The 453453-nt window shown below is 61.5% G+C and carries 407 protein-coding genes, 6 tRNA genes, 1 other RNA gene, 25 pseudogenes and 2 riboswitches (2 of these 441 running past the window's edge); of the genes and pseudogenes, 215 read left to right on the forward strand and 224 right to left on the reverse strand.

Annotated elements, in window-relative coordinates; genetic code table 11:
* The 5 genes from ANTHELSMS3_RS18160 to ANTHELSMS3_RS26380 all read left to right on the forward strand — a co-directional run.
* Positions 1-729, forward strand: the 3' portion of a protein-coding gene (locus ANTHELSMS3_RS18160; protein WP_094036113.1) for a Hint domain-containing protein. Its footprint begins 342 nt before the window's first position; the window shows 729 of its 1071 coding nt (coding positions 343-1071); its start codon lies beyond the left edge, outside the window; its stop codon occupies positions 727-729.
* A gap of 104 nt (positions 730-833) precedes the next feature.
* On the forward strand, positions 834-1751 hold the full coding sequence (locus ANTHELSMS3_RS18165; protein ID WP_094036114.1) for a Hint domain-containing protein: 918 nt from the start codon (positions 834-836) through the stop codon (positions 1749-1751).
* A 246-nt stretch (positions 1752-1997) separates the two neighbouring features.
* On the forward strand, positions 1998-2885 hold the full coding sequence (locus ANTHELSMS3_RS18170) for a Hint domain-containing protein (RefSeq protein ID WP_094036115.1): 888 nt from the start codon (positions 1998-2000) through the stop codon (positions 2883-2885).
* 650 nt (positions 2886-3535) lie between these two features.
* Positions 3536-4471 carry a Hint domain-containing protein gene (locus ANTHELSMS3_RS18175; RefSeq protein ID WP_094036116.1) on the forward strand — a complete coding sequence of 312 codons (936 nt, stop codon included), beginning with the start codon at positions 3536-3538 and terminating at the stop codon, positions 4469-4471.
* A gap of 359 nt (positions 4472-4830) precedes the next feature.
* Positions 4831-4962 carry a hypothetical protein gene (locus tag ANTHELSMS3_RS26380; protein ID WP_302630577.1) on the forward strand — a complete coding sequence of 44 codons (132 nt, stop codon included), beginning with the start codon at positions 4831-4833 and terminating at the stop codon, positions 4960-4962.
* 21 nt (positions 4963-4983) lie between these two features.
* Here the strand turns inward: ANTHELSMS3_RS26380 and ANTHELSMS3_RS18180 are convergent, their stop codons facing one another.
* The 11 genes from ANTHELSMS3_RS18180 to yajC form a co-directional block, all read right to left on the reverse strand.
* Positions 4984-5826, reverse strand: a complete 843-nt coding sequence (locus ANTHELSMS3_RS18180) for a c-type cytochrome (RefSeq protein WP_094036117.1) — start codon at positions 5824-5826, stop codon at positions 4984-4986.
* A gap of 98 nt (positions 5827-5924) precedes the next feature.
* A complete protein-coding gene (locus ANTHELSMS3_RS18185) occupies positions 5925-6464 on the reverse strand; it encodes a DsbE family thiol:disulfide interchange protein (protein WP_094036118.1) in 540 nt (179 codons plus the stop codon).
* Positions 6457-6612, reverse strand: coding sequence for a heme exporter protein CcmD (gene ccmD / locus ANTHELSMS3_RS18190; RefSeq protein WP_198319838.1), 156 nt, complete (start codon positions 6610-6612; stop codon positions 6457-6459). The genes ANTHELSMS3_RS18185 and ccmD overlap by 8 nt, the downstream gene beginning before the upstream one ends.
* A complete protein-coding gene (gene ccmC, locus ANTHELSMS3_RS18195; protein ID WP_094036119.1) occupies positions 6609-7358 on the reverse strand; it encodes a heme ABC transporter permease CcmC in 750 nt (249 codons plus the stop codon). The genes ccmD and ccmC overlap by 4 nt, the downstream gene beginning before the upstream one ends.
* Positions 7359-7427: 69 nt before the next feature.
* Complete coding sequence (ccmB, locus tag ANTHELSMS3_RS18200) at positions 7428-8084, reverse strand: heme exporter protein CcmB (protein ID WP_094036120.1); 657 nt, start codon at positions 8082-8084, stop codon at positions 7428-7430.
* On the reverse strand, positions 8081-8695 hold the full coding sequence (gene ccmA / locus ANTHELSMS3_RS18205; protein WP_094036121.1) for a heme ABC exporter ATP-binding protein CcmA: 615 nt from the start codon (positions 8693-8695) through the stop codon (positions 8081-8083). The genes ccmB and ccmA overlap by 4 nt, the downstream gene beginning before the upstream one ends.
* Positions 8696-8786: 91 nt before the next feature.
* Positions 8787-9140, reverse strand: coding sequence for an Mth938-like domain-containing protein (locus tag ANTHELSMS3_RS18210; RefSeq protein WP_094036122.1), 354 nt, complete (start codon positions 9138-9140; stop codon positions 8787-8789).
* A 9-nt stretch (positions 9141-9149) separates the two neighbouring features.
* Complete coding sequence (locus tag ANTHELSMS3_RS18215) at positions 9150-9896, reverse strand: sulfite exporter TauE/SafE family protein (protein WP_094036123.1); 747 nt, start codon at positions 9894-9896, stop codon at positions 9150-9152.
* Complete coding sequence (gene secF / locus ANTHELSMS3_RS18220) at positions 9889-10857, reverse strand: protein translocase subunit SecF (protein ID WP_094036124.1); 969 nt, start codon at positions 10855-10857, stop codon at positions 9889-9891. Before secF ends, ANTHELSMS3_RS18215 begins: the two co-directional genes overlap by 8 nt.
* Before the next feature lie 17 nt (positions 10858-10874).
* Positions 10875-12539 carry a protein translocase subunit SecD gene (gene secD / locus ANTHELSMS3_RS18225; protein WP_094036125.1) on the reverse strand — a complete coding sequence of 555 codons (1665 nt, stop codon included), beginning with the start codon at positions 12537-12539 and terminating at the stop codon, positions 10875-10877.
* A 6-nt stretch (positions 12540-12545) separates the two neighbouring features.
* A complete protein-coding gene (gene yajC / locus ANTHELSMS3_RS18230; protein WP_094036126.1) occupies positions 12546-12833 on the reverse strand; it encodes a preprotein translocase subunit YajC in 288 nt (95 codons plus the stop codon).
* Positions 12834-13040: 207 nt separating this feature from the next.
* Between yajC and ANTHELSMS3_RS18235 the strand changes: the two genes are divergently transcribed.
* From ANTHELSMS3_RS18235 to lfb1, 4 genes are all read left to right on the forward strand, one after another.
* Positions 13041-13727 carry a trypsin-like serine peptidase gene (locus ANTHELSMS3_RS18235; RefSeq protein WP_094036127.1) on the forward strand — a complete coding sequence of 229 codons (687 nt, stop codon included), beginning with the start codon at positions 13041-13043 and terminating at the stop codon, positions 13725-13727.
* A 90-nt stretch (positions 13728-13817) separates the two neighbouring features.
* The gene (gene serS, locus ANTHELSMS3_RS18240; protein ID WP_094036128.1) at positions 13818-15110 is read left to right on the forward strand and encodes a serine--tRNA ligase; all 1293 of its coding nucleotides are present in this window, start codon (positions 13818-13820) and stop codon (positions 15108-15110) included.
* Positions 15107-15808 (forward strand): hypothetical protein, encoded by a 702-nt coding sequence (locus ANTHELSMS3_RS18245; RefSeq protein ID WP_094036129.1) that lies wholly within the window; start codon positions 15107-15109, stop codon positions 15806-15808. The genes serS and ANTHELSMS3_RS18245 overlap by 4 nt, the downstream gene beginning before the upstream one ends.
* A 65-nt stretch (positions 15809-15873) precedes the next feature.
* Entirely contained in the window at positions 15874-16233 is a 360-nt protein-coding gene (gene lfb1 / locus ANTHELSMS3_RS18250) for an LIC10280 family protein (protein ID WP_094036130.1), read from the forward strand.
* An 83-nt stretch (positions 16234-16316) separates the two neighbouring features.
* Here the strand turns inward: lfb1 and ANTHELSMS3_RS18255 are convergent, their stop codons facing one another.
* From ANTHELSMS3_RS18255 to ANTHELSMS3_RS18270, 4 genes are all read right to left on the reverse strand, one after another.
* Positions 16317-17039 (reverse strand): hypothetical protein, encoded by a 723-nt coding sequence (locus ANTHELSMS3_RS18255; protein WP_094036131.1) that lies wholly within the window; start codon positions 17037-17039, stop codon positions 16317-16319.
* A gap of 410 nt (positions 17040-17449) precedes the next feature.
* Positions 17450-18922: a ribosome biogenesis GTPase Der gene (gene der / locus ANTHELSMS3_RS18260; protein WP_094036132.1), complete on the reverse strand. Its 1473-nt coding sequence runs from the start codon at positions 18920-18922 to the stop codon at positions 17450-17452.
* Positions 18923-19136: 214 nt separating this feature from the next.
* Positions 19137-20474: a PQQ-like beta-propeller repeat protein gene (locus ANTHELSMS3_RS18265; protein WP_094036133.1), complete on the reverse strand. Its 1338-nt coding sequence runs from the start codon at positions 20472-20474 to the stop codon at positions 19137-19139.
* Between the two features lie 66 nt (positions 20475-20540).
* Positions 20541-21197: a hypothetical protein gene (locus ANTHELSMS3_RS18270; RefSeq protein ID WP_094036134.1), complete on the reverse strand. Its 657-nt coding sequence runs from the start codon at positions 21195-21197 to the stop codon at positions 20541-20543.
* Positions 21198-21561: 364 nt separating this feature from the next.
* On the opposite strand from ANTHELSMS3_RS18270, the gene ANTHELSMS3_RS18275 reads away from it, so the two are divergent.
* Together ANTHELSMS3_RS18275 and ANTHELSMS3_RS18280 are read left to right on the forward strand one after the other, a co-directional pair.
* Entirely contained in the window at positions 21562-24279 is a 2718-nt protein-coding gene (locus ANTHELSMS3_RS18275) for an efflux RND transporter periplasmic adaptor subunit (protein WP_094036135.1), read from the forward strand.
* On the forward strand, positions 24276-28097 hold the full coding sequence (locus ANTHELSMS3_RS18280) for an efflux RND transporter permease subunit (RefSeq protein WP_094036136.1): 3822 nt from the start codon (positions 24276-24278) through the stop codon (positions 28095-28097). The genes ANTHELSMS3_RS18275 and ANTHELSMS3_RS18280 overlap by 4 nt, the downstream gene beginning before the upstream one ends.
* A 13-nt stretch (positions 28098-28110) precedes the next feature.
* Here the strand turns inward: ANTHELSMS3_RS18280 and ANTHELSMS3_RS18285 are convergent, their stop codons facing one another.
* A complete protein-coding gene (locus ANTHELSMS3_RS18285) occupies positions 28111-28809 on the reverse strand; it encodes a helix-turn-helix transcriptional regulator (protein ID WP_094036137.1) in 699 nt (232 codons plus the stop codon).
* On the reverse strand, positions 28809-29186 hold the full coding sequence (locus tag ANTHELSMS3_RS18290) for a VOC family protein (RefSeq protein WP_094036138.1): 378 nt from the start codon (positions 29184-29186) through the stop codon (positions 28809-28811). The genes ANTHELSMS3_RS18285 and ANTHELSMS3_RS18290 overlap by 1 nt, the downstream gene beginning before the upstream one ends.
* A gap of 144 nt (positions 29187-29330) precedes the next feature.
* Between ANTHELSMS3_RS18290 and pepN the strand changes: the two genes are divergently transcribed.
* The 4 genes from pepN (at position 29331) to ANTHELSMS3_RS18310 (ending at position 34405) form a co-directional block, all read left to right on the forward strand.
* Positions 29331-31883 (forward strand): aminopeptidase N, encoded by a 2553-nt coding sequence (gene pepN / locus ANTHELSMS3_RS18295; protein ID WP_094036139.1) that lies wholly within the window; start codon positions 29331-29333, stop codon positions 31881-31883.
* A gap of 221 nt (positions 31884-32104) precedes the next feature.
* A complete protein-coding gene (locus tag ANTHELSMS3_RS18300) occupies positions 32105-32848 on the forward strand; it encodes an SDR family oxidoreductase (RefSeq protein ID WP_094036140.1) in 744 nt (247 codons plus the stop codon).
* Positions 32845-33276 carry a hypothetical protein gene (locus ANTHELSMS3_RS18305; protein WP_094036141.1) on the forward strand — a complete coding sequence of 144 codons (432 nt, stop codon included), beginning with the start codon at positions 32845-32847 and terminating at the stop codon, positions 33274-33276. The genes ANTHELSMS3_RS18300 and ANTHELSMS3_RS18305 overlap by 4 nt, the downstream gene beginning before the upstream one ends.
* A 265-nt stretch (positions 33277-33541) precedes the next feature.
* Positions 33542-34405, forward strand: coding sequence for a lysophospholipid acyltransferase family protein (locus ANTHELSMS3_RS18310; protein WP_094036142.1), 864 nt, complete (start codon positions 33542-33544; stop codon positions 34403-34405).
* Between the two features lie 32 nt (positions 34406-34437).
* On the opposite strand, the gene ANTHELSMS3_RS18315 is transcribed toward ANTHELSMS3_RS18310, so the two are convergent.
* A complete protein-coding gene (locus ANTHELSMS3_RS18315; RefSeq protein WP_254694773.1) occupies positions 34438-35220 on the reverse strand; it encodes a transglycosylase SLT domain-containing protein in 783 nt (260 codons plus the stop codon).
* Between the two features lie 241 nt (positions 35221-35461).
* On the opposite strand from ANTHELSMS3_RS18315, the gene ANTHELSMS3_RS18320 reads away from it, so the two are divergent.
* Both ANTHELSMS3_RS18320 and gatB read left to right on the forward strand, forming a co-directional pair.
* On the forward strand, positions 35462-36721 hold the full coding sequence (locus ANTHELSMS3_RS18320) for a hypothetical protein (protein ID WP_094036143.1): 1260 nt from the start codon (positions 35462-35464) through the stop codon (positions 36719-36721).
* A gap of 79 nt (positions 36722-36800) precedes the next feature.
* On the forward strand, positions 36801-38315 hold the full coding sequence (gatB, locus tag ANTHELSMS3_RS18325) for an Asp-tRNA(Asn)/Glu-tRNA(Gln) amidotransferase subunit GatB (RefSeq protein ID WP_094036144.1): 1515 nt from the start codon (positions 36801-36803) through the stop codon (positions 38313-38315).
* A gap of 342 nt (positions 38316-38657) precedes the next feature.
* On the opposite strand, the gene ANTHELSMS3_RS18330 is transcribed toward gatB, so the two are convergent.
* Complete coding sequence (locus tag ANTHELSMS3_RS18330) at positions 38658-38915, reverse strand: BolA family protein (protein WP_094036145.1); 258 nt, start codon at positions 38913-38915, stop codon at positions 38658-38660.
* A gap of 73 nt (positions 38916-38988) precedes the next feature.
* Between ANTHELSMS3_RS18330 and ANTHELSMS3_RS18335 the strand changes: the two genes are divergently transcribed.
* Positions 38989-39615, forward strand: coding sequence for a J domain-containing protein (locus ANTHELSMS3_RS18335; RefSeq protein ID WP_094036146.1), 627 nt, complete (start codon positions 38989-38991; stop codon positions 39613-39615).
* Between the two features lie 606 nt (positions 39616-40221).
* Here the strand turns inward: ANTHELSMS3_RS18335 and msrB are convergent.
* Together msrB and ANTHELSMS3_RS18345 are read right to left on the reverse strand one after the other, a co-directional pair.
* A complete protein-coding gene (gene msrB, locus ANTHELSMS3_RS18340) occupies positions 40222-40686 on the reverse strand; it encodes a peptide-methionine (R)-S-oxide reductase MsrB (RefSeq protein WP_094037227.1) in 465 nt (154 codons plus the stop codon).
* 118 nt (positions 40687-40804) lie between these two features.
* A complete protein-coding gene (locus ANTHELSMS3_RS18345) occupies positions 40805-41371 on the reverse strand; it encodes a fasciclin domain-containing protein (protein ID WP_094036147.1) in 567 nt (188 codons plus the stop codon).
* A gap of 212 nt (positions 41372-41583) precedes the next feature.
* Here ANTHELSMS3_RS18345 and ANTHELSMS3_RS18355 point away from each other — a divergent pair, with 212 nt between their 5' ends.
* Positions 41584-42957 carry an L-serine ammonia-lyase gene (locus ANTHELSMS3_RS18355; protein ID WP_094036149.1) on the forward strand — a complete coding sequence of 458 codons (1374 nt, stop codon included), beginning with the start codon at positions 41584-41586 and terminating at the stop codon, positions 42955-42957.
* A gap of 186 nt (positions 42958-43143) precedes the next feature.
* Here the strand turns inward: ANTHELSMS3_RS18355 and ANTHELSMS3_RS18360 are convergent, their stop codons facing one another.
* The 15 genes from ANTHELSMS3_RS18360 to ANTHELSMS3_RS18425 form a co-directional block, all read right to left on the reverse strand.
* Complete coding sequence (locus tag ANTHELSMS3_RS18360; protein WP_094036150.1) at positions 43144-43704, reverse strand: helix-turn-helix domain-containing protein; 561 nt, start codon at positions 43702-43704, stop codon at positions 43144-43146.
* 104 nt (positions 43705-43808) lie between these two features.
* A complete protein-coding gene (locus ANTHELSMS3_RS18365) occupies positions 43809-44690 on the reverse strand; it encodes a helix-turn-helix transcriptional regulator (RefSeq protein WP_094036151.1) in 882 nt (293 codons plus the stop codon).
* 33 nt (positions 44691-44723) lie between these two features.
* Positions 44724-45533 carry a substrate-binding domain-containing protein gene (locus ANTHELSMS3_RS18370; RefSeq protein WP_094036152.1) on the reverse strand — a complete coding sequence of 270 codons (810 nt, stop codon included), beginning with the start codon at positions 45531-45533 and terminating at the stop codon, positions 44724-44726.
* A 28-nt stretch (positions 45534-45561) separates the two neighbouring features.
* Positions 45562-46320 carry an ATP-binding cassette domain-containing protein gene (locus ANTHELSMS3_RS18375; protein ID WP_094036153.1) on the reverse strand — a complete coding sequence of 253 codons (759 nt, stop codon included), beginning with the start codon at positions 46318-46320 and terminating at the stop codon, positions 45562-45564.
* Positions 46313-47020 (reverse strand): ABC transporter permease, encoded by a 708-nt coding sequence (locus tag ANTHELSMS3_RS18380; protein WP_094037228.1) that lies wholly within the window; start codon positions 47018-47020, stop codon positions 46313-46315. The genes ANTHELSMS3_RS18375 and ANTHELSMS3_RS18380 overlap by 8 nt, the downstream gene beginning before the upstream one ends.
* 219 nt (positions 47021-47239) lie before the next feature.
* Positions 47240-48574, reverse strand: coding sequence for a sigma-54-dependent transcriptional regulator (locus tag ANTHELSMS3_RS18385; protein WP_094036154.1), 1335 nt, complete (start codon positions 48572-48574; stop codon positions 47240-47242).
* A 26-nt stretch (positions 48575-48600) separates the two neighbouring features.
* Entirely contained in the window at positions 48601-48726 is a 126-nt protein-coding gene (locus ANTHELSMS3_RS26385; protein ID WP_302630578.1) for a hypothetical protein, read from the reverse strand.
* Positions 48723-50027, reverse strand: a complete 1305-nt coding sequence (locus ANTHELSMS3_RS18390; RefSeq protein WP_368074440.1) for a c-type cytochrome — start codon at positions 50025-50027, stop codon at positions 48723-48725. Before ANTHELSMS3_RS18390 ends, ANTHELSMS3_RS26385 begins: the two co-directional genes overlap by 4 nt.
* A 20-nt stretch (positions 50028-50047) precedes the next feature.
* Positions 50048-51259 carry a formate dehydrogenase subunit gamma gene (locus ANTHELSMS3_RS18395; protein WP_094037230.1) on the reverse strand — a complete coding sequence of 404 codons (1212 nt, stop codon included), beginning with the start codon at positions 51257-51259 and terminating at the stop codon, positions 50048-50050.
* 189 nt (positions 51260-51448) lie between these two features.
* Entirely contained in the window at positions 51449-52042 is a 594-nt protein-coding gene (fdh3B, locus tag ANTHELSMS3_RS18400) for a formate dehydrogenase FDH3 subunit beta (RefSeq protein ID WP_094036155.1), read from the reverse strand.
* A 12-nt stretch (positions 52043-52054) separates the two neighbouring features.
* Positions 52055-55048 carry a formate dehydrogenase subunit alpha gene (locus ANTHELSMS3_RS18405; RefSeq protein WP_094036156.1) on the reverse strand — a complete coding sequence of 998 codons (2994 nt, stop codon included), beginning with the start codon at positions 55046-55048 and terminating at the stop codon, positions 52055-52057.
* A 159-nt stretch (positions 55049-55207) separates the two neighbouring features.
* On the reverse strand, positions 55208-55396 hold the full coding sequence (locus tag ANTHELSMS3_RS18410) for a twin-arginine translocation pathway signal protein (protein ID WP_094036157.1): 189 nt from the start codon (positions 55394-55396) through the stop codon (positions 55208-55210).
* Positions 55397-55478: 82 nt separating this feature from the next.
* Positions 55479-56087: a molecular chaperone TorD family protein gene (locus tag ANTHELSMS3_RS18415; protein WP_094037231.1), complete on the reverse strand. Its 609-nt coding sequence runs from the start codon at positions 56085-56087 to the stop codon at positions 55479-55481.
* A gap of 14 nt (positions 56088-56101) precedes the next feature.
* Positions 56102-56725, reverse strand: a complete 624-nt coding sequence (locus ANTHELSMS3_RS18420; protein ID WP_094036158.1) for a DUF3306 domain-containing protein — start codon at positions 56723-56725, stop codon at positions 56102-56104.
* Positions 56722-57258, reverse strand: a complete 537-nt coding sequence (locus ANTHELSMS3_RS18425; protein WP_094037232.1) for a DUF3305 domain-containing protein — start codon at positions 57256-57258, stop codon at positions 56722-56724. The genes ANTHELSMS3_RS18420 and ANTHELSMS3_RS18425 overlap by 4 nt, the downstream gene beginning before the upstream one ends.
* 369 nt (positions 57259-57627) lie before the next feature.
* On the opposite strand from ANTHELSMS3_RS18425, the gene ANTHELSMS3_RS18430 reads away from it, so the two are divergent.
* Positions 57628-59577: a 4Fe-4S binding protein gene (locus tag ANTHELSMS3_RS18430; RefSeq protein ID WP_094036159.1), complete on the forward strand. Its 1950-nt coding sequence runs from the start codon at positions 57628-57630 to the stop codon at positions 59575-59577.
* Here ANTHELSMS3_RS18430 and ANTHELSMS3_RS18435 read toward each other — a convergent pair.
* Complete coding sequence (locus ANTHELSMS3_RS18435; protein ID WP_254694776.1) at positions 59571-60329, reverse strand: cytochrome c; 759 nt, start codon at positions 60327-60329, stop codon at positions 59571-59573. The two genes, ANTHELSMS3_RS18430 and ANTHELSMS3_RS18435, sit on opposite strands and share 7 nt — an antisense overlap.
* Before the next feature lie 58 nt (positions 60330-60387).
* Here ANTHELSMS3_RS18435 and ANTHELSMS3_RS18440 point away from each other — a divergent pair, with 58 nt between their 5' ends.
* The 14 genes from ANTHELSMS3_RS18440 to ANTHELSMS3_RS18500 all read left to right on the forward strand — a co-directional run bounded on the left by ANTHELSMS3_RS18440 (position 60388) and on the right by ANTHELSMS3_RS18500 (position 71395).
* Positions 60388-60579, forward strand: a complete 192-nt coding sequence (locus tag ANTHELSMS3_RS18440) for a DUF6494 family protein (RefSeq protein WP_094036160.1) — start codon at positions 60388-60390, stop codon at positions 60577-60579.
* Positions 60576-61652, forward strand: a complete 1077-nt coding sequence (locus tag ANTHELSMS3_RS18445; RefSeq protein ID WP_439098654.1) for an Mrp/NBP35 family ATP-binding protein — start codon at positions 60576-60578, stop codon at positions 61650-61652. The genes ANTHELSMS3_RS18440 and ANTHELSMS3_RS18445 overlap by 4 nt, the downstream gene beginning before the upstream one ends.
* On the forward strand, positions 61649-62359 hold the full coding sequence (locus tag ANTHELSMS3_RS18450; RefSeq protein ID WP_094036161.1) for a biotin/lipoate--protein ligase family protein: 711 nt from the start codon (positions 61649-61651) through the stop codon (positions 62357-62359). The genes ANTHELSMS3_RS18445 and ANTHELSMS3_RS18450 overlap by 4 nt, the downstream gene beginning before the upstream one ends.
* Complete coding sequence (locus tag ANTHELSMS3_RS18455; protein WP_094036162.1) at positions 62356-62835, forward strand: DUF6505 family protein; 480 nt, start codon at positions 62356-62358, stop codon at positions 62833-62835. The genes ANTHELSMS3_RS18450 and ANTHELSMS3_RS18455 overlap by 4 nt, the downstream gene beginning before the upstream one ends.
* Entirely contained in the window at positions 62816-64807 is a 1992-nt protein-coding gene (locus ANTHELSMS3_RS18460; protein WP_094036163.1) for a sensor histidine kinase, read from the forward strand. The genes ANTHELSMS3_RS18455 and ANTHELSMS3_RS18460 overlap by 20 nt, the downstream gene beginning before the upstream one ends.
* Before the next feature lie 182 nt (positions 64808-64989).
* Positions 64990-65151 (forward strand): hypothetical protein, encoded by a 162-nt coding sequence (locus ANTHELSMS3_RS25615; RefSeq protein WP_157733568.1) that lies wholly within the window; start codon positions 64990-64992, stop codon positions 65149-65151.
* Positions 65142-65309, forward strand: coding sequence for a hemin uptake protein HemP (gene hemP / locus ANTHELSMS3_RS18465; RefSeq protein ID WP_094036164.1), 168 nt, complete (start codon positions 65142-65144; stop codon positions 65307-65309). Before ANTHELSMS3_RS25615 ends, hemP begins: the two co-directional genes overlap by 10 nt.
* Positions 65306-65776, forward strand: coding sequence for a hypothetical protein (locus tag ANTHELSMS3_RS18470; RefSeq protein ID WP_094036165.1), 471 nt, complete (start codon positions 65306-65308; stop codon positions 65774-65776). The genes hemP and ANTHELSMS3_RS18470 overlap by 4 nt, the downstream gene beginning before the upstream one ends.
* A 25-nt stretch (positions 65777-65801) precedes the next feature.
* Complete coding sequence (locus ANTHELSMS3_RS18475) at positions 65802-67079, forward strand: imelysin family protein (RefSeq protein WP_094036166.1); 1278 nt, start codon at positions 65802-65804, stop codon at positions 67077-67079.
* 22 nt (positions 67080-67101) lie between these two features.
* Entirely contained in the window at positions 67102-67389 is a 288-nt protein-coding gene (locus tag ANTHELSMS3_RS18480) for a (2Fe-2S)-binding protein (RefSeq protein ID WP_094036167.1), read from the forward strand.
* On the forward strand, positions 67356-67841 hold the full coding sequence (gene bfr / locus ANTHELSMS3_RS18485) for a bacterioferritin (RefSeq protein ID WP_094036168.1): 486 nt from the start codon (positions 67356-67358) through the stop codon (positions 67839-67841). Before ANTHELSMS3_RS18480 ends, bfr begins: the two co-directional genes overlap by 34 nt.
* Complete coding sequence (locus ANTHELSMS3_RS18490) at positions 67828-69342, forward strand: di-heme oxidoreductase family protein (RefSeq protein ID WP_094036169.1); 1515 nt, start codon at positions 67828-67830, stop codon at positions 69340-69342. The genes bfr and ANTHELSMS3_RS18490 overlap by 14 nt, the downstream gene beginning before the upstream one ends.
* Entirely contained in the window at positions 69342-70331 is a 990-nt protein-coding gene (locus tag ANTHELSMS3_RS18495) for an imelysin family protein (RefSeq protein WP_094036170.1), read from the forward strand. Before ANTHELSMS3_RS18490 ends, ANTHELSMS3_RS18495 begins: the two co-directional genes overlap by 1 nt.
* Positions 70331-71395 carry a DUF1513 domain-containing protein gene (locus ANTHELSMS3_RS18500; RefSeq protein ID WP_094036171.1) on the forward strand — a complete coding sequence of 355 codons (1065 nt, stop codon included), beginning with the start codon at positions 70331-70333 and terminating at the stop codon, positions 71393-71395. Before ANTHELSMS3_RS18495 ends, ANTHELSMS3_RS18500 begins: the two co-directional genes overlap by 1 nt.
* 6 nt (positions 71396-71401) lie before the next feature.
* Here the strand turns inward: ANTHELSMS3_RS18500 and ANTHELSMS3_RS18505 are convergent, their stop codons facing one another.
* Both ANTHELSMS3_RS18505 and ANTHELSMS3_RS18510 read right to left on the reverse strand, forming a co-directional pair.
* Positions 71402-72568, reverse strand: coding sequence for an acetate/propionate family kinase (locus ANTHELSMS3_RS18505; protein WP_094036172.1), 1167 nt, complete (start codon positions 72566-72568; stop codon positions 71402-71404).
* Positions 72565-73956, reverse strand: coding sequence for a bifunctional enoyl-CoA hydratase/phosphate acetyltransferase (locus tag ANTHELSMS3_RS18510; protein WP_094036173.1), 1392 nt, complete (start codon positions 73954-73956; stop codon positions 72565-72567). Before ANTHELSMS3_RS18510 ends, ANTHELSMS3_RS18505 begins: the two co-directional genes overlap by 4 nt.
* Positions 73957-74230: 274 nt before the next feature.
* Between ANTHELSMS3_RS18510 and ANTHELSMS3_RS18515 the strand changes: the two genes are divergently transcribed.
* A complete protein-coding gene (locus tag ANTHELSMS3_RS18515) occupies positions 74231-76546 on the forward strand; it encodes a Tex family protein (protein WP_094036174.1) in 2316 nt (771 codons plus the stop codon).
* A 907-nt stretch (positions 76547-77453) separates the two neighbouring features.
* On the opposite strand, the gene ANTHELSMS3_RS18520 is transcribed toward ANTHELSMS3_RS18515, so the two are convergent.
* Complete coding sequence (locus ANTHELSMS3_RS18520; RefSeq protein WP_094036175.1) at positions 77454-79931, reverse strand: DEAD/DEAH box helicase; 2478 nt, start codon at positions 79929-79931, stop codon at positions 77454-77456.
* 793 nt (positions 79932-80724) lie between these two features.
* Between ANTHELSMS3_RS18520 and ANTHELSMS3_RS25620 the strand changes: the two genes are divergently transcribed.
* From ANTHELSMS3_RS25620 to ANTHELSMS3_RS26515, 4 genes and pseudogenes are all read left to right on the forward strand, one after another.
* Positions 80725-80895, forward strand: coding sequence for a hypothetical protein (locus ANTHELSMS3_RS25620; protein ID WP_157733569.1), 171 nt, complete (start codon positions 80725-80727; stop codon positions 80893-80895).
* Between the two features lie 72 nt (positions 80896-80967).
* Positions 80968-82218 carry an IS256 family transposase gene (locus ANTHELSMS3_RS18525; RefSeq protein ID WP_094033518.1) on the forward strand — a complete coding sequence of 417 codons (1251 nt, stop codon included), beginning with the start codon at positions 80968-80970 and terminating at the stop codon, positions 82216-82218.
* A 384-nt stretch (positions 82219-82602) separates the two neighbouring features.
* Positions 82603-82971 carry a recombinase family protein gene (locus ANTHELSMS3_RS18530; RefSeq protein ID WP_094036176.1) on the forward strand — a complete coding sequence of 123 codons (369 nt, stop codon included), beginning with the start codon at positions 82603-82605 and terminating at the stop codon, positions 82969-82971.
* Between the two features lie 216 nt (positions 82972-83187).
* Positions 83188-84180 (forward strand): annotated as a pseudogene (locus tag ANTHELSMS3_RS26515) (recombinase family protein); the annotation flags it as partial.
* Between the two features lie 541 nt (positions 84181-84721).
* Here the strand turns inward: ANTHELSMS3_RS26515 and ANTHELSMS3_RS18545 are convergent.
* Positions 84722-84805, reverse strand: a tRNA-Leu gene (locus tag ANTHELSMS3_RS18545).
* 147 nt (positions 84806-84952) lie between these two features.
* Between ANTHELSMS3_RS18545 and ANTHELSMS3_RS18550 the strand changes: the two genes are divergently transcribed.
* On the forward strand, positions 84953-85450 hold the full coding sequence (locus ANTHELSMS3_RS18550; RefSeq protein WP_094036178.1) for a Hint domain-containing protein: 498 nt from the start codon (positions 84953-84955) through the stop codon (positions 85448-85450).
* A 7-nt stretch (positions 85451-85457) separates the two neighbouring features.
* On the opposite strand, the gene ANTHELSMS3_RS18555 is transcribed toward ANTHELSMS3_RS18550, so the two are convergent.
* A complete protein-coding gene (locus tag ANTHELSMS3_RS18555; protein ID WP_094036179.1) occupies positions 85458-87053 on the reverse strand; it encodes an NAD(P)H-hydrate dehydratase in 1596 nt (531 codons plus the stop codon).
* 168 nt (positions 87054-87221) lie between these two features.
* Between ANTHELSMS3_RS18555 and ANTHELSMS3_RS18560 the strand changes: the two genes are divergently transcribed.
* The 5 genes from ANTHELSMS3_RS18560 (at position 87222) to ANTHELSMS3_RS18580 (ending at position 91156) form a co-directional block, all read left to right on the forward strand.
* The gene (locus ANTHELSMS3_RS18560; RefSeq protein WP_089278780.1) at positions 87222-87560 is read left to right on the forward strand and encodes a P-II family nitrogen regulator; all 339 of its coding nucleotides are present in this window, start codon (positions 87222-87224) and stop codon (positions 87558-87560) included.
* Positions 87561-87644: 84 nt separating this feature from the next.
* Positions 87645-89048 (forward strand): type I glutamate--ammonia ligase, encoded by a 1404-nt coding sequence (gene glnA / locus ANTHELSMS3_RS18565; protein ID WP_094036180.1) that lies wholly within the window; start codon positions 87645-87647, stop codon positions 89046-89048.
* A gap of 178 nt (positions 89049-89226) precedes the next feature.
* Positions 89227-89475, forward strand: coding sequence for a hypothetical protein (locus ANTHELSMS3_RS18570; protein WP_094036181.1), 249 nt, complete (start codon positions 89227-89229; stop codon positions 89473-89475).
* 95 nt (positions 89476-89570) lie between these two features.
* Positions 89571-90371 (forward strand): lytic murein transglycosylase, encoded by an 801-nt coding sequence (locus ANTHELSMS3_RS18575; RefSeq protein ID WP_094036182.1) that lies wholly within the window; start codon positions 89571-89573, stop codon positions 90369-90371.
* 119 nt (positions 90372-90490) lie between these two features.
* Entirely contained in the window at positions 90491-91156 is a 666-nt protein-coding gene (locus ANTHELSMS3_RS18580; protein ID WP_094036183.1) for a hypothetical protein, read from the forward strand.
* Here the strand turns inward: ANTHELSMS3_RS18580 and ANTHELSMS3_RS18585 are convergent.
* Positions 91137-91976, reverse strand: coding sequence for a DUF3445 domain-containing protein (locus ANTHELSMS3_RS18585; RefSeq protein ID WP_368074422.1), 840 nt, complete (start codon positions 91974-91976; stop codon positions 91137-91139). The genes ANTHELSMS3_RS18580 and ANTHELSMS3_RS18585 overlap by 20 nt on opposite strands.
* Before the next feature lie 66 nt (positions 91977-92042).
* On the opposite strand from ANTHELSMS3_RS18585, the gene dddP reads away from it, so the two are divergent.
* A complete protein-coding gene (gene dddP / locus ANTHELSMS3_RS18590; RefSeq protein WP_094036185.1) occupies positions 92043-93386 on the forward strand; it encodes a dimethylsulfonioproprionate lyase DddP in 1344 nt (447 codons plus the stop codon).
* A 76-nt stretch (positions 93387-93462) separates the two neighbouring features.
* Here the strand turns inward: dddP and ANTHELSMS3_RS18595 are convergent, their stop codons facing one another.
* Both ANTHELSMS3_RS18595 and ANTHELSMS3_RS18600 read right to left on the reverse strand, forming a co-directional pair.
* The gene (locus ANTHELSMS3_RS18595; RefSeq protein ID WP_094036186.1) at positions 93463-93990 is read right to left on the reverse strand and encodes an NUDIX hydrolase; all 528 of its coding nucleotides are present in this window, start codon (positions 93988-93990) and stop codon (positions 93463-93465) included.
* On the reverse strand, positions 93980-94864 hold the full coding sequence (locus ANTHELSMS3_RS18600) for an endonuclease/exonuclease/phosphatase family protein (RefSeq protein WP_157733570.1): 885 nt from the start codon (positions 94862-94864) through the stop codon (positions 93980-93982). The genes ANTHELSMS3_RS18595 and ANTHELSMS3_RS18600 overlap by 11 nt, the downstream gene beginning before the upstream one ends.
* A gap of 106 nt (positions 94865-94970) precedes the next feature.
* Between ANTHELSMS3_RS18600 and ANTHELSMS3_RS18605 the strand changes: the two genes are divergently transcribed.
* A complete protein-coding gene (locus ANTHELSMS3_RS18605) occupies positions 94971-96182 on the forward strand; it encodes a bifunctional alpha/beta hydrolase/OsmC family protein (protein WP_094036188.1) in 1212 nt (403 codons plus the stop codon).
* A 113-nt stretch (positions 96183-96295) separates the two neighbouring features.
* On the opposite strand, the gene ANTHELSMS3_RS18610 is transcribed toward ANTHELSMS3_RS18605, so the two are convergent.
* From ANTHELSMS3_RS18610 to ANTHELSMS3_RS18620, 3 genes are all read right to left on the reverse strand, one after another.
* Positions 96296-96901: a biotin transporter BioY gene (locus ANTHELSMS3_RS18610; protein ID WP_094036189.1), complete on the reverse strand. Its 606-nt coding sequence runs from the start codon at positions 96899-96901 to the stop codon at positions 96296-96298.
* A gap of 214 nt (positions 96902-97115) precedes the next feature.
* Positions 97116-97415 carry a hypothetical protein gene (locus ANTHELSMS3_RS18615; RefSeq protein ID WP_094036190.1) on the reverse strand — a complete coding sequence of 100 codons (300 nt, stop codon included), beginning with the start codon at positions 97413-97415 and terminating at the stop codon, positions 97116-97118.
* A 206-nt stretch (positions 97416-97621) separates the two neighbouring features.
* Entirely contained in the window at positions 97622-98803 is a 1182-nt protein-coding gene (locus ANTHELSMS3_RS18620) for an MFS transporter (RefSeq protein WP_094036191.1), read from the reverse strand.
* A gap of 130 nt (positions 98804-98933) precedes the next feature.
* On the opposite strand from ANTHELSMS3_RS18620, the gene ANTHELSMS3_RS18625 reads away from it, so the two are divergent.
* Complete coding sequence (locus tag ANTHELSMS3_RS18625; RefSeq protein WP_217621222.1) at positions 98934-99809, forward strand: LysR substrate-binding domain-containing protein; 876 nt, start codon at positions 98934-98936, stop codon at positions 99807-99809.
* A 99-nt stretch (positions 99810-99908) separates the two neighbouring features.
* On the opposite strand, the gene ANTHELSMS3_RS18630 is transcribed toward ANTHELSMS3_RS18625, so the two are convergent.
* From ANTHELSMS3_RS18630 to ANTHELSMS3_RS18645, 4 genes are all read right to left on the reverse strand, one after another.
* The gene (locus ANTHELSMS3_RS18630) at positions 99909-101342 is read right to left on the reverse strand and encodes an NAD(P)(+) transhydrogenase (Re/Si-specific) subunit beta (RefSeq protein ID WP_094036193.1); all 1434 of its coding nucleotides are present in this window, start codon (positions 101340-101342) and stop codon (positions 99909-99911) included.
* A gap of 13 nt (positions 101343-101355) precedes the next feature.
* A complete protein-coding gene (locus ANTHELSMS3_RS18635; RefSeq protein ID WP_094036194.1) occupies positions 101356-102927 on the reverse strand; it encodes a Re/Si-specific NAD(P)(+) transhydrogenase subunit alpha in 1572 nt (523 codons plus the stop codon).
* Positions 102928-103276: 349 nt separating this feature from the next.
* Positions 103277-103711, reverse strand: a complete 435-nt coding sequence (locus ANTHELSMS3_RS18640; protein WP_094037235.1) for a methyltransferase family protein — start codon at positions 103709-103711, stop codon at positions 103277-103279.
* A gap of 108 nt (positions 103712-103819) precedes the next feature.
* Complete coding sequence (locus ANTHELSMS3_RS18645; protein WP_094036195.1) at positions 103820-104770, reverse strand: MBL fold metallo-hydrolase; 951 nt, start codon at positions 104768-104770, stop codon at positions 103820-103822.
* Between the two features lie 122 nt (positions 104771-104892).
* On the opposite strand from ANTHELSMS3_RS18645, the gene ANTHELSMS3_RS18650 reads away from it, so the two are divergent.
* Positions 104893-105642 (forward strand): SDR family NAD(P)-dependent oxidoreductase, encoded by a 750-nt coding sequence (locus tag ANTHELSMS3_RS18650; RefSeq protein WP_094036196.1) that lies wholly within the window; start codon positions 104893-104895, stop codon positions 105640-105642.
* Between the two features lie 58 nt (positions 105643-105700).
* Here the strand turns inward: ANTHELSMS3_RS18650 and ANTHELSMS3_RS18655 are convergent, their stop codons facing one another.
* Together ANTHELSMS3_RS18655 and ANTHELSMS3_RS18660 are read right to left on the reverse strand one after the other, a co-directional pair.
* Positions 105701-106027 carry a hypothetical protein gene (locus tag ANTHELSMS3_RS18655; RefSeq protein WP_157733571.1) on the reverse strand — a complete coding sequence of 109 codons (327 nt, stop codon included), beginning with the start codon at positions 106025-106027 and terminating at the stop codon, positions 105701-105703.
* A 183-nt stretch (positions 106028-106210) separates the two neighbouring features.
* The gene (locus tag ANTHELSMS3_RS18660) at positions 106211-106795 is read right to left on the reverse strand and encodes a TetR/AcrR family transcriptional regulator (protein WP_157733572.1); all 585 of its coding nucleotides are present in this window, start codon (positions 106793-106795) and stop codon (positions 106211-106213) included.
* A gap of 89 nt (positions 106796-106884) precedes the next feature.
* Here ANTHELSMS3_RS18660 and ANTHELSMS3_RS18665 point away from each other — a divergent pair, with 89 nt between their 5' ends.
* Together ANTHELSMS3_RS18665 and ANTHELSMS3_RS18670 are read left to right on the forward strand one after the other, a co-directional pair.
* Entirely contained in the window at positions 106885-107340 is a 456-nt protein-coding gene (locus ANTHELSMS3_RS18665; protein ID WP_094036199.1) for a (2Fe-2S)-binding protein, read from the forward strand.
* Between the two features lie 3 nt (positions 107341-107343).
* Positions 107344-109581, forward strand: a complete 2238-nt coding sequence (locus tag ANTHELSMS3_RS18670) for a xanthine dehydrogenase family protein molybdopterin-binding subunit (protein ID WP_094036200.1) — start codon at positions 107344-107346, stop codon at positions 109579-109581.
* 248 nt (positions 109582-109829) lie between these two features.
* Here the strand turns inward: ANTHELSMS3_RS18670 and ANTHELSMS3_RS18675 are convergent, their stop codons facing one another.
* Positions 109830-110606, reverse strand: a complete 777-nt coding sequence (locus ANTHELSMS3_RS18675) for a gamma-glutamyl-gamma-aminobutyrate hydrolase family protein (protein ID WP_094036201.1) — start codon at positions 110604-110606, stop codon at positions 109830-109832.
* A 244-nt stretch (positions 110607-110850) separates the two neighbouring features.
* Positions 110851-113001 carry a malate synthase G gene (locus ANTHELSMS3_RS18680; RefSeq protein WP_094036202.1) on the reverse strand — a complete coding sequence of 717 codons (2151 nt, stop codon included), beginning with the start codon at positions 112999-113001 and terminating at the stop codon, positions 110851-110853.
* A 155-nt stretch (positions 113002-113156) separates the two neighbouring features.
* On the opposite strand from ANTHELSMS3_RS18680, the gene ANTHELSMS3_RS18685 reads away from it, so the two are divergent.
* Complete coding sequence (locus tag ANTHELSMS3_RS18685) at positions 113157-113786, forward strand: chloramphenicol acetyltransferase (protein WP_094036203.1); 630 nt, start codon at positions 113157-113159, stop codon at positions 113784-113786.
* Positions 113787-113806: 20 nt separating this feature from the next.
* Here the strand turns inward: ANTHELSMS3_RS18685 and ANTHELSMS3_RS18690 are convergent, their stop codons facing one another.
* Both ANTHELSMS3_RS18690 and ANTHELSMS3_RS18695 read right to left on the reverse strand, forming a co-directional pair.
* Entirely contained in the window at positions 113807-115627 is a 1821-nt protein-coding gene (locus ANTHELSMS3_RS18690) for an ABCB family ABC transporter ATP-binding protein/permease (RefSeq protein WP_094036204.1), read from the reverse strand.
* Between the two features lie 88 nt (positions 115628-115715).
* The gene (locus ANTHELSMS3_RS18695) at positions 115716-117626 is read right to left on the reverse strand and encodes a LysM peptidoglycan-binding domain-containing protein (RefSeq protein ID WP_094036205.1); all 1911 of its coding nucleotides are present in this window, start codon (positions 117624-117626) and stop codon (positions 115716-115718) included.
* 129 nt (positions 117627-117755) lie between these two features.
* On the opposite strand from ANTHELSMS3_RS18695, the gene ANTHELSMS3_RS18700 reads away from it, so the two are divergent.
* The gene (locus tag ANTHELSMS3_RS18700) at positions 117756-118307 is read left to right on the forward strand and encodes a TIGR00730 family Rossman fold protein (protein WP_094036206.1); all 552 of its coding nucleotides are present in this window, start codon (positions 117756-117758) and stop codon (positions 118305-118307) included.
* Here ANTHELSMS3_RS18700 and rarD read toward each other — a convergent pair.
* Entirely contained in the window at positions 118250-119164 is a 915-nt protein-coding gene (gene rarD / locus ANTHELSMS3_RS18705; RefSeq protein ID WP_094036207.1) for an EamA family transporter RarD, read from the reverse strand. The genes ANTHELSMS3_RS18700 and rarD overlap by 58 nt on opposite strands.
* A 152-nt stretch (positions 119165-119316) precedes the next feature.
* Here rarD and ANTHELSMS3_RS18710 point away from each other — a divergent pair, with 152 nt between their 5' ends.
* Positions 119317-119667 (forward strand): ArsR/SmtB family transcription factor, encoded by a 351-nt coding sequence (locus ANTHELSMS3_RS18710; protein ID WP_094036208.1) that lies wholly within the window; start codon positions 119317-119319, stop codon positions 119665-119667.
* Positions 119664-120218, forward strand: a complete 555-nt coding sequence (locus ANTHELSMS3_RS18715; RefSeq protein WP_094036209.1) for an SRPBCC domain-containing protein — start codon at positions 119664-119666, stop codon at positions 120216-120218. Before ANTHELSMS3_RS18710 ends, ANTHELSMS3_RS18715 begins: the two co-directional genes overlap by 4 nt.
* A 74-nt stretch (positions 120219-120292) precedes the next feature.
* On the opposite strand, the gene ANTHELSMS3_RS18720 is transcribed toward ANTHELSMS3_RS18715, so the two are convergent.
* The 7 genes from ANTHELSMS3_RS18720 to ANTHELSMS3_RS18750 all read right to left on the reverse strand — a co-directional run bounded on the left by ANTHELSMS3_RS18720 (position 120293) and on the right by ANTHELSMS3_RS18750 (position 127155).
* Complete coding sequence (locus ANTHELSMS3_RS18720) at positions 120293-120892, reverse strand: superoxide dismutase (protein WP_094036210.1); 600 nt, start codon at positions 120890-120892, stop codon at positions 120293-120295.
* A 92-nt stretch (positions 120893-120984) separates the two neighbouring features.
* Positions 120985-121401, reverse strand: coding sequence for a hypothetical protein (locus ANTHELSMS3_RS18725; protein ID WP_094036211.1), 417 nt, complete (start codon positions 121399-121401; stop codon positions 120985-120987).
* Positions 121402-121472: 71 nt separating this feature from the next.
* Positions 121473-122045: a sarcosine oxidase subunit gamma gene (locus ANTHELSMS3_RS18730; RefSeq protein WP_094036212.1), complete on the reverse strand. Its 573-nt coding sequence runs from the start codon at positions 122043-122045 to the stop codon at positions 121473-121475.
* Complete coding sequence (locus ANTHELSMS3_RS18735) at positions 122038-125058, reverse strand: sarcosine oxidase subunit alpha family protein (RefSeq protein WP_094036213.1); 3021 nt, start codon at positions 125056-125058, stop codon at positions 122038-122040. The genes ANTHELSMS3_RS18730 and ANTHELSMS3_RS18735 overlap by 8 nt, the downstream gene beginning before the upstream one ends.
* Before the next feature lie 62 nt (positions 125059-125120).
* Positions 125121-125450: a sarcosine oxidase subunit delta gene (locus ANTHELSMS3_RS18740; protein ID WP_094036214.1), complete on the reverse strand. Its 330-nt coding sequence runs from the start codon at positions 125448-125450 to the stop codon at positions 125121-125123.
* 96 nt (positions 125451-125546) lie between these two features.
* Positions 125547-125795, reverse strand: a complete 249-nt coding sequence (locus ANTHELSMS3_RS18745) for a hypothetical protein (protein WP_094036215.1) — start codon at positions 125793-125795, stop codon at positions 125547-125549.
* 115 nt (positions 125796-125910) lie between these two features.
* A complete protein-coding gene (locus ANTHELSMS3_RS18750) occupies positions 125911-127155 on the reverse strand; it encodes a sarcosine oxidase subunit beta family protein (protein ID WP_094037236.1) in 1245 nt (414 codons plus the stop codon).
* 172 nt (positions 127156-127327) lie between these two features.
* Here ANTHELSMS3_RS18750 and ccmI point away from each other — a divergent pair, with 172 nt between their 5' ends.
* The 3 genes from ccmI to ANTHELSMS3_RS18765 all read left to right on the forward strand — a co-directional run bounded on the left by ccmI (position 127328) and on the right by ANTHELSMS3_RS18765 (position 129430).
* The gene (gene ccmI, locus ANTHELSMS3_RS18755; RefSeq protein WP_094037237.1) at positions 127328-128560 is read left to right on the forward strand and encodes a c-type cytochrome biogenesis protein CcmI; all 1233 of its coding nucleotides are present in this window, start codon (positions 127328-127330) and stop codon (positions 128558-128560) included.
* Positions 128561-128699: 139 nt separating this feature from the next.
* Entirely contained in the window at positions 128700-129194 is a 495-nt protein-coding gene (gene ruvX, locus ANTHELSMS3_RS18760; protein WP_094036216.1) for a Holliday junction resolvase RuvX, read from the forward strand.
* Positions 129194-129430, forward strand: a complete 237-nt coding sequence (locus ANTHELSMS3_RS18765) for a DUF1289 domain-containing protein (protein ID WP_094037238.1) — start codon at positions 129194-129196, stop codon at positions 129428-129430. Before ruvX ends, ANTHELSMS3_RS18765 begins: the two co-directional genes overlap by 1 nt.
* On the opposite strand, the gene ANTHELSMS3_RS18770 is transcribed toward ANTHELSMS3_RS18765, so the two are convergent.
* The 9 genes from ANTHELSMS3_RS18770 to ANTHELSMS3_RS18805 all read right to left on the reverse strand — a co-directional run bounded on the left by ANTHELSMS3_RS18770 (position 129427) and on the right by ANTHELSMS3_RS18805 (position 138529).
* Positions 129427-129744 (reverse strand): hypothetical protein, encoded by a 318-nt coding sequence (locus ANTHELSMS3_RS18770; protein ID WP_094036217.1) that lies wholly within the window; start codon positions 129742-129744, stop codon positions 129427-129429. The genes ANTHELSMS3_RS18765 and ANTHELSMS3_RS18770 overlap by 4 nt on opposite strands.
* Positions 129745-130061: 317 nt before the next feature.
* Positions 130062-130838 (reverse strand): hypothetical protein, encoded by a 777-nt coding sequence (locus ANTHELSMS3_RS18775; RefSeq protein WP_439098655.1) that lies wholly within the window; start codon positions 130836-130838, stop codon positions 130062-130064.
* Positions 130829-131644, reverse strand: coding sequence for a sulfite exporter TauE/SafE family protein (locus ANTHELSMS3_RS18780; RefSeq protein ID WP_094036218.1), 816 nt, complete (start codon positions 131642-131644; stop codon positions 130829-130831). The genes ANTHELSMS3_RS18775 and ANTHELSMS3_RS18780 overlap by 10 nt, the downstream gene beginning before the upstream one ends.
* Positions 131645-131647: 3 nt before the next feature.
* The gene (dusA, locus tag ANTHELSMS3_RS18785; protein WP_254694939.1) at positions 131648-132598 is read right to left on the reverse strand and encodes a tRNA dihydrouridine(20/20a) synthase DusA; all 951 of its coding nucleotides are present in this window, start codon (positions 132596-132598) and stop codon (positions 131648-131650) included.
* A gap of 659 nt (positions 132599-133257) precedes the next feature.
* Positions 133258-133419, reverse strand: coding sequence for a hypothetical protein (locus ANTHELSMS3_RS25630; RefSeq protein ID WP_157733573.1), 162 nt, complete (start codon positions 133417-133419; stop codon positions 133258-133260).
* Positions 133420-133431: 12 nt separating this feature from the next.
* Positions 133432-134241 (reverse strand): universal stress protein, encoded by an 810-nt coding sequence (locus ANTHELSMS3_RS18790; protein WP_094036220.1) that lies wholly within the window; start codon positions 134239-134241, stop codon positions 133432-133434.
* Between the two features lie 4 nt (positions 134242-134245).
* Positions 134246-135331 carry a 4-oxalomesaconate tautomerase gene (locus ANTHELSMS3_RS18795; protein ID WP_094036221.1) on the reverse strand — a complete coding sequence of 362 codons (1086 nt, stop codon included), beginning with the start codon at positions 135329-135331 and terminating at the stop codon, positions 134246-134248.
* A gap of 16 nt (positions 135332-135347) precedes the next feature.
* Positions 135348-137378 carry a tripartite tricarboxylate transporter permease gene (locus ANTHELSMS3_RS18800; RefSeq protein ID WP_094036222.1) on the reverse strand — a complete coding sequence of 677 codons (2031 nt, stop codon included), beginning with the start codon at positions 137376-137378 and terminating at the stop codon, positions 135348-135350.
* Positions 137379-137449: 71 nt separating this feature from the next.
* Positions 137450-138529, reverse strand: coding sequence for a tricarboxylate transporter (locus ANTHELSMS3_RS18805; RefSeq protein WP_094036223.1), 1080 nt, complete (start codon positions 138527-138529; stop codon positions 137450-137452).
* 150 nt (positions 138530-138679) lie between these two features.
* Between ANTHELSMS3_RS18805 and ANTHELSMS3_RS18810 the strand changes: the two genes are divergently transcribed.
* Together ANTHELSMS3_RS18810 and ANTHELSMS3_RS18815 are read left to right on the forward strand one after the other, a co-directional pair.
* Entirely contained in the window at positions 138680-139348 is a 669-nt protein-coding gene (locus tag ANTHELSMS3_RS18810) for a response regulator transcription factor (protein WP_094036224.1), read from the forward strand.
* The gene (locus tag ANTHELSMS3_RS18815) at positions 139345-140712 is read left to right on the forward strand and encodes a sensor histidine kinase (RefSeq protein ID WP_094036225.1); all 1368 of its coding nucleotides are present in this window, start codon (positions 139345-139347) and stop codon (positions 140710-140712) included. The genes ANTHELSMS3_RS18810 and ANTHELSMS3_RS18815 overlap by 4 nt, the downstream gene beginning before the upstream one ends.
* Positions 140713-140785: 73 nt before the next feature.
* Here ANTHELSMS3_RS18815 and ANTHELSMS3_RS18820 read toward each other — a convergent pair whose 3' ends face one another.
* Entirely contained in the window at positions 140786-141691 is a 906-nt protein-coding gene (locus ANTHELSMS3_RS18820; RefSeq protein ID WP_094036226.1) for a LysR family transcriptional regulator, read from the reverse strand.
* A 108-nt stretch (positions 141692-141799) separates the two neighbouring features.
* Between ANTHELSMS3_RS18820 and ANTHELSMS3_RS18825 the strand changes: the two genes are divergently transcribed.
* A complete protein-coding gene (locus ANTHELSMS3_RS18825) occupies positions 141800-142804 on the forward strand; it encodes a zinc-binding alcohol dehydrogenase family protein (RefSeq protein ID WP_094036227.1) in 1005 nt (334 codons plus the stop codon).
* Positions 142805-142848: 44 nt separating this feature from the next.
* Here the strand turns inward: ANTHELSMS3_RS18825 and ANTHELSMS3_RS25635 are convergent, their stop codons facing one another.
* On the reverse strand, positions 142849-143013 hold the full coding sequence (locus ANTHELSMS3_RS25635; protein WP_157733574.1) for a hypothetical protein: 165 nt from the start codon (positions 143011-143013) through the stop codon (positions 142849-142851).
* Between ANTHELSMS3_RS25635 and ANTHELSMS3_RS18830 the strand changes: the two genes are divergently transcribed.
* A complete protein-coding gene (locus tag ANTHELSMS3_RS18830; protein WP_094036228.1) occupies positions 143012-143833 on the forward strand; it encodes an SDR family NAD(P)-dependent oxidoreductase in 822 nt (273 codons plus the stop codon). The genes ANTHELSMS3_RS25635 and ANTHELSMS3_RS18830 overlap by 2 nt on opposite strands.
* Before the next feature lie 188 nt (positions 143834-144021).
* Here the strand turns inward: ANTHELSMS3_RS18830 and ANTHELSMS3_RS18835 are convergent, their stop codons facing one another.
* The gene (locus ANTHELSMS3_RS18835) at positions 144022-144621 is read right to left on the reverse strand and encodes a sulfite oxidase heme-binding subunit YedZ (RefSeq protein WP_094036229.1); all 600 of its coding nucleotides are present in this window, start codon (positions 144619-144621) and stop codon (positions 144022-144024) included.
* A gap of 57 nt (positions 144622-144678) precedes the next feature.
* A complete protein-coding gene (locus ANTHELSMS3_RS18840) occupies positions 144679-145524 on the reverse strand; it encodes an NAD(P)H-binding protein (RefSeq protein WP_094036230.1) in 846 nt (281 codons plus the stop codon).
* Between the two features lie 190 nt (positions 145525-145714).
* On the opposite strand from ANTHELSMS3_RS18840, the gene ANTHELSMS3_RS18845 reads away from it, so the two are divergent.
* Positions 145715-146620: a LysR family transcriptional regulator gene (locus tag ANTHELSMS3_RS18845; RefSeq protein ID WP_157733575.1), complete on the forward strand. Its 906-nt coding sequence runs from the start codon at positions 145715-145717 to the stop codon at positions 146618-146620.
* Between the two features lie 152 nt (positions 146621-146772).
* Here the strand turns inward: ANTHELSMS3_RS18845 and ANTHELSMS3_RS18850 are convergent, their stop codons facing one another.
* From ANTHELSMS3_RS18850 to ANTHELSMS3_RS18865, 4 genes are read right to left on the reverse strand one after another with little or no spacing between them, the layout of a single operon-like run.
* Positions 146773-147501: a GntR family transcriptional regulator gene (locus tag ANTHELSMS3_RS18850; RefSeq protein ID WP_094036232.1), complete on the reverse strand. Its 729-nt coding sequence runs from the start codon at positions 147499-147501 to the stop codon at positions 146773-146775.
* 1 nt (position 147502) lies between these two features.
* Entirely contained in the window at positions 147503-148369 is an 867-nt protein-coding gene (locus tag ANTHELSMS3_RS18855) for an ABC transporter permease (protein WP_094036233.1), read from the reverse strand.
* A complete protein-coding gene (locus tag ANTHELSMS3_RS18860; protein ID WP_439098678.1) occupies positions 148366-149181 on the reverse strand; it encodes an ABC transporter ATP-binding protein in 816 nt (271 codons plus the stop codon). Before ANTHELSMS3_RS18860 ends, ANTHELSMS3_RS18855 begins: the two co-directional genes overlap by 4 nt.
* 5 nt (positions 149182-149186) lie before the next feature.
* A complete protein-coding gene (locus ANTHELSMS3_RS18865) occupies positions 149187-150221 on the reverse strand; it encodes an ABC transporter substrate-binding protein (protein WP_094036234.1) in 1035 nt (344 codons plus the stop codon).
* A gap of 241 nt (positions 150222-150462) precedes the next feature.
* On the opposite strand from ANTHELSMS3_RS18865, the gene ANTHELSMS3_RS18870 reads away from it, so the two are divergent.
* From ANTHELSMS3_RS18870 to ANTHELSMS3_RS18880, 3 genes are all read left to right on the forward strand, one after another.
* A complete protein-coding gene (locus tag ANTHELSMS3_RS18870; RefSeq protein ID WP_094036235.1) occupies positions 150463-151161 on the forward strand; it encodes a fumarylacetoacetate hydrolase family protein in 699 nt (232 codons plus the stop codon).
* Positions 151162-151337: 176 nt separating this feature from the next.
* Positions 151338-152204 (forward strand): NAD(P)-dependent oxidoreductase, encoded by an 867-nt coding sequence (locus ANTHELSMS3_RS18875; protein WP_254694778.1) that lies wholly within the window; start codon positions 151338-151340, stop codon positions 152202-152204.
* 1 nt (position 152205) lies between these two features.
* The gene (locus ANTHELSMS3_RS18880; protein WP_094036236.1) at positions 152206-153036 is read left to right on the forward strand and encodes a sulfite exporter TauE/SafE family protein; all 831 of its coding nucleotides are present in this window, start codon (positions 152206-152208) and stop codon (positions 153034-153036) included.
* A gap of 529 nt (positions 153037-153565) precedes the next feature.
* On the opposite strand, the gene rimK is transcribed toward ANTHELSMS3_RS18880, so the two are convergent.
* Together rimK and ANTHELSMS3_RS18890 are read right to left on the reverse strand one after the other, a co-directional pair.
* Complete coding sequence (gene rimK, locus ANTHELSMS3_RS18885; RefSeq protein WP_094036237.1) at positions 153566-154471, reverse strand: 30S ribosomal protein S6--L-glutamate ligase; 906 nt, start codon at positions 154469-154471, stop codon at positions 153566-153568.
* Between the two features lie 644 nt (positions 154472-155115).
* Positions 155116-156033 (reverse strand): SPOR domain-containing protein, encoded by a 918-nt coding sequence (locus tag ANTHELSMS3_RS18890; protein ID WP_094036238.1) that lies wholly within the window; start codon positions 156031-156033, stop codon positions 155116-155118.
* 212 nt (positions 156034-156245) lie between these two features.
* Here ANTHELSMS3_RS18890 and ANTHELSMS3_RS18895 point away from each other — a divergent pair.
* The 7 genes from ANTHELSMS3_RS18895 to ANTHELSMS3_RS18925 all read left to right on the forward strand — a co-directional run bounded on the left by ANTHELSMS3_RS18895 (position 156246) and on the right by ANTHELSMS3_RS18925 (position 160581).
* Positions 156246-156335: transfer RNA gene (locus ANTHELSMS3_RS18895), tRNA-Ser, on the forward strand.
* Between the two features lie 134 nt (positions 156336-156469).
* Positions 156470-157663 carry a tyrosine-type recombinase/integrase gene (locus tag ANTHELSMS3_RS18900; RefSeq protein ID WP_254694779.1) on the forward strand — a complete coding sequence of 398 codons (1194 nt, stop codon included), beginning with the start codon at positions 156470-156472 and terminating at the stop codon, positions 157661-157663.
* A gap of 4 nt (positions 157664-157667) precedes the next feature.
* On the forward strand, positions 157668-158549 hold the full coding sequence (locus ANTHELSMS3_RS18905; RefSeq protein WP_094036240.1) for a hypothetical protein: 882 nt from the start codon (positions 157668-157670) through the stop codon (positions 158547-158549).
* Positions 158550-158636: 87 nt separating this feature from the next.
* A complete protein-coding gene (locus ANTHELSMS3_RS18910) occupies positions 158637-158843 on the forward strand; it encodes a hypothetical protein (RefSeq protein WP_094036241.1) in 207 nt (68 codons plus the stop codon).
* Between the two features lie 184 nt (positions 158844-159027).
* The gene (locus tag ANTHELSMS3_RS18915) at positions 159028-159363 is read left to right on the forward strand and encodes a hypothetical protein (RefSeq protein ID WP_198319839.1); all 336 of its coding nucleotides are present in this window, start codon (positions 159028-159030) and stop codon (positions 159361-159363) included.
* On the forward strand, positions 159356-159874 hold the full coding sequence (locus ANTHELSMS3_RS18920) for a hypothetical protein (RefSeq protein ID WP_094036242.1): 519 nt from the start codon (positions 159356-159358) through the stop codon (positions 159872-159874). The genes ANTHELSMS3_RS18915 and ANTHELSMS3_RS18920 overlap by 8 nt, the downstream gene beginning before the upstream one ends.
* Positions 159875-160062: 188 nt before the next feature.
* Positions 160063-160581 carry a hypothetical protein gene (locus ANTHELSMS3_RS18925; RefSeq protein ID WP_157733576.1) on the forward strand — a complete coding sequence of 173 codons (519 nt, stop codon included), beginning with the start codon at positions 160063-160065 and terminating at the stop codon, positions 160579-160581.
* 606 nt (positions 160582-161187) lie between these two features.
* Here ANTHELSMS3_RS18925 and ANTHELSMS3_RS18930 read toward each other — a convergent pair.
* Both ANTHELSMS3_RS18930 and ANTHELSMS3_RS25640 read right to left on the reverse strand, forming a co-directional pair.
* Positions 161188-161725, reverse strand: a pseudogene (locus tag ANTHELSMS3_RS18930) (recombinase family protein).
* Positions 161726-161822: 97 nt separating this feature from the next.
* Positions 161823-162035, reverse strand: a pseudogene (locus ANTHELSMS3_RS25640) (IS256 family transposase); the annotation flags it as partial.
* Positions 162036-162174: 139 nt separating this feature from the next.
* Between ANTHELSMS3_RS25640 and ANTHELSMS3_RS18935 the strand changes: the two are divergent.
* On the forward strand, positions 162175-163008 hold the full coding sequence (locus tag ANTHELSMS3_RS18935) for a CPBP family intramembrane glutamic endopeptidase (RefSeq protein ID WP_094036244.1): 834 nt from the start codon (positions 162175-162177) through the stop codon (positions 163006-163008).
* A 219-nt stretch (positions 163009-163227) separates the two neighbouring features.
* On the opposite strand, the gene ANTHELSMS3_RS18940 is transcribed toward ANTHELSMS3_RS18935, so the two are convergent.
* The gene (locus ANTHELSMS3_RS18940) at positions 163228-164064 is read right to left on the reverse strand and encodes a DUF6544 family protein (protein WP_094036245.1); all 837 of its coding nucleotides are present in this window, start codon (positions 164062-164064) and stop codon (positions 163228-163230) included.
* Between the two features lie 190 nt (positions 164065-164254).
* Here ANTHELSMS3_RS18940 and ANTHELSMS3_RS18945 point away from each other — a divergent pair, with 190 nt between their 5' ends.
* Complete coding sequence (locus tag ANTHELSMS3_RS18945) at positions 164255-165046, forward strand: CPBP family intramembrane glutamic endopeptidase (protein WP_094036246.1); 792 nt, start codon at positions 164255-164257, stop codon at positions 165044-165046.
* A 285-nt stretch (positions 165047-165331) separates the two neighbouring features.
* A pseudogene (locus tag ANTHELSMS3_RS26065) lies at positions 165332-165778 on the forward strand (integrase); the annotation flags it as partial.
* A gap of 191 nt (positions 165779-165969) precedes the next feature.
* Here ANTHELSMS3_RS26065 and ANTHELSMS3_RS18955 read toward each other — a convergent pair.
* Together ANTHELSMS3_RS18955 and ANTHELSMS3_RS18965 are read right to left on the reverse strand one after the other, a co-directional pair.
* Positions 165970-167181 (reverse strand): annotated as a pseudogene (locus ANTHELSMS3_RS18955) (IS3 family transposase).
* A 547-nt stretch (positions 167182-167728) separates the two neighbouring features.
* Positions 167729-169330, reverse strand: a complete 1602-nt coding sequence (locus tag ANTHELSMS3_RS18965; protein ID WP_157733577.1) for a hypothetical protein — start codon at positions 169328-169330, stop codon at positions 167729-167731.
* A gap of 192 nt (positions 169331-169522) precedes the next feature.
* On the opposite strand from ANTHELSMS3_RS18965, the gene ANTHELSMS3_RS18970 reads away from it, so the two are divergent.
* Both ANTHELSMS3_RS18970 and ANTHELSMS3_RS18975 read left to right on the forward strand, forming a co-directional pair.
* A complete protein-coding gene (locus tag ANTHELSMS3_RS18970; protein ID WP_094036249.1) occupies positions 169523-170749 on the forward strand; it encodes a phosphatase PAP2 family protein in 1227 nt (408 codons plus the stop codon).
* Positions 170750-170800: 51 nt separating this feature from the next.
* Positions 170801-172897, forward strand: a complete 2097-nt coding sequence (locus tag ANTHELSMS3_RS18975) for a hypothetical protein (RefSeq protein WP_157733578.1) — start codon at positions 170801-170803, stop codon at positions 172895-172897.
* 76 nt (positions 172898-172973) lie between these two features.
* Here ANTHELSMS3_RS18975 and ANTHELSMS3_RS18980 read toward each other — a convergent pair whose 3' ends face one another.
* Positions 172974-173243 carry a hypothetical protein gene (locus tag ANTHELSMS3_RS18980; RefSeq protein ID WP_157733579.1) on the reverse strand — a complete coding sequence of 90 codons (270 nt, stop codon included), beginning with the start codon at positions 173241-173243 and terminating at the stop codon, positions 172974-172976.
* An 820-nt stretch (positions 173244-174063) separates the two neighbouring features.
* On the opposite strand from ANTHELSMS3_RS18980, the pseudogene ANTHELSMS3_RS18985 reads away from it, so the two are divergent.
* A pseudogene (locus tag ANTHELSMS3_RS18985) lies at positions 174064-175302 on the forward strand (transposase); the annotation flags it as partial.
* Positions 175303-175381: 79 nt separating this feature from the next.
* On the opposite strand, the gene ANTHELSMS3_RS18990 reads toward ANTHELSMS3_RS18985, so the two are convergent.
* The 5 genes from ANTHELSMS3_RS18990 to ANTHELSMS3_RS19010 form a co-directional block, all read right to left on the reverse strand.
* Entirely contained in the window at positions 175382-175921 is a 540-nt protein-coding gene (locus ANTHELSMS3_RS18990) for a ricin-type beta-trefoil lectin domain protein (RefSeq protein ID WP_157733580.1), read from the reverse strand.
* Between the two features lie 307 nt (positions 175922-176228).
* Complete coding sequence (locus ANTHELSMS3_RS18995) at positions 176229-176954, reverse strand: DUF1499 domain-containing protein (RefSeq protein ID WP_094036253.1); 726 nt, start codon at positions 176952-176954, stop codon at positions 176229-176231.
* Between the two features lie 76 nt (positions 176955-177030).
* Positions 177031-178389: an efflux transporter outer membrane subunit gene (locus ANTHELSMS3_RS19000; RefSeq protein WP_094036254.1), complete on the reverse strand. Its 1359-nt coding sequence runs from the start codon at positions 178387-178389 to the stop codon at positions 177031-177033.
* Positions 178386-181493 carry an efflux RND transporter permease subunit gene (locus tag ANTHELSMS3_RS19005; RefSeq protein WP_094036255.1) on the reverse strand — a complete coding sequence of 1036 codons (3108 nt, stop codon included), beginning with the start codon at positions 181491-181493 and terminating at the stop codon, positions 178386-178388. The genes ANTHELSMS3_RS19000 and ANTHELSMS3_RS19005 overlap by 4 nt, the downstream gene beginning before the upstream one ends.
* Positions 181494-181496: 3 nt before the next feature.
* Entirely contained in the window at positions 181497-182675 is a 1179-nt protein-coding gene (locus tag ANTHELSMS3_RS19010; protein ID WP_094036256.1) for an efflux RND transporter periplasmic adaptor subunit, read from the reverse strand.
* A 132-nt stretch (positions 182676-182807) separates the two neighbouring features.
* Here ANTHELSMS3_RS19010 and ANTHELSMS3_RS19015 point away from each other — a divergent pair, with 132 nt between their 5' ends.
* The 3 genes and pseudogenes from ANTHELSMS3_RS19015 (at position 182808) to ANTHELSMS3_RS19025 (ending at position 185166) form a co-directional block, all read left to right on the forward strand.
* A complete protein-coding gene (locus ANTHELSMS3_RS19015; protein ID WP_198319840.1) occupies positions 182808-183344 on the forward strand; it encodes a TetR/AcrR family transcriptional regulator in 537 nt (178 codons plus the stop codon).
* A 400-nt stretch (positions 183345-183744) separates the two neighbouring features.
* A pseudogene (locus ANTHELSMS3_RS25645) lies at positions 183745-183869 on the forward strand (IS3 family transposase); the annotation flags it as partial.
* Between the two features lie 262 nt (positions 183870-184131).
* On the forward strand, positions 184132-185166 hold the full coding sequence (locus tag ANTHELSMS3_RS19025; protein ID WP_094036259.1) for a fatty acid desaturase: 1035 nt from the start codon (positions 184132-184134) through the stop codon (positions 185164-185166).
* Positions 185167-185614: 448 nt separating this feature from the next.
* Here the strand turns inward: ANTHELSMS3_RS19025 and ANTHELSMS3_RS19030 are convergent, their stop codons facing one another.
* The gene (locus tag ANTHELSMS3_RS19030) at positions 185615-186634 is read right to left on the reverse strand and encodes an IS110 family transposase (protein ID WP_094036260.1); all 1020 of its coding nucleotides are present in this window, start codon (positions 186632-186634) and stop codon (positions 185615-185617) included.
* A gap of 171 nt (positions 186635-186805) precedes the next feature.
* Here ANTHELSMS3_RS19030 and ANTHELSMS3_RS19035 point away from each other — a divergent pair.
* Positions 186806-188189, forward strand: a pseudogene (locus ANTHELSMS3_RS19035) (transposase).
* 196 nt (positions 188190-188385) lie between these two features.
* Here ANTHELSMS3_RS19035 and ANTHELSMS3_RS19040 read toward each other — a convergent pair.
* Positions 188386-189810 (reverse strand): annotated as a pseudogene (locus tag ANTHELSMS3_RS19040) (IS1182 family transposase).
* Between the two features lie 250 nt (positions 189811-190060).
* On the reverse strand, positions 190061-191311 hold the full coding sequence (locus ANTHELSMS3_RS19045; RefSeq protein ID WP_094033518.1) for an IS256 family transposase: 1251 nt from the start codon (positions 191309-191311) through the stop codon (positions 190061-190063).
* A gap of 97 nt (positions 191312-191408) precedes the next feature.
* Here ANTHELSMS3_RS19045 and ANTHELSMS3_RS19050 point away from each other — a divergent pair.
* A pseudogene (locus ANTHELSMS3_RS19050) lies at positions 191409-192356 on the forward strand (IS110 family transposase); the annotation flags it as partial.
* 564 nt (positions 192357-192920) lie between these two features.
* On the opposite strand, the gene ANTHELSMS3_RS19055 reads toward ANTHELSMS3_RS19050, so the two are convergent.
* The 9 genes from ANTHELSMS3_RS19055 to ANTHELSMS3_RS19095 all read right to left on the reverse strand — a co-directional run bounded on the left by ANTHELSMS3_RS19055 (position 192921) and on the right by ANTHELSMS3_RS19095 (position 202311).
* Positions 192921-193565 carry an aspartate/glutamate racemase family protein gene (locus tag ANTHELSMS3_RS19055; protein ID WP_094036261.1) on the reverse strand — a complete coding sequence of 215 codons (645 nt, stop codon included), beginning with the start codon at positions 193563-193565 and terminating at the stop codon, positions 192921-192923.
* A 2-nt stretch (positions 193566-193567) separates the two neighbouring features.
* Complete coding sequence (locus ANTHELSMS3_RS19060) at positions 193568-194065, reverse strand: nucleoside deaminase (RefSeq protein WP_094036262.1); 498 nt, start codon at positions 194063-194065, stop codon at positions 193568-193570.
* Entirely contained in the window at positions 194055-195029 is a 975-nt protein-coding gene (locus tag ANTHELSMS3_RS19065) for an ABC transporter ATP-binding protein (protein WP_094036263.1), read from the reverse strand. Before ANTHELSMS3_RS19065 ends, ANTHELSMS3_RS19060 begins: the two co-directional genes overlap by 11 nt.
* Positions 195026-196018, reverse strand: coding sequence for an ABC transporter ATP-binding protein (locus tag ANTHELSMS3_RS19070; protein WP_094036264.1), 993 nt, complete (start codon positions 196016-196018; stop codon positions 195026-195028). Before ANTHELSMS3_RS19070 ends, ANTHELSMS3_RS19065 begins: the two co-directional genes overlap by 4 nt.
* Positions 196015-197466: a chlorohydrolase family protein gene (locus tag ANTHELSMS3_RS19075; RefSeq protein WP_254694780.1), complete on the reverse strand. Its 1452-nt coding sequence runs from the start codon at positions 197464-197466 to the stop codon at positions 196015-196017. Before ANTHELSMS3_RS19075 ends, ANTHELSMS3_RS19070 begins: the two co-directional genes overlap by 4 nt.
* The gene (locus tag ANTHELSMS3_RS19080) at positions 197463-198644 is read right to left on the reverse strand and encodes an amidohydrolase family protein (protein WP_094037243.1); all 1182 of its coding nucleotides are present in this window, start codon (positions 198642-198644) and stop codon (positions 197463-197465) included. Before ANTHELSMS3_RS19080 ends, ANTHELSMS3_RS19075 begins: the two co-directional genes overlap by 4 nt.
* Positions 198645-198649: 5 nt before the next feature.
* The gene (locus tag ANTHELSMS3_RS19085) at positions 198650-199606 is read right to left on the reverse strand and encodes an ABC transporter permease (protein WP_094037244.1); all 957 of its coding nucleotides are present in this window, start codon (positions 199604-199606) and stop codon (positions 198650-198652) included.
* Between the two features lie 13 nt (positions 199607-199619).
* Positions 199620-200603, reverse strand: a complete 984-nt coding sequence (locus tag ANTHELSMS3_RS19090; protein WP_094036265.1) for an ABC transporter permease — start codon at positions 200601-200603, stop codon at positions 199620-199622.
* A 130-nt stretch (positions 200604-200733) separates the two neighbouring features.
* Positions 200734-202311, reverse strand: coding sequence for an ABC transporter substrate-binding protein (locus ANTHELSMS3_RS19095; protein WP_094036266.1), 1578 nt, complete (start codon positions 202309-202311; stop codon positions 200734-200736).
* 165 nt (positions 202312-202476) lie between these two features.
* Between ANTHELSMS3_RS19095 and ANTHELSMS3_RS19100 the strand changes: the two genes are divergently transcribed.
* Both ANTHELSMS3_RS19100 and ANTHELSMS3_RS19105 read left to right on the forward strand, forming a co-directional pair.
* Positions 202477-203166, forward strand: a complete 690-nt coding sequence (locus tag ANTHELSMS3_RS19100) for a GntR family transcriptional regulator (protein ID WP_094036267.1) — start codon at positions 202477-202479, stop codon at positions 203164-203166.
* Positions 203163-203837, forward strand: coding sequence for a flavin reductase family protein (locus ANTHELSMS3_RS19105; protein WP_094036268.1), 675 nt, complete (start codon positions 203163-203165; stop codon positions 203835-203837). Before ANTHELSMS3_RS19100 ends, ANTHELSMS3_RS19105 begins: the two co-directional genes overlap by 4 nt.
* A gap of 162 nt (positions 203838-203999) precedes the next feature.
* On the opposite strand, the gene ANTHELSMS3_RS19110 is transcribed toward ANTHELSMS3_RS19105, so the two are convergent.
* The 6 genes and pseudogenes from ANTHELSMS3_RS19110 to ANTHELSMS3_RS19145 form a co-directional block, all read right to left on the reverse strand.
* On the reverse strand, positions 204000-204431 hold the full coding sequence (locus tag ANTHELSMS3_RS19110) for a hypothetical protein (RefSeq protein ID WP_368074423.1): 432 nt from the start codon (positions 204429-204431) through the stop codon (positions 204000-204002).
* Positions 204428-204832: pseudogene (locus ANTHELSMS3_RS19115) on the reverse strand (zinc ribbon domain-containing protein); the annotation flags it as partial. The pseudogene ANTHELSMS3_RS19115 and the gene ANTHELSMS3_RS19110, both read right to left, overlap by 4 nt.
* A gap of 35 nt (positions 204833-204867) precedes the next feature.
* A pseudogene (locus ANTHELSMS3_RS19120) lies at positions 204868-205327 on the reverse strand (DUF2924 domain-containing protein).
* Positions 205328-205922: 595 nt separating this feature from the next.
* Complete coding sequence (locus ANTHELSMS3_RS19135) at positions 205923-206435, reverse strand: phage/plasmid primase, P4 family (RefSeq protein ID WP_094036271.1); 513 nt, start codon at positions 206433-206435, stop codon at positions 205923-205925.
* Positions 206436-206453: 18 nt separating this feature from the next.
* Positions 206454-206588: a hypothetical protein gene (locus ANTHELSMS3_RS19140; RefSeq protein WP_094036272.1), complete on the reverse strand. Its 135-nt coding sequence runs from the start codon at positions 206586-206588 to the stop codon at positions 206454-206456.
* Between the two features lie 138 nt (positions 206589-206726).
* Positions 206727-206954 (reverse strand): hypothetical protein, encoded by a 228-nt coding sequence (locus ANTHELSMS3_RS19145; protein ID WP_157733581.1) that lies wholly within the window; start codon positions 206952-206954, stop codon positions 206727-206729.
* 251 nt (positions 206955-207205) lie between these two features.
* Here ANTHELSMS3_RS19145 and ANTHELSMS3_RS19150 point away from each other — a divergent pair, with 251 nt between their 5' ends.
* Positions 207206-207331, forward strand: coding sequence for a hypothetical protein (locus ANTHELSMS3_RS19150; protein ID WP_094037245.1), 126 nt, complete (start codon positions 207206-207208; stop codon positions 207329-207331).
* A gap of 40 nt (positions 207332-207371) precedes the next feature.
* Here ANTHELSMS3_RS19150 and ANTHELSMS3_RS19155 read toward each other — a convergent pair whose 3' ends face one another.
* The gene (locus ANTHELSMS3_RS19155; protein ID WP_094036274.1) at positions 207372-207650 is read right to left on the reverse strand and encodes a hypothetical protein; all 279 of its coding nucleotides are present in this window, start codon (positions 207648-207650) and stop codon (positions 207372-207374) included.
* A 155-nt stretch (positions 207651-207805) separates the two neighbouring features.
* Here ANTHELSMS3_RS19155 and ANTHELSMS3_RS19160 point away from each other — a divergent pair, with 155 nt between their 5' ends.
* Both ANTHELSMS3_RS19160 and ANTHELSMS3_RS19165 read left to right on the forward strand, forming a co-directional pair.
* The gene (locus ANTHELSMS3_RS19160; RefSeq protein ID WP_094036275.1) at positions 207806-208729 is read left to right on the forward strand and encodes a LysR family transcriptional regulator; all 924 of its coding nucleotides are present in this window, start codon (positions 207806-207808) and stop codon (positions 208727-208729) included.
* Positions 208730-208873: 144 nt separating this feature from the next.
* Entirely contained in the window at positions 208874-209710 is an 837-nt protein-coding gene (locus ANTHELSMS3_RS19165) for a DUF481 domain-containing protein (protein WP_094036276.1), read from the forward strand.
* A 117-nt stretch (positions 209711-209827) separates the two neighbouring features.
* Here the strand turns inward: ANTHELSMS3_RS19165 and ANTHELSMS3_RS19170 are convergent, their stop codons facing one another.
* The 3 genes from ANTHELSMS3_RS19170 to ANTHELSMS3_RS19180 all read right to left on the reverse strand — a co-directional run bounded on the left by ANTHELSMS3_RS19170 (position 209828) and on the right by ANTHELSMS3_RS19180 (position 211353).
* Entirely contained in the window at positions 209828-210043 is a 216-nt protein-coding gene (locus ANTHELSMS3_RS19170; protein WP_157733583.1) for a hypothetical protein, read from the reverse strand.
* A 336-nt stretch (positions 210044-210379) separates the two neighbouring features.
* On the reverse strand, positions 210380-210802 hold the full coding sequence (gene rnk / locus ANTHELSMS3_RS19175; RefSeq protein ID WP_094037246.1) for a nucleoside diphosphate kinase regulator: 423 nt from the start codon (positions 210800-210802) through the stop codon (positions 210380-210382).
* A gap of 98 nt (positions 210803-210900) precedes the next feature.
* Complete coding sequence (locus ANTHELSMS3_RS19180; RefSeq protein WP_094036278.1) at positions 210901-211353, reverse strand: hypothetical protein; 453 nt, start codon at positions 211351-211353, stop codon at positions 210901-210903.
* Between the two features lie 547 nt (positions 211354-211900).
* Between ANTHELSMS3_RS19180 and ANTHELSMS3_RS19185 the strand changes: the two genes are divergently transcribed.
* The 4 genes from ANTHELSMS3_RS19185 (at position 211901) to ANTHELSMS3_RS19200 (ending at position 214136) form a co-directional block, all read left to right on the forward strand.
* On the forward strand, positions 211901-212200 hold the full coding sequence (locus ANTHELSMS3_RS19185; protein ID WP_157733584.1) for a DUF1127 domain-containing protein: 300 nt from the start codon (positions 211901-211903) through the stop codon (positions 212198-212200).
* A gap of 119 nt (positions 212201-212319) precedes the next feature.
* Positions 212320-212640 (forward strand): hypothetical protein, encoded by a 321-nt coding sequence (locus ANTHELSMS3_RS19190; protein WP_094036280.1) that lies wholly within the window; start codon positions 212320-212322, stop codon positions 212638-212640.
* Between the two features lie 42 nt (positions 212641-212682).
* Positions 212683-213615 (forward strand): universal stress protein, encoded by a 933-nt coding sequence (locus ANTHELSMS3_RS19195; RefSeq protein ID WP_094036281.1) that lies wholly within the window; start codon positions 212683-212685, stop codon positions 213613-213615.
* A gap of 107 nt (positions 213616-213722) precedes the next feature.
* Positions 213723-214136 carry a Dps family protein gene (locus ANTHELSMS3_RS19200; RefSeq protein WP_254694781.1) on the forward strand — a complete coding sequence of 138 codons (414 nt, stop codon included), beginning with the start codon at positions 213723-213725 and terminating at the stop codon, positions 214134-214136.
* Between the two features lie 192 nt (positions 214137-214328).
* Here the strand turns inward: ANTHELSMS3_RS19200 and ANTHELSMS3_RS19205 are convergent.
* Positions 214329-214682: pseudogene (locus ANTHELSMS3_RS19205) on the reverse strand (integrase core domain-containing protein); the annotation flags it as partial.
* A 137-nt stretch (positions 214683-214819) separates the two neighbouring features.
* On the opposite strand from ANTHELSMS3_RS19205, the pseudogene ANTHELSMS3_RS19210 reads away from it, so the two are divergent.
* Positions 214820-216111 (forward strand): annotated as a pseudogene (locus ANTHELSMS3_RS19210) (IS110 family transposase).
* A 202-nt stretch (positions 216112-216313) separates the two neighbouring features.
* Here ANTHELSMS3_RS19210 and ANTHELSMS3_RS19215 read toward each other — a convergent pair.
* A pseudogene (locus ANTHELSMS3_RS19215) lies at positions 216314-216700 on the reverse strand (IS3 family transposase); the annotation flags it as partial.
* A gap of 90 nt (positions 216701-216790) precedes the next feature.
* Here ANTHELSMS3_RS19215 and ANTHELSMS3_RS19220 point away from each other — a divergent pair.
* Complete coding sequence (locus tag ANTHELSMS3_RS19220) at positions 216791-218041, forward strand: IS256 family transposase (protein ID WP_094034449.1); 1251 nt, start codon at positions 216791-216793, stop codon at positions 218039-218041.
* A gap of 26 nt (positions 218042-218067) precedes the next feature.
* Here the strand turns inward: ANTHELSMS3_RS19220 and ANTHELSMS3_RS19225 are convergent.
* Together ANTHELSMS3_RS19225 and ANTHELSMS3_RS19235 are read right to left on the reverse strand one after the other, a co-directional pair.
* Positions 218068-218586, reverse strand: a pseudogene (locus tag ANTHELSMS3_RS19225) (transposase); the annotation flags it as partial.
* A 225-nt stretch (positions 218587-218811) separates the two neighbouring features.
* Complete coding sequence (locus tag ANTHELSMS3_RS19235) at positions 218812-219507, reverse strand: TetR/AcrR family transcriptional regulator (protein ID WP_254694782.1); 696 nt, start codon at positions 219505-219507, stop codon at positions 218812-218814.
* A gap of 154 nt (positions 219508-219661) precedes the next feature.
* On the opposite strand from ANTHELSMS3_RS19235, the gene ANTHELSMS3_RS19240 reads away from it, so the two are divergent.
* The 8 genes from ANTHELSMS3_RS19240 to ANTHELSMS3_RS19275 all read left to right on the forward strand — a co-directional run bounded on the left by ANTHELSMS3_RS19240 (position 219662) and on the right by ANTHELSMS3_RS19275 (position 228268).
* Positions 219662-220444 carry an SDR family NAD(P)-dependent oxidoreductase gene (locus ANTHELSMS3_RS19240; RefSeq protein ID WP_094036283.1) on the forward strand — a complete coding sequence of 261 codons (783 nt, stop codon included), beginning with the start codon at positions 219662-219664 and terminating at the stop codon, positions 220442-220444.
* An 11-nt stretch (positions 220445-220455) separates the two neighbouring features.
* The gene (locus ANTHELSMS3_RS19245) at positions 220456-221664 is read left to right on the forward strand and encodes an acyl-CoA dehydrogenase family protein (RefSeq protein WP_094036284.1); all 1209 of its coding nucleotides are present in this window, start codon (positions 220456-220458) and stop codon (positions 221662-221664) included.
* Positions 221665-221688: 24 nt separating this feature from the next.
* The gene (locus tag ANTHELSMS3_RS19250) at positions 221689-223263 is read left to right on the forward strand and encodes an AMP-binding protein (protein WP_094036285.1); all 1575 of its coding nucleotides are present in this window, start codon (positions 221689-221691) and stop codon (positions 223261-223263) included.
* Entirely contained in the window at positions 223260-224291 is a 1032-nt protein-coding gene (locus ANTHELSMS3_RS19255; protein WP_094036286.1) for a phosphotransferase family protein, read from the forward strand. The genes ANTHELSMS3_RS19250 and ANTHELSMS3_RS19255 overlap by 4 nt, the downstream gene beginning before the upstream one ends.
* Positions 224288-224806: a TRAP transporter small permease subunit gene (locus tag ANTHELSMS3_RS19260; RefSeq protein ID WP_094036287.1), complete on the forward strand. Its 519-nt coding sequence runs from the start codon at positions 224288-224290 to the stop codon at positions 224804-224806. The genes ANTHELSMS3_RS19255 and ANTHELSMS3_RS19260 overlap by 4 nt, the downstream gene beginning before the upstream one ends.
* A complete protein-coding gene (locus ANTHELSMS3_RS19265) occupies positions 224803-226098 on the forward strand; it encodes a TRAP transporter large permease (protein WP_094036288.1) in 1296 nt (431 codons plus the stop codon). The genes ANTHELSMS3_RS19260 and ANTHELSMS3_RS19265 overlap by 4 nt, the downstream gene beginning before the upstream one ends.
* A 49-nt stretch (positions 226099-226147) precedes the next feature.
* Positions 226148-227200, forward strand: a complete 1053-nt coding sequence (locus tag ANTHELSMS3_RS19270) for a TRAP transporter substrate-binding protein (RefSeq protein WP_094036289.1) — start codon at positions 226148-226150, stop codon at positions 227198-227200.
* Between the two features lie 78 nt (positions 227201-227278).
* On the forward strand, positions 227279-228268 hold the full coding sequence (locus ANTHELSMS3_RS19275) for an NAD(P)H-quinone oxidoreductase (protein WP_094036290.1): 990 nt from the start codon (positions 227279-227281) through the stop codon (positions 228266-228268).
* Positions 228269-228550: 282 nt separating this feature from the next.
* Here ANTHELSMS3_RS19275 and ANTHELSMS3_RS19280 read toward each other — a convergent pair whose 3' ends face one another.
* The 6 genes from ANTHELSMS3_RS19280 to ANTHELSMS3_RS19305 form a co-directional block, all read right to left on the reverse strand.
* The gene (locus ANTHELSMS3_RS19280) at positions 228551-229438 is read right to left on the reverse strand and encodes an isocitrate lyase/PEP mutase family protein (protein ID WP_094036291.1); all 888 of its coding nucleotides are present in this window, start codon (positions 229436-229438) and stop codon (positions 228551-228553) included.
* Positions 229435-230133: a GntR family transcriptional regulator gene (locus tag ANTHELSMS3_RS19285; protein WP_094036292.1), complete on the reverse strand. Its 699-nt coding sequence runs from the start codon at positions 230131-230133 to the stop codon at positions 229435-229437. Before ANTHELSMS3_RS19285 ends, ANTHELSMS3_RS19280 begins: the two co-directional genes overlap by 4 nt.
* Complete coding sequence (locus tag ANTHELSMS3_RS19290; protein WP_094036293.1) at positions 230130-231623, reverse strand: tripartite tricarboxylate transporter permease; 1494 nt, start codon at positions 231621-231623, stop codon at positions 230130-230132. Before ANTHELSMS3_RS19290 ends, ANTHELSMS3_RS19285 begins: the two co-directional genes overlap by 4 nt.
* Complete coding sequence (locus ANTHELSMS3_RS19295) at positions 231623-232090, reverse strand: tripartite tricarboxylate transporter TctB family protein (protein ID WP_157733585.1); 468 nt, start codon at positions 232088-232090, stop codon at positions 231623-231625. Before ANTHELSMS3_RS19295 ends, ANTHELSMS3_RS19290 begins: the two co-directional genes overlap by 1 nt.
* Before the next feature lie 66 nt (positions 232091-232156).
* Positions 232157-233134, reverse strand: coding sequence for a Bug family tripartite tricarboxylate transporter substrate binding protein (locus ANTHELSMS3_RS19300; RefSeq protein WP_094036295.1), 978 nt, complete (start codon positions 233132-233134; stop codon positions 232157-232159).
* Between the two features lie 74 nt (positions 233135-233208).
* Positions 233209-234606, reverse strand: a complete 1398-nt coding sequence (locus ANTHELSMS3_RS19305; protein WP_094036296.1) for an FAD-binding oxidoreductase — start codon at positions 234604-234606, stop codon at positions 233209-233211.
* 303 nt (positions 234607-234909) lie between these two features.
* On the opposite strand from ANTHELSMS3_RS19305, the pseudogene ANTHELSMS3_RS25650 reads away from it, so the two are divergent.
* Positions 234910-235020 (forward strand): annotated as a pseudogene (locus ANTHELSMS3_RS25650) (IS5/IS1182 family transposase); the annotation flags it as partial.
* A 133-nt stretch (positions 235021-235153) separates the two neighbouring features.
* On the opposite strand, the gene ANTHELSMS3_RS19310 reads toward ANTHELSMS3_RS25650, so the two are convergent.
* From ANTHELSMS3_RS19310 to ANTHELSMS3_RS19320, 3 genes are read right to left on the reverse strand one after another with little or no spacing between them, the layout of a single operon-like run.
* Positions 235154-235900 carry a formylglycine-generating enzyme family protein gene (locus ANTHELSMS3_RS19310; protein ID WP_198319841.1) on the reverse strand — a complete coding sequence of 249 codons (747 nt, stop codon included), beginning with the start codon at positions 235898-235900 and terminating at the stop codon, positions 235154-235156.
* Between the two features lie 20 nt (positions 235901-235920).
* Positions 235921-237138, reverse strand: coding sequence for a copper-containing nitrite reductase (gene nirK / locus ANTHELSMS3_RS19315; RefSeq protein WP_094036297.1), 1218 nt, complete (start codon positions 237136-237138; stop codon positions 235921-235923).
* A 57-nt stretch (positions 237139-237195) separates the two neighbouring features.
* Complete coding sequence (locus tag ANTHELSMS3_RS19320; RefSeq protein WP_439098656.1) at positions 237196-237630, reverse strand: pseudoazurin; 435 nt, start codon at positions 237628-237630, stop codon at positions 237196-237198.
* Positions 237631-237780: 150 nt separating this feature from the next.
* Here ANTHELSMS3_RS19320 and ANTHELSMS3_RS19325 point away from each other — a divergent pair, with 150 nt between their 5' ends.
* Positions 237781-238500, forward strand: coding sequence for a Crp/Fnr family transcriptional regulator (locus tag ANTHELSMS3_RS19325; RefSeq protein WP_094036298.1), 720 nt, complete (start codon positions 237781-237783; stop codon positions 238498-238500).
* Positions 238501-238544: 44 nt separating this feature from the next.
* Here the strand turns inward: ANTHELSMS3_RS19325 and ANTHELSMS3_RS19330 are convergent, their stop codons facing one another.
* The gene (locus ANTHELSMS3_RS19330) at positions 238545-238760 is read right to left on the reverse strand and encodes a DUF1858 domain-containing protein (RefSeq protein WP_094037251.1); all 216 of its coding nucleotides are present in this window, start codon (positions 238758-238760) and stop codon (positions 238545-238547) included.
* A 118-nt stretch (positions 238761-238878) separates the two neighbouring features.
* Between ANTHELSMS3_RS19330 and ANTHELSMS3_RS19335 the strand changes: the two genes are divergently transcribed.
* Genes ANTHELSMS3_RS19335 through ANTHELSMS3_RS19370 form a run of 8 tightly spaced genes read left to right on the forward strand, consistent with a single transcriptional unit; the run spans position 238879 to position 245660 of the window.
* Complete coding sequence (locus tag ANTHELSMS3_RS19335; protein WP_094036299.1) at positions 238879-239331, forward strand: c-type cytochrome; 453 nt, start codon at positions 238879-238881, stop codon at positions 239329-239331.
* Positions 239332-239344: 13 nt separating this feature from the next.
* A complete protein-coding gene (locus ANTHELSMS3_RS19340; RefSeq protein ID WP_094037252.1) occupies positions 239345-240694 on the forward strand; it encodes a cbb3-type cytochrome c oxidase subunit I in 1350 nt (449 codons plus the stop codon).
* 1 nt (position 240695) lies between these two features.
* Entirely contained in the window at positions 240696-241490 is a 795-nt protein-coding gene (locus ANTHELSMS3_RS19345) for a CbbQ/NirQ/NorQ/GpvN family protein (RefSeq protein WP_094036300.1), read from the forward strand.
* Positions 241491-241495: 5 nt separating this feature from the next.
* Complete coding sequence (locus tag ANTHELSMS3_RS19350; RefSeq protein WP_094037253.1) at positions 241496-243382, forward strand: nitric oxide reductase activation protein NorD; 1887 nt, start codon at positions 241496-241498, stop codon at positions 243380-243382.
* A 1-nt stretch (position 243383) separates the two neighbouring features.
* Positions 243384-243557, forward strand: a complete 174-nt coding sequence (locus ANTHELSMS3_RS19355; protein WP_094036301.1) for a protein NnrT — start codon at positions 243384-243386, stop codon at positions 243555-243557.
* Entirely contained in the window at positions 243554-243793 is a 240-nt protein-coding gene (locus ANTHELSMS3_RS19360) for an NnrT protein (protein ID WP_094036302.1), read from the forward strand. Before ANTHELSMS3_RS19355 ends, ANTHELSMS3_RS19360 begins: the two co-directional genes overlap by 4 nt.
* Positions 243794-243803: 10 nt before the next feature.
* The gene (locus ANTHELSMS3_RS19365; protein WP_094036303.1) at positions 243804-244988 is read left to right on the forward strand and encodes an NnrS family protein; all 1185 of its coding nucleotides are present in this window, start codon (positions 243804-243806) and stop codon (positions 244986-244988) included.
* A gap of 3 nt (positions 244989-244991) precedes the next feature.
* Positions 244992-245660, forward strand: a complete 669-nt coding sequence (locus ANTHELSMS3_RS19370) for an NnrU family protein (protein WP_094036304.1) — start codon at positions 244992-244994, stop codon at positions 245658-245660.
* Positions 245661-245784: 124 nt separating this feature from the next.
* Here ANTHELSMS3_RS19370 and ANTHELSMS3_RS19375 read toward each other — a convergent pair.
* A pseudogene (locus ANTHELSMS3_RS19375) lies at positions 245785-246572 on the reverse strand (IS5 family transposase).
* Positions 246573-246911: 339 nt separating this feature from the next.
* Positions 246912-247015: riboswitch (TPP riboswitch) on the forward strand.
* 57 nt (positions 247016-247072) lie between these two features.
* On the opposite strand from ANTHELSMS3_RS19375, the gene thiD reads away from it, so the two are divergent.
* From thiD to ANTHELSMS3_RS19435, 12 genes and pseudogenes are all read left to right on the forward strand, one after another.
* Complete coding sequence (gene thiD / locus ANTHELSMS3_RS19380) at positions 247073-247852, forward strand: bifunctional hydroxymethylpyrimidine kinase/phosphomethylpyrimidine kinase (protein ID WP_094036305.1); 780 nt, start codon at positions 247073-247075, stop codon at positions 247850-247852.
* A complete protein-coding gene (locus ANTHELSMS3_RS19385) occupies positions 247849-248838 on the forward strand; it encodes an FAD-dependent oxidoreductase (protein ID WP_094036306.1) in 990 nt (329 codons plus the stop codon). The genes thiD and ANTHELSMS3_RS19385 overlap by 4 nt, the downstream gene beginning before the upstream one ends.
* A complete protein-coding gene (gene thiS / locus ANTHELSMS3_RS19390; RefSeq protein WP_094036307.1) occupies positions 248816-249013 on the forward strand; it encodes a sulfur carrier protein ThiS in 198 nt (65 codons plus the stop codon). The genes ANTHELSMS3_RS19385 and thiS overlap by 23 nt, the downstream gene beginning before the upstream one ends.
* 1 nt (position 249014) lies before the next feature.
* Positions 249015-249785: a thiazole synthase gene (locus tag ANTHELSMS3_RS19395; protein ID WP_094036308.1), complete on the forward strand. Its 771-nt coding sequence runs from the start codon at positions 249015-249017 to the stop codon at positions 249783-249785.
* Positions 249782-250378 carry a thiamine phosphate synthase gene (locus tag ANTHELSMS3_RS19400; protein ID WP_094036309.1) on the forward strand — a complete coding sequence of 199 codons (597 nt, stop codon included), beginning with the start codon at positions 249782-249784 and terminating at the stop codon, positions 250376-250378. Before ANTHELSMS3_RS19395 ends, ANTHELSMS3_RS19400 begins: the two co-directional genes overlap by 4 nt.
* Complete coding sequence (locus tag ANTHELSMS3_RS19405; protein ID WP_094036310.1) at positions 250375-251331, forward strand: HesA/MoeB/ThiF family protein; 957 nt, start codon at positions 250375-250377, stop codon at positions 251329-251331. Before ANTHELSMS3_RS19400 ends, ANTHELSMS3_RS19405 begins: the two co-directional genes overlap by 4 nt.
* Positions 251332-251341: 10 nt before the next feature.
* A complete protein-coding gene (locus tag ANTHELSMS3_RS19410; protein ID WP_094036311.1) occupies positions 251342-252277 on the forward strand; it encodes an ABC transporter substrate-binding protein in 936 nt (311 codons plus the stop codon).
* Positions 252274-252942 carry a thiaminase II gene (gene tenA / locus ANTHELSMS3_RS19415; RefSeq protein WP_094036312.1) on the forward strand — a complete coding sequence of 223 codons (669 nt, stop codon included), beginning with the start codon at positions 252274-252276 and terminating at the stop codon, positions 252940-252942. The genes ANTHELSMS3_RS19410 and tenA overlap by 4 nt, the downstream gene beginning before the upstream one ends.
* A complete protein-coding gene (locus tag ANTHELSMS3_RS19420) occupies positions 252939-253640 on the forward strand; it encodes an ABC transporter ATP-binding protein (RefSeq protein ID WP_439098657.1) in 702 nt (233 codons plus the stop codon). Before tenA ends, ANTHELSMS3_RS19420 begins: the two co-directional genes overlap by 4 nt.
* A complete protein-coding gene (locus tag ANTHELSMS3_RS19425; protein ID WP_094036314.1) occupies positions 253637-254290 on the forward strand; it encodes a TenA family protein in 654 nt (217 codons plus the stop codon). Before ANTHELSMS3_RS19420 ends, ANTHELSMS3_RS19425 begins: the two co-directional genes overlap by 4 nt.
* Positions 254287-255030, forward strand: coding sequence for an ABC transporter permease (locus ANTHELSMS3_RS19430; RefSeq protein WP_094036315.1), 744 nt, complete (start codon positions 254287-254289; stop codon positions 255028-255030). The genes ANTHELSMS3_RS19425 and ANTHELSMS3_RS19430 overlap by 4 nt, the downstream gene beginning before the upstream one ends.
* Positions 255031-255278: 248 nt before the next feature.
* Positions 255279-256662, forward strand: a pseudogene (locus ANTHELSMS3_RS19435) (transposase).
* A gap of 196 nt (positions 256663-256858) precedes the next feature.
* Here the strand turns inward: ANTHELSMS3_RS19435 and ANTHELSMS3_RS19440 are convergent.
* Positions 256859-258283: pseudogene (locus ANTHELSMS3_RS19440) on the reverse strand (IS1182 family transposase).
* Between the two features lie 147 nt (positions 258284-258430).
* On the opposite strand from ANTHELSMS3_RS19440, the gene ANTHELSMS3_RS19445 reads away from it, so the two are divergent.
* Positions 258431-259444, forward strand: a complete 1014-nt coding sequence (locus ANTHELSMS3_RS19445) for an IS110 family transposase (protein ID WP_094036316.1) — start codon at positions 258431-258433, stop codon at positions 259442-259444.
* 350 nt (positions 259445-259794) lie between these two features.
* A pseudogene (locus tag ANTHELSMS3_RS19450) lies at positions 259795-260819 on the forward strand (IS110 family transposase).
* A 218-nt stretch (positions 260820-261037) separates the two neighbouring features.
* Here the strand turns inward: ANTHELSMS3_RS19450 and ANTHELSMS3_RS26070 are convergent.
* The 5 genes from ANTHELSMS3_RS26070 to ANTHELSMS3_RS19465 form a co-directional block, all read right to left on the reverse strand.
* The gene (locus ANTHELSMS3_RS26070; RefSeq protein WP_254694783.1) at positions 261038-261199 is read right to left on the reverse strand and encodes an amino acid synthesis family protein; all 162 of its coding nucleotides are present in this window, start codon (positions 261197-261199) and stop codon (positions 261038-261040) included.
* An 89-nt stretch (positions 261200-261288) separates the two neighbouring features.
* Positions 261289-261534 (reverse strand): amino acid synthesis family protein, encoded by a 246-nt coding sequence (locus ANTHELSMS3_RS26075; RefSeq protein ID WP_254694784.1) that lies wholly within the window; start codon positions 261532-261534, stop codon positions 261289-261291.
* Between the two features lie 2 nt (positions 261535-261536).
* Positions 261537-261929, reverse strand: a complete 393-nt coding sequence (locus ANTHELSMS3_RS26080) for a hypothetical protein (RefSeq protein WP_254694785.1) — start codon at positions 261927-261929, stop codon at positions 261537-261539.
* A gap of 29 nt (positions 261930-261958) precedes the next feature.
* Complete coding sequence (locus tag ANTHELSMS3_RS26085; RefSeq protein WP_254694786.1) at positions 261959-262732, reverse strand: MFS transporter; 774 nt, start codon at positions 262730-262732, stop codon at positions 261959-261961.
* Positions 262729-263142 carry an ester cyclase gene (locus ANTHELSMS3_RS19465; protein WP_094036317.1) on the reverse strand — a complete coding sequence of 138 codons (414 nt, stop codon included), beginning with the start codon at positions 263140-263142 and terminating at the stop codon, positions 262729-262731. The genes ANTHELSMS3_RS26085 and ANTHELSMS3_RS19465 overlap by 4 nt, the downstream gene beginning before the upstream one ends.
* A 172-nt stretch (positions 263143-263314) precedes the next feature.
* Here ANTHELSMS3_RS19465 and ANTHELSMS3_RS19470 point away from each other — a divergent pair, with 172 nt between their 5' ends.
* The 6 genes and pseudogenes from ANTHELSMS3_RS19470 to ANTHELSMS3_RS19495 all read left to right on the forward strand — a co-directional run.
* Positions 263315-263827, forward strand: a complete 513-nt coding sequence (locus tag ANTHELSMS3_RS19470) for a LuxR C-terminal-related transcriptional regulator (RefSeq protein ID WP_254694787.1) — start codon at positions 263315-263317, stop codon at positions 263825-263827.
* Positions 263828-264067, forward strand: coding sequence for a hypothetical protein (locus ANTHELSMS3_RS25840; protein ID WP_198319842.1), 240 nt, complete (start codon positions 263828-263830; stop codon positions 264065-264067). It begins immediately after the preceding gene.
* A 72-nt stretch (positions 264068-264139) separates the two neighbouring features.
* A complete protein-coding gene (locus tag ANTHELSMS3_RS19475) occupies positions 264140-265390 on the forward strand; it encodes an IS256 family transposase (RefSeq protein ID WP_094033518.1) in 1251 nt (416 codons plus the stop codon).
* A gap of 51 nt (positions 265391-265441) precedes the next feature.
* Positions 265442-265810 (forward strand): tetratricopeptide repeat protein, encoded by a 369-nt coding sequence (locus tag ANTHELSMS3_RS19480; RefSeq protein WP_254694788.1) that lies wholly within the window; start codon positions 265442-265444, stop codon positions 265808-265810.
* A 22-nt stretch (positions 265811-265832) separates the two neighbouring features.
* Positions 265833-266861 (forward strand): IS110 family transposase, encoded by a 1029-nt coding sequence (locus ANTHELSMS3_RS19485; RefSeq protein ID WP_094034167.1) that lies wholly within the window; start codon positions 265833-265835, stop codon positions 266859-266861.
* 469 nt (positions 266862-267330) lie between these two features.
* Positions 267331-268212: pseudogene (locus ANTHELSMS3_RS19495) on the forward strand (transposase); the annotation flags it as partial.
* Between the two features lie 202 nt (positions 268213-268414).
* On the opposite strand, the pseudogene ANTHELSMS3_RS19500 reads toward ANTHELSMS3_RS19495, so the two are convergent.
* Positions 268415-269706, reverse strand: a pseudogene (locus tag ANTHELSMS3_RS19500) (IS110 family transposase).
* 137 nt (positions 269707-269843) lie between these two features.
* On the opposite strand from ANTHELSMS3_RS19500, the pseudogene ANTHELSMS3_RS19505 reads away from it, so the two are divergent.
* Positions 269844-270197, forward strand: a pseudogene (locus ANTHELSMS3_RS19505) (integrase core domain-containing protein); the annotation flags it as partial.
* Between the two features lie 681 nt (positions 270198-270878).
* Here ANTHELSMS3_RS19505 and ANTHELSMS3_RS19510 read toward each other — a convergent pair.
* Positions 270879-270965, reverse strand: a tRNA-Leu gene (locus ANTHELSMS3_RS19510).
* Positions 270966-271159: 194 nt separating this feature from the next.
* Here ANTHELSMS3_RS19510 and lipB point away from each other — a divergent pair.
* Positions 271160-271810: a lipoyl(octanoyl) transferase LipB gene (gene lipB / locus ANTHELSMS3_RS19515; protein ID WP_094036318.1), complete on the forward strand. Its 651-nt coding sequence runs from the start codon at positions 271160-271162 to the stop codon at positions 271808-271810.
* A 184-nt stretch (positions 271811-271994) separates the two neighbouring features.
* On the opposite strand, the gene ANTHELSMS3_RS19520 is transcribed toward lipB, so the two are convergent.
* The 3 genes from ANTHELSMS3_RS19520 to ANTHELSMS3_RS19530 form a co-directional block, all read right to left on the reverse strand.
* Complete coding sequence (locus ANTHELSMS3_RS19520; protein WP_094036319.1) at positions 271995-272201, reverse strand: hypothetical protein; 207 nt, start codon at positions 272199-272201, stop codon at positions 271995-271997.
* A gap of 309 nt (positions 272202-272510) precedes the next feature.
* Positions 272511-272717, reverse strand: coding sequence for a DUF1127 domain-containing protein (locus tag ANTHELSMS3_RS19525; RefSeq protein ID WP_094036320.1), 207 nt, complete (start codon positions 272715-272717; stop codon positions 272511-272513).
* 128 nt (positions 272718-272845) lie between these two features.
* Positions 272846-273532, reverse strand: a complete 687-nt coding sequence (locus ANTHELSMS3_RS19530) for a hypothetical protein (protein ID WP_157733586.1) — start codon at positions 273530-273532, stop codon at positions 272846-272848.
* Between the two features lie 224 nt (positions 273533-273756).
* Between ANTHELSMS3_RS19530 and ctaD the strand changes: the two genes are divergently transcribed.
* The 3 genes from ctaD (at position 273757) to ANTHELSMS3_RS19545 (ending at position 277145) form a co-directional block, all read left to right on the forward strand.
* Positions 273757-275430, forward strand: coding sequence for a cytochrome c oxidase subunit I (gene ctaD, locus ANTHELSMS3_RS19535; RefSeq protein WP_094036322.1), 1674 nt, complete (start codon positions 273757-273759; stop codon positions 275428-275430).
* A gap of 249 nt (positions 275431-275679) precedes the next feature.
* Positions 275680-276177, forward strand: coding sequence for a DUF2244 domain-containing protein (locus ANTHELSMS3_RS19540; protein ID WP_094036323.1), 498 nt, complete (start codon positions 275680-275682; stop codon positions 276175-276177).
* Positions 276178-276188: 11 nt separating this feature from the next.
* Positions 276189-277145 carry a hypothetical protein gene (locus tag ANTHELSMS3_RS19545; RefSeq protein WP_094036324.1) on the forward strand — a complete coding sequence of 319 codons (957 nt, stop codon included), beginning with the start codon at positions 276189-276191 and terminating at the stop codon, positions 277143-277145.
* A gap of 76 nt (positions 277146-277221) precedes the next feature.
* On the opposite strand, the gene ANTHELSMS3_RS19550 is transcribed toward ANTHELSMS3_RS19545, so the two are convergent.
* The gene (locus ANTHELSMS3_RS19550) at positions 277222-277683 is read right to left on the reverse strand and encodes a GatB/YqeY domain-containing protein (protein WP_094036325.1); all 462 of its coding nucleotides are present in this window, start codon (positions 277681-277683) and stop codon (positions 277222-277224) included.
* 183 nt (positions 277684-277866) lie between these two features.
* On the opposite strand from ANTHELSMS3_RS19550, the gene carA reads away from it, so the two are divergent.
* Entirely contained in the window at positions 277867-279018 is a 1152-nt protein-coding gene (gene carA / locus ANTHELSMS3_RS19555; RefSeq protein WP_094036326.1) for a glutamine-hydrolyzing carbamoyl-phosphate synthase small subunit, read from the forward strand.
* A 135-nt stretch (positions 279019-279153) separates the two neighbouring features.
* Positions 279154-281040 carry a glycosyltransferase family 2 protein gene (locus ANTHELSMS3_RS19560; protein ID WP_254694789.1) on the forward strand — a complete coding sequence of 629 codons (1887 nt, stop codon included), beginning with the start codon at positions 279154-279156 and terminating at the stop codon, positions 281038-281040.
* Between the two features lie 105 nt (positions 281041-281145).
* Here ANTHELSMS3_RS19560 and ANTHELSMS3_RS19565 read toward each other — a convergent pair whose 3' ends face one another.
* Positions 281146-281796 carry a GntR family transcriptional regulator gene (locus tag ANTHELSMS3_RS19565; RefSeq protein WP_094036327.1) on the reverse strand — a complete coding sequence of 217 codons (651 nt, stop codon included), beginning with the start codon at positions 281794-281796 and terminating at the stop codon, positions 281146-281148.
* A gap of 102 nt (positions 281797-281898) precedes the next feature.
* Here ANTHELSMS3_RS19565 and ANTHELSMS3_RS19570 point away from each other — a divergent pair, with 102 nt between their 5' ends.
* The 3 genes from ANTHELSMS3_RS19570 (at position 281899) to ANTHELSMS3_RS19580 (ending at position 284101) form a co-directional block, all read left to right on the forward strand.
* A complete protein-coding gene (locus ANTHELSMS3_RS19570; protein ID WP_094036328.1) occupies positions 281899-282543 on the forward strand; it encodes a pyrimidine 5'-nucleotidase in 645 nt (214 codons plus the stop codon).
* Between the two features lie 110 nt (positions 282544-282653).
* On the forward strand, positions 282654-282851 hold the full coding sequence (locus tag ANTHELSMS3_RS19575; RefSeq protein ID WP_094036329.1) for a hypothetical protein: 198 nt from the start codon (positions 282654-282656) through the stop codon (positions 282849-282851).
* 56 nt (positions 282852-282907) lie between these two features.
* Positions 282908-284101, forward strand: coding sequence for a UbiH/UbiF family hydroxylase (locus ANTHELSMS3_RS19580; protein ID WP_094036330.1), 1194 nt, complete (start codon positions 282908-282910; stop codon positions 284099-284101).
* A 161-nt stretch (positions 284102-284262) separates the two neighbouring features.
* Here ANTHELSMS3_RS19580 and ANTHELSMS3_RS19585 read toward each other — a convergent pair whose 3' ends face one another.
* The 3 genes from ANTHELSMS3_RS19585 to ANTHELSMS3_RS19595 form a co-directional block, all read right to left on the reverse strand.
* A complete protein-coding gene (locus tag ANTHELSMS3_RS19585; protein ID WP_094036331.1) occupies positions 284263-285387 on the reverse strand; it encodes an aminotransferase class V-fold PLP-dependent enzyme in 1125 nt (374 codons plus the stop codon).
* Positions 285388-285472: 85 nt separating this feature from the next.
* The gene (locus tag ANTHELSMS3_RS19590; RefSeq protein ID WP_094036332.1) at positions 285473-285928 is read right to left on the reverse strand and encodes an Lrp/AsnC family transcriptional regulator; all 456 of its coding nucleotides are present in this window, start codon (positions 285926-285928) and stop codon (positions 285473-285475) included.
* Positions 285925-286380 carry an Lrp/AsnC family transcriptional regulator gene (locus tag ANTHELSMS3_RS19595; protein WP_094037255.1) on the reverse strand — a complete coding sequence of 152 codons (456 nt, stop codon included), beginning with the start codon at positions 286378-286380 and terminating at the stop codon, positions 285925-285927. Before ANTHELSMS3_RS19595 ends, ANTHELSMS3_RS19590 begins: the two co-directional genes overlap by 4 nt.
* Positions 286381-286530: 150 nt before the next feature.
* Between ANTHELSMS3_RS19595 and ilvC the strand changes: the two genes are divergently transcribed.
* From ilvC to ANTHELSMS3_RS19625, 6 genes are all read left to right on the forward strand, one after another.
* Positions 286531-287553 carry a ketol-acid reductoisomerase gene (ilvC, locus tag ANTHELSMS3_RS19600; protein ID WP_094036333.1) on the forward strand — a complete coding sequence of 341 codons (1023 nt, stop codon included), beginning with the start codon at positions 286531-286533 and terminating at the stop codon, positions 287551-287553.
* A 215-nt stretch (positions 287554-287768) separates the two neighbouring features.
* Entirely contained in the window at positions 287769-289301 is a 1533-nt protein-coding gene (locus ANTHELSMS3_RS26395) for a calcium-binding protein (protein WP_302630579.1), read from the forward strand.
* Between the two features lie 174 nt (positions 289302-289475).
* Positions 289476-291008 (forward strand): calcium-binding protein, encoded by a 1533-nt coding sequence (locus ANTHELSMS3_RS19610; RefSeq protein WP_094036334.1) that lies wholly within the window; start codon positions 289476-289478, stop codon positions 291006-291008.
* Positions 291009-291194: 186 nt separating this feature from the next.
* Entirely contained in the window at positions 291195-292757 is a 1563-nt protein-coding gene (locus ANTHELSMS3_RS19615) for a calcium-binding protein (RefSeq protein WP_094036335.1), read from the forward strand.
* Between the two features lie 188 nt (positions 292758-292945).
* A complete protein-coding gene (locus tag ANTHELSMS3_RS19620) occupies positions 292946-294352 on the forward strand; it encodes a calcium-binding protein (RefSeq protein ID WP_094036336.1) in 1407 nt (468 codons plus the stop codon).
* Between the two features lie 89 nt (positions 294353-294441).
* Complete coding sequence (locus tag ANTHELSMS3_RS19625) at positions 294442-295005, forward strand: hemerythrin domain-containing protein (protein WP_094036337.1); 564 nt, start codon at positions 294442-294444, stop codon at positions 295003-295005.
* A gap of 295 nt (positions 295006-295300) precedes the next feature.
* On the opposite strand, the gene ANTHELSMS3_RS19630 is transcribed toward ANTHELSMS3_RS19625, so the two are convergent.
* Positions 295301-297145, reverse strand: coding sequence for a serine protease (locus ANTHELSMS3_RS19630; protein ID WP_094036338.1), 1845 nt, complete (start codon positions 297143-297145; stop codon positions 295301-295303).
* A 172-nt stretch (positions 297146-297317) separates the two neighbouring features.
* Between ANTHELSMS3_RS19630 and ANTHELSMS3_RS19635 the strand changes: the two genes are divergently transcribed.
* The 8 genes from ANTHELSMS3_RS19635 to glmM all read left to right on the forward strand — a co-directional run bounded on the left by ANTHELSMS3_RS19635 (position 297318) and on the right by glmM (position 308113).
* Positions 297318-298244, forward strand: coding sequence for a glycine--tRNA ligase subunit alpha (locus tag ANTHELSMS3_RS19635; protein ID WP_094036339.1), 927 nt, complete (start codon positions 297318-297320; stop codon positions 298242-298244).
* Positions 298245-298258: 14 nt separating this feature from the next.
* On the forward strand, positions 298259-298777 hold the full coding sequence (locus ANTHELSMS3_RS19640; RefSeq protein WP_094037256.1) for a DUF6446 family protein: 519 nt from the start codon (positions 298259-298261) through the stop codon (positions 298775-298777).
* Positions 298778-300880, forward strand: coding sequence for a glycine--tRNA ligase subunit beta (gene glyS / locus ANTHELSMS3_RS19645; RefSeq protein ID WP_094036340.1), 2103 nt, complete (start codon positions 298778-298780; stop codon positions 300878-300880).
* A gap of 419 nt (positions 300881-301299) precedes the next feature.
* Positions 301300-303807 (forward strand): putative PEP-binding protein, encoded by a 2508-nt coding sequence (locus tag ANTHELSMS3_RS19650; protein WP_094037257.1) that lies wholly within the window; start codon positions 301300-301302, stop codon positions 303805-303807.
* 181 nt (positions 303808-303988) lie between these two features.
* The gene (locus tag ANTHELSMS3_RS19655) at positions 303989-304675 is read left to right on the forward strand and encodes a cell wall hydrolase (protein WP_198319843.1); all 687 of its coding nucleotides are present in this window, start codon (positions 303989-303991) and stop codon (positions 304673-304675) included.
* 106 nt (positions 304676-304781) lie between these two features.
* Positions 304782-305720, forward strand: a complete 939-nt coding sequence (locus ANTHELSMS3_RS19660) for a dihydroneopterin aldolase (RefSeq protein WP_094036341.1) — start codon at positions 304782-304784, stop codon at positions 305718-305720.
* Positions 305721-305759: 39 nt separating this feature from the next.
* Positions 305760-306773, forward strand: coding sequence for a dihydropteroate synthase (gene folP / locus ANTHELSMS3_RS19665; protein ID WP_094036342.1), 1014 nt, complete (start codon positions 305760-305762; stop codon positions 306771-306773).
* Positions 306770-308113 carry a phosphoglucosamine mutase gene (gene glmM, locus ANTHELSMS3_RS19670; protein ID WP_094036343.1) on the forward strand — a complete coding sequence of 448 codons (1344 nt, stop codon included), beginning with the start codon at positions 306770-306772 and terminating at the stop codon, positions 308111-308113. The genes folP and glmM overlap by 4 nt, the downstream gene beginning before the upstream one ends.
* A gap of 55 nt (positions 308114-308168) precedes the next feature.
* On the opposite strand, the gene ANTHELSMS3_RS19675 is transcribed toward glmM, so the two are convergent.
* From ANTHELSMS3_RS19675 to proS, 3 genes are all read right to left on the reverse strand, one after another.
* Positions 308169-308708, reverse strand: a complete 540-nt coding sequence (locus ANTHELSMS3_RS19675; RefSeq protein ID WP_094037259.1) for a DUF2937 family protein — start codon at positions 308706-308708, stop codon at positions 308169-308171.
* 101 nt (positions 308709-308809) lie between these two features.
* Entirely contained in the window at positions 308810-309745 is a 936-nt protein-coding gene (locus tag ANTHELSMS3_RS19680) for a serine hydrolase domain-containing protein (protein WP_094036344.1), read from the reverse strand.
* A gap of 140 nt (positions 309746-309885) precedes the next feature.
* Positions 309886-311235: a proline--tRNA ligase gene (gene proS, locus ANTHELSMS3_RS19685; RefSeq protein ID WP_094036345.1), complete on the reverse strand. Its 1350-nt coding sequence runs from the start codon at positions 311233-311235 to the stop codon at positions 309886-309888.
* A gap of 235 nt (positions 311236-311470) precedes the next feature.
* Here proS and ANTHELSMS3_RS26400 point away from each other — a divergent pair, with 235 nt between their 5' ends.
* The 6 genes from ANTHELSMS3_RS26400 to ANTHELSMS3_RS19715 all read left to right on the forward strand — a co-directional run bounded on the left by ANTHELSMS3_RS26400 (position 311471) and on the right by ANTHELSMS3_RS19715 (position 321247).
* Complete coding sequence (locus tag ANTHELSMS3_RS26400) at positions 311471-313618, forward strand: pentapeptide repeat-containing protein (protein ID WP_094036346.1); 2148 nt, start codon at positions 311471-311473, stop codon at positions 313616-313618.
* 214 nt (positions 313619-313832) lie between these two features.
* Positions 313833-314921: an AI-2E family transporter gene (locus ANTHELSMS3_RS19695; protein WP_094036347.1), complete on the forward strand. Its 1089-nt coding sequence runs from the start codon at positions 313833-313835 to the stop codon at positions 314919-314921.
* Entirely contained in the window at positions 314918-315631 is a 714-nt protein-coding gene (locus tag ANTHELSMS3_RS19700) for an HdaA/DnaA family protein (protein WP_094036348.1), read from the forward strand. The genes ANTHELSMS3_RS19695 and ANTHELSMS3_RS19700 overlap by 4 nt, the downstream gene beginning before the upstream one ends.
* A gap of 57 nt (positions 315632-315688) precedes the next feature.
* Complete coding sequence (locus ANTHELSMS3_RS19705) at positions 315689-317863, forward strand: RNA degradosome polyphosphate kinase (protein ID WP_094036349.1); 2175 nt, start codon at positions 315689-315691, stop codon at positions 317861-317863.
* A gap of 407 nt (positions 317864-318270) precedes the next feature.
* A complete protein-coding gene (locus ANTHELSMS3_RS19710; protein WP_094036350.1) occupies positions 318271-319569 on the forward strand; it encodes a flagellin in 1299 nt (432 codons plus the stop codon).
* Positions 319570-319699: 130 nt separating this feature from the next.
* Entirely contained in the window at positions 319700-321247 is a 1548-nt protein-coding gene (locus ANTHELSMS3_RS19715) for a Ppx/GppA family phosphatase (protein ID WP_094036351.1), read from the forward strand.
* Between the two features lie 61 nt (positions 321248-321308).
* Here ANTHELSMS3_RS19715 and ANTHELSMS3_RS19720 read toward each other — a convergent pair whose 3' ends face one another.
* The 7 genes from ANTHELSMS3_RS19720 to ANTHELSMS3_RS19750 form a co-directional block, all read right to left on the reverse strand.
* Positions 321309-321710, reverse strand: coding sequence for a hypothetical protein (locus tag ANTHELSMS3_RS19720; RefSeq protein ID WP_094036352.1), 402 nt, complete (start codon positions 321708-321710; stop codon positions 321309-321311).
* Between the two features lie 40 nt (positions 321711-321750).
* On the reverse strand, positions 321751-322761 hold the full coding sequence (locus ANTHELSMS3_RS19725; RefSeq protein ID WP_094036353.1) for an endonuclease/exonuclease/phosphatase family protein: 1011 nt from the start codon (positions 322759-322761) through the stop codon (positions 321751-321753).
* A gap of 9 nt (positions 322762-322770) precedes the next feature.
* Positions 322771-323460 carry a molecular chaperone DjiA gene (locus ANTHELSMS3_RS19730; RefSeq protein ID WP_094036354.1) on the reverse strand — a complete coding sequence of 230 codons (690 nt, stop codon included), beginning with the start codon at positions 323458-323460 and terminating at the stop codon, positions 322771-322773.
* Positions 323461-323549: 89 nt separating this feature from the next.
* Complete coding sequence (locus ANTHELSMS3_RS19735) at positions 323550-324161, reverse strand: VOC family protein (protein ID WP_094036355.1); 612 nt, start codon at positions 324159-324161, stop codon at positions 323550-323552.
* Between the two features lie 63 nt (positions 324162-324224).
* On the reverse strand, positions 324225-324707 hold the full coding sequence (locus ANTHELSMS3_RS19740) for an MAPEG family protein (protein ID WP_254694790.1): 483 nt from the start codon (positions 324705-324707) through the stop codon (positions 324225-324227).
* 96 nt (positions 324708-324803) lie between these two features.
* On the reverse strand, positions 324804-326942 hold the full coding sequence (gene scpA / locus ANTHELSMS3_RS19745) for a methylmalonyl-CoA mutase (protein WP_094036357.1): 2139 nt from the start codon (positions 326940-326942) through the stop codon (positions 324804-324806).
* A complete protein-coding gene (locus tag ANTHELSMS3_RS19750) occupies positions 326911-327837 on the reverse strand; it encodes a hypothetical protein (protein WP_094036358.1) in 927 nt (308 codons plus the stop codon). Before ANTHELSMS3_RS19750 ends, scpA begins: the two co-directional genes overlap by 32 nt.
* A gap of 175 nt (positions 327838-328012) precedes the next feature.
* Between ANTHELSMS3_RS19750 and ANTHELSMS3_RS19755 the strand changes: the two genes are divergently transcribed.
* Positions 328013-328453 carry a DUF4174 domain-containing protein gene (locus tag ANTHELSMS3_RS19755; RefSeq protein ID WP_254694791.1) on the forward strand — a complete coding sequence of 147 codons (441 nt, stop codon included), beginning with the start codon at positions 328013-328015 and terminating at the stop codon, positions 328451-328453.
* A 70-nt stretch (positions 328454-328523) separates the two neighbouring features.
* Here ANTHELSMS3_RS19755 and ANTHELSMS3_RS19760 read toward each other — a convergent pair whose 3' ends face one another.
* The 10 genes from ANTHELSMS3_RS19760 to ANTHELSMS3_RS19800 form a co-directional block, all read right to left on the reverse strand.
* Positions 328524-329045: a hypothetical protein gene (locus ANTHELSMS3_RS19760; protein ID WP_157733588.1), complete on the reverse strand. Its 522-nt coding sequence runs from the start codon at positions 329043-329045 to the stop codon at positions 328524-328526.
* An 81-nt stretch (positions 329046-329126) separates the two neighbouring features.
* On the reverse strand, positions 329127-329540 hold the full coding sequence (locus tag ANTHELSMS3_RS19765; RefSeq protein WP_094036361.1) for a hypothetical protein: 414 nt from the start codon (positions 329538-329540) through the stop codon (positions 329127-329129).
* A gap of 3 nt (positions 329541-329543) precedes the next feature.
* A complete protein-coding gene (locus tag ANTHELSMS3_RS19770) occupies positions 329544-331544 on the reverse strand; it encodes an acetyl-CoA carboxylase biotin carboxylase subunit (protein ID WP_094036362.1) in 2001 nt (666 codons plus the stop codon).
* Positions 331545-331673: 129 nt separating this feature from the next.
* Entirely contained in the window at positions 331674-331880 is a 207-nt protein-coding gene (locus tag ANTHELSMS3_RS19775) for a hypothetical protein (protein ID WP_089276130.1), read from the reverse strand.
* A gap of 138 nt (positions 331881-332018) precedes the next feature.
* Positions 332019-332237, reverse strand: a complete 219-nt coding sequence (locus ANTHELSMS3_RS19780) for a hypothetical protein (RefSeq protein WP_094036363.1) — start codon at positions 332235-332237, stop codon at positions 332019-332021.
* Positions 332238-332595: 358 nt separating this feature from the next.
* Positions 332596-332958 (reverse strand): hypothetical protein, encoded by a 363-nt coding sequence (locus ANTHELSMS3_RS19785; RefSeq protein ID WP_094036364.1) that lies wholly within the window; start codon positions 332956-332958, stop codon positions 332596-332598.
* 132 nt (positions 332959-333090) lie between these two features.
* The gene (locus tag ANTHELSMS3_RS25845) at positions 333091-333234 is read right to left on the reverse strand and encodes a hypothetical protein (protein WP_162846276.1); all 144 of its coding nucleotides are present in this window, start codon (positions 333232-333234) and stop codon (positions 333091-333093) included.
* Between the two features lie 214 nt (positions 333235-333448).
* The gene (locus ANTHELSMS3_RS19790; RefSeq protein ID WP_094036365.1) at positions 333449-333802 is read right to left on the reverse strand and encodes a DUF6497 family protein; all 354 of its coding nucleotides are present in this window, start codon (positions 333800-333802) and stop codon (positions 333449-333451) included.
* A gap of 131 nt (positions 333803-333933) precedes the next feature.
* The gene (locus tag ANTHELSMS3_RS19795; RefSeq protein WP_094036366.1) at positions 333934-334275 is read right to left on the reverse strand and encodes a hypothetical protein; all 342 of its coding nucleotides are present in this window, start codon (positions 334273-334275) and stop codon (positions 333934-333936) included.
* 121 nt (positions 334276-334396) lie between these two features.
* Positions 334397-335929 (reverse strand): acyl-CoA carboxylase subunit beta, encoded by a 1533-nt coding sequence (locus ANTHELSMS3_RS19800; protein ID WP_094036367.1) that lies wholly within the window; start codon positions 335927-335929, stop codon positions 334397-334399.
* Between the two features lie 177 nt (positions 335930-336106).
* Between ANTHELSMS3_RS19800 and ANTHELSMS3_RS19805 the strand changes: the two genes are divergently transcribed.
* Together ANTHELSMS3_RS19805 and ANTHELSMS3_RS19810 are read left to right on the forward strand one after the other, a co-directional pair.
* On the forward strand, positions 336107-337333 hold the full coding sequence (locus ANTHELSMS3_RS19805; protein ID WP_094036368.1) for a multidrug effflux MFS transporter: 1227 nt from the start codon (positions 336107-336109) through the stop codon (positions 337331-337333).
* Positions 337334-337392: 59 nt separating this feature from the next.
* Positions 337393-338793 carry a helix-turn-helix domain-containing protein gene (locus ANTHELSMS3_RS19810; RefSeq protein WP_094036369.1) on the forward strand — a complete coding sequence of 467 codons (1401 nt, stop codon included), beginning with the start codon at positions 337393-337395 and terminating at the stop codon, positions 338791-338793.
* Here the strand turns inward: ANTHELSMS3_RS19810 and ANTHELSMS3_RS19815 are convergent.
* Genes ANTHELSMS3_RS19815 through ANTHELSMS3_RS19835 form a run of 5 tightly spaced genes read right to left on the reverse strand, consistent with a single transcriptional unit; the run spans position 338790 to position 342683 of the window.
* Positions 338790-339482, reverse strand: coding sequence for an N-acetylmuramoyl-L-alanine amidase (locus ANTHELSMS3_RS19815; protein ID WP_094036370.1), 693 nt, complete (start codon positions 339480-339482; stop codon positions 338790-338792). The genes ANTHELSMS3_RS19810 and ANTHELSMS3_RS19815 overlap by 4 nt on opposite strands.
* 6 nt (positions 339483-339488) lie before the next feature.
* Complete coding sequence (locus ANTHELSMS3_RS19820) at positions 339489-340196, reverse strand: hypothetical protein (RefSeq protein ID WP_254694792.1); 708 nt, start codon at positions 340194-340196, stop codon at positions 339489-339491.
* 29 nt (positions 340197-340225) lie between these two features.
* Positions 340226-341713, reverse strand: a complete 1488-nt coding sequence (gene gatA, locus ANTHELSMS3_RS19825) for an Asp-tRNA(Asn)/Glu-tRNA(Gln) amidotransferase subunit GatA (RefSeq protein WP_094036371.1) — start codon at positions 341711-341713, stop codon at positions 340226-340228.
* Positions 341710-341997: an Asp-tRNA(Asn)/Glu-tRNA(Gln) amidotransferase subunit GatC gene (gatC, locus tag ANTHELSMS3_RS19830; RefSeq protein ID WP_094036372.1), complete on the reverse strand. Its 288-nt coding sequence runs from the start codon at positions 341995-341997 to the stop codon at positions 341710-341712. Before gatC ends, gatA begins: the two co-directional genes overlap by 4 nt.
* Before the next feature lie 35 nt (positions 341998-342032).
* Positions 342033-342683, reverse strand: a complete 651-nt coding sequence (locus tag ANTHELSMS3_RS19835) for a ceramidase domain-containing protein (protein WP_094036373.1) — start codon at positions 342681-342683, stop codon at positions 342033-342035.
* Between the two features lie 115 nt (positions 342684-342798).
* Here ANTHELSMS3_RS19835 and ANTHELSMS3_RS19840 point away from each other — a divergent pair, with 115 nt between their 5' ends.
* Positions 342799-343491: a metal-dependent hydrolase gene (locus ANTHELSMS3_RS19840; protein WP_094036374.1), complete on the forward strand. Its 693-nt coding sequence runs from the start codon at positions 342799-342801 to the stop codon at positions 343489-343491.
* A 113-nt stretch (positions 343492-343604) separates the two neighbouring features.
* Here the strand turns inward: ANTHELSMS3_RS19840 and ANTHELSMS3_RS19845 are convergent, their stop codons facing one another.
* Entirely contained in the window at positions 343605-344162 is a 558-nt protein-coding gene (locus tag ANTHELSMS3_RS19845) for a hypothetical protein (RefSeq protein ID WP_094036375.1), read from the reverse strand.
* A 96-nt stretch (positions 344163-344258) separates the two neighbouring features.
* Between ANTHELSMS3_RS19845 and ANTHELSMS3_RS19850 the strand changes: the two genes are divergently transcribed.
* Positions 344259-345260, forward strand: coding sequence for a hypothetical protein (locus ANTHELSMS3_RS19850; protein WP_094037261.1), 1002 nt, complete (start codon positions 344259-344261; stop codon positions 345258-345260).
* 70 nt (positions 345261-345330) lie between these two features.
* Positions 345331-346491 (forward strand): sialidase family protein, encoded by a 1161-nt coding sequence (locus ANTHELSMS3_RS19855; RefSeq protein ID WP_094036376.1) that lies wholly within the window; start codon positions 345331-345333, stop codon positions 346489-346491.
* 127 nt (positions 346492-346618) lie between these two features.
* Here ANTHELSMS3_RS19855 and ANTHELSMS3_RS19860 read toward each other — a convergent pair whose 3' ends face one another.
* The gene (locus ANTHELSMS3_RS19860; RefSeq protein WP_157733589.1) at positions 346619-349255 is read right to left on the reverse strand and encodes a hypothetical protein; all 2637 of its coding nucleotides are present in this window, start codon (positions 349253-349255) and stop codon (positions 346619-346621) included.
* Between the two features lie 209 nt (positions 349256-349464).
* On the opposite strand from ANTHELSMS3_RS19860, the gene ANTHELSMS3_RS19865 reads away from it, so the two are divergent.
* Entirely contained in the window at positions 349465-350757 is a 1293-nt protein-coding gene (locus tag ANTHELSMS3_RS19865; protein WP_094036378.1) for an O-acetylhomoserine aminocarboxypropyltransferase/cysteine synthase family protein, read from the forward strand.
* A 60-nt stretch (positions 350758-350817) separates the two neighbouring features.
* Here the strand turns inward: ANTHELSMS3_RS19865 and ANTHELSMS3_RS19870 are convergent, their stop codons facing one another.
* Positions 350818-351513 carry an SIMPL domain-containing protein gene (locus ANTHELSMS3_RS19870; protein ID WP_094036379.1) on the reverse strand — a complete coding sequence of 232 codons (696 nt, stop codon included), beginning with the start codon at positions 351511-351513 and terminating at the stop codon, positions 350818-350820.
* Positions 351514-351679: 166 nt separating this feature from the next.
* Here ANTHELSMS3_RS19870 and ANTHELSMS3_RS19875 point away from each other — a divergent pair, with 166 nt between their 5' ends.
* Positions 351680-354769: a hypothetical protein gene (locus ANTHELSMS3_RS19875; RefSeq protein WP_157733590.1), complete on the forward strand. Its 3090-nt coding sequence runs from the start codon at positions 351680-351682 to the stop codon at positions 354767-354769.
* 78 nt (positions 354770-354847) lie between these two features.
* On the opposite strand, the gene hppD is transcribed toward ANTHELSMS3_RS19875, so the two are convergent.
* Positions 354848-355945, reverse strand: coding sequence for a 4-hydroxyphenylpyruvate dioxygenase (hppD, locus tag ANTHELSMS3_RS19880; protein ID WP_094036381.1), 1098 nt, complete (start codon positions 355943-355945; stop codon positions 354848-354850).
* Positions 355946-356064: 119 nt separating this feature from the next.
* Between hppD and ANTHELSMS3_RS19885 the strand changes: the two genes are divergently transcribed.
* Entirely contained in the window at positions 356065-356541 is a 477-nt protein-coding gene (locus tag ANTHELSMS3_RS19885; protein ID WP_094036382.1) for an Lrp/AsnC family transcriptional regulator, read from the forward strand.
* Between the two features lie 9 nt (positions 356542-356550).
* Here the strand turns inward: ANTHELSMS3_RS19885 and ANTHELSMS3_RS19890 are convergent, their stop codons facing one another.
* A complete protein-coding gene (locus tag ANTHELSMS3_RS19890; protein ID WP_094036383.1) occupies positions 356551-358977 on the reverse strand; it encodes an ATP-dependent helicase in 2427 nt (808 codons plus the stop codon).
* 83 nt (positions 358978-359060) lie between these two features.
* Positions 359061-359558 carry a hypothetical protein gene (locus ANTHELSMS3_RS19895; protein WP_094036384.1) on the reverse strand — a complete coding sequence of 166 codons (498 nt, stop codon included), beginning with the start codon at positions 359556-359558 and terminating at the stop codon, positions 359061-359063.
* 122 nt (positions 359559-359680) lie between these two features.
* On the opposite strand from ANTHELSMS3_RS19895, the gene ANTHELSMS3_RS19900 reads away from it, so the two are divergent.
* Positions 359681-360820, forward strand: a complete 1140-nt coding sequence (locus ANTHELSMS3_RS19900) for an alpha-hydroxy acid oxidase (protein WP_094036385.1) — start codon at positions 359681-359683, stop codon at positions 360818-360820.
* A gap of 6 nt (positions 360821-360826) precedes the next feature.
* On the opposite strand, the gene ANTHELSMS3_RS19905 is transcribed toward ANTHELSMS3_RS19900, so the two are convergent.
* A complete protein-coding gene (locus ANTHELSMS3_RS19905; RefSeq protein ID WP_157733591.1) occupies positions 360827-361270 on the reverse strand; it encodes a BLUF domain-containing protein in 444 nt (147 codons plus the stop codon).
* A 259-nt stretch (positions 361271-361529) separates the two neighbouring features.
* On the opposite strand from ANTHELSMS3_RS19905, the gene pyc reads away from it, so the two are divergent.
* The 8 genes from pyc (at position 361530) to hisH (ending at position 369061) form a co-directional block, all read left to right on the forward strand.
* Positions 361530-364973, forward strand: coding sequence for a pyruvate carboxylase (pyc, locus tag ANTHELSMS3_RS19910; protein WP_094036387.1), 3444 nt, complete (start codon positions 361530-361532; stop codon positions 364971-364973).
* Between the two features lie 260 nt (positions 364974-365233).
* On the forward strand, positions 365234-365839 hold the full coding sequence (locus tag ANTHELSMS3_RS19915; RefSeq protein ID WP_094036388.1) for a YegJ family protein: 606 nt from the start codon (positions 365234-365236) through the stop codon (positions 365837-365839).
* Positions 365840-365843: 4 nt separating this feature from the next.
* Positions 365844-366230, forward strand: a complete 387-nt coding sequence (locus ANTHELSMS3_RS19920) for a VOC family protein (protein WP_094036389.1) — start codon at positions 365844-365846, stop codon at positions 366228-366230.
* Positions 366231-366331: 101 nt separating this feature from the next.
* Positions 366332-366406: transfer RNA gene (locus ANTHELSMS3_RS19925), tRNA-Gly, on the forward strand.
* Between the two features lie 68 nt (positions 366407-366474).
* Positions 366475-366549 (forward strand) — tRNA-Gly (locus tag ANTHELSMS3_RS19930).
* Positions 366550-366636: 87 nt separating this feature from the next.
* Positions 366637-367689 carry a hypothetical protein gene (locus tag ANTHELSMS3_RS19935; RefSeq protein WP_094036390.1) on the forward strand — a complete coding sequence of 351 codons (1053 nt, stop codon included), beginning with the start codon at positions 366637-366639 and terminating at the stop codon, positions 367687-367689.
* An 87-nt stretch (positions 367690-367776) separates the two neighbouring features.
* Positions 367777-368364, forward strand: coding sequence for an imidazoleglycerol-phosphate dehydratase HisB (hisB, locus tag ANTHELSMS3_RS19940; protein WP_094036391.1), 588 nt, complete (start codon positions 367777-367779; stop codon positions 368362-368364).
* A 61-nt stretch (positions 368365-368425) separates the two neighbouring features.
* Positions 368426-369061, forward strand: a complete 636-nt coding sequence (gene hisH / locus ANTHELSMS3_RS19945; RefSeq protein WP_094036392.1) for an imidazole glycerol phosphate synthase subunit HisH — start codon at positions 368426-368428, stop codon at positions 369059-369061.
* A 111-nt stretch (positions 369062-369172) separates the two neighbouring features.
* Here the strand turns inward: hisH and ANTHELSMS3_RS19950 are convergent, their stop codons facing one another.
* On the reverse strand, positions 369173-369565 hold the full coding sequence (locus tag ANTHELSMS3_RS19950) for a DUF2147 domain-containing protein (RefSeq protein ID WP_094036393.1): 393 nt from the start codon (positions 369563-369565) through the stop codon (positions 369173-369175).
* 120 nt (positions 369566-369685) lie between these two features.
* Positions 369686-370069, reverse strand: coding sequence for a DUF2147 domain-containing protein (locus ANTHELSMS3_RS19955; RefSeq protein WP_094036394.1), 384 nt, complete (start codon positions 370067-370069; stop codon positions 369686-369688).
* A 134-nt stretch (positions 370070-370203) separates the two neighbouring features.
* On the opposite strand from ANTHELSMS3_RS19955, the gene hisA reads away from it, so the two are divergent.
* On the forward strand, positions 370204-370926 hold the full coding sequence (hisA, locus tag ANTHELSMS3_RS19960; RefSeq protein WP_094036395.1) for a 1-(5-phosphoribosyl)-5-[(5-phosphoribosylamino)methylideneamino]imidazole-4-carboxamide isomerase: 723 nt from the start codon (positions 370204-370206) through the stop codon (positions 370924-370926).
* A 4-nt stretch (positions 370927-370930) separates the two neighbouring features.
* On the opposite strand, the gene ANTHELSMS3_RS19965 is transcribed toward hisA, so the two are convergent.
* Positions 370931-371380: a DUF302 domain-containing protein gene (locus tag ANTHELSMS3_RS19965; protein ID WP_094036396.1), complete on the reverse strand. Its 450-nt coding sequence runs from the start codon at positions 371378-371380 to the stop codon at positions 370931-370933.
* Positions 371381-371522: 142 nt separating this feature from the next.
* Between ANTHELSMS3_RS19965 and hisF the strand changes: the two genes are divergently transcribed.
* The 4 genes from hisF (at position 371523) to ANTHELSMS3_RS19985 (ending at position 374302) form a co-directional block, all read left to right on the forward strand.
* Positions 371523-372281, forward strand: coding sequence for an imidazole glycerol phosphate synthase subunit HisF (gene hisF / locus ANTHELSMS3_RS19970; protein ID WP_094036397.1), 759 nt, complete (start codon positions 371523-371525; stop codon positions 372279-372281).
* 115 nt (positions 372282-372396) lie between these two features.
* The gene (locus tag ANTHELSMS3_RS19975; protein WP_094036398.1) at positions 372397-372702 is read left to right on the forward strand and encodes a phosphoribosyl-ATP diphosphatase; all 306 of its coding nucleotides are present in this window, start codon (positions 372397-372399) and stop codon (positions 372700-372702) included.
* An 11-nt stretch (positions 372703-372713) separates the two neighbouring features.
* Positions 372714-373247, forward strand: coding sequence for a YcxB family protein (locus ANTHELSMS3_RS19980; protein WP_094036399.1), 534 nt, complete (start codon positions 372714-372716; stop codon positions 373245-373247).
* A 77-nt stretch (positions 373248-373324) separates the two neighbouring features.
* Positions 373325-374302, forward strand: coding sequence for a zinc-binding metallopeptidase family protein (locus ANTHELSMS3_RS19985; RefSeq protein ID WP_094036400.1), 978 nt, complete (start codon positions 373325-373327; stop codon positions 374300-374302).
* 70 nt (positions 374303-374372) lie between these two features.
* Here the strand turns inward: ANTHELSMS3_RS19985 and ANTHELSMS3_RS19990 are convergent, their stop codons facing one another.
* The 4 genes from ANTHELSMS3_RS19990 to ANTHELSMS3_RS20005 all read right to left on the reverse strand — a co-directional run bounded on the left by ANTHELSMS3_RS19990 (position 374373) and on the right by ANTHELSMS3_RS20005 (position 379603).
* On the reverse strand, positions 374373-374840 hold the full coding sequence (locus ANTHELSMS3_RS19990) for a CoA-binding protein (protein WP_094036401.1): 468 nt from the start codon (positions 374838-374840) through the stop codon (positions 374373-374375).
* 187 nt (positions 374841-375027) lie between these two features.
* Complete coding sequence (locus tag ANTHELSMS3_RS19995; protein WP_094036402.1) at positions 375028-376077, reverse strand: DUF2235 domain-containing protein; 1050 nt, start codon at positions 376075-376077, stop codon at positions 375028-375030.
* Positions 376058-378355 carry a xanthine dehydrogenase family protein molybdopterin-binding subunit gene (locus tag ANTHELSMS3_RS20000; protein ID WP_094036403.1) on the reverse strand — a complete coding sequence of 766 codons (2298 nt, stop codon included), beginning with the start codon at positions 378353-378355 and terminating at the stop codon, positions 376058-376060. The genes ANTHELSMS3_RS19995 and ANTHELSMS3_RS20000 overlap by 20 nt, the downstream gene beginning before the upstream one ends.
* Positions 378356-378466: 111 nt before the next feature.
* Positions 378467-379603, reverse strand: a complete 1137-nt coding sequence (locus tag ANTHELSMS3_RS20005) for a type III PLP-dependent enzyme (protein WP_094036404.1) — start codon at positions 379601-379603, stop codon at positions 378467-378469.
* 111 nt (positions 379604-379714) lie between these two features.
* Here ANTHELSMS3_RS20005 and ANTHELSMS3_RS20010 point away from each other — a divergent pair, with 111 nt between their 5' ends.
* The gene (locus tag ANTHELSMS3_RS20010; protein ID WP_094036405.1) at positions 379715-380149 is read left to right on the forward strand and encodes an Lrp/AsnC family transcriptional regulator; all 435 of its coding nucleotides are present in this window, start codon (positions 379715-379717) and stop codon (positions 380147-380149) included.
* Positions 380150-380303: 154 nt separating this feature from the next.
* On the opposite strand, the gene ANTHELSMS3_RS20015 is transcribed toward ANTHELSMS3_RS20010, so the two are convergent.
* Both ANTHELSMS3_RS20015 and ANTHELSMS3_RS20020 read right to left on the reverse strand, forming a co-directional pair.
* A complete protein-coding gene (locus ANTHELSMS3_RS20015) occupies positions 380304-380909 on the reverse strand; it encodes an inner membrane-spanning protein YciB (protein ID WP_094037262.1) in 606 nt (201 codons plus the stop codon).
* A gap of 40 nt (positions 380910-380949) precedes the next feature.
* A complete protein-coding gene (locus ANTHELSMS3_RS20020) occupies positions 380950-381852 on the reverse strand; it encodes an EamA family transporter (RefSeq protein WP_094036406.1) in 903 nt (300 codons plus the stop codon).
* A gap of 71 nt (positions 381853-381923) precedes the next feature.
* Here ANTHELSMS3_RS20020 and ANTHELSMS3_RS20025 point away from each other — a divergent pair, with 71 nt between their 5' ends.
* Positions 381924-382406 (forward strand): MgtC/SapB family protein, encoded by a 483-nt coding sequence (locus ANTHELSMS3_RS20025; protein WP_094036407.1) that lies wholly within the window; start codon positions 381924-381926, stop codon positions 382404-382406.
* A gap of 5 nt (positions 382407-382411) precedes the next feature.
* Here ANTHELSMS3_RS20025 and ftsY read toward each other — a convergent pair whose 3' ends face one another.
* Together ftsY and ANTHELSMS3_RS20035 are read right to left on the reverse strand one after the other, a co-directional pair.
* Positions 382412-383578, reverse strand: a complete 1167-nt coding sequence (gene ftsY / locus ANTHELSMS3_RS20030) for a signal recognition particle-docking protein FtsY (protein ID WP_094036408.1) — start codon at positions 383576-383578, stop codon at positions 382412-382414.
* Between the two features lie 209 nt (positions 383579-383787).
* Positions 383788-385473 (reverse strand): NAD(P)H-dependent oxidoreductase subunit E, encoded by a 1686-nt coding sequence (locus ANTHELSMS3_RS20035; protein WP_094036409.1) that lies wholly within the window; start codon positions 385471-385473, stop codon positions 383788-383790.
* Positions 385474-385637: 164 nt separating this feature from the next.
* Between ANTHELSMS3_RS20035 and ANTHELSMS3_RS20040 the strand changes: the two genes are divergently transcribed.
* Positions 385638-386669, forward strand: coding sequence for an alkane 1-monooxygenase (locus ANTHELSMS3_RS20040; RefSeq protein ID WP_094036410.1), 1032 nt, complete (start codon positions 385638-385640; stop codon positions 386667-386669).
* Positions 386670-386724: 55 nt separating this feature from the next.
* A complete protein-coding gene (locus ANTHELSMS3_RS20045; protein ID WP_094036411.1) occupies positions 386725-387123 on the forward strand; it encodes a hypothetical protein in 399 nt (132 codons plus the stop codon).
* Positions 387124-387126: 3 nt separating this feature from the next.
* Here ANTHELSMS3_RS20045 and ANTHELSMS3_RS20050 read toward each other — a convergent pair whose 3' ends face one another.
* Entirely contained in the window at positions 387127-387975 is an 849-nt protein-coding gene (locus ANTHELSMS3_RS20050; protein ID WP_094036412.1) for a LysR family transcriptional regulator, read from the reverse strand.
* 431 nt (positions 387976-388406) lie between these two features.
* Between ANTHELSMS3_RS20050 and ANTHELSMS3_RS20060 the strand changes: the two genes are divergently transcribed.
* Both ANTHELSMS3_RS20060 and ANTHELSMS3_RS20065 read left to right on the forward strand, forming a co-directional pair.
* Positions 388407-389192 carry a Bax inhibitor-1/YccA family protein gene (locus ANTHELSMS3_RS20060; protein ID WP_094036414.1) on the forward strand — a complete coding sequence of 262 codons (786 nt, stop codon included), beginning with the start codon at positions 388407-388409 and terminating at the stop codon, positions 389190-389192.
* Between the two features lie 90 nt (positions 389193-389282).
* Entirely contained in the window at positions 389283-389741 is a 459-nt protein-coding gene (locus ANTHELSMS3_RS20065) for a cupin domain-containing protein (RefSeq protein ID WP_094036415.1), read from the forward strand.
* Between the two features lie 266 nt (positions 389742-390007).
* On the opposite strand, the gene rpmG is transcribed toward ANTHELSMS3_RS20065, so the two are convergent.
* The 12 genes from rpmG to ANTHELSMS3_RS20120 form a co-directional block, all read right to left on the reverse strand.
* Positions 390008-390175, reverse strand: coding sequence for a 50S ribosomal protein L33 (gene rpmG, locus ANTHELSMS3_RS20070; RefSeq protein ID WP_089276079.1), 168 nt, complete (start codon positions 390173-390175; stop codon positions 390008-390010).
* 128 nt (positions 390176-390303) lie between these two features.
* An RNA gene (rnpB, locus tag ANTHELSMS3_RS20075) (RNase P RNA component class A) lies at positions 390304-390688 on the reverse strand.
* A gap of 28 nt (positions 390689-390716) precedes the next feature.
* Positions 390717-391427, reverse strand: a complete 711-nt coding sequence (locus tag ANTHELSMS3_RS20080; RefSeq protein WP_094036416.1) for an alpha/beta fold hydrolase — start codon at positions 391425-391427, stop codon at positions 390717-390719.
* A gap of 281 nt (positions 391428-391708) precedes the next feature.
* Positions 391709-391834, reverse strand: coding sequence for a hypothetical protein (locus tag ANTHELSMS3_RS26405; protein ID WP_302630580.1), 126 nt, complete (start codon positions 391832-391834; stop codon positions 391709-391711).
* Positions 391835-391930: 96 nt separating this feature from the next.
* Complete coding sequence (locus tag ANTHELSMS3_RS20085; protein ID WP_157733592.1) at positions 391931-392173, reverse strand: LysM peptidoglycan-binding domain-containing protein; 243 nt, start codon at positions 392171-392173, stop codon at positions 391931-391933.
* A gap of 204 nt (positions 392174-392377) precedes the next feature.
* On the reverse strand, positions 392378-392968 hold the full coding sequence (locus tag ANTHELSMS3_RS20090; RefSeq protein ID WP_094036418.1) for a class I SAM-dependent methyltransferase: 591 nt from the start codon (positions 392966-392968) through the stop codon (positions 392378-392380).
* A complete protein-coding gene (locus tag ANTHELSMS3_RS20095; RefSeq protein ID WP_094036419.1) occupies positions 392965-393927 on the reverse strand; it encodes a nuclear transport factor 2 family protein in 963 nt (320 codons plus the stop codon). Before ANTHELSMS3_RS20095 ends, ANTHELSMS3_RS20090 begins: the two co-directional genes overlap by 4 nt.
* A 122-nt stretch (positions 393928-394049) precedes the next feature.
* The gene (locus ANTHELSMS3_RS20100) at positions 394050-394661 is read right to left on the reverse strand and encodes a hypothetical protein (RefSeq protein WP_094036420.1); all 612 of its coding nucleotides are present in this window, start codon (positions 394659-394661) and stop codon (positions 394050-394052) included.
* Positions 394662-394688: 27 nt separating this feature from the next.
* On the reverse strand, positions 394689-395117 hold the full coding sequence (locus ANTHELSMS3_RS20105; protein ID WP_094036421.1) for a VOC family protein: 429 nt from the start codon (positions 395115-395117) through the stop codon (positions 394689-394691).
* Between the two features lies 1 nt (position 395118).
* Entirely contained in the window at positions 395119-396099 is a 981-nt protein-coding gene (locus ANTHELSMS3_RS20110; RefSeq protein ID WP_094036422.1) for an alpha/beta hydrolase, read from the reverse strand.
* Positions 396096-396647: a histidine phosphatase family protein gene (locus ANTHELSMS3_RS20115; RefSeq protein WP_254694793.1), complete on the reverse strand. Its 552-nt coding sequence runs from the start codon at positions 396645-396647 to the stop codon at positions 396096-396098. Before ANTHELSMS3_RS20115 ends, ANTHELSMS3_RS20110 begins: the two co-directional genes overlap by 4 nt.
* Before the next feature lie 35 nt (positions 396648-396682).
* The gene (locus ANTHELSMS3_RS20120; RefSeq protein ID WP_094036423.1) at positions 396683-397423 is read right to left on the reverse strand and encodes an alpha/beta hydrolase; all 741 of its coding nucleotides are present in this window, start codon (positions 397421-397423) and stop codon (positions 396683-396685) included.
* Positions 397424-397831: 408 nt separating this feature from the next.
* Between ANTHELSMS3_RS20120 and ANTHELSMS3_RS20125 the strand changes: the two genes are divergently transcribed.
* On the forward strand, positions 397832-398587 hold the full coding sequence (locus ANTHELSMS3_RS20125) for an SDR family NAD(P)-dependent oxidoreductase (protein ID WP_094036424.1): 756 nt from the start codon (positions 397832-397834) through the stop codon (positions 398585-398587).
* Between the two features lie 49 nt (positions 398588-398636).
* Here ANTHELSMS3_RS20125 and cysK read toward each other — a convergent pair whose 3' ends face one another.
* The 3 genes from cysK to ANTHELSMS3_RS20140 all read right to left on the reverse strand — a co-directional run bounded on the left by cysK (position 398637) and on the right by ANTHELSMS3_RS20140 (position 402003).
* The gene (cysK, locus tag ANTHELSMS3_RS20130; RefSeq protein ID WP_094036425.1) at positions 398637-399713 is read right to left on the reverse strand and encodes a cysteine synthase A; all 1077 of its coding nucleotides are present in this window, start codon (positions 399711-399713) and stop codon (positions 398637-398639) included.
* A gap of 158 nt (positions 399714-399871) precedes the next feature.
* Positions 399872-400819: a 2-hydroxyacid dehydrogenase gene (locus tag ANTHELSMS3_RS20135; protein ID WP_094036426.1), complete on the reverse strand. Its 948-nt coding sequence runs from the start codon at positions 400817-400819 to the stop codon at positions 399872-399874.
* Between the two features lie 14 nt (positions 400820-400833).
* Complete coding sequence (locus tag ANTHELSMS3_RS20140; RefSeq protein WP_094036427.1) at positions 400834-402003, reverse strand: pyridoxal phosphate-dependent aminotransferase; 1170 nt, start codon at positions 402001-402003, stop codon at positions 400834-400836.
* Between the two features lie 183 nt (positions 402004-402186).
* Between ANTHELSMS3_RS20140 and ANTHELSMS3_RS20145 the strand changes: the two genes are divergently transcribed.
* From ANTHELSMS3_RS20145 to ANTHELSMS3_RS20175, 7 genes are all read left to right on the forward strand, one after another.
* Entirely contained in the window at positions 402187-402990 is an 804-nt protein-coding gene (locus tag ANTHELSMS3_RS20145; protein WP_254694794.1) for a crotonase/enoyl-CoA hydratase family protein, read from the forward strand.
* Between the two features lie 21 nt (positions 402991-403011).
* Positions 403012-403890 (forward strand): amidohydrolase family protein, encoded by an 879-nt coding sequence (locus ANTHELSMS3_RS20150; protein ID WP_094036428.1) that lies wholly within the window; start codon positions 403012-403014, stop codon positions 403888-403890.
* Between the two features lie 170 nt (positions 403891-404060).
* Positions 404061-405353, forward strand: a complete 1293-nt coding sequence (locus tag ANTHELSMS3_RS20155) for a flavin-dependent oxidoreductase (RefSeq protein WP_094036429.1) — start codon at positions 404061-404063, stop codon at positions 405351-405353.
* Between the two features lie 261 nt (positions 405354-405614).
* A complete protein-coding gene (locus ANTHELSMS3_RS20160; protein WP_094036430.1) occupies positions 405615-406526 on the forward strand; it encodes a sugar ABC transporter substrate-binding protein in 912 nt (303 codons plus the stop codon).
* 87 nt (positions 406527-406613) lie between these two features.
* On the forward strand, positions 406614-407726 hold the full coding sequence (locus ANTHELSMS3_RS20165) for an ABC transporter permease (protein ID WP_094036431.1): 1113 nt from the start codon (positions 406614-406616) through the stop codon (positions 407724-407726).
* A 1-nt stretch (position 407727) separates the two neighbouring features.
* On the forward strand, positions 407728-408498 hold the full coding sequence (locus ANTHELSMS3_RS20170; RefSeq protein ID WP_094036432.1) for an ATP-binding cassette domain-containing protein: 771 nt from the start codon (positions 407728-407730) through the stop codon (positions 408496-408498).
* Positions 408499-408635: 137 nt separating this feature from the next.
* Positions 408636-409331 carry a DUF4336 domain-containing protein gene (locus ANTHELSMS3_RS20175; RefSeq protein WP_094036433.1) on the forward strand — a complete coding sequence of 232 codons (696 nt, stop codon included), beginning with the start codon at positions 408636-408638 and terminating at the stop codon, positions 409329-409331.
* A gap of 331 nt (positions 409332-409662) precedes the next feature.
* Here the strand turns inward: ANTHELSMS3_RS20175 and ANTHELSMS3_RS20180 are convergent, their stop codons facing one another.
* The gene (locus ANTHELSMS3_RS20180; RefSeq protein ID WP_094036434.1) at positions 409663-410985 is read right to left on the reverse strand and encodes an aspartate aminotransferase family protein; all 1323 of its coding nucleotides are present in this window, start codon (positions 410983-410985) and stop codon (positions 409663-409665) included.
* On the reverse strand, positions 410982-411224 hold the full coding sequence (locus tag ANTHELSMS3_RS20185; protein ID WP_094036435.1) for a hypothetical protein: 243 nt from the start codon (positions 411222-411224) through the stop codon (positions 410982-410984). Before ANTHELSMS3_RS20185 ends, ANTHELSMS3_RS20180 begins: the two co-directional genes overlap by 4 nt.
* Before the next feature lie 128 nt (positions 411225-411352).
* Here ANTHELSMS3_RS20185 and ANTHELSMS3_RS20190 point away from each other — a divergent pair, with 128 nt between their 5' ends.
* The 4 genes from ANTHELSMS3_RS20190 to ANTHELSMS3_RS20205 all read left to right on the forward strand — a co-directional run bounded on the left by ANTHELSMS3_RS20190 (position 411353) and on the right by ANTHELSMS3_RS20205 (position 416515).
* Positions 411353-412216: a MurR/RpiR family transcriptional regulator gene (locus tag ANTHELSMS3_RS20190; protein ID WP_094036436.1), complete on the forward strand. Its 864-nt coding sequence runs from the start codon at positions 411353-411355 to the stop codon at positions 412214-412216.
* Positions 412217-412249: 33 nt separating this feature from the next.
* Complete coding sequence (locus tag ANTHELSMS3_RS20195) at positions 412250-413215, forward strand: TAXI family TRAP transporter solute-binding subunit (RefSeq protein ID WP_094036437.1); 966 nt, start codon at positions 412250-412252, stop codon at positions 413213-413215.
* Between the two features lie 234 nt (positions 413216-413449).
* A complete protein-coding gene (locus ANTHELSMS3_RS20200; RefSeq protein ID WP_094037265.1) occupies positions 413450-416074 on the forward strand; it encodes a TRAP transporter permease in 2625 nt (874 codons plus the stop codon).
* Between the two features lie 21 nt (positions 416075-416095).
* The gene (locus ANTHELSMS3_RS20205; protein WP_094036438.1) at positions 416096-416515 is read left to right on the forward strand and encodes a universal stress protein; all 420 of its coding nucleotides are present in this window, start codon (positions 416096-416098) and stop codon (positions 416513-416515) included.
* Between the two features lie 250 nt (positions 416516-416765).
* On the opposite strand, the gene ANTHELSMS3_RS20210 is transcribed toward ANTHELSMS3_RS20205, so the two are convergent.
* From ANTHELSMS3_RS20210 to ANTHELSMS3_RS20235, 6 genes are all read right to left on the reverse strand, one after another.
* On the reverse strand, positions 416766-420827 hold the full coding sequence (locus ANTHELSMS3_RS20210; RefSeq protein WP_094036439.1) for a translocation/assembly module TamB domain-containing protein: 4062 nt from the start codon (positions 420825-420827) through the stop codon (positions 416766-416768).
* Complete coding sequence (locus ANTHELSMS3_RS20215) at positions 420827-422710, reverse strand: autotransporter assembly complex protein TamA (RefSeq protein ID WP_094036440.1); 1884 nt, start codon at positions 422708-422710, stop codon at positions 420827-420829. Before ANTHELSMS3_RS20215 ends, ANTHELSMS3_RS20210 begins: the two co-directional genes overlap by 1 nt.
* Before the next feature lie 138 nt (positions 422711-422848).
* On the reverse strand, positions 422849-423478 hold the full coding sequence (locus ANTHELSMS3_RS20220) for a TetR/AcrR family transcriptional regulator (RefSeq protein WP_094036441.1): 630 nt from the start codon (positions 423476-423478) through the stop codon (positions 422849-422851).
* A complete protein-coding gene (locus ANTHELSMS3_RS20225) occupies positions 423478-425025 on the reverse strand; it encodes a trimethylamine methyltransferase family protein (protein WP_094036442.1) in 1548 nt (515 codons plus the stop codon). The genes ANTHELSMS3_RS20220 and ANTHELSMS3_RS20225 overlap by 1 nt, the downstream gene beginning before the upstream one ends.
* Positions 425022-427439 (reverse strand): GcvT family protein, encoded by a 2418-nt coding sequence (locus ANTHELSMS3_RS20230; protein ID WP_094036443.1) that lies wholly within the window; start codon positions 427437-427439, stop codon positions 425022-425024. The genes ANTHELSMS3_RS20225 and ANTHELSMS3_RS20230 overlap by 4 nt, the downstream gene beginning before the upstream one ends.
* Before the next feature lie 162 nt (positions 427440-427601).
* Positions 427602-429257: a PIG-L family deacetylase gene (locus ANTHELSMS3_RS20235; RefSeq protein ID WP_094036444.1), complete on the reverse strand. Its 1656-nt coding sequence runs from the start codon at positions 429255-429257 to the stop codon at positions 427602-427604.
* A gap of 350 nt (positions 429258-429607) precedes the next feature.
* Here ANTHELSMS3_RS20235 and ANTHELSMS3_RS20240 point away from each other — a divergent pair, with 350 nt between their 5' ends.
* A complete protein-coding gene (locus ANTHELSMS3_RS20240) occupies positions 429608-431923 on the forward strand; it encodes a mechanosensitive ion channel family protein (RefSeq protein WP_198319845.1) in 2316 nt (771 codons plus the stop codon).
* 34 nt (positions 431924-431957) lie between these two features.
* Here ANTHELSMS3_RS20240 and ANTHELSMS3_RS20245 read toward each other — a convergent pair whose 3' ends face one another.
* Positions 431958-432260 (reverse strand): hypothetical protein, encoded by a 303-nt coding sequence (locus ANTHELSMS3_RS20245; RefSeq protein ID WP_094036446.1) that lies wholly within the window; start codon positions 432258-432260, stop codon positions 431958-431960.
* 118 nt (positions 432261-432378) lie between these two features.
* A riboswitch (cobalamin riboswitch) is annotated at positions 432379-432581 on the reverse strand.
* A 152-nt stretch (positions 432582-432733) separates the two neighbouring features.
* On the opposite strand from ANTHELSMS3_RS20245, the gene ANTHELSMS3_RS20250 reads away from it, so the two are divergent.
* On the forward strand, positions 432734-433948 hold the full coding sequence (locus ANTHELSMS3_RS20250; protein WP_094036447.1) for an NAD(P)/FAD-dependent oxidoreductase: 1215 nt from the start codon (positions 432734-432736) through the stop codon (positions 433946-433948).
* Positions 433949-433979: 31 nt separating this feature from the next.
* Here the strand turns inward: ANTHELSMS3_RS20250 and ANTHELSMS3_RS20255 are convergent, their stop codons facing one another.
* Complete coding sequence (locus ANTHELSMS3_RS20255) at positions 433980-434471, reverse strand: MarR family winged helix-turn-helix transcriptional regulator (protein ID WP_254694795.1); 492 nt, start codon at positions 434469-434471, stop codon at positions 433980-433982.
* Positions 434472-434873: 402 nt separating this feature from the next.
* Between ANTHELSMS3_RS20255 and ANTHELSMS3_RS20260 the strand changes: the two genes are divergently transcribed.
* Both ANTHELSMS3_RS20260 and ANTHELSMS3_RS20265 read left to right on the forward strand, forming a co-directional pair.
* On the forward strand, positions 434874-436217 hold the full coding sequence (locus tag ANTHELSMS3_RS20260) for an efflux RND transporter periplasmic adaptor subunit (RefSeq protein ID WP_157733593.1): 1344 nt from the start codon (positions 434874-434876) through the stop codon (positions 436215-436217).
* Entirely contained in the window at positions 436214-439342 is a 3129-nt protein-coding gene (locus ANTHELSMS3_RS20265) for an efflux RND transporter permease subunit (RefSeq protein ID WP_094036449.1), read from the forward strand. Before ANTHELSMS3_RS20260 ends, ANTHELSMS3_RS20265 begins: the two co-directional genes overlap by 4 nt.
* A gap of 76 nt (positions 439343-439418) precedes the next feature.
* Here the strand turns inward: ANTHELSMS3_RS20265 and ANTHELSMS3_RS20270 are convergent, their stop codons facing one another.
* Entirely contained in the window at positions 439419-442571 is a 3153-nt protein-coding gene (locus ANTHELSMS3_RS20270; protein WP_157733594.1) for a DUF4214 domain-containing protein, read from the reverse strand.
* Between the two features lie 420 nt (positions 442572-442991).
* Between ANTHELSMS3_RS20270 and ANTHELSMS3_RS20275 the strand changes: the two genes are divergently transcribed.
* Both ANTHELSMS3_RS20275 and ANTHELSMS3_RS20290 read left to right on the forward strand, forming a co-directional pair.
* Positions 442992-443067: transfer RNA gene (locus ANTHELSMS3_RS20275), tRNA-Val, on the forward strand.
* 1147 nt (positions 443068-444214) lie between these two features.
* Complete coding sequence (locus ANTHELSMS3_RS20290) at positions 444215-446716, forward strand: cation:proton antiporter (RefSeq protein ID WP_094036453.1); 2502 nt, start codon at positions 444215-444217, stop codon at positions 446714-446716.
* Here ANTHELSMS3_RS20290 and ANTHELSMS3_RS20295 read toward each other — a convergent pair.
* Together ANTHELSMS3_RS20295 and ANTHELSMS3_RS20300 are read right to left on the reverse strand one after the other, a co-directional pair.
* A pseudogene (locus ANTHELSMS3_RS20295) lies at positions 446685-447027 on the reverse strand (transposase); the annotation flags it as partial. The gene ANTHELSMS3_RS20290 and the pseudogene ANTHELSMS3_RS20295 overlap by 32 nt on opposite strands.
* A gap of 118 nt (positions 447028-447145) precedes the next feature.
* Positions 447146-447571, reverse strand: a complete 426-nt coding sequence (locus ANTHELSMS3_RS20300) for an Lrp/AsnC family transcriptional regulator (protein WP_094036454.1) — start codon at positions 447569-447571, stop codon at positions 447146-447148.
* A 181-nt stretch (positions 447572-447752) separates the two neighbouring features.
* On the opposite strand from ANTHELSMS3_RS20300, the gene ANTHELSMS3_RS26520 reads away from it, so the two are divergent.
* From ANTHELSMS3_RS26520 to ANTHELSMS3_RS20315, 3 genes are read left to right on the forward strand one after another with little or no spacing between them, the layout of a single operon-like run.
* Positions 447753-448130 carry an arginine deiminase-related protein gene (locus ANTHELSMS3_RS26520; protein ID WP_368074441.1) on the forward strand — a complete coding sequence of 126 codons (378 nt, stop codon included), beginning with the start codon at positions 447753-447755 and terminating at the stop codon, positions 448128-448130.
* The gene (gene rocF / locus ANTHELSMS3_RS20310; RefSeq protein WP_094036456.1) at positions 448118-449047 is read left to right on the forward strand and encodes an arginase; all 930 of its coding nucleotides are present in this window, start codon (positions 448118-448120) and stop codon (positions 449045-449047) included. Before ANTHELSMS3_RS26520 ends, rocF begins: the two co-directional genes overlap by 13 nt.
* Positions 449048-449062: 15 nt before the next feature.
* The gene (locus tag ANTHELSMS3_RS20315) at positions 449063-450112 is read left to right on the forward strand and encodes an ornithine cyclodeaminase (RefSeq protein WP_094036457.1); all 1050 of its coding nucleotides are present in this window, start codon (positions 449063-449065) and stop codon (positions 450110-450112) included.
* A 36-nt stretch (positions 450113-450148) separates the two neighbouring features.
* Here the strand turns inward: ANTHELSMS3_RS20315 and ANTHELSMS3_RS20320 are convergent, their stop codons facing one another.
* Positions 450149-450364: a hypothetical protein gene (locus ANTHELSMS3_RS20320; RefSeq protein WP_094036458.1), complete on the reverse strand. Its 216-nt coding sequence runs from the start codon at positions 450362-450364 to the stop codon at positions 450149-450151.
* A gap of 67 nt (positions 450365-450431) precedes the next feature.
* Here ANTHELSMS3_RS20320 and ANTHELSMS3_RS20325 point away from each other — a divergent pair, with 67 nt between their 5' ends.
* Together ANTHELSMS3_RS20325 and ANTHELSMS3_RS20330 are read left to right on the forward strand one after the other, a co-directional pair.
* Positions 450432-451628 carry a winged helix-turn-helix domain-containing protein gene (locus ANTHELSMS3_RS20325; RefSeq protein WP_094036459.1) on the forward strand — a complete coding sequence of 399 codons (1197 nt, stop codon included), beginning with the start codon at positions 450432-450434 and terminating at the stop codon, positions 451626-451628.
* A 161-nt stretch (positions 451629-451789) separates the two neighbouring features.
* Positions 451790-452473 (forward strand): fumarylacetoacetate hydrolase family protein, encoded by a 684-nt coding sequence (locus ANTHELSMS3_RS20330; protein WP_439098658.1) that lies wholly within the window; start codon positions 451790-451792, stop codon positions 452471-452473.
* Between the two features lie 81 nt (positions 452474-452554).
* On the opposite strand, the gene ANTHELSMS3_RS20335 is transcribed toward ANTHELSMS3_RS20330, so the two are convergent.
* Positions 452555-453453, reverse strand: partial view of a sigma-54-dependent Fis family transcriptional regulator gene (locus ANTHELSMS3_RS20335; protein ID WP_094036461.1) — the 3' portion only. Its footprint extends 1069 nt past the window's final position; 899 of the gene's 1968 nt are visible here — the last part of the coding sequence; its start codon lies off the right edge, out of view — the gene reads right to left on this strand; the stop codon is at positions 452555-452557.

Genomic DNA, 453453 nt, shown 5'->3' on the forward strand with positions numbered 1-453453 from the left:
TTCGAGTTCCTGATCCTCTTCGACAACAACTTTGACTTCTTCGGCGCAGATGCGATCCTTTTGAACGGAATAGAATTCTGGAACCAGACCAGCACGTCTCTACCCCTACTCATTGAACCTGCCTGTTTTCTGGCTGGAACCACCATCGCCACGCCTGGCGGTTCAAGTGCCGTCGAAGACCTCCGGATCGGACAGCCGATCTTGACCGCTGATGGGCGGGTGGTGCCGGTCAGATGGATCGGTCGGCAGATCATTCACAAGTCGTTCTCAGGCAGCAAGGCGCAGCCAGTGCGCTTGCGCGCCGGAGCCTTGGGCGATGGACTGCCCCACAGCGACCTCACCGTAACCGCCGATCACGGAATGATCCTTGACGGAGTGGTCGTCAATGCCTCCGCGCTGGTCAACGGCGACAGCATCGGTTTTGTGCCTCAGGCGGAATTGCCCGAGCAGTTCACCGTCTACCACGTCGAGACAGAGGCGCATGACGTGATCCTTGCCAATGGCGCGCCCGCAGAGACCTTTATCGACTACCGCGGTCGCCATGCGTTCGACAATTATGCCGAATACCTCGATCTCTACGGCTGTGAGCGTATCATCCCGGAAATGCCGTCGCCCCGGATCAATACCCAACGAATGCTGCCGGACATGATCCGCCAAAAACTGGGAAACGCGGAGGACAAGCAGCTAGGGCACCAGATCGCGCCATACGAGGACCGATTGATCGGCTAGACTGTCCCTGATCCAGACTGACCACCGGCCCATTAACCTTGAGTTTACAAAGTCTGCCGCGCATACTGGAGTATAAGTTTAGTTTAGTACAGAAAGTGACCTTCATGGCCGATTATGTTCTCAGCCCGATCGTTCAATACACCAACTACGGATCGGACGGAAATTTTAACGCAAATTCAACATGGAACGATACCGTCACGGTGTCCGACGGCGCAATTGACGACAATCAATTCACGGATGGCGAAGGCGGCATCCAGATGGTGTTTTCGCCGAATCCCGCGCAAGGTGTCATTTATCAGGGCCAGATTGAATACATGGGGGAATCGTACCCCATATTCGAAAACTTCACAGGCGCAGTCTTTGTGTTGGGCGTCCACCTCCCAGAGGCAACATATGGGACGGTCGCCGATCTTGGGTCAGATACCAGCCCGTTCACCCTGTGCTTTGCCGAAGGCACGCGGATCGCTACGCCAACAGGGGAAAGCGCCGTAGAAGCCCTGGCAATCGGTGACGCCGTCCTGAACGCTGCGGGCAACCCTGTTTCCGTTCGATGGATCGGGCGTCAGACTGTGCAGTCCCGGTTTGCCGGACCGAAGACCGCGATGGTCCGCATCTGCGCCGGTGCCCTTGGCGGCAACCTGCCCTACAGCGACCTGACTGTGACCGCAGATCACGGCATGATCCTTGACGGGCTCGTAATCAATGCATCCGCTCTGGTCGACGGCGACGGCATCGACTTTGTGCCTCTGGCCGAGATGCCCGACAGCTTCACCGTCTATCACATCGAGACAGAGTCGCATGACGTGATCCTCGCCAATGGTGCGCCGTCGGAAACCTTCATCGACTACCGCGGCCGCCGTGCGTTTGACAATTTCGACGAATACCTCGACCTCTACGGTGCCGAGCGGATCATTCCCGAGATGCACCGGCCGAGAATTTCATCGGCACGGCTCTTGCCACAGTCGATCTGCGACAAGCTGAAGATCAGCGCGCCCCTTTTGGATCTTGCCAAGTCCGCATAGGGGCCTCTTAAAACACAGCGAGCAAGCAATCTTTGAAACCACTGCCACTGGCGTTGCAGACACTCCCCCTAAGCGGGTGCCCCCTGACATAACCCATGTCCCGACATTAGTTTTTTTAGCGCACTTGACTGCACGCCAAGCGGGACTGACCGAGATATAGATTGATGTGTGCTTGGATTTTCGCCTATCAACATACAGCGTTCATTTCTTCACGCAAAATAAACGAATAGTTAGAGAGAGAGTAGCATGGGCAGTTTCTCGACAACACACGCCATCACCTACAATAGCGGCTCCTTCGAGGGTCCAGTACACAATTTCGTCGAGACCATCAGCGATGGCGACGCGGACACAACCTTTGAAACCGGCGACACCCATTTCTATGTGGCCGGCGCCCTCACTATGGTCTTTCAGGGCACGGCGGTTGTCGACGGCATCACATGGCCGGTCTTCTCCTATCAAGAGGCTCCGACGTATTTCACAATTTTGATGGATCAGGCACCCGTCACTGTGCCGCCGACCCTATCGTATACTCCCGGTGAAACATTCAATAATGCCTGTTTCGCAGCAGGCACCCTGATCGCCACGCCTGCGGGCGACGTTCCCGTCGAGACCCTGCAAACCGGTGACCAGATCCGCACCGCCGATGGCCGCGACGTCGCCGTGAAATGGTTGGGGCATCTCAGCTACAGACCCTTGTTCTGCTCCGCCAAGCACCTGCCCGTACGCATCCGTGCGGGCGCTTTGGGCGACGGCCTGCCTCTGGCTGATCTGGTGGTGACCGCCGATCATGGCATTATCATCGATGGGCTTGTGGTCAACGCCTCTGCGCTGATCAATGGCACGACCATCGATTTTGTCCCTGTGAAGGAACTTCCTGACAGGCTGACGGTCTATCACGTCGAGACAGACGCGCATGACGTCATCCTCGCCAATGGCGCGCCTGCAGAGACCTTCATCGACTACCGCGACCGTCGTGCCTTTGACAATTTCGGCGAATACCTCGAGCTATGCAGCTGTGAGCGGATCATCCCGGAAATGGACCGCCCGCGCATTTCCAGCGCTCGCCATTTGCCCGATGCGACCAGAGAAAGGTTGGGGATCACAGCGGCGGATCATCTTGCGTCTGCTTCCTGACTGTCAAAGGGTTTCCCTTCCCGTGAGGTGTCCGACTTCGCGCCAGACGACCTGATAAAGGTCACGCTCCTGAAATTCGTGCTCTCCCCAAAGCGTGGTGGTAGAGATCTCAACAGCTGTTGGGAAACGTGACACGATTCACGCTCATCTGGGATGAGCCATCCACTATGCTGCAGAGTGGCTCATCGATAGAACGTCTTGCCTGCACATTTTTTATTTTGCCTTTTTAAATAGCGATCTCGCATTGGCATCAACAATGCGGTCGAGGCCCGAAAGCGCCAATCGGAAATCGAATCCGAACAGCGGGTGGGGCACCTCGCCCAAAGCCACATTTGCGACACAACATTTAACGACCGTTAATCCTTTATTAACACTTTCCTCGCAGATTGGACATGATCCGCCCGCCAAGAACAACTGCACAAAAGGAGACTCTCTAAGGTTGATGTCGTGAAGTTATCAACCTTTTCTGTTTGTTTTCTGCGTGTTGCTTCGTGTTCAAAAGCCCACCGAGACAAGCGAGCAATCAAATCACATTCAGCTCTGAAGAAAACCTTCTTTCGAGCGCACCCATGAATCATGCCTTGCGCTGCGTCTAGTTATTTCGACGCAGGCACCTCCCCAAAGGCATAAACATCAGGAGACTGTATTATATGTCCAGTATCGATCTTTCCGACGTCTATCAGTTCGACGGCGGCCTGCTATCACTTAGCTTGGGCGGTTCGACCACAACGCTGCTTTCCGACCTTAGCGCGCAAAGCCCGGCGGTCGTAGTCGACGCCAACGACTCTTTCGAGCAAACCGACGATGGCGTCACTACGTTTAATGGTGATACAATCGATTACGTTGGCAACGGAACAGCCTCCTTGCTGGGTATTATCGACCCGCAAGACTTCGTTATGTTCAACGCATCGGGTAGCACCTATCTTTGGTTCCCAAATGGCACTCCAGTCGGTGCCGGTGTTTCAATGACGTTCGAATTGGATGACGCTGGTGCCTACGCATATTGCTTTGCCGCAGACACGCTGATCGCTGGCCCAGACGGGGAACGCAAGGTTCAGGACCTGACCATCGGCGACACGATCCTGACTGCAGACGGCAAAGAAACCGCTGTCAAATGGATCGGACGCCAAACGCTGAACAAGATGTTTGGCGAAGCGTCCAAACAGATGGTGCGCATCTCCGCCGGCGCGCTGGGTTCAGGCCTGCCGCACAGCGACCTGACTTTGACCGCCGATCACGGTCTCAGCCTTGATGGGTACTTGGTAAACGCCTCGGCTTTGGTCAATGGGACGACTGTTTCATTCGTCCCGACATCGGAACTCGAGATGCAGTTCACGGTCTACCATATCGAAACCGAGGGCCATCAAGAGATTTTGGCCAACGGCGCGGCTGCCGAAACCTTCATCGACTACGCCGAGCGCAAAAAGTTCGACAACTACGATGAGTTCGTTGAACTGATCGGCGCTGAGCACGTCATTGCGGAAATGGATAAGCCACGCGTATCCGCGCGCCGCATGTTGCCCCCGGAACTGAAGGCACGGCTTGATCTTGACTACGCAGACGTCGAACTAAGTGCGTGTGCCTGATCAAAGTTAATGTCTTTGCCGCTTGAGCAGGACACAGATAGTTGAGAATTTGACGGGCCTTGCCATTCGTTGGCAAGGCCCGTTCGCTTTTCGTAATTCGGGAAAAGAACGGGAAACAGCGACACTTGGTATCCAGTGCCAATCCTCAGAGGCACTCCCCCAGAAGAGACAAATCCCCACTTGGATTCAGGAGCCGATCAAAGTCAGGCAAGAAAGCGCCTGACTTCACTGCAGAGCGGCCCACTTTCGCGCAAATCCTCCTCACCGGCGGTTTTCCTGACCTTCGCGCCCGCAAGTTCCCCCTGTAAATTAATCTCGTGACCCCATGTCTTGGGCATAAGAAAGAACGAGGCAGGACTATGAGAACCCTAACACTTTTGCAGGCTGCGGCCCTGCTGATGCTGGCTGTGATCGGCGCCTATGCCGGGCAGGATTCAGGCGAACACAATTGCGCAGCCCCCGCAGCAACGGTGAAGGTCTGCGAACACTGAACGCGCGCCCAACTTGCGACCTCAGCCGGCGTCAGGCAGCGGCGGCAGGCTGCGCAGGTACAAGATGATGGCCGACAGATCATCGTCGGTCATCCCGGCCAGATAGCCATAGGGCATCGGCGGCGTCATCTGCGCGCCGTCCGGACGCAGCCCCTTGGTGATCATGTCCCGCAGCTCTGCATCGGTGTAGATCGCCAAACCGTCCTCATGCGGGGTCAGGTTGGCCGCCACCGACACCCCCCAAGGTCCATGAAACTCAAACCCGCCTGCCCCCAGCTGGGTGTCCAGCATCGGCCCCCTTTCACCCATCGGGGTATGGCATTCCATGCAATGGGACACAGGTCCGGCAAGGTACGCACCATAGGCGACACTCACCCCCTCTTCCGGCTGCGGCACGCTGTCGATGGGCGGGCCATAGGCGGGTGGCAGCGGGATGGCGTAGGTGCTCTTGCCCGGATCACCATCGACCGCGGGCACCGTGCGCAGATACATCACAACGCTCATCACGTCGTCATCCGACAATCCGCGATACATGGCAAACGGCATCGGCGGTCCGATGATGGACCCGTCCGGGCGCAGTCCTTCGCGGATCGCCTTTGCCAGTTCCACATCCGACCAATCCGCCACAGCGCCCGCAGGTGTGATATTCGGTGCGATCGCGGTAAACGCCGGGTTCTTGTCAACCAGCCGTCCGGCAAGGTTCTGTTCCATCATCGGGCCTTGGGGGCCCAAAGGGGTGTGGCAATTGCCGCAACCTGCCGGTCCTTCGACAAGATAGCGACCGCGTTCCAGGCTGGGGTCGGCATGGGCAAGTGTGCCGCCGACAGCAAGCGCTAGGCTCAGTCCGGCTAATCTGGAAATCATCTTTCCCTCCCTGAAAAAAATTCTTTGTGGAAACCGCTTCGACTCGTACGCAAGGTCGAGAATAGCGCCTCTCAAAGAAGTCTCTCAGGGAAATCTTTTCAGCGTCCCAGCGCCTCGTTCAGCTTGGGCACAAACCGCTGTTGATAGTCAGAGCCAACCAGCGGCCCGACAAACTTGAAAACCACCGTGCCGTCACCATCCAGAATAAAGGTCTCTGGCGGGCCGGTCACGCCCCAGTCAATCGCCGTGCGGCCAGCCGGATCAAACGCCACCGCAGCAAACGGATTGCCGTCATCTGTCAAATACTTGACCGCGTTGCCTGCCTGATCCTTGAAGTTGACGCCGACAATGCGCACCCCGTCCTTTTGCATCTGCAACAGAACAGGATGTTCGGCGCGGCACGGCGGGCACCAGCTGGCCCAGAAATTGACCAGCGTCACCTCTCCTCCGGCCAGCAATTCTGGCGTGATGGGGTCATAGCCGGTCAAGGCAACATCGGTCATCGCGGGCGCCGGTTTGCCCTCGAACATCGAATCGAGACGGTCCTTGCCGTCACGCCCCAACCCCAGAAAGAACATCAACCCGATACCGGCAAAGATCAGCGGCGGCGCAATCATCAGCGGAGATAGTTTAGCCATTTCTCTGACGCTCCTCGATACGTTCCAGATGTGCCCGCACCTTGCGGGCGCGCCGGACACTGGCAACCACCAGCACCAGCAACAGCAGCAGGGACACCCCGTAGGACGCCAGCACCGTGAACGCGTATTTCCCCAGTTCTGGCATCATGCCATCCGCTCCCGTGCCAGTAGCGCGCGCGCCCGGCGGGCGCGAATTTCCGTCTGGGTGCGCAACAACACCAGCGCCACGAACAGCAGGACAAAACCGACGCCAGACACCGCCAGCGGAATGAAATAGACGTTGCTGACCTTTTCGGTGGTGTCCGCGCCGGTCACAGCCCCCGCGCGCAGCACCGATGACCCCTGATGCAGGCCCTGATTCCAGAACTGCACCGCGTACCGGCTGAGCACGGCAAAGACCGATCCCACTAGGCACAGGATCGAGGTCAGGTCGGCGGCGGTATCGTCGTCCTCGATCGCCTCCCACAGCGCCATATAGCCAAGGTAGAACAGGAACAGGATCAGGAACACGGTCAGGCGCGGATCCCATGCCCACCAAGTGCCCCACATCGGCTGCCCCCAGATCGCGCCGGTGACAAGGCCGATCAACGTCATGACAGCGCCAATGGGGGCCGCAGCGCGGGCGGCCAAGGCGCTGACATGGTGGCGGCGCACAATCCAGATCAGAGAGGCAATCAGCATCATCATCCACGCATTGATCGCCATCATGGCGGCAGGCACATGCAGATAGATGATCTTGACCGTGGACCCCTGCCGGAAATCCTCGGGCGTAAAGAAAAAGCCCCAGATCAATCCGACAGCCAGACAAATCGCAGCCGCCGCCGTCACCCAGGGCAACAGCACATCCGCGGTGCGGATGAACTTGACCGGATTGGCGTATTCCCAGATCGACATGGCCTATGGCCTCCCTTTCACGGGGTTACAGCGCAAATATCGCGCGGGCGCAATACGACACTGGTACACTCACCGCAGGTTGATCCGCAGGACAGCCGCGCTGGCAAAGGGCAGCAGGGCCGCGACCCCGAAACTGATACCCGCCAACATCAACAGCGGTGTTTGCACGGCCAGCCCCTCTGCGCCACGCCGCGCAACCTCGGCCCCGAATATCAACGTCGGCACATACAGCGGCAGCACCAGCAGCGACATCAACAGCCCGCCGCGTTTCAGCCCCACAGTCAACGCCGCGCCAAAGGTGCCGATCACCGACAACGCGGGCGTGCCCAACGCCAGACTGACAAACAGCCACAGATAGCCCGGCCCGGCAAGGTTCAGCAGCACGCCCAGCAGCGGCGCCGCCAGCACCAGCGGCAACCCGGTGGTGATCCAGTGGGCCAGCGCCTTGACGGTGACGATCCCCTCCATCGGCAGCGGCGCTGTGGCCAGCAGGTCAAGGCTGCCATCCTCCCAGTCCAGCGCAAAGATCCGGTCCAGCGACAGCAGGCAGGCCAGCAGCGCGCCGATCCACAGCACCCCCGGCGCGATTTGCGTCAGCAGGTCGGTTTGCGGGCCAACGGCAAATGGCACCAGCACGGTAACGATCAGGAAAAAGGCAAGGCCAAGGCCAAAACCGCCGCCCGCCCGCACCGCCAGCCGCAAGTCCCGTGTCAGCAGCGCGATCACAGAAACGCCTCGTCCTGCACGGCAGCGCGCGGTTTGGCGCGATAGGGGGCGACGTCAAACACATCCGCCTCGGGGATGCCAAGGTCGATATGGGTGGCCATCAATGCCGACCCGCCCTGCCCCAGATGCGCACGCACGGCCCCGGCGAATAGCGCGACAGAGTCGGCGTCCAGCGACACGGTCGGCTCATCCAGAACCCAGACGGGCCGCCCGGTGACCATCAACCGCGCCAGCCCCAACCGCCGTTTCTGGCCTGCTGACAGTGTCCCAGCCAGCCGGTCCTGCAACGCCACAAGGTTGAAGGCCGACAGTGCCGCGTCGATGCCGGAACTGCCAAAGACCCGCGCCCAGAAATCAAGGTTCTCCGATACGCTCAACATGGTTTTCAGCCCGTCGACATGGCCGGCATAGGCGATGCGTTCGCCCGCACCACGCACCTCGCCCTGCATGGCAGGCTGCAATCCGGCCACGGTGCGCAACAGCGTGGTCTTGCCCGCGCCATTCGGCCCGCGCAGCACCAGCGCCCGACCGGGCGCCAGTGCAAAGCTGACCCCCTCCAGAACCGGCACACCACCCCGCGCCACCATCAGATTGCTTGCCGTCAATTCCATGGCATTTGGCTTAGCCCAGCCCGCGCCGCCGCAAAAGGGCCAAGCCGCCTCCGCGACGCCATGCCCGCGCCAAAACGACTGTCCGACCGGATCAGACCGGCAGCGCGGCCAGCGCCACCCGCCGCCCCTCGCTCAACAGGACGTTGTAGGTGCGGCAGGCCGAAGGCGAGTTCATCGCGTCCACGCCCAGCCCCGCCTCTTCCAGCTGCGCGCGCAGACCGGCGGGCAGATGCGCCGTTTCGGCCCCCGTGCCGATGAACAGGACATCCACCGTCCCCGCCATGCTCAGCAGCGTCTCGACATCGTCCAACCCGCCCCAATCGGCGCGGCCCCGGTCCCAGACCAGCAGCGGCCCCTCATGGGCCACCCCGCCAACGCGGAAAAAGCCCGGGCCGTAGCCATCTACCGGCACGGCGTTGGTATAGGTGATCTCATTCAGTCGCATGGCCCTCTCCTACCCCCAAACCGGCAAGCCAGACAAGGCCGCCAGCGCGATCAGCACATAGGCCGCCGCGCGATACAGTCTCTCTTGTTCCGGTTGAAACAGATAGCCACCCAGCACGTTGCCCAGTACATTCGGCACCGCCAGAACCAGACCCAGCGCCGCGCCCGACGCTGTGACCCGGCCCATGCCCGTCATGTACCCCACGATGAGGATGTCGAAAAAGACCAGAAACAGCAGGATTGTCGCGCGGATCACCGCCACCGGCAGCGGCCGTGACATGTAGAACAGGATGACGACCGGACCGGGAATACCTGCAACGCCGCCCAGCAGCCCCGCAGCCGCCCCAATGCCCGCGACCATTCCGCGCCGCACCGTTCCGCGATAGCGCAGGCCCAGCAGCAACACCGCCACCATGCCCAGCGACACAAAGCTGACAGCGTAGCGAAACACCTCAGGCTCGACCCGCGTCAACATCCACAGGCCGACAGGCAAGGCCAGCGCACAGCCCGTCAGCAGACGCCACAGATCCGATTTCTCGACCGATCCCCAAGCCTGCCGCAGATTGGGCAGCGGCCCGAAGAGATCCATGATGGTCAGGGCAAGGATGGCCCCAAATGGGCCCAAAATCGGTGCGGCCACGGGCAAAAACACCATGGCCGTACCAAAGCCGGAAAAGCCACGCACCAGACCGCCCAGAAATGCTGCGGCGATCAGCCAGCCCAGCCCCTCCGGGGCCAGGCTGAATAAGTCAGGCATCAATATCGCCGAACTGGTTTCCGGTGGTGTCCACCGGCTTGGACCAGTCGCGCTTGACGCCCAGACGCAACAGGATGGTCGAGGCCACAAAGATCGACGAATAGGTGCCCACGATCACGCCCCAGATCATCGCAAAGACAAAGCCGCGGATCACGTCGCCACCCAGCACAAACAGCGCGATCAGCGCCAACAGCGTGGTGACAGAGGTCATGAACGTCCGGCTGAGCGTCTCGTTGATCGACGGGTTCAGCACGTCTTTCAATGTCAGCGACTTGAACTTGATCAGGTTCTCACGCACCCGGTCAAACACCACCACCGTATCGTTCAGCGAATAGCCCACGATGGTCAGCAAGGCCGCGATGATCGCCAGATCGAACCGGATCTGAAGCTCGGAGAAGATGCCGATGGTCAGCACCACGTCATGCACCAACGCCACCACTGCGCCCACGGCGAACTGCCATTCAAAGCGCAGCCAGACATAGATCAGCACCGCCCCGATGGCCAAGGTCACCGCGATGGCGGCCGTTCGGATCAATTCGCCCGACACCTTGGGCCCCACCGATTCGACCGAGACGAACTTGATGTCCGTCGCCACCTCGGCCAATGCCAGACGCGCCTCTTCGATCAAATCGGTGCTGACGGCCTCTTCGCCGTCCTGAGCGCCGATGCGGACCATGGCGACGTTCTGATCGTCCCGAAAGTTCGGATCGAACACCTCAGAGATCACCACATCGCCCAACTCCAGCGCGCCAAGAGCGGCGCGATAGGCTGCCACGTCGACAACTTGTGTGCTTTCGGTGCGGATGGTCGTACCGCCGCGAAAGTCGATGCCATAGTTCAGGCCGCGCAGGCCAAAACTTGCCAGCGCCAGCACGATCATGATCGCGGAAATGCCAAGCCATAGCGCCGGGCGAGAGAAGAAATCGAACTTTGTCTGTTCGGGAACCAGTTTCAGGCGCATGTCAGGACGAGCCCCCTTTATACTTCGATGGTTTTCGGACGGCGGCGCTCAAACCAGATGATGATCAAGAGCCGCGTGACAAAGATCGCCGTAAAGACAGAGGTCAGAATGCCAAAGCCCAGCGTGATGGCAAAGCCGCGCACCGGACCAGAGCCCATGACATACAGGATCACCGCCGTGATAAAGGTGGTGATGTTCGCGTCGACGATCGCAGACAGCGCCTTTTCATAACCCAGTTCGATCGCCCGCGCAGGCCCCTTGGCGGTGCGCAGTTCTTCGCGGATTCGTTCGAACACCAGCACGTTGGCGTCAACGGCCATACCCACGGTCAAGACGATCCCCGCGATGCCCGGCAAGGTCAGCGTGGCCCCGATCAGCGACAGCAGGCCAAAGATCAGCGCGATGTTGAGGATCAGCGCGATATTGGCAAAGATCCCGAACAAGCCATAGCTGAGCGCCATGAACACCAGCACCGCGACAAAGGCCACCATCGTGGCGATCTTGCCCGCGTCGATGCTGTCCTGCCCCAGTTCCGGGCCGATTGTGCGTTCTTCAAGGAACACCATCTTGGCAGGCAGCGCGCCCGCGCGCAGCAGAACCGCCAGATGGGTCGATTCCTCGACCGTAAAGTTACCGGTGATGATGCCCGATCCGCCGGGAATATGGCTTTGGATGACCGGGGCGCTGATCACCTCGTTGTCCAGCACGATGGCAAACGGAGAGCCGATGTTGTTGGCTGTATAGTCGCCGAACTTGCGCGCGCCTGACGGGTTGAAGTTGAAATTCACCGCCGGGCGGCCGTTCTGGTCAAAGGCGGGCTGCGCGTTGGTCAGTTCCTCACCTGTGACCACAGGGGCCTGTTCGAGGACATAAAACACGCCTTCATCGTCCAGCGCAGGCACCAGTTCATTACCCGCACCCGGGCGTTCGCTGGCATCCGTGGTCCGGCTGATGACCGGCTGAAAGGTCAGCTGCGCGGTTGTGCCGATGATGGCCTTGAGTTCCGCGGCCGATCCAATGCCGGGCACCTGAATCAGGATACGGTCATAGCCTTGTCTCTGGATCGTTGGTTCGCGCGTTCCGACCTCGTCGATACGGCGGCGAATGATCTCAAGGCTTTGCTGCATGGTGCGGTTGTCCATGGCCTGCTGTTCGGCCTCGGACAGGGACACGACGATCACGTCGTCCTCGCCCCGCACAACAATGTCGGTGGACCCGGCCCCCGTCAGCGAGACAACCGGCTGCGCCAATCCGCGCACCAGTTCCATCGCCCGGTCAATGCCGCCGGCTTCTGAAATCTTGACCCGCAGTTCACCCTTAGTGGCAGAAGGTTGCAGGCGAATGGTGCCCACAGTGTCGCGCGCATCGCGCAGCACATCCCGCACTTCGGGCCAAAGCGCCTCCATGCGGGCCTCGTAGACTTCTACTACCTGAACCTCGGCCAACAGATGCGCGCCGCCGCGCAGGTCCAGCCCAAGGTTCACTAGCCCCGAAGGCAGGAACGACGGCCAAGTGGCCGCCGCGTCCCGATTTTCGGTTGTGTCGAATCCTGCATCAATCGCCTTTACGGCGTCATTGTGGGTTTCCACCCGGTTGTAAAAGACGTTTGGCGTGGCAAGGATCAGGCCGACCGCGACGGTCATCCAGATCAGCACGCGTTTCCAGAGATCGACCTGCAGCATCCGGGATCAGCTTTCTGCTGGTTCAGTTTTCGACAGAACCTGCGCGATGGTCGCCTTGACCACACGGACTTTGACGCCCTCGGCGATCTCGACTTCGATTTCCTTGTCGTCCTTGACCTTGACGACCTTGCCGATCAACCCGCCCTGGGTCACGACCTGATCACCGCGGCGAACCGCCGCGACCATGTTCTGATGCTGCTTCATCTTCTTTTGCTGCGGGCGGATCAGCAAAAAATACATGATCGCGAAGATCAGGATGAGCGGAAGAAATTGGCCGATTGCGCTTGCGTCCATTTGGGATGCTCCTGTTGAATTAAGACGGGGCACCCCCCGCGAAAGCTGGCCGGAACCTATGCGCGGCGCTGGTCAGATGCAAGGCGGGGCAGAGCCATGAACCGCATTGACGGAAAGGTGACTTTGTCGCGGCAGGATACGGTGCAGAAACAGGCCCGGGATCACGCGGGCGATTGCCCGCTGGCATAAGCCGGATCGGAACAGACGATGCTCAAGACCATTCCAACCCTTGGACACAGGATTGCTCTGACGCTTGGTGGCCTCTGGCTGGCGCTGTGCCAACCCGATCCAGCGCGGGCCGAGGATGAACCCGCCATCGGGCGGCTCAACACCGCAGGCTATCGCACCTCCGAGATGTGCACCGCCACGCTGATCGCCCCCGACCGCGCGCTGACCGCCGCCCATTGCGTCACCCGGCCAGAGGATGGCTATCTCAAACGCCTCACCGACATGGTCTTTGTCGCGGGCTGGAACGGCAGCAGCCACAGCGGCGCGTCCCGGATCAAGGCGGTGCATGTGCATCCAAAGGCGTTTTCAGGCGGTCAGTTCGACCTGCGCCACGACATCGCCGTCGTTGACCTGAACGAACCGCTTGCCCCCGCGCCGCTGCCCATCGGCTCCATCGCCCTGCCCGGCCCGCTGACGTTGATGGGATATCGCCGTTCACGGCCCCACCGGCTGACGGTCACACCACTGTGCTACGGGACCGAAACTAGCAGCATCTGGCGCATCGCCTGCCGGGTCGAACCGGGGCAAAGCGGCGGCCCGGTGCTGATTGGGAACGGCGCAGCCCGCCGCATCGTTGGCGTCATCGTCGCCGTCACCCGCGACGAAGAGGCGCTGGTTGTGCCTGTGGACGACTGGCTGCGGCGACAAATTGCGCCAACCCGTTGAGCGCGCGCCCAAAGACCCGCCGCCCCTCTACCGTCCTGCGGTAAGATCGGGCATAACCGGCCCGACTCAACTGACCTTTGGAGTGAAGTGATGCACGACATCCGCGCCATTCGCGAAAATCCTGCCGCATGGGATGCGGCCCTCTCGCGCCGTGGGCTGGAACCGATGTCGCCATCCGTGCTGGACCTCGACGCCGCCCGCCGCGCAGCGATCACCGCCGCCGAGGTGGCACAGGCCGAACAGAACCGCGCCTCCAAAGAGGTCGGGAAGGCCAAGGCCAGCGGTGATGAGGCCGAATTTGAACGGCTGCGCGCCCTCGTCGGTCAGAAAAAGGCCGAAGTGGCCGAGATGCAGGACAAGGCCAAGACGCTGGACAGCCAGCTGACTGACTTGCTCATGGGCATCCCCAACCTGCCGCACCCGGATGTGCCCGACGGCGCGGACGAGGATGACAATGTCGAGATCCACCGCTGGGGCACGCCCCGCACCTTCGATTTCGCCCCCAAAGAGCACTACGACCTCGACGGTGTGAAACCGGGCATGGACTTTGAGACCGCCGCCAAACTGTCCGGCGCGCGTTTTGTCGTGTTGTCCGGCGCCGTGGCCCGCATCCACCGCGCGCTGGCGCAGTTCATGCTCGACACCCATGTCGAGGACAACGGCCTGACAGAGACATGGACCCCGGTCCTTGTCCGCCCGGAAATGATGTATGGCACCGGCCAACTACCGAAATTCGGCGAAGACAGCTATGAGACCACCAACGGCTGGTGGCTGATCCCCACCTCCGAGGTGACGCTCACGAATATCGTCAACGGCCTCGTGGTCGAAGAGGGCTATTTGCCCCGCCGCTACGTCGCCCATTCGCAATGCTTCCGGTCCGAGGCAGGCAGCGCCGGCCGCGACACCGCCGGGATGCTGCGCCAGCACCAGTTCGAAAAGGTCGAGATGGTCTCGATCACCAAACCCGAAAACAGCCTTGCGGAACACGACCGAATGACCGGCTGCGCACAGGGTATCCTTGAACGGCTGGGCCTGCCCTACCGCACCGTCGCGCTGTGCACCGGCGACATGGGCTTTGGCGCGCAACGCACCCATGACATCGAGGTGTGGCTGCCGGGTCAGAACTCCTACCGTGAGATCAGCTCTGTGTCGGTCTGCGGTGACTTTCAGGCGCGGCGCATGAATGCCCGCTTCAAACCCACCGAAGGCGGCAAGCCGGAGTTTGTCCACACCCTGAACGGATCGGGGCTGGCCGTGGGCCGGTGCCTGATCGCGGTGCTGGAAAACGGCCAGCAGGCGGATGGATCGGTCGACCTGCCAGAGGTTCTGCACCCCTATCTGCGTGGCCGCACCCGCCTGACTGCGGAGGGTACTCTGGTATGAGTCGACTCTGGGCCCTCCTCTGCCTGCTTGCGGCGGTCAGTTTTGCGGCCTCGCCCTGGCTCGCCCCCGGTTTCAACGGCTTCGAGCCGTCGCAATTCCCTGTGCCGCTTGAGGATCCGCCGGTGCAGCCCGCCGGATATGCCTTTGCAATCTGGGGCCTGATCTATGTCTGGTTGATCGTCGGCACAGGCTTTGGCCTGCTCCGACGCGGCGACGACATCGATTGGGCGCCAATGCGGAAACCGCTGTTTGTCAGCCTTGCAGTGGGCACGACTTGGCTGCCGGTGGCACAGCTGTCCCCGGTGTTGGCCACTGTGCTGATCTGGATCATGCTGGCCAGCGCGCTGGTCGCGCTCAGCCGGGTCGGCGATACCGACCGCTGGCTGCAAGAGGGGCCAGTTGCGGTCTACGCCGGATGGCTGACGGCGGCCTCTTGTGTGGCGCTTGGCGTTCTGATCGGCGGCTATGGCTGGATGCCGCCCACCCCGGCGGCGCTGCTGTCGCTGGCATTGTGCATGGCGCTGTCGGTGACAGTCCAATACCGTCTGCACCGCGCCCCGGAATACGGCATCACCGTGATCTGGGCCTTGGTGGGTGTGGTGGTCGCCAATTGGCAGCCGTTCAACGCCGCAGTCACCTTGCTGGCGCTGGTGGCCATGATCGCCATCCTCGGCGTGCGCGCCACCGATACAGAGTAACAGAACAACGCTGAACACGCGCGCGAGCGCGATTTTAATCTAGGTCATTATCCACGAAAGGTTTTATGATGCGCGCCCTTCTACTCTCTGCCTGCCTGCTTGCTACACCGTTGATCGCTCAGGAAAACCTGAACCACGAAGGCAGCGTCGGCATTGCGGGTCGTTACACCGTCGAGGGAATCAACCCAGACCGTTCCGCCTACAACGGCACACTGGAGATGACACAGGACGGCGACCTGTATCGGATCGTCTGGACGATCGCCGGTCAGCGCTACACTGGCCAAGGCAGGCTAGAGGGCCGTGTGCTGACCATCAACTGGGACGGAGACAGCACCCCGGTGGTCTATGTCGTGATGCCGAATGGCGCGCTGCACGGCACATGGTCCGATGGCTATGCGCTGGAACGGTTGCAGCCACAGCGCTAGGGCTGTTTGCCACCAATTCGGGCTGTTCTGCGATGCCACATCCCGGATTGGCGAAAGACGGTTTTGCGCACTGAGCCACCCGGTTACTTCAGCGCCTCAATCGTGATGCCCTGTTCAAGCTTTAGCAATTGGGCGTCCCGCAGTCCCTCCCAGTCATCAGCATTTGCGCCGCCTTGGCGCAACGCCGGGGCTGTTAATCCCATTGGTGTCAAATCTTCAGCCTGAAGGATCAACATCTCTTGGCGGGGGGCGTCCTCTGGCACATAGGCAAATCGTGACCAAATATAATCTTTGGGCACGGGGAAACCTCGTTCGTTCGCAAAGCTGTAGTAGCGTCCTGAATCTGTCCCCGGCAAGCCGTTGGGAACCAGCCAGTGACGACGGGCCGGATCAGCATCCACATAGAAATCCAAAGGTCCGATGCGTATCGCTCGCGGCGCTGCGGAATAATCGTAAGCTCCCTCAATTTCAGGCAGTATCGATTCAAATTGAACGTTGATCAGGGATCGTGTTGTGCCATCCGGATGCGACGCCGCAAATATGTATTGTTCGGCTTCAACCGTGCCATAGAGAATAAATCTATGGGCACCTAGATATTCATACTCTGGTGGAAAAGTGATGCGCGCTGATGGATGCTCATAAGACGTAAGCGTGTTGCCGTCGACAGTGCGCTTCAAACCTTCCATGCTCGCTTCTGACGTGAACCGCCCGGGATGGCTATAATTGATCTTGTAGATGGCGTAGCCAACGGCACCTGCAATCCCAAGAGCAAAGAGAGCCGTGGATATAAAAATCCACTTTTTCACTATCCTGCCCCTACTCATTAAAATCTCGCCGTCCGGCACGGTGGAACTAGTGACCATCTCCGCGGTATTCAATCCACAGGGCGGCCAGTGTGCAGCCGTGGTCCTGCCAAGTTTGCGGCCTTATTGCGGGCCGGAACTCTCAACTCGTGCACACAACAGACACGGGGGGGAGAGGAGCAGACAGAACGGCAGCTTCGTTCATCTATCTGACCTTGCCATTTGCCGTGATAAAGGCCCGATCAGGGTCACAAAAGCATGACGTTCAAGTCAGTATCGCGCGACGGTCCACCCTCAGGCCGACACCCGCGCTGATCCTCAATCGTTAACAGAGTGTCAAAACGCCTCTGTAACCCATTGATTTGCAACAGGCGACAGGCTGTCCACATGTGGACAGACCAAATTCCCCCGCCTCAGTCCTTCTTCGCCTGCAGCTTGCCCAGGTGCTTTTTCAAAGCGCCCGCATTCCGCTTTTTGCGGCCTTTGTAGGGGTTCTTGTCCCCCTGCCCGCGCATGGTCAGACGGATCGGCGTGCCCGGCATGTCAAAGTCTTCCCGCAAGGCATTCACAAGGTATCGCGAATAACTCTCGGGCAGCTTGTCGGGATGCGAACACATCACCACAAACCCGGGCGGCCGCGTCTTTGCCTGCGTCATGTAGCGCAGCTTGATCCGGCGGCCCTGCGGCGCGGGGGGCGGATGCCTCTGCACCATACCCTCAAGCCAGCGGTTCAGCTGCGCCGTCGGCACGCGCCGGTTCCAGACCTCATAGGCCTTCATCACCGCCGCTTGCAGTTTATCCAGCCCCTTGCCCGTCCGGGCCGAGATCGTCACCAAAGGCGCGCCCCGCAGTTGCGGCAGCACATGCTCAAACTGCTCGCGCAGCCAGCGCAGCTTGTCCTGCTTTTCGTCCTCGATGTCCCACTTGTTCACCGCAACCACAACCGCACGGCCCTCACGCTCGGCCAGATCGGCGATCTTGAGGTCTTGAGTCTCGAACGGAATGGCCGCGTCCAGCAGGACCACAACAACCTCAGCGAATTTCACCGCCCGGATGCCGTCGGACACCGATAGTTTCTCCAGCTTTTCCTGAACCTTTGCGCGCCGCCGCATCCCGGCGGTGTCAAAGACACGGACGGGCACACCGCCCCAGTCCATCTGAACAGAAATCGCGTCACGGGTGATCCCCGCCTCCGGTCCGGTCAGCAACCGGTCTTCGCCCAGAATCGCATTGACCAGCGTCGACTTGCCCGCGTTGGGACGTCCGACAACCGCCACCTGCAGCGGTTTGTCCCGGGTCGGCGCGCGAACAACATCTTCGCCCTCTTCCGCCTCTTCGTCCGTCAGAACGATCTCGGTTTCCGGCGCTTCGGACAGGGCACGGGCCTCGAACTCTTCCGACAGGGGCAACAGCATCGAATACAGATCGTGCATGCCCTCACCATGTTCTGCCGAGAGGCGCACAGGCTCACCCAGACCCAGCGCATAGGCCTCGATCACGCCAGAATCCGCTGCCGATCCTTCGCCCTTGTTGGCGGCAAGGATCACATGCTTCGCCCGCTTGCGCAGGATCTCGGCAAAGACCTGATCGTCCGGCAGGACACCGGCGCGCGCGTCGATCATAAACAGGCAGACATCAGCCTCATCGACCGCACGTTCGGTCAGCCGACGCATCCGCGCGGGCAGCGACTCGTCGGTCTCATTTTCCAGACCGGCGGTGTCGATCACGGTGAATCGCAGATCCACCAGCCGCGCCTCCCCTTCACGCAGGTCGCGGGTCACGCCCGGCTGGTCATCAACCAGTGCAAGACGCCGCCCCACAAGGCGGTTGAACAGGGTCGACTTGCCCACATTGGGGCGGCCGACAATGGCAAGTGAGAAGGACATGGAGTGGCTCCGAAGATCAAGAGCGCGGCTTAACGCATTTTCCAGCCCAGTGAAAGAGGCACCGTCACGCCCCAGCACGCATCGTTGCGCCCGGTTCAGACAAACGTCGTACGGCAGACAACATCAGAGGCCGCTCGACGCCCCGACCGAAGGCCAAAGTCACTTGGCCGAGACACACGGCGCACGCCGCAAGCGCGCACCTTTGAGTTACAGGTCAGCGAAAGGCGTGCAATACACCCTTGCGAGAAACGACATACAGCGTGCCTCCGGCCACCACCGGGCGGGTCGTGGCCCCACCGGGAATGGCAACTTCCTGCACCAATGCGCCATCCGCCGGGTTGAAGGCACGAATTTTCCCATCCGTACTGGCCACGATCAACCGCCCACCAGCCAGAACCGGCCCGTGGTTGGCAAATGACCCGTCGCGCCGACGGTTCGGATTGCGCTTGGGCTCATAGCCCGGCAGATCGCGTTTCCATATTTCTTGCCCGGTGTCGCTGTCCAGCCGCACCAGTTCATTAAGATCGGTCACAAAGAACACCGAATCGCCCGCCGGCCACATCGGGCCGAGCGCGCCGTGTTTCGCGGTCCACAACCGTTCGCCATTGTAGATCGACAGCGCCACAGAGCGACCCGCGTGGTTGGCCGCATAAACGCGATCCCCCGAGATCACCGGATCGCCGGTCACATCGTTGATACCCGCAATGGTGAACCCGTTGCGCCGACCTAGCAGTTCGGCATTCCAAACCCGCAGCCCCCCCTGACGGAACGCGCCAGAGACCGCGCCGGTGCCAAAGGCAAAGACCACATATTTATCGTTGACCGCAGGCGCAGGGGCCCCGGCAATGTTATTGAAATTGTCACCGCTGTCGAATTGCCAGCGCACCCGACCATCACCCGCCTCGATCGCCCAGGCGGTGCTGTCGCCCGAAATTACATAGACCAGGCCGTCTCGATAGCTGGGCGCGCCGGTGGCGGTGTTGTTCAGATCCTGTTCCCACAGCATCTGGCCGCTGGCCGGGTCCAGAGCGGTCAGCATTCCAAAACCGGAAGAAACAAACAGCTTTCCATCGCCATAGGCCAGACCGCCGCCTTGCCCCTCGGGGGCCTTGTCCCGTTGCGGGACAAGCGCCTTGCTCCACAGTGCCTGACCAGCGGTCGAGGTCGCGCGCACCTGATGGTTCGCGTCCATGGTGAAGATCCGTCCGCCCGCCACTATGGGGTCGGCGTTAAGCCGGGTCTTGCGCCCGTCGCCCGCGCCGATCGGCACAGAAAACAGCGGCGAAAGCGCCGCGCCAAGCGACGCATTGGTGATCCGCACATGGGGGGATACCGGGCTTTGCGCCCAGTCGGCATTTGTCACTGTTGCAGGGGCCGAAAAGCTACGCGCCTGCGGACCTGCGGCCTCAGCCGGCGTGCCCTCTTCGGCGTAGTTGCCGCTAAGCACATCGCGGACGTTCAGCCGGTCACCCGGCAGGATCGGCTCGCGTTCAGCGCAACTGGCCAGCGCAAGCGCGGCCAGCGGGAACAGCAGAGAGGTCTTGCGCAGCATTCAAATGCCCCTTTCGTCACCTGCCGGGGTCCGACCCCCGGTCAAGAGCACCGCACGGTCGCGGGCTCAGTTGGCCGGGGCGTCCCCGCCCAGTGCCACAATCAGTTGCGAAGCGCGTCGGCGCAAGCCCTGCGTTGCTTCGCTGTCCTCGGCCAGTGCTTGCAGGCGCGTCAATGCCGCCTCAAGCGCACCCGTCTCGATCTCGATCAAGGCCAGTTGTTCCTCGGCCAACAGGCGCAGCGGCTGACCGGGAACGGCCAGCGCCTCTAGTCCTGTGCGGCGCTCGTCCACGGACAGGACACCTGCGCCCCGGGTCAACGCCTTGTAGCTGGCGATCTGGCGGTAGATCGCCGGGATCTCTGAGTTCGCGGCCACGGCTTGCAGGCGGGCAACGGCCTCTGCATCGTTGTCGTCCCCGGCCTCTTCTGCGGCTGTCAGCAGGGCAAGCACCGCTGCGCCACCCGTCGTCGGGGCATCGACCTTGGCCAACGCCTCGATCCGCGAGGCGGCGTCTTCGCCCTCCAGCGCGGTCAGAATGCCGTCACCAAATACCTGGGCGCGCGCCTCTTCCGACGCAATGCGATACTCGCGGTACGCGGTGCCGCCGACGATCAAAAGCACGATCACCACGCCAACCCAGCCCCACTTGCGCAGCGTCGCAAACAAACGGTCGCGTTTGACCTCTTCGGTCACTTCGTCGATGAAACTGTCAGCGTCGCTCAAGCGGGGCCCCTCCGGTCGGTTTTCCCTCTCTTACATGCCCCGTCGCGCAGTGCCAAGGCGCGATGGTGTCCGCGCACTTATGCTCCGTCCAGTCATGACCAGACTGGCGAATGTGCGCGCGGGACACATTTCTTCGCTGAAATCACATCCAAATGTCGAACTATTGACGAAAAACCGACGTTATCGCGTGAAAAAGCCAGAGGTATGCTTGAAGCAATTCATGCAGCATCTTAAAACCTAAACTGAACGGTTCAGGTTGAGTCATTCGGGCGACCGGAGAATTGCGTGACCAAATGGTGTCGCGAAGAAGAAGAATTATGAGTGCGTAGGGCACCTTGCCTCGCGTATCGGGGGGACCAAGAAAATGCGCATCATGTCGATCCTGACGGCCTGCGTCGTTGCTGCGGTGCTGTATGCCGTCGTGTTGGAGAGGGACCGGCTGATCGGGTTCGCCCGCGCGGTTGCGCCAGCCGCACTGGCAGGTGAGCCGGGCGCCGCAGACCCGAACCCTGCAACCTCCGATCCCGTCCCAGCCCCGTCCCCAGTTGCAGAGAGTGCCGAAGATAGTGCCCTCCTGCTAGGCGCAGTGCGGGTGATGGCGCGCCAATCGACCGCGCAGGTGGTCGACAGTGCCGTTATCCTTCGCGGTGAGACAGAAGCCGTCCGCCAGGTCGAGGTCCGCGCCGAAACCAACGGCAAGATCGTGTCGGAGCCGCTGCGCAAAGGCGCGCTGGTCGAGGCGGGTCAACTGCTGTGCGAGATTGACCCCGGCACCCGCGATGTGTCCTTGCAAGAGGCGATGGCCCGATTGGCCGAGGCAAATGCCCGCCTCCCGGAAGCGAACGCCCGGCTCGCCGAAGCCAAGGCGCAGGTGCCCGCCGCCAAGGCCCGCATCCTTGAGGCAGAGGCCGCTGTGCCCGCCGCCGAGGCGCAGCTGGCTGAGGCCCGCGCCGGTGTTCCCGCCGCCGAAGCGCGCCTGATCGAGGCCAAGGCGCGAATCCCCGAATCCGAGGCCCGTCTGGCCGAGGCCAAGGCCAAAGTCCCCGAGGCGCAAGCCCGCCTTGAGGAGGCGCTGGCCCGCATCCCCGAGGCCGAGGCGCGCATCGCCGAGGCCGAAGCCAAGCTGCCCGAATCCGAGGCTCGCCTGCAAGAGGCGCTGGCCCGTGTCCCCGAGGCCGAAGCGCGGCTGGCAGAGGCCGAGGCGGGTGTGCCCGCCGCCGAGGCGCGGCTGGCAGAGGCGCGCGCGCGTGTCCCTGAATCCGAGGCGCGTCTGGCAGAGGCCAAAGCCAAGTTGCCTGAGGCCGAAGCCCGCCTTGAAGAGGCACAGGCCCGCGTTCCAGAGGCCGAAGCACGACTGGCAGAGGCCAAGGCCCGCGTCCCCGAGGCCGCCGCCCGTCTGGACGAGGCGGAAAGTCGCGTCCCCGAGGCAGAGGCCCGACTGGCCGAGGCCAAGGCGCAACTGCCCGCCTCCGAGGCCCGCCTCAAGGAGGCGCTGGCACAGGTGCCCGCCGCCGAGGCGCGGCTGGCCGAGGCCTTGGCACAGGTGCCCGCGTCCGAGGCCCGTCTGACAGAGGCCCGCGCCCGCATCAACGAGGCCGAAATCACCCTGCGCGCCTCTGAGGAACTGGCCCGCGATGGCTTTGCCGCCCAGACGCGTCTGGCCGGGTCGCAGGCCGCCTTTGAATCGGCCAAGGCGCAGGAACAAGCCGCATTGGCGGGCCTCAAGACAGCGGCCACCGCTATCGAGGCGGCGAAATCGCAACTTGAAGGCGCGCGCGCCGGGGTCGAGGCCGCGCGCGGCGCAGTGCAGACGGCACTTGCGGCGATCCGCTCTGCCGAAAGCCAGATCAACAACGCAAAGGCAGGCGTGCAATCGGCCAAGACTCAAATCGAAAACGCCAAGGCCGGCATCCAGACGGCCGAGGCGCAGATCGTCAACGCCCGCGCCGGGGTTCAGGCCGCGCGCAGTCAGGTCCAGACGGCCAAGGCCGGAATCAAGGCCGCCGAAAGCCAGATCCAGAACGCCTTGGCAGGGGTAAAAACCGGCACTAGCCAGCTTGAGACTGCCCGTGCCGCCATTCAGTCCGCCAAAAGCCAGATCCGAAATGCCACCGCCGGGGTCCAAACCGCGCGCGGGCAGATCGTTTCGGCCAAGGCGCAGATCCAGTCGGCGCAAACCCAGATCCGCAACGCAGAGGCCGGAGTCACTACTGCGCGCAGCCAGATCGAAACCGCCAAAGCCGGGGTTCAGGCCGCCGAAAGCCAGATCCAGAACGCGCTTGCCGGCATCCAGACCGCCGAGAGCCAGCTTCAGGGTGCAAAGGCCGCTGTATCCTCGGCCTTGTCGGGGGTCGAGGGGGCAAAGGCTGCGGTGATCTCTGCCAAATCGCAACTCGAGGGGGCCGAGGCAGGTGTGCAATCCGCCCGGACTGGCGGCGAAAGCGCGCTGGCCGCGATACAGTCCGCCGAGGCCGGCGTCGCCGCCGCGCGCAAGGAAATCGAGCGTCTCAAGATCCACGCGCCCTTTGCCGGGTTGCTGGAAACCGACACGGCGGAACTGGGCGCGCTGATGCAGCCGGGGTCGGCCTGTGCCACGGTCATCCAGATCAACCCAATGAAGTTTGTGGGCTACGTTCCCGAAACTACCGTTGCCCGCGTCAAGCCGGGCGCTCTGGCGGGCGCGCGTCTGACCAACGGACGGACAGTCGAGGGCAAGGTCAGTTTTGTCTCACGCAGTGCCGATCCCACGACCCGCACCTTTGCTGTCGAGCTGTTGGTAGAAAATGCCGATCTGTCGATCCGCGACGGTGAAACCGCCGAAATCGCCATCGAGGCAGAGGGGGCAAAGGCGCACCTTCTGGCGCAATCCACGCTGACCCTGAACGACGAAGGCAAGCTGGGGGTGCGAACCGTGACGGCGGATGACAGCGTCCAGTGGATGGACATCTCTATCCTGCGTGACACCCGCGAGGGCGTCTGGATCACCGGGCTGCCGGACGAAATCAACGTGATCACCGTGGGTCAGGAATACGTCACCAATGGCGTGCGCGTCGTCCCAAGCTATGAGGACGTGCTGCAATGACCGGCATCATCGACTGGGCCGCAGAACGCGCCCGAATGATCGTCGCCTTTATCATTCTGGGTCTTGTGGCCGGGACATACGCCTATCTGTCCTTGCCCAAGGAAGGCGAGCCCGACATCGAGATTCCGGCGCTGTTCGTCTCGGTTCCATTTCCCGGCATTTCCGCCACGGACGCGGAAAAGCTGTTGGTCAAACCGATGGAAACGGAGCTGTCCGATCTTGACGGGTTGAAGGCGATGACCGCCACAGCAGCCGAAGGGTATGCCGGACTGGCGCTGGAATTCGAATTTGGTTGGGACAAGACAAAGATCATCGCCGACGTCCGCGACGGGATGAACAACGCAGAGGGGAACTTTCCCGTCGGGGCCGAGAAATACTCGATCAACGAAATCAACTTTTCCGAATTCCCGATCCTGATCGTCAACCTGTCTGGCCCGGTGCCAGAACGCACGCTGACGCAGGTGGCCAAAGACCTGCAAGACCGCGTCGAGGGGCTGGATTCCGTGCTGGAGGCCGGTGTTGCCGGCAGCCGCGACGAAATGCTGGAGGTGGTGATCGACCCGCTGCGGCTGGAAAGCTACAACGTCACCGCCGATGAGCTGATCCGCGTGGTTCAGAACAACAACCAGTTGATTGCGGCAGGCGAGGTCGAGACGGACAACGGCACGTTTTCAGTCAAAATCCCGTCCAGCTTTGACGAGCCGCGCGACGTTTATGATCTGCCGGTCAAGGTCAATGGAGACCGGGTGGTCACGCTGGGCGAGCTTGCCACGATCAACCTGACCTTTGAGGACCGCAAGGGCACCGCGCGGTTCAATGGAGACCAGACGGTTGCGTTGCAGGTGGTCAAGCGTAAGGGCTTCAACATCATCGACACCGTGACGCAAGTGCAAGAGGTGATCGATACGGCGCAGGAAAACTGGCCGCCAGAGCTGCGCGCCGTGCTGGACGTGGGAACCTCCAACGACCAAAGCCGACAGGTCGCCAGCATGGTGGGCCAGCTGGAGGGATCGGTTCTGACCGCGATTGCACTGGTGATGATCGTTGTACTTGCCTCGCTTGGTCTACGCCCTGCCCTGTTGGTGGGCTTTGCCATTCCGACCAGCTTCATGTTGTGTTTCGTGTTGCTGGCACTGATGGGCGTGACGATTTCGAACATCGTGATGTTCGGCCTCATTCTAGCGGTGGGCATGCTGGTCGACAGTGCTGTTGTGGTGGTCGAATACGCGGACAAACGCATCTCAGAAGGCACCGGCCCAATGCATGCCTATGTCGAGGCGGCGCACCGGATGTTCTGGCCGGTGGTCTCGTCGACAGCGACCACGCTTTGTGCCTTTTTGCCAATGCTGTTCTGGCCCGGTGTCGCGGGTGAATTCATGGGGATGTTGCCGGTCACACTGATCTTTGTCCTGCTGGCGTCGCTGGTGGTGGCGCTGATCTATCTGCCGGTCATGGGCGGCGTGTCGGGGCGGTTTTCGCGCAATGTCCACCGGGCGGGCAACTGGCTGCGTGCGCGCCTACACTGGAGCCTGCGCATCCTGCTGGTGCCGCTGGCCTTGCTGGGCCTTTTTGTCGGCGCGATGATGGTGCTGAACCCCTCCTATCTGGTCCAGACCGATGCCACCGGCTGGGGCGCACGCGTTCCCGGCGTCTTGGTCTTCGTGTTGTTTGCGGTGATCGCTTCGGTGGTGATGGATGCGGCTGAACTGCGCCGCCCGCCCCGCCGCATCGAGGGTCGGAACCGTCGGTCGCTGTTCGGGCATTTCACCAAGTTCATCGCCGGCAATCCGATCATGCCGCTGGTGACGGTCGCTGCCGTGATGTTCCTCGTGGTCAACGTCTTCACCTACTATGGTGAGAACAACAACGGCGTGGATTTCTTTGTCGAAAGTGAGCCGGAACAGGCCATCGTCTACGTCCGCGCACGCGGCAATCTGGGCCTTGCCGAAAAGGACGCATTGGTTCGGCGGGCCGAGGAAATCGTGCTGAACCACCCCGGCATCCTCAATGCCTTTTCCTTTGCAGGCGAAGGCGGTCTGGACAATAACACCGGCGGCGCCGCCGCCCCCAAGGACACCATCGGGCAGGTCCAGTTCGAAACCATTCCTTGGGAGGGCCGGCCGGCCTATGCCCGCGAAACTGGCGTGCCGCTGGCGCAGCTGGACGGCGACGTGATCCTGGACGATCTGACTCGCAAACTGGAAAGCATCCCCGGCATCGAAATCGAGATCCTCGCACAGGCGCGCGGACCGGCCAGCGCAAAACCCGTTCATTTGAGGATCAAAGGAGACGATTGGGACGCCCTGTTGGGCGCCGCCGGTACGGTGCGCGCCAAATTCGGGGAAACGCCGGGTCTGACCCTGATCGAAGACACCCGCCCCCTGCCCGGCATCGACTGGGAAATCGACGTTGACGTGGAAAAGGCCGGTCGCTACGGGGCCGATGTGGCCACCGTGGGCGCGATGGTGCAACTGGTGACGCGTGGTGTGCTGCTGGACAGCTATACCCCCGACGGATCGGACGAAGAGATCGAAATCCGCGTCCGCCTGCCAGAAAGCGACCGCGTTCTGTCAACGCTGGACAGCCTCAAGGTGCGCACCGCAGACGGACTGGTCCCGCTTAGCAATTTTATCACCCGAGAGCCGGTCGCCAAGCTGGCCGAGATCGAGCGCATTGATCAAAAGCGGTATTTCGACGTTAAGGCGGGTGTGCGCGAAAAGCTGATGGAAATCGGCTGGGACGTGACCTCGACCGCACCGGACGGCACCGAAACAACCACCTTTGAGCCACTCCTGACCGGAATCGAGATGGACCCGGAAACGCAGGACGTGTCGACGGCGGAATGGGAACGCGACTTTGGCCGGTCCTCGGGCTTTTACGAATGGCTGCTGGGGCCGAACCATCGGTATTTCGACGATGTACGCTGGCTGACCGATCTGTCCCCGGCTGAAATTGATGCTGCACTGAAGGAAGAGGGTCACGCCCCGTTAAAGGCGGTGCCAGTGACTGGTCCCGAACGGATCGAGGTGCTGACCGCCTGGCTGGATACCAACCCGCTGCCAAGCGGCATCGAGTGGGAATGGACCGGCGATCAGGAGGATCAAGAGGAATCGCAGGCCTTTTTGCAGTCGGCCTTTGGCGGCGCGCTGTTCTTGATGTTCATTATCCTGCTGGCGCAGTTCAACAGCTTTTACAACGCTGTGCTGGTTCTATTGGCGGTGGTCATGTCGACCACAGGCGTGCTGATCGGGATGCTGGTGATGGATCAGTATTTCAGTGTCATCATGACGGGCACAGGGATTGTGGCGCTGGCCGGGATTGTGGTGAACAACAACATTGTCCTGATCGACACTTATCAGGACTACTCGCGTTACATGCCCCGGATCGAGGCGATTGTGCGCACGGCGCAGGACCGGTTGCGGCCAGTGCTGCTAACCACCATCACGACGATGGCGGGCCTGACGCCGATGATGCTGGGTCTCAGCCTTGATTTCTTTGGCGGTGGCTATTCCATCGACAGCCCGACGGCGCTGTGGTGGAAGAACCTTGCCACAGCAGTGGTCTTTGGGCTGGGCATTGCCACAGTGCTGACGCTGGTCTTTACGCCCGCCATGCTGGCGATCCGGGTCTGGTTCACCACCTACGTCGAATGGTTCGCCCGACTGCTGGCTCGGCTGAGTTACGGTCGTGGCAGCCGGGCGGCACGCGACTGGGCGCTGAACCGTGCCGCCAAGCGGGTGCAATCGCCGGAAATCCTGTGGGAAGAAGATCCTTCCGGCCCGATGGACGTATCGCCGGACCTGCGCGCCGCGGAATGATCGGCCAACCCGGTCAGCGGTTCACGATCTCTCGGTCTTTGTCCTGCATGCTGGCGTAGAAGTCAGACAGCTTGCGCCCCCGTTCGGGGCGGAAGCGGCCGGCATCGGTCATCCGGGCAATGCGGTCGAGGCGGAACATGCGGAAATCCTCGCGCAGTTCACACCAACTGACCAAGGTCCAGGCAGGCGCCCAGAACCATAGCCCCAAGGGGCGGACAACACGCAGCGTCTCGGCCCCGGCCTCATCGCAGTAGGCCAGTTCCAATCGTTCGCTCTGTTCGACGGCCTGTTCGATCCGGTCGATTCGTTCGCGCAATTCCGGCGCAACACCAAGACCCAGAGAGTGCACATGCACCGCGCGGGCCCGGGCGCGCGCGGCTGCGGGCAGGATCGCGTCTATTTTGGCCAACGCTTCTTCGGCGGCCCGCGCCATGGCCGCCCCACCCCAAGCCTGCACCAACCGCGCGCCCGCCACCAAGGCGACGATCTCATCGCTGTCGAACATCAGCGGCGGCAGGTCAAACCCCTCTTGCATGACATAGCCAAACCCCGCCTCACCGTCGATCGGAACCCCGGTGGATTGCAGATCGGCAATGTCGCGGTAGATGGTGCGCCGCGACACTTCCAGCTTTTCAGCCAATGCCGCAGCGGTGGTGCGCCGACCGCCCCTAAGGGCCTGAACGATCTGAAACAGACGGTCGGCGCGGCGCATCAGCGGCTCTCAAACAGGCCGATGGAATTGCCATCCAGATCCAAACCGTAAAAGAACCGGCCCGGCGGGATGTCAATCACCGGCGAGACAACCTTACCCCCCGCCTTTTCAACGCGGGCCATGGCCTCTTCGGCCGTTCCGGGAATGGCAAGGTGGATGGTCGGACCGGAACCGTCCCCGGCGGGCTTGCCCGGATAAAGATGCAACGCGACGCCGGTTTTCGGGTCCTTCGGACGGAACATCACAACCGGATTTGGTCCGGTGCTGTCCTCTTCCAGCGCTGCGTCGGTGACGGCAACGTAAAATGCCATGGACTTCTCCATGTCCGTAACCGGAATTTCGGCCCAGACGGTGAAATGCTCAGGTGCGTAGGTCATCGTGTCCAACTCCTTGGGTAATCGATAACACCCTTCTCGCACACCCCTGCTGACAGCGTTTTGTCAGCAGGATGTCAGGGGCACAGGATTGCAGCCCGCGCGCACCCTGTTACACCTCTTTGCAAGCCCGCAATGGAGAGCCCCATGAAAGACGCAGCCCCCGTGACCATCCACCTCAAGGATTATACGCCCTTCGGCTGGCAACTTAGCGACGTTCACCTGACCTTTCATCTTGCGCCCAGATCTACGCGGGTGGTGTCAAAGATCCATTTCACGCCCAACCCAGAGGCCCCCGCGCAAGACTTCTTTTTGCACGGTGAGCAACTGACCCTGATCCGCGCCGCCATCGACGGTGTCGATGTGACACCAGAAGTGACAGAGGACGGATTGCGCTGCGCCGTGCCGGACGGCCCGTTCCTATGGGAATGCGAGGTCGAGATTGCGCCCGCGGACAACACGGCGCTTGAGGGGCTGTATATGTCCAGCGGCATGTACTGTACCCAATGTGAGGCCGAAGGCTTTCGCAAGATCACCTATTTCCCCGACCGCCCGGATGTCATGAGCGTGTTTACGGTGCGGGTTGAGGGCGATCTGCCGGTCCTGTTGTCCAACGGCAACTCGGTCCAGCGCGGCGACGGCTTTGCCGAATGGCACGATCCCTGGCCGAAACCGGCCTACCTGTTTGCGCTGGTGGCGGGCGATCTGGTCAACCACCCCGATAGTTTCACCACCATGAACGGCCGCAAGGTCAAACTGAACATCTGGGTCCGCCCCGGCGATGAGGGCAAATGCGCCTTTGGCATGGAGGCGCTGAAAAAGTCGATGCGCTGGGACGAAGAGGTCTATGGCCGCGAATACGATCTGGAGGTGTTCAACATCGTGGCAGTGGATGATTTCAACATGGGCGCAATGGAAAACAAGGGGCTGAACATCTTCAACTCCTCCTGCGTGCTGGCCTCGCCCGAAACCTCGACCGACGACAATTTCGAACGCATCGAATCGATCATCGCGCATGAGTATTTCCACAACTGGACCGGCAACCGGATCACCTGCCGGGATTGGTTCCAACTGTGTTTGAAAGAGGGGCTGACGGTCTTCCGCGACCAGCAGTTCACCAAGGACATCCGCTCTGCCCCGGTCAAACGGATCGACGATGTCGCGTCATTGCGCGGACGGCAGTTCCCCGAGGATCAAGGGCCGCTGGCGCATCCGGTGCGGCCCGAAAGCTTTCAGGAGATCAACAACTTTTACACGGCGACGGTTTATGACAAGGGTGCCGAGGTGATTGGCATGCTCAAGACGTTGGTCGGGGATGAGGCCTATGCCAAGGCGTTGACACTGTACTTTGACCGCCACGACGGCGACGCCGCCACAATCGAGGACTGGCTGAAGGTCTTTGAGGACACAACCGGCCGAGATCTGGCGCAATTCAAGCGGTGGTATTCTCAGGCCGGCACACCGCGCGTCAGCGTGACGGAGGATTGGGCCGATGGCACCTATACGCTGACCTTTGCCCAAACTACGCGACCTACGCCCGGCCAGCCGGAAAAGGCCCCGCAGGTGATTCCCATGGCAGTTGGTTTGCTGAATCCCAACGGCGATGAGGTCGTCCCAACCCGCGTGCTGGAAATCACCGAGGAAACCCAGAGCTTTCGCTTTGACGAACTGGCGGCGCGCCCTATCCCCTCAATCAACCGCGGGTTTTCCGCGCCGGTGGTGTTGGACCGCGATTCCAGCTCCGAGGAACGCGCCTTTTTGCTGGCGCATGACACCGATCCCGTCAATCGCTGGGAGGCCTCGTTACTGTTGGGGCGCGACTGCCTGTTTGCGATGATCACCGAAAACGCCGGCCCGGATGTGGCCTGGCTGGACGGGTTGGAACGGGTGTTGCGGGACCGCGATCTGGACCCGGCATTCCGGGCCATGATGATGGGCTGGCCGTCGCAGAACGAAATGGCGCAGGTGCTGTTCGAACGCGGCGTGACACCGGACCCGGACGCAATCTTTGCCGCACAGGAAACGCTGACGCAGTTCAAGGCCGAACGCTGGGCCGATCTGTTGCCTAGTCTGGCGGCAGAGGGCACGGTCGACGCCGCCTATCGTCCCGACGCCGACCAATCGGGCAAGCGGGCACTGGGGTCTGCCGTTCTTGCTCTGACCACGCGGTTGGACGGCGGCAAGGCGGCACAGGCGCAGTTCGAGAGCGCCGACAACATGACGCTGCAACTGTCGGCTTTGGGGCAGCTGGTTCGGGTAGGCAAGGATCAGGACGCCCTTGCCGCGTTTGAGGCGCAATGGTGCAAGGACCGTCTGGTCATGGACAAGTGGTTTGGCCTTCAGGTCGGCGCGACGGCCCCGGACAACGTCGTGCCAAGGGCCACGGCATTGACACAGCATGCGGATTTCGACTGGAAAAACCCAAACCGCTTTCGTGCCGTTCTGGGGGCCATGGCGATGAACCACGCCGGGTTCCACCGCAAGGATGGCGCGGGCTATGCGTTGCTGACCGAATGGTTGATCAAGCTCGACGATCTGAACCCCCAGACCACCGCGCGCATGTGTTCCGCGTTCCAGACATGGAAACGCTATGATGCGGACCGGCAGGCGCTGATCCGGGTTCAGCTGGAACGGCTGCGCGACAAACCCAAGCTGAGCCGTGACACCGCGGAAATGGTTGCGCGCATTCTGGGCGCGTGACGGTCAGGCCCGTTCGCGGCTGGTGCGGGAAGCCGCGCCAGCCAATGTGACAAATTGCGAGAAATCAAGCGCTCGGCGCAAGTCAGCGGCCCTGACACGTCAGGCAATCTTGTAGCCCGCTGCGAAACCGGGCTAGCCTGCCGCCGAACCGCTCCGGAGAAGCCCATGCCGCCTGTTTTTATCGCCACTCATCATCCATTTGACGCGCCGGAGACCCGCGCATGAACGGCGTTCTGATCGTGACCGGGGCCAGCGCCGGGATCGGCTCAACCACAGCACGCATTGCGGCCTTTTCCGGCTGGCAGCGGATCGTGGTCCACTATGGTCAGGATCGCGACGGCGCCGAAACCACCGCCGCCATGGTCGAAAGCATGGGTGCGCAGGCCTACCTGATCCAGGCGGACGTCACCAAGCCCAAGTCCATCGAAAAGATGTTTGCCAAAGTCCGCGACCTTAAGCCCGGACCGATCGGTCTGGTCAACAACGCCGGCATCGTGACCCCGCATGGCAGCATCGCCGACCTGACACCGGACCGGGTGCGCCATGTGTTTGCGGTCAATGTCTTTGGCGCGATCGAAGTGGCGCGGCAGTCCGTCGCCCTGATCCGCGAATGGGGCCTTGGCGGTGCCATCGTCAATATCTCATCCATGGCGGCCCGGTTGGGATCGGCAAATCAATATGTCGATTACGCAGCCTCCAAAGGAGCCATCGACACCTTTACCCTTGGGCTGGCCGACGAACTGGCACCAGAGGGCATCCGCGTCAACGCCATCCGTCCCGGACTGATTGAGACAGGCATACACGCCAAAGGCGGGCAACCAGACCGGCTAGAACGACTCGCCCCCACCACGCCCATGGGCCGGGCTGGTACCACAGAGGAATGCGCCGAAGCGATCCTTTGGCTGCTGTCAGAACGCGCGTCATATGTCACCCGGTCCATCCTCGACGTGTCGGGGGGCCGGTGACACCATTGGAACATGCGTCGTCAGGCCGAAGCCTGCGCGCCTTTCTGGTGTTGATGCTGATCTGGCTGGCCCTGCTGACGCTGTGGTTTGTACTACAGGCCTCTGTCTGGGTCGTGGGTTTTGTGATGCTGGTGACGCTGCCAGCCCTGCTGGATTTCGTGACCGGTCGCCACGCGTGGTTGCAGCTGGACGACACGGTTTTGCGCTGGGGCTCGGGCAAGGCCGAGGGAGATGTGGCACTGGCACGCATTGACCATATCCGATTGGAGACGCGACTCGATTTTTCGATCCGGGTGCGTTTGGTACTGGAGGACGGTCGCCGCATCACTCTGCCGCAGGACAGCCTGCCGCCACATCCCCGATTTCAGGACGCGGTGGAGGCACGCGGCATCCGGACCGAACGGCATCACTTTGTCCTGTTCGGATAAAAGATTAAATTCTCCCTGCATCTATATGTTATAAAATGAATATCCATCCAATCGACGCGCCGTACAGACGCCCGGTCCGGTCTGGTTCCCAACCCGATGCAACGAACCATTGGGAGTGGCCTTGCGCCCATTTTTCCCCTTGCGGCAAGGCATTGCCGAAACCGCAAGTCGCGGGCGTGCGTCCGCGGGCGGTGTGGTGTACTATTCCCTTTGACGAGGCGCCGCTGTCACCGACGCGTCACGAAATTATGATCTTGGGGCTAAAATGAGAGACCGCATTGATCCGCTGATCGCCGAGCGCGCACCTTGGCTGTTTTCCAACTCGCCATATGTGCAGCCGATACGCGCCGTCCTGAATCGCATGCTGGGCTATGAGAAGACGCTGGAAATCGGCAGCTTGGTCCAAGAAATGTCCGCCGACCAGATTATGCGGGTCATGGCAGAGATGCTGGCCAAGGACACCGAGGTGATCGGACTCAACCACTTGCCGCGTCAGGGCGCGGCGCTGATTGTCGCCAATCACCCGACCGGAATTGCCGATGGCATCATGCTGCATCACGCTCTGGGTCAGATCCGACGTGATACCTATTACTTTGCCAATCACGACATCATGCGGGTGCTGCCGCAATACGCAGAGATGATTGCCCCCGTCGAATGGCGCAAGGAAAAACGCAGCCATGGCAAAACGCGTGAGACGATGGCCTATACCCGGCAGGCGGTGGATGAAGGGCGTCTTGGCGTCATTTTTCCCGCCGGGCGTCTGGCCAAACGGCGCGGGTTGTCGCTGCACGAACGGCCCTGGATGGCGAGTGCTGCGATGATCGCGCGCAAGTTCGATCTGCCGGTGATTCCGGTGCATATTCGGGCGCGCAATTCGGTCCTGTTCTATCTGTTTGACCTGCTACACCCTACGTTGCGCGACATCACCCTGTTCCATGAGACGTTGAACAAGGCGCGTCAGCCCTATCGCATCACCTTGGGCGAGGCGATCTCTCCCAAGGCGCTGCCGGCCAAGTCCGAAGAGGGCATCGAAATGCTTCGTCGCGCCACGCTGGCTTTGGGCGGGCCCAAGGCCCCTGCGGTATCACTGGTCGATGCAACACGGCGGCCAAGCTGGCTCAAGGTCTGACCGTTTCGGGCATGATCGCGCCGTGCCGCGTTTCATTTTCCATCTGTGGAGAGGACGCCCAAAGGCATCGGCATTGGGCTCGTGTCATTTTTCTGCGGCCCGATTTCATCCGGGCGCGCCACCGGACGCAGCGACCGGGCAAGGCCCGTGCAATAGTCCTGTGACCGGGTCCAGGACATGATGTCCTCACGCTTGCGCCGGGAATGGAATGGTCCCCAGTCCGCCGCCACACCGCGCATCCCGCGACTGATCACCATGTCACGCGGCACCGTCACCGCCATAATCCGCAGCGCGCAGGACAGATTGTCCTCGGGGTCTTTCAGTGCGCCGCCACTTTTCGCCCGACACTGATAGAATTTTGCCGTTGGCGGATAGATCTGAACCAGCCCGTACCAACGGCCGCCGCCGCCCACCGCTGTAGGACGGTGCGTGCTTTCGTGCCATGCCAAGGCAGACACCAGACCAACCCAGAACGCCTCGCGTTGCGCGCGCCCGGCGCTGGGATAGGCGGGGCAGTATTTCGCGATGTCCTTTGGCACCAGATCGGGCAGTTCATTGGCGTGGGTGCGCAACGCCTGCAAGATCGCAACGCTCCAGCTGCGGCTGCCATCGATGTTGTCCCACCGGGCATCCGGGACGCGCATCCGCTTGCGTGCAACCGGGCGCAAAGACACCGGAACGGCAAGGCCAGAGACCTGCTCGGCGGCAGGAGCCGCAGGGTTGTTCAGGGCCACCGCAACCGCCGGATCGGGGTTGGCAAAGGCCGCAGCACCGAGCAACCCGGCACCGCAAATAAAGGCGAATATCGTTTTCATGGCGCTGGACTGTCTCTGACCCGCCACACGGATGCAAGCAGCCCTGCCGCCGCAGGCGTAAAACTCTCTGCGGGAAGAGCAAAAACCCGCCCGGTCCCCCAATGCTGGCGGAACATTGTCCACAACCCCGCAACATCTTGTCAGCGGTCTTTCACCAAAGTCAGGCAATCGCCAGAAGAAGGTCGGCGCAATTCCCGGAAGCCGCCAGATTTTGGCCGCGAATCGCAGGCAAAAGGCGGTCATGACATTGATTTCCCTATTCCCCTTTGCCCGCACTCTGGCTGCTCGACTGACGGCCTTGAAACCCGTCCCGGTTCAGGCTGTTGCGCCGGTGATCCCCAACCCGTCCACGCCAGTTGACCCTGATATGCCGCGCCTTGCGGTCCAGATCCCCGTACGCGATCCGGAACCAGCAGCGCAGGACGCTGCACGACTGCGGGCGCGCGGTCGGTTCCTGGCCCGGCAAGAGGATTGGGACCAACTGTCACTGGAAATCCGCAGGGCCGACAACAACCGCGCCTTGACCCCGGGTCTACACTCACAGGCCGCTATGATGTGCGAGGGAGCGCGGCAGGACATCACCGACGCCATTGTCGAGGGCGTGGCGCGCGGCGACCCCCTCGCCGTGCAGGCGGCGGTGGCCTCGCTGGACCCCCTGTTTACAGACCTGCCGGACTGTCCGGTCATCGCCCATATCGTTGCCATGGCCCATGTCGAGGCCGCACGGGCATGGCGAGGGACGGCCATGACCACCGACCTGCCCCCTGAGCGTCATGATGCCTATACCCACCACATGGCCGCCGCAGTCCGGTTGAACGACCGTTTCGACCCATTCGAACATGACACCCCTCTGTGGGCGCTGGTGCGTTGCGCTGTGTTGGAGGCCGATCCGCAGCCACATGCCCGTGTCGCCGATGATTTTGAGGACCTGATCGACCTCGATCCGGGCAATCCGCATCATATGTTGGACTTTGGCAACGCCCTGCGTCCGGTCCGGTTTGGCAGTTGGGAGATACTTGACGCACAGGCGCGACGAACGGCGTCGCGCACAGCCGATATCTGGGGCGCGGGCGGGTATACATGGGTCTATCTCGGCGCACTGGTCGAGGATCAGGGGGCCTTTCGCCGACTCGACGTTGAGCTGTTCGTAGAGGGATTGCACGATATTCTGGCCCGGCAACCGTCGCAGGTGATGGCCAACCGGATGGCGGCGCTGATTGGCTACCGGCTGGGTGGGCGCACTGATGAGGGCAGCTCCCGCAGGCGGATCGCAGATTGCTTTGGCTGGATCGTACAGGATCACCTGCGCGAACTTCATCCGGTGATCTGGGCAGAGGCCCCAGCCCGACCCAGCGCATCGAGCAACGCCGAGATCGAGATCGAAAGGCTGGGCCGTGAGCGCGCGATGTCGACCTTGACTGAATTTTTCACCCCGGCGCTGGACGCCGGTCGCAGGCTGGCCATTGGGCAGGACGATCTGCGTGTGATAAAAGGCGGCTGACGCGCGCCCCTTGCCCCTTGCCCGTGCCTGTTCTAGACCGCATCACAACCCCTTTCTTCCCCGCATGAGGACACCCGTGATGCTGGATCTGACCTATGAAGCGCCCAAACCCAAGGTGATCGCCGGGGCCAAGCACGACTGGGAGTTGGTCATTGGCATGGAAATTCACGCGCAGGTGGCCAGCCAGGCCAAGCTGTTCTCTGGCGCATCGACCAAATTCGGCGCGGAACCCAATTCCAACGTGTCTTTTGTGGATGCGGCGATGCCCGGCATGCTGCCAGTCATCAACGAATACTGCATCGAACAGGCGGTGCGCACCGGGCTGGGCCTGAAGGCGCAGATCAATCTGACCTCTGCCTTTGACCGCAAGAACTACTTTTACCCGGATCTGCCGCAGGGTTACCAGATTTCCCAACTGTATCATCCGCTTGTGGGCGAAGGTGAGGTAATTGTGGACATGGAGCCGGGGGTGGCGCGCCGGGTGCGGATCGAACGTATCCACGTCGAACAGGACGCGGGCAAATCGATCCACGACATGGATCCCAACATGTCCTTTGTCGATCTGAACCGGACCGGCGTCGCCCTGATGGAAATTGTCAGCCGTCCCGACATTCGCGGCCCCGAAGAGGCAGCCGCCTATGTCGTCAAGATGCGCCAGATCCTGCGCTATCTGGGCACCTGCGACGGCAACATGCAGAACGGCAATTTGCGCGCGGATGTGAACGTGTCGATCTGCTTGCCGGGCCAGTATGAAAAATACATGGAGACGCAGGATTTCGACCATCTTGGAACGCGGTGCGAGATCAAGAACATGAACTCCATGCGATTCATCCAGCAGGCCATCGACTATGAGGCCAAGCGCCAGATCGCGATTGTCGAGGCGGGTGGCAAGGTCGATCAGGAAACGCGCCTGTACGATCCGGACAAGGGCGAAACGCGGTCGATGCGGTCCAAGGAAGAGGCGCATGATTACCGCTATTTCCCCTGCCCCGACCTGCTGCCGCTAGAGATCGAACAGGGGTGGGTCGATGACATCGCGGCGTCGCTGCCGGAACTGCCCGATGAGAAAAAGGCGCGGTTTGTCAAAGACTTTGGCCTGTCGGAATATGATGCCAGCGTGCTGACCGCCGAGGTGGTGAACGCCGCCTATTTCGAAGCGGTGGTGACGTCGGCAGGCGACGGCAAACTGTCGGCCAATTGGGTGATCAATGAATTGTTCGGGCGCCTGAAAAAGGACGATTGCGACATTTCGGATAGCCCGGTCAGTCCCGCGCAGCTTGCTGGAATCATTCGGCTTATCAAATCCGATGCGATCAGCGGCAAGATCGCCAAGGACCTGTTCGAGATCGTCTATACTGAAGGCGGCGACCCCGAACAGATTGTCGAAGAGCGCGGCATGAAACAGGTTACCGACACCGGCGCGATCGAGACGGCAGTAGATGAGATCATCGCCGCCAACCCCGCACAGGTGGAAAAGGCCCGGCAGAACCCCAAACTTGCGGGCTGGTTCGTGGGTCAGGTGATGAAAGCCACGGGCGGCAAGGCCAACCCCAAAGCCGTCAACGAACTCGTCGCTGCGAAGTTGGGCCTGTAGCCCGGCGGCAAGCAGCCGCGCATCGGCATGCTCAATACTCTTGCATTGAGACCCCGGATCAAATCCGGGGCGGGATGCGCCGTCGTGATCCGGGAATGGGTCAAAGAATTTGCCTTATGCAGGTAAGGAATCCCTGACTGCACCTGCGTCTTGCAAATGTGTTAATAAAGTGTTAACGTTGTTTTATAGCCATCGCTAGCGTCAGGATTGATCGACGCGACACGCAAATGATTGAACTTGGGGGGTTTCATCCGTTAGTTCATAAAAAGTCAGGGGCGCGGTCCAGCAGGACCCGCCCCTATTTTTTTGTCTGGCGTGTTTGTCACGTCGCCGCATGCCCGCTCAGGTATCCAGATCCAGCGAAAGCGCGTGGATCGCGCTCACCAGTTCCGGCCCCAAGGCACTGTGCACGGCACGGTGGCGGGCAATGCGTGACTGACCAGCAAATTCGGGCGCGCGCAGGACGACGTGGAAGTGGCTTTCGCCGCTGCCGTCATCGCCCGAATGGCCGGCGTGGCGCCCGCTGTCATTGCGGACCTCAATCTGGCTAGCTTCAAAAGCTGCCTCAAGTTTCGACTGTATTTCATCTGCGCGCGACATTTTTCGCAAGCCCCCCTGTAAACTGATCGCCGATAGTCTATGCTCTGGCGTCCGAGTCGAGAAGAGGTGCGGTATGAGCAAAGATGATCCCTTCGGTTTCGACATGTCCGTGAGGTCCGCGAAGAAGAAGAATCCGCGTGGCCGCAAGGGCATGACCGGCGCACAGGAGACGTCGACACGGATCTGCGACCATGACGGTTGTGAAGAGCCGGGAAAATTCCGTGCGCCCAAAGCGCCGGATGTGCTGGATGACTTCTTTTGGTTCTGCAAAGACCATGTGCGCGAATACAATGCCAAGTGGAGCTTTTTCGACGGCAAGACCGAGGCGGAGATGAACGCTCAGGAGTCGTCGGACAAGGTATGGGAACGCAAGACCAAAGACTGGCGTGACCCAGAGGCCAAGGCATGGGCGCGGCTGGGCATCGAAGATCCGCATCAGGTGCTGGGCAACAATGCGACACGCAATCCAGGTCGCAGCAAACCGGGCGGCGGGCGCAAATTGCCGCCGACTGAACGGCGCGCGGTCGAGATCCTTGATGCCGGTGACAGCATGACAAAGGCGGACATCCGCAAGATCTACAAATCGTTGATCAAGGTGCTGCACCCCGACATGAACGGCGGCGACCGCAGTCAGGAAGAACAGTTGCAGCAGGTGGTCTGGGCCTGGGACCAGATAAAGGACAGCCGCAGCTTCAAGTGACAGAATGGCCCGGATTTTCCGGACCATACATCCGCCATAGGAATGGTTTTATCGGTCCTGTTCTCTAAAGGGATCGTTTTGCCATGATCCTTCGCTGCCTGATTGCAGCAGTTGCCACACTTGATGTCCTTAGGCCCCTGTAAACGCGCGGGATCTGCCGCTGGGTCCAAAGACGGATTTCGGGCAGATGGTTCTCAGCAACACTCAGGTGTCCTTTGCCAGCATCACGTTGGAGCAGACCAATGGCGGGCAGTTCGATTCCGAAGCGACCTACCAATAACCGGAGTTTTCAGGCTACCGGAAATTGGGCCGCGCGGTTGGGCAGTTGGATATCGCGGCCGCCAAGAACATTGCGATCATCCCCTCATTGGCAGGTTTTCCCGCCGCAATCGTCCAACTCGTACCAGTTACGGTTTAAATGCGGGCGAAACTGGCAGGACCGGACAAAGCCAAACTGACGCGGATTTTCTGGACTTTCAATCATAGGGAGAGTACGATTTGAAACATTCACCTTCCTAACACTCTCCCCCCACTCACGGGAACGGACGCGCAGCCACATCTGGCCGTGCGTCCGTCGTCCTGAGTCGACACCAACACGCGCTGCAATCAGGCCGCACTGAACGTCAGGCTGACTCCGTTGATGCAATGACGTTTTCCGGTTGGGGCCGGGCCGTCGTCAAAGATGTGGCCAAGGTGTGACCCGCAACGACGGCAGTGGCATTCGGTCCGCGTATAGAACAGCGTGCGATCAGGTTTGGTCTCGACCGCGCGGGGAATCGCCTCGTAGAACGAGGGCCATCCGGTGCCGCTGTCGAACTTCGTCTTGGAGGAATACAGCGCCAGATCACAGCCTTTGCAATGGAACGTTCCCGCGCGCGTTTCATCATTCAGCGGAGAGGTAAAGGCGCGCTCGGTCTCCTCTTTGCGCATCACCCGGTATTCGGCATCACTAAGCATGGAGCGCCATTCGGCGTCTGACCGAGAGACTTCAAAGTTGCCCCCGGCCGCCTGTGCGGCGCGCGTAAGCAGGGGCGTGGCGAATAAACTGACAACAAATTCACGACGTTTCATCGGGGTCTCCTTTTGGAACGAAAGGATGCGCGCCCCGTCATCCTGGGACAAGCACGGGGCGCGCACGATTGCGCGAGGGGAATCCAGGGGGTTGGGGTCTCGCGCAACTCCGGGGACCTTACTGCTTGGGCAGCAGCACGCGGTCGATGACATGAATGACGCCATTGGACTGACGGACATCGGCGATGGTGACGGTCGCTGCGCGGCCGTTTTCGTCTGTCAGGATGATGTCATCCCCGTCCATCTTGGCCTGCAAGGTACAGCCGCCCACGGTCGGCACGGGATGCATGCCACCATCATCGGCGATCATCCCGGCAATGGCGTCGGACATGGCGTTGGCCGCCACGACGTGACAGGTCAGGATGGTGGCCAGTTGTGCCTTGGCTTCGGGCTGCATCAGCGCCGTCAGGGTATCCTCAGAGATCATCGCAAAGGCGTCGTTGGTCGGCGCAAAGACGGTGAAAGGGCCATCGCCGGACAGTGTATCTACAAGTCCAGCGGCCTGAACAGCGGCAACCAGAGTTGTGTGATCGGCAGAGTTTACGGCGTTCTCGACGATGGTCTTGTCGGCAAACATCGGTGCACCGCCAACCATCGGGTTGCCGGTTGCGGCGTGGCTTTCCGCAAAAGCGGTGCCTGCAGTTGCGGTCAGAGCGAGGGCGGCAAGTGTGGTGAAACGTGTCATTGGAAACCTTTCCCGTGTTGGTCAGTCAGGGAGCGCGTCTTGCGATCCCGATGCCCTCAGCCACGAAGCGATCCACAAAGTAGTTTCGCCCAGCCGATAACATGGCGATCACCAAAGCGTGAGCGCGCCTTTGGGTGACCACATGTCGCTTTCGCATCGGCAGTTGCAGCGGTCTGAGGTAAGTGTCGGACCTAAACCACAGGAGGTGCGCCATGTTTCTTTCGGTCTTCGAGATGTTCAAGGTGGGCATCGGACCATCGTCGTCTCATACGATGGGACCAATGGTGGCGGCGGCGCGCTTTCTGGACCTGCTGCGGGCAGCGCCGTTTGCGGCGCATGGCGTCAGGGCCTCGCTGCATGGCTCTCTGGCGTTCACCGGCGTGGGCCATGCAACAGACCGGGCAACCGTGCTTGGATTGGCAGGGTTTGTGCCTGACAGCTATGATCACGCCCGCGCCGAGGCCGCCCTGGTCCAAATCCGCGACACCTGTCGCGTGACCCCATCAGGCTTGCCGGAATTGGTGTTCGACCCAAAGACAGACCTTGTGTTTGAATTTGGCGCGGCTTTGCCGGGGCACGCCAACGGCATGATCCTCAAGGCCACTGACGCACAGGGCGACGTGATCCTGCAGGAAACCTATTACTCCGTCGGGGGCGGCTTTGTGCTGACAGCAGCCGAACTGGCCGCAGGCAAGGACTCCGATGAAGGCGCCCCGGTTCCCTACCCGTTCAAGACCGCTTCTGAGATGCTGGAGATGGCCAAAACCTCGGGCCGCACCATCGCCGAGATGAAGCGCGCCAATGAGGTCTTACGCGGCGGCACCGACAGTCTCGACAAGGGGGTGGCGCGGATCTGGCAGGTGATGAACAACTGCATCGACCGTGGTCTGACCTTTGACGGCATTCTGCCCGGCGGGCTGGGCGTCAAGCGCCGTGCCCGGAACATCCACGATCAGCTGATGGCAGAACGCGGCATGAACCTTGCCCCACCTCACACGATCAACGACTGGATGAACGTTTACGCCATGGCCGTGAATGAGGAAAACGCCGCCGGCGGTCAGGTGGTGACCGCCCCCACCAACGGCGCGGCGGGCGTGGTGCCGGCGGTGATCCGTTACTGGCTGGATCACGTCCCGGGTGCCAGCCGCACCCGCATCCCAGAGTTTCTGCTCACCGCCGCCGCAATTGGCGGGCTGGTGAAATACAATGCCTCGATCTCCGGCGCAGAGGCAGGCTGCCAGGCCGAAGTCGGCAGCGCCGCCGCCATGGCGGCGGCCGGGCTCTGTGCCGTCATGGGGGGCACCCCGGAACAGGTGGAAAACGCCGCCGAAATCGCGCTGGAGCACCACCTTGGCATGACCTGTGACCCGGTCAAAGGGCTGGTGCAGGTGCCTTGCATCGAACGCAACGGTCTGGGCGCGATCAAGGCGGTGTCCGCCGCCTCGCTTTCCCTGCGGGGGGACGGCACTCACCTTGTGCCGCTGGATGCCTGCATTGAAACCATGCGCCAGACTGGCCACGACATGAGTGAAAAATACAAGGAAACCTCGCTTGGCGGGTTGGCTGTGAACGTCCCCAATTGCTAAGCGCTCGGCCCCGGTTTCTTCTGTCCTGAAATATCCCGGGGGTGAGGCCGCAGGCCGAGGGGGCAGCGCCCCCTGCCACATCTCAAAAGTTAACACCGTCAGGACGAAAAACCGATCGGCCCGCCTGCTTCACCGTTGCCGGCTGGCGTGCTGCAAATTACGGAAACGCTGGCCTTCCTGCGGCTGTCAGTTTGTGACACTGACCAGCATGAATTTGGCGCCCTGCCCCCGATCGGTGATCAGCCGCACCTCACCGTGTTCGCGATAGCGCAAGGCATCCCCCGGTCCAAGGTCATAGCCCGACCCATCCAGATTGACGTGCAGATAGCCGGTCAACAAAACCAGATGATGCTCTTGCCCCACGACGTCGGGCGTATCCTGCACCATCTCTGAATTGGGCGTCATTTTGCATTCCATGACCTCGCCCGACAGCGCTGCCGCCGCAGGTGAGACGAAACGCTTGGCCAGACCGGAATCGCCATCGCGCCAGACCGCCTGTTCATCCCGCGTGACATGCGCCGAAAACCCGTCCTCGATCATCGCAAAGAGGCGTGACAGCGACATCTCATGCGCCACCGCAAGACGAGACAACACGTCCGCAGAGGGACTGACCTCGGCGTTCTCAAGCCGCGACAGGGCCGCGCGGCTGACGCCGCTGGCGGCGGCGAGTTGATCCAGCGTCCAGCCGCGGGCAGCCCGCAGCGCCGACAGGCGCCCGGCAAGGCGGACCGTCAGATCGCTTTTCATTTGTATCCCCCCGGGAATCCATCCCGTATCTCGAATTAGATAGGAATTCCCAAAAAAACGCAACATTGGCAGAGGGGGGGCATTGTCCGGAATTCGACAGACTATCAGGCGTTCCAGCGAACGGTTGCGACGTCGCCAAGATCATAGCCCCCCAATCGCGCCGCCTGTAACCGCAGGGCACTACCGGCGCAAAACTGGATCAGCTGTTGCATCGGGGGGTCGAAATAGGCCCGACGATCGATCAGCAAATCGAACCGTTCGTCCATCAGCGGAACAAAACGCAGGCCAAAGTCCCGCGCGACCGTCTCTAACCCAAACGTAACGTCCGCCTCCCTCCGCGCCACCGCCTGAACCGCTTCGGTTTCGGTCCGTGCGACTTGGGTCAGGATCATAGAGTCCTCTGCCAGTCTTGCCGCATCGGACAGCTGGCGGAACAGGGTTGCTGTCCCCGATAGCGGCTGTCTGGGCGCAAAGCGCAGGCCCGCCAGATCCTCTAGCGCGGCGACCTGCGGGGCGTCGGGATGCAGCACCAGACCACGACGACGACCGGCAAACCCGATCAACACCGCGTCTGACGCCTGCGCCACCGCTGCAAGGTTCCAATCTTGGCTGGCCGCATCATACACATGCAAACCGCAGGCAACGCCTTCTCCCGCAAGGAACCGCGCCACCCCGTCCAGCGAGCCGTCAAAATAGGTGGCAAGGCCACAGCGGCTTTCGCGAACCGCCCAGTCCAGCAACGGATCGTGGCTGCCTAGCAGCACTTTAGGGCGTGGCGCAGGCACACCGCTGGTGCCGGTACTGTGCTCGGCAATCCAGGCGCGGATGTCGCGCGCCGGAAATAGTAATTTGCCGGTGGCGCGCGAACATGGCACCGCGCCAGAGGCAGCAAGATCGTAGATCTTGCGTTCCTTTAGCCGCAACAGCTCGGCCAATTCGGCCACAGTCAGGTATTCGTGCAGATGTTCAGGCGCATCGGCGCGCATGGCGGGGGCCTCCTGTAGGCCCCCTGACCTAGCTCATTCCGGCGCGTTGGGAAAGAACAGCTGCTGGCCGTCCACCATGTAGGCGGCAATAGCCTCTTGTCCGGCGGCAGAGGTCAGCCAATCGGCAAAGCTCTGCGCCGCGTCCGCATTGACCGAGGGGCAGACCTCTGGGTTGACCGGAATCACACCGTATTGGTTGAACAGGTCTGTGTCGCCCTGCACTACAATCTGGTAATCCTGTTTGTTGTCAAAACTGATCCAGGTAGCGCGGTCGGTCATGACATAGGCCCCCATGCCGATCCCGGCGTTCAGCGTGGCCCCCATGCCTGACCCGGTTTCCCGATACCAGTCCCCCGACGCGGTCGCGGGATCGACTGATGTGCCGGCCCAAAGCGACACTTCTTTCTTATGAGTCCCCGAATCATCGCCGCGCGACGCAAACAGCGCGCCCGCTTCTGCGATCTTTTCCAAGGCGGGTTGCACATCCTCCAGGCCGGCGACACCTGCCGGGTCGGTTGCCGGGCCAACGATGATAAAATCGTTGTACATCAGATCCGTGCGCGACGTGCCCCGGCCATCGGCGACAAACTCTTCTTCCGCCGGTTTCGCGTGCACCAGCAGCACGTCACCGTCGCAATTGCGCGCGTTGCGAATGGCCTGTCCAGTGCCGACAGCAACCACATTGACCTCAATGCCGGTCGCCTCGGTGAAGATGGGCAATAGATAGGTATACAGGCCCGAATTGGCGGTTGAGGTGGTCGATTGAACAAGGATGCTTTCGGCGCTTGCGGCCATCGGAATTGCAGTCGCGCAAAGCAGCGCGGCGAGGCGAAGACGAGTCATCGCAGTAGTCCTTTCGGTTGGTTTTCAGTCAGAGAACAAGGCCACCTGTCACATGGGCACGGGCGGCAAGGGTTTGGGGTTGTGGAAAAAATCGGGATGCGGGGGCATGTTCGGTGACGCGCCCGCCATGCAGGAAAACAACGTCATCGGCCATGCGGCGGGCCTGACCGATGTCATGGGTCACAAGGATCACACGGGTGCCGCGCTGGGTGGCGCGGCGAATAATATGCTCAATCCGGTTGACCGAAGCCGGGTCAAGGCTGGCGGTGGGTTCATCCAGAAACAGAACATCCGGGTCAGTCGCCATGGCACGCGCCAGCGCCAGGCGCTGCGCCTCGCCCCCTGACAGCAGGCGGGCGGGTTGGCGCGCCTTATGGGCCAATCCGACATGGTCGAGCAAATCATCCCGACGCGCCCGCGGCAGACCCCGACTGCGCAGGACAAAGTCGACGTTCGCAGCGACAGAGCGGCGCAACAGCACAGGTTTCTGGAACACCAATGCCTGTCGGGGCGTGGCCTGAGTAGGTGTGACACCATTCCAGTCGACCACCCCCGCGGTCGGATGAAGAAGACCGTGCAACACCCTGAGAAGTTGACTTTTACCCGCTCCATTCGGACCCAGGATCACGGTGCAGCCGGTCGGCCCCAGTTCCATGTCCAACCCGTCCAGCACGCGCCGCCCGCCCAGATCCAGCGTCAGCCCCTCGACCCGCAAAGGAAGCAGGTTCGAGGCCGGAGTGGCCCCCTCTATCAGGGCTTCGGGTCCATGAATGATGGCTTCACGCATAGGCTTGTCTCACGGCTGTAAGGCGTAGACTGTGCACCAGGGCGTTAACGCCAAGCGCCAGGATCATCAGCACAATGCCAAGACCTAACGCCAACGGTAGGTCGCCCTTGGAGGTTTCCAGCGCGATGGCAGTGGTCATGACACGAGTCAAATGGTCGATATTCCCGCCAACGATCATCACCGCGCCCACCTCTGCCGCTGCGCGACCAAAGCCCGCCAGCGCCACGGTCAGCAGTGCGTATCGGGCATCCCATAGGAGCGCCTGAACGGTCTGCCGCGTACTGAGGCAGAGCGACCGAAAGTGGTCGGCATATTCGGCGTGCATATCCTCGATCACCTGCCGCGACAGGGCGGCGGTAATGGGGGCAATCAGGATCGTCTGGGCGATGATCATCGCGGTCGGTGTATAGAGCAGCCCCAGAAAGCCCAGCGGCCCGGCGCGCGACAGGTGTAAGTAAACGATCAGGCCGACAACAACCGGCGGCAGCCCCATAAGCGCGTTCATCACCACCAGAACAGCGCCCCGCCCCGGAAAGCGACTGGTCGCAACCAGTGCCCCCACCGGCAAGCCAATCGCACAGGCGGCGATAGTGGCTGTCAGACTGACACGCAAGGACAGGCCGACGATCTCCATCAGATCCCCGTCCCCCGAGAGGATAAGCGCCACGGCGACGCCAAAAGCCTCTCCCATGCCCATCATGTCCATTCCTGCAAAATTTCCGACGCCCGCGCGCCTTTCATGCAGCAGATTATGAAAGGTGGGCATGCATTTTCAAGCAAAACCAGGGGCCAATATGACCCATAGACAAGAAATATCCGCATCAAGCGGGTCAATCTGTCTCCGCGCGTTCGGAAGTATTGCGCAATTATGCAGCGTCAGGTTTGGGCAGGGCAAACACTTGCTCCCGCAGACGAAGGATCATCCGTCCTCGCCCCAACTTGCGACCTTGCGATCCACCGTCTTGCGCGAAACGCCAAGGCGACGTGCCGCCTCGGCCCGGTTGCCTCCGGACATTTCCAGAACGTGGTGAATGTGCCGCTGCATAACCAGATCGAGGTTCTCAATCGCCTCGATCCCCGTCATCGACCCGCTGCCAGAAAATTCGTCCGGGAACCCGCCGAGGATCACCGACCGTTCCACAAGGTTGCGCAATTCGCGCACGTTGCCCGGCCAGGCGTAGCGGCTGAGCTTCATCAAGGTCTGGTCGTCCAACCGCAGCGCTGGCATCCCCAGTGCCTTGGAAAAATGCATCATGAACAATGCCGCCAGTTCGACGATATCTTCGGACCGGTCGCGCAGGGGTGGCATTTCGATCCGCAGAACATTGATGCGGTGATATAGGTCGGCGCGAAAGCGTCCCTCTGCCACCGCCTGCTCAAGATCGGTATTGGTGGCAAAAGTCAGCCGCAGGTTCAGCGGAATTTCCCGCTCTGCCCCGATTGGGCGCACGCGCTGATCCTCCAGCACCCGCAGCAGCGCCGCTTGAAGTGTGTCGGACATCTGCGCCACTTCGTCCAAAAACAGCGTGCCGCCATCGGCCAGCAGGAACAGACCGGGGCGCAGGTGGTCCCCCTCGACCGCGCCAAACAACTCGGCAGCGATACGGTCGGGTGCGATGGCCGCGCAGTTGACGGCCACAAACGGCCGTTCCGCGCGCCCGCCCATCCGGTGCAGCGTGCGCGCGGCCAGTTCCTTGCCAGTGCCGGTCGCGCCCGTGAACAGCACAGGCGTCGGCAGCGGCGCGAGTTTGCCCAGCATCGTACGAACGGCCTGCATCGGTGCAGAGCGGCCCAGCAACTGGGTATCCCCGTCCGTACCCAGCGCATGACGCAACAGGCGATTGTCCCGGCGCAACGCGCCCCGATCCAGAGTGCGCGCCACGGCCCCCACCAACTGGTTGGCACGAAACGGTTTCAGTACAAAATCGCTGACCCCGGCGCGCAACGCGGCAATGGCGGTCTCAAGATCCGCATAGGCTGTGATCAGCACGGTTTCGGCATACAGCCCTTTGCGCCGCTGGTCCCGCACCCAGTCGATGCCGGACCCACCGGGCATCTTGTTGTCGACGACAATAACATCGAACTGCGCCTCATCCAGACGCAGCGTCGCCTCGCGGGCCGAGGCAGCCTCGGCCACAAGTTTGACACGCGGGCCTAGCGTCTTGGCCAGAAAATTGCGCATCCCCGGCTCGTCATCGACGACAAGCACCGAGGCCCCGGCAAGGCTGTGACCGTAGTCATCCAATGGTGTCATGCGGACCGCCCAACCTGCTGAAAGCCCTAGTCGAGCCGGACATTTTCGCCGGAATAGACATCAGCCGAGGAAAAGCCCAGTTCGTTGAGGCCATACCAGGCCCCCACGCCGAGCAGGATCATGGCAACAAAGCCGGTGAGCATGGCCTTCATTTGGCGTCTCCTGTGGTTGCAGATTTGAGAAAGGCGATCAGGTCGGCCCGGTCTTCGGGGCGAGCGATCACCTGCATGGGCATCTTTGAGCCGGGAATATAGTGGTCGGGGCCGGTGTCAAACAGCGCGTCGATGGTTGTTTCCGTCCAGATGATGTCAGAGCCGTCCAGAGTGTCGGAATAGCGGTAATCGGGCAGCGTTCCGGCACGCCGTCCAAAGACACCGTACAGCGATGGCCCCGCCTTGCGCGAGGAACCGGCGGTCAGCGCATGGCAGATCGAACATTTGCGCATGAACTGGCGTTCGCCGTTGGGCATGGTTTCGGGATCGCGCAAAAAACTGCGCTGACCGGACCCATCGGGCGACTCCAATTCATCCAGCAAGGCAACGGGCCAAGCGTAGACAACATCGTCCAGCCCGCCAGCATAAACGGTCTGGCCGTCGGGCGAGAATGCCAAGGCCCAGACCGGCCCGTGGCGCATAGCGCGGAAGTCACGGGCGATCTGCCACCGGGTGGTATCGACGATCATGATGTATCCATGCCCATCGCCAACGGCGAGCTGCGCCGTTTCGGCGTGATACGCCAGTGCAAGGATCGGGCGGCGGTCCAGCGTCAGATCGGCGATCTGTGCGCCGGTATCCGGCTGGATCACGCGCGTGCCCCCATCGACCGCGCCATAGGCGATCCAATCCTGTTCGACGATCAGGACATTGATGCCAAAGCCATGTCGGACAATAGTGCGGGGACGCAGACCCTCGGTGTTGCGCTCCCAGATCCGCAGAGTACCGTCTGACGACGCAGAATACAGCGTAGCATCCGGTGCAAACCCCACCGCTGTGACGTTGGACTGGTGCCCCTCAAGAACGGTAGTAACAAAATCTGACGGCGGCGTATCTGTCGTCTGAAGCAAACTCACAACCGTGGTCAATTGAACGAAACCGTCCCAACCGGCGCTGGCGATGTAATTGGCATCTGGTGAAACAGCGATATCGCTGACCTTGCCCAGATGCTTGGTTACCTCAATCGGCTGATCCAGATCGGGGTGCCACAGCAGCACGCGAAAATCATCACCGCCGGACAACAAAGCAGGGGCCTGACTGTAATCCAGTGACACAACGGCTGCGTCATGCCCCTCCTGCCACGTCGCCGTCCCCCCCAGCCAGAGCCCCACGGAATTGTCAAAACTGGCGCTGGCGACCTGCCCCGCATCGGACACGGCAAGCGCCATCACCGGACCGCCGTGCCCTTTGAGCGTGGTGAACTCTTGCGCCGCAATGGGCGATGCGCAGCACGCCAACACCGCAATCCACAGCGCGCGCATCATTCAGCCGGGGTAGACGCGCCCCCGTCCCTGGGCGCAGTTGTGTCTTTGGATTTGACCTCATCCAGCCAGATCGAGTGGTGTTGATGCGCCCATGCCTCATCAACCTCACCCGATCCCATGGCGTCATAGGCACCCTGCATCCCGATGGAGCCGATATAGATGTGGGCGATGATGATCGCCATCAGACCAAAGGCGACAATGGCGTGCCAAAGCTGCGCAAGCTGCATTTCTTCCTGCGGGCTAAGATCGACGGGCAGCGCGCCATAGCCGATCCACTGCGGCAGGCCAGTGTCGTTGACGATCGCAAATGTTTTGGCAAACAGGGGCAGTTCGAACGGAAACAACAGCGACAGACCTGACAACGAGATAGAGCCACCCAGCAGGATCACCGACCAAAAGATGATCTTTTGCCCGGCGTTGAATTTCTTGGCGGGGGGATGGTTCTTACCGATAATGCCGCCCGCCTGCGCAAACCAGGTGATGTCGGTGCGGTTGGGAATATTGTGCCAGACCCATAGGAAAAAGACGAGCACGAGGCCCAGCATGAAGGGCCAGGCCAGATTGTTGTGCACGAATTTCGCCCCGATCAGCAGGTTCGAATTCACCTCTTTCCCGAACAATGGCAGGATCGCCCAACGCCCGAAAAGGGTCAGCAGTCCCGACAGGCCCAGCAGGACAAACGATCCGGCCAGCAACCAGTGTGAAAACCGCTCATAGAACTGAAACCGAGTGACCGTGCGACCGGTCATGGGTTCGTCGACCATCACCCTGCCGCGCAGCAGATAGAACAGGGCCAGCACGCCGATGGTGCCCAAGAGCAGCCAGCCACCGTAGGGGGCCAGCGTGTTCTTGCGGAATTGGAACCACGCCATGCCACCGTCCTGCACCAGTACCTTGGCCACATCGCCACCGGCAGAGACATTGAGATCCGCCGCATCATAGCGCAGCGCACGCCAGAAATCCGGGTCGGATGCGCCGCCGCGCGTGCCAAGCTCTCCGGGCAAACCGGGGGCAGCACCGGGCTGGCCGAATTCCTGACGGAACGTGTCGTCGATCTGTTCGCCGCGCTGGCGGGCAAGGATGTCCTCCAGCGTCTGTGCGCCGCCGGTCGCCTTGCGCGCCTCGGCCAGAACCGCCGGGTCGGCGCCCGGTGCCGCAGGCGGCTGCAAAAAGTAGGTCAGCGCGGCCAGGCCAAGCGCCAAAAGCATGAACCATCCGAAACCGCTGGAGCGTTTTGACATGACTGTCCTCGTAGAAACGTCACGCCCGAGATTCGGCGGCCGAAAAGGCTGCGCCGGAAACCCGAGGCGTCATGATAAACCGTGAAGAGAGGCCCGAAGAAACGGGCCTCTCTGTTTGATGACCAATGTAGGCGGGATCATCTCCCGCCCATGGGGTCAGCCGCCTTTTTGGTCGTAGGCGGTGCCCCAACCCCAAGCACCAGAGCCAAAGCCGCGCGACACGACGCGTTCGCGGTAAATGGAAGACACCACATCACCGTCTCCGGCAAGCAGAGCCTTGGTCGAACACATTTCGGCGCAGATCGGCAGTTTGCCCTCTGCAATCCGGTTGCGACCGTATTTCGCGAACTCAGCCGACGAATGCGTCTCTTCCGGGCCACCGGCGCAGAAGGTGCATTTATCCATCTTGCCACGCGACCCAAAGTTGCCCGCCTGCGGGAACTGCGGCGCGCCAAAGGGACACGCGTAAAAGCAGTAACCACACCCGATGCACAGGTCCTTGGAGTGCAGAACCACACCTTCGTCGGTCTGGTAAAAGCAATCTACCGGACAGACGGCCATACAGGGCGCGTCGGAACAGTGCATGCAAGCGACCGAGATGGACCGTTCACCCGGAGAACCGTCTTGAATCGTCACCACCCGACGGCGGTTGATCCCCCACGGCACTTCGTGCTCATTCTTGCAGGCAGTGACGCAGGCGTTGCATTCGATGCATCGTTCGGCGTCACAGAGAAATTTAGATCTAGCCATATCAGTTTCTCCTTACGCCACTGTGATCTTGCACAGGGTGGCCTTGGTTTCCTGCATCTGTGTGACCGAGTCGTAGCCATAGGTCTGGGCCACGTTGGTCGATTCACCCAAGACATACGGATCAGCGCCATCCGGGTATTTGGACCGCAGATCCTGACCCTGATAGTGACCGCCAAAGTGGAAGGGCATAAAGGCGACGCCCGCCCCAACCCGTTCGGTGACCATGGCCATAACCTTGACCTTGCCGCCTTCGGGGCCTTCGACCCAGACATCCGCGCCGTCCCGAACACCCAGATCGTTGGCATCGCGGGTGTTGATTTCGACGAACATGTCTTGCTGAAGCTCGGCCAACCATGGGTTCGACCGGGTCTCATCACCGCCGCCCTCATATTCGACCAAACGACCAGAGGTCAGGATGATCGGATAGTCTTGGCTGAAGTCCTGCTTTTGAATCGACGCATACATCGTTGGAACCCGCCAGAAATGGCGATCTTCGTATGTTGCATAGTCGGGCAACAGGTCACGACGGTTGGTATACAGCGGCTCACGGTGGATGGGCACCGGATCGGGGAAGGTCCAGACCACGGCGCGCGCCTTGGCGTTGCCGAACGGCGCACAGCCATGGGCAATCGCGACCCGCTGGATGCCGCCCGTCAGGTCGGTTTTCCAGTTCACGCCACCGATTTTGTCCTGCCAATCCGACGGATAGGGTCCGGTCTGGGACTGTTCGCCCACTTCCTCGCCTTCTCCGGTCAGGTTCCCTTCGAGGTCGCGGTAGCCTGCGACATACTCGATAGAACGGCGCTCCTCTTCGGTCAGATCACCATCCCAACCCAGATCAATCAGCATCTGCATGGTGAATTCAGGATAACCGTCCTGAATTTCCGACCCGACGGAATAAACGCCATCCGCCAGCAGATTGTCGCCATTCCGTTCAACGCCGAAACGCGCACGGAAGGTCAGGCCACCTTCGGCCACTGGCAAGGACATGTCATATAGATTGGCTGTCCCCGGATGGTTCATTTCCGGCGTACCCCAGCAAGGCCACGGCAGACCATAGAAATCGCCATCCGCCGGGCCACCCACGGCGCGCAGCGTTGTCCGGTCGAACGTGTGCTGGTTTGCCATGTGCAACTTGAGCCGTTCTGGCGACTGGCCGGTATAGCCCACGGTCCACATGCCCCGGTTAAACTCGCGCGTCAGATCCTCGACGTTGGGTTCATCGTCGGCGTCCATCGCGATGTTGCGGAACAGCTTGTCCGAGAAACCGAACTTCTTGGCGAACTTCGCCATGATGATGTGATCCGGCAAGCTTTCGAACAGCGGTTCCACAACCTTTTCGCGCCATTGCAGCGACCGGTTTGACGCGGTGACAGAGCCACGCGTTTCAAACTGGGTGGTCGCCGGCAACAAATAGACGCCATCGGTGCGGTCATGCAGGATCGCCGAAACCGTCGGATAGGGGTCAACCACGACCAACATATCCAAGTCTTCCATGGCCTTTTTCATCTCGACCATTCGGGTCTGAGAGTTCGGCGCATGGCCCCACAACACCATCGCGCGGGTATTGTCCGGCTGGTCAAGGTTTTCCTTGGCCTCCAGCACACCATCAATCCAGCGGCTGACCGGGATACCGGTCAGGTTCATCATGGCCTTTTCCTTGCCATCCTTGCCTTTGTGCGAGGCAAAGCGCCCCTTGAGCCAGTCCAGATCTTCTTCCCAGACGCGCGCCCAATGGGCCCACGATCCGGCTGACAGGCCGTAGTAGCCCGGCAAGGTATCAGCCAGAACACCTAGGTCCGTGGCACCCTGCACGTTGTCGTGGCCGCGGAAGATGTTGGTGCCGCCGCCGGCGGTGCCCATGTTCCCCAGCGCAAGTTGCAGGATGCAATAAGCGCGGGTGTTGTTGTTGCCGTTAGAGTGCTGCGTGCCGCCCATACACCAGATCACCGTACCCGGACGGTTGTTGGCCATGGTGCGCGCCACGCGGCGCAATTGCGATCCGGGCGTGCCCGTGACGCGTTCGACCTCTTCGGGGGTCCACTTGGCCACTTCTTCGCGGATCTGGTCCATCCCCCAGACACGGGTGCGGATGAACTCTTTGTCCTCCCAGCCGTTCTCGAAGATGTGGTAAAGGATGCCCCATACCAGCGCCACGTCCGTACCCGGCCGGAACCGCACGTATTCATCGGCATGGGCCGCCGTGCGGGTAAAGCGCGGATCGCAGACGATCAGCGGCGCGTTGTTCTGCTCCTTGGCCTTCAGCAGGTGCATCAGCGAGACGGGATGCGCCTCTGCCGGGTTGCCGCCGATGATAAAAATGGCCTTGGATTTGTGGATGTCGTTGTAGCTGTTGGTCATGGCGCCGTAGCCCCATGTATTCGCAACACCCGCAACGGTGGTCGAGTGGCAGATCCGCGCCTGATGGTCGACGTTGTTCGTGCCCCAATAGGCGGCGAACTTGCGGAACAGATAGGCCTGCTCGTTGTTGTGCTTGGCCGAGCCCAGCCAATAAACACTGTCCGGTCCGCTTTCTTCGCGGATCTGCATCATGCCATCGCCGATCTCGTCGATCGCCTGTTCCCAAGAGATCCGGACCCATTCGCCGTTCTCTTTTTTCATCGGGTACTTCAAGCGGCGTTCGCCGTGGGCGTGTTCACGCACGGCCGCGCCTTTGGCACAGTGAGCGCCAAGGTTGAACGGGCTGTCCCAGCCGGGTTCCTGCCCGACCCAGACGCCATCGCTGACCTCTGCCACAACGGTACACCCGACCGAACAGTGGGTGCAGACCGATTTTTTCAGTTCAACCGTACCGCGCACAGCAGCCGTCGCGGCGCTGGCCTGTTTTACGGTGCCGCCGGTGGCCGCAATCGCGGCAATCCCGCCGATGGCCAGACCCGAGCCGCGCAAAAAAGCGCGGCGGTCAACCGAGGCGTTGGCGGCCTCGGACAGGATCGAAGTCCGCTGGGGGCGTCGCGCAACCCCGTTGGTCTTTTTCCTAAGCATGTTTCTCTCTCCCTTGCTCGCACGGCCCTATGGATCAGCGTCCGGGGCACAGCTTGCTTGGCTATGACAGTGGCCTTGGCAGTCGGGCGTCACGCAACCAGTCGCCTTTGGCCGTTCAGCCTCGTCCGGGGTCTTTCCGGGCGATGCAGGGCGCGCTGATCAGAAGCGCGCAGTCTCGTAAAAGGCGCGGGTATGCGCCGTGTCCTGCATCTTTTCCGATGTCAGGTCAGGCTCTGCCGGTCCGGCCTCAGCCGCAGTGCCACTGGCAAGAGCGACAGCCGCCGCAGGGGCCGATACACTTGCCAGCTTGAGGAAATTGCGGCGCGTTGCCTTGGTTTCCTGAGTCATGAAAGCGTCTCCTTGTGGTGGTCTCTCATGGGTTCCGGCAGATACCTGCCGCTCGATAAGGGCGCGTGCCCCGGTTCAAAACTCACTTGGCGCTCATCCGAAAGGCTTCGGCCTCGATCTCCATGAACAGCCGCCCGACGGTGCCGACAGGAGAGTAGAAAACAGAATTCTTTGCTCCTTCGAGATCGCCAAAGAAATGTGAGGCCCAAGGGCCGATATGCTTGTTGAAAAACGCCTTTTGCGCATCGATCCCGGCAGGTGTGCCAAAGCGCCCGACAATCACTGCGCCCATCATTTCCATCAGGCTGGCGACGTTGTCCTCAGGCTCAAACACGTTGTCCGCGCGCTCCAGCCCCATGCGGGCCATGTCCTGACGCAGCAGCGCAAGAGGTTTCTCGTTCAGAAAACCGGTCAGGTAGTAGGACGCATAAGGCAGCAGCTCGCCCCGCGCCAAACCGATGAACAGCTTGTTGTATTCCGAGGTGACAGCCATGGGTTTGCTGACCTTCGCCAGCTTGGCCAGAGTGCCGATAGCCTGCCCCATCTCCGTCTCATCGCCCGTCAGGCTGGCAGTTTGGGCCAGCAACATCTCATCCGGCGGGCCAGCCAGCAGCAGGCCGATGAAATTGTAAAGATCCGCGCGCAGGCGGTCCTCTTCGGCAATCTGGTGTGTCTCGGCGGTCTGGGTCATCTGGTCCTTGTCCGTCATGTGGCGGTCTCAAAACGAAAGCGCATCCGGCGCGGGGCTTGTGCCACAGGGGCGTCTTCGGTCAGGTCAGCCGGCGTCGGATCGACATCCGGCACGGCCTGGGCTTGGGTTTCTGCGGTCGGGTCGGCCTCTGGCACATCGTCGCCTTCGGCATGATCCGGGGCCTCGGCGCTGTCGGCCTCGTTGGCTTCGGCCTTGGCCACAGCGGCGGCCTCAGCCTTGGCGGCCTCTACCGCCTTGTCGAACATGCCTTTGCCGACCTTGTATAGCGTCTGAAGGTTTTCCACGACCACGGCTGCATCGGTGTAGTCCTCACCGTAGTCCACCAACCCATCGACATTGGCCAGCACCGGGTTCAGGCGCCACATCCGGCGCAGCGCGCGCGTCTTTAACCGCTGCGGCACAGCAGCTTTGAGAAGCGCCTGAACCTGTTCGGTGCTTACCATCTCCTCGGGCGCGGGCAGGTCCAAATCGGCCAAAATCTCTTCGTCCGGACGCTGTTCGAGTTTTGCATCCTCCGCGACACGCGCCTCTACCTCGGCAGCCTGCAATTCGGCGGCTTCAGCCTTGGCTACCTGCGCGCGGCGGCGCGACCAGAAATCCCCCGGTGTCGCGCTCATTGCAAACGTCTCCGCTGTAGCGCCGGAGAGGCATAGACGTCCTGAAGCGAGCCAATGCGCGGATCGCCAACGCCGTCCTGAGTGAGATCGACGCGTTTCTTGTCCCGCTTGCGCTTGATGAAAACCTCTTCGTGGTGGAACTCTTCGACGAACTCCGCCACCCACGCAAAAAAGGCCGGCGTCATTGGCACCTTTTCGATGATCTCTTCGCCGCTGTCGGCATAATCCTGCGCCTCATACGGCGAGGCCGTGACGGTCAACGGCCGCAGCGGGAAATCACCCGCCCCCTCTTGCCGCAGAATGATGTAGACGCTGGGTGTCTGAGCGCAGATTTCATGCAGATAGGCTTCTGTATCTGCGCCATGCAATTCCAACTCTAGCGTTGCGGCGTGGTATTCCACCGTTTCGCCTTCACGTCGCAGTTCACGCCAGTCAGCCGCACCGGCACCGGGCAAGACGGCAGAGGCGGTCCAAACCCATTTCGCCCAACGGGTCACACCGGGCGCGCGCCGCAGCACGATCCCAAGCGGAATACTCCGATAGGCTTTCGGATTGTGGATCACGTTTTTCCTCCTAGGTCAGAGTAAGCGCCAGCAAGCCCCCAAAGCGAAAGCGAAATCCTGCGGCTGGCGGATTCCGGGCGCGCTTTTGGACATTTTGGCCAGCCCAGACAAGGTCGCCGGGCGCGTTAGGTCGATTTGTCCAACCCGACGTTTTCACTAAGGAAACAGCTGCTGCGGGACAGCACGAATCAGCCGCGCCGCAGCAAGCCCGTATCGGGTGGGGCTGCGCGACACCTGCGACTGATAAACGGTTGTGGCGGGGATCGATTCATGGCTAGGCTCTGGCCGGATGAGGTAAATCCGGACCCGTCAAGCGGGCTTCGGACGAGGGGAAAGACAATGGCCAAGTCATTGGTAACATGCGACTGTTTGGGCACAATGGCACTGGACACGGAACAGCTTTCCCGTACCACCGGGCTAGAGGTGCGCCGCCCCTGTTCTGCGCTCTGCACCAGTCAGATCGACCGCGCGGCCCTGGCGTTGGAAGGCGGCGACACATTTTTTTGTTGCACGCAGGAATCAGCGGTATTCGAGGGTCTGGCAGAGGAATTGGGCATGACTGCGCCTCCGGTGCTGGACTTGCGGGACCGGGCCGGATGGACCGCTGATACAGGGTCAACAGTACCCAAAATGTCCGCCCTGATCGCCGAGGCGCTACTTCCCGCTGCCCCGGACAGGACGTTGGACGTGATCTCAGAGGGGTTATGCCTGATCATCGGCGCGTCAGAGGTGGCGCTGCCCGCCGCAGACCAACTGGCCCCCCATCTGGCAGTCACGGTGTTATTGCCGGAAGGCGCAGAACTGCCCGACACCCGCGCCTATGACGTTGTGACCGGCCGCTTGCGGCAGGCCAGTGGCGCGCTGGGACAGTTTACCGTAGTGATCGACGCACTGCGCCAGATCGAGCCGGGCGGGCGCGGCAGTTTCACCCTGACAGAGCCGCGTGACGGGGGCGGGTCGGATTGCGACATACTGCTGGATCTGCGCAGCGAAACACCGCTCTTTCCGGCCCATGAGAAACGCGAAGGCTATTTGCGTGCCGACCCCGGCCATGCGCCCGCCGTGGCGGCGGCGGTTCTGGCCGCATCGCATTTGGTCGGCACCTTTGAAAAGCCGCTTTATGTGCGGACAGAGGCGCTGCTGTGTGCCCATTCGCGCGCGGGCCAGACCGGCTGCACCCGCTGTCTGGACCTGTGCCCGACGGGGGCGATCACCCCGGACGGCGACCATGTGACCGTCGATCCGATGATCTGCGCGGGCTGTGGCGCCTGTTCGGCGGTCTGCCCCTCTGGCGCGATCAGCTATGAGACACCCCCGGTGGATCTGACGATGCGCCGGGTGCAGACCTTGGCCAAGGCCTTCCTTGACGCGGGCGGTGCGGCACCGCGCCTGTTGGTGCATGACGCCCACGGGGCAGAGATGATCCGCCTGTCGTCCCGGCACGGACGCGGGTTGCCCGCCGACGTTGTGCCACTGGAACTGCCCGCGCTTGGTGCCTTTGGCCATGCCGAGGCGGTCGCCGCATTGGCCGCCGGATTCTCGTCTGTCACCCTGCTGCCCGGCCCCGGCACCGACCGCACGGCACTGGCGCCTCAGGTCGCGCTAGCCAGCGCCATTGCCGGAGAGGCCCGCGTGGGCATTCTGGACACGCCCGACCCTGACGCGATGAGCGATGCGCTCTACGACGCCATCGCCCCGGCCCCGATCACCGCCCCTGTCCGTCCGCTGGGCACCCGCAGACAAATCACCCGGCAGGCAGCCCGCGCGCTGCACTCTGATGCCACCACCCTGCCCTTGCCAGAGGGCGCACCCTATGGCGCGGTGCTGGTCGATACCGATGCCTGCACGCTTTGCCTGTCTTGTGTGTCCCTCTGCCCTTCTGGCGCTCTGGGCGACAACCCCGACAAGCCCCAGTTGCGGTTTCAGGAAGACGCCTGCCTGCAATGCGGCATCTGCGCGACCATCTGCCCGGAAAAGGCCATAACGCTGGAGCCGCGCCTAGACCTGAGCGAAACAGCCCTGCGCCAAGCGGTGCTGAATGAGGAAGAGCCCTTTGCCTGCGTCGAGTGTGGATCGTTGTTCGGGTCGAAATCCGCCATCGACCGGATCACCGAAAAGCTGTCTGGCCACGCGATGTTCCAAAGCCCGGAAAAGCTGCGGATGATCCAGATGTGTGACGATTGCCGGGTCAAGACGCAGATGGGGGCCACGGACAACCCCTTTGCGGGCGCAGAACGGCCCCGTCCGCGCACGACTGATGATTATCTGTCCAAGCGCCGGGATCACTGATGGATCAACGGTGCCCCCAGATCGGCGGCCTGCAAGGCGGCGACGAAGGCAACAATCGCCTCGACCTCTTCCAGCGTCAGCTTGACCGGCGCGATGGGCGACGGGCGGTTGGCGGGAAAGGGCAGCGTCAGTCCGTCGATGATGGTAAAGGCAGGATGCGGGTTCAACGTGTAAAAGGCGTAGAACCGTTCCTCCCAATCGGCAAAGGCACGCAGCACCATGAAGCTGGGGGTAGAGCCGATACCAAAGCCGCGCGTCGCCTCGTCGATCACATGACAGCGGGTGCATTTGGCGCGGCTGACCTTGTGACCCAGCTTGGCGTCGCCGTCATAGGTCACGACAACTTCGACGTCTGCGGTGTCGGGCGGCGGGCCGAACAGCGCCGCGCCATCGGGGGCAAAGCTGGCCACCGTGTTTGCACCAACCTCGGACCCCAGCCAATCGGCCAAACGCGCGGCCCCGGCGTGGTCCCCTTGCACCCGCAGGTGCCAGATGGCATCCAGCCCGGCAAACAGCGGGTCGCCGCTGTCGCCCAGCGCAATATCCGCCGTCGCCGGGTCAGGGACCAATTCGACACGGACGCGCGTCTTGAGCGTGAAGCGTGGCAGAATATGTTTGATGAGGCCACTGTCGACCAGTGCAGAGGGCGCATGCAAACGGACGGAGCGGTTTTCCTGCGCGGCAGGGAGAGTCGGACAGATGGACAGGCACAGGGCCAGTCCACCAAGGGAATAGGCGACACGCGGGCTCATGGGGATATGCTAGGCCCCTGCCCCGTGTTGCGTCAAATGAAACAGGAGAAATGAAAAGATGAGCGAAGACTTCAACATGTCGATGCGCAAGTTCCTCAAACAGGTCGGCGTGACCTCACAGCAAGCCATCGAAGAGGCGATGCGTGACGCAGACACCGGCGGCAAGACGTTCCCAGTCAAGGCCGTCATCACCATCCCCGAACTGGGTCTGACCCACGAGGTGACAGGCGAGATCAAGGGGCAGGAATGACCGACGTGGCATTGGGGCGCGACGCCGTCCTTGAGGTGCTCAAGGGCATCACGGACCCGGTGGCAGGCAGCGACATCGTCGCCAGCGGCGTGATGCGCGCCCTGAACGTCGAGGGCGGCACGGTGCGCTTCGTTATGGAAATCGCACCACAGCATGCCAAGGCGTATGAGGCGGTCAAAGCGCAGGCAGAGACGCTGTTGCGCGCACTTCCGGGTGTGGACAAGGTTGCCATCGTGCTGACCGGCCATGCGGAAAAGGCCCCGCCACCCGACCTAGGGCTTAAGAAAAAGGCCGACCCGACCGGCCCGCAAAAGATCCCCGGTGTGGACCACATCATCGCCATTGCCTCTGGCAAGGGCGGCGTCGGCAAATCGACCGTGTCGTCCAACCTCGCCTGTGCTCTGGCGGCGCAGGGACGGCGCGTGGGTCTGCTGGATGCGGATGTCTACGGGCCGTCGCAGCCGCGGATGCTGGGCGTTTCGGGGCGTCCTGCCTCGCCCGACGGCAAGACCATCCTGCCGCTGCGCAACCACGGCGTCACCATGATGTCGATTGGCCTGCTGACCAATGAGGATCAGGCCGTGGTCTGGCGCGGTCCGATGCTGATGGGCGCCTTGCAGCAGATGATGAATCAGGTGCAATGGGGCGCGCTGGATGTGCTAATCGTCGACCTGCCACCCGGCACCGGCGACGTGCAAATGACCCTATCGCAGAAGTTCCAGATCGACGGCGCCGTGGTGGTCAGCACGCCGCAGGACGTGGCCTTGCTGGATGCCCGCAAGGGGATCGACATGTTTAATCAGCTCAAGGTGCCAATCCTTGGTATGGTGGAAAACATGAGCACGCATATCTGTTCCAACTGCGGCCACGAGGAACATGTCTTTGGCCATGGCGGTGTCGCCGCCGAGGCGGCCAAACTGGGGGTTCCCCTGCTGGCCGAGGTGCCTCTGGACCTGCAAATCCGGCTGGCCTCGGACGGTGGCGCGCCCATCGTGGCGAGCCAGCCCGACAGTGCTCAGGCGCAGGCGTTCCATGCCATCGCAAAGGCGTTGGTCGACCGGGGCGTGGCATGAGCCTGCCGTCGGAACCGCTGACCTTCCCCCCCGCCATGAGCGGTGAAGAAGTCGGTGGCGATCCATTCGACGGCGCGGTGATGCGGTCGGTCCGGGGCTGCGATGCCGGGCTGGTCTGCTATCGCACCGCCGCTGACCGCATGGGGGCCGCGCTGGTCTTTACGCCAGAGGTACCTCTGGCACAGGCGATGGCGATGCTGCCGCTCTGCGGTGTCGGGTTCCAGAATGCCCTTGGCGCTCTGGCCCCGCCGGAGGTGGCAGTGCATCTGGCTTGGGCGGGCGGCATCCTGATCAACGGGGCATCATGCGGGGCGTTCCGGGTCTGCGCCTCGACCCGGGACCCGGATGCCGTTCCCGACTGGCTGGTGGTGGGGTTCGACCTGCCGCTGATCCTGTCCGCCGTGCCCGGCGATGTGCCCGACCAGACTGCGCTATACGAAGAAGGCTGCGCCGATGTCGAACCCGGCGCGCTTGTGGAATCCTGGGCGCGGCATACACTGAACTGGGTCGCCCGCTGGGAGGATGAAGGCACGAAACCTCTGCACGCGGAATGGCGCGGACTGGCGCATGGCATGGGCGAAACAGTCGTGCAGGATGGCCGCCCCGGCACGTTCCTCGGCGTGGATGAGGATTTTGGCATGCTCTTGCGCGACACGGACACCACGCACCTGATCCCACTGACGTCGCTCTTGGAGGAAGCCCCATGAAACTGGCCCGCGCAATCCACTTTGACGAAAGTGACATGAATGTCTTTGCCAGCCCCGCACGCACCGGCGAATGGTGTGTTTCTGGCGGGTTCGAATTCTCCAACTGGACCGAAGGAGACCTGAGCGGCAAGGCGCGTCAGGCATTTGCAAACGGCTGGTTTGGGCTGGAAACCGGAGGGCGTGTGACCTTTGTCGCGGTGACGGTGGTCGAACCGGCAGAGGTAGAGGCCCTGACCACCCTGCTGGCGCAGCATTTCGTGACCTACTACGGCGCGCCCTCGGTCGAGGCGGCGCACCCCGTGGCCGCAGATGAAGTCGCGCACATGGCAGATCTTTGCGAGGATCACGACGCCAACACCCTGTTGACCGTCGCGCGTGAATTGACCCCGTCAGGTGTGCGAGAAGCGTTCCGCACAATCGAGGCGCAGGCCGCAGGGCTTGAGCAGTTTGCCCTCCATGGATCGCTCGACGACTGAACGCCCCCGACGCGCGCTGGCGCGCGCGCCCTCGGTGCGTCTGCGCCTTTTGGTGCTGGCGCTGGCGCCGCTTACCGTGCTGATGCCGCTTTTGTTGCTTCTCGGGATGACCCGTTGGACCAGCGCCTATGACGCGCTGCTGATTGCCAATGTCGATTCCGATCTGCGCATCGCAGAACAGTACCTCGCCCGGATCATGACGACCACTGGGGATGAACTGACCGGCGTCGCCGAAAGCGCCGAGTTCGCCCGTGTACTGGCCGACAACGGGGTGGCATTGACCAGCTACCTTGGCGAAAAGCGCGAAGCGCTGGCACTGGACTTCCTCTATTACCTCCCCGAGGCACAGGCCATTGATGCGCCTTCACGCTGGCCGGTGATCGTTGCCGGGCTGAATGGGGAACCGGCGACGGAGATCGACATCTTTTCCGGCACCGAGCTTGCCGCCTTCCCTGGCCAGCTAGATCTGCGCGCCCGCATCCCCCTGATCGAGACCGAGGCCGCCGTGCCCACCAACCGCACCGTCGAGGACCGCGGCATGGTTGTGCACTCTGCCGCTCCTGTTTCGGTGAATGGCGGGCAAGGCGTTTTGGTCGGCGGCATCCTGTTGAACCGCAATCTGCAATTCATCGACACGATCAACGCGCTGGTCTACCTCAACCCCGTCACCGGGGGCGAACGGCAGGGCACCGCAACCCTGTTCCTAGAGGACGTTCGCGTCTCAACCAACGTGCGCCTGTTCGAGGACGTGCGCGCCTTGGGCACTCGTGTGTCGGCGGTTGTCCGACAAGGCGTGTTGGGCAATGGCCAAACATGGCTGGACCGGGCCTTTGTGGTGAATGACTGGTACATCTCGGGGTATCTGCCGGTGACCGACAGCTTTGGTGAGCGCGTTGGGATGCTGTATGTTGGCTTTCTCGAAGCGCCGTTTACGGCTGCGAAACGGCGCGCGGTTTTGTGGATGCTGGCAGCTTTTGTTGGGGTGCTGATCCTGTCGGTGCCGTTGTTCCTGACATTGGCGCGCGGCATCTTTGCGCCGCTGGAGCGGATCACACGGACCATGCAGCGGGTGGGCGCGGGCGATCTGTCCGCGCGGTACGGCGATGTCGGCGCGCGCGATGAGATTGGTCAAGTGGCGGCGCATCTGGATGACCTTCTGGGACAGGTGCAGGACCGCGATGCACGGCTGCGCGCTTGGGGCAATGAACTGAATGTGCGGGTCGAGGAACGCACGGCAGAGTTGCGCGAGGCCAACGCCAAGCTGGAGGAGACCTATCGCCAATTGGTGATGAACGAGAAACTCGCCTCGATCGGGGAAATCACTGCCGGTGTCGCCCATGAGATCAACAATCCGGTGGCGGTCATTCAGGGCAATGTCGACGTGATCCGCGAAACGCTGGGTGACAAGTCCGCAGCGGTCAAGACAGAGCTGGATCTGGTCGACCGTCAGGTCGCCCGAATTGACGCCATGGTGGGCAAACTGCTGCAATTCGCTCGACCCGGAGAGTTCCACGCCTATGACGACGTCGTGTCGCTGACGCCCTTGGTCGAGGATTGCCTGTTGTTGGTCGAACACGTCCTGTCCAAAAGCGCGATCACCGTGGACACCCGGCTAGAGGCAACGCCCGAGGTCCGCGCCGATCCCGGAGAGATGCAGCAGGTCATCATCAATCTGATTATGAACGCGGCGCAGGCGATGGGGCAAAACGGGCGGCTGACGCTCAGCCTGACGGCTGAGACCCGCGACGGTCGGGACGGAACCTGCCTGAGCGTTCAGGACAGCGGCCCCGGCCTGCCCGAAGGTCTGGCAGAGGCGGTGTTTGATCCGTTCTTCACCACCAAACACGGCGAAGGCACCGGGTTGGGTCTGTCGATCTCACAGACGCTTGTGCAACGCGCGGGCGGGCTGATCACCGCGACAAATGCCCCCGACGGTGGCGCATTATTCCGGGTCTGGGTGCCTGCCGCCTGAACCTCCCTACTCCCCCTGAATGGCTTTTATCCAGCTTTGACTGTGCGTTACCCCGCGCCACGTTAACCGACTAAATTTGTCGGATTGACAAAGCATACCAAAATAGTCAGCTTTAGATCACGCCAGCCAGCCCCCGAATCCGGGCCAAGCCAACCCTGCAATCCGGCACACGGAGACCGAAAATGCTGTTTGCCAGCGATCACGCAGAAAACCACCGGACAACCGGGCAAGAGACCGGGTTCGACGACCAATCATTCTTTGACTTTGACCTGATCCCCTTTTTCGCCGCTCTGCGCCTGTTCGCATGGGCCGACGACACCCAAAGGGGGCAACCATGGGCATGATTTCCACCCCGTCCACCAAAGGCACCGTTTTCGAGACCCTCCCCGTCTACGAGGCACTTGAACTGACCGAAGGCGGAGACCTTGCCCGCATCCGGCTGTCCGACCAGATATACACCCTGCGCATCACCCGCGCTGGCAAGTTGATCCTCACCAAATGAACGAGGCGGCAAACAGAGGCGGCGCGCCGGTGGGCTACCTGTCCGAACTGGCCCCGGTCGAGGCGGGCGCAGTGCTGTACCTGCGGCTCTGGTGTGAAAACAAAGAGGCGCGCAGTCAGGTCTGGAACGATTTTGCCCACCATCTGGGACCGATACAAGGCCGTCAGGCGCTGGGGTCGTTTGAGTCGCTTTGCGATCTTTGCGCACGACACGGTCGGCGCCCGCTGATGCGCCACCATGTGACCTGCAAATGCCTTGGCGCAGACGAATCCTGTTTTGCCACCTTCATTGGCTACGCCAGCGAGGGCGCGCGCGAGGATGCCTTGCAGATGGCCATGACATTGGTGCGCCCGGACATGGCCCTGATGCTGGCCGGTCTGGCCGAGGATTTTGGCCTTGCGCTGCGACGCATGACCCTTGCGTCCACCAGACGACACCCAACGACAAGAAACGAAACTCTCCATTAGCGAACGCCAAAGAGGACACCAGACAGTGAAACGCCTAAACACCCTGACCGCCACCAGCGCGCTCTGCCTTGCCGCAGGTTTCGGCAGCGCCGCCATCGCCGAGACCGCCCAGGCCGATGTTCTGACCACCTATGCCGACATCGCAGAGGCCACCTATGGTGACAGCCTGATCGCCGCCCAGCGCCTGCAGGCCGCTGTTGATGCGCTGATCGCCACGCCGTCGGCAGAATCCCTGGAAACGGCAAAGGCCGCTTGGTTGGCCGCACGCGTGCCCTATCAGCAAAGCGAGGTCTTTCGTTTCGGCAATGCCATCGTCGATGACTGGGAGGGCAAGGTGAACGCATGGCCGCTGGACGAGGGCCTGATCGACTATGTCGACATGTCCTACGGCGGCCCGACCGATGAAAACGCCTTTGCCGCGCTCAACGTCGTGGCCTCATCGGAACTGACCCTGTCGGGCGCAACCGTTGACGCGACTGACATCACCCCCGCCCTGCTGTCCGACACCCTGCACGAGGCGGACGGAGTCGAGGCAAACGTGGCCACCGGCTATCACGCCATTGAATTCCTGCTCTGGGGTCAGGATCTGAACGGCCACGCAGCGGGCGCTGGCAACCGTCCTTGGACAGACTATGCGCAGGGCGACGCTTGCACCAACGACAACTGCGACCGCCGAGGCGATTACCTCAAGGCTGCGACCGATCTGCTGGTGTCCGACCTAGAGTGGATGGCCGCGCAATGGGCCGAAGGCGGCGCCGCACGGGCCGAGGTTATGGCCGATGAGGCCGCAGGCATCACCGCAATGCTGACAGGCATGGGATCGCTGTCCTACGGCGAGCAGGCAGGGGAACGGATGCGTCTTGGCCTGATGCTGAATGACCCAGAGGAAGAGCACGACTGTTTCTCCGACAACACGCACAACAGCCACTACTACGACGGTTTGGGCGTCCAGAACGTCTATCTGGGCGAATATGTGCGCATCGACGGCACGCTGATCTCTGGCCCCTCGTTGTCGGATCTGGTGGCAGAAGCCGACGTCGCACTGGACACCGAGATGAAAACGAAACTGTCAGGTACCATGATGGCACTGGGGCGGATCAAAAGCGCCGCAGAGGCCGGGTTCAGCTATGACATGATGCTTGATCGCGACTCGACCGCTGGTGAAGCGTTGGTCATGGGCGGCGTCAACGGTCTGATCGACCAGACCCGCAGCATCGAACGCGTCGTCGCCACGCTGGGTGTCGATTCGATCGCCTTTGAAGGGTCCGACAGCCTCGACGACCCCGACGCCGTCTTCCAGTAACTTTCTGAACAGGTCCGCCGCCATGATTGTTTGTCATTGCATGAATATCACCGATCACGACATCCGTTCCGCTATGGAATGGATGCGGGCGGCGGACCCCGAAACCCTTATCACCCCGCGCAAGGTCTATCGCGCGCTGGGAAAATCGGCTGACTGTGGCGGCTGTATGCCGCTCTTCCTTGACACACTGAAAGCGCATAAAACCGTGTTGGTTCCCAACCTGCGCAAGCCAGAGCCCACGCTCAAGCCAGCCGCATCCACAGAAGGATCTGACACTTGCAAGGCGATACAAAAGTCATCGACTATCTGAACCGCGCGTTGCGCAGCGAACTGACAGCCATCAGCCAGTACTGGGTGCACTACAAGCTTCAGGAAGACTGGGGCCTTGGCCACATGGCAAAGAAAAGCCGCGAGGAAAGCATCGAAGAGATGAACCACGCGGACAAGCTGATCGAGCGGATTATCTTCCTCGAAGGGCACCCGAACCTGCAAAAACTTGACCCGCTTCGGATCGGCCAGACGCCCAAGGAAACGCTGGAATGCGATCTGGCGGCAGAACAAGAGGCGCGCGCCCTGTACAAAGAGGCTCGTGAGTATTGCCATGAAGTCGGCGACCACGTCACCAAAGAGCTGTTCGACGGCCTGTTGGGTGATGAAGAAGGTCATATCGACTTTCTCGAAACCCAGATCAGCCTGCATGATCGAGTTGGCTCCGAGAATTATGCCCACCTCAACGCGTCGAAAATGGATGAAGCCGAGTAACCTTGCGCTGATCGCTGCTTTCCTGGGGTCCGCCGCATCGGCGGGCCCTTTGGACGAACCTCACCTCAACATCATTCCCCGCACGGCTGAGGAAACCGCGCGTATCGCCCGCGTGTTGGCCCCACCCACCTCCTTTGATGCGCCGCAACGATTTGAGGAAAAACCCGCCGGTGCCGCCACCGTGCGGCTGACCGGCGATGCCAACGCTTTTTCCCTGCCCTCTGCCAGCCTCGACTTTGAGGGAGAGTTGAACTTCAAGGTCGGCAATGGCCTGTTCCGCAAGTTGTGGGTGTCATCGCCCTCTTCGACGCTGGCCTCTGACGGGCTGGGGCCGATATACAACGCGCGCTCTTGCCAGCGCTGCCACATCAAGGATGGGCGCGGCCATGCGCCCGCCAGTCATGACGACAATGCCGTGTCGATGTTCCTGCGCGTCTCGGTCCCCGGTGGGCCAAACGACATGATCCCTGAGATCGAGGACTACATCGCAACCGCGCCGGAACCGAATTATGGGCGGCAGATGCAGGATTTCAGCCTGCCGGGACATATTGCTGAATACCGCTTGCAGGTCGATTACGAGGAGATCGAGGTGCCGCTGGAGGGCGGCGAAATAACATCCTTGCGCAAGCCGACCTACACCGCTGCCGACCTTGGCTATGGCGCGCTGCACCCCGATGCCATGCTTAGCCCGCGCGTCGCCCCCCAGATGATCGGCCTTGGCCTGCTGGAAGCAGTGCCTGCGGCAGACATCCTTGCACTGGCCGACCCGAATGACGCGAACGGTGACGGCATCTCAGGCCGCGCCAATGTGGTCTGGTCGACCGAATTTGATATGCCGATGCTGGGGCGGTTCGGCCTCAAGGCGGGCGCCCCTACCATTCGCCACCAAAGTGCCGCCGCCTTTGCCGGAGACATCGGCATCTCGACCCCGCTATTCCCGGCAGGATCAGGCGAATGCACAGCGGCGCAGGCTGATTGCCTTGCAGGCCCACACGGCGACGGCGACGATCGCGTGTTCGAAGTCGACGCCGAGGGGCTGGACCTCGTCAGTTTTTACAGCCGCAACCTTGGCGTCCCCGCCCGCCGCAACGTGGATGATCCCCAAGTCCTGCGCGGCAAAGAGATCTTTTACGGCACCGGTTGTGCGGACTGTCACCAGCCCGCCTTTGTCACTCACCGGATGGAAGACCGCGCTGAACATAGCTTTCAACTGATCTGGCCCTATACAGACATGCTGCTGCACGACATGGGTGAGGGTCTGGCCGACCACCGCCCCGAGGCGCGCGCAACTGGAACGGAATGGCGCACCCCGCCGCTGTGGGGGATCGGATTGACGCCGCAGGTGTCGGGGCATAGCACCTACTTGCACGATGGCCGCGCGCGGTCCTTGCTAGAGGCAATCCTTTGGCACGGTGGTGAGGCGCAGCCACACCGAGACAGCATCGCCGCCATGCCCGCGCCCGACCGCGACGCCCTGATCGCCTTTCTGGAGAGCCTCTGATGCGTATCCACCTTGTCGCCCTGACTGTTGCCGCCCTGCCCGCATGGGCCGAAACGCCCGATGTGGCGTCTATCGTCGACGGCCATATCCTTCCCCACTACCAGGCGTTGGTCTCTGAAAGCGCCAAACTGGCAGGGGCGGCCGCTGCGAACTGTAGCCCCGACAGCACCCAATTGCGGGCCGCTTATGGCAGCGCCTTTGACGCATGGGTGGCGGTCAGCCATTTGCGCTTTGGCCCGTCAGAGGAAGGTGACCGCGCTTTTGCGCTGGCCTTCTGGCCGGACAGCCGAGGGGCCACGCCCAAGGCCCTTGGGCGGTTGATCAGCGACGCCGACCCTGTGATCGATAACCTTGAGACTTTCCAGACCGTGTCGATTGCGGCGCGCGGGTTCTACGCGATGGAATACATGCTGTATGATCCGCAGTTTTCGACCGCAGGAGACGCGGACTATCGGTGTTCGTTGGTGCAGGTGATGGCGGCAGATATCGCCGACAATTCTGCCGATATCCTTGCCGGCTGGGAAGACGGGTATGCCGACCTGATGCGGCAGGCAGACAATGACACCTACCGCACCCCCGAAGAAGCAGCGCAGCAACTGTTCACCGCTCTTTCTACCGGGTTGGAGTTCACCGCTGACACCCGTCTGGGCCGCCCGATGGGCAGCTTTGACCGCCCCCGACCCAACCGGGCCGAGGCGCGGCGGTCAGAGCGGTCTTTGCGGCACGTTGTGCTATCGCTAGAGGCGCTGCGCGATCTCGCCGCACGACTGTCGGACGGGGATGCCAAATTGGACGCAGCCTTTGAGCGTGCATTGCAAAGGGCGGACTTGCTGGACGATCCTGTCTTTGCCGGGGTTAGCGACATGCAGGGCCGACTGCGGGTTGAAACCCTGCAACAGCGCATTTCTGAAATCCGCGAGATTGTCAGTACCGACCTTGGTCCGCGCCTTGGCATCGCCGCCGGGTTCAACTCTATGGACGGCGATTGATGACTGACCGCCGTCACTTTCTGACAGGATTGCTTGCAGCAAGCGCCTGCCCGCGCCCGACATGGGCCGAAGCAGGCGCGCCGTCGTTTCTGTCAGCGGCACGGGCGGCGGACGGACGCTATCTGCTCTGCGGTTTGCGCGCCTCTGGCGAGGTCGCCTTTGCCCTGCCCCTGCCCGACCGCGGCCATGCCGCCGCCGCCCATCCAGAGCAGCCGCTGGCGGTGGGGTTCGCGCGCCGCCCCGGACGCTTTGCCGTGGTGCTGGACTGCGTCACGGGTCAGGAAATCGCCCGGCTGGACGCCCCCGAAGGGCGGCATTTCTACGGCCACGGTGCGTTTTCCCCGGACGGTGCGCATCTGTTTACCAGTGAGAATGACTATGACGCCGCGCGCGGCGTGATCGGGGTCTGGTCGCTGGGATCGGGCAAACGCCTGACCGAGTTCCACTCGGGCGGGGTTGGCCCGCATGACATCAAACTGATGCCCGACGGGCAAACGCTGGTCGTTGCCAATGGCGGGATCGAGACGCACCCCGATGCAGGCCGGACCAAACTGAATATCCCGTTGATGGAGCCTAACCTCAGTTTTCTCGGCCTCGATGGTTCGCTGCTGGATCAGCAGGAATTGGACCGCGCCCTGCACAAGAACTCAATCCGTCACCTTGCCGTTGCCCCAAACGGCACGGTCGGCTTTGCGATGCAATGGCAGGGCGATCTGTCCGACGATCCGCCCCTGCTGGGCCTGACGCGCAATGGCGGCACGCCGATGTTGGTCACGCCCCCTACAACAGACGCAAAACGGATGAAGGGCTATGCGGGCAGCGTCGCGCTGCTGGCAGATCACAAAGAGGTTTGCATCACCTCCCCCCTTGGCGGGCTGGCGCAGGTTTTCGACACCGATAGCGGCGTGCTAAAACGCAGCTTTGACATGGTTGATGTCTGCGGCGTGGCAGCCACGGCACAGGGGTTCGTTCTGACTTCAGGTCGTGGCGACATCGCCCATGAGACGCAGGGCTGGACCACACCCCACGCCGTGCAATGGGACAATCATCTGGTGCCGATCTGACCCGTCTCAGCCCAGCGCCATCGCGGCGCGGGCGATGACGATTTCCTCATTCGTCGGCATGACCAGCACCCGCACCCGCGACAGATCCGTGCTGATCACCCGGTCATTGCGCAGGTTGCGGTCCTCATCCAGTTCGATCCCCAGCCAATGCAGCCCCCGGCAAACCTGTGCCCGCACAGGGGCGGCGTTCTCACCAATCCCGCCGGTAAAGACCACCGCATCCAACCCTTCCAGCGCCGCCGCAAGGCCACCCAACTCGCGCCGGATGCGGAAACAGAAATACTCTACCGCCTCCCGCGCGCTCGGTGCGTCCGAGGCCAAGAGCGTTCGCATGTCGCTGCTGACACCGGACATGCCCAGCAACCCGGATTTGCGATACAGCAGGTCAGAGATCGCCGCCGCGTCCATCCGCTCTGTGTCCATCAGGTACAGCACCACACCGGGATCAAGCTGCCCCGACCGGGTGCCCATAGGCAACCCGTCCAGCGCCGAAAAACCCATGGATGAGGCAATGGACCGCCCGCCAAGCAACCCGCACATCGACGCGCCATTGCCCAGATGCGCCACCACCACCCGGCCCGCGTGCAGAGTCGGCGCAGTCTCGGCCAGCGCGCCAGAGATGTAGTCATAGCTCAACCCGTGGAACCCATAGCGCCGCACGCCCTTGTCATAGTAGCTGCGCGGCAGCGCAAACGTGTCATTCACAAACGGGTGGTTGCGATGGAACGCCGTATCAAAGCAGGCCACTTGCCGCGCGTCGGGGAATGCCGCCAAGGCAGCCCGAATACCGGCAAGGTTATGCGGTTGGTGCAGCGGGGCAAACGGCTCCAACTGTTCCAAATCGTGCAACACCTTGGGCGTGATGACCGTGGGCGCGGCATAGTCCATGCCACCATGCACAACCCGGTGCCCAACGGCGCTGATCCGCGCGTCGGGAAAGCGGCCGGTGATCTCATGCAGTACCGCCGTCAGCGCGCCCGCGTGATCACCAGCGGCGTGCGGCGGCAAGGCGGTGTCGACCAGCGACGAGCCCTCGGCATCCCTCAGGTGGAGCACCGCCGCCCCGCCGATCTTTTCGACCTGACCGCCCACGATCAACCCCGGATGCCGCCCCTCAAACAGGCCGAACTTCAGCGACGACGACCCAGCGTTCAGAACCAGCGCAAAGGTCATCCCTGGCCCCCAGTGATACGGTCATGATGCAGCGCCGCCACCGCGCAAGAGGCCAGCCGCGACATGTCATCATCCGACCGGGAGTTCAGGATGATCGGCACCCGCGCGCCCAGCACCAGCCCCGCGCTTTCGGCGTGGCTGATATAGGCCAGTTGCTTGGCCAGCATGTTGCCCGCGTCGATGTTGGGGACCACCAGCACCTCGGCCTGACCGGCCACCGGCGACGACAGCCCCTTGGTCCGGGCGGCAGCCAGATCGACGGCATTGTCCATCGCCAAAGGGCCGTCCACCAACCCGCCAGTGATCTGCTTGCGCTCTGCCATCTTGGACAACAGCGCCGCATCGACCGACGACGGAATGTCCGGGTTCACCGTCTCCACCGCCGACAACACACCGACCTTGGGTACCTCGATCCCGATGCTGATGGCGATGTCGATGGCGTTCTGCACGATGTCCATCTTGGTCTTCAGGTCCGGCGCGATGTTGATCGCGGCATCCGTAACCAGCAGCGGATGCGACAGTCCCGGCACATCCATCACAAAGACATGGGTAAACCGCCGCCCAGCGCGCAGCCCGGTTTGTTTGTCCAGTGCCGCCCGCAATAACAGGTCGGTGTGCAGGTGGCCCTTCATCAGCGCGCCCGCGCGCCCCTCTGTCACCAGCGCCACGGCCTTTTGCGCGGCAAGGGCGTGATCCGGCTCTGCGATGATCTCGATCCCGTCAAGGCTGCGGCCCAGTTCCTCGGCGGTGCTGGCGATCTTGAAGGGACAGCCCACAAGGATGGGCGTGATCAGCGTATGTTCGCGCGCCAACAGCGCGCCGCCCAGCGAATTGGGTTCCTCGGGGGCGATGACGGCGGTCACAAGTGGCGGCAAAGGCGCTGCCCGCGCCAACAGCTTTTCGAAATGACGGTGCCGCTGTACGATCAGGCCGGGCAGATCGTGACTGTTATAGCTGAGCTTACGGCGCGGTGCCTCGACCTCGGCTACACCAGACAAGATCAACGCACCGTCGGCGGGGCGCGTCACCTCTGTCGCCAGCGTCACGGTGCAATCCTTTTCGTTCCGGTCCGTCACGGTGACGCGGCTTTCCAGTTCATCGCCTGCGTGCGCACGATTGTGAAACACAAGACTCTGCGAGCGGTACAGCGTTCCCGCCCCCGGCAGCAGGTTGCCAAGCACCGCCGAAATCAACGAACCGACAAACATCCCCGGTGCCACGGCCTCATTCACGCCGTCACCGTCGCCATCGGCGTCGAAGACGTGCATCGGATTGTGGTTGCCCGACACATTGGCAAACACCAGCAGATCATCTTGCGTACACAGACGGCGCAGCGTTGCGGTTTCGCCCACATGCAGTTCGTCAAAAATCCTGTTTTCAATCTTCATCGTTCAATGCCTTTATCCTGCGTCCACCGCCGGTCACGGCGCACTCTCTGGCGGGACCGCGCCTCGCCCTTTGTCCAGACAGACCTTGTCCGATGGGATGCGGGATGGGATTGACCCAAGTCAAGACCGGCGGCACGACGCTGCGGCACCCAAGACGCCGACAACCGCCCCGGTGATTTTCCGGCAGCCGATAGCCGATCCCGAAAAGCAATCTGTTGGCTCTTGCCGATCCACCCGCTAACAAGGCGGTCCACATCACGCAGGGAGCCATGCCTTGACCACAGCCCAGGACCGCATTCACCGCAAAATCGCGACGGAAATCGGCGCGGCACCCGGACAGGTTTCCGCCACCGTCGACTTGCTCGACGGCGGTGCGACGGTGCCCTTTGTCGCCCGCTATCGCAAAGAGGCGACTGGCGGGCTGGACGATACGCAACTGCGCACCTTGGCAGAACGTTTGGGTTACCTGCGTGAGATGGAGGCGCGGCGCGAGACGATCCTTGCCTCGATCCGCGATCAGGGCAAATTGACCGATGCGCTGGCGCTATCCATCGCCAAGGCCGAAACCAAGGCCACGCTGGAAGACATTTACCTGCCCTACAAACCCAAACGCCGCACCAAGGCGATGATCGCCCGCGAAAACGGGCTGGAACCGCTGCTGCGCGCCATTCTGTCCGACCGGCGAGCCGATCCAGAGGTGCTGGCAGGCGCGTATCTGTCAGAGACGGTGGTCGATACCAAGGCGGCGCTGAACGGAGCGCGTGACATTCTGGTCGAGGAACTCGCCGAAAACGCGGGTCTTCTAGGCCGGTTGCGCGGTTTCATGCGGGCCGAGGCCCGCATCACCTCCAAGGTGGTGCCCGGCAAGGAGCAAGAAGGCGCGAAATACTCGGATTATTTCGACCATGATGAGGCATGGAACAAGATTGCCGCCCACCGGGCGCTTGCGATCCTGCGCGCCGCCAAGGAAGAGATCGTAACGGTTGAGATCGCGCCAGAGCCAGAGACCGGCGTCGACCGCGCCATTGGCATGATCGCGCTAGAGATCGGCATTCCCGGCGACGCCCCCGGCGATCAATGGCTGCGCAAGGCCGCCACATGGGCGTGGAAGGTCAAGCTGAGCCTTGCCATGTACGTCGACCTGATGAGCGAGTTGCGCGCCAGCGCCTTTGAAGAGGCAATCGCCGTCTTTGCCCGCAACCTACGCGCGCTCTTGCTGGCCGCGCCTGCGGGCGCGCGGCCGACGCTGGGTTTGGATCCCGGCCTGCGGACTGGAGTCAAGGCGGCGGTGGTCGATGCCACCGGCAAGGTGCTGGAAACCGCAACGCTGTATCCACACCAGCCCCGCATGGACGTGCGCGGCACCGAGGCCAAGATCATCGAGATGGTCAAACGCCACGGCGTCGAACTGATCGCCATCGGCAACGGCACCGCCAGCCGGGAAACCGAACGTGTGGTCGCGGATACCCTGCGCCTGTTGCCCGACGGCGCACCGCGCCCGGTCAAGGTGGTGGTGTCAGAGGCGGGCGCATCGGTCTATTCCGCCTCGGAACTGGCGGCACGAGAGTTTCCCGATCTCGACGTCTCGCTGCGTGGTGCGGTGTCCATTGCGCGGCGCTTGCAGGATCCGTTGGCCGAACTGGTCAAGATCGAACCGAAATCCATTGGTGTCGGCCAGTATCAGCACGACGTCGACCAACGCAAACTCGGCCAGGCGCTAGAGGCGGTGGTCGAGGATGCGGTGAACGCGGTTGGCGTTGATCTCAACACCGCCTCCGCGCCGCTGCTGGCGCGGGTCTCGGGGCTGGGCACCCGTCTGGCAGAGGCAATTGTGGAACAGCGCGACGCGTTGGGTGCCTTTGCTTCGCGCAAGGCCTTGCTCAAGGTGCCCGGTTTGGGCCCAAAGGCGTTTGAGCAATCCGCCGGGTTCCTGCGCATCCGCGACGGCGAAGAGCCGCTGGATGCCTCATCGGTCCACCCGGAGGCCTATGGCGTGGCGCGGCGTATCGTAAAGGCTTGTGGGCGCGATCTGCGGGCAATTATGGGCGATGGCACAGCCCTTCAACGCCTGCGCGCCGAGGATTTCGTCGATGACCGCTTTGGCCTGCCCACGGTGTGTGACATCCTGGTCGAGCTGGAAAAGCCCGGACGCGATCCCCGGCCCGGGTTCAAGACTGCATCCTTTGCCGATGGCGTTGAAGAGATGAAAGACCTCAAGCCCGGCATGTTGCTGGAGGGCACGGTGACCAACGTCGCCGCCTTTGGCGCTTTCGTCGACATTGGCGTGCATCAGGATGGATTGGTCCACGTCAGCCAGTTGGCGGACCGCTTCGTCAAAGATCCGCATGAGGTGGTCAAGGCCGGCGATGTGGTCAAGGTCCGCGTGCTCGAAGTTGATCTGCCACGCAAACGCATCGCCCTGTCGATGCGCAAGCAGACCAGCGACGCGCCGCAGCCGGATTCGGCCTCCAAAAAAGCTGCACCAAAGCCTAGGCGCGGCAAACCCGAAGGATCGGGCAAGCGTTCGCAGGGCAATGAGACAGGCGCGCTTGGGGCCGCGTTGCAAGCTGCGATGAAGAAAAAGACCTGAAGACGTAGGCCCGAGGCTGGCATCCTGTCCGCTCACAAGGACGATGCCAGTCCTGTCATCACGCCGAGTGGCGCGTCGCGTCATCGCCCGGGTGGTGCCGCACGACCCCTACCCCTGGCCGCCTCTAACCGCCGACGGTTGATCCGCCAGCAGCGCAAGCCGATACTGATGGCACTCCCATCTTGCCACATACCGTCGAAGAAAGAGACAGGGCAGCCCCTTGATCTGCGGCGTCGGAACGACAATCCGTTCGCGGCACCGCCATTCATCGTTTTCAGACCGAGTTATCCCACCGGTCACAGTCCCGCCCTTTGCGACGGCTCGGACATCTGCGGTCCCATGCCAATCGACAGCCCCTTCAAGTGGCGGCGTCTTAGCACTCTCACACGCCGCAAATGGAAAAATAGCTGCATGAGAGCCCAAACCAAGTGTGAAACATGCACCCCATCATTCGCGGTGCTCGCTGAAAACGATGGCTGAAAATTCTTTGTGAAGTGGTGCACCTGAAGCGAGAAACTTCGAACTCATTGTTCCTTATACTTATGCGTTGGGAAAACTGTATCAGCGGAACAATGAACTGGGAGGACAGCCTACCGGCACGGAACTGGTAACTCGCAAATCTCCCAGAGCTCCGCCTGTTAACCGATCTAACAACAGGCGGAGAAGTATTCGTCGGCAAGCAGACCACGCATTGAACAACCTCAGGAAAAGTGGCGGCGGGGAGCGGAAGTTCGCTGCGTCTTGGACGAACGGCAGCAGTGCGCAGGAAGTGGGCCTTGCCGGGTTGCAGCCGAACACTATGAGCGAGAAAAATTGCAGCCCATTGAGGATAGATAAAATTATTCCCCTCCCATCATCGACCCAATGGTGTTGGCCGATGATGGGCGAGGTATTGTGTATCTGATATCTACTTTCCCTTGACTGTGAAGTTCCTAACGAACGCTTCGGCAGTCAGGCCAAAATCGCGGAGTTGTCTGGCTACTATCTTTTCGTCTGCGTAGCCATTTTCATCTCCTATAGCTCGGGCATATCCCCGCAATGACTCTATAAGTTTATCCAATTTTTCAACAGTTATAATGCGAGTATCCGGGTGAAGGGTTGCTGCGTTTTCCGGCTTGATCTTCGGATGCACCATTATCGGTGTGGCAGAGCACGATTTGTCATACTGCTTTCCAAACCAAGCCATCGACCCAGTCAATTGATTGCAATCATGCTTATTAATTGTTTTGGCGCAGGTTGCACCACTTTTGCACTCTATGACTAAGTATTCCAACCCCCCCAAAGACCAAAGATTATCGGGACCCTTGCCGTAGTCGTCCTCAGGCATTTGGGATCCAAAGCCGAGAAACGCACCCAAGTCACGCATGGCGCGTTCGAAACGCTTGCTATTCGCCTCACCCCAGGCAAGCGCCTCAACAAGGGCGTTCACCCAGAGGATGAGTTCGTTTTTTTCCAGATGACGCTCCATTGCCTTAACGGCAGCCGCAGCTTGACTGCCTTTAGGCATTTGCAGCTTGCTATAGGTAATACCTTGAATGGGGCGAATGAGTGCGCGGTTCATTTCAACCGCCGACAGTTGGATCTCCTGCGCTTGGCTCGGATCGATGTGGTGAACATATTCCGCAAGCTGCTGCTTCAGATATCCTTTGGCACGGCGTTCGGTCACGCTCGACACTGCGTTTTGAGCCAGTTCCTTTGCTTTATCGAAGCGTTTCAGCCTGGCAGCGTCGAATGCTTGCCTAAGAAAGATTGTGGATGGCTCTACATGTCCGGGTTCGGCTTCGTCCGCATTAACAATTGCATCTTTGCTAGTATCGACCCAGTCTTCATCTTCCGAAAGGCACAGATCAATTACCGCCTCAAGATCATCCAATGGTTTCCCTCGGATCTGCTCGGTTATCTCCTTGCCTAATGCTAGCTGAGCTCGGGTCGCAGGAGAGAACAGGCTCCACGCCGCGGGATTGTGAATTCTCTGTGTTAGGCGCGATCCGATTAAAAGCACCACGCAGTGATCTTCGCTTGATCGTACGCCTCGTCCCATGCCCTGCTCAATCCGCTGGATTTGCCGAACCAGTTGTCGACGGGTCTCGTTGAGTGCCAGTTGCTCTGTTCTCGCCAACAACCCTTCAACCTCCGGGAGGCCGTCGATGATAAGAATTTCGCAAGCCTCGGCGGGAAGATCGACGCCATCGTATTTATTGATGAACACAGTGATGCCGACGTGCCCCTGTCGAAGGCGCTCTGTTCCAGCCTCAATAGAGTCTTTGTCCAGCGTCTGGCTTGCTACGTCATCCCAGTATTTTGCGCGTGCCCTTGAAGGAACAATCACGCAGACGTTGACGTCTTTGGATCGGCGAAGCGCTAGGTCCTTGATTTCATCTACCGTAATATCCGGATTAATTTCTTGCGGCGCTAAAATCATCCTGTCGCCGATATCACCACCACTTTTGGGACGAATGGGGTACAGAACTTCGTCTGGATCTGCTTGGAAATGAGACACCAGAATACCGTCATCCGCCAATGTTGCCGTCATATAAATATGACGGGTAGCGTCAGTGAAAGCTGGGATGTTATCGATCGGGAGATAGCGTGGCGCGATCTCTAGGTGACCACCACCAAACGCCACTTGACATAGCGGCAGGACATCACGGATCAGTGGCCATGGCCATTGAAGGATCTCGTCCTTTCGGTGCGGGTGAAGAATGGCTGTCGCCTGCTTTATTTTGTTCTCCCATGCCCAGAATGGAACAGACATCACCGCAGTGGGATCATCCGCCTGTACATCGAGAAATAGCTGCTCGGATTGCTGCTCCAAATCGTCTGCGAACAGTTCCAACAAAGGTCCATATGCCGGATGGTCACCACTTAGTTTGATCTTGAATTGGTCCGCAACCGTAGCGAGGCAAGCGTGCGCATCGTCGATGACGATCGAACCGATTCGGATTTGAGTGTTGCCTTGGCCAACGCCAAACTTTGACTTCCCGTTGAACAACTTCCAGACATTGATGACAAGAATAGATTCACCAGATAGAAAAGTTGCACTTTCAACATCTTCCGTCACCGCGATGCCGAGGTCGCCTGCTTCAGCCACAACTTGAGTAATGAGGAAGTTGTCTGGTACAACATAGACGGCTGGACCTTTGCTTTCATTCAGGCAGCTTTGCAGGCAAAGAAGACCAACGATGGTTTTTCCGGAGCCCGTATTCATTTTCAAGGTTACATTTTCTTGGGTTCGTACAGCATACCAAGCGTCCAAGACGTCGCCCTGCTCATCAGAAGGCCGCTTGAAACGCGGATTACGCTTCAATGTTGTGAATATCTTGCGAGGATCAGTCTGCTTTTTCGACGAGTTTCCCGCTTTTAATTTCTTAAGATCTAGTACCACTGACTGCCCCTGTGCAGATTAACCAGAGGTAGAGTAGCTGACGAAGTCGCTCATGGCCATGGGAAGAGACCTCGGATCAGGCATATCTTGGCTGAACAGATCACGGTGCTTTCTGCCCGCCGACGGACCGGGCAGGCATTCGCACCAGTCGAATCTAACACTTGCTCCAACTTCCTCCAACTTCCGTGCTGCCTTGCTGATCAGACCTAATTCTGCCCTGGGCAGCCCCGCCACTTTAAAAGCGAGTGTATTGTAGGGCTGACACCGGCCATCCAGCGCGCGGGAAACGAACGGCCGCTCTGGGCCGCGAGCGTTCATGCCTTCCATGCTGTAAATTGGGCTTGTCACCGATTGCCGCTCTCTTGGACACCTTGATGGGCACAACAACCGGGTATCCCTGACGAAGTGTTGGCATCACATTTACGGTCGGTTGAAGGGTTGTCGGATTAGAATGTGAAGGCGCATTAGCGGACCTGCCCGTCACTCTAGTCGCCAACTTGAACCGCGAATCGGTTCGAACCTTGTTCGAACCAAATACACGTCAATCGCCCACTCCAATTTTAGAGTGTCAGGTAATTGTAGCAAGCCCCCTACGCTTGGGTGCACGACCGTTTCCCAGTCTACTATCCTTGAATTTTGGGCACTTACCCCCTCGTTGCGCGCCACATCCACCTTGCAATTGTTAAAAAAAATGGCAGTAAAATCAATTAGCTGACGACCTTTTCCGTTTCAGACAGCATTCGAGTAGAAGCCAACATCCTAGCGGCTTCAATACTGAGAGAAGGATCAAACCATGCAAACTGAAAGCCCAAAGTCCCCGCAGGCAGACACGCCCGAGTCAGTACTGGAACAGCCCTCGCAGTCTGAAATCAGCGACAAAAAAAAATCGCAAAACGAAACCGAGAGTGATGCTGCCATCCGGCGCATCATGGAGGCTTTTGGAGATATGCGCGAAAGTTGGTGATGCCCTGAGGGGCGACATATCATGGCGGTGTCGAAGCGCCGTCAATTCTCAACCGAGAAAGGGATATGCCACATGCAAGAGAATACCATCACCCAGCTATCTGATCCATCCGGGATTTCGCCGGACCCGCTGACCGACCTCATCCGGGACGGCGCGCGCAAGCTGATCGAGCAGGCGATTGAGGCGGAACTGTCCACGCTGCTTGGCGCCTTTGCCGATCACAAGCTTGAGGATGGTCGCGCAAGACTGGTTCGTCATGGGCACCTGCCCGAGCGTGAGATTTTGACCGGTGTCGGGCCTGTTGCCGTGACGGTGCCGCGTGTGCGGGACCGCAAGCCGGGCACGGACAAGATCGCGTTCACGCCCAGCATCCTGCCGCGGTATCTGCGCAAGGCAAAGTCGGTCGAAGAGCTGCTGCCCTGGCTTTACCTGAAGGGCGTGTCCACCGGCGATTTCAGTGAGGCGCTTGCCGCCCTGCTGGGGCCACACGCCAAGGGCCTCTCGGCCACTACGATCACGCGGCTGAAAGCGGACTGGTGGTCCGAGTACGAGGCCTGGGAAAAGCGTGACCTCGGCACCCGGCGGTTTCTCTACATCTGGGCCGACGGCGTCTATTTCAAGCCGCGAAGGGCCGAGGAAAAACAATGCGTTTTGGTGATCGTGGGTGCGGATGAATACGGCCGCAAGGAGCTGCTGGCCATGACCGACGGCTTCCGCGAAAGCACTCAGAGTTGGCGCGAGGTTCTGCTCGATCTCAAACGCCGCGGACTGAAGCAGGATCCCAAGCTCGCCATAGGCGACGGCGCCCTGGGGTTCTGGGCGGCACTGCGCGAGGTCTTCCCCTCGACACAGGAGCAGCGGTGCTGGCTCCACAAAACCATGAACGTGCTCAACGCGCTGCCGAAATCGGTGCAAGCCAAGGCCAAGGCGCACCTGCACGACATCTGGCAGGCCGAAACCCGAGCCGCGGCGTCGGCCGCCTTCGACTTCTTCGTCGATGCCTACGGCGTGAAATGGGACAAGGCAGTCGCCAAGTTGGTCAAGGATCGGGATGCACTACTGACCTTCTACGACTACCCGGCCGAACACTGGAAACACATCCGGACGTCAAATCCGATCGAGAGCACGTTCGCCACCGTCAGACACAGGACGAAACGCACCAAGGGCTGCCTCAGCCGCAAGACTGGGCTCGCCATGGCTTTCCGGCTGATGATGTCTGCTCAGACGAAATGGCGAAAACTCGACGGGCGGAATCGCCTCCCGGAGGTCATCAGCGGGGTTGAGTTCCGCGACGGCGTCCGCCAACTTCAAAACGCCGCCTGATCACGCGTCACCAACTTCTGCGCATATCTCGGCTTTTGTCGAAGTCGGTTTTGGAGCCTCGGCGGTCCAGCACACTCGGATCGCGGCCAACAAGAACCGCAGCCTCGCAACGCTCGCAGCAGGGTTTTGCCGTGATGCAGCGTAGCCTCGACTTCGTTTGGTGCAGCTCCAAGTTCAGTCATCGACATATCAATGACTTCTTGGTCCGCAGTCCAAATGCTTTAGCGCAGGCATTGCAGATGTTCACGAAGACATTGCCAGTGATCGAGCACCGAAAATGGGTGGAACATCCTATTTTCAAAAGACCATCGGATCGCGCTCACCGAACCTTCGATTACATCGTCAGCAATCCACCGTTTGGCCCCCAACCCGAAAGGACCGAAAATGATCATCAAGCCTCCCTCCAACCCGAAAAAGAAACAGTGCATTCTGTACCTTCGCCTTTCATCTGCACGGCAGACAAGCGATGGCGCAGGAATGTCTAGCCAAGAACGCCGGTGCCGCGACTACGCCGAACTTAGCGGCTATCAAGTTGCAGAAGTCTTCAAGGATGCCATCTCGGGTCGGCATGCTGACCGTCCGGGAATGAACGAACTGCTCGCATTTCTCCGTGCGGAGCAAACCAAACCTTACATTGTAGTTTTGGATGACATCACGCGCTTTGCGCGTGATGTTTCGACCCACGCGACACTGCGCGATAAAATCACTGCGTGTGGGGTCACGATTGAAAGCCCCACGAAAGAAATTCAGTAAAGTTGCGGCATCGCGTTTTCTGAATCACATCTCGCCTCCTAAACAAGCATAGCCGAATATCCGTTGCCGACACCGGAAACGGTAGTCGAATGGCTTTTGCTTTGCACACCGCCTGCAAGCAGTTGCTTCAAAGAATCGATCTACCAGCGAGCGAAAACGCATCGCTTTTGCTTTGAGCCATCTCTCATCTGCCCCCCCAAAAATGAAAGGATCGACATGATCGTCCCTCCCTCCAACCCGAAGAAGAAGCGGTGCATCGTGTACATTCGCGTATCGTCCGTAAAGCAAACGAGCGATGGCGCAGGGCTATCAAGCCAAGAACGCACTTGTCGCGACTATGCCGAACGCAAAGGATATGAAGTTGTTGAGGTCTTCAGTGATGTCATCTCGGGACGGCTTTCTGACCGGCCCGGCATGAACCAACTTCTCGCGTTTCTCCGTGCAGCGGGTGACGAGCCATTCATCGTGGTTGTGGAAGACATTGCTCGGTTTGCACGTGATGTATCAGCACACGCCACGCTTCGCGACAAGATCACTGCCAGCGGCGCGAAAATTGAAAGCCCAAATCAAAAATTTGGCGAGGATGCGGGAGGCCGCTTCGTCGAGATCATCATGGCCGCAGTAGCGGAGCACGACCGGACCAGCAACGCCGAACGGACGCAACGGTGCTCGCTGGCGCGCCTCAAGAACGGTTATTGGTTCTTTAGCGCCCCATATGGTTACACGCTCGAGAAAGCCCCCGGAGGGGGCAAAATGTTGATGTTGCGCGAGCCTCTCGCAAGTATCGTCAAAGAAGCATTGGAGGGTTTCGCCTCGGGTCGTTTCCAGACGCAGGTTGAGGTCAAGCGATTCTTGGATTCGAAACCTGAATTTCCCAAGAGTTATCGCGGCACAGAGGTCCACTTCGACAAAGTCAAAAATATGCTGACCAACGTGCTTTATGCTGGCTACGTCGAGTACCCCAAATTGGGTATTGCGCTCACGCAGGCGAAACATGAGCCTCTCATTTCATTCTCAACGTATCAGATCAATCAGGAGCGTCTGAAGGAGCGAAAGATCGCACCCGCGCGGAAAAACATCGCAGACGACTTTCCACTCCGGAACTTCCTCGTATGTGAGGTTTGTGGCTACTCCGTTACGGCCTGTTGGTCGAAAAGTCATACCGGGAAACGCTACCCTTACTATCTTTGTAGCCACAAAGGGTGCTCGGAAATGGGCAAGTCGATGCGTCGAGACGACATTGAAGCGCAGTTTGCAGAGTATTTGAAAACCCTGACCCCGGTTCGAACCACGCTCGAACTCGCCGAACGCACGTTTCGAGCCGCGTGGGAAGAACGCAGCAATTCGGCCTCCGACGAAACGAAGCGCCTCAAGGCCAAGGTCCGGCAACTAGACCGAGACGTCGAGAACCTGCTTGAGCGTTTGGTTCAGGTCGAGAGCAACACCAAGTTGATCGCTGCATACGAACGTCGCATCTCGGAGCTTGAGCAGGAAAAGGCGATTTTGCGGGACGCCATGGCCGAAATCGCGAGTCCCGCACATCCATTTGATGAAATGTTCGAACTTTCGATGCGCTTCCTCGCAAACCCTTATCACGTATGGGAAAAAGGCGACCTGGAAGTGCGCCGTACTGTGCTGCGACTGGTATTTTCGCAACCTTTGCCCGTTAGCCGAAAAAACGGTGTTCGAACCGCAGAAACCACTCATCCTTTCAAGGTGTTACGGCACCTTGGAGGGATGAAATCTAAAGTGGTGCGGGTGAAGGGACTCGAACCCCCACGCCATAGGCGCCAGAACCTAAATCTGGTGCGTCTACCAATTCCGCCACACCCGCATCGCCGCGCCTATACCAAAGGGACCCGGCCGAGGCGAGCAGAAATTTCTTCGAAGCTTCAAAAGAAAACCATGGGACATAAACCAATTCTTGCCGTATCTTGTGAAAAAAAAGAACGACTAGGCAGCAGATACAGGACAGGAAACGATGGCCCCGAACAAGGTCCAGCGTGGCAGTGGGATTCCCACGGCCCGACACGTCGCTCAGGACACCCCGTTCAACGCGCTCACCTATGGCACGTTTGTACTGACCCTTGATGGCGCGTTGCCGGTGGAATATCTGACGCCCGGCGACCGCGTGATCACCCGCGACAGCGGCACCGCGCGATTGCAGGCTCTATACACGCATCGGCGACGGCTGGCCGCCGTTACCATCGCGCCGGGCACATTGGGCCATATGCGTCCCGACCATGAGGTCACGTTGCCTGCTGTGCAGGAAATCCTGTTGCGGGATTGGCGGGCGAGTGCGCTATTCGGGGCGCGCCAGGCGCTTGCCCCCCTGTCCAGGCTGGTCGATGGCACATTCATCCGCGACGCGGGAAAGGTAGACCTGCAGTTATACGAACTGGTTTTTGACACGCCCCATATCGTCTATGCAGACGGGCTTGAACTGGCCTCATCCGCACAACGGCAAGTCCTGACCTAAGGCAGGGTCACAGTCCCAGATCGCGAAACACCCTTGGCAGCGTCTCTGGCAGGTCTTCGGCAATCAGGCCCGGTCCAAACGCTCGCGCCGCCTCGACGTGCAGCCATGTCCCTGTTTCTGCCGCATTCATCGCCGGCAGCCCGCGCGCCATCAGGCCACAGATGATCCCCGCCAGAACGTCGCCAGACCCGGCGGTGGCCAACCAAGGGGCGGCTCTTTCATAGACAGCCGCGCTGATACTGCACCGACCATCCGGCGCGGCGATCACCGTATCCGCCCCTTTGAAGACCACCACGCACCCGGCCCGCGCCGCGGCCTCGCGGGTGGCATCGACTTTGGAATAGGCGGGGCCGATGTCGGGCGCTGTGGTCAGCCTTTCTGACAGATCCGGGAAAAGTCGCGCGAATTCGCCGCCATGCGGTGTCAGAACACAACTCTCATGCAACAGATCAAACAACGCCTGCGGCGTGCGCTGAAAGCGCGACAGCGCGTCTGCGTCCAGCACGATGCCCCGCCCCGATGCGAGGGCGGTTTTCACCAACTCGCCGGTTGATGGGCCCAATCCCATCCCCGGCCCCAAACACAGCGCAGAGAAGCGGCTGTCCTCAAGCAGTTCCGCCAGCCCATGGGTGCCGTCCAGCCCTTGCACCATAATCGCGTTCAGATGTACCGCATGCTCCGACACAGCGCGCATAGGGCATCCCACCGTGACCAGACCCGCGCCGACCCGCAGAGCAGCACGCGCGGCCAGCCGGGCTGCTCCGCCTTTACCCGGCGGCCCCGACATTATCAGCGCGTGACCGTGGCCGTATTTGTGATGCTTCACATCTTTTCGCAACAATGAAGGATCGACAGGTCCGAACAGCGTGCACGTCTCTTGCCGCTGGGCGCGCCAATCATTGTCTTTCGGCGTCACGAGACCGATGTCTTTGACCACCAGTTTCCCGCAGGCCGATGGCCCCTCGTCCAGATAGTGTCCGGGTTTGGCGGTGTGAAACGTTACTGTCAGGTGCGCGCTGGCCGCGAACCGCCTGTGTTCTTCTGCGTGGGGAAAGGAGCGCCCCGAATCGGCACAAATGCCACTGGGGACGTCGATGGCCACGATAGCGGGTCGACCGCGGGGATGCCCCACTTCGACGGGATGGCAATCGACCATGTCCTCCATGTTCCAGAACAATTCGCCCAAGGGCTGCAGGCCTCGTGTCAGCCCGATGCCGAACAGCGCATCCACCAGCAGGTCGCAGCCCCAGCTTTCGCCAAGGGCATAGGCGTCCAGTGGACGCACCGCAGCGCCCCAGCGTTCGAAATTGGTCTTGGCATCGGGCGGCAGTTTGTCCGGGTTACCGTAAAGGAACACCTCAACCTGCCAACCGCGCTCTTTTAACAGGCGGGCCACGACAAATCCGTCGCCGCCGTTGTTGCCCGGCCCACAAAGCACGACAGCGCGGTGTTCGCCCTGCCCCAGATCTGGCCATTCCTCCAGAACCGCGTCGACCACGCCCTGTCCCGCGCGCTCCATCAGTTCCAGCCCGGTCACTTGACCACTCTGAATGGCCACCAGTTCAACCGCACGCATCAGCTCAGATGTCAAAAGTTCCGTCATTTTTCCCGCGATTCAGTTTCGCATGATTTATGTGCGTTTTGCTTAAAACTTGGGCAGAGTCCATCAATCGCGATGCGCAACTCGCTGCGGAACAGTCTATCGGATTGTGACCGCGAAAGAGAAGTGATCTGCCAATTCCACAAGGAGCGCAAGGGAGAGGCGGGGTCTATGAAAAAGATCGAAGCAATCATCAAGCCATTCAAGCTGGATGAAGTTAAAGAAGCCCTGCAAGAAGCAGGCATTCAGGGCCTTTCGGTTGTCGAGGTAAAGGGTTTTGGCCGTCAGAAGGGCCACACCGAACTCTACCGCGGTGCGGAATACGTCGTCGACTTTCTGCCCAAGGTGAAGATCGAGATCGTTCTGGATGACGATCAGGTCGATGGCGCCATCGAGGCCATTGTCGAAGCCGCCAAGACCGACAAGATCGGCGACGGCAAGATCTTTGTCAGCAATGTCGAACAGGCCATCCGCATTCGCACCGGGGAAACCGGCTCGGACGCTCTGTAATCCGCATTTTGCGCACGGCACATCCGCGTCGTGCGAACTGTATCAACGACATCCCAATAATATGACAGAAAGGGACTCACTGGTATGAGCAACGCTGTTCTCACCATGATCAAGGAAGAAGACGTCGCCTACGTCGACATCCGTTTTACTGACCCGCGCGGCCGTCTTCAGCACGTTACCGTCGTGGCCGACCTGGTCGACGAGGATTTCCTCGAAGAAGGCTTTATGTTTGACGGATCGTCCATCGCGGGCTGGAAGTCGATCGAAGCATCGGACATGAAACTGATGCCCGATGAGAGTAGCGCCTATATCGACCCGTTCTATGCGGAAAAGACGCTTTGCATCCACTGTTCCGTGGTTGAGCCCGACACCGGCGAACCCTATGAGCGCGACCCACGCGGCACCGCCGAAAAGGCAGAGGCCTATCTCAAGGCCTCCGGCATCGGTGACGTGTCCTATTGGGGCCCCGAAGCGGAATTCTTCCTGTTCGACGACGTGCGTTACTCGAACACCATGAACAAGGTGTCCTATGAGGTCGACGCGCTTGACGCGTCGTGGAACTCTGACACCGAATACGAGATGGGCAACACCGGCCACCGTCCGGGCATAAAGGGCGGCTATTTCCCGGTCAACCCGACCGACGACGGTCAGGACATCCGTTCGGAAATGCTGTCGACGATGAAGCGCATCGGCATGAAGGTCGACAAGCACCACCATGAGGTCGCGTCGTGCCAGCATGAGCTGGGTCTGATCTTTGGGACGCTGACCAAGCAGGCCGATGAACTGCAGAAATACAAGTACATCATCCACAACGTGGCCCAGGCCTATGGCAAGTCGGCAACCTTCATGCCCAAGCCGATCTATGGCGACAACGGCACCGGCATGCACTGCAACATGTCGATTTGGAAAGACGGCAAACCGCTGTTTGCTGGCGACAAGTATGCCGATCTGTCGGATGAGGCACTGTTCTTCATCGGCGGCATCCTCAAGCACGCCAAGACGCTGAACGCCTTCACCAACCCGTCGACCAACAGCTACAAGCGCCTGATCCCGGGCTTTGAAGCCCCCGTTCTGCGCGCCTATTCGGCCAGCAACCGGTCCGGTTGTGTGCGTATTCCGTGGACGGAATCGCCCAAGGCCAAGCGCGTCGAGGCACGTTTCCCCGATCCGTCGGCAAACCCCTACCTGTGCTTTGCCGCCCTTCTGATGGCTGGTCTGGATGGTATCCAGAACAAGATCCATCCGGGTGAGGCAATGGACAAGAACCTGTACGATCTGCCGCCGGAAGAGCTGGAAGGTATCCCGACCGTCTGTGGTTCGCTGCGTGAAGCCATCGACTGCCTCAAGGCCGACCACGACTTCCTGCTCAAAGGCGACGTGTTCACCAAAGATCAGATCGCCGGTTTCATCGACCTCAAGATGGAAGAGATCGAACTGTACGAACACACACCGCACCCGGTTGAGTTCGGCATGTATTACAGCTGCTGATCGCCTCCGCGATCACCGGCAAAACGGGCGCCTTTGGGCGCCCGTTTTTTTGTCTCGACCACGCCCCGAATGTCATGCCCTTGCCGCGATCTTGCCCGGAAAATGTCCCACCTTCCTCGAAAGCTGCCTCCGAACAACCAAAGCCATCACTGGCAGCCGAATTCAGGGAAGACTTTGCATGGACAACAGTTTTGAAGAACGCCTTGCACGGATCAACGCCAAGTCAGCCAGCAACGTCACGACCTGGGACCAGCCCGCATGCGCGTCGTCACAACAGCCGCCCCGGCGCAAGGGTGTTAGCAGCCCGTTGAAACTGTTGCTCCTGTCCTTTGTCGGCGGCCTTGTGGTGATCGGTGGTATGAGTTTTGCCCTGCCGCGTCTCTTTGCCGACAACTCCGTTCAGGTCTTTGCTGCGGGAAGCGAATAGCCGCGCCCTGAGTTGTCACCAACAGCCTTCCCCCTTTCGCAGTCCTTCCCGCGGCGCTAGACTTTCGGTCAAGCAATCCTGACCGGAGATCTCCGATGCGTCGCCTTGTTCCTGCTTTCGCCCTTGCCCTACTGACCGCCGCCCCCGTGTTCGCAGCCGGATGCGGCAATACCGCTTCAGGCTTTGACGCCTGGAAAGGTGAGTTCGCCAAAGAAGCGCGCGCCGCCGGTGTCGGTGATCGTGGCGTCAATGCGCTGATGAGCGCACGCTATTCGACCAAAACCATCAACGCCGACCGCAACCAGAAAGGCGTGAAATACAGCTTTGATCGGTTTGTTAAGATCCGTCTTGGGTCACTCGACAGTTTCGCAAATGGCGCGCGCAAGCGGATCAACCAGAACAAGGCCTTTTACGATTCGCTTGAAAAGCGGTTCGGCGTGCCTGCCGGGATCATCGTGTCCATTCACGGCATGGAAACCGGTTATGGCCGTTCCATGGGGACAGAGCCGGTGATCAACTCGATCCTGACGGTCGCCTATGACTGCCGCCGCCCACAACTGTTCCGCCCGCACGCGATTGCCGCGCTTAAGATGGTGGATCAGGGCATGTTGTCGCCAACGCAAAAGGGCGCGTTCCATGGTGAGCTGGGTCACACCCAATTCCTGCCCGGCAATGCCATGCGCTACGGCGTCGATGCCAACGGCGATGGGCGCGTCGACTTCTATAACCAGTCCGATGCGCTGGCCTCGACCGCCAATTTCCTGCGCCAGAAGGGGTGGAAAAAGGGGCAGCCCTACGGCCCCGGCACACATAACTTCCGTGTCCTGAATGAATGGAATGCCGCCACTGTCTATCAGCAGGCGATCTCGGCCGCAGCTGAGCGCATCCATCGCTGATCCGCATTTGGAAACAAAACTGCGAAAACCGCGCAATTTTCTCGAAATTGCCCGATTGCGACCAGATTTGACACGCACCTTCTCCTTGAGCGGACCCGACTCCGCCCGAGGAGAGAACCATGAGTTTCGACTATCCCTATGCAGGTCTGATCTTGCCGGATGCGCAGGATCTGTCGCCCACTCCCTACCTTGAAAGCGCGGCGCGGGTCTTGGCCCGGCTGTTTCCGCAGGATGACCGAGGCGCGCCGACGGAATGTGACGGAATGCGCGTCTTTGGTGATCATATCGGGATTGCAGTGATCCCCGAGGAACAAAGCGACTACGGCCCGCGTGTGCGACTGGAAGTGGTGACAACAGATGGCAGGCCACCCGACGAAACCGATGCCGCGCGGCTGCTGTCGGACACAGTGTACGAAGCACTGGAACATTCATCGGCCGATATTCTGGAATGGTATTCGCCCGGTGTGCTGATCGATCGAGAGGATTTTGTCCGGCTGCGCAAATTCGTATCGCCACGGCGGATCGGCCACATCGACTCGACCGTCGAAGATGCCCTGTTCGAAAGCGCCAATGCCGCCCAAGGCATCTGTGGCACGCTTTACCCCGAGGCCAGCGACGACGCCCCGCAGGACACCGCCGCCGACTTGCCGCCAGAGACACCGCCCGCGCGCAGCGGCTTTTTCGGATTGCGCCGCGTCGGACAAATGGCCGCCGTGACGGGGCTTTTGGCCGTTCTTACCTCAACCGGGCAAGTGCAACTCCTGTTCAGCCAGTTCCTGCCGTAACGGCCATGTTTCGCACCACATAGGTGTGGATCGAGAACACCACTGCCTGCGTTTTTGGCAGGCGGATCAGGCATTGCCGTTCCGACCGCCAGAACGGCGCAATGCGCGGATCGACCCCCGCCCGTGGCGCGGTGACAGAGCGCGGTTGATGCAGTTCAGCCTTGGCATAGGGAAAGGCGTTGAACCGCCATAGCGGCTGTCCTTCCCGCACGCCGTCAAACAGACGCTGCACGCGCCGGGCCAGAATGTCGTCGTAACTGTCCACCGGATCATGGATGCCCGTCATCGGGCGCATGAACTTTTCGTCCAGCCGCCAGCTTGCCGGGAAACACAGCACAGCGCCGGTCAGGACGTGTTCAGGTCCGCGCTTTTCCATCAGGCACAGATCTTCTTGTACGATGCGGCCCAACGTGCCCAACGGGTCCGTGGCATCCCGCGCGACCACCGCGCCGTCCGGACAACGCACGGACGTTGCGGAGACAGTGAACCCCTCCGGCAAGGCCGTCAGGACCATCTCTGACAGTTCCCGTGCCGCAACTGCGGCTTGCGGGTCCAGCGCCAGAACCGCCCCGCGCTGCGTGTCAAGCAGGTGCCGCCGTTTGGCCATCTGCTCGGCGTAGACCTCATCCACCTGCAACCAATCCGCCGGGTTCAGCGGCTTGATCCCTGGCAGCCTTGGGGTTTCGTGAATGTCGTAGGGGATGCAGGACTGCAAGATCATGCGCAAATGATAGCCCGCCAATGCACTGGCAGGAATCCCCCATTTACCGTCCGCCAGACGCGCTCCGCCGCCAGAAAACGACGCCACAGGCGGTCGCAAAACGGCGCGCCTGTCACGGCCCGCCCCGGCAGGCTGGACACGAGGACATCTATGGGACGCCAGACCATGAACACCCACTTTCGTGACACCCGCAAGATCGACCCGACGCGCGGTACGCTGACCGGCGACAACACCCCTAACGACATGGACCGGATAGAGATCGGCCCGACCCGGCTTGCCCTCGGAGAATGGGCCACGGCGGGACTGGAACAGCCCGACCTGCAAGCGATGCGGCGCTATCGCTGGCAGCGGCTGACGGAACACATCGTCGCCCGCGATCTGGCCGGGTTGCTGGTCTTTGACCCGCTCAACATCCGCTACGCCACCGACTCGACCAATATGCAGCTGTGGAACACCCATAATCCGTTCCGCGCGGTGATGGTTTGTGCCGACGGCTACATGGTCATCTGGGACTACAAGAACGCGCCGTTTCTGTCCTCGTTCAACCCTCTGGTGCGTGAGGCACGGTCCGGCGCGGACCTGTTCTATTTCGACCGGGGCGACAAGGTGGATGTGGCCGCCGATGTCTTTGCCAATGAGGTGCGCATCCTGCTGGAGGAACACGCCCCCGACAACAGGCGGCTGGCGGTCGACAAGCCCATGCTGCACGGATTGCGCGCGCTGGAGGCGCAGGGGTTGACCGTGGTCCCCGGTGAGGAAGTCACCGAAAAGGCGCGCTCTGTCAAAGGCCCCGATGAGATCAAGGCCATGCGTTGCGCGGTGAACGCCTGTGAGGCGGCCATGTATGAGATGGAGCGGTTCACGCGGGAAAACGTGCCGCTGGGCGAGGTGTCCGAGAATGACATCTGGGCGGTGCTGCACGCCGAGAATATCCGCCGGGGTGGGGAGTGGATCGAGACGCGGCTACTGACCTCGGGGCCGCGCACGAACCCCTGGTTTCAGGAGAGTGGGCCGCGTATCGTTCAGAACAATGAGATCGTCGCCTTCGATACCGATCTGGTGGGTTGCTACGGCATCTGCGTCGACATCTCACGCACATGGTGGGTGGGTGATCAGGCCCCGCGGCCGGACATGATTGATGCGATGCGGCACGGGGTCGAGCATATCAGGACCAATATGGAAATGCTCCGGCCCGGCGTTTCGATCCCGTATCTGTCCCGCAATACCCATGTTTTGCGGCCTGAGTTTCAGAAGCTGAAATATGGCTGCCTCATGCATGGGGTGGGGCTGTGTGATGAGTGGCCTTTGGTGGCCTATCCGGACAAGATGGTTGAGGGGGCGTTCGACTATGAACTGGAGACGGGCATGACCCTGTGTGTCGAGGTTCTGGTCTCTCCCGAGGGGGGCGATTTTTCGATCAAGCTGGAGGAGCAGGTGGTGATCACCGAGAATGGGTATGAGAACCTGATCAGCTATCCGTTTGACCCTGCCTTGATGGGTGAGGGATAGGCTGTCCACGCGTGGCGGGATTTCCGTCCTATAAATATCAAGGGGTTACAGAGGCGAATTTACCTTCGCTTAATCCTTATTCCTCCAACCTGCGGGCCATCCGCAGCACGGACTCGGCGCGGGTATGGTGGCTGAGATCGGCCAGCGGCACCCATGCAAGCGCATGGGATTCTGCTGAGGCTGTGATTTTTCCGGCCTCGGCCTGCATCAGAAAGCGCACGTCATAGTGCAGGTGCGCGGGCTCTGACCCGCGTGCCGGGATCTCATGAATGTCCACGTCGAACACCGCGTCGGACAGCAGGCGGATTCGGGACAGGCCGCTTTCCTCATACGCCTCTTTCAAGGCCACAAACCGCGCATCGGCGATGCCGTCACAATGCCCGCCCAGTTGCAGCCAGCGGTTCAGTTTGGCGTGATGCGTCAACAGCACCGACATCCCGTTCGATGACAGCACAAAGGCCGAGCCGGTCACATGACCGCCGATATGCGGATCGCGGGAAAAGGCCGCCTGCCCGTGGCGCGCGCAAAAGGCCGCCAAGCGGGACCACTCTGCCGCGTCCCGCGCATCGCGCGCCGCAAATTCACCGATCCCGTCAATCCGCATCCAGATGCACCCTTGCCAAGACGCCAGCATGGTCTGATCCAAAGAGCGGCCGGTTTTCGGCCTTGCCGCCCCCCGGCGACCAGACCTGATCCAGCGGCAGCGGGATCGGCAGAACCTGTCCGCCGGGCCAGCCATGCGGGGCCAGCCAATAGGTCGGGCGCAACGGACCCGCGCGCCGCAGCCCCGCCGCCCGCGTCAGCCGACGGACCGAATGCCCCCAAGGTACCATGTTGAAATCGCCGGACAAGATCACCGGCCCCTCCAGCCCCGCGATGACCTGTTCCAGTGCAGCCGCCTGTGCGCCTTGCCCATGCGGAAAGGGCCAGCGCAGGTGCAGTGACAGAACCCAGACCGGCCCTTGCGGCGTGTCCAGATGTAGCCCGGCAATCCCCTGCCCCGACAGGCACAGCGTGCCGCTCGGCAGGATCGGGTGGCGGGACAGGACGGCGTTGCGGCTCCAGCTATAAAAGGGACAGGTGCTGCGATGCGGATAGTCGGCGGCCAGCCGATCAAGGATTTCTCCGTTCCGCCCGGTGAGTTCCTGCAAGGTGATGACATCGGGGGACGCCGCCAGAATATCCTGTGAAAGCTGGGGGATTTGCGCGTTCCGGTACAAAAGGTTCTTTTGATAGACGGAAAACGCGCCGGGCGCGGGAGCGACCAGTTTCATCACCACCACCTGCCCCAGTGCCAGCAGCGCCAAAACCGCCAGTGGCCAACGCACCCCGCGCGGCCAGCTTGTCCAGATCACCGCCAGCGCGGCCAGCGCCAGCAGCGGCACCCGCACGACCGCCAGTGTATCGCCAGCAGGATGCAGTGGACCGGCCCATGAGGCCAGCACCAGCAGTGTCAAGACCGCTGCAACACTCTTCAACAGTGGGTCCAGTATCCTCACCATGGCGTGACGCGACTGACACGTTGCTTGTCGCAGTGTGCCGCGCGGCCCATTGTTAGTATCAATCGCATCATCAGGACGCCCCATGCCCACTGAACGCATCTCATTTCCCGGTCACGCCGGGGACAAGCTGGCCGCACGGCTGGATCTGCCGGACGGCGCACCGCTTGCCACCGCCCTCTTTGCCCATTGTTTCACCTGCGGCAAGGACATTGCCGCCGCGCGGCGCATCGCTCAGCGGCTTTGCGCCATGGGGATTGCCGTGTTTCGGTTCGATTTTACCGGGCTGGGGCATTCCTGCGGCGAGTTTGCCAACACAACCTTTGGCTCTAACGTCGGCGACCTTGTGGCGGCGGCAGAGTACCTTGAGGGCCGGGGGTTGGGCCCCGACCTGTTGATCGGCCATTCGCTGGGCGGCGCTGCGGTGCTGCGGGCGGCGCCGCGCATCGCGTCGGCCAAGGCGGTTGTCACCATCGGCGCGCCGTTTGATCCCAGCCATGTCACCCATAATTTTGCCGACGCGCTGGAGACTATCCGGGCCGAGGGACAGGCGCAGGTCGATCTGGGCGGACGTCCCTTTGTCATCGGGCGCGATTTTGTCGAGGATGTGATGGCGCAAGAGCTGGAGCCGATCATCGGGTCGATGAAAAAGGCTCTGCTGGTGTTGCATGCGCCGCGCGACGCGGTGGTGGACATATCGAACGCCACGCGGATCTTTACCGCCGCCAAACATCCCAAGAGCTTTGTCACGCTGGACGATGCCGACCATCTGGTGACAGGTGCAGACGACGCGGACTATGTGGCCGAGGTGATCGCCGCATGGGCCGATCGCTATCTGGATCTGCCCGCCCCGGCCCCGCCCATCGGCGCGCCTGAGGGCGTTGTGCGGGTGACAGAGGCCGCCCCGGACGGGTTTTTGCAGGACATCCAGAACGGGCCGCACCACCATGCGCTGGCGGATGAACCGGCGGCCTATGGCGGCAGCAACAAGGGGATGTCGCCCTATGGGTTTCTGGCGGCGGGTCTGGGGGCCTGTACGTCGATGACGATCCGCATGTACGCGCGGCGCAAGGGCTGGCCCCTGACCGGGATCAGCGTCGACGTCACCCATGACAAGGTACATGCGCAAGACGCCGGCACCTCTGCCACGACGCGGATCGACCGATTTTTGCGCCGGATCACGCTGGAGGGCGATCTGGACAGCGACCAGCGGGCGCGGTTGCTGGAGATTGCCGACAAATGCCCGGTGCACAAGACGCTGGAACAGGGTGCGGAGATCGAGACCGAACTGGCCTGACTGGAGTGTCATGGCACCGCACAACGAAAAAGGCCGGGCGCTGTGCCCGGCCTTTTCTGTCGTGTCATCTTTGCCGTCAGTCCGTAGGCCGGGCTTCAGCCCGGCACCACAGCTTAGCCGCGGGCGCGGCCCACCAGTTTCCATGCCAGCGGCAGGATCACAGCGGCCAGCGCCAGCTTGATGCCGTCGCCCAGCAGGAAGGGTGTCAGGCCCCACTCAAGGATCGGCTTGTCCCAGCCGTACAGCATGCCCAGCCAGATCAGGCCGGGGACATAGATCAGCACGTTGCCGACCAGCATCGCGCCGGCCATCTTGGGGGCAGAGCGATCCCAGCCCGCGCGCGCCAGCACACCCAGCGCCAGCACCGCCAGAACGTAGCCGACAAGATAGCCACCCGTGCTGCCCATCATGTAGGAGATGCCGTTCAGGTCGGCGGTCGAGCTTTGGAAGATGTCAAAGCCCAGCATACCGATGAGCATGTAAGCAATGATCGTCGTCAGGCCCAGCTTGGGGCCATAGGCGGCGCCAATGGTCAGAACCGCAAAGGTTCCCATGCTGATCATCACCGGCGTACCGGGCACCGGCGCCTTGATCTTGGCCGCCACGGCGAGGGCCAGAATGCCCACCACAACCAGCGCGGCTTGTTTCAGTCGCAGTGCGGTTCCTTCGGTGGCGCCGAAGGTCTCAACCAGCACATTGCGGTTCAAAGTGAGGTTCATGGTGTCCCCTTTTCTCTTGTCATGCGTTCAGACGGTTCTGCCCCAAGGTCACACGCATCGCAAGAGCGCATGCGGATCGGGCCTCATCAAATTTGCAAAGTCGAAGTTTGCACCTGAAAAACCGGCATTGCGGTCAAAGGGGCTGGCGTCCTGTGTGGTGAGAGCGATCGCCGGGGTGCTGCGGGATTGGCACCGGCGGGACGGGCGGCAGGCATTATAGCGGCCCCAACCGACCCAACAGCCCGGGCAATTGGCGCAACACGTCCAGCGCCATGTCCGCGTTGCGCAGGGTGATCGCCGCCAGAGGGTGCTCCCAATCCTGATCGTGTACGGCGAAGATGCGATAGCTGCCCGTCGCATCGTCCGCGTGATAGCCAAATTCGACCACCACGTCGCGCTTGACGTATCGGGCGAGTTCCTTGGCCTGCCCTGCGGGTTCCAACAGCTCCAGCGGTTTCACGACCTGCCAGCCGGCCCCGCGAAACACCGAGTTGATCTGTAACGCCAGTTGCATGGTCTCTCCCCTTTGTCCGCCCAAACTAGAAAGAGCGCAGCAAATGGGCGAGACCCTGATTTCCTTGGCAGGAGGCATCAGGCGAAAACCCGCCGCAGACGCACGATAGCCATGGGACGAGGCGCAGGCGGAGGACCACAGGACCACGCCCTTGCCGGTTGTGCGTTGAGCGCGGCCCGTGCCGTTAAGGGGGAGGCCGCGAACGGTCACTCCAGATCAGGAAGAAAGACCGTCAAAAATCCAAGGCAAAGCAGAATGGATAGGTAGCTGAAGACCTGCTGCATGCCGATCACGTCCGCCAGCGCCCCCAGCGCAGCCGCCCCAACCGCCCCGATCCCGAACGCAAAACCAAAGACGAACCCCGACACCATGCCCACTTTCTGCGGCAACAGCTCTTGGGCAAAGACCACGATGGCGGAGAAGGCTGACGACAGGACCAGCCCGACGATCACGCTAAGGCCCGCAGCGGCCCACAGCGGGACAAACGGCAGCACAATCGCAAACGGCAGCGCGCCCACGATAGAGCCCCAGATGACCTTTTTGCGACCAATCCGATCACCGATCGGACCGCCAAAGAACGTCCCAAAGGCAACCGCCGTGAGGAAGACAAACAGCAGCCCCTGTGCATAAGGGATGCCCAGCCCGAATTTCTCGATCAGGAAAAAGACATAGTAGCTTTTGAAGGTCTCGATGTAGACGAACTTGCTGAGGAGCAGCGCCCCCAAGACAGCAAATGCAATGATTAGCCGCCGACGCGGCAAGGCAGGCCCGACCGCGGCGCGCGCGCCGTTGGCGCGCATCATGCGCTGATGTTCCGTAAACCACCGGGCGACCCACAAAAGGATAATGACCGCGCAAACCGCAAGCAGGCTGAACCAAACCGTGCTGATTTGTCCAAGCGGTAGCAGGATAAACGCAGCCGCCAAGGGACCAAGCGCCGTACCGGCGTTGCCCCCCACCTGAAAGCTGGACTGCGCGAACCCCAGTCGCCCGCCAGAGGCCATGCGGCACACGCGCGACGCCTCGGGGTGGAACAGTGCCGAGCCAAGCCCCAGCACGGAGGACGCCACCAACAGCCCCTCGAACGACGTCGCTGTTCCCAACAAAACGATCCCGACGCCGACGATCCCCATCGAGACGGCCAGCGAATACGGTTTGGGCCGCAAATCGCCATATAGTCCCAGAACGGGTTGCATGATGCAGGCTGTGATCTGCTGCGCCAGTGTCAACAAACCGAGTTGAAAATAGCTTAGCCCATACTGCGCTTTCAGTATCGGATAGAGCACGGGTAGCAGGAACTGGATCAGGTCATTGATCAGATGTGTGCTGCTGACCGCAAGGATCACGGTGTAGGATGTCGGCAATATCGCCGCGCGTTGAGTCGTCATGTTTGGCCCCGACATGGAATTGCACCGGGCAGTGACCGGTCGTGAACTGCGTCTGTTGTATCGTCTATTTCGTGGCGGGTTTCGTGTCAGATCGGAACGGCTTATACTGTAGCAAAACTGCAGGCTCCTTTTGCGCAAAATCCAAACTGCCCTACCGCCGATGAACGCCCTTCGGACCTTTGCGGTGGCCGGACGGCGGCTGAATTTCCGCGCCGCCGCAGAAGAGCTTCATGTGTCGCAAGGCGCTGTGGCGCAACAGATTCGTTTGCTTGAACAGCACCTTGGCCAAGCCCTGTTCACACGGCTGCCCAGAGGCGTCGCGCTGACATCGCGGGGCGCGATCTATCACGCCGAAGTCAGCCGCGCCTTTGACATACTACGGGACGCGACAGGGCAATTGAATGAAAGCGATGACAGCCTGACGATAAGCGTAACGCCGACCTTCGCGGCCAAGCTGTTGATTCAGAGCCTTCCGTCCTTGAATACCGCCTTTCCCGGCATCAAAATTCGCACCATCGCCACGGTTGAGGTCATCGACTTTGACCGGGATCAAGTTGACATTGCGGTGCGCGAAACCTGTCCGCCGTTTCCGGCGGCCCATGAGGCGCAGCTGCTTTTCCGTCAGGATTTCATTCTGGTGGGCAGCCCGCATCTTTTGAACGATCTTCCCCTGCCCTTGACGTCGGACACGGTGCGCAACCTGCCGCTGCTGCACGATTCCTATGAGCATTGGCAAACCTACTTTCGCACGACGGACAGGTTGCCGGGGCCGGTCTTCAACCAGATCTCATTGGCGATTGATGCGGCGTTGGCGGGTCAGGGACTGGCCATTGTCAGCCGGGCGTTTGTGCAAAGCGATCTGAACGCCGGGCGTCTGATTGATGCGGGGTCCGCAGGGGGCGCGTCCGTTCGGGACTATTATCTCGTCCGGAAGAAATCACAGCGCGCGCGGCCCATGCTGGATGTTGTCTGGTCCTGGTGTCTGGACACCTTTTCAGAGGGCTAGCGCGTTTTCTGCGGGCGTGCGGCGCATGGCCCCCTAGAAACAAAAAAGGGCCCCGCGAAAACGCGAGGCCCCGGTCGTGCGGGCAAGGCCCGGTTTGATTTACGAGATGCGGTTGAGCAACTCACCCAGCGAGGCCTTGGCGTCGCCGTAGAACATCCGCGTGTTGTCCTTGTAAAACAGCGGGTTCTCGATGCCGGAATAGCCGGTGCCCTGCCCGCGTTTGGAGACAAACACCTGCTTGGCCTTCCAGCATTCCAGAACCGGCATCCCGGCGATGGGGCTGTTCGGATCTTCCTGGGCTGCCGGGTTCACGATGTCGTTGGAGCCGATGACGATGGCCACATCCGTGTCCGGGAAGTCCTCATTGATCTCGTCCATTTCCAGAACGATGTCATAGGGCACCTTTGCCTCTGCCAAGAGCACGTTCATGTGCCCCGGTAGACGGCCCGCAACGGGGTGAATGGCGAAACGCACCTCTTTGCCCTGTGCCCGCAGGCGGCGAGTCAGTTCGGCGACGTTCTGCTGCGCCTGTGCCACGGCCATGCCGTAACCCGGAATGATGATGACGCTGTCGGCCTCTTCGAGGGCCTGCGCCACACCGTCGGCGTCGATGGCGATCTGCTCACCCTCGACCGCCATCTGTTCACCCGCAGGGCCGCCAAAGCCGCCCAGAATCACGCTGATGAAGGACCGGTTCATGGCCTTGCACATGATGTAGGACAGGATGGCACCGGAGGAGCCGACCAGCGCGCCGACCACGATCAGAAGATCGTTGCCAAGGCTGAAGCCAATCGCCGCCGCCGCCCAGCCCGAGTAGCTGTTGAGCATCGAGACAACCACCGGCATGTCGGCGCCGCCGATGCCCATGATCAGGTGATAGCCGATGAACAGCGCCGCCAGCGTCATCAGGAACAGCGGGAAGAAGCCGCCGGTGCCCATGTACCAGAACAGGCACAGCACAGAGAGTGCTGCCGCTGCCGCATTCAGCAAGTGACCGCCCGGCAGTTTTTGCGCCTTCGAGGTCAGCTTGCCCGCCAGTTTGCCAAAGGCCACGACCGACCCGGTGAAGGTCACGGCACCGATGAAGATGCCAAGGAACAGCTCAACCCGCAGGATGCTTTGCTCGACGCCGTCTTTCTTGGCGATCAGGGCGGCAAAGCCCTCCAGCGATTTGCGCGCGGTGTCGTCCATGGCCATGACGCGGCCCAGTTCGATATGCGCGTTGAGGCCGACAAAGACCGCCGCCAGACCGACAAGGCTGTGCATCGCCGCCACAAGTTGCGGCATCTCGGTCATTTCGACCTTGTTGGCGACGTACCAGCCGATGCTGCCGCCCGCCGCGATCAGGATGATCGACAGCAGCCAGAGGCCAGAGCCCGGCCCGATCAGCGTGGCAAAGACCGCAAGGCCCATGCCGACAATGCCGTACCAGACAGCGCGTTTTGCGCTTTCCTGGCCCGAAAGTCCCCCCAACGACAGGATGAAGAGGACAGCTGCGACCACATAGGCCGCGGTGGTGAATCCGAAATCCATGATCCCCTACCCCTTAAGATTTCTGGAACATGGCAAGCATGCGCCGCGTGACGAGGAACCCGCCAAAGATGTTGATGCCCGCCATGAAGACCGACAGGGCCGCCAGCAGGATCACAAGGAAGCTCCCCGATCCGATCTGCATGAGCGCGCCAAGGATGATGATCGACGAGATGGCGTTGGTGATGGCCATCAGCGGCGTGTGCAGCGAATGCGACACGTTCCAGATCACCTGGAAGCCGATGAAGACTGACAGCACAAAGACGATGAAGTGCTGCATAAAGCTGGCCGGGGCAACCAGACCCACCGCCAGCAGCAGACCGCCACCGACAGCCAGCAGGGTCACCTGCTGCTTGGTCTGCGCCTTGAAGGCGGCGACCTCATTGGCGCGCTTTTCAGCGGCGGTCAGTTCCTTGACCTTTTCCTTGGGCTTGGCCGCGATGGCCGCAACCTTGGGCGGCGGCGGCGGGAAGGTGATTTCCCCCTGATGGGTGACGGTCGCGCCGCGGATCACGTCGTCTTCCATGTTGTGATTGATCTGACCGTCCTTTTCGGGCGTCAGGTCAGTCAGCATGTGACGGATGTTGGTGGAATACAGGGTTGAGGCCTGCGTTGCCATCCGGCTGGGGAAGTCGGTGTAGCCGATGATCGTGACACCGTTTTCGGTGACGATCTTTTCGTCCATCACGGTGCCTTCGGCGTTGCCGCCTTTTTCAGCCGCAAGGTCGACGATGACCGAGCCTGGCTTCATCGCCGCAATCATATCCTCAAGCCACAGCTTGGGGGCCGGACGGTTGGGGATCAGCGCGGTGGTGATGACGATGTCGATGTCGGGTGCCAGTTCGCGGAACTTTTTCAGCTGCGCTTCGCGGAACTCAGGCGAAGACACGGCGGCATAGCCACCGGTGGCCGACCCGTCCTGCTGTTCTTCTTCGAAGTCCAGATAGACAAATTCCGCGCCCATGCTTTCGACCTGTTCGGCCACTTCGGGGCGCACGTCAAAGGCGTAGGTGATCGCGCCAAGGCTGGTGGATGTGCCGATCGCGGCGAGACCCGCCACACCGGCACCGACAACCAGAACCTTGGCCGGGGGCACCTTGCCCGCCGCGGTGATCTGACCTGTGAAGAAGCGGCCAAAGTTGTTGCCTGCCTCGATCACCGCGCGGTAACCCGCGATATTGGCCATCGACGACAGCGCGTCCATCTTTTGCGCGCGGGAGATCCGCGGCACCATTTCCATGGCGATGACGTTGGCACCTTTTTCCTTGGCCTTGTTCAGGCCCTCTTCGTTCCCGCCGGGATTGAAGAAGGTGATCAGCGTCTTGTCCGCCGTCAGGTAATCCAGCTCGTCCAGCGTGGGAATCCGGACCTTGGCAATGATATCGGCCCCAGCCCACAATACATCGGCACTATCAACCACTTCGACTCCGGCGTCCCGGTAGGTCTCATCCGAAAACCCGGCTTTTGCCCCGGCTCCGGCCTCGATCATGCAGTCATAGCCCAGCTTCTGTAGCTGGCGAGCCGAATCCGGGGTCATCGCAACGCGATTCTCTCCGGATTCAACCTCTCTTGGCGTCCCTATCTTCACGGTAATCCCCTTTGTTCTCAGGTACTCCTACGCCCCTGATGAGGCGTTAATTCGCATTTCGCCGCACGAATGCGGCCCTGCAGCGACAAGCAGCGCGCGTTGTAAAACACACCGGGGCAAAAAGTTAAACCCAAGCATCTATTCTTGCGCTTTATGAGTGGCGGTCGAAACATTGTTGCGCCAACTCCGCAACGTCAATCACTAATCCTGCCCAGTTTCTCTGCTTTCTCAGGCAGTTGAAAGAGGTTTCGGCAGCAGCACTGACGTTTCTGATGGCGATACCTGCGCGCGCACATCGCAACTTGCGGCAAAAAAACACTTTTTCAGGGCAAGCGGCCGTCTATGCCGCTTAGACCCAGCGCCGCACGTCATTTGTGTATTGGGCAAAAGTTGCGCGGAATTTCCGGCGCAAGCGGTCCTCTTCCGGCACGATAAAGCGTTTTTCGATCACCCAGACAAAAACCGGGATCAGCGGCAACGCCAGCACCGCGCCCCAGTACAGGATCATTCCCGTCAGGATCATCGAATCGCCCAGATAGATCGGGTTGCGCGAGCGTTTGAAGATGCCGCTGGTCACAAGCCGCTCTGCCTCGGAGTGCGGGATCACGGTGGTGCGGTGGCGGCGCATCTCAGAGATGGCCAGCCCGATCAGGATCAGACCGCCGCCCACCAGCACCCCGCCCAGCAAATCGGCCCAGACCGGACCAAAGCTGAGCCCAAAGCCGAAGTATGTCTTTTGCACCCATGCGAGCACCAGCGCGCCGGTCAGCCAAACCGGCGGCATGTCGATCCATTTCAGCACAGCGGCCCCCTTGGTAGCTTCGCATGTAATCTATGGCGCGCTGCGCCGTCTTCTGAGCCGACGAAAGGCCGCAGCGCGCTGGTCAGAGGGTTATTCCCACTCCATCTCTTCGAAGACACGACCGGCATTCTTGGTCGCCAGTTCCTCGAACGTGTCGAGATGCGCCCATTTGGTCTGGTCCACATAGTAGGCCCCGGCCAGATCGCCGCCATCGTCGATGTGCTGCCCGATCTTGGTCCGCAGATCCTTGAGGTAGTCCGAAGTATAGCGCGTCACCTGCGCCATGTTGGTCGGGTGGCCGTGGCCGGGGATGACATAGGTTGCGCCCAGATCGGTGAACGGGCCGTCAAACGTCTCTACCCAGCAACTGGTGCAGGTGTCGGCAAAGATCGGCGGCATCCGCTCATGGAACGCGATGTCGCCCGCGATCACGATGCCCCACTGCGGTATCCAGACCTGCGTGTCGCCCGGCCCATGGGCCGAGCCAAGGTGCAGCACCTCCAGCGTCACATCGCCCATTTCCACGGTGTAGGCGTCCGAGAATGACAGGTTCGGCACCGCAACCCGCGTGCCCTCTGCCTTGTCCTGATTGTAGCGCATCATGCCTTGCAGGATGAAATCGCCGTTTTCCTCGACCTCGTGGATTGCGTCCTCATGGGCAAGGATGTCCACCCCCAGATCGGCCCAGTAAGAGTTGCCAAGCATGGCATGCCCCTGCCCGTTCTCGTTGATCACCAGTTTGACCGGCTGGTCGGTGATCGTCTTGATCTCATCGTGTAGGGCTGCGGCCAGCCGCGCCGAGGCACCGCCGTTGATCACCACAACCCCGTCTCCGGTGATGACAAAGGACAGGTTGTTGTTGTGACCCGAATTTTCATAGGTCGGCGGCGCGGTGGCCCCGATGGCGGAAAATACATGCGGAATAACCTCGACAGGTTTGTCGTAGAGTTCCGATTGCGGGTATTTGTCAGCGATATCCTCGCTGGCCAGCGCGGCTGTGGCGCAGAGGGCCAGAACAGAGATCTGGGCAATACGTTTCATGAGATCCTCCCGGTAATCACTATCATATTCACATGCGTGAATAGCATTGCCAAGCGATCCGTCGCGGACCTCTTGTCACAGGGTTTTGCCGCTGTAGGCTGCGGCAAACATGGGAGGATTTCATGCTGAACGGAAAACACGCGCTGGTCACAGGCGGCGGCAGCGGTATCGGGTTGGCCATCGCGCGGGCGCTGGCCGACGAGGGCGCGCAGGTGACGATCACCGGCCGCCGGATCGAACGGCTGGAGGCGGCACGCGGCGACCAGATCTTTCCGCTGGCGATGGATGTCATGGATGAGTTTTCGGTTGTGCAAGGCGTCGAAGAGGCGGTCGCCGCCCGTGGCCCCATCCAGATCTGCGTGCCCAACGCCGGGATTGCCGAAGGGCGGTCGATCCTCAAGACCGACATGGCATTCTGGCGCACGATGATGGCGACCAATGTCGACGGCGCGTTCCTGACCATCCGCGAGTCGCTGAAATCCATGGTGGACACCGATTGGGGCCGGGTGATCGCGGTGTCGTCGATTGCCGGGATACGCGGCCTGAAGGGCGCGCCGACCTACACCGCGTCAAAACATGCGCTTTTGGGATTGATCCGCGCGCTGGCAGCGGATTACGCCAAAAAACCCTATACCTTTAACGCTCTTTGTCCCGCCTATGTGGACACCGACATCGTTGACATGAACGTCACCTCGATCATGCAGCGCACCGGCAAGTCCGAGGCCGAGGCCCGCGCCACCATGGTCAACGTCAACCCGCACGGGCGGCTGATTGCCTCCGAAGAAGTCGCGCAGGCTGCGGTCTGGCTGTGTCATGACGCATCAGGCAGCGTGAACGGTCAGGCGATCCAGATCGCGGGGGGCGAGGTGTAACCCCGCCTGGTGATCCGCCGCGTTTGGCGAGGGTTATTCCCTCTTGACGGTCAAACAGTCAGGGGCAAAGCACAAAGCCGGAATTGTCGGTGATGCAGGCGCCTTGGTTGATGCAGACGTCCCGGCAGCCTTCCAGCTTGGCGCTGCACTCTTCGTAGACGACCTCATCGTCGGCCACCGCCTGCGCGGCCAGCCCGGTCGAGACACAGCTGTCGTAGGAAGTCATGCACGAGGTGTCGCATTGCGATGCCCCGGCGGCCAGGATCACCCGCAGACTATCGACCGACATTGCTGCCGGTGTGACCAGCGGATCGGCATGGACCTGTGTGATCGACAGAGTTGCAAATGCAGCGGCGGCAATCCGTGTGAAAAGAGCTGATTTCATGTCTTTGTCCTTCATACTTTGTGCGCCAAGACCTGACCGTACCAATGACACGGGCATCACGCTGCCCAAACGGGTCTGCGCAAGACCCGCCCATTCGGCGGGGCATGCCGTCCCATGGGGCAGTTTGCGCCAGCAAAGGACGGTTTGCATAGGCCTATGTCGGCTGCGGGTGCAGCGCGGCGCTTACAGCAGCGCTTGCAGGCCGCGCCCCAGCAGGGCGGCCAGCCGGTCCCGCTCTGCCACAAACCGCGCGTAGGGTGGGCGTTTGATGCCGTCCAGCGCGCGCAGCAACAGGGTGGCGGTTTCATCCGGCGGGGCGTCCAGCGTCACCCGGCCTGCGGCCACTTCGCGCGTCAGCCAATCGGCAAAGACCGCTGTGATCCGGGCCGCCCCATCCTCGACCAGATCGCGCGCTTGGCTGTCCTTGAGGTCCAGCAATTCCGCACCGTGTGGGCTGTCCAGCATGTCCCGGATCATCGGCCCCGTCTTGGCAGCATAGCCCGCGCGCAGCAAATCCGGCACAGTGCCCTGCCCCGCAAGTGCCTGCGTGACCGCCTGCACGGCCTGGTCGAAATAGACCTGCACCATGCATCGTGCGATGTTTTCCTTGTTGCGAAAGTGCTGATAGAGCGCGGGACGCGACATACCAGCTGCCTGCGCTATGTCCTCCATCGAAGTGCGGCGATAGCCATATTGGCACAGTACCGCCATGGCGGCCCCAAGGATCGCCTCTTGCTTGACGCGGTCAGGATCGGATGTCTCCATCATGGGCAGAGCCTGACAAAATCGCCAGAAACTGTCAATTGACATTGTGACACTATGGGTTAATTCTGTCAGAAACCAGTCAGGAGGACGACATGGCCACCACGCTCACCGTCAACGGCACCGCCCAAGAGGTGGATCTGCCCGAAAACGTCCCACTGCTATGGGCGTTGCGGGACGCGCTCAACCTGACGGGGACCAAGTTTGGCTGCGGTGTCTCGGCCTGCGGGGCCTGCACCGTGCATATCGACGGTGAGGCGGTGCGCTCCTGCCAGATCCCCATCGGCGACGTCTGGGGGAAGGTGACCACGATCGAGGGGTTGGGCACGCCCGATGCCCTGCACCGGCTGCAAAAAGCGTGGATCGACCATCAGGTTGCGCAATGCGGCTACTGCCAGTCCGGCCAGATCATGCAGGCCGCCGCGTTATTGGCAGAAACCCCCAACCCGAACGATGATGACATCGACGCCGCAATGCAGGGCAACCTGTGCCGCTGCGGCACCTATCCGCGCATCCGCGCTGCCATCAAATCCGCCGCTGAAGGAGCCTGAGCCATGGCAAGCATCGGCAAGATTGCCCGCCGCACCTTTTTGTTCGGGGCCGTGGCCGTCGCGGGCGGCGCCGCCTTTGGCGCGTGGTACGTCACCCGCCCCGCCCCCAACCCGCTGAAGCCCGCTGAGGGCGAGGCATCGCTGAACGCCTTTGTGCTGATCGACGGCGACGGCGTGACGCTGGTCGCGCCCCGCGCCGAGATGGGTCAGGGCACCATGACCACATGGGCCGCGCTGATCGCCGAGGAAATGGATCTGGCTTGGGAAGACGTGCGCGTCATTCACGGCCCGCCCGCGCAGGCCTATTACAACAGCGCCCTGATGGGCGAGGGCTTGACCCACAAGGGCTATGACGTCTCATCTTTCCAGCATTCGCTGGGAGAGGTCATGGGCGTCATGGGCAAGGTGTTTTCCATGCAGGTCACTGGCGGGTCAACCGCCATGAAAGACGGTTATGAGCGGATGCGCGTCACCGGCGCGGCCACGCGTGAAATGCTCAAGACCGCCGCCGCACAGCGACTGGGCGTCGGGCTGGACGAGTTGCGCACCGAGAACGGTGCAGTGATTGCCCCCGACGGCACCACGATCCCCTATTCCGATCTGGCCGCCGAGGCCGCCGAGGTTGAGCCGCCTAAGGTCGAACTGCGCGAGCGGTCGGACTGGAAGCTGCTGGGCACTTCGCTGCCGCGCAAGGACATCCCCGGCAAATCCACCGGTACCGCGCAATTCGGCATCGACACCCGTCTGCCCGGAATGCGCTACGCCGCCGTCCGCATGTCCCCCACGCGGGGCGGCATGAAATCCTTTGACGCGTTTGAGGCCAGCCGCATGGCGGGCGTTGAAAAGGTGGTCGATCTGGGCGATGGACTGGCGGTCATCGCCACCAACACTTGGCTGGCCCAGCAGGCCGTCGATGCCATCCCGGTCGAATGGGCCCCCTCATCCTACCCCGAAACCACCGAGGACATGACCCGCGCCATCAAGGCGGCGTTTGATGCCGAGCCAAACTCGACCCTGCGCGACGATGGCGACACGGCCAAGCTGCCCTCAGGTGCGATGCGCATCAAGGCAGAGTATAGCGTACCGTTTCTGGCCCATGCCACGATGGAACCGATGAACGCCACAGCCTGGTTTGATGGCACGCACTTGCGGATCTGGTGTGGCAATCAGGGCCCGACCTTTTTGCGCGACGCCTGCGCCGCCGAGGCCGGGATCGACCCCGAAGAGGTCGAGGTCAATGTCACGCTGATGGGCGGCGGCTTTGGCCGGCGCGGCGAGTTCGACTATGCGGTGATCGCCACGCGGGTGGCCAAGGCCATGCCCGGCACGCCGGTCAACGTCACATGGTCACGCGAAGAGGACATGACGCATGACTTCTACCGCCCCGCCGCCCTCGCCCGCATTACCGGCGCGGTGTTGGACGGCAAGGCGCTGACCTTTGATGCGCAGGTGTCGTCGCCGTCGATTGCCGAACAGGCGCTGGACCGCTGGGTCGGCTTTGCGCCGGGTGGCCCGGACAAGGGCATTGTCGACGCGATCTATAATCAGCCCTACGGCATTCCCAACTACCGCGTCACCGGCCACAAGGCCGAGATCACCCCGCCGCTGGGCTTCTGGCGCTCTGTTGGGGCCAGCTATAACGGGTTTTTCCATGAGAGCTTCATGGACGAACTGGCCCATGCGGCAGAGGCCGATCCGCTGCAATTCCGTCTGGACCTGACGCGCGACGAATGGCTGCCCGCCTATTATGTGCTGGAGGCGGTGCGCGACATGTCCGGCTGGACCGGCCAGACAGAGGACGGCGTGGGGCGCGGCATTGCCATGGTCTACAGCTTTGGCACGCCTTGCGCGATGGTGATCGAGGTGCGCGACGTGGACGGCATGATCCGGCTGACAAACGCGTGGATCGCAGCCGATCCCGGCGTGGCGCTGGACCCGTCGATCATCGAGGCACAGCTGACCGGAGCGATGGCCTATGGGCTGTCGGCGGCGATGGGCGAAGAGATCACCTTTGCCGGGGGCGTGGCCGAGCAAAAGAACTTTCCGGACTATGATCCGCTGCGGATGCCGCAGATGCCTGCGGTCGAGGTCAGGATTCTGGAAAACCAGAAGCGCCTGAACGGTGTCGGAGAGGTTGGCACCCCGCCCGCCGCACCGGCGCTGGCCAACGCGCTGTTTGACTTGACCGGCAAACGGGTGCGGGATCTGCCGCTGAACAAGGCGTTTGAATTCTACGTCTGAGGATCAAACGCGCGGCCCCTCGGTGCGCAGATCCGGGGGCCGCGCGTGTTTACGTCGCGAGACCGTTTGAAAATCGTGAACGGGCGGGAAAACGCGTCTTTGTCCTTGCCCGGACAACGTCCTTGGCTGACCATCAGGACACCCCTCCCGGGTTTGCTCCCGGGCACGTTGTACCCTGTTAACGATTTCGGCCCTCGCCTTTGCGGCGGGGGCTTTTTTATCCGACAGCGATGTACGAAAGCAAAGGCTCAACTGGCCGCGCGCAGATCCTTGGGGCCGTTTTCGGCCCATGCGTGGACCGCCCGCCCAAAGGCCGCGAACAGGGGACGCGACACCGGGTCATTCGCGGCGTTCCACTCCGGGTGCCACTGGACGGACAGGGTAAACCCCGGCGCGTCGCGCACATGGATTGCCTCTGGCGTGCCGTCGGGCGCGTGCCCTTCGACCACGATGCGCGTGCCGGGGGTCTTGATCCCCTGCCCGTGCAGCGTATTTGTCAGCACCTCGGTCGCACCAAACAACCGGTGAAAGACGCCGCCCTCTGTCAGGGACACCTTGTGACGCAGGGCAAATTTCTCTTCCAGCGTGCCGTCGGGGGGCATGCGGTGGTTCATACGGCCCGGCAGATCGCGGATTTCGGGGTAGAGCGTACCACCCATGGCGACGTTGACCTCTTGGAACCCGCGACAGATGCCAAGGAACGGCTGGCCGCGTTGCACACAGGCACGCACCAGCGGCAGAGTGATGGCATCGCGGTTGCGGTCAGGTTGGCCATGGGCCTCTGTCCACTCTTCCCCGTATTCTTCGGGGTGGACGTTGGGACGGCCGCCGGTCAGCACAAAGCCGTCGCAGACCTCCAGCAGTTCCTCGACCGTCACCAGTCGCGGATCAGAGGGGATCACCATGGGCAGACAGCCCGCCACCTCTGACACCGCCTCGGAGTTCATCGTGCCCCCCGCGTGGGTCGGGTACTGATCGTTGATCAGGTGCTGGTTGCCGATGATGCCGACGATGGGGCGCGCCATGAATCCTGCTCCTTGTGAACAGCCGATGTGTAGACCACATCGGTCGCCACGAAAAGTGTTGGCCCGCACAGAGCGCCCTGCACCCGCACACAGGCGCGTACACTGCCCGTTGTAAAGGCAGTCACCAAAAACACGCGCCGCTGCTTCTTCTGTCCCAAAATATCCCGGGGGAGTCGACCAAAGGGAGACGGGGGCAGCGCCCCCCTCCGCCCTCGCCGCCCGCGAAGGACCGGACGCGGCGCGCTCAGCCCGCCGCCTTGAGCTCCAACCGGCGGCGGTGCAGAACCGGTTCGGTATAGCCAGAGGGCTGCACGCGGCCCTCCAGTACCAGTTCGCAGGCCGCCTGAAAGGCCACGCCGTCAAACCCCGGTGCCATGGGCCGATAGGTCGGATCGCCTGCATTCTGACGGTCGACCACTTCTGCCATGCGTCTCATGATTTCCATGACCTCGTCGCGGGTGACGACCCCGTGGTGCAGCCAGTTGGCGATATGCTGGCTTGAAATCCGGCAGGTGGCGCGGTCTTCCATCAGACCGACGTCGTTGATGTCGGGCACCTTGGAACAACCGACACCGGCATCGATCCAGCGGACAACGTAGCCAAGGATACCTTGGGCGTTGTTTTCGACCTCACGCGTGACCTGTTCGGGCCGCCATTTGCGGAAAGTGGCCAGCGGTATTTCCAGCACCGCGTCCACATGGGCGCGGCGGCCCCCGGCGCGCAGCGCCTTTTGCACCGCAAACACATCGACCTTGTGATAGTGCAGCGCGTGCAGCGTGGCCGCAGTGGGCGACGGCACCCAGGCGCAGTTGGCCCCTGCCTTGGGGTGTTCGATCTTGGCCTCCAGCATGGCGGCCATCTTGTCGGGAATGGCCCACATGCCCTTGCCGATCTGGGCCTTGCCAGACAACCCGCATTCCAGACCGATGTCGACGTTGCGCGCCTCATAGGCCCCGATCCAGCCCTTACGTTTGATGAAATCCTTGCGGGAAAACGGGCCCGCCTCCATCGAGGTATGGATCTCATCGCCGGTGCGGTCCAGAAAGCCAGTGTTGATAAAGGCGACGCGGTGTTTGGCGGCGCGGATGCACTCTTTCAGGTTCACCGTGGTCCGGCGCTCCTCATCCATGATGCCTAGTTTGACGGTGTAGCGCGGCAGGTTCAGCGCCTGTTCGACGAAGGTGAACACCTCATCGGCAAAGGCGACCTCATCCGGGCCATGCATCTTGGGTTTGACGACGTAGACGGACCCGTGGTGGCTATTGCGCAGGCCGCCTTCGGTGCGGCCCAGATCGTGTTTGGCGATCAGGACGGTGATCATCGCGTCCATCAGACCCTCGAAGATCTCAGAGCCGTCGCGCAAAAGGATCGCGGGGTTGGTCATCAGGTGGCCGACATTGCGCACCAGCATCAGAGCACGGCCCTTGACCGTAAACGGTGCGCCATCAGAGCCGAGGAATTCGTGGTCCGGCGTAAGACGGCGAGTCAGCGTTGCTCCGCCCTTTTCAAAGCTCTCAGTCAGGTCGCCTTTCATCAGGCCCAGCCAGTTGGAATAGGCCAGCGTTTTGTCCTCGCCATCGACGCAGGCGACGGAATCCTCGCAGTCCATGATCGCCGAGACGGCGGATTCCAGTCGCACATCCGCCAGCCCCGCCTGATCGCGCGCGCCGATCTGATGGGTGCGGTCAAAGACCAGTTCCACATGCAGCCCGTTGTTGCACAACAAGATCGCATCGGGCGCCTTGGGGTGGCCGCGATAACCGCGAAACTTGGACGGATCGGCCAGCGGTGAATCGTCCACCAACAAAGCGCCGCCCTTGATGTGATACCGGCGCGCGTCGGCGTGGCTGACACCCTCGACCGGGAACGCCTCATCCAGAAACACCCGCGCGCGGGCGATGACGCGGGCACCGCGTCCCTTGTCATAGCCGCCCTTGGGCGGGGACGAGCCGATGGCATCGGTGCCGTACAGCCCGTCGTACAGGCTGCCCCAACGGGCATTGGCCGCGTTCAGCGCGTAGCGGGCATTGGTGATCGGCACCACCAGTTGCGGGCCGGGAACGGAGGCGATCTCGGGGTCGGTATTGGCGGTTTCGATCTCGAAGTCCCCGCCCTCGGGGCGCAGGTAGCCGATCTCGGAAAGAAATGCCTTGTACGCCTCATGGTCATGCGGCTGGTTGGCGCGGGCCTTGTGCCAATCGTCAATCTGCTTTTGTAGCGTCTCGCGGGTGTCCAGCAGCGCGCGGTTGCGGGGGCCGAAATCATGCGCCAATGCAGACAGACTGTCCCAGAACGCATCCGCTGCAATGCCCGTCCCCGGCAAGGCCTGCTCTTCGATGAACGCAGCCAGACGTGTGTCAACGTCCAGACCTGCGCGCGCTACACGGTCGACCATGGTATACCTCTTCTAATGCCTTGACGCGGACCGTAGCATTCTGTTTCCGATAGGCAACAAGGGGCATCGCATTTATTGCCTTCCCGAAAGAGAAGCTGTTTCAGGCTAAGTTTGAAACAGCACTTTATCCGGCAAAGTCGAAAAAGGGGGCACGCATGGCTGAACATGAGGTCGATCTGGACAGCTGGCCCCGGACCGAACAGTTTCGATGGTTCAAGGGATTCGCCCGGCCGCATTATGCGGTGACCGTCCGGCTGGATGCGACCCAGTTGATGACGCAGCGCAAATCACAGGGCATATCGGTTTTTCGCGCCTGTCTTCATGCCATCGGCCACGGGCTGCACGCGGTGCCCGAACTGAACATGCGGTTTCGCGGCGATGTGGTCGTGCGTCATGACAGGGTTCTGTTGTCGTCGCCGGTGCCGCGCCCCGAAGGCGGGTTCAGCTTTTCCTATGTGCCATTTCATGAAAGTTTCGAAGAGTTCGACAAAGGCGCTATCACCGCGATCGCAGAGGCGCGGCAGCGGACAACGCTGGAGGCGAACACCGGGCGCGGCGACGCGGTAGCCTATATGTCCTGCCTGCCGTGGATGGATTTCACATCGCTGGACAACGCCATGCCCGATGCGCAGGACTGCATTCCGCGCGTGGCCTGGGGCAAGATCGTCTCGGAGTGTGACCGCTGGCGCATGGCGATGAGCCTGCAGGTGCATCACGCGCTGGTGGACGGCGAGCATATGGGCGCGTATTTCGCCGCCGTGCAAGAGGCGTTGGACGCGGACTGACGCCGTGCGAGGCGTCCGCCTCAGGCGGCTGCCTCATCCTCACCTGACTGCTGGCGGGCCCAGAGTGCCGAATAACGCCCCTGACGCGTCAACAGATCGTCGTGGGTGCCCTGTTCGACCACGATGCCGTCCTGCAACACCACAATCCGGTCTGCATCGGCAATGGTGGACAGGCGGTGCGCGATGGTGATCACGGTCCGCCCTTCGCCCGCGCGGCGCAGCGCCTCTTGGATTGAGGCCTCTGTTTCGGTGTCCAGCGCCGAGGTCGCCTCATCCAGCAGCAGGATCGGCGGATCTTTCAGCAGGGTGCGGGCGATGCCGACACGCTGCTTTTCGCCGCCTGACAATTTCAACCCGCGTTCGCCGACCTGCGTTTCGTAGCCTTCGGGCAGGCTGGAAATAAAGTCATGGATCTGTGCGGCTTGGGCCGCGGCTATGATGTCGGCCTCGGATGCGCCGTCGCGGCCATAGGCGATGTTGTAGCGGATCGTGTCGTTGAACAGCACCGTGTCCTGCGGCACCACGCCGATGGCAGCGTGCAGGCTGTCCTGTGTCACGTCGCGCAGATCCTGCCCGTCGATGGTGACGCTGCCGCCGTCCACATCGTAGAACCGGAACAACAACCGCCCTATGGTGGATTTTCCCGACCCCGACGGCCCGACAAGTGCCACGTTCTCCCCTGCGCCCACCGTCACGTCGATGCCCTTGAGGATCGGGCGGGTCGGCTCATACCCGAATTGTACATCCGCAAAGGTCACGACGCCGCCCGCAACCGCCAGATCAGGCGCGCCGGGCTTGTCCGACACCTCACGCGGTTGTTCCAGCAGTTCGAACATCTCGCCCATGTCGACCAGCGCCTGCCGGATCTCTCGGTAGACGGTGCCGAGAAAGTTCAGCGGCATGGTGATCTGAATCATGTAGGCGTTGACCATGACAAAATCGCCCACGGTCAGCGCGCCGTTCTGCACACCCGTCGCGGCCATGACCATGACCGCAACCAGACCGCTGGTGATGATCAGCGACTGCCCGGTGTTCAGCGCCGCCAATGACGTAGCCGTCTTGATCGCCGCCGCCTCATAGCCCTGCATGGCCACGTCATAACGCGCCGCCTCACGCCCTTCGGCCCCGAAATACTTGACCGTCTCAAAATTCAGCAGGCTGTCGATCGCTTTTTGATTCGCGTCTGTGTCCTGCTTGTTCATCTCGCGGCGCAGTTTGACCCGCCATTCCGTGACCTTGAACGTGAACAGGATATAGAGGCTGATCACCCCGACAACGACGGCCAGATACCAGACGTCAAACAGGAAAAAGAGCACCGCCGCGACAAGCACCAGTTCCAGCATCAAAGGCCCGATGCTGAAGAGCAGGAAACGCAGCAGGAATTCCACGCCTTTGACGCCGCGCTCGATGATCCGGCTTAGCCCGCCGGTTTTGCGCGTGATGTGATAGCGCATGGACAGGCGGTGAATGTGGGTAAAGGTCTCCAGCGCCAGACGGCGCAGCGCGCGTTGTCCGACCTTGGCAAAGACCGCATCGCGGAGTTGCTGGAATCCAACGGTCATCAGCCGCGCCATACCATAGGCCACGGTCAGACCCACCGCCCCCAGCATCAAGTCGGACACGTCGCCCGACAGAGTATCGACCGCTGCCTTATACAGGATGGGGGTGAACACGGCGATCAGCTTGGCCAGCACCAGAAAGCCCAGAGCGATGACCACGCGGCGCTTGGCCCATGTCTGGCCCTCTGGCCAGAGATAGGGACCGACGCGACGGATGGTGCGCCAGCCAGAGCGGCGCTCTTCGCGGGCGATGTCACTGGCGGAGGTCAAATCTGGGGGCATGGGGGACCTTTGGCTGATCCCCCTCACCTAGCCCTTTGGTTGCCGGGTTTCCATAGCCGCCCTGACATTGGCGCGGCCCCGGTGTCGATCAGTTCCCCGCGCCGTCCGGCAGGTTGAAGATCTGGCCGGGATAGATCAGGTTGGGGTTGCGGATCCGTTCGCGGTTGGCCTCAAAGATGCGGACATATTGCATACCGTCGCCGTACCGGTTGCTTGAAATTCCCCAGAGCGTGTTGCCCGGCTGAATCGTCACGGTGCGCACAAGGCCGGTGCCACCGGCAAGGGCGCCTTCCAGCACAGCCGCGTTTTCACGCAGGAACGGGCTTTCGACGCGGGCGGTGACCTGACCGCGCTCATTGATCTGGTCGATGCGCAGCACATAGGTGCCCTGATCCACCTCTGGCAGTTCTACCCGCCAGCCGCCGTCTTCGCGGATCCGCGAGGTGGTGACAGGCGTGTTGTCCAGATAGACGCGCACAAAGGACGTTGTCTTACCGCGTCCCGACAGCAGCACATCGCCCTGATCATCATAGCTGATCGAATCGAGCGCCACGTCCCCCGGCGCAATGGGTGCGGTCGACAGCGCCTCGATCCCGCGCGGGGTGGACAGCAGCACCGCAGGTCCGCGCGCCGAAGACGGAGGGTCTGTTGCCTCTGGCAGGACGCGGGCGGTGATCACCGTATCCGCTGCGGGCAACGCCGGATCGACTGCGCCGACTGAGCTGGCAGGATCGGGGATTCCGGCGGTCACGGTCCCGACCTGCGGCGCGTCGGGATCCTTGTCGTCGACGGCAACGGGCGTGCCGGTCGCCGCCACCGGACGCAAGGGGGCCGCCCCCGCCTCTGGTGCGGGCTGTGTGCCCGGAACGGGGCCACGCGCCGGTGCGCCGTTCCATACGGGCGCTCCAAGCGGATCGGGTCCGGCGCCGACCTCGGGTTGCGGGAACGCTCGGGCGATCTGGTCGGGGGCCACGGCGGGCTGGCCTTCGACCGCACCGGGATCGACGACCGGGTCCGTGGCCGCCACTGTGCCCGCGTCTCCGACAGGCGGAATGGTGGCGACAGGTGAGGTTGTGGCGCGCGCCGGATCGGCAACAGACGCATTCGGGTCGGGCCGTGTCTCAAAGATGGGGCCCGGATCTACTAGGCTTGTGTCGACGGGGGTTTTGGGCTGGCGTTCGGGGGAGAGGTCGACAGCGGCGACCTGTTGCGGCGCGACAATCACCTCTCCTTCGGACAGGACCGTCTTTTCGTCGGCGGTCTGGCGCAGGCTGATCACAGCCGCCCGGTCCGGCGGCAGGTTAAGGAAGGTGGTGAACTTGCCGTCGCTCCCGATCTCCAGCGTTTCAACCGGCTCTCCATCGACGATCACTTCGAGCTTGGCACCCGGCTCTCCCCCGCCTGCGATCAGCGAAAACCCATCGGTTTCCGCGCGCACGACGTCAAAGTTGGGGCGTTTGATCGCCACGTCGCCGTCCAACAGCAATTCGGGGACGACGGCGGTTGCGCCGGGATCAAACAGCGGCAGCAAAGCACTGGCGGCCGGTTCGGGGGCGGCCCCTTCCTTGACGGGTGCGGGCGCGGCGGCGGTCTCGATCGGGGCGTCCGCGACGGATGTCGCGTCCGGAGCGGGTGATTTCGGATCGGCAATGGCTGCGGTTTCCAGCGGCGGCGTTGCGGGATCGGGCGCATCCGCCGTTGCAACCGGCGCGGCGGTCGGGTCAGGCGCATCCGTCGTCGCAACAGGCGCGGTGGTCGGGTCGGGTGCATCTGCTGTTACGACCGGAGCCGCCACGGGATCGGCTGTCGCCAGCGGCGCATCGGCATTTGGCGCGACCGGAGGCACGGGTGCCTCGGGCGCGGTCACCACCGCTGCGGGCGGCGGCGTGTCCACGGCGGGCGTGCCCGGCATCTGGATTATGCCGGTCATCACCATCACGGTCACGGTCCCGACGGTCCCGGCACCAGCGATGGCCGAATAGAGTGCAATCTTGCTCATGGCAGCCTTCCGAACGTCTGTCCCTGAGGCCGCAGCCCCCCGACGGGACCACAGGGTGGTTGAGCGTGTATATCCCACAGGCTACGAAGGGTCAAAAGTCGTTTTCTTTCGGCAGCCTTGAGGTTTTGCATGTCTACATCCTCCATCTGTGTCTATTGCGGGTCGCGCAAGGGCGGAAATCCCCTCTTCACATCCGAGGCCGAGGCGCTGGGGCAGGCTCTGGCCAAAGAAGGCTGGCGGCTTGTCTACGGTGCCGGCGATGTCGGCCTGATGGGCACCGTCGCGCGAGCCGCACAGGCAGCGGGCGGTGAGACCTTTGGCGTGATCCCGACCCACCTGCTGCAGCTGGAGGTCGGCAAGACCGATCTCACCCGGTTCGTGATCACCGAGACGATGCATGAGCGCAAGAAGGTCATGCTGATGAACGCCGACGCGGTGGTGGTCATGCCCGGCGGGGCCGGGTCGCTGGACGAGTTTTTCGAGGTTCTGACCTGGCGGCAGTTGGGTCTGCACCAAAAGCCCATCATCTTGCTGGATGTGGCCGGGTACTGGGAACCGCTGCAGGCGCTGATGCGCCATGTGGTCGATAACGGCTTTGCCGATGGGTCTTTGCTGGACTTTGTTCAGGCCGGCGGCTCGGCGGATGAGGTCATGACGCTCTTGCGGCGCGCCCTGTCCTGAGCCAGCCCCGCACCCGAATACAGCGCCAGCGCGATCCAGATCAGGCCAAAGGTCGTGATGTGAAACGGCGTCAGCGGTTCGCCAAACAACACCACGGCGCAGAAGAACTGCAGGGTCGGGTTGAGGTATTGCAACAAACCCAGCGTCGCCATGTTCACCTTTTTGGCGGCGGCGGAAAACAGGATCATGGGAAAGGCAGTCAGCAGGCCGGAAAGCACCAGCAGGCCGGATGTCCGGACATCCACGCCGAAGACGCCTGTGCCTTGCCCCTGCAACCACAACAGCCAAAGCAACGCCAGCGGGCCAAGCAACACCACCTCTGCGGTGACAGAGACAACCGCGCCCACGGCCAGACGCTTTTTCACCAGACCGTAGGCCCCAAATGTCACGGCCAGCGTCAGTGCGATCCACGGCGCGCTGCCCAGCCCGACGGTCAGCGTGGTCACCGCCAGCGCCGCCAGACCGACCGCCACCCATTGCAATGCGGCCAGACGCTCTCGCAAAACGACAACCCCCAGTAGAACGGCGACCAGCGGAAAGATGTAATACCCAAGCGAGGTTTCCCGCACCTGCCCGATCTGCACCGAAAAGATGAACAAAAACCAGTTGGTCGAGATCATCAGCGCAGCAAAACCGGTGATCAGCACCGCCCTGCCCGTCCCCAGCGCATCGCGCAATTTGCCTAGTCGCCCCTGCACCACCAGCAACCCGGCAAAGACAACTAGCGACCAGAAGGTGCGATGCGCCAGCAGTTCCAGTGGCGGCACATTGACCAGCAGTTTGTAGTAGATCGGCGAAAGCCCCCAGATCGTGCAGGCGCCGATCATGAGGAAAATGCCTTTGGTGCTGTCTTGCATGAAAAAACCTTTCGGCAGGCACGGCTTTCCCGCCAGAGGTGCCACGCTATGCGCCCGCCGGATCAGGTTCAAGGGCAGGTCCCACCCCCGACCGGCGGGGTCAAAGCGACGCAGCGGTTGCTTTTTTCAGAATCATGTAATAATGTAATTACATGATTACCAATGATGGCATGGATGCAGTATTCAACGCCCTCGCCCACGCAACGCGGCGACGGATCCTTGACCTTGTGCGCGACACGCCGGGGATCACGGTGGGCGCATTGGCTGCCAATTTCGATGTCAGCCGGATCGCGGTGATGAACCATCTCGCGGTCCTGTCCGAGGCGGGATTGGTGATCAGCAAGAAATCCGGGCGCACAAGAACTCTGTTTTTGAACGCCACCCCGATCCGCGAGATGCAACTGCGCTGGCTGGATTCCTACAGCGCCGTCTGGACCGACCGGGTTCTTGACCTGAAACACGCGGCAGAGGCCGCACATGCCGCAAAGGACACCGAGACATGATCGCCACCCATGACGACGCCGCCCCGGGCCACGCGCCCACCACCACAACCCATGTCAGCCGCACGCTGATCAAGGCCCCGGTCGAAACCGTCTGGTCGATCCTGACCAAGACCGATGAGGCGCTGCCGTTCTTCTTTGGCGGGATCTGCGAAACCGTGGACGGGCTGCACCCCGGCGCGAAAATGCGGATGGTGCACCGCAACCGCAAGATCGCCATGGTGGTGGGTGAGGTGTTGGCCTTTGAGCCGCCGCGCCTGTATTCTCACACCTTCCGAATGACCACTATTGATGAGCCACCCTGCGTTGTCACTTATCGCCTTGCCGAACATGCAGACGGCTGCGAATTTTCCCTGACCATCGACCGCGCAGTGCCGGGCAGCAAGTTGGAGAAACAGATGCTGGGGGCGCAAGGCTTTATCGGTGCCAACCTGCGCGCACTGGCCGAAACTGGCTGCCCCGCCCTGTCGGGCCGCATGGTGGGCTTGCTGTCACCACTGAGCGCGCTGCTGGCGAAACCTTCTCAGCGCATTGGAAATTGGCCGCTGGATTGAAACGCGGCACAAAAAAACGCCCCGGAAAACTCCGGGGCGTTGATCGGTAACGTATCGATCTGGTCAGATCCGGGTCACAGCCGCGAGGCGACGTTTTCCCAGTTCACCAGGTTGTCGAGGAAGTTGGCAAGGTACGCCGGACGCTTGTTGCGGAAGTCGATGTAGTAGGAATGTTCCCACACATCACACCCCAGCAGCGCGGTCTGACCAAAGCACAGCGGGTTCACGCCATTTTCGGTCTTGGTCACTTTCAGGCCGCCGTCGGCGTCCTTGACCAGCCACGCCCAACCAGAACCGAACTGGCCCGCGCCCGCAGCAGAGAACTGCGATTTGAACTCTTCAACGGTGCCAAAGCTTTCCTTGATGGCCGCTTCCAGTTCGCTGGGCATCGCGTTCGGGCCGGGAGCCATCATTTCCCAGAACTGGGTGTGGTTCCAGTGCTGCGAGGCGTTGTTAAACACGCCAGACTGCGCAACCGCGCCCGCCTGATATGTGCCCTTGACGATGTCTTCGAGCGATTTGCCCTCCCACTCGGTCCCGGCAATCAGCTTGTTGCCGTTGTCGACATAGGCCTTGTGGTGAATATCGTGGTGGTATTCCATCGTTTCCTGGCTCATGCCCTGGCTGGCCAGAGCGTCATGTGCGTACGGAAGATCGGGAAGTTCAAAAGCCATGGTTCACCCCTTCGTGATGTAGCTGAATACTGCCCAATAGGTGTCCCTCCCACGACGGAACGTCAACCCTGCTGCGCCACGGAAAGCCATGTTCAGTCGGAAAGTTTTGTCACCGTACATGTCCCGGCCCGGCTGAACAGGCCCTCATAGCCTAGTGGACGTGCGGAAACATTCACTTTGCCATTGGCCTTGAGAAAGGTGGCACGGTAGTTCATTCGCACGGTCTGGTTCGACGAAGACCGCATATCCAATTCCCACGAAACGGTGACGCGGGCGGCATTGTCACGCACCAGCGTGCCCTCGACTGGAACGCCGTCGTTGAACCCAAGGATGGACGCGTCGGAAACGACAACGCGGTCGATTGCCCGGTCCAGCGCAAAAAAGATCAGTGGCTGTATCCATTGCCGACCAGAGGTGCCGTTGATCGCACACTGATAGGCCGTCTTCTCGGCCGCTGCCGCCCCGCAGAGGGCGGTCCACAGCAGGCCTGAAAGGATCATGCGGTGCATCACGCGCCTCTTGTTCGGGTGTCCGCAGCCACTATCCGAACAAGAGTACCGCAGCGCAACCGCCCGCACGCCTATGTGACGTGAAAGCCCACATTGCTGTCCGGGTCCGAAACTGTGCTGAGCAGGTTGAACATGTAGCCCGCCACTGAGCGGAAACAGAAAACCCGCGCGCTGGTGTCATCCAACAGCCAGACCCCGGCAGCGACCTGCGCAAAGCGCGTGCGCCGCAGTTCTCCCACGGGCAGCGCCTCGGGGGCGAAATCCACCGGCGCCAGTTTGGCCAGAACATCGCGCAATTGCGTGCCGCGCAGTTGGAACAGCGCCCGCATGTCAGAGACGTTCACGACCAGAACATGCAACCCGGACAGTGCCGCGTTCAGACGATCCACCGCGGCAAGCGCCTGCCGGTAGGGCACAAGCACCAGCAATTCATCCGGCGACATCCAAAGCAACCCGGTATCCCCGGCGGTGTTGGCGGCGCGGACATCGGGCATCTCCAGCCCGGTCAGGTCTGTGACGCCGGCGATCACCTGAGGCAAGGCCAGATCCCCGCGCAGGGTGATCATCCCCTGCGGTCCGATTTCGCGCACCTCGACCAGACCGTCAAAGCTGGCCCCGGCCAGTGGCAGGACAGGTTCAGACATTCTGTTTCTCCCCTTCGGGATCAAAGAAGACGGGATTCACAATGCGGGCCGGGTGTTCCGTCTCGCCATCGTCACCCATGAAGGTGATGACCTCACCCATGCGATCCGGACCGTGCTTGACCAATCCCATGGCAATGCCCTTGCCCAGCGTCGGCGAATGATAGGTCGAGGTCACGCGCCCTTGGGTATTGCGCTGCCCATTGGCGTTCTTGCCCGGTGCCACGGCATAGGCCCCGTCCGGCAGGACAGAACCGTCCAGCGTTTCCAGCCCCACCAGTTGCCACCGCTCCGGGTCAGCCATGTGGCTGCGGGCCTGCGCGCGTTTGCCAAGGTAATCCTCTTTCTTCTTCGAGATCGCCCAGTGCAGTCCCAGATCCTGTGGAATGATCGTGCCATCGGTTTCATCGCCGATCATGATGAACCCCTTTTCGGCCCGCATGATGTGTAGCGCCTCGGTCCCGTAGGGCGTGGCGTCCCATTCGGCCCCCGCCTCTCGAAGTTTGTCCCAGAACACGCGGCCCTGATGGGCAGGCACGGCGATCTCATAACTGAGTTCGCCGGAAAAGGAGATCCGGTAGACCCGCACCGGGAACCCGGCCAGCGTGCCATCGGCCCAGCCCATGAACGGCAGCGTGTCCTTGTCCACATCCATGCCGCCCAGCTTTTCCAGCAGCTTGCGCGCGTTCGGGCCGACCACGGCGATCTGCGCATATTGTTCGGTCACGTTGGCGGTGTAGACCTGCCAGTCCCACCATTCGGTTTGCAGCCATTCCTCCATATGGGCGTGGATACGATCCGCGCCGCCGGTGGTGGTGTGGCATAGGAACGTTTCCTCATCGATCCGCGCCACGACGCCGTCGTCACTGAGGAACCCGTTCTCCGAACACATCAGCCCGTAGCGGCATTTGCCCGGTTTCAGCGACGACATCATGTTGGTGTACAGCATGTCGAGCAAACGGCCCGCGTCTGGCCCCTTGACGATGATCTTGCCCAGTGTGGAGGCATCCAGCAGGCCAAGGCTGTTGCGGGTGGCAAGCACCTCACGATGGACGGCCTGTTCGACATCTTCACCATCACGGAGAAAGCAAAAGGGCCGACGCCAGTGGCCAACCGGTTCCCAATGGGCGCCGTTGGCCTCGTGCCAATCATGCAATGGGGTTTTACGCAACGGCTGAAAGATTTCGCCGCGCGCCTCTCCGGCAATCGCCCCCATGCTGATGGGGGTATAAGGCGGGCGAAAGGTGGTGGTGCCGACATTCGGAATGTCCTCACCCAATGCGGTAGCAAGGGTCGCCAGCCCATTGATGTTACTCAATTTCCCTTGATCCGTTGCCATGCCCAGCGTCGTGTAACGCTTAGTGTGTTCGACGCTCTCATAGCCCTCGCGCGCGGCCAGTTGTACGTCCGACACCTTGACGTCGTTCTGAAAGTCCAGCCAAGCCTTCATCCGCAGATCGTCCCAGGCGTTGGCGGGCATCAGCCAGACCGGCATCAGCGGCACCTCTTCGCTGTCCGGCACGGTCGGTGGCGCCGTTTCCGGGCGGTCACCGCCCAGAGATATAGACACGTCTTTTCCTTTTAGGTCAGCATCTTGCAGAACACTCTTCAAGCTCATATGCCCGTCGGCTGCACCGGCGCAGACGACAAAACCATGTCCGTCCGCCCCAGTGGGCGCCTTGGCGGGATCAGGACGGAAAAATGCCTGTGCGTCGTCCCAGATCAGTTTGCCGCCACAATGCGACCACAGATGCACCACCGGCGACCAGCCGCCGGACATGGCAACCGCGTCGCAGGCGATCTCTTCCACCATTGCCCCGCCGCCTGCCATTGCGCAGAGCGCCACGCCGGTGACGCGCTTGCCGCCCTTGACCTTGGCGATGGCGCGCCCGGTTTCGACCCGGATGCCCAGCGCCTTGGCCTCTTGCATCAGGGCACCGCCGCCAAATTCCCGCGCGTCGATCACCACCGGCACGTCCTGACCCGCCTTTTTCAAGGCTATAGCGGTCCGATAGGCGTCGTCATTGTTGGTGACGACCACGGTCTTGCGACCCACTGCAATGCCGAAATTGATCAGATAATCCCGCGCCGCAGAGGCCAGCATCACGCCCGGCACGTCATTCCCGGCAAAGCTGATCGGGCGTTCAATCGCGCCGGTTGCAGCAATCACTTGACGGGCGCGAATGCGCCACAAACGGTGACGCGGGCCACGCGTATTGGCCAAGTGGTCGGTCAGCCGCTCATAGCCCAGCACATAGCCATGATCATAGATCCCCGCCCCCATGTTGCGGGTGCGCAGCGTGACATTTGGCATATTATCAAGGTCTTGAACGGTCTTCTTGACCCACTCCTCTGGCGACAGGCCGTCAATCTCACCGCCATCCACCGGCGCGCGCCCGCCCCAGTTAGCGGTCTGTTCCAGCACCAGAACCTTGGCCCCCGAAGCGCCCGCCGCCTTGGCTGCCTGCAGCCCGGCAACACCGCCACCCACCACCAGCACATCCACGAAGGCGTGAAAATGCTCATAGGTATCGGGGTCACGCGTTTCGGGGTCTGGTGCTTTGCCCAGACCAGCCGACTGCCGAATGAACGGTTCATAGACGTGCTTCCAGAAGGCACGCGGCTGCATGAAGGTTTTGTAGTAAAAACCCGCCGTCAGGTACCGCGCAAAAAATCCGTTCAGCGCGCCAATGTCATGGTCAAGGGACGGCCAATGGTTTTGCGATGAGGCGATAAGGTTCGGGAACAGTTCCGTCGTGGTCGCCCGCTGGTTGGGTTCGTGATACACGCCCTGCCCCAGATTCACCAACGCGTTGGGCTCTTCTGCCCCGCTGGCCACAATCCCACGCGGACGATGATATTTGAAGCTGCGCCCAACCAGCATCCGGTCATTGGCCAACAGCGCCGAGGCCAGCGTATCGCCATCCGCCCCAGTCATGGATTTGCCGTTGAAGGTGAATTTGACGGTCGAATTGCGGTCGATCAGACGGCCGCCGGTGGCAAGACGGATGCTCATGGCTCAGGCCCTTACGATTGTCTGGCGGTCGGAAAGAGGGGTATTTTTACAAAGAAGAAACATCAGGATACGTTTCTCCACGACCAGCCAGGGCGCTTTTCAGTGATGGCGTCCAGCAGGTCCTTGGGCGGCCGCAGAGTTTGCGTCGGGTAGGTGCCAAAAACCTCCATCGTTATGGTGCAGCGCGCGGCGTGGAACCACTTGCCGCAGCCATTGACATGCCGCCAGCGTTCGAAATGCACGCCCTTGGGGTTTTCGCGGGTAAAGAGATACCCCTCAAAATCATCGTCCGATGCATCGGGGCCAAAGCGTTTCAGATGCGCCTCGCCGCCAGCATGCAGTTCGGTTTCGTCGGCATCTACGCCGCAATAGGGGCATTCAAAGGTCAGCATGGAACGACCTCCTTGGAGGACAGGAGACGGGACAGGAAAAGGCCGGGGCGCACGCGCACCCCGGCCATCACATAGGCCCGAAGACAATCAGGGAAATCAGTCGTCGGCAGCGCTCTTGGCATCGGGAGCAGCGGCAGGCGCGGCGTCACCGTCGCTTTGCACGGTGATGTTGAGGTCAGCACCGCCGCCGTCTGCTGCGGGCGACCCGACGTCCCCCGCGAAGATGACATATGCAAGGACCGCGACAACAACGATGAGAATGCCGACGATAAAGGCGAGACCGGAATTTCCACCGTTGTCCCGGGTCGTCGTTGTGGTCGTATTGTTATGTGTGGCATCCGACATGGGAAGCTCTCCTTTGTTGTCATCTCGACTTTGCGATCTGACAGGAGAACGCCTTTGCCCGCGTTCCGGTTCCTTGGCAGGGAACAGATGACGGCATCACCCGGCGCTGAATCTATCAATGCGCCACCCCCGCTGCCACGCTTTCGTCAATGAATTTGCCTTCGCGGAAGCGCGACATACTGAATTCATCGGTCAGCGGCGATTGCCCACGCGCCATCAGTTCGGCAAAGCCCCAACCAGAGCCGGGGATCGCCTTGAACCCGCCGGTGCCCCAGCCGGAGTTGATGAAACACCCCTCCAGCGGCGTCTTGGACAGGATCGGAGAGCGGTCGCCCGTGACGTCCACAATCCCGCCCCATTGGCGCAGCATCTTGAGCCGTGACAGCATCGGAAACGTCTCGATCAGCGCGCGCACGGTTTCCTCGACGTGGTGGAACGATCCGCGCTGGGTAAAGCCGTTGTAGCCGTCGGTGCCGCCGCCAATGACCATTTCGCCCTTGTCGGACTGGCTCATATAGCCGTGCACGGTGTTGGCCATGACAACGCAATTCATGATCGGCTTGATCGGCTCAGACACCAGAGCCTGCAGCGGCACCGATTCCAGCGGCAAGCGAAAGCCCGCCATATTGGCCAGATCGCCAGAATGCCCCGCCACCACAATCCCCAGCTTCTCGCAGGAGATGTCGCCTTTGGTTGTTTGCACGCCAGTGACGCGGCCCGCCTCTTGCGTCACGCCGGTGACGGCGCACTGCTGGATAATGTCCATGCCCATGGCCGAACAGGCCCGCGCATAGCCCCACGCCACCGCATCGTGGCGGGCCGACCCCGCCCGCTCCTGCCAGAGCGCGCCCAGCACCGGATAGCGCGGGCCATCCAGATTGATGATCGGCACGATTTCCTTGACCTCACGCGGGGTGATGAACCGGGTTTCCACCCCTTGCAGAGCATTGGCATGGGCGGTGCGCAGATAACCGCGCACCTCATGTTCGGTCTGGGCCAGCATCATGACGCCGCGCGGGCTGAACATCACGTTATAGTTCAGATCCTGCGACATCGTCTCATACAGGCTGCGCGCCTTTTCGTAGATCGCCGCCGACGGGTCCTGCAGATAATTCGACCGGATGATGGTGGTGTTGCGGCCGGTGTTGCCGCCGCCCAGCCAGCCCTTTTCGATCACCGCCACATTGGTGATGCCAAAATTCTTGCCAAGGTAATAGGCAGTGGCAAGGCCATGGCCGCCCGCCCCCACGATCACGACATCGTAACGCGCCTTGGGCTGCGCTTTGCGCCACGCGCGCTCCCAGTTCTTGTGACCAAAGAATGCTTCGCGGGCGATGGCAAAGGCGGAATAACGTTTCATAGGGCTCGAATCCGGTTCGTCCGTTTCGGGTGTGATGCACTCAAACGCATATGGGGAGGTGTGTGCAACCGTCACAATACCGTGCAGTTGCGACATGGCGCGTCATGCCGGGATTTTGCCCTTTTTTCCGGACCGCCCGCGGCTTAAGTCAGGACAAGGGAAAGGGAGGCTGATGACGCTATTCTGGATCGTGACGGGGACATCCGCCGTGCTGGCAGCCGCGGCGCTTGTTCTGGCGCTTTTGCGCGGACGGCGGGCCACCGGCCCGGCAGAGGCCTATGACCTTGAAGTATACCGCGATCAATTGCGGGAGGTGGACGCCGATGCCGCGCGCGGCAAGATTGCACCTGAGGAGGCAGAACGCCTGAGGGTCGAGATTTCGCGCCGCCTGCTGGGCGCTGACGCGAAGATGCAAACCCTTGGCGTTCGGGCCGATCAACCGCGTGTTTTGGGCTATGTTCTGGCGGCGGCGATCACGGTGCTGGTCGTTGGCGGTGGCTTTGGCCTGTATACATGGATCGGCGCGCCGGGGTATGTCGATGCCCCGCTGAAAACCCGACTGGCCCGTGCCGAAGAGGCGCTGAAAAGCCGCACCTCGCAAGAGACGATGGAGGCGCGCATGCCCCCCGGTGCCGCCCCCGACGCCTCAGCAGAATATCTGCAACTGGTCGAACGCTTGCGTGGGGCCGTCGCACAGCGCCCTGAAGAAATGCAGGGCCATGTGCTGCTGGCCCGGTCCGAGGCCGCGCTGGGTAACTTTGTCGCCGCCTACAAGGCACAGGCCCAGATCATAAAGCTCAAGGGCGACGCCGCCACGGCGCAGGATTATACCGACCTTGCCGACATGATGATCCTCGCTGCCGGCGGCTACGTCTCGCCACAGGCGCAGATGGTGTTGGAACAGGCCCTGTCGCGTGACCCGGACAATGGTGTTGCGCGGTACTACGGCGGGCTGATGATGGCGCAGGTCGGGCGTCCCGACGTGGGCTATCGCATGTGGAATAAGCTGTTGCGCGAAAGTGCGGCAGACGACCCTTGGGTCGGTCCAATCACCGATCAGATTGAGGATCTGGCCTTTCTCGCTGGCGAGCAGAACTTCCAGATGCCCAGCCTCACCAGCGCGGCCCCCGGTCCCAGTCAGGCTGATGTTGCCGCTGCCGCTGACCTGACCCCGGAAGAACGCCAACAGATGATCCGTGGCATGGTCGGCCAACTGTCTGACCGGCTTGCCGAAAAGGGCGGCCCGGTCGAGGATTGGGCGCGGCTGATTTCATCGCTAGGGATCTTGGGCGACACCGACAAGGCCAGCGCGATCTACGCAGAGGCGCAGACCGTCTTTGGCGGCAGCCCCAAGGCGCTGGCCCTCCTGCAAGGGGCGGCGCAGCAAGCCGGCATAGCGGAATAGGCGTGTTTGGCCACACGACACACCTACGACAGGGGCAGCGCCCCCTGCCCCGAGGCCCCGGCCAAAGGCCGGGGCCGAGACATCCGGCGCGCCGCAAGGCGCCCCTCTGGATCGCGTCCGTCAGACAGGAAAGCCTCACATGATTCATGACGCCATCGAGGGTTTTACCGACGCACTTGCCCCCATGTCGGCCCTTGCCGGGCTGGATCTGGGCACCCGCACCATTGGCGTGGCCGTCTCTGACAGGTTCCGGTCCGTGGCGACGCCGCTAGAGACCGTCAAACGCAAGAAATTCGGGCTCGATGCAGCGCAACTGATCAAGATCCTGGAGGCGCGCGAGATTGGCGGCATCATCCTTGGCCTGCCCCGCAATATGGACGGCAGCGAAGGCCCGCGATGTCAGTCGACCCGCGCCTTTGCCCGCAACTTTTCCGCGCTCTGGCCCGGACCGATCGGCTTCTGGGATGAACGCCTGTCGACCGTGGCTGCCGAAAAAGCCCTGTTAGAGGCGGATACGACACGAAAACGTCGCTCTGAGGTCATAGATCACGTTGCTGCGGCCTATATCCTTCAGGGAGCACTGGACCGGATGCGCCACCTTGGCAAACCCGACCCGGACCGAAACGGGGAATGATGAAAGACGATATCTGGCACCGCGACGAGATCGAAAGCCCCTGTGTGAAGGTCTGCGTGATCCACCCGCAAGAGCGGCTGTGCACCGGCTGTCTGCGCACAGCGCGTGAGATCACCCTGTGGTCCAATATGTCCCAAGATGAACGGCGCGAGGTCATGGATGATCTTGCAAACCGCTCGGGCCGGTTGCGCAAGCGTCGCGGCGGGCGCGCGGCCCGCCTCAAACGTCAGGACTAGGCAAAGCCACCGGTCTGGACAACGACATCCGCCAGGACAACCGGACCACCCCCCTGGACCTCTTCGACCACAAAGCCGTCGACACGCAGTTCAACCGGCGTCGGATAAGTCGCGCCCGGCGGGCTGTTCACAATCGTGACCTCGGACAGCGCCAGATCGCTGGCGGTCACGTCAAAGGTGATCACATCCTCGCCCGACACGAAATCGACAAAGATCGGGCTGTACTCCGAGGCCAGAGCGTCCAGCGTGTCTTCGCCCTCACCGCCATAGACCACGGCTCCCGCCAGCAGGTCATCCCCGGCGTCACCGTACACGTCGACATCGCCAACGGCGTAGATCTCATCATCGCCTGCCGTGGGTTTGTCAGCGTCGGTGTCACCGCCGGCCCCGCCTTCATCTTTCCCCGAACGACCGCCGCCAGTGCCCCCAGCACGAGGCCCTGAAATAACGTCGGCAAAACAGACATTGGAATACTCATAGCAACAGCCCTCCCGAGATACGCGAGGGTACTGGACACGCCAACACTCTAATTTGTTACGATAATTTACGTTCTCCGGTCAGCGAGAAACAATAGTGGCGAGTATCTTTATTTAGCTCACCAAAGACTTCAAATAGCGGCGATTGCTGTACCTTAGGGCTGCAACCATGCCGCGACGCCACCGGCCATCTGCGGGCGGAAATAGGCCATCATGCGGCCCTCGGGCGGGGCTTTGGCCCCTTCCTGCCACGGCGCGATGCCGTGCAGAGTTTGCCGGTGCAACAGGATCGCCTCTCCCGGTGCGGCGGGAAGCGTGACACGGGGGCACGTCTCGAAACAGGTGCGGCGCGCGGCGGCGTAGACCTCTGTCACATCGACCGCATGCCACTCTTCAGGCGGGTGGCCATCCAATGCCTGCCGCAGGGCTGCGCGCATCACCTTATGGCTGCCCTCCCACACCACCAGCGGGCTGGCCGTCGGATCTGCCTCTGACAGAGGCAGGCCCAGGATCCAGGCGTGCGGTTCCAGAATGTAGCGGCGGCGGTCTGCGCCTTGGGCAACGATCCCGTCCACATGGGCCGCATCACGCCGGAGCCGATAGCGAAACCCGGCCTCACTTTCGCCGTTGCGCGGGCGCGGGTAGCCCGGATAGGTGACGGACAGTTGCGCGCGATGCAGGTCCGGCAATGGCGATAGCGCGTCGATTGCAGGGCCAGCCAGCGGCACACCGTCGATGCTGCCATCCGGCGCCGAGGGCATGACATCGACACCCACAAACCAGGTGCCCTCACATTGCAACCATTTGGCGCGCATCGCTGGATCGGCCAGCACCTTGCGCCCGGCACCATGCGCGGCCCGAACCCAATTCAGGCTTTCGGGTGTGGCGTCAAAGCGCGTCCAGCCGCGCGCTTCCAGCGCCCTTATCCCCACAACGCCTCCCGCATCATGTTCACCGCAACCAGCAAGATGAACCCGGCAAAGATCCGGCGCAGGACCATTGCGGGCAACGCATGGGCCAGACGCGCGCCCAGCGGGGCGGTCAGGAATGTCATGCAAATGGTGATCAGAAAGGCCGGCCCGTTGACCGCCCCCAGCGTCCACGGCGGCGCGCCGTCGACCGACACAAGGACAAACCCGATCACCGAGGGCACGGCGATCAGCAGGCCAAAGCCCGCCGCCGTCGCCACCGCCCGGTGCATCGGCACGCTGTATAGCGTCATCAGCGGCACGCCAAAGCTGCCACCGCCGATCCCCATCAGAACCGACAAGAACCCCACTGTCGGCGACAGCACGCCGCGTGTCACACCGCCCGGCATCTGCGGACCGATCCGCCAGTCCTTGCGCCCAAAGGCAAGATACAGCCCGACGATCATCGCCAAAACGGCAAAGATCAGCGCCAGCGCGTCTGACCGCAACCGCGCCGCCACAAGCACGCCCAGCACCGCGCCCAATGCGATGCCCGGCGCCCAACGGCGCAGGAGTTCCCAGTCAACTGCGCCGCGCTTGTTGTGCGCCATCACCGACCGCGTCGACGTGACAATGATCGAGGCCAGCGAGGTGGCAAGACAGACCTGCATCATTTGCGGCCCGTCCAGATCCAGCGCCGTGAAGACGTAATAATAGGCGGGCACAAGGATAATCCCGCCGCCGACGCCGAACAGGCCGGCAAGGATTCCCGCGAAACCGGCCGCAACAATGAGGATGCCCACAAGGGGCAATAGTACCGAATAGTCCATAAATCAGGCTGCCTTTGCCGGTCCGATGTGTGAAAGTGCGCGCTCAACAAGTTCGGGCCCCGCGCCATCGCGGCTCGCCCCCTCAGACAGGACTTGCCGCCAGCGCCGCGCGCCGGGACGTCCGGCGAAAAGCCCCATCATGTGGCGCGTAACCTGATGCAATCGGCCACCATTGCCAAGGTGCGTCTCGATATAGGGCAGCATGGACCGGGCCACGTCCTCGGGCGTCTTGCTGTTACCCTGCCCCCAGATCCGCGCATCGGCCTCTCCCAGAATGTCCCAGGGCTGATGATAGGCGGCGCGGCCCACCATGACACCGTCCAGCCCGTTGTCGAGAAAGCCCAACGCCTGATCCAGATCGGTGATGCCGCCGTTGACCGACAGATGCAGATGCGGGAACAACCCCCGCATCCGCTGGATCAGGTCATAGTCCAGCGGCGGAATTTCGCGGTTTTCCTTGGGGCTGAGCCCCTGCAACCACGCCTTGCGCGCGTGGATGATGATGCGCGAACAGCCCACCGCACCAAGGCGCGCCAGAAATTCGGGCAGGACCTCTTCGGCGTTCTGATCATCCACGCCGATGCGGCATTTCACCGTCACTTCGACATCCACCGCGTCTTGCATGGCGGTCACGCAATCGACCACAGTTTGCGGGTGTTTCATCAGCACCGCGCCGAACGTACCCGATTGCACCCGATCCGAAGGGCAGCCGCAATTCAGGTTGATCTCATCATAGCCCGCCGCCTGCCCCATCCGCGCCGCCAGCGCCAGTTCACGCGGGTCCGAGCCGCCCAATTGCAATGCGACGGGATGTTCCTCGGGGGAATGGTCCAGCAAATGCAACGCGCCCCCCCGCACCAGCGCAGGGGCGGTCACCATCTCAGTATACAGCAATGCCTGCCCCGACATCAGGCGGTGAAAATAGCGACAGTGACGGTCGCTCCAATCCATCATGGGTGCGACGGAGAGCCGTGAAGCATATTTCACATCTTGTTTCATATACTTAAACACCCTTCACGCTGGCAGCCAATTGCCGAAAACTCTTTCGAATCCTAGAGATCAATCCGCCGTTTCCGGAGGCTGTCCAAACTCACTTGATACCAAGCAGCACCAACCGACTCGCCCATCAATGGTCACACCAGAGCCCCGCCACAGTCAGACGGCCCCCCGAATCTGGTCGAGCTTCGATTTACCCCACTCACACGGTTACTGGCCAGATCGGAGTGGCACCAAATCCTCTGAGTTCAACAGGCGAGAAACTTTGATGTCTCATAGCTCCGAAAACGGGGTTCAGCAAATGTCCCGCGTCTACTCTGCCGACACAACGATCACCTCACACGCGAAAAGGCCCGTGCCAGAGCAAGAGGACAAACAGACACCGCCGCAAGCGCGCCGAGCGTTCGGAAGAATTGAGCGCTCCGCGTTCGGCGCGCTTGCGCCAGACGCAGAACCCAAATTCCCAAATCCAACTTGTAGACTCTCGCTATGAGTGAGGGACCGACAGGGGTCAGGTCAATTCTCCTCCACACTGTATTCTTCGGTGCAAAGGACTCCGGCGACTGAACAAAACCCGGCATCCTACTCTTGGCCAGAAATCACCCTTTGGCGAGACCTCACCCCTGACCAGAAAGCGCCCGCAGTGCCTTGGCGACGCGCTGGTGCAGATCTGTCAAGGTACGGACATCGCCGTCCTTCGTTTCGATCTTCAGGCAAAGATCGTTGCGCAACTCTTCAAGCGATTTTTCGATGGCGCGGAGCTGGTTGTATTCGGGCATCGTGTCGGACCTTCAGTGAGACAGCAAAACGGGGATCGCGGTGTTGCGCAGGACAGAGGCGGTCACGCCCCCCACAAGATCCTCGCGAAACTTGGAATGCTCATAGGCCCCCATCACCAAAAGCGAGGGGTCACGCCGCCGGCAATAGTCCAGGATCATCTCCGCGACGGGCTGCCCGGCGGCCCAGTTCTCGTGCACGACAGAGACGTCATGCCGTGCCAAATGGGTCATCAGATCGTCCAACCCGGGTGCCGCGCCCACGGTCAGGACGGACACCTTTCCCTGCGTCTCCAACAAGCGCAGGCTGTCCGACAGCGCGCGCGCCGCGGCGCGTCCCCCGTCCCATGCCAGTGCCGCGTGGCTGTGGCGGGCATCGGCATCGTACCCCTTGGGCACGACGATCACAGGGCGCCCGGACATCAGGGCGATCTTGTCAGGATGCAGGCGGACATGTTCGTCGTCATCCTGCATGGGGCGGCCTGCAATGATCATGTCAAACGCGCGCCCCGTTTCGGACACCAGACCATCCACCGGCCCGGGCGCAGCGCGGAATGTCAGCGCCTCTCCCAGCCCAAGCGTTTCGCGCAACGCGTCGAGCCGCGCCTCGATCTCGGTCAACAGGCCGGTCTTGGCCTCGGCCAACAGCGTCCGCGCCGCACTCGGAATCCAGCGCGAAGAGGTATCCAGCGTGTCATGCGTGGAATGGGCCAGCATTGCGGTGACATGGGCCTTGCGGTCACGCGCCAGCGCGGCGGCATACCGCAACGCGGCGTCAGAAGAGTCGGTGCCGTTGTAGGCGACCAGAAGGTTCATGATCGGCATGGGATCAACCTTTCCAGATACGCGAAGGGATGAAAACGTGGCCCTCGGCCAACTTGCGGGCGGTGCGTAGCAGGCCCGCAGATTTCAGCTCGAACCCGTCGCGATTGTCGTAGTCCACCAGCACCTCGATGGTGCCAGAGGGGTGCTCCAACACCACGTTGGCCGGGCATTCATTCGGGCGATTCAACAGCCCGTCCGCCACGGTGCCCGGCGTCAGCGCACAGGATGCGAGGCATTGCGAGCCGGTGACCGCCATGCTGGGATGGGTGTTCCACGGCATGAAATAGCGGGTGGCGATGGTGCCGCCGTCCCGGGCCGGGGCAAGAATGCCAAACTTCGGCGTTACGGACTTCGTCACGTCGCCCATGCCCATGCGCTTGCCCGCCTCGATGCGGATCGCCTCAAACCGTGCGAAGAAATCCGTGTTGGCGTCCAGTTCGGCGGCGCTTTCGTAGCCGGTCAGCCCGAATTCCGTTGCGCGGGCGATCACGATAGGCATGGCCACGTCCATGCAAGTCACCTCGACCCCATCGATCTCATCCCGCAGGTTGCCGGTGGGCAGGAACGCCCCCGTGGAAGAACCGACAACGCCCATGAAGTTCAGCGCGATCGGGGCGGCGGTGCCCGGCACACCTGCGATGGCGGCGTCGCCCTCATAGGTCAGTTCGCCGCCTGGGGTCTGTATCCGCGCCACGACCCGCGCGCCGGTGTTCACCGCGCGGATTTTCACCTCGGTCTCGTCGCCCTGCGGTTGGATCAGCCCCATCTCGATGGCGGCGGGGCCGACGCCCGACAGGATATTGCCGCAGGTGGGTTTGAAATCGACCAGTCGATCCTCGACCGACACCTGAGCGAAAAAGTAATCCACATCGGCCCAATCATCGTCCGATGTCGACAGCATCGCGACCTTTGTGGTCACCGCCGCCCCGCCGCCGATCCCGTCGATATTCAGCGGGTGGCCAGAACCCACGACAGCGATCAGCACCTCTGCCAGAGTATCGAGATCCTCGGGCAGATCGGCGCGGCGAAAATATGGCCCGCGCGACGTGCCGCCGCGCAGGAACAGGAAGGGCATGGCTGTTTGTGTCATCTTTAGAACTCCACGATCAGTTCAGGGGCCAAGGCAGATCGACTACATCCTGAAGCAGTCCGGGCGGGAAATCGCGGTTCAGCGCCCCCGCCATCACACACATCAGCGCGATGCCACAGGCCGTCAGGATCAGCGTCTTGGGCCACGCGGTCTGCGCCCGCACCCGCAGGAACGAAACCAGAAAGCCAAACAGCGCCAAAATGAAGCCCAGAACATAGGTGGCCGCAATCAGGCCCACGAACCACGCCAGCGTCCCCCAGAGATTATAGGGTGCGTCCGCGTCCTCTCCGGCGACTTCCTTGTCGGCAAAGATCGGATCGGTTTCCGGGCGGATGATCATCTGCACCAACAGGATCAGCAACGCCGTCAGCGTGATGCCCCCCACCACCAGCGGGACGATCTTGTCTGTCATGTTGTAGTCGGGGATCAGGTTGGCATTGATCAGCGCCGCCACGACGTAGGCCATGATGACCAGCAGGAACACCAGCGGCGCGCGCTTGGTGCCGGACTTTACGTCTCCCTCGGCCATGATGCTTTTGGCCTGACGGATTCCCAGCACCACAGACACGACGGTGATGATCAGCAACACTATGACGATGGGCGAAAAGATGTATTCCATGCCCTCTTCAAACGACTTGCGGAACCGGAACGATGCGATCTGGAACGCCTGGTTAGAGAATTTCTCGACCGGGTTGGACAGCACAAAGCCAATCAGGAAAGCCGGGCGCGACCAGTCGAACCGGCGCAGGAAGATACCGATCAGACCGATCAGGAACAGCGCGAGGATGTCCTCGAAATTCTGTCCCGACTGGAACGCCGCAAAAGAGATCAGCATGAACAGGAAAGGTGCGAGATAGGTAAAACGGATCGTGGTCAACCGGGCGATCCCGCCCGAGGCCGCGATGCACAGGATCGTGCCCACGACGTTGGCCAGCGCCAACAGCCAGACGATGGAATAGGTGATGTCCAGATTGTCGCGCAGCATGTTCGGCCCGACCTCAATGTCGCCCGACCCCAATAGTGCGATGGCACCGATAAAGATCGCCATGGACCCGGACCCCGGAATGCCGAACAGCAGCGTCGGCACAAGGCCGCCACCTTCCTTGGCGTTGTTCGAACTTTCCGGCCCGATCACACCGCGGATCTCGCCCTTGCCGAACTGCGACTTGTCCTTGGTGGTCTGCACCGCGTGGCCATAGGCGATCCAGTCGACAACCGACCCGCCAAGGCCGGGGATCACGCCGACAACGACACCGATCAGCGAGCAACGCACCGACAGCCACTTGTTGGCAACCCAGTCACGCACCCCGTCACCCCAACCAGAGCCCAGCGCCGCGTCCTTGGCGATGGACCGGTCCTGCCGCAGCAGGCTGACGATTTCCGGCACAGCAAAGATGCCAAGACCCACGATCACCAGCATCAGCCCGTCGGTGAGATAGGGAATGTCATAGCTCGCCATGCGCAGCGACCCGCCGGCATCGGCCTCACCTATGGTGCCGATCAACATGCCAAGGCCCGCCGCCGCCACACCCTTAAGCGCGACACGGCCCGCCAGCACCGCGACCATCGACAGGCCGAGGATCGAGATCATCAGCATCTCTGGCAGGCCAAAGGCGAGCACCAGCGGCCGCGCCGCAAGGATGAACAAGGTCAGAAAGGTCGCGCCCACCAGTCCGCCGAACAGCGACGAGGTGAACGCCGCCGACAGTGCCCGCGCCGCCTGCCCTTTCTTGGCCAGCGGAAACCCGTCCAGCACCGTCGCTTGTGACGCGGACGATCCGGGAATGCCCATCAGCACCGAGGCAAAGGTGTCCGACGTCGGCACCACGGCGACCATGCCGACCATCAGCGCCAGGCCAAGCACCGGGTCCATGCCGAACATGAAAGGCAGGAGCAGCGATAGCCCCGCAATCCCGCCAAGGCCCGGAAACACGCCCACGGCCAGCCCCATGACAACGCCAAGCACAAGATAACCCAGCACCATGGGTTGCAAAATCAAAGCCCATGCATCGGCAAGTGCCGGCAGAGCGGTCGCAAAGACGTCCATCACGCCACCTCAGTGTGTTCAAAGAAAGGAAAACGGCCCCGGACTCTCTATCCGGGGCCGCGTCACGCCGTTTACTTCAGCGAGACGCCATAGGCTTCCTGAAGCCAGTTGGTGACAAAGGCCTTGGCTTCGGCGGACACCGTGGTGCCCTCGACCGTCGCACGGGCAGCGCCCTGTCCGACAAAGACCGGGTACTTGCCGACCTGCTGGGCCGCACGCTCGGCAAAGCCGTCCGTTTTGCGGACCGCGTCGAAGGCCGCGACATAGGCGTCGGTCACGTCTTGCGGCGTGCCTGCGGGCAGAAAGGCGATCTTCTGCACCGGGAAACCGGCGATGAAAAAGGCTTTCCATGCGTCCCAAGCCTCGCCCGAGGTTTCGCAGCCATCGGTGGCCTCGCAGACTTCCTTGAAGGTCGGCATGTCCGGGAAGGTCGGATCACGCACGATGTTGCCATCATCGTCCAGCGCGCCCCAAGACATCATTGGCACGGCCTTGCCGCTGGCAACCAAATCAGCCGACGCGCCCAGATAGGCCGACGAGGTTTGATAGTCGATGGTGGCTTCGCCGCGTTCGAACATCAGGCGGCCATCGCCGCGACCCTTGATGCCGAACACCGGCTCTACGTTCATGCCCAGCATTTCCCATGCCAGCAACGGCACCAGATCCAGACGCGTCGCGCCTTGCGAACCGTAGATAAAGTCGATGTCTTTAAGCGCGTTGGCCGATCCGTCGAACTTGGCCCCGTCTTCGGGGTTCAGATAGGCCACGCCGCCGGTGCCCGAGGCCATGACCGGAATCCAGTCGCTGTATTCATAGCGCACACGGGGATCGCCCAGCAAAAAGGGGAACTGTGTCGACCCGGAGGTGCCGAACAGCAGTGTGCCGTCCTCGTGTTCCTGCTCCTGGAACCAGTTTGCGCCCTTGGTCGAGCCTGCGCCCGGCATGAATTTCACCACAACGGTCGGGTTGCCCGGAAGCTGTTCGGACAACAGCGGCGCGAAAAAGTTGGCCCATTTGGCCGAACCGCCGGTTTCCGAGAACGGGATCACCCATTCGATTGTCTCGCCGGACAGATCGACTTCGGCCACGGCCGGGGCCGCGATGAGGATGGCGGATGCTGCAACGGATGCTGCGAGGTGCTTGATGGTCATTGGTATCCTCCCTTAGACCTATGGGACCGGTCAGGAGTTGCCTGCCGGTGCGACTTGATTCTGTGCAAGGGATACAATCCCTCCTCCATAGCACCCACTTTGCTGTTCCAACCTTGCACGAAACTTGTGCAGCCTGAGAAAAGTTCAAAAATGCGGATCGCCGTCATAGAGGACAACGCCGAACTGGCCGAGGGCATCGCCTACCGGCTTCGCGACCGTGGCCACTCGGTCGACGTGCTGCACGACGGACAGGAAGCGGCGGATTTCCTGTCTCACGAAGGGGCCGACCTTGTGGTGCTGGACATCAACCTGCCGGGCAAGGACGGGCTTGCGGTGCTGCGCGGTCTGCGCGATCGGGGCGACAACACGCCGGTGATCCTGCTGACGGCGCGCTCGGACACGCAGGACCGCGTGACCGGGCTGGACGCAGGGGCCGACGACTACCTTGTCAAACCGTTCGAGATGGATGAGCTGGAGGCACGCCTGCGCGCGCTGGCCCGCCGCAAGGAACTTGTCTTTACCGCGCGCAACGCGCTTGGCCCACTGGTCTTTGACCGCGACAGCCGCCAGTTGATGGATGGCGAAACGCCACTCAACCTGCCGCGCCGCGAGGTGGCGGTTCTGGAATGCCTGCTGGACCGAAGCGGGCGGCTGGTGTCGAAATCCCAGCTGATCGCCCATGTCTATGGCACGGGCGCGGATGTGGATGACAGCGCGGTAGAGCCGCATGTCTCACGTCTGCGCCGCCGCCTTCAGGGCTACGGCATCCGCATCAAGACAGCACGCGGGCTGGGCTACATGCTGGACGTCGAGACATGATCGGCTATGTCCGATCGCTCCGCCTGCGCCTCTTCCTGCTGATCCTTGCGCCCTTGCTGGTGGTGGCGGTGCTGTTGGGCATCTGGCGCTTCACGGTCGCGCAAACCACCGCCGAGGCGCTTTTTGACAGGGGGCTACTGGCAGCGGCGCTTGCGATTTCGCGCGATGTGGCCATCTCCGAGGGCGACGCCCTGTCGCCGCGCACCCGCGCGCTGATCTCGGATGCCGGCGGGGGTGAGGTGTTCTACCATGTGACCGGTCCCGGCGGGATCTATGTGACGGGCTACGCCTACCCGCCGTCCTTTCGCGGCACGTCAGCTATCGGAGTGCCGGAATACCGTCTGGCCACCTATCGCGGCGAAGGAGTCCGTGTCCTGCGCATGGCCGAAACAACCACCATCGGCACCATGACCGGCCTGACCGTCGTCACCGTCTGGCAGCGGCTCGCCGACCGCGACGCCTTTGCCGCGTCGCTGGCGTGGCGTGCCTTTGCGCTGATCGGCGGGTTGATGGCGACGCTGGCATTGGTCGTCTGGTTCGGGGTGCAATGGGGCCTGCGCCCCCTCAACGATTTGCAGGAAGCGATTGAGCAGCGCACGCCTGACGATCTTGGCCTGATCCGCCGCCCCGTTCCCAAAGAGGTCACTGGCATCGTGTCGACGCTCAATCGACTGTTCCAGCAGCTGGATCACAGCATCCAGTCGCATCAGGCGTTCATCTCCGACGCCGCGCACCAATTGCGCAACCCGGCCTCGGCGCTGCTATCACTGGCAGAGACCCTGCCCGGCGTGACCGACCCCAAGGAACGCCGCCGCCGCGAACGCGCGCTGATCGGGGCTGCACGCAAATCCGCGCGGCTGGCGGAACAGCTGCTCTCGATGGAGCGGTTGCGCCACGGCTACACTGTGCCCGACAGCCCCTTCGACCCGGTCGAAATGGCCAAAGAGGTCTGCGCCGATCTCGCGCCACTGGCGCTTGAACGCGACATCGACTTCTCGTTTTCCACTCAGGTCGGTGAGGGCCCCGTCACCCTGCGCGGCGACCGCGTGCTTGTGACCGAGGCGCTTGGCAACCTCGTCGACAACGCCTTGCAGCACGGTGGGCCGGGCTTGACCCAGATCGCTGTCACGCTGGAAAAAGTCGACGATATGCTGCGCTTTGCCGTGTCGGACAACGGCCCGGGCCTTCCGATCGACAAGGCCGCCGTTGCACTAAGCCGCTTTGGTCAGCTACAGCCCGGCGCGGGCAGCGGGCTTGGCCTTGCCATCGTGGATGAGGTCGCGCGCCTGCACGGCGGCACCGTGCGGTTCGATCCGGTCCAGACAGGGACGCGCGTCGTGATGGAGCTTCCCCTGAGTAGATGACAGGCTTAGGAGATCACGATTGCCCGTCTCCGACATATCCGCTGCCCGGCTCTGCCCAACTTCTGAGCACCGATCAACCGGACCAATCATCACGCCGCCCGATCCGTTCCAGCAGGAAATCCATGAAAACGCGGGTCTTCGTGGTCAGCACGTTTGAGCGTGGATAGACCAGCCAAAGCACCGACCGGTCATCGAGTTTCCAGTCAGGCAGCACACGGATCAACTGTCCGGTTTCCAATTCCTGTGTCACATTCCAAAGTGAGTTGATCGAGATCCCGGCCCCGGCCATCGTGGCGATGCGCTGTGACGCGCCGTCGTCGATCACCATCCGACATTGGCACCGTCTGGGGTCCAGAATCCATGACACGCCGTCTTTCTTGACCAGCCTCCGCTCTGACAGGTCTGACCAAATGACCAACTGATGCCGGTGCAAATCTTCGGGGCCCTCCGGCAGACCGTGCCGGTCAATGTACTCCGGCGCGGCGCAAAGCACCCGCGTGTCCTCGGACAGCTTGCGCCCCTTGAGCGAACTGTCGGCAAGCGGCGCGCTGCGCAGCGCAAGATCGAAACTGCCCTCGATCAAATCGAACCGCGTGTCCGAAAGTCGAAGGTCGAGCGTCAGTTTAGGATAGCGTTGGGTGAACTCAGTCAGGATCGGCATGATGTGGCGTTGCGCAAAACTCGACGGCGCGGCAAAGCGCAAGGTGCCCGTGGGCTCGGCCCCGCCGTGGCCCAGCGCGGCCAATGCTGCCTCTTCCTGTGCCAGCATTTCCTGCGCATACGGCAGGAATTCCGCCCCCTCCAACGACAGCGATACCTTGCGGGTGGTGCGATGCAGCAATTCGACCCCAAGCGCCTGTTCGAGCTTTGCCAGCCATGCGCTCGCCACCGCAGGCGCAAGGCCAAGCTGCCGACCGGCGGCACTGATATTCAGCCGCTCGGCGGCGATAACAAAAAGGCGCAGGCTGTCGGTATCCATGTTTATATCCAAAATCCGAATACTGAACTCTGAAATCAACCGTTTCTATATTTTTTTCAAGGTGTATCTCTGGCCACAGATGCAGTGACACCAATAAGGACACGACGGATGAAAGCTTTGGGATACGAAAAAAATGGCCCGATCGACGCGCCAGAGGCCTTGGTAGAGTTCGACGCCCCCCGCCCCCAGATCGGCCCGCGCGACCTGCTGGTCGAGGTGCGCGGCGTGTCTGTAAACCCGGTCGACGTCAAGCTGCGCGCCGCCGTGGCGCCCGAGGCAGGTCACAAGATCCTCGGCTTTGACGCCGCTGGCGTGGTGGTCGAGACGGGCGCAGACGTCACCGATTACACACCCGGCGACGCGGTGTTCTATGCGGGCGACGTGACCCGCCCCGGCACCAATGCCGCGCTGCACGCGGTCGATGGGCGCATCGTAGGCCGCAAGCCCGCAACCCTCGACTTCGACGAGGCCGCAGGTCTGCCGCTGACCGCGATCACAGCCTGGGAAATGCTGTTCGACAGTTTCCGCATCCCCGAGGGCGGCGGCGCGGGTGACACGCTTTTGGTGATTGGCGGAGCCGGCGGCGTCGGCTCGATCCTGATCCAGCTTGCGAAGCAGCTCACCAACTTGACGGTCATCGCCACCGCCTCGCGCACAGAGACCCGCGACTGGGTGACAAAGATGGGGGCCGATCATGTGATCGACCACCGTCAGCCGCTGGCCGCGCAGGTCGCCGACCTTGGCCTTACCCCGCGCTATGTTGCCGCCCTCACCGCGACCGACCAGCATTGGGACCAGATCGTCGAACTGATCGCGCCGCGCGGGCATGTCACGCTGATCGACGACCCCAACGGGCTCGATATCGCACCAGCCAAGACCAAGGCGCTGACGATAAGTTGGGAGTTCATGTTCACCCGGTCGATGTATCAGACCGCCGACATCACCGCGCAGCGCGACCTTCTGAACCGCGTCTCGGCAATGATCGACGACGGCACGCTCATCTCGACCGTGACCGAGCGTCTGGGTCCGCTTGATGTGGAAACCCTGAAAGCCGCCCATGCCCGGCAGGAAAGCGGGCGGGTGATCGGCAAGCAGGTTCTGAGCGGCGTCTGAACACTCCACCGTGAGCGGACACTGACATGACCTGTTTGTTCCGCTCACGACGTGCGCCCCGAAAGCCAGGACTGGATCTCTGGCCAGAACGACCTCACCTGACCCGCGTCGCCCTGAACCCGCGCTTCAACCGGGCCGACACCGGGGACATACTTGAACGGCTGGCGCGCGATGCCCCTTCGCATTCCGCCAACTGAGGAGACCGACATGAAGACCATCCTGATCACCGGAGCGACCGACGGTATCGGCCGCGAGACCGCCCGCCGCCTCGCCATCCTTGGGCACCATTTGCTGATACATGGTCGCAGCACCGACAAGCTGAATACGACCGCCGCAGAGCTGCGCAGCCTCGAAGGGGCGGGACAGGTCGAGACCTTCCGCGCTGACCTTTCACGGCTCGACGATGTGGCCAGCCTTGCCAAGGAAATCACTGCGCGGCATGACCGGCTCGATGTGCTGATCAACAACGCAGGCGTGCTCAAGACGGACGACCCGGTGACGCCGGGCGGGCTGGATCTGCGGTTTGTGGTCAACACCCTTGCCCCCGCGCTGCTGACCCGTCGCCTGTTGCCCATCATCCCGCAGGACGGACGGATCGTGCATCTGTCCTCGGCGGCGCAGGCCCCGGTCGATCTAGAGGCGCTAGCAGGCCACCGCCGGCTCGAAGCAATGCCAGCCTATGCCCAAAGCAAGCTCGCCCTGACGATCTGGTCGCAGGCGCTGGCCGACGTACTTGGCCCTGATGGCCCGGTTACCGTCGCGGTGAATCCCGGATCTCTACTGGCCACGCGGATGGTCAAGGAAGGCTTCGGTGTTGCGGGCAATGACATCGGCATCGGCGCGGACATCCTGACGCGCGCCGCCCTGTCAGAGGAATTTGCGCAGGCTTCGGGTCAGTACTTCGACAACGATTCCAGACGCTTCGCGCCACCACAGGCAGAGGCCGACAATCCGCAGCGGATAGGCGCAATAGTCGACGCAATTGAGGCGCTCATCGCCGATCATGTCGCGTCAACGGGCGGTGCCTAACGCCGGCGTCGCGGTGGTGTCAGTGCTTGACACCATCGCGAAGACCGCGCCTCAGCAGTTGGTCCCCTGAATGCGCAGGACATTCAGGTCGATGGACCGGGCTGAACCGGCAACCGAGGAACATCACACTTCTCGGCCACTTCCGACCACCGATCAGCGTTATCCGGGCGTTTGTTCACGGCGCTCCATCACGCCAACCGCAGGCTGCGCCGCTGCATGTTGGACCACAGGCGATACCCTTCAAGCGCCGCCAGCGGCACGAAATGCACCATCGCGGCCCCGATCCCACCCCAATCGTGCAGCGCCGCCCAGTGGACCAGCGTCAACACTGCGGCACCGTACACAAACCGCTGAAGCGTCTTCCAGCGCGGCCCCAGTTGCCGCACCCAACCGTCGGTCGAGGTCACCGCCAGCGGCACAAAGATCGCAAAGGCCAGCCAGCCGGTCCAGATATAGGTCTGGGCCAGTTCACCCCCGGCAAAGGCCCCTGCCCCTTCGTCGATCAGGTAAAGCACCGTGTGCAGCGCGGCATAGCCAAAGGCCGCGACGCCCAGATACCGCCGCCGCTTCATCAGCCAGCGCGGCCCGCGCCAGCCCTTCAGCAACATCATCAGCGGTGTGATCATCATGGCGATGATCATAAAGCGCGCCGCGAATTCGCCGGTGGGATGCAACAGTTGATGCACGGCCTTGGGATCGCCAGAGGTCAGACCCGCCACCATCGGGATCGCGGGCAGGCACAGCACTGCCCAGAACGTGTAGGGGTGATTAAGAAAGGATTTTAGCATATTCGTGTCCTGTATGGGTCGCGTCTGATACGTCCCGCAGTGCCGGTTCCGTCGCGGTCAATCGGCGAGGTGTGAAAAATAATCGCCCCAGCTTTGATGCGGACGGCCGGTCACCGCCTCGAAATCGCCGGGCGTGTCGTATGCGCCCTGTCGGATACCGTCATAGATCCCGCCGATGATCGGACCGATGAACGGCCCCAACTCGGCCGTTCGGTCGGCAACATAGGCGTCGGGCGACATCGCCCGATAGGACAGGTCGATCCCGAAGGTGGCATTGAGGTGCTGTGCCAGTTCCGCTTGTGTAATTGGCACGCCGTTCAGATTGGCGATCGTTCCGTTCATCTCGGCGCGGATGAGAAGTGCTGCATAGGCACAGGCCAGCTCTGACCGGGTGGTGTAGCCGCACCTGCCGTCACCCGCGCTATTGGCGATCTCGCCACGGGCGCGGTAGCTGTCAAGATAGGCGATGTCCGGTTCGATGTAGATCCCGTTGCGGCCGATGGCCCAGTCCAACCCGCTAGCGCGAATGTCGGCCTCGGTCTGGCGGTTGCTCTGGACGATCGGCGAAAACGGCGTGCCCGCCTCGGGCCCCTGGATACTGGTATAGACGATCTTTGCCACGCCAGCCGCCTTTGCCGCCGCGATCACGTTGCGGTGCTGCCCGATGCGTTCGTCGGGTGGGGCCATCCCCGAAACAAGAACCAACGCATCCACACCCGCGAGCGATGAACGGAGCTGATCCGGTTGGTCATAGTCACCGGGACGTACCGCGATGCCCAGCCCGCTTGCCTTTTCCGGCGACCGGGCAAGGCCAATCACGCGTTCCGGCCCGACTTGCCGCGCAAGGGTCAGGGCAATCTCGCGGCCCAGTTGTCCGGAAACGGCGGTCACAGCATACGTCATTGGCAGGCTCCTAATGTATCGGCAGCGGCAGCGAAGGCTTTGACCGTCATGCGGGATCTCCCGGATTGGACTGTGTCTGGTGCGCGCGGCGGCCTTCAATGTGACCTGCCCGCTGCACAAACAGATATACCAACGCCGGCTTTTCGATTATCCACCCATATGTGAAATCATATTTCCAAAAATTGAAAAGATGATCGAAGACTACCGAAGCCTCGCCGTTTTTGTCGCCATCGCCGATGCCGGCAGCCTGAGCGCTGCGGGACGGCAGTTAAAGCTGTCCACCTCGGTGGTCAGCCACCATTTGTCGCGGCTCGAGAACAAGATGGGCGCGACGCTGTTCTTTCGGTCGACGCGGTCCATGTCCCTCACACCCGAAGGCCGGATCGCGCTGGACCCGGCCCGCCGGATGGTCACGGCGGGCGAAGAGGCGCTCGACCTGCTCGGCAGCGGTCAGGATGAACCGGTTGGCGCATTGCGTGTCACCATGCCCGCCTTCGGGGATCAATCCCACCTGCGCCAGACCCTGTGGCGGTTCGCCAACGCGCATCCGCAGGTGGCCCTTTCGCTGCATAGCAGCGATACGCATGTCGATCTGGTCAAAGGCGGCTTCGATCTTGCGATCCGGCTGGGACGACTGGCGGACAGCAATTTGAAAAGCCGCCGCATCGGGTCATTCGATCGCGTACTCGTCGCAGCGCCAAGCTATCTGTCGCAACGCGCGCCAATCACCCGCATCGAGGATCTGGCGCATTGCGACTTTGTCGGGGTGAACGCCTTGCCGGACGCACTGACGTTGCAATCGAAAACCCAAAGCGTGACATTCGAACCCGAGCGTATTCGCATCGAGGTGGACAGCATCACCTCTGCGATCTCCGCCGTGCGCGCCGGTCTCGGGCTTCGCGCCCTGCCTCTGAGCGAGATCGCCGACGACCTCGCGACAGAAACCCTCGTCCGCATCCTGCCCGATTGGTCGCTGCCCGATATGGGCATCTACGCCGTCTGGCCAGACATCGGCCCGCAGAAAAAGCTGACCCGGCGGTTGATCGATTTCTTCGCTAACAGCGGGGACAGGTCCGGGACGGAACTCCAGCCGTAACACTCAGGCGGTCAATTACACATGAGACCATTGGATCAACTGGACCTGCCGGCGCGGCACGTCGGCCGCTCCTATCCGTTGGGTCAATGGCTTTTACCCGGAACTGAGTTTGCACATCCGCCCGCATGGCCAAACGGGACGCGCGCCTATCGTCACGCGCCGCGCCCGGTTCCGTCCGCCTGCAATGCATCCGACCGTGTCGGTGACAACACGTTTGCCAACCCGTCAAGCGTGATCCGGTAATGGCTTTCAAGCAACTGGCAGGCCAGATCGGCATCGTGGTTCAGGACCGCGTCCAGAATGGACTGATGCTCCGCCGCCGCCCCTTCGCGCCTCAGTTTGTTGGGGTTCGCGTTCATCGACAGGTTTCTGTACCGGACCGCCTGATCCATGAGGTTCGAACAGAACTCCAACAACAACGACGACCCGCACCGGTCGATCAGCAGCATGTGAAAGGTCTTGTGCAAACGCTCCCACTCTTCGGACTCGTCTTTTCCGGCGTCTACGGGCATCTGCCGTTGTGTCTTGGCCAGCCGGTGACAACTGATGATCAACGCCTCTTCCTGCGCCTCGTCAATGTTCGCAATCGACTGTCGCAACGCCAGCGTCTCGACCCAGATGCGGGTCTGAACCAGCTCTGACAGATCGGCAAGTGAGATGGGGGCGACGCAGAAACCGCGATGGCTTCGCCGTTCAACAAGACCTTCTGTCGAAAGCCTGTTCAGCGCCTCCCGTATCGGGACGGCGCCGATGGCGTAGCGCTGGGACACCGTGTCGATCTGCAACCGCTCGTCGGGAAACAGGACACCATTCAGGATATCCCGACGAATGCGATCATAGGCTTGATCAGACAGGTTGCGAATTTCCGACGTCCCCGCCATGTCACATCACTCCGCCACCGGGCCCACCTGTCTTGTTCCAAAAGACAAGACGACGCTGCAACCAGACAACCAGCGAATACAGCGCAAGTCCCAGCAGGCTAAGATACAGGATCAGGGAAAAGACCCGCGGCGTGTCCAACTGGCTCGCCGATTGCCGGATCAAGGCCCCAAAGCCCGATCCACCGCCCAGAAATTCCCCGGTGATCGCACCCGCCATGACACCCACGGCAGCGATTTTCAGTCCGGTAAAGAAATAGGGCAGCCCGGTGGGCAGTTTCAGCCGCAACAGGATCTGCATCCGGCTGGCACCAACGGACTTGAACAACATACGTTCATTTTCGCTTGCGGCGTACAGGCCCGCAGCGGTCGCCACCACAATCGGAAACGTGGCGATAAAGGCCGCCAGTGCCACCTTCGACGCAATATCGAACCCAAGCCATGCGATGAACAGCGGCGCAAAGGCGACCTTGGGCATGGTGTCGATGGCGACAAGGTAAGGCATGACCGCACGTTCTCCGAACTTCGTTTCACCAACAAGGACACCCAGCGAAAAGCCGATACTGATCGCGATCATAAAGCCGTACAGAACGGTCAGGGTCGTCGTCCACAACGCCTCAAGCATGTAGCCGCCGCTGAGGAGGTTTCTACCGACAAAACCAAGATCCTCAAGTGTTTCCGCCGGTGTGGGCAGAATGATCGCCGAAACCCAGCCCATCCGCGTCACCAGATCCCAGATCCCGACAACCGCGACAAACAGAAACGTCATCGCCACCCAGCGCGGGATGCGGTCGATAAAGGCTTCGTGCTCGACCCAGACGGTATCTTCCTCGGTCGAGGCGTGCAAAACGGGGTTCGTGGCATCGGTCATTGGTGTGCCTCCTTTCCCAGAAGGTCGCGGATGTGGCTGACGATCTCGCCGAAATAGGGGGTGTTGATCATGTCCAGCGACCGGGGTCGCGGCAGGTCAATGGTGATGTCCTCGACGACATGTCCGGGCCGCGCCTTCATCACAAGGATACGGTCGGACAGGATCACCGCCTCGGCCAGCGAGTGCGTGACCAGAAACGCCGTCGCGCCACGTTCCAGACAGATCCGCTGAAGCTCCATGTTCATAAAATCTCGGGTCAGCTCATCCAGCGCCGAAAACGGCTCATCCAAAAGCAGCATCGCAGGGTCGGACACCAGCATTCGGCAAATCGACGCGCGCTGCGCCATGCCGCCGGACAACTCCCCCGGATAGACATTGGAGAAATCCCCCAGACCCACCAGTTGCAGCAGGTCCATCGCCTTGTCCCGCGATCGCCGCGCCGCCGCGCGCCCCTCACGGATTTCAATCGGCATCAGGACGTTTTCAAGCGTGGTTTTCCAAGGCAACAGCGTTGCCTGCTGGAACATCATTCCGATGTCGGGTCGAGGGCCAACCACCGGCTTGCCCTCCAGGACCACCCGACCCGTGGTCGGCGGCATCAGCCCCGCCATGATCTTGAGCAAGGTCGATTTTCCGCAGCCTGACGAGCCGATGACCGACACGAACTCTCCATGCCGGATGTCGAGATTGACGTCCTGAAGCGCAACAAGGTTGTTTCGGGCATAGGTCTTGGACAGGCGTTCGATCTTGTAGACAGTCCGCGCCTGTGGCGCGGACTGCTCGACGGGTGTCTGTTCGGGCAAAGACATCATCGTCTTCAGGCGTTCCAACCGGACACGAACTCGTTCGTGTAGGCCGCAGACAGATCATCCAGAGGCGCGGACAATGCACCCGAGGCGACAGCGGAATCGTGGATCGCCTGCCAGTGCTCGGGCGGTTGATAACCATAGCCCTTGTCCATAAAGGCCTCTGTCGGCGTCATCCGCCCCACAACACCGTCAAAGAGCGCCGCCGCATAGTCCTGCTCACCTTCTTGCGGGTTGCCGGCCGCGCAATGCGCAAGGCAGGCTTCCTTGTTGGCGGGGTCGCTGGCAAAGCGCGTCGCGCGAACCAAGGCACGGCCAAAGGCCGGAGCCAATTCGGGCATTGCGGCGATGCCGCTTTCCAGCATTGCGATGCCGTTGCCAAAGAAGCCCAGATAGGCGTCCGGTGTGATCTCTTTCAGGTCGATCCCGCGCGAGGCAAGGATCGCGGCGTCCGAAACCGCGCCGGAGTAGGAACTGACCTCATCCCGCAGAAAGGCCACCGCAGCGGTGCCGCCATCGCCAACCGGCAGATACTCGAAATCCTCACCCGCCGTCAGACCGGCATCGGACAGGATCGCATTGGCAAAGGACACCTCTGCCCCGTCCGCCGTACCGACACCGACCACCGTGCCCGCCAGCTGGTCGGGCGCATCAATGCCGCTGTCCGCCTTCACCAGAATACCAAACACCGATTTGGGATACAGGTTGTAGAGGAACTTTACGTCGACCCCGCGCGCCCGTGCGCCCAGCGTCGGCCCCGGTCCGGGTGCACCGATATGCGCCTGGCCCGCCGTCATCGCCTGAAGCACCGCAGACGACCCGTCGATGGCCTGAAGCGTCGGCTCATACCCTTCTTCGCCGAAATACCCCTCACCCACAGCGACCCAGTAGGGCAGCCATGTCAGCGCCGAGGGGTTCGGCACCGCAAAGGTGATCGCGGTCTGGGCGCGGACCAGCGCCGGGGCACCGATCACCGCAGCGGCGGCAACACCGCCAACACTCAAGGCACCAAACTGCCGACGTGAAATCCTTGTCCGAGTAGTCATTTGATTCTCCTCCCAATTTTCATCGTTCAGGGGCGTGATGCCCGTCTCTTCGAGATCTCCGACACACCCTGAAATTGAGGCTATACGATTCGCGACGATACGCAAAATAATATATGAAAGAGCGATTCCAGCCATTTTATATCTTGATCCAATACACAATCCGCGACACCATCAGGCGTCGCTCGGGCCGCCTCTGCCGGTCCGTGCTGTTTGTCAGAATGTCACTTCAAGGAATGCTGCCATGGTCGCCTACGCTGTTTCTCCGCCCAATCCGTCCTATCTCGACATCGTTGGATCGGATGAAAAATTCCCTGTCCGGCGGATCTATTGCATCGGAAAGAACTACCTCGCCCATGTGCGCGAAATGGAGCAGGACGAACGCGATCCTCCGGTCATCTTCATGAAGCCGGCCGATGCCCTTGTCCGCAACGGCGGAGAGATCCCCTACCCCGTGTTCACCAAAAACTTTCACTATGAATGCGAACTGGTCGTCGCGATGAAATCCGGCGGCTACAACATCTCCGTAGGCGACGCGTCCAAACATATCTTCGGCTATGCCGTGGGCCTCGACATGACCCGCCGCGACCATCAGGCCGGTGTGCTGGAAAAGGGCCTGCCGTGGGAAGTCACCAAATCCTTTGATCAGTCCGCCCCCGTCGGCCCCATCACCCCCGTCGACCAGACCGGGATCATGACCACCGGCCACGTCAAGTTGCAGGTCAATGGTGAGACAAAGCAGGATGACGACATCTCGCTGTTGATCTGGAAGATCGACGAGATCATCACAAAACTGTCCGAACAGCACGCCTTGATGCCGGGCGACATCATCATGACCGGCACCCCAGCGGGTGTTGGTGCCGTGGTGTCGGGCGATGTGCTGGACTGTTCGGTCGACGGGCTGGAACCGATGCAGGTGCGCATCGGCGCAACCGCGACCTGACCTCTGCGCGGCACCTGCACCAGCAGGATGCCGCGACGCCCCCCCGGCCGCGCCGCATCACGCGGGCAGCCGACAGACATAGAGGATGGACCAGCAACAGGTCTCCAAGACCCGGGTGCGGACCATCAACCAGGACCAACGGCCAAGGCAATCGGCCAGCACGAGGAGAACACATCATGATGACGGTTGCGATCGCGGGAACCGGCCGCATGGGAACGGCCTTTGCAAAGCGCCTTGTCGATCAGGGCCACACGGTCACGGTCTGGAACCGAACACCGGACCGGACCAAGGACGCCGCCGCCGCAGGGGCCGCCGTTGCGCCGGACCTCGCCGGTCTGATCGACGCTGACATCCTTCTCCTTTCGCTTACCAATGCCAGCGCGGTCGATGAGGTCGCAGGCGGGCTGATTGCCGCCGGGATCGCGGGCAAACTTGTGGTCGACATGTCGACCCTGTTGCCGGAAGAAACCCGCGCTATCGCAACCAGATTGACCGAGGCCGGGGCCGACTTTGTAGATTGCCCCGTCGGGGGCACAGTTGGCCCCGCGCTCAAGGGCCAGTTGCTGGGCATGGCCGGCGGTGACGCGGCGGCGGTGGATCGCGCCCGCCCAGTTCTGGACCTGCTGTGCAAACGGGTCGAACATCTTGGCCCGGTCGGAAGCGGCGCCAGCATGAAATTGGCGGTGAACCTGCCGCTTGCGCTTTACTGGCAAAGCCTTGCAGAGGCGTTGACGCTGCTCAAGGGCTCCGGCATCGCACCAGAGACCGCAATTTCGGTCATTGCCGACAGTTCCGCCGGACCGGCGGTGCTAAAGAACCGCGCTCAGGTGGTGATCGACACCCTCAACGGCACCGATCAGCCCGGCACATTCGACATTGACGGGCTGGCCAAGGATCTTGACCTCGCCCTGCGCCATGCTGCCGCTTCGGGACACGACCTGCCGATGTCCAGCGATGTCCAGAAAAGCTATGCACAGGCCATCGCCAAGGGGCTGGGCGGTTTCGACGGTGCCAGCCTGACACGCCATCTGATCGGCGAGTAACGTGGAGATCCTGTCCGACCCGCTGACTCTTGCCACGCTTCTTGCCGCCTTTGCCGTCGCGGGGGCGGCCATTGGCGTCCTCGCCGGGCTGTTCGGGGTCGGCGGCGGGGCGATTTCCGTCCCTGTCTTCTTTGAGATCTTCGGGTTGCTGGGCTACCCGCCAGAGATTGCCATGCCGCTGGCTGTCGGCACGTCTCTTGCGGTCATCGTTCCGACCTCCATCAGTTCCGCGCGCGGCCACCACAGAAAAGGCACGCTAGAGGTTGGGGTTCTGCGGGCTTGGGCCGCTCCTATTCTGGTCGGCGTCATGATCGGGGCCGTGGTCGCAAGGTATGCGCCGCCGCTGGTGTTTCAGGCGGTGTTCGTCGTCGTGGCAACCCTAAACGCGGTCAAACTGTTGACCGGCGGTCGCGGCTGGCATCTGGGCGACACGCTGCCCGGCAAGGTCGGCATGAACCTTGGGGGCGGCGTTATCGGTCTTGCCTCGGCGATCATGGGGATTGGCGGCGGCGCGCTGTCGAACCTGTTCCTGACGCTGTACGGCCTGCCCATTCACCGCGCCATCGGCACCTCTGCCGGTGTGGGTGTGCTGATCGCCATTCCCGGTTCGATCGGCTATGTGCTTGCGGGTCTGGGTCAGGACGGACTGCCGCCCGGCTCTCTTGGGTTCGTGTCCCTTATTGCTTTTGCGCTGACCATCCCGACTTCGATGCTGACGACTAGGTTCGGGGTGGCACTGGCACACAAGATGACCCGCCGCGCGCTGGAGATCGCGTTTGGCAGTTTCCTCTTGCTTGTCGCCGTGCGTTTTCTGCTGGCCATCTTAACCTGACCCGCCGCAGGGGCCGGGGTGCTCTGGACCTGCGGCGCGCCTGAGCAAACAGACGGCCGCCCTCCCCTCGCCGCTTGATCGGCCCTCGGCCAAGGAACCACCCGGCGTCACGCACATCCTTGGTCACAATCGTCTGCTGCAGACCGATGCGATCCCAAGACAGCTTGCCAAAGGCCATGTGGGGCCGTGTACCCATTCAATCCACAGCCGGTGGAGACCTCCGGCAATGCACTGAAAACGCCACAGCCGGCGCACCTGCGCGTATGGATTTTGCCATGCTCTGGGGTTGGCCAAACAGGTTCAATCAGCCCGGCAGCGGCTCGTCACAGCGGATATCTCAGGACGCACCCACCCGGATTTTTGCAGCCTCAAAATCAGCCCAAAGTATGAAGAGTCCGTAAAAACGCCTCTGTAACCCATTGATTTTTATAATTCGAACTCTTGTCCACGCGTGGACACCCAATCCGCACGGCCCCTCACCTCACAGCAAAGACCCCTTCAATGTCGGCAAGTCACAGGCCACACCGCCTCACCCTTTTCCCTTCGTCTTGGTCGCGTTGGGTCTGGCGTGCTTTTCGATGTATTCGATAATATTGCCCGCAATATCCAGCCCGGTCGCCTTCTCAACGCCCTCCAGCCCCGGCGAAGAGTTCACCTCCATCACGACCGGCCCATGATTGGCCCGCAACATATCGACCCCACACACGTTCAGCCCCAGCGTCTTGGCCGACCGCACCGCTGTGGACCGCTCCTCAGGGGACAGCTTGACCAATTGCGCCGACCCGCCCCGGTGCAGGTTGGAGCGAAACTCTCCCTCGGCCCCCGTCCGCTTCATCGCCGCCACAACCCGTCCCCCTACGACGATGGCGCGAATGTCCATACCTCCGGCCTCCTTGATGAACTCCTGCAACAGAATATTGACCCCAGCGCCGCGAAACGCCTCGACCACCGATTTGGCCGAACGATCAGTGTCCGCCAAGACCACGCCGATCCCTTGCGTGCCCTCCAGCAGCTTGACGACAATCGGCGCGCCCCCCGCAAGTTGAAGCACCTCTTCGGTTTGCTTGGGATCATGCGCGAAGGTCGTGACAGGCAATCCGATGCCTTCCCGAGACAACAGCTGCATCGACCGCAACTTGTCCCGCGACCGACCGATCGCAACGCTTTCGTTCAACGGATAGACCCCCTGCATTTCAAACTGGCGCAGAACGGCCATACCGTAAAAGGTGACAGAGGCCCCGATCCGCGGGATCACCGCATCATAGCCTTCCAGCTTTTCTCCGTTGTAATAGACCTCGGGGCGACGCGCGGCGATGTTCATGTAACACCGCAACGTGTTGATGATGTCGAGCCGGTGACCACGGGTTTCTGCCGCCTCCTTCAGTCGCTGGTGCGAGTAGAGATCAGGGTTGCGTGCAAGCATGGCAATTTTCATTCAGGTATCCTTTGTCTGTGGAGGGCGCGGTCCCATGGCCGACCGACCAGTAGGGAAAGGAACAGATACGGACGGTCGACGATACCGAACTGGAGAAGCGTTCATGATCTACAAGTCTGCATTCCTTCCAGACTAGCCGAAATTTCGAGTGTGCCAAATCTGTTCTTCCGAACGCCAGAACGCTGCCGCGAGTGGGAGCAGCTTCACCTGGCCTGAGCACAGGCCCACTTTGGCGCTGGCGGATCGCCGTAATGCACCATTCCAAGGCTTTGCAGTGACTGGTGCGGGCGTGACGCTGCGCAATCAGCGCTGCACGACCTCCGCCTCCAACCGTCCCGCGGCACGGGTCAGGTCTCGCAAACGCAGAAAGCGTCTGGCACCGAGAGGCATCTGTTGTCGGCGTGAGTTGGTCACAAAGGAAACGTTTCGGGGGCAGGAAATGACTCAGCGCGAAACGTCTATTTCACTGCCCCACTGCATCGTCCGCCGGGGGTCAAGTGAAGGCAAAACAGAACCCGCAGAGAACGAGGCAACGTAGAGAACAGCCGAACTAGACGCCCGACATCACGCTCATGGGTTCAGCGAACCACCAGCCCCCGTCTACGGATCTTGGCAATGGGGGCTGCCCTGTTCGGAACGCGGGCTTAGTCCGTAACTGCGTAAGCGTCGGTAAAGCCATTGCCCTTGATGGTTTTCAGCAAGGTTGCCAGCTCCGCCTTGGACTGTGCCGGACCAACGACGACACGCCAGAAGGTTTTGCCCTTCGATGAGTGAGTCTTGACCGTCGGCACCATGCCGGCCTGCCGCATCGACGTCGCGGTGTTCTTGGCGTTCTGTTCGACGCTGAAAATGCCGATCTGAATAAAGGGCTTGCCCAGCTTCGACGGGCCCGCCGCAGGTTTGGCCGGGGCCGCTGCGGGTTTTGCAATAACGTCCGGACGGGTCTTAGGCGGTGTTGGTGTCGCCCCGTCGATCGCGGCGGCGGCGCCACCAATGACAGGGTCAAGGGCTGTCGCGCTCACGTCAGGGGCCGGAGGCATGGCACCAGGTGCCAGCGCGGCAGTGGTGTCGGCCAAAGGATCAGCCGTCTCGGGTTCCGGAGCCTCTTCGCGGCGCAAGGCCACCACGTCCAGATTGGTCGGTTGTCCCGCCAGCAGACCAAGAGCGGCAGCGGCATCGGACGAGACTTGCAGGCGTGGACCCGGGGTTTCGCGCTCCTTTCGGAACAGCGCGCCGATCACAAACTTGCCGTTTTGTTGGTTGCGGATAATGACACGTTCAGGGTCCTTGGCATCAGGATGTGCCACCCAGACCCCGCCCAGCGAAGGACGACCATCCCAAAGACCGGCTTCCTTTGCCTCAAAGACCTCCGGCGCTTCGACATCGCGTGGCGTGCCGCGTGTGTCCGTGGTGCTGGCGCGAGAAACCACCTCTTCGCCGCCGGACTTGGGTTTGAGAAAACCGGGCATCTGACTGTCGGCACAGCCAGAGGCGAGAAGAAGCGCCACGCCCACTGTGGACAGACGAATCGTCCGGGAAGGATGGAAGAAGAAACCGCTCATGTCTTGCCTCTTGCCCTTGTGGTGTCACGGGCGAACCCGGACGAGCGCCGGGTTTTCCCGGTCGCGCACTGCCTCATATGGGCTCTGACGGCCCGATTGTGAACAAAGATACCCTTTCGGGGCTCACATGAAAAGCCTGCAATGGGAGTCGGCAAGGATTTTCAGCGAAGTGCTTTCAGAATCACACGCGGCGGGCTATCGGTCTTCGCGACGGAGGTTTGGCAGAGTGGTCGAATGCGGCGGTCTTGAAAACCGTTGGGCGTGAGAGCGTCCCCAGGGTTCGAATCCCTGAGCCTCCGCCAGCCAGACATTTCACACGTTTTCACCCAATGACCTGAGATAGCGCAAAGCCCTGCAAACGCGGGGCTTTTTCTTTGTCTGCGGTTTGTCTGGATTTCATTCGGTTTCACCTGTACGCTTTCCTTGCGTGGTATGAATGGTGGTACGAATGGCGGCGCTGGGCGGCAAGCTGACAAAGAAGCTGGTGGAGAACCTGAGCGCGGGCCGTCATGGCGATGGCGCGGGGCTGTATCTGGTGGTCGACCCCTCCGGGGCGCGGCGGTGGGTCGTGCGTGTCACAGTGAAGGGCCAGAAGAACGCCAAGGGCGCGCCATTGCGCACTGACTTCGGTTTGGGCGGGGCGGATGTCGTCACACTGAACCAAGCACGCGAGCGGGCGCTGGAATATCGGCGCATGGCGAAGTCTGGCCTGAACCCGCGTTTCAATGCGTCGCGCGAAGTGCCAACCTTTGAGGAACTGAGTCGGCAGGTTCACATTGACCGGATGCCAACTTGGAAGAACCCCAAGCACGGGCAACAGTGGATGAACACGCTGCGCGACTATGCCTTTCCCAAGATTGGCCGGATGCCGGTCGATGCCATAGGGCAACCCGAAGTGATGATGTGTCTGGCCCCCATCTGGACGGACAAGCACGAAACCGCGCGGCGGCTGGCCCAGCGCATCAAGACGGTTCTGGACGTGGGCCGGTCGCGCGGGTTCCGCGATGGTGAAAACCCGGTCACGGCGGTGAAAGAGGCCGGGGTGCTGCCCAAGGTCAAAGCCAAGGTCGTGCATCATGACGCGATGCCGTGGCGCGATGTTCCGGCCTTCTATGCCGAACTGGAGGGGCGCAGCGCGACGGCGGCAAAGGCGCTGCAATTCACGATCTTGACCGCCTGCCGCACGTCTGAGGTGCTGGGCATGACATGGGATGAGGTGGATCTGGACGCGCGGCTATGGACGATCCCGGCGGCGCGGATGAAAGGCGGCGTTCAGCATCGCGTGCCGTTGACCGGTGAAATGCTGCGTGTGCTGGAGCCGATGAAGGCGCTGGCGTCTGTCTATGTGTTCGAGGGGCAGAAGCGGCACCGGCCTTTGTCCAATATGTCGATGCTGATGCTACTGCGGCGCATGGGGCGCGGTGATTTCACGGTGCATGGGTTCCGCAGCACCTTCCGCGATTGGGCCGCAGAGGAAGCGGGCGCGCCGCGCGAGGTCGCAGAGGCGGCGCTGGCGCATCAAGTTGGGTCTGATGTGGAACGGGCCTATGCGCGGTCGGATTTGCTGGAGCGGCGGCGGGAGTTGATGGTGGCATGGATTATTATTTGTACTCAGAGAATGGGGGAATAGCTTGATGTTTTGTCCGGAAGGCTTCGTTCCGATGTCGTCTATCTTTGGGAATATGTCGCTGGATTTTAAGGACTTTCGCGAAGCCGCTGTATCTTGGGTCGGGCAAATCGAGGAACCCGGCTGCGTGCCAGATAGGTTCTTCGTTGTTGGGCCGATGGATTGGGCGGAATTTAGTGTCTTCGGTGCGTTTTCCAGAGAGTTGTTCTTGGCATCGCCAAATGGGCAGTTGATGAGATTCGAACTCGCATCAATTAGGACGATTTTTGATTTCATTGAGTTCAATGTTCTCGATGCTTTTTCCTACGAAGATTTCCCTTCAGGGATTCTGAAGCAGCAGCAGTTGTTTGATTTGCCGCCGCAAGATTTCAGACACCAGTACAAGCTGGCTTGTAGCAAGGGGCCAGCACACCCATGGACGTTCGCACATGAGCGAGGGCTAGACACGATGCATTTCATCATTTCAATGTGGCATGAAAGGCAAGCATATACCGTAAATCTAGATGCGTTTCGATATTTCCAAAGCAAAAATGCCGTGGAGTTGGCAGACCTAGAGGGCATATACCGACTGCTGAAAAACTTCGAGGGTTGGTCATTCTGCGTCCGTGAAAATGATGTCGAGCGCGGAATGAAGCAGATTCCGCAGAGGTATGCAGGCTCGGACGAACAAAGCCTAGCTCCCAGTAACGTTGCGGCGGAGGCACGCGCCACCAAGTTTTTGCTCGAATTTCTTAATGGTGACGAATGGCGTGGGACGCAGGACGAATTAAGGGAGAAGCTTCCTGTTCGCCTAGGGTCGAGGGCGTGGCGTCGTGTTCTAGACGAAGTCCGCAGACATTACCCTGAAATCTCAACGCCGGGGCGACGTCCCAAGAAATCCCAACCCTGAAACGATACGCCAATTAATCTTGACGGAGTTTTTTCCTATGCGGCCTTGAGCAAGGCTAAGCCATCGCAACCAATTAGAGGAAAGCCGATGGCAATATTCGACCAAGACCGCATCTTCTTCTCAGAAGACCCGGAAATGCGCATCTTCGGGAGCGTCGAGAAACTGGCGCAATGGCGGCACCGCAGTCGCGGTCCAGCTTTCATTCGCATCGGGCGGCGCATCGCCTATCACGGCACCGACCTGAACGCCTATCTCAGCGCCCAGCGCACCGACCCGAATGGGGAGGCCGCATAATGGAAAACCCCAACTCCGCACGCGGGGCCGGGGCCTTCCGTGTGACATCAACTGCCACCTTCACAAGTCCAGTTGATGACACACGCGGCACCTTCCACGCAAGCAATTCCGACGCCCGTTTCTATTGGGATCGGGGCAGCAACTCTTATGAGCGCCTGTCGCGCCAGTTTGGGGAGAGACTGCTATGAATGACCATTGGTTCAGCAACCCGACCCAGATTTACTTTGCCTGTCGTGCGCTGGCGCAGGGCCAGACCCTAAACCACATGGACGTAATCCGGGGCGTTCGCGGCTGGCGTCTCAGCGCCATCGTGAACACCCTGCGCAGCGAATATGACTGGCCCATCGTGACCGAATATAGAGGGCCGGAACGCATCGGGCATTATCATCTGTCCAAGTCCTGCGACCTGACAAAACTAGACTTTCCACCATCGGCACGGCGTCTGGAGGAGGAACTGGTGGCGCTGCGCAAGGACGATCCCGACACTGGCAACAGCGTGGCGGGTGGCGTCGATGGCTAGACGCGGCAGCAAGAAAAGGGGAGAGGGGCAATACGCCCCCCTCCCCTACCCGATGCTGAAAAGCGATGCGTGGCGGCACCTGTCGGGCGCGGCGGTGAAGGTGTTCCTTGAACTGCACACGCGGTTCAACGGCAGCAACAATGGCGAAGTGCGCCTGTCCTATGCGGAGGCGGCGCAGTCGCTGGGCATGGGCAAGGCGACAGTGCAGCGAGCCTTTGACGACCTACAGGCCAAGGGGTTCGTTGTGCTGGAGTGCAAGGGCAACTGGTATCACCGGCAAGCCCATGAATGGCGGCTGACAACCAAGCCCGTGCAGAAGGTCAAAGGCAATGAGCCGCCATCGCAAGATTGGCGCAATTGGAGGCCGGAAAATTCTGGGCGCGGTTCTGATTTGGAACGGTCAGGGGGGTCTGTGGTTCCATTCCAGAACCCAAGCAAGGCCGATGGTTCCAAATTGGAACCCGTCAGGGCGGATTTGGAGGGGTCGCACGGTTCTGGATCGGAACACTAATAGTTACCACTCCCAGCAAGGATCGGGGCATGGGGGCCGAACAATAGGCACCCCCCTTTCCCGGCGGAGAAATTTCGCACGCAGGGGCGCGACGGGTTTCCCCAGCAACACGCGGGAAGTTTTGTCACCCCCCATCGTCAACAAGCGGCGCTAGCGTGCCGCCACACCGGCCATAGGAGGCCAGGACCATGAAGACATCGAAAACGGATTTGGAGGCCGCGACCGGGACGCGCGCATATCCTTCTATGCAATTCGACGACAAAGGCGCGCTAAACGCCCATGTGGGCGCGCCGGGGGAGATTGCAGCCCTTTTGGGCATGAAGACGCCAGACGCGGCTCAGGGCGTGTTCTACAGCGCGCTGGAGGCGCTGGGCGCATCGGCCAAGAGCAAGGCGCAACTGGTGGCCGCGATGTTTGCGGAGATAGAGCCGCGCGACGGAATCGAGGCAATGCTGGTGGCGCAGATGACGGCAACGCATGTGGCGATGGCAGTGGTGTCAGAGAAGATGTCCCATGCCAGCATGTTCACGGTTCGGGAAAGCTATGAACGGTCGATGACGCGCCTCAGTCGCACCTATCTGGCCCAGATGGATGCGCTCAAGAAATACCGAGCGAAGGCGCAGCAGGTTGTTCGGGTCGAACGCGTGACAGTCCATGAGGGCGGGCAAGCCATCGTGGGCGATGTCCGACACGGCGGGGACGGGTGATGTCAGAAAACGACGATAACCCTATGAACCCTGTTCTGCGCCTTAGATCTGCGCCGCGATGCAGTGCAACGGCTAAGAGTACAGGGCGGCGGTGCCAATGCCCTTCTAAGCAAGGATGGAACGTTTGCCGCTTGCACGGCGCTGGTGGTGGCGCGCCGTCCGGTCCAGCGCATCCCAACTTCCGGCACGGTCTGCGGACCAAGGAAATGCAAGCTGTCAGGGCAATGGCGCGTGTGCTAAGTTTCCGGTGAGTTCCGGTTTTGTGGATGTGTGAAATTGGCATCCCCTTGCCGGTCCCGCTCCAAGAGGTCTGGAACTTGTGAGCACCCCCCATAAGCCACAAATTCTGAACCTTGTGTGGTATTTTGTGTGGTATGATTTTTTGAAAGCTTCATAAATATACTTATTACCAATGACTTGCCGTGAAAGTGCGAAAGACTGAGGCTCCGCCACCTTCTACAAACACACGCAAAATACTGTTTTTAAACAATATTTAGCGGCGGAGAAAAACTTTACCACACCACTTTACCACACCTTTTTTCCATACCTTCTGGCCGTAAAGGTGGCGCTAGAGACCTAGACAGCCTCCAGCACAATAACCGGGCTTCAGGTAATCCGGTGAACTGACCGTTCCGAGATCCCCAAAGTTGCGGCAATGTCACGCTTGCTCATACCGCTCCTGAGAAGCTCCTGTGCCTCTTCCTTGGCGCTGGGCAGTTGGTGCTCGTCCCTTGTACTTGCCCTCTCTCCGGGCCTTCTGAATGCCCTCACGCTGCCTTTCCAGCATCATCTCTCGTTCGAACTGAGCGACAGAGCCAAGCACATTCAGCATGAGCTTGCCGGTGGCCGTGGTTGTGTCCAAACCCAAGCTCAAGACACGAAGGCCAACCCCCTTGGCTTCTAGTTCCTCAATCAACTCTCCAAGGTGCCTTACCGAACGGGCCAAGCGGTCAAGTTTCGTCACCACAAAGATGTCGCCTTCCCGGCAGAACTCGATTGCCTCAGCAAGCTTGTCTCTCTTCGAAACTGAACTTGTCTGTTCCGCCCAGATCCTTTCGCATCCGGTTCCCTCAAGTTCCTTGGTCTGAGCCTCTAGCCCGGCTTTCTGTTCCAGTGTCGATGTACGTGCATAGCCAAAAAGCATGTTAGCCTCCTTCTGTGCCAATGATGTCTAAGGGTCTGAGGCAGAGTGTCTGCCAAAAGCCGAAACCGAGATATGCGCAGAAGTTGGTGACGCGTGATCAGGCGGCGTTTTGAAGTTGGCGGACGCCGTCGCGGAACTCAACCCCGCTGATGACCTCCGGGAGGCGATTCCGCCCGTCGAGTTTTCGCCATTTCGTCTGAGCAGACATCATCAGCCGGAAAGCCATGGCGAGCCCAGTCTTGCGGCTGAGGCAGCCCTTGGTGCGTTTCGTCCTGTGTCTGACGGTGGCGAACGTGCTCTCGATCGGATTCGGCGCGTCGCATTGGTAGCGGATCGTAAATAGTTAGTGCAGAAGATGCCCAAAATGCATTGATCTAACGCAAGAAACGCTCACGCAAAGAATGGTAAAGCGGACGAATTCCGATTCGTTCAAACCGGGGGCGATTCCAATGCCGATCTCTATCGAAATTCCTACTCAAAAACTGCCATTCACTGCGCTCTTTTTCTTCTTAGGGACCACCTTTTTGATCACTTGGGGCGTCATCGGCGGCTACATCTTCTCGCCCGACGCTATGATCAAGGCTTTCGGCGCAATCAGCGGATCGCATCCGCTTTTTTTCCTCGCGACGTGGGCCCCTGCCATCGCGGCATTCACCGTGGTAATGTTGTATGGTGGCTCGGCCGGGCTAAAAGGATTCCTGTCGCGGCTCTTACTTTGGCGCTGCCCCGCTTCGTGGTGGCTATTCATCCTGATCTTGATACCCTTGGTTTTTATGGCAGGCTCGCTCATCAAAGGTGGGCAGCTCCTCGCACCGCTTCCACCTGAAGGCATGGTCCCAGTCTTCGGCCTGATGTTCATGATGCTTTTGCTGGGGCCTATTGAAGAATTCGGCTGGCGTGGCCTTGCACAGCCACTTCTCCAGCGGTACATGGCACCGATCTGGGCCGGTGCCTTGATTGGCACGGTCTGGGGTATCTGGCACCTGCCCGCTTTCTTTCTTTCCGGCGTTGTCTTCGCAGAATGGAGCTTCCTGCCCTTCTTCATCGGGAATATCACTCTAGCGATCCTTGTGACCCCAATCTTCAACGCATCGCACGGCAGCCTAGCATTACCTGTGCTGTTCCACTGGCAACTGATCAACCCTTTCTGGCCCGATGCACAGCCCTGGGATACCTGGCTTCTTGTTTTCGTCGCCGCAGTCGTTGTCTGGTGGAAGCGCTACACAATGTTCTCGCGCGAGGGTGCGGTTACAGAAGTGATCCCCCAAGAGGCCCAGCTATGAAACAGTATCTGGTCGGCGCTGTGCTTACAGCATTTACGACATTCACGGGTCCGGCACGAGCCGAGACGATGGAGCGTCAGATGTAGGCTCTGTTGGATGGTTTTCACACGGACTACAACTTTCCAGATGCGACTGCGTTGGAAGTAACTCTTGCAGATTTGGCGATAGGCGCAGTGCAATGACACCCGCCCACGAAGGGTAATCGCACGACTTTGGGGTTCAATGCGGAAAGTTGATGTCGGAAACATCGACAACGAAAAATGGGAAATACTCATTGGTGTCAAAGAAGTTTCCGGCCTCAATATGTGTTGGAAGCATGAAACCTTCGAACTCCCGAAACTCAGAGAGAAAGCCGCCAAAGGGCTGCAACTGATGGGTCTTTTGGGGGTTGGCGTCGCTCCAACGCATGAACATCACATGGAGCGGCTGGCCGTCCTCGCCCACAGTGATATCAACCGCCTGTTCAAGATCGCCGTGGCGCATCGTCATACGCGCAACGTTTTCAGAAACAGGCTCCCAAGTGACGTTGGGGCTTGGCAGAACCGCTGCAGGTGTCCAGAAAACAGCCTCGGCCACATATCGCCCGAAAGCAGAGCGGGTGTGGTCCGGGGTGCCACCGAACCGCGCCACTGGGGCAAGACCGGCAAGCCAGAACCGGGTCCACGATCTGCTATCGGAGCCTGCCATGCGCATCGCGCCCTCGCCGCCAGACATCGCCCAAACGAACCCATGAGGAGCAGCGAGCAGTTGCGTCGCGCGCATGGGCATGTAACTCGGCTTTGTCTTGTCACCCATGCTAAACTGCCCCTCCATCTCCAACCGGGCCACTGTATAAAGCGGTGTGTCCTCAGCGATGGCGAATGCGAAAAAGCGACGTGCAGGGGCGGGCAGATCTGCGACCATCTTTGGCGCGAACCTACCCGGATTGGTAGGCTGGAATCCGATCAGGCGATCCATTTCCGCGCGGTCGGCACGATGATCCAACTGCCGCCACGCCAAAAGGCCGGTCAAACAGAATCCGACGATCACCAGTATTGCGATAACGATCATACGCATTTTCCGTCCAATCTCAGCTTCACTCCTCAGGCACGTCACCCCTTATCGGTTTGGTGCCGTCTCAAGCCGATCAAGAAGTGCAAGCTGCATAGCAATCGACCGAATCCGATGTTAGAATATATGACTTGGCAGGCGTTTTTGTTGACCCAAATCAAATCCGTATTGATATCCACTATGAGATGGTTTGAGAATGGATATCTTCGATCGGCAAAATCAGGTCGGGCGCTTTCTTGCTCTGGCCTTCGGGATTTCGTGGACATCTTGGCTATTGGCAGCGACCATGCCGAGCCTTGAGGCTCCTCTAAAGATTGCAGGCACTTTCGGGCCAAGCTCGGCTGCCCTAATTCTAGTATGGCCTCATCTGCAAGAACGTCGCGAGTTGCTAAGCCGCCTCGTTCGTTGGCGCATACCGATCAACGTCTTGTTATACGCCAGCGCACTGCCCGTAGCGGGCATCCTCCTCGCGCTTCTAACGGTGCGTGCGATAACGGGAAATGGGGCGGTATGGCCTGAACCGATGCTGATCTGGCTCCCGGTGGTCGTCTTCGCCTACATTATGGTGTTTAGCGTCGTGGGCGAGGAACTAGGGTGGCGTGGCCTAGCGCTTCCGCCGCTCATTGCTCGGCATGGTCCTATTAAGGCTAGCCTCGGCCTTGGGCTGGTATGGGCGATATGGCATGCACCGCTCTTTCTGCTGCCTGGAGATTTTCATAGTGCCATCCCGCCATTTCTGTTTGCCATACAAATCGTCGCGTCCAGTGTCATCTATACGCACCTGCATCTCGCCAGCGGCGGATCGCTCGTCCCGGCACATCTGTTTCATGCCTCGTTCAATGCCTCTGCCGGGCTGTTTCCAGTATTGCCGCAGACCCGTAGCGGCGATCTTACCGCGCTTTGGTTCGCCGTGGGGACACTCTGCGTAATTGCGGTGGCGACGGTTTTCGTCATTCGAAGGCGCGTGCGATTAAGCGCCAGCCAGTAATCGTGAAGGCGCATTTTTACGAATACACTCCGCACCACTTACTTTGGCACGGCAACTCAGAGGGCTAACGTGGAGGCGAGTTATCGCAGGAAGATAACTGTAAGACCCTTCTAGCGGCTGCATTTAATGAAACTCTGAGACCGTAGCAGACGTTGGTGCAATCCGCAGCATCGGTAAAATGGGCTCTCACCCGACCTTCTCCGGAAGCGCACATTTCCATGCTAAGCTGAGTTGCCAACGTCTGGTTGGCGCTGTGGTGGATCGTGGCGGATGGAAGGAACCATCATGACCATAGCAAACTTACCAGCCATTCGCGCTTGTCGCCCTGCCTGGAACAAGGGGCGAGTCATAGGGCAGAAGCGCCCTTTGATGCCAAAACACGTGTGGGCTATCCGTGTGCGTCTCGAAATAGCTGAGAACCATCGTGATCTGGCGCTATTCAACCTCGCAATCGACAGCAAGCTTCGCGGTTGCGACTTGGTGAAGTTGAAGGTCGCGGACATCTACGCCTCAGGTCAGGTAAAGGAACGGGCCTCAATCATCCAAAGTAAAACCAAGCGACCGGTGAGGTTCGAAATCACCGAGGGCACACGCAAATCAATCTTGAGATGGATGGAGGAGCCTTTGATGGTCGGTTCCGAACACCTATGGCCGGGGCGTTTTCATGAACGTCTGCACATTTCGACCCGTCAATACGCTCGCTTGGTTCGCGAATGGGTCAAATCCATCGGATTTTGCTGCGGCGCAGCTTCAGCGAAACGGCCATTCATACGATGCGCGGCATTTTGGAGCGGCCAATTGCTGCGGTTTGGACCTTTTCGGGATTGGCAATGGTTGTTCAGTCGCCGCCGCGGCAGTGAAGAGAGGTGGTCCTGCTTTTTTGGCCAGTTTGCAGCCCTGCTAAGATGGATCAGGGTTTCACATCAGGCTGCCATTCTCATTGGTTCGGTTTTGCTGGCATGGACCTCGTCAGGGGTCAAGATGCCGTGGGTCGAGTGCGGCCGCTCAGCGCTGTAGTACGCCAGCCATTTTCGGATACCGGCCTTCGCCTCTGTTCCCGTTTCAAAAGCGTGCAGATAAACGCATTCGTACTTCAGAGTCCGCCACAGGCGCTCGATCATCCTGTTGTCGATCCAGCGTCCTTTGCCGTCCATGCTGATCTTGATCTTTGCGTCGCTCAGGACCTCGATCCAGTCTGCGCTGGTGAACTGGCTGCCCTGGTCGGTATAGAAGATTTCCGGCTTGCGGTGTTTGGCTAACGCTTCCTCTAAGGCATCCACAAAAAAGTCTGCCTCCAGCGTGTTTGACAGCCGCCACGCCAGCACCTTACGGCTGTACCAGCCCATGATCGCCACCAAATTCAGGAAGCCTCGGCGCATCGGAATGTAGGTAATGTCGGCACACCAGACTTGGTTTGGCCGGTCGATCACCATTCCCCTCAGCAGATACGGCCAGATCTCGTCCTGAGGGTGTTTCTTACTGGTGTTGGGTTCCTGGTAGATCGGCACCAGCCGCATGAGGCGCATCAACCGCCGCACCCGAGGCCGCCCGCACTTGTGACCTTGGCACTGCATATACCGGGCCATTCACTGACCGACAGGGTATTTCCGCAGCAAATGTCCCGAAAGGTTTCCGGGATCCGTACCACGGCGTTTCCAGGAACTGTCGATCAAAAATTGCCATGAACTGCAAGTTCTCGGTGCTCTCGCCCTTCGGCTGATAATACAGGTTAGACCGCGTCAACGTCAGCAACGCACACAGATGTCGAACGCTCAGATTGTGATCCGTGCTCACCATTTTTTGCCCCGCGTCCCGAGCAGTTGAACCGAGGCATCCATTGCCCGGCAATGCATGCTAGCATGCATGAGACGGGACCAAAAATTCCGCTCGACAACAAGCTGCCCGATCTTGGAGTACAACTTCTCGATCTCGACCGTATTAGCAGGAGCCGGATCGGCCCCTCGCCGTTTAAACGCAGACACCATGTTTTGAATCGCCGCTCGTTTTCACGTGCTGATCTGGGTCGCGTGTACGCCGTATTTCTTCGAGAGCTCCGCCAGCATCATCTCCTCGTGGATCGCCTCAAGCGCAACTTTGGCCTCGAACTCGGGCGAATAGTTCTTTCTCTTCGTCATCTTGGATCGTGTCTCTCGTCAAGCGATCCATCTTAACAACTGGTCCGAAATCCTGCGACCACCTCTAAGGGCTCGGCGGGACGGCGGTGACTTGCCGTTCGCTTTGGACAGCGGAAAAACCGAAAAATGAACATTTCTGGATCGGACGACTTGAGGTGGAAATCTGCATAATCTCCTGACGAATAGCGCATTCGACAATAGGAATGATCGCGTCGTCTGGCTCTTCGCTGCGGGGTGCAAATGCGTCTATTACACACGCCTGCGCTCTGACCTGAAACACCACCGCATCGCGGGATGCCCAAGAGTCGTTCAACACACTAGCGACTTCCAAACGGACAAGATGGCCGTCACGCTTACGCAAATGGTCTGCGGCCATCACCCCGCCCATGTATCACTCGTTCATCGTCGTCGCCACGAGGCACATGGGCTTGTTGCCCGGGCTCAAATAAATTGGGTGCACGTCGGTAGGCACAATTTCTGCTTGATTGCCCACCGTCAGCTTCCTTGTAGGGGCCATCAGATCGTTGGCGCACACGTCTTCGCAAGGTCAAACGATGGCAGTCACGCGACTGCACTCGATTAGGTTGGTGCGATGCACAAGCGAGGCGGGATAGGTCTTGTCCTCGAACATGCGTAGGGGCGAAAAATCAGGTTCGAGACGTTTCAGGCGGTCGGAGAAATGAACAGCAGAGTCTTCTCTGCCCTCCGTGGCGTTGAGGGCCAGGAGGTATCGCAGTGGCGGGCGGAAACTTGGCCGCACGAGTGTCACCGTCTCGAGGAGCGATTGCGCCTCTTCTTTTCTTCCGAGAACCATGGCTGTCGCGGCCAGTTGAAGATCCCAGAAAAACTGGCGTTTTGAGTGCATGACAATCCGACGGCCACGCGTGGCATCGCGATAGGCGCCGACGGCATCACCGTTATAAAGGCGCGCTGAACTGGCCGCCCAGACGGCCATTGCATTCGCTGAATTGCGCTCAAGACTGCTTTGCGCGAAATGTAGGCTGGCCGCGGGATCATTAAACAGAAACAGGCTGGCATTCCCCAAGAGAGCAAGGATCATCGAGTTTTCACCGCCCGTTTCCACCGCATATGCGGCAAAGGCTTTTCCTTCGTCGCGTAGTCTTTTTTCATCCGAGACATGGCGTTCCAGCCGCTGGATCGTGCGGATCTGAAGCCGCCATGCCAAATACAAAGGCGATGGACGCATCTCATAGGCGGAGGCAAGAAGGGCGTCCGCATCGGCGATTTCGACGGCATCCATGGAGAATATTTTGTCGATTGCAAGACGCATCAGAGCATCGGCTCTGTCCGTACTGCTTTCGGGGCGGGTTCGGTCTATCGCGACGGCATCGACAGCCCTGCTGACCAAGCGCAGGACTTCAAGCTCGTCCACCGGAGGTCCGCCATGCACGCTGGCGCGGCAGCGCCCGGACCAAATCTGTCGGCGCGACAGTCCGTCGATTGCTGCCAAGCGAATACCGATACTATCGGGACTGATATGCAGGCAGTCGAGTTCGAGGGCGATCTGTCCAACTTCGACTGAGGGCGTTTGTCCCGGGCTATGGCGGAACACATCGATGTGGGCGCATTCGGACAGGCTCTGAAACAAGCGGTCCGAGAGGACCTGGGCGGTCCAGTCCGCCATGTCCGTCCCATCTCCGCGACACGTCAAAATGACCCCATCGCGACCGAGGGGCGCCTGTCTCGCGCCGTTATCAATGAATACTTCGGACACCGGTGCACGGGGGGTCCGATTGCGCCGAACACGCTGTTCGGCCAGCCATAGGTCGAACTCGGGATCACGAATATCGAGGCCTTCAGCAAATTCTAGGGACGTATCTTCCTCGAGAATGATCCTGCTGGTATCGAGCGAGACATTCCTGTGATTGGACTTCAGGATGTCCTTGTGTTGTCCGAGACTTTTGCGGATGACCGAAAGAGTTTGCCGCAGGCTGGCCGATCCCTGTCGAGCGGAACGGTCACTCCAGAGACGATCCTGAAGCCATGAACGTCCGCGTGATCCATCGGGGCCTGATAGAAGAAGTAATAGAAGCCCCTGTGCCTTGGAAAGAGGCGGTGTCAAATCTTCTCCGCTTTCCGTCAAGATGCGGAACGATCCGTGAATCCTAATATTCAATTCAGGTGTCACAGAGATGCCTCTTGGGTCGATTAAGTCGCCAGTGAAATGTCCTTACCCGCGGGTGGCATTGGCCCCCATCTGCCTATTTTCCACAAATTATGGTAACTTAATCGTAATTTATGAGTCGTTTCGACGCAAGCTTGTTGTCAGATCTTTCGTGACGGCACTTAGCTAACGCAAATGCTTTGTTAGGAGAAAGCTATGACGTCCTATGGTGGTGCAGGCGGCGGAGCCGGAGGCGGTGCTGGCGGAGGGGCCGGAGGTGGCGCAGGTGGAGGAGCCGGGGGCGGTGCCGGAGGAACGGGGTCCGATGTTGGACTCTATGGGGCCGAAACGTTTCTCAAAAGTCACGCCGGCAGCCCGCCCTCACCGCTACTCAGCAGCGCGCTGATCCTGTCGCAAGACGCGACCGTGTCGTATTGGGACGGAGAGTCCACGCTGACACCCACGGAGCATTCCGCAAGCCTAATGGCCTATCTCAAAGAGGTTCGGATGCCGACGCAGGCCCTGATCCTCGACTGCCATGTCCGCAACCTGATTGGTGTCGAATGGAGCATCGCGGAGACGATTGCCGACGATGGTAACGGCGACGACGAAGAAGCGGCTGCAGAGGATGATTTCGACGGCAATTGCGAATCCATTGTATCTCCCGTCATAAAAATGACCGTCAGAAAACCGAAAGATTCGGCATCCGGACAAGCGGACATCCTGACCGTCGCGACGGTCACCAAGCCGGATCCCGATTACTTCGAGAAAGACCTGCATTGGCTGCGGAACTATAGCGACCTGCGCAGCGACAGACTTGCCGAGATCTACCACCAGACCGGGGACATCATTTCCTTCTTCGGGGCCTTGGGCTTTCTGGACAATGGTCGCCGGAAGTATACGCTTTTGTTGCTGGAAGCCGTGCGGTCAGTGGCGGTTCATGTGGAAACGCTCGCCAAGTTTATCGGGCGCCAGAAACGCCCCATCGATTACGCCATGGAGGTACAGCCGATGATCCAGACGCCGGATCATTCGTCTTTCCCCTCCGGTCACGCGCTGGAGGCCTTTGCCATTGCGACAGTGCTACATCGTCTGTCCGACACAGGCAGTGCAGTCGACGGCATCCGTGACAACGCGCGACCCTTTCTCCTCGCGCATCGGATTTCCACGAACCGCACGGTGGCCGGAGTGCATTTCCCGGTGGATTCGCTTGCCGGAGCGTTCCTTGGCCTGCATTTGGGCGAGCTGATCCACTCAATAGCGACGGGGACGAACATCCAACTCGGGGAACTGGGCAAGCCGACTACGCCGGTCGACGAGGAGAAGACGGAAGACTTCCTGCTGTCGAGCTTCTTAACCCATCTGGGAAGCCCGGTCGACGGCGGCACCCAATCTGACGAACTGGTGGCTTGGTTCTGGGACAAGGCCCGACAGGAATGGTGATCGCCAACACTTCGTTTGGGGATGGCCGGGTCGAAAGCAAAGGATGCAAGCATGTCTGAATTCAAGAAGGATAATGGTTGGAATGCCACGCGGGAGACGCCCTATGTCAACTGGTGGGGTATCGTGGACGGACAGCTTCCGGCGAATTTCAGGGATTTCGACGAAGCGGGGGAGGGAATCTTCTTCGACCCCGGCAGGCTGGTCGACCGGATCGAGAGGCTGCGCTCGCCGGATCGCGAAACCTTCAGGTTCTCAAAAGAAATGAAACAGATACTTGAGAAATTCGGCCGAGGTTCTCTGGTGCCACTGCCCAAGGACAGCAAGAACCCCCACTGGCCCAATGATCCTGACAAACTTCCCGACTGGATCACACCAGAGGTGATGGACCGCCTGCCGGACGACGTGCCAAACGATGCCGTCATCGTCGGCGTGATCGATACCGGAGTGGCACTCGGGCATCGGGCCTTTCGTCTGGGCAATGGCGAAACCCGCGTCATATCCGCGTGGCAGCAGACCGCTGAATTCCATCACCAGTCGGCGGTCTACCTGCCGTTCGGCGACGAATGGTTCGCCGGTGATATCAATGGAAAGCTGCGTGACCACTCCCTCAATCGCAACCTTTACGACAGGCTGGACGAAGACGCATTCAATCGCGCCTTGCGGCTGGTCGAACCGCAACGCATCCGGGGACACCGCGATCTGGATCATCGCGCCGCCCATGGCACCCACATCATGGACATTGCCGCCGGAGGCGATCCAGCCAGCTTTGCGGATGCCGAAAGGCTACGCATGATCGTGGTCAACCTGCCCACACAGTATCTGCACGGATATGCTGGCAATTTCCTTGAATTCTTCGCAGGTTACGCCGTCGTGCGCGTATTTCACCTCGCCGAGGCGCTTTGGAGAAAGAACAATCCCGAACGTTCGGGCGGCTACCCGGTGGCGCTGAACTTCGCCTATGGAATGATGGGGGGTCCCAAGGACGGATCGCGGATGCTTGAGAAGCTGATGGACCTCTTTGTGACCAAGCGGAAGGAAGCTGGTCTGCCGACCAGCATCTGCATGCCGGCCGGGAATGAGAACCTTGCAAAGTCGGTTGCGCGCGTCCAAACCGAGCCAGACTGTTGGTCCGATCCGATCCCCTGGCGCATCCTGCCCTCTGACCGAACGTCAAACCATCTGGAGTTCTGGTTCACCGCAACGACAAACTCTCTAAAGGACGATTTGGACCAATACGCGTTCAAGATCACGACACCTACGGGCGACCATTCCGAAATCTCCGCGCCCCGGCATGGTGCCTATGCCGACCTGCCCGGGGGATTTGCGCGGCTCTACTGCCTTCTTCATCCAACTGAAGATGATGCCACCCATGTCCATTTCATGCTTGCGATATCACCGACGCTGATCATCGAACGCGATGCAGAGCGCGGCGCACAGGTCGTGGCGGCACCTGCGGGCATCTGGACGATCGAGGTCCGCTCGCCGCGCCCGTCAGAGCTGACCGTGTATGTCCAGTCCGATCAATCGGCAAAGGTCCAGAGCAATGCCGGATTGCGATCCTACCTGGATCACTCATGCTACAAGCCTTACCTTCCCAATGGACGCATTCGCGATACATATTCCTACCAACTTGGGTCTTCCGAAATGCCAGTGGATCAGGAAGAGCCTGACGCCTTTGTGACCCGGAAAGGCTCGCACAACGCTCTGGCGACGACCACGTCGATTAGCGCGCTTGCAGGTTTTCGGCGCAGCGATGGAAGGCCTGCGGCGTATTCGGCCACATCGTTTCCGCCGCGCTGTCCGTGTGTCCACGAAATACAGGCGGCTTATCCGACGGATGACAGCCCGGCGCTGTACGGGGTACTGGCCGCCGGCGCGCGAGACGGTTCTTCGGTTGCCTTTCGCGGAACCAGCATGGCGGCCGCCATGGCGACAAGGGCAGCCGCAAACGCAATGCTGGATTGGACGCAGGCGGGAAATTGCGCTCACTTGGGAAACAGCGACTGGCACGACCGGGAAGGGGCTGCCGGGGAACTCGACATTGCAAGAACACATCCATATTTCGGCATGACGATGGCCGACAAGACCGGCAGAGGCCGGGTCCTTTCACAGGAACATCATCGCCTCTGGCGCAAGGCGCCGCGCTGAACGCAATCCGGCCTCATAAGGCCCATGTCGAAGGGGGCCGTGCGGCCCCCTTCCGTGATCATGCCATTTCGAACGGTCACTGACTCGACTTGGTTACGGTGTCGAGCGTGCCCAAGCGACGCGCCTCTGTCTGTATTTTCCGCCAGAAATCTGCTTTCTGGCGATCAATCAGTTCGATGCGAACCGCGGCGTCGTCCCCAGCATGCTGGATTTGAACGAGTTCGCCCAGCGTATAGACACCCGGCTCGACCTTAAGCTCTTTCTCCATGAACTCGATGGTCGGGTTTGCGCTTGCCGGAATGGCCATCCAGGTTACTAATGTGAAAATTGCAGCAGTCTTTAACATCTTGCATCCTCCAAAATTATCGATGTCCCGGAACAGCCCGGGATGAATCCAAACTACTGCCATGTCGCAATCGAACCGTGATGCACGAGCAATTTTATTGTAACTTCTGGGTCTTGGAGGAACTATTGGTAAACATTGGCAGGTGCCCAACACTGGAGTGGAGACCGCACCCCTTGGCCCGCTCGCACCCAGACAACATTGGTGTCGAATGCCCGAACCGCCGAACGTGGTTGTGAACTGACAAATGTGCCGCAATGGACAGCCAAGCAACACCCGCTTTTTGCGACGGTCAGCTTTCAGAACGTTCGAGCGCGGGCCTGACTGTTCAGTTTGCAGGGCTTGGGTCGCGCAGCTGTCTCGAACTGCGCAGTGCTAAAGTGATTGTCATGTTGCGGGACAGCGACATCCGCTGAATCATCTCCGACCGGGGAAGCATGATGTAAAAACGACGCCAACGAGTATCTCGGCTACGCGCCCTCCATTGGGATGAACTCTGCCCAACTGCTTGTCAGCTTCCAACTATTTCGTTCGATTACTTCGCATCCACAGCGAGCGACCGTTTTCCGAACGGATTTTCGATGCGGGCCGTAGCGCACTTGTGGCGATCCTGCGGTGGCGGTCACAGATTGAGCTCTTTGTTGCCGTTCGCTGCCGTTTAAAGTGTCACGTGCTGCCGGACGTCCGCTTTCTCATACGGTGAATCTAAACTTCGCGCCCGCAGTGAATGACTGCCTCCCGCCGATGCTGTTGAAAAAGTCTTTGTTGCAGTGCGGCAAGTCCTTTGATTCACTGGATTATGAGGGGATTGGAGGATTTCGTCATGATGGGCATCCAAACGGCACCGGCACAGTTGTTCTATGTCTTCGATCTGGAGCGTCATGTTCCTTCCGGTCATATGCTTCGCGAGATCGACCGGTTCCTCGACGTGGATGGCATGCGGGAAGTCGTGCGCCCGTTCTACAGCCACATGGGGCGTCCCTCGATCGATCCTGAGCTGATCATCCGGATGCTGGTCATCGGTTATGTCATGGGAATCCGTTCAGAGCGGCGCCTTTGCGATGAGGTCCATCTGAACCTTGCATACCGCTGGTTTTGCCGTTTGGGTCTGGAAGGGAAGGTGCCGGATCATTCGACCTTTTCCCGGTATCGTCATGGCAAGTTCCGTGACAGTGATCTGCTCCGGAAGGTATTCGAGGCAACTGTCGAACGCTGCCTGAGAGAGGATCTGGTCGCGGGTGAAGGATTGGCCGTCGACGCAAGCCTGATCCCGGCTGACGCCAATAAGGTCCGGTCTATTGCGGCCGAAGACTGGAGCCCGGAGGTCGCGCGCGAGGCCGGAAACCGGGCGGCACGCGAATATCTGGAAACACTCGACGATGCCGCCTTCGGAGCCGCATCACCGGTCCAGCCGAAGTCGTGACCAGGTCCGATCCGGCTGCGCAATGGACCCGCGCCTAGGAAAGCCGCCCGTATTTTGCCTATGCGACCAACTACCTGATCGACACCAAGAGCTCGGTCATCATGGATGTTGAGGCGACACGGGCAATCCGGCAGGCTGAGGTTGGGGCGTCGCGCACGATGCTCGACAGAACCGAGAAACGGTTCGGGATCAGACCGGATTGGCTGACTGCCCCTCTCGTGACATCGCTGCGCGATGCACTGCCGGGCAGTGGACACCGCCTACGGCAATGCCGAGAACCTTGGATGGCTGGTCGAGAAGCGCAGCATCATCCCCTTCATCCCTGTCATCGACAAATCAGAGCGGACCGATGGCACCTGGTCCAGGTCCGACTTCGAATGGGACGAGGCGAATGATCAATACATCTGCCCCGAGGGTCACGCCCTCAAGCAATATCGCCGGAACTACTCCGATCCGAACCGGGGGCAGGACACCGGAGGGCGGAAGAAATATCGTGCCTTGAAGGCGACATGCCAAGCCTGTCCATCCAAAGAAATCTGCTGCCCGAAAGCGGAGGCCCGATACGTCACCCGAGAACCCCACGAGGAAGCACGCGAGTTCGCCCGCGAATGCCGCAAGACCAAGGCCTACAAGGTATCCCGACCGGACATGTCGGGAAGTGGAAAAACACGGGGAGTCCTGTCCACCACCTTAGATCCCGGCAGCGCGCGTGTTCAGATTAGTCGCGAATGACCCACTGCTTGAAGGCCGGCTCCAACTCGTCGCAGGCCGCGACAAGAAGATCGCGCGATTGGAAGGGGCCGGCGTCGTCGATGGTTGGCGCGACGGTCACGCATTGCGCCGCGGCCGCGGCCAGACGGATCTCCAACGTGGTCTCGTCATAGGTGAACAGTTGCGTCTCATCGGCAGCGTCGCAGGCGATCAGGCCAAAGGGATTCTCTGCATCGTCTGGCGCATTGTAGGCCATGCATTTGTCGGCATAGGTCGCCGATTTGATCATGCCGGTCTCGGGCGCAAAGGAAAACAGCACGTCGTCTCCGGTCGGCTTGCAGGAATGGGTGTGCAGCCGGTCGCTTTCGCCGCGCCCTTCAGTGTCGATGCACCAGCCGAGACTGGCCTCTTCACCCAGGTTATCGGCAAGGTGGATAATCGGCCCGACGGTCTGGATGCTCGGCGCTTCGGCCAGAAGGGTTTGCGGTAGGGCAAAGCTCAACGCTGCGGCGAATGATACAGTGTAAACAGAAGTTCTATTTTTCATGAGTAGTCCTTTCTTGATGGGGCTCGGGTGCACTTTCAATCCGGAGGGTCATGCTTGCGCCTCATCGACAGGGATTTTCCAGATGGACACCAAAAGCGATGAGGCCGTACCCTGTCCTATCTGGCAGTTTAGGATCGCCAGAAGGGTCCATTTGTATTGCAAGGCCCTGTTGCGCCAGCCCGCCTTACCGGTACGGCAGCGAATATTGGCCATTTTTGGTGTCTCAGCGATGGGCCGTTTTCAAGCTCGTATCCGCAATCTCCGCGGCCCGTGAGCGGGCCGCAGAATTTTCGCTCTGCCTCTTGGTCTATGCGCCAAAGCGTTGTTGGAAATCCCGGATGCGCGCTGCGTTCACACCTTGGTCGCTGCGGCCCACTCGCGATACGCTACGCATGTCGACCCGGCTTCCGTCGCCTTGGGCTGTCACGACAACAACAACGTCATCGGCAAAGTAAAAGACAGACGTCCGGGCAGTGGCCTCAAACCGAAGACGCTCCGCGTCAGAGGCAACAATTTCCCACCCCATGTCCTGTGCAACTTCCAGCGCGCGCTGAAATGCAGCATCCGCAGGCAACACTGTCTCGAGGGGCGCAATATCAGGATAAGCATTGGCCTGCATCTCGGCCACTTCCGCCCCGCCGTAGTCGAGCGTATTGCTGGCACCTTCGCGCGTTTCATCCAGCACCTCGAACAAGGGCGGACTTGCGGTATTGGTCGAAATGTCGTGGATCGGTGCGGCGCGCGGCGTCGGGTTGAGCGTGGAGGAGGCCAACGGCGCAAGAAGAGCGAGGCCGACAACCGCCGCAATCCCGCCCGCCAGCATTCCACCACGTTCCTTACGCACAATATGGATGACCAACGCGATCAAACCGACCGCGGCGATGATCATCGCCAGCGGGTTGAAGTAGCTGCGATAGAGCCCGAAGCCGGTGACCGGCAGCCACAGCCCCAGACGTCCGCCAAACAGTATCAGTGCCGCACAAAGGCCGCCGATGACGGCAACCAAAAGAGCGACTTTTCCAGTATGTTTCATAGGTTATCAGGTCCTTCACTACCCAAGTTCGTTGTCTGGCCAGTCTACCATCCGATCAGGCGTTATCGCGGGCCGGTCAATTGCTCAATTGTTCAGGAGCGGCAGAGCCCGCGCCTGTGGCGATCTTTAGTGTGGCCCAGGCTTTCGCGGCGTCATTTACCGCCGCCGCTGCTGAAATCCTTGCCGTATTGGCGTTGCGATCGGTTTCGAGCAGGTTCAATAGCGTGATCGCCCCGCTTCGATAGTTTTGCCGCGCCAGATCAAGCGCGCGGTCGTAATCGCGGGCCGCCGTCTGCAATAAAGACGCGCGCTGCCGATAGCGGGTCAGGTTGGATTGCGCGACCTGCACATCCTCGACAGCCGAAGCGACCGCGCCACGCCATGCGATCTCGGCCTGTCTGGCGGCAGAAATCTGGGCATCGCGGCCTGCCCGTAGTGCCCCTTGGTTGAACACCGGCAGTGACAATTGCGGCCCAAAGCTCCAGCTGTCGGTGATTTCAGAGCGGCTGACCGTGCCGGTCAGCGACAGCGACGGATAGAGCGCGGCCTCGGCCACACCAACCTCGGCCACCGCAGCGGCAAGATCGGCCTCGGCACTGCGCACATCGGGGCGGTTGCGCAACAGATCCGCAGGCACGCCGGTCTTTGCGCCGCCGGGGGTGGTGAGTTGCGGCGCGCCTTTTTGCAACTGCGTCAGGATCGGCGCCGCAGGTTCGTTGAGCAGCGTAGCAATTGCATAAATATTGGCGTCGAACAGCGCCGCATATTGCGGCAGGCTGGCGCGCGCGGCCGAAAGCAGCGCTTGCGCCTCGGCCAGCTCATATTCGGTCGCCGCCCCGGCGTCGTACTGACCGCGCGTAATCTCGACCGTTTCTTCGCGCGTTTTGACCGTCGTGCGGGTCAGCGCCAACACCTCTTGGTAATAGCGCGCGTCGGAATAGGCTGACAGCAGTTCGGCAAGCCACGCCAGACGGACTGTTTCCGCCTCGGCCCGCGCGGCTGTCAATGACGCCTTTGCCGCCTCGCGTTCACGCTGGAGACCGCCAAAGAAGTCGAGCACCAAAGCGGCCCCCAATGAGCTGCTGTTGGTGGTGACAGTGCCATCAATGGCATCGCCGCCGGATGTCGTGCGCTGTGCTGTCAACGCGCCGTCGACGGCAGAGTTGACCCCGGTCATGCGCAGGTTCGCCTGCGCCTGGCGGATCGCCTCTGTCGCGGCCATCACGTCAAGGTTCTGCGCCAGACCGCGCGACACCAGCCCGGTCAGCACCGGATCCTTGTAGTCCAGCCACCATTGCTGTGTCGCGACCGCACCGATGGAGGCGGCGTTGCCCTCGACAAAGCGGGTTTGCAGGGCGACTTCGGGTCGTTGATAGTCCGGTCCGACCGCACAGCCGGCCAGAAGCAGGCTCAGGATGAGATATTGCGGTTTCATTGCACGGCTTCCTTTCGAATACGGAACATCTCCGTGGTTCTGATGACTGCGACATAGAAGACCGGAACCATCACGATGCCGATGACCGCTGAAAAGATGATCCCGCCAAGCATCCCCGTGCCGATGGATTTTTGCGCATTGGCCCCCGCGCCAGAGGCTAGCACCAACGGCAGGATGCCAAAGCCAAAGGCCAGCGAAGTCATCAGGATCGGACGCAGACGCAGACGCGCCGCCGTGGTTGTCGCCTCCATCAGGCTCTGACCCTTGGCGCGCAAGGATTCCGCAAATTCAACGATCAGGATGGCGTTTCGTGCGGCCAGGCCGATTGTGGTCAGCAAGCCCACCTTGAAATAGACGTCATTCGCCTGGCCAAAGTACCAAGTCGTCACCAATGCGCCCAGAATGCCGACCGGAACTGACAGCATCACCGCGAAGGGCACCGCCCAGCTTTCATAGAGCGCGGCAAGGCAAAGAAAGACCACCAGCGCCGAAATCGCGTAGAGGACGGCCTCTTGATCGCCGGACAAACGCTCCTGATAGCTGAGGCCGGTCCACGCGGCAGCATAGGAACCGTCGAGTTGCGAGGCCAATTCTTCCATCAGGTCCATGGCGTCGCCAGAGCTGACGCCTGCTGCCGCTTCGCCCGAGATTTCCAGCGCGCGGGTGCCGCCGTAACGGGCCAACTGCGGGGTGATCATTCTCCATTCCTGGCTCATAAAGGCAGAAAGCGGCACCATTTCCGACGTGGCATTGCGCACATACCAGTGATCAATATCCGAAGGCTGCATCCGCCATTCTGCGCCGCCCTGAACGATCACCTCGCGCAGGGCGTTGCCGAGCGGAAAGTCGTTTACATAAGAGCCCGAAAAAACCGTGGACAGCATGGTGTTCACATCGGAGAGCGAAACGCCCAAGGCCTCGGCCCTTTGCTGGTCTATCCGCAGTTTTAGGGCGGGCTCGGTCGCCGCATCATTGCCGCGCAGGTTGGTCACCCGCCCGTCCTGATTTCCCAGCGCCACAAGTTGATCTGCCGCCGCGCTCAACGCATCCTGTCCGCCGCCGGATTGATCCACCAGATACATCGAGAACCCAGACGTGGTGCCCAGCCCCTGAATGGCGGGCGGCTGCAGCACAAAGATGCTGCCAAGGCGAGATTGGAAGAACCGGCCATTCGCTCGCGCCAACAGATCAGCAGCATCGTCGTCCGGGCGTTCTTCGTAATCCTTGAGCTTGATGAACATGACGCCATAATTTTGGCCCGACCCGGCGAAGCTGAACCCGACGTTGGCGAAAACCCCATCCACAACCGCGGATTCTTCGGTCAACAGGTAGTCTTCGATTTGCTCGATCGTGTATTGCGTCTGCTGAACGGTCGAACCTTGCGGCAGTTCAACCATCGCCATCAGAACGCCCTGATCCTCGGTCGGCAGAAACGAGCTGGGTAGGCGGTCATAGACCCAATAAGCACTGGCCCCCACCAACCCCAAAACCAAAACCATGCGAAAGGGGCGCAGCGCGAGCCGTCCGACCGTGGCGCCATAGCCGCCGGTCAGCCGGTCCAGCCCCGTGTTGAACCAGCGCAGCGGCGCCACCGGGGCCTTGCCATGATTGGGTTTGAGAAGCTGCGCGCACATCGCGGGCGTCAGGATCAGTGCCACAAACAGCGACAGCACCATCGCCGAGATGATCGTGACCGAGAACTGCTTGTAGATCACCCCGGTCGATCCGCTCAGGAAGGCCATCGGCAGAAACACCGCGGACAGCACCATGACAATGCCGACCAGCGCGGTCGAAATCTCGCCCATGCTCTTTTCCGTGGCGGCCTTTGCGTCCAGACCCTCTTCCTCCATCACCCGCTCGACATTCTCGACCACGACGATGGCGTCATCGACCAGCAAGCCGATGGCCAGTACCAGCGCGAACATCGTCAGGGTATTGATCGACATGCCAAAGGCCGAGATCACGCCGAAAGTACCCAGCAGCACCACCGGCACGGCAATCGTCGGGATGAGCGTTGCGCGCCAGCTTTGCAGGAAAACGAAGATGACGAGGAACACGAGGACAATGGCCTCGATCAGCGTCTCATATACCTGGTCGATGGAATCCTCGACAAAAGGCGAGGTGTCATAGGGGTATTCGATGCTCACCCCTTCAGGCAAAGCCGACGCCAGCCCGTCCATCACCGCACGGACCCGCTCTGCGGTGTCGACCGCATTGGCCCCGGTGGACAGGTTGACAGCAAAGCCCGCTGCCGAATGACCATTGAAACGGCTGATGCTGCCAAAATCCTCTGCTGCCAGTTCGACCGTGGCCACATCGCCGAGGTAGATCGCCGAGCCGTCTGCTGCGGTCTTTAGCAGGATCGACTGGAAATCCTCGACCGTCCCAAGCTGCGACTGTGCCGACAACGAGACGGTGAATTGCTGCCCCTTGATGACCGGTTGATCGCCCAGACTGCCAACGGTGACATTTGTGTTCTGCTGCGCAACAGCCGAGGTCACATCGGCGGAGGTCAGTTGATATTGATACAACCGCTCCGGATCCAGCCAGATCCGCATGGCGTATTCAGTGCCGAAAATGTTGATCGACCCGACACCTTCGGTGCGTTGAACCGCATCCTGAATGGTGCTGCTCAGAATATCACCCAGTTCAAGCGTGGTATAAGTGTCATCCTCGCTGACCAAGGCACCGACCAATAGGATGGAACTGGTCGAGCGGGTGACGGACACACCCCGGCTGGTGACCGCGTCCGGCAGTTGCGACTCGACGAGTTGCAGCTTGTTTTGCACTTGGACCTGCGCCAAGTCGGGGTCGATGGTATCATCAAACGTGAGCGAGACGCTGGCGGCCCCCTCGCTGGACGAAGAGGTCATATAGGTCAGCCCATCCAGCCCAGTCAGCCCGTCTTCGATCACCGCGGTGACCGAGTGTTCAACCGTCTCGGCTGAGGCGCCGCTGTAGGTGGCAGAGATCCGCACCGTTGTCGGCGCGATGTCTGGATATTGCGAAATCGGCAGGCTGGTCATGCTGTAGGCACCCAGCAGCATGGTCGCGATGGCAAGCACCCAGGCGAAGACCGGGCGGTGAATAAAGAACGCGGCCATGTATCAGTCCTCCACGGCGGGAGTGTCGGCGTTGCGCGCGATGCCGTTGTCATCAATGATCGCGGCGACCGGCGTCACGGCCTGTCCCGGCCGGAGCGAGGACAGCCCATCCACGATCAGCCGATCGCCCTCGCTCAACCCCGAGCGCACGATCCATGCGTTTTCATAGCTTCCGTCGTCTTCCAGTGTGACCTGCTGCGCGGTGCCGTCTTCACCCACGATATAGGCCGTCAACTTGCCCGAGTTTCCCCGCGTGGCCGCCCGTTGCGGTACGAGAAAAGCCTGCATCGTGCCGATCACAACCTCCCCCCGCACGAACATCCCTGGGATGACCACATGATCGGGATTGTCAAATTTGAACCGGATGGTCACGGTGCCGGTCGTGGTCGAGACCGTGTTGCCGGCGGTGACCAACTTGCCAACACCTCGAAACACCTCTTCGTTTTCAAGCATCAAGGTCGCCTCAAGTGCGTCGTTCTGCTTGAGCGCACCTTCGGCAATGCCCTTGCGGACCGACAGAATGCGCGCGCTGGCCTCTACCGTGTCCACATAGATCGGATCGGCCTGTACGATAGTGGTCAAGGCGTCAGCCTGCCCCGCAGTCACAAGATCACCAACAGACACGGTCGCAACATCGGCACGCCCGGCAATCGGGCTTTTCACCGTGGTCCATGACAGTTCGATTTGTGCATAGTCCAGCGCAGCCTGCGCCGCGTCCAGCGTCGCCTTGGCCTCGGCCAGACTTGCGCGCGCGGCTTCAACCTCGGCCTCTGTATAGCCGCGACCGGCCAACTGCTCAGCGCGATCATAGGCGGACTGCGTCACCGCGAGGTTCGCCTCGGCCATCGCCACATTCGCCCGCGCCGTGGCCTCTGCCGCAACATAAGCGGAATCGTCGATCCGGAACAGCGGGTCGCCAACCTGAAGAAGCTGATCCGGCGTATAAAGAACCTCTTCGATAACGCCGCCCACACGCGGGCGCACCGCAACTTCCTGAAACGCGACAGCTCGACCCGGCGAGGTCACAACACGCGGAACATCTTGCAGTGTCAGTTCAACGACACCGACCTCGAGCGGCCCCATGTCCATGCCACCCGGCGGACCGAATTGCGCATTTGCAATCGTCGCAGACCCCGTCAGCGCGAGAACCGCACCCATCATTTTCCAAACGCTGACTTTCATTCGATTCTCGATCCTTGACTATCCGGCGATTTTGATGCCTGATACGCAAACATTGCACACTATGCAAGAATGTGGAAAATGACAGTTTCGTTACGAGAGAGACGAAGGCAACAGACCGCCCGCGATATTCAGATGGCAACACTGGAACTGGCGGTTCAGCACGGGCTGGATAAGGTCACCACCGAAGAGATCGCCGAGTTGGCAGGCGTCAGCACGCGAACCTTCTTCAATTATTACACAAACAAGGAAGCCGCCGCTGTTGGCGCTCCGCCGCCCTTCCGGGAGACGGACAAGGAGGCGTTATGCGCAGGCGTCGGCACCCTGGCGGAAGATGCCAAACGGTTTCTGGACCGCTACATGGAGTATTTGGTCAGGGATGAGCCCATCATCAGGAAGATTGGGGGCGTTCTGCAATCAAACGAGAAGGCGCGCGGCATCCTCGATGGAATCCTGATGATGCAACGCAGAGAACTCACGGATTGTTTGTGCAAGCGCGTTCACGATCGTCAAGCCGCTGGCGCGCTCGCCAGTGCAATGACTGGTGCGATAGGGCGGGCGATTTTCCTGTGGAACAATGAGGAAAACCTCTCACTTAATGCGGCGCTGGACATCGTATGGGACGGCCTGATCGAAGCCTCGAACATTTTGGCGTCGACTTGGAGGGACTGATAAATCGGCCGACGCGCCCTTGTCTGGATGACATTATGGTTGTTGATCAACCTCTGGGTGCCGGAAAGCATGAACGACCGGTCTGGTGACGCTGCGCTGCGGCGAGAACCGTCACTCTCTTAGGCCGCTGAGGGCCGTTCCGCAACGACGTGACGTGGGTAGACCGGTCATGCTATTGCGAAACGGAGAAGGGTAGCAGAGAGCCCAATTCGACGAATGCTGCACTTGAAAGTCTGTTGCTTGCTTTTGACCTGAACCCGAAGTCTGATCCAGCTTTGCGCGCAGGCTTTGGGGTTGTGCTGAGCTACCTAAATCGTCCCCGTTCGGGGCTGGGCTGTCCGGACTTTTGGACGGGCTCTGCACAAATTTGGACGAGATTTAGGGGCTTTGAGCACAGTAAATCTTTGAAACGATTTAGGAGGCACAAGGCCAAGCTACAGAATGGCTCTGGACTTACAAAAACGAGCAACCAGCATGGGCATTGGCGGCTTCACACCCGCAATGAAGCTGAAAATGGCTGCGTAAGTTCTACGACCAAATCCCGTTAAAATCGGGAGGATTACCACCCCTGGAAGGTCGATCATGGTCTCGGACATCGTGCTCTCCTTCATTGTCATCGGTCTTTGAACAACCTCAGACTACGAAGAAGCGCGGTGGCCGCCAGCCGCGCCGCGCGCTGCGCCAATGGCTTCGCGCGCGGCCTGCTACACCATCCCCCGAGGCACCACCCTTTCCTGCAGGGCCTTCATGGTATAGGAGGCCAGTCGGCATTGAGAAAAGCAGGTTTATGTTCGACAATTCTGAGAATTCTGAGCAACCCCAAGAAACGCGCGCGTCGAAAGACTGGGTCAAGGTACTTTCAAACTACCGCGAACCCAGCTCTTATCGCAGCGCGTACGAACTTGTAGTCACCGTCGGACCTTTCCTTCTTTTGTGGAGCATCGCGTGGTGGTCTTTGTCGGTCAGCTACTGGCTTACCTTCGCAATTTCCCTGGTCAACGCAGCCTTTCTTTTACGCCTTTTTGCCATCCAGCACGACTGCGGGCACGGGGCGTTTTTCAAGAATCGGACTGTCGGCGATTGGCTCGGGCGGGTGCTGGGCGTGCTGACCCTGACGCCCTATGATGTCTGGCGGCGAACGCATTCAATTCACCACAGCTCCTCCGGGAACCTCGGGCGGCGCGGGATTGGCGATATTCACACATTGACGGTCGCGGAGTACCAGGATCTGACGCCGCTCAACCGCTTGATGTACCGGCTTTACCGAAACCCCATAGTGTTATTTGGTTTCGGCCCGGGATACCTGTTCCTTTTTCAAAATCGCTTGCCTTTGGGCCTCATGGCCAGTGCCCGGTATTGGGTCAGTGCCATGGCCACCAATGCAGCTATCCTTGTTGGGTTGCTGATCATCATGTATTTTGGCGGCTTGATGCCGATCCTGCTGATCTTCCTGCCCACGACACTTCTGGCGGCAACCGCGGGGATGTGGCTCTTTTACGTGCAGCATCAATTTGAGGACACGCATTGGGACGTCGAAGACGACTGGCAACTGCATGACGCCGCTCTTCGAGGCAGTTCGCATTACGTGCTTCCGCCGTTGCTGCAATGGCTGAGCGCCAATATCGGAATTCACCATGTCCATCACCTTTATAGCCGTATTCCGTTCTATCGACTGACCGAGGTGCTGCGCGATCACGCGGAACTTGCCGACGGCAATCGGATGACGATCAGGGAAAGCCTTGGGAACGCACGACTGCATCTCTGGGATGAAAGGACTCAACGTCTGCTGTCGTTTTCGCAGGCTCAAGCTCGTTATCGCTAAGTCAGAGAAGGTCAGGCGCCAGATTCGTGAGATGCCCTTCGAAGCCAATATTTTCCATTGGGATGAAGGATGGCGCGCGATGCAAGAAAGTCAGTAATATATCGGACACTTCCTGTTCACAAGCAGCTCAAAATTGCTGCTGCGGCGAATGGCCGGTCTGGTGAAGCTGCACCGCAGCGCTCGGCCACGAGGCGAACGGCATCTGTGGGTGGCTCCTGCATTGCAAGAGTTTTCTGGTGATTTTTGCGGTCGTTTTTGTCAGTACTGTCGTCTGTTCGGCCTGTTTATGCGGTGGTGTTCCGCTGGCCTTGATGAATTCCGCGAGCGAGGTTCCAATCGGCTCATCGGCCTCGAAGGGCCGCTGCCATTCCCGGAGTGTCCTTGCTCTTGGTTGACTTACTTCCGCATCATCACTTCAACGTCTTGCATCTCTTGGCGGCTGGCGCGGTCAGAACGCGGGCTGCCGGTATTCCTGTTTCTTTGTCAGCATCGCCCAGATGCCCCGTGCCGCTTTGTTCGCCATGGCGGTCGTTGCCAATCGAAATGGCTTGTCTGCAATGATCTTCGCCGTCCACAGATCAACCTTTTCCGGCGCACGTTTCGCCATCACCGCGCGCGATGTCATGCCGACGACCAGAAGCTTGCGAATGTAGCGGTCACCCTGCTTGGTGATCTTGCCAAGACGTTCCTTGCCGCCGCTGGATTTGTTGAGCGGGGTGAGCCCAAGCCACGCCGCCAGGTCACGTCCGGTTCGGAACTGTTTTGCATCGCCAATCGTTGCGACAATCGCTGACGCCGTGATCGGCCCGATGCCAGGCATGCGCATCAATCGGCGTGCGTCTGCACTCAGCAGGGCATGTTGCTCGATCATCTTCGAATAGCCTTCGATGCGTTCGTTCAGGCCAATGAACTGATAGCATTGGATACCGAGCATGCCGTTGGCGATCTCGGGCATGTCCGGGTGATCGCCAGCCAGGTGACGCTTCGCGAAAGCTGTCACCGCTTCGATCCCGATCGGCAGGATATGCCCAAACTCGCGCAAGAGGCTGCGTAACATATTGGCCAGTTGGGTGCGCTGCCGGACGGCCAGGTCGCGGGTCCGATGGAGTGAAAGGATAGCCTGCTGTTCCTCCGTTTTGATCTCGACGAAGCGCATGGTCGGGCGGCGGACCGCTTCACAGATCGCCTCCGCATCCACGGCGTCGTTCTTGCCGCGCTTCACATAGGGTTTGACGTATCCGGCGGGCATGAGCTTTACGTCGTGACCAAGCTTGCGCAGCTGGCGTCCCCAGTGATGGGACGATCCGCAGGCTTCCATTCCGACCGTGCAAGGTGGCAGCGTCTCAAAGAATGCGAGCAACTTCGCGCGTTTGATGGCCTTATTGAAGATCACGCGGCCGTTCTCCGAAATGCCGTGCACCTGAAAAACGTCCTTGGCCAGATCGAGGCCGACTGTCTTTACTGTCATTGGGTGGCTCCTTTCCTTGCAGTCGTTGACAACTGCACTTTGGCACATTCGATGCCGGTGGAGCAGGAGCCACCCACCTCATCCGCTTCGGGCGGATTTTATTGAAAAGCTCTTTCTTGATCGAAGTCTGAACTGCTGATTCAATTCCTGTAATCGAGGGGGGGACCGGCGATGATGGGGCCGAGGCAGGAAGCGCAACCGGCGCTGTTCTACGAGTTCTCGCTTGAGGACCATGTCCCACGGGATCATCTGCTGCGCTCCATCGACCGGTTCGTCGATCTTGGCGGCATCCGCAGGCATTTTGCGGAGTTCTACAGCCACACGGGCCGCCCCACCGTCGATCCCGACCTGCTAATCCGCATGCTCCTGGTCGGCTATTGCTTCGGCATCCGGTCGGAACGGCGGCTATGCGAAGAGGTGCATCTGAACCTGGCGTATCGTTGGTTTTGCCGTCTCGATCTGGGCGACCGTGTCCCGGACCATTCCACCTTCTCGAAGAACCGGCATGGCCGCTTCCGCGACAGCGAATTGCTGCGCCACCTGTTCGAGATGACCGTCGCACGCTGCATTGAAGAGGGATTGGTCAGCGGTCAGCGCATGGCGATTGATGCGAGCTTGATCGAGGCGGATGCCAACAAGCAGAACTCGACGTCGAAGGAGGACTGGGACGTCTCGCAGATTGATCCAGCCGATGCGCCCCGCGCCGTGCGCGAGTATCTTGACACACTGGACGAGGCCGCCTTCGGCGCCGGCAAGCCAGTGCCTCTCGTGGCATTGCTTTGCAATGCACTGCCGGTAACAGACGGCAGCGCGCAAGGGACCGGCATTCTTCAGCTATTCCGACAACTACCTGATCGACACGGATCACGGCGTGATCGTCGATGTCGAGGCGACAAGATCAATCCGGCAAGCAGAACTCGGCTCGACCAAGACCATGCTGGATCGGGTGAGGACCAGGTTCGACCTGCATCCCGAACGCCTGATCGCCGACACCGCGTATGGCACCGGCTCGATGCTGGGCTGGCGGGTCGACCGCAAGATCGCCCCGCACATCCCGGTCCTCGACAAGTCTGGCCGCAGCGATGGCACCTGGAGCCGGGCGGACTTCGAGTGGGACGCCGAGAAAGACCAATACGTCTGCCCTGAGGGCCAGACACTAAAGCAGATTCGTAGGAACTATTCCGACCCAAACCGGGGGCCAACCAATGGAGGTCGGGCCAAATACCGTGCCCTGAAACTGACCTGCCAGGCCTGCCCGTCGAAACAGAAATGCTGCCCGAACGCCGATGCCAGATCCATCACCCGCGAGGAACACGAAGACGCCCGCCAAGTCGCGCGCGACATCGCCAAAACCAAGCAATACGACATCTCGATGAAGCTCCGAAAGAAGGTCGAGATGCTCGTCACACACCTCAAGCGCGTCCTCGGCCTCGGACGGCTCAGATTGCGCGGCCCATGCGGCGCAAATGACGAATTCCTGCTCGCCGCCACCGCCCAGAACCTCCGCAAATTGGCGAAGATCTTTCCTGCACCGCAGCAAACGCGCCAAGCCTGACGGAAAGGCACTCGCGCCGCTGTCGGATGCCAGGTTTCTGCGAAAGCGAACGAGTGCTTTTTCGCATAACCGGCGGATTTTGTTGAAAAAGTCGGCCTGAGAACGTGTTTTGGGCTGCCCTCATCCTCGAGTGTCACCGTTTGGTTCGGGCAATCGCCCGTCGCGCCGCCTTTTGGCGTTTATCTGGCCGCTTAGATCATGCCGCGGCCTCCGAGTTGGCGCACTGCTGCCGCAGCTTCGCGAGTTTTCGGAGGTTCTGGGCGATGGCGGCGAGCAGGAATTCGTCCTTGGCGCCATTGGGGCCGCGCAGGCGTAGCCGGTTTAGGCCGAGGATGCGCTTCAGATGGGCGAAGAGCATCTCTACTTTCTTCCGCTTGTCTCGGGATACCTTGTAGGCCTTGGTCTTGCGGCATTCGCGGGCGAACTCGCGTGCTTCCTCGTGGGGTTCTCGGGTGACGTATCGGGCCTCCGCTTTCGGGCAGCAGATTTCTTTGGATGGACAGGCTTGGCATGTCGCCTTCAAGGCACGATATTTCTTCCGCCCTCCGGTGTCCTGCCCCCGGTTCGGATCGGAGTAGTTCCGGCGATATTGCTTGAGGGCGTGACCCTCGGGGCAGATGTATTGATCATTCGCCTCGTCCCATTCGAAGTCGGACCTGGACCAGGTGCCATCGGTCCGCTCTGATTTGTCGATGACAGGGATGAAGGGGATGATGCTGCGCTTCTCGACCAGCCATCCAAGGTTCTCGGCATTGCCGTAGGCGGTGTCCACTGCCCGGCAGTGCATCGCGCAGCGATGTCACGAGAGGGGCAGTCAGCCAATCCGGTCTGATCCCGAACCGTTTCTCGGTTCTGTCGAGCATCGTGCGCGACGCCCCAACCTCAGCCTGCCGGATTGCCCGTGTCGCCTCAACATCCATGATGACCGAGCTCTTGGTGTCGATCAGGTAGTTGGTCGCATAGGCAAAATACGGGCGGCTTTCCTAGGCGCGGGTCCATTGCGCAGCCGGATCGGACCTGGTCACGACTTCGGCTGGACCGGTGATGCGGCTCCGAAGGCGGCATCGTCGAGTGTTTCCAGATATTCGCGTGCCGCCCGGTTTCCGGCCTCGCGCGCGACCTCCGGGCTCCAGTCTTCGGCCGCAATAGACCGGACCTTATTGGCGTCAGCCGGGATCAGGCTTGCGTCGACGGCCAATCCTTCACCCGCGACCAGATCCTCTCTCAGGCAGCGTTCGACAGTTGCCTCGAATACCTTCCGGAGCAGATCACTGTCACGGAACTTGCCATGACGATACCGGGAAAAGGTCGAATGATCCGGCACCTTCCCTTCCAGACCCAAACGGCAAAACCAGCGGTATGCAAGGTTCAGATGGACCTCATCGCAAAGGCGCCGCTCTGAACGGATTCCCATGACATAACCGATGACCAGCATCCGGATGATCAGCTCAGGATCGATCGAGGGACGCCCCATGTGGCTGTAGAACGGGCGCACGACTTCCCGCATGCCATCCACGTCGAGGAACCGGTCGATCTCGCGAAGCATATGACCGGAAGGAACATGACGCTCCAGATCGAAGACATAGAACAACTGTGCCGGTGCCGTTTGGATGCCCATCATGACGAAATCCTCCAATCCCCTCATAATCCAGTGAATCAAAGGACTTGCCGCACTGCAACAAAGACTTTTTCAACATGGTGTAATCTGAATCCGGCACTGCAAATCAGCTGGTAGACTGTACCGGCAACCAATTGGAGGAGCAGATAAATGGAATATTTTGCTGGTTTGGATGTCTCGATGGAAGAGACGCATATTTGTGTGCTGGATCGCGATGGCACCTGAGATATGCGCAGAAGTTGGTGACGCGTGATCAGGCGGCGTTTTGAAGTTGGCGGACGCCGTCGCGGAACTCAACCCCGCTGATGACCTCCGGGAGGCGATTCCGCCCGTCGAGTTTTCGCCATTTCGTCTGAGCAGACATCATCAGCCGGAAAGCCATGGCGAGCCCAGTCTTGCGGCTGAGGCAGCCCTTGGTGCGTTTCGTCCTGTGTCTGACGGTGGCGAACGTGCTCTCGATCGGATTTGACGTCCGGATGTGTTTCCAGTGTTCGGCCGGGTAGTCGTAGAAGGTCAGTAGTGCATCCCGATCCTTGACCAACTTGGCGACTGCCTTGTCCCATTTCACGCCGTAGGCATCGACGAAGAAGTCGAAGGCGGCCGACGCCGCGGCTCGGGTTTCGGCCTGCCAGATGTCGTGCAGGTGCGCCTTGGCCTTGGCTTGCACCGATTTCGGCAGCGCGTTGAGCACGTTCATGGTTTTGTGGAGCCAGCACCGCTGCTCCTGTGTCGAGGGGAAGACCTCGCGCAGTGCCGCCCAGAACCCCAGGGCGCCGTCGCCTATGGCGAGCTTGGGATCCTGCTTCAGTCCGCGGCGTTTGAGATCGAGCAGAACCTCGCGCCAACTCTGAGTGCTTTCGCGGAAGCCGTCGGTCATGGCCAGCAGCTCCTTGCGGCCGTATTCATCCGCACCCACGATCACCAAAACGCATTGTTTTTCCTCGGCCCTTCGCGGCTTGAAATAGACGCCGTCGGCCCAGATGTAGAGAAACCGCCGGGTGCCGAGGTCACGCTTTTCCCAGGCCTCGTACTCGGACCACCAGTCCGCTTTCAGCCGCGTGATCGTAGTGGCCGAGAGGCCCTTGGCGTGTGGCCCCAGCAGGGCGGCAAGCGCCTCACTGAAATCGCCGGTGGACACGCCCTTCAGGTAAAGCCAGGGCAGCAGCTCTTCGACCGACTTTGCCTTGCGCAGATACCGCGGCAGGATGCTGGGCGTGAACGCGATCTTGTCCGTGCCCGGCTTGCGGTCCCGCACACGCGGCACCGTCACGGCAACAGGCCCGACACCGGTCAAAATCTCACGCTCGGGCAGGTGCCCATGACGAACCAGTCTTGCGCGACCATCCTCAAGCTTGTGATCGGCAAAGGCGCCAAGCAGCGTGGACAGTTCCGCCTCAATCGCCTGCTCGATCAGCTTGCGCGCGCCGTCCCGGATGAGGTCGGTCAGCGGGTCCGGCGAAATCCCGGATGGATCAGATAGCTGGGTGATGGTATTCTCTTGCATGTGGCATATCCCTTTCTCGGTTGAGAATTGACGGCGCTTCGACACCGCCATGATATGTCGCCCCTCAGGGCATCACCAACTTTCGCGCATATCTCATGGCACCTTGATCCGAGAAGGTAAGGCGCGTTCCTCGCCAGATGCGATTAGTGATTTTCTCGCGGCCGGTCCAACTTGTGTAGGCGTTGTGTTTGAGACCGGCAGGATGGCACCGATGCTATACCATGGACTTACTGAACGCGGCATTCCAGTCCAGTGCATTGAAAGCAGGCAAGCCTATCAAGCCCTTAAATCTCTGGCGGGACACAAGTCTGATCGCAATGACGCGCGCGGCCTGGCCCATCTGGCGCGGACCGGGTTCTACAAACCTACCCATGTCAAATCGCTGTCTGCTCATGCGATACGGTCACTGATCGCAGCACGCAAGAAACTGGTCGGGCAGCGCGTGACGATCGACAATCAGATCCGTGGGCTGGTGGTCGTATTTGGTGTACGGTTGCCACGGGCACTGTCGCCTGCATTCAAAGATGCCGCTCTGAAAGTGAGTAATGGGGTTCCAGGTCTTCATGCTGCATTGAACGGATTGTTTGCAGCGCGTGAAGCAATATTGGCGGCCGTTGCTGCAATTGATGCCGATGTTAAAAAGACGGCCCGTAAATCCAAAACCTGCTCACGTCTTATGACCGTCCCAGGTGTCGGGCCGATCACGGCACTGGCTTTTGCGGCCGCAGTAGATGATCCGTCGAGGTTCCGACGATCGCGCGATGTCGGGCCGTACCTTGGGCTTGTCCCAAGGCGGCATCAGTCCGGAGAAGTAGACTATGTCGGCAGCATCTCGAAACGGGGTGATACCAGGGTCCGAACGCTCCTGTACGAGGCGGCCAATGTCATGCTGACGAGGTATGCTGGCCCGCTCAAATTGAAGGAATGGGCGCTTGCGACTGGTGCGCGCTCAACAATGAGGAAGGCACGTGTGGCCCTGGCCGGACGACTCGCTATTGTCCTGCACGCGATGATGCGCGACCAAACCGAATTCCAGTTCGTGTAAGGATCACCAGAGAGACAATCACGAGGATTCCAATATCAAAGTTCCCATCTGGGACGATGCCCGAGGGAGGGCGTGAGACACGGCGTCGATTCTGTAGCAACAACCAAGACCAACGGTATGATTGCGGTTTCCACCTAGCCGACCCACACCCAGCCAACCCCATTATGAACCCAAGAGTTCGAAGAGAACAAAGGCAACCTCTGACATTACAGTACGATATTAGGAAACTCGCATTGACGGATTAGAGAACAGAACCGGCGGGAGGCCGCCGTTCGCTGCGGGCGCAAGCCCGTAGTGATGATTTCGTCAAAGCGGGCCTTTGTTTTACTTCAGCAATCGCAGACCAGCTCAAATGCTCCACGGCGATGATGACCTGCTCCACTGCTCCACTACTCAAAAAACTGCGACATCTCGAGGACGAAGCGAGAAGACACGGATCAGTTCTTTCCGGAGCGGATGTTGGTGTGAGCAGGCAATTCTGGATGACAGTGTCGACCGACCCTGCCCGCAGAGCCCCATGATGAAGTATAGCGAAGACAGCGCTGTCTCTCGGCCCAGGTTATCTCAGCGACAGGCTAAAGCCTGAGAGATGAATGCGGACGCCACGACGCCATCAATCAGCAGCGAACCTGTCCGAGCCGAAAGCCTACGACGAAGGCGGGACATTCCGGCGCAACCAAGAACGACGGCGTCGGCACCAGCAACTTCCGCATTGGCAATGGCCATCGCAAGGCGGTCTTCCACATCCTGCCCGCCCCGTTCGACCTCCAAGACCGGAAGACCGGAGGCAAATACCCCGACACAGGCCCGGCGAAAGCCATAGCAGTCCACGTTCGTCTCGATCACCGGCACAGAGACGTCGAGTGTCGTCACGATTCCGAAGCGGTCACTTTGCAGCGACGCAAGCGACATTGCGGCCTGTCCGATGCCGATAACCGGGCAATGCGCTGCGGCCTGAAGTGGACCCAGACCGGTATCATCGAAACAGCCGATGACAATTGCATCCGCTGCAGCTGCCCGTGCTTCCGGAAGCAATGCCAACAGACCTTCAACAGCAGCCTCTCCATCCTCCGGCCCCTGAATCGACGGCGGCCCGAGATGGTTGGTCCACCCCAAAACTTCGTCGCCCCGTGCGGTTTCGCGCGCGACCGATACCATGCTATCGGTCATCGCCTCGGTGGAATTCGGGTTCATGTAGAGCAGGCGCACGTTCAGGCCTGCGACCGTGCATGGCAGGCCCAATCATGCAGGATCTTTGTGGCCTCGGCGTCCAAGTGTTGCTCGGCTGGCATGATCCGGTCCGCAACCGCGAGTCCGCATTCGTGAGTCAATCGTTCGACATCCACCGGAAAGCGGGCGGCCTCGGGCAGATCGGCAATGGCGTCACCGGCCTGCGCCATGTCGGCGGCAAAATACAGCGCAGCAATCCCGGCGATGTTCATGGCCGCCACGCAGAGCGCGCAGGGCTCGCAACTGGAGTACAGGTCACAGCCACGCAGGTCGACCGTTTCAAGGTTGCGACAGGCGTCGCGGATCGCTTCGGTTTCGCCATGCGAGGTCGGGTCGTGGTTCATCACCGAACGGTTGATCCCCTCGCCGACGATCTTGCCGTCTTTGACGATGACCGCGCCGAAGGGTTCGGTGCCCGGGGTGTCGAGCGCCTGTGTCGAAATCTCGATGGCGCGGCGCAGGAAGGTTTCATTGTACATCGGGGGATCCTTCTTCGGCAGCGAAACAGGCAACGCGGCGATTGTGGACATGGGCGCGCCGCTGCGGGCGTTCCGACTTGCAGCGGTCAAAGGCCAGCGGGCAACGCGGGTGAAAGCTGCAACCCGAGGGCGGCGAGACCGGCGACGGCACCTCGCCTCCCATAGGGGACCGGTCGCGCTTTGGCGCTTCGAGGTCAGGGATCGTGTCGAGCAGCAGGCGCGTATAGGGGTGCAGCGGGTTGGAAAAGAGATCGGCGGTCGGCTGGATCTCGACGATGCGGCCAAGGTACATCACCGCAATCACATCGGCCATGTGGCGCACGACGCTCAGGTCGTGGCTGATGAAGAGATAGGTCAGGTCCATCTCCGTCTGCAGTCGCTTCATCAGGTTCAGCACCTGCGCCTGAACCGAGACGTCCAACGCCGAGGTGGGTTCGTCGCAGACCAGAAACTCCGGCTCGCCTGCCAGCGCGCGGGCGATGGAGATGCGCTGACGCTGGCCGCCGGAGAACTCGTGCGGGAACTTCAGACCGTCGGCGGGGGCCAGCCCTACGGTGCGCAAAAGTTCATCCACACGGGCCGACACCTCGGCCTCGGGCGTATCCGGCTTCAGGGTGCGCAGCGGCTCCGCGATGATCCGGGCCACGCGCCAGCGCGGGTTGAGGCTGGCAAAGGGGTCCTGAAAGATCATCTGCAGCCGGTCGCGGTCGCCGTGGAACCGGATGCTGCCACCCGAAGGCGGATGAAGCCCGGTGACCAGCTTGGCGATGGTGCTCTTGCCACAGCCGGACTCCCCCACCAGCGCGAGGGTCTGACCACGCTGGATGATGAAATCGACGCCGTCGACGGCGCGCAGGGTCTTGCGCGGCTTGCGTTCGATCAGACGGTTGAGCCAGGGGGCGGAGACGTCGAAGCGGCGCTCCAGCGCGTCGACCTCGAGGATGGCATTGGGGCGGAGGGTCATGCGGCTTCTCCCTGGTCGACGGTGCCGGTCTGCGCCAGCCAGCAGGCGGCGTCGGAGCTTTCGCCACTCGCAATGCGCGGCACGTCCTTGCGGCAGCGCGGCCCGGCATGGGCGCAGCGCGGATTGAAGGCGCAGCCCGGCGGAATGGCGTTGAGCCGGGGCATCGCGCCGGGGATCATCTGAAGTTCCTCAACCTCCCGGCGCAGCGAAGGGATCGAACCCATCAGCCCGGTGGTATAAGGGTGGCGCGGGCGGCGCACGAGGTCATCGACGCTGCCGATCTCGGCCAGCCGCCCGGCATACATCACCGCCACGCGGTCGGCGGTCTCGGCGATTACGCCCATGTCGTGAGTCACCAGCATCACCGCCGTGCCCCGTTCGCGGCAGAGCCGTTTGAGCAGCGCGGTGATCTGCGCCTGAATCGAAACATCCAGCGCTGTGGTGGGTTCATCCGCGACGATCAGTTCTGGCTCCGCGCACAGCGCCAGCGCGATCACGATGCGCTGCCGCATGCCGCCCGAGAACTGATGCGGATAGCTGTCGATGCGCTCTTCCACCGCCGGGATGCCGACTTCGCGCATCAGTTCCTTGGCGCGTTCGCGGGCCTGCGGTTTCGTCAGGTCGGTGTGCAGGCGGATGGTTTCCACCAGTTGGTCGCCGACGCGGAACAGCGGGTTGAGCGAGGTCAGCGGATCTTGAAAGATCGCACCGATGCGACGGCCACGCACGGCCTGCATGGCGCGGTCGTCGAGGGCGTCGATCCGGTCGCCTGACAGATGAATGGTGCCAGCGGCAATGCGGCCAGGCGGCTCGAGCAGCCCGAGGATCGACATTCCGGTCATCGACTTTCCGGCACCGGATTCACCAACCACGCCGAGGATTTCGCCGCGGCGGATTTGCAGCGAGATATCGTCGACGGCGGTCAGCACGCCCTTTCGGGTGGGAAATTCGACGCGCAGGTTCTGCACATCAAGAACGACATCGCTCATGGCGCGGCCCTCTCGTAGCTGGGGGTAAAGATTTCGGACACCGGCGGGTGGCCGGTGGTGCGGTCGGAATACTTGGCGATCAGCCCGTCGAATTGCGCCTGCGCGCGGGCAGCATCGGCGGTCTCATCAATGCCGGGGATCACCCCATCGGCCATCACCTGCCGCCCGTCGATCCAGACATCGCGCACGTCGCGCCCCGAGGCGGCGGTCATCAGCGTCTGCACTGGATCGGGCGTCTGCAAGCTATGGCGCAGGTCGATCACGGCGATATCGGCCTTGGTTCCGGGGGCAAGGCGGCCCAGATCGGGCCGGTTCAGCGCGTCAGCACCGCCCAGCGTGGCGGCGTCGAACATGTCTTCGGAGCGGATCGCCTCCATACCCTCGGCCAGCCGCGCGGTCATCATTCCGACCTGCATGTTGAGGATCATGTCGGCGGGGTGCGTGTCGGTGCCAAGGCCGATATTGATGCCCTTGGCGCGGACCTTGGGGAAACTCTTCAGCATCCCGCCATGGCGCGCGGCGACAAGGGGGCAATGGACAAGCGTGGCCCCTGCCCCGGCGATCAGGTCGAATTCTGCCTCCGTCGCCTGCGTGCCATGCGGCAACAGCCAGTTCCGGCGCAGCGCACCGATGCGCTGGAGCCATTCGATCGGCGCGCAGTCGTGCTGTTCACGCACCAGCTGCAGTTCGATGGGCGACTGGCTGCAATGCTGGCGCACGGGCGCCCCCATGTCCGTGGCGATCCCGGCGGTGCGTTGCAGCAGCGTCTTGGTGCAGGTCTCGATCCGGTCGGGGGCGAACATCGCGCGGATGCGGCCCCCCGCGATACCGTCGATGCGCCGCGCAAAATCGGCCGCTGCCGCCAGCCCCTCCAACCCGCGCGCCTCATCAAAGACCGCGCGGATGTTACCGGCCTCATCCGTCACCTGCCCGCCGGTGCGATAGGCGGGGCCGAGGTAGACCCGCAGCCCGAGGTCTTCGGCCGCTGCTGCCGCCGCTTCGAACTCCGCGACAGTCTCGCCCCATTCGCGGTAGAACAGTGAGGCGATGGGCAGCGCCGTGGTGATGCCGTTTCGGATCAACTGCGCGAAAGCATGGCGTTTTTGAAAGGCCAGTTCCTCGGGGTCATACATCTCGTATGGCCCACGTTCGATGTAGCTCTCGGGCCAGACCCGGCCCTTCTTCCACGCGGGTCCGTTGTCATAGCCCAGGATCGTGGTGTCGAGATCGGACAGCGCGTCGAGATCGATGAACCCGGGCGAGATCACCGCCGCGCCATAGTCTATCCGCCGTGCGACTTCGCCTTCGAAAGAGGCGCCAACATGCAGCACCTCGGTCCCCTCGATCACTGCCACGCCGTTTTCATGCACGACGTGGCGGCCATCGTGGTGACCGATCACCCATTGGGCGGAAAGGAGCGTCCGACCCTGCATCGCGCTGTCCATCATGGTGCCTCGATCACGCAGGCGCCGTCACGGGCGATAACTGCGCCGCCCTTGAGCACCAGCTTGCGCGGCGCGTGAGTGACCACAGCCTCTGCCAGGGTCTCGCCCTCGACCAGCAGGCAGTCGGCGCGACATCCCACGTCCAGACCGTAGCCCTCGACCCCCATGATCGCGGCCCCGCCAAAGGTGCAGATCTCCAGCGCCAGTTCCACCTCGTCATCACGGCGCAGGTTGTTGCGCATCCCGATCTGCATCGCCTTTTCCAGCATGTCCGAGTTGCCATATGGCCCCCAGGTGTCGCGGATACCGTCACAGCCCGCGCCGGTAAGGATGCCAAGCGCCTTCAGCTCTTTGACCGCAGGCACCGGGGCCGAGGCGGGCGCGGTTGTCAGGATGTGAATGCGGTTTTCGGCCAACGTCTCCTGCAGACCCGCCACATAGGCGCGATCCACCGCGCCGAGGCAGAAGGCATGGGAAACCGACACCTTGCCCTGCATCCCCAGTGCCACGGTGCGGTCGATGATTTCCTCCATCGAGAACCAGCCAAGCGCGTCACGTTCGTGCAGGTGAATGTCCACCGGCTTGCCGTGTTTCTCGGCCAGCGCAAAGACCGTATCGAGATGCCCCTTTGGGTCATGCTCCATACCGCAGGGATCGATACCGCCCACCAGGTCCGCGCCCAGCGCCAGCGCCTCATCCATCAGCTCGGCGGTGCCGGGGCGGGTCATCATTCCGGACTGCGGGAAGGCCACGATTTGGATGTCGACCATCCCGGCCAGTTTTTCGCGCGTGGCCAAAACGCCTTCGATCCCGGCCAGCCCGTGGTGCGTATCGACATCGACATGGCTGCGGATGTGGGTGCAACCGTGCGACATGGCCAGGATGGCGTGGCGCTCGCTCTGCACCTGCGGATCAAGGCCAAGCGAAACCTTCACCTCGCGCTCGTTGTTGATTTTGTCGATCAGGCGCGGGCCGACCTCGTTGCGATACCACGGCAGGCCCAGCAGCGACTTGTCGAGATGGGTATGCGCCTCGATCAGGCCGGGGATCAGGATGCGCCCGCCGCCGTCGATCACCTCGGCACCCTCGGGCGGGTCGGCCACGAACGCGCCATTGGCGATATACAGGTCAGTAGCGGGGCCGCCCATCGGGCGCACGTTCTTGAGAGTCTTCGAAGTCACTTTGGTCACCGCAGTTTGGGGTTGAGCGCATCGCGCAGCCAGTCGCCGATCATGTTGACCGAGAGCACGATCAGGCAGAGCTGGATCGAGGGGAAAACGACAATCCACCACAGGCCCGAAAAGAGGTATTGGTTGCCGATCCGGATCAGCGTGCCAAGCGAGGGCTGATCGGGCGGCATGCCCACGCCGAGAAAGGACAGCGTCGCCTCGGACAGGATCGCAAGACCGAAGTTCAGCGTCGCCGCCACCATGATCGGCGTCAGGCAGTTGGGCAGGATGTGGTGCAGCATGATGCGCCAGGGTTTCACCCGGATCAGCTTGGCCGCCTGAACGTATTCTTTCTTCGCCTCGACCATGGCTGAGGCGCGCACCGTGCGGGCGTATTGCACCCAGGACGGAACGGCGATGGCCACAATCAGGATCGGCGCGGCCAGCACGTCCTTCAGGCCCGTGGGCAGCGACGCGCTGGCGATGGCGGTGATCAGGATGGCGATCAGGATGAACGGCATCGACAGAAGGACATCGCCCACGCGCATGATCACATTGTCGATCCAGCCACCAAAGTAACCCGCCACCAGCCCCAGCGCGAGGCCCACGGCCAGTGCCAGCATCACCGAGGCGAAGCCGATGATCAGCGAGATCCGCGAACCATAGAGCACCGCTGACAGGATATCGCGGCCCTGCGTGTCGGTGCCCAGCAGGTAGGGCCATTGGCCGCCCGCCTCCCAGATCGGCGGGATCTCGGAGTTCCAGAGTTCCAGCGCGGCCAGGTCATAGGGGTTCTGCGGCGTGATCAGCGGCGCAAGGAATGCCGTCAGCGCCACCAGCAGCAACAGCACCGCGGCAAAGATCGCCGAAGGATGCGCGCGGAAAGAGTACCAAAGGTCGCTTTCGCGCAACTTGGTCAGCCGCGAGGGGCGCACCGGGGCGTCGGCCGTGGTCAGGGGAATAGACTTTTGCATCGGGCTCTCCGGTTCAGCCATTGCCACGGGCACTGTCGTCGCGCAGGCGCGGATCGACCCAGGCATAGGTGATGTCGACAAGTGTATTCAGGACGACGAAAATCAGCGAAACGATCAGCAGGTAGGCGGCCATCACCGGCAAGTCGACGAAGGTGACCGCCTGGATGAACAGCATCCCCATGCCCGGCCATTGGAACACCGTCTCGGTCACAAGGGCAAAGGCGATCAGGTTGCCGATCTGCATGCCCGTCAGGGTGATCACCGGCATCAGGCAGTTGCGCAGCGCGTGGCGCCATTGCACCCGCCGGGTGGGCACCCCGCGAGCGCGGGCGAACTTGATGTAATCAGCGCGCAGGGTCTCCAGCATCTCGGCCCGGACCAGCCGCATCACCAGCGTCACCTGAAAGGTCGAGAGCGAGACCGCCGGCAGCACCAGCGCCGCCCGCCCCGAGGGGGTCAGCAATCCGGTCGACCACCAGCCGATGTCCACCGTCTCGCCCCGCCCGAAGGCCGGCAGCCAGCCCAGCGAGACCGAGAATGCGAGGATCAGCAGGATGCCTACCACGAAACTTGGCAGGGACACCCCGATGATGGACCCGAGTTGCAACATGTTGGCCAATCGGCTGTCGCGATGAACCGCCGTGATCACCCCGGCGGGGATGCCCACCACAAGCGAGATCACCGTGGCCACCAACACCAGCTCAAAAGTTGCCGGGAACCGCTCCTTGATCAGCACCATCACGTCTTGCTGGTTGCGATAGGAGATCCCAAAATCGCCCTGCACCGCATTGGTGACAAAGCGGGTGTACTGGGTGACGAAGCCGTCATTCAGCCCCAGCCGTTCGCGTAACTCGATCCGGTCCTGCTGGGTGGCCTGTTCGTTCACCATCATTTCGACCGGATCACCGAAGAACCGGAAGATCACGAAGGCCAGCAGCGCCACCGCCAGCATGACGAAGGCCGCATTGGCGGTGCGTTTGAGAAGAAAGGCAATCATTCCGGTCTCCAGTGCCAGGTCCGACAAAGGGCGCGCGCCGCCTCTTCATCTTGCCGAATAAACTCTCAGGGGGTCCGGGGGATGACATCCCCCGGCCGGTCGGACCGCCAAGGGCGGTCCGACATCATGCTCAGAATCCGGTGCCCATCTTGGCAAACCAGAGCCGCGGCTTGGCATCCGGGAAGAGCGGCATCTCGGCCACATCCTCGGTCACCGCCCAGGCCATCGGCTGTTGGTGCAGCGGGATCATGATCATCTCGTCCTTGACCATCTTGAGCGCCTCCGTTTGCAGCGCCAGCCGCGCTTCGAGGTCCAGCTCGCTGCCCGCCGCATCGATCAGCGCGTCCAGTTCGGGATAGGACCAGCCGCCCCAGTTGAAGACGCCCGCATTGCCGTCCTTGGAGTGGAAGATTTGCAGCAGCGGCGAATAGCTGTCGAGCAGCGGCAGCGTCGCCCAACCCAGCGTGTAGACGTCGGTCTTGGCGTTCGTCCGCTTCGGCGACTGCACCGCGCGCGGCGCCACGTCGAGCTTGGGCGAGAGACCGATGCGCGACCACATCGAGGCAATGGCCTGGCAGAATTGCTCTTCGTTCACCAAACCGTCGCTGAGGCAGTTGAACTCGAATTCCAGCCCTTCGGGCACACCGGCCGCTGCCAGCAGCGCCTTGGATGCCTCGGGGTCATAGCCCGGCACCGTGTCCAGCGCCTCTGTATAGCCGGGGATCGGAGGTGCGATGGTCGCCCCTGCGGTGCGGGACTTGCCGCGCATCACTTTCTGCTGGATCAGGTCGAGGTCGATCGCCTTGTAAAGCGCCTCGCGCACCGCCTTTTCCTTAAAGGGATTCGGCTCTCCGGTGGTCAGCGTATCGCGGAAGGGGAAACCGATCATCACGGTGCGCAGGTCGACGCCTTCCAGCACCTCGACGTTCGGCGCCGCTTCCAGGCGCGGCAAATCCTGCACCGGCGCGTCATTGGTAAAGCTGATCTCGCCCGACAGCAGCGCGGCGACGCGGGTCGCGGCCGAGTTCACCGGCGTCAGTTCGATCCGGTCGAGGTTATGCTGCGGCTCGTCCCACCAATCGGGATTGACGACAAAGACGGTCTTGGCGTCGGGCTGTCGGCTCTCAACGATAAAGGGGCCGGTGCCGTTGGCATTGTAGGTGGCATATCCCTCGGTGCCCGCGCCCACGTCGGTCGGCATCAGCGCGTCATTCGCGGTCATCCATTCGGCGTCAAAGATATGGATGTTGGTCAGGTCGTTCAGCAGCAGCGGGTAGGTGCCGTTCAGCGTGATGTCGACGGTCAGATCATCCACCACTTTGGAACTGACATAGGCCGGGAGGTTGCCCTTCAGCGGCGATGTTTCGTGGCTGACGCGGGTCAGCGAGGCGACCACGTCCTGCGCGGTGAAGGGGTTGCCGTTGTGAAAGGTCACGCCCTCGCGCAGCTTGAAGCGCCATGTGATCTTGTCATCCAGGATTTCCCAGCTTTCCGCCAGCGCCGGCTCGATTTTCAGGTCCTTGTTGTAGCGCACCAGCCCTTCATAAACGTGGTTGAGCACGTTGATGGTGAAGCTGTCGCCAAACGAATACGGGTCGAGTGAGCCGATATCGCGGTTGGCGCCCCATTTCAGCACATTCTCGGCCTGCGCAGCGCCTGACAAAGAGGCAACTGCCGCGGTCGCGAGCAGGAGATGTCGAAGTTTCATGTGTCTGTCCCTTTTCCCGGTGGATTGTGTTTTGAAGTCGGTAAAATTGGATACGATGTATTTTGGGTGACACAGAGAATCCAGCAACGCAAGCAAATTGTATCCAATTGACTGACTAAACTGAATACGATAGTGATTGTGCGAAATTGATAGGCAGAGCGGACCATGAGTGAGAATAAAACGACGCTGACGGACGCGGTGCATGACCTGCTGCGCAAGGCGATCATCGAACAGGCGCTGAAACCCGGCATGAGACTGCCGGAGGATACCGTGGGCGAGCAATTCGGCGTCTCGCGCACCATCGTGCGCCATGCGCTGGTGCGGCTTGAGCATGAAGGGCTGGTGGAGACCCGCCGCAACCGGGGTGCTTTTGTTGCCGAACCGTCCCGCGATGAGGCACAGCACGTGTTTGAAGTGCGGCGCTGCCTTGAAAACGATGTGATTCGCCTGCTTTGCGAGCGTATGCCGGGCAGCGGCTACGACCGGCTCGAAGCCCATGTGCGCCAAGAAGAAGCGGTGAAAGGCAAGGATGGCCCGGTTTCGATTCGCCTCGCCGGGGAATTTCACGTGCTGCTGGCCGAACTCACCGGCAACCCGGTGCTCACCCGCTACGTCTCCGAGGTGGTGTTGCGCTGTTCGCTGATCATGTCGCTTTATGCCCGCAGCCATTCCTCGGATTGCGCGGTCGACGAGCATTCTCAGATCATCGAGGCAATCCGCGCCGGCGACGCGGCGCGTGCCATCGAGATCATGGAGCATCATCTCGGCGCGGTGGCCGGCCGGGCCGCGCTTTCCGCGCAGCCAGATAGTATCCAATCCATTCTCTCACATTACGGCAAGGAACTGGCCCAATGACCCTGAAAGACGGCTACCACGCCTTCGACTTTGCCGATCTCTCTGCCCGTGAGGCCTACAAGGTGATGATCGGCACTATCGTGCCGCGTCCGATCGCCTGGGTGACCACGATTTCTCCAGAGGGCATCGTCAATGCTGCGCCCTATTCGTTCTTCAACTGCCTGTCCGCCGATCCGCCGATCCTGGCCCTCGGGGTCGAGAACAAGCCCGACCGCAGCTTCAAGGACACCGCCCACAACATCCGCCTGACCGAGTGTTTTACCGTCAACATCGTCGATCGCGCCAATGTCGCGGCGATGGCCAAGACCGCAGCCGGGTTCGGCCCGGAGGTCGACGAGCTGGAAGTGGCCGGGTTGACCGCCGCGCCCGGCGACCGGGTTGCCTGCCCGCGCATCGCTGAGGCGCCGGTGGCGTTCGAATGCGTCCGCCATCTCGGCATCGCGCTCAGCTCGGCGCGCGAGATCATCCTCGGTCGGATCGTGCGGGCGCATATCCGAGAGGACATCATCGATCCGACCAGCTTCTACTCTGACCACGAAAAGCTCGATGCGTTGGGACGGATGGGCGGCAACGGGTATGCCGGCACGCTGGACTACTTCGACTGGCCGACGCCATCGGCCGAGGACCTGCTAAACCCCGACAAGACACACGTTGCGGTCAACCAAGGATAGACCTTGACTGCGGTATGTGACAGGGGACAACCGAAAGACCTTCATTTGGAGGTCAGTAAACCATTCGCGCCCCATGCGGTGAAACGCGAGCAGGCGCTGCACTGCTCGCCCCACGGCAATCAGCATGCTGCGCTCTGCATGAATGTCCAAACAGGTGACGCCTCATCCAGCGCATATTGATGTTTCGAAGGTCCGGACTGGGCCGCGAGCGACGTTCATATGAATTGTACCCGCTGCTTCTCCCACACGAGAGGAAACGGCTTGAGCACCCGCGCCAACCTGACCTCCGGCCCCTGCTTCCCATCTAGGATGACCTCGGCAGTCTCCGACGCAAGTAACCGTCAGCCGCAGAACCCGGGTCATGTAGGACGGGGCGATCCCCTCGCGTTCGGCCACTTCTGCGATTGTGGTGAACTCACCAGACTCCAGCATGCGTTTCCACCGAAACGCGCGCGCCTTGAGCAGTGTGTTGTCGGTCCTGTGCGACAGGGCAGCGCCGTCCGGCAGCTGGATCTGCTTCCGTCCGCCGCGCATCACGACTCGGAACGGGACGTGCAACGTCACCGCTTCGGGGATCGGTGCCCCGCGGGTCATGCTGCGGCCTCGATATCGACGGCCAGCATTTCGCGCGCGAGGCCGCCGAGACCGTCCACACGCAGCCGGACGTTTAGACCCTCGGTTCCTATGTCCACGCGCTTGACCAGCAGCGGCACGATGCGTGCCTGCTCGGCAGGAAAAAGTTCGTCCCAAATCGGATCAAGACAGGTCAGTGCGTCACGGGCGTCGGCCTCGGTGATCTCGCCATCCTGTGAGCGGGCCGCCTTCCACGTGCCCGCGACGATCTCGGGCTGGCGGAACACGGCGCGGAGTTGGTCTATGACGGCGGCCTCGATCTCTCCCGCCGGAACACGGCCGACCGGGCATGATCCTGCACCATGTTTGAGCACCGTCTGACTGACATAGTATCGGTAGAGTTTCCCGCCTTTACGGGTGTAAACGGCGCAGCGCAGTTCCCGGATAATCGGTTTGGTCATGTCCGCCCCCGGTGGTTCTTGAGCCCGAAGAACACCCAGCCGTTCCAGCGTGTGCCGGTGATCGCGCGGGCAATGGCCGACAGCGATTTGTAAGGGCGGCCCTGCCAGTCGAAGCCGTCAGAAGTGACGGTGACGAGATGTTCGACGCCCTGCCATTCGCGGATCAGGCGCGTGCCGACAATCGGTGTCAGGCGGTGTCAGGTCAGCGCGGATGCGACTCTTCTTGCGGTCACCGCCGTCCAGTTGTTCGCCGAGGGCTTCGAGCCGTTTCACCGTTTCCGGCTTCAGACCGCCATAAGCCAGTTCTTGGATGCGGTAGGCCAACCGGCTTTCCAGATAGCGGCGTTTGAACGGTGGCGGCTCGCTGTCGAACAACTCCGGCCATTGCTGCTTCAGGTCGGGCGTCGGGATGGTCTTGAGCGCGGCGAGGCGCGCGGGGATGGTGTCGGGGGTCATGTTGTCTCCTTGTGCGAAGTTGTATGAGCCCCCTGGTCGGGAAGAAAGTGTAGAGGAAACTTTCCATTTACGTCAGACACCTGGCCACCCCAAGCATCCGTAACCGGATCAGCCCGAGGGCAAGGACCTTGCAGAGCGCGGCGCGACTCTCCTGAGGCATCAAGTGGTCCGGTTTGATCGGATTGGGGCCGCAGGATTGGGGTCGTTTCATGTGGCGGCCTCGTCAACAGCGGTGTCGTGGCGCTGAGACAACCCGACCCAGCCGCGTGCTCTGTTGACCGTGGCTTGCCGAAATCCGCGCTGCCGCAAAGCGTCACCCAGGAATTTGGAGGACCCAGGCGGGCACCCTGCTTCTTCGGCCCAAGACTTCCAGCTGGAGAACAGCAATTTGGATGAGGCGCGCTGTTTCGGTCCCTCGGAACATTTTTCTGCGATCCACTGTCCGACCAGATCTTCATCTTCGAAGTACTTCGCAGCGGCCTCGAGCACGCAATCGGGCGGTGCGAGGCCGATGCACTGCCAGTCCGCGCAGCCCTCCATCATCCAACGCAGGATGCCATCACGCTCGGCCCTGAGTTTTTCGACGAGTTGCAGATCACGACGCGTTGCGGGAATGGTGACTGTGAACGGAACCAGATGAAGGCGCCGCCGCGTCGCTTCGCCGCATCCCATAAGGTGGGGAGCGATGATTGCCGGCAATGACCAGTTTGAACTGCGGTGTGAACTCGAAGTGGTCCTGACGCATGAAGTTGGCGTGGATTTTTTCGCCTCCGGTAATGGTCTTGATGCGACCCTCGGCCCAGCTGCGACCTTGTTCCGTTTCGGGCACCAAGACGAGGTGGGCGGCCCGGAGCCCGGCAAGTTCCGTGAGATGTCGCGTGCCGGGGGCTGACATGAAGGCGTCAAGCGATGCTGTAGCGGCATTGTCGCCGAGAACGTGGGCAATTGTGCTGTGAAACACCGATTTTCCGTTTGCACCATCGCCATGCAGGAACGCGAAACTCTGTTCGCGCGTCGAGCCGGTCAGGCTATTGCCCGCAAGGCGCTGGAGGTAGGCCGGCAGGTCCGAATTGCCACCGGTGATTTCTCCAATGAAGGCACACCACAAAGGGCAATCACCCGCAGGTTAGGCTATGGTCATCTGGGTCAGTAAGAGCGCAGGGTCGTGTCGTAGGATCTCGCCCGTTTCGAGATCGAGGATGCCTGCAGGTGTGTTCAGGAACATCGGATGCGCGTCCCAGTCCGAGGTTCGTGCAGCCATGCGCCGGTCGCTGCCCGCTATGCGGAGACTGGAAGTGACGTCCGGTCACTGGCGATACGGCAAGCTTCGGCAAGGCGAACACATTGTGCAGCGGAGCTTCGGCAAATCATGCGCGCCAGCTCGCGCGCGGTGCCGGTCTCATCGCGTGACCAGACCTGACCCGTCCACTGAAATCAAGGCCCGAACCTGTTCGAGTTCACCGCCGGAGGCAACCTCCGTCAAGCGCCAGTAGAGATGGCGCTTGGACTGCCCGGCTTCGGTGATCCCGCCGGAGGCAACCTGCAGCGTGGAGGAGGTGCCCAGGTGGCGGACGGCATGGTCACACTTGCCGGCGGTACCGCCCGTGTCGAGATCGATGACGACCACGCAGGTCTGGAGAATGTTTTCGGCGCGGGCAAATCTGCCTGATCCGGCCGTGCATGGCACGACAAAGGCACCGCAGGTATTCTGCGCCGCCTTGTCCTGAGGTCATTGTCCGGCCAGGGCCATGATGGCGGGCCGTAAACCCAAGCCCAGGCCGAGCACGCTGGCACAGACCCCGCTCTCGGCCCTGCGCCCCCTGCCCTGCCCATCTCGATCGCGTGGCGCAAAAAGAGTGGCGGCGGCTGGCCACGCCGATGTTTGAGGTCGGCATCCTGCCACTGGTGGATCGCGCTGCGCTGGCGGCCTATTGCTACGCCTATGCCCGCAGGGTCGAAGCGGAGGAAAGCGCGGGGCGTGAAGCTAGGCAATGCGAAGAATAAGCGGTCCGCCAAGAAAGCACTCCATGGGAGCGCGATGAATTCACGGTTTTGGATCAACCGGTCTCTCTGGTGACATGCTCACTTCTTTAAGGAGCTTGATCGCATCAGACATTGCATCGGCCATCAGCAGCCCGCCCTTGTCCCTGAGACGGCTCGTCTTCAGGCGCTCTGAAGCACTTGTGAATCCTGAGGGGGCATTGGCTTGTGACACTATTTCATAGGCCTCGGTGAGGCGGCGGAGCACGTTTGCACCAGGGTCACCAAGGGCTTCCACCAGCTTGATGAGGTCTGGGAGAGAATGATCAAAGGCAGTACCCATATTTCCCTTCAGGAGATGCAATTGGAACCGTCTACCTGCACGGTGCCCTTGGCCACCGATAGGACCAACTGCGTCAACTCATAGCGACAAGTGACTTCGCCAGGAAAGCGAATTATAATTGCGGTTAATCGCAAAAAAACTCATGGATAGACCTGTTGGATATCGCTCTGATCCGGACCTTTCTCGAAGTTGCCTCGACAGGTTCATTCGTAAATGCCAGTGAACGCCTGTTCGTGACCCAATCCGCGGTAAGCCTTCGGGTAGCGCGGCTGGAAAACGAGCTTGGCAAGCCGTTGTTCACCCGATCGAAGGCCGGGGCGGAACTGACACCGGCAGGCCGCGAATTCGAGCGCTACGCCCTGTCGCTGATCAGGATCTGGGAAGAGGCCCGGCAACAGGTCGGCATACCGGAGGGCTATAACAAGTCGCTGAGTATCGGCGCGCAGTATTCCCTTTGGCCCAGCCTCGGTTTCAAGTGGATCGACCTCATCCAGTCGCGGATGCCAAGCCTGAACGTGCGCGCCGAATTGGGGATGCCCGACCGCCTGACCAGGTTCATGGTGGAAGGGACCATCCAGATCGCGCTGATGTATTCCCCGCAATTGCGACCCGGATTGATCGCATCCCGGGCGCTGGACGAAGAGCTTGTGTTGGCCGCCTCGGTGCCCACAAGTTTCGATGACATCGCGGAACACTACGTCTTTGTCGACTGGGGACCGGAATTCGTACACGCCCATGCGCTTGACCTGCCGGAACTCACGAACCCGGGTCTGACGCTGTCTCTGGGGGCAATGTCGGTGCATTATCTCCTGTCCCGCCCGGCCGCGGCCTATCTGCCCGCGCGCTACATCAAGCAATACCTCGATGCCGGCCAATTGTTCCTTGTGCCGGACGCCCCGGTCTTTCCCTACCCGGTCTGGACCATCTGGCGAGAGGACCTGGACGAAGACATCCGCCAGACCGCCGAAGCCGCACTTGTGTCAATTCAGTCACAGATTCACAAGGATCAGAGCGCCGTGATTTCCGATCTGGTCGAGATCAGCGCGGGTGACACCGTGGAAGTGTTTGGAATAGAGTGATTTCATTTTCACATGACTATTCATCACCTCAAGCATGATTATAATGAATTTAACTCTTTGGTCGCGGTCCCCTAAATCGACTCCAGCAGAACCTGCTCCCACTTCCGGGAAGGTTCACCACCAAGTTGGGGAAGGATTAAACCAATGAAAACCCAAGCCAAATTCGGCGCAACCCTGATCGCGCTGATTGCTGCCCTGTCGGCCTCTTCCGTGTCCGCCCAGGACCTGACCGGCCGCGGATCTGTCGCGAAGGATCTGAACGAAGACCTGATGGATGCCATCGAGGACGATGCCGAGCGCGACCTTGACCGCTTTGGCAACGAAGGCCGCCCGCAGGGCTTCACCGGCTCTTTTGCGCTGCGCGGCATTGCCTCCAGCGGCAACACCGACAGCCTTGACGTCGGCGTCGGCACCGACATGAGCTACGTCTGGGGCCTGAACGGCATCCAACTGCAGCTGAACTATGCCTACGGCGAAGATGACGACGTCAAGACCGAGGAAAGCCTGTTCTACGACCTGGAATACACCCGCGACTTCAACCCGGCCTTCTTCGGCTTCGCCAAGGTTCAGGGCACTGTCGACGAATTCTCGGACTATGAAACCGACACCTTTGCCTCGCTCGGCTTCGGCTACCGGATCTTCAACGATGAAATGCGTCAGTGGTCCGTTCAGGCAGGTCCGGGTTACCGTTTCTCTGAACTCTCGGACATCACCCGGGGCGACATCAGCGAAGAGGCGCTGGGTTTCAGCTCTGACTACGCGCACAAACTGACGGACACCCTGTTTCTGACCAACGACACGGACGTGATCTGGTCGAAATCGGACACAGTGGTCTACAACGACCTCGCCCTGAACGTCTCGGTGACCAACAACATGGCGCTTCGGACCAGCGTGCTGACCGAGCACCACTCCAAAGTGTCCCGGGGCGTGAACCACTTCGACAATACCTACGGCGTGTCACTGGTCTACACGTTCAACTGATCCCTTTTCGACCTCATGTGACCTTGGGGGCAGAGCAATCTGCCCCCTTTTTTCTTGTGCCAGACGAAGGAGGAACGTCATGCCAGTTCAGAATGAAGGCTTGGAACCTAACTGTGGCTATCTGGAAATCTTTTCGACGCAGCAATCCGGAAAGGTTTTTGGCCACAGGCTAATTGGCGCAAAACCGGGACCACAACTGCTTGTCACCGCGTGTGACATGGCGGCAACGAAGACCTTCGAGCGGCTGTTGAAGATGCCAACTTTGCCTTCGTCGCGTTTATCCGGCTCGACCTCCTCGAGAACCCCACGGAGGATCTCGATCAATTCGGACATATCGGAGTGATCAACCGCACACTGGTTTTGGCCGACAGGGTCACAAAAGACGTACCGCGGCATCACTACCACTTAGTTCTTCAGGCATGCACGCAGCTGGGCATGGTTGCCGGCCGCCGTGTCCCCAATCAAGCCGAACCGATAGGCGTAACGACTGGAAGAAAAAGGCGGACCATGTGTTGTTTGATATTCATGAGGGGTTCCCCGGCGACTCGATACGGTCACATCAACGATCGATAGCGCCCGCACCAATTGATACCATTGGTGCAGGCGGTGCCGGGGCCAATCTGGCGTCGCGCGGCGTAGGTCTTATTTATTGACTGTTTTGGTGCATTCTCAATCGACGGAATTGGGCGCGTCCACCCGGATCACCGTCAGCATGTTGCGTTGACCTGCGCGGGTATCCCAATGAAAAACGGCACCTTCTGCCAAGCCCAAAAGCGCGACACCGATCGGCGTGACCAACGATACGCGTTGCCGCGCGATGTCGGCGTCCTCGGGATAGGTGAGCGTCACGGTACGCTCGACGCCGGTGGTTTCGTCGCGATAGGTGACGGTGTTGCCGATTGCCACGACATTCGATGGCATCCTGGCCGGTTCGACAATTCGGGCGCGCCCGATTTCATCCAGCAGCCGGTCGGCCAGTTCGGGATTGCGCTCGATTGCGCCCTCGGCCAGCGCTTCGATATGCGCCAGATCATCGGCATTGATGACGATCTTCGGGGCACGCGGGCTGCGCTTGGGTGCATTTTTGGTCATTTCGCTGATCACTTTCGATTTCCTTTGTGCAAAGGGATAGAAGGCGCGTGGCTTGCGTGCCGCCGCCTGTTGCTGATGTCTTGGTTGGTGGTTCGGGGTCAGGTCGGCGGCGAGACGGCGAGGACCCTCACCGACTTGATCGATCCGTTATCGAACAGCAGCGGGGCCCGTTGCCCGACCGTCATACCGATCAGCGTCGCACCAAGCAGCGAGGCCACCGGGATCACATTGATGCCGGACGCAGATCTGGCGCGATGGGCCAACAGGCCAGTCTGCTCCGGCCCGCGGTCCACCGAATAGGTCATGCATGAGCCTCCGATCACCTGATCGCTGGCGTAGAAGTTGCTGACCGGCTCGGTCATCATGATCTTGTCGCGCAGTACATAGGCCAGCAGGGTCCAAGCTGGGTGCTTGGATTTCTCGCATTCTTCCAGATGGCGCTGAAGCTGCAGATAATCGGCGGCGGGCAATGCCGTTCCGGTGCGCGGTTGCATGCCGGTGTAGTACTTGTTGCTGGTGTCAGACGAACGGCGGGCGTGGAGTCCGGTCATGATCTCTCCTCGGGCGATCTTATCGCCACATGACAAATTTAGGATTGTGAGGAGACCCCGGGAGGTTCAGGAGGCGCGTAGGCGCCTACACCGCCCGGGGACGCGGGCGGTTCAGCAAAAGAAATCGGAAATGATCTGCGTGAACCAACATGCCTCTTGAGATAGGTATCGGGCGCGCCTGCGTCAATCTAATGAGGGTGCATTGCAGGGGAGTGTGGGAAACAGGCGCATTGTAGCCACGCTTGTTGGCCATAAAGTCGCAGCCTGCCCCACAGGCTTGAAAGCACGCCCCGCGCCGGGCATCTTCAAATGATGTCGATGTTCATGCTTCACACGAGGTTCCTGCTTTTCGCAGGAAATCTGCTGAACCGCCGGTAACCCCGGGCGGGGCTGGCTGAGTTGTCAGCCTGCGCTACGGGGCTTCATTCGATCTTCCCTTGATCACAATAAAAGACAAAGGCGTGTGCGTCGCCCGGTCACTCTTTGCGGACTCCCGCAGGCTGTCCGGCTGATGGGGCGCGTTTGTCGTGGTTTCAGCAGTCTCGACATGGAGAACGACATGCATCCTTATCTGGTACCTCGTAACTATCTCGCATCCACGCATCCCGGCGCACGTGCATCTTGCAAGCGCACAAAGGACGGTGGCGGCATTCGCAAATGGTTGCGGGCCGCCTATCGAAACTGGCAGCGCAACAAGTTGATCGCTGCTTTCCAGTCACTGGACGACACGATCCTGCGCGACATCGGAATGTCGCGCGGTGAGATCCACAGCATCGTCGATGGCTTCGACGAGAATGAAATGAGCATGGCTCCCATCAAAGCGACGGACGACGCCCGCAAGTGGTAGCGGCTTCGCGCACGGTCCAATGACAAGACCCTCGCACATGATGTTTCCGTGTCGCCGGGTTCCGGCGGCACGGGATGACTGCGTTCAGTTCTCTTTTCTGCGAAAGGACTCGAGAGACAATGATTTGCAATGCCGACTTCGACGACTTGTTTCCCGCCTTGTTCCAGCCCGAACATGTCCCCGCCGTGCAGCCAACCACCAAAGCACCGAGCGCCGCGTGCATTGCCCGGTGGGAAGACGATGGCGGACGGCATTTGCCGACCGCACCGCAGGTTCGCGCGGCGCCCGTTCGCCGCCCCGCATTCGGCTCTGACATTGAGCGAATGGTCATGGCCGGGGCCATCGCGGCGACGGCACCTGCAGTTGCAACCTATGCGGCGGCTAGCGCCATGTTGTCGGCATACGACACGATGCACCCACGCCGGTCTGTCATGTTCTGATCCCCGGCGCGCTATCCCCGTTTGATAGGAGGAGTACACACCATGAAACCCATTTGCATCATCGCGGCGATAGACCGGTTTCCGGAGGACGACGCTGTCCTGCTGCGCGGTAGCGAGGTCGCGACCCGTCACGGCGTGGCGCTGACCATCGTGCATGTCGTTGATTTGCCGGATCACTCGGCCTCAGCGGCGCGGATCACCACCTTCTGCAGGCAGGCGGAATTTGCCGCCCGTGATAGGATCGAAGCGGCGCTGCTTCGGCATGGTATCGATCCGGCCAAGGTCAAGATATGCGTCGAGACTGGTGTCCCGTCAGAGGAGCTGATCGAGGTCTGCAAGGTTCTTGTACCGATGCTTGTCGTCATGCGGGCGCATCACAAGCCCTGGATCGACAAGAGGCCGCTTGGCTCGACCACCGAGAAGATGATAGCGGCCAGCCATGCGCCAGTGTTGATTGTCAAACCGACGGTCGGCAAGCGCTACGACCGCGTGCTTCTGGCGATTGACGGCCCTGACGCTGCACCAACGGCGCTGTCTCTTGTCACGGCTCTTTTGCCGGGTGCCAAGGCGCACATGGTGCAGGCCGTCGCCGTCGCACCGCAACTCGAACAAGCCATGCTGCGCGTTGGGCTGGCGCGGAGCGATCTGACAAAGCATCACGATATGCTCGCGCAGGACGCCGCAGCGCGACTGGGATCGCTGGCCGCTGGGCTGCGGCCGCGCGCGACCTGGCAGGTGCTGCGTGGCAATGCGGCGCAAGAACTTGCTCGCGCGACCCGCGCGCCCGATGTCGACCTAATCGGGCTTGGCCCCTACCATTCCGGCCTGCTCTCGCGTGTTTTCATCGGTAGCGTCACGCGGCGGTTGTTGCGAGACGCGGGGTGCGACGTGCTGATCGGCATCCCTCCCCGCACCGGCGTGCCGGATGTCATTGCGCGGCGCGATCGGACGGTCGCGCAATCTGCCAACACTTAGCGACCACTCGAAATATAAAAAACCAAGGTGACGACCACTTTGCGAAAAGCCCGAAAGGACGCATCGCCGAGATCGAAATACTCAACGTCCTTTCGGTGGCAGAAGCCTTGGCCGAGGTTCTGACTGACACCTATCGGCTTGTTCTGAAATCGCGCACCTACCATTGGAACGTGACCGGTCCGTTGTTCTACTCGCTCCACGAAATGACCAAGCCGCTGTATACTGACATGTTCGCCGCTGCGGATGTGCTGGCAGAGCGTATCCGTGCCTTGGGCAAGCCCGCTCTGGTCAACCTCGGCAGTTTGATCGCGGGTCCGAGTGAACGGTATCCGGACGGCAGCCTTACAGCAGACGACATGGGTCGCGATTTGCGGGCGGACCATGCTACGTTCGCGCAGCGGATGCGCGCGCTTGTCCTGACCGCCGAGGCCGCGGGTGATCCGGTGACCGCTGATCTCGCCACCGAACGCGCAGCGTTTCGCGAAAAGACCGCTTGGATGCTCCGCGCCACCGCGACCTGACGTCCCCTGTCAGGCGCGGGTCGCATGCGGCGCGTTTCCGGGGCTGGGATGAAATGATCTGTCAACAGATCAGCCCCGGCCCAGCGCCGGGGCCTTTTCAACGCTCTGCACCTGAACCAATAACTGCCGAGATCCTCCAATCTGCCCTGAGCCAGTTATCCACGGTGACGTGCTACCCAAAGAATCCCTCATTCATAACGAGAGTCTGCAGGTTCGGTTTAGATAATCGCGGGTTCTGGGTTGGGCAAGTGCGGCGGGCGCGGAGTCCTAAAATTGCTCAAACGACTGCCGTTCTTGCTTTGGCGTTTGGTTTCCGAGCGATGAGTGCGGCCTGACCGTATTGTCGTCATAGCGCCAGAGGGCCAGCTCGCGCCGCGCACCGTCCAGAGTGTCGAATATTTCCTCATTCAGGTGCTCATCGCGCAGGTTGCCGTTGAACGCCCCGATGAAGGCGTTCTGTTGCGGCTTGCCGGGGTCGATGTAATGCCATGGAATGGCGCTCTGGTCCGCCCATCTAAGGATGGCCCGATGGGTGAACTCCGTGCCGTAACACCTTCGGAATGTTGTTGATGTTGAGGCTATGATTGCCTGCGCAGCCCCCAAATAGCGCAGCAGGTGATCATAGCCGGGTCTCAGGTCCCTACAGTGGTTTTGCACAAACCACGCCGCAAGGGAGACCGACTATGACCGATGCCACTATTGCACAAACCGAGCCTGTTTTGGTTGCGATTGATATCGCAAAGGCCCGCCATGAAGTCTTGATCGCTGTTCCGGGCCGAAAGCGCCGCCGCCGTTTGACCGTTCTCAACCAGCTCGACGAATTCAATCGATTGATCTCTACACTCTCAGAGTATGATCGTCCTGTCCGCGCGGCTTTTGAGGCTACAGGCAATTACCATCGCGCTCTCGCTTACCGGCTTGGGGTGGCCGGTTTCGATGTGAAGCTGGTGTCTTCGGTCGCATTGGCGCGCACCCGTGAGGCTTTGAACAACAGTTGGGACAAGAACGATCCGAAAGACGCGCAAGTCATCCTGCATATGATGCTGATCGGGAACGAGCAGTTTTACCACGACCCAATGCTGAGCGGTACGAATGATCTTCAGGAGTTGTCCAAGACGCACGACATAGTCTCGCGCTCAAAGACGGAACTTTGGCATCGGGTGCTGACCCACTACCTGCCGCTGTATTGGCCCGAGGCTGACCGCTTTCATCGCAGCTCACGCAGCGATTGGTTCTTTGCCTTTCTCGAACGTTATCCTTCACCGCATTTCATCTCTGCCATGGACCAAGAGGCTTTCATTGCAGATGCTTGGGACGTGGTCGGCCGCAAAGTGTCAAAAGAACGTTTGCTTGCAGATATTTATCAGACCGCCAAGTTCTCTGTAGGCCTGCCAATTGCGCCGGACTCCGACGCTGCAAGGATGTTCCGTTTGGTCTTGGGTGAAGGGCGCGGCCTGATTGCCAAACGCAACGAGATTGAGGATCGCGCCGTTGAGCTTCTCAAGACCAACGACGACTATCAACTGCTAACATCCATCCCAGGGATCGGGCTGATCAACGCGCTGACCATCCTTGCAGAAGCAGGCGATCTGCGCCGCTTTCGGCATCACCGCCAATTTTTGAAGTTCTGTGGGATGGACCTCGCAACGATCCAGTCGGGCACATTCCGTGGCCAAACCAAGCTCTCAAAATATGGGAATGCCAGATTACGCCGCACGCTCTGGATGGCCGGTCAGGTCGCCATCATGCAAAAGACCAACAGCTTCCGCGACAAGTTCGAGCGTTACATCGCCAAGGATCGTCAAAACACGCATTTACGTCGCAAGGCGTATACCGCAATCGCCGCAAAAATGGCCCGCACCGTGCATGGGATAATAAACCGCGGCGAACCCTATCGTCCCTTCTTTGAGGGATGATTGACAGCAGAAGGACCTTTCTCTGTAAGGGCCGTAGAGGCGAGCATTCGACCTCGTAGATAATGTTCAGGCCTTCTGCTCAACGACCCGAAGATCTCGTCTTAAGGACGGTGAGAGCCGCAATAAGCGTACTCTGTGTTTGTTATGGGAGAGACATGTTGTTGACCAAAATGCCGAACTGACACACATTCGAACGTGCTGGAACGCTTCAGCATGACAATGACCTGATGCCAAATCAGCCAATTATTCCGCGCATAGGACGTTATCACTGACAATGCAACCGGGCTTGCCGTAGATCCGGGCGAGTGCGTCCAGCTCTCGGGTCACGCGCTCGCCTGAAATGCTGGTGTCGGCGGCCAGGTACAGGTTTTCGCGGCAGCAATCGTCGATTTCCGCCAGGATACGGAACTCGCGTAAAGCGCCGAAGCTGTCGGCGAGAAAGTCCAGAGACCAACGTGCATTGCGGCGCACCACCTGCCGCGTGGGCGTGCGCGTGCCTTGGGCCTGCTTGCGATCGCGTCGTCGTTTCACTAAAAGCCCCTCCCCCAAATATAGCCGATAGAGTATCTCGTGGTTCTTGATCATACCCTTGCGTTCGAGCAGGATGCCGATCCGACGAAAGCAGAGCCGACGTCGCTTTCCGGAGATATGCGCGAAAGTTGGTGATGCCCTGAGGGGCGACATATCATGGCGGTGTCGAAGCGCCGTCAATTCTCAACCGAGAAAGGGATATGCCACATGCAAGAGAATACCATCACCCAGCTATCTGATCCATCCGGGATTTCGCCGGACCCGCTGACCGACCTCATCCGGGACGGCGCGCGCAAGCTGATCGAGCAGGCGATTGAGGCGGAACTGTCCACGCTGCTTGGCGCCTTTGCCGATCACAAGCTTGAGGATGGTCGCGCAAGACTGGTTCGTCATGGGCACCTGCCCGAGCGTGAGATTTTGACCGGTGTCGGGCCTGTTGCCGTGACGGTGCCGCGTGTGCGGGACCGCAAGCCGGGCACGGACAAGATCGCGTTCACGCCCAGCATCCTGCCGCGGTATCTGCGCAAGGCAAAGTCGGTCGAAGAGCTGCTGCCCTGGCTTTACCTGAAGGGCGTGTCCACCGGCGATTTCAGTGAGGCGCTTGCCGCCCTGCTGGGGCCACACGCCAAGGGCCTCTCGGCCACTACGATCACGCGGCTGAAAGCGGACTGGTGGTCCGAGTACGAGGCCTGGGAAAAGCGTGACCTCGGCACCCGGCGGTTTCTCTACATCTGGGCCGACGGCGTCTATTTCAAGCCGCGAAGGGCCGAGGAAAAACAATGCGTTTTGGTGATCGTGGGTGCGGATGAATACGGCCGCAAGGAGCTGCTGGCCATGACCGACGGCTTCCGCGAAAGCACTCAGAGTTGGCGCGAGGTTCTGCTCGATCTCAAACGCCGCGGACTGAAGCAGGATCCCAAGCTCGCCATAGGCGACGGCGCCCTGGGGTTCTGGGCGGCACTGCGCGAGGTCTTCCCCTCGACACAGGAGCAGCGGTGCTGGCTCCACAAAACCATGAACGTGCTCAACGCGCTGCCGAAATCGGTGCAAGCCAAGGCCAAGGCGCACCTGCACGACATCTGGCAGGCCGAAACCCGAGCCGCGGCGTCGGCCGCCTTCGACTTCTTCGTCGATGCCTACGGCGTGAAATGGGACAAGGCAGTCGCCAAGTTGGTCAAGGATCGGGATGCACTACTGACCTTCTACGACTACCCGGCCGAACACTGGAAACACATCCGGACGTCAAATCCGATCGAGAGCACGTTCGCCGCCGTCAGACACAGGACGAAACGCACCAAGGGCTGCCTCAGCCGCAAGACTGGGCTCGCCATGGCTTTCCGGCTGATGATGTCTGCTCAGACGAAATGGCGAAAACTCGACGGGCGGAATCGCCTCCCGGAGGTCATCAGCGGGGTTGAGTTCCGCGACGGCGTCCGCCAACTTCAAAACGCCGCCTGATCACGCGTCACCAACTTCTGCGCATATCTCCGCTTTCCGGCAATCTCCTGCATTTCCTTGCGGGTTTCTGGGCAGTTCAGCGGGCGTTCGCGCCGAACCGTCTTTGGGCGACATCCAGCGGCCTACAGGCCCGGCGCTGTGAGATGTTGTGATCCCGCATCGACCCGAGCGCTGCCTCTTGCCGCCTGGTCAATGTCGTCAGATCTTTCCTGGCAGGTCTTTCAGCACGACGTTGTCCAGCATGATATCGGCCAGCTTGGGTTCTCGTCCTCCAGTGCCTTCAACCTGGCCGCCTCGGACACCGCCCCTCCCGGGATCATCCTGCGCACAACCCTGCCATGCAGTGCATGCCGCCATACTTGGACTTGAACTTGAACTTGTAGAACGTGGCCGTGCTCTGGCCATGGCTGCGGGAACAACTCAACAGTCGGAATGCCCGCCTCTTGTTCTTGGATCTTCCCGATTATCTGGGCCTCGGTGAAACGACTATTCGCATTCGTCTGTTCCTTCGGAGTTGCCGCCGACTCTACATCATCGTGAGGGATTTTGCGGGGGGCAGAGCATAAGTCATCGCGCCCCTTGTGGCGACAATGATTCTCAGGACAGGTAAACTGCGCAGCGACAAAAACACTGGAGTAGTTGCGTCATCCAGACGAGAAGAGATCGTTAGTTCCTGCCCGTGGTCGCCCTGCAAAATGGCCACAATAAACGGCGGTTCTGGGCCGTCCAAGCCGATGGCCTGTAACCCTGCGACCGTCATCCTGTGGAGTTCAAGCGTCGCGTGGTAGAGCCCCCTTATCAACCACGCAGGCCGAAAGCACGACTTCCTGAACGATGGCTATATAAGCCTCAATCGTCACGGCGCGGCGACGGTATTTAGCGCGTTTTACATACCAATCCTGCAATAACGGCTTGATTAAAGCAGGCAACAGCGGTGACGTATCCGCGCGAAATACACCTGCTTTGATGCCTGCAGTCAGCGCATTGGCCAAATAGCCCTCGGTTAGTTCTTCACTATCAATAGCCATGCGCCGCTCGGCTTGTGGAAAGTTCTTTGCCTCCATGAATGCGAAAGTGAACCAGGGCTGCATTTGTTCGGTCATCTGGACATGGGTCGCGATCAGCCAGTTGAGGTGCGCCACCGGATTATCGCACACCACGTCAGGGGGTGAGGACAACACACGTTGAACAGCAGCAGTTACCTCAGACAGGATCATGTTTAACAATGTCGTTTTGCTGTCGAAGTAGGCGTAAAGCCCACCCATCGACACGCCGGAAGCACGCGACAGGTCTCTAAGTGACATTGCATGGAACCCTTTGCGGTTCGACACGTCCAACGCGGCATCAACAATCACACTCAGCTTGCGCAACGCAAATTCCGGTTTCTTGACACTGATCGTTTCTCGATGCCGATCAAGCATGTAGCGGCACAATGCTTCGTTTGTCAGATCCTCGTAGTCCAGCACGCGCGCCGCCCTCCCTTGCCGTTCCTGCATTCTCTTACTGGCCCCTCCTACCTTTACCAACAGAAGGCTTGCACGAATGCGAATCCTATTCTAGCGTATAAAACGAACGCTCGCTCTATTTAAGTGAGTCTGTTGCCAAGAAGGGGGGAGGCATTTGACGCATCTATCCGCACATGACGCGCACCCAACGGTATGGCCAGGCCTTGCTGGCAAGACCGCTCTTGTCACCGGTGCATCCTCTGGACTGGGCGCGCATTTTGCGCAGCTTCTGGGCGCAAACGGGGTTAGGGTTACTGTGGCCGCCCGTCGCGTGGAACGTGTCAAAGCTGTTTGTAACAAAATCAGTTCCCAAGGTGGTTTGGCAGAGCCGTTGGCGCTTGACGTCGCCGACCCGGCCTCCGTCACCTCGGCGTTAGAGGGCACGCCTTTTGACATCGTTATCAATAACGCAGGCACCACACTTTCCGCCTCTGCCTTGGATCACTCCGGCGTCGATATCGATCGCATTATCGACACCAACCTAAAGGGTGCGTTTCATGTGGCGCGCACAACAGCTGACGCCATGGCCAAAGAAGGGAACGGCGGCACAATCGTGAATGTCGCTTCCATTCTAGGACAACGAGTCGCCGGCCATGTCGCCGCCTATGCCGCTTCCAAAGCCGGGCTTATACAACTCTCCCGCGCGTTGGCATTGGAGTGGGCGCGACACAAAATACGCGTCAATGCACTTTGCCCCGGATACATAGAAACAGAACTCAACCGCGACTTCTTCGCCTCGGACGCTGGCAAGGCGCTGATCCGTCGTGTTCCACAAAGAAGGCTGGGACAACCCGCCGATCTGGACGGACCTCTTTTGCTTCTTGTTTCCGATCTGGGCCGTTTCATGACCGGAACAGAAATTGTGGCCGATGGTGGCCACCTCGTTTCATCGCTGTGAAGGAGAAACGTATGGATTTCACCATTTCCCCCGAGATCGAAGATTTTCGCGCCCGTATCGCGCGGTTCGTGGCGGATGAAATCCTTCCCGCGGAAGACCTGCGTGCCAATTGGGACGACCATGACAACATCACCTATAATGCGATGGAGCCGCTGCGCGCCAAAGCGCGGGATCTGGGCTTGTGGTGCTTGCAGCTCAAGCGGGAGACCGGCGGTCAGGGGCTGGGCAAGATTGGAATGGCCGTCTGCTACGAAGAGATGAATCGCTCGATCTTTGGCCCCGTGATCTTCAATTCAGCCGCGCCTGACGATGGCAACATGATGGTGCTCGAACAGGCGGGTACACCTGAACAAAAGGACCGCTGGCTCGCCCCGATTGTACGGGGCGATGTGCGCTCTTCTTTCGTGATGACTGAGCCACATCCGGGCGGCGGCTCCGATCCTGGCATGATGCAGACCACCGCCACCAAGAAAGGTGATAAGTACATCATTCGAGGGCACAAATGGTTCATCACGGGGGCCGCAGACGCCAGTCACTTCATCCTGCTTGCGCGCACATCAGACGATCCGCGTCGGGGTTTGACCGCATTTTTGCACCACAAGGACGAACCCGGTTGGCGCATTGACCGTCGCATTCCGATCATGGGACCCGAAGAACATGGTGGCCACTGTGAGCTAATCTATGACGACATGGAGCTACCTGCGGATCGCGTGATCCTGGGCGAAGGAATGGGGCTCAAGGTAACCCAGATGCGACTTGGCCCTGCCAGGTTGACCCACTGTATGCGCTGGCTGGGGCTGGCCAAACGCTGCACCGAAATCGCAAAAGACTACGCCGAGACGCGTGAGGGGTTTGGTATTCGTCTGGCTGATCGCGAAAGCATCCAGATCAAGATGGGCGATCTCGCGATGGGGATCGAGATCGGTCGGTTGCTGGTGATGAAGGCCGCATGGGCACTGGATCAAGGCAGTTTTGCCAAGAAAGAAGTGTCCATGGCCAAGATCCACTGTGCGAACCTACTGCATAAGGCGGCGGACGTCGCGATCCAGATCAATGGGGCGCGCGGCTATTCCAAAGATACCGTGCTGGAGTGGATTTACCGCTATGCCCGTCAGGCCCGATTGGTCGATGGCGCGGATGAAGTCCATCAGATGGTGCTGAACCGCCACCTGACCGATGAGGGGCGAAACTTCTGGAAATGGGAACCCGCTAAAAACTGAACCGCGTCTTTGGGAGGAGGCACAATGTTCACCGATCTACATTTGGCGCCGCGCGCGGCCAACACGCGTCCGTTGACGCCGCTTGATCTGTTGTCTCGCACGCTTGAAGTGCATGGCAATAAGCCGGGCGTCGCATGGCGCGACCATCTCTGGACCTATGCGGAATTCGGTGACCTTGTTGCGCGGATGACAGGCTGGTTACGCACGCAGGGAGTGGGCGCCGGTGATGTGGTTTCCGTCATCCTGAGCAACCGACCAGAGCTGCTTGCCGCCCACTTTGCAGTGCCTGCCCTGGGTGCGATCTTGAACACAATCAATACAAGGCTCGATCCGCAGGACATTCTTTATATTCTCGATCATTCCGGCGCAAAACTACTGCTGACAGAACCTGCCACGCATGCTGCCCTGTCGGATTGCCCGGTGCCTATAGAAGTGCTCTGCGAAGCGCCTGACGATCTGTCGTCGCTGAACTTTTTCCACGGCCCCGTGCCTAGTTTTGATCTAACTGCCGCGATCGCGGATGAAAACCAGCCGATATCGCTCAATTATACGTCAGGCACGACCGGACGGCCCAAGGGCGTGGTGTACACTCATAGAAGCGCCTATCTGAACGCACTTGGGAATGTGCTGGGGATGGGGCTGACACAGGACAGTCGCTATCTCTGGACGCTGCCCATGTTTCACTGCAACGGCTGGTGCCATACATGGGCGGTGACTGCGGCGGCGGGTACGCATGTTTGCCTGGATCGCGTTGAACCGGCGCTGGTTGTCGACACAATCAAGGCGCGCAGCGTCACTCATATGTGTTGCGCTCCGGTGGTGCTATACATGCTGCTGGACCACACCAGTTGCCCTATGCCGCATCGTGTCAAGGTTGCCATGGGTGGGGCCGCGCCAACGCCCGCCCTTTTGGCAGGGTTGGAGAAAATGGGCCTCGATCTGGTCCATCTTTACGGTCTGACCGAAAGTTATGGCCCCGTCACCATCAACGACCCCGGTGATAATGCCGCAATCGATCTTGAGGATCGCGCCCGTTATCTCGCACGACAGGGCCTGCGACATGTGACAGCGGCGCGCGCGCGCGTTGTTGACGATAAGGGCAATGAGGTCCCCGCAGATGGCAAGACCCAAGGCGAAATCGTGCTGGCGGGAAATACCGTCATGGCGGGGTATTACCGCAATCGCGAAGCCACTGAAGATGCCTTTCGTGACGGGGTTTTCCATTCAGGGGATATTGCCGTGATGCACCCGGATGGCCAGATCGAAATACGGGACCGCGCCAAGGATATCATCATTTCTGGTGGCGAAAACGTGTCGAGCCTTGAGGTGGAAGCCACGCTTCATCGTCATCCCGATGTCCTGTTTGCGGCCGTTGTGGCGGTCCCCGATCCGAAATGGGGCGAAGTGCCCTGCGCCTTTGTCGAACTCAAGGAAAACGGCACACTTGATACCGCCACGGCGGACGCATTCTGCCGCCAACATTTGGCGGGTTTCAAACGCCCGAAATACTTTGTTTTCGGAGCCCTGCCCCGCACCGCCACAGGCAAAATCCAGAAGTTTGAATTGCGCGAACGCGCCCGCAGTCGGATAGCATCATGAACGATCTTGATCTTCAGGCGCTTGCGAACTGGCTTGCCGACAAATGGCCCGACGGTTGCGATCTACAGACCCAACGGATCAGCGGTGGGCAATCCAACCCGACATGGTTTATCACTTGGGGCGCAAACCGATTGGTTCTGCGTAAGAAACCCGCTGGTCCCATTCTGCCGGGCGCCCATGCGATAGAACGGGAATTCCGCGTCCAAAACGCGTTGTCCGGAACGGGGGTTCCTGTGCCGCGCATGCTGTACTTTGAAGCGGATGCCAGCATCCTCGGCACGCCATTCTATGTGATGGAGCGATTGGAGGGACGGGTTTTCGCAGACACCACGCTTCCCGATGTGGAAGCCGGCGATCGTCGAGAAATTTACCTCGACATGGCGCGCACATTGGCGAGATTGCATGCGGTGCGCCCCGATCAGATCGGTCTTGGTGATTATGGCAAACCCGGCAATTACTTTTCCCGCCAGATCGCGAAGTGGAGCCGCCAATACGTTGAATCGGACGGCCCCCGCATTGCGGATATCGACTGGCTGATGGACTGGCTGCCCGCCAATATTCCAGTCGATGATGGCGCCACAGCCATCGCGCATGGGGATTTTCGGCTGGGCAACCTGATGTACCACCCGACAGAACCGCGCGTCATCGCCGTTCTGGATTGGGAACTGTCAACGCTAGGTCATCCTCTCGCCGATCTTGGCTATTGCGTGATGCCGTGGAATTCTTCGCCGGCTGAATATGGCGGTATCCTCGGGACGAATTGGATGGCAGCGGGCATTCCGTCACAGACCGAATTCGTATCCGAATATTACACCACCGCCCAACGGACTGCGCCTCTTCTACCGTTCCATAAAGCCTTCGCAATGTTTCGATTTGCCGTCATTTTTATCGGTATCGCGGATCGAGCCCGTGCCGGCAATGCGGCCTCGGCCGAAGCCGCCGATCTTGGCGCACTTGCCCCCCGCTTTGCCGCACGCGCTCGCGAGGTCCTCGCGTCGACACCCTCAAATATCGGGAAAACGGTATGATCCTTTTCAGACTTATCGACCAGATTAATATCGTGATTGGCAAAACAGTCAGTTACCTGATTTGGGCCGGCATCGTTGTACTATGTTTCGAGGTGGTCGCACGCTATGGCTTTGGTCAACCTACACTTTGGGCGCACGGCTATACCCAAAGGATTTTCGGGGCCTATTTCGTTTTGGTCGGCGCGTACACATTGATCAAACGGGATCATGTGCGGGTAGATATCTTTATCAACACTCGATCACCACGCGTTAATGCGGGTCTTGATCTGTTCAACTATGCATTTCTCATTCTGTGGGGCTATGTCTTGACCCGCGAAGGTTGGCTGTTCTTCGAGGACGCGTGGTCTTTCAATGAACGTGATGACAGTGCACTTGGGCATCCAATGTGGCCTATCAAACTGTCGCTATTCGTTGGCGCAGGCCTCATCACCTTGCAAGGGATCGTTGAAGCGATCCGGTCTCTTGTATTGATTTTCAATCCCAACGCAGACGTTAAACGGAGCGAGCCAGCATGAGCCCGGAACTACTCACGATTGGCATGTTCGGCTTAGTGCTGTTTGCCATCATCGCAGGCGTATCCTTGTCATTCGCCATGGGCGGTACGGCAGTGATTTTTGGGCTGCTCATGTTCGGCACCAACGGAATGTATTCAATTGTCACGACCATGTTTGGCAACATGTGGTCAATTCTGTTGTCGGCCATCCCCCTGTTTGTTTTTATCGGTGTCGCATTGGCAAAATCCCGCATCGCGAATGACCTATACCATGCGTTTTATCTATGGTCAGGGCGCACGCCGGGGGGCCTTTTGCTCGGGACTTCGGGCTTCGCCGCAACCTTATCTGCCATGACGGGCAGTTGCGCGGCGTCAACGGTAACAACCGGTCTGGTAGGAATGCCCGCGATGGATAAACGCGGTTATGATCGGACTTTCGTTTTGGGGACGATTGGTGCATCCGGAACACTGGGGATTATGATTCCGCCTTCCATCACGCTCATTCTGATCGGGATGCAAACGGGTCAATCTGTGGGGCGCTTGTTTATGGGCGGGCTGATCGCGGGTCTGCTGTTACTTGCGATTTTCATGCTCTACGTCGGTATCCGCTCAAGAATGCATCCCGAACTGGCTCCCGGCGCAGAAGTTCGTGCGCCTTTGGCCGAACGAGTGAAAGCGTTCCGCTCTGTCATCCTGCCGCTGATCATAATCCTTTCCGTACTTGTCTCGATTTTTGCAGGCATTGCCACGCCAACAGAGGCCGCCGCCGTGGGGGCCGCTGCTGTCGTCTTTTCCGTCGCGGTGCGCGGGGAACTTTCATTCAGCTATATCCGCGAAGTCAGTTTCGCCACCGCGACCATGACGGGCATGGTGATCTGGATTGTCTTTGGCGCATCCGCCTTCATTGCCATTTATGGCGGGGGCGGAGGAACTGCCTTCATGACCGGAATGCTTGGAAATATGAACGTGCATCCGCTGGTGATGATCTTGATCATGCAGGCGATCACCCTTGTATTGGGCATGTTCCTTGATCCGATCGGGATCATTCTCTTGGTGCTGCCGATCTTTTTCCCGATTGTGGTGCAGCTTGGATTTGATCCGATCTGGTTCTGCATCCTGTTCCAGCTGAACCTGTGCATCGGCTATATTTCCCCCCCCTTCGGCTACAACCTTTTCTACCTGAAAAGCCTCAGCCCAACGACTCCGATCACGGCAATATATCGCGCCGTCGCACCGTTTCTGTTTCTGATGTTGCTCACCGGTGCGGTGATATTCCTGTTCCCACAAACCATAACCAGATTCACCGACATTTAAGCACGGTGAAGCACCCGCCAAGACCAAACCCAGAGGAGGAGAATGGACCATGACGAAAACGATTGAAAAATCATTATCCCGGCGTAAGTTTTTTGCCGCATCCGCAGGGGCTGCGGCCGCGACGGCGCTCGCAGCACCACCCGCCATCGCGCAGGGTAATTTGACCTGGCGTATGCAAACCCATTGGCCGACCGGCAACTGGTATTACGAAGACGTTTTCGTCAAATTCTGCAACCGCATAACCGAAGCCACAGGCGGTGAACTCACCATCACGCCGGTTCAGAATAACGGTATCGTGCCTACGGGCGAAGTTTTGAACGCTGTGCGCCGCGGCTTACTTGAAAGCGCGTTTATCTACCCCGCCTACTGGATCGGACGCATGCCTGTTGCCGGTCACCTCAATGGCCATATCGGCGCATGGGATCGCCACGAGGAAATGCATGCTTTCTTCTATGAAATGGGTGCCCTTGATGTGATCCGCGAAGCTTATGCGGAACAAGGCGTGTATCAAGCAGGACCGGTCTCTTATGCAGGTCTTACGCTTTATTCCAACAAGCCACTGCGGACCACCGCTGACTTTGATGGGTGGCGTGTCCGTTCGACGGGGGCTGCCGCACTGGTCTTTGCCAAAATGGGGGCCTCTCCCGTTTCGATCCCGGGTGGTGAGCTTTATCAAGCGCTGCAAACCGGTGTTGTCGAGGGCGCGCACTGGGGGTCGACGTCCACCGGTTGGGGTATGAACTTCCAGGAAGTGAACAAGTACATTGTTGAGCCTGACCTTTTGGGCCACCTGAATGGTGAAGTCATGGTTGGCCTGGACGCGTGGAACAGCATCGGTGATGATCTGAAAGCGACGTTCAACGAAATCGTCCGCGCTACATCGGCGGATGCAGCGGCGCATTTCTTGCATCAGGATCTGCTACGCAAGCAGGATTTCGTTGAGATGGGCGGCGAGCTGACTCAATTGGATCAGCAAGCTCAGGACAACTTGCGTCGTTATTCACTCGAAGTTGTGGATGACTTTTCGGAACAAGATCCCAAGTATTGTGGTCGTGTTGGCGAAATGCTGCACGAGTTTCTGAAAATCACCGGACGTGCCTGAATCAAGGCCATTTGAAACCAACAGCGCCGCTGACATGCGGCGCTGTTACAACTAAGAATTTTGTGGAAAGTGACCCTGATGCAGATCCCCTCCGATATGACCGCCGTTGAAATTTCATCCTACGGCGGACCAGAGGTGCTAAAGCCCGTGACCGTCCCTGTACCACAAGCCGGACCGGGGCAAATCTTGATCCGCATCGCTTATACCGGAGTGAACCGCCCCGACGCGCTGCAACGTGCCGGCAACTATGCACCACCTCCTGATGCATCACCTCTGCCGGGGCTGGAGGCCGCGGGCCATGTGGCGGCAGTTGGCGAAGGCGTCACCCGCTGGGCCGTTGGTGATGCAATCACGGCTTTGCTGCCCGGCGGCGGGTATGCCGAATACGCGGTCACTGCCGCTGATCATGCTCTTCCTGTACCGGACGGCATGTCGATGGACCGGGCCGCAGCGCTTTGCGAGACGTTCTTCACCGTCTGGACCAATGTTTTCAAGCGCGGTGAGCTGGCGGCAGGCGAACGCTTTCTTGTGCATGGTGGATCATCCGGCATCGGCACCATCGCAATCCAACTGGCAAAGCTACGCGGCGCACGCGTTTTTGCAACGGCAGGATCGGACGAAAAATGTGCCGCTTGTGTTGAATTGGGGGCCGAAGCGGCTTTCAATTATCGCGAAACAGATTTTGTTGAAGCAATGAGGGCAGAGGGCGGTGCCGATCTGATCCTCGACATGGTGGGTGGACCATATATCCCGCGTAATTTGGACGCGCTTGCAATGGATGGGCGGCTTGTACAGATCGCCTTTTTGCAAGGTTCCAATGTCGAGATGGACATGATGCAGGTCATGACCCGTCGCCTGACAATCACCGGATCAACCCTGCGCCCGCAATCCCACACCGCCAAGGCCGCTATCGCCCGCGCCCTTGAAGCGGAAGTTTGGCCACATCTGGCAGGCGGCACCATCGGGCCGGTTATGGACAGTGAATTCGCGCTGGTCGAAGCTGCAAAAGCACATGAGCGAATGGAGAGTTCTGCCCATATCGGCAAGATCGTTTTGAAGGTGGCTTGACGCTGGAGATAGAGTTTTAGCAGGGCTCTCGTGGCACTTCTCTAGGGCCAGGACTCACAACCAGAACATGACCACGGCAGCGAGGGCGCTGCCTGAAAACACGGGGATTGGGAAATTCTGCCCTTTGCCGGATTTGCGCAATAACGCAAAGTCCTGCTAGAAAATCTTGATGCCGTCGCACCCGGCCACGACGATGGCTTCGATCTTTTCGAAGAGGTTGACCTAAATCGTCACGGTCCCAATCTGGTCTGCGGTCGGGAATTCAGGTCAGGTTAAGGGGAGTCAGACATCGGATTCGAACTGGTGAGAAAAAGCCTGATGGCTGACAAGGTCCACGACCTGCGCGTAATCGCCATAGTCTGTGCGTGATTGAACAGGGGGGCGCCCGGTCTGGGCAAGCGTGGTAAGGGCGTCTCCTGCGCCGGAAATGGCACCAAAAAGCGCCGTCACCGCGTAGAGCGCGACACAGAAGCCCATGTCTTCCAGGTCGCTGAGCCCCAGTTGGGCGGCATCCGTGCCATCGACAAGACTGACCACCTTGGGGCCGTCCAGACCCTGCGCGATGCCTTCGACCTCTGCCCGGGACTTGACCCCATCGACAAAGACAAGATCGATGCCCGTGTCGCGGTAGGCGCGCGCCCGGTCAAGCGCGCGGTCCAGCCCTTCGGGTTGCAGAGCGTCCGTCCGGCCTATCAGAACGGTGTTGGCTTGCATCTCGTCCCTTGCGGCAACCGCTGCACTCAGACGTTGGACCGCACTCGCCCGGTCAATCAGCCGAACCCCCGCCAGCTGCCCGCAACGTTTCGGACTCTCTTGATCCTCAAGGTGCAAGGCCGCGACTCCGGCCATCGCGTAGTCTTGGATGGTACGGCGGATATTCAGGGGCCCGCCATAGCCGGTATCGGCATCCGCGATGACCGGCAGATCGCAGGCGCGCACCATGGCTCGGGCTTGGTCGGCCATTTCCGACTGGGTCATCAAGCCAAGGTCTGGCGTGCCCAGCCGTGCAGCCGTCGCCCCCAGCCCGGTCATGTAGACTGCCTCGAACCCCGCTTGTTGCACCAGACGGGCGGTCAGCGCGTCGGCTCCGCCCGGACAGGCTAGGATGCCACCCCGAGCCAGCCTTGCGCGCAGACGCGCGGCACCGTTCAGCAATCCGGTCTGTCTCATTTCTGTACCTCTGTCGTAGAGCCGCCCAAATGCCCGTCGGCCAGCGCGCGGCTGTAGACATCCTCGGTCCGGCGAATGTGGATCTTCAACGCAGCGTCGAAGGCGTCAAGTTCGCCCGTGCCCAACAGATCTACCATTGCGACGTGTTCGGCCATAGATTCCGCACGACGTTCGGCATAGGGGGCAGTGATGTTGGCGCGCAGCGCGGCGATGCGCCCGGCGACCAGAGAATTGGCGTCTTTCAGATAGGAATTGCCGCAATGGCTAAAGGCGGCGCCGTGGAACTGCGTGTCGAGGCGACCGTAGGCATTTGCATCGTCGGCCTCGAGTGCGGCTGTCATCGCATCGATGACCGTTTGCAATTCGGCCAGATAGGCGGCCCGGTCGCAGCGCAATGCGACCCGAACCGCCTGTGTCTCGAGGATTTCGCGATAGTCACAGATCGCCTTGATATCCTCGGGTGATGTTTCGAACACGAAAGTACCGCGCTTGGGGCGCACGATCACAAGCCCCTCGCGCGCGAGCAGCGCCATCGCATCGCGTACCGGCGTACGCGAGACGCCGAGCCGCTCGACCAACCGATCTTCGGAAATGTTCTCGCCCAGACGGAAAGCCCCCGACAGGATCGCGTCTCGGATCTGGGAGGCCGCAGTTTCGGCCAGCGACCGGGCCGGTTTGATCGGAACAAGCGTCATGCCGCACTCCTCCGGCGAAACAGCCACATCAGGACGGGCGTGACCCAAACCAGCAGGACCAGCACCGCGAGACCTGCCGCGATGGGGCGCTCGACAAAGCCCAAGGCCAGTCCGTCGGACTTGATCAGAGACGTGACGAAGTTCCGTTCGACAAGCAGCCCCATGACGATTCCCAAGATGGCCGGAGCGACCGGAAACCCGTTTTCTTCCATCAGGTAGGCAAAGAAACCCAGAACCAGCATGATCACGATGCCCGAAGCAGAGGAATCAATCGAGTAGGACCCGACAATGCAGAACCCCAGGATCAGCGGCGCCAGCGTCAGTTTCGGGACTCGAAGCACCTGCGACGCGAGCGCCACCGCCAGCAGGCCCAGCGGCACGATCAGCAGGTTGGCGATGAGAAACACCAGGAAGATCGCCATGATCTTGTCACCCGAGGTCAAAAAGACCATCGGTCCCGGATTGAGCCCCTTGACGTACAGAACGCCGATGACGATCGCAGTGATGCTGTCGCCGGGAATGCCAAACACCATCGCGGGCACATAAGCGCCCGACAGCGCCGAGTTGTTGGCGGCGCAGGCCTCAGTCAGACCCTTTTCGGTGCCTTTGCCATAGTCCTCGGGCGTTTTCGAGAACCGCTTGGACACCGCGTAGGAGATCCACGACCCGATGTCGGATCCCGCGCCGGGCAGAATGCCTATTACCGTGCCGATGGTCGAGCCGCGCAGCAGGCCGGTCTTGTTCCTCCACAGCAGCGAACCAACTCCGCGAAACATGTTCAGCGGATTGCCGACGGGCGTCACGGGCGGCACCGCATCGCGGTTCACGAAGGTGCGAATTAGCTCGGGGATGGCGAACATTCCGATCAACGCCGGAACAAACGCGACGCCACCCAGCAGGGAGTCGATACCAAACGTAAATCGCGGATAACCCGAAGTCGTATCCATGCCAACACTGGCGATCAGCAAACCGAACAACAGCGACATCAGAGATTTCAGGATTGATCCAGTGCCCAGCATGACCGCCGCCGAAAGGCCGAGCAGGGCCAGCCAGAAGTATTCGAACGAGGTGAAGTTGAGCGAAACGAGCGCCAATTTCGGCGCCGCCACCATCAGCACCAGCGACCCGAATACCCCGCCGATGGCCGAGGCGGTGACGGAGATGCCCAGCGCGCGTCCGACGCGCCCGTCGCGGGTCATGGCGTTGAGATCACCGATATAGGCGGCCGATGCGGCGGTGCCGGGAATGCGCACCAGCGCTGCGGGAATGTCCGAGGCAAAGATCGCCATCGCTGCGGTCGTAACGATGGCAGCAATGGCTGGCACCGGGTCCATGAAGAAAGTGATCGGAACCAACATCGCGGTGGCCATCGTCGCCGAAAGGCCGGGGATCGCGCCGACGAACAGTCCAAAGGCAGAGCAGGCCAGCATGACCAACGCCATGTTCCAGTTCAGAACCAGTGGAATTGCCTCTGAGAGGTGGGACAACATCAGAAAAACCCCTTCAGAACGCCTGCGGGCAAGGGAACTTGGAGGAACCGGGTCAGCAACAGATGCACAGTGCAGACAAAGCCGATGGCGACCAGAACCCAAACGGGGTGACGTCTGCCCGAAGCCAGAAACAGCGCCGCTAGCAGAAGGCTACCGCCAAGTGGAAAACCAACGGTTTCGAAGGTCACGGCAAGCAGCGCAGTGCCTACGATCATCAGGCTTGCGGTGGCGAACCGGTCAGGCCGCCGCCAGCCCGGGTGGAGCGTGACAAGCGCGCCGTTCCTGCCGATCAGGCCGACCACGACAAGCGCCGCACCGCCCAGGGTGCAGAGTGCGCCCAGAACCACAGGAAAGGTGCCCGGTCCGATGGGCTGTCCCGTTAGTCGCGGAAATCCCAATGCCGAATACACAATCCAAGCGCCGAACAGGACAAGCACGGCACCGATGGCGCTGTCGTGGAGCTTCATGTCGGTCCCACCATTAAAAGTGACAATCTGACGGGCGCCGGACATGGTCCGGCGCCGCAGTTCTGATCAGTTCGAAAGGCCGACGGCCTTCAGCGTGTCGCTCAGCGCCGCATCCGAGGCTTTCATGAATGCCTCGAAATCCGCGCCGGTGGTCCATTGCATTGCATATCCGCGGTCCTGCATGAACTTGGTGTATTCCGGCGCCTCAAGCACCTTACCAATCGCGACGATCAGTTGCTCGGTGGCGGCTGGGTCGAGACCTGCGGGCGCGACGAGACCGCGCCAGGAACCGAGGCTGAAATCATGGCCCGTCGCCTCGGTAAAGGTCGGCACGTCGGGCGCGATATCCAACCGGTCGTTGGAGAAGACAGCAAGCGGACGGATCAACCCGGCCCCCATCAGCGCGGCAGCCTCGGGCAGCGAAGCCGTTGCAACCTCGACACCGCCAGCCGCGAGGTCCTGAAGTCCGGGAGCCGCGCCTTCGGACGGAACCCAGGCAACACGGTCGGCGGGCATCCCGGCGGCCATCAGCATCCCGGCAAGCGCAAGATGGTTCACGCCGCCCTGCGCCGAACCCGAACCCTTGAACGCCCGGTCGGTCGACGCTTCGAGCGCTTCGAGCAGCGACGCGATGTCCTCATGGTCACTTTTGGAGTGAACGAAGATCGCTGCGGGATCGGAGTTGTAGAGACCAAGCGGGGTATAGCCAGTATAATCCAGATCAGTCAGGCCAAGGTTATGCATCGTGCCGATCTCAAGCGTCGCAACGCCGATGGTCTGGCCGTCGGGGTCTGCATCCGCAATGGCACTGTGGCCGATCACGCCCGATCCTCCGGTGCGGTTCTCCACTGGCACAGGCACACCGATTTCGGCTTCCAGCAGCGATGCAATCATCCGCGCGGTGGCGTCAGTGCCGCCTCCGGCTCCCCATGGCACGATCATGGTGACCGGCCCATCAGGCCAACTTTGCGCCGAGGCAGGTAGGGCGGCTGTGGTCATCAGTGCGGCAAAACCCGCCAGAATATGACGTTTGGTCAGGGTCATTTGTGTTTCTCCTCCATTTTGGTGAAAACCCCGGATCCTTCTCCTTTGCGGGAACCGGGGCGCGATCGCTATGATCAGTCGAAAATCTTGGTCGGGTTCAGCAGGCCCTGCGGGTCAAGCGCCTGCTTGACCTGCCGCATCAACGCGATTTCGGACGGGCTCCGGCTGAGCGGCAAATACGGCTTTTTCAGCGTGCCGATTCCGTGTTCGGCAGACACCGTGCCGTCCATCTCACCCACTATGCGATAGACGATGCCGCTGGCCGCATCGAGCGGTTGCGGATCTGCATCTGGCTTCCAGGCGACGACATGCAAGTTGCCATCTCCGACATGGCCGTAGAAGACCGAATGGCAGCCAAGTTGGTCAAGCAATTCTGCCTTGGCTTGACGAGCGAACTCATCCATCCGGGCCACGGGAAGGCCGACATCAAAGCTAATATGCGGGCCGATTACGGCTGGGTTGGCGAACTCCGCCGCCGCATCGCGCGTGGCCCAAAAAGCAGTGATGTCGCTCAGGCTTTGGGCCACAGCACCGTTAAGCACGAGGCCTTCCTCCAACAGGTGTTCCAGCAGCGAGTCGAATCGGGTGCCGTCGATCTCAGAGTCGAGACCCTGCATTTCGATCAGGATCGCATGACTGCCCTTCCCCATGGCGACGGGCGCGCGGATGCCAGCGCGGTCGGTCGCCTGATGCCAATAGTCGGCCCACATGACCTCGAATGCCGAAAGCAGCGGGCCGAGACGTTTGCGGGCGGCACCCAGAACCGAGAGCACGGTTTCGTAGTCGGGTACAATGCATAAGGCAGCGCTGGTGCACCCCGGCTGAGGGTAAAGTCGCAGCACGACACGCGTGATAACACCCAATGTACCTTCGGACCCAAGGAACAGCTGCTTCAGGTCGTACCCAGCATTGTTCTTGATCATCCGGTTCAGCATCGGCAGCAAAGTGCCGTCGGCCAGCACCGCCTCGATTCCCAGAACAAGGTCGCGGGTCATGCCGTAGCGGATCACTCGGTTGCCACCCGCGTTGGTCGACAGGTTGCCGCCGATGGTACAGGAGCCACGTGCGCCCAAGTCGAGCGGAAAGAACAGGCCAACCTCGGCTGCGGCCTTCTGCACGGTTTCCAGCGGCGTGCCTGCGCGGACCGTCATCGTCATTCCGACTGGGTCCAGATCCTCGATCCCAGTGAGCCGTTCAAGCGAGAGCGCAACGCCACCGTCCGTCGGGCGAGCGCCGCCGCAAAGCCCGGTCAGCCCGCCTTGGGGGGTGACTGTGATTTGATTGGCGTGACAGTGGCGCATGATATGCACCACCTCCCCTGTCGTGGCAGGACGCAGCACCGCCAGTGGCGACGCCGGCGGCAGGAAGCTCCAGTCCGTGCGGTTGCGAGACGGGAGATCGGCCCCCTCCTTGCAGCCCAACGGACCCAGAAGATCGCGCAATTCCGACAAGCAGTCCTGTGCCAGCACCATTTTCCTCCCTCTTGTTATGCGTTACGTATAACAGATCATCCTGCCGAGCAAGCGTTTCCAGAAGGACGCAAGGTTTTAAGTCGTCCGCACTAATGAAGAAGACCAACTCTCCCAACTGTGCATGGACAAATGAGCTGCTCTCCAATTGTTGGACAGAAACTGGCGTAAACCTTCTGCGGCACCGCCATACAGACATGCCTGACCACTGCCCGGGAGGGCATTGCGCAGTAGTTCCCGAGAAAGATGAAAGGGTTGTTCGGCATGGGACTGCGACAGACGACTAGGTTCGTTGAGAGCCTACTGCGCCTCAAGGCGCGGGACGTCGACCGACAAATCGCTGAAGTCCAGATCCGCATCGCCGTCATGAACAGCTGCACCGCCATTGGCATCCCTGTCACAGGGGCCGCGGGATGAATACGTTCGGGGAAAGAGAAACCTCGGGTATCACAGGCTTTGTGCAACAGAGTCCTGAAGTCGCACAGCGTCGCGGGCCGGTGACGCGAGGTGTACAGCGCACACCCGTTACTAAACGCCAAGACACAAGCCGTCAGAACGGCTTATCAGAGACAAGACGCATCCCCAGATGTGCAGGCGGAGAGCCAACCGCGCAACCGCCGCGCGCCGGGTCGCGGACAAGATAAGACATCGCGGCGATATGCTCTCCCCCCACGATAAAGGCGGGGCAGCGCGCGATGTCGATGCCCGCGTCGACCCCGGCATAACAGTCCTGCGTCCATTCCCAGACGCTGCCATCCAGGTCCGCGATCCCCTCAGGCGACGTGGAAAAACTGCCCTGCAGTTTCAGGCCGCGCGGCGCGAGTCCCTCTGTCAGATAGGCAGAGGCCCAGGTCAGCGCGGGATCGGAAAAGATCGGGTCAGGCTCGTCCGGCAGCACCGACTGCGCCATGAAACTCCATTCCGACGCGGTTGGCAGACGAAAGCCATGGCCGGTGGTGGCGTTGATCCAGTGCAGGTATTCGGTCGCATCAACATAGCTCAGCCCGGTGGCCGGCGTGGCGACAGGGTCAAGCCCTGTTCGCGCTCTCAATTCAATCGAACAGCCGCCATCAGCATGACAGGCGTTCCATTCCGCCACGGTGACCTCGTGGCGTTGGACATACAACTTGTCCCCGCTGGGCAGCATCACCGGGTCTTGCGCCATTTCGGGACCGGGGCGGGTCAAAGGATCGGGGCCGCGCAGCAAAAGCGCGGCCCCGAGAACAACCGCCGCCACAGCGACACCTGCCAGACGAAGGGACATCAGAACAGGTGCGGCAGATGTGACGGCGGCCATGGTCGTTCCTCCGGTTGGTGTCAGCTAGAAAACGGTCTGGGCGCGACCACCTGCTCCATCAGATCATTGTCCCAGTCGCCTTCGACGACAAAGTGCGCAGTGGCCCCCAGAAGTGCGGCTTCGATCAGGTTGTGGTTCACATAGGCGTACACGCCGGGCTGCTCGAAGGTATACATCGACGCCATGGCAGAGCCGCCGCGCACGAACCAGGTTTCAAGGCCGGTCAGGGGCGCATCGCTGAACGAGGTTTCCCAGACATAGTTGCCGTGCCCGCCGATCAGGTGCGGACGGCTGTCGCGGTTGGCCTGATTGTGGATCATCAGCACCGTCTCACCGACCTTGAACTTGAGTGCGCCTTCGCCAGTGAGGGCACCGACGGCACCGTTGAACACCGAATGGGTCGGGGTCAGCGTCCGCATCGCATCAAGGCTGTCGGCATAGTCGTCGCCTGCGGCCTCATAGGTCTTGTAGTCGCCGTTGTCCTCCATTGGCAGATAGTAGTCCTGCTCACCGATATAGGCGATCTTGTCATAGCGCAGCGGATTGCCGTCGCGGTCCTTCAGGCCGTCCCGCGGCAGCACCATGACGGCGCCGTTCATCCCGTGGGCGACGTGATAGGGGATCATCGCACCGCCCGGCGCACAGTGATAGGTAAAGCAGCCCGGTTTTGTCGCCTTCCAGCGCAGCACGGTTTCTTCACCCGGATAGACGTGGGTCAGACCGCCACCGCCCAGCGCGCCCGTCGAGGCGTGAAAGTCGATGTTGTGTTCCATCATGCTGTCAACGGGGTTGCGCAGGGTCAGCTCGATCATGTCGCCCTCGTGGCAGATGATCAGCGGACCGGGAACGGAACCGTTGTAGGTCAATGCCCAAACCGACGCGCCGGTGTCCTCATCCACCACCATCAGACGTTCGGTGGTGTCCATGGTGATCTCGATGATCTTCGGACCACCGGTGGCCACTTGCTCATGGACAGGGGCATAGGGCGGCGCGACCAGTTCCTGACGCACGCGGGTATAGCCGGACAGATCAGCGGGCTTGGCGGTGCTTTCGGCCTTGGCCTCACCGGCGGCCTTGTACAACTTGGCAGAGGCGGCGTTTGCCTTGTGAGGCATGGGGGCGCGCTGTGTTGCCATGGCGCCTGCGCCGGTCATGGCCGCCGCACCGGCAAGAACGGACCCGCGCAGAACGTTGCGACGGCTGGTCTTCATAAGGCCCGGGTTGATGAATTTGGTCATTGTCTTCTCCTGGGGAAAGAGGCGGCGGGCATCATGTCCGCGCGCCTTGTGCCTGGGTCAAAGGTTGTCGAGCTGTGCCTCAAAGCGTTCTTTTGCTTTCTTCGGCACGCGCCCTTGGAAAAAGTCCTCGGGGGCATCCACGTCACCCACGGCGATAGTCATCACCATGCCCATGGCGTAATGCGGCTTGCACATCACGGCGTAGACGCCTGTCGCATCCAGCGTAATCTCGAATTCCTCGTTGATCTTGCCACCGAACTTTTCGGCGCCTTCGGGGATCATGTCCTTGACGGTTTCGGCGTTGTGGCCCTTGTCCGTGGCAAGGAATTTGATCGTGTCGCCGGGGGCGGCCTGCACAAAGGCGGGTTCGAACACCATGCGGGCGCCATCGGTGCCTTTGTTCAGCATCTGGACCTCATGTACTTCGGCCAGGGCCGCGCTGCCCATCAGGGTGGCAATGGCAAGAGCGGCTGTAACAGTGCGGATCATCATTTCGTCCTCTTTGGTGTGATCTGTTGAGGATGAATCTATCCCTTTCCGAAAAACGCTTATTGCGCTGGCGCAACGTTTGGGACGTTTGCCGCCGCATCGGCCAGTCTTGTCGAACTGGCGCAATCAAACGCATTGTGGCAAAGAAAACCCATGAACCACGACGCCCCCCGCAAGACGTTGCCCCGGCTGGACGAAAGCCTGCTGACCCATCTGCCGCCCTTTTCGCGGCTGGAGCGCAAGCAGATCCGCACGATTCTGGATCAGGCCAGCTCTCGCCGCTACGATGCCGGCGCCCATATCTTTGACGAGGGCGCAGCGGCGGAACGCTTTTTCATGCTGCTGGATGGTTATGTCCGTGTGGTGCGGGTCACGGCGACGGGGGAACAGGTCACGGCCCTGCATATTCCGTCCGGCCAACTGTTGGGCATCGCCAAGGCGCTGGGACGCGACACCTATCCTGCGACGGCGGTGACGGCGACCGAATCCATCGCACTCAGTTGGCCGACGCGGTTGTGGGATACCTTTTTGGCGGAATACGACGGCTTTGCCACAGAGACCTACAAGACGCTTGGCCACCGCGTTGGCGAAATGAACAACCGCATCGTCGAACTGGCGACCCAACAGGTTGAACAGCGGGTGGCCAATGCCCTGTTGCGGCTGGTCAACCAGACCGGACGCAAGGTCGAGGGCGGGATCGAGATTGATTTTCCGATCACCCGTCAGGATCTGTCGGAACTGACGGCCACAACCCTGCACACCGCCAGCCGCCTGCTGAGCGGATGGGAGAAAATGGGCCTTGTCGAAAGCAAGCGCAAACGCATCAAGGTCTGCGATCCGCACGCCTTGGTCTTGTTAAGCCAGGGCCGCTGAGCAAATTCGTTGCTCCAGCGTCGTGATCCGACGGGCTGACCCGATCAACGGCCTTTGTCGATGGCGTGGCGCAACTCTTCAATAAAGGCATCTTCATCCAGACGGTATTCGGCGCAGGCGTCGGTGATCGTGTGGAACGGGGCAATCAGGCACCCGACGCACAACATGCCGTGACGCAGAAAGACCGATACCGTCGGCGGCCATCGTGTCATCAGTTCTGAAAGCGGCAGGTCGGGATCGTCGAAACGGGGTCCGCGCATGGGATATCCTTTCATGGGTATCATCCACACCTTTCCGTCCCAAACTTTGTTCCAGCACAAACTTTGACATTTGGCGCCGCGCTAAGCGTGGGCGACCTGAATGACAAGGAGGCCGGACATGGCAGAATTCCTGACAAAGTCACGGGCGCGCAACGTTTTCTACGGAGGGTCGATCTTTTTCGTGGTCGTCTTCATCGCGCTCACCGTGCAAAGCCACAACTATGTGGTGAAGACATCAACCGCCGGCATGCCGCTGACCGAAGAGGTGGCACTGGGCAAACATGTGTGGGAGCGGCACTCCTGCATCAATTGCCACTCGCTGCACGGCGAAGGTGCCTATTTCGCGCCCGAGGTCGGCAACGTCATGACCCGCTGGGGCGTGCTCGACGATCCCGAAGGCGCCTATGAGATTCTGGATGGCTGGATGAACGCGCAGCCCTCGGGGATCGAGGGTCGCCGCCAGATGCCTCATTTCGAGATCACCGAAGAAGAGATGCGCGGACTGGCCGAATTCCTGCGTTGGGCCGATCAGACCGACACACAGGGCTGGCCGCCCAATGATGCCGGCTAAGGAGGACAAACTCATGAAATACCAATCACAAAAGGTGGCGCTGGCCTATTTCGTCTGCGCAATGGCCTTGTTCGGCATTCAGGTGCTGGGCGGGCTGCTGGCGGGCTGGATCTATGTCTCGCCCAACTTTCTGTCGGAGCTTCTTCCGTTCAACATCATCCGCATGATCCACACCAACGCGCTGATCGTCTGGCTGCTGCTGGGGTTCTTCGGGGCGGCCTATTTCCTGATCCCCGAGGAATCGGAACGTGAGATCTATTCGGTCAAACTGGCCTATCTGCAGTTGATCATTCTGATGGTCGGCACGCTGGGCGCGGTGGGGTCCTACCTTGTCGGCATCCACGGCGGGCGCGAATTTCTGGAACAGCCGCTCTGGGTCAAGTTCGGCATTCTCGTCGCGGCGCTGATCTTCTTGTTCAACATCTCGATGACCGTGCTGGCGGGCAAGAAGACGGCGATCACCAACGTGCTTCTACTGGGCCTATGGCTGTTGTCGCTGCTCTGGGTCTTTGCCTTCATCAACCCGGAGAACCTGTCGCTTGATAAAATGTACTGGTGGTTTGTCGTGCACCTCTGGGTCGAGGCGACCTGGGAACTGGTGATGGCGTCGATCCTTGCCTTTCTGCTGCTCAAACTGACCGGCGTCGACCGCGAAGTGGTCGAGAAATGGCTGTACATCATCGTCGCCACCGCGCTGTTCTCGGGCATCCTTGGTACCGGGCACCATTTCTACTGGATCGGTTTACCGGGCTACTGGCAGTGGGTCGGGTCTATCTTCTCGACGTTTGAGGTGATCCCCTTCTTCCTGATGATGAGCTTTGCCTTTGTCATGGTCTGGAAGGGCCGCAAGAACCATCCCAACAAGGCCGCGCTGCTATGGTCGCTTGGGTCCAGCACGGTCGCCTTCTTTGGCGCGGGTGTCTGGGGTTTTCTGCACACCCTGCATGGCGTGAACTTTTACAGCCACGGCACGCAGATCACCGCCGCCCACGGGCACCTGTCCTTTTACGGGGCCTATGTGGCGCTGAACCTTGCGATGTTCACCTATGCGATGCCGATGCTGCGCAACCGCGAGCCCTATAACCAGGTGCTCAACATGGCCTCGTTCTGGCTGATGACCGGCGGCATGGCCTTCATGACCTTTGTGCTTACCTTTGCCGGCACCATCCAGACGCATATGCAGCGCGTCGTGGGCGACTACTACATGGACGTGCAGGACGGTCTGTCGCTGTTCTACATGATGCGCTTTGGTGCGGGCCTTGCGGTGGTCATCGGTGCGCTGTTGTTCATCTACTCGATCCTTGTGGTCCGCAAACGTGAGATCATCGCCCCCGGTGCGGCCAACCCCGCGACAGGAGGCTGAGATGAACATGCAAACCACACCGACCCTGCCGTTCTACCAGCCCGCCGCCAAAGAGTGCGCGCTGTTCGAGACGGCCTATGACAACGGTTTGCCCCTTCTTTTGAAGGGGCCGACCGGCTGCGGCAAAACCCGTTTTGTCGAACATATGGCGGCACGGCTTGGTAAATCGCTGTACACCGTGGCCTGCCATGACGACCTGTCAGCGGCGGACCTGATCGGGCGCTACCTGCTGAAGGGGGGCGAGACTGTCTGGGTCGACGGTCCGCTGACCCGCGCGGTGCGCGAGGGCGGTATCTGCTATCTCGATGAGGTGGTCGAGGCCCGCAAAGACGTGACCGTGGTGCTGCACCCGCTCACCGACACGCGGCGCACGCTGATGATCGACCGCACGGGTGAGGAGTTGGTGGCGCCCAAAGGCTTCATGCTCGTCGCCTCCTACAACCCCGGCTACCAGAACGTGCTGAAACGGCTGAAACCGTCGACGCGGCAGCGGTTCCTGTCGATCGCCTTCGACTTTCCGGGGGAAGAGGCGGAAATCGCCGTCGTGTCTCGCGAAAGCGGGCTGGAACCGGGGCGCGTGGCCCCCTTGGTACGGTTGGCTGGCCGTATTCGGACGCTGTCCGGCATGGATCTGGAAGAAGGTGTCTCAACCCGTCTGCTGATCTATGCGGCCACGCTGATGGCGGGGGGCATGGGCGTCGATCAGGCGCTAGAGGCCGCCATCGTGCAACCCCTCAGCGATGAACCCGACGTGGGCGTGGCGCTGCGGGATCTGATCTCGACAATCTACGGGTGAAAAAGATGCGCTTATCCGATCTCATGGAACCAGAAGAGACCGTCGGGAACCTCTGGCACGACATGGCCAGCGGGATCGGCCGGGCCGTCACCTACCCAGAGGCGGGCGTCACGCTCGCCTCTGTCCGGCCCAGCCTTTCGGTGCTGTTTCGCGCTTTGGGTGGGGCCGCCGGGGTCGAACTGAGCGAGGCTCCGGCGATCCTTGTGCGCCACCGCCAGCCCATGCGCCGCAAGCTGGGCGCGGAACGCGATCGCGAATGGGTGGCGCAGTACGATGGTGAACGCCTGTCCCTGCCGCCGCTCATTGCTGACTTTCCCGAGGCGCGACTGAACCGCGCCGCCTATTTCTGGCTGACGGCACTTGCGTCCGTCAGCGATCCCGCGACCCTTGACCTGAACGGCGACGGCCCCGCGCTCGACTGCGTACAGATCCGCGCCAACGCCGCTGCGTCTGATGCCGCATATGCGCTCTGCCCCGGCCTGCGCGGGCAGTACGCCGACATGGCCGAACTCTGTGCCGCCGCCCGCCCTGACCTGACACGCCCCGCGCAAGAGGCTATCATTGAAACCGCGATCCGGGATCAACTCTGCGGCGGCTCGCCCGTCATCGCATCGCCAGAAACACCACGCGGGTACATGCCCTTTGCCCCGGTGCCGATCTGGCTGCGCTTTGCAGCCCCCGGATCGGGCAGCGCCGCGACCGAAGAACAGGCCGATTCCGCCGCCCCTCCCCCCACCGCCGCGCTGACCAGCCGCAAGCTGGGCATGCGCAAGGATCAGGACCAGCAGAACCGCAAGGACAGCTTTATCATCCACCGGTTCGAGTCGATCCTGTCATGGGTCGAGTCGATGAACATCAACCGCAGCGTCGACGATGACGACGACGAAAACGCCCAAAAGGCCGCTGACGATCAGGACAACATCACCCTGTCGAAACACGACCGCAAGGCCGCCACGCGCCTGCGCCTGCACCTTGATCTGTCGCCCGCCGATGCCGACCACGAGGCGCTGGCCGGAGAGTTCACCTACCCCGAATGGAACCACCGTTCGCGCAGCTACATGGACGGCCATTGCCGCGTTCTGGACGCGCCCGCCATACCCGACGCCGCCCATCCCTACCGCGCAGATGAACGCCGCATCCGCGAGGTCCGCCGCCAATTCGAGGCGCTGCGCCCGCGCCGCATCCTGCAACCGCGTCAGGTGGACGGCAGCGAACTGGACCTTGACGCGCTGCTGACCGCGCGCGCCGATCTGGTCGCCACCGGGCGCGGATCTGACCGGATCTGGCAGGCCGCGCGGCAGACAGAACGTGACCTGTCGGTCGCCTTTCTGATCGACACTTCGCGGTCGACAGAGGCGGCCATCGGCGACACCTCGGTGATCGAAGTCGCGCGCGAAGCGATGGCCGCGCTGGCCGCCGGAATCGACGCCGCTGGCGACCGCCTGGGCATCTGGGGCTTTTCCTCACTCCGCCGGGACCGCGTGTTCCTGACCCGCTGCAAGGACTTTGACGCGCCGATGAACGCCGCGATCACCGCCAATATCGGCGCGCTGAAACCGGGGCATTACACGCGGTTGGGCGCGGCCATCCGCCATGCCAGTGCGCAACTGGCGGCAGAACCGTCCGCCCGCAAGCTGTTGATTGTGCTGACCGACGGCAAGCCCAACGATCTGGACCATTACGAAGGTCAGCACGGGATCGAAGACAGCCACATGGCCGTGCGCGAGGCCCGCCTTGCAGGCCACGCCCTGCACGGCGTCATCATCGACGAGGACGGACAGGACTGGTTTGCCCGCATCTTTGGGCGCGGCGGCTTTACCCTGTTGCCCAACCCCGAACGCCTGACCCGCGCCCTGCCCGACATCTACCGCAGACTCACACAGGAGACCTGACATGCGCAAACTTGCCATCCTCCCCGCCTTTTTCGCCGCGCCCGCTTGGGCCGAAGGCTTTGACCGTCCGATCCCGCAGCCGCAATCTGCCACGGCCGAGTTTTGGTACGCCCTCGCCTGCGTCGCGCTGATCGTGTCCATGATCGTCGTGCAGCGGCTGGTGTCCCGGCGATGAACAGACAAGGCTGGTCAACACGGCGGATTGCGCTGGTCCTGTACCCGTTCGGGGCGGGCGCGATGGGCGTGAATGTGTTCTTTGCCGCACTGATCCTTAGCTGGGTCGGCGGGCCGGTCCTGTCGACCGGCTGGGCCATCGCCATCGGATGTGTGATCGGCCTCCCCGCAACATGGGCCTTTGCCCGCCATATTCGCCACCTGATGGATGTGTCCGACGCACAGGCGGCAGACTGAGGAGCCTCACATGGCACAGACTTCGGCAGAGCAGATGCGCGCCTGGCAGGGACCGGCGCTGTTTAGTTTCGGCTTTCGCCCGTTTTTCCTGTTCGGCGCGATCTGGGCGGCTTTTGCGATGGTCCTGTGGATCATTGCGCTGTCGGGCACACTGGACCTGCCGACCCGGTTCGATCCGGTGTCATGGCACGCGCACGCCTTTCTGTTCGGATACCTGTCCGCAGTTCTGGCGGGCTTTCTGCTGACCGCCGTGCCGAACTGGACCGGACGCCTGCTGCTGGTTGGCAAACCGCTGGCCGCGCTCTTTGCCCTCTGGTGCGCGGGGCGCATTGCGGTCCTGTTCTCCGCGACCCTGCCGACGGGCCTTGCCGCTGTCATCGACCTTGCCTTTCCGTTGGTCCTTGGCGCGACGATCCTGCGAGAGATCGTGGCGGGCAAGAACTGGCGTAACCTGATGGTGTTGGGGCTGCTGGCGGTGTTCACGCTGGCCAATGCCCTGTTTCACCTCGACGCCGCGCGCGGGGTTTACGCCGCCCAAGGCATGGGCCTGCGCCTTGGCCTTGCGACCGCGATCATGATGATCAGCGTCATCGGCGGGCGGATCATCCCGTCTTTCACCCGCAACTGGCTGGCGCGAGAAGGACGCGACGCGCGCCCTACCCCGCCTATGCAACGGTTTGACAAGGCCGTCCTGCTGGCCAGCATCGCCGGTCTGTTGCTCTGGGTCACGCTGCCAAATGCCCCCTTCACTGCAGTAGCGTTGCTCGCCACAGGCGTGTTGCATCTGGCGCGGCTGACCCGCTGGCAAGGCCACCACACCGGGGCAGAGCCGCTGGTCTGGGTGCTGCACCTGTCCTATGCCTTTGTCCCACTGGGGTCGATTGCGCTGGGGCTGACCGGTCTGACCGGCACCGGAACCGCCGCCGCGCAACACCTGTGGATGGCGGGTGCCATCGGGTCCATGACCTTGGCGGTGATGACGCGGGCGACGCTGGGCCATACCGGGCAGCCGCTCTTGGCAGACCGCTGGACGTTGATGATCTATCTTGCTCTGCTGGGGTCCGTGGCCGCACGGATCGGGGCGGACGCCGTGCCGATGCTGACCGATGTCGCCGGGGCCCTGTGGCTGCTTGCCTTCGGCGGGTTTGCCGTGGTCTACGGCCGCCTGCTGCTGCGCGAAAAACCCAAGGGGTAACACATGACCTGGACCGGATTTGCCGCTGTATTCGTGGCGTTTTTCCTGACCCATTCCATCCCGGTGCGCCCTTCCGTCAAATCACGCCTTGTCGGCATCCTCGGCCCACGGGGGTTCAGCCTTGGATACTCCGTGCTGTCGGTCGGAATGCTGGCCTTGCTGATTTGGGCTGCCGGTCAGGCCCCCTATGTCCAGCTTTGGCCGCAGATGGAGTGGCAACGGCATGTGGTACATCTGGGGATGTTCGCCGTCTGCCTGATCCTTGCCCTGTCCATCGCGCGGCCTAACCCGTTCTCCTTTGGCGGCGCGCAAAACGCGCGCTTTGACCCAGCGCGCCCCGGCATCGTGCGCTGGGTGCGCCATCCGATCCTGCTGTCACTTGCGCTTTGGGCCGGGCTGCACCTGCTGCCGAACGGCGACCTGTCGCATGTGATCCTCTTCGGCGTTCTGGGGGGCTTTGCCATTGTCGGACGTGCGATCCTCAATCGGCGCAAGCAAAGGGAAATGGGCCGTGCGGCGTGGCAAACACTATGGACCCGCGTGTCAGACGCGCCATTGGGTCACGCGCCCCGCTCATGGACCGGCCTGGCAACACGTCTTGGTCTAGGCATTGGCGGATTTGTGCTGCTGCTATGGGCGCATCCGGTCGTGATCGGCGTGACGGCGCTGTAGTCCGCCCTGCGAACAGCCGCGAATACCAGATCCACAAAGCGATGAACCGCAAAGTCGTATCGGCCATCCGATGGGTCGATGAATGGTGCGGTCCGCATTGAATTGCCGTTCGCATCCGTCTAGGTCATGTTGACAAATGACGCACCCAAAGCCGGATTGACGTTATGTCGATGATGCCGAGGAACCTCTCGGCGGTTTTGTCGCAACGGGTTGCGACACGGCGGGCGTTCTTCATCTTATTGAAGCACCGTTCAACCATGTTGCGAAGCTGGTAGAGCGAGTGATCCACTCCGACCCGCATTCTGCGCGATTTCCGCATGGGGATCTGAGGCAGGATATTGCGCTTTTCCATAGTTTTGCGAATGCGATCAGCGTCATAGCCGCGATCCACCAGAAGAGCCGCCGGCTCAGGCAGGTTGTCCGCCATGACCATGTCAAAGCCAAGATAATCGGATGTTTGACCCGGTGTTATTTCAGACCTCATTGGCAGTCCTGCCGCGTGGACGCGGAGGTGGATTTTGGTCGTGAACCCACCTCTTGAGCGGCCAAAACCCTGTCGCGGAGTCGCCCTTTAGCGCCCGCTGCCTGATGGTGAGCGCGGATTACGGTGCTGTCGACCATTTGGAGGGCGTCCGGCACCGCTCCACAATGGTTCAGGCCCTCGAGAATGTCCTCTCACAGGCCTGAAAGTGTCCAACGTCGGAATTGCCTGTAGACGCTCGACCACTTGCCGAATTCTTCCGGCAGGTCCCGCCACGGCGATCCGGTCCGGGCGATCCAGAAAATCCCATCCAGAACAATGCGATGATTGGTTGGCTTACGTCCGTTCGGGGCACATGCAGCAAGGATGAAATGCTCAAAGAACGCCCATTCGTCGTCCGTCATCAGGTCTCGTGCCAAGCTGGTCTCCAGAGCAGATACCAGCTTGAATCACGTCAACGCCACACTGTGAATCCCTTTTGGCAACACGGCCTAGAATGCGATCTCGGGCACCAAATCCAAACAACTCTTTTGGTGCGAGCGGGTCGAACAATCTGGTTACCCACCAAGAAGCCCCTATTGTTCTGCTCATTTGCCACGCAGGCTATAGCTCATATGCTCGTTACTTTCAGATCAAGGCTACTGTCGCGCATTTTATGGACGAATACAGTTTTGTTACTCAATTGGCGTATTCTCCAGACTCACGCTGTCATGTAGTCTGCGATCATTTATCCGTTTGACGCGTCCGTGCTATCAATCTAGCAATGCTGTTAATATCTGTTGGGGTGCCCTAATCCGGGCTGAGATGCACAAGCTGCGAACCCATTGAACCTGAACCGGTTAGGACCGGCGGAGGGAACAGCTTGCGGACTTCGCATCCGTTGTGGCCTGCGCCCTTTCCCATCCTGATCCCTGAACCAAGGGGCTATGACATGGCAGCTAGGGTGTTAACGATTGCCGGGTCCGATTCTGGTGGCGGGGCTGGTATTCAGGCCGATCTCAAGGCTTTGTCGGCAATGGGTGTTTATGGTGCTTCCGTTGTGACGGCGGTTACGGCACAGAACACAGAAGCTGTTACAGCCATTCATCCAATCCCGGATGACATTGTTGCTGCACAGATCAAAGCCGTTCTTGATGACATCCAGATTGATGCGATCAAGGTCGGGATGCTCGGGACACCGTCTCTGATTGCAACGGTGTCGGATGCACTGGCGGGCTACGCCGGGCCGGTTGTGATTGATCCCGTGATGGTGGCTAAATCAGGCGACACACTACTGGCCGATAGCGCGATAGATGCGTTGAAATCGATCCTTTTCGCACGCGCGACACTGCTTACCCCCAACCTACCCGAAGCGGCGAAACTGGTGGGCGAGGGCAGCACGCAAGTGCAGGCGAAGGCCCTTTTGGACCTTGGCGTCGGTGCGGTTTTGATGAAAGGCGGACATGCAGACGGCGAGACCTGCACCGATCATCTTGTGTCGCGAACGGGAACGCAGGACTTTTCGGCTCCACGTGTGAACACCCGCAACACCCACGGTACGGGATGTTCCTATTCCTCTGCAATCGCTGCGGGTTTGGCGCAAGGCATGGCGTTGAACGATGCGGTGGCCCAAGCGCACGCGTGGCTCCATCTAGCGATCTTGCATGCGGATGAATTGTACGTTGGACAAGGTCAAGGGCCTGTTCACCATTTTCACGCGCTTTGGACATGAGCGAACCGTTCACCATCATTGGCGGCGGTGTTTGTGGCCTTGCCATGGCGGCAGAGCTGTCCGAGCGCGGCGCGCAAGTCACGGTCATTGATCCCAATGGCGCGCCTGGCGATCATGCCTGTTCATGGTGGGCGGGCGGCATGTTGGCACCCGATTGCGAAGGGGTAAGCGCCGAGCCCGAGATCGTGCGCCAAGGCCGCAAAGCCGCCGCATGGTGGCAAAGCCAAGGCGGCACAGTGCACCACGCGGGCACCATCGTCGTCGCACTGGGCCGCGACCAAAGCGATCTGGCAACATTTGCGCGCCGTGCGCCGAGCGCGACACCCCTGACCAAAACGCAGATCGCCGCGCTCGAGCCTCATCTGGCCGAGCGTTATTCCAAAGCGCTGTTTTTGTCAGACGAGTGGCATCTTGACCCCCGCGCGACCCTTACTGCGCTGCATGCGCGGCTGGACCAAAGAGGCCTGAGTTTTTCAGCGGACATCGGTGACATCAAAGGGCAGGTGATCGATTGCCGTGGCCTTGCCGCCCGCGACACCCTCACAGATTTGCGCGGTGTGAAGGGTGAGATGCTGGTGGTGCGCTGCCCCGACGTGACACTGTCGCGCCCTGTTCGGCTGCTTCATCCGCGGTTTCCGTTGTATATCGTGCCGCGCGGCGACGATGTGTTCATGCTGGGCGCGACCCAGATCGAAACCGGCGAACGCGGGCGCGCCACCCTGCGATCCGTGATGGAGCTGATGAATGCCGCCTACGCCCTGCACCCCGCCTTTGGCGAGGCAGAGCTGTTGGAGATCGGCGTGGACGCGCGCCCCGCCTTTCCCGACAACCAACCGCGCATTCGGCGGATCGGGGATGTGATTTACGCAAACGGCCTGTTTCGGCACGGTTTTCTGCTTGCACCTGCCGTTGCGCAGATGACGGCGGACCTGTTGTTAGACGGCAAAATTCCGGAGGTTTGGTATGAAGATTATCGTGAACGGTGAAGCATTTGAGACCTCTGCGCCCACGCTGACCGCGCTGTTGGAGGAGCTGGGTAAGGGCGACGCCAAAGTGGCCACCTCGGTCAACGAGGCGTTTGTGTCCAAAGCCCAGCGCGCGGATCTCAGGGTGCAAGACGGGGACCGCGTCGAAATCGTCGCCCCGCGCCAAGGAGGATAGAATGCCCACTTTTTACGGCACCGAAGTGACATCGCGCCTGATGCTGGGCACCGCGCAATACCCGTCGCCCGCAATTCTGGCGGATGCGTTTCGCCGTTCGGGCGCGGGGATCGCCACCGTATCTGTACGCCGCGAGGCGGGCGGCGATCTGGCGGGACAGGATTTTTGGGCATTGATCAGGGATCTGGGCGTCGCCGTGCTACCCAACACCGCAGGCTGCTATTCGGTGCGCGAAGCAGTGACCACAGCCCAAATGGCGCGCGAGTTGTTCGACACCAACTGGATCAAGCTTGAGGTCATCGGCCACGCCGATACCTTGCAACCCGACCCCTTTGGTCTGGTGGACGCCGCTTCGCAACTGGCCGAGGACGGGTTCGAAGTCTTTCCCTATTGCACCGAAGATCTGGTGCTGTGCGAGCGGCTGGTTGAGGTCGGCTGCAAAGTCTTGATGCCCTGGGGCGCGCCCATTGGCACGGGGCTGGGGCTGAACAATATCTACGGTTTGCGCAGCTTGCGGGCGCATTTCCCCGACATTCCTTTGGTCGTGGATGCAGGTCTGGGCCTGCCCTCGCACGCTGCCCAAGCGATGGAAATGGGCTATGACGCGGTGCTGTTGAACACTGCGGTTGCCAAGGCGGGCGATCCTGCGGCGATGGCACGCGCCTTTGCGCTGGCGGTTGAGGCGGGCGCGCTGGCCGCGGGTGCTGACCCTATGGATGCCCGCGATATGGCCGCCCCCTCCACACCCGTATTTGGAAAGGCCATCCTATGACCTTGCCCCGCTTTTACCCGATCTTTGATGACGTGGCGTGGCTGCGGCGCGTGTTGCCTTTGGGGGCCAAGCTTGTGCAACTGCGCATCAAAAACCAACCGCAAGACGCGCTACGCGCTCAACTGACCGAAGGCCGCGATTTGTGCCGCGCCCATGGTGCACTTCTGGTGGTCAACGACCATTGGCAGCTGGCAATTGAACTGGGGTGTGACTGGGTCCATCTGGGCCAAGAGGACCTTGATGGGGCTGATGTGCCTGCGATACGTGCGGCTGGTCTCAAGCTTGGGATTTCGACACATGACAAGGCCGAGCTAGCCCGCGCACTGGTGTTGAAACCTGACTATGTGGCACTTGGCCCGATCTATCCGACGATCCTGAAAAAGATGAAATGGCACCAGCAGGGCATTGAGAAACTCAGCGTGTGGAAGGATATTGTGGGGGATATTCCCCTCGTTGCGATTGGCGGGATGAGTACGGACCGCGCAAAGGGAGCGTTTGATGCAGGGGCGGATGTTGTCGCGGCGGTCACAGACATCACGCTGCACGACGATCCAGAGGGCCGCGTCACGCACTGGCTCAAGGTCTGCGGATGAGCCGTTACGCCCGCCAAACTGCGGTGCTAGGGGACGGCGCGCAAGCCCGCATTGCCAGCGCATCTCTCCTTGTCATCGGGGGCGGCGGTCTGGCAGCACCCGTGATGCAATACCTTGTGGGCGCGGGTGTCGGGCATATCCGTATCGCGGATGCAGATGTGGTAAGCCTGTCCAACCTGCACCGCCAAACGCTGTTTCGCGAGGCTGACATTGGCCAGCCCAAGGTCCGCGTGATCGCAAGTGCGATGACAGCATTGAACCCCGACACCACCCTTGAGCCTGTTCAACAGCGCGTCGACCCGTCCAACATTGCGGCCCTGTGCGATGGCATGACGCTGATCCTTGATTGCGCGGACAGTTTCGCGGTCAGTTATATGGCGTCCGATAATTGTCTTGAAACTGGCCAACCACTGATCAGCGCCAGCGTGGTGGGCCGCGACGGCTATGTCGGGGGGTTTTGCGGCGGCAAACCTGGGCTGCGCGCGGTGTTTCCCGATCTGCCGGACCAGCTTGGGTCTTGTGACACCGACGGTGTGCTGGGGCCAAGTGTCGGTGTGATCGGCAGCCTTCAGGCCCAAATGGCGATGGCGATTCTGACGGGCGATAAAACAGGCTTGGGACAGCTTGTGACCTATGACGCGCGCACGCTGCGGTTTGGCGGGTTCCGCTTTGACACGGCCGCTGATCCCGCACCCAACCCCGCCTTTATCGCGCCGCGTGACATCGCCGCGACGGATTTTCTAATCGACCTGCGTGCTGTAGGCGAACAGGGCCCCGAGCTGCCACACGCGACTCGCCATGCCGTGTCCGACTTTGGACCATATGGACCCACACCAAACCAAAACCAACGTGCCGTTCTGGCCTGTCGGTCGGGCCTGCGGGCCTGGCACGCGGCAGAACGGCTTTCACGCCACTGGCAGGGCGAGATCAAACTTCTCGCTCTCGGAGGGTAAGGAGACCCAAATGAAATACCTCATCACCGCGGCGGCAATCTGCGCCGCGACACCGGCCTTTGCCCAAGACAAGATGACCTTGTTGCTGGACTGGTTCATCAATCCCGATCACGGGCCGATCATCTTGGCGGAAGAGCTGGGTTATTTCGCCGATCAGGGTCTCGAGGTCGAGATTATCCCCCCCGCTGATCCGTCCGCCCCGCCGAAACTGGTGGCGGCGGGCCGAGGCGACATTGCCGTCAGCTATCAGCCCAGCCAGCATTTGCACGTGGCCGAGGGTTTGCCGCTGATCCGTGTGGGTACGTTGGTGGCGACGCCGCTGAACTGTCTGCTGGTTCTCAAAGACGGCCCCATTCAAGAGATCAGCCAGCTTAAGGGCGGCACAATTGGGTTCTCTGTTGCGGGCGTCGAAGAGGCCGTTCTGAGCGCGATGCTGAACCGCCACGGTATCACGCTGGAGGATGTCGAGATGGTTAATGTGAACTTCTCACTCAGCCCGTCGTTGATGTCAGGTCAGGTTGATGCGGTCATCGGCGCTTACCGCAATTTTGAGCTGAACCAAATGGAGATCGAAGGCGTTGAGGGCCGCTGTTTTTACGTCGAGGAAGAGGGCGTGCCGACCTATGACGAGCTGATCTATGTGGCGAACCCAGACCGTATGGATGTGGGTCAGGTCCGCCGTTTCCTTCGTGCCACAGAGCTTGCGACACAGTACATTGTCAACAACCCTGACGCCTCATGGGAGCTGTTCAAAGGCTACGCGCCCGAGCTGGACGACGAGTTGAACGCCAAGGCTTGGGTCGACACGCTGCCCCGTTTTGCCCTGCGCTCCGAAGCGCTGGACGAAGGGCGATACACAAGGTTCGAGGCGTTTCTGGCCGAGAGCGGTCTGGTCGAGGGCACGCGCCCTGTCTCGGCGATTGCGGTCGATTTGGGGGCGGAATGAGCTTCGGCACCACCTTCGCGGCGTGGCGGGATTCCACGCCCGCTTGGCCCGCCTATACCCGTCATGCGTTTGTGCAGGGCTTGGGCGACGGCACGCTGCCGCACGCCGCCTTCCTGCATTATCTGACACAGGATTACGTCTTTTTGATCCACTTTTCGCGCGCTTGGGCTTTGGCGATCACCAAGGCCGATACGGTCGAAGAAATGCGGCTTGCCGCGGGGACGGTGAACGGGTTGATCAACGACGAAATCGACCTGCATATCCAAACCTGTGCTGCGGCAGGCATCGACGAGGCAACGCTGTTTGCAACGCAAGAACGCCAGGAAAATCTGGCCTACACCCGCTATGTGTTGGATGCGGGCCATTCCGGCGATCTGCTGGACTTGCTGGCGGCTTTGGCCCCTTGTGTCATGGGCTACGGTGAAATCGGTGCGCATCTGGCCGCCGCAAAAACGTCGGACACCTACCACGACTGGATCGACACCTATGCCAGCGACGACTACCAGCAGCTCTGCCGCGATGTGGGCGCGCTGATGGATGGGGCAGTTGCGCGGCGCATTGGCGAAGGTGCAACGACCAGCCCGCGTTGGTCCAGCCTTCAGGCACGGTTTGCGATGGCCACACAATTGGAAGTCGGATTTTGGGACATGGGGCTGGATCCGTGAACCAGCCCCTGAGAATGACAGGTTCGGCGACGATTGACGGGACTCCGATCTTTTCCCAGCTGGATCTGACCCTGACACCGCAAAGTTGGACCTGCCTTTTGGGGGCGAGTGGTGTGGGTAAATCCACGGTGCTGCGCCTCTTTGCTGGTCTGGCCGAGGGCGTTACTTTTGACGGGATTCTCAGCGATACCGGACGCGTCGCTATGATGGCGCAGCAAGATTTGCTGATGCCGTGGCTCAGCGTGTTGGACAATGTCATGCTGGGGGCGCGCGTGCGGGGGGAGCGTCCGGACAAAGGACGCGCCCGCGAGAGGCTGGTGCAAGTCGGCTTGGCGGATCATGCTGACAAATTGCCCGCCGCTCTGTCTGGCGGCCAACGTCAACGGGTGGCATTGGCCCGCACCTTGATGGAGAACCGCGCGATTGTTTTGCTGGATGAGCCGTTCTCGGCGCTTGACGCGCTGACCCGTGCGCAGATGCAGGAACTTACGGCCGAGCTGTTGACGGGCTGCACTGTGTTGTTGGTCACCCATGATCCCAACGAGGCCGCGCGCTTGGGCCAGAAAATTCTGATCATGACGCCATCAGGACTTGTCGAGGTTGCCGCCCCTTTCACCCCCATCCCGCGTGACATCCACGCGCCAGATGTGCTGCGCACGCAGTCAGATCTGTTTGATCAACTTCGGAGACCGATATGAGCGCCACACAACACCTGCAATCGCTTGTCGCGCAGGACTGGCACGCCGCGACGCATCATGCGTTCACCAATGCTTTGGCTGATGGGACCCTAAGCCGTGACAAGATGGCGGGATACTTGCAACAGGACTACCAGTTTATCGAAGGGTTTGTGCGGCTTTTGGCATCCGCCGTGGCCCATGCGCCCACATTGGCCGATGCCGTGCCCGGCGCGCAATTTCTGGGTTTGATCTGTGGTCCTGAAAACACCTACTTCCTGCGATCTTTGCAAGCGCTTGAGGTTCCGTCAACCGCGCCCTCTGCACCTGAGACGATCGCGTTCCAACAGCTGATGGATCAAGCCCGCCGCTCGGGGCGCTATGAGATAATGCTGTCTGTTCTCGTGGTTGCCGAATGGATTTATCTTGATTGGGCCTCTCCGTTTGAAGACTGCGCTGAGGATCTGCCGTTTTGGTTGGGGGAGTGGATAACGCTCCATTCCGGTGACAGATTTGCGCAGGTCGTCTCCTATTTGCGCGATCAACTGGATACCGCTTGGGGCACGCTGGACGACGCCGCGCGTACGCAGGTCACCGCGACCTTCTCAGAAGCCGTACGGTTGGAACGCGCGTTCTTTGACGCGTCCTGGGCTGGTTTTGCGGTCGCAAAATGACGGGTTGGCGGGCAGGCATCGCGGCGACCTGTCTGGTGTTGGTGCTATGGCAAACGGTGATCTGGACCACAGGTGTCGCCCGTTTCATCCTGCCGCCTCCTGCATTGGTCGCGCAAACAATCTGGGAAAGCCGCGCACTTTTGGCCGAGCACGGGGTTGTCACGATGGCCGAAGTGCTCATCGGCCTCGTGCTGGGTGCCGCACTTGGGTTTGTGTCGGCCATTGGGCTGGTCGCATCACCAACAATGCGCGCGCTGGTGCGCCCCATCCTGGTTTTCAGCCAAGCCGTTCCAGTGTTTGCATTGGCGCCGATCCTGACCCTTTGGCTTGGCTTTGGCCTATGGTCCAAGATCACGATGACCATCATCATCATCTACTTTCCCGTTACGTCATCATTTTTTGATTTCCTGATGCGCACGAACCGCGACTGGATCGGTTTGGCCAAGGTGATGGGCGCAAGCCCCGCACGGATTATGTGGCACATTCGCGTACCCGCGGCCTTGCCGGGCTTTGCATCGGGTCTGCGATTGGCCGCGGTTTACGCACCCATCGGGGCTATCATCGGCGAATGGGTCGGGGCCTCGAAGGGCTTGGGGTATCTGATGCTGTTGGCCAATGGACGGGCCAAAACCGACCTGATGTTTGCCGCCCTGATCGTGCTTGCGGTTCTGACGATCCTGTTGCACGCAGCCGTGAATAAGCTGTGCGAAAAGACACTGGACCGTCCGGAGGTCTCGTAACCGGCCCATATTGAAAGCCACTTTTGCCCGCGCTCTTCGGCTTCACATCCGCTGCAGTGCGTATGAAAGACCGGTTTTTCTGCCGCGCAGCGGCATAGAAATTTACTCTGTTGAGGCGACTTCCGCGCTGCGAGCGCATGCAGCACAAAATCAATAGGTCCGCTTCGGGCGGATTTTATTGAAAAGCTCTTTCTTGATCGAAGTCTGAACTGCTGATTCAATTCCTGTAATCGAGGGGGGGACCGGCGATGATGGGGCCGAGGCAGGAAGCGCAACCGGCGCTGTTCTACGAGTTCTCGCTTGAGGACCATGTCCCACGGGATCATCTGCTGCGCTCCATCGACCGGTTCGTCGATCTTGGCGGCATCCGCAGGCATTTTGCGGAGTTCTACAGCCACACGGGCCGCCCCACCGTCGATCCCGACCTGCTAATCCGCATGCTCCTGGTCGGCTATTGCTTCGGCATCCGGTCGGAACGGCGGCTATGCGAAGAGGTGCATCTGAACCTGGCGTATCGTTGGTTTTGCCGTCTCGATCTGGGCGACCGTGTCCCGGACCATTCCACCTTCTCGAAGAACCGGCATGGCCGCTTCCGCGACAGCGAATTGCTGCGCCACCTGTTCGAGATGACCGTCGCACGCTGCATTGAAGAGGGATTGGTCAGCGGTCAGCGCATGGCGATTGATGCGAGCTTGATCGAGGCGGATGCCAACAAGCAGAACTCGACGTCGAAGGAGGACTGGGACGTCTCGCAGATTGATCCAGCCGATGCGCCCCGCGCCGTGCGCGAGTATCTTGACACACTGGACGAGGCCGCCTTCGGCGCCGGCAAGCCAGTGCCTCTCGTGGCATTGCTTTGCAATGCACTGCCGGTAACAGACGGCAGCGCGCAAGGGACCGGCATTCTTCAGCTATTCCGACAACTACCTGATCGACACGGATCACGGCGTGATCGTCGATGTCGAGGCGACAAGATCAATCCGGTAAGCAGAACTCGGCTCGACCAAGACCATGCTGGATCGGGTGAGGACCAGGTTCGACCTGCATCCCGAACGCCTGATCGCCGACACCGCGTATGGCACCGGCTCGATGCTGGGCTGGCGGGTCGACCGCAAGATCGCCCCGCACATCCCGGTCCTCGACAAGTCTGGCCGCAGCGATGGCACCTGGAGCCGGGCGGACTTCGAGTGGGACGCCGAGAAAGACCAATACGTCTGCCCTGAGGGCCAGACACTAAAGCAGATTCGTAGGAACTATTCCGACCCAAACCGGGGGCCAACCAATGGAGGTCGGGCCAAATACCGTGCCCTGAAACTGACCTGCCAGGCCTGCCCGTCGAAACAGAAATGCTGCCCGAACGCCGATGCCAGATCCATCACCCGCGAGGAACACGAAGACGCCCGCCAAGTCGCGCGCGACATCGCCAAAACCAAGCAATACGACATCTCGATGAAGCTCCGAAAGAAGGTCGAGATGCTCGTCACACACCTCAAGCGCGTCCTCGGCCTCGGACGGCTCAGATTGCGCGGCCCATGCGGCGCAAATGACGAATTCCTGCTCGCCGCCACCGCCCAGAACCTCCGCAAATTGGCGAAGATCTTTCCTGCACCGCAGCAAACGCGCCAAGCCTGACGGAAAGGCACTCGCGCCGCTGTCGGATGCCAGGTTTCTGCGAAAGCGAACGAGTGCTTTTTCGCATAACCGGCGGATTTTGTTGAAAAAGTCGGCCTGAGAACGTGTTTTGGGCTGCCCTCATCCTCGAGTGTCACCGTTTGGTTCGGGCAATCGCCCGTCGCGCCGCCTTTTGGCGTTTATCTGGCCGCTTAGATCATGCCGCGGCCTCCGAGTTGGCGCACTGCTGCCGCAGCTTCGCGAGTTTTCGGAGGTTCTGGGCGATGGCGGCGAGCAGGAATTCGTCCTTGGCGCCATTGGGGCCGCGCAGGCGTAGCCGGTTTAGGCCGAGGATGCGCTTCAGATGGGCGAAGAGCATCTCTACTTTCTTCCGCTTGTCTCGGGATACCTTGTAGGCCTTGGTCTTGCGGCATTCGCGGGCGAACTCGCGTGCTTCCTCGTGGGGTTCTCGGGTGACGTATCGGGCCTCCGCTTTCGGGCAGCAGATTTCTTTGGATGGACAGGCTTGGCATGTCGCCTTCAAGGCACGATATTTCTTCCGCCCTCCGGTGTCCTGCCCCCGGTTCGGATCGGAGTAGTTCCGGCGATATTGCTTGAGGGCGTGACCCTCGGGGCAGATGTATTGATCATTCGCCTCGTCCCATTCGAAGTCGGACCTGGACCAGGTGCCATCGGTCCGCTCTGATTTGTCGATGACAGGGATGAAGGGGATGATGCTGCGCTTCTCGACCAGCCATCCAAGGTTCTCGGCATTGCCGTAGGCGGTGTCCACTGCCCGGCAGTGCATCGCGCAGCGATGTCACGAGAGGGGCAGTCAGCCAATCCGGTCTGATCCCGAACCGTTTCTCGGTTCTGTCGAGCATCGTGCGCGACGCCCCAACCTCAGCCTGCCGGATTGCCCGTGTCGCCTCAACATCCATGATGACCGAGCTCTTGGTGTCGATCAGGTAGTTGGTCGCATAGGCAAAATACGGGCGGCTTTCCTAGGCGCGGGTCCATTGCGCAGCCGGATCGGACCTGGTCACGACTTCGGCTGGACCGGTGATGCGGCTCCGAAGGCGGCATCGTCGAGTGTTTCCAGATATTCGCGTGCCGCCCGGTTTCCGGCCTCGCGCGCGACCTCCGGGCTCCAGTCTTCGGCCGCAATAGACCGGACCTTATTGGCGTCAGCCGGGATCAGGCTTGCGTCGACGGCCAATCCTTCACCCGCGACCAGATCCTCTCTCAGGCAGCGTTCGACAGTTGCCTCGAATACCTTCCGGAGCAGATCACTGTCACGGAACTTGCCATGACGATACCGGGAAAAGGTCGAATGATCCGGCACCTTCCCTTCCAGACCCAAACGGCAAAACCAGCGGTATGCAAGGTTCAGATGGACCTCATCGCAAAGGCGCCGCTCTGAACGGATTCCCATGACATAACCGATGACCAGCATCCGGATGATCAGCTCAGGATCGATCGAGGGACGCCCCATGTGGCTGTAGAACGGGCGCACGACTTCCCGCATGCCATCCACGTCGAGGAACCGGTCGATCTCGCGAAGCATATGACCGGAAGGAACATGACGCTCCAGATCGAAGACATAGAACAACTGTGCCGGTGCCGTTTGGATGCCCATCATGACGAAATCCTCCAATCCCCTCATAATCCAGTGAATCAAAGGACTTGCCGCACTGCAACAAAGACTTTTTCAACATGGTGTAATCTGAATCCGGCACTGCAAATCAGCTGGTAGACTGTACCGGCAACCAATTGGAGGAGCAGATAAATGGAATATTTTGCTGGTTTGGATGTCTCGATGGAAGAGACGCATATTTGTGTGCTGGATCGCGATGGCACCTTGATCCGAGAAGGTAAGGCGCGTTCCTCGCCAGATGCGATTAGTGATTTTCTCGCGGCCGGTCCAACTTGTGTAGGCGTTGTGTTTGAGACCGGCAGGATGGCACCGATGCTATACCATGGACTTACTGAACGCGGCATTCCAGTCCAGTGCATTGAAAGCAGGCAAGCCTATCAAGCCCTTAAATCTCTGGCGGGACACAAGTCTGATCGCAATGACGCGCGCGGCCTGGCCCATCTGGCGCGGACCGGGTTCTACAAACCTACCCATGTCAAATCGCTGTCTGCTCATGCGATACGGTCACTGATCGCAGCACGCAAGAAACTGGTCGGGCAGCGCGTGACGATCGACAATCAGATCCGTGGGCTGGTGGTCGTATTTGGTGTACGGTTGCCACGGGCACTGTCGCCTGCATTCAAAGATGCCGCTCTGAAAGTGAGTAATGGGGTTCCAGGTCTTCATGCTGCATTGAACGGATTGTTTGCAGCGCGTGAAGCAATATTGGCGGCCGTTGCTGCAATTGATGCCGATGTTAAAAAGACGGCCCGTAAATCCAAAACCTGCTCACGTCTTATGACCGTCCCAGGTGTCGGGCCGATCACGGCACTGGCTTTTGCGGCCGCAGTAGATGATCCGTCGAGGTTCCGACGATCGCGCGATGTCGGGCCGTACCTTGGGCTTGTCCCAAGGCGGCATCAGTCCGGAGAAGTAGACTATGTCGGCAGCATCTCGAAACGGGGTGATACCAGGGTCCGAACGCTCCTGTACGAGGCGGCCAATGTCATGCTGACGAGGTATGCTGGCCCGCTCAAATTGAAGGAATGGGCGCTTGCGACTGGTGCGCGCTCAACAATGAGGAAGGCACGTGTGGCCCTGGCCGGACGACTCGCTATTGTCCTGCACGCGATGATGCGCGACCAAACCGAATTCCAGTTCGTGTAAGGATCACCAGAGAGACAATCACGAGGATTCCAATATCAAAGTTCCCATCTGGGACGATGCCCGAGGGAGGGCGTGAGACACGGCGTCGATTCTGTAGCAACAACCAAGACCAACGGTATGATTGCGGTTTCCACCTAGCCGACCCACACCCAGCCAACCCCATTATGAACCCAAGAGTTCGAAGAGAACAAAGGCAACCTCTGACATTACAGTACGATATTAGGAAACTCGCATTGACGGATTAGAGAACAGAACCGGCGGGAGGCAGATGGGGTGGATGGCTCCCGCTCCCGGCGTCGCAATGCGCCATACTGCAGGTGTCAGAATCTGCGATCGAGAGGAGCCACCCCATGCAAGTTACCACCGTCGGCCTCGACCTGGCCAAGAACATCTTTCATGTCCACGGAGTTACCGAGACAGGAGACGTTGCTTTCAACCGCCCCTTGAGACGGGCGCAGGTTCTGGCGTTTTTCCAGCGCCTGTCACCTTGCCTCGTCGGCATCGAGGCCTGCGCTTCGAGCCATCATTGGGCGCGGGAGCTTTCGAAACTCGGCCACACCGTCAGGCTGATGCCGCCAATGTACGTCAAACCCTACGTGAAGCGCGGCAAGTCCGATGCGGTCGACGCCGAAGCAATCTGCGAAGCAGTGACACGGCCCAGGCCCACGATGCGGTTCGTCGAGATCAAGTCCAAGGAACAGCAGGCGCTACTGTCCCTGCACCGCGCGCGTGACTTCGTCGTGCGTCAGAGGACGCAGCTGATCAACATGGTCCGGAGCCTTGCAGCGGAGTTCGGGATCACCATCGCTCGGGGCGTCGCGCGCGCCATTGAGTTCGCCAAGTCCATCATCGACGGCAAGCAGCCGGGACCGCCCGATCTGGCCCAGGACGTTCTGCGCGTCCTCAGCCGACAGCTGATTGATCTTCACAACCGCCTTGGCTGGTTCGAAACCATGTTGCGCATTCAGGCGCGCCTCAGCCGACAGGCTCAACTCCTGCAGACTATTCCTGGTGTCGGCCCGGTCACCGCCTCTGCCGTGGCTGCGACGATCGGGTCCGGCCGACAGTTCAGGAGTGGCCGCGAATTTTCTGCGTGGTTAGGGCTGACCCCTCGCAACCACTCCAGCGGCGGCAAAGAACGATTGGGAAAGATCACCAAGATGGGTGACCGATACCTGCGCCAGCTCATTGTAGTTGGCATGACGTCGCGCGTCCGACAAGTCGCGCCCATCCCGAGCGTGCCGATCCTTGGCTGACGAAGCTGCTGCAGAGAAAGCCCGCAAGACTGGCGACCGTCGCCATGGCGAACAAAACAGCAAGGATCATGTGGGCAATCCTCACGAGGGATGAGCCCTACAAGCCGCACGCCGTATGAGACGGCGCGCGCCCACGAGATAGCAAGACCAACGATGTGATGGTGTGCCATTCAGCCGCAACGATCAGGACGCTCCGACGAATGTCCCGGGCGCCATTGCCCGCAAAGCAGATAGGAACCTGATCTGCGGATCCCATCAGGGCCAGCGGCAATGACCGCGTCAACAGGCCGGACACAAGACCGCTTCTGAACAGGTACACGAGATCATTTACGACTTGCTATGCGGGAGCCATCCACACAAGAATTTCGTCGGTGCGTGGGGCGTCGGGCACGCAGATCGTCATCGTGTCAATGCAATCGAATGACCATGCCTCGTCTTTGTGGCCCATTGGCAAATCAATACTGGCCCCCACGGCTCCAACCTTGTGGTTGGATGGCATCAGGGATGCCCCTCCCCCATAGCTGCACGCACGGGTTTGCCGAGCGCCGGGTGCAGCACGGCTGCGCCATGTTCCATCGCGCCGGAAGCTCAGACAAGGGCTGCCTTCCCATAGCAAAGTGCCTGCCCCTCCAACATGATCACCAGTTTTTCCGTCAGAGATTGGCCAAACTGCGCGCTAAGGTCGAAAAGCGTCGCCAAGTCCGTTTGAGCGCTGCCTGCGAAAGGGTTCTTGACGACGACCATCGCAGCAACCCGCGTGATCGGTGCGCAAGCTTGGCCCATCTCATCTGCGGTGATGATTTCCTTCGTGAAAACTGTTTTCCGAACGTCCATGACTATGCTTCCTTTGCCAAGCCCACGCGGGGCACGGTTTTGATGTATTGGAATGCGAGACCCAGTGGGATCACGGCGGCAAAGAGCAGCATCGCGAGCCACATGGGCCCCTGCGCATTGCCTGTGGCGTCGAGAATGGCGCCTGCCACGGGCGGTGTGACCAACATGATCGCATAGTAAACGATAAAGAAGATGCCCATTTCGAAGGCCCGGACCTGGGGCCGCATGGCTTGGCCTGCCATGGCCATAATCACCCCGGCCTGGGCCATGCCGATCAAGCCGAAAAGCACGCTTGCACCAAAGCCGGCACCGTGCACGCCGAGCAGTAAGAGCGCGGCAATGGCCCCGCCCATGCAGACCGTCAAAACGACATTTCGCCCGCCGAAACGGTCCACGATCTGCCCGCAGACCGCTCCGGATGCGATCATAATCCAACTGCCGATGCTGATGATACCAGCCGCCGCGGCGCAGACTGGCCCAGGCCTTCAAGCACCTTTGGCCCGAAGGACAGATAGGTGACGTAGGCCGCGTTGAAGACACCCCAGGCGGCGGCGGCACAGAACACCAACTGCCATTCCTGCCGTGTCATCGTCGCGCGCGGCCCACCTTTGACATGTGGTAGATCATTTGGCCCCCGGTAGAAGACAAACACCCCTAGGGCTGCAATCAAACAATAGACCGAGGCGACCTGAAACGGAACTTGCCAGCCAAACTCATGTGCAAGCCATGCGTGGCCGACCTGGCCCATGGCGATACCGAAAGGCCAACTCATGACTAGGATGCTGACTAGGATGCTTAGGATGCTCATGGCAGTCGCGATTTCGCGGCCCTCAAACCAGTCTGCGACCACCTTCGTCAGATACAGCGTCGAGAATAGAAATCCAGCCCCGGCAAGGATGCGACCCAAGCCGAGGCCCCAGCTTTCGCTCGCCAAGGACGACACGGCCCCACCCAAAGCCAAAGCGCCCAATCCAAAGACCACCATGATGCGGTCAGAAATGTAGCGCGCCCAATAACCTGCGGGCATGGCCAGAACCAAACCGGGGGCCATGAATAGCCCGATCATGAGACCGTTGCCCACATAGTCGAGCCCGAAGGCGACGATGAGATCGTCGCCAACGGAGGCCACTTTCTGAAACTGAAACCCAAGTCCTATGCGGGCCAGAAACAGCAGGCCAAGGATGCGCCAGCGCATCATGCCCAGCCAAGCCCGCGCAGGGCGTGCACGTCATTCCAAATCTTGGTCTTATGGCTGATCTTGTCGCCATCGAACTGCATGACATAAGCGTCGTCCGAGACTACGGATTTCCCTGTCGGTGGCACGGGTCCGCCTTCGCCCGTCTGCGTTCCGTGAAATTCGGCTGTCGCGACAACGGTGCCGCGCGCCTCGTCTGCCGCAAAGGCGGTTAGATGGTAGCGGCCATCCGACACAGGCGCCAAAAGACCCTTCATCCAGTCGGCATAGGCAGCAAGGGTTGTCGTCTCCGCCAGCGCATCCGCCTGACAGGAAAAGCTCGCCCCCTCGTGGCAAAAGGCCTTGCAGCTGTCCCAACCTTGACCCGTTTCGGAAGCTTCAAAAAATGCGGTCGCCGTTTCGTAATGGGTCATCGTGCCATGCTCCGTGTTGATTTTACGGAGAAATCCTAGGCCCGTGTCGGGGACGCCGGGTATCGTGCAGATGCGGTAAAATCGGGCGTCCGCGTGCAGTAATCAAACTACTGCATTTGCAGGATTGCCTATTGAACGCGTTCTTCTCACACTTCATCCAAGACTTTATTTTATGGAGAATTTTCAGATGTCAGAGCGGGCCGGTCTCAGCCATAGGGAAGCGCAGATCGCGAAGGCCTATGCAGGCGGGCAGACCTATCAGTCGATCGCCGACACCTTGTGTATCGCTCCCAGCACGGTCCGCACGCACCTGGCACCAATCAATCGGAAACTGAGCGTGTCATCGAAACTGGACCTGCGCGACAGGCTTGGCGCTGCCGAGGCCACCAAGGGCGATCTGGACGATGCGTTTCCGGCGCGACCAGAGAAACCTTCCATCGCCGTTCTGGCCTTTGAGAACATGTCGGACGATCCCGAACAGGAATACTTTTCCGATGGGTTCAGCGACGACATCATCACCGCCCTGTCACGATCTCCCTGGCTCTTCATCATCGCGCGCAACACTACCTTTACCTACAAAGGGTCGAGCGTTGATGTCCGGCGCGTGGCAAAAGACGTTGGCGTCCGGCTCGTGCTGGAGGGCAGCGTCAGGCGGTCTGGCGACCGGGTACGGGTCACGGCGTAGTTGATCGATGGCACGACAGGCGGGCAACTGTGGTCTGAGCAGTATGACGGGCAGCTTGAGGATGTTTTCGACCTGCAAGATGAGATCACCCGCAATGTGGTGGCTTCGATCCAGACCACCGTTCATCTGAGCACCATCCCCGAACCGGTTGAACGCGCGTCCCGCCCCGACCTGACGGTCTGTGAGCTGACAATGCGGTTCTGGCATCTGCTTTCCGGAGATATGCGCGAAAGTTGGTGATGCCCTGAGGGGCGACATATCATGGCGGTGTCGAAGCGCCGTCAATTCTCAACCGAGAAAGGGATATGCCACATGCAAGAGAATACCATCACCCAGCTATCTGATCCATCCGGGATTTCGCCGGACCCGCTGACCGACCTCATCCGGGACGGCGCGCGCAAGCTGATCGAGCAGGCGATTGAGGCGGAACTGTCCACGCTGCTTGGCGCCTTTGCCGATCACAAGCTTGAGGATGGTCGCGCAAGACTGGTTCGTCATGGGCACCTGCCCGAGCGTGAGATTTTGACCGGTGTCGGGCCTGTTGCCGTGACGGTGCCGCGTGTGCGGGACCGCAAGCCGGGCACGGACAAGATCGCGTTCACGCCCAGCATCCTGCCGCGGTATCTGCGCAAGGCAAAGTCGGTCGAAGAGCTGCTGCCCTGGCTTTACCTGAAGGGCGTGTCCACCGGCGATTTCAGTGAGGCGCTTGCCGCCCTGCTGGGGCCACACGCCAAGGGCCTCTCGGCCACTACGATCACGCGGCTGAAAGCGGACTGGTGGTCCGAGTACGAGGCCTGGGAAAAGCGTGACCTCGGCACCCGGCGGTTTCTCTACATCTGGGCCGACGGCGTCTATTTCAAGCCGCGAAGGGCCGAGGAAAAACAATGCGTTTTGGTGATCGTGGGTGCGGATGAATACGGCCGCAAGGAGCTGCTGGCCATGACCGACGGCTTCCGCGAAAGCACTCAGAGTTGGCGCGAGGTTCTGCTCGATCTCAAACGCCGCGGACTGAAGCAGGATCCCAAGCTCGCCATAGGCGACGGCGCCCTGGGGTTCTGGGCGGCACTGCGCGAGGTCTTCCCCTCGACACAGGAGCAGCGGTGCTGGCTCCACAAAACCATGAACGTGCTCAACGCGCTGCCGAAATCGGTGCAAGCCAAGGCCAAGGCGCACCTGCACGACATCTGGCAGGCCGAAACCCGAGCCGCGGCGTCGGCCGCCTTCGACTTCTTCGTCGATGCCTACGGCGTGAAATGGGACAAGGCAGTCGCCAAGTTGGTCAAGGATCGGGATGCACTACTGACCTTCTACGACTACCCGGCCGAACACTGGAAACACATCCGGACGTCAAATCCGATCGAGAGCACGTTCGCCACCGTCAGACACAGGACGAAACGCACCAAGGGCTGCCTCAGCCGCAAGACTGGGCTCGCCATGGCTTTCCGGCTGATGATGTCTGCTCAGACGAAATGGCGAAAACTCGACGGGCGGAATCGCCTCCCGGAGGTCATCAGCGGGGTTGAGTTCCGCGACGGCGTCCGCCAACTTCAAAACGCCGCCTGATCACGCGTCACCAACTTCTGCGCATATCTCCTGCTTTATGATTTCGCGCCCGTGAGTTATGCACATGCCAAGACACTGCTGGAACGCGCATTGGCGCTTGATCCGGAAAGCGCAGAGGCGAACATGGTGCTCTCGCTGATCAATCACCACATCGCCATCATGGGCTTTGTCCCTAACGGCAAAGCAGCCATGGAAACGGCCAACGCGCTGGCGCGGCGCGCCACCCCGTTGGACGACCGCAATGAATACGCGCACTGGGCATTGGGGATCAATTGTTGGGGTCTGCTCAAATACGAAGAATCGCTGGCGGCTCTGGAACGCGCCGTCGCCCTGAACCCGAATTGTTCATTGGCCTATGGCAGCGGCTCTGATGATGTAACCGCCCCCCGACGGCATCTGTGTGCCAAGGTGGGTCTGTGAGGATCCACAAAGGGGAGCGGTCATGTCGGAGATTATCACGGTCGGAGTCGATCTGGCAAAGAATGTGTTTCAGGTGCATGGCGCTGATGCGTCGGGTCGTGCAGTTCTGCGCAAGAAGCTGAGGAGAATGCAGGTGTTGGAGTTCTTCAGCCAGCTGCCGCCTTGCATTGTCGCGATGGAAGCATGCGGCAGCGCCCACTTTTGGGGGCGCGAGATCGGCAAATTGGGGCATGACATTCGGCTGATCCCACCTGCTTACGTCAAGCCCTTCGTCAAGCGCCAGAAAAACGATGCGGCAGATGCCGAGGCTATTTGTGAAGCGGCAGTTCGCCCAACCATGCGTTTTGTGCCGGTGAAGAGCGAAGAGACCCAAGGCGCGGCGATGATCTTCCGCGTACGGGAATTGCTGATCCGGCAGCGGACACAGGCGATCAATGCCCTACGTGGCCACCTGACTGAATTCGGGCAGATCGTGCCGCAGGGGGCGGCCAACGCGTCAAAACTCATCGCCATCGTTGAGAACCCGGACAGCAGCATACCCACCGATGCCATCGCCACTTTGAAGGTGCTGGTTCTGGCACTCGCCCACCTCGAGGCAGAGATTGGGAAGTTGGATGCCGAGATCGCCCGCCGGGCAAAAGAGAATGACGTGGCCCGACGGCTGATGACTATCCCGGGCATTGGTCCACTTATCGCCACGGCCATCGCGGTGTTGGCCCCGCCGCCCGAGACTTTCCGTAAGGCCCGAGACTTTGCGGCATGGCTTGGTCTAGTGCCACGACAGCATTCGACCGGTGGCAAGCAACGGCTCGGGGCCACGACCCGAATGGGCGAACGATCTTTGCGACGCTTGCTCATCATCGGGGCTAACAGCGTCATCATAAAGCGGCATGTCCACGCGGCGGCCAAGCCCGGCACCTGGCTTGGCCGCATGCTGACGCACAAGCCACCAATGTTGGTGCGGGTGGCGCTGGCGAACAAAATGGCGCGCATCGTTTGGGCCCTGATGGCCCGAGGTGGCGTCTACAAAGCTCCGGCCGTGGCGGTGTAAGCCGTCAGGGGCGCGAGGACGTCGGAGCGGAAGAGGGCAAGGAGCAGTTTGGCGCAATCGTCGTGAGACGGGATTGGGAGAACCAGTGTGCAACAGAGTGCCTTCGAGCACGCGGCTTTGATCTGGACCCGACCCTCGAACACCATACGGGCCCGCGGCACGAAGATGGCCGCACACGAGGCCGGATACATGTCAGCACCCGATGACGCGACAAAATCAGCTCTGAAAATATCTCTTGCGCAAGGGGCGGTTATACATGTTGCACAAGTCCTATGATGGATTCATCTCTTGAATCCAGCATGGTAGCTGGATGGTATGAGCAAACCCATACCGCCTCCCTACAGGACCAGAAACTGACCCTCCTACAACGAGGCGCTCAAGCGCCGCGGTTCGCAGACGTCCTGACGTGCCCGCCGCCAAATCCCACACCATGAAGTAGAGTCTGCCCAACCTATTTAGGAGCAGACGAATGCGTAAGAGCCGTTTCACTGATGCGCAAATCATCGGGATGATTGAAGAGCAGGAAGCCGGGATGTCGACAGCTGAGGTGTGCCGTCGGCACGTCCTGAGCCCGGCGACCTTTTACAAGCTGAAGTCCAAGTATGGCGGCATGCATTGCCCGGCAACATATGCGCTGCATGTGTGAGAGGGAGGTGTCGGAAGCCGCCGACTGAAGGCGTTGGAGGACGAAAACGCCAAGCTGAAGCGGCTGCTGGCTGATACGATGCTCGACAACGTGGTTTTGAAAGACTTGCTGGGAAAAAGCTGACGGCACCGAAAGAGCGGCGAGAGGCAGCGCTCCATGCAATGCGGGATCATGATGTCTCGCAGCGCAGGGCCTGCCGGCTGGTCCACTGCCCGGCAGTGGTTTTGCTTGAAAACCATGAGAGGGGGTGTCGATCCAAAGACGGTCCGGCGCGAACGCCCGCCTGACCATCCCGAGATCCGCCAGGAGATGAAGGAGATCGCTGGCAAACGCCGCCGGTTCGGCTACCGGAGGATCGGCGTGCTGCTTGAGCGCAAAGGCATGAACATGACCCACAAGAAACTCTACCGCCTCTACCGCGAAGAAGGCCTTGCGGTGGAACGGCGGCGGTGCCGCCGTTGCGCCCGGGGCTCGCGCACGCCGATGCCCGAAGCCACACGGCCGAACCAGCGCTGGTCCCTGGATTTCCTGGCGGACAACTTCGGCGCATCGCGGAAGTTCCGCATCCTGGCCGTGAACGATGACTGCTGCCGGGAAAACCTGTGCCTGGCCGCCGACACCAGCATTTCAGGCGAGCGCGTGACCCGAGAGCTGGACGCACTCGCCCGGATCTACGGAAAACCCGCTTGCATTGTCAGTGACAACGTCCTATGCGCGGAATAATTGGCTGATTTGGCATCAGGTCATTGTCATGCTGAAGCGTTCCAGCACGTTCGAATGTGTGTCAGTTCGGCATTTTGGTCAACAACATGTCTCTCCCATAACAAACACAGAGTACGCTTATTGCGGCTCTCACCGTCCTTAAGACGAGATCTTCGGGTCGTTGAGCAGAAGGCCTGAACATTATCTACGAGGTCGAATGCTCGCCTCTACGGCCCTTACAGAGAAAGGTCCTTCTGCTGTCAATCATCCCTCAAAGAAGGGACGATAGGGTTCGCCGCGGTTTATTATCCCATGCACGGTGCGGGCCATTTTTGCGGCGATTGCGGTATACGCCTTGCGACGTAAATGCGTGTTTTGACGATCCTTGGCGATGTAACGCTCGAACTTGTCGCGGAAGCTGTTGGTCTTTTGCATGATGGCGACCTGACCGGCCATCCAGAGCGTGCGGCGTAATCTGGCATTCCCATATTTTGAGAGCTTGGTTTGGCCACGGAATGTGCCCGACTGGATCGTTGCGAGGTCCATCCCACAGAACTTCAAAAATTGGCGGTGATGCCGAAAGCGGCGCAGATCGCCTGCTTCTGCAAGGATGGTCAGCGCGTTGATCGGCCCGATCCCTGGGATGGATGTTAGCAGTTGATAGTCGTCGTTGGTCTTGAGAAGCTCAACGGCGCGATCCTCAATCTCGTTGCGTTTGGCAATCAGGCCGCGCCCTTCACCCAAGACCAAACGGAACATCCTTGCAGCGTCGGAGTCCGGCGCAATTGGCAGGCCTACAGAGAACTTGGCGGTCTGATAAATATCTGCAAGCAAACGTTCTTTTGACACTTTGCGGCCGACCACGTCCCAAGCATCTGCAATGAAAGCCTCTTGGTCCATGGCAGAGATGAAATGCGGTGAAGGATAACGTTCGAGAAAGGCAAAGAACCAATCGCTGCGTGAGCTGCGATGAAAGCGGTCAGCCTCGGGCCAATACAGCGGCAGGTAGTGGGTCAGCACCCGATGCCAAAGTTCCGTCTTTGAGCGCGAGACTATGTCGTGCGTCTTGGACAACTCCTGAAGATCATTCGTACCGCTCAGCATTGGGTCGTGGTAAAACTGCTCGTTCCCGATCAGCATCATATGCAGGATGACTTGCGCGTCTTTCGGATCGTTCTTGTCCCAACTGTTGTTCAAAGCCTCACGGGTGCGCGCCAATGCGACCGAAGACACCAGCTTCACATCGAAACCGGCCACCCCAAGCCGGTAAGCGAGAGCGCGATGGTAATTGCCTGTAGCCTCAAAAGCCGCGCGGACAGGACGATCATACTCTGAGAGTGTAGAGATCAATCGATTGAATTCGTCGAGCTGGTTGAGAACGGTCAAACGGCGGCGGCGCTTTCGGCCCGGAACAGCGATCAAGACTTCATGGCGGGCCTTTGCGATATCAATCGCAACCAAAACAGGCTCGGTTTGTGCAATAGTGGCATCGGTCATAGTCGGTCTCCCTTGCGGCGTGGTTTGTGCAAAACCACTGTAGGGACCTGAGACCCGGCTATGATCACCTGCTGCGCTATTTGGGGGCTGCGCAGGCAATCATAGCCTCAACATCAACAACATTCCGAAGGTGTTACGGCACGGAGTTCACCAGCCGGGCAAGCCTGAAATGGGCCGACAGGAACGGCGTGGATTGGCACTATATCGACCCCGGAAAACCGTAGCAGAATGCCTTTATCGAGCCATTCAACGGCAGCCTGCGGGACGAGCTCCTCAATGAAGAGTTGTTCGATACCCTGGACGATGCCCGCCGCAAACTGGCGCTGGGGCGCTACGATTACAACAACGTCAGGCCGCACTCTTCGCTGGGGAACAAAACGCCAAAGCAAGCGCGGCAGGTGCTTGAGCTATTTGAGGGCTCCGCGCCCGCCGCGCTTGCCAAACCCGAAACCGACGACCACCAAAATCAGACCCGCAGACTCTCGTCATGAGCGAGGGACCAGCGGGGGGCACGTCAAAGTGGGCTTGGTAACTCAAACCCAGACATTTAACATTTCAGAGTCATGCTCATCGGGCTCGTAAAACGGCTGCTCACCACCAACAAGGAAAAATGGGCAGGATGGATCCACTGGTAACTTGTCAAACTCAGTTCGAATGTCCGGGCAACCGCGACAGAACTCCCACCGCCACCCGTCAAATGACCATGAACTTACATCGCCATAGGCGGCGGCATCTCTCCTATCGGGTACGTCCCACTCAGTCATTGTCATCTGATCCGGCGACCTCGCTTTCATAGGTCGATACAGACCGCGATTTAGAGAGACGACGTGAGCAACCATTCTTTGTCGCTTGTCAGCCTCAAGTCCATGAAACCGCAGTGTCTCGACGAAGAAACAAAGGAAAATCAAACTTACGAGTGAACATCAGGCAGGGATGGGATGCACGGCCCTCTGGACGCAGCGACTGCGTCTGACAGGACGCTCGGCCAGCCGATCAGGTTAGCGGTACGTTGGATGATCTGGGCAACTCAGGTGCAGCTACCTGATAACGAGTCGAGAGCAGATGTTTCGAGGCTCGGTACCATGCTGATCGCAGTGCGGGGATAAATTGGGGGATACGTTGGTCCAAAAAACGGTCAATTCTTTGACCGGCAACGGAATTTCAAGTCAATTTGGTGCGGTCGAGAGGACTCGAACCTCCACGGGTGTTACCCCACAGCGACCTCAACGCTGCGCGTCTACCAATTCCGCCACGACCGCACTGTCTTGACTTGGTGGAGGGGTCTCTAACGAAGCTCTGCGAGGATGTGAAGAGGGAAAAACCGCCACGGGCCGGTTTCTTGCGCCAACGCTCTGGCGCGGCGCGCAACGCCGCCCGCTGGACAAGTCCCCCGCTGTCGTGTCATCCCCGACGATGGGCAAATGGGAGACGGGGCAACGCCCCCGTGCGGCGCATGGAATGGAAGATCAGTGAAGGCCTGACTGGCTATGACGAGGCGCTGGCCTTCATGGAGGATCGCGCAACGGCGATTGCCGAAGGCCGGGCCGAGGACTGCATCTGGCTGCTGGAACATCCGCCGCTCTATACCGCTGGCACCTCTGCCAAGATCGAAGATTTGAAAGATCCTGACCGGTTTCCCGTCCACCCGTCCAAGCGCGGTGGCCAGTACACCTATCACGGGCCGGGACAGCGGGTTGTCTATGTGATGATGGACCTCAACAAGCGCGGTCGCGACATCCGCTGTTTTGTGCAAGATCTTGAAAACTGGGTGATTGCCACGCTGGCAGAATTCAATCTGACCGGCCACATCCGTGACGGCCGCGTCGGCGTCTGGATCGAACGGCCCGACCGCCCGCGCCTGCCCTCCGGGGCCGTGGCCGAGGACAAGATCGCCGCCATCGGCATCCGTCTGCGCAAATGGGTGAGCTTTCACGGGCTGGCGATCAATGTCGAACCAGACCTGAGTCATTTCGACGGGATCGTGCCTTGCGGTATCACCGATTACGGCGTGACCAGTCTGGTGGATCTGGGCCTGCCGGTTACGATGGAGGATCTGGACGTGGCGCTGCGCAGCCAGTTCGATCAGGTGATGCTGGGGCGCTAGGCGCTTGGGACCGGCCTTGCCGATACAGGAGGGGCCGCACAGACTTGCGCGGCCCCTCCCCGGTCGGGGCAATGACCCATCCCGGTCGGGGCAGATAAATGTCCCCGCTGCAGTCTTGAATGATTAGGTGCTTTCAAATGGTCCGGTGGGGCGCGGCCCCGGACAGCGGGCCGCGCCGCCTGTCTCAGAGTTTGCTTGTGAAAACGTGAAACAGAATATCCTCTCGGGCGACGCCCCGCGTGGCGAGATCGGTGTCGGACATGGCGCGCAACGCCTCGACCTGCGCGGTGCGCTGGCGATAGCGACGATCGAATGGTGTTTCGAACAGTCGGGCCATACGCTGGCGCAGGGTGGCGCTGCTGCTAGCAAAGCTGTTGTCGAAATAGGCCATCTTGATCTCCCCCCAGTGGGTTGTCGTGTGGGATGTCGTTTCAGGACGTCGGGCTCAGCAGATGGGGTCACTTTACGCGCCTGCCCGGGACCACATCAGTCAGGAAACCCGGACGGTCGGGAATACCGGACCTGCGCCGGGTAGAATCGCGGCTTTCCCGTGGGGGCAGACGACAAAATAGAGGGGGCGCACTCACAACGCCCCCTCGCACATCATTGAAAAAATCGGCAGGCACAGTGGCCCTAATAAGGTTTGGTTATTGAAACTCGTGGCAAGATGTCGGGCGCTGGCGGGCAGCCCCCGTCCGGGTCACGCCTTACCGGCAAAAACATGCAGCAGAATGTCCTCACGGGCGATCCCGCAGTCGGCCAGTTCGGCGTCCGACATTGCGCGCAGCGCCTCGATCCGGGCCGTGCGCTGGCGATAGCGGCGGTCAAACGGTGTCTCCAGAAACCGGGCCAGACGCTGGCGCAGAGTGGTGCGGTTCGAAACGAAGGTGCTGTCAAAATAGGCCATCGGGGTCTCCCTCGGGATCAGGTGTCGCTGTGTTGATCCCAAATTAGAAAATCCGACGCCGCGCCATAAGTCGGGAAACCATGACCGTATGGTATTCCGGACCTGCTTTCGTCGCGCGGCAGGCTGGATCAGGGCCGGTGCGGCCAGCGCATGGAAATCATGTAGCGAAACAGCGTGTCGTCCACGACCACCGCAAAGGTGAGGAACCCGCCGAACTGCGCCTTGTAGCAGCCAAACCCCTGCTCCATCTGGACGGTATAGGGCGGCAGATCCAGAACCAGCGGCCCATCCGCCAGATAATCATGCAACGCCCGGGCGCGGCACACATTGACCACAGGGACCGCCGTGATCACCCCGGACCGAAGGGCAGCAGCGGCCCTGCCCCCTTCGTCCGCCTGCAGATCCAGCATGCGTTGCGCCAGCAGATCGGCAAGACCCTCTTGGCGCGCCAGACGGCGCGCCGCGTCGCGTGGTTCTGCATCCGCCCCCGCATGGGTCACATCCAGCAGCCAGTTGTAGTCGGCGATGGAGGCCCCGCCGCGTTCGAGCCGGCCGGTCCCGAACCTCGGGAACAGCGCCAGAAACAGCCTGTCATGGTCAGACGTCCCATAGGCCGCATCCACCACCATCCGGCATTCGCTGCCATCCGGTCTAGACACCAACAGGCAACTGACTGGGCCTGTCGCGGGCGCGACAGAGCTGTTCGCCCCCTCCGGGTGCGGATCGCAAGAGCACACCTGCGCCACCGGCTCGGCCAGAACCGAGGTCGCCAGCAGGCCTGCGGCTGCGGCAAATGTGAACATCCGTCGGATCATATCCGGTCTCCGGTGGGCCGTCAGGCGTCAGTCACCCGACAATTGCCCGGATAGGTCGGCCTGTCCAAACCTTCCGACCGACAAGGTGCGACAAAAAGATTTGATCTGCGTCAAATCCGGCCATTGCCGCCCCTATGGTCACATTCTAAAACGTGAAAGGAACATTGGGCGCGGACGGATTCCCGATCCGTACCCTATGCATTGGGATCAGCAGGAGGCATCAAATGGCAGACGCAGCCATTCACGGCCACGAGCATGAAGACAACCGGGGGTTCTTTACCCGCTGGTTCATGTCGACGAACCACAAGGACATCGGGATTCTCTATCTTGTTGTCTCGGCTCTAGTCGGCTTCATCTCCGTGGCTTTCACAGTCTACATGCGCCTGGAGCTCATGGAGCCCGGCGTTCAGTACATGTGCATGGAAGGTATGCGGTTCACCGCAGCAGCCATCGCCGATTGTACGCCTAACGGACACCTCTGGAACGTGCTGATCACCGGCCACGGCATCCTGATGATGTTCTTCGTGGTCATTCCGGCACTGTTCGGCGGTTTTGGCAACTATTTCATGCCGTTGCAGATCGGCGCGCCGGATATGGCGTTCCCGCGCATGAACAACCTGTCGTTCTGGATGTATGTCGCAGGCACCACGCTGGCGGTCTGTTCGGTCCTGTCGCCGGGCGGCAACGGTCAGCTGGGGTCCGGTGTGGGCTGGGTTCTCTACCCGCCGCTGTCCACCAATGAGGCCGGTTTCTCGATGGATCTGGCGATCTTCGCGGTCCACGTCTCGGGTGCGTCGTCGATCCTTGGCGCGATCAACATGATCACCACCTTCCTGAACATGCGTGCCCCCGGCATGACCCTGTTCAAGGTGCCGCTGTTCTCATGGTCGATCTTTGTCACCTCGTGGCTGATCCTGCTGTCGCTGCCCGTTCTGGCCGGTGCCATCACCATGCTGCTGACCGACCGCAACTTTGGCACGACCTTCTTTGATCCTGCTGGCGGTGGCGACCCGATCCTGTACCAGCACATCCTGTGGTTCTTTGGTCACCCCGAAGTGTACATCGTGATCCTGCCCGGCTTTGGCATCATCAGCCACGTCATCGCGACCTTCGCGCGCAAGCCGATCTTCGGCTACCTGCCGATGGTCTGGGCGCTGATCGCCATCGGCGCACTGGGCTTTGTCGTCTGGGCGCACCACATGTACACCGTGGGCATGTCGCTGACCCAGCAGAGCTATTTCATGCTGGCGACGATGGTCATCGCGGTCCCGACAGGGGTCAAGATCTTCTCGTGGATCGCGACCATGTGGGGCGGCTCGATCGAGTTCAAGACACCGATGCTCTGGGCGTTCGGCTTCCTGTTCCTGTTCACCGCAGGCGGCGTGACCGGCATCGTTCTCAGCCAGGCAGGCATCGACCGCGCCTATCACGACACCTACTATGTCGTGGCGCACTTCCACTATGTGATGAGCCTTGGCGCCGTGTTCGCGATCTTTGCGGGGGTCTACTTCTACTTCCCCAAGATGACCGGCCGGATGTACAATGAAGCCATGGGCAAGATCCACTTCTGGGCGATGTTCATCGGGGCCAACCTGACCTTCTTCCCCCAACACTTCTTGGGCCGTCAGGGCATGCCGCGTCGGTACATCGACTACCCAGAGGCATTCGCCACCTGGAACTATGTCTCATCCATGGGCGCTTTCCTGTCCTTCGCGTCCTTCGTGTTCTTCTTCTTCATCGTGTTCCATGCGCTGACCCGTGGGGCGCGCGTGACCCAGAACAACCCGTGGAACGAATACGCGGATACGCTGGAATGGACCCTGCCCTCGCCGCCGCCCGAACACACGTTCGAGCAGCTGCCAAAGCAGGAAGATTGGGACAAGGGGCCCGCGCACTAAGCGCCGGACCGACCCGACGATTACAAAAGGCCCCGACATCCGTCGGGGCCTTTTTCGTAGTGGGTGGCACGGGTCTGCTACCCCGCCGCCCCCCCGACCGGGCGATGCCCTGCCACCGCCGGTCGTGCCGTTATTGACCCTACAACCGCCGCGACGTGCCACCGCTTTGACCCATCGCAAATCTGAGGTATATCCAGACAGATAGCGACGCCGGACCGTACCCACCGGCAAGTGGAATTTATCAGTTCAATGCCCTACCAGTGGAAAACTCCGAAACGTGAAACAACCCAGCATCTGCAACTCTGGCCGCATAATTCGCTGTCGCCAGAGGGTTTCGCCGCGATGATCCTGGGCTTTTTCCTGTTTGCCTTGCTGCCTCTGTACGGGGTGATCGGCACGGCAGTGCTGTGGGGATTGCTGCCATTCCTGCTGGCGGCAACTGCGGCGCTGTACTATGCGCTGCGCCGCAACCAGCGCGACCGCCGCATACTGGAGGATCTGACCGTCTCCCCCGAAACCACACGCCTGATCCGCACCAATCCCAAAGGCGACAGCCAGGATTGGGAAAGCAACACCTATTGGGTCAAGGTCGCCTGCCATGAGCAGGGTGGCCCGGTGCCCTACTACGTCACGCTCAAGGGTCAGGGCCGCGAGGTCGAGATTGGCGCCTTCCTCAGCGAGGATGAGCGCAAGGCGCTGTTTTCCGACCTCACCGACGCGGTGCGCCGCGCCGCGCATCCCTGCTGAGGGGCCGTCGTATGGCACAGGTTCCCGCAACCCCGAAATGGCACCGCGCCGCGCTGCGCGCCGCAGTGGCGTTGAACCGCGAAAACTGGATTGATCGGCTGACCCCCGCGCCCAGTGAGGCGGCGGCGCTGCGCCTGCGCGACACGCTGTCTACCCGCGTGCCGCCGCTGCGCAAACAGGTGGTGTTTCTGATCCCGCTGGTCGGTCCCGAAAGCGTGGACGACTGGGAGGCGGTGACCGCGCGGTTGTCCGCAACGCTGGACTGCTTCATTGCCCAGAACGATCCGCATTGGCAGGCGGTGATCTGCTGTCAGGATCGCCCGCCCCTGCCCGACGATCCGCGCATCACCTTCCTGCCCTATACCGCGCCCACACCCGGCAACGACAAGTGGATGAAACTGGCCGCGCTGACCGCCCATCTGGACAACATGGACTTGCCGCCTTGCTATGTCATGAGCTTTGACGCCGATGACCTCCTGCGTCAGGGCAGCGTCCGTGAGATGCTGCGCCGTCAGGCCCCCGGCGGCTATCTGGTGCAGTCGGGTTATGTGATGGATGAGGCGGCGGGCACCATCGCGCTGGCCGATGTGCCCACCCTGCGCCAGCCCCTGCGCAAGCCGTTCTGGAAGCTGTGCGGCTCCTGCGCCGCGCTGGGGCACGACCCGGACCTGCCGCAAAGCGCCGCGTTCCTACAGGCCATGACGCAGCATGAACACCGGATGTTCCCCTATCTGGCCGCGCTTGCGGGGCGCAGGCTGTCGCCGCTGTCCGAACCGTCGGTGCTCTATGTGCTGAACCACGGTGAGAACTTTGGCGCGCGGCGCGGCCGGGTCAGTTTCAAGACCCGCTTCGTCGAACGGTTCCGCATCGACGACGCGGACGAGCTGTCCGCCATCGCCGACGGCTTTCCGGTGCCCGAAGCCACCGATGAGGACACGCTGCCGGACCTGCCCGAAGCGACGGGATGATCCGCAAAACGCAATGCGCCGCCCCCTTGGGGACGGCGCATCCGTGAAATCATTGACTGCCGATACTGACTGCCGATCAGGCCGACAGCCGGTCCTTGACCTTGGGCCCCACCGTGCCGAAATCCATCTGGCCGGTGTATTTCGACTTGAGCACGCCCATGACGCGCCCCATGTCGCGGATCGATTCCGCGCCGACTTCGGACATCGCGGCATCTATCGCGGCCGTGACCTCCTTGTCGGTCAGCGCACGCGGCAGGAATTCCTCGATCACCTCGATCTCGGCCATTTCACGCTCCGCAAGGTCCAGCCGCCCCGCCTCTTCATAGCTTTTCGCGCTTTCGCGCCGTTGCTTGACCATTTTGCCAAGGATCGCCAGCACGGCGCTGTCATCGACGCCCTGTTCGTTGCCTTCGGCCCGGACGGCGATGTCCCGGTCCTTGATCGCAGCGTTGATCAGCCGTAGCGTCGACAGGCGATCACGCGCCTTGTCCCGCATCGCCTGTTTCACCGCCGCGTTCACCTTCTCGCGCAGTTCCATGAGCCCCGTCCCCAATTCTGGTCTCCGAATGCGGCAGGCTACATCATGCCTAGCGGTGATGCAAGTGCAGCAATTTCCGCCAACCCACTGAAACCAAACGATTTATGTTTTTACCCAACCACTTGACCCGCGCAGCCCCGCGCAATACGTTCCGGCAAATTTGCCGCCATCGAGGATCTGCTCATGCCCGCTGCTTCTGCACGCCCGACCGCCTGCCTTGCCCTTGCCGACGGCACGCTGTTCTACGGGACAGGCTTTGGTGCCACCGGCCAGACCACGGCGGAACTGTGTTTCAACACCGCCATGTCCGGCTATCAGGAGATCATGACCGACCCCTCCTATGCCGGTCAGATCGTCACCTTTACCTTTCCGCACATCGGCAACACCGGGGTCAACCCGGAGGACGATGAAACCGCCGACCCGGTCGCCGCGGGGATGGTTGTGAAATGGATGCCGACGCAAAGCTCCAACTGGCGCGCCGCGCAGGAACTGGGCGATTGGCTGGCCGCGCGCGGCCGCATCGCCATCGGCGGCGTCGACACCCGCCGCCTGACCCGTGCCATCCGCCAGCTGGGCGCACCGCATGTGGCGCTGGCCCATAACCCCGACGGCAATTTCGACACCGATGCGCTGGTCAAGGCCGCGCGCGGTTTTCCGGGGCTGGAGGGGCTGGACCTCGCGCTGGATGTCACTTGCGCACAAAGCTATCGCTGGGATGAAATGCGTTGGGCTTGGCCCGAAGGCTATCAGCGGCAGGAACAGGCCCGCCACAAGGTCGTCGCCGTGGACTATGGCGCAAAGCGCAATATCCTGCGCTGCCTTGCCTCGGCGGGCTGTGAGGTCACCGTGCTGCCCGCCACCGCCACCTATGATGAGGTCATGGCCCACCAGCCAGACGGCATCTTTCTGTCGAACGGTCCCGGCGACCCCGCCGCCACCGGCGCCTATGCAGTGCCGATGATCAAACGGCTGTTGTCAGAGGCAAATCTGCCGGTATTCGGCATCTGCCTTGGCCACCAGATGCTGGCGCTGGCACTGGGCGCCAAAACCATCAAGATGAACCACGGCCACCACGGCGCGAACCACCCCGTCAAGGAGGTCGGCACCGGCAAGGTCGAAATCACCTCGATGAACCACGGCTTTGCGGTGGACAGCCAAACCCTGCCAGAGGGGGTTCTGGAAACCCATGTGTCGCTGTTTGACGGCTCCAACTGCGGCATCCGCATGGCGGATCGTCCGGTGTTCAGCGTGCAACACCACCCAGAGGCAAGCCCGGGTCCGCAAGACAGCTTTTACCTGTTTGAACGCTTCGCCGCCTCGATGGATGCGGCCTGACACGAAAATCTGCGAAATTTCTGCGCTCTGTTAAGGGTTTGGTCGCCAAAAGCGGCCAAACTCCACAGCGCGGTTAAGACTTCGTTTACCAACACCGTGCAAACCTCCTGTTAACCGTATTTTTCGGACAGAGGTATGACGGAGCAACGCCTCCATCTCGCCGCCGCCAATCTGGCGCAGGCAAAGGCCCGTCGCGGCCAACCCATCAGCCATATCCTGATGGATGACGGACGTGTTGCCCCCTCTCACATGCTGGGCGCCATGGCAGAGGCGTCGCGCATCGGCCAACCCGTGCCGCAGGTGGTGGTGGCAGAGGCCATCGCCTCACGCGAGGATGTGCTGGAGGCGCAGGCGCTGCACTTCGGCGCAATGGTGCTGAAACGCGGCGACACGCCCCCCGACCCCGCCGTCATGGACCTGCTGCCGCCGGAATTTTGCCTGCAACACGGGGTGTTGCCGTGGATGCGGGTGGGCGACACGCTGTTGCTGGCCACCGCGCGCCCGGATGACTTTCCCGCGCTGCTGCATCTATTGCCGCTCGACACTGGCCCGGTTGTCATGGCGCTGGCGCTGGAGGCGGACATTCACCACCTGATTTCGGCCCGCGCCGGGACGCGGCTGGCACAGGCGGCGGAAACATGGGTGCCCGCAGCGGACAGTTGCCGCGATCTGAACCGGACAACGCCGCGCGGGCGGCTCTTTGCCTTTGCCGCCGCCGCGATTTGTCTCTTGCTGTTGCTGCTTGCGCCGCAACTGCTGTTCGCCACCGCGCTGGTGCTGGCGCTAGGCTCTCTTGTCCTGTCGCAACTGATGAAACTTGTCGCGCTGGCCGCCCTGCCCCGGCAGACCGCCGCCGCGCCCGCCCGTCTGCCGGAAAACCCGCCACTGGTGTCGATCCTTGTGCCGCTGTTTCATGAACAGGACATCGCCCGCACCCTTGTTGCGCGGCTGTCCCGGCTGACCTATCCCAAGGCGCTGCTGGACGTGGTTCTGGTGCTAGAGGCCGAGGACAGGCTGACGCGCGAAACCCTCGCCCGGACCGATCTGCCGCCGTGGATGCGCACCATCACCGTCCCGCCCGGGGACGTCACGACCAAGCCGCGCGCGCTCAACTACGCCTTCCGTTTCACCCGTGGTGAGATCATCGGCATTTACGACGCCGAAGACGCGCCCGCGCCGGACCAGATCGACCGCGTGGTGGCGCAATTCCACGACTCGCCCGGGAATGTCGGCTGTTTGCAGGGCATCCTTGATTACTACAATCCGCGCGCCAACTGGCTGTCGCGCTGTTTCACCATCGAATACGCCAGTTGGTTCCGAATCCTTTTGCCCGGTCTGTCGCGGTTGGGGCTGGTGGTGCCCTTGGGCGGAACAACCGTGTTCTTTCGTCGCGAGGTGCTGGAAGAGGTCGGCGGTTGGGACGCGCATAACGTGACAGAGGATGCGGATCTGGGCGTGCGTTTGGCCCGCCACGGCTTTCGCACCGATCTGATGCCCTCGGTGACACGCGAAGAGGCCAACAATAGGTTCTGGCCGTGGATCAAACAACGGTCGCGCTGGCTCAAGGGGTATGGGATCACATGGTGGGTCCACACCCGCCAACCGCGCAGGTTGTGGCGCGATCTTGGGCCGAAACGCTTTGCCGGGTTGCAGATCCTGTTTCTGACCACCTTGGTACAGTTTGCCCTTGCGCCGGTGCTGTGGTCCTTTTGGCTGATCCTGATGGGCCTGCCGCACCCGCTGGACGCCTATCTCACCCGGCCGGTGATCCTGTCCCTCACGGCGATCTTTCTCAGCGCCGAGGCGGTGTCGATTGTAATTGGCCTAGCCGCGCTGGCGCGCAGCCCGCACCGGTTTCTATATCCTTGGGTGCCCACCTTGTTTGCCTATTTCCCGCTGGGCACCGTCGCGATCTACAAGGCGCTGTGGGAGACGCTCAGAGACCCGTTCTACTGGGACAAGACCCAGCATGGCCGCTCTGCCCCGGACCAGCCCGGCGCGGACCTGCCGCCCGACGCGTGACAGATGCGCGACGGTGGCAAAGGTTAAGACCGTGTAAAAACGCCTCTGTAACCCATTGTTTTGTATAGAGCGTCAGGCTGTCCACGCGTGGACAGCCCCTTTTGATCAGACCGACATATGCTCTGCATTGTCCTGTTTGAGCCGGGTGATGAAGGCGACAGAGATATGATCCCGCAGCGCCTGATACGCGGCGTCCTCATCGCGGGTCGAGATCGCATCGACAATCGCGCCGTGCTCACTCAGCGCGATTTCTCCGCGCCCCTCCGCCGCCAGCGACGTCGTCGCCATCAACGCCATCGATCGATAGACAAGGTCCAGTTGCTGCACCAGATAGCGATTGTGCGAGGCAAGGTGAATCATCCGATGGAACCGCCGGTTGGCCCGCGCCATTGCCGCCGGATCGGCCAAAAGAGAACGATCCTCCTCGATCATGTCGCGCAGAACCATGACCTCTTCCTCGGTCGCGTGCCGCGCCGCCAACCGCGCCGCCAACCCCTCCAGCTCGGACCGCACCGCGTACAGCTCGGCCATCTGGTTGTGATCCAAGGAGGCCACGATCAATGACCGCCCGTCCCGCGCCAGCAACGATTGCGTCTCCAGCCGCTGCAACGCCTCGCGGATCGGCGTGCGCGACACCCCGAACCGTTCGGCCAGTTCGCTTTCCACAAGACGGTCGCCGGGCCGGTAAATGCCTGAATCGATCGCCTCGAGGATCATGGTGTAGGCATCTTTCTGTGCCGGTTTGACCTCGTGCATCGCTACCCTCCCTGCGTCCACCGCGCCACGATAGCGTCACCAGCACCGCCGGTACAAGCTGGGCGGATTGCCGCGCGCCCGCAAACACCCTACCAAGATCATATGACCAAGAACAGATTTGCCCATGTACGGGCCTGGGTCTTTGACCTGGACAACACGCTGTACTCTCCGGCCGTCCGGCTCTTCGATCAGATCGAGGCACGGATGAATGCCTATGTCGGGCGCGTGACCGGTCTGGCCAAGGACGAGGCCGCCCACCTGCGCCGCGACTACTGGGCGCGCTACGGCACCACGCTGGCTGGCCTGATGACGCACCACGACGTCGATCCGGAAGACTATCTGATCGACGTGCACGACATCGCGTTTGACGCACTCACCCCGGACCCGCATCTGGCAGAACTGATCGCCACCCTCCCCGGTCGCCGCATCGTCTACACCAACGGCAGCGCGCCCTATGCCGCGCAGGTGCTGAAAGCACGCGGGCTCGACGCCGCCTTTGACGCGATCTACGGCGTCGAACACGCCCAATACGCACCCAAACCCCGGGCCGAGGCCTTTGACCGGATCTTTGCCCTCGACGGGCTGGACCCGGCGGAGGCTGCCATGTTCGAGGACGACCCGCGCAACCTCGCCGCCCCGCACGCCTTGGGAATGCGCACCGTCCACGTCGCGCCCGAAGCAACCCCGGCGCCGCACATCCATCACCACACCGACGATCTGGTTGGGTTCCTGCGCAGTTTGCGCTGACCCGGTCACGGCTGCTCTATCAAAGCATCATTTAGGATGCGGCATTTCGCACCTGCGCACCTATCGGCGAAATGCTATGTCGTGATGATCACGAGTCAGGAGTTGAGAATATGTCACCTGCCGAGTCCGCCGAAACAGCAGCCCAACAGTTGTCCGGCGAAAAACTGTTCTACCTGATCGCGCTGGCCATTGTTGTGATCGGTGCCGCCATGACGCTGCTTTTTGGCCTGCCCGGCCTTGCCATGACCGCCTTGGCGCTGGTCCCAGTCGCCTATGCCCTTCTGATTCTGATCAGCGTCGGCAAGTAAGCCGCATGGCCTCCGGCTGCGTCGCGCCCTAATTACTGGGAAACGGAGGCAGCACCATGGACTACGACATTGTCATCTCAGGCGGCGGCATCGCGGGATTGACCGCAGCCGCCAGTTTTGCATCCGCCGGATTTCGCACCCTCTGCGTGGACCCAACGCCGCCGGTAACGATGCGCGACGGCGACGGCGCTGACCTGCGCACCACAGCATTCCTGCAACCGGCACAAGGTTTTCTGGAAGAGATCGGCCTCTGGCCCCGGTTGGCGGAACACGCAACCCCGTTGCAGGTGATGCGGATCGTCGATGCGGGCGGACCCGTGGCCGAACCGCGCGTCACCAAGGACTTTGAATCCAACGACATCTCCGGCAAACCCTTTGGCTGGAACCTGCCCAACTGGCTGCTGCGGCGTGAAATGGCCACGCGGTTAAGTGAACTGGCCAATGTGGATTTCCGACCGGGAACCGCCACAACCGCTCTGTTCACCCGCGAAGGCGAGGCCCGCGTGACTCTGTCCGACGGCACCAAGGTGCGCGCGCGCATGGTGGTGGCAGCGGACGGGCGCAATTCTCCGATGCGGCAGGCCGCAGGCATCGGGGTCAAGACAACGCGCTTCGGTCAAAAGGCGCTGGCATTTGCCGTCACCCATCCGATCCCGCATTGCAACGTCTCCACAGAGATCCATCGCACCGGAGGCCCCTTCACCCTTGTCCCCTTGCCTGATTTTGATGGGAAACCCTGCTCGGCGGTGGTCTGGATGGAGGACGGACCAAAAGCGGAACACCTCTACGCGCTGGATCAAACCGCTTTTGAGGCGGAAATGTCGGCCCGCTCCTGCACGCTTTTCGGCCCGTTGAAACTGGCCTCACGCCGCACGATCTGGCCAATCATCGCGCAAGAGGCCGAACGGCTGACCTCTCAACGTCTTGCACTGATCGCCGAAGCCGCCCACGTGGTCCCGCCGATCGGCGCGCAAGGCCTGAACATGAGCCTCAAGGATCTCACGGTTCTGCGTGATCTGGCGATGGACCGCCCCGAAGAATTGGGCGACCGGCAGATGCTGGATGCCTACCACCGCACACGCATTGCTGACATTCGCGCCCGCGTGGCCGGGATCGCTGCGCTCAACCGTATCTCACAACTCTCTACAGAACCGCTGCGCGATATCCGCGCCAAGGGTCTGGATGCGCTCTACAGCCTCAAACCGGTGCGCACCTCGCTTATGCGTCTCGGTCTGGGCGCGCGCGGCTAAAAGAAAGGGGGCGCTGCCCCCTCTGCGCCTTTGGCGCATTCACCCCTGGGAGTATTTGGACAAAGAAGAAACGCGGAATGGTGTGGCTTCTTCTCTGTCAAAATACTCCCAGGGGAGGCTTCCAGAGGAAGCTGGGGGCAGCGCCCCCAAGCCCGGTCGCGTCAGAGAACCTCGTCTACGACCTTGCGCAACCGCGCCACGGTGCCATCGACGTCATAGAGCTTGTCCAGACCGAACAGCCCGATCCGGAAAGTTGAGAATTCCGCCGGCTCATCACATTGCAGCGGGACCCCCGCGGCGATCTGCATGCCCTGCGCGGCAAAGGCCTTGCCGGTCTTGACCTCAGGATCAGCGGTATAGCTGACCACCACACCCGGTGCGCCGAATCCCTCGGCGGCAACTGATGTGACGCCCTTTTCGGCGAACATCGCACGCACCGCGTTGCCCAGCGCCCATTGCGCCTCTTTCAATTTGGCAAAGCCGTAGTCACGGGTTTCCAGCATCGTGTCGCGGAAGGCGCGCAAGCTGTCTGTCGGCATAGTGGCATGATAGGCATGGCCGCCGTCCTCATAGGCCTTCATGATCTGATGCCATTTTTTCAGATCCACGGCAAAGCTGTCTGATGTCGTCTCTTCCAACCGCGCCAAGGCGCGCTCGGACATCATCACCAGTCCGGCGCAGGGCGTGGCGGACCAGCCCTTTTGCGGGGCTGAGATCAACACATCGACGCCAGTCGCCTTCATATCAACCCAGACACAGCCCGACGCGATGCAGTCCAGTACCATCAGCGCGCCCACATCATGCGCGGCCTTAGCCAGGCGGGTCACATAATCGTCGGGCAGGATCACGCCGGCAGAGGTTTCCACATGCGGGGCAAAGACCACGTCCGGTTTGACCTCGGCGATCTTGGCCTCGACCTCTTCGATCGGGGCGGGCGCAAAGGGCGCGTCCACTGCGTTGCCCGTGCGCCGGGCCTTCATCACCGTGGTGTCGCCACCGAAGCCGCCCGCGTCAAAGATCTGCGACCAGCGGAACGAGAACCAGCCGTTGCGCACGACCAACACATTGGCCCCTTGGCCAAACTGGCGAGCGACCGCCTCCATCCCGTAGGTGCCGCCGCCGGGCACCACGGCCACCGCATCGGCGTTATACACCTCTTTCAACATGCCAGAGATGTCACGCATCACCTGCTGAAAGGCGGCGGACATGTGGTTGAGCGAGCGGTCGGTGAAGACGACCGAGAATTCTTCCATCCCCGTAGGGTCGATATCGTCGCGCAAGGCCATGGCGGTTCCTCCTGATTTCACATCCCGTGTTATCGCGCCCACGCCCGCGCGCAAGTCATGTGCCTGTGTCAGGCCGCCGCAGTCCTTATAACGGACCGGGCCGCCGTTCCTCGCTCAGCAGCACATTGGCGTCGATGTTTCCGACCCCGGGCAGAGTCATGACGCGCCTTCGCAGGACCCGTTCGAAATCAGCGATGTCCCGCGCCACGACGCGCAGGCGGTAGTCGAACAGGCCCAAAACCTGCTCGACGATCTGCACCTCGGGGATGGCGGTGGCGGCGCGTTCGAAATCCTCAAGGCTGACGCGTCCCTTGGTGGCCAGCTTGACGCCTAGAAAGACCGTCACGCCAAAACCCAGCACCGGGGCATCCAGATCCAGCCGCGCGCCGCGAAACACGCCCACCTCGCGCAGCCGCTTGATACGCCGCCAGCAGGCTGGTTGAGACAGGCCCAGGTCGCGTCCCAACGCCCCCGCAGAGGCCGTCGCATCCTCTGCCAAGGCCCGCACCAGCGCACGGTCGATGTCATCAAGCGTAATCACAGCGGCAGTGCCTCTTGTTCCTTGACCCGCGCCACATGCATCAGCGCCTCGATGTCGGAGATATGCGGCAGGGTCAGCAATCGTTCACGGTACAACTGCTGATAGTGACCCATGTCGCGGGCGATCACTGCAAGGCGGACATCCACCTGCCCCAGAAAGGTTTGGATCTCCAACACCTCGGGCACCTCACGCGCGGCGGCGATGAATTCGTCAAACGCGCGGCTTTGCGTTTTGTCCAGTGTCACGCGCAACGACACCTCGACCTCATACCCCAGCGCCCGCCAGTCGATCACCCCGCGCACGCCCTTGAGGATGCCCGCACTCCGGAGCCGCTCCAGCCGCCGCGCAAGGGTCGAGGCAGTGACCCCTGCCCGTTCCGCCAACGCGCTGCCCGCCATTTCCGGTTCGACCATCATGTGGCGCAGAATGCGCCGGTCTGCGTCATCAAGCATGATTTCACCGCCGATCCCGTATACTGAGAATGATTTCTCTTCTTCTTGGTCAAAATACTCAAAAAACGCAACCACTCTCACCGCGCTGGCGGTAGGGTGCCCGCCACAACAACTCGACGACATAAAAACAAGATACGGAAGGAATGCCCCATGCGCGTTTACTATGACCGCGATTGCGATGTGAACCTGATCAAGGACAAGAAGGTTGCCATCCTCGGCTACGGGTCGCAGGGCCACGCCCATGCGCTGAACCTGCGCGACAGCGGTGCCAAGAATGTCGTCGTTGCCCTGCGTGAGGGCTCTGGCTCCATCGCCAAGGCCGAAGGCGAAGGCCTGAAAACCATGGGCATCTCCGAGGCCGCCGCATGGTGTGACGTGCTGATGTTCACCATGCCAGATGAGCTTCAGGCTGACACATGGAACCGCTACGTCAAGGATCACATCCGCGAAGGCGCGGCCATTGCCTTTGCCCACGGCCTGAACATCCACTTTGGCCTGATCGAGGCGCCCAAGGGTGTCGACGTCATCATGATGGCGCCCAAGGGCCCCGGCCACACCGTGCGCGGCGAATACACCAAGGGCGGCGGCGTTCCCTGCCTTGTGGCGGTTCACAACGATGCCTCGGGCAAGGCGCTGGAAATCGGCCTGTCCTATTGCTCGGCCATTGGTGGCGGTCGTTCCGGCATCATCGAAACCAACTTCCGCGAGGAATGCGAAACCGACCTGTTCGGTGAGCAGGCGGTTCTGTGTGGCGGCCTGATCGAACTGATCCGCATGGGGTTCGAGACGCTGGTCGAGGCCGGGTACGAGCCGGAAATGGCGTATTTCGAGTGTCTGCATGAGGTCAAACTGATCGTCGACCTGATCTATGAAGGCGGCATCGCCAACATGAACTACTCGATCTCGAACACCGCCGAATACGGCGAGTACGTGTCCGGCCCGCGCATCCTGCCCTATGATGAGACCAAGGCCCGGATGAAAGCAGTTCTGACCGACATCCAGACCGGCAAGTTCGTGCGTGACTTCATGCTGGAAAACGCCGTTGGCCAGCCGTCGTTCAAGGCGACCCGCAAGATCAACGACGAACACCAGATCGAAGCGACCGGCGAAAAGCTGCGCGGCATGATGCCCTGGATCTCGGCTGGCAAGATGGTCGACAAATCCAAGAACTGAGGCCTTCTCCTCAGCCAGAGAACACGGAAAACGCCCCCTTGCGGGGCGTTTTTTTGTCTGCCTTCTGACACTTAAAGAAATGATTTTTTCTTGGAAATACCTGCAGTGCCACTAGTCTGACGCGCGTTAACCTTTTGGCGACGTCTGTGATGGCCCGCCCAAAACTTTGCCGATTCCGGCGCTGCATCTGCGCCAATTACATGAGGAAATTCCCGATGGTCACCATTGTCGCCACCCAAACCACCGCCCTGACAACTGTATCCAGCACGGACTACCTGCTGCCCGAAGGCGACATTCTGTCGTCGATCAACGACGGAATCGAATTCGGCAGCACAAATAGTATCAATTTTTACGTCTACGGGACGATCGTCGCGGGGGCTGACGGGACCGACGACGCCACCGACGGAAGTGCCACCGACATCGCGATTGTCGTGGGACAGACCGGAAAGATCATCGGCAGCAGCGACGGCATCGAACTGTTTGCCAGCAATGTGACGATCCTCAACAATGGCGAGGTCATAGGTTCCGGCGACAGCGCCATCCAAGTCTTAGGCGAAAACGCCGTGATCACCAACCACGGGATCGCCGACGGAGCCGCTGCGGGTGTCGCGCTGGACGGCTTAGGTGCCATTCTCAACAACACCGGCCTGATCACCGGAACCCATGGCGTCTATATGAAGGACAGCTCGAACCGGATCATCAACTCCGGCAGCATCATCGGTGCGGGCGACCAGATCCCGAGCATCTCCTCGTCGAACTTGGATCTGGCCATCGGCATTTATTTTTCCGCCAGCACCGACGCGTTCGTTCGGAACACCGGTCTGATCGCGGGCCAAGACTACGCGATCTTTACGGACGGGTCTAACGAGAGTTTCACCATCAACAACTCCGGCCAGATCCTGGGGGACATTGTCGGCGACAATGCCGCCCAGACCATCATCAACTCGGGGGTGATCACCGGCGACATCGATCTTGAAGAAGGGGCTGACCGCTACCTCGGCTCCGGGGCTGGCCTGACCACGGGTCAGGTCATCGGGGGCTCTGGCAATGACACGCTGACAGGCGGCGAATTCGCCGACAACCTTGACGGCGGCGGCGATGACGACCAGTTGGTCGGCCGCGGTGGTGACGACGTGCTGGACGGCGGCACCGGCAATGACTTTATCCTTGGCGGCTCCGGCAATGACGACATCGACGGCGGCACCAACGACGACACGTTGAACGGCAATGCTGGCGACGACACGATCCTTGGCGACCTTGGCAACGACATCCTTGTCGGTCAGGACGGCAGCGACTTCCTCGACGGCGGCGGCAACGATGACACGATGGACGGTGGCAACGGCGACGACATCCTTGAGGGTGGCGACGGCAATGACATCCTGCGCGGTCGAGCGGGTGAGGATGATCTGGCCGGAGGGCTGGGTCGCGACTATCTGACTGGCGGCGAAGGGGCGGACAATTTTGTCTTTCGCTCTATTGCGGGAACGGTTGCAGGCGCAAATCGCGATCAGATCATGGATTTCGAACAGGGCGTCGACACTATTGTTATTGCGGGCCTTAGCCCGGGTGTATTCGAATTCCGCGGCACCGCGGCCTTTGCCCCTTCAGGCAATCCAGAACTGCGCCTGAACGAAACCGCGACCGGATCGACCATCGTCCAGATCGACAACAACGGTGACGGCGTGATCGACGCAGAGATCCGCGTTGGCGGGGTGACTGGCCTGACGGCGGATGATTTTGTGCTATAAAATCCGCGCATCCCATCTGACAGCATCGGCGGCTTGGCGTATGCGCAGGCCGCCTTTGACAACAATTCTAGCCTTCTTGCAAAACTACCTTTAACCTATTTTTCGCAGTGACAAAAAGTTTCAAACCGTGCGCTCAGATCCGCGCATCGATCTATTTTTCAGGAGTTTGCCAACATGGCCACAACCTACACAGTTTTTTCAACCGATGTCGTTCAAAACACGCCGATCCATTCCGCCGTCGCGGCGAACGACGAAATCCTGCTGGTCCGACAGGGTATCGAATTGATCTCCACAGACGCCTCGCAAGCCATCACTTCGATCGGATCAATTTCTGATGGCGGAAGCATGCAGCTGACAAATCACGGATTTATCGCCTCTGCTGGCAGTGCGATCAATTATAACGTCAGCACAGGGTTCGACCTGTACAACGGGGCAACAGGCGTCATCGGCTCATATGGCAGCGGTTCCGGCATCAGCACCTATACCGACTACGCTGCCTTTCAGAATGCAGGTGAAATATTTGGCGGACGCGGCGTGTATTTGTACAGTGCGCCGGGGGCCAGCGTCGATAATTCCGGCACCATAACAGGGACCGGAACCGCTGAATACGACGCTGCGATCTCCACCTATTCCTTCGGCAATCCCGCGTCGGACGCCCCGATCCGCATCACCAATTCCGGCTCACTGATCGGCGCCCACCACAGCGAGGCAAACGGAGGCGGACAATGGGCCATCTACATGGACGGGTATCTGGGCACCCTCGCGTATATCCGGGCGCATGTCATCAATTCCGGCGTGATCCATGGCAATATCCAGATGGGCCGCTATGCCGACACCATTGGCAACAGCGCCGACATCCTTGGCGATCTCATCCTTGAAACCGGAGACGACATCGTTTCCAACAGCGGCCTGATCGACGGCGACGTCCTGCTGGGCGACGGCGCGGACAGCTATTTCGGTCAGGGTCAGAGCGTGGTCACCGGGCAGGTTCTGGGCGCTGAAGGCGACGATACGCTGGCAGGCGGCGATCTTGCCGACGATCTGGACGGCGGCATCGACAATGATCTTTTGGTAGGTCGCGACGGCAGCGACCTGCTGGTCGGTGATAGCGGTGACGACATGCTGTTGGGCGGTGATGGCAATGACAGCCTGGACGGAGGCACTGGCAACGACACGCTCAACGGCAACGACGGGTCGGACAACATCGTGGGCGACACGGGCAACGACATCCTTGTTGGTCAGGACGGTAGCGATTTCCTGGATGGTGGCGCCGACAACGACACGATGGACGGCGGCAATGGTGACGACACGCTGGAAGGCGGCTCCGGCAATGACATCCTGCGCGGTCGCGCGGGTGAGGATGAACTGGCCGGGGGCGAAGGGCTGGACTATCTGACCGGCGGTCAGGGTGCCGACAGCTTTGTCTTCCGCAGCATCGCCGACGCCGGAATCGGAGCAACCCGCGACCAAATCCTCGATTTTGAACAGGAGGTCGATGTGATTGTTGTGGCGGGCCTGTCGCCGGGCGTGTTTGAATTCAAGGGCACAGCCGCCTTCGCCCCCTCGGGCAACCCGGAACTGCGCCTGAATGAGACCGCGACCGGATCGACCATCGTGCAGATCGACAATAACGGCGACGGGGTCATCGACGCAGAGATCCGCGTTGGCGGCGTGACCGGGCTGACGGCGGATGACTTTGTGTTGTGACCGGTCCGGGCCTGTCACCAGATCAGAGTTGCCTGAACTGAAAGATATAGCTAACGTTTTCATATAACTCTGCTTCACGCCCCTTTGGGCGTGAATATCCCATATAAAACAATAATTTAAAGACAGCGCTCACAGGCATTCTACCCGTCGAGTAGTTCAACATTCATCCTTATAGGAATAGTTATCATGGCAGATTTCGGACTTGGAACTTTTTCGACAACGGCCAGAACGCTGGTCGGCAGCGAAAGCGGCTTTCTTGATCGTGACGGCACACTTCACGTTACCGGCAGTGACGCAATCTCAGCCACATTCGGCACCAACTGGGTGTCCAATCACGGCTTTATCTATGCCTATGGTGGCGGTTTTGCAGCCATTGATGCGGATGGTGGCGTCTTTGAACTGCTCAATGGCAAGGACGGTGTGATCGATGCCGAAAACCCCACCGGCGGCACGATCGACCTGAACCTGAGCACCTTTGCACAGTTGGTCAACCACGGGACTATCCATTCGGCGAACTCGGATGCGATCGAATTCTCCGATTCCGACGGCGGTGCCACTTTTCACCTGATCAACACCGGCGAGATCACCGCCAATGACACCACTGCGCTGGATCTCAATGTTGGAACGGGCACCTTTCGGATCGACAATTCCGGTCTGATTTCATCCTCAGGCGCTACGATTGATGTCGACCAGGACATCGGGGGCATCGGCAATCATATCCTGATCAACTCTGGCCACATCGTTGGCAGTGGCGACGACGGAGCGAATTTTGCGATCGGGACATCTGGGGGGCTGCAGATCGCCAACAGCGGTACGATCACTGGATGGTCAGAAGCGATCCAATCCACCCGCGACAACATTGTACGTATTCTGAACACGGGTATTCTGGAGAGCATCGGAACGGACATTGCGGTCAATATCGAAGGTGGCACCGATGTCATCCGAAACGCCGGTCACATTTTGGGCGACGTCTATATGGGCGGGGGCACCGACCTGTTCGAGGGCACTGGCGGTGTGGTCAATGGCACTGTCTACGGCGAAAGCGGTAACGACACGCTGGCTGGCGGCGAAGAGGCCGACAAACTGGATGGCGGCGGCGACGACGACAAACTGGTCGGGCGCGGCGGTGACGATTACCTCAACGGTGGCAGCGGCAGTGACGTCATTCTCGGCGGTGCGGGCAATGACGAGATCGACGGTGGCACCAACAGTGACACACTGAACGGAAATTCAGGCGACGACACCATTTTTGGCAATCTCGACAGTGACCTGCTTGTCGGTCAGGACGGCAGCGACTTTCTGGATGGCGGCAATCAAGACGATCTTCTGGACGGCGGCAACGGTGACGACACACTGGAAGGCGGTGACGGCAACGACATCCTGCGTGGTCGCGCGGGTGAGGACGATCTGGCCGGGGGTCTCGGCAGGGACCTGCTGACTGGCGGCGAAGGGGCGGACAATTTTGTCTTTCGCTCTATTGCGGGAACTGTTGCTGGCGCAAATCGCGACCAGATCATGGATTTCGAACAGGGCGTCGATACCATTGTCATCGCGGGGCTTAGCCCGGGTGTGTTCGAATTCCGCGGCACCGCGGCCTTTGCGCCCTCGGGCAACCCGGAAATTCGCCTGAATGAGACCGCCACCGGGTCGACCATCGTTCAGATCGATAACAACGGTGACGGCACCATCGACGCAGAAATTCGCGTCGGCGGCGTCACCGGGCTGACGGCGGATGATTTCGTGCTGTAATCCGCCGACGTCACAAACGCGACCTACGTGGTCTGCCTGAAGTTGTGTTAAATTTGACTACGCGGTCCAACATTTGACCGTTGCGGGCAGGGATTTGTTTCAAATCTCTGCCTCTGTTCGGACTGTTTTCAGATCGGTCAGCGACGCGTCTTTTTCGGATCATTGCATTTCGTAGAAGGACAATTCCAATGGCAGACTTTACACTTACCGGCTATTCGACCGCCCCGCAGACGCTTTTGGGCAACGAAACCGGCATATTGACAGATCAGGACGCCAATCTTGTCGTCAATACTGACGCCGTTATCTCGGCGGGGCCGGGCACAAACTATCTATATGTGAACGGCTCGATCGTGGCACACTCCAGTCTAAGCGGCAGTGCCGTGCAGCACTCCGGTGCCAACCTCTATGTCTTTGTCGGGCCATCCGGCACGGTCACGTCACTTGAAACGGACACGTTCGATATCCAGGGCACCGGCAACTTTAACCTGGTGAACGATGGCACCATCATGTCCAATGACGACGCCATCGATTCACGCGTTTCCGATACCGGCGGTACAAACCGCCTTGTGAACAGCGGCAAGATCGTTGCCCTGTCCACTGCCGTCGCTTTCGATGGCGGCACTGGAACCCAATATATCTCGAACTCCGGCACGATTGAGGGGGGAACCAACGGTGTCTTTTCGAATTGGGAAATCGGGTCCACGGGTTCGAGCTATTTAAACAACACGGGGATCGTCTCGGGGCTGACGTATTCATACACTTCGGGCAGCGGCACGGGGCGTGACTACATCTACAATTCCGGGATCATGGATGGCAACATTATAACCGGGACGGGCAACGACCGGTACGAAGGTCCAGGCGTCTTGCGCGGCGAATACTTCGCAGGCAACGGCAATGACACGGCCGCAGGCGGCGCCTCGACCGATGTGTTCCGGGGCGGCAATGACAATGACCTGCTGGTGGGCCGAGGCGGCGACGACAGCCTGTTCGGCGACAATGGTCTGGACACGCTTCTGGGTGGCGATGGCAACGACCGGGTCGAAGGCGGCGCTGACAATGACACGCTCAACGGCAACGCCGGTGACGATACTCTGCTGGGCGGTGCGGGCAACGATCTGCTGGTCGGACAGGACGGCAGCGACCTCCTTGAAGGCGGAGCCGACAATGACACGATGGACGGCGGCAACGGTGACGACATTCTAGAAGGCGGTGACGGCAATGACGTCCTGCGCGGTCGCGCGGGTGAGGATGACCTTGCGGGCGGATTGGGCCGCGACTACCTGACCGGCGGCGCAGGGGCGGACAATTTTGTCTTTCGTTCAGTGGCTGAAACCGTGGCGGGCGCAAACCGCGACCAGATCCTTGATTTCGAACAGGGTGTCGACACCATTGTCATTGCGGGGCTTAGCCCGGGCGTGTTCGAATTCCGCGGCACTGCGGCCTTTGCCCCCTCGGGCAACCCCGAAATCCGCATGAATGAGACCGCCACCGGGTCGACCATTGTGCAAATCGACAACAACGGTGACGGCGTGATCGACGCCGAAATCCGCGTTGGCGGCGTGACCGGGTTGACGGCGGATGATTTCGTGCTCTGACGGCACGAAGGCGGGGGCCGTGCGCCCCCGCTCCTGGCCTGTGCGGGATTGCGGATTGTTATCTTATAACGCGCCCCCATTTCCCCTGCATGACCCAAGACATCGAAACCCGCAGCGGCCTGCCTGAAGACATGCAGACCCTGCTGCGGACCTTGCCACGCGATGGCTGGCACAGGCATCCGCATCTCTCCGACAGCACCCGCAACTGGATGCGCGCCCATCAGGGCTTTCGCCAGTTGGGACAGATCGTGCTGGACGACACAGAGGCCTTTCTGGACGGCCAGACCGAGGACCAAACCTATGCCGGGCGTCTGGCGCATTTTGGCAACGTGCTGGTGCGCAACCTGCATGGTCATCACACCTGGGAGGACCGCAAGTTCTTTCCAGAACTCGAAGGTGCTGACCCTCGCTTTGCCGATGGGTTGCAGATGCTGGAAAGCGATCATGTGGCTCTGGACAACCTGCTGGACCGCTTCACACGCGCCGCAAACCGGACCGTGCAACTGGCCACACTGGACCCACGCCAAATGAGCGAAGAGGCGCGTCCCGTGCGCGACATGGTCGAAACGCTAGGCGGTTTCCTAAACCGGCACCTGACCGACGAAGAGGATCTGGTGGTGCCGATCCTGCTGCATCACCGCCTGCGCGACTGAAGGCAGCGCGCGCTGCCGCAGCACGTTGTTAACCGTGCTGCGGCAAAACCACCGGCGGTCGACCATGAAAACAGGATCAGCGCCCCACCCTCTTGGGGACCGTTCGATCTGCGCAGGATGGGGTATCACAGGCCCCTTAGGGCCGGGATTGGCACCCCGGCGCAGATGATCCGTTTCCGGCGGCCGCCGACCTTACATCGTCCCTCTTCAGGGCAAGGCACAAAAAAACCGCCCCGGTCACATCGGCCGGGGCGGCGTTTGGGCTGCGCTCAGCCAATCTGTAGCCAGCCAGATCTTACCAGCAGCTGACCAGCACGGTCATCTCGGCCGCCATGGCGGTCAGATCCTCAGGGGCCAGCGGGGTCAACCCGCTGCGCGCCACCGGCTGGATGCCGTTGTTGCGCAGGAAATCAAGGATACGCTCCCCCTTGGTGGCAAAGCTGACCTGCTCGGGCAGAACGCGACCGCCCGGCTGATCCTTGGGCAACAGCATCCCCAGCACCGTGCCGCCGGTGTCAAAGACAGGGCCGCCCGCGTCGCCGGGCAGCGCCGACAACGCCAGCCGCTTGATCCCGTCCTCACCGTTCAGGCCGCGCAGATCCTCTAGCGTGCCAAAGGTCAGTGTCGGCGCGGTCAGCACCCCGCCAAAGGAAAAGCCTGCCACCGCCACTTCGGACTGCAACCGCAACTCACCGGACCGGAACTGCGCCACACGGCGCGGGGCCAACCGTTCAACCGGGCTGAGCACCGCGATGCCCAATGCCTCATCCGTGGCCAGAACCCGCGCATCATGCACACCGTTCAATGTAACACGCTCACAGCCCGCCACCAGCGACGCCGAGGTCAAGACCGTGCCGCGCGCCTCGATGAAGAACCCTGTTGCGCTGGCCTTGGCCGTGCGCACCTTGAGGCCCGACACAAGGTCGATCGCCTGCCCATCATCGCTGACCAGCGCCGGGTCCAGCACGCCGTCGATCCGGCGATAGCTATCCTGCATGATCTTGAGCACGCGACTGCGGCGTTCCTCATCCCCTGCCGGCCAGATCAGGCCAAAGCCCTTGATCTCTCCGTTTTGCAGGCCGACCTCGAAATGGGCCACGATGCGGTCATTCTCGCCGATGATGTTGAACCCGCGACGGTCGCGCGTGCGCTCCCCCTCGACGGGAATGATCTCCAGCGTCTGCATGATCTCGTACAGACCGGCAAGGCTGCTTTCATCGCCCGGCTGGCTGACAAGGATCACCCGAGCGTCGATGTCCGTCTTGGGCTTGTAGATTGCAAAGGGCGACTCGTAGCGGTCCAGTTCGACCGCACCCAGCGGCAACTGCATGGCGATACCGACGCGCGCGTCCTCGACCATTTCCATATCCATGCCCTCAAGCACGGCGTTGTATTGGCGTTGCAGTTCTGCCCGTTGCCGGGTGGTCAACACGCCGGTCGGGTCAAAATTATTCGCCTCTTGCCAGCGCGACATCGAAGAACGCGTACCCGGGCCAAAGGCGCCGTCGATGCCACCATCATAGAAACCGGCCCATTTCAGCGCAATTTGCAACGCGTCGCGTTCATCGCGGGTCAGGGCGGCCTCAGACCGGCGCGCCTCTTGGACGGTCTCCTCCGGTTCGGGCTCCGGCACCACGGGCGCGGGATCAGGCGTCACCGGCAAGGCCGTTTCAGCCGTCTCACTTAGGGGTTCGGGATCGGGCGGGATCACCACGGGGTCCACAACCTCGGGTTCTGGCAATGGTGCCACGGGCACCGGAACCGGAATCACCGCTGCGCCGTCATTGCCCACGCCCACGGGCCAGAACTGCTGGCCATAGGCCTCTCGCGCCTCGATATAGCTGTCGACCGGGATGCGCCGCGCCTGCAATAGCTCGGTCAGCCTGCCTTGCGCCTGTGGCCGCGTGTAGGGGCCCAGCGCCACACCGTACCAGCCACCGCCCAACGAAAAGCCGTTCACGTCGTCCAGCCGATCCGCGTACTCACGCACGCTGATCTGTGCACTGGCCAGCGATGTGCGCGCCTCGACCTGGATATAGACGATGCCGCCCGCCGCCTGCGGGGTGGGATCATCCTGCGCCATAGCCCCCACCGCGGTCAGAACCAGCGCGAAGAGAACCGAAAAAAGTCTTTGTATCATGGGTGTTATGGACCCCTTGGGTTTGCAATCTCAACCTTATCCACCGACCGAGTCTTATCAGAAGACCCGGCACATGCACGCAAAAAGGGCGTGAGGCGCGGCCCTCGTATCAGATTGACCCTGTCGGCGCACCGGCTTAATCAGACGCCAGCCGAAAAAAGGGAGCGCTGACATGGCCGAGAGCCTGCAGAAGCCACGCAGTTTTCAGGAAATCATCCTGCGCCTTCAGACATACTGGGCGGGCAAGGGTTGCGCGATTCTGCAACCCTACGACATGGAGGTCGGCGCGGGCACCTTTCACCCGGCGACCACTTTGCGGTCTTTGGGGTCGAAACCCTGGGCCGCCGCCTACGTCCAGCCGTCGCGACGTCCCACCGATGGCCGTTATGGCGAGAACCCCAACCGGCTGCAGCATTACTATCAGTATCAAGTGCTGATCAAACCTTCGCCGCCCGATCTGCAAGACCTTTATCTGGGCTCACTCCGAGCCATCGGTATCGATATGGCCCTGCACGATGTGCGCTTTGTCGAAGACGACTGGGAAAGCCCGACACTGGGCGCCTGGGGTCTGGGTTGGGAGGTCTGGTGCGACGGTATGGAAGTGTCGCAGTTCACCTATTTCCAGCAGGTTGGTGGCCATGATTGCGCCCCCGTGTCGGGGGAACTGACCTATGGTCTGGAGCGCCTAGCGATGTATGTGCTGGGCGTCGACCACGTCATGGACATGCCCTTTAACGATCCGCAAACGCCCATCGCCCTGACCTACGGCGACATCTTTCGCCAGACGGAAGAGGAATATTCGCGCTGGAACTTTGACGTGGCCGACACAGAGGTGCTGCTGCGCCACTTTGAAGAGGCAGAGGCTGAATGCGCCCGCATTCTGGCCGCGCCGCATGATGACCCCAAAACCGGCAAGCGCATTATCATGGCGCACCCCGCCTATGACCAGTGCATCAAGGCCAGCCATGTCTTCAATCTGCTGGATGCACGCGGCGTGATCTCTGTCACCGAGCGTCAGGCCTATATCGGGCGCGTGCGGGCCTTGGCCAAAATGTGCGCCGACGCCTTTGTGACAACCAGCGCCGGAGGTGCCGCGTGACCGCAGGCAAGCTCATGGTGGTGGCCATCGTGCTCTGCGGCCTGATCGCGGGTGTGTCGATGTATTACCTTCAGGTCTATCACTTCTACAAAGAGGTGCCCGCCACCGGACCGGAAGACGTGCTGCTGACGACGCTGGCTGGCGACCTGACCGCCCTGCCCCACAGCGATTTTCGCGCCATCGACGCCGACAGCTCACCGATCCGCTACCGCGCCTGTTTCACCACAGACGTGACGCCGGCTCAGGCCGCCGCGACCTTTGAACCCTATGAGGGCGCAGAGCCGCGGGTGGCCCCCGGATGGTTCGACTGCTTCGACGCCGAGAGCATCGGCACCACCATCACGGCGGGCAAGGCCAGTGTCTTTGTCGGCCACCGCAATATCGAATACGGAATAGACCGCGTCGTGGCGATCACCGAAGACGGGCATGGCTATGTCTGGCACGAAATCAACGACTGCGGCGACAAGGCCTATGACGGGACGCCCTTGGGCGATGACTGCCCGGACCGCGCCAGTTTCGAGAAGGATCAATAAATGCCCGATCTGCTGATCGAACTCTTCTCCGAAGAGATCCCCGCCCGGATGCAGCCCAAGGCCGCAGAAGACCTGAAAAAATTGATGACCGACGGGCTTGTCGAGGCGGGTCTGACCTATGAGGGCGCACAGGCCTTTTCTACCCCGCGCCGCCTTGCGCTGACCGTACACGGCCTCACAGGCCAAAGCCCGACACTGCGCGAGGAACGCCGCGGCCCCAAGGTGGGCGCGCCTGACAAGGCGCTTGAGGGCTTCATGCGTGGGGCGGGCGTGACCCGCGATCAGCTTGAAGAACGGACTGAGAAAAAGGGTAGCTTTTACTACGCCACCGTCACCACGCCGGGCCGCCCGGCCGCACAGATCGTGGCGGATGTGCTGGAACAGACGGTGCGCGGTTTTCCGTGGCCCAAATCGATGCGCTGGGGAACCGGGTCGCTGCGCTGGGTGCGCCCGCTGCACCGTATCATGTGCCTGCTGACCGATGAGGCGGGCGATCACCCGGTCGCGCTGAACATTGACGGCATCCCGGTGGGCCAGACCACCGAAGGCCACCGCTTTATGGCGGATGGCACCTTTGACGTCACCAGCTTCGAGGATTACGAGACGCGCCTGAAACGCGCCCATGTGATCCTGTCGGCGCAGGACCGCGCCGATACGATCTGGCATGATGCCACCAACATGGCTTTTGCTCAGGGGATGGAGGTGGTCGAAGATCCCGGCCTGCTGCGCGAGGTCGCCGGGCTGGTCGAATGGCCTGTGGTTCTGATGGGCGACATCGGGGCCGCCTTCCTCGACCTGCCGCCAGAGGTGCTGCAAACCTCGATGAAAGAGCATCAAAAGTTCTTTTCGGTGAAAAATCCCTCAACGGGCCGGATCGAGAAATTCATCACCGTCGCCAATATCGAGACGGCGGACAATGGCACCACGATCCTTGCAGGCAATCAAAAGGTGCTGGCCGCCCGCCTGTCGGATGCCAAGTTCTTTTGGGAAAACGACCTGCGCGTGGCCAAAGGCGCAGGCCTCAGCGCCTGGACCGAACGGCTGGGCAATGTCACCTTCCACAACAAGCTGGGCAGCCAGCGTGACCGCATCGCCCGCATCACCGGACTTGCACGCGAAATCGCGCCGATGGTGGGCGCGGACGCCGGATTGGCCGCTCAGGCGGCAGATGTGGCCAAGGCGGACCTCAACTCGGAAATGGTTTATGAATTTCCCGAACTGCAGGGCCTGATGGGCCGCTACTATGCACAGGCAGCGGGTCTTGACGCCTCTGTTGCCGCCGCCTGCGAAGACCACTATGCGCCGCTTGGCCCCTCCGACGATGTGCCGGACGCCCCGGTGTCTGTCGCGGTGGCATTGGCGGACAAGCTGGACACGCTGACTGGCTTCTGGGCCATCGACGAAAAGCCCACCGGCTCCAAAGACCCCTTTGCCCTGCGCCGCGCCGCTCTTGGTGTGATCCGCTTGGTGCTGGAAAACGGCCTGCGGATCGACCTCGCGACGGTCATTCGCAAAGCGGACTTTCTTGTCGCCGAAAACGAGGACGGAGTTATTGGACCCTCACCAGATGTCTACATTCCCGATCTGATCTCCTTCATCCATGATCGGCTCAAGGTGCACCTGCGCGCCGAGGGCATTCGCCACGATGTCATTGATGCCTGCCTTGCCATGGACGGCCGGCACGATCTTGCACTGGTGGTCAAACGCGCTCAAGCTCTGTCAGGCTTCCTCGCCACTGAGGATGGTGGCAACCTGCTGAGCGGCTTCAAACGCGCCAACAACATCCTCACCCAGGCCGAGGACAAGGATGGCGTTGAATACAGCTTTGGCGCGGATGTGAAATTCGCCGAAGTCGAAGAGGAACGCGCACTGTTCACCGCCCTGCAGGCGGCAGAAACCCGCATCGCACCGGCGATGGCAGCAGAAGAGTTTGAGACCGCGATGGCTGCGATGGCCGACCTGCGCGCGCCAATCGACGCTTTTTTTGAGGCGGTGCAAGTGAATGCCGACAACCAGATCGTGCGCCGCAACCGCCTGAACATGCTGGGCAGCATCCGCAAGACCTGCCTGCAAGTCGCCGACCTGACCAAGATCGAAGGGTAACGCCCCGAACCAGCGCCCTAGGGCGCTGGCTTCACCACCTCGCCAAGGCAACGGAATAGACACGGGCTCCCGATCAACCGGCTGCCCGCCCTTCGGCTTCTTCTTGGACCAAATACTCATCCTCTCTGCCCTGGCAGGACACGCCGCCGCCCGACCCGATAGCGCAGCGTGCCACAGGCCGCGCGGCGGCGCAGGGTGGGCGGGTGGGAGCGCCGCCGCGCCCGCGCCCAAAGGCGCACGTCTGAACCGGCGCAAACCGCCCGCCATGTTGCAGCGCCGCAAGACCTCTGCCCCGCGCCCCTTTCCCGCCTTGCCAAGCCGCCCGCAGCGCCTATGCTGCACCTCACTCCGGAGGTGCTGCAGTGCAGAAACCCGATCACCAGAACCCGAACATCACGGTCATCACCGCCGATGCGCCGATGTCCACGCCGACCCATGGCGGACGCGCGAAATGCCTTCAGCGTCTCGTACGGCTGGATCTGCCGGTTCCACGCACCGTGGCGCTGTCATTCGATGCCGTCCACCGCATCGCCGCCGGACGGTTTCCCGACATGCCCGCCCTGGTCGATGCCTTTGAACCAGAGACTCTGCTCTGCGTGCGCCCCTCCTCCGAAGACCCCGATTGGGGCGGACCCGGTGCGATCCTCAACATCGGCATGAACGACGCCCGCTATGTCGATCTGGCCGACCGCATTGGTCAGGACGCCGCCGCCGGGCTCTACCTGCGGTTTGTGCAGGCCTATGCCATCCATGTCGCACGTCTGGACCCCGACCTGTTCGATGAGATCGAGGACACCGGCGCCGCCGGGCTTAGCGCCGCCTTGCGCGCATATGAGGAAGAGGCCGAGGAAACCTTTCCCCAAGACCCCGCGCGCCAGCTGCGTGAGGTTCTGCGTAGCATGGCCCGCGCATGGGAGGGCACCTCTGCCCGCCTGTTGCGACAGGCCAAGGGCGCGCCGGTCGACGCGGGTCTTGGGCTGGTGGTGCAGGAAATGGCACTGGGGCTGGGACAGGGGCGCGGCGAAACTGGATCTGGCGTGCTGCAACTGGTCAATTCGGACACCGGCCAGCGCCTGATCACCGGACGCTACCTCAGCCAAAGTCAGGGACGCGAGGCCCTGCAGGGCGGCAGCGAAAGCCTGTACCTGACCCGCGACCCGCGCGGCCCCTCGCTAGAGGAACTGGCCCCGCAGGCCTTTGCCGCACTCACCAGCCATGCCGATCTCATGCGCCGACGGTTGCGCGCCGAAATGCAGATCGAATTCACCCTTCAGAACGGCCAGTTACACATCCTCGACGGTGTGCGGGTCAACGCCTCGTCCCGCGCGGCGCTTGCGATTGCAGTGCGCCTAGCCGAAGAGGGAATCATTAGCCAGGAAGACGCAGTCCTGCGGATCGAACCCCGCGCCGTCAGCGAGCTGTTGCACCGCCAGGTTGCCCCCGAAGCGCGCCGTGAGGTCATCGGGCGCGGTGTTGCGGCATCTCCGGGCGCAGCCACCGGGCGGCTGGTTTTTTCCTCGTCCGAGGCGCAGGCCAGCGCGGCGCGCAACGAACCCTGTATCCTTGTCCGCCGCGAAACCTCGCCCGAGGACGTGCGGGGCATGCATGCGGCGGTAGGTGTGCTGACCGAACGGGGCGGCATGACCAGCCACGCCGCCGTTATCGGACGTGGCCTTGGCCTGCCCTGCGTCGTCGGCGCCGCGCGGCTGCATTTCAACCCGCAGCGCAAGACGTTTCAGGGCGAAGACGGCCAAACATACCGCGAAGGCGATGTGATCACACTGGACGGCACCTCTGGTCAGGTGCTGCGCGGCAGTCCCGAAATGGTGGAGGCGGCGCTGGATGAGGCGTTCAACACGCTGATGGGCTGGGCGGATGCGGCGCGCGACATCGGGGTGCGGGCCAATGCCGACACCCCCGCCGATGCCGCCACCGCGCGCAACTTTGCCGCCGAGGGCATTGGTCTTTGCCGGACCGAACACATGTTCTTTGAAACCGACCGCATCACCCCGATGCGTGAGATGATCTTTGCCGACACGGTCGAGGACCGACAGGCCGCGCTTGCGCTATTGCTACCCATGCAACGCAATGACTTTACAGAGCTTTTTCGCATCATGGAGGGGCTTCCTGTCTGTATCCGGCTGTTCGATCCGCCCCTGCACGAATTCCTGCCCACCGACCGCGCCGGTCTGCGCGATCTGGCAGAGGCGCTGAACCTTCCGGTCTCGGACGTGACCCGCCGGGTCGAGGCGATGGGCGAATACAACCCCATGCTGGGCCTGCGCGGCGTGCGTCTGGGGATCACCGTGCCGGAAATCTACGACATGCAGACACGCGCCATCTTCGAGGCCACGCTGGACGCCAGCCGCGAGGGCGCGCCAGTGGTGCCAGAGATCATGTTGCCGCTGGTGTCCGCCAAACGCGAGGTCGAACTGGTCCGCACAAGGATTGAGGCGGTCGCCGCCGCGGTGCGCACCGAACGTGGACGTGACTTTACCTATCGCATGGGCGTGATGGTCGAGACACCCCGCGCCTGCCTGCGCGCCGATGAAATTGCGCCCTATTCACATTTTCTGTCCTTCGGCACCAACGATCTGACCCAGATGACCTACGGCCTGTCGCGTGACGACGCCGGGCGGTTCATGTCGGATTATGTGCAGCAGGGTGTGTTCAGCGAAGACCCGTTTCATGTGCTCGATGTCGACGGCGTGGGCGAGTTGCTCGCCACGGGCGTGCAACGCGGGCGGTCTACAAACAAGACTGTCACCCTGTCGATCTGCGGCGAGCACGGCGGCAACCCCGAATCGATTGCATTTTGCAGAGCCGCAGGAATGGATTACGTCAGCTGTTCGCCGTTTCGTGTGCCGGTCGCCCGGCTTGCCGCCGCACACCTTGCGCTGCGTGACCGGGGCCTGACCTCAGGCTGAAAACTCTAGGAAACCAAGGGCCGTCAGGCCGTTGGCCGTCCACCTTGACGGACCGCCAACCCGCCGGCGGCAGCCGCGACATGCCGTAATCTTTACCGACTGATCATTTTTCTGTATGAATTTCTCCGTTGTGCGGCGTGAGGCACCGCTCAACGCATGGTCGATTGGGGGAATTTTCGACATGAACGCGTTTATCACTGCCCTTCGCCGGGGCCTGTTTCTTGCGGCCTTCGCTCTGGCTGCTGCTCGTTTGACCACAGTGTCCAGCCCGGCTTTTGCCGACCCGGCCCGCAGCGCACAGACGCTGATGACGCTAGAAAGCCGCGCGCTGGCCCGTGTGGGCACCAACCATCTCAAGGGGCTTGTGACGCCTGTCGCACCCGTTCCCGCCGCTGCCGGCGCGGTCACAGGCAAGAGCACCAAATATGACGAAGCCTGGATTGCCAAACAGCCCAAGGCCAAGGGCGGCGCACAATGGCGCTGTCTGGCAGAGGCGCTGTATTTCGAGGCCCGCGGCGAAACCGTCGAAGGCTTGTTTGCCGTCTCCGAGGTGATCATCAACCGGGTCGCGTCCAAGCGGTTCCCCAGTTCGATCTGCGGTGTCGTCAACCAAGGCACCGGCCGCAAGTTCGCCTGCCAGTTTACCTACACATGCGATGGCCGCCCCGAACACATAGACGATCCGCGTTCTTGGGACCGGGTCGGCAAGGTGGCCCGCGCGGCGCTGGACGGCAAGAGCAAGGGGTTCACCAAAGGGGCCACGCACTACCATGCCACATGGGTGTCGCCCGATTGGTCGCGGAAATACACCAAGACCTACGCCCACGGCGTTCACATCTTTTACCGCCACACCTGGCGCGGCCAGTAAACGGTCGGCAATCCGTCGCCAGAGGGCGAAAAAGGGGCGTACGCGGCTGGCCGTTGTGCGCCCTTTTTCGTAGGTTGCGCCGCGACGCATTCCAAGAGGGGCCGCTATGCCCAGTGACATCCGCCTAGCCTTTGCCCACCCGTCCGAACGCAGCATCGCCACCGCAGGCGACACGCCGCATGACCGGATCTCTGTCCGCGATCATATTGTCGAGGTCGAGATTGGCGCCTTTCAGGCCGAACGTGGCACAACGCAGCGCGTGCAATTCAACGTGGTGGTCGAGGTGATCCCCTTTACCGGCCCGCTTGACGATGATGTCGACCGCATCCTGTCCTACGACCGGGTGACAGAGGCGATCGAATATGAACTGGCCGAAGAGCGGCTGAACCTGCTGGAAACGCTGGCCGAACGCATCGCCGAACGGATTCTGCTGGAACCGCAGGCGCTGCGTGCATTTGTGCGCATTGAAAAGCTGGATCGCGGTCCCGGCGCGCTGGGGGTAGAGATCGTGCGCGCCCGGCGCGATGTGGCCGATCACCTGAACGCCGTGGCCGAGGCGGTGGCACAAGAACGGCCGCATCCGCGCGTCGTCTACCTGTCAAACGCCGCCATCGCCGATCCGCGCCTGACCGACTGGCTGGATGAGCTGGAGACGCGCCGCGCGCCGCTGATCCTGTGTGTCGGACGCCCCGATCTGCCGGTGCCTCAGACCTGCCACAAGATGACCCAGCGCCGGATTGATCTGCTGGCCATCGAACAAAACGGCTGGTGCCTTGCCGCCCGTGATCCGCGCGCCAAGGTGGTGGCCACCCGAACCGAACTGGACTGGGCCATGCGGCACGGGCAGATCTGTGTCTGGGCCCCGTCCAAGATCGTACTGGATGCGACCGAGGGGCCCCGCTTTCAACCCCGCGACTCCGTCGCGCTGGCGGGCTGGCTCGCGGGCGAGCTGGAAGCCTGCGAACTGTTGGTCATCGGCGAAGAATTGCCCGAGTCTCCGCCCGTCGCGGCGCGCGCGGTGCCAGAGGGTGCTGCGCTTTTCTAACTGCTTGCCAAGGCCGGGCTTATCGGTCAGTCAGTCGATATGTGCGTTTATTTTCGCCCGATTGTCCGTTTTGACGGCCCCCGCCCTGCCGAGGCGATTGACCTTGCTGGCGGGCCCGGCTGGTTTTCCCATGCTGTCCGCCTATCCCGCGATCGCGCGCCGCAAACTGTCTCCGTCGACGAGATCCCCGACGACTTTCGCGAACGACTTTCGGCACCGCGCACGCCGATGGCTGGGCTGGTGTTTGACCAGCCGCGCGTGATGGGCATTCTCAATGTCACGCCAGACAGTTTCTCGGACGGGGGCCTGCACCAGACCGCCTCTCAGGCCGTTCAGCGCGCGCATGAAATGGCCGCTGCCGGCGCTGACATCATAGATATCGGCGGCGAAAGCACCCGCCCGGGGGCCTTGACCGTCCCGCATGAGGCAGAGATCGCCCGGGTCGAGCCGGTGATCACCGCACTCAGCCGCGAACTCGCCACACCGATCTCGATCGACACACGCAAATCCTCGGTGGCAGAGGCCGCCGTGCGCGCGGGTGCGGCATTGGTCAACGATGTTTCCGGGTTCACTTTTGACCCGATGCTGGCGCGGTATTGCCGCGACCACGGGCTGCCCGTCTGCGTGATGCATGCGCGCGGCGATCCCGAAACCATGCAGAGCGACCCGCGCTATGACGACGTATTGCTGGACGTGTATGACTTTCTGGCCGCGCAGGTTGCCATGCTGGTGGAAACCGGCATTCCCCGTTCCCGCATCCTGGTCGATCCGGGCATCGGTTTTGGCAAGCGGATCGAACACAACCTGACGATCCTGCAAAACATCGCGCTGTTCCACGGGATCGGCTGCGCCGTTCTGGTCGGCGCGTCGCGCAAACGGTTCATCGGCACGATCAGCGGTGCAGAAACACCTGCAGAGCGCACCTTTGGATCAGTCGCCGTGGCGCAGGCCGTTGCCGCGCAGGGCGTGCAGGTTGTCCGCGTCCATGATGTCACTGAAACCGCGCAGGCGCTTGCCGTCTGGCGGGCCATTGCACAAGGAACCTATCCATGAGCCGCACGCTTTTTGGCACCGACGGTGTTCGCGGAACCGCCAATGCATATCCCATGACCGCAGAGTTGGCCCTGATGCTGGGCGCCGCGGTCGGACGGTATTTTCGCAACGAACACAGCGGCGTGCACCGGGTTGTCATAGGCAAGGACACGCGGCTGTCTGGTTACATGTTCGAAAACGCGTTGACCGCCGGTCTGACCTCGACCGGGATGAACGCGCTGCTGTTGGGTCCGGTCCCCACGCCCGCCGTGGGTCTGCTGACCACCTCTATGCGCGCCGATCTGGGCATCATGATTTCCGCCAGCCACAATCCCGCCGCCGACAACGGGATCAAGTTTTTTGGCCCCGACGGGTTCAAGCTGTCCGATGATGTCGAGGCCGAAATCGAGGCCATGGTTCTGGCAGGCGTGCGCCCTGCACAACCTAACAATATCGGCCGCGCGCGACGCATCGACGATGGCCGCTTTCGCTATCAGGAACGGGTCAAAGGCACCTTGCCATCGGGTTTGCGGCTGGACGGGATCAAGGTGGTGGTGGATTGCGCCAACGGTGCCGCCTACAAGACCGCGCCAGAAGTCCTGTGGGAACTGGGTGCCGATGTGGTGACCGTGGGTACAGACCCCAACGGTCTGAACATCAACGACAATTGCGGATCGACCAAACCGGCGGCTGCGGCAGAGGCGGTGCGCCGCCACGGTGCGGACGTGGGTCTGTGTCTGGATGGCGATGCCGACCGCATCCTGATGATCGACGAAAACGGGCGCGTGGCCGACGGCGATCAGTTCATGGCGCTGTTGGCGGCCCGCTGGGCCGAAGAGGACCGCCTGAAGGGCGGCACCCTGGTCGCCACGGTGATGTCGAACCTCGGCCTGGAACGGTTTCTGGGGGATCGCGGTTTGCGACTGGAACGGACCAAGGTCGGCGACCGCTATGTGGTCGAGGCGATGCGCGCGGGCGGCTGGAACCTTGGCGGGGAACAGTCGGGCCATATCGTGATGACCGATTACGCCACCACCGGCGACGGGCTGATGGCGGGGCTGCAATTCCTCGCCGAGATGGTGCGCACCGGCAAAAAGGCCTCTGACCTTGCGCAAAGTTTTGAGCGCGTGCCGCAGCTGCTGAAAAACGTGCGCTATGGTGACGGTCCGCTGCCGTTGGACGCTGACAACGTCAAAAAGGCAATCCGTGATGCAGAGGGTTTGTTGACCGGCAAAGGCCGCCTGTTGATCCGCAAATCGGGCACAGAGCCGTTGATCCGCGTCATGGCGGAATGTGAGGATGAGGATCTGCTGAGCCAGGTCGTCAATGGCATCGTCGCCGAGGTTGAAGCGGTCGCCTGACGCGCCACCGTCCCGGGTTTGACCCGGGACCTCTGACCGCTGCCGCGCGGGGCGGTCAGGCTTCGGTCTGGTTGGGCCGTTGCCCGCGCCCGCCAAGGGTGCCCCACAGCATCCGCAAGGATCGCCGCAGGATCGCAAAGGCCAGCGCCAGTGCCGCCCAGCCCGACAGGAACCCTGCCCCGGCAAATACAGCGCCCTCAAAGGTCACGGGTACCGCCGGCTTGAAGGTTTCCAAAGCGCGCGCGGCAACTTCACCGTCGGGCATCATGTCAAAGGCCAGCCGCGCCCGCATGAACGGCCCCGCGCCTTCCAATTGGTTCAGCGCGGTGGACAGCCGATCATGCCGCGCAATGTCCGAGGCCATATTACGCGATTGCGTATGTGCCATCTCTCCCTCATCTCCGAGGGCGACCAGATAGGCATCCAACGGCAGGCCAACGCGCGCCGCATCCTCTTCGTATCGCGTGACTTGGCGTCCCAGCTCATCCACGGCACCGCCAAGACGTTGCATGTACTGCTGGGAATATTCGGGAAACTGCGACAGACCCGCAGCCCCGGCCAGCCCACCTACAAGTGTCAGGAGTCGTAAGATCATCTGCCTGCCTCCCCTTGTTTGCTGGTCGCTTCTGGGGCGATCTTCGCGGCCATGGTGCCAGATCCGTTCCATCCAGACGAGGGGAAATCACGCGCCCTTGGTCAATCGGCGAAAACGGCCCGCACCAGCGTGTTGTCCAGCGCCGCCATTGCCTCCCAGTCGACGCAGGCCCGATAGGCCGCGACAATCGTGTAGCGTCCGGCCCAGTTGACCGCAAACGTGCCCAGCCCCGCATCCTCAAAACACAGCGCGCCGAAATGCCAGTGGTTTGCCTGCCCCCTGCCAGAGCGAAACACCATGCCCAACCCGTAGGACACGCTATCGCCCATATCCGCATGGGGCGTGGACAACGGGTCCGCGCCTGCATATGCGCCGTTCATGAAGTGGGCGTAGTCACGCACCGACATCTGCCAGCCGCCCCAAGGGCCAAAGCCACCATAGTCGGGCGATAGGTCCGCCGTGGTGATCCCCAGCGGGTCCAGCACGCGGGCGCGGCAGGCGGCATCGTACCAGTCGTCCGCAACCTCTTCGATCACCAGACCAAGGACCGCGTAATTCTCATTATTATAGCGGAAGGTGCCGCGCGTGCCCTCCTGCTTGGGGCGATCCAGCACGTTGGCCGTGACCTCTTGCCAGCGCCGTGTGGTGTCCCCGCGCCAGTCCGCCATCAGCCCTTGGGTGCTGTCCGGCCAATACCCCGAGGTATGGGTTACAAGCTCTGCCAGCGTGACCGACCCGCCCCCCTCGATCCAGTCCCCGACGGTGTCGTTCCAATGCATCTTGCCCGCGTCCACCAGCGCGACGGCGCACAGCGCGGTGATCGCCTTGGAGTTGCTGGCCAGCGGCAGCGGCAGCGGAACATCAACAGACGCGCCGCTCTCCTGTGCCAGCAGTTCGGTCCCGGCCAGGGTAAAGACCAGCGCACCGGGCGGATTGCCCTCTGCCGCCAGCCAGCGGCCCCATTCCAGCGCAACACGTTCGGATTGCGCGGCAAGCGGCATCGCCCAAAGCACAGCGAGACAGAGCGCCCTCAGCATGGCGCGCTCTCCGCAGTGTCGACGTGCACACCAAAGCGCCCGTCGCTTTCGGCGGGCGCTTGGCTGGCAAGCAAAACAAGGGCAGTCAGCAAGGCAAGGCGCATGGGGCGTCTCCGTTCAGGGGCGTGTCGCCCCCCGGATCATGACCCCGGCAGCACCTTTTTGTAAATCGCCGCGATCCGCTCAACAGCCTGTTCGGGCGCCAGTTCTTCGCTTTCACCCGTGCGGCGCGAAGTCAGCTCGACCACGCCGTTTTTCAGACCGCGTGGGCCAACGGTGATCCGCCACGGCAAACCGATCAGGTCCATCGTCGCGAACTTACCGCCCGCACGTTCGTTGCGGTCATCGTAGAGCGGCTCTAGCCCCAAAGCGGTCAGCGAGGCATACAGCGCCTCACAGGCGGCGTCGGCCTCGGCGTCGCCCTGTTTCAGGTTCACGATCCCGGCGTGGAAGGGGGTCACGCCCTCGGGCCAGATGATGCCCTTGTCGTCATGGCTGGCCTCGATGATCGCGCCCAACAGGCGCGACACGCCGATGCCGTGCGACCCCATGTGGACCGGCACCTTGTTGCCGTCGCTGTCCTGAACGGTGGCCCCCATCGGTTCGGAATACTTGGTGCCGAAATAGAAGATCTGGCCGACCTCGATACCGCGCGCGGTGCGGCGGCGTTCTTCGGGGATCTGGTTGAACAGCGTCTCGTCGTGGGTTTCATCGGTGCGGGCATAGCGCGAGGTGAATTCCTCCAGCACGGCCTGACATTGTTCATGGCTGTCGAAATCGATCTCACGATCCCCAAATTTCAGGTCGGTGATCTGGCTGTCGTAAAAGACCTCGGACTCGCCCGTCTCGGCCAGCACAAGGAATTCATGCGTGTCGTCGCCGCCGATGGGGCCAGAGTCCGCGCGCATCGGGATCGCCTGCAGGCCCATGCGTTCATAGGTGCGCAGATAGCTGACGAGATGCCGGTTATAGGCGTGCAGCGCGTCCTCTTTGGTGAGGTCAAAGTTGTAGCCGTCCTTCATCAGGAATTCGCGGCCGCGCATCACGCCGAAACGCGGGCGGATCTCGTCACGGAATTTCCACTGGACGTGGTAGAGGGTCAGCGGCAAGTCCTTGTAGCTGCCGACATGGCTGCGGAAGATATCGGTGATCAGCTCTTCGTTGGTGGGACCGTACAGCATGTCGCGGCCATGGCGGTCGGACATGCGCAGCATCTCGGCGCCGTAGTCGTCATAGCGGCCGCTTTCGCGCCAGAGGTCGGCGCTTTGCAGAGTGGGCATCAGCATCGCGATATGGCCGGCGCGGGCCTGTTCCTGATGGACGATGTCCTCGATCTTGCGCAGCACCTTGAAGCCGAGCGGCAGCCAGGAATAGATCCCGGCGCTGGCCTGTTTGATCATGCCCGCGCGGAGCATGTAGCGGTGGCTGACGATCTGCGCCTCGGAGGGCGTTTCCTTGAGAACGGGCAGGAAATAGCGGGACAGGCGCATGGTGTGACCTCTGGGCAAGCGATTTTTCCCCTCGTAGCGGGTTGATGGGGGGCAAGCAAGCGGCGGCAGGGACGGCACAGGGGTGTCCACGCGTGGACAGACTTGCGGGTGCGAAATATCAATGGGTTACAGAGACGGTTTTACTTTGCCTTAAGACTTGAGGGGAATTTGCCCCCTTCCCCGAAGCCCCGCCTTGGGGCATCCTGACGCCAATTGGCATCGGGAATTTTGCGAGATGTGGATTTTGGAATGGCTCTTTGGAGAGCCTGTCACGATCGAATGGATCACTGTCACCCTGCCGCTGACGGCAACGGGCGCAAAGGTGCTGTTGGCCTCTGCGGGGTTGGCCTTGGGCGCGGGCCTTGTCTGGCTGATGCTTAACGCACCGGACCGGGGCGACAAGCGACGCAACCTGCTGACCGACTGGCTGACGGCGCTGGGATGGGTGCTGTTGCCCGTCTGGTTCCTGCTGCTGGGCGGGACGCTGTGGCACCTGTGGCTGCTGTTCTCGGGGATGGACTCGTTTCTGGACAACGTGGGCTTTGGCATGGGTGCCGTCGTCGCGGCCTTCCTTGGCGGGCCGTTTGTGATCTGGGGCACGGTGCTAAAGCAGCAGACCGTCGAGTTCCAGAAGGAGGGTCATATCACCGACCGAATTAGTAAAGCGGTCGAACAGCTTGGGGCGGAGAAGACGGTCAAGCGCGATGGCAAACCCGAGGAGACCGTCCGCAACATTGAGGTGCGGATTGGTGGGCTGTTGTCGCTGGAGCGGATCGCGCAGGACAGCACGCGCTATGACAAGGGGCGGGACCATGTGCGGGTGATGGAGATCCTGTGCGCCTATGTGCGGGAGAATGCGCCGGCAGAGGATGCGGTGGACTTTCCGTTGATGGATTGGGAGCCGCTGAAGGACGACGCGAGCGAGGAGGAGCGCGCGGCGCATTTGACGTGGCAAAAAGTGCGGTTTGGCATTTTCGACAATCCAAATGCACGACAGTGGGCGCAGTCCCTTCCCGAACCGCGCGCGGATATTGCGATGGCGCTGCGGATCATCGGGCGACGGGATGCGGACCAGTTGCGGGTCGAGGCGCGCTGGGGGCCAGATAGCTCGGACGACGTGGAGTGGGTCTTTGATGAGGACTGCCCGGAGTTGCCGGAACCGCCCGAGGGCAATCGGCATGGCAAAGCGGCTCTGGATACCTACAAAGCCGTACTTTCAGCGTGGAAAGAGAAGCTATCCGACTATCGCGGATTTCGCCCCGACCTGCGCAACACCAATCTGCAAAAGGCCGACCTAAGCAAGCAGACCCTGTCCGGTGCAAATCTGATCGGCGCGCGGATGGAGGGGGCGGACCTCACGCAGGCGCGGATGGAAGGGGCGATCCTCAGCGAGGCGTGGGTGGAGGGGGCGATCCTCAGCGAGGCGCGGATGGGGGGAGCGATCCTCATCGAGGCGCGGATGGAGGGGGCGATCCTCAGCGAGGCGCGGATGCAGGGGGCGGACCTCATGCAGGCACGGATGGAGGGGGCGGACCTCAGCAAGGCGCGGATGGAGGGGGCGTACCTCGGGCTGGCGCGGATGGAGGGGGCGGTCCTCACGCAGGCGCGGATGGAGGGGGCGTACCTCGAGACGGCGAGGATGGAGGGGGCGTACCTCGAGGCGGCGTGGATGGAGGGGGCGGTCCTCACGCAGGCGCGGATGGAGGGGGCGTACCTCGAGACGGCGAGGATGGAGGGGGCGTACCTCGAGGCGGCGTGGATGGAGGGGGCGGACCTCACGCTGGCGTGGATGGAGGGGGCGTTCCTCGAACTGGCGCGGATGGAGGATGCGAACCTCATGGGGGCGCGGATGGAGGGGGCGGTCCTTCGGCAGGCGCGGATGGAAGGTGCGATCCTCAGCGGCGCGCGGATGGCGGGGGCGTTCCTCGGGGAGGCGCGGATGGAGGGGGCGGACCTCATGGAGGCGCGGATGGAGGGGGCGATCCTCATAATGGCGCGGATGGAGGGGGCGAACCTCAGGGGGGCGCGGATGGAGGGGGCGGACCTCAGGGGGGCGCGGATGGAGGGGGCGATCCTCAGCGAGGCGCGGATGGAGGGGGCGGACCTCCAGTGGGCGCGGGTGGACGCGACAACCTCTCTAACGAATGCGGTTGTCGCATCCGCATCGGTCAGATCGGTTGATTATAGCAATGTGGCGCTCTCGCAGGCGCAGATCAATGGGATGTTCGGGGATGCCAGTGTCATCTTGCCCGAGGATCGTCAGAAGCCGGGGTTTTGGCCGAAATGGGAATTGCCTTTGAAGGGCAAAAACAATTTCAACGACGAATGGCGCGAGTGGCAGTCCGATCCCGACAACTACACCCCACCTCCTCCACCGGAGTGAGTGCCGGAGGGGGTGCCGGGCTGAAGCCCGGCCTACGGCTGGGTTTTGGTGTGTTTTGTGGTGGGTTGTGCGGGCTGAAGGGCCGCGTGGCTTGGTTGGGGGCGGCGGGGGCAGTTCTCCACATGATCTTCCCCAGATTTCATGCCTCTGCGCGGCGCATTCCCTTGAAACATGGCAGTAAGCGGGCGATGTAGGGCGATACGAAAGGAAATTCATGGCTCTGCCCGTCCAAGATCAGATGAAATACTGGGCCGTCGCGGCGGCGGTCTTTGCCGTCGTGCTGTGGTTTCTGGGCGATGTCCTGCTGCCCTTTGTCCTTGGCGGCGCCATCGCCTATTGCCTTGACCCGATCGCCGACTGGCTGGAGCGGGTCGGGCTGACGCGTGGGGCGGCGACGGCGGTGATCACGGTCGCCATGCTGCTGGTCTTTGTCATCATGACGCTGGCGGTGATTCCGCTGCTGATCCAGCAGGCCATTTCGCTGTTCGAATTTGCGCCGCAACTGTTCCGCGACCTGCAAGGCTTTCTGGCGGAACGGTTCCCCACCATGATGGATGAGGGCAGCGTCGTGCGCTCGACCCTGCTGGATCTGGGCGAAAGCATCAAGCAGACCGGCGGGCAGCTTATTCAGGCGGTGCTGACCTCTGTCGGCACGCTGCTGAACTTTGTCGCGCTGTTCCTGATCACTCCGGTGGTCGCGGTTTACCTGCTGATGGACTGGGACCGCATGGTGGCGCGGGTCGATGAGCTGGTGCCGTTGGACCACCGCGCGGTGATCCGCCATCTGGCCAAAGAGATCGACCGCGTGCTGGCCGGGTTCATCCGCGGCATGGGATCGGTCTGTCTGATCCTTGGCACCTACTACGCGGTGTCGCTGTGGCTGGTGGGGCTGCAATTCGGTCTGGTGGTGGGCGTGATCGCGGGCCTGCTGACCTTTATTCCCTATGTCGGAGCCATCGTGGGTGGCGTGCTGGCGGTCGGTCTGGCGCTGTTCCAGTTCTGGGGCGAATGGTGGTGGATTCTGGCGGTCTACGCCATCTTCCAGTCGGGCCAGTTCATCGAGGGCAATATCCTGACGCCGAAACTGGTGGGCAATTCGATCGGGCTGCACCCGGTCTGGCTGTTGCTGGCGTTGTCGGTGTTCGGGTCGCTGTTCGGGTTTATCGGGCTGCTGGTGGCGGTGCCTTTGGCGGCGGCGCTGGGGGTGATCGCGCGGTTCCTTGCCGGGCAATATGTCGGTTCGCGCCTGTTTCGCGGCATCACCGGAGGCAGCGACAGCTTTTTCGAGAGCGACGACAAATGATCGGGGGTTCCGGGCAACTCCCCCTGCCCCTGCCCACGCGGACGGCGCTGGGGTGGCAGGATTACTTTGTCAGCCCGTCCAACGCGCTGGCGGTGGCGCAGGTCGAGAACTGGCGCAAATGGCCGACGCAAAAGCTGATCCTTGCGGGGCCGAGGGGCGCGGGCAAAACCCATCTGGCGCATATCTGGGCGCAGATGGCAGAGGCGCGGATCGTGGATGCCGATGCGCTGTGCTCTGCTGACATCCCCGCGCTGGCCGAAGGGCCGGTTTGCGTCGAAAACCTTGAGAAAATCGCCGGGCAGCGTGCGGACGAAGAGGTGCTGTTTCATCTGCACAATCTGGTGCTGTCCAGTGGCGGCGCGCTGATGATCACGGCCACCCGCCCGCCCGCGCATTGGAACCTGTCGCTGCCCGATCTGGCCAGCCGGATGATGAGCGCGCAGGTCGCCCATATCACCGAACCCGACGACGCCCTGCTGTCAGCGCTGCTGGCCAAGCTGTTTGCCGACCGCCAGATCATTCCCGCGCCCGAAGTGATTGCCTATCTGGTGCGCCATATGCCGCGCAGCTATGCTGCGGCGGCGCGGATCGTGGCGGCGCTGGACGCTGTGGCGCTGGCGGACCAACGCCGCGTGTCGCGCCCGATGGCGGCGCGCGTGTTGGCGCAGGTGGTGCCACCGGGGGCCGAGGACCGTGGCACGCCACGTTAAATCCCCGCCATGCGGGCCGTCATAAACCTGTTTCACATCAAGAGGCATAAGCGCCCCATGACTCAAGCTAATTTTCTCAAAGCCCCGCTGCCGCCCGCCACCGAAATGCCGGAACTCGACCCGACCGGCCCGGGGCGTTTCTTTAACCGTGAGCTTAGCTGGCTCGGCTTTAACTGGCGTGTGCTGGAAGAGGCTGAAAACCCGAAGGTGCCGTTGCTGGAGCGGTTGCGCTTTTTGTCGATCTCGGCCGCCAACCTTGATGAGTTCTATACCGTGCGCGTCGCGGGTCTGCGGGAACTGGCCCATGCGGGCAACACGACCCCCGCCGCCGATGGCCTGACACCCGCCGAACAACTGGTGCTGATCGACGAAGACGCGCGCCTTTTGATGGCCGAACAGCAGCGCGTCCTGACCGAACTGCGCGGGCTGATGGTGGAAGAGGGAATTTCCATCGTCACCCGGACAGAACTGAACGAAGGCGATGTCGCCTTTCTGGCAGAGGCGTTTCTATCCAATGTCTTTCCGGTGTTGTCGCCGCTGGCCATCGACCCGGCGCACCCGTTTCCGTTTATTCCCAACATGGGCTATTGCCTTGCGCTGCAACTGGAGCGGACCCGCGACAAGCGTGCCTTGCAGGCGCTGCTGCCGATCCCGGCGCAGATCGACCGCTTTATGTCGCTGCCTGCCGGAGACGGCGAACACAGGTTTATTCAACTGGAAGAAGTGCTGCTGCTGCACATCGACAGCCTGTTCCCCGGCTACCGGATCAAGGATCACTTTGGCTTTCGCGTGCTTCGTGACAGCGATCTGGAAGTTGAGGAAGAGGCCGAGGATCTGGTGCGCGAGTTCGAGGTCGCCCTCAAACGCCGCCGCCGGGGTGAGGTTGTCCGCCTGACCATCTCCAAAGGCTCTCCCGACGGGTTGCGCAAGATCGTCATGGACGCCCTGCATGTGCGCCCGGACGAGGTTATCGAACTCGAAGGGATGGTCGGCGTCGCCCACACCAAGGAACTGGTGATCGATGCGCGGCCCGATCTGCTGTGGCCGCTATTCACCCCGCGTGTGCCCGAACGGGTGCAGGACCACGATGGCAACATGTTCGAGGCGATCAAGCAAAAGGACATGCTGCTGCACCACCCCTATGAGACCTTTGACATGGTGGTGCGGTTCCTCAAGCAGGCGGCCCTTGACCCCGATGTGGTGGCGATCAAGCAGACGCTGTATCGGACGTCGAAAAATTCGCCCATCGTGGATGCGCTGTGCGACGCCGCTGAAGAGGGCAAATCCGTCACCGCGCTGGTCGAGTTGAAGGCGCGGTTTGACGAGGCCGCCAACATCCGCCAGTCGCGCCGGTTGGAACGGTCAGGCGCGCATGTTGTTTACGGGTTCCTTGACTGGAAAACCCACGCCAAGATCAGTCAGGTGGTGCGCCGCGAAGGCGACCGGCTGGTGACCTATACGCATTGGGGCACCGGCAACTATCACCCGATCACCGCGAAGATTTACACCGACCTGTCGTTCTTTACCTGCGACGCCGCACTGGGGCGCGATGCGGCCAAGATCTTTAACTACCTGTCGGGCTACGCCATGCCTGCCGGGCTGGAAAACCTGCTGATTTCCCCGCATTCGCTGAAGGCGGGGATGATCGAGATGATCAACCAGGAGATCGAACACGCCAAGGCGGGCCGCCCGGCGCAAATCTGGATCAAGATGAATTCGCTGATCGAGCCGGACATGATCGACGCGCTGTACCGCGCCAGCCAAGGCGGGGTTCAGATCGACTGCGTGATCCGGGGCATCTGTGGTCTGCGTCCCGGCATCAAAGGCTTGTCCGACAATATCCGGGTGAAATCCATCATTGGTCGCTTTCTGGAGCATTCTCGGATTGCCTGTTTCGGCAATGGCCACGGGCTGCCCAGCAAAAAGGCGCGGGTGTTCATTTCCTCGGCCGACTGGATGGGGCGCAACCTGAACCGCCGGGTCGAAACTGGCGTTGAAATCCAGAACCCCACGGTCAAGGCGCAGATCGTCAGTCAGGTGATGGCGGCGAACCTTGCCGACACGGCGCAAAGTTGGGTCATGGAACCGTCGGGCAACTTTAAGCGGTACACGCTGCCCGAAGGTGAGTTTTCGTTCAACTGCCACCGCTTTTTCATGGAGAACCCGTCGCTGTCCGGGCGCGGATCGGCGGGCGCCTCTGACGTGCCCAAGCTGACCCATACCAGCGATTGAGCCACTGAGAGTGTTTCGAATTCGTGAACAGGGGCGTCCCGTCGGGGCGCCCTTTTTCTGTGCATTGTAAGTGGTTTTGCGGGCTTGCGCGGCGCCAGCACCCTGCCCCGACGGGCCATTTGGCACACATCGGTTTCCAAACTGGAAACAAACAACGGGATGACTGCGCGGGGCAGGCTGAAGTGGCTCAAATCGCTGACGTATTTTGGCCCCAATATGGCCCCCACCGCGCCGCAAATCGTTAAAGGACAGTTAAAGCAGACGGCAGACATTGTTCCCTGCACGAGACATCTCGTGGCGCGGGGTCGCGATTCTCCCGCATCGTCAGAAAGGCGCTTCCCGGACCGGGCATTTTCCCGATCTTCCCGGCGCGAAATGCGCCGTCTGACGAGAAAGGCGATAGCTTTATGTCGAGCATCAACACCAATCACGGGGCCACAACCGCCCTGCAAACGCTGAAATCGATCAACGCCTCTATGGCGGATACGCAAATGCAGATTTCGACGGGCAAGAAAGTCGCCTCGTCGCAGGACAACGCCGCCGTCTGGGCCATTTCCAAGACGATGGAGGCGGATGTTCAGGGGTTCAATCGCGTGTCCGATAGCCTGAATTTGGGTCAGTCCACCGTTGCGGTCGGACGCCAGGGCGCGGAAACCGTGACCGAGCTGCTGACCGAGATCAAAGGCAAGGTTGTCGCCGCACAGGAAGAAAACGTCGACCGCGCCAAGATCCAAACCGATATTGTCGCCCTGCGCGAACAGATCGGGTCCATCGTCAGCGCGGCGCAGTTCAACGGTCAGGCGATGCTGTCCAACACCGAGCAGACCGCCGGATCGGGCGGGATCAACGTGTTGGCCTCGATCAACCGGTCGCAGACGGGTGTCACCTCTAGCGACATCCGCGTCGCCAAGCAGGATCTCAGCCAAGGTCAGGCCAGCATCGGCAGCGGATTGACGGCGATGACGGGCGCGGCCAATGACATTACCGGCTCTGGCGATGGGGCTGCGGCAACGCTGACCGGGAACGCCACCGCCCCCACCGGCACCACCACCTTTGGCGCGTCGGCCACCACAACGGTCGCCGCCGGAACCGGTTTTTCGGTCGAGATTTCCGCCTCGGCGGCCAATGCCCCCGGCAACACCGCAGGGCGCAACGACATCAGCTATGTGGCGCGCGACGGTGACACGATGGAGGACGTTGCCGCCGGTCTGGCCGCGGCCTTCAACAAATACGTCAGCGACGATCTGGGGGCCGGCAATGAGGGCACTGTGGCTGCGGCCGCCAGCGGCAATCAGCTCACCTTTACCGGTGCAGACCAGACCGGCGACAACTTTTCCGTCACGGTGAACCAGTATGCCGCCGACGCCAGCAGCACCATCGGCGGCGGGCTGGCGGAACTGGCCAATATCGACGTCACCACGCAGGCGGGCGCCGACGCCGCGCTGACAGAGATGGAAGGGCTGATCCAGACCGCCATCGACTCTGCCGCGGCCTTTGGTTCCGCCGAAGGGCGGTTGGAAACGCAAAAGGAGTTTGTCAGCGGTCTGACCGACGCGCTGAAATCCGGCATCGGCACGCTGGTGGATGCGAATCTGGAAGAAGTCTCTGCCAAGTTGCAGGCCCAGCAGGTGCAACAGCAACTGGCCATTCAGGCGCTGTCGATTGCCAATCAAGCGCCACAATCGCTGTTGTCGCTGTTCCGTTAAGGCGGCGCGAGACCTGAAATCCGGCACCAGCCCTTGAGTATCGCGGACAAGACCGTGCAAGGGCTGGTGCCTTTCGATTGACCCGCCGCGCTCTTGCGGGTGATAAACCCGGAAATCGATCGGGATTCGCATGGACGGGCAAGACGATACACACGGGCACTGGGACCCGTTCGGGCGGCCTCTCTTCGATGATCCGAAGGCGCGGGCGCTGGCCCGGGTCGGCGTGGTGGACATCGGGTCCAACTCTGTCCGGCTGGTGGTCTTTGACGGTGCGGCGCGCAGCCCGGCCTATTTCTACAACGAAAAGATCATGTGCGGCCTGGGGGCCGGGATGGCCGAAACCGGGCGTCTGAACCCCGAAGGGCGCGAACGGGCGCTGCGCGCGATGCTGCGGTTTCGCGCCTTGGCCGAGGGCATGGATCTGCCCGACCTGACCGTGGTCGCCACCGCCGCCATGCGGGACGCCGAGGACGGTGCAGAGTTCCGTCAAGTGCTGGAGGCCGCGACCGGTCTGCGGGTCTGGGTAATCGACGGTGCCGAAGAAGCACGCCTGTCGGCGCAGGGTGTGCTGCTGGGCTGGCCCGGCAGCTATGGTCTGGTCTGCGACATCGGCGGATCGTCGATGGAACTGGCCGAGATTCACGACGGAGAGGTCGGGCGGCGCGTGACCTCGCCGCTGGGGCCGCTGAAATTGCGCGACATCGAGGATGGCCGCAAGGGGCGCGACAAGCAGATCAAGCGCGAACTCAAGCGGTTGGCAGACCACATGGGCACCCAGCGCGATCGGCTGTTTCTGGTTGGCGGCAGTTGGCGCGCCATCGCGCGGATCGACATGCACCGACGCGGCTATCCGTTGCAGGTGCTGCATGAATACCGGATGGACGCGGAGTCGGTGCGTGAGACCGTCGCCTATATCGAGGCATCAGAGGATCACGACACCCTGCGCAAGGCCTGCGGCGTCTCTGCCACACGCATGGCGCTGGTGCCCTTCGCGGGCGAAGTGCTGCTGCGTCTGCTGGAAACCTTTGAGCCGATGGACATCGCGATTTCCAGCTATGGCATCCGCGAAGGCCTGCTGTATGAACAGATGCCGCAAGAGCTGCGCGACCGCGATCCGCTGATCGAGGCCTGCCGCTTTGCCGAGGCCAAGGACGCGCGGATGCCCGAATTTGGCGCGGCGCTGTATGAGTTTGTGCTGCCGCTGTTCCCCGAGGCAACCGCCTCGCGCAGGCGGATGATCCACGCCGCCTGCCTGCTGCACGACGTCAGTTGGCGCGCCCACCCCGATTACCGCGCCGAAGTCTGTTTCGACAACGCCACCCGCGCCAATCTGGGCGGGTTGAAGCACTGGGAACGGGTGTTTCTGGGCCTCGCCCTGCTGCACCGCTATCGCAACAAACGCGAAGGCACCCGGTTCGAGGATCTCTACGCCCTGCTGGACGACGCCCATCAGACCCAAGCTGAGATTCTGGGCAAGGCGCTGCGCTTTGGCGCAATGCTGTGGACCCTGCGAACCGACGGCACCGGGCCACGGATGGTCTGGGACGCCGAATCCAGTGCGCTGGAACTGCACCTGAACGCCAGCACCTCTCCGCTATATGGCGAGGTCGCCGAGTCGCGGTTCAAGTCGCTGGCCGATGCGCTGGGGGCCGAAACCCGCGAGGTCCGGATCGGCTGAGGCGCGCCTTATCAGCACTTTTGGCCAGCACTCTTGGCCAGCACTCTTGCCAGCACGAACCTTACAGGTCGATCTGTTCCTCTGGCGCGGCTTTGGGACCGGGACCAAGGTCGGGATCGGACTCGGGGTCGGGTGTCTCAGGGGTTAGTGGCTCTCGGCGACGGATGAGGATGTCGCCATTGTCCAGCATTTCGGGCGGGTGATAGACCGTCCAATCCTCAACCTTTTCCAGCAGATCAGCCAAGGCCGGCCCCATCTCGACCGCGAAATCGCGCAGAAGGGGCTGCATCTCACGCGTGACCTCATCCAGTTCCTTCAGCGCCGGTTCCATTTCGGTCATCAACCCGCGCAGGAACAGCCTTGCCCCCTCTTCCATCAAGTTCAGACCGTCATCATCCTGTTGCGCGGCAACCGGCGCAGCAAGGAGCGATAGCACAAGGGCGGGCATGGCAAACTGTTTCATGACCCCAATATAGGTCCGGGCCCGCCGTCTGAGAAGATGCCTACAGATCGATATCCAGCGTCACCGGGAAATGGTCCGACGCCACCAGCAACGCGCCGCGCAATGCCTCATCCTGCCAGCACTCGGCGTCATCGAACGGATGCCAGATGCGCCAGCGCGGCGCGCGCGTCCGCAGCGCGGGTGAGATCATGACATAGTCCAGCAGCGCCTGAAGATAGCGTTTTTCTTCATAGATATAGAACCGCGCCGTTGTCGGCTGCGCACCCAACCGGCTTTGCAGCGCCTCGGATGCGTGAGGGTCGTACAACAGGCGGTCCGCCCCATTGCCCGTGCCCAGCAGGATCTCAACCGAGCTGCGCCCGAACAGGCCCTCATAGGCGTCAAGGCCGGGGCCATCGTTCAGATCCCCCATCAGGATCACATCCTCACCCGCCGTCAGATGCGCCTCTATCCGGCGGCGCAGCCAGACCGCCTGCGCCAGTTGCTTGCGCCGGTTGGCGATGGCCAGCTTCATGATCGCGTCATGGCCCCGCGCGCCATGGGGGGCTTTGGATTTGAGATGCGCGCCGATGATCCGCAGCCTGTGCCCCGACAGGGTTTCGACCGCCAATTCCAGCGGCGGTTTGGAAAAGGTCACGGTGTCGGCCCGCGCGTCGATGTCCAGGTCGATCTCGAACGCAGCGTCAAAGCGCGGTGCGGTGGCGCTGTGGTGCGGATCGTGACGCACGCGCAGCACGTCCGGGTCGAACATCAGCGCGATTTCCTGTTGGGTGTCGTTGACAAAGCCGGTCATCACGTCGCGGGTGCGCAGGCCTGCGGCGGCGGCGAAATTGGTCAATGCGCGGGTGGTCGACCGGCGGCGGCTGGTGTCGGGGGCCTCGATCACCATGACGGCGTCGGCGTCCACGGTGCGAAAAACGTGGCCCAGTGCCTCTAGCTGATCGCCGCGCGAAATCCTGTGCCTCCCGCCGATCTCATCGTCGACCAGCGGGCGGCCCTTGTTGTCAAACAGGGAGTCGAACCATTCGACGTTGTAGCTGGCCAGACGCATCGTCCGCCCTCAGGCGGTTTCACGCGCAGCGGTGGAAATCTCTTCCCACGCGCGATTGATGTCGATCAGACGTTTCTCGGCGATCTTGACCGCCTCTTGCGGCACCCCGCGTGCAATCATCACGTCCGGGTGGCTGTCCCGGACCAGTTGCCGCCAGCAGGCGCGAATCTGGTCGATCGGCATGTCGGGCGTAACCCCCAGCACGCTGTAGGGATCGGGGGCGGCATCGGGGACAAACCGCGCCCGAAGCGCGCGGAACTGGTGGTCATCCAGCCCGAAGATCGCCGCCACGTTGGACAGAAAGTCATCCTCGGCCGGGTGATAGGTGCCATCCGCCATGGCGATATGGAACAACCCCTCCATCAGGTCGCACAGGGTGCCCGCGCTGTCGCCGAACATCTGCCGGATGCGGCGGGCGTATTCCTCATAGCCCGCAACGTCCTGCCGGGCGAGGTTGAAGACCCGCGCCGCGCCGGCCTCATCCTCGGCCGCGATCTGGAACACTTCACGGAATGCCGTGACCTCATCGCGCGTCACCAGCCCGTCAGCCTTGGCCATCTTAGCGGACAGGGCGATCACGGCGATGGTAAAGGCGACGCCCCGTTCAGGCGGCGCGCGCAGCCGGTCAAAGACGGCGGCCAGCCCTTCGCCAGAGGCGAGCGCCTGAATGGCCTGAGAGATGCGGGACCAGATCGACATGGGATCAGTTTACGCGCTCTGGTAAAAAGTGTCAGGGGCGGATCAGAGAATTTTACGCATGGGCGCAAGGTTTTGCCGGTGGCCCGGCGTCACAATTGGCACGGGCCTTCCGGGCCGCTCAGACTTGCCCTCAATCCGGGGCGGGATGCGGTCTGGAACGACACAAGCGGTGCTGCAAGATGCGGTGCCAACACGGCTGCCAACGCAGGGGCCTCCGGGTGGACCACCACCAGCTGTTCCAGCACCAAGCCCGAGGCGGGCAGGCTCCGCCCCGGCGGGATGGCGACGTGCCACTGGATCAGTGCCGGGAACATGCCGTCAAAGGGCTGCCGCCCGTCCTCTGGCACCGCCATCGACCAGCGCAACCCGTCACGTTCCAGATCGACGCGCCGCCCCGCCATCGGCAGCGCCGCTATGGCGGCGTCAATGTCGGGCACGCGGGCAATCCACTTGTCCAGCCGCGCGGGGCCGTCAAAACTGTCCAGCCCGAACCAGCGGGCATCGTCTGGCGCGGGGGCCTGTGGGTCGATGGCAATGGCCTCCAGATAGACCTGCGGCGCAAGACCAATCAGCCGGTTGTGGGTGCCATAGCGCGCGTGACGCCCGCCCGCCCCCATCGGCAGGCCAAGCGCGGCCTCTACATGGGTCACGGCCTCTGCCAGCGTGCCGCCCAGCACAGCGATATGATCGAGTTCCAGCATGATGCGCCCCGTCGTTGTGTTCCGCGCGAAAGGTAGCCGCACAGAGGACCGATGAACAGTGCGTCAGAGCGCCGGTTGCACACCTTCGCGCAGCACCAGAAGGGCGGCAAGGACCGTGGGATAAAACGTAACGGCAAAGCCAAAGGCGCGCAGCGGCGGTGAGACGTGATAGCCGATCCAGAACGCCAGCCGCGCCAGCACAAACCCAGCCCCGAGGCTCAGGACTGTGCCGCTGCCCAGAAGCAGCCCGGCCAAAGGCCAGATACACACCGCCAGCAAGGCCTGCTCGACCGTGTTAGACAGAACGCGCCCATCGATCTCTGCCGCGCCGGTCAGCGGCGCGCCATCGATGATGCGGTCATCAAAAAAGCGCCTCTGCGCCAGTCGCCCGATCACAGCCATCAGGGGCAGACCGATGCAAAACCCCGCCAAACCCAGCGCAGCAGCCAGACCAACGTCTTTCCACATCGGTCCCAACCAGATCACCAGCACGGCCCAGAGCGCCCCCAGTGCCATGCCGATCAGGATCTTCACGCGTTTGGACATGGGTATCCGGCCCCAGCTTCTTCTTTGTTCAAATACCCAATCCCGGGGGCGCAGCCCCCGATGCGCGCGCCCGGCACGGGCGCGCGCCGAAACCGCTCAGGCCGCGTCGGCGCTGGCGGCGCGGATCAACCGCAGGATGTCCTGCGCGGCCTCGGGGATATTGGTGCCGGGGCCGAAAATCGCCTTTACACCCGCATTGTACAGGAATTCATAATCCTGTTGCGGGATCACGCCGCCGCAGATCACCAAAATCTCACCCGCGCCCTGCGCCTGCAGTTCCTTGACCAGTTGCGGGGCCAGTGTCTTGTGACCCGCCGCCTGAGACGAAATGCCGATGACATGAACGTCATTGTCGATGGCGTCCTGCGCCGCCTCTTCCGGCGTTTGGAACAGCGGCCCCACGTCGACGTCGAAACCGATGTCGGCAAAGGCGGTGGCGATCACCTTGGCCCCCCGATCGTGACCATCCTGCCCCATCTTGACCACCAACATACGCGGGCGGCGACCTTCTGCCTCGGCGAAATCCTCGACCGATTTCTGGATCGCGGCAAAGCCTTCGTCACCCTCATAGGCGGCGCCATAAACCCCGGCGAGCGTCTTGACCTCGGCCCGGTGGCGGCCAAATTCCTTTTCCATTGCCATGCTGATTTCCCCCACGGATGCCCGCGCGCGCGCCGCCTCGACAGCGGCCTCCAACAGATTGCCGCCCGCTTTGCAGCGGCGGGTCAATTCGTCCAGTGCCGCCTGACAGGCGACCTCATCCCGTGTGGCGCGGATCTTCTCGAGCCGGGCCACCTGTCCTTCGCGCACCTTGGCATTGTCGATATCAAGGATGTCGAGGTCGTCCTGCTTGTCCAGCTTGTACTTGTTCACACCCACAATCACGTCGATGCCCCGGTCGATCTCTGCCTGACGCTGGGCGGCGGTTTCCTCGATCCGCAGCTTGGGCATACCGGATTCCACGGCGCGGGTCATGCCGCCCATGCCGTCGACCTCTTCGATCAGCTTCCACGCCTCTTCGGCCAGATCATGGGTCAGCTTTTCGACGTAATACGACCCCGCCAGCGGATCGACGACCTTGGTGACGCCGGTTTCCTCTTGCAGGATCAGCTGGGTGTTGCGGGCGATGCGGGCGCTGAATTCGGTCGGCAGGGCGATCGCCTCGTCCAGCGCGTTGGTGTGCAGCGACTGCGTGCCGCCCAGAACCGCCGACATCGCCTCATACGCGGTGCGGATGACGTTGTTGTAAGGGTCCTGCTCGGCCAAGGACACGCCAGAGGTCTGGCAATGGGTGCGCAGCATCTTGGACCGGGGGTTCTGTGCGCCAAGGTCGGTCATGATGCGGTGCCAGAGCATCCGCGCGGCGCGCAGCTTAGCCACCTCCATGAAGAAGTTCTTGCCGATAGCAAAGAAGAACGACAGCCGACCGGCGAATTTGTCGATATCCATGCCCGCCTCGATGGCGGTTTTGACGTATTCCTTGCCGTCGGCCAGCGTGAACGCCAGTTCCTGCACAAGGTTCGCGCCCGCCTCTTGCATGTGGTAACCGGAGATCGAGATCGAGTTGAATTTCGGCATCTCGTTCGACGTGTATTCGATGATGTCCGAGATGATCCGCATCGAGGGCGCGGGCGGGTAGATATAGGTGTTGCGGACCATGAATTCCTTCAGAATGTCATTCTGAATGGTCCCGGACAGGATCGACTTGTCGTGGCCCTGTTCCTCACCGGTGACGATGAAATTCGCCAGCACCGGGATCACCGCGCCGTTCATGGTCATTGAGACCGACACCTTGTCCAGCGGGATGCCATCAAACAGGATCTTCATGTCCTCGACGCTGTCGATGGCGACACCGGCCTTGCCCACGTCGCCAACGACGCGGGGGTGGTCACTGTCGTATCCGCGGTGGGTGGCCAGATCGAAGGCGACAGAGACGCCCTGCTGCCCGGCGGCCAGCGCCTTGCGGTAGAATGCGTTTGAATCCTCGGCGGTGGAGAAACCGGCGTACTGACGGATGGTCCATGGCCGCCCGGCGTACATTGTTGCCTTGACCCCACGGGTGAACGGCTCTGCCCCCGGCAGGTCGCCCATGTGTGGCAGGTTCTCTGTATCGGCAGCGGTATAGAGCGGCTTGACCTCGATCCCCTCAAGGGTTTTCCAGGTTAGATCGTCCAGCGGGCGACCGCGCAGTTCCTTTTCAGCATCAGCGCGCCAGCTTTCGGGCAGGTCCGTCATCGGGTGTTCCTCTCTTCATGGCAGCCGCGGCCAGGTTCAGCCTAGGTCTCGCGGGCTCCGGGTCCTCTGTCAGTGTGGCCAGACCATCCGCCCCGGCACGCAGCCAGTAGAGATCGTCGGCATAGATTTCGCGCAGGCGGGTGGCCTGTGATGGGTTGAACGGGCTCCACCGGGTGTTTTCCGGCGTGTCGGGCAGTGCCGCGCCCCGGTCGGCCAGAACGGCGCGCAACCCGGCAGCGTCCGGGCGGCGGTTCTCGACAAAGCTGCCGGGGCGGGCCACGGGCACGGTACGGCGGTCGGTCAGCACCCGCAGCAGCAGATCCGGCCGGTCACCAAACGCCTCATAGGCGGTGATCTGAATGTCGGTGCCGGGACAGGCGCAGGCGATGTCGGTGATCACGTCACGCCAACTGCGGGCCGCACGGCTGATCGCCTCGATCGTGGCGGGGTCCGGCAGATCCTCTCCACGCGGCACCAGCCAAGCGATACACGAGGCCCACCACGCGTCCAGCGCGCGGACTTGGAGGGTGACGCGGGTCGGCCTGCCAAAGGCCGCAGACAGCCGCGCCAGCCGTTCTCCGATGCCGGGATAGACGGCGCGTCGCCGCAGGCAGCGTCGTGGCGTGCCGGCCATGTTCTCATCGGTGACGACCAGCGCGGCAATCCCATTGCGGCGCGCCGCTTCGAGGTTGATGGCGACCCGTCCGAGCGCGCGCTGTGGTTCATGTGCGGCGCAGGGCCGGTCGGCGATGCCGTTCAACAGCCCGCCCCGTGTGCGCCACGGCGCCCAGAACCCGATCCCCTGCGCCCCCAGCTCTGCCCGGTTGGCGCGCAGATAGCTTTGAAAACTGGTGGTGGCGGTGCGATGCGCACCGATATGCAAAATGACATCCATCGTGTTGCGGCCCCCATGGCGCGGCCCGCAGACGCGCAGTGCGCCGGGGCCTTCAGACTGGGGCGACCCTGCGCAGGGCCGGGTTGGGATGCCGTTAAAGATAAAATTTTTGCAGATGGAATGGCGCAATGGCTGTGCAGCCGGTCGGCGGCGACTTATATCGTTTTGTATGAAAATGGTAAAACGACTGATCGCGGCAGTTTTTGTGGGAGGCTTTGCCAGCCTTTCGGCGGCGCAAGGGGCGGAAACCTCGGACGAACCGTTCGAGATGATCCTGCCCGCCTCGGAGACGTCTCTGGAGGACTGGCTGTGGCTGAAACGCCCGGTGGTTGTCTTTGCCGACAACGCCGCGGACCCACGGTATGTCGAGCAGATGGCCCTGCTGTCGGAACGGCTGGACGCGCTGGATGAACGCGACGTGGTGATCATCACCGACACCGATCCGGCCGCGCGCTCCTCTGTGCGGCAAACCCTGCGTCCGCGCGGTTTCATGCTGGCGATCATCGCCAAGGACGGCACTATCGTGGCCCGCAAACCAGCGCCGTGGTCCGAGCGTGAAATCTCACGCTCGATCGACAAACTGCCGCTGCGCCAGCAGGAACAGCGCCCCAAGTAGGGCACGGCGGCGGTTTCAGCGACGGGCAAAGGCGAGCGGAGACGCCTATGCTCAACGATTTTGCCCGGCGTCAGACGTTGCCGCGCAGATAAAAGGCAATCTGTGAGGGCCGGTGCAGCAGCACCAGCGCATTGCGCGAGGGATCGTAGATCATCCCCGTGTCGGGCGACATCAGCGCGAGATAGATGTCGTTCTGGAACGCCTCTGTCATGCAGGCCTGTGATGGTCCCACAAAGCTGGAGATCAGGCCCAGCCCCTCTGACAGATTGACGGACATCAGCGCCTCTGACACCTCGTTGGGGCTCAGCCCCGGCAGTTCGAAGGCCACCGTGCGCCCCTCTGCCAGCAGGCGCTGGCCATTGCTTAGATCCTCGACCCGGCGCACCGGCCCGCTGCTGCGCACCTCGCCCGAGATCGTGTCGAAGATCGCCGCTGTACAGGTCGACCGCACGGTAAAGTGCCGCGTTTGTGCCAGAAACACCCAAGTATTGAGGTGTGCGCGCACCTCTGCCTCTGTTTCCAGCCGGAAACAGCCCGCCAACAGCGTCATAAGCAGCGTCGCCACCGCCCCAAGCGTTCCGACCCGTCGCACCACACCACCCTGCCCCGTTCCACCGTACCGTTGGCGCAAGCATAGTGCAGAGGGGTTGACGATATGTTGCCGACCGGCGGATCACAGCGTGTCCTCCGCCTCGCCCAGTTCGGCAACCAGCCGGTGCAGCGCGCCGCCGCCACACAGATAAAGCAGCGCGTAGCCCAAAAGGCTGCCGCCGCCCACCTCAAGCAGGCCGGAATAGACTGCCGAAAAGACCAGCGCCATGACCGCCAACACCACCAGAGGCCCGAACAGGTAAAACCCCCAGCCCGGCACCACCCCCAGCAACGCCGCGACGAGGGCCAGATAAATCGCGTATCCGGTCCCCACCGAAAGAATGGAAACCCCCAGTGCCGTGCCCAACAACAGCGCGTTGCCGCCTTCGCTAGGCACCAGAAACCAAAGTCCGACCGCCACGACCCCCGACACCACCAGCCCGGCCAGAAAGGCCAGACTGTGCAAAAGCCAGATACGGAGGGCGTGGCGCAGCATGGATTATTCGAACTCCATGATCACTTCGTCGACGGCAAGGCTATCGCCCGGCCCAGCATTGACCTTGGCCACCACGCCTTTGCGTTCGGCGCGCAGGATGTTTTCCATCTTCATCGCCTCGATGGTGCACAGCGCCTGCCCCTCCTGCACTTCTTCGCCTTCTTCGACGTTGATGTTTACGACCAGTCCGGGCATCGGGCACAGCAGCAACCGCGAGGTATCGGGCGCGACCTTTTCCGGCATCAGCGCGGCCAGTTCCGCCTGTCGGGGCGAGCGCACATTGACCTTGAGATCCGCGCCACGGGTGCGCAGGCGGAACCCTTGGGTGATCTTGTCGACCTTCAACACCAGCGTCTCGCCATCGACGGTCATCCGCGCGAGGCTGTCACCGGGGGTCCAGTCGCCTTCGACGCGTAGTGTGGCGCCATCGGCAAAGGCCACCGTCGCACCGTCATGGTCAGCGTCAATGGAGGTTTCGAACTGCAACCCTTGCAGGGACACAACCCAATCGCTGCCCACCCGGCGTTCGTGGTTGCCCAGCGTGCCGGTGACGCGTGTGCGGCGAATCTCCGCCACGCGGTTCATGGCAGCGGCGGCGGCAGCCAGGCGTTTCAGCTCTGGCTCGGCCAAGGTCACGCCCTCAAACCCGTCAGGATATTGTTCGGCGATAAAGGCGGTGGTCATCTCACCGGCGATGAAGATCGGGTGATCCATAACGGCGGCGACAAAAGGCAGGTTGTGGCCGATGCCCTCAACCTCAAAACTGTCCAGCGCGTTGCGCATGACCTCGATCGCGCCTTCGCGCGTGGGGGCCCATGTGCACAGTTTGGCGATCATCGGGTCGTAATACATGCTGATCTCACCGCCCTCAAAGACGCCGGTGTCGTTGCGCACGATCCCCTCGCCCAGCGGGCCCTCTGCGGGCGGGCGGTAACGGGTCAAACGGCCAATAGAAGGCAGAAAGCCGCGATACGGGTCCTCGGCATATAGGCGGTTCTCAATCGCCCAACCGTTGATCTTGAGGTCTTCTTGTTTGATCGACAGCGGCTCGCCGTTGGCGACGCGGATCATCTGTTCGACAAGGTCGATGCCGGTGATCAGTTCGGTCACGGGATGTTCCACCTGCAGGCGGGTGTTCATCTCAAGGAAGTAGAAGTTGCGGTCGCCGTCGACGATAAATTCCACAGTGCCTGCGCTGGCATAGCCAACCGCTTTGGCAAGCGCGACCGACTGTTCGCCCATCGACTTGCGCGTTTCTTCGTCAAGGAAGGGGCTGGGCGCCTCTTCGACAACCTTTTGGTTGCGGCGCTGGATCGAGCATTCGCGTTCGTGCAGGTACACCCCGTTGCCATGGGCGTCGCACAGCACCTGAATTTCGATGTGGCGCGGTTGCGTCACGAATTTCTCGATAAAGATGCGGTCGTCGCCAAAGGAGTTGGCCGCCTCGTTTTTCGACGATTGAAAGCCCTCACGTGCCTCTTCGTCGTTCCACGCGATGCGCATGCCCTTGCCGCCGCCCCCGGCGGAGGCCTTGATCATCACGGGATAGCCGATCTCTCCCGAGATCTTGACCGCCTCGTCCGCGTCCCCGATCAGGCCCATATAGCCCGGCACGGTGGAGACATTGGCCTCCTGCGCGATCTTCTTCGAGGTGATCTTGTCACCCATCGCCTCGATCGCTTTGACCGGGGGGCCGATGAACGCAACGCCAGCGGCCTCTAGTGCGAGGGCAAATTTCGGGTTTTCCGACAGGAACCCATAGCCCGGATGCACTGCCTGTGCGCCGGTTTGTTTGATGGCATCCATGATCTTGTCGATCACGATATAGGACTGGTTCGCGGCGGGCGGGCCGATGTGGACCGCCTCATCCGCCACTTTCACATGCAGCGCGTTCTTGTCGGCGTCGGAATAGACGGCGACCGTCTTGATGCCCATCTTGCGAGCGGTCTTGATGACCCGGCAGGCGATCTCGCCCCGGTTGGCGATCAGGATCTTGTCGAACATGTCTGTCCCTTCTTCTTGGCGGCGCTTTGGCGCGCATCTGCACATGCAAACGCCGCCCGGACCCTGCGGTCCGGACGGCGTTGAAACGGTACTGGGGCGGCGCCGATCAGACGCGCGCCGGAAGAATGATTACCGGCACAATTCGGGTGTGACGTCGTCGCAGACAACACCGGCAGTGCCACCGATGGCCGCGCCAGCCGCAACACTGCGTCCGGTCGCTGCGGCACCCGCGGCGCCGATGCCCGCGCCAATGACGCCGCGTTCCAGATCGGTGCCTTCGCAGGCGGCAAGGCCGAGAGTTGCGGCGAGTGCGGCGGAAAGAGTGATGATACGCATGAAAGAGTCTCCTTGTCCCATGTCGGTTCGACAGGATGATGGGGCTTCAACGCGTCAGGGGAAAGATCGTTCCATGCCGCAGCTTTAGAGGTGGCAGGTTCCAGCGCATGATGCGCGGCAACCCGCCAAGGCGCGGCATCAGCAGCGCGACGGGTATGTGCTGCAATAGGCGATATTGGTCGCGACACCAACAGCCGCGCCGGTGAGGACATTGACGTCCAGCGCAACGGCAGAGACCGCGCCCGCCCCCGCGCCATACGCGGCCTGCTCGCCCAGGTTGTCGCCGCAGGCCGACAGCGCCACGGCTGCGCCAAGGCAGAGGGCAAGGTGGAAACGGGTCGTGGTGTGTCTTTGCATGTGAGGTTCTCCTCATCTCTGATCGACTGCTCAGACCCGAGAGAACACCATCGAGAGGGGAATTTCCAGTGCCATTTCCCCCTATGCAAGACCGGGCGCAAGAATCCGCCAAGCCCTTGGCCAAATGTAAAAAATTCGGATGCCAAAAGGAAATGGGGCGACCTGGCCGGGGACAGACCGGGCCGCCCCGAGGGGGGGTGGGATGCGCGGGGACAAAGGGACTGTATGGGACCCGGGCCGCGACCCAACGCCACGCTTGCAGAATCCGACAGCCCTGCAAAGCCCTCAGTGCGCGAAAAAAAACCATAGGCGACTGCCCGCGCAATCTGGCGGTGAACTGGCAGGAAAACGCCCAAGATCACTCCCAGTCCTCCGATTCGTCGAAGGCCTCTGGAAAGGCGGCGCGCGCGGCCCCTTCGTCGATCACCAAAAGCGCGTCATAGCTCTCTGGATCAAAGGGGTCATCAACCGGCAGAACCTCGCGGCCGAACAGCCAAGACAGGCGTCCGGCATCCAGATTGCCGCGTTCGAACGGGTCAGAGCCAAAGTGACGCCAGAGCGCGGCCATAAACGCCATATCGGCGCGGCGGTCCGCGGGGCGCCGGTCGCGATAACGGTCGCGGCGTGTGATCGGCGAGGCGCCCTTGGGATTGGCGCGACGGATCACGAACTGAAAGTCGGTGCCGGTCAACCGGCCGGGAAATCCGCGATGTTTCAGCATGTGCCGACCTCCGGCACATGGAATCGCGAACCGAAGTGGCGCGAGAAAGCTGTGATGCTCAATCGTATTCCGCGCGCTGCCCCTGTCGTGCGGAAAAGCGGGACGGACGCGCTGGTCCGCCCCGATAGGTTCTTACTTGTACTTGCCCGTGTACACCGGCTCGACCGAGATGGGCTCGGGATCGACAACGATGTACTCTTCTTCTTCTTGCTGCGCGCAAGCGGAAACGCCTGCGATGACAGCGAACATGGCAAGCAGTTTGATGCTCTTGGACATCTTCTACTCCTGTCTAGTGTTTCGAAACATTCAGCGCGCGCGCGCCCTGCCTGTCCCCGTTCTGAGGTTTTGACTGCATTGATGCAATCAACAGCAAACCTACCCGAGGGTTGCGCAAAAAGATACGCCACCCTTGGCAACGATTCGCGCTGTGACCCAGAAGTCGCAAATACTTGTCCACATGAGAGTCGGGTCGCAAGATATTGTGGAGTCATTAAAAAGCCTCCCAGATACAGAGGTCGCTTTCGACCGAGTAGCTTTCGAAAAATTGAGTGACACCCGGCGTCATTTCGCCGAAAACCACCGGTGCAGACATCAGAGTAATCACGATTTGTGATGGTTCACCGCCATCCTGCACAATACGCGCCAGTGCGTCCTGGGTGCAGAGCAGTTCCATATCCCCGGCCACATCAGCATAAAGCACCCCGTCTTGCGCCAAGTGCGGCGCGATGTAACGCACCCGCCAGACGGGGGGTTGGGCGATAATGTCGTGATGTTCGATCTCTAGCCCGGAGGTCGGCAGGATCTGCTGCGCTGCCGCCAAAGGCGCGGCCAGCAAGCCTGCCACTAACGCGATACCCAGTTGTGAGACCCTTGGGCGGCAGCCCCGACACCAGCGGGCTGTAACACCCGCGGCTCCTCCCGTCGGGACCGCCTTGGCCCCGGGCGCACCCGGGGCTATGTTCCGTGACGCCCCCATCAGGCGTCCTCCCCCGCACAGACCATCCATCGCGCGCGAAGCGCCGGATCGTCGAGCAAGTCACGAATGCGGGATTCGGTCTCTGCCGGGGTTCGCCCCGAAAGGCGTCCGCCGGCGCGCACAATCACACCGCATTCCGTTGCGGCAATTTCTACCACGGGAGAAAAACCGCGCAAGTGCTGAAATTTGCGCCAAAGGTCCTGCCTGATCTGGCGGGCAAGCCGCGCAGCCCGCACCGGCGGGAATCCGCTTGTCGCCGCCACGTCAAAACGCGGCGGCCACTGACGGGCCAGAACATAGCGCCCCTCTTCCTCAAGGACATGCCATCCATTGCGTCTCATGCGGCACTCCTGCCCCACAGGCCGCGGGACCCCGACGGGCCGCGCAGAGCCATGGCACTGCGTCTGACAATTGGACGCGCGTGATCTGTAAAGGTGGTCATACCGGGTCTCCGTGGGGATCTCAGAGGGGGATGTTGTTGTGCTTTTTCCACGGGGTCTGCCGGGACTTGTTGCGCAACATAGCAAAGGCCTTGGCCACCCGCCGCCGGGTCGAGCGCGGCTGGATCACCTCATCGATGAACCCGCGTTCTGCCGCGATGAACGGATTGGCAAACCGGTCTTCGTATGCGTCCGCGTGCGACTGGATCTTGGCTGGGTCACCCAGATCGGCGCGGTGGATGATCTCTGCCGCGCCCTTGGCCCCCATCACCGCAATCTGCGCCGTGGGCCAGGCATAGTTTACGTCGGCGCGCAGGTGTTTGGACGCCATCACGTCATAGGCCCCGCCATAGGCCTTGCGGGTGATGACCGTGACCATCGGCACCGTCGCCTCGCCATAGGCGAACAGCAACTTGGCACCGTGTTTGATAACACCGTTATACTCCTGCGAGGTGCCGGGCAGGAAACCGGGCACGTCAACCAGCGTCAGGATCGGAATCTCAAAGCAGTCGCAGAACCGGACAAAGCGCGCCGCCTTGCGGCTGCTGTCGATGTCCAGCACGCCCGCCAGCACCATCGGCTGGTTGGCCACGACGCCGACGGTCTGCCCCTCCAGACGGATAAACCCGGTCAGGATATTGCCCGCGAAATCGCGCTGGATCTCATAGAAATCGCCCTCATCCGCGACCTTGGTGATCAACTCTTTCATGTCGTAGGGCATGTTGGGGTTGTCCGGGATCAGCGTGTCGAGCGACGCCTCGATCCGGTCCACCTCATCGAAGAAGGGGCGCACCGGGGGCTTTTCGCGGTTGTGTAGCGGCAGGAAATCGACAAGGCGGCGGACCTCGGCCAGCGCCTCGACATCGTTTTCAAAGGCCCCGTCCGCGACAGAGCTTTTGCGGGTGTGGGTCGTTGCGCCGCCCAGTTCCTCGGCGGTGACGATCTCATTGGTCACGGTCTTGACCACGTCCGGGCCGGTGACAAACATGTAGGACGTATCCTTCACCATAAAGATGAAGTCAGTCATGGCAGGCGAATAGACCGCGCCACCGGCGCAGGGGCCCATGATGACAGAGATCTGCGGGATCACGCCCGACGCTTCGATGTTGCGTTGAAAGATCTCCGCGTAGCCTGCCAAGGCATCGACGCCTTCCTGAATGCGGGCGCCGCCCGAGTCGTTCAGACCGATCACCGGGGCGCCATTCTGAACCGCCATATCCATGATCTTGCAGATCTTGCGCGCATGGGTGTCAGAGACCGACCCGCCCAGCACGGTAAAGTCTTGGCTAAAGACATAGACCATGCGGCCGTTGATGGTGCCCCAGCCGGTGACAACACCGTCGCCATAGGGCCGGTTGTTTTCCATGCCGAAATCGGTGCAGCGATGCGCTACGAAAGTGTCGTATTCTTCGAAACTGCCCTCATCGACCAACAGCTCGATCCGTTCGCGCGCCGTCAGCTTACCCTTGGCGTGCTGGCTGTCGATACGTTTCTGCCCGCCGCCCAGCCGGGCGTTCTCACGGCGATCCTGCAATTCCTGGAGAATATCTTTCATCTGCCACCCCTTCCGGTTTGTCGCGAAAATACAGCGGAAACGCTGCGCCTCAAGGGTTTCCTCGCAAATTTGCAAATAGGCAAACTGCGCAGTGGTGAATAGTGCAAACTAGCGAAGTCGCACAAAACACCATGCAAGCATTGGACAATCCCCAATTCGAGGCATACCGATACCGCCATGCATTCCACAGATCCGGTGCGGTTCCTAGACCGCAGTACCCCGCCGCATATTGTCACACTCGTTCTGCTGGCCGGCATGTCCGCGCTGGTGATGAATGTTTTTGTGCCGTCTTTGCAAATCATGGCCGAGTGGTTTGAGACCGACTACGCGATCATGCAGTTCTCTGTGTCCGGCTATCTGGCGGGCAACGCGGTGCTGCAACTGTTCATCGGACCAATCTCGGACAAGCTGGGGCGCAGGCCGGTGATTCTGGGGGGGTTGGTGATCTTTGTACTGGCCACCATTGGCTGTCTTCTGTCCACCAACATCACGGTTTTCCTGATCTTTCGGATGCTGCAGGCCTGCGTCGTGGTCGCCATGGTGCTTAGCCGCGCCGTGGTCCGCGACCTCTATCCCCCGAACCAATCTGCCTCGATGATCGGCTACATCACGATGGGCATGTCGCTGGTGCCGATGCTGGCCCCCATCGCGGGCGGTTGGCTGGCGCAGACCTTTGGCTGGCACGCGAATTTCTGGCTGATGCTGATCCTTGGGCTGGCACTGATCGCGTTGTGTTTCCGCGATCTTGGAGAGACCAAGATCGCCAGCGGGCTGACGCTGGGCCAGCAGTTCCGTGAATACCCCGAACTGTTCCGCAGCCCGAGGTTTTGGGGATATGCGCTGGCCTGTGCGTTCTCCTCTGGCGCGTTCTTTTCCTACGTCGGCGGTGCGTCATACGTCGGGATTGAGGTCTTTGGCCTGTCGACGACGGTGCTGGGCTTCTTCTTTGGCGCGCCCGCAGTGGGATACGCGCTTGGCAATTTCCTGTCTGGACGGTTTTCGTCCCGAATCGGTATCAATTCCATGGTGCTGTGGGGCGGGATCATCGTGTCCGGGGGCATGGCGCTGTCGCTGGTGGTTTTCGCCGCAGGACTCGGCAACGCCTGGACCTTTTTTGGCTTCATGACCTTTGTCGGATTGGGCAATGGAATGACCATTCCCAACGCCACCGCAGGCGCGCTGTCTGTACGCCCCGGACTGGCGGGCACTGCCTCTGGTCTGGCAGGGGCGATCATGCTGGGCGGCGGGGCGGCTCTGTCGCAACTGGCCAGCGCGCTGTTGCAACCCGGCAGCGGCGCCTGGCCGCTGTTGTGGATGATGTTCCTGTCCGGCCTTGCCTCTGTGGTGGCTATTCTGGTGGTGATCCGACGTGCCCGGCAACTGCGGGGGCTGGACGCGGCGTGACAAAATTTGCATCTTTGCGCGACGAACAAGCAAAGATGCAAAACCGGAACATCCCCTGAATGGCCACCCAGAAACTTTATGCCGGCGCCAAGCTGCGCGACATCCGCACCCGATTGCATCTGACGCAAAAGGATTTCGCCGCCAAGCTGGGGATTTCCCTGCCCTATCTCAACCAGATGGAGAACAACAATCGCCCGGTCAGCACGACCGTGGTGCTGGCTCTGGCGCAGGAGTTCGGCTTTGATGTCACCGAACTGGGCCAAGGGGATGCAGAGCGTCTGGTCACTGACATGCGTGAGGCGCTGGCCGATCCTGTGTTTGGAGAGACAACGCCGCAACTGGCTGACCTACGCCTGACCGCCTCAAATGCGCCGGTGCTGGCACGGGCCTTTCTGGCCCTGCACCGCGCCTACCGGCAAACCCATGAGCGGCTTGCCTCACTGGATGAGGCATTGGGCCGCGAAGGTGCACAGCTACAGCCCAGCCCGTGGGAAGAGGTGCGCGACTTTTTCCACTATTGCGACAACTACATCGACGCGGTCGACCGCGCCGCCGAACATTTTGCCCAGTTGCACGCTGGTGAAACCAGTATCCGCAGCGCCTGCATCGAACGGCTGGAGGCGCGCGGGATCACCGTACGCTTTTCCCAGACCTCGCCGATGCGTGCCTTCGATGACGAGCGACAGGAATTGGTGCTGTCCTCGCTCTTGCCGGTTGAGACGCAGACCTTTCAACTGTTGGTGCAGGTGGCCTTGTTCCGGCAGAATCAGTTGCTAGAGGCAACGCTGGATCTGGCGCGTTTTCAGTCCGAAGAGGCGCGCGCCATCGCCAAGCTGGGCCTTGCCAACTATTTCGCAGGCGCCGCGATGATGCCCTACAAGGCATTTCTGGCCGCCACACAAGAGACCCGCCACGATCTGGAATTGCTGGCCGCCCGCTTTGGCGCCTCGATCGAGCAGGTGGCGCACCGGCTGTCGACACTGCAGCGCCCCGGTGCCAAGGGCGTGCCGTTCTTTTTTGTCCGCGTCGATCAGGCAGGCACGATCACCAAGCGCCATTCCGCCACGCGACTGCAATTTGCACGCTTTGGGGGTGCCTGTCCTTTGTGGAACGTCCACCGCGCGTTTGAAACGCCGGGCCGGTTCCTGCGCCAATTGGCGGAAACGCCGGACGGGGTGCGCTATATCAGCCTTGCACGGGATGTGTCCAAGACCGGCGGGCATTTCGGTGCGCCCGTGCGCCGCTATGCGATCTCTATCGGCTGCGAAGTGCGCCACGCCGCCGCCCTTGTCTATGCCGATGATCTAGATTTCACCCGCGCCAGCGCGTTCGAACCCATCGGGATCAGTTGCCGCATCTGTGAGCGAACCCATTGCCACCAAAGATCCGTTCCGCCATTGGAAAAGCGCCTGACCACCACGCCCAACCGACGCGACGTGCTGCCCTATCAGTTGGACTAGCCGCGCACCGGCGACCTGCACGGGAAACGGGTCGCAAGATCCGCCATGACGGCACAGTCCTGCGCATCCAGTGGCCCCTTGGCCCATGGACGAAACCGCAGCCGGATGGCGTTCAGAACGTCCTCTTTAGTCTGGGGTGACACCTTATACCCAAAGTCGGTGCAATCGGCCCAGAACTGCGCCGCATTCAGCGGTCTATCTGTCGGTTCGGGCCACACGGACAGCCCCCGCCGCGCCAGACGCCGCCAGTCAAACCGCCCGCCGGGGTCAGTCTTGCGCCCCAAAGCTGTGTCAGAATGGCCAACGACCCGCTCTGGCGTGATGGACCAGCGGTCGATGATGCCCGCCAGCAGCGCCTCAAGGACGGCCATCTGCGGTTCCGGGAACGGATGAAATCCGGTGTTTGCCAGTTCGATGCCGATGGAGTGGGAGTTCACATCCGAGACCCCTCCCCAACAGCCCCGCCCGGCATGCCACGCGCGGTCCGCCTCTTGTATAAGCTGCCACAGCCGACCGTCTTCGGCGATAACATAGTGACAGGACACCTCGCTTTCGGGCGCGCACAGCCAGTCGCGCGCGGCCTCTGCCAATGTCATCGCGGTGTAATGCAAGACGACCATATCCGGCCCGGTTGTGCCGCGCCGGTCACCGAAATTCGGCGATGGATGCCAGATCGGCTCCGGCGTCATGAAAGATCAGCCGCCACGCACCGCGCGGAAAGGCGCCGGGTTCCAGCTACAGGCGAAACCGTCGCCGTCCGGGTCCAGGCTCTTGCGGTCCTTTTCGGGTCCGCCCATCGCAAGGAAATCCTCTTGTGCCAGATCGGCAGAGGCATAGGACGCGCAGGCCCGCTGAGACCGCGCTCCACCATTGAAGGACGACCGTTTGTACAGCGGCGCGCCGACCGGGTTGGTGGTGCGCAAGGCATATTCCACGATATTGGGCGCGTCTGAACCGGGCCGCTTGGGCAGCGCCTCGGGCTGGATGACCGAATACTGTGACCGGTTTCGCTGAATCATCGCGGCATCGGCGGCGATGTCACGGGTGGCGGACACGGCGCTAAAATCGTTCTCGCCCGAGATGCCGCGCGCGTTTTCCACCAGATCAGGTGCCGGATTGCCGGGGGCCGCGTCCACCGGAGCAACACCGGAATTGAGCGCGCGAGCCGCAGCCGCAGCGACGACATCGCTTTCGTCGATCGGGCCGGACTCAACACGCGGCGCCGCCGGGACGGACGCTCTCTCACCGTTCAACTGCGCCTCACGCCGGGCGGCGTAGTCGTCATATTGGCCAAAGCCGACACCCGCGCCCGGATCCGGCGTTCTCGCGCCGCTGTCTGGAACGCTCGGCTCACAGGCTGCAACAGCCAGTGCCGCCAAAATCAGGAGTTGGGTCCGCATCATTCGTCCTGTCTGCTCTTTTGCGGCCCGCCCTACCACCATTTCGCGGGCTTGGCCACAAATCCTGCCGCCTGCTCCAATGCATAGGCGCAATTCAGCAGATCGCCCTCTTCCCACGGGCGCCCGATCAGTTGCAGGCCAAGCGGCAGCCCCTGCTTGTCCACGCCCGCCGGAACGCTGATGCCCGGCAGACCGGCAAGGTTCACCGTGACGGTAAAGACGTCGTTTAGGTACATTTGCACCGGATCGGCCTCTGTCATCTCACCCAGACCAAAGGCGGCAGAGGGCGTCGCAGGTGTCAGGATCGCGTCCACGCCCTGCGCGAACACATCCTCAAAGTCCTTTTTGATCAGCGTCCGCACCTTGCGCGCGCGGTTGTAGTAGGCGTCATAAAAACCCGCCGACAGAACATAGGTGCCCACCATGACGCGGCGCTTGACCTCTTCGCCGAACCCTTCGGCGCGGGTCTTTTCGTACATTTCGGTGATGCCATCGCCCTGCCCCAGCGAGGCGCGGTGACCGAAACGCACCCCGTCATAGCGTGCGAGGTTCGAGGACGCCTCTGCCGGCGCGATCACATAGTAGGCGGGCAGCGCGTATTTGGTATGCGGCAGGCTGATATCGACCAGCTTGGCGCCTGCGTCCTGCAGCATCTTGCGCCCTTCGGCCCAAAGCGCGTCAATCTCGGCGGGCATCCCGTCCATGTGGTATTCGCGCGGAATACCGATGGTCTTGCCCTTAATGTCGCCGGTCAGCATCGCCTCGAAATCCGGAACAGCCAGATCGGCGCTGGTGCTGTCCTTGGGGTCGTGGCCGCACATCGCCTGCAACATGATCGCCGCGTCGCGTACGTCCTTGGCCATCGGCCCGGCCTGATCCAGAGACGAGGCAAAGGCCACGATCCCCCAGCGCGAACAGCGCCCATAGGTCGGCTTGATCCCCGTAGTGCCGGTAAAGGCCGCGGGCTGGCGGATCGACCCGCCGGTGTCAGTGCCCGTCGCCCCAAGGCAAAGGTCCGCCGCCACCGCAGAGGCAGAGCCACCCGATGAGCCGCCGGGCGTCAGCGCCGCATCGTCGTTGCCACGCCGCCAAGGGTTGATCACATTGCCATAGGTGCTGGTCTCATTCGACGAGCCCATGGCGAATTCGTCCATGTTCAGCTTGCCCAGCATGACCGCGCCGGCATCGAACAGCTGGCTGGTCACGGTGGATTCATACTCCGGCTTGAACCCTTCAAGGATGGCAGAGGCCGCCTGAGAGGCCACACCCTTGGTACAGAACAGATCCTTGATGCCCAGCGGAATGCCGCACAACGACGGCGCATCGCCCGCCTTGATCCGCGCATCGGCGGCGGCGGCCTGTTCGCGCGCGATCTCTGGCGTCTTGTGGACAAAGGCGTTGAGCACATCGGCCTTGTCGATGGCGCTGAGGCAGGCATCGGTCAGTTCGACACTGGTCACGTCGCCTTTGCGCAGCGCATCGCGCGCCTCGGCGATCTTCATCTTGGTCAGATCAGTCATTCCACCACCTTCGGAACCGCAAAGAACCCTTCGCGCGCGTCGGGCGCGTTCGACAGGATCTTGTCCTGCATATTGCCGTCGGTCACGCCGTCGCTGCGGCGTTTCAGACGCATAGGCGTGACGGACACCATCGGCTCGACGCCCTCGACATCCACCTCGTTCAACTGTTCGATGAACCCGAGGATGTCGTTGAAGGATTGTGCCAGCGCGGGCAGATCTTCGTTTTCCACCTTGATGCGGGCAAGTTTTGCCACGCGCGCCGCTGTCTCGATGTCGATCGACATGGGGGCCTCATTCGTTTCCGGATCAAGGGCAGGCTTTAGCGCCCCGCCTGCCGCGCCGCAAGCACATGGCGCGTCCAGACCGCGATCATCCAGCCCAGCATCGTCGCATTGAGCAGATGCCAGACGAAATGCGTGCCGATGGGCAGCACGCCACACAGCGGATCGTCAAGAATGCGAGCCGTCATGGAAAGCAACAGGATCGCAACGCCAATAGCCAGCCCCCGCGCCGTGTCCCGCGCGCGATGCCGCAACAGCACGGCATAGATCGCAATCAACAACGGCACCGGTGCATAGCTGGCGGTCCCGCCCAAACCCGGAATCAGTCCGAACAGCGGTGCCGTGACGGCGGCAAAAGGAACAAACAGCGCCGCCGCCCCCAATGCGGGCCACACCGACATGCCCCAGAAATCGCGGTTCGCCGCAAAAATATAGACCAGAACGAACAAAAGGATCGGCACCACATCGGCGACACCGGCCCAAGGTTGCGCAAAGGTGTGAAACAGGAACGAACCGACTCCAATCACGCCAAGGATCACACACATCACCCGGCCCAATCCGAAGGTGCGCCGCCACAGGATCACCGCCGCCAGAACAAAGGCGGCATTGGTCACGGCGTTCATCGGCTCTGACCAGAACTCTGGCCCCATTCGCTCACAGTATCCGTCGACGGCGCGGGTCCAGTCCATGTGTCTTCTTTGTCCCAATGCTATTGGCGCCATCTGCCAATGGCACCGCATTCGGTTAATCTAGCCACTCGCCGCTGTCATGCTAGGCTTGCCCCAAATCAACAGGGAGAGACCCATGCAAATAATCTGGCTAGGCCACGGCAGTTTCCGCATTGAAATCGGCGGTGAGGTGCTGCTGATCGACCCTTGGATCAACGGCAACCCGATGATGGAGGGACAAGACACCGACGCCGCCATCGCCGGGGCGACGCAGATCCTTGTGACCCACGGCCATTTCGACCACACCAACGACATCGTCGAGATCAACCAAAAAACCGGCGCGCCGGTCTCGGGGATGTATGAGCTGGCCAATGTGTTGACCGGCATGGGCGCGGTTGAGGGCAATGCCTTCAACAAAGGTGGCACGGTTCGCTTTGGCGAAGTTGCCGTGACTATGGTGCCCGCCTCGCACAGCTCCTCAATGGCTGTGGACGGCGTAGCACGTTACATGGGTATGGAAACCGGGTTCATGATCGAGGGTGACGGGCACACGATTTATCACTCCTCTGACACGGCCATCATGGCCGACATGGGCTGGATGGGGGCCTATTTCAGACCCGACATCGGCATTCTTTCGGCGGGCGGCTATTATACGATGGACATGCAGCAGGCGGCTTGGGCCGCGCAGGAGTACTTTGACTTCAAGACCGTGATTCCCGGCCATTACCGCACGTTCCCCGCCTTGGAACAATCGGCAGAGGTTCTGGCAGAGGGCTTGCCGGGGGTGGACGTGATCGAGCCACATGTCATGCAGCCGATCACGTTCTAAGCTCCGGTCCTGTTCCCGGGAGGGTCCGATACAAAGAAAACGTCCCGGCGGCGCGAAAGGGTAGGTGGGCGGGCGATGCGGCCCGCAGGGACGCGAGTCCCGTCCCCGACCCGTCAGGGGATCATGGCGCCCCGACGGTCAAAGCTGACTTTTTCGGTCGTTAGATCGTCATAGATCACCTCAACCGTCATGCTCTCGACCGACTTCAGCGGGAAAGCGCGATAGGGCAGCCCGTCGTCGGGCAGCATGGCGTTGGGGGCATTGGTGTCCTCATGGCAGGCCGGCAGCGGCCAGGGTTCCGGCTCTGCCCCGTTGATCCCCACATGGATCGCCACCAGCCCACAGCGCCACGCCCAAAGGTGGGTGACATAAACCAGGTCCTGACCGTCGAACTCCCGCACCGCGATCCAGTTGGCGCGGGTCGCGCCCAGGATCGGTTTGACCTCCACCGCCGTGGTAAAGCGACCCGTGGCAACCTGCTGTTCGGCTGTGTAGGGCAGCACGCGGACGGGTGCCGGATCTTCCTCGGAACTGGGCGGCGGAGCCTCGGCCGAGGGGGCCCGTGCATCTGCGGCCTCCACCTTGGGCGCGGGTGCTGTTTCTACCAGCTCGGCGGGGCCATCAGGTCCGCCGGTGGCGATGGCAATGACAACAAGAATGAGATCGAGCATAAGGCGAATCCTGTCTGAAATTCCTCAAGTTGGCCGCTTTCGATGCGCGCCGCGCCCGCCTATAGTGCCGACAAAAGGGCAACGGGCAGGTACACCATGACACGCGAGGGCAGTACGGCTCAAACTGTAAATATTCTGATTGTGGCGCAGGCCGGGCGGTTGTCCTATGAGGCGGTGCTGTTTGCCGCCTCTTTACAGGCGCAGGGCGAGGACCGCTTTCGCCTGATCGTGGCAGAACCCGTGCCCGGCCCGCTTTGGGAGTCCGATCCCCGCATCCGCCAGCCAGAGGTGCGCGCCCTGCTCAAGGATCTGGGCGCAGAAATCCGCCCCTTCGAGGCGCAGTATTTCGGCGGCTCCTATCCCTATGGCAACAAGATCGAGGCGCTGCGTGTCCTGCCCGAGGGAGAGCCGTTTGTCTTTTTCGACACGGATACACTGATCCTTGACCGCCTGTCGCGGGTGCCCTTCGACTTCGACCGTCCCACAGCATCCATGCGGCGCGAAGGCACATGGCCGCAGATTGAACTCTACGGGCCGGGCTATACACAAACCTGGAAGGCGCTATACGATCGTTTCGGACTGGACTTTGACAGCAGTCTGGATCTGGACTGGCCGGATGAATACTGGCAGCGGTATCTGTATTTCAACGCCGGTTTCTTTTTCTACAAATGCCCCAAGATGTTCGGGGATCTGTTTCTGGGCTACGCCCTGTCGGTCCGTGACGATCCGCCCGCCGAACTGGTCTGCCAGAGCCTTGAACCTTGGCTGGATCAGGTGGTTCTGCCGCTGGTGATCCACCGGCTGGGCGGCGGCCGGAACATGGTGCCCACGGGGCTGCTGGACGGCGAAGTCAGCTGTCACTACCGGGTGCTGCCCCTGCTCTATGCGCGTGAGGCAGACCGGGTGGTCGAGGTGCTGGAAGCGGTCACAGCCCCCAACCGGATCAAGAAGGTGCTCAAGGAATACGATGCCTTCAAGCGGATGATCTATCAGGGGCGCGGGCAAAAGGTGCGGGCGCTGTTTGACCGCGATGATCTGCCCCGCCGCGAACAGGCGATCCGCAACAAGATCAAGCGCGAAGGGTTCTGGATGCGCTGAGTCCAGATTTCAGGCCGTGTCAGCGCGGCGTCGTGATACACTGAGCCAGCGATCAGGACGAGGTGTTTTCATGTCGGATTTTGTCACGGTGCTGGTGGGCACCACCAAAGGATTGTTTCTGCTCCGCTCAGATACCGAACGGGCGCAATGGTCGGTCAGCGGGCCGCTGTGCGACGGCTGGTCGATCAACCACGCGATTGGCGATCCTGAAACCGGCGCGCTGTGGGCCGGGGGCGGCGGTGAATTTCACGGCGCTGGCGTCTGGCGGTCGACCGATGGCGGCGAAAGCTGGGCTTTGACCAAGCTGGCCGATGGCACCATGGACGAATGGATCCGCAATGATCCGGAAACAGCGGCCTTTTTCGGAACAGAACCCCAGCCCCCTGCCCCCTTTTCCGGGCGGGTGGAAGCGATCTGGTCGCTGGGACAAGTGAATGGCAAGCTGTACGCCGGGGCCAAACCAGCGACGCTTTTTGTCAGTGAGACCGGCGGCGAGACCTGGGAGGCCGTCGAGAGCCTGACCGATCATCCCTCCTCGGACAGCTGGCAGCCCGGTGGCGCGGGCCTGACGCTGCATACGATCGTCAGCAGTCCGGCTGATCCGGCCAAGATGTGGCTGGGCATTTCCTCTGCCGGGGTCTTTGCCACCGAGGATGGCGCGGAAAGCTGGGAGAGACGCAATCGTCTGTCCAATGCCGAGGCCTGCGGCCACCACCATCACCCCGCTGCCCCCAAGGACGGCGAGACCGGGCATTGCGTCCACAATCTGGTGCGGGCGGGCGGTGCGGGAGACCTGTTGTACCAGCAAAATCATCACGGGGTCTGGCGCTCATCCGATGGGGGGCGCAGTTGGGATGATATCACCGAGGGGTTGCCCTCGACCTTTGGGTTTCCGGTGGCTGTGCATCCTGACAAGGCTGGCACGCTTTGGGTGCTGCCCCTGAACGGGGACAGTGCCGGGCGGTATCCGCCTGACGCCTCGGCGGCGGTCTGGCGGTCGCGTGATGGCGGCGATAGCTGGGAGGCGTGCCGTGAGGGGCTGCCGCAGGCGCATTGCTTTTTCACCGTCTTGAGGCAGGCGATGGCCACGGATCGGGCCGCCGCGCCGGGGGTTTATTTCGGGACCAACTCGGGCTCGATCTTTGCCAGCCTTGACGAGGGAGACAACTGGTCCGAGATCGCGCGGCATCTGCCCACGGTCTTGTGTGTGGAGACGGTCATGGCGGGGTGATCCAGCGTTTGTCCACGCGTGGACAGAGATCGCCCCTATAAAAATCAATGCGTTACAGAGACGTTTTTACCTTTGGGTAACGAATGGCCGGTTCAGGCGCGCCGCCCGATCCGGCCATTTTCCATGCTCAGTTCAGGGAAAAACAGGCCGGATCAGAGGCGCAGCGGCCGATGGCGGCGCGCAGGGCCGGTGACTTGCCGTCCTGATACTGGTTGTACCCGCCCGGCAGCATGTCGTGGCGTTCAAGCTGATGCTGGTACAGCTCAAACACCCGCGCATCGGCGGAAAAATCGCTGGTGACATTGTTCAGCCGGTCGTAGTGGGCCAGCCAGATCCGCTCTGCCTCGGCATTGCGACCCAGCGCGGCCAGCGCCAGTCCGCGATAGAAATCGGCCTCTTCCTTCTGAGTGTCTCTGAAACGCTCTGTCTGCGCGAGAGCATCGTCTGGCTGATCCGCCATCAACAACAGGCGCACATACCAACCCCTGTCATAGCCGCTGTACCCGAGAAACCGGATATAGGCGCGATAATCGCGCAACGCCGCCTCAAACGCGTCGATCTGATAGTATTCGTAAGACCGCGCAGTATACGCCTTGGCTGCTTCGGTTTTCACCAACCATCCGGTGTCGATGGCGCGCGTGCATTTTTCGATCGCGTCTTCGACATAGGTATCGCAGGTCTGGGCGGCGGCCTTGGCGTGCTCTCGGCGCGCGGTGTCATAATATAGCGGCCCCTCAGGCAGATTTACGACATAGGACAGGCCAAACGCCTCACTGTAGTCGCCATAGCCGATCTGACCGGAAATGACGCAGTCGGTGGCGGCAGCGCAGGCCGCAAGGGCCGCGCGCGATCCGGCACCGAACTTGCCGTCAATCGCGCCTGAGTAGACCCCAGCCTTTTGCAATAACCGTTGCAGGTCTTGGGCGCTGGTATCGCCGATGTCCTCTGTCTCTTCGAAGATCGCCCCCATCCATGCCTCGACCGCCTCATCCGCGCGCCCGAGGCGGGCAAGAATATTGCCGCGTACCACATCTGTCTCACGTTGAAAGAAGGAGCGCGACCATTGGCTGGTGACGGCGCGCACCGCCTCCACGTCTTCGAGCGCGCCCGCGTAGTCACCTTTGCGGTAACGGATGGCGGCGCGGTTCTTGAAAAGACTGTGGTCCGGGGCCACCGCATTGATCGCACGGGTCATGACGGCGTCGGCCTCTTCAAACGCCTCGATTTCCGCATATTGCACGGCAAGGAAATTCTCGATTTGCGTGCGTTCAACAGCGTCGAAATCACCCGCCTGCAACATCGCCTCACACATGTGGATGTTCATTTCCGGCTGACCCTGATTGCAACTGCCCTGCCCGTCCGGTTCTCCCAATGCCACCAGAAGACTGCTGGAGGCGCTGCGACTGAGATCCAATGAGGTGTCCGAGACCGGCACCGGCAACAGGTCAGGCGCGGCACCTGTGCCCGGCGGCAGGCAATCCGTCGCAAAGCTGCATCGCTGCACCGCGATGCGGGTCAGCGTTGTGTACGTCCCGTCGGCCACCTGATCCAAGTGCCCGCTGCTGATCAACGCCTCTTGCCATGACCGGATGAGGCTTTCGCTTGCCCCGTCGTCAGACAACAGGGTGTCCCAGACCTGAAAGGCGGTGTTCACCTTGTCCGCAGAGCGTTCGAACAGGCCCAGCCGGGCAAAGAATCTATCGGGCGGGGCAGAGGTGGCCCCTATGGCGGCGCGCATTTCCAGCGCCGCATCCGCGTGCTGCCCAAGGGCGTCCAGCGCCAGCGCGCGGTTTTCAAGCAAAACCGGGGTCTCTGGGCGCAGTGACAGGGCGGCCTGAAACGCCTCATGCGCGGCAAAGGCGTCTCCTGTGGCGAAAAACGCCGCCCCGATGGCGTTTTGCAGCGCCGCTGCGTCATTGTCCTCCCAGTCGCGCGAGGCCAGCGCGGCCCGGCATACGCGCAGGATCTGGTCCCAGCCCTTTGCATCGGTACACCGATGTAGCCCGGCCTGCGGCGGTGGAGTGACAGCCGCAACCGGCGTCTCGCTGGCGTCCGCTGCGGCAAGGTTCGCCAACAGGGTTTCGGCGGTCTGGGCGGAGGGGCAATTGGGGTAGGTCTGGACATGCAGCCGCAGTTCCTGCGCGCCCAGCGGGCTGACTCGGCCCAGATGCGCGTCGGCCCCGGCGCAGGGGGCCGCATTGACGATGCCAAGCGCCGTCAGTTCATCGGCGTCAAACACATACATGTCGTCCGCCGGTGTCAGCAGCATCTTGTTGACCACCGCACCGTTCACGCCAAATTCGTCATAGGCCGACATGATGTTCGCCAGCGCGACCTGCCCCGAACGAAGGCTGTCGCTGGTCGAGGACAGTTGATGTACGCCAAGCGTGCCCTGCGCCACGCGTTCGCCCCCGGCGAAAAACAGGTAGGAACAGGCTGAGAAACAGACAGCGCCGCCGGGGATCAGCGTCCTCAGCCCTGCCTCATGCACCACATAGGACATTGTCAGGGCCGAATGGACCGATCCACCGCGGCTGGAGAGCGACAGTTGCGTGACATGAGGATAGGATTTGAGCGCGCGGTTCAGCATGACCGGCGTGCGGATGTCGATTTCATCGACCAGTGACAGCATATGCGGTGTGTCGGTGTCGTAGATAATGGGGTAAAATTCGGTTTCTTTCTCTGCCGTTGCAAGCTGCGCGCAAATTGCGAAGACGGCAGAAAGCGTGACTGTTGAATAGCGGACACCTGCGGGACAACGCATATCAATTCGCCTTTTGAAAGGTTCCAGGGGTGGCGCGGAAATTGCGCCGGAACAGGCCATATTCTGCCTCAAAACGCGCGAAATCTCAATGAAATTGCCGATGTGAAATGCTCTGTGGCGCGGCATTGCCGGTTCTTGTCGAACCCGTCTGGAAGAACGGTTCTCAATCCCCTAATGCTGAACGCATCGCATTTCAGGGAGAGAGTACCATGACTCAGGAAGACCCCAACTACGGCTTTGACACCCTTCAGATCCACGCAGGCGCACGGCCCGATCCGGCCACCGGCGCGCGGCAGGTGCCGATTTACCAGACAACGGCCTATGTGTTCCGCGACGCCGAACACGCCGCCGCGTTGTTCAACCTGCAAGAAGTCGGATACATCTATTCGCGCCTGACCAACCCCACCGTTGCCGCCCTGCAAGAGCGGGTTGCGGTGCTGGAGGGCGGCGCGGGTGCTGTTTGTTGTTCGTCCGGTCACGCGGCGCAGATCATGGCGCTGTTCCCGCTGATGGCACCGGGGCGCAACGTGGTGGTGTCGACGCGGCTGTATGGCGGCTCGATCACCCAGTTCAGCCAGACCATCAAGCGCTTTGGCTGGTCCGCCACCTTTGTCGATTTCGACGATCTGGACGCGGTGGAAGCGGCGATTGATGACGACACCCGCGCGGTGTTCTGTGAGAGCATCGCCAATCCGGGCGGATATATCACCGATTTGGACGCGATTTCGGCGATTGCCGACAAGGCGGGCTTGCCGCTGATCGTCGACAACACCTCGGCCACGCCCTACCTGTGCCGCCCGATTGAGCATGGTGCCACGCTGGTCGTGCATTCGATGACCAAGTACCTGACCGGCAATGGCACCGTGACCGGCGGTGTGGTGGTGGATTCGGGCAAGTTCGACTGGTCCGCCAGCGACAAATTCCCGTCTCTGTCCGCGCCCGAGCCCGCGTATCATGGGCTGAAGTTCCACGAGACGTTTGGCCCGCTGGCGTTCACCTTTCACGGCATCGCCATCGGATTGCGCGATCTGGGCATGACGCTGAACCCGCAGGCGGCGCATTACACGCTGATGGGGATCGAGACGCTGAGCCTGCGTATGGATCGCCACGTCGAGAACGCGATGAAGATCGCCGCCTGGCTGGAAACCCATGACGCGGTAGAGGCTGTGACCTACGCCGGGTTGCCGTCCTCGCGCTATAACGACCGGGTGGCGCGGATCTGTCCCAAGGGCGCGGGTGGCCTGTTCACCGTGGCACTGAAGGGCGGCTACGAGTCCTGCATCAAGTTTGTCGATGCACTGGAGATCTTTAGCCATGTGGCCAACCTTGGCGACACCCGCAGCCTTGTGATCCACTCGGCCTCGACCACGCACCGGCAGTTGTCCGAAGAACAGCAGGTTGCGGCGGGGGCGGCCCCCAACGTGGTGCGCATTTCCATCGGGATCGAAGATGCGAACGATCTGATTGCCGACCTTGATCAGGCGCTGAACAAGGCGAAGTAAAACGACAAAGGGCGGGGATTTCCCCGCCCTTTGTCTGTCGCGTTCCCGGCATCAGCCGCGTCACTCGGCGATGGTAAACACCATTGTCACCTCGGCGCGCACTTCTAGCTCACCCGCCGCGACGGGCACGTCCTTGGCGACAACCGCCGCTTCACGCATCATGGCCTCTGCCCCGGCGATGGACCGCACCAGCGGCTCTGCGGTGTCGCGCAGTTCCAGCAGCGGGCCAAGCGTCACCCCTGCCGCATCGGCGTACAGCTTGGCCTTGGCGATGGCGTCGGCCACCGCGCGGCGGCGGGCCTCATCCTCGATCGGGCGCGGTTCCTGCACGCTGAACGACAGGTTCTGCAACTGGTTCGCGCCGTCATCCAGCACCGCCGACAACAGCGCGCTGATCCCGTCAAGATCACGCACCCGCACGCTGACCGTGTTGGTGGCGTAATAGCCCAGAAAGACGTCCTCGTTGCGGGTATTGTCCCAGCGGGTCTGTTCATTGACCCGCAATTGGGTGGTCTGGATGTCGCGTGTTTCGACCCCCAGGCCGTTCAGTCGGGCAAGAATCGCCTCTACCGCCTCGGACGTGGCGTTCATGGCCTCGACCGCCGTGGGGCCGCGCCCGTCAGCACCCAGAGTGATCACCGCCATGTCGGGAACCACGGCCAGATGGCCCTCGCCCGAGACAGTCAGGCGGCCCTCGGCCACCGCGACAAGTGGCATGGCGAAAGCCACCACCGTCAAGAATGCCAAAATTCGCATAAATTACCTCACAATCTGTAGGATTCTGTAACGACTGTCTCGCGAAGTGACAAAATCGGCAAGGGTGCAACAGCGGCTTTCTTTTCTTCGGCAAAGAGTTGCCTTATATAATTGAGACGCTGCGCTAGGACTCCCGCAGTGATGGCAGGCCTGATAAGAACCGCACATGACACCAAATTTTGCGCTCTCGCTCTCATTCGAAGGTATCGCCCTGCTCCGGCGGATGGGTCCACGTTGGGCCCTGATTGATGATGTCCCGCTGGATCACGACGACTTTGATTCGCAGGTTCTGAACCTGCGCGATCAGGCCGAACGCCTTGATCCGACCGGCGCACAGGTGGCGCTGATCATCCCCAACGAACAAATCCGTTATCTGGATCAGCTTGATCTTGGCGGCGATGAGATCACCCGCGACACTGCCATCCGCGCCTCACTGGACGGGGCAACGCCCTATGCGGTGTCGGATCTGAATTTCGACTATGTGGTGAGCGGCGGGCGGCTGCAAGTTGCGGCAGTGGCCAACGAAACGCTGGATGAGGCGCAAAGCTTTGCCCGCGAACACGGGTTTGAACCGGTCTGTTTTCTGGCAAAGGCGCCTGACGACAGCTTTGACGGGCCGGTGTTTTTTGGCAAGGCGGCCAACTGGGGGCGTGTGGTGACACGCCCGGCCCGTGCGATTGAGATTGTTCCGGCGGATGCGGCCGCGCTACGCCCCCTGCCCAAGCCGGAACTTGCAAACGCACCTGCGCCGAAACCGGTCAAACAGCCTGAGCCTGAGCCTGAGCCGGTTGTTCAGGACGTGCCGGTTGTTGAGAAAGAGCCGGTTGTTGAGGAACAGGGTGTTGAGGATCAAACGGGTCTGGACTCTGCATTGGATGCTTTGGACTCTGACGCCTCGGAGCCTGACGATCAGATCTCCGACGTTCTGGCCCCCAAGCCCATTGCCCACCCCAAACCGACACCTCAGCCGGAATTTCACCTGAAACCGGACCCTGCCCCGGCAGCACAGGTGCAATCGACGCCACCCCCCGCCGAAAAGGATGCCGCGCAGCCTGATCCGGGCGCGCCCAAGGCACCCGCCGCGCCGCGCGCGCCGATCGCCCCGCCGGCCGCACCAGCCGCTGCGAAACCGCTGGCGGCACCGTCGATGGACGCGCCACAGGTTCCCCGGCAACCTTTGGTAAACCCGCTGGCCCCGCCCGCTGCCGCGACGCCGAAAACCCCGGAGCTGTCACAGGCCGCCCCGCCTGCCGCAGCGCCGTCTGGCCCCGGCGCAGAATCCGACAGGCCCCCGGCGTTTTCGACGATCCGCGCCGGGCGCAGCCTGCCCGGAGGGTCCGCCCCTGCCCTGACCGGAGAATTCAAACCCCGGTTCACACCTGTCAGCCCGCGCGGCTCTGGCATGCCAGAGCCTGCCGATCCGACATCCGCCGATCCGAAACCGTCTGGCAAAACCGGCTTTTTCGCAACGCCGACCGCCTCGGCGCTGCTGGCGCAGGCCGCTGCTGCTGTTGATGCGACAGAGGCCGCCGCAACCACCGGGCCTGACGGCAAACCGGCCGCAGGCGCGGCCCCGAAACGCACCGAGCTGCCGCCGCGGCTGAAAGCCAGAGCCAAGGCCCCGGCAAAATCCGGCCTCAAGGCGCTGCCCAAAACCGTCGCAGCCCGGGCTGCCGGTCTGGCCGCCACCCCGACACGCAAACCCAAGACGGATGAGGGGATCGCCCCGCCCGTGGCCGCCCGTGAGGCAGCGCCAATTGCGGTACCTGCGCGCAAAGGCCCCCGGCCCAACCCGCTGGCCAAGCTGGCCGCGCTGCGCGGACCGCGCCCCAACGCCGAAATCGGCGGACCGGCCTTTGCGACCGGCGGCGCGGCGGCTGCCACGGCGTCCCCCGGCCATGCGATGTTCGGATCGTCGGAGGAACGGGACCGGATGACCGTCTTTGGCGCGCGCGACCGCGACGCCACCCGCGGCAAACCACGCTATCTGGGCCTGTTGCTGACCGCTTTGCTTTTGATGTTCCTGTTAGGTGTTGCGGCCTGGGCGTCGGTGTTCCTGGACGAAGGACTGGCGCGGCTGTTCCGGTCCAACGATGACGCACCGGCCAGCGCGGTCGCATCGCTACCCGATGGTGCGGACACCGGCGTTGTGCTCGAATCCGCCACGCCCGCGGTTGTGTCTCCGCCAGTTGTCTCCTTGCGGCCGGTTGCCCGACCGGCCGAGGACGTGCGGCTGGCGGCGCTGGACACCCCCGAGGTCACGGACGCGCCACCGGTTGCCCCGCTGTCGGTGCCGATCGACCCGCGCCAGTTGACCAGCGAAGAGGCCGCTGCGACCTATGCCGCTACCGGCATCTGGCAGCGCTCCCCGGTCAAGCCGATGACGCCGCCTGCGGACGGGGTTGAGGACATCTATGCCGCCTCGATTGATCCTAGCATCCAGATCTTTGACGCGGTCGCCCTGCCCGACGCCAAAGAGTTGGAGCGCGAAGCGGCACTGGCGGACCCCGGCCTGCCACCGCCCGCCGGACTGACCTTCGATTTCGACCAGCGCGACGTTGTTCGTGCGACCCCCGAAGGCGCACTGACGCCGGATGGGCTGCGGATTTTTACGGGCCGCCCGCCGGTCATTCCGCCGCTGCGGGGCGAAAACACCTCGGCCGCGCCGGACCCGGACGCGCCGGATGGCGCAGCCCCGGTGCCACGCGTGCGCCCGCGGGCCCGCCCCAGCGACATCATTCAGCAGCGTGAGCGCAGTCAGTTGCGTGGCATCACCCGCACGGAACTGGCCAGCATCCGACCGACCATGCGGCCAAAGACCGTGCAGGAGCAGGCCGAACTCGACACCCCGGACGCCACCGAACAGGCGGTTGTGCGGTCCTTGGTGCCGGTGGGTCGTCCGCGCAACATGGATGCCATCGTCGACCGCGCAGACCGCAGCATCGCCCCCAGCCCGGTGCAGACAGCCGCCGTTGCCGTGGCCCCCCGCACAGTTGCACCCAGCATTCCGTCCAGCACCAGCGTCGCCCGCTCTGCCACGCTGGAAAACGCGATCAACCTGAAAAAGATCAACCTGATCGGCGTTTATGGCACCTCTGACAACCGTCGCGCGCTGGTGCGTCTGGCCAATGGCAAATACCAGAAGGTCAAGGTTGGCGATCGGCTGGACGGCGGTCAGGTGACGGCCATCGGCGAAGATGCCTTGCGCTATTCCAAGGGCAGTCGGAACCTGACGCTCCAGATGCCGAGCGGCTGAGAAATCTCGTCCTCGGACACGAAAAACCCCACCGGATGTCCGGTGGGGTTTTCTGTTTTGGGCGTTTGAGGACGGTGGTCAGGCCGCGCCGTCCAGCTCACCGCTGTTGATCTGCTCTTGTTCGATGGACTCGAACAGCGCCTTGAAGTTGCCCTCACCGAACCCGTCATCGCCCTTGCGCTGAATAAACTCGAAAAAGATCGGTCCGATCACGGTCTTGGAAAAGATCTGTAGCAGGATGCGGGTTTCGCCGCCGTCGACCACGCCTTCGCCGTCGATCAGAATGCCGTGTTTCTTCATCCGGTCCAGCGGCTCATCATGGCCCTGCACCCGGTCATAGGACATGTCATAGTAGGTGTCCGGGGGGCCGGGCATGAACTTGACGCCCTTCTCGGCGATCTGGTCGGTGGCGGCATAGATGTCGCGCGCGCCCACAGCGATGTGCTGAATGCCCTCTCCGTTGTACTTTTTCAGATAGGCGACGATCTGGCCCTTTTCACCGCGGTCCTCGTTGATCGGGATGCGGATACGGCCACAGGGAGAGGTCAGCGCACGCGACAAAAGCCCGGTGAATTTGCCCTCAATGTCGAAAAAGCGGATTTCGCGGAAGTTGAACAAGTTGCCGTAGAACTGGAACCACTTGTCCATGTTGCCCTTGAAGACGTTGTGGGTCAGGTGATCGAGGTAGTAAAAGCCGACGCCGCGCGGTTTGGACTGTTCGATCCAGTCAAATTCGGCGTTGTAGGGCGAGGTGTCATAGTACTGGTCGGTGAAGTAGATCAAGCTGCCGCCAATGCCCTTGATCGCGGGCCAGTCGACGGTCTTGTCAGTCCCCTCATAGGGTTCCGCGCCCTTGGCGATGGCATGGTCATAGGCGTGCTGCGCATCGACGACGCGCCATGCCATCGACGGTGCGCAGGGGCCGTGTTCGGCGACGAACCGTGACGCGAAACTGTCCGGTTCGGCGTTCAGGACATAGGTGATGTCGCCCTGCTGCCAAAGTTCGATCTGTTTGCTTTTGTGGTTGGCGACATGGGCATACCCCATGCGGGCAAAGAGATCGCGGAGTTCCTGCGGCTCCGGGCTGGCGAATTCGACAAATTCGAACCCGTCAGTGCCGGCGGGGTTCTCTTCGGTGATCGTGGCCTGCGGGGCGTCGTGCGGGAAGGGTCCCATGCGTCTCTCCTGCTGTGAAAGTCTTGCTGTCAATGTACCTTTACCAAGGCGCGGCGTTTGCGCATTATTGAGCGATACGGATCACAACACGCGCATTATGCGCATGAACAGACAGATATATGCAGAATAGCCGCACATCCCTGGATGCCACGGACATCGCGTTGCTGGACGCGGTGCAGCGCGACGGTCAGGCCACGGCGCAGCAACTGGGCGAGACCCTGCACCTGTCACCCAGTCAGGCAGGTCGGCGGCGGCAGCGGTTGGAGGAAGCGGGCGTCATTCAAGGCTATCGCGCACGGTTGGACCCGGACAAGCTGGGTCTGGATGTGCAGGCCTTTGTTCAGGTCCAACTGGCGCGGCACGGGGCCAAGGAGGGCACGGATTTTGCGCGGCTGCTGCGGGTCCGACCAGAGATCGTCTCTGCCTGGACCATGACCGGAGAGGCGGATTACCTGCTGCGGGTCTATTGCCCGGATCTGGCCGCGCTCAACCGGCTGATTCATGAGGTTCTGTTGGCGCATCCGGTGGTGGCGCGGGTGCATTCCCAGATCGTCATGGATCAGCCGAAGGCCGATGCGCCCTTGCCCATCGGGTGACGGGACGCGCTAGAACGGCACGTCGTCGGCAGTATGAATGAAGCGGGCGACGACCTTTTTGGTGCCTGCCTTTTCGAATTCAATCTCCAGCTTATCGCCCTCGATCCCGAGAATCGCACCGTAGCCGAATTTCTGGTGAAACACGCGGTCGCCGACCGTGTGGACCGACACCGCCTCAAGGTCGATCACCTGTGAGCGGCTTTCGCGGGGCTGGCTGACGGGGCGTTGGTTCTGCCGCTCCTGAAGCCGTTTCCAGCCGGGGGAATTGTAGACATTTGCCTCTGCCGCGCGTTTTTCGACGCCCGAGGAATAGCCGCCCATGCCACCGCTGGTCGCCGCACCGTAGCCACCGCCATACAGGCCGGGGGGAGTCAGCACCTCGACATGTTCCTCTGGCAGTTCATCGACAAAGCGCGAGGGCATCTGCGATTGCCACTGACCAAAGACGCGGCGGTTGCCCGCAAAGCTGATGGTACAGACCTCTTCGGCGCGGGTGATGCCGACATAGGCCAGCCGCCGCTCCTCTTCCAAGTTCTTTTGTCCCTGGATTCCGGGTTCGTCCATGCTGCGCTGCGACGGGAACAGCCCGTCCTCCCAGCCCGGCAGGAAGACCACCGGAAACTCCAGCCCCTTGGCCGCGTGCAGCGTCATGATCGACACCTTGGCCCCCGCCTCATCCTTTTCGTTGTCCATGACCAGCGCGACATGTTCGAGAAACCCCTGAAGGTTTTCAAAGCTTTCCAGCGCCTTGACCAGTTCCTTGAGGTTTTCCAGCCGGCCGGGGGCCTCTGGTGTCTTGTCGTTCTGCCACATGCCGGTGTAGCCGCTTTCGTCCAGAACGATCTCTGCCAGTTCCATGTGGCTGACGTCCTTGTCGCCGGTCATGCGCCCCCAGCGGGCAAGGCCCACGATCAGCTCGCCCAGCGCCTTGGCGCCTTTGCCCTTGATCGCCCCCTGTTCGACCGCCAGCGCCGCCCCGTCCACAAGGCTGACGCCGTTTTCACGGGCGATGCGCTGGATGGTTTGCTGTGCCTTGTCGCCAAGGCCGCGCTTGGGCGTGTTGACGACGCGCTCAAACGCCAGATCATCGGTGGGGGACACGACAAGGCGGAAATAAGCCATGGCATCGCGGATTTCCATCCGCTCATAGAATCGCGGGCCGCCGATGACGCGGTACGGCAGGCCGATGGTCAGAAAGCGGTCTTCAAACGCGCGCATCTGGTGGCTGGCGCGCACGAGAATGGCCATGTCGTCCAGCGAATAGGGCCGCATCCCGCGGGTGCCGCCCTGCATCGATTCGATTTCCTCACCGATCCAGCGTGCCTCTTCCTCACCGTCCCAATGGCCGATCAGGCGTACCTTTTCGCCGTCCTGCGCCTGTGTCCACAGTTCCTTGCCCAGACGCCCGGTGTTGCCCCGGATCACGCCCGAGGCGGCGGCGAGGATATGCGGCGTAGAGCGATAGTTCTGTTCCAACCGCACCACATGGGCGCCGGGAAAATCCTTTTCAAACCGCAGGATATTGCCCACCTCGGCCCCGCGCCAGCCATAGATCGACTGATCGTCGTCGCCGACGCAGCAGATGTTCTTGTGCTGTGACGCGAGCAGGCGCAGCCAGAGATACTGCGCCACGTTGGTATCCTGATATTCGTCCACAAGGATGTAGCGGAACCAGCGTTGGTACTGCGCCAGAATGTCCGGGTGGGTCTGAAAAATGGTGACCATGTGCATTAGCAGATCACCGAAATCGACGGCGTTCAGTTCCAGCAGGCGGCGCTGATAGGCGGCGTAGAGTTCCGGCCCGCGATGGTTGAAGGCCCCACCGTCCGCTGCCGGCACCTTGTCCGGCGTCAGCGCGCGGTTTTTCCAGCCCTCGATGATGTTGGCCAATTGCCGCGCGGGCCAGCGTTTGTCGTCGATCTCCGCCGCCCGCACCAGTTGCTTGAGCAGACGCAACTGATCGTCGGTGTCGAGAATGGTAAAGTTGGACTTCAGATGCAGGCCGGGCTGCGAATCGGGCCCCTCAACCACCTGATCGGTGTTGGCCTCGGCGGTGATCAGCTCGGCGTGGCGGCGCAGCTGTTTGACACAGATCGAGTGGAACGTACCCAGCCAAGGCATGCCCTCAACCGTCTGGCCCAGCATGCGGCCTACGCGCAATTTCATCTCGCGCGCAGCCTTGTTGGTGAAGGTCACCGACAGGATTTCGTTCGGGCGGGCGCGGCCGGTGTTCAGCAGGTGGACCACCCGCGCGGTCAGCGCCTTGGTCTTGCCCGTCCCGGCCCCCGCCAACATCAGCACCGGGCCATCCAGTACCTCGACCGCCTCCCGCTGGGCCGGGTTCAGCTCATTCAGATAGGGGGCGGGGCGCGCCGCCATGGCGCGCGCCGAAAGCGAGGACGCCTCAAACGCGTCGAATTCGTCGAAACTGCTCATGGCGCCAATCTAGCGCCATCGCGCGGTCAGGGGAAGGGCGTGTTCGCCCTATGTTCGCCCCGCGTACGACGAATTTTCAACTGTCAGGCAGGGACAGCCTCGCCGGGGTGCACCGCCGGTTTGCGGCGCGTTGTGAAAAAGACCGGATTGGGCGCGGAGGGTTCGGCCGCCGGGGCCTGCGGCGCGCTGTCGGCGCGGGCCGGGGTGAGCTTGCACGCGGCGCGGCCCGCCAGCGAGGCCTGCGCCATGCGCGCCACGACACGCGGGGAAACACGCCCATCCAGCACGCAATGCAGCGTCGTCACGGCGTCAGAGTACAAATCCGTGATCTCGGTCACGTCGCGGGCCAACAGGATGGTGACCAGCCGCGGATTGCGCCGTTCCGCCAGCGCGGTCAGGCTGACAATCCGCTCTGCCCCGCAATCGGCGTCGATCACCAACACGTCGACCACCGCCCGGCGCAGGCAGGTCTCAGCCACCGCAAAACTGCCCGATCCTGTGACATGGATGCCCGATTCCAGAAAGGCGATCTGGCTGCGTTCAAGGCGTGTGGGATCAAGGTCGACAATCATCGCGTGCATGGGATGTCCTTTTCTATCGCTGAGGATCAACTTCCGCCAAGGCGCTTAAAATATGTTGAAGATTTGTCGAGAATGCCGGTGAGGTCACTTGCGTCCCGCCATGTCCCGCGCCAGATAGCGTCATGGATCTTCACAGTCGTTATTTGACCATCGCCGATCTGCGTCGCGCCGCGCGCAGACGCGTTCCGCATTTTGCCTGGGCCTATCTTGACTCGGCCACGGGGACAGAGGCCAGCGCATGCCGCAACCGCACCGCGCTGGACAATGTGCTGTTCACACCGTCGATCCTGCATGGAGAGGTGACGCCGGACCTGTCGGTGGAGCTGTTTGGCCAGACCCACCCCCTGCCCTTTGGCGTGGCTCCGGTGGGCCAGTCCGGGCTGCTGTGGCCCGGGGCGGAACGGTTGCTGGCGCAGGAGGCGACCAAGGCCGGTCTGCCCTATGCGCTGTCGACGGTCGCCAATGCCACACCAGAAGAGATTGGTCCCGAAACCGGCGGCAAAGGCTGGTTCCAGCTGTACCCCCCGCGCGACGTAGATATGCGCCGGGACATGCTGGCGCGGGCCAAGGCCAGCGGATTCAAGGTTCTGGTCCTGACTGTCGACGTCCCCGTCGCCTCGCGCCGCGAGAAACAGGTGAAGGGCGGACTGGTGCAACCGCCGCGCATCACGCCGCGCATCGCGCTGCAATGCGCCATGCGCCCGGCGTGGTCGCTGGCACGGATGCGCGCCGGGATGCCCCGCATGAAAACGCTGGACAAGTATTCCCAGGACAATGCCCCGCGCGATCCCACCGCCCACATTGGTTATCTCCTGCGCACAGCGCCGGACTGGGACTATCTGCGCTGGCTGCGCGATGCATGGGATGGGCCGCTGGTGGTCAAGGGTGTGCTACGCCCCGACGATGCCGCGCGGATGCAGGACGAAGGAGTCGATGCCATCTGGGTGTCAAACCATGGCGGTCGGCAGTTCGACGGTGTGCCGGGGTCGGTAGAGTACCTGCCCGGCGTGCGGGCGGCGACCACGCTGCCGGTGATCTTTGACAGCGGGATCGAAGGCGGGTTGGACATGCTGCGCGCCATCGCCCTGGGGGCGGATTTCGTGATGATGGGGCGCGCCTGGCATTACGCGGTCTGCGCGCTGGGGGATCGTGGTCCGGCCCATCTGATCGACATGTTGCGCCGGGATCTGGTGGCCTGCATCGGACAATTGGACGTTGCGCGCCCGGCTGATCTGCGCGGACAGGCGGTAACCGCAGGGTAGTCCGTTTCACCGTCCCGTGAGCGACCCCAGATCGCGAAACGTCGAAAAGAACCTTCGCACAAAAGTCGCCGCGCGTTTGTCCGACGCCTCGATCCGGTCAAGATCCTGTCTGACCGCCACAAATGCCTTGGCCCCCAGATCGTCATTTACACAAAGCGCGTCCGGTCTGGCAAAGGCCATGGTCCAGTCGGCAAACAACCGTTCGTGGACTTGGGATGATGGCAGGCTTTGGACGCCTCGGTGGAGGTCGTTCCGGGCGATTCGCTCAAAGACGCGATCGACGGCCGTTTCCTCCCCTTCGAGGATCTGCAGGAACGTCCCGTCGTGGTACATCAGCAACCCGGTGACGCCATCGCGCCTGTTGTTGCGCCGCGCCGCGCCAAGAATCTGCGCAAGATCATCGCGTGTCGCCAGCCTTACGGCAGAACTGAGGTAGATCAGCCGCTTCACGGCGTCCTCCGTTGATTTGGCCCAAAAGTACAAGGCGTTTCCGCGCGACGACGCTAAAATGATAGTCCGAACACAACCTTACGAAATCGGCGATTCCCCCCTTTCCAAGGGGCCCCGACCCCCGCCCTTCGCAAAATTTGCAAATGCGACCGCCATGACCGAATAATTTGCAAAACCCCCTTGCGCTGCGGCGCGGCACAGCCTCAAAGTAACAAAATTGCGCAAACGCGCCTCTGTGCCGAAAAGGGACCCCTGACTTATGGCTGATTTCGAAAAGATCCTGATTGCCAACCGGGGCGAGATCGCGATCCGTATCATGCGGGCTGCGAACGAAATGGGAAAAAAGACGGTCGCCGTCTACGCCGAAGAAGACAAGCTGGGCTTGCACCGCTTCAAGGCGGATGAGGCGTATCGCATCGGCGAGGGGCTGGGCCCAGTCCAAGCCTATCTGTCGATTCCCGAGATCATCCGCGTGGCCAAAGCCTGTGGCGCGGACGCGATCCATCCGGGTTATGGCCTGCTGTCGGAAAATCCCGATTTCGTTGACGCCTGCTCCGAGGCTGGCATCACATTCATCGGTCCCAAGGCCGAAACCATGCGCGCCCTTGGCGACAAGGCCAGCGCCCGCCGGGTTGCCATTGAGGCGGGTGTGCCGGTGATTCCCGCCACCGAGGTGTTGGGCGACGATTTCGACGCCATCGCCAAAGAGGCCGATGAGGTCGGCTATCCGCTGATGCTGAAGGCCAGCTGGGGTGGCGGTGGCCGGGGCATGCGCCCGATCGAAAGCGCCAAAGAGCTGAAAGACAAGGTGCTGGAGGGTCGGCGTGAGGCCGAAGCTGCCTTTGGCAACGGCGAGGGTTATCTGGAAAAGATGATCATCCGCGCCCGCCACGTCGAGGTGCAGATCCTTGGCGACAAGCAGGGCAATATCTATCACCTGTACGAACGCGACTGTTCGGTGCAGCGCCGCAACCAGAAAGTCGTGGAACGCGCCCCCGCGCCCTATCTGTCCGAAGCCCAGCGCGAAGAGATCTGCGAACTTGGCCGCAAGATCTGCGCCCATGTGAACTACGAATGCGCGGGAACTGTCGAGTTCCTGATGGATATGGACACCGGCAAGTTCTACTTTATCGAGGTCAACCCGCGTGTGCAGGTGGAACACACCGTCACCGAAGAGGTGACCGGCATCGACATCGTGCAGGCGCAAATCCTGATCGCAGAGGGCAAATCGCTGGCCGAGGCCACCGGCAAGGCGTCGCAATACGATGTGCGCTTGACGGGCCATGCGCTGCAGACCCGGATCACGACAGAAGATCCGTCCAACAACTTTATCCCCGACTACGGGCGCATCACGGCGTTCCGCTCGGCCACGGGCATGGGCATCCGTCTGGACGGCGGCACCGCCTATGCCGGCGGCGTCATCACGCGCTATTACGACTCGCTTTTGGTCAAGGTGACGGCCAAGGCACAGACCCCGGAAAAGGCGATCAGCCGGATGGACCGCGCGTTGCGCGAATTCCGCATCCGGGGTGTGACCACGAACATCGAATTCGTGATCAACCTGCTGAAACACCCGGTCTTTCTGAACAACCAGTACACCACCAAGTTCATCGACACGACGCCTGAGCTGTTCGATTTCAAAAAACGCCGGGACCGGGGCACCAAGGTGCTGACCTATATCGCCGACATCACGGTGAACGGTCACCCCGAGGTGCAGGGCCGCGCCCTGCCCCATCCGGACCTGAAACCGGCGCGCGCACCCAAGGTGCCATTGGAGACGCCGCCCGCAGGCACCAAGACCCTGCTGGACGAAAAAGGGCCGCAGGCCGTTGCAGACTGGCTGGCGGCGCAAAAGCAGGTGCTGATCACCGACACCACCATGCGTGACGGCCACCAGTCGCTGCTGGCGACGCGGATGCGCAGCCATGACATGATCAAGGTCGCCCCCGCCTACGCCCATATGCTGCCCAAACTGTTCAGCGTGGAATGCTGGGGCGGCGCGACATTCGACGTGGCGTACCGGTTCTTGCAGGAATGCCCGTGGCAGCGCCTGCGCGACCTGCGCGCGGCCATGCCCAATGTCATGACCCAGATGCTGCTACGCGGGGCCAACGGGGTTGGCTATACCAACTACCCCGACAACGTGGTGCAGTTCTTTGTCAAACAGGCGGCAGAGACCGGTGTTGACGTGTTCCGTGTGTTTGACAGCCTTAACTGGGTCGAAAACATGCGTGTCGCGATGGATGCGGTGCTGGAGAACAACAAGGTGCTCGAGGGCACGGTTTGCTACACCGGCGACATCCTCGACCCCGACCGCGCCAAGTATGACCTGAAATACTATGTCGCCATGGGCAAGGATCTGCGCGATGCGGGTGCGCATCTTCTGGGTCTCAAGGACATGGCCGGCCTGCTCAAGCCCAACGCGGCGGCGATGCTGGTCAAGACACTGAAAGAAGAGGTCGGCCTGCCGATCCACTTCCACACGCATGACACGTCCGGCGCGGCGATTGCCACCATCATGGAAGCGGTGCGCGCAGGCGTGGATGCGGTCGATGCAGCAATGGACGCACTGTCGGGCAACACCTCGCAGCCGACGCTGGGATCGGTTGTCGAAGGCCTGCGGTTCACTGAGCGCGACACCGGGCTGGACATGGCCGCCATCCGCGAAATCTCAAACTACTGGGAAGCGGTGCGCGGCCAGTACGCGGCATTCGAATCCGGCATGCAGGCGCCCGCGTCCGAGGTCTATTTGCATGAGATGCCAGGCGGCCAGTTCACCAACCTCAAGGCGCAGGCGCGCTCTCTGGGGCTGGAGGAACGCTGGCACGAGGTGGCACAGACCTATGCCGACGTGAACCAGATGTTCGGCGATATCGTCAAGGTCACGCCCTCGTCCAAGGTGGTGGGGGACATGGCGCTGATGATGGTCAGTCAAGGTCTGACTCGCGCCGATGTCGAAGACCCGTCAAAGGACCTGTCGTTCCCCGAATCCGTCATCGACATGATGAAGGGCAACCTTGGTCAGCCTCCTGGCGGATGGCCTAAGAAGATCCAGAAAAAGATCCTCAAGGACGAAAGGGCCTTTACCGATCGTCCGGGGCTGAAGGCCGCTCCCATTGACATCGACCAGGCGCGCAAGGATTTGGCTGCCAAGTTCGAGGATACGGTTTTTGATGACGAGGATCTGAACGGCTACCTGATGTACCCCAAGGTCTTTACCGACTACGCCACGCGGCACGAGACCTATGGCCCGGTGCGCACCCTGCCCACGCGGACCTTCTTTTACGGCATGGAGCCGGGAGAGGAGATCACCGCAGAAATCGATCCCGGAAAGACGCTGGAGATCCGCCTACAGGCAGTGGGCGAGACGCAGGAAGACGGCGACGTAAAGGTCTTCTTTGAGCTGAACGGCCAGCCGCGAACCATCCGCGTGCCCAACCGCGATGCCAAGGCCAAGACTGTTGCTCGCCCCAAGGCAGAGCTGGGCAACCCCAACCAGATTGGTGCCCCGATGCCGGGTGTTGTGGCCACCGTCGCGGTTACGGTCGGACAGACGGTCAAGGACGGCGATCTGCTGCTGACCATCGAGGCGATGAAAATGGAAACCGGCCTGCACGCCGAGCGGGATGGCACCGTCAAAGCCGTGCATGTGGCGCCCGGCGGACAGATCGACGCCAAGGATCTGCTGATCGAGTTGGAATGACACCGACAGTCGGCCCCGGATTCTCCGGGGCCGACCACGCCTGATCCTTTCCACGAGAATTTACCGAAAACCTTTTGATACTACGCGAAAAACGGGCACTGCCACATTCCCCGCGCACCGGCACGATGGACAGCGAGAGAGTGATCCGTCGCCCTGTGAAGAACCCTCAAATTCTCCAGTTATGACATGACGTTGCGGGCTGCCGTTCGGGTGGCTATGCTACGCCTCGCCGCTATTCCAGAATCGGGAAGGATTCCCGGATGCTTGTTCGACGTGTCATTGCTGTTCTCTGCGCCCTTGGCTCAGTGGCCACACTGGCCGTTGGCGAAACGCGCACCGAGGCCGAAGAAGAGGCGCTGGCGCGCATCTACGACCATCCCGGCCCGGTCCATATCATCCCGAACGACGCACTGCCGCCGGGCCTGTTGCCCACGTTGCATGTGCGCAGTTCCGATCCGGCGATGAACCGCGCCTTTGCACAGGCGCGCGCGTCCCTGCCTGCTGCTCTGGCCGCCACGGAAAAGAGTAATGGCTGGTTCTCGCCCTCGCTGGCGCTGTATATCGCGGTCTTCGTGAACGCGCCCGGCACCCCGATCGAATTTGTCTGGGTCGACAGCATCCAGCGCGATGGCAAGGGCTATCGCGGCAAACTGGCCGGGTCTGCGCGGTTTCTGCAGGACAATCGCCTGCGCGCGCCGATCAGCTTTCTCAACCCACAGATCGCCGATTGGGCGGTACAGGCCGAAGACGGCCGCTACTACGGGTACTTCACCACCCGCGCGCGTCTGCCCTCTCTGGACGAGCCGCTGGCGGCGAAGTTGCGCGCCCTGCTGGTGGGCAATCCCGTCCCCGCCCTTTGGAAATGACACGATGCACCTTGCCCTGATTGCGATCCTTGTGCCGACTTATGAGGACGGGTTGGCGTTTTTTGTCGATCAACTGGGATTCGAGGTGATCGAGGACACCGACATGGGCGGCGGCAAACGCTGGGTCCGGGTCGCCCCGCCCGGAGCACAGACCCAGTTCCTGTTGGCGCGCGCCGTGGACGACCAGCGCGCGTATATCGGACAGCAGGGCGGTGGGCGTGTCTGGCTGTTTCTGCATACCGACGATTTCGACCGCGACCACGCCGCGATGAGCGCCGCAGGTGTGGCCTTTGCCGAGGCCCCGCGCCATGAACCCTATGGCACCGTCGCCGTTTTTACCGATCCGTTCGGCAACCGCTGGGACCTGATCGAACCTGCGGCGGCAGACTAACGCACGCGTCCTGGCTCTTTGCATCTATTCCGTCCACACGGCGCATTTTCCGCTTGCCCCCCCGGACGACAAACGCTAAATCCCCGCTCACCATTTGGCACGCGGGCGTAGCTCAGGGGTAGAGCATAACCTTGCCAAGGTTAGGGTCGGGCGTTCGAATCGCCTCGCCCGCTCCAAATGGCCGGTCTTTCCGGACGGTTACCCACCGTCTTTACCCAAGGGACCGGGACGACAGGATGGATATGCGGGCGTAGCTCAGGGGTAGAGCATAACCTTGCCAAGGTTAGGGTCGGGCGTTCGAATCGCCTCGCCCGCTCCATCCACCTCTCTCTGGTTTACAGGATGTCCGGTTTACAAGTCGCATGTCGCTGGTTAGCGTCAGGGCGCTTTTCTCCGGAGTCACCTTATGAAAACCCTTGTCCGCGCCATCTTTCTCACGCTGGTTGCCGCAACCGCGCATGCCGAGCCCATGAGCTTTGCCTTGCGTGGCAATGGCGGCAATTGCAACGGCTGCGAATGGATCGCCGCCACAGGTGAAATCACGGCGGACACACCTCAAGCGCTCAGAGAGTACATCGGCGACAGGGATCGGCTTTTTGCCGAAGTGATGTTCGACTCACCCGGTGGAAACCTTGGGGCCGCGATTGAGGTCGGGCGCATCCTGCGCGCAGCCCAAGCCCGCACATCCGTCGGTCGTAGTGCTCCGATGGAAGGTCTGCCGCAGTGGCACGAACGGCGTGACGGTGGCCGCTGCGCCTCCGCATGCGTTTTCGCGCTGCTCGGCGGTAGCACCCGTTGGGCCGAAGGCGGCGAACTGGGCGTCCACCAGTTCTATACCCCCACCGGCTCGAATATCCCCACGGCGGCCACGCAGCAGATCATGGGGCAGATCGTCCTTTACCTGATCGAAATGGGCATTAGCCCCGAATTTCTGACCCTCGCCAGCAAGATCCCCGGCGACCGGATGCACTACCTGACCGAAGCGGAATTGGACCGGCTGGGCATCGCCACGTCCAGCAGCCTGTCCCCCCTGCGACTGGAAGTTGGCGATGGCGGGCTTGTGGCCCGCTGGGACGCGTTGGACGATGACGGCAGCCTGTCCCGCGCGCAGAGCCTGCGCTGTTCACGCGCGCAGGGCGGCTGGCTGCTCTCGGTTCTGCACACCGGGGTTGGTGCGAGCAATGGCGTCCCTGACCGCACAATAGGCGCGCCGGATATGCATATCGCTTTGGGCGACCGCGTTGTTCCCCTCTCGTTCGACAATGTTGCCGTGCTTGGACCGACAGGGACGGACTATACAATTTCGGTGCACCTGCCGGTTGATCTATACCGGCACGCCGGCCAGAATCTGCGCTTTGTCACCAACGAGATGCGAAACTTCTTCATGGTTCTGTCCGCCACCGGCACGGTGCCCGACGCCGCCACCCTCGACGTCCTGACCCGCGCCTGCGGGGACTAAGCGCCACGGCATCCGCAATTCGCGCCGCCGCCCCTTTGCCTACCCTGCGCCCGCCCCTATAAGGCGCGGACCACAGGGGAACACACCATGCGCATCGCCAAGATCACCCGCACAACCGCCGAGACCGACATCAATGTTGAATTGAACCTCGATGGCACCGGCGTCTACGACAACCAGACCGGCGTCGGTTTTTTCGATCACATGCTGGATCAACTGTCACGCCATGCGCTGATCGACATGACGGTGCGCGCGACAGGCGATCTGCACATCGACGATCACCACACGGTTGAGGATGTCGGTATTGCCATCGGTCAGGCATTGACGCAGGCGATGGGCGACAAGACGGGTATCGTGCGCTACGGTTCGTGCCTGTTGCCGATGGATGACGCCCTGGTGCGCGCGGCGCTGGATCTGTCGGCGCGCCCTTTCCTGATCTGGAACGTGGACCTGCCGACGCAAAAGATCGGCACCTTCGACACCGAACTGGTGCGCGAGTTCTTTCAGGCGCTCAGCACCCACGGCGGCATCACCCTACACATCGACATGTTGCACGGGGTAAACAGCCACCACATCGCAGAGGCGGCGTTCAAGGCCGTTGCGCGCGCCCTGCGGGATGCGCTGGAAACCGACCCGCGCAAGGCGGATGCGGTGCCTTCGACCAAGGGCGCGCTATAGGCCGCTTGATCCGCCCTGCCCTTTGCGCAACCAGACGCGCACCATTCCACGGGAGCCCGCGATGCTGACGGCAATCATCGACTACGAAAGCGGCAATCTGCATTCCGCCGAAAAGGCGTTTCAAAAGATGGCGGTTGAGACCGGTGCAGGTGAGGTGCGCGTCACTGACGACCCTGACGTTGTCGCCGCTGCCGACCGCATCGTGCTACCCGGCGACGGGGCGTTTCCCGCCTGCGCCAGCGCCTTGCGCGCCTCGGGCTGTTTTCAGGCCATGGTCGAGGCGGTGGAAACCCGGGGTCGGCCGTTCCTAGGTATCTGCGTCGGAATGCAACTCATGGCCCGCAAGGGGCATGAGTACACCGAAACGCCCGGCCTTGGCTGGATCGACGGTGAGGTTGAACGGATCACTCCCGATAGCGCGGCGCTGAAAGTGCCCCACATGGGCTGGAACGATCTGGTCATCGACCGCCCGCATCCGGTGTTGGACGGCATCGCCACCGGCGAACACGCCTACTTCGTGCATTCCTACCAGATGCGTGTTCAGGATGCCGCCCAGCGCGTCGCGCATGTCGACTATGGGGGCGATGTCACCGCCATCGTCGCGCATGACACAATGATCGGGTTTCAGTTCCATCCGGAAAAAAGCGCCGCAGCGGGGCTGCGCATGATCGCCAATTTCCTGACGTGGCGCCCCTGAGGACCAGAGCCGGAATTCGGTTTTTTCTCTGTCGGAATACAAAAAAAATTAGGCCGCAGGCGGGGCGGATCATGCCAAACACCTTTGGCATGATCCCCTTTCACCTTGGTATCAGTTCACGCGCGTCCAGGTCTGTCCGTCGCACACCAGTGCCTTGCAGCCGGTCACGCGCAGCGTGTTGCCCGACAGTTTGGCCTTGGCGTTCGCGGTGACGTTCAGCAGCGGAACAAAGACGGTTCCGCCGTCATAATTCCCGCTGCTGCCGGGTTTGAGATCCCAGAACAGGCGCTTGCCGACGTTGGCGGTTTTCACCGCGTTGCCTTGGGCGTCAAAGGCCTTGACCACGGTTCCGCATAGCGCCGCGCCGCAGGTGGCAATCTGAATATGACTTGTCAGGTTCTTACGATCCGGTTCAGTCTTCCAAAGGCCAACAGCCGGATCTGCGAAGGCTGGAGCCGCCAAGCTGACGAACACCAGGGGGGCGAGCAGGCGAAAACGGGTCATGGGCAAACATTCCTTTGCACTAGAGTACCAACTCGCTGGCATATGGCCCCGCAAAGTGCAAAATCCAGTGGCTTCAAACCCGCCCATGAAAATAATTCGGGGCGGGCCTGTCAGAGGCGCTTACTGCACCCGGCTCCATGTCTGGGCCGAACAGATCAGCCCGCCCGCCACGCAGCCGCGCAGCTTCAGACTGTTGCCGTTCAGGGTCATTTTTCCGATGTAGATCTTGTTATTGGACGGACGCCAGACATTGCCCGCGTATTTGCCACCGCCACTGGGCGCCATGTCGATGACCAGCTTCTTGCCCTTGTTCGACGAATTGTACTCCCCCTGCGCGTTGAACGTGCGCGAGATCACGCCGCACAGCTTGGCACCGCAAGGAGCCATGGTGACGTGGGCATAGCTGCCGTCATCGGTTTCGGTTTTCCACACACCCTCGATCGGGTCGGCGGCGGCCACCCCTGCGATCACGCTCAGTACCGCTGCAACCTTTACAATCTTCATCCCGGTCTCCTCCCGTTTTGACAGTTTGGACTGTGACGGCTCTGCGACGCACCGATCAAGCGTGACGCAGGGTCGGCTTGCGTCTGTCGTGGCGTCATAATAAGGCGCGGGAAATCTCTGGAAGGGCAGCTTACATGATCCTCTACCCTGCGATCGACCTGAAGGACGGCAATGCCGTACGCCTGTTGCGCGGCGACATGGACAAGGCGACCGTCTTTAACGAAGACCCCGCTGCACAGGCGCTGGAATTTGTCGCCAAGGGCTGTGAGTGGCTGCACCTTGTCGACCTGAACGGTGCTTTCGCTGGCGCACCGGTGAATGCCGCCGCCGTCGAGGCGATTTTGGAACAGTGCAAGACACCCACCCAGCTGGGCGGCGGCATCCGTGACATGGCCACCATCGAGATGTGGCTGTCCAAGGGGCTGGCACGGGTGATCCTTGGCACCGTGGCGGTCGAACGCCCCGAACTGGTACGCGAGGCGGCCCGCGCCTTTCCCGGTCAGGTCGCCGTGGGCATCGACGCCAAGGATGGCCGCGTCGCCACCAAGGGCTGGGCCGAGGTGACGCAGGTTGATGCCGTCGATCTGGCGCGCAGCTATGAGGACGCAGGCGTAGCCGCGATCATCTATACCGACATCAACCGCGATGGCGCGATGCAAGGCCCCAATGTCGAGGCGACAGCCGCGCTGGCCAATGCCGTGACCATCCCGGTCATCGCCTCGGGCGGCGTGTCCTCCATCGCCGACCTCAAGGCGTTGCGCGATTGCGGCGCGCCGCTGAACGGGGCCATTTCCGGCCGCGCTCTATACGACGGCGCGATTGACCTCAAAGAGGCGCTGGATACCCTCAAGGGCTGAGCGGCTACATGCCCGCCGCCGCCCCTGTCAGCTTTTTCAGCGCGCCCTGCATCATCGCGATATAGGGCGCGTCCTCTGCAATCCCCTCCAGCGCGGTCAGCTCTGCCGGATCGGCATAGGCCAGCCACGTCTGGCCGTCCGCATCGCTGTAGACCAGCACACGCAGCGGCAGCAACAGACCGGCCTCAATGTCATCCTGCATGGCAGGTGTGCCCAGCTTGGGATTGCCAAAGATCAGCAACTGCGCCGGGGCCAGTTCCATATCGACGCTCATCGCGCCGCCCGTGTGATCGACCCGGGCAAAGACCGTGGCCCCTGCCCCTTCAACGGCGGCCTGCAGCGCGTCCATGACCTCTGGCACTGGCGCATCGGCCTTTACCTTCAGGGTCTCGCCCATGACCATGGCCGGAAGTCCGGCCAGTACGACCGCCGCTGCTGTCATCATCTTGCGCATTCTGTCACTCCTTTGAATTGATTCTTGGCGTCAGCCTGAGGCATTGGTGCACCTTTGCCCATGAACAACCCGGTGATCCGCGCGTGAGTTCCATTCCAATCGGCCCCTTCCCAACCCGGCCAATTCGCGCTACGCGATCTTCATGCTGAAAACCCGTATCATCCCCTGCCTCGATGTCGCTGACGGCCGTGTGGTCAAAGGCGTCAACTTTGTCGATCTGCGCGATGCCGGTGACCCGGTCGACGCCGCCCGCGCCTATGACGCCGCCGGCGCGGATGAGATCTGTTTTCTCGACATCCACGCCACCCATGAAAACCGGGGCACCATGTTCGACGTGGTCACCCGCACCGCCGAGCAGTGCTTTATCCCGCTGACCGTCGGTGGCGGCGTGCGCACGGTGGCCGATGTCCGCGCCTTGCTGCTCGCAGGTGCGGACAAGGTGTCGTTCAACTCTGCCGCCGTCGCCAACCCGGATGTGGTGGCAGAGGCCGCCGACCAGTTTGGCAGCCAGTGCATTGTCTGCGCCATTGACGCCAAAACTGTAGAGCCGGGCCGGTGGGAGATCTTTACCCACGGCGGGCGCAAGTCCACTGGCATTGACGCGGTAGAGTTCGCCAAGATGATCGCCGCCAAGGGCGCGGGGGAAATCCTGCTGACCTCCATGGACCGTGACGGCACCAAGGCCGGCTTCAACCTGCCGCTGACCCGCGCAATTGCCGACGCGGTGGATATTCCCGTCATCGCAAGTGGCGGGGTCGGCACGCTGGATCACCTTGTCGAAGGCGTGACCGAAGGCCATGCCAGCGCCGTGCTCGCCGCGTCGATCTTTCACTTTGGCACATTCACTGTGGGACAGGCCAAGGCGCACATGGCAGCCGCCGGTATCCCGGTGCGGATCTGACAGCGCCGCGTGATCACCAACTTCCCGGTCACGCAGGAGTGGACCAAGGAACCGCATCGACCCCGGCTTGACACACCATCCTGACCGGCGACCGCCGCTATCGAAGGACCGCACCATGACCCTAGACGATCTGGAACAGACCATCGCCGCCCGTGCCGCCGCCTCACCTGACGACAGCTGGACCGCGAAACTCCTGGCCAAAGGGCCGGAAAAATGCGCTGAGAAGTTCGGAGAAGAGGCGGTTGAGGCGATCATCGAGGCGGTGAAGAACGACCGTGAGAAACTGACATCCGAGGCGGCGGATGTGTTGTTTCACCTGCTGGTCATGCTGAAATCCCGCGATGTGGCACTGGCCGATGTCATGGCCGAACTGGCCCGCCGCCAAGGCACATCGGGCATCGCCGAAAAAGCATCCCGCTAACGGAGACGTCCATGGCCGACCTCAGTTTCACCGGAACGGTTTCCGGGTTGAACCACGCGCGCATTTGCGGACGTCTGCGCAAGCGGCATCAACCGTGGTTGATGCGGTGGGGCGTTTTGGTGTGCGTAGGCGTCTACATCGTCCTGCTCATCCTGCTGGTCCTCATCGCCAATCTGACCGGTATGCGCCTGCCAAGCTGGTCGTCGTATTTACCGCTGGCGGGCCTCTTCGCTGTACTGATCGGCCTCGTCCGCTGGCGTCGCCGCCATGTCTGGGACTCGATCCGCGATGCACCTATCCGCAGCGCTCCGCAACAGTTCGACCTGACCCCCGAGGGCCTGCATATTCGCGGCGACCTGATCGAAAGCCTGATCCGCTGGCCTGCGGTTCTGGATGTGATCGAAGACCCCGAGGGACTTTTGCTGTTGACCGGGCAGATGGAATACATCGTCATTCCAACACCCGCCTTCGCGGACCCGGACGCGCTGCGCGCTGCAAAAGCCGCCTGTGAGGACTGGATCAAAGCGACCCGCGCGCCCATTTGATCAAAAAAGCCTACGACACAACGCAACCACAGCGTATCGTCGCGCGTTGCCCGTCAAACCGCCTTGAAAGGTCCCCGATGCAAATCTTCAAATGTCCGACCTGCCAAACGCCGCTGTACTTTGACAATGACCGGTGCGCCTGCGGGCAGCAGGTCAGTTTCGACCCAGAGGCGCAGGTCATGGTCGTCACGTCGGACAGATGCGCCAACCATGCGGCCATCGGTTGTAACTGGCTGCCCGAAACCGACCCCGAGGCCGAGGGGCTTTGCCGATCCTGTGTCATGACAGAGGTCGTTCCAGACCTGCGAGAGACCGACAACCAGCCGCTCTGGGCGCGTACCGAAGAGGCAAAGCGCTGGATGCTGGCCAATCTGGCGCGCTGGGGCTGGTTCACCGACGCTGACCCCGGCGACCGCCCGGTGTTCCGCATGCTGTCAGAGGAAACCGCCCATGGCGACGCCGAGGTGACCATGGGCCATGCCTTTGGCGTCATCACCATCAACGTGACAGAGGCCAACGAGGCTTTGCGCGCCGAACGGCAGGACCAGTTGGGAGAGCTGTATCGCACCATGCTGGGCCACATGCGCCACGAGTGCGCGCATTTCCTGTTTGAGCGCCTGTCAAAGGACAAGGGTTTTCTACACGCCTTCCGGCAATTGATCGGGGACGAACGCGCCGATTATGCCAAGGCACTGGAACGACACTATTCCGCGCCGCGCGATCCGGGCGAGACCCATGTCACGCCCTACGCCACCGCCCACCCGCACGAGGACTGGGCCGAAACAGTTGCGCACCTGCTGCACCTGGTCGATCTGGCCGACAGCGCCGCTGCGGTCGGGCTGGCCCTGCCCGGTGGCCCGGTGCCCGGATATGATGCGTATGCGGACCCCGATACCAATGCCGTGCTCAACCACGCCATCCAGTTGTCGATGGCTGTGACCCATGTGAACCGGGCGCTGGAACTGCCGGACCTCTACCCCTTTGTCCTGACGCCGCCCGTGCGCAAGAAAATGAGCTTTACCCATCGCCACCTGCGCGTCGCCGCCGCAGAATAGCTGATGCCAAGGGACGGCGGGCGGGGCGTCTTTCGCGCGGTACGCGCGAAACAGCGTCCGTCCGGCGTCCCTACAGTTTTGACGAAATGATCCCGGTGTTGAACCCACCCATGCGCAACTCACCGAACAGGCGCTGGTATTCAATCTTGGGGCAACGGTCCATCACCACATCCACGCCGCGCGCCTCTGCCAGCGCGGCGGCCGCGTCGTTGATTACGCCGATCTGCATCCAGATGGTCGCCAGCGACGGGAACACTGCCAACGCCTCTTCGACAATCGGCAACACATGTTCGGGGCGGCGAAAGATATCGACCATGTCGACCTCTTTTGGGCAATCCGCCAGCGTGGCCCGCACCTCTTGTCCAAACAGAACCTTGCCCGCGTGGCCCGGGTTTACCGGAATGACCCTGTACCCCTTCAGCGACAGATAGCGCGCCACATAATAGCTGGGCCGGACCGTATTCATCGACACGCCCACGACCGCTATCGTTTTGGTGCGGGTGAGAATCGCTTTCAGTTTATCGTCTGCGTACTGCATCTCTCAGCCTTAGCCTGCCGCGCTCTAAAGAAAAAGCGCCCGGGACGAAGCCCGGGCGCAAGTCACGGAACGAGGGACAGTGAAGGTCTCACGGGGGTTCCGATCCCGTGGTCCTGAACAAGAGATAGGCGATAATGCCACAGTTCCAAGCCCTGTAAAGAAACTGTGAACTATTTTCTTGACGAGACTATTCGGCCACTTGCGGCGCGGCAGCGGCCAGAACGCGGACAAGACTGGGGTGCAGGCTCTCGGAGGGGTCCAGCCCGATTGTGCGCCCGCCACGCAGGACAAAAATCTTTCCCAATCCCATCCATGTGCCGACCGAGGGGGCCGTTGCATCACACGGAAACCGGGCACGCCAACCGGCTGGCAGATCGACGCCGCAGCCCTCCAGCTTTTCCAGCATCCAGACCAACGGGATATTGGACAGGGGCCGCGCCGCCTCGAAATGGCCCAGTTGCCCGCCGATGTCGCCGTGGGTGCCGCGAAACCAGACCTGTTCAACCCTCCCCGCCCAACCGGGCGGGGACACCCACATCACCGGCGCAAAGGCGGCGCGGGTCTCATCATGCGCGAGCGCGTGATAGCCATGTCGGATCGACGACCCCAATGCGTGCGAATGAAAATCATGCTCGGGTTCAGTCAACCGCCAGAGCAGCGGCAACCGCAGGCCCAGCGCCTTGACGGTGTCCCACACGCCGACCATCTCGATCGGGGCACTGTCATGGCAGGTGCGTGCGGCAAAGGCGCGGGCCGCCTCGCCCTTGGGCGCGTATTGGTACAGCCGGTAAATCTGGCGAATATTGCGCTCTGTCGCATTTTCAGCCCGCAACAGACCGACCATGTCGATCACCCCGGCCAGAGACCGGGCCGCATAGGCCCCGCGCGAGTAGCCCATCAAAAAGATACGGTCACCCACACGATAGCGCGAGGCCAGATAGCCATAGGCGCGCCGGATCTGCCGGTTGATGCCCCGGCCCAGCGCGACATCCGGGGTGGTGCCCCAATCGGTCCACTGCACCCCTGCCTCGTAAAACAAAGAGGCGTGACCCGCCTCACGCAGCAATTGATAGGTCAGCCCGGCGTTGGTTTCCAACCCGGGCGTGAGCGAGGACATGGTGCCGTCAAGGATAATGACATGATCGACCGGCCCGCGCCGCAGCGCATAAGCCGAATGGTCCGCCGCCGGTCGGCGACGGAACCAGCCGAACAGAGTGTCACTCAGCCGCGATTGCATCGCCTTCCAGCATGGCCCAGACGCGCTGCGGCGTGAAGGGCATGTCCACTTGTCGGATTCCGCGATCCCATACCGCGTCCTGCACCGCATTCGACACCGCCGCCAGCGCACCCACTGTCCCGGCTTCGCCACAGCCCTTCATCCCCATGGGGTTGGCGGTGGATGGCACCGGCTCAAAGTCGAACCCGATCATCGGTACACTGTCGGCGCGGGGCATCGCGTAATCCATGAACGAGGCGGTGAGCAGTTGGCCATCCTCGTCATACACCACCCGTTCCGTCAGCGCCTGACCGATGCCTTGAACCACACCGCCATGCACCTGACCCTCTGCCAGCATCGGGTTGATCAGGTTGCCGAAATCATCAACCACGTTGAAACGATCGCAGATCACCTCACCCGTCTCCGGGTCAATTTCGACCTCGGCCACATGGCAGCCATTGGGATAGGATCGCCCCGGCAGGGTCGCAGTTTGCTGCCAGCTCAGCAGGTCGTCACGCCCCGCCTCACGCGCCATCTGCGCCACCTCCAGCATGGTCGGCGTCACGTTCGACCCATCGGCGCGGAAGGTTTCATCGTCAAATCGCACGTCAGAGGCATCCACGCCCAACTCACCCGCGAGAAATTCAGAGAACCCTTCGACGATGGAGGCAACCGCCGCCAAGGTCGCGTTGGTCTGAACGGTGACAGAGCGTGACCCGCCAGTGCCGCCACCGCTGGCGATCAGGTCACTGTCGCCCTGCACCACCTCGATCCGATCCGCCGGAATGCCGGACTGGTCGGACAGGAATTGCCGGAACACGGTTTCATGCCCCTGCCCATTCGACTGGGTGCCGACATAGATCTTTGCGCCGCCGTCCTCGGTGAATTCCACCTTCACGTCCTCATTCGGAGCGCCAAGGATAGATTCGATGTAATAACAAGTCCCCAAGCCGCGCAACTTTCCCGCCGCCTCGGACGCGGCCTTGCGCGCCGCAAACCCGGCAAAATCTGCAGAGCGTTCGGCATGTCCCATGACCCGGACAAAATCGCCCACGTCATAGTTTTCGCCAGTGACGGTCTTGTAGGGAAACTGGTCCGGTTTGATGAAGTTGATCCGACGCAATTCCAGAGGGTCCAGACCCAATTCGCGGGCGGCACGGTCCATGACCCGTTCCAGCACATAGATCGCCTCTGGGCGACCAGCACCGCGATAGGCGTCGACCTGCACCGTATTGGTGTAGAACCCTTCGCAACGATAGTACGCCGTCTGGATGTCATAGGTACCGGTCAGTACCCGGGCAAACAGGTTCGACTGGATCATCTGCCCGAAATGTCCGTTATAGGCCCCCAGATTGGACCGTGTGTGCAAACGGTAGCCAGTGATCCGGTTGTTTTCGTCAAAGGCCAGTTCGGCCAGCGTCACCAGATCGCGCCCGCCATTGTCCGACAGCATTGCCTCTGTCCGGTCCGACATCCAGCGCACGGGGCGGCCGGTTTCCTTCGCGGCATAGGGCAGTACAAAATACTCGGGATAGGGAAAACCTTTCATCCCAAAGCCGCCGCCGACGTCGGGGTTGGTGATGCGGATCTGCTCCGGCTCCATATGATAGGTGCGCGCCAGCTCACCCTTCATGCCCCAGACGCCCTGCCCGCCAAAGGCCAGATGCACGCGCCCGTCTTGCCATTCGGCATAGGCGCCGCGCGGCTCCATCGAGTTCACGATGATCCGGTTGTCGCCAACCTCAAGGCTGACGGTCTTCGCCGCCGCCGCAAAGGCCGCGTTGGTGGCCTCCTCATCGCCGATCCCGAAATCAAAGGCGCGGTTGTCGGGCGCCTCGGCATGGATCGTGTTTTCTCCTGCGGCAATGGCCATGGCCACCGGCAATTCGTCATAGTCGAACTCAATCATCTCTGCCGCGTCGCGCGCCTGCTCCAACGTCTCTGCGATGACCACGGCCACGGGTTCGCCAACATAGCGCACACGGTCCTCGGCCAGCACCGGGCGTTTGGGGTTGGCCCCTTTCGTGCCGTCACGGTTGCCGGCCAATGTAGACGCCATACTGATGTCGATCCCGGTGGCCACCATATCCGCCGCTGTCACGACCAGATGCACCCCCTCTGCGGTACGCGCATCGCTCACGTCCAGCGTGGTGATCCGGGCATGGGCCACCGGCGAGCGGAACACATAAGCGCGCAACGATCCGTCTGGTGCAATATCATCAACATAGCGGCCATGTCCGGTCAAAAACCGGACGTCTTCGACCCGCGTCACCGGCTGGCTCTTGCCGAACTTGTCCATGGGACTCTCCCTCGCGCTGAATGGTGTTTCGCGGGACATTAGTCGTCATGACGCGGGTGTCCAGAGGCGCGGCCTTCTGATCCGCCCGCAATCGTCTCCGTAGGTCGACTTTCAGGCAATCGGACCCGATCGGACCAAGGTCACAATCCGCCGAACACCATAACCGTTGAATTTCGTTGCAAGCGCCGTCGAATAGGCCCCACAGCCGTGGAGGAGTAGATAGTCTTCCTCTTGCACCCCCTCTGGCAGGGATACCTTGTCTGCCAGCCGGTCAAGGCTATCGCAGGTTGGGCCAAAAACCGTCATGGGACGGGCAGCCCCGGCGCGCATAGTTCCATCGGGCTCAAGCACCGTCACCCGGGTAGATGGCCGCATGTCACGCCATTCTCCCAATGCGCCATAAACCCCGTCATTCAAAAAAACTGTGTCGCCGTCTCGCGCCTTGATCCGCAGCGCAAGGTCACACGCCTCTGCCACCATCGCGCGCCCCGGCTCACAGACCAGTGCCGGACGCTTCATGCCAAAGGCTCCGTCCACCGCGCCGTCGATGGCGGCAAACAGCGCTGGCAAATCCGGGGCCGGATCCTCACGATGGGCCGGAAATCCTCCGCCGACGTTCAGACGGTGCAGTCGAACGCCCGCCGCACCGGAAATCTCTGCTGCCGCACGAATATAGCTCTGCCAGGCTTGCGGCTCGCGACATTGGGTTCCGGGATGAAAGGTCAGCGACGGCACGCCACCGCGCGCAACCACCGCACGCAACAGCGCGCCGGATTCCTCCGGTCCCGCCCCGAATTTCAACCCGAAATCATAGGCCGCCCCGGCAACTGGCAACTTCAGCCGAACAGCGATTTCCGCGCCGTCCAACGGTCCCAACTTGTCCAGTTCCGATATCCGGTCAACCGACCACGACGTGATCCCATAGCTCCGCGCCGCCACGATCTCTGCATTCGACCGGATCGGGTTGTGGTAATGCAACCGGGCCTGCGGTGCCGCCCGCCGCACCTGTTCCATCTCTTCGGGGGAGGCCACGTCAAACGCCGCCATTCCCGCCGCCACCAACCCGTCCAAAACCACCGTATCGGGATTGGCCTTGACCGCGTAGGTCACCTCACCGGGAAAGTGGTCCATGAACAATGCTGCCGTGGCCTGCAACCGTGCCGGATCGTAGAAAAAGACCGGTTCATCGGGACACATGCGCGCCAACCATAGCGCGGGATCGCGTTGAAATGCCTGCTGTAGCGCCATGTTGCTGCCTCCTGTTCGCCAACCCTCATAGTCTGAGGCTTGATACGGGCGGTTTCACCCGTCAAACTGGACAAAAGACATTGGCAGACCGGGCGAAAAGACAAGACAACCATGCAAATAGACGAAACAGATCGCGCCCTAATCGCAAGCTTGTCAGAAAACGCCCGCCTGCCAGTGGCCGATTTGGCGCGCCGTCTTGGTCTGGCGCGCACGACCGTTCAAGCGCGGCTGGACCGGCTGGAGGCACAGGGCGCTATCGCTGGCTACACCCTGAAACGTGGGCCCGGCCTGCACCCGGCCCTGCGCGCCACGGTGCTGATTTCTGTTGAACCGCGCGCCACCGCCGCCGTGCTGTCGCGCCTGAAGTCGCTGACAGCTGTCGAAACCGTCCACACCACATCTGGCCGATTTGACATGATCGCGACGCTCAGCGCCGACACAACAGAGGCGCTTGATCACACACTGGACACCATCGGTGAGGCCAAAGGCGTCAAAGCCTCAGAAAGCCTGATCCACCTCAGCACACGGATTGACCGGGGCAGTTAACGCCGCCAGCCCGTTCACGGGTGGATGGCGAAGCGGCAAACGCGCCGTCAGGCGTGCCCACTGGGTCGGCGGGCGGGCGATGTTGCGACCCGTAGGGCCGCAACGAGTCCCGTACGACGCCCCGCCCCACATCAACGAGGTAACCTGTCCAGCTTCACTCGCTGTCCGTTTCCTCGCTGCCGTGTTCCTTGAACAGCCCCCCCTGAAACAGAAAAAACAGGAACACCGCCGCTGTCAGCCCGAAAGTCTTGAAATAAACCCATGTGTCCGTGCTCATCGTGCGCCAGATCACTTCGTTCAGAACCGCAAGGCTCAAGAACAGCACCATCACCCGCCGCGTCAGGATCATCCAGCCCTCATGCTTGAGCGGGATCAACCCCTCCATCACCAATTGCAGCCAGCTTTCACCGCGCATCAGTCCGATAGCCAAGGCACCACCGAACAGCAGATAGATCAGCGTCGGCTTCATCTTGAAAAAGCGGTCGTCGTTCAACCAGACGCTCAACCCGCCGAAAACCACGATCAACACCGCTGTGACCAACTGCATCCGGCTCAGATGTCCGGTCAGCCACCACAGCGCGCCCATGGCCAGCAGAAAGACCGGGATGAACCCCGCCGTGACCACAATGAACCCCTCGTACTCGGTGCCCCCGATGACAAAAGTTCGGTCCTTGAGCCACAAGTAGGCCACGAAGAACGCCAGGATCGGGCCGAACTCCAGCGCCGTCTTGACCATCGGGTTGACCTGCCGTTTTTCCATGCCGCGCGTCTCCATCCTGTTTCAGCCTCCCTTAGGGGCTTCAGCCACCAAGCTCAACAATCACCGCCCCCGCCGCGATCAGGGTCATCAGCGCAATCCGCCGTGGCCCCACCGTTTCCCGCAGCACCAACCAGCCGATGACAGCAGCAAACACTGTCGAGGTCTCGCGCAGCACCGCCGCCTCGCCAACCTTATCCAGCCGGGTGGCCAGCATCACCGACCCAAAGCTGCCATAGGCGATCAAAGCCCCGGCCAGCCCCCGCGTCAGCAGCGGTTTCAGCGGCACACCTGCCAGTCGCTGCCGCATCGGCGTCACCAGCATCATCAGAGGAAAGTCCAGCGAGGCGAGGAAAAAGAACCACGCCAGAAAGGTGAACGGGTTCGCCGTCGCGCGGATGCCATAAGCGTCATAGGTGGTGTAGAACGCCACAAACAGACCCGTCGCCAGCGCGTATCCCAGTGCCGGGACCAGAGTCTCGCGCGCGGTCTGCAAAAAGATCAGGTTGTAGACCGCCAGGCCAAAGATACCCGCCAGCAAAACGCCCAAGCCCATCCACTGCACAGCGGTAAATGTCTCGCCGAAGATCAGCCAGGCACCGATGACGGCAAACAAGGGTCCGGTGCCACGCACCACCGGGTAGACCACCGTGTAGGCCCCCCTCATATACGCCATGGCTTGCAGGTATTTGTAGCCAAAGTGGATCACAACCATGCCCGCAAAAAGCGGCCACATATGTGGTTCCGGCCAGGGCACCAGAAAAATCATCGGAAAGGTCAGCACGACCAGCCATCCGTCGATCGCCACGCGCGACACCCATGGATCGTGCCGTCCTTTTTGCAGCGCGCCAAAGACCGCGTGCAAAAAGGCCGCCAGCAGGGCCAGCATCAGCGCCGCCTGATGTCCTGCTTCGGTGCCTTCAAGTGTGATCAGCCAATCGCTCACCGGGGCACATCCGACAGGGAACCCGGCTTTCCCCAGCACGTTGACCTTGTGAGCCGCTGAAAGAGTCTGTGATGTTTGAAAGCCTGTTGAATGAAATCCAAGGCGACTTTTCCGCTGTCCCGGCCTGGGCCGCATTCTTCCGGCTGAGTTGCGCGCTTCTTCTGGGCGCGGTGATCGGCATCGAACGGGAGTGGCGCAGCAAACCTGCCGGGTTGCGGACGCATATTCTGGTGGCCGTGGCCGCCTGCCTTTTTGTCATCATCGGGCAAGAGTTGAGCGCGCTGAGCTTTGGCGACGCCGGTCAACAACGCAATGACCCCCTGCGCATGATCGAGGCGGTGACCGCAGGCGTTGCCTTTTTGGCCGCCGGCCTGATCGTTACCGCGCAGGGCGAGGTGCGCAACATCACCACCGGCGCCTCGCTCTGGCTTGCCGGTGCCGTGGGGCTGGGCTGCGGTGCCGGTCGTATCACCTTGGCTGCAATGGCAACCGCGATGGTTGTCATGGTTCTGGCCCTGCTCAAATGGGTCGAAGTGCTGGCGCGCGGTCGCTAGACTGCTCATTCCACGGCCAGCCCGGTGAGGGCGGCGGCAAATTCCTCAGGGTCAAAGGGCGCAAGATCGTCGATCTGCTCCCCCACACCGATGGCGTGGATCGGCAGACCAAACTTGTCCGCCAGCGCCACCAGCACACCACCGCGCGCCGTGCCGTCCAGCTTTGTCATCACCAGACCCGTGACATCGGCCAGCTTGCGAAACGTCTCGACCTGACTGAGCGCATTTTGTCCGGTGGTCGCGTCCAACACCAGCAAGGTGTTGTGCGGGGCGTCGGGGTCTTTCTTACGGATCACGCGGACAATTTTGGACAGTTCTTCCATCAGGTCGGCGCGGTTTTGTAACCGACCGGCGGTATCAATCAACAGCAGGTCAGCGCCCTCGGCCTGCGCCTTCGTCATGGCATCGAACGCCAGACTGGCCGGGTCACTGCCTTCGGGCGCGGTCAGGACCGGCACGCCTGCGCGTTCGCCCCAGACCTGCAACTGCTCGACCGCGGCGGCGCGGAATGTGTCACCCGCAGCAATGACCACCTTCTTGCCCGCCGCCTTGAACTGGCTGGCCAGCTTGCCGATGGTCGTGGTCTTGCCCGACCCGTTCACCCCGACAACAAGCACAACCTGCGGCTTCTTTGAATACAAAGGCAGCGGACGCGCGACCGGGTCCATCACGCGGGCAATCTCGGCGGCAAGCGCTTGCTTGATTTCTATGACCGACAGCCGCTTGCCAAACCGACCTTCGGCGATGTTGGCGGTCACGCGCAAGGCCGTGTCCACGCCCATGTCCGAGGCAATCAGCAGTTCCTCGAGTTGTTCCAACATGTCATCGTCCAGCACCCGACGCGCCACTGGCGCGCTTTCGGCCTGACGCCCCAGCAGCCGCCCAAGCAGACCACCTTGCGGTTTCGCAGGCTCGGCTTTCGGGGGCTCAGCGGGGTGAGGGGCATGCGACAGTTCCTGAGGGCTTGCCGCCGACTTTGCCAGTTCCGGCGGTCTGTCAGATGCCGGAGGGGCCTGGGATGCCGGGGGAGATGGAGGCGGGGACTGGTTCGTCGCGGCCTCGACCTCCGAAGCGGCGTCCTCGCCCCCGTCCTGAACAATAGCGTCGAGTCCCTCGTCCAGTTTGGACGAGGATTTCATCAACCGGTTCTTGAGCTTGCCGAAAAAGGACATGAGGGTCGCCTGATGCTGCGGTTTCCTCCACCTAATACGCCTGAGCCTGCAATGGAAGGCAGCTTGCAGCAAAGGAAGGGCCAGCGGCCGACAACATCGCGCCTACCACGCCTCACGCAGAGTGTTTCGCTTGACCAAATCCAGCCAAAAACTTGTCCACAAGCGGCTGTGGACAAGTTTTCTAGACAAAATGCGATCTGCCGCCCGGATCAGACCTCATCAGGGAAATGCTTGATGGTCATGCGGATCGGGTTTGGCGCCGCCTGCCCCAAACCGCAGATCGAGGCATCTGCCATGGCCACGCAGAGTTCCTCAAGCAACGGCTGGTTCCAGCGTTCGGCGCTCATCAGCTTGACCGCTTTTTCGCAGCCCACCCGGCACGGCGTACACTGGCCACAGCTTTCGTCCTCAAAGAACCGCAACATATTCAGTGCAGCATCGCGGGCGCTGTCCTTGTCGGACAACACGACAACCGCCGCCGATCCGATGAAGGTGCCGTGGGGTTGCAATGTATCGAAATCCAGTGGGATGTCGTCCATAGACGCGGGCAACAGGCCAGATGACGGTCCGCCCGGCTGATAGGCTTTCAAGGTGTGCCCCTCGGCCATGCCGCCCGCCGCCTCGATCACGTCAAGGATGGTCGACCCGGCTGGCAAAAGATGCACACCCGGCTGCGCCACGCGACCGGATACAGAGTAGGACCGCAGCCCTTTGCGGCCGTTCTTTTCCACTCCAGACAGGATTTCTGGCCCTTCTCGGCAGATCTTGGCAACCCAGAACAGCGTCTCGATATTGTGGACCAGCGTCGGACGGTCAAACAGACCGACCTGCGCAACAAAAGGCGGCCGATGGCGGGGCATACCGCGCTTGCCCTCAATCGATTCGATCATCGCGCTCTCTTCGCCGCAGATATAGGCACCCGCGCCGCGTCTCAGGTCGATATAGCCTTTTTCGACAACGCCCGCGGCTTCGATCTTGGCAATCTCGATGCGCAGGATCTCCAGCAGGGCCGGGTATTCGTCGCGCATGTAAATGTAGCAGCGATCTGCTTCTACCGCCCATGCGGCGATCAACATTCCCTCAAGAAAAACATGAGGTTCCCGTTCCAAGTGAAAGCGATCTTTGAAGGTTCCCGGTTCTCCTTCGTCGCCATTCACCGCCAGATAGCGCGGTCCGGGGTTGGCGCGGACAAAACCCCATTTGCGCCCCGAGGGGAAGCCCGCGCCGCCCAACCCGCGCAGGCCAGAGGACAGCACAGTTTCCTGCACAACCTCCCAGTCGCCATTTGCCCGCAGGTCTTTCAAGACGGCATAGCCACCATCTGAGGAGTAGGCGTCAAACCCTTGATATTCCGGTATATGTGCGTGCGTATCACCGGCAGAGACCGCGGCGCGCACCTTGTCCACGGTGGCATGGTCGATGTGGTTGTGGCCCAGTTCCAGCACCGGTGCGGTATCGCAGCGCCCCATGCACGGTGCGCGCACAACACGGACCTCCGCCGGGTCCATGCCCTCTTCCAGTGCGGCGCGCAGTTGTTCGGACCCAGCCAGCTCACACGAGAGTGAGTCGCAGACACGGATGGTCAAGGCGGGCGGCGGGGTTTCCCCCTCTTTGACGATGTCGAAATGGGCGTAGAAGCTCGCGACTTCATAGACTTCGGCCATCGACAGACGCATCTCTTCGGCCAAGGCCCGCAGATGCGCAGCCGACAGGTGACCGTAAGCGTCCTGAATCAAATGCAGGAATTCGATCAGTTGATCGCGGTCGCGCGCCCGTTCGCCCAGCAGCGCCTTGACCTCTTCCCAGGCCTGATCCTCGACCTGGCGGCCCTTGGGCGTGACCCGCCCCTTGCCCTTGCCCGATTTCCAGACGCCTTTGCGTTCGTCGAGTGCCATGAATAACTCCCTTGCCTGTGGCGCAGCATATATCCGTTCCGCCGGGCGCAGAGACCGAAAAGCGACACATTCCCGCGTCGCCGCGCCTAGAAAAACGCCCGGTTTCGTCGCATCAGGAACGGAAAGTTCCGATATGTTAAACTCCGGGCCATATGGGAGCATTCATGCAACGGTTTATCTTGGCTACGCATGGACTAATCTTACTTCTCGCCGCGGCAATGTTGATCGGCGCGCCGTTCCCCGCGCTTGCGCTGGCCTATGTAACCCTGTTCGCCTGGTTCATGGACCGGTTGTCGGCCCTCGCCGCCCCGGATCATCCGGGGCAAGAGTTTCCCGCAGGAGATGGGTTGGCCATCACACTTGCGCTGGTGCATTTTCCTCTGTTGTTCGGCGGCGTGTGGTTTCTGGCGCAGGGCGATGCAACGACGCTGGACAAGGCTTTGACTTTTATCGCTCTTTCCCTGTTCATCGGCCAAGTAGGCAACTCTAATGCGCATGAGTTGATCCATCGCGGAGCTCGTAGCCTGCGGCGGCTGGGTGTCGCGGTCTATGCCTCTATCCTGTTCGGGCATCATGCCTCGGCCCATGTGCGGGTACACCATGTTCACGCCGCGACCCCCCGCGATCCAAATTCTGCGCGTCCCGGGGAAAGCTTTTATGCCTTTGCCCTGCGGGCCTGGGTTGGTGCCTTTCGCGCAGGCTACCGCGCCGAATCGCGGCTGCGCCGGGGGGCCGGGCTACACCCCTATGTGGGCTATCTGTTTGGCGCGACTGCGTCTCTTACCCTTGCCCTGATGCTGGCCGGCCTCAAAGGTGTGGTGGCCCTGATCGCCATATCGGCCTATGCGCAGGCGCAACTGTTGTTGTCCGACTATGTCCAGCACTACGGGTTGCAGCGTCGCGAAATCGCCCCCGGCAAGGCAGAGCCGGTTGGCCCACAGCATAGCTGGAACGCGCCGCACAGTTTCACTTCTGCCCTGATGCTCAATGCGCCGCGCCATTCCGATCACCATGTCCGCCCCGGACAGCCCTATCCGGGGCTGGAGATTGAACGCCAAACCATGCCAATCCTGCCCTATTCCCTGCCCACCATGGCGGTCATCGCCCTGATCCCGCCGCTTTGGCGCAGGATCATGGACCCACGCGCCCGCAAATGGGCGGAGGCACGGTACCGGCCAGAGCCCGCTTACGGTTAACCATTCATGAATACCCCACTTCCGGGCGCAGCCGCATTCTGGCAATTTGTGCCGTATGAAACACATTTTCGCCCTTGCCCTGTCCTGCCTTACCGCTCTGCCCGCGCTGGCGGCAGAGCCGATGTCGGCCTCTGAATTTGAACGCTATGTGACCGGAAAGACCCTGTATTTCGGCCTCAACGGAGAGGCATACGGGGTCGAGAAATACCTGCCTGACCGGCAAGTGACCTGGTCCTTTCTGGACGGAAAATGCAAGGAGGGCTTTTGGTATGAAGAAGCCAGCCAGATCTGCTTTGTCTATGAGGACAATCCCGATCCGCAATGCTGGAGCTTTTTCAAAGAAGGGTCCGGGCTGCGCGCAGTGTTTGAAAACGATCCCGCCAGCACAGTGCTGTATGAGGCCCTGCAAGACGACAAGCCGATGCTGTGCCACGGCCCCGACGTGGGCGTGTGACTGTCAGGCCAGCGCGGACATGCTCTGCCGGATCTCATCGCTAAGCGCATGGGTGATGGCAGGCTGACCGCTACCGACATATAGGTTGATTTTCTGCATCCCGAGTTCCGGCAGCCCACAGCCATCAATGGGGATGAGATAAGAGGCGGAATGTCCCTCTAGCCGCGCAGTTACCGCCAAATCGGCGCTGACAGTGGCGTCGATGGTGGTTTCGCTGTCCGAATCCACCGCCAGCTCCCAGTCCAACCCCGCCGCGTCCAGCCTGCGCATGGTTTCCTCGCGAAACCCGCAGGTCCGGGCAAAGGCGATGCGCAGGGGCCGCAGTCGCACGGCCTGCCCGTTCGGTGCCCCGAACCAGCGCATCGGCACCTCTAGCAGTGTCTCACCCCCGGCCTCCACCCCGGTTTCCGTGGTCATGATCACATCCATTTCGCCACGGGCAAACTGCGCCTTCAACACCCGTGTGAATGAGCTGACCAACTGGATTTTGACCCGCGGATGGGTGCGCCCCATGCGCTGCAACACCTGCGGAATCGCCGGATAGACGATGTCCACCGGAACACCGAGACGGATTTCGCCCTCCCACCCCTTGTCGGTCAGCCGCCCATAGGCCTCATCGTTCAACTCAACCATCTTTTGCGCATAGGTCAGCAGCTGCGCCCCCGCCGGGGTCAGCGTCACGCCGCGCCCTGTGCGGTCAAGCAATTGTTGATCCAGCATCTCTTCCAGCCGCTTGATCTGCATCGAGACCGCCGATTGCGTCAGGTTGAGAAAGCCGGCCGCCCGAGTCACCCCGCCCGACTGCGCCACCGCCGCAAAAGAGCGCAGCGTGGTCAGATCCAGATTCCGCATACATCACTCCTCGTGATGGGTTTCGTCACATACATTCGTTTTCCAAATCAACCACGGATCGCCACATTGATCAATGTCGAACATGGCACAGAGACAAACCATCAACCTTTGTGAAGGACCCCATCATGATCCGCACCTCAGACCCGCTATTTCCCGCATTCCTGTTCCGTCTGGGCAGCAAAATGCGGGTCAACCTGGTCCCTTCGCGCGTTGGCGCCCCTGCAAAAGCACGCCCAGAGGACCAGCCACGCTGGGACGCGCCGGCGCATTGGATAGAGCCAGAACACCATTGGTGACAATAACGCACAACTATTGCTGCCAAATGGACGTGAAGTTCTTGAAAATCGGCCCCGTTCCGCCAATATCTATCACAACTCCGGGCGCGCGCGTGCGTCGTCCGAGGGACCATCAGGGATTATTCGGAGGCTTAAATGGCAGATTATCAAACGGTCCGGGCAGCTGGCGTCTCCGGCGCACGCACTGCTCAGATTGACGAGGGGCTGCGCGCCCACATGAACAAGGTCTACGGCACTATGTCCGTGGGCATGCTGATCACCGCCGCCGCGGCTTGGGCGATTGCGGGTCTGGCCGTAACGTCGGATCCGTCTGGCGCGACAGTTGCCTTGCGCGACGGACAGTTCCTCACCGGTCTGGGTGAGTTGCTGTATACCACGCCGTTGAAATGGGTAGTCATGTTCGCCCCGCTGGCCTTTATCCTCTTTGGTTGGGGCGCTTTGATGCGGCGCGGCTCTGCGGCCACGGTGCAGCTAGGCTTCTTTGCCTTTGCCGCAGCTATGGGCGTCTCGATAAGCTGGATCTTTCTGGTCTTTACATCGTTTTCCATCGTTCAGACCTTTTTGGTGACGGCAATCGCCTTTGGTGGCCTGTCGCTTTACGGGTATGCGACCAAGCGTGACCTCAGTGGCATGGGCACTTTCCTGATGATGGGCGTCATCGGTCTGTTGGTGGCGATGGTTATCAACCTGTTCCTGCAGTCTGGCATTATGATGATGGCGATTTCGGCGATCGGTGTGCTGATCTTTGCCGGCCTCACCGCCTTCTACACGCAGGACATCAAGAACACCTATGTGGCACACGCGGCACATGGCGATCAGGAATGGCTGGACAAGGCCGCCTATGACGGCGCGCTGAGCCTTTACATCAGCTTTCTGAACATGTTCCAGTTTCTGCTGATGTTCATGGGTCAGTCAGAGTAACGCAAAGCAATTTTCGTGCTATAGGGAAAGGGCCGGTCGTTTGACCGGCCCTTTTTTCGTGTTGGGCCTTGGGGGGCCGTGGGAGACAACATGCCGATCATTACCGAAGATACCGTGCAGCGAAAATCCGGCGATGGGACGCTGGGACGCTATGAATCACTCTTGTTCAGCGACTCGGGCAGCCTGACGCAATTTGGCGCGCGGGTGGAGATTCTGTCGCCCGGTGCCAGTTCGTCTTACCCCCACTGGCACGAATCGGAGGATGAGATGGTCTATGTGCTGGAGGGGACCCTGACCCTGATCGAAGGCGACCACGAAGAGGTGATCTCTGCCGGGTCCGCCGCGACATTCGTTGCCGGAACGGAAACCGCGCACAACTTTGTCAATCGCTCGGACGCACCGGCGCGGATTTTGGTGGTGGGCACACGCGCCCCACGCGACCGTGTCCACTATCCCGGTGAGGACCGTGTACAATTAATCGAACGCACCAGCGATGAGCGTCGTTGGACACATCTAAATGGCGCGCCTGCGGACCCCCTGCCCGAGTAGCAAGACCTACCGCACCGTGTTAACTCGCCGAAACGGCGGCGACGCACAGGCACCGGGGACTGATGTCACTGGCGGTCAAGTGGGTGCCTGAAATGTCCGCCGTCTGCGCCCGAAAACCGTCTCCTTCCGTGCGAAGCCTCCTCCGGCGCGCGCAGCGTCCGAGTCGTAATCGGCCCAGTCACCGTCTCAGTCACCCGCAGCAAAACGCAAAGAGCCGTGCAGGATCAATCCTGCACGGCCCCGAAAACGCGTTCAGCCGTAATGGCTTACTTGATCTTGCCTTCTTTGTATTCCACATGCTTTCGCACGACGGGGTCGTACTTTTTGATGGACATCTTCTCGGTCATAGTCCGAGCGTTCTTCTTGGTCACATAAAAGTGGCCCGTGCCCGCGGTGGAGTTCAGGCGGATCTTGATTGTGGTCGGCTTCGCCATGGGTCTTCTCCTGCAACACGCGGGAGCCCGCGCGTGAAATCCGTATGAAGCCCGCCTTTTACCTCTTGGACGCCCCGAGTCAACCACTTCTTGACCATGGCCGGGCCGACTCCGTTCGGGGCCTGAATTTGCGCGGAGGGCCTGTAAGCCGGATTCTGTTCTTGGGCCGGTTTCCCGGCCCTCAGACGACCATTCCTCTGGACCGCGCGTTGCCACGCGGCTCTAGCTGCCAACCCGGATCACCAAGGCCAAAGCGGCCCTGCACCCGAAGGTGCGCGTGATCCCTATTCGGCATTGCTCCCCGGTGGGGCTTGCCATGCGGGCGCTGTTGCCAGCCCCCCGGTGGGCTCTTACCCCACCTTTTCACCCTGTCCCGAACGCGAACGAACGGGCGGTCTGTTTTCTGTGGCGCTTTCCGTCAGGTTGCCCTGCCCGGGCGTTACCCGGCACCGGTGCTTTGGTGAGTCCGGACTTTCCTCTCATGTCTCCACAAGCGGCCGTCCGGCCCTCCGCGCCCGTGTCCCTTAGGCAATGCCCCGGTTCAGCGCAAGAGCAAGGGTTGCGCCAGCCAGTCGCGCAGGGCCAGCGTCACCGCCTCGGGCTGTTCCAGCGTCGGCATGCGGCCCGCGTCGTCGATCACCCGCAGGTCCGCCTTGGGGATCATCTCGGCCATGAAGCTGTGGCGCTTGACCGGATACAACGTGTCCACCGCGCCGCACAAGATCAGCGTCGGCACGTTGATCCGCCGCAGGGTGCCCTGCTGGTCGCGCCGCCGTTGCAGGGCACGCGACTGGCGGACAAAGACCTCTGTGCCCAATCCGCGCGCCATGTCCAAAACCAGCGCCAGAACCTCACGCCGATGCGGTCCGGGTGCAAGATCACCTTGTGCAAAGGTTTCGGCCAGCACTTCTTCGAAACGCCCCGCACGGACGCGTATCATCTGCGGATCGCGCAAGGCCGCCACCTGCGGCGTCTCGGCCAGCGGCGTCGTGCCGACCAGCGCCAGCCGTGTCACCCGCTCGGGCGCGCGGCGATAGACCTCCATCGCGACAATCCCGCCCATCCCGTGCCCGACCAGCGCAAACCGCGTCGGCGCCAGGTCCAGCAAGGATGAGGCGATTTCCTCGATGCGATCGCCTTGGGTGATTGGCGCGGTCATCACCGCCTGATCGCGCGACAGATCGGCGATTTGCGGCCCAAACAAGCGGGCATCGCACATCTGATCTGGCAGAAAGACAACCGTTTCACTCATGCGATCGGACAATCCCAGACCCGACAACCACTTTGCCTGCCACTTCGCTCACTCCGCACACCGCTGCTGTCTTGCGGCACCCTAACAGATGGCGCGACAGGCGAAAGTGGGCGCAGGGGCCGGGGACGGCGGGCGGGGCGATGTTCCGGCCAAAGGCCGGATCAAGCGCCGTCTGTCGTTCCCGGCGCTGTCGTCCCCGGCAAGCCGTCAGTTGAACTTGATCCGATCCCAAAAACACGTTGACGGTCACCGCATCCCCCCGTCCCGCCATCTATTCGCGATTAGTACGCCTGCGGATCGTCCGCCTGCACCAGTGTGATCAATCCCCGGCTCAGCCACTCACGCCTCGGGCGGTCCAGTTCATAGATGAAATAGCCCTTCGATCGGCACAGCCTCTTGCCAATCACATCCGCGTCCTGTCATAGGCAAAACCCGAACCCAGCCCCGGCCATTCTTGGACGGTGAACGGCGCATAGTTTGATCCGGTTATCAGTTTCATCTCGTTATGTTCCGGCCCCTGCCGCAGCGGAGTGGCGTCGGCGCACACATCCGCCCTCCTGACAGGGCAAGTTCAGCGCATCGCCGGGTGAGACCTGAAACACGCTCGACCGTAGCCTGTCCTCATTGGCGTAAAAGATCAGCGTCCACTGGCTGGCATCCCGGAAATGCGTTTCGGCAATCGCCAACGGTGAATCCCCCGGTCGCACATTGAAATTGCCGACACATGTCTCTGCCGAAAGCGCCATGGACGCCGCCGCACGCATTTGATCGATTGCCTAGCCCCAATAATCCGGCACAAGCGCCCCTCATCCTGTGCCACTGGTCAACGCCGGATATAGAAGATCCAGGTTCGTTTTTTCTTGTCAGGCACTTAGACGGAATTTCTCTAAGCCCTGTCCGTCGTTCAAGAACGAACACAACCAAAGGGCTATCCAAAGAATCGCGGCAGATCAGACTGCACGACGGGCCATCAACAGCGTGTGGCCATGGGCCTCGGGATCTTCGGGCACAATCGCCTCTACCGGGGCACCTGCGGTTGTCAGGATCTCGGCGTAGTCTTCAGGTGACAGGGAGGCGTGATAGACACGCTCTCCCGCCACCGTGCCCCAGACTTCTCCGGCACCCGGACCAACCGTCAACAGCAGACGTCCCCCCGGGGCCAGATGCCCCGCGATTGTCGGCAAAGCGGCGCGCTGCGCCTCTTGGGTCAGGTGAAAGAAGCTGCCCCAGCCGATGATCGCATCAAACTGCCGATCCAGCGACAGCGACCGCATGTCCGCCTCGATCACCCGCGCCTTCGGCAGTCGTTGGGCATACAGCGCCAACATTGCGGGCGCATAGTCCACCCCAGTCACATCATATCCCGCGTCAGACAGGAACACGCCAATCGGCGCGCCCGCGCCACAGCCAAGATCCAGCACTGCGCCGCCCTTGGGCACGTCCGCCAGAACACGGTCCAGCCAGGGACGTTCAAACAAGGAGGTGTTGCGCGATGCGGCATAGGCATCGGCCTGCCGCTGATAGACCTCCCAGTTGCTCATCCGGTCTGTGCCACGATCTGCGTCCAGACGGCGGCCTCATCATACAGGGTCCATTCGCGGCGCAGTCCCCGGGGGCCGAACTCTGCATGGCTGATCCCCATGACATACAGATCCGCTCCAGAGGGCCGACCAAACGCGCCCCATCCCTCGTGACGGCCCTTCAGGGACCAGCGCAGCGCGGCACGCGCGGGCATCAGCGGCTCTTCCATGCCGATACGGTGGTGTACTTCAAACCGGGCAGAGGGCATCGCCGCCCGCAGGCTCAGCCAGAACCGGTCTGCTGCCTCAACGCCATGCGCCTCTACCCCGCCGGGATAAAACAAGTGGCAGGCGCGGTCATACTGGTCGGGGATCACCGACAGGTCGCCCTCCATCATCCGGGTCACAAGGGTGGCAAACCCCTCGCCCCACTGATCCGTGTTGCCCAGTCCGGTGTACGGCCCCGTTACATCGACACGGGGGGTAAAGGGCTGGCTGTCGGGGTCAAGATCGGGCAGATGGGCGCGCGCCCATTCCTCTGCCGTCTGTCCCAGCTGGCGTAGCACCGCGCCAGTGTCCGTCACCCGCCAGACATCACTGATCTGATCGCGCTTGGCGTAGCTGTCGACAATCTCACGGTACAACAGCGTCCGCCCGGTGGCAGGCCCCAGCGCCCCGTCCCCGGTATGAGTCGCCCGCGTCAGGATCCGCTGAGAGCCCAACATCCCTACCCGCGCATGACCGGACCAGATCACATCCTCGCCCAGCAACTGCCGGTCCGGCAGGCTGACCAGCGTCGCCATGGCATCCTCTGCCAAGGCGCGCGCGCCGAACTGGATGCCCTCGGCCCCGCGCAGGATGACCTCTGGGTGATAGTGCGCCTGCACCCGTGACGTGAGGCCGCGTCCCTCCCAGATGTCGCTGGTGGCAGCCAGTAGGAAATCAGGGAAATCGCGGGCTTCGGGATCGAAACCGTCCATCACGGGGCGTCCCGGTCAGGGTCTTGGGGGGTGCACTCTCGACGGGTCAACGCTTGGGAACCTCACTCTGTGGTTGTATCAGCCGCAAGCTAGCCCCCCGCTTTGCGGGTGTCCAGCGCCGCTCAGGCCGGGAGGGCGATCCCCCGAAAGGGAGGGAAATCGGCGTAGCGCGCCGCGCGCTGGTCGCGTGTCTCAGCCGGGTCGGCCCCTGCCTTCAACAGTGTTCCTTTCGGCACAATATAGCTGTCGATCCGTCGCAACGGCACGGGTCGCCACGCAAGGTTAAAGGCGCAGAGTTTTGGGAAGAACCAAATGTCGGAATAGTCCAGATGATCATGCAGCCACCACGCCAGATCGCGCCAGTCGCGGCCTTGTGCATAGCGATCCGCAAACCACGGGATCACGATGGAGGCCCCCGCCACCGGCCGGTCCGGCAGATCCCAGATATGGCACTCCAGCGGATAGTCGTTCCGCGCGCAGTTCAGTTTGTGTGCATTGCCAAAGGCGTTAAGCCGCACCGACCGATACCCCGACCGCACAAAGATCCGGCCAAAAGTTTCCTCCAGCGGGTCCAGCAACGTGGTGGCAAAGGCGCGACCGCGTTCCAGTGCAAGATCAGGATCATCGGGTATATTGCTGATTTCGTGAAAGTTTCCAATTTCCGAATGCAGGAACTCGCGCATCCAGAAATGCCGCGACAGGCGCGCGCGCCCTAGCGTTTCCAGTGACCACATGGACCCCGGGCGTCTCATCCCCGTGCCTCAGGCATAGCCATCCCAGCGAAACGCCCCGTCCGGTCCCAGTTTAGAGAACGGGTTATAGGCCACCTCCCAGACGTGACCTTCGGGGTCGGCGAAGTATCCAATGTGCCCACCCCAGAACACATCATGCGCGGGTTTCAGGATCTTGGCTCCCGCAGCCTTTGCGGCGGTTAGCACCTCGGCCACCTCTTCTCGGGTCCGCGTGTTGCAGGCCAGCGTGGCCGCCTCGGTACCCAGATCGCCCGCCGCACAGCCCATATCCCGCGCCAGATCCTTTAGCGGGTACAGACCCAGCGCCTGCCCCACGAGGTCAAAAACCACAATACCGTCTGGCGTGTCGACCCGCCGCCAGCCAAGCGCCTCATAAAACGCCTGCGCGCGCGCCATGTCGCGGCACCCCAGTGTAATCAAGCTTACTCTTTGGTCCATGTTACCCTCCGTTGACTGACAGACGCCGCGTCCAATCCAGCACCACCTCGGACACCGGGACCGACATACGCGGCGACAGCACCTCACCGGCCACCAGATGCCGCGAGGGATCATCCTCTGGCCCCAATGTGACCGTATGCACCTCTGCCGGACCGCCCCAGCGCGCTGCGATCTTTCGGCTGACGCTATGGTCGACGATCTGATCGCCCGGATCGAACACAAACAGCGCTGGCGTGGTCACATCCTCATGCCGTCGTCCGCTTGCCGCACGCACCGCGGCCCCCATCGGCAGCACCGCAAGACTGGGATAGCGCGTCGTCCACAGGCGCGCGTGCGCCGCGCTGCGCGGCTCAAACCCGATCTCGCGTCCGGCCAACAGCGGCAACCACCAGCGCGCGCCGGGCCAAGTGATCAGTGCCGCCTTGGGATCAGCCACCCTGAAGTTGGGAGAGACCAGCACAACACCCGCGACATCCGCGCCCATCCTTTCGTGCAGCGCCAGCGACACCAGTGTCGCCCCCGTAGAGGTGCCCATGACCAGCACCCGCCGCCCGACGCGGTGCCCGATGGCCAGCGCCTCTGCGACATCCTCCATCCAGCCCGCGACGGTGGCCTCTGCCATGGCGGGACCATCCCGACCATGCCCCTTGAGCCGGGTGAACACCAGATTCGCGGCCAATCCCTGCGCCACCAGATCCGGCACCGGCCGGATCTCATCCGGGGCGGCGGAAAACCCGTGGATGTAGACCACCGCCCAGTCGGTCCGTGCCTCTGGCGCGCCTGCCCAAAGCACCCGTTTCTCCGCGCCCGCGCGGATACCCGGCACCCGCGCCTCTGCCGCCGCCAGCCACGCATCGACGCCGCCGTCCAACTGATCCGCGTCAAAGCATAGATCGGTTTTGACCGGCTCCCGCGGCGCAAACGCGGCAAAGGCCCCACCGGCGACGGCCAGCGCGCCCAAACCCCACAGCAGTACGCTCATGCCTGCGCCTCCGCGAAATCCTCTATCCGGGTCCAGTCCTGCAGCAATCGCCAATCCGGCAACGACACGACCATCAGATGGCCACCGCCCCCGCCGGCCGGCTGGTCATGGGATCGATCGATCCCCACGCCCCGCAAATGCGCCCGCAACAGCGCCCCGATCCCACCATGCGCCACCACCGCAATGTCGCCCGATGGGGCCTCCGCCACCACACGGCGCAGCGTCATGACCACCCGCGCCTGCGCGTCGATGGCCCGCTCCCAGCCACGCTGGCTGTCACGGGGATGGGCAAAAAAAGCATCGGCCATGGCTTCGAACTCTGCGGGCGGCAGATAGCCGGTCGCAGAACGGTCATTTTCATGCAGCGACGCCACCCGCCGTGCCACCAGTCCCTGCGCCTCGGCCAGAATGTCCGCGCCGTCCATCGCCTTGCGTTCGAAACTGGAAAACACGCTGCCCACTGGCGGGCAGGCGCGGGCAAAGGCCCGGTGACGCGCGGTGCCGCGTGCCGATAACTGCCAGTCCGTCACCGGCACAACCGGGTCCATGATCACATCCGCATGGGTTACGAAGAAAATCCGCCTCACCCCAGAACCTCGGTCAATGCGGCCTCGATCTGGACCAGACATTCCGGGGTGGAAAACCGATGGTCCGCGCCCTTGACCAAGGTCAGACGCACATCCGGCCCGTCAATGTGATCCAGCAATCGCAGCGCGGTTTCCCGCTTGACCGCCTCGTCCTCGGTTCCTTGCAACAGCCGCACCGGCCAACCCATCACCAGAGGGCTGCGCAGAACCAACTGCGCGCGCCCATCCTCGATCAGCTTGCGGGTCACAACGTAGGGGTCTTCATAGGCCGATGGCCGCAATATCAGCCCCTCTTCCTTGACCTGCCGCCGTTCAGCCTCGGAGAAACCTGCCCAGAACCCGTCTTCGGTGAAATCCGGCGCGGCGGCGATACCGACAAACCCGACGATCTGCGGCAGACGTCGGGCCAGAATCGCGGCGATCCAGCCGCCCATGGACGACCCGACCAGCACCACCGGCCCCGGCGCCGCATGGGCAATCACTGCCTCGGCGTCCGCCGCCCAATCCCCGATACAGCCCTCTTCGAACACACCGCCTGATTGTCCGTGGCCGGAATAATCCAACCGCAGAAAGGCGCGCCCCTGCGCGGCCGCCAATGCCTCCAGATGCACCGCTTTGGTGCCTCCCATGTCGGACCGATACCCGGACAGGAACACCACACAAGGCCCCGCTCCATCGGTCTTGGCATAGGCCAGCCTATCGCCGCGCGGCCCTTCAACGTAGGCAATCCCTGCCATGTCACCCCCTTGTGCTTTGCCCGGACCATAGCGCTATCCCGGCAGGGTCGAAAACGCCTTTCCGGCGTCTTCTTTGTCCAAATCGCCTATTGGACAGATAGTCTACCATTGACGGGCGTAGGGGCGCGGCTGGTCCGGTCAGTCAACCCAAGACAAGGCTCTGACCGTGGGTCACGGGCACGGCGCATCACGGATCTCTTGCAATCCTCTGCTGAATCATCTGACGCTACATGGGCCGTCCTTTCCGGGATCGCCGACATCTGTCTGTCGTCCCCGGACATGTATCCGATCAGCCGAGTCCCCGGCTCGGCCGCCGAGTAGCCCGACCAAGCGGTTATCCGTCATCAAGGATCGACCCGTTTGCAAACAGGGCCAGCGCGCCCTTCCCGACCCTACAGGAGCTCACAAATGCCTGACTTTGCGATCTATCCCAGTCTCAAGGGCAAGACAGTTTTCATCACCGGCGGCGCCTCGGGCATCGGCGAGGAGATGGTACGCGCCTTTGCAGCCCAAGGCGCGCGCACCGGCTTTGTCGATTTCAACCGCGAGGCCGGTGAGGCACTGGCCGCCGATACCGACGGCGAGGTCGCTTTTGAATACTGCGACCTGCGCGACATCGACAGCCTGCAAGCCGCCTTTGCCGCTCTGGCAGACAGGCTTGGCCCCGCAACCGTTCTGGTCAACAACGCCGCCCGCGACGACCGGCACAACTGGCAGGACGTCACCCCCGAATACTGGGACGAACGCATGGCAACCAACATCCGCCACATGTTCTTTGCCATCCAGACAGTGGCGCCCGGCATGATCGCGGCGGGCGGCGGGTCGATCATCAACATGGGGTCAAACAGCTGGTGGGAGGCATGCGGCGGCATGCCAGCCTATACCACCGCCAAATCCGCCGTGCATGGGCTGACCCGCACCATGGCGCGCGATCTGGGCGACCACAGCATCCGGATCAACGCGGTTGTTCCGGGCTGGATCATGACAGAGCGGCAAAAGGATCTGTGGGTCACGCCCGAGGCCATCGACAAACACCGCCAGCGCCAGTGCCTGCCCGACCTGATAGAGCCGGTCTATCTTGCGCGGATGGTGCTGTTTCTGGCCTCTGACGACAGCGCCATGTGTTCAGCCAGCAATTTCATGGTCGAGGCCGGTTCCATCTGAGAGGGCGAAAGGGGGCGGTCGCATGGGGGCAGCGGCAACCCCAATCGTGTCAGTTTTTCGCCATCTGGGCCGTCGGCGTCGATTGAGAAATCGCCATTTCCTCTTCCGTCATACCCTCTGCCACGCCTTCGAACAGCGGTGTCGACAGATAGCGTTCTCCGGTGTCGGGCAGCATCACCAGCAGCACCGATCCCTCAGGCGCGCGCTGCGCCACGTCCATTGCCACGGCAAGGCTGGCCCCACCAGAGATGCCGGTAAAAATCCCCTCTTCGGCCGCCAGCCGCCGCGACCAGGCGATACTGTCCGGCCCGCTGACCGGCAACAGTTCATCGTAATACCCGTTGTCGATGCTTTCCTGTAGCACATGCGGGATGAAATCAGGGGTCCACCCCTGGATCGGATGCGGCTTGAAGTTGGGGTGACCCTCGGTTGGCTGATGCTCGGCGTTGCGGGTGTTGACATAGCCGGACCCGACAATCTGTGCATCGCTAGGTTCACTCAGGATAATCCTTGTGTCCGGGCGTTGTTGGCGCAGCACCCGCGCCACGCCCGTGACCGTGCCGCCGGTGCCATAGCCGGTCACGAAGTAGTCCAGCCTGTCGCCGTCGAAATCGGCAAGGATTTCGCGCGCGGTGGTGTTTTCGTGGACGTCGGCATTGGCAGCGGTTTCAAACTGACTGGCTAGAAACCATCCATTTGTTTCGGCCAGTTCCTTGGCCTTGGAGTACATGCCAAAGCCTTTCAGCTCTTTGGGCGTCAGCACCACCTTGGCCCCCAAAAAGCGCATCAGACGCCGCCGCTCAACCGAAAAGCTCTCGGCCATAGTCACCACCAGCGGATAGCCCTTGGCAGCGCAAACCATCGCCAGCCCGATGCCGGTGTTGCCCGATGTGGCCTCGACCACCGTTTGGCCGGGTTTCAGGCTGCCGTCGCGTTCCGCCGCCTCGATGATGCTGACCGCCAGCCGGTCCTTGACCGATCCGGCGGGATTGAACGCCTCGAACTTGACGTAGACCGTCACATGGTCGGGCGCGATCCGGTTGAGGCGGATCACCGGCGTGTTGCCGATGGTGTCCAGCACACTGTCGTAGCGCTGACCGCGCCCCTCTGTCGTCCGTTGGGTCATGGTGGGTCTTCTCCCTGAAAAGCCGCGCGCAGGTCTGCACACTGGGCGTTCTGTTCAGCGATAGACTACCACAAATGTGCCTGTGCGGGCGGATACGATTGTGAGAAGCGGGGCCACCAGCCGGCGGCGGGCTTTCGACCCGCCCCCGCGACACCCGGTCAGTTCACCTGCGTCAGCAGATCCCGCCCCTCAAGAAAGGCCGCCACATTCGCCAGTTGCAACTCTGCCATGGCGGTGCGCGTCTCGACTGTGCCCGACCCCTGATGCGGTTGCAGAACCACGTTGCTCAGCTTGAGAAAACGCGGATCGGGGTTTGGCTCATTCTCGAAGACGTCCAGCGCCGCGCCCGCAATGTTGCCCGCCTCCAACGCATCCAGCAGCGCGCCCTCGTCAATGGTCGACCCGCGCGAGATATTGACCACCACGCCGCGCGGCCCGAGCGCCGCGATCGCCTCGCGGCTGACTTGGCCCTTGGTGTCCGGCCCACCGACCAGCGCGACGACAAGGAAATCCACCGCCCCCGCCAGCGAAACCACATCGTTGTGATAGGTCCAGCCCGGCGTCTCTTTTTCAGAGCGCGAAGTATAATGGATGTCCATCTTGAACGCCGCCAGCCGATCCGCGATCTCACGCCCGATGCGGCCAAGGCCGACAATCCCCACGGTCGAGCCCGACACCTTGCGGTTCAGCGGGATCTCCCCCTCCGTCGCCCAGCGGCCAGAGGCGACATGCGCATGGCCCCGGATCATCGTCCGCGCCTGCGTGATCATCAGCGCCACCGCCAGATCGGCCACATCATCGGACAACACGTCCGGCGTATTGGTTACGGCGATGCCGCGCGCGCTGGCCGCGCCCACATCGATGGCGTCGTAACCAACACCGTAGTTGGCGATCAGACCCAGTTGCGGGAAAAGATCCATCGCCTCGGCCCCAAAGGGCGTGTGCCCCTTGAAGGCCACCGCCCGCATGCTGGCGCGCAATCCCGACTCCAGCGCCGCCATATCCGCAGGCGCATCCACATAAACGGCCGGGTAGGCCGTGCTCAGCCGGTCACGGTCAACGTCGTTAAAGCTATTGCCGCAGATCAGAAGATGCGTATCGCTCATGGGTCGGCCTTTCGTCACAGAAGTTTGCGGATGCGCGACAGCGCCTCCAGAATGTTGTCGGTCGAATTGGCGTAGGAAAAGCGCAGATAGCCCTCTCCCCACGCGCCAAAAGAGGTGCCCGCCACCGTCGCCACGCCCGCCTCTTCCAGGAACCGCGTCTCTGCCTGCTTGGAGGTCATGCCGGTGCCTTCGACGTTCGGGAACGCATAAAACGCCCCCGCCGCATCGGCACAGCGTATCCCCGGCAGCGCGTTAAGTTCGCGCACGATGACCTGACGCCGTTCGTCAAAGGCGGCAACCATGTCGCGCACCGCGTCCTGCGGACCCTCCAGTGCCGCGATCCCGGCGTATTGCGTCGCCGCGTTGACGCAGGAATGATCATTGATACACAGCCGCGTGGCGTGGTCCACCAAGGCGTCCGGCCAGACCGCATAGCCCAACCGCCAGCCGGTCATCGCATAGGTCTTGGACCAGCCGTCCAGCATGATCAACCGGTCGCGGATTTCCGGGTAGTTCAGCAGTGAGGTGTGTTCGCGCCCGCCATAGAGCATGTTGGAATAGATTTCATCCGACATCAACGCGACCTGCGGATGATCCGCCAGACCGGCAACCAGTTTGTCGATCTCCGCCTTGGGGGTCACGCCTCCGGTGGGGTTGGCGGGTGAGTTGATGATGATCAACCGCGTTTTGTCAGTGATCTGGCCCAGGACCTCTTCAGCGTTGAAGGCAAAGCCGTTTTCTTCCTTCAGTGCAATCGGCACCGGGGTCGCGCCGGAATACTTGATGACGCTCTCGTAGATCGGGAAACCGGGGTTGGGATACATGATCTCTGCCCCCGGTTCGCCGAACATCAACACCGCAAAGAACATGGTCGGCTTGCCACCCGGGACCACCACCACATTGTCGGGGTTCACCTCGGCGCCATGCCTACGGTGCAGATCGGCGGCCACCGCCTGCCGCAGCGCGGGCAGACCGTTGGCGGGGGTATAGCCGTGATGGCCGTCGCGCAGCGCCTTGATCCCGGCCTCGACGATATGTGTCGGTGTCTGGAAATCCGGCTGGCCGATGCCAAGGTTGATGATGTCGTGGCCTTCTGCAGCCAATTTGCCAGCGCGTGCCAGAACGACAAAGGCAGATTCAGTGCCCAGCCGCGACAATCCAGCAGCAAGTTTCAGTTCGGTCATGGTCCCTCCCCGGCCCCCTCGGGCCCCCGTTTGCAATTTTGGTATACCGGAATGCAGGCGAGGAAAAGCGACAAAGCCTCCGGGTGCTGCGCCACCTCGAGATTGACTCGCTCCTCAAATATTGTTTACTTGGAAACCAAATTCTCGACAATTCTGGCGACCGAACAGCAGGAGCATTCCGCGATGACAGCGCATCCGCAGACCATGGGCGACGGCCTGATCACCTATTCGGTTGACGGTGACGTGGCGCTGATCGGTCTGAACCGCCCGGACAAACGCAACGCCCTGTCGGATCGTTTCGTGATCGCCCTTGGCGCGGCGGTGGCCCGCGCCACGGCAGAGGCCCGCGCCGCTGTCCTGCATGGCCACGGCACACACTTCTGCGCCGGGCTGGACCTTGCCGAACATTCGGAAAAGCCGCTGTTTGAGGCGGTCAAAGGCTCGCGTCTCTGGCACCGCACGTTCGAAACCATCGAAATGGGAGAGATCCCGTTTGTCTGCGCCATTACCGGGGCGGCGGTGGGCGGCGGGTTCGAACTGGCCGCCAGCAGCCATATCCGCGTGGCCGAAGAAACGGCGTTCTTTGCCCTGCCCGAAGGCACGCGCGGCATCTTTGTCGGCGGCGGCGGATCGGTCCGCATCTCCCGGTTGATCGGGTCCGCTCGGATGGGGGACATGATGCTGACGGGCCGGTCGGTGTCGGCTACAGACATGGAACGCTGGGGCGGCGTGTCCTATGTCGTGCCCGCCGGCACCGCGCTGGAGCGCGCGACAGAGATCGCCCACCGCATGGCGCAGAACGCTGAATTCACCAACTACGCCATCCTGAACGCACTGCCCCGCATCGCCGACATGTCCGCCGACAGCGGCCTGTTCACAGAGGCAATGGTGGCCTCACTGGCCACCATGACGCCCGAGGCCAAACAACGCCTGAAGGATTTTCTGGAAAAACGCAGCCCCAAGGTGCAAGCGCCCGACGCGCACTAAGGCCCACCGGGAGGATTTACCATGTTAAACGCCGACGATCTGATCGCCATAGACTTTCACACCCATGCCGAGGAACCCTGCTGCGGCCCGCGCGACGATGGCTACGACGACTTCCAGGCCGGTATGGCGAAATACTTCAAGAACCCCGCCGGGGCCTCCGGCATGCTGCCCTCCGTTCAGCAAACTGCCGAGTACTTCCGCGAGCGCCGCATCGGCGCGGTGATCTTTCCGGTCGATGCCGAACGCGAAACCGGTTTCCGGCGCTACTCGAACGAAGAAGTGGCCCAGATCGCCGCCGAGAACGACGACATTCTGATCCCCTTTGCCAGCATCGATCCGGCCAAGGGCAAGGCTGGCGCGCGAGAGGCCCGCCGCCTTGTCAAGGAGTTCGGCGTAAAGGGGTTCAAGTTTCACCCCACGATGCAGGGCTTCTATCCCAATGAACGCTGGGCCTACCCGCTCTACGAGGCCATCGCCGACGAAGGCGCAATCATGCTCTTTCACACCGGCCAGACAGGCGTCGGATCGGGCATGCGCGGCGGCATGGGAATGCGGCTGAAATACTCCAACCCGGTGCACGTCGACGACGTCGCGGTCGATTTCCCCGACACGCCCATCGTGCTGGCCCACCCCTCGTTCCCTTGGACAGAAGAGGGGCTGATGGTCGCCCAGCACAAACCCAACGTCTACATCGATATGTCCGGCTGGTCGCCGAAATATTTCCCCAAGATCTTCGTGCAATACGCCAACACGATCCTGCGCAAAAAGATGCTGTTCGGCTCCGACTGGCCCGCGATTACCCCCGACCGCTGGCTCAAGGACTTCGAAGCGCTCGACATCCGCGAAGAGGTGCGCCCACTGATCCTCAAGGACAACGCCCGCCGCCTGCTCAAGATCTGACGCCCTGCCCCCTAACTGCGCTGTCCCCCATGTTTCTTCTGTCCTGAAATATCCCGGGGGCGTTGGCCCCTGGCCAACGGGGGCAGCGCCCCCTCCCGCACCCACCACAAACACCCAAGTTCCAAGCAAGCCACCGCAGAACCCACTGCATCCCCCACACGAGGCCCCACATGACCCCTCCCCACATCCTCATCGCTGGTGGCGGCATCGGCGGTCTGGTAACGGCGTTGACGCTGCACCAGATCGGCCTGCCCTGCACGGTGCTTGAATCCGTCCGTGATCCGAAACCGCTGGGCGTCGGCATCAACCTGCAGCCCAACGCCGTGCGCGAATTATTCGATCTGGGCATCGGCGCGGACCAGCTCGACACGGTCGGTCTGCCCGCCCGCGAATGGGCGTTGGTCGGCCTGAACGGATCCGAGATCCACGCCGAGCCGCGCGGGCTGGAGGCGGGTTATCACTGGCCGCAATACGCCGTCCACCGGGGCCGCTTTCACATGATGCTCTACAAGACGGTGCAGGATCGACTGGGACCGCAGGCCATCCGCACCGGCTGTCGGGTCACGGGTCACGACCAGACCGCCGTCGGTGTGATCGTCCACCTCCAGACAGCCAGTGGTCCGGCGACCGAAACCGCCGCTTTGCTGATCGGGGCCGAGGGCATCCATTCACCTACCCGCGCGCAGATGTATCCCGACCAGCCGCCAATCCACTGGGGCGGCGCGCTGATGTGGCGTGGCACCACGCGCGCCAAACCCATCCGCACCGGGTCCAGCTTTGTCGGGCTTGGCACCTCGCGCCATCGCATGGTGATCTACCCGATCTCGCGTCCTGATGCCGACGGACTGGCAGAGATCAACTGGATCGCCGAACGCACGCTGGACGCTGGCGAGGACTGGTCACAGACCGGTTGGTTCAACGAGGTGCCAATCGACAGCTTTGCGCATCATTTTGACCGGTTCCGCTATGACTGGCTGGATGTGCCCACCCTGATCCGGGGGGCCTCTCGCGCGTTCGAGAACCCGATGATCGACCGCGACCCGATCCCGACATGGGTGCAGGGGCGTGTGGCCCTTCTGGGCGACGCGGCGCATGCGATGTATCCCACCGGATCGAACGGTGCCAGTCAGGCGGTGGTCGATGCCCGCACGCTGGGGGCCTGTCTCGTGGCGCATGGCGTCGGACAGGCCGCGCTAAAGGCATATGACGACAAGCTGTGTGGCCCAGTGTCCAAACTGGTGCTGCGCAACCGTGGCGCTGGCCCATTTGGCCTTCTCGACATCGTCGATGAACGCTGCGGCGGCCATTTCGACGACATTGACGCCGTGCTGCCCGCGACCGAACGCGCGGCTTTTCTGGCCGACTACAAAGCCGCCGCGGGCTTTGCCATCGAGGCGCTGAACGCCGCCCCGCCGACTCTGCCCAAGGACGCAAGGACAATCGGCCCACAGACCGAAACCTGAAAGTTTTCCATCATTATTTCTGCAAGTTTCCATCATGAATGACGGAAACCGGCCCGCCCCGAACGCCATTTGCTCGACGCAGAAGGCACGACTTGTTAGCGATAACGATCCGGATCCGGGGCGGGAGGAGGCGCAGAGAAACTCTGCTGACAAAACCCCGGTGCATTGCTAGGCTTGGCCTCGGAACACGGTCCGGGACAGGGCCGATCCGTCAAGATAAGCCCGGGAATCTGGGCATTCTGTCCAATGGAGGAGACATCAATGAAAAAATTTCTGCTGGCCTCAGCGGCCCTCGCAGTCATGGCATCCGCCGCCGCCGCCGAGCGTTACGTCCTGATCACCCACACGCAGGGAACCGATCCGTTCTGGCCGGTGGTTGAAAAGGGTGCCAAGGACGCAGCCGCCGCAATCGGCGCCGATCTCGAGTATAACTTTGACCCCTCTGGCGACATGTCCGGCATGGCCAAGCTGATCGAAGCGGCCGCCGCAACAGAGCCCGATGGCATCATTGTCTCGCTGCCTGACGCCGACGCGCTTGGCGGCGCAATCCGTGATGCGGTCGATGCCGGCATTCCGGTCATCACCATCAACTCCGGCCTTGAATTCTCCAAGGACGTCGGTGCCCTGATGCATGTGGGCCAGCCTGAATATGACGCAGGCAAGGCTGCCGGTGAACGCGCCAAGGCCGAAGGCGTGACCAACGGCCTGTGCCTCAACCAAGAAGCCTATAACACCGCGCTGGTGGATCGCTGCACCGGCTATTTCGACGCCTTCGGCGCCGAGCTCAACCAGATCGACGTGTCGAACGACGTCACCCAGATCAAGACCCGTACCGCCGCCGCCCTTCAGGCGGACGAGTCCATTGACGGCCTGCTGGCTGCTGGTCCCCACGTCTGCGAAGCGGCCTGGGCCGCCATCGAAGAAGTGGGTGCCGACATCCATCTGGCCTGCTTTGACCTGTCACCCGGTGTTATGGACCTGATCGAGGCGGGCAATGTCGCCTACACGATCGACCAGCAACAACGCCTTCAGGGCTACATGCCGGTCATTGTCCTGCACCTCTACAACACCAACGCAGGGATGTTGCCCGGCTCAAACGTGCCGTCCGGTCCCGGTTTTGTCGACGCAACCAATGCGGGTGACGTCAAATCTCAGGCGGGCGTGAACCGCTGAACGCGGACTCCCACCGGACCATTTGGGGGGACAGACGGCAACGGCTGTCCCCTTTTTTGATACATCCAAACAGCATTGGGGGGTCTCATGTCTGACCGCAGCGAAGCGGACCGACTGGCTCAGGAATCTGCCTTGGCGCGCCTTGTACGCCGCCCGGAGGCGGGTGCCTTCATCGTCATGATCGTCGTGGTGACGATGATCACTTTCGCCTCGGACTTCAAGGCGTTCAACGCGCTGGGGTTGAAGAATAATCTGGCCATCATCGCCCAGTTTGGCATCATCGCCACCGGCGCGGCGCTGCTGATGATCGGCGGCGAATTCGATCTATCCATCGGCTCTATGATCGGCTTTGCGGGCATGTCGATGGCCATGATGCTGAAATGGGGCCTGCCTTTTGGTCTGGGCGAGGCGACGCCGTTCCTTGCCTTCATCATTACCCTCGCCATGACCCTCTCGCTGGGCTGGTTGATCGGCACCATCGTCGTGCGCTCTGGCCTGTCCAGCTTTATCGTCAGCCTTGCGTTCCTATTCTTCCTGCGCGGCACCACAGAAGTGTCGTTTCGCCTGATCAACCAGTCGACGCAGATTTCGGGCCTGCCTGATTTCAAAGAAGAAAGCTGGATCGCATGGGCCTTTGGCGGAGAGGTCTTTGGCTGGATCTATGACGCATGGTTTGCATTGGGCGGCAATATCAACCGCCGGGGCGAACAATGGGTCGACGGCTTTGACGCCCGCGTTTTGTGGTGGCTGATCATCGCGGGACTGGCCTATTTCGTATTGTCGCGCACGCAACTGGGCAACTGGATCTACGCCACCGGCGACAACAAGGACAGCGCGCGCGCCAATGGCGTGCCGGTGAATCGGGTCAAGACCTGCTTGTTCATGTTTACCGCCTTTTGCGCGACCATATTCGCCGCCTGCCAGGTGTTCGATACGAACACCGCCGATGCGGCCAAGGGCAACCTGATGGAGCTGAACGCCATTGCCATCGCGGTTGTGGGCGGCACATTGATGACCGGCGGCTTTGGCTCTGTGATCGGGGTGGCCTTTGGTGCGGTGACCTTTGGCCTAGTGGCCAACGCAGTGTTCTACATCCCATGGCTCGACGGGTCGTTCTACCGTGTCTTCGTGGGTGTCGTCCTGCTGGCCGCCGTCTTTGCCAATGAGCGCATTCGCAAACGCATTACGGGGGGTATCTGATATGACAGAACCATATCTGCGCGTTGAAAATGTCGTCAAGAAATTCGGCCCCTTCATCGCACTCAACGGCGTCAACCTTGAGGTCTATCCGGGTGAGGTTCATGCGTTGTTGGGCGACAACGGGGCCGGGAAATCAACCCTGATCAAGACACTGGCAGGCGTTCACCGCCCCACTTCGGGGCAGTTGTACATCGAGGGCAAGCCGGTCGATTTCCGCAACCCGCGCGATGCCTCGGACGCTGGGATCGGCACAGTTTATCAGGATCTCGCCGTCAACCAGTTGATGAGCGTCACGCGCAACTTCTTCATGGGGCGCGAACTCAAAGGGCCGCTTGGCACCATGAAAATGGATGTCATGGACAAGATCGCCCATGACGAGATGCTCAAGATCGGCATCGACTTTTCCGACCCGACACAGGCGGTGGGCACCATGTCGGGCGGTCAACGCCAGACGCTGGCCATTGCGCGCGCCATCTATTTCGGTGCCAAGGTGCTGATCCTGGATGAGCCGACCTCGGCACTGGGGCAAAAGCAGCAGATGGAAGTGCTCAAGACAATCAAACGCGTGCGCAAGCGTGGCGACATTGCCATCATCTTCATCACCCACAACGAAATCCACTCGCAGCTGGTGGCCGACCGCTACACCTTTCTCGCGTTGGGGCAGGTGATCGGCGCGGGCAAGGCGGGGGAACTCAGCCACGACGAAATCCGCCGCCTGATGGCCGGCGGGGCCGAGATGAAAGACCTAGAGGGAGAACTGGCGGCAATCTGACCCCGGCCCGCGATCTTGCAGGCCCGCCCCTGTAATCGGGGCGGGCGCTACATGTCGCAGTGGCCGTGCATTTGCCTTGAGACAAATGCCCGTCTAGGCTGAACGCATCGCCCACCCAACGCCCTGGACCGACTCTCATGACGTCGCTCATCCTGCTTGGACATGACCTCTGGACCGCCGAAGGCCCCCCAGTCCGCGGCGCGGGCGGCTTTGATTTCCCCACGCGCATGTGCCTTGCCCGGCTGACCGATGGTAGCCTCTGGGTGCATTCCCCCATCGCTCTCGCTGCGCGCCTAAAGGCCGAAATCGACGAGTTGGGCCCAATCCGGCACCTTGTCGCACCCAATGATCTGCACCACAGGTTCCTGGCCGACTGGGCCGCCGCCTTTCCGGCGGCCATCGTCCACGCCGCCCCCGGCGTGGCGCAGAAAAGCCCCGGCGTCGTGGTCGATGACGTTCTGACACCAGAGCCGCCCGCGATCTGGGCAGATCTGTTCCAGCAGGTGATCTTTGGCGGCAACATGATCACGACAGAGGTTGTGTTCTTTCATAACCCCAGCAGCACGCTGATCTTCACCGACCTGCTGCAACAAATGCCCTCAGGGTGGTACAAGGGCTGGCGCGCCTTGGTGGCCCGCGCCGATCTGATGACCGGAGAGCTGCCCTCGGTCCCCCGCAAGTTCCGCATCGCCTTTCGCAATCGCCGTGCTCTGCGCGCCGGGATCGCCAAACTGCGTCGCCTGCCAGTGCAGCAGATCGTCATGGCGCATGGCCCGGTTGTCGAACGCAACGCCGCAAAGGTGCTCGATCATGCTTTTGCGTGGGCGCGCTGACCGGGGCACCGCACGGTGCTGTTACATTTCATCAAGGGTCCACCGGTAAACCCAGCGCCGGTACCACTGAAAACCGGATCATCCCCCCGTTCGGGGGCCCTTTGATCTGCGCAGACCACGGGGGCGACGCCCCTTCGGGCCGGGTTTGACACCCCGGATTGACGATCCGTCCGGCGGCCGCCGTTTTCAGCCTTTCCAGACACGCCAGCATTCCCGCCCGGTCACGCACCGCTGGCGGGCAAAGCGGCTGACTTGTCGCTTCTTCTTTGTCCAAATACTCCCGGGGTGAGGCCGTAGGCCGAGGGGGCAGCGCCCCCTGCCCCGCCCACACCTACAGACCGACCGCCACAAAGGCGCGGGCCAGCTTGTCCACCAGTTCCTGCGCCTGATCCTCGCTCAGGATAAAAGGCGGTGCCAGCAGCACATGCGCGCCGTCCTTGCCGTCGATAGTGCCGCCTCCGGGGTAGCAGATCAGCCCGTCGGCAAAGGCCGCCGCCTTGATCTGCGCATGGATCTTACGGTCCGCATCAATCGGGGCCTTGGTGTCCCGGTCCTGCACCAGTTCCAGCCCCAGAAACAGTCCACGCCCACGGATGTCACCGACATGCGGGTGCTGGCCAAAGCGGTCCTCCAGCATTCCGCGCAGCACCGCACCCATAGGGGCAACGCGCCCCACCAGATCATCGCCCACCAGCCGGTCCAGCACCGCGCCAGCGGCGGCACAGGCGACCGGGTGGCCGACATAGGTGTGGCCATGCTGGAAAAAGCCGCTGCCACCGGCGATCACCTCATGCATCGCCTCGGTACACAGCATCGCGCCGATCGGCTGATAGCCCGCCCCCAACCCTTTGGCGACGCACAGGATATCCGGCGCAACCCCGTCTTGCTCGCAAGCAAACAAAGTGCCCGTCCGACCCATGCCGCACATCACCTCATCAAGGATCATCAAGATGCCGCACCGGTCACAGATCTCTCGGATGCGCCGGAAATAACCCGCAACCGGCGGCACCGCCCCCAGTGTCGCGCCAACCACCGGCTCTGCCACAAAAGCCATGATTTTCTCCGGCCCAACGCGAGTGATTTCCGCCTCGATCTCGGCGATCAGCCGATCACAATACGCGGCCTCACTCTCGCCGTCCTGCTGTCCGCGATAGGCATAGCATGGCGCGACGTGGCTGACCTCCATCAACAACGGCGCAAATGGCGCGCGTCGCCATGCGTTGCCGCCGGTCGCCAGCGCGCCCAGCGTGTTGCCATGATAGCTTTGCCGCCGCGCGATGATGCGGGCGCGGCCTGTGTCGCCGCGTTCCAGATGGTACTGACGCGCCAGTTTCAGCGCCGCCTCCATCGCCTCGGACCCGCCAGAGACCAGATAGGCCCGGTTCAGCGCGCCCGGGGCCAGATCGGTCAGCCGCGCCGCCAACGTCTCTGCCGGCTCAGACGTAAAAAACCCGGTGTGGGCAAAGGCGATCTCGCCCAGCTGGCGCTGAATGGCCTGGGTCACATGCGCGTCGCCATGCCCCAGACAGGACACCGCCGCCCCGCCCGACCCGTCCAGATAGGCCTTGCCTGTGGTGTCGTACAGATAGGCGCCCTCGCCCCGGGCGACCGTGGGCGGAATATGGGTGCTGCTGCGGTGAAAGACATGTGTCATGCGCCGGGTGTCCTTGTCGGCTGAGGGTCCGGATGAATGGCGACCTGCTCCGGCAACGCCGCCCGGAACAGGGCGATGGAGTTCGCCACCCTGATCCGCACCGATTTGGCGCGGGCCTTGCGGATGTTTTCATAGGCGGTCAGGGACAATCCGGCATGGCCGGATTTGACCCGTCTCGCGCCGTTGGGGACAGCCGTGATGATGGGGGACAAGGGCAAGGAATGCGGTTTGAACGCCATGGCGCTGCTGCTTCTCTCGACACACCGCTGACCTTGCGGCAACCCATACTGAAACACATGTTTCCCATATTGACAACAAATAAAACACATGAAACACCTTGAAACACTTGGATTTTCTAGGGGGGACAATGTCGGTCGAGCGTCTGGAGACACGCATTGCCCGCCGCTATGGCAGTCTCAGCCAAAAGTTGCAGGTGGCAGCCGATTACGTCATCGCCCACCCGGTTGAGGTGGCGACGCGGTCCTTGCGGTCCATCTCGTCCGCCAGCGGTGTCTCACCTGCGACCTTTTCCCGGCTCGCCCGTGCGCTGGAGTTCGACAGCTACGAAGCCCTGCGCGAGATGTCGCGTCAGGTGGTCGGCGCGCAGATCGTGACCTTTGCCGAGAAAGCCGCCCAGTTGCGCGCGCCCGCCGAGGGCGAGGCCGCCATGCTGGACCGACAAGTGGGCGCTTGCATGGCCAATCTTGCATCCCTGACGCAGGAAATCGACCGCACCCAGCTGCAAGAGGCGGTGGACCGGCTGGCCCAGGCGCGCCGGGTTCTGGTCTTTGGGGCATTTGCCTCACACGGAGTGGCCGAACATCTGGCCTATCTGACCAACTATATTCAGTCCGACTGGACGGTGATATCGCGCGCGGGAACCCCGCTGGCCGCCAGTCTGGAGACCCTGACCCCGCAGGACGTCCTGCTAGTGATCACAAAGACGCCCTACGCGCGCCGGGCGGTTCTTGCGACCCGCATGGCGCGTGAACAGGGCGCGACAACCCTTGTTCTGACCGACAGCCACGCCAGCCCGGCGTTGATGCATGCCGATATCGGCTTTCGCGTGCCGTCGGACAGCCCGCAGTTCTTTTCATCTTATGTGGCGACTCTGGCGTTTTTGGAAACTTTGGTTGCGATGCTCGTCGCACAATCCCAAGATAACGTCAGCGAAAAGATTCGCCTGGTAGAGGAAAGAAACGAACGCTTGGGAGATTTCTGGGCGGACTAAACCCTCGATCAATAGACCAACAGGAGAGTAAGTATGTATATCAAAGGAAAAATTGCAGCCATGGCGGCAGTTGGCGTGGCACTCAGCGCACCGATGGCTTCGGCTCAGGAATTTATCTCGATCGGCACCGGCGGCGTGACCGGCGTGTACTATCCCACCGGCGGAGCGATCTGCCGTCTGGTGAACAAGTCGCGCAAAGAGCACGGCATTCGCTGCGCCGTGGAATCGACCGGCGGTTCCGTCTACAACATCAACACCATCAAGGCGGGTGAGTTGGAATTCGGCGTCGCCCAATCCGACTGGCAGTACCACGCCTACAACGGCACCTCGACCTTCTCCGACAACCCGTTCCCGGAAATCCGCGCGGTGTTCTCTGTCCACCCCGAACCGTTCACTCTGATCGTGCGCGCGGATAGCGGCATCGAAAACTTTGAGGGCCTTGAAGGCAAGCGCGTGAACATCGGCAACGCAGGCTCCGGCCAGCGCGCCACGATGGAAGTGGTCATGGACGCCTTTGGCTTTACCATGGACAGCTTTGCTCTGGCGACCGAGTACAAAGGCTCGGAGATGGCCAAGCAGCTGTGTGACGGCAACATCGACGCGATGATCTACACCATCGGTCACCCCGCCGCCGCCATCAAAGAGGCCGCGACCACATGTGACGTCAAACTGGTCGACGTTGTGGGTGAGCCCATCGACAAGCTGGTTGGCGACAACCCCTACTACCGCGTCGCAACCATCCCCGCCGGCATGTACACCGGCACCGACGTGGACGTGACCACGTTCGGCGTGGGCGCGACCTTTGTCACCTCGGCCGACGTGTCCGAAGACGTGGTTTATGTCGTGGCCAAGTCCGTGATGGAAAACATCGAAGACTTCCGCCAGCTGCACCCGGCCTTCGAGAACCTCGACCCGGCGCAGATGGTCAAGGACGGCCTGTCGGCCCCGCTGCATGACGGTGCGGCCAAGGCCTACAAAGAACTGGGCCTGATTGAATAACGACGGCCAGATCTGCGGCGGCGGGAATTCCCGCCGCCGCATTTCCTTTGGGCTGTCAAATTTCTTCGAAGATATTTGGAGACGCAGGATCTGCGGCTTTTAGCGCCCGGCGGCACCGTTCTGACCGATAAACAGGCAGATCGCCCGGCCGACCGAGCGCCGACAAATGCCTTCGAAGACATTTGCAAGGCTTTGGCACAGCCTTGCCCAAGAACAACAAAACAGGGGGACACCATGGCCGAGACAAAGGCACAGGACCGCAGCGCCGACGACATGGTCGCAGAGGCCGATACAGGCGCGCGCAATCCGTCGGCCGCATGGCAGGCAAAACTGATCATCGGCACCTGTATCGTCTGGTCGCTATTCCAGCTTTACATCGCCTCCAAGGTGCCCAGCATTCTGGCCACCTCCACCGGCATCAGTTTCTTTGCCAATGTCGTGGCGCAATCGCGCTATGTGCACTTGGCCTTTGCAATCATGCTGGCGACGCTGGCTTTTCCGCTGTCCAAATCCGCCCCTCGCGACCGCATCCCCGCCTACGACTGGGCGCTATTGGTGCTTGGTGTGGCGGCCTGTCTGTACCTTGTGGTCTTCCGCTTTCAGATCGCCGACAGGCCCGGCCTGTGGAGCACCTCTGACGTCGCCATGTCCGCCATCGGCATGTCTGTCCTGATGGTGTCGGTCTATCGTTCATTGGGCTTGCCGCTGGTGATCATCGCCTCCTGTTTTATCCTGTTTGCCTTCTTCGGGGGCTATTCCGAATGGGCGCGCAACATCACCAACTACGGCGGTGCCTCACTGACCAAGGCGCTGGGTCACTACTGGATGCAGACAGAAGGCGTGTTTGGCGTCGCCCTTGGCGTCTCTGCCGACATGATCTTTCTGTTTGTGCTGTTCGGCGCGCTGCTGGACCGCGCGGGAGGTGGCAACTGGTTCATCAAAGTCGCCATCGCCCTCTTGGGCGCGCTGCGTGGCGGCCCGGCCAAGGCGTCGGTGCTGTCCTCCATGCTGACTGGCATGATTTCGGGCTCTTCCATCGCTAACACGGTGACCACCGGCACTTTCACCATCCCGCTCATGAAACGCATCGGCTTTCCGGCGGAAAAGGCCGGCGCGGTTGAGGTGGCATCATCCACCAACGGCCAGCTGACCCCGCCCGTCATGGGCGCCGCGGCCTTCCTGATGGTGGAATATGTCAACATTCCCTACATCGATGTGGTCAAACACGCCTTCCTTCCGGCGGTAATTTCCTACATCGCCCTGCTGTATATCGTGCACCTTGAATCGCTGAAAATGGGCCTGAAGGGTCTGGAAAAGCCGGGCCGCCGCATCGGCGTGCTGATGATCCTGATCCTGTTCCTGTCGGGCTTCATCTTCCTTGGCATCTGTGCCTTCCTGATGGTTGGCCTGCGCGGCATCCTTGACCCGATCATGGGCGACTCGATCTATGCCGCCGTGGCGCTGATTGCGGTGCTCTATGTGGCACTGGTGTCGCTGTCCGCTCGCTATCCCGACATCGAAGAAGACAAAGACACCGATGGCGCGCCCACCGCGCCGCGCCTGACCCCCACCCTGCTCGGCGGGCTCTACTTCTCGATCCCGATCTTCATTCTGGTGTGGAACCTGATGGTGCGCACCGAACACCTTGACCGCCTGTCGCCTGCGCTGTCGGCCTTCTGGGCCACGATCTTCATGATCATCATCGCGCTGACGCACCGCCCGCTCAAGGCGTTCTTTCGCGGCGAAGGCCACGCGGCAGAGCTGGTCGCGGGCTGGCGTGATTTCGTCAATGGGCTGATCCTTGGCGCGCGCAACATGATCGGCATTGGGGTCGCCACCGGTGCCGCAGGCATCATCGTCGGCACCATCTCTCTCACCGGTGCGCATCAGGTCATTGGCCAAGTGATTGAGGTGATCTCTGGCGGGAACCTGATGGTGCTGCTGTTCCTTGTGGCGGTGCTGTCGCTGATCCTTGGCATGGGCCTGCCCACAACCGCCAACTACATCGTTGTCAGTTCCTTGATGGCGCCGGTCATTGTCAGCGTCGGCGCACAATCGGGCCTGATCGTTCCGCTGATCGCGGTGCACATGTTTGTCTTCTACTTCGGGATCCTCGCGGATGACACGCCACCTGTGGGCCTAGCAGCCTATGCGGCGGCGGCGATCAGCCGGGGCGATCCGATCAAGACCGGTATACAGGGCTTTGCCTATGACATCCGCACGGCACTGCTGCCCTTCCTGTTCATCTTCAACACGGACCTGCTGCTGATTGATGTCGGGCTGTTCAAAGCGATCTTCGTCTTCTTCATATCACTTACCGCGATGCTGCTCTTTGCCGCTGCGACGCAGGGGTATTTCATTGCCAAGTCGAAGATGTGGGAAACCGGCGTGCTGTTGCTGATTGCCTTCATGCTGTTCCGACCGGGCTATTTCCTGGATCAGGTGACAGAGAAATACGTCACCGCCGAAGGGCCCGCCGCCCTGACACTGATCGAGGAAACGGCAGAAGGCAAAGACGTGCGGATCACGGTCGAGGGGCCGGACTTCGACACCGCCAAGGTGCGCCCGGTTACCGTTCTGGTGCCTGCCGCCGGTGCGTCGACCCTGTCTGATCAAAGCCTGTCGGTGTTCGAGGAGGACGGAAAACTGCTGCTGGACGAACCCTTTGGCGGACCGGAGTTGATCCAGCCGTTGGGTGGGACAGAGTACGATTACTATGGCGACAGCCCGGTGATCATCACCCGGGTCGAGGTAGAGGCAGATCGAATTCCCAAAGAGATCTTCTTTATCCCGGCGCTGCTGTTGCTGGCAGGCATCGTGCTGATCCAGCGCCGCCGCGCCACCCAAGCCCCGTTCTGACCCAACCCAAGGAGAGACAAGATGTATAGCAAGATCCTTCTGGCGGTTGACCTGAACGACGAAACGGGCGCCGCCAAGCTCGCCCAATACGGCACTGGCTTGGCACGGATGTGCCAGGCAGAGGTCCATGTCATCAGCGTGGTGCCCAACATGGGCTTTGCGCTGGTTGGTTCCGCCTTCAGCGGTGATTTCGCCGGATCCGTACTAGAGGAAACGCGGGTCGCCCTGCACAAATGGGTGGACACGGTACTGGGGATGGAGGCCCATCTGCACATCGAACAGGGCACGGTCTATGACAAGATCATCCGCACCGCGGATGCAATCAAGGCCGACGCAATTGTCGTCGGCGCGCACCGTCCGGAACTGCGCGATTACCTTGTCGGGCCAAATGCCGCCCGTGTGGTCCGCCATGCGAACCAATCGGTGCTGGTGGTGCGCTGACAGGCGCAGCCCCTGCCCCTGATGACGGCTCCCCGGTACCGTCATTGATACCCAAACAAACCAACGGCCGGCGCCTCGCAAGAGCGCCGGCCGTAGTCCGTTTAGACTGCCATCAATCCAAAGAGCCAGCGACATCGCGGCTGCCACACCGACCGCAAACGCACCTGTGGCCGGGGACGGTGGGCGGGGCGACGTCGCAGCCACAGGCTGCGTCGAGCGCCGTTCCCCGTCCCCAATTCACCAATTCCGCTCAGTAATCGCGCTCAAAAAACACGCCGATGCCGCTGGTTCCGTCGGACCCCAGCCGCCCGCGTACGGTCACGTTGGGGTTCACCGTCAGGTTCAGGTTGATCTCGCTCTTGCCCTTGGCGTCCACCGTCACGTCGCTGTACAGGTTTTCACCCAGATAGGCCCCCGCGCGGGCCTCGATCGTGCCGTCGTCGGCGGTGCCAATGTCCAGATCTGACACCCCCAACCCGCTGCGCAGCGATTCCGTCAGGCCCAGCCCGCCGCTCCCCGACAGAGTGCGTACCGCCGAGGCCAGTTGCACCGCCTGCAGAGCCGACAATTCTGTCACCGAGCGGCCAAACAGGAAAAACGACAGCGCCTCATCCTGCGGCAGATCCGGCACAGAGCCCACCACCAGTTCCGGCGAGGATGCAGGCCCCTCGATGGTGATGGTGATGTCTGTATCCTCTACCCGCGTGGTGGCGACAAAGCGCACCACAGGGTCAAAACTGCCGCGCAACGCAACAGAGCCTTCGGTCAGATCCAACCGACGGCCCAGCAGGTCCAGACGGCCCCGGATCAAATCAAACTGCCCCACCGGCACGATGTCCGACGTTGTGCCGCGCAGGCGCAGCGTTCCGCCCAGTTCCGCATCCAGTCCGCGACCGCGCACAAAGATCCGGTTGGTCGCCCGCACGGTCAGATCCAAAGGATAACTGACCGCTGGCCCGGTTGCCGCATCGGCGGCCCCGTCCATCCTGGCAAAGCGCAGGGTCAGCGCCACGTCTTGCGGCATACCCTGATGCTTCAGCCCGTCCAGCGCCGCATAGCTGGCACCGATGTTGGGTATCCGCGCCTCGACCGTTCCCAGATCCACAACGCCGCCGATCCGCGCGCCCCCGGTCAGCGGGCCGTCGATGCGCACCTCTCCGTTGGCCGTCGTCTCGAACAGATCGGGCTGGCGCACCACCGCGTCGCGCAGGCGCAACACCAGCGCCGCATTGAACGGGGCTGCCAGCGTCACGGGCCCCTCCAGGGCGACTCGCCCGCCGCTGTCCAAGGCCCCGGAGAACCCCAGTTCGGCCCGCCCCCCTGACAGGCGCACCTGCCCAGTCAGATCGTTAAGGATGATATTCTGCGCTGGCGCAGCAAAGCGCGCATTCTCGGTCGAAATCACGCCTGACAGGGCCGACAACTGCGGCGGTCCGTTCAGACCCAGATCGAAACTGGCGATGCCGTTTACGACCTGTGGGGCCAGCCGCCCATTGGCCAGCGCCAGCGGCGCAGAGCCGTTCAGGTTCAGGTCGAACCGGCTGAAATCTTCTGCCGCCGTACCGTTCACCCGCGCGCCGATGCCCCCCGGACCGGACCCGTCCAGCGACAATTGCCAGGGGCCACCATCACGCCGTGCGCTGCCGGTGACCTGTGCGGACCCCGGCAGGTCTGGCACCAAGGCGCCTAGGTTGGCCAAGGCAATCACAAGGTTCAAATCCGCCGCCGCCCCGGGTCCGTAGCTGCCGGTCACGCGCCCGTCGATGCCGCTGGCGTCCAGCATGGCCTCACTGATGCTGTAGGCACCATTGGTCTGCCGTGCGACAGTCAGGTCCAGCCGCGTATTGCCCGCCAGCAACGGGTCCACGGTGGCGATCCCAACGCCCAGCCCCTGCCCGCGCACCACCGCCGACAGGTCCAGCGGGCCATTCAGCACTCCGCCCGCGGCTTGCACCTCGATCTGGGCGGCGCCGCGCAGGGCCATCCCGGACAACCGTGTCAAAGGCGCCAGCGATGCCATATCCGCCGTCAATCGGCCGTCCACCGCAGGCCCCTGCAGGCCGCCGGGCGTGACCGTACCAACAAAGCGCGCGTCAATCACCCCGTCCAGCGTCAGTGGGTCGATGGTGATCGGCCCACCGCTGGTGCGCGCCGCCTTGACGCTCACCGCAGTGCGACCCGCCAACAATGGATCGATGTCCGGCAGGCCAAGGCGCAGGTCCGTCGTGCGCCCCTCTGCGCTGACGGTAAAGGCGCTGCCATCCAGACGGCCCTCACCGTTGAGAGTCAGATCCGCAGAGCCGTTCAGCGACTGCCCGGCGAGGTCAGAAAAGGCCGACAGACGTGAGATCGCCGCCTCTAGCCGTCCGGACAGTTTTGGCACCTCGGGCCCAAGATCGACGGTGCCCGCATAGATCAGACGCCCCGCATTCGCCAGCGCACCATCCGCCTCCAGCGTCCACAGATCACCGTTTTGATCGGCGCTGAGGTCCAGCGTAGTCGGGCCGGACAATTCCGGCAGGACCAACGCAGTTTCACGAATGCGCGCGTCAGCCCGCAGGCTGCTGGCGCCGGTGGCCAGCGTGCCGCTGCCCTCGATCCGGGCCTCTGGCGTGATCAGTAACAGCCGATCGGCGCGCAGTCCCGTCTCGTCGCGGACGACGGCCAGTTGCAGGCTGCCAACCCCGGCAATCAGCGGATCGACCTGCGCGATGCCGGTGCCCAACCCCTGCGTGGTGCCATCAATGTTGAGGTCGAAACCGCCTGTGACCGGCAGGACCGCGCCGGTGATTGCCACTTCGGCCGCGCCGCGCAGCGCGATGCCGGACAGCGCGGCAAACCGCGACAGATCCTCGGCCGCCAGACGAATGTCCGGGGTCACGCGCGGGTTCAGGGTTTCGGCCTCTCCCACGGTGACAGAGCCGGTCAGACCATAGTCCGCCCCAGACAGGTCCAGCCCGCTCAGCACCAGTGGTGCGCCGGGTTGCCAGTCAAAATCGAAATTGCCGCGCAGGGCCGTGCCAATCGCCTCGGCCAATGCCTGTTCCGCCGGGGCCAGACCACCGGCGGCCAGACGAAGCCCGCCAGTCACACGGGACGCGGCGCGGTCAATCTCACCTGTGCCGCTCAGCACCAGTCTGTCGGCGCGCCCGGCATCAGCCGTGACCCCGGTGGCATCAAGGCTCAACTGCCAGCCATTGCCCGCGTCGGCGTCAAAGCTGCCCTCCAGCGTCGAGCCCGCGATATAGACCTTTTGCCCCGGCAGCGGCAGCAACACCACTTCGCCATCGGGTGGCACGATCTGTCCCGACAATGCCAACCTCTGCGGCCAGCCATCGCCCGCGATGGCGGCAGAGCCGGTCAGGCGTAGCGCATCGGCCCGCAGGCTCAACTGTTCCAGTGCGACGGCCCCATCGGCCTGACGTGTCGCATCGGCCCGCAGGCGGATGTCATCACCCAGAAACTCTCGGTAGGCCGGGGCAAGCATCGGGGCAAGGTCGCCGCCAATATCCAGTGAAACCTGCTGTGTGTCCGCATCGCCATTGGCGCGCAGCACGATGTCGCCTGCCAGCCGTTCCTCGCCATCCGTGGCCAGCACCAGTTCCGCAGCGAAATCATCAATCGGTGCGTCGCCCTTGAGGCTGAGCGCCACCGAAGGCTCATCCGGCAAGCCAAGCATTCTGGCCACCAGCCCGCCCGCCGGTTCCTGAAATTCGGTGTCGATGCGCAGCACCCGGCTGCTGTTGCTATAGGCCCCAGCGAGCCGCAGGTTGCCGCCCGCGTCCAACCTGTCGATCCGCAAGGTGGCGTCACCTTCACCGCCAGACAGCTGCGCGTTGCCCTGCACCCGCAGAACAAGCGCCTCTTTTGCCACCGGCGCGCCCAGCGCAATTTCTTTCAGGTCCAGCTGTGCCAGATTCAGCGAGACCGGCAATTCCGGCAGCTTGAACGCGCTGCGTGCCTCTGGCGAGGGCGGCGCATCCGTGGCCAGCGGCACCGGCAGGCGCGGCATGTCGATCCGGCCGACGGTAATCTCGTCGATCTCGACCGCGCCGCGCACCAGTGCGGTGCGGGTCCAGATCATCGCCACGTCGCTGGCAGTCAGCCAAACGCCGTCCTCATCGGAAATGACGATCCGGTCGATGGTGGCGCGTGAACTCAGCGCCCCGGCGAACCCCTCGATCCGCACCTCACGGCCTGCGTCGGACAGCGCGTCCTCCAGCAGACCCTGAATATAGCCACGATCATCGCTTTGCGCGACCAGAGCCACCGGCCACAGGACCAGCACCAAGAGAACTCGAAAAAAACGCATCAGAATGCCTGCCCGATCCCGATATAAATCTGAACGCCTTCGCCTGTGTCGCCCGCCACCGGCCCGGCCACGTCAAAGCGGATTGGCCCAACGGGAGTGGCATAGCGAATGCCTAGACCCGCGCCCGCATGCCAGTCTCCGCTGCCATCCGGAAAGCTCTCTGCGCCGACATAGCCCGCGTCGGCAAAGCCCACGACGCCGATGCTGTCGGTCACATCCACGCGCACCTCTGTCGAGATCCCCGCAAAGCTGCGACCGCCCAGCCGGGTGCCAGAGTAATCCACATCCAGCGACTGGTAAGGCTGGCCGCGAACGGTGCCGCCCCCGCCGGAATAGAGCAAATAATCAGGCGGCGCGTCAGCCGCGCTTGGCCCAAACATGCCCGCCAGTTGCAACCGGCCTGCCAGCACCACGGACTCTTCGCTGCCAAAGGCGCGGTAGCCGCGAATATCAAAGGCGTAGCGCCCACCGTTTTCGCCCGTATTGACGATGGCAAACGGTTCCAGCTCTGCGCGCAGATACAGCCCTTCTGTCGGGTCCAGTTTGTCGTCGCGGCGGTCGATGGTCACGGCAGTCGGCAGTGACAGGACCGTCAGCAACCGCGTCGGATCGCCCGGCAGATACAGGTCGGTGATATTCGAGCGGCTGTAGGAGATGCCCACTTCTCCGGTCACCTGCTTGGAAAACGCGCGTGTCACCCCTAGGCCGAAGGTAAAGTTTCGGTCGATGTAGTCATCTTCATCGTCGTAGCTGAGGCCAGTGGTGGCAAAGAACATCGTATTCGGGCCGTAGACGGCCGGCTTCTCAAAACGCGCGGTGACGTCATAATCGGGTTTCATGCCCGAGCCGCCGAGTTGCGCGGCCTCCCCTTCGACCCGAAGCCGTTCGGCCCCGCCAAACAGGTTCCGGTGCAGCCAAAAGGCCGACAGCATTGCCCCCTCGGACGACGACAGTTCCGCGCCAAAGCCAAAACGACGCGGCTTGCGGTCGGTCACTTCGATCAATAGGTCCAGCGTGTCGTCCGGTCCGCCCTCATCGGCCTCTGTCACAGTCACGGACCGAAAGGTGCCGGTAGCCCGCAGACGTTGCGCGGCATCCTCAACCGCGACGGGATCAAAGGTTTCGCCACGCGGAACACCGGCGATCTGGCGAATACGCGCCTCACGCACAGCGCTGTCTGACGTGATCAGAACCTCGCCAAAGCGGAATTGACGCCCCTTGGCCACAGCCAATGCCACGTCCAGCTTGGCAGCCGCGTGTCTGGCAGTGATGCTTTGGTCGGCAATTTCGGCCTTGGCGTAACCCGCGGCACGCCACCCCTCTATCGCGGCCTGCGCGGTGTCGCGGACCACTGTGGCCTGAGCGGGTGCGCCAGCGACGAACCCTTCGGGCAATGGTACGCGCTTATTTGTCGGCGCGACCTGCGTTTTTCCAAAGGTGAACAACTCCCCCGGTTCGACCCGCACCCGCACCTTGTCGATCCGTTTGGGTACGGAGAAAGGCGGGATGGTTGCGGCCTCTTGCCCGTCCAGCGTGATACGCACCACTGCCGAATAGTAGCCCTGCGCATATAGCGCCTCGACAAGGCGCGCATAGTCGCCTTGCGCGGCGGCCAGAACGTCTTGCGGGGCCTTGTCCTCATCCTGCTCCAGCTGCGCCAGAATCGACGCACTGCGCAGGCTGCGCGTCAGCGTGTCCTCATCCGGGCCCGCGACGCTGAACGTCAGGCTGTCAAAACTTTGCGCCGGGAACGGCAGCGCCAGACAAAGGCCGGTCAACGCGGCAAAAACTGTGCCGCGCAGCAGCGCCCGCCCGCGCAGATCGACGTGCGCGGTGCCGCGACGCCGGTCGGCGCGCAATGGTATATCTAGCCCTATTTTCATGCTTCCACCCTATAAGATGTTACGCGGGCGCAAAGAAGCAAATTGCAAAGGTGAGTCACAATTACGCGGGTTTCGGCGGGGACTTGCCATGCAGGCCGTCCCGCCCTGTATTTGACCAGTCAGACAGGCGCGCCGGGATCACGTCTCACGGCTGCGGGCGTAGCGTTTGAACTCGTCGACCTCTGCAACAGAGGGGTGAACGCCGGTAAAACAGTACAGGTAGCCCTCGACCCGGGACAGGCGGTCCTCGACCGTTTCGGCCAGCTCCAGCGCGTAATAGCCGATCTGCTGGTAATACAGCACCCGCGAACGAATGTCGGCCTCTGCCGGGTCATAGCCGTGACGAATAAACATGCCCGCGATGGCCTGCTGGCGCGCCGCGTCGGACCGGTCGATCACACTACGCACGGCTGGATCACGCCGCGCCCATTCGCGCACCGCAAAGTCCAGTTGGTGATTGAACCCATCGGGATCGACCACGCAGCGAAAGAAGTTATTGACTGCGGCGGTGATCGTTGGAGCGGGCATGTTTGCGTGACGGATCATGACGCCGGTGTTGCTGCGCTCCCATTCCGCCAGCAGTTGATCCAGCAGGTCCTGGCGGCTCTGGAAATACCAGTAGAAGGATGAGCGCGACACGCCAAGACGCGCGCCGATGGTCTGCACTTTGACCGACTGCACGCCGTCCGAAATCAGAAGATCCCTAGCCGCGCCAAGCCAGTCGGCGCGCGTGACCTTGATATTGCCGGGGAGGTCGTCTTCCGCCATCAGTCGGCGGGCGGCGCGCCGCCCTCACCCGTGCGTTTGGCAATAAAAGCGTCGAGACCGTCCAGACGGTCGCCGGTGGCATTGGCGGGCGCGCGGTGGTCTGACAGGATCTTTTGCCAGAGGTCACGCGCCCGGTCGTTGGCGTCGCGCGCGCCGCGTTCCGTCCAAGTGCCAAAGTTGGTCCAATCCGCCACCAAGGGTTCGTAAAAGGCGGTGGCATAGCGGTCCATCGTATGCGCGCAGCCAAAGAAATGCCCGCCCGGCTGTACCTCTGCCAGTGCGTCAAAGCCGATGTCGGCGTCCTCGGCCGGGGTGGCGGCACAGAGTTCCGCCATGACCTGTACCATCTCCATGTCGGTGATCAGCTTTTCATAGCTGACCGTCAGACCGCCCTCGATCCAGCCCGCCGCATGGATGATGATACTTGCCCCCGACAACAACGCGCCCCAAGCGCTGATCTCTGTCTCATGCGCGGCTTGAGCGTCGTTGGTGTTGGCGGCGCATCCGGCGGCGTTGCGCCACGGCAGGCCGATCAGCCGCGCCAGTTGCCCGGCCGCAAGGCTGGCCTTGACCTGTTCCGGCGTGCCAAAGGCGGGCGCGCCGCTTTTCATATCGACGTTAGAGGCAAAGGCCCCGTAGCAGACCGGCGCGCCGGGGTTGGCCAATTGCGTCAGGGTGATCCCGGCCAGCGCCTCTGCATGGCTGAGGGTGATCGCCCCCGCCACCGTGACCGGCGCCATGGCCCCCATCAGGCAAAACGGCGTCACCACCGAAGGCTGCCCATGGCGCGCAAAATCGATCAACCCCTGCGCCATGGGAATGTCGATCTGGCGCGGAGAGTTGGTGTTGATGATCGTGTAACAATGCGGATTTGCGCGGAAATCGTCGTCAGATAGGCCGCGAAACCCGGCGATCATTTCAAACGCGTCCAGCGCCTGTGGGGTCCCGCGTGAGAAGACAAACGGCACCTTGTCCGAGACACTTAGCTGCATCCGGGTAAAGGCGTAGTGCCGCAGGTGGACGGGGATGTCCTGCGGCTCCACCCCCGGTGATAGCATCTGGATGGCGTCGAAATGCTGAACCAGCTTGGTCAGTTCCTCGACGTCGCGCAGGGTGCCGGGGCGGCGACCGCGCAACATGTCGGAACAGTTCGGTGCCCCTGCCCCGGACTGGAACGCAAGGCTGCCCAACTGCATGTCAATATGTCGGTCCGGCGCGCCGCCGTGCAGGGTGAACTGACGCGGGGCGGAGGCCAGCGCCGCAGTAACAATATCGCGCCCGATGTAGACCATCTGGCTGTCCTCATCGACACGCGCGCCCGCTTGCCCAAACAGCCTGCGCGCCTCGGGCAGCAGCACCTTGATGCCCAGTTCCTCCAGCACCTTTAGAGAAGTGTCGTGGATCGCCGCCACGCGGTCCTCGGTAAAGACGGTTTGCGGGGTAAAGGGGTTTTTGAGCTGCCGATAGTTGACGGTGCGTTTGGCGGTGGGCGTATCGCCACCGCGTTTGCGGCGACGACGACCGGTGTTTTCGGTAAGCGTGCTCATGACGACGCGCCCGCCTTTGGGCGCATGGCCTTGCCCGCCGGGTCATAGGGTGAGGGCGCGATCACACGGGCCGGGCATTCAACGCCGACGACGTGCACGGACAGGTTTGTGCCCTCTGCCGCCGAGTCGGCACTGACCATGGCCAAGGCGTAGGATTTGCCCATGGTATGGCCGTATCCGCCCGAGGTCACAAAGCCGACCTTTTCGCCATCCATCCAGACAGGCTCATACCCGCTGGCGTCGGCGTCTATGCTGTCCACCTCCAACGTCACGATCCGGCGTTTGGCCCCGGTGTCGCGTTCCGCCAGAGCCGCCTCTTTGCCGATGAAATCAGGTTTGTCCCAGTCGATCCAGCGGTCCATGCCGGTCTCACCGGGCGTATACCCTTGGGTGAATTCCGCCGACCAGATGCCGAAGGATTTCTCCAGCCGCAGCGACAGCATGGCGTTGAACCCGTATTCGCGGATGTCCTGATCCGCCCCAACCTCAAGAAGCAACTCGCGCAGCTTGATATGGTCGCCGTAGCGGACGTTGATCTCGTACCCCAGTTCACCAGCGACAGACATGCGCGCGACGCGCGCCCGGAACAGGCCCACATCCAGCGCCGCGCAGCCCATGAAGGGCAGATCGGCGGCCCCGGCGCAAACCTGTTCCAGCACCTTCAGCGAGCGCGGCCCGGTCAGGGCAAAGCCGCAGACCTCATCGCCCAGATCGCGCACCGAAACGCCCGCGTCCATGTGATCCTCGAACCAGCGCATGTGCCATGCCCGCAGATAGTAGCTGCCCATGATCCACCATGTCCTGTCGCCCCAGTTGAACACCGTCAGGTCGCCTTTCAGCCGCCCATCCGGCGCTAGCATCGGGGCCAGCCTCGCGCGCCCCGGTGCCGGCAGTTTCGACGCCATGATGCGGTTCAGCCAGTGTTCCGCGTTCGGGCCTGTGACCTCGAACCGCGAAAAGCCGGTGATGTCGATCAGGCCCACCTTGTCGCGCACATGGCGGCATTCCGCGCCCACGATGTCAAAGGCATTGGACCGTTTGAGCGTCGGTGTTTCCTCAAACCCCTTGGGGGCAAAGTACAAAGGCACCTCCAAGTCCCAACTGACGCCCCATTTGCAGCCCGCATCGGACATGGCCGTGTAGGCCGGCGCAGTTTTCAACGGGCGACCGGCGGGCAGTTGTTCGTTCGGGTAGGTCATCACGAAACGGCGCGAATAGAACTGGCCGGTGGTTTCCTGGATGTAGCGTTTGTTCTGCGCAAAATCGCCGTAGCGCGCCACGTCCATCGACCATGCGTCGGCCTCTGGTTCGCCGTGGATCATCCATTCGGCCAGCGTCTTGCCGACACCGCCACCTTGCAGGAACCCCGCCATGACCGCGCAGGCGGACCAGTAACCGCGCTTGCCGCGCACCGGGCCGACCAGCGGGTTGCCATCGGGGGAAAAGGTAAACGCGCCGTTGACCCATGTCTTGATCCCGACATTTTCCAGCGCGGGATAGCGTTCATAGGCGCAGATCAACTCCTTTTCGATGCGGTCGGTCTGTTCCTGAAACAGCTCCATCCCGTAATCCCACGGCGCGCCGTCCATCGCCCAGTGCTCGTGGTCGACCTCATAGATGCCCACCAACAGGCCGTTCTGGTCCTGCCGGGTGTAGGTGAACCCCTCAAGGTCCACGGTCATTGGCACCTCAAAGTCCAGCTTGGCGATTTCGGGCACGGTGTCGGTAATGAAATAATGATGTTTCAGGGGTGAGACCGGCAGTTCTATGCCTGCCATGCGGCCGACCTGTTTGGCCCACAGGCCAGCGGCGTTGACCACATGTTCGCAGGTGATCGTGCCCTTATCCGTCACAACCTTCCAGCCATCGGCGGTCTGTTCCAGCGCTTGCACCTTGGTGTGTTCGTGGACCGTGGCCCCCCGCTTTTTGGCGGCACCTGCGTAGGCGTGCACCGTGCCGGTGGTGTCCAGATAGCCCTCGCGATCGGCCCACATGGCACCAAGGATGCCGTCGGTCGACATGATCGGACAGCGCTTTTGCGCCTCTTCCGGAGTCAGCAACTCGCAATCCTCGATGCCGATAGACTGGAACACCCGGTAGGCCGATTGCAGCCACTCCCAGCGGTCGGGCGTGCCCGCCAGCGTCAGACCGCCGGTCATGTGCAGACCGATGTTCTGGCCGGATTCCTTTTCGATCTCCGGCAGCAGGTCGATGGTATAGGCCTGTAGCGCGGCCATGTTCGGGTCCGCGTTCAGTGCGTGGATGCCGCCCGCCGCGTGCCACGACGACCCGGCGGTCAGGACCGCGCGTTCCAACAGGCAGACATCGCGCCAACCGAGTTTCGCAAGATGATACAGCACAGACGCGCCCACGACGCCCCCGCCAATAACAACCACGCGGTAATGAGTGTTCATGTCCTACCCTCTTTGGCTTCAATGCTTTGAAGTCAGGCTAGGCGGCGGGTCCGGATCGGACTAGACAGAAATGTCCAGAGCATGTTCCAAAGGCGACATGTGGCATGATCTGTTGCCGTTTGGGCAGGGCAATCAGGGGGTGTTGCGCGGCGGGCGGGCCGGTCAGAGCACCTCAACCGAATCGTCTAAAACATCGTCTTCGTCGGGCAGGTCGAGCGTTTCCCATTTCGCGCCGCCCGAGAGCATCAGTTGCTCATACAGCCCGCCGGGACCGAAAGGATCGCTGGCAGGATCGGGGATCGGATCAACTGGCGTGGGATCAATCGGCGTTGGGTCAACGGGGTCTGGTGCCGGTTCAGTTGGGGCCGCAACCTCCCATTTCCCCGCATTTCCGGCGAGGAACTGGAAATACGTTCCATTTGGACCGAAAAGATCGCCGCCCGTCGGTGCGGGCTCTTCAGGCGCTGGCGGATCGGGTTGCGGATCTATGGGTGCGGGGTCAATGGGGTCAGGCTCAACCGGATCGGGATCAACTGGAGTTGGGTCTTCGGGGTCTGGATCGACCGGTTCTGGATCGTCCTCCGGCAAGGGGCCATCGACCCGCTCTCCATCGACGATGCTGTATTGTTCGGTCACATATTCCCGCAACACCCAGTCGGTATAGGGTTCGCGCAGGGCACCGGCATCATCCGTCACAAACGGATCAAAGGCGGCGTAGGTCTCAAACACGCCGGTGACCAGCGCGACCTGATCCGGGGTCAGGTTCTCTTCCTCGGCCCAGCTGATGTAGCCAGTGAAATGCGTGACTGTCACGTCCTCTCCGTAAAGCGGCAGGGCCGCTTCGGCGAGTTCGGTGGTGTGGACGTGGTCGCTGTGTTCGATCTCGCTGGAATCGTCCTGCAACAGAATGTCATCAGGCGTGTGCCGGGTCATGATCGCTCCCAGCACCTGTGTCAGATCGTCAGATGAATAAGTGACCAGCCCGTCCACCGTGGTGATCTGGTCGGCATCGCCCTCCAGCAGGCGTTCGAGACTGCCAAAGCCATAGGTGTCGGTGCCGCCGCCGTCGATCCCGTCCGGCGTGCGCAGGAAATACAGCCGCACTTGCGGATCATCGGCCAGATAACTGCTTTGCACTTCCCACGCGACGCCGCCGACATCCAGCGTCACGGTCTCATCCACCCAATCGGCGGGATCGGCACCGGCCATCTGGGCATAGGCCGCCTTGGCCCCCATTTCTCTCGCTTCCCAATAGGCGGACCCGTCCCCGGCATCGCCGGCAGTGACAAAGACCGTGGTCATCGGGTCGCCGTCTGCGATGGTGTCAGCGATGTGGGGGTTCATGAACAACAGGTCATCGTCGGGGTGCGCGACAATCGCCATGTCGCCGCCTGCCATCGTCGGGCTGATCGGTTCGATTGTCAGGTCGATCACCGTGGCGTCATTGGGCGTCGCCGGGCCGCGCAGATCCGCGACCGGCAGCGCCAGTGGCACCTCGGCGGGCATCTTGGCCAACAGCGTGTCGTCCTTGTACAGCGCCATGACGCCCTCGGCGTCGATCACGGCGGCAAAGCTGGCAGTTTCACCGGAGATCAGCGCATCCTCGGCCACAAGCCGGTACACCGACCCGCCCTGAGACAGTTCAAAGTACAGATCGTCGCCGGAACTGAGTTGGCCAAGGGTCAGGCGCGCGTCCCCCGCTTCGGTGCCCAGCGCGACCAGAGGTTGCGACGGCCCTGCGCCAAGGCTGTCGTATTGCACAGCAATATCGATCCGCAGAGGTCCGGTGAATGTCCCGTTCGGCGCTGACAGCGTCATCGCTCTATTTTCCTATTGGCTTGGCGCAGAAAACACCGCGCTTTTGTCACAAAACAGCTTTAACCGAGATAGGAACAATCTAGCGCCATACGCCTACCGCGGGCAGGGATTCCGGCGCAAACCGGGAAACACTGTGTCAACGGGTTTAAAATTCGTCTGAAACGTCTTGATTTCAATCCGTTGCCCTGAATGGCGCCGCCCACCGTCGGCGGGCAATTCGCGTGATTGTAGCCCGTCCCGGCGTGCAAAAGCACACGAATCAGGGAAAAACCGGGCAAATTCCGCACGCCGCGCGCTTGATGCGGCCCGCAATGTTCCTAAGCTGGCGACACCCCTAAATGGACATTCCCATGTCGTTGAACCTGCGCCCGATTTCGCTGTTGTTGCTGCTGTTCCTCCTGTGTACCGCCCTGCCCCGCAGCGGCGCGGCGCAAGACGGATGGGCTGGCGATTGGCAGACCTATTGGTCCGCCGGTGAGGCTGTTGTCCTTCTGGAACGGCGCGGAGACACGGTGTCCGGCACCTATCAACCGGGGGACGGCCGATTGACCGGCACCATCTCGCCGGACGGCGTGTTGCGCGGAACTTGGCAGGAGATGGCGGAACGCGGGACGTTCACCTTTGTGCTGGCGCACGACGGGCAGAGCTTTGCCGGGCGCTTTGGCACTGGCGACTGGTGGAACGGCCATCGCACCGAACTGGCCGAGCAACACCGCCCCGACTGGTGGAGCGGGGCAACCCCGCGCGCCACCCTGAGCAGCATCCTCGCGGCCGGGAACGACGCGCAGTATCGTGAGCGTGAGGGGCAGATGCGCTGGATCGACCCGCTGCTGACCTATGACGGCCCCGAAAGCGGGTCGTCGGACCGGGATCGACGGCAACGCGCGCTCTGGCATATTCTTGACATCTCGACCTTTCGGCTGTTGGACGCGCCGGAGCCGCCCCCAGCGGCAGAGCCGGGCACCGAACTGCTGTTTGAGATCGGACCGGCGGGCACAAGCGCAACGTACCAGTTGGTGTTTCGGCTGGACGAGACGCAGCTTTGGCATCTGTTGGTGCCACCCGGGCCTGCCTTGCAGGCCGACCTGTCGCGGTTGGTTCAGGCCCGTGGGCACGACACACTGGATGCGCTGGACAAGGCCCGCGCCGGATCGCCGCGCATGGTGATGATGGACTTTCTCCTTGGGGCAAGGGACTGGGACGGCGCGGGCGGCGCGCGGGCCTTGCGCGCACTGGACCTTGATCATGTGCCCCACCAGCTGCGCCGGGCCGAGGGTGCGCTGATGGCCGATTATCTCCGTCGGACAATCGACCGGATTGGCATTGTCTACTGGCAAGAGATCCCCGACGATCCGGCCCGCCCGCAACCCTATGTGTACTACAAGCACCCGTTGGGCAGCCTCACCATCGCCCCTACGCGCATCAAGGACGTGGACGGCGGTCCGGTCTCGAGGCTCTGGCGGTTTTCGCGCAACACGTTGGAGTCCCTGCCCGCGCTGGACAAGGCACTGGAGCGGATGCCACTGGCCCCCGGACAGACGGCATCGCAGCCGCTGTCACGGTATTTCGCCACCCGGCAGGCAGTTCTAGCGCGAGTCGACGGATTGCAGCGCCGCATGTTCGGGCTGGAAATCTGGCAATGGGTCGGGCTGGCGGGTTATCTGCTGGCGATGGCCGGCACACTGTCGTTGGCTTGGCACGCGGCGCGGACGCTGGGAACCGACCGGGGGACCATCGCGTCTTCTGTTGCCCGGATGGCCGGACCGGCGGGGATGTTGGTGGTTGCGCTGCTGTTTCTGGACGCCAGTGAACGGTTGGGACTGACATTGCGGGCCTTTGGCCCTGTGTCGGCGCTGTCGGCGATCCTGCTGATCCTCGCCATAGCGGCACTGGCCTATCGAGCCGTGTCGCTGATCCATGACGCGCTGATGGCGCGCGCCACGCTGACCCGCGCCTATACCGACGAGATTGTCCTGTCGCTCGCGCAGGGTCTGCTGAAACTGCTGATCATCGTGGGGGCGATCATTGCCTGCGCGGATGTGGTGGGGCTGCCCTATGAGGGCGTTTTGACGGGTTTGGGCATCGGTGGCGTCGCAGTGGCCTTTGCGGCGCGTGAGACCGTGTCGAACATCTTGGGCGGCGCGATCCTGTTGTCGGACCGCCCCTTCCGCAAGGGCGACATGATCGAGGCGGCAGGCGTCTTCGCGGTGATAGAGACGGTTGGCCTGCGCTCGACCCGGCTGCGGACGATGGACAACACGCTGATGATCATGCCCAACGCGCAGCTGTCGGATCAGGTGATCGTCAACTGGGACAACCGACAGCGGCGCAAGGTTCAAATGATAATCGGGCTGACCTTTGATACCCCGCGCGACCGGCTGGAAGGCTTTGTCGCGCGGTTGAAGGAGGTATATTGCAACCAGCCCGATGCGGACACCGACGATGTCACCATCGGGATAAAGTCACTAGGACCGCAAAGCGTCGACATCGAACTTTGGGGCCACTTCAAGGTTTTCACTTATGACGCGCAGGTGGCCGCGCAACAGGCGCTGATCCTCGACATCCTGTCGCTGGCCAAGGAGATGAATGTCGACTTTGCCTTTCCCACGCGAATGGTGCATCTGGCGGCGCTGCCACCCACGTCGGAGCAAGATGCCCACGCGTGATGGGCACACGCGCAGCGGTGTCCCCTCCCCTTTCTCATAGCAACAGACGCCGATTGCGCGCCCCTCCGCGCCGCTGTGGGCGCGGCAATGTCAGATCCAGCGCGCGCCCCGGATGGCGCAGCGATGTGTCCAGCAGCCCGCAAAAGACCGCCACCGCCGGATCGGTTCGAACAAAGGGCTGCGCCCGTAACCAAGCGCGCACTGCCTCTGCCTCATAGCTGGCACATCCGGGCAGGCCGCCCAGCCATTGCATGTATCCCATGCAGGCCAATTCAAACGCCCTTTCCGGGGTCTCTACCCGGCATTGCAATTGTGTCAGGATTAGTTCGATCGACATCGCGCCCTCCGCGCCAAGGGCGGGAAGCGGTTTGGATCAGCGATGTCAGCGGGCGGTGAAACGCCATGGGGCCTCGCATCTCCGGAGCACCCCGCCCGGGTTGAGTGAAAAACGGACCCGGATGGGCCCGACGATGGCAGGTCTCCTGACTTGCGGGTCAAGGCACAGTCCCGAACCTTCCCGGACCGAGGGTCCAGTGGCGTTTACGGGATGGCTCGCCGCTTACAGTTGCGGGGGCAGTCACGGCATTGGGGCCCTGCCCCGCACCGTATTCCCTATTCGACCGCGCAGAACGCGGTCACCATCGTCGCCAGAGTGGCGCAGCCGAACGGGCCGGTCAAGCCTGCGCCGCGCCGATATGGTCAAGAGTCACGTCGCCGGTTAAGGAGGAATCGTCCCACCCCATGCGCGGGGCCGGTCAACCGACACGTTGCGCCCTGTCTGGGGTACGCACCAAATGCGGAGAATGCCGTATGGCCATATCTGGGTTTCCCTCTGCGCCTTCCCGCAGTTCCTACGATGTCATCATCATCGGCGGGGCGATCATGGGATCGGCGACCGCGTGGTTCCTGACTGAAAACCCGGATTTCGACGGCAGCGTTTTGGTGGTCGAACGCGACCCCAGCTATGCCATGTGCTCAACCGCGCATACCTATTCCTGCATCCGGCAACAGTTTTCCGATCCGCTGAATGTGCGAATCTCGCAATTCACCGCCGAATTCATCAAAGATTTGCCCGACCGGATCGGCGATGCCCGCGCGCCGCGCCTGTCGGTTCAGAACTTTGGCTATCTCTATCTTGCCGACAACGAGGGCTTTGCCGATCAACTGCGGGGCAACGCGCAGATACAACGCGCCGCCGGAGCCGGGACCGAGTTGTTGACCCGTGATGAGATCGCGGCGCGCTATCCGTTTTACCAACTGGACGACATCCTGCTGGGGTCGATCAACACCCGTGACGAAGGGTATTGGGACGGCGGCACCCTGTTCGACTGGTTGCGACGATCCGCACGCAGCCGGGGTGTGGAATACATCGGCAATGAGGTCGCGGGCATGACCAAGGATGGCAACCGCGCCCGCTCTGTCACGCTGGCCTCAGGGCAGCAAATCGCCTGTGGCCATGTGGTCAACGCCTCTGGCCCGCGCGCTGCGCGCACAGCTGCGATGGCGGGTATCAATCTGCCGGTCGAGCCGCGCCGCCGCTTCAACTGGGTTTATACGGCGGAAAAACCACTGGTTCGGGAACTGCCGCTGACCATCGACCCGTCTGGGGTCCACACCCGGCAGGACGGCCCGTCAACCTATATGGCGGGCGCCGCCCCGGCAGAGGATCTGGCGGTGGAACCGGATGATTTCCGCATGGATCACGACCGCTGGCAGGACCACGTCTGGCCGATCATCGCCAACCGCATCCCCCAGTTCGAGTCGATCCGTGTGGTGACCGAATGGGTGGGGCACTATGCCTATAACACGCTGGATCAAAATGCCATTGTCGGACCGCACCCGGAGGTGGAAAACCTGCTGTTTCAGAACGGCTTTTCCGGTCACGGACTTCAGCAGGCCCCGGCAATGGGACGGGCCATTGCAGAACTGATCGCCTATGGCGAGTTCCGCAGCCTTGACCTGACACCGATGCTGTTCGACCGCATCCTGAGCGCACGCCGCGCAGTAGAAACGGCAGTGATCTGAGCGCTTTGACGATCGCACGCGTTCACGTCGGTCACTCGTCCGGCGTGCCGCCTTTGCTATCCAGCGGCAGAGCCAGCAACTTACGCAAGAGCCGTTTCAGTTCTGCGGCCTCGGCCCCGTCCAGGCACCCGGCATCGCGCGACTCGTGATCAACAAAGGTCGGCATCAACGCCGTGATCCGGGCCTGTCCCAAAGCGGTCAGACGCAGTTCCATCGCGCGCTTGTCATCCTCAGGGACGCGACGGGTGATAAGCCCGTCTGCCTCCATCTGGCGGACCATCTTGGTCATATGCGCCCGCTTGATGCTAAGCGCGCGGGCCAGCAGGCCTTGCCGGATGCCTGGGTTCTCATACAGCACCATCAGCACTGAAATCTCTCCCGGGCGGACCTCTTCTCCTTCGAATGCCCGAAAGAAATCGGCAAAGCTCTGCAACTGGGCCAGTCGCAATAAAAAGCCCAGCGAATCCGACAGATGGCCATAGCGCACTACCGCATCTCTGGCAGGTTCAGGCACCTTGCGCACAATAGCCACCTCCCCGGACAGAGGGGATGGCAGGGTGGTCGGGCGATCCACTGCAACCGGCCGTGTCCCTCGCGTGAAAACTGGCTGTGCGCATCCATCCCCCCTTTTGCACTGCTTGCGACTTAGCATTTGTTTCCAAGTAGACAAATCATTCAGTTTGAAGTCAAGATCTTCGGCGGCTGCCGGGCGCTGATCCCTGTCACCGTCGGCGCCGCGCCACGTCGAACCCTTTGCCCGCATCCCGCCCATCAGAGTTGCCGCCCCCCATGTGGCGGCAATTCGACCTTTTGCGCTACGCGCGCAAAAGTGCTTCGCTTGCCAGACAGGAGTTGCCCTCCGGTTCGCTCTACCCCTGTTATGCATTGCCGAGGGCCTGCCCGGGCCAGACTGGAGCCAAGACTGATGAATTTGAAACCCTTGCTTGTACTGCCGCCCCTCGTGCTTGGTGTTGCCGGTTTCATGTGGATGACCAAAGGTCAGGACACGCCACAACAAACCCGCGAAGAGGCCAGGCTTGCCGTGCGGGTAATGACGGTAGAGGAAGGTGCTCTGCCCCTGTCGGCGACCGGTTATGGCAGGGTTGCTGCAATGCACAGTTGGACGGCCGTCTCGCAGGTGGACGGGCGCATTCTGGAACTGGTCAGCGATCTGGCCGAGGGAACGCTGGTCGATGAGGACACCCTTTTGGTCCAGATCGACAAGACCGATTTCGATTTGGCAATCCAGAAATCACGCGCCAATATCGCCGCCGCCGAAGCAGCGTTGATCCAACTGGAGCGTGAAGAAGAAAACTCGCGTCGCGTGCTGGCGCTGGAAGAGAACATCCGCATTGTGGCGCAGGCGGAATTTGACCGGGTTCGTGACCTAGTCGACCGCGGCACCAGCACCGCAGCGGCGCTTGACACCGTGCGCAAGGCCCTGTTGGCGCAGGAAAACGCCGTCACGCAACTGAACAACACGCTAGACCTGTACCCGGCGCAACGCGCCTCGGCGGAGGCGACACTGGCGGTGCGCCAAGCTGAATTGGCAGAGGCTGAACGTGCGCTGGACAATACCACCCTGTCGGCCCCCTTCCGGGGGCGTGTCGCCGAGGCGAACGTCGAGGTCGGTCAGTTCGTACGCACCGGCGAGGTATTGCTGTCGCTGGACGCCATCGACGCGGTCGAGGTCGTGGCCTCTTTTCAGCCGCAGGTCCTGGCATCTGTGGTTCAGACGTCACTGGGACAAACCATAGCGGAAACCACCCAGATCGATTCGACCCGCGTCGTGGAGCTGTTCCGGCAATCCGGGATCACCGCCAGCGTCCGGTTGGATCTTGCCGGAGCACAGGCCCGCTATCCGGCAGAAATCATCCGGTTTCGCGGCACCATAGACAGCGCGACAGGCACAATCGGCATTGCGGTGCGCGTGGACGATCCCTTTCTGGCCGGAGGACCGGCACGGCGGCCGCCGCTGAGCGTAGGTGGGTTTGTATCCGTGGCGCTGGAGGCCACATCGCCCGACGACGCCATTGCTGTTCCGCGCGCAGCGGTCCATCAGGGCGACGACGGCACGCCCTTTGTCTATGTCGCCGACGCCGAAGACCGGCTGGCGATCACTCCGGTCGTGCTTGGCCCGGTCGCGGACGAAAACGTGCTTTTGCGTGACGGGCTGGTTTCTGGTGACCGGCTGATCCTGTCGGCCCCGCGCCCGCCCATCGCGGGCATGGCACTTAGCCCCGTCGATGTGGACGGAGACGCCAGATGATCTCTTTTTTCGTGCGCCACCCTGTGGCGGCCAACCTGCTGATGGCGCTGATCTGCATTCTTGGCATTTCCGTCATCAGCAACATCGAACGTGAGACATTTCCCGAGTTTACCGCCGACAGCGTCTCTGTCTCTGTCGCCTATCCCGGCGCGTCGGCGCTGGATGTTGACGAAGAAGTTTGCGCCCCATTGGAGGACGCGCTGAGCGGCCTGTCCGGATTGGCGGATTTTCAGTGTCTATCTGTCGACGGACGCGCCGCCGCCACAGCCGAACTGGAAGAAGGCGGTGATATCATCCAGTTTTTCAACGACGTGTTTTCTGCCGTCTCGGGCATCGGCGACTTTCCTGACGACGCCGATACTCCGGCGGTCGAGATCGCCTCGCGCAGCGATCTGGTGGCGATGATCGCCATTTCCGGCATCACCGGCAAAGAGGGACTGATCGCCTATGCGGACGAACTGGCAGATACGCTGTTGGCGTTGCAGGGGGTGGCCGATGCCACCGTGTCGGGCATCACCGGGCGCGAATTGCAGGTAACATTTGACCAGCAGGCACTGCGCCGTTTTGGCCTGTCCAGCCGCGATCTGGTCAATGCCATCGAAGCGCGCAGCCTGCGCCAGCCGCTGGGCAGCGCGGATCTCAGCGACTCGAGCGTGATCCTGCGCTATGTCGGGGCCAGCCGCACCGTTGCCGATCTCGAAGACCTGATCGTGATCGAAAACGCCGATGGCGGGCTGGTGCGGCTGTCAGATCTGGCAAGCGTCAAACTGGTGGACAGCGACGAGAACCGTCAAAGCTATATCAACGGCGTGCAGACGGCGATCATCTCGATCTCCAAATCCGCCGATGAGGACAGCATCCGCGTCTATGAACGCGTTGATGCGATCCTACAGGCAGAACGCGCCACATGGCCCGATCCGTTTGAGATCACCGTGATCAACAACATGACAGAGTTGATCGAGGAACGTCTGACGCTGATCCTGCAAAACATCGCCATGGGGCTGGTGCTGGTCTTTGTGACCATGTGGCTGTTCTTTTCGCTGCGCGAGGCGCTGTGGATTTCCGCCGCCCTGCCGGTGTCCTTTCTGGGCGGGCTTTTTGTCATGAGCATGCTGGGCATCACCATCAACATGATCACCCTGATCGCCCTGCTTATGGCCGTGGGCCTGATCATGGACGACAGCATCGTGATCGCCGAAAACATCGACAAATGGCGCCGCCGGGCACCACCTCTGGAGGCCGCTGCTCGCGGCACGATGGAGGTTCTGCCGGGCGTGTTTTCGTCTTTTCTGACCACCGCCTGCGTCTTTGGCCCGCTGATGTTCCTGTCCGGAGAGATGGGTCAGATCCTCAAGTTCATTCCGATGGTTCTGCTGATCACCCTGTCGTTGTCACTGGTCGAGGGCTTCCTGCTGTTACCGAACCACCTCAGCCATGTGGGTCAGGCTGATCCCGACGCGCTTAAAGTCCGCCCCGCCGCCCGCGCGCTGGACTGGTTCAAGGAGCGGCTGGTGATGCCGCTGGCGTCGGCCCTTGTGCGGCTGCGTTACCTTACCTTTGGCTCTGTGATTGCCGCCCTGATCCTGTCGATCGGACTGATTGCCTCTGGCCAGATCAAGGTTATCGGTTTTCCGGCGACGGAAAGTGATACGATTGTCACGCGGGTGTCGCTGACCTCCGGCATCGCGCGGGAGCGTACCGTGGCAACGGTGGACCAGTTGTTGCTCGGGTTGGAGCAGGTGAACGCGGACCTGACCCCCGGCACCGAAGGCGGCGCGCTTTTGGTCCAGCGGGTTCTGGTGCAATACGCCGTCAACGCCGATGTGTCGGACAATGGGTCGAACACCGCGACGATCACCGTCGACCTGCTGGAAAGTTCATTGCGCAATGTGCTGGCCGACGATGTGTTGGAGGCATGGCGCGTGGCCGCAGGCCCCCTGCCCGACATTGTCCAGATCAGCTTTTCCCAAGCCGAAACCGGCCCCGGCGGTCTTGATCTGGATGTCGAATTGCTGGGTCGTGATCTGGAGGATCTGGAAGAGGCGTCAAGCGTCTTGCTGACCAAACTATTGGCGCGCGATGATGTGACAGAGGCGTTTCAGGATCTCTACGGCGGCCGGGATGAGGTGCAGATCCGGCTGAACAACTACGGCTATTCCATCGGACTGACGCCGCAATCGCTGTCGGCGCAATTGCGCGATGCCTTTGAGGGGTCTGAAACCGACAGTTTCCGCCTTGGCGCAAGTGACCGAACGGTGCGGGTGCAACTGGCCGACACCGTCACCAGCCTGACCGAGCTAGAGCGCTTTCCCATTGTTCTGCCGGGGGGGGCGCTAACCAACCTGACAACGGTGGCGGATCTGACCCATTCAGCGGGGTATCCTACCGTGACGCGCAAGAACGGCATGGCCGTGGCCCGCATTCAGGGCAAGATCGACCGCAGCGTCACCACCTCGACCGCCATTTCCAATGTCGTCGTGGATGAGCTTGCACCACAGCTGGCCGAAGCCTTTCCCGGTGTCCAGATCAAGATCGGGGGCGCGACCGAGGAACAGCAGAAATCGCAGTCCTCGATGATGTCGGCGCTGCTGCTGGGCTTGGTCGGAGTTTACATGGTGCTGGCCTTTCAGTTCCGCTCGTACAGCCTGCCCGTGGTGGTCATGCTGTCGATCCCCTTTGCGCTGATCGGCACGATATTGGGGCACTGGGGGTTGGGCATGGACATGTCGATGCCCAGCCTGATCGGCTTTGCGTCATTGGCGGGCATCGTGGTCAATAACGCGATCCTGTTCCTGACCTTTTTCCAGACCCATCTACAGGACGACGACTATGTCGCGGCCTCGCTCAACGCGGTCAGAGATCGGTTCCGGCCGATCCTGTTGTCTACCTCGACCACCTTCATGGGGCTGATCCCGATCATTCTGGACAACAGTCCGCAGGTGCAGACGCTGGTACCGCTGGTGGTGTCGGTGGCCTTTGGCCTTGTCGCGTCGATGGTGCTGGTTGTGCTGGTGTTCCCGTCAGTCCTGTCCATCTACTTTGACGTGGTGAGCGTGCGGAAATGGATTGAACAGTTCGATGGGGAAGACGCAGAGCCAACAGCATCCGTGGCGACAGACCGTTAAGGGAGTTGTCCCGGCCCAGATAGCGCCGCTGCGCGCGCGCCCGGCCCATCGTGCCGGACGGGCGCGCAGTCTGGACCTATCCGACCAAGATCATCTCAAGGGTGATGTCGGCAAGATTGGTATCGGCAAGGATCACCGTCTCACCATCATCAGAAAAGACCACATCGTTACCCGTCTGTACCATGGCATCCAGCACCTGTTGGCCGGTCAGGCCAAAACCGTCAAAATGCAGATCATCCCAGATCTCAAGGTCGGTAACCGTCACCGTGCTGGCCTGCCCATCGTTGATAAAGACAAAGCTGTCCATATACAGACCGCCGGACATCAGACCATCACCCGCTCCGGGGTCGAGGTGATCATCCATGCCGTGGCTTTGGATGTAGGCCATCAGATCCGCATCAGTATTGGCGACAAACTCCGCCGACGCCATGAAAAGGCCGACCACTTCAGAGCGCTCCATGCCGTTGTCCAGCGCATCGAGCCAGCTTGACAGACCATTGGGGTCGGGGCCGCGTTTGAGCACGTTCCGGTACAGCAGGGTTACAAACTGCGTGTCCGTCGTGTCGCCATACGTGCTCTGGAATTCCGGCGCGCCCATGAAACTTTCGATCACCTCTGGCAGGGTCATGTTGCCGCTGGCAAGCGTTTGGGTCCACCCTTGGAAACCGCTCTCTTCCGGGTCACGATCAAAGACGGCCCTGTACAGCCGGAACACATCATCGGCCCAGTTCGTGATGTCGCGTGTGTCGTCAAAACTCTGCTGCGCGATGGCGGTCTTGGACCTGTGTTCTGGCGTTTCGGAAAACAGCAGTACGACGCGCTCGCGCGACAGGTCAGTCTCTAGCCGGCCAACCCAATAGTCCCGGTCTGCCAGAGACGGCGCGCGCGCCAGCACGTTGGCGTATAGCAGGGTCACAAAATCCGCGTCAGTGGCATCGCCATAAGTGCCCTGGAATTCGGGCGAGGCGACAAACGCGGCCGCGATCTCTTGCAGGGTTTTGGCACCCGAAGCCAGCTTTTGCACCCAGCCATGATGCCCGGCCACCCCCGGTTCACGGCCAAAGACAGTGTCGTACAGGCGGTAGATCTCTGCCGAGGCAACGATATGAAAAAGCCCCTGATCCGCGCCAATCAGCACATCGAACCCGCCCCCGCCCTCAAAGGTTTCCCCGGTTCCGGCACTGCCGATGAACATGTCGTCATAGCTGCCGCCGCGAAGATGTTCGATGTTGGTCAGGCTGTGCCGGAACGTCGTACCGTCATAGATTCCGGTCGCCACCCCCTGCGTCAGGTTCGCGCTCACCCCGCTTTGATGCGCAACGCGGTCGTACAGGACCAGATCCACGCCGCCGCGCCCGTCGATGATGTCGTCGCCGCCGCGCGGAGCAAACAGATCGTCGAACCCGCTGCCCAGCAGAGTGTCGGCCAGACCCGTGGCGTTGATCTGGATACGCGCGTTGCCGATTCCGTTGATCACGTCCTGTCCGCCGGTGCCATCGTCCAGAACCATCCCGGCCGCCAGATCAACCCGGATGCCGTTGCCCGCCGGGCCGGTCAGATCGGCCGAACGAAAGAACAGATCAACAATGCCACCTGACGCACCGATGTTGAAAACGTCATTGCCAGCGCCGCCCGACAGCACGATCAAACCGCCATCAGCCGCCGTGACGTTGAACGTGTCGTCCTGTCCGGTGCCATAGATGCCAAGGCCACCCGCAGCCATGGCAACGTCTGCGCCCAGAATGGTGGTCAAACCCTGCGCGCCCTTGTCCACCTCCGCCGTGCCCGTAGCGCCATCGACATCAACCACCACGCCCGCGTCGAGGAACCTGTTGGTCACATAGACATAGCCCGGACCGCCACCGCCAACCATGACCGTGTCGTTCCCCGCGCCAGAGTCTGCGGCGTCAATCTGCTCATAATCTTCAACGCTGCCGGTATCGAGCAGATCATCGCCCTCGCCGCCGGACAGATAACCGCCTCCCGCGCCCCCCATAAGGGTGTCATTGCCTGCAAAGCCATACAGACTGTCCTCACCGTCCAGACCGACAATCAGATCATCGTCGCCATATCCGGCCAGAATGTCATCCTGCGCGCTGCCGAGCAGCGTGTCGGCAGCTTCAGAACCGCTTACCCATTCGATGTTGCGGATACTGTGGGAAAACGCCTGTCCATTCCAAAATCCCGTGGCCGTTCCAGCGGCAAGGTCCACTTGAACGTCGGAATAGGTGCCAACGCTGAGCCGCAGCCTGTCTTCTCCGCCACCGCCATCCACCGTGTCCTGTCCCCCGAACAGGAGAAAACTTTCGTCTCGGAATGATCCGGTGATCAGGTCGGACATGGCCGTGCCGGCAAGTTCAATACCATATTGACCATCGGTCAGGTAGGTGATCTGGTCGGTATAGCCGAGACCATCCTCGATCGTGCCCGCCGTCAGATCGGCAACTATCCCCGTCGTGGGCAGCGCGAATGCGCCATAGAGATATTCCAGATAGGCGTAAGACGACAGGTCAAGGTTGAAGGTGTCGTTGCCTTCGAACCCCCGCAGCCGAATGAATTGTCCCTCTGCAACCGTTATGTTGAAAATATCATTCCCGGTGCCCGCAAATAGGCCTAGGCCGTCAGCGTACATTGCCTCGGCCGTTCCAAGGATCGTGTGATTGATGGCGGGGCCCAGAACTCCGCCGGTATTGGTCACCCCGTTGGCCGTCAATTCAAGGGGGCCCGTAACCTGTAAAAAATCGAGGCCGTAATACGCCATCGGTCCGGTTCCGGTCAGATCATAGGTGTCATTTCCCCGGGTGCCCAGAACAGAGGTGACTGTGTACGTCGGAAGGTCGGTGCCCAACAAAAACATATCATCGCCGCCGCCGCCATTATACCGCCCCGGCGTCCCTTGTGCCTGAACGATCACGGGATCCCCATGTACCCAAATAAGGTCGTACCAGTTCAACGTCATCTGAAAGCTTTCGGCCGCCGTGGCATCCACGTTCATTGTCGTGTCATCGACGAACCACAGACCCAGACGTATCAGTTCTCCCCGTTGCACATATTCCATGGTGTTAGCCAATTTGACTGCGTGGCCACGCATCCCCCCGATCGTCGCCTGAAGAACGCCGCCCTGTTCAAAGTGCATTGTATCGATGACACCGGCGACGAAAGTACCGTAGGGCGATAACTCTCGCGGCGCGTTGAAATGAAGGGCTAACCCTTCAATCCGCCAAGTCATGTCCGTTTCCGGGTTGTAAAGAACAATCTCCCTTGATGTTTCGGATATGAGCTCAAGCTGAACCGGCGCGCCGTCTGCATCGTAAAAAACATCGCGGATGAATTCGCTGTTGGGGCCAAAAAAATTCAGCTGCATGGCAATCCTTGGTATTTAAAAACAGACCTCAGTCGAGAAACTGTAAGCGCTGGCTTGTGGGCTGTCCACGCACCAAAAGTGCTGCGCCCGCATGCTGTGCGTGGACCCTTCGTCACGAGCAAGGCATTCACCCGCTCATAGGGAACAGCCCGGTCCGGGGCACTTGAACCCGGCGTACAAAGCGTTCTCTATCTCGCGTGGACGGTGCCTTTCACGCGCACATGCCGGCAACGCAACGATGAGGCTTGCACCCGACCGGACCTTTGTGTAAATCCCGCGACGTCCGGGTGATTAGCTCAGTTGGTAGAGCGCTTCGTTTACACCGAAGATGTCGGGAGTTCGAGCCTCTCATCACCCACCATTCCCCCCTGAAGTTTAAAGACAAATTCCCCTACCAAGAGGGCGATGCATGGCACGGGCCGCGAAATTGTATGGTACGCCTTTGAGCTATAATCGCCTGCCCGAGTACCACTGTTCGACCCGAACCAGTTTGGCAGATTGATGCCCGGCGAATCGGCGGCAATTTTTGTTTTGCGACTGCGATAGCGGTGTGACAGCAGGCGTGACCGGTTTCTGCGCTGATACTTGCCTCACCGCATCCTCCTGATCTGAAGGTCATAATGAACATTGAAAAGGCAAGGTGAAGATACCTTTATATATTGGCACCTTAATAAATTATGACAGTGGGTCATGATGATCTGGCGCGCGGTCTGGACCTATCGCGGAATACCGTGACGCTCCGAACGCGAGGCCTGCCGCATGTGGGCAGCGTCTACGGTCAGCGGCGGTATCGACTGGCGGACGTCCTTCCACGCCTGCGGAATCGGGACCACGAGCACGTGCTTGTGCGCATCGATCTGAAACGAAATGATGGCAAAGAGCTGTTTGTGGATGACGATGCCGTAAAGCGCGCGCGCCTCTTGAAACGGTGGCTGAAAGGTGCACAGATCGAACGCCTTTTTTCAGGCTAGCGTGACCTTCACCAACGCCCTGGCGGCCTCGGTCAAGTCCTCAGTCCTATTCGCACATCTGGAAGCTTTACGAGGCAACTGGCGTTCACTGATGGCGTTCTTCGCTGGACGATCCTTGGCGATGGAGATGCACGCCCCCCTTTCGAAAAATGGGCCGTGTCTTTCGCCATCACCGGCGCAAAATATGAGAACCGACAAGAACAGGAGCAAACATAAATGGACACAAAGCAATTCCGCAACACCGTTGCGTCGGACTCGACATACCGCCAGCGGTTGCGGAGCTTCAGGTGCGCATCGCCATTCTGAACGGCTACACCGCTCTCGGCATACCAGTCACGGAACCCGTGGAAAAGGACCGTCCTGGGCAAGGGGAACCATGCCCAACAGCCGATTTGTGCAACTGGGCCAGCTTTGAAGCCAGGTGGTTATGCTGAGCTGCAACGGGTTCAGCAATGAGTTGAAGCGGGGTAAGAAGTTCTTGATCTCCAAACACGACAATTTGGGTGCGTCCCGACAGTCTTGTGATATTTCCGAAGCATGGACATCATTCTTGTAACTACAATCATTGCATCGCTTTTTCTGGTCATCGGCGCTGCCGAGCCCTTCGCTGCACGCATACGTCTCCCATACAGCGTGATACTTGCGATCCTTGGCATTCTGATCGGCACCGGGGCGACCTTTTTTCTTAGAACGGAACTGACGGACGCGCTCAATCCCGTTGCCGAGGCGATCCTGGATCTGCCGATCAGGTCGAATGCCTTCCTCTATGTATTCCTGCCCACGCTGTTGTTTCAGGCGACGCTGGGGATGAACCTTCGGCGGATGCTGGACGACTGGGTGCCGATCCTTGTGCTGGCGGTGGTCGCTGTCGTGGTGGCCACGGTCTCCGTCGGCTATGCGCTGTCTTGGGCGAGTACGCTGCCCTTGGCAGCCTGTCTGCTGATCGGGGCCATCGTGTCGACGACCGATCCGTCGGCGGTGGTTTCCATCTTTCGCTCGATCTCGGCGCCGCGCCGTCTGGCACGGATCATCGAGGGCGAGAGCCTTCTGAACGATGCAGCGGCGATTGCATTGTTCGGCCTCTTCATGGGCTTCGTGATGTTCGGTATTCCTGATCCGGGCTTTGGCGATGCTCTGGCGCGGTTCCCGATCCTCATCGCGGGCGGCGCCTTGACCGGTTGGCTGGCCGCGCGGGTTGCGGTTTGGGTGATGGCGCTGTTTTCCCGTCACGACCTTGCTCAGCTGTCGATTTCGGTCGCACTGCCGTACCTAGCTTACATCGTGGCTGAGCAGAGTGTGGGCGCATCGGGCGTGATTGCCGTGGTCGTTGCCGGGCTGACCCTAAACCTGACGGCCCCCGGACGCCTGCCACCTCAATCATGGACCAATCTGCGCGAGCTCTGGGACATCCTTGCGCACTGGGCCGGTGCTCTCATCTTCGTCCTCGCCGCGCTGCTGATCCCCAGCTTGCTGGAAGAGGTGCGGCTCGAGGATTTTCTGCTCGTCGGCGTGGTCATCGTTGCGGCCATCGTTGCACGCACTGCGATCCTGTTCGGGCTGATGCCGATACTGACGGCCTTGAAGCTCTCTCCGAATGTCGAACGCCCTTATCGGGTTGCGATCCTTTGGGGCGGGCTCAGGGGGGCTGTAACGCTCGCACTGGCCCTCGCCGTGACCGAAAGTGTTCGCGTGCCAGACGGCATTCAGCGCGTGGTCGGCATTCTCGCCACCGGGTTTACCCTGTTCACGCTTCTGGTGCAGGGCACCACGCTGCGCTGGGTGATCGGGCGTATCGGGCTGGATCGGCTGTCTCCGATTGACGAGGCGCTGTCCCGGCAGGTCGTCGCCGTTGCCTTGCAGACCGTGCGCGAAGACGTGGCGCGCACGACCGAGAACTACGAACTCAATCGCGATACCGTAAGGTCAGAGGCCAAGCGGTTTGGCGAACGCCTAGATCTGGCAGTGACGAAGGCTGAGGAAAGCGCCGACATCCTGGACCGCGACCGTATCGCCCTGGGCCTGATCGCGCTTGCGGGCCACGAACGCGACACGATTCTTGCGCGGATGCGCGATCGGACGATCTCTGCCCGAATGGCGGAAGTGGTGCTGTCGGATGCAGACCGCCTTATCGAAGGCGCCCGAACGCAGGGTCGCAGCGGATACCAGCGCGCCGCACGCCGAAGCATCGCCTATAGTCGGGCCTTTAGGGCCTCGGTCATGCTGCACGGTCGTTTCGGAGTGTCAGGCCCACTTGCCCGCATGACGGCTGACCGGTTCGAACAATTGTTGTCACAACGTTTGATCCTGCGCGATCTCGGGACATTCATAGACGGGCGTATACGCCGCATTCACGGACGACGGGTGGCCGAGTTGCTGCACGATCTTCTGGCCCGGCGGATTGAGGCCCATGAAACAGCGCTGGAAGGCCTGAGATTGCAGTATCCCGGCTATGCAGAAGAGCTGGAACGTCGCTTCATCCGCCGTACAGCGCTTCGCATGGAAGAGCGAGAATATGTCGCCATGCGCGAAGATGGCCTGATCGGTTCCGAGGTCTATACCGCGCTGATTCAGGAACTTGCTACACGCAGAGTGGCTGCCGAGCGTCGGCCGCGTCTGGATGTGGCGGTGCGCCGGGCGGCTTTCGTCGCACAATTCCCACTGTTTGCCGATCTCGACGACGGCGCAATAAAGCGACTGGCGCGATCTCTGACAACGCGCCATGTCGATGCCGGCGAAGTGATCCTGCGCAAGGAAAGCGTCGCCAAACGGGTGTTTTTTATCGCTACTGGTGCTGTCGAACTTGAGAGCGCTGGCCAGATATGGCGATTGGGCCGCGGCGAGATGTTCGGCCAGATGGCTATACTGACGAGCAAGGCCCGCCGCGCCGATGTCCGCGCTATTGCGCCAACGACGTTGCTTGTCCTGGATGAAGACCGTTTTCGTCGCCTGCTCCAGCGAAGCCAAGCCCTTCGCAAGGCGGTGCGTATCAGCGCCGAGAAGCGCGGGATGGATCCTGCGGGCCTCGTACCGGACGATTGAGGAAGCGCCGAGGCTGCTTGCTGCAGTCGGGCGCCGTCCAGTTCAAACCGATCAGAAGCAACAGGCTCTCGACGAACCCGGTCCTCTGCCGTAGCGCCATGCCGAACAGCACCTTCATCGTCAAGCAGGCCTTGGATGACGGTATCGCTGTATGCTTGCTGTCGACCGTGCTTGCCGGTCGGCGCAGCCTCCCAGATCATCTCTGGGGCAAACAAGATCGTCAGCGAGCCACAGCGCTTGAGTGCTTCATTATAAGTCGGCCAGTTCCTGGTCTTGTACGTTGGGGATGTCGGTCTGCTCGTGCATCCCAGCTACCACGCTGGATTCACGCGATGGATCCCTCACGGGATTTCTGCAACAGAGACTTTGACCACCGCCATCGCAGGTTCGGCACGGCCATGCGCCGCTGTCAAAGCGTGCTGGCTGGTCTCAAACCGTGCTGAGCAGGATCGAGGTTTCGCTGTTGGTGATGCCCGGAATGCCGCGCACATCCCGAAGCACCCGGTCGAAATCCGCAAGGCTGTCGGCGCTAAGTTCCGCCACCAGATCCCATTTTCCATTGGTCGAATGCAGCTGCCGAAGGGCGGCAATGCCCCGCAGGCTGCGGATCACGCGCGTGGTGGACTGGCCTGACACTTCGATCATCATGATGGCACGCACCACGTCCGGTCCGTATTCCTCTCGCGCGCGAATGGTAAAGCCCAGTACCGCACCACTGTCGATCAGTCGGTCCAGCCGGTTTTGCACCGTCGCCCGCGTGACACCCAGCACATTGGCCAGTTTGGACACCGGCGCGCGCCCGTCCTCACGCAGGATGGCGATCAGCCGTTTGTCGAGGTCATCAAAGAGCTGCATATCACTTTGCGCTGTCAGTGGTTGCAATTTGTACAATCATAGCGCGCAAAAACATCAAGAAGGCAATGCAAATCAGCAAACGCTCCCTCTAGCCTGACAGGGTCGCCTCCTCACCCTTGCCTGCCAGACGGACAAATCCGCCATGTCGAATACCTCGCTTCAGGCGCCCGCGTCGGTCGTCATGATCAGTCCCCGACACTTTACCCCCGACGGGGGAACCGCGCGCGACACCTTTTTTCAGTCGCTGCCTGCGGTCCCGTCCGGGGACGGCATCGCGCAGACGGCCCATGACGAATTGATCCATGTCGCCGAGACGTTGCCCGCGCCCGGCGTCAACGTCCATCTGTTTGAGGTTATCGGCGCGGCGATGCCAGACTCAGGGGTTCCAAACAACTGGTTTTCGTCCCACGCGAGCGGGCAAGTGGCCGTCTTGCCGTTGGACATTCCCAACATTGAAATGGCGGACGGATCAGTGCGCTGCATGATCGCGGACCTACACCTGAGCCTCCACCCGAACAGAACACAAACCCCGACAGGAGCAAACCAATGGCCAACATAGTCCTTCTTGGTGCCCCAATTGAGGCCGGAGCCGGACGTCGTGGCTGTGCCATGGGGCCGGCGGCCTATCGGACCGCCGGACTGGCCGAGGATCTGCGCGCCCTTGGTCACACAGTGACCGACCTTGGCGACGCCGTGCCGGACGACACCGGCCCTATCGAAGCGCCGTTTTCCCATCTCAAGGCGCTGCCGACCGTGGCCGGATGGACCCGCAGCCTGCACCGTCATGCGCAGGATCTGGCGCGCGGACCGGCCTTGCCGATCTACATGGGCGGTGACCACGCGTTGTCCATGGGGACGGTCACGGGCCACGCCGCCGCCGCTGCGGAGCTGGGCCGCCCGCAATTCGTTCTCTGGCTGGACGCCCATGCGGATTTCAACACGCTGGAATCCTCGCCCAGCGGCAACTTGCACGGCACACCACTGGCCTTTGCCTGTGGACAGGAGGGGTTCGACAGTATGTTGGGCGGCCCCCTGCCGGCCAGCATCGACCCGCACAACGTCTGCATCATCGGGCTGCGCTCTGTGGATGGGGTCGAACGTGACCTGCTGCGCGCCTCGGACGTGACCGCCCATGACATGCGCGCCATCGACGAACACGGCATCGCGACCCTGCTGAAGGAGTTTCTGAACCGCGTCGCCGCCGCCAACGGGCTGCTGCACGTCAGCCTTGACGTGGATTTCATCGACCCCGAGATTGCCCCCGCCGTCGGAACCACCGTTCCCGGCGGAGCGACCTTTCGTGAGGCGCATCTGGCGATGGAAATCCTGCACGACAGCGGGCTTGTCAGTTCGCTCGACCTCGTCGAACTGAACCCCTTTCTGGACATTCGCGGCCTCACCGCCCGGCTGATGCTGGATCTGACCGCCAGCCTGTTCGGTCGGCAAGTGCTTGACCGCCCCACCCGCAGCTATTGATGTGAAAGACTGACCATGTCCCCCCTGCCCTCTGAACTGGCTTATGTGCCGTTTGTCTCTGTCGAGAACATGATGCGGCTGGTGCATCACCTTGGGATCGAAAGGGTCCTGACCGACCTCGCCGACCGGATCGAGGCCGATTTCCTCCGCTGGGAGCTGTTCGACAAGACACCTCGCGTCGCGTCGCATTCCGATGTGGGCGTGATCGAATTGATGCCGACCTCGGACGGGGAAATGTACGGGTTCAAATACGTCAACGGCCACCCCAAGAACATGAAGGACGGGTTGCAGACCGTGACCGCCTTTGGCCTGCTGGCGGATGTGGACACCGGATACCCCAAGCTGTTGAGCGAGATGACCCTGCTGACCGCGCTGCGCACGGCGGCGACCTCTGCCATGGCGGCGAAACATCTGGCCCCAAAGGCGGCCAAGACCATGGCCATGATCGGCAACGGCGCGCAGTCCGAATTCCAGTGCATCGCCTTCAAGGCGATCTGCGGCATCGACACGGTGCGCCTGTATGACGTTGACCCATCGGCGACGGACCGCTGCGCGGCCAACCTTGCCCAGCGCGGTCTGACCGTTGTGGCCTGCCGCAGTGCCGAAGAGGCGTTGGAGGGGGCCCAGATCATCACCACCTGCACCGCCGACAAGCAATATGCCACCATCCTGACCGACAACATGGTCGGCAGCGGCGTGCACATCAATGCCATCGGCGGCGACTGTCCCGGCAAGACGGAACTGCACCGCGACATTCTGTTACGCTCGGAAATCTTTGTGGAATATCCGCCGCAGACCCGCGTCGAGGGCGAGATTCAGCAGCTTGACCCCGACCATGCCGTGACAGAACTGTGGCAGGTCATTTCCGGTCAGGTGCCGGGCCGCACGGCAGCGCGACAGATCACCCTGTTCGACAGCGTCGGATTTGCCATCGAGGACTTTAGCGCGCTGTCCTATGTTCTGGCCGCTATCGAGGGCACAGAGTTCTTCGCAAATCTGGACATGATCGCCGACCCCGACGATCCGCGCGACCTGTTCGGGATGCTTCAGCGCGCCCGGGACTGAATGGCGCGCATAGCGGGACAAGATTGGTTGGCCGCCTTAGATGTCGCCTATCCAACCACCCGGTCCGGTGGGCTCTCTGGCCGCCTTTTCGTCGGCAAACTGCGCGACAAGGTTTGTCTCCAAACGCAGCGCGTCGATTTCGTCAATTTGGCGCAATTTGCGATTTGGTGGCAGTGTGGCCCCTCTGGCGTCGCTAAAGTCCTGTTCCGACTGTTCATCCCAACAGCGGCGCGCGCCCTTTGCCTGCAGCACGTTTCTCACCAGCGCAGGCCGTTGAGATTTCACTGTTCCCGGCCCGATTTCGCGGTACGGTGCCCCGATGACTCGCCCTCTTGTCGATAACCAAACGGCCCGCCGCCTGTTTCTGGACCGGCACCTGTTGTTGCGTCCCAGCTCTGGCCCCGGCAAGGGCCGCGATCTTGATCAGGTGTTGCATGGCCTTGGGTTTGTGCAGGTCGACAGCGTCAACACACTGGCCCGCGCGCATGACCTGATCCTGTGGTCCCGGCGCGGGCAGTACCGGCCAAAGGCGTTAGAACATCTGGTTGCCCGGCACCGCACCGCATTTGAACACTGGACCCATGACGCTGCGATTATCCCTATGCCCAGCTATCCGATGTGGCGGCTAAAGTTTGCACGGGACGAGGCACGGATGCAGGCACGCTGGCCACAGGGGCGGCGCGACGGTTGGGTTACCGAGATAGACACCGTCCTGCGCCATGTCACGGACAACGGCCCGACCTGTTCGCAGGACGTTGGTACGCACGAAAAAAAGGGGTCGACCGGGTGGTGGGACTGGCACCCGTCCAAGACGGCACTGGAGTTTCTGTGGCGGTCCGGTCGTCTGGCGATCTGTCACCGCGAAGGCTTTCGGAAATTCTACGATCTCAGTGAACGGGTGATCCCGGCAGAGCGTTTGAACGCCCGCCCCACCACCGCCGAAACCGTGGATTGGGCGATGTCAGAGGCGCTGACCCGACTGGGGTTTGGCACAAGCGGGGAACTGGCGGCGTTTTTCGACATCGTAACCCGTGACGAGGCCAAAACCTGGTGCGCCGAAGCGCTTGTCACTGGTCGCATCATGGCGACGGACATCGAACTCTGCGACGGGACGCGACGGGACAGCTATACCACTGAGGCCACGCTTGATCACATCGCGTCTCTGCCCGACCCGTCATCGCGTATCCGTCTGCTGTCGCCGTTTGATCCGGCGCTGCGAGATCGCGCGCGGGCCGAACGGCTGTTCGGATTTCACTATCGGATCGAGATCTTCGTGCCAGAACCCAAGCGCCGCTATGGGTACTATGTGTTTCCGGTGATGCAGGGCGACCGCATGATCGGCCGGATGGACGTAAAACGCCAAGGAAGGACGCTGCAGGTCCGGGCGTTCTGGCCAGAGCCAGGCATTCGCATGGGCAAGACACGCACGGCCGGACTCCGCGCCGAGTTGGAGCGGATCGCAAACCTGGCAAACACAGACGACATCGCATTCATAGACGGGTGGCTAAAAGCCTGACGGAAATTTCCAGCATTTTCGGGGCAAGTCCAAGTGGCATGTTGCCGACTTCATGGCCACCTAGGGAAGTGTGTGCACCTCCACTCTCGCCATCGCACCACATTGATTTCACGCCTCCCCGCACTTACAGATCTGTCAGACAAGCGCCCAGGAGAAAACCATTGTCAGACACCGTTATTCCCGTGCCACAGGTCCATGTCATTCCCACCAGCGATGGCGGCACATTCCCGGTGCGGCGGGTTTACTGCATCGGGCGAAACTTTGCGGCACATGCCGTCGAAATGGGCCACGATCCCGACCGGGAACCGCCGTTCTTCTTTCAAAAGAACCCCGACAACCTCGATGCTTCGGGCTCGTTTCCCTATCCGCCGCACAGTTCCGACGTTCACCACGAAGTTGAACTGCTGGTCGGTCTGAAATCCGGCGGCACGGATATTCCGGTGGACACGGCGCTGGACCATGTCTGGGGCTACGGTGTCTCGTTGGACATGACACGGCGCGATCTGCAAGGCGAAGCCAAGAAAATGGGCCGCCCTTGGGAAATCGGCAAGGCCTTTGAACGCTCCGGCCCGGTTGGCCCGCTGCACCCGGTCTCCAAGGTTGGCCATCCCGATCACGGTCAGGTGACGCTGAAGGTCAATGGCGACCTGCGTCAAGAAGGCGACCTGAACCAGATGATCTGGAAGGTGCCAGAGATGATCTCCTACCTGTCAGAATACTTTGAGCTTCGGGCCGGAGACGTGATTATGGCTGGCACGCCGTCGGGGGTAGATGCCATTTCGCGTGGCGACGTGATGGAGGCGACAATCGACGGGCTGGGAACACTCACGGTCAAGGTTGTCTGACACCATTAGCTGAAGGGGCGGTCAAAATGAACCGCCCTCAGCCCCCCTTCCCGACTGGGACAGGGATTTGCCAATGAGCAATCAGGTCTTGCGGATGTGATACCGCTTCATCTTGCGGTAAAGAGTCGGACGCGAAATGCCCAACACTGCCGCCACCCGTGTCAGGTTGCCGTTTTCGGCGATGATAGTGCGCCGAATGGCGCTCGCCTCGATGCTTTCCAGATCGCCCGAATTACCGCCTAGGATATGCTCTAGCGAGTCCGCATCGCTGCCTTCGTAGTCATCCATGATCTCGGGCGGCATATCGCGTTCCGTCACGACGTTGTCGGTCTTGATCAGATAAAAGCGCTGGATCACATTGCGTAGTTCGCGCACGTTACCCGGCCATTTATAGCCGCTCAGTTTCTCCAGCGCTGTGTCCGTGAAGATGATCGGTGGGCGGTTGGTCTCTTGCGCAAAGAACGCAGAGAAATGGTGAACCAGTTCCACGATGTCGCGGCCACGCTCGCGTAGCGGCGGCACCTCGATTGTCATGACGCTGATGCGATAGAACAGGTCACGACGAAAGTTGCCCTTTTCGATCTCGGTGCGCAGATCACGGTTTGTCATGGCGACAAGGCGCACATCGACCGGACGGCGCTGGTTATCTCCGACGCGGTAGATGGCGCGCTGCTCCAGAGCCCGCAGCAAATAGGGCTGCAACTCAATCGGCATGTCTCCGATTTCATCGAGACAAAGCACGCCCTTGTTAGCCAGTTCGAATTTACCGACGCGTCCACCACGCGACGCGCCTGTAAAGGCGCCGTCAGCGTAGCCGAATAGCTCAGCGCCGATCAGGTCGCTGGAAATTGCCGCACAATTGACTGGCACATAAGGAGCCTTGGCGTTCGCCAGCCGGTCATGGATCAACCGAGCGAAAAGTTCTTTGCCGACGCCGGTTTCGCCGTGGATCAGAACCGACACATTGGCCATCGCAGCCC

This window comes from Antarctobacter heliothermus (genome assembly GCF_002237555.1).
Lineage (GTDB): Bacteria > Pseudomonadota > Alphaproteobacteria > Rhodobacterales > Rhodobacteraceae > Antarctobacter > Antarctobacter heliothermus_B.

Excerpts from the sequence above, each read along its gene's own strand:
- ANTHELSMS3_RS18165 (WP_094036114.1), top strand. The coding sequence starts at position 834 with ATGGCCGATTATGTTCTCAGCCCGATCGTTCAATACACCAACTACGGA.
- ANTHELSMS3_RS18170 (WP_094036115.1), top strand. The coding sequence starts at position 1,998 with ATGGGCAGTTTCTCGACAACACACGCCATCACCTACAATAGCGGCTCC.
- ANTHELSMS3_RS18175 (WP_094036116.1), top strand. The coding sequence starts at position 3,536 with ATGTCCAGTATCGATCTTTCCGACGTCTATCAGTTCGACGGCGGCCTG.
- ANTHELSMS3_RS26380 (WP_302630577.1), top strand. The coding sequence starts at position 4,831 with ATGAGAACCCTAACACTTTTGCAGGCTGCGGCCCTGCTGATGCTGGCT.
- ANTHELSMS3_RS18180 (WP_094036117.1), bottom strand. The coding sequence starts at position 5,826 with ATGATTTCCAGATTAGCCGGACTGAGCCTAGCGCTTGCTGTCGGCGGC.
- ANTHELSMS3_RS18185 (WP_094036118.1), bottom strand. The coding sequence starts at position 6,464 with ATGGCTAAACTATCTCCGCTGATGATTGCGCCGCCGCTGATCTTTGCC.
- ccmD (WP_198319838.1), bottom strand. The coding sequence starts at position 6,612 with ATGATGCCAGAACTGGGGAAATACGCGTTCACGGTGCTGGCGTCCTAC.
- ccmC (WP_094036119.1), bottom strand. The coding sequence starts at position 7,358 with ATGTCGATCTGGGAATACGCCAATCCGGTCAAGTTCATCCGCACCGCG.
- ccmA (WP_094036121.1), bottom strand. The coding sequence starts at position 8,695 with ATGGAATTGACGGCAAGCAATCTGATGGTGGCGCGGGGTGGTGTGCCG.
- ANTHELSMS3_RS18210 (WP_094036122.1), bottom strand. The coding sequence starts at position 9,140 with ATGCGACTGAATGAGATCACCTATACCAACGCCGTGCCGGTAGATGGC.
- ANTHELSMS3_RS18215 (WP_094036123.1), bottom strand. The coding sequence starts at position 9,896 with ATGCCTGACTTATTCAGCCTGGCCCCGGAGGGGCTGGGCTGGCTGATC.
- secF (WP_094036124.1), bottom strand. The coding sequence starts at position 10,857 with ATGCGCCTGAAACTGGTTCCCGAACAGACAAAGTTCGATTTCTTCTCT.
- secD (WP_094036125.1), bottom strand. The coding sequence starts at position 12,539 with ATGCTGCAGGTCGATCTCTGGAAACGCGTGCTGATCTGGATGACCGTC.
- yajC (WP_094036126.1), bottom strand. The coding sequence starts at position 12,833 with ATGGACGCAAGCGCAATCGGCCAATTTCTTCCGCTCATCCTGATCTTC.
- ANTHELSMS3_RS18235 (WP_094036127.1), top strand. The coding sequence starts at position 13,041 with ATGCTCAAGACCATTCCAACCCTTGGACACAGGATTGCTCTGACGCTT.
- serS (WP_094036128.1), top strand. The coding sequence starts at position 13,818 with ATGCACGACATCCGCGCCATTCGCGAAAATCCTGCCGCATGGGATGCG.
- ANTHELSMS3_RS18245 (WP_094036129.1), top strand. The coding sequence starts at position 15,107 with ATGAGTCGACTCTGGGCCCTCCTCTGCCTGCTTGCGGCGGTCAGTTTT.
- lfb1 (WP_094036130.1), top strand. The coding sequence starts at position 15,874 with ATGATGCGCGCCCTTCTACTCTCTGCCTGCCTGCTTGCTACACCGTTG.
- der (WP_094036132.1), bottom strand. The coding sequence starts at position 18,922 with ATGTCCTTCTCACTTGCCATTGTCGGCCGCCCCAATGTGGGCAAGTCG.
- ANTHELSMS3_RS18265 (WP_094036133.1), bottom strand. The coding sequence starts at position 20,474 with ATGCTGCGCAAGACCTCTCTGCTGTTCCCGCTGGCCGCGCTTGCGCTG.
- ANTHELSMS3_RS18275 (WP_094036135.1), top strand. The coding sequence starts at position 21,562 with ATGCGCATCATGTCGATCCTGACGGCCTGCGTCGTTGCTGCGGTGCTG.
- ANTHELSMS3_RS18280 (WP_094036136.1), top strand. The coding sequence starts at position 24,276 with ATGACCGGCATCATCGACTGGGCCGCAGAACGCGCCCGAATGATCGTC.
- ANTHELSMS3_RS18285 (WP_094036137.1), bottom strand. The coding sequence starts at position 28,809 with ATGCGCCGCGCCGACCGTCTGTTTCAGATCGTTCAGGCCCTTAGGGGC.
- ANTHELSMS3_RS18290 (WP_094036138.1), bottom strand. The coding sequence starts at position 29,186 with ATGACCTACGCACCTGAGCATTTCACCGTCTGGGCCGAAATTCCGGTT.
- pepN (WP_094036139.1), top strand. The coding sequence starts at position 29,331 with ATGAAAGACGCAGCCCCCGTGACCATCCACCTCAAGGATTATACGCCC.
- ANTHELSMS3_RS18300 (WP_094036140.1), top strand. The coding sequence starts at position 32,105 with ATGAACGGCGTTCTGATCGTGACCGGGGCCAGCGCCGGGATCGGCTCA.
- ANTHELSMS3_RS18310 (WP_094036142.1), top strand. The coding sequence starts at position 33,542 with ATGAGAGACCGCATTGATCCGCTGATCGCCGAGCGCGCACCTTGGCTG.
- ANTHELSMS3_RS18315 (WP_254694773.1), bottom strand. The coding sequence starts at position 35,220 with ATGAAAACGATATTCGCCTTTATTTGCGGTGCCGGGTTGCTCGGTGCT.
- ANTHELSMS3_RS18320 (WP_094036143.1), top strand. The coding sequence starts at position 35,462 with ATGACATTGATTTCCCTATTCCCCTTTGCCCGCACTCTGGCTGCTCGA.
- gatB (WP_094036144.1), top strand. The coding sequence starts at position 36,801 with ATGCTGGATCTGACCTATGAAGCGCCCAAACCCAAGGTGATCGCCGGG.
- ANTHELSMS3_RS18330 (WP_094036145.1), bottom strand. The coding sequence starts at position 38,915 with ATGTCGCGCGCAGATGAAATACAGTCGAAACTTGAGGCAGCTTTTGAA.
- ANTHELSMS3_RS18335 (WP_094036146.1), top strand. The coding sequence starts at position 38,989 with ATGAGCAAAGATGATCCCTTCGGTTTCGACATGTCCGTGAGGTCCGCG.
- msrB (WP_094037227.1), bottom strand. The coding sequence starts at position 40,686 with ATGAAACGTCGTGAATTTGTTGTCAGTTTATTCGCCACGCCCCTGCTT.
- ANTHELSMS3_RS18345 (WP_094036147.1), bottom strand. The coding sequence starts at position 41,371 with ATGACACGTTTCACCACACTTGCCGCCCTCGCTCTGACCGCAACTGCA.
- ANTHELSMS3_RS18355 (WP_094036149.1), top strand. The coding sequence starts at position 41,584 with ATGTTTCTTTCGGTCTTCGAGATGTTCAAGGTGGGCATCGGACCATCG.
- ANTHELSMS3_RS18360 (WP_094036150.1), bottom strand. The coding sequence starts at position 43,704 with ATGAAAAGCGATCTGACGGTCCGCCTTGCCGGGCGCCTGTCGGCGCTG.
- ANTHELSMS3_RS18365 (WP_094036151.1), bottom strand. The coding sequence starts at position 44,690 with ATGCGCGCCGATGCGCCTGAACATCTGCACGAATACCTGACTGTGGCC.
- ANTHELSMS3_RS18370 (WP_094036152.1), bottom strand. The coding sequence starts at position 45,533 with ATGACTCGTCTTCGCCTCGCCGCGCTGCTTTGCGCGACTGCAATTCCG.
- ANTHELSMS3_RS18375 (WP_094036153.1), bottom strand. The coding sequence starts at position 46,320 with ATGCGTGAAGCCATCATTCATGGACCCGAAGCCCTGATAGAGGGGGCC.
- ANTHELSMS3_RS18380 (WP_094037228.1), bottom strand. The coding sequence starts at position 47,020 with ATGATGGGCATGGGAGAGGCTTTTGGCGTCGCCGTGGCGCTTATCCTC.
- ANTHELSMS3_RS18385 (WP_094036154.1), bottom strand. The coding sequence starts at position 48,574 with ATGACACCATTGGATGACTACGGTCACAGCCTTGCCGGGGCCTCGGTG.
- ANTHELSMS3_RS26385 (WP_302630578.1), bottom strand. The coding sequence starts at position 48,726 with ATGAAGGCCATGCTCACCGGCTTTGTTGCCATGATCCTGCTCGGCGTG.
- ANTHELSMS3_RS18395 (WP_094037230.1), bottom strand. The coding sequence starts at position 51,259 with ATGCTTTTGGCGCTTGGCCTGGCCGCGCTGACCTACTTTTTGCAGCCG.
- fdh3B (WP_094036155.1), bottom strand. The coding sequence starts at position 52,042 with ATGGCTAGATCTAAATTTCTCTGTGACGCCGAACGATGCATCGAATGC.
- ANTHELSMS3_RS18405 (WP_094036156.1), bottom strand. The coding sequence starts at position 55,048 with ATGCTTAGGAAAAAGACCAACGGGGTTGCGCGACGCCCCCAGCGGACT.
- ANTHELSMS3_RS18410 (WP_094036157.1), bottom strand. The coding sequence starts at position 55,396 with ATGACTCAGGAAACCAAGGCAACGCGCCGCAATTTCCTCAAGCTGGCA.
- ANTHELSMS3_RS18415 (WP_094037231.1), bottom strand. The coding sequence starts at position 56,087 with ATGACCCAGACCGCCGAGACACACCAGATTGCCGAAGAGGACCGCCTG.
- ANTHELSMS3_RS18420 (WP_094036158.1), bottom strand. The coding sequence starts at position 56,725 with ATGAGCGCGACACCGGGGGATTTCTGGTCGCGCCGCCGCGCGCAGGTA.
- ANTHELSMS3_RS18430 (WP_094036159.1), top strand. The coding sequence starts at position 57,628 with ATGGCCAAGTCATTGGTAACATGCGACTGTTTGGGCACAATGGCACTG.
- ANTHELSMS3_RS18435 (WP_254694776.1), bottom strand. The coding sequence starts at position 60,329 with ATGAGCCCGCGTGTCGCCTATTCCCTTGGTGGACTGGCCCTGTGCCTG.
- ANTHELSMS3_RS18440 (WP_094036160.1), top strand. The coding sequence starts at position 60,388 with ATGAGCGAAGACTTCAACATGTCGATGCGCAAGTTCCTCAAACAGGTC.
- ANTHELSMS3_RS18445 (WP_439098654.1), top strand. The coding sequence starts at position 60,576 with ATGACCGACGTGGCATTGGGGCGCGACGCCGTCCTTGAGGTGCTCAAG.
- ANTHELSMS3_RS18450 (WP_094036161.1), top strand. The coding sequence starts at position 61,649 with ATGAGCCTGCCGTCGGAACCGCTGACCTTCCCCCCCGCCATGAGCGGT.
- ANTHELSMS3_RS18455 (WP_094036162.1), top strand. The coding sequence starts at position 62,356 with ATGAAACTGGCCCGCGCAATCCACTTTGACGAAAGTGACATGAATGTC.
- ANTHELSMS3_RS18460 (WP_094036163.1), top strand. The coding sequence starts at position 62,816 with ATGGATCGCTCGACGACTGAACGCCCCCGACGCGCGCTGGCGCGCGCG.
- ANTHELSMS3_RS25615 (WP_157733568.1), top strand. The coding sequence starts at position 64,990 with ATGCTGTTTGCCAGCGATCACGCAGAAAACCACCGGACAACCGGGCAA.
- hemP (WP_094036164.1), top strand. The coding sequence starts at position 65,142 with ATGGGCATGATTTCCACCCCGTCCACCAAAGGCACCGTTTTCGAGACC.
- ANTHELSMS3_RS18470 (WP_094036165.1), top strand. The coding sequence starts at position 65,306 with ATGAACGAGGCGGCAAACAGAGGCGGCGCGCCGGTGGGCTACCTGTCC.
- ANTHELSMS3_RS18480 (WP_094036167.1), top strand. The coding sequence starts at position 67,102 with ATGATTGTTTGTCATTGCATGAATATCACCGATCACGACATCCGTTCC.
- ANTHELSMS3_RS18490 (WP_094036169.1), top strand. The coding sequence starts at position 67,828 with ATGAAGCCGAGTAACCTTGCGCTGATCGCTGCTTTCCTGGGGTCCGCC.
- ANTHELSMS3_RS18495 (WP_094036170.1), top strand. The coding sequence starts at position 69,342 with ATGCGTATCCACCTTGTCGCCCTGACTGTTGCCGCCCTGCCCGCATGG.
- ANTHELSMS3_RS18500 (WP_094036171.1), top strand. The coding sequence starts at position 70,331 with ATGACTGACCGCCGTCACTTTCTGACAGGATTGCTTGCAGCAAGCGCC.
- ANTHELSMS3_RS18505 (WP_094036172.1), bottom strand. The coding sequence starts at position 72,568 with ATGACCTTTGCGCTGGTTCTGAACGCTGGGTCGTCGTCGCTGAAGTTC.
- ANTHELSMS3_RS18510 (WP_094036173.1), bottom strand. The coding sequence starts at position 73,956 with ATGAAGATTGAAAACAGGATTTTTGACGAACTGCATGTGGGCGAAACC.
- ANTHELSMS3_RS25620 (WP_157733569.1), top strand. The coding sequence starts at position 80,725 with ATGCAAACTGAAAGCCCAAAGTCCCCGCAGGCAGACACGCCCGAGTCA.
- ANTHELSMS3_RS18525 (WP_094033518.1), top strand. The coding sequence starts at position 80,968 with ATGCAAGAGAATACCATCACCCAGCTATCTGATCCATCCGGGATTTCG.
- ANTHELSMS3_RS18530 (WP_094036176.1), top strand. The coding sequence starts at position 82,603 with ATGATCATCAAGCCTCCCTCCAACCCGAAAAAGAAACAGTGCATTCTG.
- ANTHELSMS3_RS18550 (WP_094036178.1), top strand. The coding sequence starts at position 84,953 with ATGGCCCCGAACAAGGTCCAGCGTGGCAGTGGGATTCCCACGGCCCGA.
- ANTHELSMS3_RS18555 (WP_094036179.1), bottom strand. The coding sequence starts at position 87,053 with ATGACGGAACTTTTGACATCTGAGCTGATGCGTGCGGTTGAACTGGTG.
- ANTHELSMS3_RS18560 (WP_089278780.1), top strand. The coding sequence starts at position 87,222 with ATGAAAAAGATCGAAGCAATCATCAAGCCATTCAAGCTGGATGAAGTT.
- glnA (WP_094036180.1), top strand. The coding sequence starts at position 87,645 with ATGAGCAACGCTGTTCTCACCATGATCAAGGAAGAAGACGTCGCCTAC.
- ANTHELSMS3_RS18570 (WP_094036181.1), top strand. The coding sequence starts at position 89,227 with ATGGACAACAGTTTTGAAGAACGCCTTGCACGGATCAACGCCAAGTCA.
- ANTHELSMS3_RS18575 (WP_094036182.1), top strand. The coding sequence starts at position 89,571 with ATGCGTCGCCTTGTTCCTGCTTTCGCCCTTGCCCTACTGACCGCCGCC.
- ANTHELSMS3_RS18580 (WP_094036183.1), top strand. The coding sequence starts at position 90,491 with ATGAGTTTCGACTATCCCTATGCAGGTCTGATCTTGCCGGATGCGCAG.
- dddP (WP_094036185.1), top strand. The coding sequence starts at position 92,043 with ATGAACACCCACTTTCGTGACACCCGCAAGATCGACCCGACGCGCGGT.
- ANTHELSMS3_RS18595 (WP_094036186.1), bottom strand. The coding sequence starts at position 93,990 with ATGCGGATTGACGGGATCGGTGAATTTGCGGCGCGCGATGCGCGGGAC.
- ANTHELSMS3_RS18605 (WP_094036188.1), top strand. The coding sequence starts at position 94,971 with ATGCCCACTGAACGCATCTCATTTCCCGGTCACGCCGGGGACAAGCTG.
- ANTHELSMS3_RS18610 (WP_094036189.1), bottom strand. The coding sequence starts at position 96,901 with ATGAACCTCACTTTGAACCGCAATGTGCTGGTTGAGACCTTCGGCGCC.
- ANTHELSMS3_RS18615 (WP_094036190.1), bottom strand. The coding sequence starts at position 97,415 with ATGCAACTGGCGTTACAGATCAACTCGGTGTTTCGCGGGGCCGGCTGG.
- ANTHELSMS3_RS18620 (WP_094036191.1), bottom strand. The coding sequence starts at position 98,803 with ATGACGACTCAACGCGCGGCGATATTGCCGACATCCTACACCGTGATC.
- ANTHELSMS3_RS18630 (WP_094036193.1), bottom strand. The coding sequence starts at position 101,342 with ATGGATTTCGGATTCACCACCGCGGCCTATGTGGTCGCAGCTGTCCTC.
- ANTHELSMS3_RS18640 (WP_094037235.1), bottom strand. The coding sequence starts at position 103,711 with ATGCCGCCGGTTTGGCTGACCGGCGCGCTGGTGCTCGCATGGGTGCAA.
- ANTHELSMS3_RS18645 (WP_094036195.1), bottom strand. The coding sequence starts at position 104,770 with ATGAAACGTATTGCCCAGATCTCTGTTCTGGCCCTCTGCGCCACAGCC.
- ANTHELSMS3_RS18650 (WP_094036196.1), top strand. The coding sequence starts at position 104,893 with ATGCTGAACGGAAAACACGCGCTGGTCACAGGCGGCGGCAGCGGTATC.
- ANTHELSMS3_RS18655 (WP_157733571.1), bottom strand. The coding sequence starts at position 106,027 with ATGAAATCAGCTCTTTTCACACGGATTGCCGCCGCTGCATTTGCAACT.
- ANTHELSMS3_RS18660 (WP_157733572.1), bottom strand. The coding sequence starts at position 106,795 with ATGATGGAGACATCCGATCCTGACCGCGTCAAGCAAGAGGCGATCCTT.
- ANTHELSMS3_RS18665 (WP_094036199.1), top strand. The coding sequence starts at position 106,885 with ATGGCCACCACGCTCACCGTCAACGGCACCGCCCAAGAGGTGGATCTG.
- ANTHELSMS3_RS18670 (WP_094036200.1), top strand. The coding sequence starts at position 107,344 with ATGGCAAGCATCGGCAAGATTGCCCGCCGCACCTTTTTGTTCGGGGCC.
- ANTHELSMS3_RS18675 (WP_094036201.1), bottom strand. The coding sequence starts at position 110,606 with ATGGCGCGCCCCATCGTCGGCATCATCGGCAACCAGCACCTGATCAAC.
- ANTHELSMS3_RS18680 (WP_094036202.1), bottom strand. The coding sequence starts at position 113,001 with ATGGTCGACCGTGTAGCGCGCGCAGGTCTGGACGTTGACACACGTCTG.
- ANTHELSMS3_RS18685 (WP_094036203.1), top strand. The coding sequence starts at position 113,157 with ATGGCTGAACATGAGGTCGATCTGGACAGCTGGCCCCGGACCGAACAG.
- ANTHELSMS3_RS18690 (WP_094036204.1), bottom strand. The coding sequence starts at position 115,627 with ATGCCCCCAGATTTGACCTCCGCCAGTGACATCGCCCGCGAAGAGCGC.
- ANTHELSMS3_RS18695 (WP_094036205.1), bottom strand. The coding sequence starts at position 117,626 with ATGAGCAAGATTGCACTCTATTCGGCCATCGCTGGTGCCGGGACCGTC.
- ANTHELSMS3_RS18700 (WP_094036206.1), top strand. The coding sequence starts at position 117,756 with ATGTCTACATCCTCCATCTGTGTCTATTGCGGGTCGCGCAAGGGCGGA.
- rarD (WP_094036207.1), bottom strand. The coding sequence starts at position 119,164 with ATGCAAGACAGCACCAAAGGCATTTTCCTCATGATCGGCGCCTGCACG.
- ANTHELSMS3_RS18710 (WP_094036208.1), top strand. The coding sequence starts at position 119,317 with ATGATTACCAATGATGGCATGGATGCAGTATTCAACGCCCTCGCCCAC.
- ANTHELSMS3_RS18715 (WP_094036209.1), top strand. The coding sequence starts at position 119,664 with ATGATCGCCACCCATGACGACGCCGCCCCGGGCCACGCGCCCACCACC.
- ANTHELSMS3_RS18720 (WP_094036210.1), bottom strand. The coding sequence starts at position 120,892 with ATGGCTTTTGAACTTCCCGATCTTCCGTACGCACATGACGCTCTGGCC.
- ANTHELSMS3_RS18725 (WP_094036211.1), bottom strand. The coding sequence starts at position 121,401 with ATGCACCGCATGATCCTTTCAGGCCTGCTGTGGACCGCCCTCTGCGGG.
- ANTHELSMS3_RS18730 (WP_094036212.1), bottom strand. The coding sequence starts at position 122,045 with ATGTCTGAACCTGTCCTGCCACTGGCCGGGGCCAGCTTTGACGGTCTG.
- ANTHELSMS3_RS18735 (WP_094036213.1), bottom strand. The coding sequence starts at position 125,058 with ATGAGCATCCGTCTTGCCACCGGCGGCCGTCTGATCGACCGCAATTCG.
- ANTHELSMS3_RS18740 (WP_094036214.1), bottom strand. The coding sequence starts at position 125,450 with ATGCTGACCTTTGAATGCCCCTATTGCGGCGTAGATGCCGACGAAACC.
- ANTHELSMS3_RS18745 (WP_094036215.1), bottom strand. The coding sequence starts at position 125,795 with ATGTCGGATGCCACACATAACAATACGACCACAACGACGACCCGGGAC.
- ANTHELSMS3_RS18750 (WP_094037236.1), bottom strand. The coding sequence starts at position 127,155 with ATGAAACGTTATTCCGCCTTTGCCATCGCCCGCGAAGCATTCTTTGGT.
- ccmI (WP_094037237.1), top strand. The coding sequence starts at position 127,328 with ATGACGCTATTCTGGATCGTGACGGGGACATCCGCCGTGCTGGCAGCC.
- ruvX (WP_094036216.1), top strand. The coding sequence starts at position 128,700 with ATGATTCATGACGCCATCGAGGGTTTTACCGACGCACTTGCCCCCATG.
- ANTHELSMS3_RS18765 (WP_094037238.1), top strand. The coding sequence starts at position 129,194 with ATGAAAGACGATATCTGGCACCGCGACGAGATCGAAAGCCCCTGTGTG.
- ANTHELSMS3_RS18780 (WP_094036218.1), bottom strand. The coding sequence starts at position 131,644 with ATGGACTATTCGGTACTATTGCCCCTTGTGGGCATCCTCATTGTTGCG.
- dusA (WP_254694939.1), bottom strand. The coding sequence starts at position 132,598 with ATGATGGATTGGAGCGACCGTCACTGTCGCTATTTTCACCGCCTGATG.
- ANTHELSMS3_RS25630 (WP_157733573.1), bottom strand. The coding sequence starts at position 133,419 with ATGCCCGAATACAACCAGCTCCGCGCCATCGAAAAATCGCTTGAAGAG.
- ANTHELSMS3_RS18790 (WP_094036220.1), bottom strand. The coding sequence starts at position 134,241 with ATGCCGATCATGAACCTTCTGGTCGCCTACAACGGCACCGACTCTTCT.
- ANTHELSMS3_RS18795 (WP_094036221.1), bottom strand. The coding sequence starts at position 135,331 with ATGACACAAACAGCCATGCCCTTCCTGTTCCTGCGCGGCGGCACGTCG.
- ANTHELSMS3_RS18800 (WP_094036222.1), bottom strand. The coding sequence starts at position 137,378 with ATGGACGTCTTTGCGACCGCTCTGCCGGCACTTGCCGATGCATGGGCT.
- ANTHELSMS3_RS18805 (WP_094036223.1), bottom strand. The coding sequence starts at position 138,529 with ATGACCATCAAGCACCTCGCAGCATCCGTTGCAGCATCCGCCATCCTC.
- ANTHELSMS3_RS18810 (WP_094036224.1), top strand. The coding sequence starts at position 138,680 with ATGCGGATCGCCGTCATAGAGGACAACGCCGAACTGGCCGAGGGCATC.
- ANTHELSMS3_RS18815 (WP_094036225.1), top strand. The coding sequence starts at position 139,345 with ATGATCGGCTATGTCCGATCGCTCCGCCTGCGCCTCTTCCTGCTGATC.
- ANTHELSMS3_RS18820 (WP_094036226.1), bottom strand. The coding sequence starts at position 141,691 with ATGGATACCGACAGCCTGCGCCTTTTTGTTATCGCCGCCGAGCGGCTG.
- ANTHELSMS3_RS18825 (WP_094036227.1), top strand. The coding sequence starts at position 141,800 with ATGAAAGCTTTGGGATACGAAAAAAATGGCCCGATCGACGCGCCAGAG.
- ANTHELSMS3_RS18830 (WP_094036228.1), top strand. The coding sequence starts at position 143,012 with ATGAAGACCATCCTGATCACCGGAGCGACCGACGGTATCGGCCGCGAG.
- ANTHELSMS3_RS25635 (WP_157733574.1), bottom strand. The coding sequence starts at position 143,013 with ATGTCGGTCTCCTCAGTTGGCGGAATGCGAAGGGGCATCGCGCGCCAG.
- ANTHELSMS3_RS18835 (WP_094036229.1), bottom strand. The coding sequence starts at position 144,621 with ATGCTAAAATCCTTTCTTAATCACCCCTACACGTTCTGGGCAGTGCTG.
- ANTHELSMS3_RS18840 (WP_094036230.1), bottom strand. The coding sequence starts at position 145,524 with ATGACGTATGCTGTGACCGCCGTTTCCGGACAACTGGGCCGCGAGATT.
- ANTHELSMS3_RS18845 (WP_157733575.1), top strand. The coding sequence starts at position 145,715 with ATGATCGAAGACTACCGAAGCCTCGCCGTTTTTGTCGCCATCGCCGAT.
- ANTHELSMS3_RS18850 (WP_094036232.1), bottom strand. The coding sequence starts at position 147,501 with ATGGCGGGGACGTCGGAAATTCGCAACCTGTCTGATCAAGCCTATGAT.
- ANTHELSMS3_RS18855 (WP_094036233.1), bottom strand. The coding sequence starts at position 148,369 with ATGACCGATGCCACGAACCCCGTTTTGCACGCCTCGACCGAGGAAGAT.
- ANTHELSMS3_RS18860 (WP_439098678.1), bottom strand. The coding sequence starts at position 149,181 with ATGATGTCTTTGCCCGAACAGACACCCGTCGAGCAGTCCGCGCCACAG.
- ANTHELSMS3_RS18865 (WP_094036234.1), bottom strand. The coding sequence starts at position 150,221 with ATGACTACTCGGACAAGGATTTCACGTCGGCAGTTTGGTGCCTTGAGT.
- ANTHELSMS3_RS18870 (WP_094036235.1), top strand. The coding sequence starts at position 150,463 with ATGGTCGCCTACGCTGTTTCTCCGCCCAATCCGTCCTATCTCGACATC.
- ANTHELSMS3_RS18875 (WP_254694778.1), top strand. The coding sequence starts at position 151,338 with ATGATGACGGTTGCGATCGCGGGAACCGGCCGCATGGGAACGGCCTTT.
- rimK (WP_094036237.1), bottom strand. The coding sequence starts at position 154,471 with ATGAAAATTGCCATGCTTGCACGCAACCCTGATCTCTACTCGCACCAG.
- ANTHELSMS3_RS18890 (WP_094036238.1), bottom strand. The coding sequence starts at position 156,033 with ATGAGCGGTTTCTTCTTCCATCCTTCCCGGACGATTCGTCTGTCCACA.
- ANTHELSMS3_RS18900 (WP_254694779.1), top strand. The coding sequence starts at position 156,470 with ATGGTGGTACGAATGGCGGCGCTGGGCGGCAAGCTGACAAAGAAGCTG.
- ANTHELSMS3_RS18905 (WP_094036240.1), top strand. The coding sequence starts at position 157,668 with ATGTTTTGTCCGGAAGGCTTCGTTCCGATGTCGTCTATCTTTGGGAAT.
- ANTHELSMS3_RS18910 (WP_094036241.1), top strand. The coding sequence starts at position 158,637 with ATGGCAATATTCGACCAAGACCGCATCTTCTTCTCAGAAGACCCGGAA.
- ANTHELSMS3_RS18915 (WP_198319839.1), top strand. The coding sequence starts at position 159,028 with ATGAATGACCATTGGTTCAGCAACCCGACCCAGATTTACTTTGCCTGT.
- ANTHELSMS3_RS18920 (WP_094036242.1), top strand. The coding sequence starts at position 159,356 with ATGGCTAGACGCGGCAGCAAGAAAAGGGGAGAGGGGCAATACGCCCCC.
- ANTHELSMS3_RS18925 (WP_157733576.1), top strand. The coding sequence starts at position 160,063 with ATGAAGACATCGAAAACGGATTTGGAGGCCGCGACCGGGACGCGCGCA.
- ANTHELSMS3_RS18935 (WP_094036244.1), top strand. The coding sequence starts at position 162,175 with ATGCCGATCTCTATCGAAATTCCTACTCAAAAACTGCCATTCACTGCG.
- ANTHELSMS3_RS18940 (WP_094036245.1), bottom strand. The coding sequence starts at position 164,064 with ATGCGTATGATCGTTATCGCAATACTGGTGATCGTCGGATTCTGTTTG.
- ANTHELSMS3_RS18945 (WP_094036246.1), top strand. The coding sequence starts at position 164,255 with ATGGATATCTTCGATCGGCAAAATCAGGTCGGGCGCTTTCTTGCTCTG.
- ANTHELSMS3_RS18970 (WP_094036249.1), top strand. The coding sequence starts at position 169,523 with ATGACGTCCTATGGTGGTGCAGGCGGCGGAGCCGGAGGCGGTGCTGGC.
- ANTHELSMS3_RS18975 (WP_157733578.1), top strand. The coding sequence starts at position 170,801 with ATGTCTGAATTCAAGAAGGATAATGGTTGGAATGCCACGCGGGAGACG.
- ANTHELSMS3_RS18980 (WP_157733579.1), bottom strand. The coding sequence starts at position 173,243 with ATGTTAAAGACTGCTGCAATTTTCACATTAGTAACCTGGATGGCCATT.
- ANTHELSMS3_RS18990 (WP_157733580.1), bottom strand. The coding sequence starts at position 175,921 with ATGAAAAATAGAACTTCTGTTTACACTGTATCATTCGCCGCAGCGTTG.
- ANTHELSMS3_RS18995 (WP_094036253.1), bottom strand. The coding sequence starts at position 176,954 with ATGAAACATACTGGAAAAGTCGCTCTTTTGGTTGCCGTCATCGGCGGC.
- ANTHELSMS3_RS19000 (WP_094036254.1), bottom strand. The coding sequence starts at position 178,389 with ATGAAACCGCAATATCTCATCCTGAGCCTGCTTCTGGCCGGCTGTGCG.
- ANTHELSMS3_RS19005 (WP_094036255.1), bottom strand. The coding sequence starts at position 181,493 with ATGGCCGCGTTCTTTATTCACCGCCCGGTCTTCGCCTGGGTGCTTGCC.
- ANTHELSMS3_RS19010 (WP_094036256.1), bottom strand. The coding sequence starts at position 182,675 with ATGAAAGTCAGCGTTTGGAAAATGATGGGTGCGGTTCTCGCGCTGACG.
- ANTHELSMS3_RS19015 (WP_198319840.1), top strand. The coding sequence starts at position 182,808 with ATGGCAACACTGGAACTGGCGGTTCAGCACGGGCTGGATAAGGTCACC.
- ANTHELSMS3_RS19025 (WP_094036259.1), top strand. The coding sequence starts at position 184,132 with ATGTTCGACAATTCTGAGAATTCTGAGCAACCCCAAGAAACGCGCGCG.
- ANTHELSMS3_RS19030 (WP_094036260.1), bottom strand. The coding sequence starts at position 186,634 with ATGACAGTAAAGACAGTCGGCCTCGATCTGGCCAAGGACGTTTTTCAG.
- ANTHELSMS3_RS19045 (WP_094033518.1), bottom strand. The coding sequence starts at position 191,311 with ATGCAAGAGAATACCATCACCCAGCTATCTGATCCATCCGGGATTTCG.
- ANTHELSMS3_RS19060 (WP_094036262.1), bottom strand. The coding sequence starts at position 194,065 with ATGTACAATGAAACCTTCCTGCGCCGCGCCATCGAGATTTCGACACAG.
- ANTHELSMS3_RS19065 (WP_094036263.1), bottom strand. The coding sequence starts at position 195,029 with ATGACCCTCCGCCCCAATGCCATCCTCGAGGTCGACGCGCTGGAGCGC.
- ANTHELSMS3_RS19070 (WP_094036264.1), bottom strand. The coding sequence starts at position 196,018 with ATGAGCGATGTCGTTCTTGATGTGCAGAACCTGCGCGTCGAATTTCCC.
- ANTHELSMS3_RS19075 (WP_254694780.1), bottom strand. The coding sequence starts at position 197,466 with ATGATGGACAGCGCGATGCAGGGTCGGACGCTCCTTTCCGCCCAATGG.
- ANTHELSMS3_RS19085 (WP_094037244.1), bottom strand. The coding sequence starts at position 199,606 with ATGCAAAAGTCTATTCCCCTGACCACGGCCGACGCCCCGGTGCGCCCC.
- ANTHELSMS3_RS19090 (WP_094036265.1), bottom strand. The coding sequence starts at position 200,603 with ATGATTGCCTTTCTTCTCAAACGCACCGCCAATGCGGCCTTCGTCATG.
- ANTHELSMS3_RS19095 (WP_094036266.1), bottom strand. The coding sequence starts at position 202,311 with ATGAAACTTCGACATCTCCTGCTCGCGACCGCGGCAGTTGCCTCTTTG.
- ANTHELSMS3_RS19100 (WP_094036267.1), top strand. The coding sequence starts at position 202,477 with ATGAGTGAGAATAAAACGACGCTGACGGACGCGGTGCATGACCTGCTG.
- ANTHELSMS3_RS19105 (WP_094036268.1), top strand. The coding sequence starts at position 203,163 with ATGACCCTGAAAGACGGCTACCACGCCTTCGACTTTGCCGATCTCTCT.
- ANTHELSMS3_RS19110 (WP_368074423.1), bottom strand. The coding sequence starts at position 204,431 with ATGACCCGCGGGGCACCGATCCCCGAAGCGGTGACGTTGCACGTCCCG.
- ANTHELSMS3_RS19140 (WP_094036272.1), bottom strand. The coding sequence starts at position 206,588 with ATGGCTGCACGAACCTCGGACTGGGACGCGCATCCGATGTTCCTGAAC.
- ANTHELSMS3_RS19150 (WP_094037245.1), top strand. The coding sequence starts at position 207,206 with ATGTTTGAGGTCGGCATCCTGCCACTGGTGGATCGCGCTGCGCTGGCG.
- ANTHELSMS3_RS19155 (WP_094036274.1), bottom strand. The coding sequence starts at position 207,650 with ATGGGTACTGCCTTTGATCATTCTCTCCCAGACCTCATCAAGCTGGTG.
- ANTHELSMS3_RS19165 (WP_094036276.1), top strand. The coding sequence starts at position 208,874 with ATGAAAACCCAAGCCAAATTCGGCGCAACCCTGATCGCGCTGATTGCT.
- ANTHELSMS3_RS19170 (WP_157733583.1), bottom strand. The coding sequence starts at position 210,043 with ATGTCCGAATTGATCGAGATCCTCCGTGGGGTTCTCGAGGAGGTCGAG.
- rnk (WP_094037246.1), bottom strand. The coding sequence starts at position 210,802 with ATGACCAAAAATGCACCCAAGCGCAGCCCGCGTGCCCCGAAGATCGTC.
- ANTHELSMS3_RS19180 (WP_094036278.1), bottom strand. The coding sequence starts at position 211,353 with ATGACCGGACTCCACGCCCGCCGTTCGTCTGACACCAGCAACAAGTAC.
- ANTHELSMS3_RS19185 (WP_157733584.1), top strand. The coding sequence starts at position 211,901 with ATGGAGAACGACATGCATCCTTATCTGGTACCTCGTAACTATCTCGCA.
- ANTHELSMS3_RS19190 (WP_094036280.1), top strand. The coding sequence starts at position 212,320 with ATGATTTGCAATGCCGACTTCGACGACTTGTTTCCCGCCTTGTTCCAG.
- ANTHELSMS3_RS19195 (WP_094036281.1), top strand. The coding sequence starts at position 212,683 with ATGAAACCCATTTGCATCATCGCGGCGATAGACCGGTTTCCGGAGGAC.
- ANTHELSMS3_RS19220 (WP_094034449.1), top strand. The coding sequence starts at position 216,791 with ATGCAAGAGAATACCATCACCCAGCTATCTGATCCATCCGGGATTTCG.
- ANTHELSMS3_RS19245 (WP_094036284.1), top strand. The coding sequence starts at position 220,456 with ATGGATTTCACCATTTCCCCCGAGATCGAAGATTTTCGCGCCCGTATC.
- ANTHELSMS3_RS19250 (WP_094036285.1), top strand. The coding sequence starts at position 221,689 with ATGTTCACCGATCTACATTTGGCGCCGCGCGCGGCCAACACGCGTCCG.
- ANTHELSMS3_RS19255 (WP_094036286.1), top strand. The coding sequence starts at position 223,260 with ATGAACGATCTTGATCTTCAGGCGCTTGCGAACTGGCTTGCCGACAAA.
- ANTHELSMS3_RS19260 (WP_094036287.1), top strand. The coding sequence starts at position 224,288 with ATGATCCTTTTCAGACTTATCGACCAGATTAATATCGTGATTGGCAAA.
- ANTHELSMS3_RS19265 (WP_094036288.1), top strand. The coding sequence starts at position 224,803 with ATGAGCCCGGAACTACTCACGATTGGCATGTTCGGCTTAGTGCTGTTT.
- ANTHELSMS3_RS19270 (WP_094036289.1), top strand. The coding sequence starts at position 226,148 with ATGACGAAAACGATTGAAAAATCATTATCCCGGCGTAAGTTTTTTGCC.
- ANTHELSMS3_RS19275 (WP_094036290.1), top strand. The coding sequence starts at position 227,279 with ATGCAGATCCCCTCCGATATGACCGCCGTTGAAATTTCATCCTACGGC.
- ANTHELSMS3_RS19280 (WP_094036291.1), bottom strand. The coding sequence starts at position 229,438 with ATGAGACAGACCGGATTGCTGAACGGTGCCGCGCGTCTGCGCGCAAGG.
- ANTHELSMS3_RS19285 (WP_094036292.1), bottom strand. The coding sequence starts at position 230,133 with ATGACGCTTGTTCCGATCAAACCGGCCCGGTCGCTGGCCGAAACTGCG.
- ANTHELSMS3_RS19290 (WP_094036293.1), bottom strand. The coding sequence starts at position 231,623 with ATGTTGTCCCACCTCTCAGAGGCAATTCCACTGGTTCTGAACTGGAAC.
- ANTHELSMS3_RS19295 (WP_157733585.1), bottom strand. The coding sequence starts at position 232,090 with ATGAAGCTCCACGACAGCGCCATCGGTGCCGTGCTTGTCCTGTTCGGC.
- ANTHELSMS3_RS19300 (WP_094036295.1), bottom strand. The coding sequence starts at position 233,134 with ATGACCCTGACCAAACGTCATATTCTGGCGGGTTTTGCCGCACTGATG.
- ANTHELSMS3_RS19305 (WP_094036296.1), bottom strand. The coding sequence starts at position 234,606 with ATGGTGCTGGCACAGGACTGCTTGTCGGAATTGCGCGATCTTCTGGGT.
- ANTHELSMS3_RS19310 (WP_198319841.1), bottom strand. The coding sequence starts at position 235,900 with ATGGCCGCCGTCACATCTGCCGCACCTGTTCTGATGTCCCTTCGTCTG.
- nirK (WP_094036297.1), bottom strand. The coding sequence starts at position 237,138 with ATGACCAAATTCATCAACCCGGGCCTTATGAAGACCAGCCGTCGCAAC.
- ANTHELSMS3_RS19320 (WP_439098656.1), bottom strand. The coding sequence starts at position 237,630 with ATGATGATCCGCACTGTTACAGCCGCTCTTGCCATTGCCACCCTGATG.
- ANTHELSMS3_RS19325 (WP_094036298.1), top strand. The coding sequence starts at position 237,781 with ATGAACCACGACGCCCCCCGCAAGACGTTGCCCCGGCTGGACGAAAGC.
- ANTHELSMS3_RS19330 (WP_094037251.1), bottom strand. The coding sequence starts at position 238,760 with ATGCGCGGACCCCGTTTCGACGATCCCGACCTGCCGCTTTCAGAACTG.
- ANTHELSMS3_RS19335 (WP_094036299.1), top strand. The coding sequence starts at position 238,879 with ATGGCAGAATTCCTGACAAAGTCACGGGCGCGCAACGTTTTCTACGGA.
- ANTHELSMS3_RS19340 (WP_094037252.1), top strand. The coding sequence starts at position 239,345 with ATGAAATACCAATCACAAAAGGTGGCGCTGGCCTATTTCGTCTGCGCA.
- ANTHELSMS3_RS19345 (WP_094036300.1), top strand. The coding sequence starts at position 240,696 with ATGAACATGCAAACCACACCGACCCTGCCGTTCTACCAGCCCGCCGCC.
- ANTHELSMS3_RS19350 (WP_094037253.1), top strand. The coding sequence starts at position 241,496 with ATGCGCTTATCCGATCTCATGGAACCAGAAGAGACCGTCGGGAACCTC.
- ANTHELSMS3_RS19355 (WP_094036301.1), top strand. The coding sequence starts at position 243,384 with ATGCGCAAACTTGCCATCCTCCCCGCCTTTTTCGCCGCGCCCGCTTGG.
- ANTHELSMS3_RS19360 (WP_094036302.1), top strand. The coding sequence starts at position 243,554 with ATGAACAGACAAGGCTGGTCAACACGGCGGATTGCGCTGGTCCTGTAC.
- ANTHELSMS3_RS19365 (WP_094036303.1), top strand. The coding sequence starts at position 243,804 with ATGGCACAGACTTCGGCAGAGCAGATGCGCGCCTGGCAGGGACCGGCG.
- ANTHELSMS3_RS19370 (WP_094036304.1), top strand. The coding sequence starts at position 244,992 with ATGACCTGGACCGGATTTGCCGCTGTATTCGTGGCGTTTTTCCTGACC.
- thiD (WP_094036305.1), top strand. The coding sequence starts at position 247,073 with ATGGCAGCTAGGGTGTTAACGATTGCCGGGTCCGATTCTGGTGGCGGG.
- ANTHELSMS3_RS19385 (WP_094036306.1), top strand. The coding sequence starts at position 247,849 with ATGAGCGAACCGTTCACCATCATTGGCGGCGGTGTTTGTGGCCTTGCC.
- thiS (WP_094036307.1), top strand. The coding sequence starts at position 248,816 with ATGAAGATTATCGTGAACGGTGAAGCATTTGAGACCTCTGCGCCCACG.
- ANTHELSMS3_RS19395 (WP_094036308.1), top strand. The coding sequence starts at position 249,015 with ATGCCCACTTTTTACGGCACCGAAGTGACATCGCGCCTGATGCTGGGC.
- ANTHELSMS3_RS19400 (WP_094036309.1), top strand. The coding sequence starts at position 249,782 with ATGACCTTGCCCCGCTTTTACCCGATCTTTGATGACGTGGCGTGGCTG.
- ANTHELSMS3_RS19405 (WP_094036310.1), top strand. The coding sequence starts at position 250,375 with ATGAGCCGTTACGCCCGCCAAACTGCGGTGCTAGGGGACGGCGCGCAA.
- ANTHELSMS3_RS19410 (WP_094036311.1), top strand. The coding sequence starts at position 251,342 with ATGAAATACCTCATCACCGCGGCGGCAATCTGCGCCGCGACACCGGCC.
- tenA (WP_094036312.1), top strand. The coding sequence starts at position 252,274 with ATGAGCTTCGGCACCACCTTCGCGGCGTGGCGGGATTCCACGCCCGCT.
- ANTHELSMS3_RS19425 (WP_094036314.1), top strand. The coding sequence starts at position 253,637 with ATGAGCGCCACACAACACCTGCAATCGCTTGTCGCGCAGGACTGGCAC.
- ANTHELSMS3_RS19430 (WP_094036315.1), top strand. The coding sequence starts at position 254,287 with ATGACGGGTTGGCGGGCAGGCATCGCGGCGACCTGTCTGGTGTTGGTG.
- ANTHELSMS3_RS19445 (WP_094036316.1), top strand. The coding sequence starts at position 258,431 with ATGGAATATTTTGCTGGTTTGGATGTCTCGATGGAAGAGACGCATATT.
- ANTHELSMS3_RS26070 (WP_254694783.1), bottom strand. The coding sequence starts at position 261,199 with ATGCCATCCAACCACAAGGTTGGAGCCGTGGGGGCCAGTATTGATTTG.
- ANTHELSMS3_RS26075 (WP_254694784.1), bottom strand. The coding sequence starts at position 261,534 with ATGGACGTTCGGAAAACAGTTTTCACGAAGGAAATCATCACCGCAGAT.
- ANTHELSMS3_RS26085 (WP_254694786.1), bottom strand. The coding sequence starts at position 262,732 with ATGATGCGCTGGCGCATCCTTGGCCTGCTGTTTCTGGCCCGCATAGGA.
- ANTHELSMS3_RS19465 (WP_094036317.1), bottom strand. The coding sequence starts at position 263,142 with ATGACCCATTACGAAACGGCGACCGCATTTTTTGAAGCTTCCGAAACG.
- ANTHELSMS3_RS19470 (WP_254694787.1), top strand. The coding sequence starts at position 263,315 with ATGGAGAATTTTCAGATGTCAGAGCGGGCCGGTCTCAGCCATAGGGAA.
- ANTHELSMS3_RS19475 (WP_094033518.1), top strand. The coding sequence starts at position 264,140 with ATGCAAGAGAATACCATCACCCAGCTATCTGATCCATCCGGGATTTCG.
- ANTHELSMS3_RS19485 (WP_094034167.1), top strand. The coding sequence starts at position 265,833 with ATGTCGGAGATTATCACGGTCGGAGTCGATCTGGCAAAGAATGTGTTT.
- lipB (WP_094036318.1), top strand. The coding sequence starts at position 271,160 with ATGGAATGGAAGATCAGTGAAGGCCTGACTGGCTATGACGAGGCGCTG.
- ANTHELSMS3_RS19520 (WP_094036319.1), bottom strand. The coding sequence starts at position 272,201 with ATGGCCTATTTCGACAACAGCTTTGCTAGCAGCAGCGCCACCCTGCGC.
- ANTHELSMS3_RS19525 (WP_094036320.1), bottom strand. The coding sequence starts at position 272,717 with ATGGCCTATTTTGACAGCACCTTCGTTTCGAACCGCACCACTCTGCGC.
- ANTHELSMS3_RS19530 (WP_157733586.1), bottom strand. The coding sequence starts at position 273,532 with ATGATCCGACGGATGTTCACATTTGCCGCAGCCGCAGGCCTGCTGGCG.
- ctaD (WP_094036322.1), top strand. The coding sequence starts at position 273,757 with ATGGCAGACGCAGCCATTCACGGCCACGAGCATGAAGACAACCGGGGG.
- ANTHELSMS3_RS19540 (WP_094036323.1), top strand. The coding sequence starts at position 275,680 with ATGCCCTACCAGTGGAAAACTCCGAAACGTGAAACAACCCAGCATCTG.
- ANTHELSMS3_RS19545 (WP_094036324.1), top strand. The coding sequence starts at position 276,189 with ATGGCACAGGTTCCCGCAACCCCGAAATGGCACCGCGCCGCGCTGCGC.
- ANTHELSMS3_RS19550 (WP_094036325.1), bottom strand. The coding sequence starts at position 277,683 with ATGGAACTGCGCGAGAAGGTGAACGCGGCGGTGAAACAGGCGATGCGG.
- carA (WP_094036326.1), top strand. The coding sequence starts at position 277,867 with ATGCCCGCTGCTTCTGCACGCCCGACCGCCTGCCTTGCCCTTGCCGAC.
- ANTHELSMS3_RS19560 (WP_254694789.1), top strand. The coding sequence starts at position 279,154 with ATGACGGAGCAACGCCTCCATCTCGCCGCCGCCAATCTGGCGCAGGCA.
- ANTHELSMS3_RS19565 (WP_094036327.1), bottom strand. The coding sequence starts at position 281,796 with ATGCACGAGGTCAAACCGGCACAGAAAGATGCCTACACCATGATCCTC.
- ANTHELSMS3_RS19570 (WP_094036328.1), top strand. The coding sequence starts at position 281,899 with ATGACCAAGAACAGATTTGCCCATGTACGGGCCTGGGTCTTTGACCTG.
- ANTHELSMS3_RS19575 (WP_094036329.1), top strand. The coding sequence starts at position 282,654 with ATGTCACCTGCCGAGTCCGCCGAAACAGCAGCCCAACAGTTGTCCGGC.
- ANTHELSMS3_RS19580 (WP_094036330.1), top strand. The coding sequence starts at position 282,908 with ATGGACTACGACATTGTCATCTCAGGCGGCGGCATCGCGGGATTGACC.
- ANTHELSMS3_RS19585 (WP_094036331.1), bottom strand. The coding sequence starts at position 285,387 with ATGGCCTTGCGCGACGATATCGACCCTACGGGGATGGAAGAATTCTCG.
- ANTHELSMS3_RS19595 (WP_094037255.1), bottom strand. The coding sequence starts at position 286,380 with ATGCTTGATGACGCAGACCGGCGCATTCTGCGCCACATGATGGTCGAA.
- ilvC (WP_094036333.1), top strand. The coding sequence starts at position 286,531 with ATGCGCGTTTACTATGACCGCGATTGCGATGTGAACCTGATCAAGGAC.
- ANTHELSMS3_RS26395 (WP_302630579.1), top strand. The coding sequence starts at position 287,769 with ATGGTCACCATTGTCGCCACCCAAACCACCGCCCTGACAACTGTATCC.
- ANTHELSMS3_RS19610 (WP_094036334.1), top strand. The coding sequence starts at position 289,476 with ATGGCCACAACCTACACAGTTTTTTCAACCGATGTCGTTCAAAACACG.
- ANTHELSMS3_RS19615 (WP_094036335.1), top strand. The coding sequence starts at position 291,195 with ATGGCAGATTTCGGACTTGGAACTTTTTCGACAACGGCCAGAACGCTG.
- ANTHELSMS3_RS19620 (WP_094036336.1), top strand. The coding sequence starts at position 292,946 with ATGGCAGACTTTACACTTACCGGCTATTCGACCGCCCCGCAGACGCTT.
- ANTHELSMS3_RS19625 (WP_094036337.1), top strand. The coding sequence starts at position 294,442 with ATGACCCAAGACATCGAAACCCGCAGCGGCCTGCCTGAAGACATGCAG.
- ANTHELSMS3_RS19630 (WP_094036338.1), bottom strand. The coding sequence starts at position 297,145 with ATGATACAAAGACTTTTTTCGGTTCTCTTCGCGCTGGTTCTGACCGCG.
- ANTHELSMS3_RS19635 (WP_094036339.1), top strand. The coding sequence starts at position 297,318 with ATGGCCGAGAGCCTGCAGAAGCCACGCAGTTTTCAGGAAATCATCCTG.
- ANTHELSMS3_RS19640 (WP_094037256.1), top strand. The coding sequence starts at position 298,259 with ATGGTGGTGGCCATCGTGCTCTGCGGCCTGATCGCGGGTGTGTCGATG.
- glyS (WP_094036340.1), top strand. The coding sequence starts at position 298,778 with ATGCCCGATCTGCTGATCGAACTCTTCTCCGAAGAGATCCCCGCCCGG.
- ANTHELSMS3_RS19650 (WP_094037257.1), top strand. The coding sequence starts at position 301,300 with ATGTCCACGCCGACCCATGGCGGACGCGCGAAATGCCTTCAGCGTCTC.
- ANTHELSMS3_RS19655 (WP_198319843.1), top strand. The coding sequence starts at position 303,989 with ATGAACGCGTTTATCACTGCCCTTCGCCGGGGCCTGTTTCTTGCGGCC.
- ANTHELSMS3_RS19660 (WP_094036341.1), top strand. The coding sequence starts at position 304,782 with ATGCCCAGTGACATCCGCCTAGCCTTTGCCCACCCGTCCGAACGCAGC.
- folP (WP_094036342.1), top strand. The coding sequence starts at position 305,760 with ATGTGCGTTTATTTTCGCCCGATTGTCCGTTTTGACGGCCCCCGCCCT.
- glmM (WP_094036343.1), top strand. The coding sequence starts at position 306,770 with ATGAGCCGCACGCTTTTTGGCACCGACGGTGTTCGCGGAACCGCCAAT.
- ANTHELSMS3_RS19675 (WP_094037259.1), bottom strand. The coding sequence starts at position 308,708 with ATGATCTTACGACTCCTGACACTTGTAGGTGGGCTGGCCGGGGCTGCG.
- ANTHELSMS3_RS19680 (WP_094036344.1), bottom strand. The coding sequence starts at position 309,745 with ATGCTGAGGGCGCTCTGTCTCGCTGTGCTTTGGGCGATGCCGCTTGCC.
- proS (WP_094036345.1), bottom strand. The coding sequence starts at position 311,235 with ATGCGCCTGTCCCGCTATTTCCTGCCCGTTCTCAAGGAAACGCCCTCC.
- ANTHELSMS3_RS26400 (WP_094036346.1), top strand. The coding sequence starts at position 311,471 with ATGTGGATTTTGGAATGGCTCTTTGGAGAGCCTGTCACGATCGAATGG.
- ANTHELSMS3_RS19695 (WP_094036347.1), top strand. The coding sequence starts at position 313,833 with ATGGCTCTGCCCGTCCAAGATCAGATGAAATACTGGGCCGTCGCGGCG.
- ANTHELSMS3_RS19700 (WP_094036348.1), top strand. The coding sequence starts at position 314,918 with ATGATCGGGGGTTCCGGGCAACTCCCCCTGCCCCTGCCCACGCGGACG.
- ANTHELSMS3_RS19705 (WP_094036349.1), top strand. The coding sequence starts at position 315,689 with ATGACTCAAGCTAATTTTCTCAAAGCCCCGCTGCCGCCCGCCACCGAA.
- ANTHELSMS3_RS19710 (WP_094036350.1), top strand. The coding sequence starts at position 318,271 with ATGTCGAGCATCAACACCAATCACGGGGCCACAACCGCCCTGCAAACG.
- ANTHELSMS3_RS19715 (WP_094036351.1), top strand. The coding sequence starts at position 319,700 with ATGGACGGGCAAGACGATACACACGGGCACTGGGACCCGTTCGGGCGG.
- ANTHELSMS3_RS19720 (WP_094036352.1), bottom strand. The coding sequence starts at position 321,710 with ATGAAACAGTTTGCCATGCCCGCCCTTGTGCTATCGCTCCTTGCTGCG.
- ANTHELSMS3_RS19725 (WP_094036353.1), bottom strand. The coding sequence starts at position 322,761 with ATGCGTCTGGCCAGCTACAACGTCGAATGGTTCGACTCCCTGTTTGAC.
- ANTHELSMS3_RS19730 (WP_094036354.1), bottom strand. The coding sequence starts at position 323,460 with ATGTCGATCTGGTCCCGCATCTCTCAGGCCATTCAGGCGCTCGCCTCT.
- ANTHELSMS3_RS19735 (WP_094036355.1), bottom strand. The coding sequence starts at position 324,161 with ATGCTGGAACTCGATCATATCGCTGTGCTGGGCGGCACGCTGGCAGAG.
- ANTHELSMS3_RS19740 (WP_254694790.1), bottom strand. The coding sequence starts at position 324,707 with ATGTCCAAACGCGTGAAGATCCTGATCGGCATGGCACTGGGGGCGCTC.
- scpA (WP_094036357.1), bottom strand. The coding sequence starts at position 326,942 with ATGACGGACCTGCCCGAAAGCTGGCGCGCTGATGCTGAAAAGGAACTG.
- ANTHELSMS3_RS19750 (WP_094036358.1), bottom strand. The coding sequence starts at position 327,837 with ATGGATGTCATTTTGCATATCGGTGCGCATCGCACCGCCACCACCAGT.
- ANTHELSMS3_RS19755 (WP_254694791.1), top strand. The coding sequence starts at position 328,013 with ATGGTAAAACGACTGATCGCGGCAGTTTTTGTGGGAGGCTTTGCCAGC.
- ANTHELSMS3_RS19765 (WP_094036361.1), bottom strand. The coding sequence starts at position 329,540 with ATGCTGCGCCACGCCCTCCGTATCTGGCTTTTGCACAGTCTGGCCTTT.
- ANTHELSMS3_RS19770 (WP_094036362.1), bottom strand. The coding sequence starts at position 331,544 with ATGTTCGACAAGATCCTGATCGCCAACCGGGGCGAGATCGCCTGCCGG.
- ANTHELSMS3_RS19775 (WP_089276130.1), bottom strand. The coding sequence starts at position 331,880 with ATGCGTATCATCACTCTTTCCGCCGCACTCGCCGCAACTCTCGGCCTT.
- ANTHELSMS3_RS19780 (WP_094036363.1), bottom strand. The coding sequence starts at position 332,237 with ATGCAAAGACACACCACGACCCGTTTCCACCTTGCCCTCTGCCTTGGC.
- ANTHELSMS3_RS19785 (WP_094036364.1), bottom strand. The coding sequence starts at position 332,958 with ATGCTGAAACATCGCGGATTTCCCGGCCGGTTGACCGGCACCGACTTT.
- ANTHELSMS3_RS25845 (WP_162846276.1), bottom strand. The coding sequence starts at position 333,234 with ATGTCCAAGAGCATCAAACTGCTTGCCATGTTCGCTGTCATCGCAGGC.
- ANTHELSMS3_RS19795 (WP_094036366.1), bottom strand. The coding sequence starts at position 334,275 with ATGAGACGCAATGGATGGCATGTCCTTGAGGAAGAGGGGCGCTATGTT.
- ANTHELSMS3_RS19800 (WP_094036367.1), bottom strand. The coding sequence starts at position 335,929 with ATGAAAGATATTCTCCAGGAATTGCAGGATCGCCGTGAGAACGCCCGG.
- ANTHELSMS3_RS19805 (WP_094036368.1), top strand. The coding sequence starts at position 336,107 with ATGCATTCCACAGATCCGGTGCGGTTCCTAGACCGCAGTACCCCGCCG.
- ANTHELSMS3_RS19810 (WP_094036369.1), top strand. The coding sequence starts at position 337,393 with ATGGCCACCCAGAAACTTTATGCCGGCGCCAAGCTGCGCGACATCCGC.
- ANTHELSMS3_RS19815 (WP_094036370.1), bottom strand. The coding sequence starts at position 339,482 with ATGACGCCGGAGCCGATCTGGCATCCATCGCCGAATTTCGGTGACCGG.
- ANTHELSMS3_RS19820 (WP_254694792.1), bottom strand. The coding sequence starts at position 340,196 with ATGATGCGGACCCAACTCCTGATTTTGGCGGCACTGGCTGTTGCAGCC.
- gatA (WP_094036371.1), bottom strand. The coding sequence starts at position 341,713 with ATGACTGATCTGACCAAGATGAAGATCGCCGAGGCGCGCGATGCGCTG.
- gatC (WP_094036372.1), bottom strand. The coding sequence starts at position 341,997 with ATGTCGATCGACATCGAGACAGCGGCGCGCGTGGCAAAACTTGCCCGC.
- ANTHELSMS3_RS19835 (WP_094036373.1), bottom strand. The coding sequence starts at position 342,683 with ATGGACTGGACCCGCGCCGTCGACGGATACTGTGAGCGAATGGGGCCA.
- ANTHELSMS3_RS19840 (WP_094036374.1), top strand. The coding sequence starts at position 342,799 with ATGCAAATAATCTGGCTAGGCCACGGCAGTTTCCGCATTGAAATCGGC.
- ANTHELSMS3_RS19845 (WP_094036375.1), bottom strand. The coding sequence starts at position 344,162 with ATGCTCGATCTCATTCTTGTTGTCATTGCCATCGCCACCGGCGGACCT.
- ANTHELSMS3_RS19850 (WP_094037261.1), top strand. The coding sequence starts at position 344,259 with ATGACACGCGAGGGCAGTACGGCTCAAACTGTAAATATTCTGATTGTG.
- ANTHELSMS3_RS19855 (WP_094036376.1), top strand. The coding sequence starts at position 345,331 with ATGTCGGATTTTGTCACGGTGCTGGTGGGCACCACCAAAGGATTGTTT.
- ANTHELSMS3_RS19860 (WP_157733589.1), bottom strand. The coding sequence starts at position 349,255 with ATGCGTTGTCCCGCAGGTGTCCGCTATTCAACAGTCACGCTTTCTGCC.
- ANTHELSMS3_RS19865 (WP_094036378.1), top strand. The coding sequence starts at position 349,465 with ATGACTCAGGAAGACCCCAACTACGGCTTTGACACCCTTCAGATCCAC.
- ANTHELSMS3_RS19870 (WP_094036379.1), bottom strand. The coding sequence starts at position 351,513 with ATGCGAATTTTGGCATTCTTGACGGTGGTGGCTTTCGCCATGCCACTT.
- ANTHELSMS3_RS19875 (WP_157733590.1), top strand. The coding sequence starts at position 351,680 with ATGACACCAAATTTTGCGCTCTCGCTCTCATTCGAAGGTATCGCCCTG.
- hppD (WP_094036381.1), bottom strand. The coding sequence starts at position 355,945 with ATGGGACCCTTCCCGCACGACGCCCCGCAGGCCACGATCACCGAAGAG.
- ANTHELSMS3_RS19885 (WP_094036382.1), top strand. The coding sequence starts at position 356,065 with ATGCAGAATAGCCGCACATCCCTGGATGCCACGGACATCGCGTTGCTG.
- ANTHELSMS3_RS19890 (WP_094036383.1), bottom strand. The coding sequence starts at position 358,977 with ATGAGCAGTTTCGACGAATTCGACGCGTTTGAGGCGTCCTCGCTTTCG.
- ANTHELSMS3_RS19895 (WP_094036384.1), bottom strand. The coding sequence starts at position 359,558 with ATGCACGCGATGATTGTCGACCTTGATCCCACACGCCTTGAACGCAGC.
- ANTHELSMS3_RS19900 (WP_094036385.1), top strand. The coding sequence starts at position 359,681 with ATGGATCTTCACAGTCGTTATTTGACCATCGCCGATCTGCGTCGCGCC.
- pyc (WP_094036387.1), top strand. The coding sequence starts at position 361,530 with ATGGCTGATTTCGAAAAGATCCTGATTGCCAACCGGGGCGAGATCGCG.
- ANTHELSMS3_RS19915 (WP_094036388.1), top strand. The coding sequence starts at position 365,234 with ATGCTTGTTCGACGTGTCATTGCTGTTCTCTGCGCCCTTGGCTCAGTG.
- ANTHELSMS3_RS19920 (WP_094036389.1), top strand. The coding sequence starts at position 365,844 with ATGCACCTTGCCCTGATTGCGATCCTTGTGCCGACTTATGAGGACGGG.
- ANTHELSMS3_RS19935 (WP_094036390.1), top strand. The coding sequence starts at position 366,637 with ATGAAAACCCTTGTCCGCGCCATCTTTCTCACGCTGGTTGCCGCAACC.
- hisB (WP_094036391.1), top strand. The coding sequence starts at position 367,777 with ATGCGCATCGCCAAGATCACCCGCACAACCGCCGAGACCGACATCAAT.
- hisH (WP_094036392.1), top strand. The coding sequence starts at position 368,426 with ATGCTGACGGCAATCATCGACTACGAAAGCGGCAATCTGCATTCCGCC.
- ANTHELSMS3_RS19950 (WP_094036393.1), bottom strand. The coding sequence starts at position 369,565 with ATGACCCGTTTTCGCCTGCTCGCCCCCCTGGTGTTCGTCAGCTTGGCG.
- ANTHELSMS3_RS19955 (WP_094036394.1), bottom strand. The coding sequence starts at position 370,069 with ATGAAGATTGTAAAGGTTGCAGCGGTACTGAGCGTGATCGCAGGGGTG.
- hisA (WP_094036395.1), top strand. The coding sequence starts at position 370,204 with ATGATCCTCTACCCTGCGATCGACCTGAAGGACGGCAATGCCGTACGC.
- ANTHELSMS3_RS19965 (WP_094036396.1), bottom strand. The coding sequence starts at position 371,380 with ATGCGCAAGATGATGACAGCAGCGGCGGTCGTACTGGCCGGACTTCCG.
- hisF (WP_094036397.1), top strand. The coding sequence starts at position 371,523 with ATGCTGAAAACCCGTATCATCCCCTGCCTCGATGTCGCTGACGGCCGT.
- ANTHELSMS3_RS19975 (WP_094036398.1), top strand. The coding sequence starts at position 372,397 with ATGACCCTAGACGATCTGGAACAGACCATCGCCGCCCGTGCCGCCGCC.
- ANTHELSMS3_RS19980 (WP_094036399.1), top strand. The coding sequence starts at position 372,714 with ATGGCCGACCTCAGTTTCACCGGAACGGTTTCCGGGTTGAACCACGCG.
- ANTHELSMS3_RS19985 (WP_094036400.1), top strand. The coding sequence starts at position 373,325 with ATGCAAATCTTCAAATGTCCGACCTGCCAAACGCCGCTGTACTTTGAC.
- ANTHELSMS3_RS19990 (WP_094036401.1), bottom strand. The coding sequence starts at position 374,840 with ATGCAGTACGCAGACGATAAACTGAAAGCGATTCTCACCCGCACCAAA.
- ANTHELSMS3_RS19995 (WP_094036402.1), bottom strand. The coding sequence starts at position 376,077 with ATGCAATCGCGGCTGAGTGACACTCTGTTCGGCTGGTTCCGTCGCCGA.
- ANTHELSMS3_RS20000 (WP_094036403.1), bottom strand. The coding sequence starts at position 378,355 with ATGGACAAGTTCGGCAAGAGCCAGCCGGTGACGCGGGTCGAAGACGTC.
- ANTHELSMS3_RS20005 (WP_094036404.1), bottom strand. The coding sequence starts at position 379,603 with ATGGCGCTACAGCAGGCATTTCAACGCGATCCCGCGCTATGGTTGGCG.
- ANTHELSMS3_RS20010 (WP_094036405.1), top strand. The coding sequence starts at position 379,715 with ATGCAAATAGACGAAACAGATCGCGCCCTAATCGCAAGCTTGTCAGAA.
- ANTHELSMS3_RS20015 (WP_094037262.1), bottom strand. The coding sequence starts at position 380,909 with ATGGAAAAACGGCAGGTCAACCCGATGGTCAAGACGGCGCTGGAGTTC.
- ANTHELSMS3_RS20025 (WP_094036407.1), top strand. The coding sequence starts at position 381,924 with ATGTTTGAAAGCCTGTTGAATGAAATCCAAGGCGACTTTTCCGCTGTC.
- ftsY (WP_094036408.1), bottom strand. The coding sequence starts at position 383,578 with ATGTCCTTTTTCGGCAAGCTCAAGAACCGGTTGATGAAATCCTCGTCC.
- ANTHELSMS3_RS20035 (WP_094036409.1), bottom strand. The coding sequence starts at position 385,473 with ATGGCACTCGACGAACGCAAAGGCGTCTGGAAATCGGGCAAGGGCAAG.
- ANTHELSMS3_RS20040 (WP_094036410.1), top strand. The coding sequence starts at position 385,638 with ATGCAACGGTTTATCTTGGCTACGCATGGACTAATCTTACTTCTCGCC.
- ANTHELSMS3_RS20045 (WP_094036411.1), top strand. The coding sequence starts at position 386,725 with ATGAAACACATTTTCGCCCTTGCCCTGTCCTGCCTTACCGCTCTGCCC.
- ANTHELSMS3_RS20050 (WP_094036412.1), bottom strand. The coding sequence starts at position 387,975 with ATGCGGAATCTGGATCTGACCACGCTGCGCTCTTTTGCGGCGGTGGCG.
- ANTHELSMS3_RS20060 (WP_094036414.1), top strand. The coding sequence starts at position 388,407 with ATGGCAGATTATCAAACGGTCCGGGCAGCTGGCGTCTCCGGCGCACGC.
- ANTHELSMS3_RS20065 (WP_094036415.1), top strand. The coding sequence starts at position 389,283 with ATGCCGATCATTACCGAAGATACCGTGCAGCGAAAATCCGGCGATGGG.
- rpmG (WP_089276079.1), bottom strand. The coding sequence starts at position 390,175 with ATGGCGAAGCCGACCACAATCAAGATCCGCCTGAACTCCACCGCGGGC.
- ANTHELSMS3_RS20080 (WP_094036416.1), bottom strand. The coding sequence starts at position 391,427 with ATGAGTGAAACGGTTGTCTTTCTGCCAGATCAGATGTGCGATGCCCGC.
- ANTHELSMS3_RS20085 (WP_157733592.1), bottom strand. The coding sequence starts at position 392,173 with ATGGCGCTTTCGGCAGAGACATGTGTCGGCAATTTCAATGTGCGACCG.
- ANTHELSMS3_RS20090 (WP_094036418.1), bottom strand. The coding sequence starts at position 392,968 with ATGAGCAACTGGGAGGTCTATCAGCGGCAGGCCGATGCCTATGCCGCA.
- ANTHELSMS3_RS20095 (WP_094036419.1), bottom strand. The coding sequence starts at position 393,927 with ATGGACGGTTTCGATCCCGAAGCCCGCGATTTCCCTGATTTCCTACTG.
- ANTHELSMS3_RS20100 (WP_094036420.1), bottom strand. The coding sequence starts at position 394,661 with ATGTGGTCACTGGAAACGCTAGGGCGCGCGCGCCTGTCGCGGCATTTC.
- ANTHELSMS3_RS20105 (WP_094036421.1), bottom strand. The coding sequence starts at position 395,117 with ATGGACCAAAGAGTAAGCTTGATTACACTGGGGTGCCGCGACATGGCG.
- ANTHELSMS3_RS20110 (WP_094036422.1), bottom strand. The coding sequence starts at position 396,099 with ATGAGCGTACTGCTGTGGGGTTTGGGCGCGCTGGCCGTCGCCGGTGGG.
- ANTHELSMS3_RS20115 (WP_254694793.1), bottom strand. The coding sequence starts at position 396,647 with ATGGACCCGGTTGTGCCGGTGACGGACTGGCAGTTATCGGCACGCGGC.
- ANTHELSMS3_RS20120 (WP_094036423.1), bottom strand. The coding sequence starts at position 397,423 with ATGGCAGGGATTGCCTACGTTGAAGGGCCGCGCGGCGATAGGCTGGCC.
- ANTHELSMS3_RS20125 (WP_094036424.1), top strand. The coding sequence starts at position 397,832 with ATGCCTGACTTTGCGATCTATCCCAGTCTCAAGGGCAAGACAGTTTTC.
- cysK (WP_094036425.1), bottom strand. The coding sequence starts at position 399,713 with ATGACCCAACGGACGACAGAGGGGCGCGGTCAGCGCTACGACAGTGTG.
- ANTHELSMS3_RS20135 (WP_094036426.1), bottom strand. The coding sequence starts at position 400,819 with ATGAGCGATACGCATCTTCTGATCTGCGGCAATAGCTTTAACGACGTT.
- ANTHELSMS3_RS20140 (WP_094036427.1), bottom strand. The coding sequence starts at position 402,003 with ATGACCGAACTGAAACTTGCTGCTGGATTGTCGCGGCTGGGCACTGAA.
- ANTHELSMS3_RS20145 (WP_254694794.1), top strand. The coding sequence starts at position 402,187 with ATGACAGCGCATCCGCAGACCATGGGCGACGGCCTGATCACCTATTCG.
- ANTHELSMS3_RS20150 (WP_094036428.1), top strand. The coding sequence starts at position 403,012 with ATGTTAAACGCCGACGATCTGATCGCCATAGACTTTCACACCCATGCC.
- ANTHELSMS3_RS20155 (WP_094036429.1), top strand. The coding sequence starts at position 404,061 with ATGACCCCTCCCCACATCCTCATCGCTGGTGGCGGCATCGGCGGTCTG.
- ANTHELSMS3_RS20160 (WP_094036430.1), top strand. The coding sequence starts at position 405,615 with ATGAAAAAATTTCTGCTGGCCTCAGCGGCCCTCGCAGTCATGGCATCC.
- ANTHELSMS3_RS20165 (WP_094036431.1), top strand. The coding sequence starts at position 406,614 with ATGTCTGACCGCAGCGAAGCGGACCGACTGGCTCAGGAATCTGCCTTG.
- ANTHELSMS3_RS20170 (WP_094036432.1), top strand. The coding sequence starts at position 407,728 with ATGACAGAACCATATCTGCGCGTTGAAAATGTCGTCAAGAAATTCGGC.
- ANTHELSMS3_RS20175 (WP_094036433.1), top strand. The coding sequence starts at position 408,636 with ATGACGTCGCTCATCCTGCTTGGACATGACCTCTGGACCGCCGAAGGC.
- ANTHELSMS3_RS20180 (WP_094036434.1), bottom strand. The coding sequence starts at position 410,985 with ATGACACATGTCTTTCACCGCAGCAGCACCCATATTCCGCCCACGGTC.
- ANTHELSMS3_RS20185 (WP_094036435.1), bottom strand. The coding sequence starts at position 411,224 with ATGGCGTTCAAACCGCATTCCTTGCCCTTGTCCCCCATCATCACGGCT.
- ANTHELSMS3_RS20190 (WP_094036436.1), top strand. The coding sequence starts at position 411,353 with ATGTCGGTCGAGCGTCTGGAGACACGCATTGCCCGCCGCTATGGCAGT.
- ANTHELSMS3_RS20195 (WP_094036437.1), top strand. The coding sequence starts at position 412,250 with ATGTATATCAAAGGAAAAATTGCAGCCATGGCGGCAGTTGGCGTGGCA.
- ANTHELSMS3_RS20200 (WP_094037265.1), top strand. The coding sequence starts at position 413,450 with ATGGCCGAGACAAAGGCACAGGACCGCAGCGCCGACGACATGGTCGCA.
- ANTHELSMS3_RS20205 (WP_094036438.1), top strand. The coding sequence starts at position 416,096 with ATGTATAGCAAGATCCTTCTGGCGGTTGACCTGAACGACGAAACGGGC.
- ANTHELSMS3_RS20210 (WP_094036439.1), bottom strand. The coding sequence starts at position 420,827 with ATGCGTTTTTTTCGAGTTCTCTTGGTGCTGGTCCTGTGGCCGGTGGCT.
- ANTHELSMS3_RS20215 (WP_094036440.1), bottom strand. The coding sequence starts at position 422,710 with ATGAAAATAGGGCTAGATATACCATTGCGCGCCGACCGGCGTCGCGGC.
- ANTHELSMS3_RS20220 (WP_094036441.1), bottom strand. The coding sequence starts at position 423,478 with ATGGCGGAAGACGACCTCCCCGGCAATATCAAGGTCACGCGCGCCGAC.
- ANTHELSMS3_RS20225 (WP_094036442.1), bottom strand. The coding sequence starts at position 425,025 with ATGAGCACGCTTACCGAAAACACCGGTCGTCGTCGCCGCAAACGCGGT.
- ANTHELSMS3_RS20230 (WP_094036443.1), bottom strand. The coding sequence starts at position 427,439 with ATGAACACTCATTACCGCGTGGTTGTTATTGGCGGGGGCGTCGTGGGC.
- ANTHELSMS3_RS20235 (WP_094036444.1), bottom strand. The coding sequence starts at position 429,257 with ATGACGCTGTCAGCGCCGAACGGGACATTCACCGGACCTCTGCGGATC.
- ANTHELSMS3_RS20240 (WP_198319845.1), top strand. The coding sequence starts at position 429,608 with ATGTCGTTGAACCTGCGCCCGATTTCGCTGTTGTTGCTGCTGTTCCTC.
- ANTHELSMS3_RS20245 (WP_094036446.1), bottom strand. The coding sequence starts at position 432,260 with ATGTCGATCGAACTAATCCTGACACAATTGCAATGCCGGGTAGAGACC.
- ANTHELSMS3_RS20250 (WP_094036447.1), top strand. The coding sequence starts at position 432,734 with ATGGCCATATCTGGGTTTCCCTCTGCGCCTTCCCGCAGTTCCTACGAT.
- ANTHELSMS3_RS20260 (WP_157733593.1), top strand. The coding sequence starts at position 434,874 with ATGAATTTGAAACCCTTGCTTGTACTGCCGCCCCTCGTGCTTGGTGTT.
- ANTHELSMS3_RS20265 (WP_094036449.1), top strand. The coding sequence starts at position 436,214 with ATGATCTCTTTTTTCGTGCGCCACCCTGTGGCGGCCAACCTGCTGATG.
- ANTHELSMS3_RS20270 (WP_157733594.1), bottom strand. The coding sequence starts at position 442,571 with ATGACTTGGCGGATTGAAGGGTTAGCCCTTCATTTCAACGCGCCGCGA.
- ANTHELSMS3_RS20290 (WP_094036453.1), top strand. The coding sequence starts at position 444,215 with ATGGACATCATTCTTGTAACTACAATCATTGCATCGCTTTTTCTGGTC.
- ANTHELSMS3_RS20300 (WP_094036454.1), bottom strand. The coding sequence starts at position 447,571 with ATGCAGCTCTTTGATGACCTCGACAAACGGCTGATCGCCATCCTGCGT.
- ANTHELSMS3_RS26520 (WP_368074441.1), top strand. The coding sequence starts at position 447,753 with ATGATCAGTCCCCGACACTTTACCCCCGACGGGGGAACCGCGCGCGAC.
- rocF (WP_094036456.1), top strand. The coding sequence starts at position 448,118 with ATGGCCAACATAGTCCTTCTTGGTGCCCCAATTGAGGCCGGAGCCGGA.
- ANTHELSMS3_RS20315 (WP_094036457.1), top strand. The coding sequence starts at position 449,063 with ATGTCCCCCCTGCCCTCTGAACTGGCTTATGTGCCGTTTGTCTCTGTC.
- ANTHELSMS3_RS20325 (WP_094036459.1), top strand. The coding sequence starts at position 450,432 with ATGACTCGCCCTCTTGTCGATAACCAAACGGCCCGCCGCCTGTTTCTG.